The following is a 363,852-nucleotide window of genomic DNA, read 5'->3' as shown; positions in this document are numbered from 1 at the left end:
CGACACCGTTTTGTCTGGCGGTGTTGATGTTGGAGGTTTGGAATGTGAGTTCGGAATATGAAGCGTTGAGACAAACTGCTAGAGAAAAAAATGATTTGAGAGCAATTGGTGGTATTGGAGGTGCGTACCTAGACTTGGCAATTGCTTTGGAGGCTCTGGCCGTCAAGCTGGCAGGCCAACGATCATCACTATCTATTGCCAGAAAGACGCTATTCAATATCTCCTCGAAAAAGGCGGCTACTTTTTTTGGTGAAACTCTAGCCAAAAAGTTAACTGAAAAAGTGACTGGTCGAATCATAGGTATTTTTTTCTCCGGAGGAATTCTTTCCGTAGTCAATGCTATTGACGCATGGCACGCATGGCAGTGGAACGATCAAGCCCTGTACGGATATTTGCTGATATCTATAGGTGGGCTAGCAGGTTCGCTGGGAACCTTGTTCGGGGCGGCTGCAACGCTCCTCAATCTCACGGTATTGGGCTGGGCCGCATTATTGCTGATAGGCGTGGGCGTAGGAGTGGTTATCTTGCTCAGTTCGACGCCATTGGAGTCATGGTTGGCAAACGGTCCGTTCGGCGAGAGCCATTCAATTGACCGGTATTTACAGGAACCTTCAGAGGCCTTTTACCGGCTGACAAGCCTGCTTGCCGGCATCAGTATCTCAATAGAAAAAAACCCGGTTTATGAGCCACAAGCCGCATTTTATCCTCGCACAGAGATACCGCATGCCATACGTAGCGCGGACACAATCATTCGCCTGCAGAGTCGTTTGCCGGGACTTATCGGCAGTCTCGAAAACCTGAGCATTCACGCTGTCTGCAAGCTGTGCCGGATTACCGAAAGAGCGAATAATCAGGGTGTACCTTATCGCGCAGGAATTGAAATCGCTGACAGATCTGAAGCGCCCAAAGCCCAGCGTCTTCACCTGGACGCATTGGAGTTATTTTTTGCCACGCCAGCTAGTCAAGCTTCACCTACTGGTAGCAGTAGACACTATTACCAATGGGCAGTGAGGGCACAATTCATCTTGACCCGCGGAGGAGAGCAACGCTATTTCCCTGCTCCGCCGATCAAGGACCCGACTCAATATAGCCAAGATTGGGCAACGGCCAACTTTAACAAAATCAACCAGCCATTCTGGGCTGACGAAGAAGCTCACAAGGCCTCTTCCAATGATTGATCCGAATGAGCGCCACTACGAAAGCCTGGCCTACCGACCTGGCAATATTCCCGAGCAGGCATCATTGCGCACGGAGCCATATCACTCTTGCTCGGCCCGACTCCCTTGGGGAAAAACTCAACAGACGACATCAATGAAACTCCTTGAGGAGTCCACCCCAGAAAAAATGAGGATCTGGGAGCAAGTAGCGAAAGAAAAAGAGAAAAACAAAACAGCTGGAACCGATATGCCGGCACTCCATCAAGAAGTCGAACTTCACAATAAGTGTGACCACGAGCATTTCAGATTTGCGCCTCTTCCACGCTGGTCACGGTTTTGGCTGATCTCATTACAACTCGGGAAAGGAGGATTCATCGTGCTCTCCCCTTTCATAGTGCTAGCACACCTGTCTCTGATATCGGTATCCCATAAACCATGGCAGGCGGTAACCGTAGACTTACTTTTAGGGGCCTACCCGTTGTATTTAGGTAGCCCTTTACTGCTTTGGCTTATAGGCCACGTTGTCATTTACCATTTCCCTCTGGTTTGGCTCCGCCCCCCAAAAGGCCCACTCTGGGAGCTTAATCGCAGAACCGGTCTGGTCACTATATTCGACTATAAACGCCATCGAAAAGAAGGTGTGATCGACGAATTCGTTGCGCCTTTTTATGAGTTCGACGCCTACATGACCACCACCCATAATCTTCACGGTCCTACATACGGGCTACTGCTTCAGCATCGCTATGAAGACCGTAAGATCAATTTTCATATGCTGATGAACGCCGACGACTTCCAGCAACGCCCCTGCGCACTCTGGGACTTCCTGCAAAACTACATGGACACCAGCGGCCCGATTCCGGACATTCCACTGTTTGAACCGTACCGGCACCTGGATCCGGTCACTGCCAGCTACGATCAGCAGCGCGGTCGCGACCCTCGCTACTGGGTCGACATGGATGACGCCACGTTCAAGGCCGAGGTCGATGCCATGTGGCAGCGGGTTTATGCGATCGATACGTTTAGCCGCCCTAACCTTATGGCGCGGTATGTGGATTACGGATCATGAGGTGCCATCTCACGCCTGAGGTGGATCTGCGCTCGATGTCACACGCTAGAGAGGCATAGCGCTTTCGGCAAGTGCCCAAATGCGTCGCGGTAGTCTGCATGTCAGCAGCATCACCTGAACGATCCAGACACCACCAGTTTCAAAATAACTCCGAAGGCGGCGGCGTGCCTTTCAACTGCAATGGCTCCGCCGCTGCTGCTCGCGCACGGTTCAAGCTCTGCGTGCAACGCCAACCCTTCTACTGACGGCCCGCCGGTGCAACAGCGCAACCAGAAACAGCGCCGTAACCGACAGCCAGACACTGACCAGCAGCACCGGTTGAGCGTTGTCGTCAGACACCCACTGCGACGCCAGCAACGGTCCGAATGCGCAGCCCAGCAGTTGCATGCCCGGAATGAGCCCTGCTATGCGTCCCGACGGGTCAATATGAAGCGCAATGCGCACTTGAAACGGCGTCAACATCAGGTAGATCAGGGCAAAAAGACCGCACAGGCCCAGAAATACGTTCACGCCCTGATCAGCCGTTACATACATGCCCAGCGCAATGCTCGCCAGGAGCAGTGCGGCGGCGGCCAGCATCGAATAGTCAGGCACCCGGCGCACCAGCAAAATGCCCAGACAGCCGCCCAGGACCTGCATGAACAGCATCGCCGAGACAAGCAATTGCGCTGAGTGCGCATCCAGTCCTGCGTGAATGCCCAGCGGTTCCAGGTACGCCCAAAGCCCGCCTACCGCCGAGAGCTGCATGAACACCAGCATCAACAGCAGGACCTGCTTCAGGTTCCATTTGAAGCCTGATGTATCCGGTTGTTTGTAAGGCTGTTGCGGCAGGCGTTTGGGTAGCCAGGCAACGAACAGCACGGAGCCTGCGGTCAGAATTCCAAGAAACACAAAGCCTGCGTAGACGCTTTGATCAGGCAATATCAGGTATGCAAGTGTTGCAGCTATCAGCGCCTGAGCCAGTGTCTGGACCACCATGAACACACCTGCGACCCGATCCGGCGCAGGCCCCTGAACGATCAGGCTCACGGCCCCCCATAACAGTAGCCCCTCGGCCAGTCCCGCCAGCGCACGAGCTGCCGTTAACGGCCCGTCGCCAGTAACATTGGCCGAAACCAGGTCCATTCCGGCTGCGCACAGAATGGCGATGACCGTAAGCAGGCGCAGGTTGAGCATTGACCGCAGCAAGTCACCCAGTACCACGCCCAGCCCCAGCGCCACGATTTCGCCCATGGCTACCAGCCCTACGCCCTCAAGCGACACATGGTTTTGCGCGAGCAATTCGCCCAGCAGCAGCAGCGGCTGCAGCCCCACCATCAGTACCGCGACAGAGCCCAGTGCCAATGCGGCACTCAAATGCCTGCGAGTTACAGCGGACGACGTTTGCATGGCATGCGCCTCTTGAGAAGTTTTAGTAACCGCGGGTTTCTGGTGGGATCTTGCCTTCGGCAAAGCACTGCGCCGCCCGCTTCTCGTCTTTCATCAGCCTTCCGTTGGCGACCAGCACCACCCACCAAGGCAGCAGCGTGAGGTGTGTGCCGCACGCCTTGGCCAGGGTGTAGGCTTTCGCGCATTTCTCGAACAATTCTGCGTTGAGCACCATTCGAGGGCCTGTGGTGCCCATCACAACCGGAGTTCCATCGATAACGGCGGCATTGCCGCCACGCGTCAATGCATGTGCCAGGGGCCTATCAGCACTGGCGGGCGAACCCATGTGGCCTATATGACGCGCCTGCTCATCAAATAGAATCGGCAGGACCCCGCCAAAATCGACAAGGCTTTTTGCAAAGGCCCCACCGCCGATCAGGATCGCGCCGACATCGGCACGAACCCTATAGATCGCCGCGTGGGTCTGGCGCTCGTCCTCTGCGGAATCGGACAACGCGACAGCCTGGGGTGCCAGGTCGTCGAGTTTCCCCAGCCACATGCCCTGTTCGCCTGGCAAGCGCAATGAAATACTGCTGTGTGAGTCCACCTGACCCATCATCCGTTCGCGCAGCTCAAACCACTGTTTTCGAAGTAAATCGCGCATGGTGCTCACCTCACACCCATTGAAAAACGGCGTCGAACCGATCGAGCGCGTCATCAATGACGTCGTCGGTGTCTGCCAGGCTGGTGTAGATACGGCTGCCCGCGAGGGTGATCAGGCCATGAGCGGTATACGCAGCCCCCATCTCCTCCATCATGTGCTTGCGGGTCTTGGCCTCATTGCGTGCCCTCAGCAGCTTGAGCGGATTACTGGTGTCGAGCAGCAACACACCGGAGGTCTGCAGATGAACGATAGAGCCCATGTTGTAGGCAACATAAGGCAAGCCACGTCGATTGATGATTTCATCAAGTCCTGCGCGCATGCGGTCGCCCGCCCTGCCCGCTAGCGCCGGCGCATTCAGGCGGCGCGCCTCCAGCAGCGCGTAATAACCGGCGACGCACGACAGCGGGTTGGCCGACAGCGTCCCGCCCACGAACGCCCTTCGGGAAGATGTACCAATGCCACCGGCAAGCAGTTGCATCACGTCTCTGCGTCCGCCAATGGCACCCGCCATCGGGTAGCCTCCCGTCAGGCATTTACCCAGTACCGTGATGTCCGGCATGACATTGAAATAAGCTTGCGCGCCGCCCAGACCCGCACGGAACCCGGTGACTACTTCGTCGAAAATAAGCAGTGCGCCAAATTCGTTACACAGTGCACGCAACTGTCGGTTGAAGTCGGCGTGTACCGGGCGTGTGCCACTTTCCGGGCCGAAGGGTTCAACCATAATCGCTGCAGTGCCGCCACGAAGGCGATTGATCTGCAGCCTGCGGCGTAATGCATCCAGATTATTGGGCGGGCTCTCCTGGGTGTTAGCCGTAGCGCCTCGCGGAATGCCCACCGCCTCCATGCGTCCGGTGCCCGGCAAGCGCATGCCGTAGACCAGTTGGTCGCTCCAGCCGTGATAGGCGCCGCCGATTTTGATCACCCACTTCTTGCGGGTGTAGGCGCGTGCCAGGCGTACCGCTGCCATCACCGCTTCAGTGCCCGAGCCCAGCAAGCGCAGCATGTCGACACCGGGCATCACTTCACAGACCAGTTCGGCCAGCTTGACTTCGTATTCATGCAGCAAGCCGGTCACCGGCCCGCATTCATCGAGAATACGGTTGACCTGTTCGCGAATGGCCGGGTGATTCGAACCCAACAAGGTGGGGCCACCTGCCTGTAGAAAATCGGTGTAGCGATTGCCGTCGACATCCGTCAGGTGCGCACCTTTGGCCTGGGCGAAGGCCAGCGGAAATGGATAGTTGAACGCAAGATTGTGTTGCACACCTCCCGGTATGACTTTTTTGGCTGCCTCGGAAAGACGCTTGGAGCCCTGACAGCGCTCGTCGAAATAGCCCATGACCTTGCTCATTGCTTCGCGTTTGATCGGGCGAATGGGCTGCTTCACCAGTTCGTCGAACCGGCGGTAGAGGGAATCGACGTCCGGCCATTGCGATACAGCCGATTCGGGAATTGCAGGCATGCTGGCAGGATCAAGAGGTTTGTTCATGATTGAGTCTCTGAAAAAGTCTGAGGGCTGAGTGCGTGCAAGCTGGAACTGGTCAGGGCATTGATCAGGCGGGCCACTGCAGCGCGTGACTCAGGTTTTCCACGGGTATTGACTTTGATCTGGTTGACAAGATGATCACGACAGAATGTTTCCAGGTCCTCCAGGCGCGTCAGGGTGGTCTCGATATCCGGACCGCAACACAGAACGCCGTGATTGCGCATCAGGTAAACGTTGTGATCCGGCCGGATGGCCCTGCCGAGCTTGCCGGCCAGCCAGCCGGAGCCGGACGGCGCGTAACCCACCAATTGAATGCGTTTGCCCAGCGATTTCCATAGCGGCGGGTAAGGCACGTCCAGCGCTTTGCCGAACAATGTGCAAGCGCTGGCCAGGGGTTGGTGGGTATGGATACTGCAATTGACATCCGGGCGACTGCGCAGGACTTTGGCGTGCAACTCGCTTTCCACCGAAGGCGAACGTTCACCTGACAGTTGCTGCAGATCCTTGAGTCGCAGAACGCAGATATCCTCCGGTCGCATGCTGAAATAATCGGTGGCCGACGGTGTGACCGCGATGTGCAGCGCGTCAATACGCAGCGCAAGGTTGCCGCCGGTGGCGGCGAAGAAGCCGCGGCGTGAGAGGTGCCGCGACAGGTCGACGATCTGTTGTTGGACATTGTTCATGGTGTCGTCTCCTGCGATGGGTTCAACCTGCGATACAGCGGTGCCAGGCGTTTGCGGACTTCCTTGAACGTGGCGAAGCGGTCGTCATACAGGTTTCGGGTTGACCGGGATGGCTCGTACAGTCGATGCGGCCTTTGCAGTGTCGGAAGATCGTTGAACTGCAACTTCCCGAGCGCTACTGCAGCGATGAATGCCGCTCCGCGGGCGTTGGTCTGAATGGGGTTGTGCGGTTGCTGAATGACCCGCCCGCAGACATCGGCCATGATCTGGCACCACACATCCGATTGCGCTCCGCCGCCGGTGGCGACGATGATTCCGCTCGACTGGCCGATAAACCGCGAGAACGGCTCCAGCATCCAGCGCGTGTTATGGGCAACGCCTTCCATGAAGGCCCGGATAATGTCTTCCCTGGAATGTTCGAGTTTCAGGTTGATCAAGCCGGCACGCAGGCTCGGATCACCAACCGGGGAGCGTTCGCCACACAGCCATGGCGTGTAGATCAACCCCCGCGAACCCGGCGGCACGCGCGCTGCGATACGGTCAAGCAAGGCATATACATCCGGCTGTTGTTCGTCGCTCAACAGCTCATCCGGGTGGTAAAGCACCTTGTCACGCAGAAACGACAGGTTCGCGCCTGCAGCCGATTGCATGGCCATTGCCAGATAACGGCCCTTGACCGCACTGGGAACCGCAGCAATATGGTGGCGAACACTGGATTTCTTGAACGGTACATGAGCACCTACCCAGGACGAGGTGCCCAGGTAAAGGTGCGGAGCAAAGTCCCGCACCGTGGCACCAACAGCCACTGCCGAAGTGTCTACGGCACCTGCAACCACGGGCGTGGAACGAGGTAGCCCCAGTACATCTGCCAGTTCGGGTTTCAATGTGCCGATGACTTCGGTCGAGCCCACCAGCTCAGGCAGTTTGCCGGCGTCGATGCCCAGCGCCCTTATCAGCCCGTCATCGTAGCGAATGCGGTGAGGGTCCCGGTTGTCGGTAATCCAGGCGGTCAGCATCGAGTCGCCTGTCGCACAGTAACGACCCGACAACCGCATGTTCATGTAGTCGAGCACATTCAGGAACTTGTGGGTCTTTTCATACCGTGCCGGGTCATGATCAAGGATGTAGGCCATGTGCCCGGCCGAGTCCATCCCTGACAGAGACGCCACCCCGCCTGTCAGTCGCAACGAACGCCAGAGCTTGAGTGGCCCGTAGCCGCCCAGATTGCACCAGCCTCCGCCCATTCGCTGTTTTATGGAGTCGCCGCGCTTGTCCAGCCACAGCAGTGCCCGGCCAATCGCGGGACCATTGCGGTCGACACAGACCGTGCCTTCGCTTTGCGTGGAGCAACAGATGGCCACCACCTGACGACGCCTTAGCGGGTCGGCTCCTAGCAACTCGCTGGCGCCAAGCATGAAAGCATTCCACCAGTCCTCCGGCTCCTGCTCTGCACTCAGGCCACTGACATGCAACGGCACACCGTGAAACGCCCAGGCACGGATGTCTCCCTCCATGGAGACCAGTGCGCACTTGCAGCCGGACGTTCCCAGGTCAATCGCGAGGACGAGTTGCTCCAGGCCGGTAACCGCCTCAGGCGTCCGGGAAATGAAAAGCGAAGTCATAAAGGTCTACTCAGAATGTGCGGGAAATCGACGCCACCCAGCGATTGCCATCCGTGGTTCGCACATGTCCGTCGTCTTCGGCCATATACAGCTCACGCGCCCGGGTCTTGGTTGTCACCCAGTCGAGTCCCCAGTCAAAGCCCCACCAGTGATGGACCAGACCTACGCCGTAGTCAGCGAAGTTCGCTTCCGAAAAGTTGGCGATCTGCTGATAACCGGCGTGCAGTTTGAGGTTGGTATTGATGCCCAGCGCGTATTTATAATCCAGGTCATACAACATGCTGCCTCGGGAGTTCTGGTCACCCTTGGCATAGCATTCCAGGCCTTTGGTCGGGTCTTCACGGAACTGCAATTGCGCCCCGCACACGCCACCGCTGTTGGCACCCCGGTAGTTCTTCGACAGCACCCGGGCAATTCGGCCTTCAAGTGCGCCATAACCGATTTCCAGCACGGCAAACTGACTGTTGTAATTGGTCGTATGCTCATCGCCCGGCGTGAAGGTCTCGAAGTCGAAGCGATTGGGCGCTTTGAACTGAGCCCCAGGAAACATCTCCGTCGCCAGCCCCACACCATAGTGCCAGGCATCGGGATCGCCAAAGCGATAACCCCCTGCGAGCAGCACTCCCAGACCATCACCTTCGAGGAACTGCTTCTTGCTGACCGTAGAAAATTCGGCAAGCGCCACCAGGCCTGTTTCATGAGCGACCTGAATGGTTACTCTGGCCCCCGGACGATTCAGGGAATCGGAAATGCCGCGGGTGCGAATGTCCGAGCTGGCCTTGGCGGTGATATCCACCGCGTAGCTCGACATTTCATCTGCGATAGCCAGGGTGCTGCCTGCTGCGGAGCACAATGCTGCAGCCATTACATAGCGAGTTGAATAAGTGCGCATGATTCTCTCCCACGCTGAGGGGCCGGATTTACAATTTGCAAACCGGGGCAGGAGGCAGTGTTGCGATACGCTCGAATTGCTCTGTCTTGCCGAGAACTTCGGTGCCGACAAAAGCCCTTACATTGAGGCGTCCGTCCTTGACCCGGACAGCGCCCTTATATTTTTTCTGATCACGGGGGTCGTAAACCCAGCCATCGCGCCAGGCATCCTGGTCATAGCGGGTCAGCTGTAGAATCTGTACACCGCAGTCACTCGACGTCGAGGCAACATCCTTGACCCAGACAACCTGCCCGCAGATGGCGCCTACCTTGTCTGCGCAGTCGTCAAGCTTGACCACGGCGTCTTTTTCCGCCGTCAACCAAAGGCCCTTTGCCTCCAGCGGTCCCGCAGCAGCATGAATACCGGTGGAGCACATCAGAACAGAAGAGAGGAAAAGCCATTGCCGTGCGTTCATAGCGTCACCTTTTTTTATTTTTTGTTTTAACAGACCGTCACACTAACGACGCTTCAGTTATGATAGTCATCGCTACACGATAGTTATAGCTATCATTTTATCGTGGAGCAACTGTTTTTTTCGACCGTCCTGCTGACGCCCCACTCTTTTTTGACAGGTACTTATGGCCAGGCTGAAAACTGAACCCTTTCCTGCGCAGGTCGCAGGCAAAACCGCCGAGCGCAAGAAGCTGCCTGCGCAGCAACGCGCTACTGAAACCTACGAACGTATTCTGGTCGCCACCGCAAACACCTTGTGCGAGGTCGGTATAGAGCGCTTGTCGACCAATCTGGTGTGCGAACGGGCAGGCCTTACACCGCCAGCGCTGTACCGCTATTTCCCCAATAAGTACGCGCTGTTGACGGTTCTTGGCGAACGTTTGCTGGAGAAACAGAACGAGCGGATTGATCACTGGATCACCCCCGAGCTGATCGCAGGTACGCCGCAGGCTCTGGAGCAGGCGCTTGCCGAACTGATTCTGGATACTTACCGGGTTACCGAAGCCACGCTGGGCGGCATGTGGACGCTGAAGGCTTTAAGGGCGGTTCCTGCGCTGGAGCATGTGCGGCTCGACTCTCACCGCAGGGTGTCCAAAGCCCAGGCCGCGATTATTGCCAGCGCCATTCCCGAGGCTGACCCCAAGCAGATAGCAATGGTTGCCCGTGTGGCGGTCGAGATGATTCACGCCACCATCGAATTGCTGTTCGATGAGCCCCTGGACCCGGCGAAGACCTGCGCCATGGTGGCGGCAATGATCGTCAGCCATCTGGATCGCCTTGATCCCGAACCTGCACCTGACAAATGAATACGCGAGAACAGGTTGACCGTTTCGGCCACTTGAACCGGCCGGATCGCCCCTTCATCGGTTGGCGATGGTTCTGTACGGTTACGTGAGCCAGAACGTAATCGCAACACTGCATCTATCTTATAAAAACACGCAGCCACAGGAGCAGCTTCATGAATCAGCCCGCAAGGATCACGCCCACTACGCCGTCTCCCGCTCCGGGGCTAACCGAGCTGTTTGAGGCGCAGAAAGCTGCAGCTCGCTCTCAAGGGGTGCCCTCTTACGCTCAACGAATCGCCGACCTCAACGCCATTCTGCGAGTGGTCAGCGACAATCAGGACAGGTTGCTCGAAACGGTCAGCGCAGATTTCGGCAACCGCTCGTTCGCTGAAACCAGGCTCGGCGAGCTGATGCCTGTCATCAATGGCATCAAGCATATCCGCTCGCATCTCAAGGCGTGGATGCGGCCCTCCCGACGCAAGGTGGGTATTGTTTTCAAGCCCGCGACTGCCAGGGTCATTTATCAGCCGCTGGGCGTAGTCGGTATTCTCGCGCCCTGGAACTATCCGCTGACGCTGACGCTGGTGCCCTTGATAGAGGCACTGGCAGCGGGCAACCGGGTGATGATCAAACCTTCGGAATTGACCCCCAGAACCTCTGAGCTGCTCCGGCAATTGCTGGGTGAAACATTCTCTGCCGAGCAGGTCACAGTGGTCACGGGAGATGCCCTGCTGGCAAGCCAGTTCAGTGAACTGCCCTTTGACCACCTGGTGTTCACCGGGTCGACCTATGTAGGTCGCCATGTCATGGCGGCGGCTGCGCGTAACCTGACGCCGGTGACACTGGAGCTGGGCGGCAAATCACCGGTAGTGATCTGCGAGGACTATTCGATTAAAAAAGCGGCACGGATGCTTGCTATCGGCAAACTGTTCAACGCTGGGCAGACCTGCGTCGCACCCGACTACATATTGGTCCCGCGCGAACATGTAAACAGTTTTGCCGGCGAGTGGCTGGCCGCTGCGAAAAAACTTTATCCGACACTCGAAGGTAACCCGGACTACACCTCGATCATCTCCCAGCGCCACCACGACCGCCTCGTGAGCATGGCCAACCAGGCCATCTCAAAGGGGGCGAAAGCATGGCAACACGGTGCGCCGGTGTCGACCCTCGAACGTAAAATTGCGCCCATGGCGCTCACGGATGTACCGCTCGATGCGGACCTGATGCAGGAAGAGATTTTTGGTCCGCTGCTGCCGATACTTGCCTATGACTCCCTGGATGAAGCCATAGCCTTCATCAATGATCGCCCCGCGCCTCTGGCCCTTTACTGCTTTTCCAACGACCAGACGTCCGTGAATCAGGTGCTGAACCGGACACAATCCGGTGGTGTGACCATTAATGGCACCATGCTGCACGCGACTCAGGATGATCTGCCGTTCGGCGGCGTCGGGCAAAGTGGCACTGGGGCCTATCACGGCTATGAAGGCTTCGTTCGTCTGTCCCATGCACGCGGTGTTCTCAAGTTGAGTCGCTTCAACATGTCTGACAAGGTCTCGGCACCTTATGGACGGCTGACACGCCTTGTAACCCGCTTCATGCTCGGCAAATAGACGCTTGCCGAGCAACCGCGTCAGGCGACAGGACGTCGCCCCGGCTCGATATGCCCGCCTGCCCTGCCTTTCGCACCGCCAACGATAATCACTGTTTGTGATGACTCATTATTTATGTAACATCAGATCGTTATTCTTGGATCACTTAAACTAGCCGTGTTCTAAGAGGCATCTAACGCGGGCATCTAGCGGCCACATCACCCACGGCCAAGTTGATGTGACCGCTGTTTGCGTTTAACGTCTAAGCTAGTGTCAGCATTTCTGAAATCATGGATGACTCAATGCCACACACACTACTACCCCACATAGGCAGGGCCATAGCCAGCATCGGCAGCGGCCATTTTTCCAGCATGTTCCACAAGCTTATCGATACTCAGCTTGCCGTGGATGCCACCCACCTCTCCTCACTGCCACAGCCATGGCAAACGTTGCCCGCGTCGGCACCCACGGTTTTCAACGAAACGGTGACGTCCTCACCCGGCACCCTGCTGCTCAGCGACTCGATCCATCTTTATCCCGCGCAGGCCTCGGAGAACTTCAGCTGCAAGATAACCGTCTTCAGGGCGCTGCCTGCGCATGAGTTTTCGGACAATGAACGTCGTCAGCTAAGCACTATCTCCCCGCTTTTATTCTCGATACTCGAAAGACATGTCAATGCCTTGCAAATGACAATGATCACTGTCGAACCGAAAAAAACCGAAAGCGTTGAAGAGCGTTTTCATGACCGGTTGCGCGAAACAGGTCAGACATTGTCCGAGCGGGAAATGCAGGTGTGCATCGGTTTGCTCGCCGGTCATACCGCAATCGAACAGGCCGAACGGCTTGCGCTCAAGGTCAATACGGTAGGCAGTTACCAGCGCCGCGCCGCCATCAAACTGGGCATCAGCGGTCGGCACTCGCTGATGCGCTGGATGTATGGCTCATCGGAAAGCGCTTGTTCAGCCTGTTGAAAGACGTTCAAGAGCGCAATAGGTAGCCAATGCCACAGGACGGGGCGATATCGATCACCCCGCCCATGCCGCCTTAACGCCGGTAGCGCTGGCCTGGCTTGTGGCCTGCCTGTCCTGTCAAACGGTTCATTGCGTTTCTCCCACGCCAATTGCCAATCCGCCGTACCACCAGGCCGCCAGACTGTAAACGTCTGGTGCCTTGAGGACGCTGAAGTGATTGCCCGGTCCCTGCCATAGCGTCAGCTGCGGCATCAGGTGTTGCCACCCTGTTGCAGATGACGCCTGCTCGAGCTGATTGTCCAGAGCATCCAGTTGCGGATCATCCACCAGCACCAGGCTGGCCCTGCCGCTGTAGCCTCCCGGCTCTGGGCGATAGACAGTCCGTATCGCGCTGGCAAACGTACGAACAATCCCTTGCAGTGCCTGTGCTGCCAGACGCGGTGGCAACAGCCCGACGCGCACCATGGCCTGTTGCAGGAGGTGCAGTTGAGTGTCTCCATCGCTGTCGGCAAACACTTGAGGGTCGATTTCCAGGCTTCTGCCAGCGGACAACTGCAACGCTTCGATCAGCCGCTCCACCACTGCCGTCGCGGTATAGGGCTTGCTGCGCAGTCCGTCGCCACCAGGCGCTTCGCTGTCTATCAGGGTCAGCGAGACAACCTCGCGACCACGAGCCTGAAGCTTGACGGCCATGGCATGCGCCGCCCAGCCACCAAAGGAATGCCCAATCAGATGCAATGGGCCGTGTGGATACATTGCTTCGATGGCTTGCACATGGCTTTGCGCTGCAGCTTCCACCCTGCTGTGCGGAGCACTGCGGCCGTCCAGACCGCGCGGCTGCAGACCATAGATAGGCCAGTCAGGCCCCAGCGCTTCGGCCAGGCCGATGAAACTGGTGACGCTGTCACCGGCACCCGGCACGCAGAACAATGGCGCATGTCCATCCCGCCCGCTCTGGATGGCCAACAGCGATTGATAAGCCGGTGTCGACGGCGGTGTATCGGGTACTGCATGCAACGCCGTACTGATACTCCGACCGAGCGTATCCACGTGAGGTGCCTGCATCATTGTCATGTGGTCCCCAGGCACGCTGACACAACGCAACTGGCCTTTTGGCAGGACTTCGCCCCAGCCCAATGTGGGACTGGTGCCTGTCGGTGCCATTGGACGCTGCTCTGCGCAGAACAGGTGGATCGGCAAACCGAGCGGTTCCAGTTGGTAATGCGCCAGGGCGTGACCGTGCGCCACTTCCCGGTCCAGGTAGTGGTGCAATTGCTGATCGCTGGCCTGCGCCAGCTCCTCGTACAGCAGCTCCTCGCCACGGCATAGCTGCAACAGGGTTTCGAAGTCTGGCAGGGTCGCCTGTCCGCTCAATGAGGTCAGGCGCGCCAATGCAGCAGCACCCGCCCCGCCCTGGGTTTTCCAGTGCGCGATGCAGTGCGACAGTAATTGCCGCTCAAGCAGGTCAGGTCCTTGCCAGCGGGCCTTGCCCTGATCAGTCAGGCGCGGCACGTAGCTGTCGATCAGGCCGAGAAATGCTACGGGCTCGTCCATACCGAGCAGTTGAGTCGCCACTTCATAGGCCAGAACCCCGCCAAACGACCAGCCTGCCAGCCGGTAAGGACCGCGTGGCTGGACCTGCCGAATACGTTCCACCAGCCGCGCCGCCAGGCATTCCATGGTGCGCAATTGCTGCTGGCCCAGGCCAACCCCCGGCAAGCCATAGATCGGGAAGTCGCCCTGCAGGTGTTGTCCAAGGACCGGAAAGTAAGCATCCAGACCGGTAAAGTCATGAATCAGGAACAGAGGCGGTTCGCTGCCACCTGCCCTTACCGTGACGACCTCCTGAGCTTCAACCGAGGGTGTCGGACGCTGGTCGAGCAATCCGGCCAGCGCTGCGATGCTCGGATGCTGGAACAACTCAGCCAAAGACAGTGACAAGCCTGCTTTTTGCAGCAGGCTGACCAGACGGATCGCCGACAGCGAATGGCCACCCAGCTCAAAGAAACTGTCGTGTCTGCCGATTCGGCCCACTTCCAGAACCTCGGCCCACAGCTGCGCCAGACGCTCCTCCAATGCCGTGGTCGGCGCTTGATAAGCAAGGTTCGCCAGCGCGGCCATGTCCGGGGCTGGCAAGGCCTTGCGGTCGACCTTGCCATTCTGGGTCAACGGCAGTGCATCCAGACCGACAAAGACTGCAGGCACCATGTATTCCGGCAATTGCCCTAGCAGGTGCGCTCTCAATGCAGCACTGTCGAGCGCAGCGTCGCGACGGGTGAAGTAGCCCACCAGGCGCAACGAGCCATCTTCCAGACGTTGCGTAGTCACAACGGCTTCGCCAACGCCCGGGCATTGCGCCAGGTGCTGTTCGATCTCGCCCAGCTCGATGCGCACCCCACGGATTTTGACCTGATCGTCGTTGCGGCCCAGGTATTCAAGGGTCCCGTCAGCCAGCCAGCGCACCAGGTCGCCGGAGCGGTACATTCTGGCCTCGCTGCTGTCGCTGAAAGGATCATCAACGAAGCGCTCGGCGGTCAGGTCCGGGCGGTTCAGATAGCCACGTGCTACGCCTGTGCCGCCGATATACAACTCGCCGGGCACCCCGAGCGGCACTGGCTGGCCCTGCGAATCCAATACATAAAGCCGCGCATGGGAAACAGGCTTGCCGATGTGCAAGACCTTGCCCGGCTCCATCAGACCGGAGCTGGCAACCACCGTGGTTTCCGTCGGACCGTAGTTGTTGACCACCGCGAAACCAGGGTCCCGATTGAAGTGACGCAAACGGTCGCCACCAATCAACAAGGTTTTAAGGGTCGGGTGACGCAACTCGCGACTGAATGCATATTCGGCCACCGGTGTCGGCAGAAACGCGACTTGCAAAGGTTGCGCCAGCCACCAGTCGAGCAACACATCAAGCTGTTCGTTGCCAATCTCCGCAGGCGGCAGATGCAATACCGCACCGGCACATAACGCAGGCCATACTTCCCAGGCCATCGCGTCGAAACCAAACCCGGCAACGCTGGCGGTATGACTGCCCGCACGCAGATCGAATGCCTGACAATGCCAGTCCACCAGATTGTTCAGCGTCCGATGCTCGACCATCACACCTTTTGGCAACCCGGTGGACCCCGAGGTATAAATCACGTAAGCCAGTTGACGCGTGGTCATTTGCGGAACATGCGGGTTGTCGGTGCGTCGCGACCAGTCCGGGCGATCTAGAACAACCACCGGTACAGCCAGGCTGGGCAGACGCGCCAGCAGGCCGGACTGAGCCAGCACCACGACAGGTGCGCTGTCTTCAAGCAGATAGCCGATGCGCTCGTCTGGATGTGCCGGATCGACCGGCACATAGCTTGCCCCGGCTTTCAACACCGCCAGCAAGCCGGTGAGTGTTTCAAGCCCGCGCCGCGCCACCACCGCCACACGGTCGTCCGCACGTACGCCCAAGTCGATAAGGTGATGGGCCAGTGCGTTGGCGCGACTATTCAGCTCCGCGTAGCTCAAGCGCTGGTCGCCTGCCTGGGCAGCCACAGCGTGCGGCTGATCAAGCGCCTGTTGCTCAATACGCTGGTGAATGGTCAGCGGGCTCTCTGGGCTGAGCGCTTGGGCATTGAAGCCATCGAGCAGTTCGTTTCGTTCAGCGACCGGCAGAATATTCAGCGACTGAATCGGCGCGGTAAGTTTTTGCTCAAGGGCGATCACCAGGTTCTCTACGGCGCAGGAAAGGTACGCGCAGACACGCCGGGCATCGATGCCCGTCGTGGTCAGCGCCGACAGGTCAAACGCCTCGCCCAGGTCATCGACGCTGAGCGTCAACGGGTAGCTGCTGCGCTCACCGGCCTGCAATAGTTCGATCCCCAGCCAGGCTTTTTCGGCAGCCTCGTCGTGCTCTTCGGGCGCAGTGCTGTGGCGGTAGTTCAACAACGCGCTGAACAACGGCGCGCCCGCAGGCAAGGCGCTGCAACGCTGGGCGATTGCCAGCGAGGCATGCTCGTGGGCAAGCAATCCGGTCAGACGCAGATGGGTCTGCAACACCGCATCGCGTGTGCTCTGACCGAAGAGGTCAATGCGCAGCGGCAAGGTGTTGATGAACACCCCGAGCGTGCGCTCTGCCCCCTCGGTGCCGTTCAGGCGACCGAGCAGTACGGTGCCGAACACCACTTTGTCGCGCCCGGACAAGCGGCCCAGTACCTGAGCCCAGGCCAGGTGCATCAGGCTGGCAGGGCTGACACCCAGTTGCCGTACTTGATCGCGTAACCGCTGGCTCAGTGCCGAATCCAGGCGCAGCCTGGCTTCACTCGGAACATCCGGCCCCGGCAGCGAAGTCTGGCCATACGCCAGGGTGGGTTCGTCCAGGTCACCCAATTGCTCGCGGAAGAACGTTTCATGCGCGTGCTCACCCGCCCCCAGCAAGGTCTGCGCAATGTAATTGCGGTAAGGCACTGGCGCGGGCAGTTGCGCCTGCTGATCCAGCAGTACTGCCTGCAATTCCCGGCTCAGCAGGTCGAGGGCAACGTGGTCCATGATCAGGTGATGGAACAGCAGTACCGCGACGATACGCTGGTTGTCCGGGTCATCGGCGTACACCAGACGCAGTAGCGGTGCACGGACAAGGTCCAGCGGTTCGGGATCGGCCAGCGCCGCCAGCGGCAATTCGATCACCGGCAGGTCGGCATGACGCCACACCACCTGTACAGGTGTTTCCAGGCCTTCCCAGCACAGCGACGTACGTAGCACATCGTTACGGGCGATGACCTGCTGCAACGCCTGGCAAAAGGCATCCAGCCGCGAGCGGTCGGCAAATGCAAAGCGTGCCTGCAAGCGATAAGGGTCATCGTCACCGGCTGACAGGTAATGATAGAAAATACCTGCCTGCAAAGGCCCCAACGGGTAGATGTCCTGAACATTGGGCGCACCGCCGGTAACGCTGGCGACGATGCGATCAATGCCTGCCTGATCCAGCTTCACCAAGGGCAGCAGGTCCGGGGTGATCGAGGTGCAATCCGTACCGATCAGGTTGGCCGGAACCTTCACCTGACTGCCGTTGCCGATGGCGCGGGCCAGGGCCGCGAGGGTTGGCTGGGCAAACAACACGCGAATATCTGCGTCCATGCCGCGACGACGCATGCGAGCGATCAGGGTGACGGCGAGTAGCGAATGGCCACCGAGTTCGAAAAAGTGGTCGTTGCGCCCTACCTGCTCGACCTGCAGCAAATCGCTCCAGATCTCGGCAACGGCTATTTCCAGTTCACCTTGCGGCGGCTCGTATTCACGCCCCGGCAGAGCGTCGCGGTCCGGGACAGGCAAGGCGCGGCGATCCACCTTGCCATTGGCGGTCAGCGGCCAGGCGTCAAGGCGCACAAAAGCGCTTGGCACCATATAGCCTGGCAGACGAGCCAGCATCTCGGCACGCAGTCCGGCGACCTCAATGGCGGAGGCAGCGGCGTGTTCGATGAAGTACGCCACCAGACGTGGTTGCCCAGGCTCGTCTTCGCGGGCCAGAACCAGCGATTCCTCGATACCCGGCAATGCCGCCAACTGCGCCTCGATTTCGCCCAGCTCGATACGTACACCACGAATCTTCATCTGATCATCGTTACGGCCCAGATAATCCAGCGTGCCATCGGCATTCCAGCGCGCCAGATCGCCAGTGCGGTACATGCGCGCTTGCGGCTGCCCACTGAACGGGTCGCTCAGGAAGCGCTCGGCAGTCAGTTGCGGCTGGTTCAGATAACCACGCGCCACGCCTTCGCCGCCTATATACAACTCGCCGGCAACGCCCAAGGGCACCAGTTGCTGCTGGTCGTCGAGCAGGTACACGCGGGTATTGGCAATCGGTGTGCCTATATCCAGGCTGCCATCCGGCAGCAGACGGCCCGAGGTGGCCACCACCGTAGCCTCGGTCGGGCCGTAGTTGTTGATGACGGCAAAGCCCGGGTCACGGTGGAACTGACGCAGGCGGTCGCCGCCGATCAATAGCGTGCGCAGGGTCGGATGATGCAATTCGCGACTGAACGCGTATTCAGCCACCGGGGTCGGCAGAAAGGCTACTTGCAGCGGTTGGGCCAGCCACCAGTCAAGCAGCGCGTCGAGCTGCTCGTTACCGATGTCTGCAGGTGGAACGTGCAGCGTTGCACCGGCACACAGTGCCGGCCAGATTTCCCAGGCCATTGCGTCAAAGCCGAAACCGGCAACACTGGCAGTGTGGCTGCCTGCGTGCAGATCGAATGCCTGGCAATGCCAATGCACCAGGTTGGCCAGGGTGCCATGCTCGACCATCACGCCTTTCGGTTGCCCGGTCGAGCCCGAGGTGTAGATGACATAAGCCAGTTCGCCGGACGTCAGCCCCGCCACCAGCGGATTATCCGCCTGCGCCGGCCACTCGGGTCGATCAAGCGCAATCACCGGCACCGCCAACGCTGGCAGGCGTGCGATGAAGGTCTGTTGAGCAAGTACCACCACCGGTGCGCTATCGGTCAGCAAGTAGCCAAGGCGTTCATCGGGATACGCCGGATCCACCGGTACATAGCAGGCACCGGCCTTGAGGATCGCCAGCAGGCTCACCAGCGTGTCCAGCCCGCGGCGCGCAACCACCGCCACCCGATCGTCCGGGCGCACGCCAAGGCTGATCAGATAATGGGCAAGGCTGTTCGCCTGGCGGTTCAACTCTGCGTAGCTCAGCGACCGCTCGCCAACCCGGGCAGCGACTGCTTCAGGCTGACGTGCGGCCTGAGCTTCGATCAGGCCATGAACGGTTTGACCTTGCGGGAAACTCACCGCGCTGGCGTTAAGGCTCTCGAGCAGGTACTCACGTTCCTGCGGACCCACCAGCGGAATATCACCCAGCACCGCGTTTTCATTATTCACCAGCGCATGCAGCAACTGTTCGAAATAGCCGTAATAGCGCTGCACCGTGGGCTCATCGAACAGCGCGGTTGCGTATTCCAACGTGCCAAACAGCGCGTCACCCTGCTCGCCGAGGTTCAACGACAGATCAAACTTGCAGACCTGACTCTCCTGCTCGACCACGCTCAGCGACAAACCGTCCATGTCCGGTAACGAGGTTTCCCCGGCCAGCCAGTTGAGCGTGGTCTGGAACAACGGCGAGTGAGCCAGGCTGCGGGTCGGCCGGACAATTTCCACCACCTGCTCGAATGGCAGGTCCTGATGATCCTGAGCCTCCAGTACCCGCTCCCTGACCTGTGCCAGCAATGCATTACCGGTCAGCGCCGAGGCTGTATCGATGCGCACGGCCAGGGTGTTGACGAACAGCCCGATCAGCCCTTCCAGCTCCGCACGACCGCGTCCTGCAATCGGGCTGCCGACCACCACTTCGGTCTGACCGGAAAGACGCGCCAGCAATGCGCCCCATGCGGTCAGCAAGGTCATGTACAGCGTGACGCCTTGCCGTTGCGCCAGCGCTCGCAAGCCTGCCGTCAGTGGCCCGTCCAGCCGCACGTTCAGGCTGGCACCGGCGAAGTCCTGCTGCGCCGGGCGGGGCCGGTCGGCAGGCAGCGTCAGTAGCGTCGGTGCGCCTTCCAGGGCTTGTCGCCAATAGGCTGCCTGATGTTGCAAGCGCTCGCCGCTCATCCAGCCCTGCTGCCATACCGCATAGTCGGCGTATTGAATAGCCAAAGCTGGCAGGGGATCGTCCTTGCCCTGATGCAAAGCCGGGTACAACGCGAGCAACTCGCGAGTCAGCACGCCCAGCGACCAACCGTCGGCGACGATGTGGTGCACCGTCAGCAACAACACATGCTGCTCGTCTTCCACCTGTAGCAGGCAGCCACGAATCAGCGGCCCACGCGTCAGATCGAACGCTGCGGTGGCCTCTACCGCAACACGTTCGGCCAGTGTTTCCGGCATTTGACGCAGATCTTCAACATGCAGGATCGGCATGGCCGCAGGCGCAGTAAACACCACCTCTGCGCCCTCTTCGCAGGCGATGAACCGGCTGCGCAGTGTTCCGTGGCGCTCGACGATCCGTGATACCGCAGCGGTCAGCGCAGCTACATCCAGCAAGCCGCGTATGCGCAGGGCCAGCGGGATGTTGTACGCCTCATTGCCACCCTCCATCTGCGCCAGGAACCACAAGCGCTGCTGGGCGAACGACAGCGGTAACGACTGATCACGCGGTGCAGGCAGGATCAGCGACAGTTCACTGCGCCCGGCACCGGCCAGCGCACTGGCGACGGCAGCCAGCTCGCCCAGCGCAAAGAGTTCGCCCAACGGCAACTCCATGCCCATCTGTTGACGCACCTGCGACACCATGCGCATGGCCAGCAAGGAATGCCCACCCAGATCGAAGAAGTGGTCGTGGCGGCCTACCTGTTCAATCTGTAGAACTTCCGCCCAGATCTGCGCCAGAGCCACTTCAATCTCTCCCTGCGGTGGCTCGTAGGCCAGCCCCAGCAGCGACGAGTGATCCGGTTTGGGCAGCGCACGGCTGTCAAGTTTGCCGTTGGCAGTCAGCGGCAGCACGGTCAGCTCTATATAGGCTCCCGGAACCATGTATTCAGGCAGGTTGGCCTGCAGATGAGCACGCATTTGCTCAGGCCCAGGGGCATCGGCCTCCTGTTGGCTGGTGAAATAGGCAACCAGACGTACATTGCCCGGCTCGTCCTCACGAGCCAGAACAACGGCCTCTCTGACCCCCGGCAACTGGTGCAGACAATTGACAATTTCGCCCAGTTCAATACGGAAGCCACGGATTTTCACTTGATCGTCGTTGCGTCCCAGGCATTCCAGTTGGCCGTCATCCAGCCAGCGACCCAGATCGCCGGTGCGGTACAGCATGGCGCCAGGCTGATCGCTGAACGGGTCGGTAATAAATTTCTCGTCGGTCAGATCCTGGCGGTTCAGATAACCCAGCGCCACACCGTCGCCACCGATGTAAAGCTCGCCGATAGCTCCCAACGGTGTCAGGCGCTGATGAGCGTCGAGCACGTAAACACTGGTGTTGCCGATGGGTCGACCGATAGGCACGTACTCGGCCTCATCGGCCAGCGTTCGTACTTGGCAGGCAGTGGCGAAGGTGGTCGTCTCGGTGGGGCCGTAAGCGTTCAGCAGGTGCAGACCCGGTGCCTGGGCAAGCAGTTTGCGGAAGCTGGCCGGGTCTGCGCGCTCTCCGCCTGAAAGCAGCAGACGTAGGCCCCCAAGTGCCTCTGGAATCAGTTGCACGTATTGGTTGAACAGCGCGGTGGTCAAAAACAGCACGCTGACATTGCCCTGACGCAGGGCCGCGCTGAAACGCATCGGGTCAATCAGCGTGGTGTGCTCGATCACCAACAACTGCCCGCCGTTGAGCAACGCACCCCAGACTTCCATGGTGCTTGCATCGAACGCCGGATTGGAGGCAAAAGCGATGCTGTCCTGCTCGTTGAAGTCGGCATAACCGTTGTTCAACACCAGTCGGGTGATACCGCGATGGGCGACACGTACGCCTTTTGGCGCCCCCGTCGAACCAGAGGTATACATGACGTAAGCCGCTGTATCAGAGGCCTGTGGCAGGCCCGGATCATGCGCAGGCTGGTCGTCGAGAGTCAGGCGGTCCAGATCAATACGCCGCACGGATGAGGCTGTCGACATGGCGCTCTGCGTCAACACGTATTTCGCCTGGCAGTCATCGAGCATGTAATGCTGCCGCTCGGCAGGCGCGTTGACGTCCAGTGGTACGTAGGTCGCTGCACATTTACCGATCGCCAACTGGCTGATCACCAGCTCCAGCGAGCGAGGCAGCAGAATCGCCACATGCTCATTGGGCTTCACACCTTGCCCCAGCAGGTAATGCGCCAGGTGGTTGGCACGTTCGTTCAGCTCCCCATAAGTCAGCGAACGGCGGCCATGCACGGCAGCCACTGCATGCGGATGCAGCGCAGCACGGCGCTCAAACAGGCGATGCACGAGCTGCTCGCGGGGGTATTCACGACGGGTGTTGTTGAACGTGGCCGACAACAGCGCGTGTTCAGCCTCCGGCAGCACCGATGATTCGATCAAAGCCGTTTCCGATTGCTGCTCCAGTGCCTGCACCAAATGGACAAGGGCTTGTTGCACATAGGCGCAAATCCGTTGCGGATCAATACCCGGCGCAGTCTGGGCAGTCAGGCTGAAAGCATCGCCGAAGTCATCGATACACAGGGTCAGCGGGTAGTTGCTGCGTTCTTCTGCATGCACGACCTCAATCCCTTGCCATGCAGCGTTGCTTGCCTGGTCATCGACCTCAGGCACAGCGCTGTGGCGGTAGTTGAGCAACGTATTGAACAGCGGCGCGCCAGCCGGCAAGGCGCTGCATCGTTGGGCCAGTGCCAACTGAGCATGCTCGTGGGTGAGCATGCCGACCAGACGAGCGTGCAGGTCGAGGACCGCACTGCGCGCGCAATGCCCGCCCAGGTCCATGCGCAGCGGCAAGGTGTTGATAAACACACCCAAGGCCCGCTCGCCGCCTTCGCCACCGCGCAACCGTCCAAGCAGTACGGTGCCGAATACCACGCTTTCACGCCCGGACAACTGCCCCAGGACCTGAGCCCAGGCCAGGTGCATCAAAGTAGCGGCGCTGACGCTCAGTTGCCTTGCCTGATCACGAACCTGATGGCACAGGTCGATGTCCAGTGTGAGTCGGGCCTCGCCGGGAATCTGATCTGCCGATGCCATTGCCAGGCCGTAAGGCAGGGTCGGCTCATCGACATCGCCCAACTGCTCGCGGAAGAACGCTTCATGGGCCTCGTCGCCAGGCCCTTGAAGGACGTGGGCGATGTAATTTCGGTACGGCACGGGCGCTGCGAGCGAAGCTTCGTTGCCGAGCAGTACGGCCTGCAATTCATGGCTCAGTACATCAAGGGCAATATGGTCCATGATCACATGGTGGTAACGCAGAACCGCCGCAATCCTGTGGTTGGCGGGGTCATGGGCATAGACCAGATGCAGTAGCGGAGCCTGAGTAAGGTCCATGCGTGGGGCATTGAAAAGGTCGTGCAACACTGTCTCTTGAACGTGCATGGGAGCCTGACGCCAGACCACCTGCACCGGCGTTTGCAAACCTTCCCAGAACAACGCGGTGCGCAGCATATCGTTGCGTTCGATCACCCGCTGCAATGCATCGCAGAAAGCGTTCAGCCGCGACACGTCGGCGAATGCGAACTGCGGCTGCAACAGGTAGGGATCGCTGTCCCCGGCGGTCAGGTGGTGGTAAAGAATGCCTGTCTGCAAGGGGCCCAGCGGATAAATATCCTGCACATTGGCGGCACCGCCCGGCACCTTCGCGACGATACGGTCGATGGCTGGCTGATCCAGCGCTACCAATGGCAGCAGTTCGGGTGTAATGCGCTGGCAGTGCGCCTCGATCAGGTTGGCCGGTACTTTGACTTCAGTGTCGCGACCGACGGCGTCAGCCAGCGCTGCCAGTGTTGGCTGAACAAACAGAACACGAATGTCGGCACGCATGTCCAGACGACGCATACGCGCAATCAGGGTCACGGCGAGCAATGAGTGGCCGCCCAGTTCAAAGAAGTTATCCTGACGCCCAACCTGCTCCACATGCAGCAATTCGGCCCAGAGGCTGGCCAGGGCGATTTCGATCGTACCCTGCGGCGCTTCATAGGCACGGCTGGCGATACTGTCGCGATCCGGTGCCGGCAAACTTTTGCGGTCCAGTTTGCCGTTCGCCGTGACAGGCAGGCTGGCCAGCCTTACAAACGCCGCAGGCACCATGTATTCGGGCAGCAGCCCCGACAGCCAGGCACGCAACTGCTCGATATCCAGCCCGGTTTTATCTTCACCGCAGGTGTAATAGCCAACCAGTCGTTTGTCGCCCGGCACATCCTCGCGTGCCACTACCACAGCGTCGATGACATCCGGATGATCGTTCAGGCGAGACGCGATCTCACCCAGCTCAATACGGAACCCGCGAATCTTGACCTGCTCGTCGTTACGGCCCATGTATTCCAGGCTACCGTCGGCCATCCACCGTCCAAGGTCGCCGGTACGGTACATGCGCGCATCCGGTGCATGGCTGAACGGGTTGTCGAGGAAACGTTCGGCCGTGAGCGCTTCACGGTTCAGATAGCCGCGTGCCACACCGGCACCGCCAACATACAGTTCGCCGACCACACCTACCGGCACCGGCTCGCCGCGGGCGTCGAGGACATACATCTGCAAATCGGGAATACGCTTGCCGATAGGACTGGCACCGACACGCATGGCGTCTTCGGGCTGCAACGGGTAATAGGTCACATGCACCGTGGTTTCGGTGATGCCGTACATGTTCACCAGCTGTGTTGCGGCGTTCACGTTGCGGGCATACCACGGCTTGAGCATCGCTGTTTCCAGTGCTTCACCGCCGAAAATAACCTGACGTAGCGAGTGCGCCTGCGCCTGCTCGCCCTGGGCAGCAATCAATTGCCGGAACGCGCTCGGCGTCTGGTTGAGCACCGTTACCCCGGCACTGCACAGCAGGCTGTAGAAGTCTTCCGGCGAGCGGCTGACCAGTTGCGGCACGATCAACAAACGTCCGCCATACAGCAATGCGCCCCAGATTTCCCAGACCGAGAAGTCGAAGGCGAACGAGTGGAACAGCGCCCAGACATCCTGTTCGTTGAAACCGAACCAGTCTTCGGTGGCCGAAAACAGCCGTGCAACGTTGCGGTGCTCGATCATCACACCCTTGGGCTGACCGGTTGAGCCCGAGGTGTAGATGATATAAGCCAGGCTCGTGGGCTTTACCGGCACCTGCGGATTAGAGACAGACTCGTCCTGCAAATCGGCATCGTCGAGACTGATTACCGGCACGTCTGACACCGGCAGGGCATGTTGCACTGACCGCTGAGTCAAAAACGCCACTGGCGCGCTGTCGCCGAGGGTGTAGGCCAGACGCTCGAGTGGGTAAGCGGGGTCCAGCGGCACATAGGCGCCACCGGCCTTGAGAATGCCCAGCAGGCCCGCGATCATTTGCAGGCTGCGCTGCGTGCAGATGGCAACACGGTCATCGACACTGATGCCCATGCCGATCAGGCGATGTGCAATTTTATTGGCCTGGGCGTTGAGTGTCGCGTAGCTCCAGGATGTATCTTCGAACGTCACGGCAATCGCATCCGGCGTGCGCTGCACTTGTGCTTCAAACTGGCTGTGCAGGGTCAGCCCCTGCGGGTAAACAGCATCGGGTGCATTGAAACCGTCGGTCAACTGCCGACGCTCGCTACCCGACAAGAGCGGAATGTGGTTCACGACCGTCTGGCTGTCGGTGACCATGCCGCGCAATATCGCCTCCAGATAACCCAGATAGCGTTCGATGGTGCTGCGGTCAAACAGCGCTGTCGCATATTCCACGATGCAGCGGAAACCATCGGCGCTGTCGCCGACGCTCAGCGCCAGGTCGAATTTTGCGAAAGCGGCCTGCTCTTCCAGCGGTTCCAGGTGCATGTCGCCCAGTTGCAAATCCAGACCCTGGCTGCCGTCCCAGGTCAGTGATGCCTGGAACAAAGGGCTATGCGAAAGACTGCGAGGCGGTCGCAAGCGCTCCACCACCTGCTCGAAAGGCAGGTCCTGATGGTCCTGCGCTGCCACAACGCGGGCCTTGGTGCGGGCCAGCAGCGTCACAGCATCCGGCTCGCCCGAGGTATCGACACGCACGGCCAGGGTATTGACGAACAGACCGATCAGGCCTTCGATTTCGGCATGGCGGCGGTTGGCAACCGGCATGCCGACGACGACTTCCTCCTGGCCGGACAAGCGCGTCAGCAATGCGGCCCAGGCCCCCATGAACAGCATGAACGGTGTCACCGACTGCTCATGGCACAAGGTCCTGAGGTCGCTGCTCAGGCGCGGATCGAGCTCCAGCGTGACACTGGCCCCGGTATAGTCCTGATGCGCAGGCCGTGGACGGTCAGTGGGCAAGGTCAGCAATACCGGCGCACCCGCCAGTGCCTGCTGCCAGTAATCGCCCTGATGGCTCAACCGTTCGGCGTCCAGCCAGTTACGTTGCCACACTGCGTAATCGCCATATTGCAGCGTCAGCGCAGGCAGCGGATCATCCTGGCCTTGACTGAACGCCTGATAGAGCGCGGTGAGTTCACGGGTCAGAACACCCAGCGACCAGCCATCGGCAACGATGTGGTGTACGGTCAGCAGCAAAACGTGACGGTCTTCAGCCAGGCACAGCAAGCGACCACGAATCGGCAGGTCGCGGTGCAGATCGAAGGGCTGCGCTGCCTCTTCCTTTGTTACCGCCTGTAAGGCTCCTGCGTCCTGGCCACGCAAATCCTGCCAGCCAATATCGGGCACTACCGTGGCGGACGCTGCCTGCACCCAGGCCTTGTCGTCTTCCTGGCTGAATTGGCTGCGCAGGCTATCGTGGCGGGCAACAATGCGTTCCAGCGCACGCGTCAAGGCACGGCTGTCCAGCGGGCCGCTCAGTTTCAGACCCAATGAGATGTTGTAGGCGCTGTTGGCATCTTCCATTTGCGCCATGAACCAGATGCGCTGCTGAGCAGAAGACAGCGGAACAGGGCCGGTGCGTGGCTGCACGTCGATGGCAGGCAACTGGCTGCGCGCGGCAGCCGTCAGGCAGTGCGCCACCGCGATCAGCGAACTGTCGGCAAACAGGTCGCCAAGGGCAAGCTCAAGTGACAGACGCTGGCGCACCTGAGAAACCATACGCATGGCCAACAGCGAATGGCCACCCAGATCAAAGAACCGGTCATGACGCCCTACCCGCTCGACCTGTAACAATTCGCTCCAGATCTGAGCCAGTGCGTTCTCCAGATCACCTTGCGGTGCCTGGTATTCCCCGGTTGACAGCGCATCGCGGTCGGGGACTGGCAATGCACGGCGGTCGACCTTGCCGTTGGCCGTCAGTGGCCAGCTTTCCAGTCGTACCAATGCGCCGGGCACCATATAACCCGGCAGGCGGGCCAGCAGCGCGGTACGCAATTGCTCTACTGTGGTGGTGGGAGCGTCTGCACGTTCAGTGAAGTAACCCACCAGGCGCGGTTGCCCTGGCTCATCTTCGCGAGCCAGGACCAGCGCTTCCTCGATACCTGGCAATTGGCCGAGCTGGCTTTCTATTTCACCCAGTTCAATGCGCGCGCCACGAATCTTCACTTGGTCGTCGTTACGGCCCAGGTACTCCAGCGTGCCATCTGCGTTCCAGCGTGCCAGGTCGCCGGTGCGGTACATGCGCGCCTGTGGTTGTCCGGAGAAAGGGTCGCGCAGAAAGCGTTCAGCAGTCAGTTGCGGCTGATTCAGGTAACCGCGAGCGACACTGTCGCCGCCAATGTACAGCTCGCCTGCCACACCCAGCGGGACCAGTTGCTGGCGGTTATCCAGCAAATAAACCGAGGTATTGGCGATGGGCTTGCCGATGTCCAGGCTGCCATTGGGGAACAGGCGGCCTGAGGTGGCGACCACGGTGGTCTCGGTCGGGCCGTAGTTGTTGATCACTGCGAAGCCTGGATCACGATGGAACTGGCGCAGACGGTCGCCGCCGATCAGCAGCGTGCGCAGGGTCGGGTGACGCAGGTTGCGACTGAAGGCGTACTCGGCAACAGGCGTAGGTAGAAATGCGACCTGCAACGGTTGGGTCAACCACCAGTCAAGCAGCGCATCGAGCTGTTCATTGCCGATCTCTGCAGGCGGCAGGTGCAATGTCGCCCCGGCGCACAAGGCTGGCCAGACTTCCCAGGCCATGGCGTCGAAACCAAAACCCGCCACACTGGCGGTGTGACTGCCCGCGCGCAGATCGAAGGCGGCGCGGTGCCAGTCGACCAGATTATTCAGCGTCCGGTGCTCGACCATCACGCCCTTGGGCTGACCGGTCGAGCCCGAGGTGTAGATCACGTAGGCGAGATGAGTCGAATTGAGCCCGTCGATGTGCGGGTTGCCTGGCTGTTGCGGCCAGTTCGCCAGGTCGAGGTCGATCAGCGGTGCTTCCAGCCCTTGCAACCCTGAAACCCCGTTGAGGCGTTCCACAAATGCCTGTTGCGTCAACACCGCAACCGGTGCGCTGTCAGTCAGCAAATAAGCGATACGCTCATCCGGATGCGCCGGGTCAACCGGTACGTAGCCCGCCCCGGCCTTGAGCACGGCCAGCAAGCCGACCAGCGTCTCGAGGCTGCGTCGTGCAACCACGGCAACACGATCGTCGGGCTGTACGCCGATGCCGATCAAGTGCTGGGCGAGCGCATTGGCGTGCGCGTTCAGCTCGCTGTAACTGAGGCATTGCTCGCCCACTTGCGCGGCGATCGCGTCAGGCTGTTGCTCTGCCAGGTGTTCGATGCGCTGGTGAATCGTCAGTCGGCGTTCATAGTCGGCCTGCCGATCATTGAAGCCGAGCAGAAGCTGCGCTCGCTCGCTGGCGGGCACGATATCAAGCTGATCGACGGGCATCTGCGGAGTCTGCTCCAGCGCATCGAGCACACTTTCCATGGTCCATTGCATGTAAGCGCAAATGCTTTGCGCACTGATACCTGCGGTAGTTTGTGCAGTAAAGCCAAACGCTTCGCCCAGGTCATCGACGCTCAGTACCAGCGGGTAGTTGCTGCGCTCCTGAGCATGCAGCACCTCAATGCCCTGCCATGTTTCACCGGAAGCCTGCGCTGGTGAACTGTGGCGATAGTTGAGCAAGGCGTTGAACAACGGCGTCGGCGCTTGCACCCCGCTGCAACGCTGGGCCAGTGCCAGTGGTGCGTGTTCGTGGCGCATCAGTGCGGTCAGGCGCTGGTGAGTTGCCCGTACTGCGGCTTGCACGCCTTGATCGTCCAGATCGAGACGCAGCGGCAAGGTGTTGATGAAGATGCCCAGCGCTCGCTCCGTGGCCTCGGCACCCAGCAGGCGCCCCATCAGCACAGTGCCGAAGACAACCCGTGATTGTCCGGCAAGGCCTGCCAGCACCCGTGCCCAGCCCAGGTGAAACAGGCTGGCGACGCTTACTCCCAGGCTCCGCGCCTGAGCGCGCAAGCGCTGGCACAGAAGCAGATCAAGCGTGACACTGTGCTCTTCGAGCTCATCGGCGTCACCGCTCAAATCCTGCAGGCTGTACGCCAGGGTCGGTTCGTCGAGGTCGCCGAGCATGTCACGGAAGAACGCTTCATGCTGTTCTTCGCTGACGCCCAGCAACGCCTGGCCGACATAGTTGCGGAACGGTACCGGTACACCCAGCAGCCCGGCCTGCCCCGACAGGCACGCCTGTATTTCATGACGCACCACTTCCAGCGCACTGTGGTCCATGGCGATATGGTGGAACAGCAGCGTAGCCTGCACCCCCTGACTTTGCGCCGGCTCATGGCAGACCAGACGCATCAGCGGTGCCTGGCCCAGCAACATGGTCATGCCTTCGGCGCTCGGCGAGGTATCGACCTTGAGTTCAGCGTGACGCCAGACCACTTGCACCGGGGTTTCCAGACCGTTCCAGTGCACTGAGGTGCGCAGAATGTCATGCCGGTTGATGACGGTTTGCAGCGCCTGGGCGAATGCCTTCAGACGCGCCTGATCAGAAAAGGCGAATTGCACCTGCATCACATACGGGTCGCCCTGAGTGGCGGTAACGTGATGGTACAAAATGCCTTGCTGCAGCGGAGCCAGCGGGTAGATGTCCTGCACATTGGCGGCACCTCCCGGTATTGCGTCCAGCAACTGGTCGATGGTTGCCTGATCAAGCTCCACCAGCGTCAGCATCTGCGCAGTGATTTGCTCGCAGCCCTGAGGGATTCCATTGGCGGGCAACGTCAGTGCGCCGCGTTTGCTGTTCTGGTAGTCGCCTTGTTCGATGAGTTCTATCAGCGCCGGCTTGTGCTCGCGCAGGTGCTCCAGCAGACCGTTTTCGGTCAATGCACGGCGGTTGCCCTGCACAACCAGTTGTCCGTCCTTGACCGTCAGGTGAATAGCGTGAGCTTTGAGTGCCGCCAATAGTTCGTTGATGCTCACAGTATTATCTCCATGCTCTCTGTGATGGCTGCATAGCCTGCCAGCGTAGGTTGTTCGAACAGCGCCCGGACATCGGCCTCGATGCCTTCCTGGCGCAGGCGCGCAGTCAGGTTCACCGCCAGCAGCGAGTGCCCGCCCAGTTCGAAAAAGTTGTCGTGTCGTCCGACTTGCCCGACTCCGAGCAGCTCGCTCCAGAGTCTGGCGAGCAAGGCTTCGGTTTCGCCTTGCGGTGCCTCATAAGGGCGGGTCAGTAGCGCATCGCCGCCGGACGCAGGCAGAGCCTTGCGGTCCAGCTTGCCGTTGGGGCTCAGCGGCATGGCGTCCAGGTGCACAAACAGTGCAGGCACCATGTAATCCGGCAGCTGCGCACGCAGCACCTCACGCAGTGTCTCGACCGGCAGCGGCGTGCCGGTGTAATAGGCCACCAGCCGCTGGCCGCCCGGCTGCTCGTCGCGAACCAGCACGACGGCCTGTTCAATCCCCGGATGACGGGTCAGGCAGGCTTGAATATCGCCAGGCTCGATACGCAGCCCGTGGATTTTCACCTGATCGTCATTGCGGCCGAGGAACTCGAGGTTGCCATCCGCCCGCTGACGCACCAGATCGCCACTGCGGTACAGCCGGTCGCCCGCCACGAAGGGGCTGTCGATAAAGCGTTCGGCGTCAGCTTGCGGCAGGTTCAGGTAACCACGGGTTACTCCGACACCACCGATATGCAACTGACCGATAACACCCAAGGGCACAGGCTGGTCATAGGCATCGAGTACATACAATCGCGTGTTGCTGATCGGGCAACCGATAGGCAAAGCACTTTCCGGCACGGCTTGGTCGGGTTCCAGTGTCCAGACACTGCAATCCACCGTGGTTTCGGTCGGACCATAAACGTTGTGCAGGCGTGCCTGCGGCAGTTGCTTGCGTAACTGCTCGGCCAGGGCGATGGTCAGCTCGCCACCGCCGCAGACGATGTCGGTCAGGCTGAGGCACTGGCTGCTTTGCGGCAGGTCGAGAAACTGCTGCAACAGCACCGGAACAAACTGCACCACGCTGACCTGACGTTCCTGAATCAACTGCGCCAGATACGCAGGATCGCGCTGGCCGTCAGGGCGGGCCAGCACCAGCGGGATACCGCTGCTCAACGGCCAGAAAATCTCCCAGACCGAGGCATCAAAGCTGATCGGCGTCTTTTGCAGCAATATACTGGCCGCTGTGGGTGGGCACAGTCGCGAACTCCACTGCACCAGATTGCTGACGTTACGATGCTCGACCATCACCCCTTTGGGCGTGCCGGTGGAGCCCGAGGTGTAAATCACATACGCCAGATGATTCGGCATCAGGCCGGGGACACGCGGGTTATCACCGCGCTGCATGTCCCAGGTCGAGCTGTCCAGGTCGACCCGCAGGGTGTGTTCATCGTCGAGCAGATTGCGCGTGCCTGCATGCACCAGCAAAGCCACCGGCGCACTGTCCTTGACCATGTATTGCAGGCGCTCGCGCGGGTAGCCCGGGTCAAGCGGCACGTACGCGCCACCGGCCTTGAGAATGGCCAACAGGCCAACGACCATCGACAGGCCGCGCTCGACACAGATCGCTACGCGATCATCGGGCCGCACACCCAGATCGATCAGGTGATGGGCCAGACAGTTGGCCTGTTCGTTGAGCTGTCGATAGCTCAGCTGCGAACGCCCGGCGCGCAGGGCAACAGCCTGCGGCGTGCGCACTGCCTGCGCCTCGAACAACCCTTGCAGGGTTTGTTGAAGATCGTGATGAACCGTCGTAGCGTTGAAGTCCACCAGCGAACGCTGGCGCTCGTCGGCGTTCATCACAGAAAGATGCTGCACAGGCAGATCCGGCTGGCATTCAAGCGCGTCAACGATGCCTGTCAACGCCTGTTGCACATAACCACAGATACGTTGCGCACCCACCTGAGGTGGCACGGTGACACTCAGGCGCAGGCTATCGCCCAGGTCATCGACGTTGAGGCTCAACGGATAGTTGGTGTGCTTCTCGCTTGCCAGAATTTCCAGACCGCGCCACGCATCGAGCTGCGCATCCTGACGGGCCTGGCCTGCGGCGTGTCTGTAGTTGAGAATCGCACTGAACAATGGCAAGGGCGCGGCCACCCCGCTCCAGCGCTGGGCCTGAGCCAGAGACGCATGTTCGTGACCGAGCAGCGCCGCAAGCCGGGCGTGAGTAGCGCGTGCACTTTCACGTATACCAACGTTACCCAGATCAATTCGCAGTGGCAGTGTGTTGATGAACATGCCCATGCCGCGGTCGGCACCCGCACCGCCCTGCAAACGACCCAGCAGGACAGTGCCGAATACCACCCGGTCAGTGCCGGTGGCCGCAGCCAGAACGCGCGCCCATGCCAGGTGAAGCAGGCTGGCGACACTGACCCCAAGTTGCCGAGCCTGGACGCGCAGGCTTTGCAGCAGCGCATCGGGCAGCACCTGCTGCGCGTGCTCGATGGAGCTGCCGTCACCCTGCACGTCGCGCAGGTCGAATGGCAGCGTCGGCGCGTCGATATCGCCCAGTTGCTCGCGGAAGTAAGCTTCGTGCTCCGCTTCGCTGACACCCAGACGCGCCTGCGCCACATAGTTGCGATAAGGCACGGCGGGCTGCATTGGACCAGACTCGCCGCGCAGGTGGGCGAGCATTTCCTCACGCATGACCTCAAGCGCAGTGGCGTCCACCACGATGTGATGGAACATCAGCGTTGCAGACAGGCCAGAACCCGTTGCGTCCGGGCAATAGGCCAGACGCATCAGCGGCGCACAGCTCAAGTTCAAGCGTGCCGAGCCTGCGGGCGCATCGATTTGCGCTAGCGATACACGCTCGACAAGCAGATCAGCTTGGCGCCAGACGACCTGTTGTGGCGTGTCGAGTCCTTCCCAGACGATTGCAGTGCGCAGGCTGTCATGCCGGGCAATGACCTTGCGCAGCGCGTCGGCCACCGCCGCCAGGCGCTCCGGGCTGTCGACGTTGATGCGCAATTGCAGCAAGTACGGGTCGCCCTGCTCGGCGGTCAGGTGATGATAAAGAATCCCTTCCTGCAACGGTGCCAGCGGGTAGATCTCCTGCACGTTGGCCGCGCCGCCAGGCACCGTGGCGACGATACGCTCGATGGTCGTCTGATCGAGCTGTGTCAGGCTGAGCAGATCCGGCGTGATGTGCGTGCAACCGGCTGGAACGCGGTTGGCAGGCGCAGAAATTTCACGGCCTTTGCCTACCGATGTGGCCAGAGCGGCAACGGTCGGTTGGCCGAGCAACACCCGTACATCGACGCTGAGGCCCGCATTGCGCAGGCGCTCGACCAGGCTGACCGCCAACAGCGAATGACCGCCCAGTTCAAAGAAGTTGTCGTGCCGTCCGACTTTCTCCAGACCCAGCACCTGCGCCCAGAGACCGGCCATGATGGTCTCTGTTTCGCCTCGGGGTGCCTCGTAGGCCTGCCCGCTCAGTTCTTCCAGTTCAGGGTCCGGCAAGGCACGGCGATCCAGCTTGCCATGACTGGTCAAGGGCAGCGTGTCCAGGCGTGTAAAGGCCAGCGGCACCATGTGCGCGGGGAGGCGCGCGCGCAGCGCTTCACGCAGGACATCGGGGGTGACGGGTGAGTTTTCGGTAAACCAGGCCAGCAAACGTTCGCCGCGCACCAGCACCACGGCATCCTGGACCTGCGCCTGACTGGCCAGGGTCGCCTCGATTTCGCCAAGTTCGATACGCATGCCGCGAATTTTCACCTGATCATCGTTGCGCCCCAGGTAATCCAGACTGCCATCGGCGTTCCAGCGCACCAGGTCGCCGCTGCGATACATACGTGCCTGCGCCTGGTCGCTGAACGGGTCGGCAATAAAACGCTCTTCGGTCATCTGCGGCCGGTTCAGATAGCCCCGTGCAACACCTGCGCCGCCGATGTACAGCTCACCGATGACACCCACCGGTACGGGCTGTAACTGCCCGTCCAGTACGTAAACACGGGTATTGGCAATCGGACCTCCGATATGCAGCGAGCCACCCGGTTTTACTACGCCAGAGGTGGCCACCACGGTGGTTTCGGTCGGGCCATAGTTGTTGATCACGGCGAAACCCGGGTCGCGGTCAAACTGACGCAAACGGTCGCCGCCGATCAGCAGCGTGCGCAAAGTCGGATGCTGACGAGGGCGTCTGAATGCTTGTTCAGCCACCGGAGTCGGCAGGAAACTGACCTGAAGTGGCTGCTCCAGCCACCAGTCAAGCAGCTCATCCACGTGTTCGTTGCCGACCTGTGCCGGTGGCAGATGCAGCACGGCACCGGCACACAATGCGGGCCACACTTCCCAGGCCATGGCGTCAAACCCGAAACCCGCCACGCTCGCCGTATGACTGCCAGCCTGCAGATCAAACGCCTGGCAATGCCAGTGCACGAGATTGACCAGCGTGCAGTGTTCAACCATGACGCCTTTGGGCTGGCCGGTTGAACCGGAGGTGTAGATGACGTAAGCCAGATTATGCTCATCAAAGCCCGCTACCGACGGGTTGCTGGCGCACGCCTCAAGCCAGTTAATCTGCTCTATGTTCAACTGCGTTGCATCGCCCGCCAGATCGCGCGTCGAATCTTCGGTCAGGACCACGCGAGGTGCGCTGTCCTCCAGCAGGTAAGCAATGCGCTCTGCCGGGTAGACCGGATCTACCGGCACGTAGGCAGCTCCGGCCTTGAGCACCGCCAGCATGGCGACCAGCCGCTGCGGGCCACGGTGCAGACACAATGCGACTCGCTCATCTGCTGTGACACCCAGACCAATCAGATGGTGAGCCAGGTGATTGGCACGCTCGTTCAGCTGCGCGTAGGTCAGAACGTTAACGCCCTGAATCACCGCAGGACTGTCGGGTCGACTGGCTGCCTGCGCTTCGATCAGCGCATTCACCGTGCAGTGCTGCACAAAGCCCTGTTCATTGTTGTTGAAATCGAGCAGCAAATGGCTGCGCTCTTCGGCGTCGAGAATCGAAACGTTTTCCAGCTTCAGTGGCCGCGCCTCTTCCAGCGTCTCCAGCAGATGCGTCAGCGTGTTGAGCACCCAGCCAGCGATGCGCTCGGCGCCCATGCCTTGCAGCGCCAAGACATGCAGGTCGAAGCCTTCACCCAGATCGTCCACGCTGAGCGTCAACGGGTAGTTGCTGCGCACATCGCCGCCGAGCACCCGCACGCCTTGCCAGAGACCTTCACCGTCCTGCGGCTTTACGTCAGCGCTGTGGCGGTAATTGAGCAGTGCACTGAACAGCGGCGAACCTGATGCAACGGCACTGCAGCCTTGAGCGAGCACCAGCGAAGCCTGTTCGTGAGCGATCAGTGCAGACAGCTTCGAATGGACGGCTTTGACGGCCGCCCGAGTGGTCAGCGCCGTATCGACCCGCAGTGGCAGGGTATTGATGAATACGCCGAGCGCCTGATCAGCCCCCTCACCGCTCATGCGCCCCAACAATACGGTGCCGAACACCACGTCCCGACGGTTGGCCAGCACCCCGAGGACCCGCGCCCAGGCAAGATGCATCAGGCTTGCCGCGCTCACACCGAGTTGCCGCGCCTGTTCGCGCAGTCGCAGGGCCAGGGCGTGGTCAAGTGACCGTCGATCCTCCTCTATGCCACTGCCGTCGGCACGCACGTCCTGTATGCCAAACGGCAAGGTCGGTTCTTCGACATCACCAAGCATTTCGCTGAAAAATGCGCTGTGACCGGCCTCATCGCTGGCCAGCCGCACTTGCGCTACATAGTTACGATAAGGCACCGGCGTCCTTAGGTCAGAACGCTGACCGAACAGCAACGCCTGCATCTCGCGGCTGACAATTTCCATCGCGGTGTTATCAAGAACCAGATGATGGAACAGCAAAATGGCGACTGTTTCTCCGCTTGCCGGTTCATGGGCATGCATCAGACGCATCAACGGTGCCTGTGACAGGTCCAGTCGATGGTGACGGGCGTCAAAGCGCCGTTGCAGGCGGTCGATGATCGCCGTTTCTGCCTCGTCGGCATCGAACTCGATAGCCTGTACGGTCAGTTCAGCGTTGCGCCAGACCACCTGTTGCGGGCTTTCCAGCCCCTCCCAGGCCACTGAGGTGCGCAGAATGTCGTGCCGGTCGATAACGTGCTGCAACGCATCGGCCCACGCGCACAGGCGCTGCGGCGTGTCGAACGCCAGACGCCATTGCAACAGGTACGGATCGCCCTGCCCGGCGGTCAGATGATGGTAAAGAATGCCTTCCTGCAACGGTGCCAGCGGGTAGATTTCCTGCACGTTGGCAGCACCGCCCGGCACGCTGGCGACAATACGATCAATGGCCGATTGTTCAAGCGAGACCAGGCTCAACATCTGCGGTGTGATCCGGGCACACCCTGGCGGGATAAGGTTTGCAGGTGCCTTGAATGCCTGAGCATCTTGCTGATAAGCGGCCAGAGCAGCCAGTGTCGGCTGGCTGAGCAGCGCATGCACATCTGCCATCAGCCCCGCCTTGCGCAGTTGCTCGACCAGGTTCACGGCCAGCAAGGAATGACCGCCCAATTCGAAGAAGTTATCGTGTCGCCCTACCCGCTCCACACCCAGGACTTGCGCCCAGATGGCCGCCATGGCGATCTCCACCTCGCTCTTAGGTGCCTCATAGGCTTGCCCCAGCAGGTACGCCGGGTCCGGGTCAGGCAACGCGCGACGGTCAAGCTTGCCGTTGGCCGTCAGCGGCAGTGAAGCCAGACGCGTGAACGCGCGCGGCACCATGTAACCCGGCAGTCGCGCCCGCATCGCAGGGCTCAGTGCGTCGGTGTCGACCGCAGACGTTTCAGTGAACCAGGCCAGCAGCTGCAAGTCGCGAACCAGTACCACCGCATCCTTGACACCCTCCAGGCTGGCCAGCATCGCCTCGATTTCTCCTAGCTCGATGCGTATGCCGCGAATCTTCACCTGATCATCGTTGCGCCCCAGATAATCCAGGGTTCCGTCGGCGTTCCAGCGCACCAGGTCACCGCTGCGGTACATACGCGCTTGTTCGACATCGCTGAACGGGTCGACGACAAACCGCTCTTCGGTCAACTGCGGCTGGTTCAGGTAACCGCGCGCAACGCCTGCGCCACCGATGTAAAGCTCACCGGGAACGCCCACGGGCATTGGCTGCAACTGCTCATCGAGCACGTAAACCCGTGTGTTGGCGATGGGGCCGCCGATGTGCAGCGAGCCATTGGCCAATATCTGGCCAGAGGTGGCGACTACCGTCGTTTCGGTCGGTCCATAATTGTTGACCACCGCATAACGGCGGTTATGAACAAATTGACGAAGGCGGTCGCCGCCGATCAGCAGCGTGCGCAGGGTCGGATGTTCTTCGTCCTGGCTGAAGGCGTACTCAGCCACTGGAGTCGGAAGGAAGCTGACGTCCAGCGGCTGGGCACGCCACCAGTTCAGCATCGCTTCAATGTCCTCCCCGCTGTCCTGAACCGGGGCCAGGTGCAGGGTTGCGCCAGCGCACAGGGTCGGCCAGACCTCCCAGGCCATTGCATCGAAGCCGAATCCGGCCAAGCTGGACGTATGACTGCCCGCCTTCACATCGAACGCACTGCAATGCCAGTCAACCAGATTGGCCAGCGTACGATGCTCCACCATCACGCCCTTCGGCTGACCGGTGGAGCCCGACGTGTAGATCACGTAAACCAGATTGTCACTGCTCAGCCCCGCCACCTGCGGATTGTTGTCAGCCCCCTGGCTGTCTGCGCAGTGGTCCAGCTCGATCAGGGGCATTGCCAAAGCAGGCAGACGGTCGTTCAACGTTGATAGCGTCAGCACCACCACCGGCGCACTGTCGCTGAGCAGGTAATGCAAACGTTCGCGTGGGTGTGACGGGTCGATGGGCACATAGGCAGCCCCAGCCTTGAGGACCGCCAACAGCCCGACCAGGGTCTCCAGGCTACGGCGGGAAACGATGGCAACCCGGTCGTCAGGCCGTACGCCCTGGTAGATGAGGCGCTGGGCCAGCGCATTGGCCTGCCGGTTGAGTTGCGCGTAGGTCAGGTGCTGCCCCTGATAAACCGCTGCCACCGCATATGGGCGGATTCGTGCCTGTTGCTCGATGCGTCGATGAATCAATTGCTCGTCGGCAGCAGTTTTTTCAGTCTGGTTCCAGGCCTGTATCTGCAATTGCTCGGTTGGCGCTGAAATGTGGAAGTCCTGAAGCTTGAGCGTCGGGCTTTCAAGGCCCTGCTCCAGTATGTGCAGCAGACGCCCGGCGATGGCCTGGGCTTCGGTATCTTCGATCCAGGCGCGATGGTGGACCAGATGCAGCGCCGCATCGTCGTTGTAGCTGTTGGTGCGCAAGTGGATGGCCAGCGGCGTCGCCTCATAGCCATTGGAGACTTTTACCGTGTGTGCCTCAGCTTCGCCGTAGCAGTAATCGTGGTCTTCCAGCTCGTAGGACACCGAGACTTCGAACAACTGCGCGCGCTCCTCGCGGGATAACTCCAGGCTGCGATTGAGCTCGCTCAGGGGGAAACGTTGATGACGGAAGTCACGTTTCAGCGCGTCACGAACCTCGACCACCAGAGCACCGAAGTCCAGCCCGTTGGCGAAGGCCATGCGCACCGCACTGACCTGGGCGAAGTGGCCCAGGGTGGCCTTGAAGCGCGCGCCGTTGCGGTTGAGTAACGGCAAGCCCACAATCCATTCGTCGCGTTGCGCCGTGCGCGTGAAATAGACATGCAGAACCGCCAGCAAGACATGAAACGCCGACGCATTGTGGCGCTCGGCAAATTGCTTCATGCGCACATGCAATGCCTGGGGAAGTGCCTGCACCCAGGCATGGGACGGCGCCGGATCTGTCGCACGACGGTTGTGATAGCGCGATACCAGCAACGGTCCCGGCAGTTCACGGTATTTTTCCAGCCAATAGGCCTTGTCCAGCGAATAGCGCTTCGACGCTTGGTACTGCGCGTCGTCGGCAATGAAGGCTCGGTAACCTGGCGCACTGAGTTCAAGGCATTCACCTGCCATCAATGCGCTGTAAAGCTCGCCAAGGGACTTGAACAACTGGCCGAAGCCCCAACCATCAAGAATAAGATGGTGGGCCTGGCCCACCAGCCAGTGTTGATCCTGGGCAAGACGGATCAGGCGGAAATCGAGCAGTGGGCTGCCATCCAGTGCGTATGGACGCCGCATGTGGTCATTGACCAGCGCTTGCGCTGCACGGGTCGGCTCGGGGTGATCACTGAAGTCGTGTAACGGTAGGGTCAGCGGCATGACAGCAGCGTATGACTGAAGCGGCAAGCCATCCGCCCCTGCTCCCGGCATCAGCACTGTACGCAAGCTTTCGTGAGCGGCAACCAGTTGTTCCAGCGCTCGATGCAGATTCGCCGGGTCAACCGGCCCGGTCAGTTGCAGGTAGCCGCCGATGTTGTAAAGCGGAGAATCGCCACGGCTGATCTGGTCAAGCCAGATATCACGCTGAGCAGCGGTCAGAGGGAAAGTTTCAGCGGCTGGGGCAAACATGGCTCAAGGTCCTTCTTGACAGGTAGGCCGCGGATTAAGCACTGCCGACTTGCCTATGTATGGCCCCTTAAACCCGGACAGACCCCGGCGACTGGCTTATTGCCACTCTTTATCGCTCATGCATGTTTGGCAGGTTGAAAATCTGTCCCCGTTTTCCGTTACAGACGCACGACAAAAGCTTTGGCTGAATACCAAAGACCCAGTCCAGTCATCAGGCTTGTCAGTTATTGCAATCAGTAGTTACCGCGCAGCAGTCGACCAAGGTCCTTTTTGCGCGGTCGGAATCAGGAAAGCTCAAGATGAACACGGCGCAACATTTCGAATACAGCGACGATCCACGCTTCTATCTGCAATTGGCTCAACTGGTTTCCAGTACCGGTGCCGGCACATTTTCCGAGCAGATGTTGCAATTGGTGGGTTCGCTGGTGCCTATTCACGGGCTTGAGCTCAGTGAATGGACGCTGGACGTGCGTCAAAGCAGTATCAGTCGCATCAATCTACTCGGCAGCGCCGGCCTGCAGCACGATCCTCCGAGCACCGAAACAACTGACCATCCTCTGCTATCAAGCATTCTGCACATGCAGGCACCGTTGCTGGTCCAGCTCAAAACCCCGCTTGACGCGCAACGCCCACAGCAAAACACTCACCAGTGCAATCTCGTTTCCAGCAGCGGTGACCGTCGACGGATCATCTGCGTTTATAGGTTGACTTCCCTGCGCGCGTTTTCCCTGACCGAGCTTTCATTGCTCAAGAGTCTCTCCGACACACTGTTGCCGCTGGTCGAGCATCATGCGCAAATCCTTGCCCAGGCAGGCCATCGCAAGCCCCGTATCGAGCCGGAGCCCGGTTCTCTGGATCAGGCATTCAGTGGCAGGCTGGCACAGGATTCGGTCACGCTGTCCGCACGCGAGCAGGAGGTGTGCCTGGGTTTGCTGACCGGTGGCACTGTGGCCGAAATGGCGCAGCGCCTGAAGGTGAAGAACAGCTCGGTGGAAACCTACCTCAAGCGCGCCACCGCCAAACTCGGCGTCAGCGGCCGGCACGGCCTGGCACGCTGGATGGCAGGCGGCTGATACTGCCTGACGCAATGCGCAGGCATCATACGGATGCTGAAAAGGGCCTTTTCCGGCCCTTTCCCCTGCCCTGACCCGATCTCAATCAAGCCGAAACGCAATCACACTGTCACCCAGTGTCGTACCAAGCGATCCGTGGCCGCCAGCCGCGATGATCACGTACTGTTTGCCATCACTGCCGGTATAGGTCGAAGGCGTCGCTTGCCCTCCAGCCGGCAATTCATGCTCCCAGAGCACGTCTCCGTTATTCACATCGTAAGCGCGAAAGAAGTTATCCGCTGTCGCCCCATGGAATACCAGACCACCTGCGGTAATCAGCGGACCACCATGGGCGACCATGCCCATCGGAAAACCGACTGGAAAACGCTCCTGCATGAAGCTGGTCTTGAGGTTTTTGGTGGTGCCGACCCGGCGTGTCCATTCGGTTTTGCCGGTGGCCAGGTCAACCCCTGCCAGGGTTCCCCATGGTGGCGCGGTGCAGGGAATGCCAAGGCTGGAGGCGAACCTTGAGATGCGGATGGCGTAGTCACCGTTGAAGTTTTCGTTCCAGTACGGCTTGCCTTCCTGAGTGAACAAACGCTTTTGCGCGTCCTGATCGGGTCGCTTGATCAGGTTGTAGATATAAGCAAGGCGTACCGGTGCTGCAATCAGCAATTGGCGGTCAGGATCAACCGCCACCGAGCCCCAGTTGAACACACCGATATTGCCGGGATAGATCAGCGAGCCCGCCTCCGTGGCAGGTGTCCAGGGATTGCCGTCATAACGAAGTGAGTTGTAGGTAATCCGACAGGCCATCTGATCGAAAGGCGTAATGCCCCACATGGACTTCTCGGTCAACGCCGGGGGGATGAAGTTAAGCCTTGAGACCGGCTGGGTCGCCGCGAAACGCTCGCCCGCAACCCCGCCTTCGGTGCGAACGCTGACCTGGTCAACAGGCACTATCGGCTCGCCGGTCAGGCGGTTGAGCACGAAGATATTCCCGACTTTGGTCGGCAACAGCAATGCAGGCTGCCTGTTGCCGTCTTTTCCCACAGCAAGCAGCGACGGCTGTGAAGGGTTGTCGCGATCCCACAGGTCATTGTTCGACGACTGAAACTTCCAGCGCAGCGCACCTGTTTTCAAGTCCAGCGCCACCAGCGCATCGCGAAACTGCTCGGTATTGCTGGCGGGGTCACGCCGCGTGCCGGTTTCGTCGGGCGAGGCATTGCCGAAGGGAACGTACACGAGACCGTTTTCAACATCGGCGCTCAGGGTTGCCCAGGCAACAGGTGTGTCCTGCGGATAGTTCTGGTCGGCCGCTATCGGCTGGGTAGTGTCAGGGTTTTGCGGGTCGAAGTTCCACACCAGCTGGCCAGTCATGACGTTATAGGCGCGGATGACGCCGGACGGGTTGCCGTCGTCGTAGCCGTTATCCATCACCGAACTGCCAATCACGATCAACTCGCCTGCAATCAGTGGCGCAGAGGTCTGCATCAGCGCGTGTGGACGAATCTCGCCCATGTTGACGCTCAAGTCGATCACGCCACCGTTGCCGAAATCGCCGCACAATTTACCGGTGTCTGCATCAAGCGAGACCAGCCTGGCATCTGCGGTGGCGGTGATGATGCGTTTTGCGCATTGAGCGGGCTGTGGCACCTGGCCATCAGGGCTGGATGCAGCGGAATAATAGCTGACGCCCCGACAGGTCTGATGCTGCTGCAAGTAGGAGCGTTTTTTCTCGGGCGTGTATTTCCAGGCCAGTTCCCCGGTCTGCGGGTTCAACGCGTGCACTTCGTTATGCGGGGTACATACATACACCCGGTCGTTGATCTTCAGCGGCGTCGCTTCAAAGGTGTACTCGCCCGCATCCTTGCCTGCGTCACGCAGGTCGCCGGTGTGGTACTCCCAGGCGACCGACAGCTTGCCGACATTCTTCGGGGTGATCTGATCAAGGCTGGAAAAACGCTGACCGGCAGTGGTCCCGCCATAAGCCGCCCAGTCCTTGCCTGCCGACTCGGCGCTACGGGTGGGCGTTGCATTACTGATCTGCCCTTGAAGCGGGTACGGGTCATGAAACATGAGCGCAACCACGATCACCAGCATCACCCCCAGCGTACTGCCGAGAAAGGGATGAAAACGACGGTTATCGAAGCTCGAACCTGCCTGATAAAGCGGCCGCACCACCCAGGGCAGCGCCAGCCAGAGGCCGATCAGCGCAAACAGATCACCGCGGGGGATCCATTGCCATTTGTCAAAGCCGACTTCGTAGATGATCCAGATCAGAATCCCCCACATAAGCAATGCGTACAGGGTCAGCGCCGACTTCTTTTTCAGAAAGATCAGGGTTGCCGTGGCCAGCAAGACCAGAGCAATGATCGAGTAGGCGGGAGAGCCCCCGGCAGCGACCAGTTGCGCACCCATGAACAGCAGAATAAAACTCAGTATCGCGATCACGATACCTGTCACTTTCAGAATCATCGTCCTTGTCCTTTCTTGTTATGACCTTGCTGCAAAGGTTTTCGACGCCACGCCATCCTGCGTGTCGGTTCAGTTTTTGCGCGTCGCGTCATCCAGCGCAAGGATGGTATGGGCGTTAGTGACTGTGGTCGCCAGGGTATTGATCACACCTGAGCGCAATGCACCCAGCGTGGCCGCTGCTTTGGTGTTTTCGCTGGCGATGGCCACTACATCCGGGATACGAAACAGCTCTTGCACGGTCAGGCCGATAACCCTGCCCTGAATGGCGTTGACTGCCGGCTGGCCGTGAATATCGATGAAATCATAGCCCATCATGTCGCCCACGGTACCGGACAATCTGGCCTGGGCAATCTCCTGCGGAGAAAACCAGCCCATACGCACCATGTTGCTGTTTTCGCTCATGTCACCGATGCCAATCAGCGCCATGTCTGCGCGGCGGGCACGGTCCAGTGTGGAGCGCACAGTGTCATTGCTGATCAGAATGCTGCGCAGCTCGGGGTTGGCCACCAGGGCAGGCGCGTACAGGCTTTCACTTTCGCCACCGAAGCGCAGCGCCAGACGGCGGCAGATATGATCGGGGTTCATGTATTCGCCAGCCTTGAGCGAACCGCCAATGGCGCAGACAAATGTGCAGTTGCGCGTGACCGGCAAAAACACGTTATCCGCCACTGCGCCGACATTGCGGCCCATGCCCACGGCAACGATCATTCCATCGCTCAGGGTTTTGTTCAGGTAGTTGGCAACCAGGCTGGCGACCGCCGAACGTTGGGTGTCGGGGTCGCTGTGGTCGACTGCTATCAGCGCCCTGTCCAGCTGAAAGCGCTCTACCAGCGCCAGCTCCAGCTCGTTGTTCATTGCCGGATGCTGCAGCACGCGCACTTCGACAATACCTTCATCGCGTGCGCGCTTGAGCAGTCGGCTGACTTTTGCGCGCGACAGGTCAAAGCGCTTGGCGATGGCTTCCTGAGTGACGTTCTCAAGGTAATAGAGCATCGCGACTTCAGTCATCAGATCGATGTCACTGGCCATGCGCTGGGTACTGTCACTCATGTGGACGAGCTTCCGTTTCGACGTCAAAGGCGCATTCTCCCTACTCCCGCCCTGTGCCGTCCACTCTCTATTGATGCCCGTCGCGCTCTATCGCGTTAATACGCTCGACCTTGGCGCCGGAGCGAGCCGCCTCGAACTCTGACTCCAGAAACGATTTGACGATGCTTTTCGCCAGTTCCGCACCGATCACTCGTGCACCGACGGAAAGAATTTGCGCATCGTTGCTCTTGCGTGCCCGCTCTGCCGAGTAGGTGTCGTGAGCCTGAGCTGCACGAATGCCAAGGACCTTGTTGGCGGAGATGGCCATACCTATTCCAGTACCACAGACCAGCACGCCAAGCCGCTGCTGGCCGGCATTGATCGCCGTGGCGACCGCCAGAGCGATGTCCGGATAGAGCACCGGCGCAGTGGAATGAGTGCCGAAGTCAGTCACCGGATAACCCAGTGACTCGATATGGCGCTTCAACAGTTCCTTGAGTTCATAACCCGCTTCATCACATCCGATAGCCACCGGGAAAGGTGTGTTCATGGCATCAGGCTCCGCCGTCGAGTTCTTATTGTCTGACCAAATGTTCAATCGGTGAAATTCCGATCAGTCATTTCTCGGGCATTAACGACGCACTGTCAAGCGGCTTTTTTGCATGAACACTGAGCAGAAGCTCTCATTTGCGATGAACGAAGCCAGGAATCGATGCTTTAAAACTTTTATATGAAAGAGATTGACTGATCAGAATTTCATTTGATACACATATGCTCACTGAGCAACGCATCAGTGCACCTAATAAGAATTCACAGCACGAGGACACGCCAATGGCTACGCCATTACTGCTCCAGGCTGAAAATGTCACCAAGGCTTACGCCGGTATCCCCGCCCTGCGCGATGGGCGTCTGTCATTGCGAGCCGGAAGCGTGCATGCACTGTGTGGCGGCAATGGCGCGGGCAAGTCCACCTTCCTGAGTATTCTGATGGGCATCACCCAGCGCGACGCCGGGACCATCCTGCTCAATGGCGAACCGGTGCAGTTCAGCCGTCCTGGCGACGCCCTCGCAGCCGGAATCGCAATGATTACCCAGGAACTGGAGCCGATCCCCTTCATGACCGTCGCCGAGAACATCTGGCTGGGCCGCGAACCGCGCAAGGCCGGGTGCATCGTTGACAGCAAAGAATTGAATCGGCGCACCCGCGAGCTGCTGGAAGAGCTGGAGTTCGATGTCGACGCCACCAGCCCCATGCACTTGCTGAGTGTGGCGCAGATACAACTGGTGGAGATAGCCAAGGCATTCAGTCACGACTGTGAAGTGATGATCATGGACGAGCCCACCTCGGCGATTGGCGAGCGCGAGGCGCAAACCCTGTTCAAGGCCATCCGCCGACTGGCTGCTCGAGGAGCAGGCATCATCTATGTCTCTCACCGCCTCAGCGAGCTGGCGCAGATTGCCGACGACTACAGCATCTTTCGCGATGGCGCTTTCGTCGAAAGCGGACGCATGGCTGATATCGACCGGGCACACCTGGTGCGCGGTATCGTGGGCCAGGAGTTGCAGCGCATCGACCACAAGGTGGGTCGTGAATGCGCCGCCGAGTGCTGCCTGAATGTCGAAAGCCTGAGCCGCAACGGCGAATTCGAAGACATCAGCCTGCACGTGCGTCACGGTGAAATTCTCGGCATCTACGGGCTGATGGGGTCGGGTCGCAGCGAGTTTCTCAACTGCCTGTACGGCCTGACCACGCCCGACTCGGGCAGTGTCACCCTGCAAGGCAAACCCATGCCGATCGGTCTGCCCAAGGCAACCATCCGCGCAGGCGTTTCACTGGTCACCGAAGACCGCAAGGACAGCGGCTTGGTGCTCAGTGGCAGCATCCTTTCCAACATCGCCTTGTCGGCTTATAGACAGCTGTCGAACTGGTCGCTGATCGATGCGCGCAAAGAGCACAAGCTGGCCGAAGACATGGTCAGGCGCCTGCAGATCAAGACCGCATCACTGGATCTGCCCGTTGCGTCGATGAGCGGCGGCAACCAGCAGAAAGTGGTTCTCGCCAAATGCCTTTCGACCGAGCCGGTCTGCCTGCTCTGCGACGAGCCGACCCGAGGCATTGACGAGGGCGCCAAACAGGAAATCTATCACCTGCTGGATCAGTTCGTACGCGCTGGCGGGGCCGCCATCGTGGTTTCGTCGGAAGCACCGGAACTGTTGCGCCTGAGTGATCGAATCGCTGTGTTCAAGGGTGGCAGGCTGGTGACTATCAGCAGCGATGCCGATCTTTCCCAGGAAGTCCTGCTGAGTCTTGCCTCATGAATGCCAAAACCATTGTCGCTCCTGCCACCACTGCGCCACGCAGCCGCCTGCGCTTGTCCGTTGATCGCTTTGGCCTGCCGCTAGTGTTCATTCTGCTGTGCCTGGTGATGGCCTTTGCCAGCGAATATTTCATGACCTGGCGCAACTGGATGGACATTCTGCGCCAGACGTCGATCAACGGCATTCTCGCGGTCGGCATGACCTACGTCATCCTGACCAAGGGCATCGACCTTTCCGTCGGCTCTATTCTGGCGTTTGCCGGGTTGTGCAGCGCACTGGTGGCAACGCAGGGTTACGGCCTTCTGGCTGCGGTCAGCGCCGGGATGTTCGCCGGGGCCATGCTCGGCGTGGTCAACGGCTTCATGGTCGCCAACCTTTCAATCCCGCCGTTTGTGGCCACTCTGGGCATGCTCAGTATCGCCCGAGGCATGACCTTCATCCTCAATGATGGCAGCCCGGTGACAGACCTGCCCGAAGAGTATCTGGCGCTGGGCATCGGCAGGGTCGGCCCGATTGGTGTGCCCATCATCATCTTTGCCGTGGTCGCGCTGATTTTCTGGATGGTCCTGCGCTACACCACTTATGGCCGCTATGTGTACGCCGTCGGCGGCAACGAAAAGAGCGCACGCACCTCCGGTATCGGCGTACGCAAGGTGATGTTTTCGGTGTACGTGGTTTCCGGGCTGCTGGCGGGACTGGCTGGCGTGGTGTTGTCCGCCAGAACCACCTCCGCCCTGCCCCAGGCCGGCATGTCTTATGAGCTGGACGCTATCGCCGCGGTGGTCATCGGCGGCACCAGCCTGTCGGGAGGCACCGGCAGCATCGTCGGCACACTGTTCGGCGCATTGCTGATCGGGGTGATCAACAACGGCCTGAACCTGCTCGGCGTGTCCTCCTATTACCAGCAGGTCGCCAAGGGCCTGATCATCGTGTTTGCGGTGTTGATTGACGTGTGGCGCAAGAAAAAACGCTAAACCGGCATGAACGACTGACTACAACAATAACGAGGTTCTCATCATGAAGTTCGGTACATCCCTGGCCGCGGTCGCGGCGTTCTCCCTGCTTGCCAGCAGTATCTCCATGGCCGCCGATGGCAAGACCTACAAGATCGGCGCGGCGGTGTATGGCCTCAAGGGCCAGTTCATGCAGAACTGGGTGCGTGAGCTCAAGGAGCATCCGGCGGTCAAGGACGGCACCGTGAAGATCACCGTGTTCGACGGCAATTACGACGCACTGACCCAGAACAACCAGATCGAAACCATGATCACTCAGCACTACGATGCGATCATTTTCGTGCCCATCGACACCAAGGCGGGCGTCGGCACCGTGGCAAGGGCGATGGAGAACGACATTCCGGTGATCGCTTCCAACACCCGGGTTGCCGGCAACAAAGTGCCCTACGTCGGCAACGACGATGTCGAGGGCGGTCGCCTCCAGGCGCAGGCCATGGTCGACAAGCTCAAAGGCAAAGGCAACGTGGTGATCATTCAGGGTCCGATTGGCCAGTCAGCCCAGATTGATCGTGAAAAAGGCGAGCTGGAAGTCCTGAGCAAACACCCGGACATCAAGATCATTGAGAAGAAAACCGCCAACTGGTCACGTGCCGAAGCCCAGACGCTGACCGAAGACTGGCTCAACGCGCATCAGAACGGCGGTATCTCCGGGATCATCTCGCAGAACGACGACATGGCTCTCGGGGCCCTGCAAGCGGTGAAATCCCGCAACCTTAAGCCTGCAGACGTGCCGATCACCTCCATCGACGGCATGCCTGACGCCATCCAGGCGGCGAAGAAAAACGAAATCACCACCTTCCTGCAAGACGCCCAGGCGCAATCCCAGGGCGCACTGGATGTCGCCCTGCGCGCCCTGGCCGGGAAAGACTACAAGCCACAGTCGGTGATCTGGCAGCGCTACGCCAAGGACGTCAAATGGGGTGACGGCACGGACAAGAACTACATCCTGCCCTGGGTACCGGTCACCGACGCCAACGCCGATGCGCTGTATCAACAGGTCAGCGGCGGCAAGTAAGCCTAGCGTCGTAGCGCAGATTTGTGACGCGGAGCGTCACGAAAGGCATTCCCACGCGGAGCGTGAGGAACGAGAGGTGTCCCTGCCGGCACCGTTCGCTCCAGCGTGGGAGCACAGCTCTGGGCGCTCTGCGTCCCATCTTGCGTGTGCGGCAACACGCAGAACGTGACGAATCATCAATCAACCAGCGCTAAAGGAGTCATTTTCATGTCTGAATTCTGGAACAAGGCCTTCGATCTCAATGGCCGTTGCGCGGTCATCACCGGCGGGGCCGCAGGGATTGGTCTTGCCTGTGCCCGCCTGCTGGTCGAGCGAGGCGCTCGGGTCGCACTTCTGGACCGCGACCTTACAGTGGTCGACGTGGCTGCCAGCCTTGGCAGCGGGAACATCGGCATCACGGTCGATCTGCGCAGGATCGATCAGGTCAATAGCACCATCGACACCGTCTTTGAGCACTTCAAGCGCATCGACTATCTGGTCAACAGCGCTGGTGTTGCCGTGCTGGACAAGGCTGTCGATGTCAGCGAAGAGGCTTGGGACACCACTCTGGATATCAATCTGAAGGCCAGTTTCTTCGTGGCGCAGGCCTGCGCCCGGCACATGCTCACCCAAGGCAGCGGGCGCATCGTCAACCTCGCTTCGCAGGCTGCCGTAATCGGCCTGGACCGGCATGTCGCCTACTGCGCAAGCAAGGCTGCCGTGGTCGGCATGAGCAAAGTACTGGCCATGGAGTGGGCACCGCACATCAACGTCAACGCCATCTCACCCACCATCGTCGAGACCGCGCTGGGCAAAAAAGCCTGGGCGGGCGAACTCGGAGAGCGGGCCAAATCGCAGATCCCGGCAGGCCGCTTCGCTCAGCCGGAGGAGATAGCCGGGCTGGCCCTGTACCTGCTCAGCGATGCCGCCAGCATGATCACCGGCGAAAACGTGGTGATCGACGGCGGCTACAGCATCCAGTAATTCACTTTTCTGTTGCGAGGTTTATCGTCATGTCCACCGTCATTGAACGCACTGCCGAACAACTCTCTCCCGTGATTCCGTCCACCATGCAGGCGGTGGTTTGCTATGGCCCGGAAGACTACCGGCTGGAGACCGTCGATGTGCCGACGCCAGGCCCCGACGAAATCCTCACCAAGGTAGAGCTGTGCGGGATTTGCATGGGCGACATCAAGACCTACCGCGGCGCTCCGTCATTCTGGGGCGATGCCGAGCAGCCCCGTTACGTCAAACCACCGATGATTCCGGGCCATGAATTTGTCTGCCGGGTGGTCGCGCTCGGCCCAGGCGCAGAAAAGCGTGGCGTGCAGATCGGCGACCGGGTGATTTCCGAGCAGATCGTCCCGTGCTGGGGCTGCCGCTTCTGCAACCACGGGCAATACTGGATGTGTCAGAAACACGACCTGTACGGTTTTCAGAACAACGTGCAGGGCGCGATGGCCCAGTACATGATCTTCACCAAAGAAGGCATCATCCATAAAGTGCCGGATTCGATTGCCCCGGACGAAGCGATCCTGATCGAACCGCTGGCCTGCTCGTTGCACGCGGCAGAACGAGCCAATGTCGATTTCGACGACATCGTGGTGGTAGCCGGTGCGGGCACGCTGGGCCTCGGGATCATTGGCGCAGTGCGTATGCGCAACCCGAAAAAACTCATTGTGCTGGACATGAAACCCGAGCGCGCCGCCCTCGCCTTGCGCATGGGCGCTGACGAGGTGTGGAACCCGGCCGAGGTCGATGTACTGGCGAAGATCCGTGAGATAACCGGCGGCTACGGCTGCGACATCTATATAGAAGCCACAGGGCATCACAAGGCGGTCAATCAGGGCCTGGCAATGCTGCGCAAACTCGGGCGTTTTGTGGAGTTCAGCGTGTTCAACGACGAGGCCACGGTGGACTGGTCGATCATTGGCGACCGCAAGGAACTGGACGTACTCGGCTCCCATCTGGGGCCTTACATGTACCCGCGCGCCATCGACTTCATCGGCAACCGCAAGATCGACATGCGCGATGTCGTCACGCACAAATTCCCCCTGGCGGAGTTCAAGGAGGCGTTCGCGGTCATGGAGCGCGGCGACAAATCATTGAAGGTCGTTCTGCAACCTTGACCCACCCGATCCTTATAAAAAGAACACAGGAAATTGCGTTATGAACCGAGTGATAAACGATCCGGACCAGGTGGTCGAGGACATGCTGCGCGGCATTCTGGTAGCGCACCCCGAACTGTCGCAAAGTGACGGCAATCCACGGGTCATCAGCAAAACCCGGCCTTCGGAGCAAGGGCGCGTCGGTATCGTTACCGGCGGCGGCTCGGGTCATGAACCGGCCTTTCTCGGCTATGTCGGTCCAGGGCTGGTAGATGCGGTAGCGGTCGGCGAGATTTTTTCCTCGCCTACTGCCAAGAGCTTTTTCGACGCCTTTCGCGCGGCCGATCATGGTGCAGGCATCGCCTGCCTGTACGGCAACTACGCGGGCGACAATATGAACGTGAAGCTGGCGATGAAAATGGCCGCCAGCAAAGACCTGCAAGTGCGCACCGTGGTGGCCAACGACGATGTGGCCTCGGCGCCGAAAGCCGATATCGCCAAGCGTCGTGGCGTGGCCGGGGAAATTTTCATGTGGAAGGTCGGTGGCGCTGCCGCCGCACACGGTTACGATCTGGACGGCGTGATCCGTGTCGCGCAAAAGGCCGTGGATCAATGCCGATCCATCGGTATCGGCCTGACGCCCTGCACCATCGCGGCAGTCGGCAAACCCAACTTTCAGATCCCCGACGGCAAAATGGAGCTGGGCATCGGTCACCATGGCGAACCGGGTATCGAAGTCATCGACATCGAGTCTGCGGCGGCCATGGCAGAACGCATGCTCGCGCCGATTCTGGCCGACCGGGATTTCAGCGTGGACGACAGCGTAGTCGTGCTGGTTTCAGGCCTCGGAGCAACACCGGTAATGGAACTCTACGTGTTCTACGCCGAAGTCGAGCGTCTGCTCAAGGCTCGGGGCTTGAAAATCCATCGTTGCTACGTGGGCAATTACTTCACGTCGCTGGAGATGATGGGGGTAACCCTGACGCTGCTTGGCCTGGACGCCGAACTGAAAACCCTGATCGACCACCCTTGCCGTTCCATCGGCATGACCCAGGCGGAGTGAACCATGAGCGAGCAATTCTCTACCCAACATGGCACTGCCATCGTTGCCGACCTGGTGAGCGTGATCGTCGCCAACCGCGAATACCTCAGCGAAGTAGATGGCGCGATCGGTGACGGCGACCATGGCATCAATATGGCCAAGGGCTTCGCCCACTGCGGTCGTACCATCGAAGACCGCCAGTTGAGCCTCGCCGAGGCGCTGGATGAGCTGACCCTGAGCCTGATGGAAGGCATCGGCGGATCCATGGGCCCGCTGTATGGCAGCCTGTTTATCGGCATGGCCGATCAGGTACGCGGCTGCGAGGAGATCGATGCCGCGGCCTTCGCCAAACTGCTGCGTGGCGGCCTCACTTCACTGCAGGACATCACCGAAGCCGGCGTCGGCGATAAATGCCTGATGGATACGCTGATTCCGGCCGTCGAAGCCTTCGAGCAGGCCCACGCCCGGGGTGAGTCATTCAGTGCAGCGCTCTATGCAATGAAAAGCGCTGCATCACAAGGGCGCGATTCAACCCGTGATCTGGTAGCGAAGATAGGCCGAGCGAGTCGCCTGGGCGAACGATCGCTTGGCGTGCTGGATGCCGGCGCGGTGTCGTGCTGCCTGATCCTGACGCAATTGGCGGATTCAGTGCAGCCGAGGCTGGTATGAGCGGCTACATGACAGTCCAGTGTGAATAGGCACCTTCATTCATGAAGCAGTTTCATGAGCCTATCCCGATAACACCCCATTGTTGACCAAATGACAGCGCTATAAGGTGATCCGGACATCACGCAGCGAATCTGCACACGCGGATTCGCTCGCGTTTCACCGAGGAACTGTTCATGAAAGACCCGAGAAAAGTCACCGTAGTCATCGGTGCAGGCTCCATAGGGCAAGCCATAGCACGGCGTGTCAGTGCGGGCAGGCACGTCGTGCTCGCCGATTTGCGTCAGGACAACGCCGAGGCGATGAAATCGAACTGGCAGGCCTGAGCGACCTGCGCGATACGCCTGCCGGCAAGATCCGCATCAATGCGATGGCCCACTCGCTGGGAGTTCGCCAAGGATGGCGAGAGCATGAACGTGCGTGTCACCGGTCAGGTCACGTTCAACGGGGTCTATCCACTGCTGGATGCTGCACTCGATGGCTTCGGCCTGAGTTACATCCCGCATGACCTTGTCGCCGAGCATATCGAAGCCGGACGCCTGATTCAGGTGCTGGAGGCATTGCGCTACCGGTGATTCATCAAACGACCGAAACACGCAGCCCCGCAGCCATCGCTCATTGTGTTTGCACGCGCAGCCTGGCGGGCTCGCGGCTTTTCTCGGCGTAATGCCGCGCGCGACGTAAAACATGCTGGGTGGCTCTGCGCGCTTCCTCCTTGTTGAGTTCGACATGCGCTTCCAGCAACTGCTGAGCCTGTTGAGGTTGATGTTGCAAGAGGGCCTGAAGAATGCTGCCATGCTCTTCGTACGTTGCATCGACTCTGGAGGCGCTGAACTCAAGACGGCGGATAGTCCGGGTCTTCTCGGTGATCTCGTAATGCAGCCTCGCCATTTCCCGGTTACCCACCGCCTCTACCAACGCACAATGAAACCGCTCGCCCAATCTGGCCAGGATATCGGTGTCCCTCAATCGCTCGTGTTTCGGCACCAGCCAGGTGCGTGTTAGTTCATCGATCAGCGGCTCGACGCTCAGGTCCATCAAGCCCAGCCTGGCAAGCGCCTCCAGTTCAAGCACCACACGCACGTCATACAACTCTTCGAAATGTCGGGGATCAAAGGGACGTACTTGCCAGCCGCTGCGGTAATAAACCTCCACGTACCCTTCCTGCTCCAGCCGGAACAATGCCTGTCTGACCGGTGTACGACTGGCCTGAACGCGTTCTGCCACCTCACCTTCAGTAAATCGTTCGCCGGGTAATAGACGAAATTCGGAAATGTCTTCTTTGATGCGAGCGTAAATCCGCTCCGATATATTTTCCGGGCGTTCTTTCGACTTTTTGGCACATGCTGTCTGCATTGATGATTCGTCCTTGTAATCCGGTTACTTAACGTTGGTCATGACGATCTGCGGTATTGCCGGACGCCCACCAGCGCGGAAAATCTGCAATGCCGTCAATCACCGCATCCACGTTGTGCCTATGGGCATCAAAAAGTGCGAGATCATATTTCCCGGTACGCACCAGCAGGCTGCTGGCACCAACGGCTTTTGCCCCGGCGCAGTCGGTCAAAACATCATCACCCACCACCAGGGTGCGGCTGGCGCAGGTATCGAGTTTGCGCAGGGCAGCCTCGAAAAACATCGGTGACGGCTTGCCCATGACCAACGCCTGCACCTGCGCTGCGGCCTCAAGACCAACGATGAAGGCGCCGCAATCGAGACGCTCCCCATCACGATCGAACCAGAACAGGTTTTTTTGCAACGCAATAAGACGAGCGCCGCCCCGCAGCATGCGGAAGCAGCGATTCAGCGTTGCGTAATCGAATGCCTCGCCAATATCGCTGATGACCACCACGTCAGGGTTTGTATCGTCTGTAAGAATGTCGTTGAAGGCCGCTCTGATCGAGTCGGGCACCAGCAGATGGCACTTGAGTTGCGCATGCTGCTGCAAATAGCCCACACAGGCCGTTGTGGCAGTCTGAATTTCGTCGGGGACCACCTCGATTCCGGCCTGACACAGCTCTTGCGCCAGGGCCTCCGGCATCTTTGCCGTGGTGTTGGTCAGCAGTTGCAGGCGCAGCCCCTGAGCCCTGGCGAAACTCAGTGCCTCGGCTGCACCGGGTAAAGGCTGTCCCTTGAGGATGAGTGTACCGTCGATGTCCAACAGCAGGCTGTCAAAATTCATGGATAAGCTCCCTGTGGCTGAAATGATCGGGGCAGGTTTCACAATTTGGCAGTCAGCCATTGGCGAATCTCGGGCAATGTCAGTTCAGGGTTGGCAGGACGTGGCAATGGCGTGCTGCTGGCATCCAGCACCACGCCACGCAACCACGGGTCAGAGGCGCACACCGTGTGGTCGCCACCTTTACGGCTAAGGCGGACACAGTGCTCTGAACGTGCCGCAATCAGCCGGGCCCCTCTTGGAGCCTGCCAATAGCAGGAGCCCGTCCAGCCTTCGGGGAAACGCTGCTCGCCCGGGTACTCGAACATCGTCCATTCATGTTGAAAAGGCTGCGCAAGGCTTTGCCGCCAGGCTTCGGTGACTGAACGGGGGTCATGCCCCGACATCGCGAGCCGCGCCTCATTGAACAGCAGCAGACCGTTGTCTGCCGGATGAAAGACTGCCGCGCTTTTATGCATATCCGGCACGCCCGCCGAGTCATAGACCAGCCAGCCCTGACGCTCGAAAAATGCATTGGGGTATAGGTCGTGATGGACCGGGGCCATGCCGTGATCCGAATGAGCGACGCAGCGTACCTCGCCACCCGCCGCATCCATGCAGCGCTGAATCAGCTCGTCGACCCAACCCGATACTTCATCGAACAACTGTTGCCCGACCTCGCGCATGCGCTCACTGGCCCAGTCTGGCGTAAGGTATTTGAGCAAATGATGCGAAAGCAGATCGACCACCGGGTAATAACCGATGACTCGCTGTGCATCACCCGCACGGACTGCGCCGACAATGTCACTGCAAAAGCTTTCATGCATCTCCCGCATCAGTTCCAGCAACAGCCACTCCGCTGTGCCCTGCCCGCCTTCATCCAGCCGCTTGCCCAGTTGCCCGCTGCGATACAGCACGGTCAGGTCCCTGGCCACATAAGCCTTGCTTTTGTCGCTCTGCAAATCCAGCGCCTGAACCTCTTGGTAGCCGAAACTGACCACACTTATCCGGTTTTCGACACATACGGCACGCAGCGCAATTGCCTTGCAAACGTTGCCAGGCCCTTTCTCCGGCAGCGGCAAGTGCACCGTACTGCCCAGCGGTAACCAGCAGGGTGCACGGCCATCCTCAGCTGGCCAGTCGAGCATTGCACCGTCACCGCGCGAGCTGACCCTGGCAGCCATGCCCAGCCTCTCGATGCGCAGGTGCCCGCCGTTTTCGATCAACTCGGGAGGTACGGAAAAGCCCTCATACACACAGCTTTGCCCGAGCAATGCGCTGCCCAGCCTGTCCGGCTGGACAAAGGGCACCGCGCACAGGCGAAAGGTGATGCCTTGGCGAGCCCATTCGTCCCAGACCATGTCGATATCGCGCGGCCAGGCCTGAAAGGCATCCGCCACGGCCAGACAGTTACGAGCTGTCGGCGCGGGGACGAGATAGCCGGTCAAACCGTGCTCGCTGACCTGTGTGCCGCTGAAAATCGACAGCAACGATGGCGGGGTCTGACAATTGGGCGACAACGGCAACAGCGGGTAACACGGCCAGCGCGCAGAGGGCTGTTCAGGTTTTCTTGTCCGATAACGGTTGACCAGCTCCCACGACAGCCCGTCGATCAACAGCCAGATCAACGGATCAGCGCCTTTCATGAAGCTATCCGGCGCTGAACACCGAGCATTGCCCATCGGCCCACCACTGCAACACGCTGCTTCAGTTGCGCCAGCGAACCGCTGTTGGGCAGTACGTAATCCGCGTCGATCCGGCGCATCTGTAGATCAAGCGCGCTGTTTTCCACCACACTGATGTCGCCGCGCAGGCCTAGACGCAATTGCCTCAAGGATGAATCTGCCAGCACCTTGATCACCTGAAAGCCTTGCTCATACAGATACGGCCAGTCGACGGTGTCATCGCGCAGGTCGTCGTTGATGACAACCTGCGCGCGGGACTGCATCAACCGCCGTGCGAAGTTCTTGACCAGCGACTGACCGTCCAGAACCCTTAGTTCGCGCGCGATGCACTCCAGCAGGCGCTGGTTCTGACTGCCGCTTGCCAGCTCCACCCCGGCCTGTTCGTAAAACATGCCTTGCAACTCATACAGTGGCTGGGCCAGCTTGATGACCTCTACCGACAGCCCGGCCTCTTCGAAATGCTCACGCAGCAACTGAGCGGTCGTGCTCTTCCCGGAGCCGCTGGGGGCCACCAGGGCCAGACGCAATTGGGTAGCGTGGTTCATGGGATCTCCTTATCTCAGGCGCTGATGAGTTCACGCGCCACGCCGACACGACTTTGCCATTGCACGCCGAGCAGCCCCCGGACGATCTGCGCTGGCACGGTATCGGTCAGCGAAGTGGCGTCAAGCAGGCCGTGCCAGGTTGAGGTCACGAAACGGTGCGGCCACTCGAAGAGCGTGGGCGAGTGGATTTGCTCCAGAATCGCATCGTACCCCATCGCATGGATCTGCAACTTGCCCCGCGCAGCTACATTGGGCAGTACGACTGTTTGCAGCCAGCCACACCCTTCAGGGCTGGCCTTGAGTGCGGCGCGCATGGTTTCTGGCATGCACAGGCGTTTTTCGGTGTGTGCAATCGACAGGTCATCGGCCACCGCAGCCAGATCGAGTCGTTTGGCCAGTTCGGGGTGTGTACGTAGCGTGCCGACACCGACATGCGGGTAGTCCGGCCAGCCACGGGCACGAACCCGGCCGTCGATACAGTCCAGCAACAGCTTGTCACCGGAAAAGTACAGATACCCCTCGGACAGCACCAGATCCAGCATGGTAGTGGTCTTGCCAGCTCCCTTCGCACCGCCGATTGCAACGATTCCACCGTCCGGCCCGACCACCGCCGACGCATGCATGATCACACTGCCTTTGGCCTGCTCGACCAGCAGGCCGTAGTAGCGCACCAGCTCGATCAAGTGGATGAATGCATTTTCGTCGCCGTGAAAATCCACAGTGTGACGCGCCCGGTCAATCCGGTAGCCGACCTGCGTATCGGCATCCCAGGCGTAGTCCAGACCGGTCTGAGGGTCGTGGCCACGCAGAACACGCAGGGTAAAACCAGGGGCATAGGTTTCGCGAATGATGTCGGGGGTGGCGCAGAGGCCAATCCATTCCGGCTTGAAGGCGGTGCTGTCGTGCAGCCGGACCCTCAAGTCGACGGTGGTCTGGCCGTCGTCCGCGACTTCGGCAAAGTAAGGTGCGAGGAAGACTCGCAGCCGCTGCGCCAGTGCGGAGCCCGAGGTCTGATCATCCAGTTCGAATCGATAGCGTCCATTGCAAAGATAGCGGCTCATGAGTACAGGCTCTCCCGGGTGGCGATAAAGGGCGATGGCGAGTGCAGAAATGCAAAACGGTCGGCCAGCGGCCAGCATTCCTGGCGACGCTCGTCCAGAAACGCGTGCAGACGTTTCATCAGCTCGCGCAGATCGGCGTTGATTGCTTGAGGGTCTATTACGCCTCGGGACTTGAGAAAGCGCACGTCACCGCGTGTCGTGCTGGCCGAATGCGCAGCGAGTGGCGTGCAGGTCTCGAACGTGATCACGAACAGGTTGCCGCTTTGCACCGACTCGCACGGCGCACTGAATGCATAACGTCGATACTCGCCAAGTGCCTGCAATGTGCTGTCAACGCTCATGGCCATAGCCTCCAGCGTCGGTGAGCCCAGCGACAGGTTCTTCACAGTGCCCGAAAAGCTCCCCGGCGCACTGCGAAACAACTGCACGATGGGTTCATTGACCGCCAGCTTGCGTTTGCGGCTGCAATGCTCGACCCACACATAGCCCCCGTCTTCATCACGGGCGGCGGTCACCTGATGATCCCAGACCTGAAATTCGTCACCGCACTGGCTGGTGAACGGCGCCATTGCCGGGCTGAAACTGGCATCGAACCAGGCCTCGCCGAGCATCCGCGCATGGCAGTCGGGGGGCAGTTCGAAGGACTCGACATACGTCTGCTCGGTGGTGGCGTAGCGACATTCCCAATTGTTGATCGCCAAGTGGTTACGTTCGAACGCGTCGCGCAGAGCCATCAACAGGTTCTGCGGGACTGCGGGCTGGTCGATCTCAAGCGGAGGTTGTACGAAAAGCGAACGATGCACATCAATGCGATTCAGCAGGTGACTGATATATACGTGGTCCGCCTGTAACGTGATGATCGCAAGCGGGATGGCGGCTCCGGACAGGTTGTGGCAAGTTTCGTCGCCCAGATCACCGTTTTCATCATCAAGAAGCATTGCCCCATCGGCGTCCCAGCGGGCCAGAACCCGGTGGCTGCCTCGCAGGTCAGCGACCGCGGTCAGCTCGCCCAGCAACGCCGTGTCCGCAGCGATGGCATATAACGTGTGGTCATCGCTACCGAAAGGCTCCTGATGGCGAATCTTCCAGCTACCAAACACAATAGCCGTTTGCGTGGTCGTGGATTGCGACATGATTATCTCCCCGGCAAAGTGAATTCAGAGCCGACTCGCCTCACGGGCAAAGTCGAGTTTCGAATAAAGATCCTGCTGAAACGGCAGGTTTCGCTCCGCCAGAAAATCACGCATCACGTTGGATACGGTTTCAAAGTCCTCTTCAACTTCACGTAGCGTGTGCAATGTTCTGCTGCGGCAATACTCGACCTCGACCTGAGCGAACTCTGCGCTGCCGTCAACCATGCGGCAGACATCGAAATACGCGCCAAAACCATTGCCGGTCCTCAGCGATTCGAAATTGATGTCGATCCGGGTGCGCCTGAACGGCTTGAGCCGACACAGATTTGCCGAGGTCATCGAGCGGGCGTGACTTTCGATGTCGGCAAACGCTACCGGCTGATCGGTGTTGAAGTCCTCGCGGCGCAATTCGGCGTTTTCGAGAAACCATTTGCGTTTGACCGCCATCAGCCCATCGGCCTGAGGAATGAACGAGATGTAACCGGTTTCGAGCGGGTCGCCCGTCACTTCGAAAATGTGCGATTCATAATCGTAGGTTTGAAAGTCACGGTCGATTTCCAGCACCAGGTCCTTGAAAGCGCCCTCTCCGAACGCTTTGTGCATCGCGGTGGACAACTGCCACATGTCAGGTATCTGAAACGAGGTGAATTTACGTTCCAGCTCCATTTCCGGGCGCCAGCGCACGTACCAGCAGTCGTCGCTGAGCATCGGTTGCGAAGCGGCCACACGCGCCGCGGCGGATCTGGCCAAACGTTGCCAGGCCCTCCAGGAAGCGCGTTCTACCGGTTCGACATCCATCAGGTGCAGGAACAAGGCACCGGCTTCGCCTTCATGGATATAGTGATAAACGCTGCATTTACCGAGGTGATGAGTCACCGCCAGAGTGGCCATCAGCGCCTGATTGGACGGCCGACGGTGAAGCGTCGGGTCCAGCACATGCATGCGTGAACGACTGTCTTGCGTACGCTTGCGCTGCCCGGCATTGAAGACTTGAAAGTCGAAGTCCTTCATCGGCATCGGCACATGGGTGTGATGAGCGTTGGAAAGCCACTGCGCATGCAACGTACCACTGGGAATGAACAGACCGTTGTCCGAGTGACGGGCCCGCGCAGCCTCTGTGTCGACAATGGCAACCAGCGCAGAATCAAGGCTGCCGTTGAGGGTGTGCGGATCGAAGAACAGCAGTGAAATATCCGTAGTCATTGTAGCTCCCGTACTTCGTTGACAGAGTGAGGCAGCGCCTTCGGGCTCTGACTGAAAGTGATCCGTTGTCCGGCAAGCCCCTGTTGATACAGCGCCTCGGACTCCACGGCGGGGATGCCGTGTTCACGCAAGAGGATCGAAAGATGACAAAGCATGGACGCCTGCTCGAAGACAAAACCGCGTGCGAACGGCAGCAACGCCGCCAGTGCCGCGTAGGGGCGTGGCGAGACCACAATGGCTTGTCCGTCATGAGCACGCAGTTGTCGCTCAAGCTCCTCCAGTTCAGCCCCCAGAGAGCTGGACGTGGGGATCGAGTTGATCGACACGGTGGCCGAGATACTCAGTTCTTCCAGTTGCCGACCGGCAGTTACTACAACCACCGGCCCGTCGGCATAACCTGGAGAAATCAGGCGGATCTCCGTTGAGTCCTCTACCTGCACGAACGTCGACAACGGCGAGAAATCAATCAGGTGCAACTGCTGCCCCGCTCTCACCCACTCCAGTTGCACCGAGCCCAACAGTTCGCCGGCGGCGTGAGTAATGCTGTGCAATTGCAGGGCATCTGCCGGGCCAGTCGGATCGTGCGCTACCAGCCGGGCGCGTTGCGTTCCGGCGATGCCGCGATTGATCGCCAGCAAGCCTTCCGATGACCATTCGCAGGTCGTGGAGCCGTCATCGCACGCCTGAGTGATAAGCCCTGTTTCACCTTTCAGAAACTCGCGGACCACAAAACACACAACACGCTCATCACTGAGCTCAAGCAGCCGTTCAAGCAATGCGCCGCGCTCAAGGATCTGCTGGCGTACCTGATCGGAGAAGTCCAGCACGACCTGATCGGTATTGAGTCGGTCCAAAAGCACCTGGCTCATTGCTGGCTCGACCAGTCCCTGACGGTTTGCCTTGACCAACAGCGCCTGGCCCGCAGAAACGCCGTGGGTTTGCGCGAACAACGCCAGCGGGCGGCGCTTGCTTCGAAAATACTGCGCAAAGGCAGGCAATGGCCGGAAATCCATTAGCGCATCATCACTGGCGATATACAGTTCGGCCCATTCAAGGACCGGCTCCAGGCTGCGTGCTTCGCGCAGGCTGGTGACGGGCCTTGCCTGAAGCAGCCAGAGTTTCTGGTCATCAGCCGCCCACTCGATATCGGCGGGCAGCCCCAGCGCCGCAGATGCATTGGCAGCCAGTGTCGCCACTTCCAGCAGCAACGCCTTGTGAGGCTCCAGCGCGGGGTCACAACCCAGTAATTGCTGGTCGCTGACCCGCGCCGACATGCCCTTCTCTACCCCGGAGACCATCGCTTCGCCCAGCGATGCGACGGTTTCAATCAGCGTTACTGCCTCCCCGCTCAACGGATCATGGCTGAAGGCTACGCCTGCGAAGCGGGCCTTGACCATGCGCTGCACGATCACCGTCATCTCTACCGGCGTTTCCAGCATCGACGCTCGCAAGCGTTCCAGAATGGCCTGGCGGGAAACTCCGGAGCGCCATACATCAAGCACCGCCGTCTTGAGCGCTTGCAGCCCCTGCACCGAAAGGTGTGTGCTGAAAATCCCGGCAAAACTGTGCTGATTACCATCTTCGATATTCGCCGAAGAACGTACGGCAAGTTCGCTGCCGGCATCAAAGCCCGCTTGCTCAAGCAGCGCCTGGAGATGGCTGTCGGCAGCCTCACTCCATTCAAACTCGGCCAGCCGGGCGATTCTGTCCATGTGTTCGTCAAGGAAGGCACCTGCGGTGATGCGCACGGTTTTCAACGTGTCTTCAATAGCCTGCTTGCGGTCTGCGAAGTCGTGCCAGAGCACGCGGTAGTCTGCATCGTCCAGTGCGCTCAGGGGCGGCACCGGCAATGTATCGGCAAGCTGTTGCAGGGTTGAGTATTTACTGGACACGACGGCCTCCTGCTATCAGTGGAAGGTCAGTGGCTCTCCGAGCGGGCCCACTGGTCAGTGCATCCGGGACTGCATCAACGTCCTCCTGGGCTGCCAGAACCGGAAACGGCGCAAGATTGGGCACCACCAGTGGCTGTGGGCGTGGCGTCTTTTCGAAATCCATGAATATGCGTGACGCGAAGGCTTCGGTCGCGCCCTGGTACTTCCCGGAATACAGCTCGATATCGCCTTTGACGTTCCAGAACATCATCTGACCGATGTTCATGCCGGGGTAAACACGGATGCGGTTCAGCGCATATAACTGCAAGGTCCAACGTCCGACGAAACCAATGTCGCCCAGTGGGGCCGACAGGTTGATGAACATCCCCAGTCTTGCAATCGAGGAACGCGCCGCATAAGTGGGTACGAAATGGGTGCTGCCCATGGTTTCTATGGTTGAAGCCAGGTACAGCTTCATCGGCTGCAATTCATAGCCTTCCGGGCCGATTTCGATGGTTCGGGTGGACGCCTCGGTGCGCACATCGATCACATCGTCTTCGTAGACCTTCATCTGGTCATGCAGGCGGAAGTTGTAGCTGTTGGGATTGACGTTCTCATGGGAAAAAGGACTGATGACGATTTCACCCGAACGCACACGATTTTCGATTTCACTACCGGTCAGTATCATGGTCAATCCAGAATGATTTTCGAGGGCACGGTGCTCTTGGAGCCCAAGTAGCGTCCCGCATAACAGGTGGTCAGGCCGAAGTTTGCCCAGAAGCAGACCTTGGCCACTTTGGTGCCGGCATAGACCCGCACCGGCTGGGTAACGACGATCTCCAGGGTCCAGCTGATGGCCGCGCCGGTGTGGCCGAGCGGCGCACTGGTCTGAATGAAAACGCCACAGGAGGCGGTGGAAACGTTGGCGTAAAGCTCACTGGCAAAATCGATACCGCCGATCTGCTCGGCCGTGGCGCCCAGGTAAAAGCGGTTGGGGTACAACACAAAGCCTTCGGGCGGAATATGATGCTCGACCACCTCCAGCTCCCCGTGAGGATCGATGCGGTCGCTGCGGTACTCCAGAAGCAGATCCGCCAGGTGACAGCCGTAGGAATTGACCTCGACATGAATGGGGTCGAAAGGCTCGATGACGACACTGCCGACTTCGCGCATTTTCACTATTTCAGAACCGGTCAGCATCATGGGTTCAAGCCTCCTGATCCAGAGACGCCACGGCGCGTGCCTGCCCGTTCGCACCGTACAATTCGGCCCGCATGCTGCGCGCGCCCCAAAGATAGCCTTCGGTGTTGCAGGCGGCGGCCGAGCCTGGCAGGCGCTGAGCAAGGCGTCGCGACAAGGTGCCCAGGTGATAGCTGGGCACCTGTTGAAAAAGGTGGTGCTCCCAGTGCCTGTTGATATTGCACGGTGCAAACAACCCTCGTTCCAGCCAGCCCGGGCTGACGCTGCGTGCATCGCGCTTCACGCTCCGGGTCGAGAGCCCGGCATGCTCCGACAGACTGCGAATGCGCAGAATCGGCGGAAGAAAGAACACCAGCGGTGCCAGCCAGTACAACAGCACGCCCGGCCAGGCACTGAAAGCGCTGATGAGCAGCACTGCGCAGGCATAAAAAGCCAAAGCCTGATAGCGCTCGGTGCGGGTCGCGGGCGAAGGGCTGGTGAAAAGCCCGATCACGCTGAAACTGTCCATCGTGCGTAACGATTGCAGGGTCGACAACCCGCTGATGTCGCGCAGCAAGGCCTGCCAGAACAACCCCGAACTTGGCGGTGCGAACGCATCGGCGTAGTCCGGGTCGGCAGGCGTATTAAGGTGCTTGTGATGGGCAATATGGTGAGCCCGATAACGTGACGTGCTCAATGTCAGAGGAAACGTCAGAAAGACGTTGGAGATCAGGTCGTTACGCCGCTTGTCACGGCTGATCAGCAAATGCGCCGCGTCGTGCATGAGTACCAGCAACGCGTGCTGTCGCGTCGCAATGACGACTACGGCGACAATACAAACCAGCGTCGAATCGCTGACTTCAGCCAGCGTGACTGCGGCGACGATCACCGCCCACTGCACGCCTATCTGCAATGCCTGCCGCCAGTTGCTGAGTTGCTTGAGATCCGAGGTCAGTGACAGGTTATCGCGTGCCAACCTGGCGCGCTCCGAGCGTCGGTCGTAAGCGCCACTGTCCATCGTGTCGAGTTCGATTGTGTCTTCCATCTTTCATCTCCCGTTCAATCGTTGAAAGGGCCTGCTAACCGTGCATTGCCGCTGATTTCGCGACAAGCCTGTCGAGGCTGAGCCGCGCATCGGGCGCATGAGCCAGCCAGTAATCCACCGCTCTGGGTAAAAATATTTCTGCGCTGGGTGCCGGGTGCCGGACATTCAACGGGGGTCTGACCAGATCGCTTTCGGCGTACACGCCGTAGATCTGTAACAAGCGCTCGAAATAGCGGAAATCTCTGGTTGAAATACCCTCCGGCCGCCATGCAACCAGCGAGCGCTTGAGGAACGCCCATTGCCGACTGCGCAGGATCGGTGCCGGGGTAAGCGGCGCAACGCCTGCTGCCTGGCGCGCCCGGTCGACACGCGACTCGATGATGCGGATCACCTGCTCATAAGGCAGCCGCGCATCCCCTGCCGATGCCACGACCTCGCGCGCGTCGCCACCTGCAACGCAATGACTGACCAGGTGGATCAATTCGTCGACCACCCAGTCGATAGGCACCAGGTCAAACAGCCCCTGGCGGTTGCCGACCAGAAACGGTGGTGAAAAGGTATTGATGAAGCGGATCAACGGATACAGCCCATGAAAACGGCTGATTGCGCCGTCGCTCGTAGCGCCGATGACCAGACTGCAACTGAACACGGAAATCGGCATTTGCCTGCCGAAGGTTTCACGTAAACCCCGCTCCGCAGCGGCCTTGCTTTCCTCATAACCGTTGCGATAGGTCCAGCCTTCACACTGCGTGAAAGCCGTGGACACATAGATGAAGTGAGGCTTGCGCACCAGTTTCTGGACAAAACCGCAGAACAGCTGCGCACCTTCGACATTCAGCTCATGCATCTCTTCGAACGTCTTGTCCCAGGCCACATCGGCAGCGAGGTGGACTGCCGTGGCGCTCTCGATGACTGGCATGGTGTCCGCCAGCGCATTCAGGGAAGCGGCGTCGGTAAGGTCGGCGATACGGCACTCAAGCCGCGAGCGGCTGTCCACCGGCAGGTCTTGCAGGCAGCGACTGGCAGCTTGCCCGGAACGACACAAGGCTATGACATGCGACTCCGGATGCTGACTGAGCCAGTCGCGCATGAACCAGGAGCCCAGTGCGCCGCTGGCACCGGTAATGATCAGTGTCGAACGCATATCAACAGCCCCCTGCCGCAACCCGCTGATGACGGCGAGCGAGCAATTGATTGCGTATACCGTCGAGCATCTGGATGTTATTGGCGCGAATCGCTCGTTCGCCTATGGGGTGCAAAACCTCGGCCAGCGACGGGATGCCAAGGTCGAAGGTGACATTCAGGTCCACATGCAAGCCATCGGCGCGTTGTATCAGCAGCCACTCGCCGTACCAGACCTCAAGGTCACCATCGGTCTGCTTGAACTCGATACGCTCGTTCGTCACCAGCCAGTCCTGCTCGGTCCAGGTCAGCTCGCTGCCATTGATCAGCACGCGCCACGTACTGGAGACATATTCACTCTGCCGGGGGTGAACGATCACCTCCAGCACATCACTCATGAAGTCGGGATAGCGGGCGAAGTCCGAGAGGATCGGCCACACTTCGCCAGGCTCGAAGTCACCAAGAAGCACACTGGTTGATACATCAGGCATAGGAAATCTCCGTCATTGGATGGAACGATAGGCCGCATCGACGGCATCACAGAAACTGTTGATGCCCTGTTCGAGGTCGTCCCGGGTGATGGTCGCGTCGGGATAAACCCGCAGTACCCGGGTTGCGCTCAGGCAGAAAGCCAGCAGCACGTTGCGGTGTGCGGCCTCGATCAGGGTCTGCGCCACATAGTTGCTGGAGGTGAACTCCACACCGATCATCAGGCCACTACCGCGTACTTCAGCCACTGCCGGGCAGTCCTGCAGACGTTTGCGCAGGATGTCCATGGCCACTTGCCCAAGCTCATTGACGCGTTCGCAGAATGCGGGATCGCTAACCACGTCGAGCACCGCGTTGACCACTGCCCCGGCCAGGGCGCTGCCCGCATAGGACGAGGCATGCACGACAGGATCACGCGCGGGCGCGCCGAACCGACTGCTGTCGTAAATGGCGGCGGCAACCGGGAACACGCCACCGCCCAGGGTTTTGCCGAACACGATGATGTCGGCTGGCGCGCCGCAAACCAACGAACCACTGCGCCCCAGACCTGACTGAATCTCGTCATGAATCATGAACGCGTCATGCTCGCGGCATAGCCCGGCAAGTTCTCCCAGAAAGCTCAGGTCCACCGGCCTGATTCCGCCCTCTCCCTGAACAGGCTCGGCGATGACCGCTGCAATATCGCCTTCTGCCAGTGTCTTGCGTGCAGCGTCCAGATCACCGGCATCGATGAACACCACATCTTCGGCATGCATCAGCGAGGCGTGCCCCCTGTAGCCATAGCTGACCGCCAGCGCGCCACTCGTGCGCCCGTGATAAGCATGAGTCAACGCGATGATTCGCCGCTTGCCGGTCTGCATGCGCACCAGTTTGAGCGCCGCTTCGATGACCTCCGAACCGCTGTTGCCGTACAGCACGCCATTGCCCGGCCGACCGATACAGGCCACCAGGCGCTCGGCTGCGCTGAGGCTGGGTTCGTTGGCCAATATCCGACTTGAAAGGCCCAGCGACGTCACTTGCCGCGTCAGAGCAGCGACCACCGCGGGGTGCCGATGGCCCAGCAGATGCAGCCCGAATGAACCAAAGTCCAGCCAGCGCCGGCCGGTGTCATCGGTTATCCACGAACCCTGGGCCGAGTGCTCGGCTGCGGTAAGCCCTGCCATTCGCAGCATCAGGCCTTGCTCGCGGCCGAAAACCGCCCCGTAACGCTCGACAAACGATGATTTGCGCACCGGCACACTTGCAGGCGCGGTCATGACATGACTGTTCATAGAGACCTCATCAAAGGAGCCAGAAAGGCAGCATCGCGTCCTGCCAGGCGGCAGGAGCGGTCCCAGTCACGCAGGGTCCGCAGGACCTGGCCCTGAGTACCCGGCAGCAACGGGTTGAACAGCTTTCCGGGAAAGGCCTGCAGAACTTCCTTGAACAGCTCGATTAACCGGCTCGCCTCATCACTGCGGTCGGCATCGGTATCCGTGGGCACGCCCAGCCATTCGACGGCGACTGGCCCGGAGTGAGCAACGACGTCTGTGAGCCCGTATTCACTGAACAAGGCGAACTGGTGCAACTCGTTCGGGGTGTCGGCACCGGCGAGTCGGCAGTCAATGTCGACCATCAATTCAGCCAGCTTGATTCTCAGCGCATCCACCACTTGAGGCTCGTTCGCCGCGCCTTCGAGGTCCTCCAGATAGGCTTCAAGCTCGGTCATCAGCAACCAGGCCACTGATATCAGCTTTTGCGCGTAAGGCCCTGCCGGGTATACATAGCCGCCACTCAGCCGGGGAAACCACTGGCGACCGGCTGCCTGTGCTGAAATTGCAGTCATGCGTGTGCTCCCTGCATCGGGTTGTGATCCTTGAGTGAGAAGCTGACGAGTCCGGCACGCGCAGCGCGCAGAAGACAGGCGGCAGCCTCAGGTGATTGCTCGGCAAGATCGATCGGGCGGGTGCTGGACAGCTCTGGCACATCCAGACGTGCCAATAGCGTCGCCTGTTGATCGTCGGTGAGCACAAAGTCGACCCCCGGCAAAAACGCACTGGCGGCGGAACGCTCGATACCTGGTTTTAATGCGGCATAGTCCGCTTCGCAGGCAAAGGTTTGCTCGGCGAGCTGGGTCAATTCACACAATTGCATGAGGCCTGCTCCCTGCAATCCATTGCGGCAGGCAGGATAGGCGCGTTGCCACAACTGCCCGATGGCACGGGCAAGGCCGTCGTCATTCAGCATGCCGTGCCGGTTGAGCGCGCGGTCCCATCGCAGGAGTGTCCACTTGCGATTGGAGTTGACCCAGCCGTGGCTGGCCAGCGTCGCGTTCATCAGAAACAGTGCGGCGTTGCAGGCATAGGCGGCGGCCGCGCGGTATTCGCCACTGCGCCAGGCCAGCACTGAAAAGCAGGCGCTCTGGCGGAAGTCGTCGAACGCTGCCACCGACCAGATCGAACTCAAGTCCTTCTGACTGTCCAGATAAGGAAGCGACTGATCGGTCGACACCGCGCAGACCAGGCGCTCCAGGTACTTTCGCGATACCGCCTGCTGCTTGTCCCACTGCTTGAATGCAACGAGTTTCTGTGCGGTAGTTTTGTGTGCGTCCGTCGCCAGTTGGGAGAACGCGTTGTGAACTTCTTCTCGGGCAAATGCCACCACTTCCATATGGTGTTCATTGTGGTAAATCTGCGAGGCCATCGATTGATCGGACTGCCGATCATCGGTCACACATATCAGGTCTATATCACTGGCCGCATTAGCGATGCCATGTACGGGAGAGCTGCTGATCAGCGCCAGTTGTGCATCGGCATACTGGCGTTTTACAACCTCTTCCAGTTCAGAAAAAGCAAGTTGGCGCGAGGCCAGAAACTGCAGGGCGTTGCCTGAATAAAAAGCACGAAAATCCATGTACACCTTCCACTCGATAACGGTGACTTCATTGGGGCTGCTATTCGGCTTGCCGAGCAACCCCCTGCCTGATCCATGACCATGAATTACTTTGTCGTCGTTAACGCGAGCGCTGACGCAATGGAACAAGCCCCATTACTTCACGATGTTGTACCCAGCAAGTGGCGTGCCACCGTTATTGATCATCGTGTATTGGCAAGGTGCCAGATAATCGCCAACGCCGGCCTAAAGCGTGACTGAAAGATCGGCAAGCCTTTAATTTAAATGACTTTTTTCCGTGAACTTTCGAAATATGAAAACTTTAATATATGTATCGAATTATGTATAAGCCACTTTTAAAAGTAGCAAAGTGCTATCCATTTTTATTATTTCAGGGCGCGTAAGCAACTGCACCACGCCGACTCGATAACGTCGAAATCGCACTGTTTTGGATTATCGTCTTGTATACATGTTTATTAGATCACTGCCGTTAAGTTTGTTCAGCCGTCTGATAAAGCAGTGGCACGAAGCTTGCTCAAGCTCTGCTCACACTTCGAAGCCAGGGAAGTTCAACGTGGACACACTTCTTGCACAATTAGCCGACGACACCAACGACACCTTCTATACCGTTGACCCGCGCTGGATCACCCGGAATGCGCAGCAATTCAGTGGCTGTTTTCCAGGTACCGTGCTGTATGCAATGAAGGCCAATCCACTTGAGCAAGTACTTGAAGCCTTGAGCCAGGGCGGTATCAATCATTTTGACGTGGCGTCGCTTGCAGAGGTGCAGACGGTACACAACACGCTGCCCAACGCAGTTCAATACCTGATGAACCCAGTGAAGTCCCGCCATTGCCTGCACGAGGCTTACTATCGGTATGGCGTGCGTTCATTTGTGCTCGACAGTGAGGAGGAACTCTCGAAGTTGCGGGACGTGTTGCCCGAACGCGACAGCACGATCAGCCTGTTCGTGCGCTACGCACCCTCCGAGTCGACGGCGGTTTATGATCTCAGAGGAAAATTCGGGGCAAGTCCGGTGTTAGCGACGCAACTGGTGCATCAAGTGGCGTCCAGCACCGAGTGGTCACTCGGGCTGTCATTCCATGTCGGTTCGCAAGCCCTTGAAGACGGCCCGTGGCTCGCGGCCCTCAATGACGCCGATGCCATTGTGCGCGACACCGCCGAGCACGTCAGGCACCTGGATATCGGTGGCGGGTTTCCGGGTAATTACCTGAACTCCATGGGTAACACGCCAGACCTGGTTGGCAGAGTCTGCGAGCATATCCAGACCAGCCCGACACTGAAGGACCTGAACCTGATCTGCGAAGCGGGTCGTGGTCTGGTCTACGGCGGCATGTCGCTATTTGCACGGGTGCTTTCAAGACGCGAACAGAGCGTTTTTTGTGGTGCCGGTATTTTTGGCGGTTTGCTCTCAGCCCAGCAGTGGCTGCAATTTCCCGCACGCGTGTGGCGAGAAGGCACCCCTTACACCGGTGCTGCGGAAAACACGTTCAATATCTTCGGCCCCACCTGCGACAGCATGGATCGCCTGGCCTTCCCCTACTCGCTCGCCAGCGATATCAGGGAAAGCGACTGGCTGGAATTCCAATCGACCGGCGCTTACTCGGTGTCCCTGCGCACCCCGTTCAACGGGTTTTACGCCGACCGCATCATTTCTCTCCCTTCCTGAATGCCTGAAAAGCGATCTGCCGCCATGCTCATAAAAGCCTATTTGTTCCTGCTTGCAGGAATTGTCGCTGAAACAGTGGCGACCATCGCACTGAAAGAAAGTAACGGGTTTACCCGTTGGGTCCCGGTTATTGCCTCTATCGCGGGCTACGGGCTCGGAATCGTCTGCCTGGGGTATGCACAACGGGACTTGCCCATGTCCCTGATCACCTCCATGTGGTCAGGGTTGGGCATTACGCTGATCACTGTCATTGCCGCGTTTCGCTATCAACAGGTGCCCACGTTAATGGCCGTGAGCGGTATCGGCCTGATCATCGCGGGCATCATTCTGGTCAATCTGGCCAAGGAACAAGTGGCCTGACAGCGCATGGTTGCCAGGCTCATATGTCGGTTCAAGCGAAGTCAAAAGGCCCCTCGAAACGGCCTATTGGCACCCAGTGGGTAATAAGACCGGTGTCGGCCTTCCAGTGGTGCAGCAACAGCGCGGGAGGCTCGACATAGGAAGCGTCGGCAGCATCCGGGCGCAGTTGCAAGGCAATGGCCGTCGTCGTGCTCGGGGCCGTGCACATCAGCGTGCCGCCAAAGCGCAGCTGCATGAAACGATGAATATGACCGCAGACGATTCGCTCGACAGCCGGGTATCTGGAGACCACCTCGGCCAGCCGCTCGCCCCTTTCACAGCGATAGGCGTCGATGCAGTGAATGCCACTTGAAAACGGCGGCTGATGCATCATGATCAGCGTCGGTTTGTCAGGCTCCAGCGCCAGTATGCGATCCAGCCATTGGGTGGCAGTATCGGTCATATCGCCGTGATGCTGTTCGGGCACGCTGATATCCAGCCCGATAATGCGCATCGGCGCGGAACCTGAGTCGACGAAGCTGCAGTTTTCCTCATTGATGAAGTAATCGTGCTCCGGGAAGGCATTACGCAGGTTCTGCCGATGATCATGGTTGCCCGGTATCATCAAAAGCCTCTGGCGCAGCGGCTGCAGCAGCTCTCGGGCCATTGCGTACTCCTCGGGTCGCCCCTCGTCCACCAGATCACCGCTGAACAGAATCAGATCAGGCGGCGGATCCAGGGCGTTTATCGTGTCGACGGCAGCCGCCAGCATTGCATTCGAATCGACAACGCCTTGATAGAGTAGCCCTCTGGGTCGTACATGCGTGTCAGAAATGTGCGCTATCAGCATTCCGTTACCTCAATCGTGACCAGGTCGCTTATCCACTAGTACAGCGAACCTGCAACGACCGGGCCAGACTTCGCCCCGGCCATTACTGAAGCGCGGCAGCGATTGAGAACACCGCAGTCTTTAAACCTCGGGAAACACTGGTTCTCCCAGATTGAGCATGAGCCGATTGGCCCACGCGAATATCGAGATAGCGTGAATCAGGTCCAGCACCTGCGCATCGTCCAGCCCTTGCTCGCGCAGTGCATTGATATGCCCGGCGTTGAGCGAGGCCGGCTCGAGCGTCAGGTCGATGGCGAACTGCACGATGGCTTTTTCACGCGCGGTCGTACCTGCCGTATGGGGGTCGGCAAATACCTGGGCGATAACATCATTGCGCTTGGCCAGTTGTTCGAAGCGTTGCGCGTGCACTGACGCGCAATAGACGCAGCGGTTGATCCGCGACACGATAGTGCTCGCCAGCTCCCGCTCGGCGCGCGACAGGCCACCCGGTGCGTACATGATCGCGTTGAACGCCTGTGAGCGCTGACGAAGGATGTCAGGGTGATGTGCCAGGGTCAGGTAGTAATCCGAGGTCTTGGCCTGCGGATGGCTTTCTTCAAGCACCGCAACCTGCCCGGCGGTCGCGCTGTTCAGGTCCACGGTTGGCAGCCAGGCTTTCCAGCCCAGTACCTGATTGGTGAAGCCTTCAATTTCAATCAGTTCGCTCATCAGGCTGCTCCGGCAGACTTTAACGCACCCAGCCCTGCGGCCAGACGCACCTGGTAGGACAGGAATGCGATCAGTTGCGCCAGCACCACTATTTCAGCGGTGCTCAGGCCCTGTTTTTGCAGCGCCTGCAACGCGCTCTGATCACCGTGTACCGGAGACTCGATCAGGGTGCGGGTAAAGCGCAGGATCGCAGCCAGGCGCGGGTCCTCCAGCAGGTCGATTCGGCTGGCGCTCACATCGGCCAGTACGCTTGCCTGCGCGCCAGTCGCCTGCAATTGCGAAAGATAATGCTCGCTGAGGGTCGGTTGCAGACTCAGCAGGGTCGCGTAATAGGCAACCCAGAGACGCTCGTTCAACGACAGGTTGTGCTCCAGCGTCGGGGCAAAAAACAAATCCTGACTACCCTGGGTCGCCAGTGCGACCTTGTCCCGCGCATGCCGAATTGCGTGCAACGGGCTGGCTGGCGCGATGCCCAACAGGCTATCCAGAGTGTCCGGAGGCGTCGAATGTTCAGTGGTCGATGTCATGACAGGTCCTGCAATGCTGTGGTTGCATGCGCGCAGCCGCTTCAAGAAGCGGCGCGTGAATGAAAGGAGATCAAGGCTGCTCGGTAACCATGGTTGCCGCCGTGCGGTCACTGACCAGCGGCTCGACCTTCAGGCCTTTGCGCGCCGCCCAGATGTTCTGGTAGTGGAACAGCGGGATGATGCCGACGTCGTCGCTGACCACCTGAACCGAGTTCTGAAGAATCTTGCGCCGTTTGGCCTCGTCGAATTCGGCGGTCGAATCAGCCAGTGCCTTGTCTACCAGCGGATTGCTGTAATGCCCCCAGTTGGACGCGCCCTGGCCCTTGCTGCTGTCGACCGTGGTCAGAATGTTGGTCAGGGCATATGCCGCTTCGCCAGTCCCGTTGCCCCAGGCAATCACACTGATCGCCAGTTCATTCTTGTTGGCCTTGCCCGCGTACACAGCCCACGGCAATACCTCCAGCTGGACCTTGATGCCGATCCGCGTCCAGAATTGCGCCACCGCCTGCATGACCTCCGGTGCCTGCGGATAACGGTCGCCTGGCACATGCACAGTCAGTTGGAAGCCTTCGGGAAAGCCTGCCTGCGCCAGCAGATCCTTGGCCTGTTTGACGTCATAGGGAATGTTCTTGATCTGCGGGTTGTAACCGAACGTATTGGCCGGCATCCATTGATTGGCCTCGGTGACGGTGCCTTGCATGATGCGTTCATTGATGGCCGGGCGGTTGATCGCCAGGGACAGCGCCTTGCGCACCCGCACATCCAGCAGCGGGTTTTCGGCCAGCGGCTTGCCTGCGTTGTCACGAATGAACTCATTCGGTCCGGCACGGAAGCTCGGTTGAATGATCAGCGCACGCAGGCCCTGATAGGCGAAGACATTGACACTCGGCGTTTTGCGCAGGCGCTCTACATCGGTGGGCGACACCTTGTCGATCACGTCCACATCACCCGCCAGCAAGGCCGCAGTACGGTTGGCGGCGTTGGCGATGAAGCGAAAATCAACCTTGTCCCAGGTTGGTTTCGCGCCCCAGTAGCTGTCGTTACGGGCAAAGATCGTGCGATCACCCGGCACGAATGAGACAAACCGGTAAGGGCCGGTGCCGATCATGGCCTTGCCCGAGTTGTAATCGGCGCTGCTGGCGGTCGCACCTGCATGGCGGCTGACAATGTAGATCGAATCGACGTCCGGCAGCAGGTTGGCGTTAGGCAGACGAGTCTTGATGATCAGCGTGTGCTCATCCTTGGCCTTGACCGATTCAACGGTGCGCATGGCACCTGCATAAGACGCGACACTGCCGGGTACGCTGCGGGCGCGCTCGAAGGAGAAGACCAGATCGTCGGCGGTCAGCGGCGTGCCGTCCTGCCATTTCACGTCATCGCGCAGGGCAAATTCCCAAGTGGTGTCGTCCACGACCTTCCAGCTTTTGGCGAGGCCCGGCAGGGTCTTGTCATCGCGGCGGCTGACCAGCGATTCAAAGGCATGCAGCGCCACCGAACGGTCGCCGGCATAGTTGTTGAGCTGCGGATCGAGCGACGATACCGGGTCGGCATAACCGATACGCAAGTCCTGCGCCGAGACACTGCCAGCGGCCAGAACGAGGGCCGACGCTAACAACGAACGAACGAGTGGTTTCATGGGTGATTCCTTGTACGCAATGGCAGAGGGTGACGAGCTTCAGGCGCTCGTTCAGCGTTGATCATTCAGATGGCACGCGCTCTGGTGGTTCGGCGAAACCTCCCTCAGCGCTGGAACTTCCTCGCGGCAGCGCGCCATGGCGTGCGGACAGCGAGGGTGGAAATGACACCCGGTTGGCGGGTTCAGCGGGCTGGGGATTTCCCCTTTGATCGCGTCATAACGGGTACTGCGGATATCAAAGCGCGGGATTTGCGCCAGCAGGGCCTGGGTATACGGGTGATTGGCACGCGCAAACAGGTCATCGACCGATGCGGTCTCGACCACACGGCCCAGGTACATCACGACCACGCGGTCGCACAGATGCTCGACCACGCCTAGGTCATGACTGATAAACAGATAGGTCAGGCCCAGCTCGTCGCGCAGGTCCATGAACAGGTTGAGAATCTGGGCCTGAATCGACACGTCCAGCGCTGCTACCGACTCGTCGCATACCAACAGTTCCGGCTGCACCGCCAGTGCACGGGCAATGCCGATGCGCTGACGCTGACCGCCACTGAATTGATGGGGATAACGCTGGCGCAACTGCGGGCTGAGCCCGGCACGTTTCAACTGGGCACTGACGTAATCATCAGCCCCTTTGCGGTCGGTCAGGCCATGCAGCAGCGCGCCCTCCCCGACGATACGGTCGACCCGCAGGCGCGGGTTGAGGCTTGACGACGGATCCTGAAAAATCATCTGTACTTTCAGGCGCAGCGCCTTGCGCTCCTGCGTGGTCAGGCTGTCGAGCGGCTTGCCGTCCACCGATGCGACACCTGACGAGACCGGCAGCAGCCCGGCAACCATGCGTCCCAAGGTCGATTTGCCGCAGCCCGACTCGCCCACCAGCCCGACCACTTCACCGCGCATGATGCGCAGATCGACACGATCCACCGCATGGGTCAGCGGTTTTGCACGGGTAAGGTGCAGCCGTTGCAGGAGCCCCTGAAGGGAGCGCTTATCCACGGCTTTGCCGAAGGTCTTGCTGACCTGATGCAGCTCGATGAGGGGAATCTGATCACTGGGCATCGGCCGCTCCTGGGTGAAAACAGCGAACCATCTGGCCCGGTCGTGCCTCGTGGGGTTGAGGCTCCTGCGCACAAACCTGCGAGGCTCTGGGGCAACGCGCCGCGAAAGCACAACCGACCGGCATCGACAGCAGGTCGGGTGCCATGCCCGGGATCTGCCGCAGGCGCTGGCCACGCTTGTTGCGACTTGGCAGGCTGTCGATCAGCCCCTGTGTATAAGGATGTTGCGGGCGATCCAGCACCTCGGCGACCGGGCCTTGTTCGACAATGCGTCCGGCGTACATCACTGCCACGTCATCAGCCAGCCCGGCAATCACGGAAAGATCATGGGTGATCCAGATCAGTGAGGTGCCCTGCTCACGTACCAGCTTCTGCACCTCACTGAGAATTTGCGCCTGAATGGTGACGTCCAGCGCAGTGGTTGGCTCATCGGCAATGATCAGGTCCGGGGCGTGCAGCAGCGCAATGGCAATCGCCACTCGCTGGCGCATGCCGCCAGACAGTTGATGCGGATAGGCGCGCAGGCGTTCTTCAGGGCTGGCGATGCCCATCAGCGCCAGAGTACGACTGGCATGCTCACGGGCCTCTCGCCTGCCGAGCGGGCTATGCGCGCGCACCGCTTCGATCATTTGCGTGTCGACCCGTAGCACCGGGTTGAGGGTCATCATCGGGTCCTGAAAAATCATCGCCACCCGGTTGCCCTGAATGCCGCGCAGTTGCGAGGCAGACAGTTTGGTCAGATCACGCCCTTTGAACAGCACCTGCCCGCCACTGATGCGCCCTGGCTCATCGACAAGGCCGAGAATCGAAAACCCGGTGACCGATTTGCCCGAACCCGACTCACCGACCAGGCCGAGAATACGCCCCGGCTGCACGCTCAAGGACACATCACGCACCGCCGGCAGCACGCCTGCGCGGGTATGGAACGAGGTGCACAGCCCTCGCACATCAAGGGTTGGCTGTGTAACCGGGGTTGACGCGAATGACACTTCAGGCAGGCTCATCGCTGCAACCTCGGGTTAAGAACATCACGTAGACGGTCACCGACCAGATTGATCGCCACGATGGTGATCAACAGTGCCAGCCCCGGAAACAGGCTGATCCAGTATTCATTACTGAGCATGTACTGAAAGCCGTTGGCAATCAGCAGCCCCAGTGAAGGCTCGGTCACCGGCACACCCAGACCGAGAAACGACAGGGTCGCTTCCAGGGTAATGGCGCGGGCGATTTGCAAAGCGCCGATCACGATCAGCGGCGGCAGGCAGTTGGGCAGAATGTGGCCGATCACAATGCGCAGCGGACCAACGCCCTGCCCGCGCGCTGCATCGACGTATTCGCGACGGCTTTCGGTTAGCGCCTGACCACGCGCTGTACGGGCGTAATAGGCCCATTCAAGCACTATCAGGGTAAGCATCACGTTGCCGACGCCCTTGCCCAGCCAGGCGAGAATCATCAGCGCCATTAGAATGACCGGGAATGACAGCAGCAAGTCGACCAGACGCATCAGCAAGGCATCGACCCAGCCGCCGACATACGCAGATACAAGCCCCAACAACGTGCCGATCACTGCCGCAATCAGCGCCGAGCCAATGCCGACCCACAGGCTGATGCGCAGGCCATAGATAATCGCCGAGACCAGATCGCGACCCTGTCCGTCGGTGCCCAGCCAATAGGTATAGCCGCTGTCCATGTTGAGGCTGCCTGGCGGCATTCGCGCATCCATCACGTTGAGCTGCATCAGGTCGTAGGGGTTCTGCACCACGATCCAGGGTGCCAGGACAGCCACCAGCACAATGACCAAAAGGACCATCAGGCCTGTCACCGCAGTCGGTGAGCTGAAGAACTCGGTCAGCACCCGCCGCCATGGCGATTGAGCCTGCAACAGCGTGCTGCCGATCGGGGCTTTTTCAATGACATTCATCGGGAGGCCTCGATGCGTACGCGTGGGTCCAGCAGGTAATACAGGCCATCCACGATCAGGTTGAGCACCACGAAAATCACCACGACCACCATTAGGTAAGCGACCACCACCGGGCGATCAAGCATGTTGATGCTGTCGAGGATCAGCTTGCCGGCACCGGGCCAGGCAAAAATGCTCTCGGTTACCACGGCGTAGGCGATAGTCGAACCCAGTTCCATGGCCAGCACCGTCACCACCGGGATCATGGTGTTGCGCATGACATGCATGCACATCACACGCATCGGCGACAGGCCCTTGGCCCGGGCGAATTTGACGAATTCCTGAGGCAGCACCTCACGCACTCCGGCACGGGTCAGGCGCAGCACCAGCGAAATCTTGAACAGCGCCAGGTTCAGCGCAGGCAGTAGCAGATGTTGCAAACCGTCCAGCGTCAGCCATGACCATTGCACACCCAGCCACTCACGGGTTTCGCCCCGACCGCTGGCCGGCAGCCAGCCCAGCGTGATCGAGAACAGCATGATCATCATCAATGCCACCCAGAACGCCGGCAGCGAAAAACCGACGATGCTGGCAGCCATCATCAGCCGGGAAAGCGGGTGCTCGGGGTACATACCAGCGAACATGCCCAACGGCACACCGATGACTACGGCCAGAAACAAGGCGCTGAACGCCAGCTCAAAGGTCGCGGGCAAGCGCTGCAGAATCAGGCGCATGGCATCTTCGTGGTACACAAAACTTTGCCCAAGATTGCCGTGAACCGCGCCTTTGAGAAAAATCAGGTACTGCTGCCACAGCGGCTGATCCAGCCCCAGGTGAGCGATGGCCTGCAGACGTTCGGCCTGATTGAGGTCTTCACCAACCAGAATATCCATCGGATTACCGATGGCGTTGAGGCCGACGAACACCACCACGGTCATCAACAGAATGACCAGCAACGACTGAGTGAGCCTGCGCAGCGCCCAGCCGATCATTGGCGCAGCTCTTCAGCGGTCGGCTGGCTGGCCACCCACTCATCGCCCAGCAGCTCTGGTTCGGCGTAATCGAGCATGGTGTCGAAATGCAGAACGATGTCCTCATTGAACAACTGCCCGACCAAGGCATGAGCCAGACGCTTGGAGCCTTCGCTGATGGCAGGAATATCCCCGGATACCGCGCCATAGCTCAGCGCTGCCGGGTAACTGAAGCAATGGATATGGTTAAGCCCCGGGCAGGCGCCCGGGGTCTTTTCCTGAAACTCGAAGCAATTGCCCAAATCCGGCAGCACCGCCAGTTCGCTGTCGGTTTCGCCTTGCGGCGCTTCGAAACGATCCTGCCAGACGCGAATCTGCGACGAAAACGGGGCAAATTCGGGGCGCTGGCGGAAGTCGGTGCGAAACCCGGTGGCAAACACCACAAAATCGGCCTCGATACGCGCTTTGGGCGTGTTCAGCCACACGCCGCCAGCTGGGTTCTGCTCAACTGAAAGCACCGGGCTGTCGAGCATGAAGCGGGCTTTGCCCGAACCAGAAACTCTGAGCGTACTGCCGCGTGGCGGTGGCACTTGCTGAGTGTTCAGGTAGTGGCGAATACGCCATTTCCAGATATCCGGCAGGCGCCAATAACCGTGAACCATTCCCGGGTTACCGACCCCCTTGCCTTTGTTGATGCGAGGCAGCTCGGCGCGCCGGATGAGCAGGTCAACCCGCGTTGCGCCCGCTTCAAGCGCAGTGGCGGCGCTGTCCATGGCCGATGCGCCACCACCGATGACTGCCACACGTTTACCGGTGAACCAGCCATCCTGCAGGCCCGCCGCCGAATGCGTCCAAAAATGCTCCGGCAACTGCCGGGCAAAATCCGGCACCCAGGGGCCACCCAGACCGTCACGGCCCGTGGCGAGCACCACATGCCGGGCCAGCAGGAATTGCGTTTGCACAGGCGTCACGATATCCAGTTCGATCAGGCCGTCCGCTCTGGGTGCGACTCGGCTCACCCGGTGTTCGTTGCGCACGTCCAGCGCCAGCACCTTGCGATACCAACGCAAGTATTCGGCCCATTGCAGGCGTGGAATCTTGTCCAGTAATGCCCAGCCGTCGATACCGAATTGCGCTTCGTACCAGGCGCGGAACGTCAGCGCCGGTAGCCCCAGCGCCGGTCCGGTCAGTTGCTTTGGCGAGCGCAGGGTTTCCATTCGCGCGGTGGTTGCCCAAGGGCCTTCGAAACCGGCCGGGGACTGATCGAAAATCACCGCCGCCACGCCGAGGTTGCGCAGTTCTGCGGCCAGAGCAAGACCGGCCATGCCACCGCCGATGATCGCCACATCAAGCACTGCCTGCCCGGCGCTCATCCTGGCTTTGACCCAGGGCCTGGCAGGCAGGTCCAGCCAGGCCAGATCCTGCTGCAAACGAGCTTCCAGGGCGGCCAGACCAGCGGGTGCATTTACATCTGACATTGATCGGTACTCGAAAAAATGTTCGGGCCACAAGCCCAAGCGGTGACTCAAACACTTCAAGAATCATTCCAATGTCGCATTAAATGAATTCTTTAAGCCCTTGAATGCTTAATTCGAATAGTAAGAGGCGCTTTTTATTCTCGCAATGCGCAAAAAAGCATATTGATATTACTGAATGGAATTTTAACGGGCTCTGCGTGCGGTGCCGTGGAGCGTCATGACACGCATTGCACCTCACGCTCACTCGGCATAAATGCTCTGCAACAGGGCATCGTGCGCGCAGGCTTCGTGCATGATCATTGCCGGCAACAGGTTTTTTGCGCTGTCGGCAATCTCATCGATCAGCGCGCTTGCCACATCGGACAACGGGCTGGCGAAGGCTGAAATCAGACCGAAGAAGAACGGGATGTTGCAGGCGATCGGCCGGACCACTACACCTTGCAACGGCACGCCGATAGCGGTGAACGGATCGACCAGCGCAATGCCCAGCCCGACTCTGGCCATTTGCATGGCGATCAGGGACGTATTGGTGTCAAGCATGCGCGGCGGCTGACCGCCCGCGTCCTGAAACGCCTTGTCGATGCGTCGACGAAAGCGATACGGGTTGGCCATGGTGATCAGCGTTTGCTGACGCAGCAGCTCCATCGACAGCACTTCATGCGCGGCCAGCGCAGAATCGGCAGGCAATACCGCCACGCAAGGCGCTTCGCCGATCCAGTGGATTTCCAGGCCGCGATGCTCCAGCGGCAGGCTGACCGCGCCCAGGTCCATGGTTTTCGACAATACAGCCTGAACCACATTCTCCGGGGACATGCTCTGCAACTGGATCTGTTGCGGACGCAGATGTTCAGGCAAGCGCGACAAGGCCGTGGGCAGCAAACCAGCCGCCAGGGCCGAGATCGCTACCAGCTTGATCTGGTGATTTTCTTCCTGGGCAATATGCTGCGCACGTTGGCGGATATTCCGCACGCCCAGCAGCGCGCTCTCCACTTCGCCATACATCATGAACGCCTTGTGGGTAGGCGTGACCTTCGGCCCGCTGCGCTCAAACAATGCAAAACCCAACTCCTGCTCTAGCTCCTGAATGGCTCGGGTCACTGATGGCTGGGAACGGCCGAGCATTTTCCCGGCAGCAGTGACACTGCCTGCCGACATGACCGCCGCGAAGGCTTCGAGCTGACGCAAATCCATAAGCATGCCTTGATCGATACATAGCCAATGAGGAAGCGCGACGCAATGCGCCCTCTGTTCAAAGCGCGAAAGTCTACACGCTGATGGAGCACTGGGTGAATGAACACCTCACCCGGCGATCATTACCCGGTTTCGGCCTTGTTGTTTGCCCAGATAAAGCGACGTGTCGGCACGATTGAGGGTTATCTGAAAGGTCTCGCCCGCGGCAAGGGTTGCCATGGCAAGGGTTGCGGTGACCGCAATGCTGCGTTCATCGATCTGACCGGCCTCTTCAGCAATACGCCGCCAGATGCGCTCCGCCACCCGCAGTGCATCATCGGGCGCGGTGTCCGGCATCAGCACCAAAAACTCCTCACCGCCCCAACGGGCAGCCATATCGCTGTTGCGCACGCTTGAACTGATGACTTCGGCCACCCGCTGCAACACCGCGTCACCGGTCTCATGCCCATGAAGATCATTGATCTGTTTGAAATGATCGATGTCGAGCAGGATCAGTGAAGCCGAGAACCCCTGACGCCTTGCCTCCAGCTCGCGTATGCGATGCAGGACTCTCCTGCGCGTATAAAGATTGGTCAGGCTGTCGCGGTTGGCAATATGAAACAGGCTCAGTTGCATCGACGACGTGAAACGTACCGAGAGTGCGGTGGCATAAATCGAAAGGACAGTGGCCACCAGCGCATTGACGATACCGAACGCATCGAGCACGTTCTGGCTAAGGCCTGATTCCTGGCCCATGTGCCGGCGAAAGGCGAAGCATCCGACCAGCGACAGGAGTATCGCCAGGCTATAGGCAATGCGTCTGATAGCGACCAGTTGAAAGGTAAAGGCAATGATCGGGATCACGCAGAACAGGTAGAAGCTGAAGTTGCTTTCCCAGCCCAACTCCCATGTCGCGAGCAGTGCATGGCCGATGATTTCCAGACACATCAGCTGTCCGGCCTGGCGATAGCGCTGTCTGCGGATCAGGTAAAGGCAGTTGATGTAGAGCAGCGTGCTGACGATGTTCGCTACCCACAGGACCTTCATGCCCAGCCCTAGGAACACCACCAGCAAGACACAGTGAATGCCCAGCGCGACATACACGATCGGAGTGATGTGGTTCCAGAACTGGATAGCCGTGTCCTTGAACAGCTGGGTGCGGTCTTCCGTCGGGAGGGTCATCATCACGTTATCTCGAAATGCAGGTGGAATATGACCATGAGCGTGGGGTGAAGATCATGATGTGTTGTCGGCCTGAACCGACGCTGCTTGATACGGCGGCTCGATAATATGTTGGTTTGCACAGCGCAAACGCCATGGCATGTGCCGAAGGAGTCAAATGGACATCACTGATGGCAAGTAGTGCAATTAGATGCCTGATTTTCCTGAACCACTGGCAGCAGGCACGGGCCTGCACATCAGGCTCGTTGGCGAGATCGGTAAGGGATGACGGCTTTTCTTCAATTTGCAGTAGCGATCCCGGTGTTCTGGAAATACTATCGGGACCGGACATTGTGTTGATCGCGCTGCGCCCATCAGCCCGCCAACACGCAGGCAGCCCTGAATGATTCAGAAGGAAGCGTACTGATGGAACGTCTCACTGCAAAAGACTTTGCCCCTGAATTGCTTGAGCTTTACGACTACTACGCGCACGGCCGGATCAATCGACGCGAGTTTCTCGATCGGGCTGCGCTGTTCACCTTCGGCGGCCTGACCGCCAGCGCGTTGCTCGCTTCCCTCAGCCCCAACTACGCGCTGGCCGAACAGGTGGAATTCACCGATCCGGATATCGTTGCCGAGTATGTGTCCTACCCCTCACCCAAGGGGCATGGTCAGGTTCGTGGCTATCTGGTACGCCCGGCAAAAGCCACCGGCAAAGTACCGGCAGTGGTCGTGGTGCATGAAAACCGCGGTTTGAACCCCTATATCGAAGACGTTGCCCGTCGTGTGGCCAAAGCCGGTTTCATCGCGCTGGCACCTGACGGCCTGTCCTCGGTTGGCGGCTATCCGGGCAATGACGACAAGGGTCGGGAGCTCCAGCAGACCGTTAACCCGGAAAAGCTCATGAACGATTTCTTCGCTGCCATCGAGTGGCTGATGAAGCATGACGCGAGCACCGGCAAGGTCGGCATCACCGGTTTCTGTTATGGCGGCGGCGTGGCCAATGCTGCAGCCGTGGCGTACCCGGAACTGGGCGCTGCCGTATCGTTCTATGGCCGCCAGCCCAACGCCGAAGACGTGGTGAAGATCAAGGCGCCAGTCATGATTCACTACGGCGAACTGGACACCCGCATCAACGAAGGATGGCCCGCGTACGAGAAAGCCCTGAAAGCGGCTGGCACGACGTACGAAACGTACATCTATCCGGGCGCCAACCACGGCTTCCACAATGACTCCACCCCGCGTTACGACGAAGCCGCGGCCAAACTGGCCTGGGACCGCACATTGGGGTGGTTCAACAAGTACCTGGTCTAAGTTCTGGCCGAACGGCGCGGCACAGATCTGTGACGCGCAGCATCACGCAAGGCATTCCCACGCAGGAGCGTGAGGAACGATAGTTTTGTAACTATCGTGCCCATGCTCCGCGTGGGCATGCCGTTCTGGACGCTCTGCGTCCTCTCTATAGCGCCCTCACCCGTTCCAGCAGTACCTGTAGTGGATGCTGCACCACTTTGCCATCCTGGCGCTTGACCTGGCTGCGGCATGAGTAGCCATCGGCGACCAGTCGACCTTCAACGCCATGCCGGGCCACCAGCGGCTGCCAGGACTGACGATAGATGGTGTCGCTGGTTTTCGCGTTTCGGGTTTCATGCCCATAAGTGCCGGACATGCCACAGCAACCGCTGGCCAGCACATCAAGCCTGAGCCCGGCGCGAGCGAAGGCTTTCTGCCAAAGGCCGACACTGGCGGGCTCGTTGGTCTTTTCAGTGCAATGCGGCAGGAAGTAATACGTCTCACCTGACGGAGCGTCACACTGCTCCTCAAGCGCAGAAGCCAGCCATTCCTGCGGCAGCATGACCTCGGGTACATTCTCGCTGCCCAGCGTCTTGCTGTACTCCTGGCGATAGACCAGGGTCATGGCCGGGTCCAGACCGATCAGCGGAATGCCGTACCCTGCCAGCTTGCCAAGCGACTGGCTGTTGAAACTGGCAGCCTTCTCGAACGCGGCCAGAAAACCCTGCACGTGCAGCGGCTTGCCGTTGGGTGCGAACGGTGCGAGATAAACCTGATAACCCATGCGCGAGATCAGCTCCAGCCAGTCTGCTGCCAGCGGGGTTTCAAAGTATCGGGTGAACGCATCCTGAACCAGCACCACCGTACGTTTGCGCTCCTGCTCGCTCAACGCGGCCAGACGCTGCGGCGTGGCAATGCCGACATTCCAGCGGGCGCAGGCCGCGCGAAAGTCCATCAGGCTGAGCAATGGGCTGTCGACCATACCGGCGACGTGCTCAAGCAGGTAACGCACCGGTTTTGCGCCCATGATCGCGTTGTACAACCGGGGAAAGCGCGCCAGGTGCGGAATGCTGAACTCCAGCGAGCCAATCAGGTAATCCTTGATCGGGCGCAGGTAACGGCTGTGGTACAGCTCCAGAAAACGCGAACGGAACTCAGGCACGTTGACCTTGACCGGGCACTGCCCCGCGCAGGACTTGCAGGCCAGACAACCGGCCATGGCATCGTAGACTTCATGAGAGAAATCCTTCTGCCCTGCTACTCTGGCCACGCTGTTGACAGTTCGCTCGGCAAGACTTTTCAGCACATTGGCATTCCGCGCCCTGGCGCTGGCGGTCAGGACGTCGACATCCTGCTCGCCTTGCAGACGCAGCCATTCCCGGACCAGCGAAGCGCGGCCCTTGGGTGAGTGAATGCGGTCACGCGTGGCTTTCCATGACGGACACATGGCATCGTCGGTGTCGTAGTTGTAACAGGCACCGTTGCCATTACAGTGCAGCGCGCTGTCGTAGCTCTGCCAGACCCGTTCATCGATAGTGCGATCCAGATCACCGCGCAACGTCACTTCATCCACCAGCGTCAAGCGTGATTCCGGCACCGTCGCAGGCGTGGCGATCTTGCCGGGGTTCAGCTGGTTGAACGGGTCGCAGGCAGCCTTAAGGGCCTGCAATGCGGGATACAACTCGCCGAAATACTCAGGCACGTATTGCGAACGCAGGCCCTTGCCATGTTCGCCCCACAGCAGCCCGCCGTAGCGCTTGGTCAGCGCGGCGACGGCGTCGGATATTGGCCGAATCAACGCAGCCTGCGCAGGGTCCTTCATGTCCAGAATCGGTCGTACGTGCAACACGCCTGCATCAACATGGCCAAACATGCCGTATTGCAGGCCGTAGCTGTCCAGCAGCGCACGAAACTCCTGAATGTAATCGGCAAGGTTTTCCGGTGGCACAGCCGTGTCTTCAACAAACGGCTGCGGCCGCGCTTCACCCTTGACGTTGCCGAGCAGCCCTACCGAACGCTTGCGCATGGCGTAGACGCGGTTTACCGCAGCGCTGCCGGTTGCCAGGGTATGACCTAGGCGCACCACCGAGGTGTCTTTTTGCAGGTGAGCGACGAATGCATGGACGCGCTGTTCCACTTCGTCCAGCTCATCACCACTGAACTCGATCAGGTTGATGCCCAGAGTCGGCGTGGCCGGGTCCTGCGGGAAATACTCGGCCACGCCGTGCCAGACGATATCCTGCATGGCCAGCATCAGCACTTTGGAGTCCACGGTCTCGATGGACAGCGGCTTGTGCGCCATCAACGCCTTGGCATCCCGCAGAGCGTCCATGAAACCGGCATAACGAACGTTGACCAGAATCGAATGTTTGGGGATTGGCAGGACGTTGAGTCGAGCCTCGACGATAAACCCCAGCGACCCCTCGGAACCGCAAAGCACGCTGTTGAGGTTGAAACGGCCGTCTTCCTCACGCAGGTGCGCCAGATCGTAACCGGTCAGGCAACGGTTGAGCGGCGGAAAAACGTCCTTGATCAATTGCGCCTGCGTATCGGCGATCTGCTGCGCACAGCGATACACATCGCCAGCACGGTCAACACGCGCTTGCTCGCTGGCCAGCTGCTCAGCGCTGAATGCCTGACTGTTGACGTAGGAACCACCGAGCAGCACGGTCGTCAGTTCCAGCACATGGTCACGGGTCTTGCCGTAGGTGCAACTGCCCTGCCCGCTGGCGTCGGTGTTGATCATGCCGCCAATCGTGGCGCGGTTGGAGGTCGACAGTTCCGGCGCGAAAAACAGCCCGTGCGGCTTCAGCGCTGCGTTGAGCTGGTCCTTGACCACGCCGGTCTGCACCCGCACCCAGCGTTCCTCGACGTTGATTTCAAGGATATTGTTCATGTGCCGCGACAGGTCGACCACCACGCCGTCGGTCAACGACTGCCCATTGGTCCCTGTGCCTCCGCCACGCGGGGTCAGCACCACCTGCTTGTACTCGGGCCGCGCTGCCAGGCGGGCGACAATTGCCACATCGTGGCTGTCCATCGGGAACACCGCAGCCTGCGGCAGGCGCTGATAGATGGAGTTGTCAGTGGCCAGCACAGTACGCGAGCCGAGGTCCCTGGCTATTTCGCCGCGAAAGCCGCCCTCCACCAGGGCATTGAGGAAACGGTCATAGTGACCGACCTGCTCAGAGGTCGGTTTCAACAGCGCAATCATGGTGGTCTTCCTGGCTGGCTAGGCGTTTTATATGCAAAGCACGTATGCTTCGAAACGCTCGTATGCATGGCGTCATCGACGGTTATCGTGATTCTCCGGCGTGTCATGCTTCAGTGCAAACGTAAAAGATGCCGTTTTTCCATGAGTTTTATGAATGAACACCAGAAGACTGACGCCCTCCATGTCTTTGTTGCTCGCTTTCGAGGCGGCCGCGCGGCATGGCAGCTTCACCAAAGCCGCAGACGAACTGGCCTTGACCCAGAGCGCCGTCAGCCGCCAGGTGCAGGCGCTGGAGGCCCAGCTGGAAGTCGAGCTGTTCAAGCGTGATGGCAGGCGTATCGAACTGACCACTGCCGGTGCGTTGTACCAGCATGAGCTGGCCGCCGCGCTGGGCCGCATTCGCAGTGCAACCCTGCAAACCATCGCGCACAAGGCCGAGGGCGGTACGCTGCATCTGGCCGTGCTGCCCACCTTCGGCTCCAAATGGCTGCTGCCGCGGATGAATGATTTTTACACCCGGCATCCGGGCTATGTGGTGCACATCCACTCACGCATCGTGCATGCCGACCTGACGCCGGCAGCCAGCGAAATGAACGCGATCATCTGTGCGGGTAGCGGCAACTGGCCCGGTTACATCGCCCACCCGCTGGTCAGCGAAAAACTGGTGGTCATTGCTAGCCCTGCTGCGCTTGTCGGCTACCAAGCGATGCCCCCGGCGCAGGTTGCCCAGCATTCGTTGCTGAGCGTGGTGTCACGGCCCAATGCCTGGTCGGACTGGTTCGACAGTAATCGGCTGGACCACCACATCATGCGCCCCGGCCCGAGTTTCGAACTGACCTCGCACCTGATCCAGGCTGTGGCGGCGGGCATCGGTATCGCACTGGTACCGCGCATTCTGGTGCAGGACGAAATCAACAGCGGCGAACTGGTCACCCTGTTCGAACCGCTGGACAGTGGGCGCAATTACTACCTGGCGTACGCGACGCGCTTTCAGAACCTGCCATCGCTGTGCGTGTTCAGGGACTGGCTGCTATCGACACCGTTTCCTGACCCTTTGTAAAACCTGCCCGCAACAGGAGCCGCTGTGCGTATCGAGCCCCTTCCACCCTTGCAGAACCTGATCGCCTTCGAAGCCGCCGTTCGGCACGCTAGTTTTACCCGTGCCGCCAGCGAACTGAACCTCACCCAGAGCGCGATCAGCCGTCAGGTCGCGCAACTGGAGGAATTTCTCGGCCGCGCGCTGTTTCGTCGCGAGCACAAGCGCATTCATCTGACGGTCGCCGGGCAGATTTACGCCGAGCAGATCCAGCGCGTACTGACCCTATGTGCAGAGGCCACGGCACAAGTTATTACCCACAGCGGCGAACAACAACTGACGCTGGCGTGTTCCAGCGGCGTAGCCGCACTGTGGCTGGGCCCTTTGCTGGGACGCTATCGCGATGCCTTCCCCGCCGTGGATATCCGCCTGCGAGTGGTCGACGGGCTGGACTCGCTGATTCGTGCGGAATTCGATCTGGCGCTGTATTTCCTGCGCGAAACATCACCAACGGGCCTCGACAGTCGTTTGCTGTTCGCCGAATCGGTAAATGCCTACTGCTCGCCAGACTACCTGAACGGCCAACTGCTGGAACCTGCACAGTTGCTGGACCACTGCCTGCTGATGCTGGAAGACGGGCAACGTCAGTGGCTGTCCTGGGGAGACTGGTTCGGCCGTCAGGGCGTTGATGCGTCGCTGATCCGCAAGCGCATGACCGTCAACCTGTATCCGGTGCTGGTCGACCTGGCTGTCGCCGGGCACGGTATCGTGCTTGGCTGGCAACCGATGATTGACCGTCACGTGCAGTCCGGTGCGCTGGTGCCGGCCTGCCAGAAAAGTGTGGGTGCAATAGGCGGCTATTACCTGCTGACCCCCAGCGGCAAGACGCCCCGGCGCGCTGCGCGAGCGTTCGAGAAATGGCTGACAGATGAAATAGCCACGCTGACACCCTGCCCCTGACGCTTGCATGCGTCTGGCGCATGCAAACCTGCGCAATAAGCGTTTTCTTAAAATCGGCCCAACACCTACTCTCGACTGAAACGGGCAAAAAGACCTGACTCAGCCGCACTTACATCAACCCTGCCCCTTAATCAATGCAGCCACTGCAGGGGGCCTCCCTGCGTGTATCGCATGCAGGAGCCTATTCAGTGAGCACATTACGATCCTCTGCTTCACGCACCCATGAACAAAAGACACGCCGCGCGGTGACCGCTACGGTGATCGGCAATGGCCTGGAATGGTTTGACTTCACGGTCTACAGCTTCTTCTCGGTGATCATTGCCAAAGTGTTCTTCCCCACCGGCAGCGAGCTGACCTCTTACCTGTTGGCGCTGGCGACCTTCGGGGTCGGCTTCTTCATGCGTCCGGTGGGCGGCATTGTTCTGGGCATCTACAGTGACAGGCGCGGGCGCAAGGCGGCTTTATCCCTGACCATCCTGCTGATGGCGCTGGGGACGCTGATCATCGGATTGACGCCCAGCTTCGCGCAAATTGGCTATCTAGCACCGCTGCTGATTGTTCTGGCGCGACTGCTGCAAGGGTTCTCTGCCGGTGGCGAGATGGGCAGTGCCACCGCATTCCTGACCGAGCATGCGCCTGAGGGCAAAAAAGCCTTTTACTCCAGCTGGATTCAGGCCAGCATCGGCGTCGCGGTGCTGCTGGGTTCCGCGCTGGGCGCGGTGCTGTCCAGTTACCTGACCCAGGCGCAGCTGGAAAGCTGGGGCTGGCGGGTGCCGTTTCTGATCGGCACACTGATCGGGCCGGTCGGCTTTTATATTCGCAGCCGGGTGGATGAGACGCCTGCCTACAAGGCCGCAAAACCAGTCGAGTCGCCTCTGCGCGAAGTCATCAAGACCTACCCGCGCCAGACCCTGATCAGCTTTTCGCTGGTCGTGCTGTGGACCGTCTGCACCTATGCCATCCTGTTTTACATCCCCTCCTACGCCCAGCGCGTGCTCGGCCTGCCGTCATGGATGGGCTTCAGCGCCGGCATGATGGGCGGCGCGGTACTGATCGTCGCCACACCGATTGTCGGCGCCCTGGCAGACCGTAGCGGGCATCGCCCATGGTTGTTGGGCTCGGCAATTGCCATCTTCTTCAGCGCCTACCCGATGTTCCTGTTCATCAACCAGATGCCGGGACTGTTTTCGCTGCTGGTCTTTGAGCTGGTACTCGGCCTGCTGATTTCCGGTTACATCGGTTCGATCCTTGCGGCCTTTGGCGAATTACTGCCCACCCACGTGCTATCCACCGGGCTTTCGGTGGCCTACAACTTTGCCGTCACCATTTTCGGCGGCTTTGCCACCTTTACCATCACCTGGCTGATTGCCTCGACCGGCAGCAACCTGGCACCCGCTTTCTACATCATGTTCGCGGCCGTCGTCAGCGGTATTGGTGCGCTGCTGTATCGCGACCGTGCGCCTGCTGCCCATCGTCCCCTGTCTGGAGCTTTCCAATGAGTATTGCTGATCCTACACGCCTGATCCTGCGCAACGGTCGCCTGCTGGACCTGCAAAAAGGGCAATTGATTTCCGGCCAGGAAGTCGTGATCGAGGGTGAGCGCATTATCGACGTGCGTGCCGAAGGCGAGCCTGCCGCGGTTGGCGCGCGGATTATCGATCTGGGCGGCAGAACCCTGATGCCCGGCCTGATCGACTGCCATGTGCATGTGCTGGCTTCCAACGCCAACCTGGGCATGAATGCCCTGCAACCCAACGCAATCATCATGTACCGCGCATTACCGATTCTGGCTGCGATGCTCAACCGCGGTTTTACCACTGTTCGTGATGCCGGGGGTGCCGACTGGGCGCTGGCGCGTTCGATCCAGATGGGGCTGATTCCAGGTCCGCGCATCTTCGCATCGGGCAAAGCACTGTCGCAGACCGGCGGCCATGGCGACATGCGCGCACGCGGCGAATTGCTGCTCAACGAGCCTTGCTCGTGCTGCTTTCGGGCCGGGGCCATCGCCCGCGTAGTGGACGGCGTCGATAACGTGCGTCTGGCCGTGCGCGAAGAGCTGCAACAGGGCGCCAACCAGATCAAGATCATGGCTTCGGGCGGCGTCTCGTCACCAACCGATCCGATTGCCAACACTCAATACAGCGAGGCAGAGATTCGCGCCATCGTTGACGAAGCCGCCGCTGCGAACACCTACGTGATGGCCCATGCCTATACCGCACGAGCGATTCGGCGCGCTATCGAATGCGGCGTAAGAACCATCGAGCACGGCAACCTGGTGGATGCCGACACCGCCCGACTGATGGCCGAAAAAGGCGCATTTGCGGTGCCGACTCAGGTCACCTATGAAATGCTTGCCGAGTACGGCGAGCGCTTCGGCCTGCCAGCGGACTCGGTGGCCAAAATCGAGGATGTGCGCCAGGCCGGCCGCAACGCCCTGCTGCTGTTCGCCGAAGCGGGCGTACCGATGGGCTATGGCTCGGATTTACTGGGGGAAATGCACGAGTACCAGACCCACGAACTGAAGATTCGCGCCGAACTGCTCGGTAATCTGGCGGCGTTACGCAGTGCAACAAGTGTTGCGGCGCAGATACTCCAGCGCGAGGGTGAACTGGGTTGCATCAGCGCCGGTGCGATAGCCGATCTGCTGGTGGTGGATGGCGACCCGCTGAGCGATATCGGTTGTCTGGTCGGTCAGGGCGAGCATCTGGCGATGATTGTTCAGGGCGGCCACGTGCGTAAGAACACCCTGGTCTGACCGGGCGTCAGTGAGCGTTGTGGTCCCAGATCCAGTTCCATGCGCCGGGTAGCCGTACAGGCTGCCCCGCGTCCTTGACCGTGCGCGCCAGGGCAGCGCGCTGCAACTGCGCGCTGTCGTCGTAGAACGGCTTGTCGGCAAGTCGCACGCCGGTCTGATGGGCACTGTCGACCAGTATCTGCAGGTACTCTTGCGCATGCCGTGCGGTGTAGCGGTTCAGGTCGTGAAAGGTCATCACCACCGGAATCACCCCGTCCACTGCAGGCAGCTCTCCGGCGGCGATGCGTTCACGTACTTGCGAGAGCTGACTGACCATGTTCGAACGGCGGCGCAGGCTGAAGTTATAGCCCCAGATCTTGCCGTCATTGGCGCTCAGGTCAGTCAGTAATACATGCAGGTCATGACGCTGGTAGGCGCTGAACGTGCGTTTGTCGTAGTTCCAGAACGGCGGGCGCAACAACGTGGTCGGCACGCCGGTAATCGAGGCGATGATGGCGCAGCCTTGGGTCAGGGACTGCTCCAACTCCTCATCGGTCAACGAACGATGATTGGTGTGGTGCGGCGTGGCGGTATGAAAGCCGAGCAAATGCCCCTCTTCATGCTGACGATGCATGATCGCCCGCCCCTGATCACTATTCCCTGCGCCTGTGGCGCCGGTCTGCACGAAGAACACGGCCTTGATGTTCGGCTGCAACGGATTGTCGGCCAGGCTGTCGAGTACGGTGATACTGGGGTTGTAAAAAGTCGACGCACTGGGGCCGTCATCAAAGCTCAGCAGGAACCGCACTGGTGGCTGCTGCCGCAACTGTTCGGCAGTTTTTGGCGTCAAAGGGACTGGCGCGCTGATGCAGGCCGACAGGCTCGCGGCGATGGCCAATGCGCAAAGGGCCTTGAGGGCTGACTTGATCAATGTACGGGATCCTGTGGCCGGGCTGCTGAAGCCGCTTGGGAAGCGCACGCATGATCATCCACAGGCGCGGCAAACACAATCACTGCGGCGCGCAGTTTATCGCTGCCGAAACAACTCATGCGGTTGAAGTCGGCATGGCTTACCGGCATATGCTGGCAGTCGATGGCCTGGCGATGCAGGCTGTGATCAATATCAGGATCGTGCAGGTAGACGAAATCGCTGTCGCAATCGGTGACCATCACCCAGTGCGGTGCCTTGGAGCGTGTCAGGCGATAGCTGCTGATCAGCACCAGCGGCTTGCCACCCTCGGCCAGTAAGCGCGGCAGGTTCAATGAGCGGTTGGGCAGCGTCTCTACACCGCAGGTTCGCAGCTCATGACAGAACTGCTCATGAACCAGGCGAATCACCTGTTTCTTGTTGTCGCTGCGCACGCCGCCCAGAAACAGCGGGCCTGCCATCGACACCAGCAACTTCACGGCGAAGCCCCGTCGCCGGGCAGCCAGCGCCAGCCCTTGAGGACTGCATCCACCGTGGCCGGAGGTCATGAACACCGTGGTCGCCTCGCGCCAGATCTGCAGTTCTTCGGCGCGGTCCATCAAACGCGCAGGTTGCAGAGCCTTCATCGCCATCAACAGGCAGGCCGGGCCACAGGTGAATTCCAGAGTCTGCTGGTAGTAAGGCACTGAACGACTGTCCAGCCGGGCATGCTCGACGATGCGCTTCTCGTAACGCAGCGCCGGGGCATGGTCCTGGTAATAGTCGTCGACCTGAGCGAAGCGCCGGTAGCCGTTGCGTTCGTACAGCCCGATAGCCGCGTGGTTATCAGGGCGCACCTCAAGGCGCAGGTAAGCGCAGTCGCGGCCCACGGCCTGCTGCTCGGCACGTTGCAACAACTGCCTGCCCAGCCCCTTGCCCCGCGCCGCATCGGCAATCGCCAGCGAATACAAACGCCCCAGCGAGGTGCCCCGATGAAACAGCACCAGCGCATAGCCGGTGAGCTGTCCGGCCTGCTCGGCGACGATCAGGCTGGCATTGGCGCGGCGAATCATCCAGTGAAAGCTGCGCGCGGTCAGACGGTCGCCGTCAAAGCACTGGTTCTCCAAGAGCAGCAATTCGTCGACATCGGTTTCAACTGCATCGCGAAATATAAAGTCCATCTGCACCGCCGTAAAAGTTGTGTAACGAAACGGGACATTTCAAAAAGCACATGCTTAATAGAAAGGACTTGTTTCCCATCGGATCGATTACACATGTCAGCGGCACAGGTGAAGATGAACGAAGTATCTGCGCAACTTGCGCTTTCAGCAACAACCCGACGAGCAGACCCCACAACACTCTTTGCAGCGCAGAGGCAACTGGTGATTATTGTCGAACGGCTCGAAGACTGGGCATCGTACTTCCCCAGCGAAAACCTGATCAGCGCCCAGGATTATCTGGAAAAGCCGCTGAAAGCCACGGCAGGCAAGCGTGTGCAAGTCATCAACCTGTGCCGCAGCTACAAGTACCTGGGCCACGGTTATTACTGTTCCCTGCTGGCCGAAGCGCGCCAGCACAATGTCATTCCCTCGGTAAAGACCATCAGCGAATTGACCCGCAAGTCACTCTACGGCCTGGCCCTCGATGACCTGGACAAGTTGCTGGAAACCGCACTTCAGGATCACCCTTATGACGACACCGAAGGGTTTACCCTGACACTTTACTTCGGTCAGACCACACTTGAGCCGTTGAAGGATCTCGCCCGTCAATTGTTTGAAGTCTTCCCCTGCCCGATCCTGATGGTGGAGTTTCGCAAGCGTGACAATTGGCACATTGCTGGTATCAAGGCCGGCGCTCTGCCGCGCCTGCGCGATGATCAGCAGGATGAGTTCGCCATGGCGCTGGAAGGCTTCAGCCGCAACGTCTGGCGCCAGCCCAGCTCCCGGCGCATGGCCCGCTATGACCTGGCGATCCTGCATGACCCGCAGGAACAGCTGCCACCGTCCAACACCGAGGCGCTGGCCAATTTCATCCGCGTCGGTCAGCGCCTGGGCATCGATGTCGAGCTGATTGAGAAGAAAGACTACGCCCGATTGGCCGAGTACGACGCGCTGCTGATTCGTGAAACCACCAGCGTTGACAACCACACCTATCGCTCTGCCAAGAAAGCCGAAAGCGAGGGGCTGGTGGTCATGGATGACTCCACCTCGATCCTGCGCTGCACCAACAAGGTGTACCTGACCGATCTGCTCAAAAGCCATGATCTGGGCATGCCGCGAACGGAAATCCTCTACAAGGATCGCCCGGAAGAACTGCAGCACGTGGCCACACGCCTGGGTTTCCCGCTGGTATTGAAGATTCCCGATGGCTGTTTTTCCAGAGGCGTGATCAAGGTCAGCACACCCGAGGAAATGCACACGGCAACGACCCAGCTGTTCGAGCATTCGGTGTTGTTGCTGGCTCAGGAGTTTTTCTACACCGAGTACGACTGGCGCATTGGCATTCTCAACCGCAAACCGATATTCGCCTGCCAGTACTTCATGTCCAAAGGGCATTGGCAGATCTACAACCACAAGGCAATCGGTGCCGAGGTCATTGGCGAATGCCGTACCCTGGCGGTGCACGAAGCGCCGCGCGCCGTGGTCGAACTGGCGCTCAAGACCGCCAACCTGATTGGTGACGGCTTGTATGGCGTGGACTTGAAACAGTCAGGCGATCAAGTGGTGGTGATCGAGGTCAACGACAACCCGAATCTGGACGCCGGCATCGAAGACGCTTATCTGCAGGATGATCTGTACAGCCTGGTGCTGGAAGAATTCGTCCGCCGTCTTGAGCTCAAACGCCTCGGCCAGGCATGGTGAAACGATGATTCAGGGCCTGAAACTCGACAACAACCAGTTGCTGGCATGTGACCCGCAAAAGGCTCAGGTGCTGTGGTTCAGCAAACCCGATGCCGGGGAACGCAGATTATTGCTGGAGCGATTTCACCTTGATGAGCATGCCGTTGCCTCGGCACTCGACCCCGACGAAATTTCGCGCATCGAGTTTCACCCTGATGCGTTGTTCGTTATCTGGAAACGTCCCGAGAACTATTCGGGCAAGGACAGCTTCTCGTTCGACGTTTCGTCCTTTGGCGTGCTGTTGAGCCGGGACCAGCTGGTGCTGATCTGCGATGACGAGCTACCCTTGAGCGCGCTGGGGGCTCACCGCCCGTTAGACCAGCCGCTGGATATCCTTCTGGAGCTGCTGTTCAACAATATTCATCACTATCTGGGCCATTTGAAAGTCATCAAGATGGTCGCCCGGGAATTGCAGCAGAAATTCAACTCTTCCCTGGAAAACCGCCATTTGCTGCAGATGTTCAACCTCAGCGAAAGTCTGGTGTATTACATCAATGCCATCCACAGCAACGGGGCGGTCCTGACGCGTTTGCGCAACCATGCGCAAGGCCGGCAATACGCAGCCGACAGCCTGGCGCTGATCGACGACATGATCATCGAGAACGACCAGTGCTACAAACAGGCGGAGATCTATTCCACGGTGTTCGCCGGGTTGATGGATGCACGCGGAAATCTGGTCAATAACAGCACCAACACCCTGCTGCGCAAACTGACGCTAATCAATGTGGTGTTTCTGCCCCTGAACCTGATTGCCGGGATCGGCGGCATGTCGGAATTCAGCATGATGACCGCCCCGCTGCACTGGTGGGTGGCCTACCCGGCACTGCTTCTGGCCATGCTCGGGCTGGGGGCGGTGATGGTCTGGGGGCTGCGCAAGATGGCTCGCGCAGCCTGAGCGGTTATTTTTCCCATTCAGCCTTGGCAATCTGCAAGCCATGCTGACCGTTATAAGCTGCACGTTCGGGAGACTGCCAACCCTCCAGCAACGCAGCGTCGAGATCGTAGATTTCGACGCCCAGCGGACGGCAAACGCTTAACGGGTCCTGCGCGTCAGGCCCCCACATCGGCAGTGACAGGTCGCCACCCGGACAGGTCGACAAGGCGCACAGCAGGTCGATTTCAGCAAAGAACTCCAGGTAATCGCCCTTTTGCGCCGGACAGGCTTTCATGAAGTACATGTCGTCATGGTTCAGGCCGGTGCACTGGAAGATATTCAACACGTCATGCACATCGAATTCGGTCAGCCCGTGCGGCAACACTGCGCGGGTCAGGTTGGAATGGCAGTGATGGTGAAAGTCTTCACCGGTCAGCATCTTGTTGACGTAGGGATCACAGCGCGTGCCGAGCAAATCGTGCAGGCGGCCACCATGCTCGTCGATCCCGTAGCTGGCCAGGCTGTCATCGGTGATGGTGACCAGCGGCCGTAAAAACGGCAGATTCGACCACAGCCGATCGTGGGTGCTGATATGCGCACCCTGCAACTGCCGCGTGCGCGCAGCCCACAGGCGCTCGCGGGGGTCGTTGGCGTTCCAGACATTGAAATCACCCACCTGCGGGCCCACCGGTGTGGTGACCCGAAACACCTGACCGGCCTTGACCTTCCAGGCCCGTCCGGTGCGGATCGGCACTTCAAATTGCTCGACGAGGTTACGCTGCTGCGCATTCGTGCGGATACGCTCGTAAAAGGCCGTATCCACTTGCAGCGCCGCGCCTTTGCTGACCTGGTAAGCGGCTGGGTAGTCTTTGTACATACAGGGCTACTCGTTGGCAGGATGTACCGATTGCTACTGCAAATTACAGGCCCGATTACTGAAAATCCCGGCTGCGCACATCCAGTCCAGTCAACAGCGGCGTCAGGTCATAAAGCCGCTGGGCGATCAGGTGCCGTACGCCGCTTTTCGATTCCAGTCGCCCGAACACCTGCAGCAATTGCGAGCCCACCAAGACCTTGCGCTGTCGCTCGGCCAGGTCGCGCCAGACCACGACGTTGACCATGCCGAATTCGTCTTCCAGCGTCACGAAGGTCACGCCACTGGCGGTGCCCGGTCGTTGGCGGCCGATGACCAGCCCCGCCACGCTGAGGGTTCGGTCGTTTTCCAAGCTCAGCAAGTCTTGTGAGCTGCGAAAGCGTTTGGCAGCCAGTTGCCGACGCAGCAAGGCCAGTGGGTGCGGACCAAGGGTGGTACCCAGAGTGGCGTAGTCGGCCATCAGGTCTTCGGCCACCGTCGGCAGCGGCAGCGTTACCTGTGTGTCTTCGCTGGGCAAGTCGTTGAACAACGGTCGCTGGGCTTCCACCCCTGCCACTTCCCAGCGCGCCCGGTGCCGATGACCAATCAGGCCACGCAAGGCCCCGGAATCCGCCAGTGCTTCAGCGGCGCGAGCGTCCAAACCGGCACGCAGGCTAAGGTCTGTGGCATCGCTGAACAGCCGTTTCGAGCGGGCCGTTTCGATGCGCCGGGCATCATCCTCGCGAAAACCACGCACCATGCGCAGCCCCAGGCGAATCGCCAGATTGCGCGTGCTGTCGGGATGATCGAGCGGCTCCAGCGAACAATCCCAGTCGCTGTAGCGCACATCCACCGGGCGGATTTCAATGTGGTGGCGACGGGCGTCCTGTAACAATTGATCCGGGCTGTAAAACCCCATCGGCCAGCTGTTGATCAGTGCGCAGGTGAACGCTGCCGGTTCATGGCACTTAAGCCAGCAACTGGCGTAGGTCAGCAAGGCGAAACTGGCGGCATGGGATTCGGGAAAACCATAACTGCCAAAGCCCTTGATCTGTTCGAAGATCCGGTCGGCAAAGTCCGCTTCATAGCCGTTTTTCAGCATGCCCGTGCGCAGCCGTTCGCGATGCGGCTCCAGCCCGCCGTGGCGTTTCCACGCGGCCATCGCTCGGCGCAGTTCGTCCGCCTCGCCCGGTGTGTAACCAGCGGCGATGATCGCCACTTCCATGACCTGCTCCTGGAACAGCGGCACGCCCAGGGTGCGCTCAAAGACGCTTTTTAGTTTAGGCGGATAGGTAATGGCTTCCTCTTTATTACGCCGACGCAGATATGGGTGAACCATGTCGCCCTGGATCGGCCCCGGCCGGACAATGGCGACTTCGATGACCAGGTCGTAGAATTTTTCCGGTCTGAGGCGCGGCAGCATGGCCATCTGCGCACGCGACTCGATCTGGAACACGCCGATGGTGTCGGCCCGGCTGATCATTTCGTAGGTTTTCCGGTCGTCGCCCGGCAGGTCTGCGAGGGTCCAGCGCTTGCCCCGGTGCAGATGCACCAGATCGAACGTGCGGCGCAAAGCGCTGAGCATGCCCAGTGCAAGTATGTCGACTTTCAACAGGCCGACCAGGTCCAGATCATCCTTGTCCCACTGAATGATCGTGCGGTCGGCCATCGCGGCGTTCTCGACAGGCACCAGCGTCTCCAGCGGATGCTCGGAAATCACGAAGCCGCCCGGATGTTGCGACAAATGCCGAGGAAAGCCGATCAGCTCGCCGGTGAGTGCCAGCACACGCTTGAGGATTGGCATGTCGGCATCGAAGCCGTATTCGCGCAGGCGTTCGGGCGACGGCAGCGAATCGCTCCAGCGGCTAAAGGCATCGGCCAGGGCGTTGATCTGGTCAGGCGGCAAACCCAGCACCTTGGCCACATCACGCACTGCGCCCGAGCCGTGATACGTGCTGGCCACTGCGGTCAGCGCCGCCCTGCCCCGACCATAACGCCTGAATATGTACTGAATGACTTCTTCGCGGCGGTCGTGCTCGAAATCCACGTCGATGTCCGGTGGCTCGTTGCGCTCTTTGGAGATAAAGCGCTCGAACAGCAGGTTGCTCTTTTCCGGGTTCAGCTCGGTGATCCCCAGCGCATAACACACTGCCGAGTTGGCCGCCGAGCCGCGTCCCTGACAAAGGATGTGCTGGCTGCGGGCAAACTCGACGATGTCATGCACGGTCAGAAAGTAGCTGTCGAACTTCTTTTCCGTGATCAGGGCCAGTTCCTTCTCGACCTGCGCGCGGGTGGCTGGCGTCAGCCCGTTCGGCCAGCGTTTGCGGGCACCGCGCTCGGTCAGTTCACGCAGCCACGACGTGGGTGTCTGGCCTTTGGGGACCAGCTCGTGCGGGTATTCATATTTCAATTGTTTGAGATCAAACGTGCAGCGCCGGGCAATACGCACCGATTCGGCCAGCAGCCAGTCCGGGTAATGCTCGGCAAGCGCATCCAGTGGCCGTAAATGGCGCTCGCCGTTGGCAAACAACAGGTGCCCTGCTTCGGCCACGGTCGTGTGATGGCGAATGGCAGTCATGGTGTCCTGCAGGGCACGCCGACCGCGCGCGTGCATGTGCACATCACCGCTGGCAACTGCCGGGATACCCAACGATTGCGCCAGCGCCAGCAAGTCGGCCAGACGCTGCTCGTCATCCGCGCCGCGATGTAACTCCACGCCGAGCCAGAGGCGCTCGGCAAAGCGCTCACGCAACCAGCGTCCATGCGCCAGGCAGGCTTGCGCGTCGCCTTCGATTTCCGGCAGCCAGATGGCCAGCAACCCGTCCGGAGACGGCTCGAAATCTTCACGCAACAACCGGTACTCACCTTTTCTGGCTCTGCGGCGTGCCACCGTGATCAATTTGCACAACGCCTCATAACCTGTCTGGCTTTCCACCAGCAGCACGGCTTTCGGCCCGTTCTCGATGTGCATTTCGCTGCCGATGATCAACGGCAGGCCGGTGCTGATGGACGCCTGCCAGGCACGTACGATACCGGCCAGCGTGCACTCGTCAGTGATGGCCAGCGCCTGATAGCCGTGGCGCAAGGCTCGTTCGAACAGCTCACGGGCGCTTGAGGCGCCGCGCTGAAAACTGAAGTTGGACAAGCAATGCAGCTCGGCGTATTCGCTGGTCATGCGAACCAGCCATGCAGCAGCAGTTCACCCTGCTCGCCCACGCTGCGATAGGCCCAGGCGCGCTGGCCGCTGGAGGTTTCGACCAGATAGTAGTCGCGGCGTACATCGCCGCCGTCCCACCAGCCTGACTCGATTCGCTCGGGCCCCGCCACGATGCGCGTGGCATGAAGTGGCAGCGGCTGGGGTTCTCGCAGCAACCAGCCCGGGCGCATACAAGCTTTGGCCGGCAAGACCGGTTTGCTTGTGCTGTGTGGTTGCCAGGCACATTCAGGACGGTGATCGGCCTGAGCGCGCAAGCCATTCACAGACTCGTCACCCAGTCGCGCACGCAGGCGCTCGCGCAGTTGCTCCCAGGGCAAGGTCTGCTGCACGCGCTCATCGAACAACTGACGGTGCGCCGGGACAAAATCCGGCAAGTCTCGCGCCAGCAGGCGCACGGCACGTACCGGCGACGCGACCAGCACCTGCTCAAGCCTGCCGCGGGCCAGTTCGAACAGCATCGACGCATCGCGCTCGGCGCTCAGCAGTCCGACTGGCACCACAGTCTCCGGACCTTCAACGTGCTCCAGATGCAGGGAAAATCGCTGCACACCGCTGTCGCGTCCGGCCAGGAACAAAGCCAGATCGGCGATCAGCCGCTTGAGCGGAAACAACAGGGCCTGATGCGACTCGACGTCGAAATTCAGCTCGATGCGTACATCGAAGAAGTCCGGCGGTGTGTAGCACTCCAGTGCCACCGGTCGTTCGCCAAGCAATGTATCGAGATGCTGCAGCACGCTGGCCGGGAACCGCCGCGCCAGTGTATCGCGCGGCAGGGCCAGCACCTGCCGCACAGAGCGCAGCCCCATGCGTGTCAGGGCCGTGGCGGTTTCACGGCTCAGACCGATGCGTTCCAGCGGCATATGCTCCAGGCTGCGGCGCAACGCCTGCGGGCAATCAATGCTCAGCCCGTCATGCATGTTGGCCAGCATCCGTGCGGCTATCGGGTTGGGCGCGACCACGATGCGATGCCGGAAACCCTGCGTGGTCAGCTCTTCACGCAAGCGTGCCTCGAACACCGGCCAAGGGCCGAACAGCTTGAGACTGGACTCAATCTCCATCAGCAACACTCGAGGGTACTTGAGGCTGACATTGGAGCTGAAACCGTACGCCCAGGCCGCGAGCAGTTGCTGCAAGCGCTCAATGTCGGCCGGGTCATGCTCGACCGTGGAGAAGTTCGACACCAGCGCCTGAGCGGCCGTCAGCGACTGCCCGGCTTTCAAACCCAGCGCACGCGCCGCCGGATTGACGGCTTGCAACACGCGACGTTGAGCACTGCCGCTGATCAGCGCCAGAGGTTCATCGGGATCGTTACGACGACGCATGACGCCGTCGAGCGCCAGTTGCGGCAGCAAGACACAGGCCCAGAGCATAAGAACCTCAGGCGTCGGTCGAAAATGGAATGGGGAAAGGCGGCGCAAGCCCGCCACGGCACTTGAGCACCCGCAATTGTGCAGGACGGGTATCGACAGCGATGCGCAGGGCCGCCGGTGACGGATTGGCGGCGGCCTGCTGCGGGCGACAGGCAAACGCCAGGGTCTGCCCGGTTTCGGCAGCGACCTGCAAACGTCGCAGCGCACGGTCATCGACCATGCCGGGCCAGCACACGACCGCGCCACAGCTGCCGGAGCGCAGGCACTGTTCGGCAGCCCACAGGGCATCGCGCGGACCGGCCTCGATGACGACCAATTGGCGCAGATCGACCCCGGCGGCCAGCCAGGCTTGCGGGTACGGAATGTAGGGCGGTGCAACCAGCACAATGCGCTCACCGATCGCGGACAACCTTGCCAGACTTGGCCACAGCAGACGCAATTCCCCACTGCCATTGGCCGGGATGAGAATTTCAGTCAGGGCGGCAGCAGGCCAGCCGCCAGTGGGCAAGGCGCTATCGAGCAGCGCATGGCCACTGGGGTGCGGGCTGACCTGCGGCGCGCTCTGCTGACGGCCTTTCCAGACCCTGCGCTCATCCAGCAAGGCGTCAAGGCTGACCACCGCGCCCATCATTCGCGCCGGACCAGCCCGCAGAATACGCCTTCGATGGCGAAGTCCTGATCAGGCGTGACAATGATCGGTTCGTAGGCCGGGTTGCGCGGCAACAGGCGCACCTGATCGGCACTGCGATGCAGGCGCTTGATAGTGACTTCGCCGTCCAGGCGGGCAACGACGATCTGGCCGTCACTGGCCTGCGGGTTACGGTGCACGCCGACCAGATCGCCATCAAGGATACCGTCTTCGATCATCGAGTCGCCCTGCACGCGCAACAGGTAGTCCGGCACACGGGTAAACGTGCTGCGGTCCAGATGCAGTGTGGTGTGAATATCGAGGTCCGGCCCGATAGGTGCGCCCGCAGCTACGCGCCCCAATACCGGAAGTTCGAGCAATTCGGGCCGTGGCTCACTGTTGAGCAGGCGAATACCCCGGGCCTGGTGCGCTACGACCTCGATCAGACCGGCTTCTGTGAGGGCCACAATGTGCTTGCGCGCCACGCTGCGTGAAGCAAAACCGAAAGCCTCGGAGATTTCCGCCAGGCTCGGCGATTGCCCTTGCTGCGCGATGCGATCGCGGATGAAGGTAAGGATTGCGCTGCGACGGGGAGATAATGTGCTCATGGAGTACATTTGTACTCCACTCGTGATTTTATGACTAGTACGGTTTGTCGGATTGACGCCGCACGCTCTCGCGCTTTGTGAACGTTAATTATTCGGATTTTCACAACAGTGAAATAAGAAACACCCGGTTTATTGCGCCAGCCAAAGCGTAGAGACTTGATGGCTCTTTCAACGATCAGGAGAGTTCATTGTGATCACGCGCCAACTGGGTCACCACGGTCCGCAGGTTTCTGCCATCGGGCTGGGCTGCATGGGAATGTCGGACTTCTACACCACCGGCATCGACGAAAAGGAATCCATCGCCACCTTGCACCGCGCACTGGAGCTGGGTGTCACCTTTTTCGATACAGCGGACATGTACGGCCCGCACACCAACGAGACGTTGCTCGGCCGGGCTCTTGAAGGCAAACGCGAAGGTATTTACCTGGCCAGCAAGTTCGGCATCGTGCGTGGCGATGACCCGCATGCGCGTGGCGTGAATGGCAGCCCGGCGTACATTCACCAGTCCATCGATGCCAGCCTGAAACGGCTGAATACCGATTATCTTGATCTCTACTATCAGCACCGTGTCGACCCCAATGTGCCCATCGAGGACACCATCGGTGCCATGGCCGAGCTGGTCAAGGCTGGCAAGGTTCGCCATATAGGTATCTGCGAAGCCAGCGCAGCGACCATCGAAAGAGCCCACAACGTGCATCCGCTGGCCGCCGTGCAAAGTGAATATTCGTTATGGTCACGCGATCCGGAGCACGACAATGTGCTCGCCACTTGCCGTCGCCTGGGTATTGCTTTCGTGGCTTACAGCCCGCTGGGCCGTGGCTTTCTGACTGGCGCATTGCGCACCCCGGACGATTTCGCTGCCGATGACTATCGTCGTTTCAGCCCGCGCTTTCAGGACGAAAACTTCAAACGCAATCTGGCACTGGTAGAAAAGGTCAAGGCACTGGCTGCGGCCAAAGGCGTCAGCGCGTCGCAACTGGCGCTGGCCTGGGTACTTGCTCAAGGCGACGACATCATTCCGATCCCGGGCACCAAACAGCGCAAGTACCTGGAAAGCAATGTGGCAGCAGCTTCATTGACGCTGAGTACCGATGAGCTGGCTCAACTGGATGCGATCTTCCCGGCGCAAGGGGCCGTGTCGGGCGAGCGTTACAGCCCGGAGTCGATGAAGTCGCTCAACGGCTGAAAACGTTTGTGGTTCGAGATCAGGTCGCCTCAGGGCAGGTCTCGGTGCCGTTGTTGAGGCCCTGTTTTTGATTCTTGTAATCGAGCGTGGCCTTGCCATCGACCCATTTCAGGGTGACGACAATCACTGAGTCGAAATCATCGTTCGTCCAGTCATCAAGCAGGTTAGTGCTCTTGCCGGACGCTTCTTCAGCAACCTTGTTGATCAGCTCCGGCAGGTAGCCATGCGACCAGGCGGTGTAGACAACTGCGTTGTGGTACTTGTCCCGCATCAGCTCATCGGCCAGGTCTGCGGTGTCGTTGGCACCAAAGTCGAGGTTGACGGGCAGACCCAGTTTGATTGCGCTGGGCCCTACCGTCATCAGCGGACGCACGTAGCTGTAGGACAGGTCGCCCTCACCCTCTTCCACGTGTCGGCTGGGGTTGGCGGCGAAGATAAAGTCAGCTTTGCCGAATTCCCTGGGCAAGACCTCCGACAGTTCGATGGCCCGGTTGAGCCCTTGGCAGTTCAGTTGCCCCAGCCCCATGGCCGGTTTTTCGGCATGACGAAGAAATACCAGTGTCTGCGTGCCGTTCTTGGGCTCGGCATGAACCCCCTTGCCCATGGTGAACAGGGCCAGGGCAGAAGCCACCAGTAATGATGGGAAGAAGCACCATGCGATGCGGCGCTGGAGTCGGGTGATCGAAGGCATTTTCGGCATATTCATTATTTTCTGAGTCCGGTGCGCATTTGAAAGGGATCAGCCATCTGGCTGGTGCGAATACGCAGGCTTATGCAGCTCGCCCCAAGAATTTCTGCGGATCAGTCAACCAAGGGCGCAGTGGGCGCACACTCATGGATCACGCGCGAATCTTAGTGCTCACATGTTTCGAAATTAAGAATGTGGACGATTAGGAGTGTCAAAAAACGATTCTGTTGCAAACCTGGCGAAAAAAATCACCCGAAAAGCAGAAAAACTGTCAGAAAATCGTCGAAAAACAGGCCGTGAGCCTTACTGTTTACCAGGCAACAACAGTTCAACACCTTGCTGCCAGATCAACATCACTCACACTGGAAAATTGCCCTGATACCTTGCTGTTCAAGCACCCGGACCCTTGGCACAGAGCATGCAATATTCCATTTGTGAATTTCATGCTCTCTGGACTGCTGTTTTTGAAATATGCAAACCAGTCTTGCAGCCCTTGTCTCCCCGATCTGGACGCTCACTATGCCACAACCCCCTATTTCTTTTTGGTTGCAAACGCCGCGAGCCCTGATTCGCTGGATGGTAACGACCTGCACATTGGCGATTAGCCTGCAGGGAGTAGCACAGGCCGCTGAAACCGCGCCTGCCGAAGTCCGCCTGGATTACGCCTATTATTCGCCGGTCAGCCTGGCGCTCAAGCATTTTGGCTGGCTGGAGAAAGCCCTGCCGGAGGCGAAAGTCACCTGGGTGTTGAGCCAGGGCAGCAACCGCTCGCTGGAATACCTGAACAGTGGCAGCGTCGACTTTGCTTCGTCGGCCAGCCTGTCTGCGGTGCTGGCCAGGGCCAACGGCAGCCCGATCAAATCGGTGTATGTCTACAGCCGGGCAGAATGGACGGCTCTGGTGGTGCGCAAGGATTCTCCCCTGCAATCGGTTGCCGAACTCAAAGGCAAGAAAATCGCCGCCACCAAAGGCACCGACCCTTATCTGTTCACCTTGCGCGCGCTGCAGAAGGCCGGGCTGAAAAAGGATGATGTCGAGTTGCTGCACCTGCAGCATCCCGATGGACGCACCGCCCTCGAAAAAGGCGACGTAGATGCCTGGGCAGGGCTTGACCCGCACATGGCGGCCAGTGAAATACAGTCCGGCTCGCGCCTGCTTTACCGCAACAAGGACTTCAACAGCTATGGCGTACTGAGCGTCACGGAAACCTACGCCAAGGAGCATCCACAGGCGATCAGGACGGTATTGAGCGCTTATGAAAAAGCCCGCGAATGGGCGCTGAAGAACCCCGACGAATTGGCCAGATTGCTGGCTGACGAGTCAGGCCTGCCGCTGGAAGTCGCCAGGTTGCAATTGACCCGCACAGACCTGAGCAACCCGCAGCTGAGCGAAAAAGATGTAGAAGCATCCAAGTCCGCAGCACCGATTCTGGTGTCCGAGGACCTGGTGCGCAAAGGCGTGAAAGTCGAACAAGTGATCGATCAGTTGATCACGCCAGAGTTTTCCAAAGCCGTGATCGCAACGCCATGACCAGCCCAGACAAGTCCCTGCCTGCCTGTGCGCAGGCGGCCTTGCCTGACAAGGCGCAGCGCACGTTTTGGCAGCGCTACAAAACGCCGCTCAAAGGCCTGGTAGTCCCCGCTGTAATCATTGTTTTGCTGGAAATTATCGTGCGCATCGGCTGGCTGCCCTCCTACCAGATGCCAGCACCCAGCGAGATCGTGCTGACACTGCGCGATCTGGCCGATGGTGCGTTGTGGAAACACATAAGTGCCAGCCTGTTGCGTGTGCTCAGCGGCTTTGTGATCGGCGCAAGCCTGGCCTTGGTATTTGCCGCGTGGGTGGGGCTCAGCCGTGAGGCGGAGGCGTATCTGGAGCCGACGTTCGCCGGGCTTCGTTCCATCCCCAGCCTGGCCTGGGTGCCGCTTCTACTGCTGTGGCTGGGCATTGGCGAGACATCCAAGATTGTGCTGATCGCCATCGGTGCGTTTTTTCCGGTCTACCTCAACGGCGTGGCCGCGATTCGGGGCATTGACCGAAAGCTGGTGGAAGTCGGCCAGATGTATGGCTTCAGCCGCTATCGCCTGACCCGGCGTATTCTTCTGCCCGCCGCCCTGCCCGGCCTGTTCACCGGTTTGCGCAACGGCATGAGCCTGTCATGGATGTTTCTGGTAGCCGCCGAGCTGATCGCGGCCACAAAAGGCCTGGGCTACCTGCTCAGTGATGGACGCGAAACCTCGCGCCCGGACATCGTGCTGGCGGCCATCATCGTTCTGGCGACACTGGGCAAGTTGAGCGACGGCCTGTTGGCAGGCCTGGAAAAACGCTTTCTGGCCTGGCGGGACACATTCACCGGTCAAAGCCGCGAGGGTCGATAGATGCCGGAATCGTTGATGAACATACGCGTAGACCGCAAGGCATTCGCTGGCAATACCATACTGCAGGATATCGATCTGTCATTACAGTCAGGTGAGATCGTCAGCCTGCTGGGGCCAAGCGGTTGCGGTAAAAGCACGCTGCTCAGAATTGTCGCCGGGCTGGAGCAGGACTTTCGTGGCTCGGTGGACAACATTGAGGGAGAAGTCGCGTTTGTGTTTCAGGAACCGCGCCTGATGCCCTGGCTGACCGTCGAACAGAATATCGGCTTCAGTGACGATGCTGGCTACGACCGCAGATGGGTCGGTCAATTGATCGAGGAAGTGGGCCTGTCCGGTTTCGCCGATGCCTTGCCAAAAGCATTGTCCGGAGGCATGGCGCAACGCGTGGCCATTGCTCGCGGTCTGTACTCGCACCCTACGGTATTGCTACTGGATGAGCCTTTCAGCGCAGTGGACGCGTTTACCCGAATGAAGCTTCAGGACCTGCTGCTGCAATTGGCCGAGCGTCACGCTATCACCCTGTTGCTGGTGACTCACGATGTCGACGAGGCGTTGTACCTGAGCGACCGGGTATTAGTGATGGGCAGCCGCCCCGGCACGATCACCCAGCAACTGCCGGTCGGGCTGCAAGCACCAAGGGATCGCCGCGATCCGTTACTGGCTCGACTGAAAGCTCAGGCACTGACCGAGCTGCATCAGGCGCATATCATTTGACGTCGGTCGCCTCGCAGCCTTACTTGTCGGCCTTGAACTCTTTCCAGAGTCCCTGGCGCAACGCCTCGATATTAACCGGGACCTGAGACATCACGAACAAGCGGCTCAGCATGTCGGCGTCTGGATAGACAGTGGTATCCGTCCACAGGCCGGGATTGATCAGGGCGTCGGCCTTTTCGTTACCGTTGGCGTAATGCACCGTATTGGTAATGTTGGCGATCACTTCCGGGCGCAGCAGGTAGTTCATGAACGCGTAGGCACCTTTGACATCAGGGGCATCAGCCGGGATGGCGATCATGTCAAACCACATTGGCGCGCCCTCCTTTGGAACCACATAGCTGATTGTGATGTTGTTACCCGCTTTTTGGGCCTGCTCCTGCGCCAGGGAAATATCCCCTGAGTAGCCCACTGCCACACAGATCTTGCCCGTAGCGAGGTCGCCAATATAGTCGGCTGAACTGAAATTGCGCACATACGGCCGTACCTCATCCAGCAGCGCCTTGGCCTTTTTGTAGTCGTCCGGCACCTCGCTGTGCGGTGGCAGGCCGAGGTAGTTCAGAGCGATAGGGATCAGCGCCGGTGCGCTGTCCAGAAAAGCGACACCACACTGGGCGAGCTTTTTCATGTTTTCCGGCTTGAGCACCAGATCCCATGAGTCAAGCGGTGTGTCCTTGCCAAGAATGGCCTTGACCTTCGCCATGTCATAGCCGATTCCGGTGCTGCCCCACAGGTAGGGAAACCCATGCTGGTTGCCCGGATCACTGCCCTCCAGTGCCTTGAGCAGAACCGGGTTGAGGTTTTTCCAGTTGGGGAGCTGCCGTTTGTCGAGGGTCTTGAGCAAGCCGTTTTCAATCTGTCGACCCATGAAATGAATGGACGGAAAGACCAGGTCGTACCCGGAATGGCCAGCAATCAGCTTTGTGTTCAGCGTCTCATTGGTTTCGAAAGTCTCGTAAGAGGTCTTGAAACCGGTGGCCGCTTCAAAATTTTTCAGAGTGTCCGGGGCGATATAATCCGTCCAGTTGTAGATATTGACCGTCTCCGCCGCATGGCTGGTCGAGGCCAGCAACATCAGTGCAGCAAGGGATTTTCTCAGCATTTTCAGCTCCTCGGGTCAATATCGATAGCTTGCCCCAGACCGGGCATGAAAACCACCTTCGTCAAGCAAATTCAGTTCACTACGGGGCCTTCTCCGGGGTGAATGACAAATGCATGGAACGTGCCCATTGATACCTTGCGATGATGACAGCCATATAATTGATTTTTTTGTGCTGCGTCATAAAAAATTTTTCCAGAACGGTGCTGGCAAATGCTATTTTCAGTACTCGTCAGACCGCTCAGCGATCCTGCTGGAAAGCAACCCGACCGACCGATAGTCCGCTGCGCTGATTATCTTCTCGGCATCATGCTTTACCGGACGAATTCTGGCTGTCTGCCTACCCATTGGAGCAAGGGAAATGCTCGATTGATTAAGGTGGGCCATTGTCATGAACAAAGTCACATTCCCCAATGCGTGCCAACTGATGCGCTGGCACTTCCATCCGGTAGGCTTTGAAGCCTCGATGGATGCTCCCGGCAGCATGATTGCACGACTTTTCGACCGCGCCAGCGGTGAGACAGTCGTCGCCATCGCAGGCCTGCCGTGTTCCACGGTGATGAATGCCGCAGATGTAGAGCGCATCATCGAAGCCATCGAGGATGAGCTGGAATTGTTCGGCACTCATACGCAGCAACAGGTCGCCGGTTTTTCCTGAGATGACAGCCTCAGCCTGTTCGGACTTTACCGCGCAAGTCTTCAAAGAAAGGCTTGTCATGGGCAATTCTGTCTGAAGCTTTAGGCATCTGGGCACTTTCCCCGCCGCCGGTGCCTTGATCGATATACCAATAGCAATGCAGCGCCGCACGAGTAATGGCGACATAAGCCAGGCGCAAGACTTCATCCTTCTGCGCTGTATCAAAGGGCTGAAGATCGCTCGCATCACCCAGCCCTGCCAAACGGTAAACCTGATTCTTGTAAGGCGAGACAGTCAGATGCTGGCAGTCGCCCAACAAAAACACAGCATCCGCCTGCAAGCCTTTGGAACTGTGGTACGTCAACGTCCTGATGCGACGACCTTGCGCGCCCATCGCCGCGTCAGCATCGATCAATGTCTGCAAACGCTCCGAGAACCGGCTTTTCTCGCTGCCTTTGCGGTACAGCAGCAGAATCGAGTCACCGTCGTTGTAGTGCTCGGCTACACGCTCGGCCAGTTCGTCTTCGTCACGATCCAGCACCGTGACCGGCAGCAACTCTTGCGGCATGCCGCTGGCACGAGCCTTCTTGCCCGCAATCGCCGGAGCTGCCCGGACAATATGCTCTGCGGCATCGATAATGTGCTGATGGCTGCGGAAGTTGTCACTGAGCATGACTCTGGTGGTCGCCGGTGACGAAAACTCCCTGGCGAACTCCATGAAATACTTGGGTGAGCTGCCGCGCCAGCCGTAGATCGATTGCCAGTCATCGCCGACACACAGCAGTGATGAATGCTGAGCGATCCGGCCTGTATGCAGAGCGGGACCACGACGCCGGATTTCGCGCAGGCTGGCGCGTATCCATGAGACGATCTGCGGCGACACATCCTGGAACTCGTCGATCATCAAATGCGACAGCGGTCTGAGCATCTGGTCGCTGACGTGTTTGAGGTTTTCCGGCGATGTTTCACCGAACAACGCAAACATCCGGTTATAGGTCATGATCGGAGGCGACTGAGCCAGCAGGTGCGTTTCGAAAGCTTTCCAGAAAAGACTCAGCGCTTCGAAGAAGAAACGATCCGGGTCGTCGCTGGCAAAGCTCATCTCGGACACGGCATTGGGTACATCCAGTCCCAGGTTCTCGATGAAGCTGGCGGCGGTGACAAAACAGTCCAGTAGCGGCGCAGCACCGAGCTCACCCTTGACCCGATAGTCGAATCCGGGCCCGGCAACTGCGTCGCCCGCCAATGACTGCAATAGCTTGCTGGCAGACTGATAGTTATCCAGCCAGATCAAAGGCTTACTGCAGAAAGCTTGAAACAGGGTGCGCTTTATGACCCCCTCGGCCCACACTGGCAATTTGGCACCCGGCCGCTTGAGTTGCTGGTCTTCACTGGCGTCCAGGCCCAGCACAACCCAGGCGTCCAGCTCGGCAATATAGCCGTGAAAATAAAAGGTAAATCCATTTATTTCAACAGCTTGGCGCATAGGCTCAATGCCCTTTATAGGCCATGCTCCTGCGCGAATCCACAAGTCCTCGACGGTGTCACACCACTCCTCATCCCGTTTCGAGGATAGCTCGGTCACCGCGACACGCTTCTGCACGTCAGGATGGTCGCGATCCAGTTCCTTGAGCTGCAAGGCATGGCGATACAGCGGCGCCATGACTTCGCGGAAACGCTCATTGCCGGCGTACAGGTCGCGGTAGCAGAGATTGAGTTGCTGACGCTGCGCGTCGTTGATCCGCAGGTCGAAAGGATTGCTGTCCGCCTCTTCCAGGCCGGATGACTGGCTGCTCAGGTTCTCGAACGCCCTGAGCTGCTCAAAACCCGGCAGGCTGCGCACCAGCGGCAGAATACGCGAATGAAAGGTGCGAACCAGGTCACGAGCCTGTTTCTGCCCCGTCACATGCCCCCACAAGGCCATCACCTCGATCAGCTTGCCGATGAAGTCCTTGCGCGACTCACGGGTGAAGGTCACGACTGTCATCGCATTCAGTTCAAAGCCCAGGTAGTGATGCAACAGCAGAATGCGCAGCACCAGCGATGTAGATTTGCCTGCGCCCGCCCCGGCAATGACGTAGGTAGATGGCGTATCGCTGAAAATCATCTTCCACTGCGCCGTGCTGGGCTGAGCATGCGCAGGGAGCTTTTCGGCGACATCGGCCTTGATACGCTTTTTCAGTTCAGGCGTGAGCGCCAGCCGCCAGTCGTCGAACAGATGGTCGTCAACTCTGGGGCCGCGATGTCGGACAGGCCGGGTGTCGTTGATGACCAGCACCTGACGCCCTGCTTCCTCACCATCCAGGTAGCCGTCGGCATAACCCTCGCGCACGCCCTCTATGTGCCCGTTCAGATAGCCGTCGGCATGGCCCTGGAACCACGACGGCGTGTGCTGCGAGCCCAGCGCTGTAAGCCCGCGGCCCATCAGGCGCGATAACAGACGTCTGAAAAACGGCAGTTGCCGAGGCGGCATGAGATCGACATCCAGGTCATGAGGAAGCGCAGAAGGAAGGTCGTCAGGCACGCAGACTCCGGTGGATGGCTTGCAGGCAAAAAGGTCGCCTATGGTGGCCGGATTTACGCGCAGGTTCCAGCGAAATGCTTGTCTGTCAGTGCGTTAGCCGATCAACTGCATGTTCCGTCGCAGGTGCCATCAGACTGGCATGACCGATTTTGGTACCAGCGCACCCGGGTGTTGAATCACCACACTGGCCAGACGATGACCTGCTTCGGCAGCCTGTCGCAGGTGTTCCCCCATGAGCCGGGCGGCCAGATAGGCAGCGCTGAACGAGTCCCCTGCTGCCGTGGTATCGACGACACGCTCGACCTTTTGCGACGCAACGTCGAAACGCTCGCCGCCGGCTTCCACAAGACAACTTTGCGCGCCGCGCTTGACGACGATCTCACCGATGCCGCGACCTCGATAGGCCGCCAGTAATTGCTCACTGTCGGCATAACCATAGAGCGCCTGCTCATCGTCTTCGGTGAGCAACGCCAGATCCACATGCTGCAGGCATGCCTGATAGGCCTCGCGAGCCTGCTCCACGCTGGCCCACAGCCGAGGCCGATAGTTATTGTCGAAGGCAACCCTGACCCCACGTTGACGAGCACGGTCCAGTGCTTCCAGCAATCGGGCGCGGCCTTGCTCGCCAAGTACCGCCAGGGTGATACCACTGAAATACAGCACGTCGTAGCTGGCCAGCGCCGCGAGGATCGGCTCGGCCGCAGGCGTCATGAAACAGTCCCGCACGGCGGCTTCGTTGCGCCAGTAGAGGAAACGACGCTCGCCATTGGCATCGGTCTGAATGCAGTAGAGCCCGGGTAAACGCCCCGGCAGGCGTTGCACCTTGCCCAGACCAATGCCCTCATCGGCCCAGATCCGGCACATTGCATCGCTGAAGCTGTCGTCACCCAGCGCCGTGACGTAATCCACCTTGGCGCGCTCACCCAACAATCGGGCAAGGTAAACCGCCGTATTGAGCGTGTCACCGCCGAAGCTCTGACGCAGGCTGCCGTCGGCATGCTGCTGTAACTCGATCATGCATTCGCCGATCAGGGCGACCCGTGGAAGGCTCATGAGACGATTACTCCTGCCAATACCGGAATTAGAAATAGGTGCTGAAAGGCTCGATCACTCGCATATCATTATCCACCAGACAACCTGAACGCCACTTGTCGAAGGTCAGACACGGGTGTGAGGTACCGAAGGAAATGATGTCGCCAACCTTCAACTCGCATCCGGGCGCGACTGTCATGAAAGCGTGCTGATCCATCACAGCAGTCACCTTGCAGGCACTGACGTCGTCGCCTGATGCAGGCTGCACACCCGCCTTGTAACGCAGCAGCGGGTTGGGCAAGCCGGCATCGTAGGCAACGTCGCGCTTGCCCATGGCGATCACCGCAAAACCCGGCTCCGGCATGGACTGCACATGCGCCCAGACCTCCAGCGCAGGGCGCAGCGCTTCGCTCAGCTCGGTACGTCGGTCCAGCACGCAGCACTGCGCGTCCTTGTAGATGCCGTGGTCATGCACCACATAACTGCCGGGGCGCAGCACGCTGAGGAACCGTTCGCGAACGGCCCGGGCATCGAATGCTTCAGCGATCAGGTCGTACCACGCCGAGCCGGATGCAGTGACAATCGGGCGATCCAAAGCGAATGCGCCCTTGTCCTGCAGGTCGACAGCCAGGCGCACCAGCGACGCCGCAAAAGCCTTGATGCCATCGATGGCATGGTCGCCGTGGATGACGCCTTCGTAACCCTCGATACCCGTCAACGCCAGCGCCGGTTGCGCCTGAACAGCATCCGCCAGGGCCAAGACCTGCTCTTCGGTACGGCAGCCGCAGCGTCCACCGGGTACGCCATATTCGATCATCACGTTCAGGCGCAGGCCGCGTGCCGCGAAAAACTGGCCCAGTGCAGCGACATTGTCCGGGTGATCGACCATGCAGTGAAACTCGAACATCGGGTCAGCCAACAGATCGGCAATCACCGCCATGTTCGGCGCGCCGACCAGCTGATTGGCCATTAACACCCGCCGTACGCCATGCGCATAAGCGGCCTGGGTCTGGACCGCCGTGGCGAGGGTCATGCCCCATGCGCCCGCGTCCAACTGTCGCCGAAACAGCGCTGGCACCATGCTGGTCTTGCCATGCGGTGCAAGCTCTGCACCGCTGTCAGTGACAAAACGTTGCATCCAGCGAATATTGTGATCCAGCGCCTGACGATGGATGACCAGTGCAGGCAGGCTGACATCAGTGACCAGGCTGTCACCCGGTTGCGCAATACCCTTGTCCATTACGGCGGTGCTCATCAGTAATCTCCTGCAGTTATTCGTTGATTCGACGAGCCAGGCTGTTGGCGCTGTCGATCAGCACCCGCCGATAATCGTCGTAATGGGTCTTGGCATCGGCACGCGGCGCGACAATGCACAGGGTTGCGATGCACTGACCGTGCTCGTTTTTCACCGGCGCGGCGAAGCAGTGCGTGAAGGTGTCGGCCACGCTATCGAAGGAGAAGAAACCCTCTTCGCCTGCCTTACGGATCTCCCGCAAAAAGGTTTCCAGCGGCAGACGCTCGCCACCCGGGAGGATGAAATCTTCGGGATCAATCAGGTCGATGATCTGCTGATCGCTGAGGTGGCTGAGCAGCAGACGCCCGGAAGCGGTCCACGGGATGGGCGCGTTTTCACCGATGTCCGAGGAAATCCTGAAATGCCGCTCACCCTCTTTCATCAGCGCAACGGTGTATTTCCGGCCGTTGAGCAGGCACATCTGCGCGGTTTCCCGCGTCTGGCTGACGATCTCGCCCAGGCAGACTTCCGCCTCGCGAGTGAAATCGAAGTGCCGCAAGTGTGCCTGCCCCAGAAAATACAATTGACGGCCCAGATAGACATGCCCGTCCTTGCCCACCGTCTCCAGAATCCGCCGCTCCAGCAACGATGCCACCAGCTCGTAAACCGTCGATTTGGGGCTGCCGATCCCGCTGGCAATCTCATTGGGGCGCATGGGCCTGGCCTTTTCCTTGAGAAAATCCAGGATATCGAACGCCCGGTCCAGTCCACGTGCCCGGCGCTTGATAGTGTCTTCGGTCATGAGATTCGTTCCTTGGGAAAGCGGCAAGCCAAAAGCCTCAGGTGATCGGGCTTCCGGCTTGCAACGTGTAGCTGTACGTGTGCTATTTGCGTTTGTAGGCAATACAGTCGATTTCGACCTTGCAGTCGACCATCATGCTGGCCTGCACGCAAGCGCGCGCCGGTGCATGCTCGGGGCTGAAGTATTCACCGAACACCTTGTTGAAACTCCAGAAGTCCCGTGGGTCTTCCAGCCACACGCCGACACGTACTACGTCTTCGAGCGCATAACCGGCTTCGTCGAGGATCGCGATCAGATTACGCATGGTCTGGTGGGTCTGCTCGACGATACCGCCGACGATAATCTCGCCATCCTGCGCAGGCACCTGGCCAGAAACGTGCAACCAGCCGTCGGCCTCGACTGCTCGGGCGAATGGACGTGGCTGGCCGCCCCCTGCGGTGCTGCCTGCGCCATAACGGGTAATAGTCATGAGTTTTTCCTTGTCTTGAAGCATTGGACGTCGTGAAACGTTAAAAACGGATGTTCTTGAGAAACTCGCTCAAGCGCGTCGATTTCGGTTGCTCGAACAGTGTCTTGGGTGGCCCCTGCTCCTCGATACGCCCCTGATTCATGAATACAATCTGGTCTGAAACCTCATAGGCGAAACGCATTTCGTGAGTCACCAGCAGCATGGTCATGCCGTCTTCGGCCAGGTCCTTGATAACGCTCAGCACTTCGCCGACCAACTCCGGGTCGAGCGCAGAAGTGACTTCATCGAACAACATCAGGCTGGGATTCATGGCAATGGCACGGGCAATTGCGACCCGCTGCTGCTGACCACCGGACAACTGGCCGGGGAAGTGATTGCGGCGCTCCAGCAGCCCGACCCGGTCCAGCCACTTTTCCGCCAGGGCAATGGCTTGATCCTTGGGCATCTTCTTGACCTTGAGCAAGCCCAGGGTGACGTTCTGCAAGGCGCTGAGGTGCGGAAACAGGTTGAATTGCTGGAAGGCCATGCCGGTCATTGCCCGGTGTTGCGCGATCAGACGCTCCGGATGGCGGGTGCGCTTGCCGTCTACGTTGCTGTAGCCGATGTCCTGCCCCTCAAGACGGATATGCCCGCCCTGAAACTCTTCCAGCAGGTTGACGCAGCGCAGCAAGGTGGTCTTGCCCGAGCCGCTGGAACCGATCAGGGTCACGACATTGCCTTTCTGCATGCGCAGATCGACACCCTTTAGCACCTCCACTGCGCCGTAGGATTTATGCAGGCCCTCGATGCTGAGCAGCGCCGGGCCGGGGTTATGAGTCTGTGTCATGGCAATGCCACCCGTTTTTCGATTTGCCGCCCAAGAAGCTCGATGGCGTAGTTGATTAGAAAGAACAGGAAACCTGCAAACAGGTAGAACTCCAGGGTCATGAACGTGCGCGCAATTACCTGCTGGGTGCTGAGCAGCAGTTCAGCCACACCGATCACCGAAAGCAGCGTCGACGCCTTGACGATCTCGGTCGAGGAGTTGACCCAGGTCGGCAGGATCTGGCGCATGGCCTGAGGCAGCAACACATAGCGCAGCGACTGGCCGAAGCGCAGACCGATGGCCTTGCCGGCTTCCAGTTGGCCACGGGGAATGGCCTGCAGGGCGCCGCGCACGATTTCCGAAACGTGAGAGCCGCAGAACAGCGTCAGGCCTATTGCGCCGGCCTGAAACGCGCTGATCTGCCAACCCAGCGCCGGCACCATGTAAAAGACCGCCAGTACCAGCACGAACACCGGGGTACCGCGAATCAGATCCACATAGAGCCGAATCGGCAAGCGGGCGAAAAAACCGCCGTAGGTCAGCACCAGACCGGCCAGCATGCCGATCAGCGTACCTGCGGCAATCGCCAGCGCCGAGCACTGGATACTGGTCAAAAAGCCGGACCAGAGCACTTCTCGCGCGGTCCACAACTCCTGCAACCAGCCAGGGGGTTGATACATGACAGCCTCCTAGCGGCGAATCGCCAGACGTTGTTCGAGGGTGCGCAAGAGCATGGCGATCACATAGCAGGCCACTACATAGAGTGCAGTGGTCACCAGCCAGGTTTCGATCACCCGGTAGCTTTCGACGTTGATCTTGCGCGCGTAGTAGGTCAGCTCCGGCACCGCAATGGCGGCTGCCAGTGAGGTGTCCTTGAACAGCGAAATGAAGTTGTTGGATAGCGCTGGCAACACGTTGCGCAACATGACCGGCACGATGATGTATGCCCTCACCTGCCACTCGCCCAGACCGATGGCCAACCCTGCTTCGCGCTGACCTTTGTGGATGCTCAGCAAACCGGCACGGAAAACTTCGGTCAGATAGGCGCCAGCGTACAGCGACAGCGTGACAATGAACGACGCCAGCTTGTCCAGGCGAATGCCCAGCCCGGGCAAGGCGAAGTAGATCAGCAGGATCAACACCAGAATGGGCGTGTTGCGCACCACGGTGACGTAGATCGACGCGACAACTCGCAGTGCCTTGTAACGTGACAGCAGCGCAAATGCATTTGCCAACCCGATCACACAGCCGATGGCGATCGAGATCAGGGCCAGTTCCAGCCCCAGGCCCAACCCCGCCAGCAAGCTGGGAAAGTCGCGCCATACGGCATCAAAATTCAATTGATAATTCATGCTTGCCCGTACCTGGCAGGGAAAGCCCGATGGCCTGCCCTGCCCTTGAAGGTCAGAGTGGACTTATTTGTATTCCATCGGGAAACCGATTGCAGGCACAGGCAGATCGACACCGAACCATTGCTTGAACGAAGCGGCGTAAGCCGGGAACTCGACACCGGTCATGGCTTCATGCAAGGCGGTGTTGACGAAGTTCAACCAGTCCTGATCGCCACGTTTGACGGCACAAGCGTAGGTTTGCGGGCTCCAGGCAAAAGCCGGCGAGCGGTAGCGCCCAGGGTTCTGCACCATCAGGTATTTCACCGAAGACTGGTCGGTGGCTGCCGTGTCGGCGCGCCCCGAGTTGATCGCCTGGTACATCAGGTCAACGCTGTCGTACTGATCGACCTTGGCCTTGGGCAGTGCCTGATGCACCAGTTCTTCGGCATATACGTTCTGCAGCACGGCAACGGTCACGCCGTCGCCTGCGGCTTTAAGGTCATCTATTTCCTTGTATTTGCTGTTGGCAGGCAGCAACAACGCTACGCCTTCGCGGTAGTACGGCAAGGTGAACGCCACCTGCTGTGCACGACTGGCGGTAACGGTGATGAACTGGCAACTGATGTCAACCTTGTCGGTCAGCAGGTTGGGAATTCGCGCATCCGAGGACTGCACCACGAACTCGACCTTGCTCGGGTCATTGAACAGGCCCTTGGCGATGATCCTGCCGATGTCGATATCGAAACCCTGCAACTTGCCGTCCGCTCCCTGAAAATGCCATGGGGCATTGGTACTGCCTGTACCCACCACCAGATTGCCACGTTTCAATACTGCATCCAGCTTGCTGCCTTCGGCGGCCTGAGCCGCGTTGACCAGCGTGAATGAGGCTGCAAGGACAAACGCACAAGCTTTCACAAAAGAAGGTCCGCGATGCATGACATAGACTCCGCCGAAGTATTTTTATTCCGCTATAGCGGACAATGGTATGTAACAACGGAATAGATAGCAGAAAGTGTGCCATACGAGGCCTGCGAAAAACACCGCATAAAAATGTCGAGGCAAATCAAAAGGCTGGAGATGAAGGAGTTGATGGCTGGGTGATATTACGGCTTGAGGACATCGCTACCATTTGTCACGTTTGAGTGGTAAGGCCCCACTCTTGTGCGCGCGCGCTATCGAGTACGCAGTACTGGTGCAGGCGCAATGGTCGCGCCGCAGTGAAGATAGGAGGCAAAGCGCCACGAACTGCTTGCCAATGCGGGAGCATTGGCAAGAGATTCAGTCAGAGGCAGGTAGCAATCGCAGCAGATCGCAAGGCGGCCTGGGTATCGCCCTGCGGGGCGTAGAACTCGACAGCAGTGGCAGGACCTTTGGCGTGTACGTCTGCGAAATACCTGGATTCGGTAGTGAACACGGTGAAGCCGCCACCGGAAAGATCATGCAGGAACACATCTGAAGATGTGCCAAACATCGCTTCGTTCTGCCAGGTCACCTGAATGCACTGGGCAACGGCGGCATCCTGCTTGGCACTCGACAGGACCTTGAATGGCCCTGCCGCACGTGCTGAGTTTGAAGGCGCTGCGCACCCGGCCAGAACCGTTGCCGCAATCACCGTTGCGCTCGTCAAAAACAGAAGCTTCATGTCGTGCCTTAGCTGATAAAAAAGCCGATTCTAGCACTGCACGGGCCTGTTACCCCTCAGCCAATTGCTCTTCGTATTCCTTCACGTACTCACCAGCCAGGCTCTCTTTCTGCTTTTCATCAAGTAACTTGCCTGCCATCTGAAAGAACTTCTGCTCTTCTTCCTTCAAGTGGTGATGCACTTTTTCCGACAACTTTTTCGCAGTCGCCAGCCAGGCCGGGCTCGACATCTCGGTTTCATCGAGCTCTTCCATCATCTCGTCCATTTCATGATGCTCGGAAATGGCATGGCGACTGAGGTCCACGCCGTTGTCGTGGGCCATCAGGGGAATGTAGAAAAACCGCTCTTCGGCTGTCTCATGAGCTTGAAGCTCATCCTTGAGCTGTTTGTAGGCTTTTTCCCGTTCGACACTGTCGCCGCTGGTCTGGATCAGTGCGTCGGCGTAACCGCGCTGACGATCATGGCTTTCACGCAATGCTTCAAAGATATTCAAGGTCTTGTCTCCAGGTCGGCTTCCGGGAGCTGGAAGCATTGTGGACTAGACCCCTGGCGAAGATCAGCAGTTCCGAGAAATGCTGGCAAATGACTACTGCGCAATAACCGCAGGCTCAGGCCAGCTCGAAAACCACATCCTGAGCGCCTTCCCAAAGCGTCTTGACGCCCAGTTTGCGAAGGTTTTCCTTGCCTTGAGTGATGGTCAGAAAGTGATTGCCGGCCAGTTGCCCCATCTTGCTGGCGAAACAGCACGAACCGTACGCCAGGATAATCTCGGTTTCGCTGTAACCACCCGGATAAAACAGAATGTCGCCCACAGAAGGATGACTCGTTGCGTTCTCGAAACCGATCAACGTGTCATTCAGCTTCAGTTGATAATCATCCAGCGGCACCCAGCAGCCTTCGCCACTCCAGCGCACATGAATGAATTTCTGCCGATAAGGCAGCAGCTTGAGAAACGCTTCCACCGTTTGCGGCGCATCCGGATTGGCTTCGGCCAGAAACTCGTATCCGCCTGCGGTAATTTTGATGGTGGTCACTGCAACGACTCCTTGAAGGCAACAATGCTCAGAATGATGCGCAAGGATAAACGCGAGTCTTGTGAGGCGTCACGGAGTTCCGCTGCGCTCACAGGGACACACATCTGCAATCGTTGATCAAACAGAATTCCGCGTCAGATTTGACCCGCCGAGCAGTTTGGCGAATAGCCTATTCTCATGCGTTTCGCCCTGAAACTCATAACGTGGCGAACCTTTTACTTCATAACCCTGCCGCGGATAAAACCCCAACGCGCGCGGGTTGCCAACCCAGACAGTCGCCCACATCAACGCCGCCTTTCTGGCCGTAGCGCGCTGCTCGGCGGCTTCGAGTAACAGTCGCCCTGCTCCACATCCAGTGAAGCGTTCCTGCACATAGAGGCGTTGCAACTCGGCAGCCGTCGATACGCCGAGCATCGGGTGATCGACGCACAGCGTTACCTGAGCGAAGCCGATCAGATGCCCAAGAGATTCAGCCACGATAATGAGCGTTTCCGATGCGCCAAGCAGATGCGCAAACGCCTGCGGGGAAAATGCGTCGAGGGCTTCGCGTGCGATGGACTCACGGATGCCCTGCGTTGCGTAGGTGTCGAGAAAGACCTGCATGCCCAGCGCGCTCAGGCATATAGCGTCAGCGGGCACTGCTTCACGCAGGGCAATCGTCGATAAGAGAGGTTTGATTATCAAACAGGCAGGCCCCGGGTCAGGCAAACAGACACGCGAATCATACCCGACATACGGCCTGGCCCGGCAACAAGGCCGGGGCAAGCTGCCAGATCAGTCTCAGCGACCGGTCATGAGCGATTGCAGGCGAGCCTGAGCCTGCTGAGCGTTTTTGCCCTGCTCGTTCAGCTCTTGCAGCAATTTGTTGAGTTCAGCCTGTACGACCGGATCCTTGACGGTTATCGCCGAACCGGAGATATCGATTTGCGATTTGTGCGCGTCCACATAATCGGCAACCTTCAGACCGCTCGAAAACGTGCCCTTTATTTGCGGCAAGACTTCACGGAACGTGTTGGCGGGCACGCTCACAGTCCGGTCATAAGCCTTGTCGTAAACGACTTTCAAGTCATCGGGCTGCTTGAGTTTGGCATGTGCCGCATCGGCCTTGCCCTGCTCGATGGTCAACTTCTCGCCGACCTCATCCAGACCTGTCTGCACGGCAGCCAGGTCTGCGCGACGTTGAATGACATCGCTTACCGAGCGAAAGGATCCTTTCTGCATCAAGCCAGCGAGAGGCTGCACTGCAGTGTCCATGCCCGCGCCGAAGTCGGAAATAACGGCATAGTGCGAGCTGTAGTCACCAAAGGCTTTCTTTTCATCGTCCGTCAGTTTGGGAACGTGCACACCTGGCTTGTCGATAATTCGGGTTTGCAGAAACTGAGTGAACGCAGTGCGTTGTTCGGGCTCCTTATCCCCGCAGCCAGTCAGCAACAGGGGTAAAGCAACAGCCAGCAGCAAGACTGGACGGAAAAGGGACTTCATGTCAGGAACCTCCGGGTGATGAGAATGCGCGCTCATAGGCACGGCCCGATGAACGCGAGCGTGCTTATAGTCTCGTCGTCACCTCATCTAGTTCCGCGACAGGTGAATTTTGAGAAGTCCCGTCCCCAGACCGGCTCACGGAAAATCCGCTCCTTCTCAGCTATTTGAGTCAACAAACGCGAGTACTTCATAGCTTCGGCGCGACAGCACTAGCCAGGCAAAAGCTCGCCTCGCGGCGCCCGCCTGGAAAGTTCATTAACTTTTCTTCATGAGGTGAAACGTTTCAGCGGCTAGTCTTCAGCGGACCGACAAAGTGAACAACAGGAGTCAATCACTATGTTTGCACACGAGGGCCTTGGCCTGATCCTTGTCTCCATCGTCTTTCTGCTCGGAGCGATTGCGATGTTCATTCACCCTTTCCACGCGTTGGGGAGCTGGTTCAGGAGGAAGCGGCAGGAACGGAAATCCGATTAGCCACCAACAAATTCGTCACAACAAGGAGGCCCGGTAATAGCCGGGCCTTGCAGCCTCACCCTCTCGCGCCTTCCTTCCCCCGCACAGCGCCAAGACTGTGTGCATACACAGTATTGTTGCGTTAAGTGCATCTAGCGACAGGAGCATTAACCACTAGTTTGATACTAGCCAATTAACATTAAACAACGCCGCGCGCCATGCCTTACATCCGAGAACATTGTAAAGAAATGGCAAATTCTCAAAAATGAGCCATCAATCTGTGGCGTGATGTTTCCAGTATGATACGCTTTCGAAACTCTTTGATGTTGAACTAATGGCCACCAGCCAGTAGTATTGCGCGCAAAATGTCCCAACTAATTTGCCACTAGTGCTTACAGGGTAGTCATGACTAGTCAATCCATCAATGCGACTGCTTATCTTCGCAAATCGGCTGAAGACCACATTCCGAAGCCGACCCGCGTACTTGATTTCGGCAAATGTAGAGGCACCAGAAAAGGCCCGGTTCTTCTGATTGGCTCAGGTCAATCTGCCCGAAACTTCCCGATTCAAGATTTTTCGGACGTCCCTATGATTACCATGAACGGGGCGTTCTCGATGTTTGCAGAAACGAACATCAAACCATTGTTCTACGTGTGTACTGACCGGGACTTTCCCAATCAGCAGCCCGAGCTGTTCGCCGCGGCAATGCGCGAGAGCGAGAATGTCGGCCTCTGGGAAGACCAGTTCAGCTCCGGCATTCCCAGGCCTTCCGGGCGCGCCTATGCGCTGAAGAAATCACCGAGGTTATCCACGGTTGCGGCGCTCTGCTCACGAGACGACGCACTGGTCAGAAAAGTGTCTTTATGGAGTCATAGAAGCAGGGATATCGGCTTCAGCAAAAACCTGGAATTGGGGTTTTTCGACGCTCGCACGGTCATGTATCTCGCCTTGCAATTGTCTTATCACCTTGGTTTTGATAGCGTCTTTCTTGTGGGCTTTGATATGAACCAGTCTGCAGGCCGATTCTATGAATCGTCGACAGATGTGTGCTCGCCTTGTGGACTGGACCAGCACTACGAATCAAGAATTCTCCCGTCACTGGAACTTATGTCGAAGCATGTAGTCGGGGATGATTTTCAAGTGTTCAATTTATCCGACAGCTCGCGAGTTCCGGATGAAGTCATTCCCAAGTTGAGCATTGATGAAGCCCGGCTTAAAGTAAGCGTTGCCCGTTACAGCGCTAGCCGAACGTAAACGACCTCCCGATCAGGCAATGTGACGACTCAGTATCTTTCTTCTGCGACTTCTTTTGAAATCGCGCCTGCCTCTGCCTTGTGCACACGCTTTGAGCAAGGCTACCCAACAGGCTCCTGAGCAGGCCGGAACGTGGACAACTCGGCAATCCGGCACCGTCCACCATGTCACTGCCGCCCGACCTATGCGACAATGCGCGCCAATGTCTGGCATGAACCCCCACATTCATATCCCGGCAACGCGGCCATGGCAGGCTGCCGTTGCTGTAGACGTATGCCCGTTGGATCAGCTCATGCTCAGGCGGAGCAGGCTGAACAGCTCCGGTCGGGTCTAAAACCCGACACCCGCTGACACCAGCGCTCCCCAGTTATTGCCCAAGTTATTGATAGGTAAAGTAATTGATCTCCACAGCTAACATCACGATGCAGTTCGGCCCCAAACCCTTGTTCGAGAACGTCTCGGTCAAGTTTGGCGCCGGTAACCGTTACGGCCTTATTGGCGCGAACGGCTGCGGCAAGTCCACCTTCATGAAAATCCTCGGTGGCGACCTCGAGCCTTCGGGCGGTCAGGTGATGCTGGAGCCGAACGTACGACTGGGTAAGCTGCGCCAGGATCAGTTCGCCTACGAAGAATTCACGGTGCTCGACACCGTGATCATGGGCCATGAAGAGCTGTGGAAGGTCAAGGCCGAGCGCGACCGCATCTACTCGCTGCCGGAAATGAGCGAAGACGACGGCATGGCCGTGGCCGAGCTGGAAACCGAGTTTGCGGAAATGGACGGCTACACTGCCGAGTCCCGTGCCGGCGAACTGCTGCTGGGCCTGGGTATCGGCATCGAGCAGCACAACGGTCCTATGAGCGAAGTATCGCCCGGCTGGAAACTGCGCGTGCTGCTCGCGCAGGCACTGTTCTCCGATCCGGAAGTGCTGTTGCTCGACGAACCGACCAACCACCTGGACATCAACACCATTCGCTGGCTGGAAAACATCCTCACCCAGCGCAACAGCCTGATGATCATCATCTCCCACGACCGTCACTTCCTGAACAGCGTGTGCACGCACATGGCCGACCTGGATTACGGCGAGTTGCGCCTGTTCCCGGGCAACTATGACGAGTACATGACCGTCGCGACCCAGTCCCGCGAGCAATTGCTGTCCGACAACGCCAAGAAGAAGGCACAGATCTCCGAGCTGCAATCGTTCGTCAGCCGCTTTTCGGCCAACGCATCGAAAGCCAAGCAGGCAACGTCCCGAGCCAAGGCGATCGACAAGATCCAGCTGGCCGAGGTCAAGCCGTCCAGCCGTGTCAGCCCGTTCATTCGTTTCGAACAAACCAAAAAGCTGCACCGTCAGGCGGTCATTGTCGATCGCATGGCCAAAGGCTTCGATGGCAAGACACTGTTCAAGGACTTCAGCTTCCAGGTCGAAGCCGGCGAACGTGTTGCAATCATCGGTCCGAACGGCATCGGCAAGACCACCCTGCTGCGCACCCTGGTCAACGAGTTGCAACCCGATGCAGGCACGGTCAAGTGGACCGAAGCAGCGGAAATCGGTTACTACGCTCAGGACCACGCTCACGATTTTGAAGACGAATCTACCCTCTTCGACTGGATGGGCCAGTGGACGCAAGGCGGCGAGCAAATGGTACGTGGCACTCTGGGCCGCATGCTGTTCTCCAATGACGAGATCCTCAAGTCGGTCAAAGTGATTTCCGGTGGTGAACAGGGCCGCATGCTGTTCGGCAAGCTGATCCTGCAAAAACCGAACGTGCTGGTGATGGACGAACCGACCAACCACCTGGACATGGAATCCATCGAAGCGCTGAACCTTGCGCTGGAAAACTACCCGGGCACCCTGATTTTCGTCAGCCACGACCGCGAGTTCGTGTCCTCGCTGGCAACCCGCATCATCGAACTCAGCCCAAGCGGCGTGATCGACTTCAGCGGTACCTACGACGACTACCTGCGCAGCCAGGGCGTTTCGTTCTAAGCCTGTCAGGCTGCTACAGCAAAAAGCCCTGTCTTGTGACAGGGCTTTTTATTTTCAAAACCGCTACTGGCCCGGCTGGCTGAGCATTTCAATCCACAGCGCACCCTTGCCCGAGGGCGCTTCGCTGACCCGCTGCAAGGCACCGTTCGCCGCAATGGCGTAACTACCGACCTTGTCGCTTTTCTCACCGCTCACCAGCAACCAGCGCCCATTGGGTGACACAGCGATATTGCGTGGCTGTTTTTCCTGCACCGGATAGTTTTCGACAAACGTCACCTTGCCACTGGCAGGCTCGATCTTGAACACCGACACGCTGCTGGTGGTGCGCTCGCTGATAAACAGCCACTTGCCATTCGGCGCGAGGCGAATGTCTGCCGCCCAGATACGCGGGGTAGGATCGTCCTTGAGATCGTTGTTGCGTGCATCGCGGGCTTGCCCCTGCGCCAGGTTCAAGCGTTTCGGGATACCGTCCGCCTCGCCTGTCTGCTTCAACGCACCGGTTTTCTGGTTGATCGCGAAGGCAGTGACGGTGCCACTCATTTCGCCAACCACGTACAGAAATTTGCCATCGGAAGAGAATGCCAAGTGGCGCGGGCCGGTATTCTCGGCAACCGCAACGTAGCCCTCGCCAATGGGAACAAGCTTGCCGTCTTTTGGCTCCAGCCGGTATTGCAGAACACGATCAACGCCAAGATTACCGGCGTATACAAAACGGTTGCTCGGGTCGGTGCGCACCGAATGCGCATGCATGCCGGTCTTGTAGGTCTGGATACTGTCGCTTGGGCGGTGTTGCGCATCGATGGGCTGTACGCTGAGCAAATCGGCACCATAGGATGCGCCGAACAGGAAGCGCCCGCTGCGATCGGTAGACAAATAGGCCAGGCTCTCGGCCAATGGTGCCTGGCTCAGCGGCTTGAGATGCCCTGTTGCAGGCTCGATGCTGAAACTCAGCACTTGATAAGGCTTGGAACGCAGCGCTGCAAATAACGCTTTGCCGTCCGGTGAGATGGCCATCGGATTGACCTGGTCTCCGGCTTTGGTCTGCTCGACCAGGCTGAGCGCGCCGCTCTGCTCATCCAGACGGTATTGGGATATAAGGCCGTCAGTGGGACTGGAAATGTAAGCAAACGTGGCTGCCTGGGCAGGCAGGCCAAACGAACAACCGACTGCAGCGGCCAGCAATAGAATATTTCTCATGGTGAACCTTTTTATTATTGTGGTGTGATCAGTCATCCTATGACCATATCTACAGAACAGCAACTGCCTGATAATCAGCCCCCATAAAACCGTTAGCCTGCTTTCTTTTAGTCACAGTGCACGCCATGATGAGGCACTCCCACCGCCTGCCAGCGAAGAGCCCAATGCCTGCCGCACACTCCGGTTCCATGACGATTACCCTGCAGATCGTTTCCATCGTTTTATACACCTTCATCGCCTTCCTGTGCATCGGCCTGCCTATTGCGGTGCTGCCCGGCTATGTTCACGACCAGCTGGGTTTCAGCCCGTTGATTGCAGGCCTGACCATTGCCTCGCAATACCTGGCAACGCTGCTGAGTCGACCTTTTGCCGGCCGGGCGACCGACACGCTGGGCAGCAAGCGCTCTATCGTGTTCGGACTGTGGGGCATCGTCATCAGTGGCAGCATGACGTTACTGGCAACGCTGCTTCAGGAGTTCGCCACGTTGAGCCTGTTGATTCTGATCGTTGCGCGACTGTTTCTCGGCGTTTCCCAAGGGCTTATCGGAGTTGGCACTATCAGTTGGTGCATCGGCAAACTCGGCGCAGAACATACGGCCCGATCAATCTCGTGGAACGGCATCGCGTCCTATGGTGCGATAGCCATTGGTGCACCGCTGGGCGTGATTGTCATTGATGCCGTGGGTTTCAACAGCCTGGGGATCGCCTTGATCGTGATGGCAGGGCTGGCACTTTGGCTGATCCGCAACAAGCCATCGGTACCGGTCGTAGTCGGTGAGCGCCTGCCCTATTGGTCAGTGTTCGGCCGGATCGCGCCTTATGGTCTGGGACTGACGTTGTCCTCCATCGGCTACGGCACGCTGACCACCTTCATCACCCTGTTTTATCTAAGCCGCGGCTGGGAAGGTGCGGCCTATTGCCTGAGCATGTTTGGCGTGTGCTTTATCCTCGCCCGCCTGCTGTTCATCGGTGCCATCAACCGCCTCGGCGGCTACAACGCGGCCATCGTCTGCATGGCTGTGGAGATCTGCGGACTGCTGATGCTCTGGCTTTCACCGAGCAGCGGCATTGCTCTGGCTGGGGCCGGACTAACCGGTGTGGGGCTTTCACTGGTCTACCCGGCGCTGGGCGTGGAAGCGATCAAAAGCGTACCTACCCCCAGCCGAGGCGCAGGCCTGAGTGCCTACGCTGTGTTCTTCGATCTGGCCTTGGCAATTGCCGGCCCTGTAATGGGGGCTATTGCCTTGGGTCAGGGCTATGACTGGATATTTTTTTACGCGGCGTTGCTGTCGGTGTGCGCGCTGGCGCTGACAATCTGGTTATCACGCCGCACCGCCAACCAAACATATCCAGCATGAACACTACTTTTAGCGCATAAGTTTTTTACTTGTAATTCCAATAGTTGGTAGAAAAAGTTTAAATCTCGCCACCGGTCGGTCAACTTCTTGACGCATCGGCCAACGACCTCTTGACTTCGTACTGCGGGCCTTGAAAACAGGCCCGCAAAGCGACCGTCGCCAGCCTTGGGGCGACGTCACTGAGCGTGGCAGTCTGGCGCCTTGATCCGTTTCGATTGCCTCCCTGCTGCCTGCCTGGCCGGGAGAGCTGTCATGAAAATCCGTTGTATTCATCTGTACCACACCCGTAATGTTCTGCCATTCATTATGCTGGCCATTATCCCGTCCTGTGCGGAGGGAGCCTGCGCACTTGGGTCCTCGACGTCGTCCGGCGTTCAAGTCTGCGACAGTGACATCAGCGGCCCATTTATCGGTCTGAGCGGCAATCACATTCTGATATTTCCCAAAGGCGGAACAGGCACGGTCGCCGGCGATATCAGCTATGGGTCAGGAATCGACAGCGTTGATATGCAGTCAGGCCGTATTCTCGGCAACGTCACCCAGAGTGCCGGAATCGACTCATTCACGTTGTCGGCGGGCGAGATCAGCGGCGGCCTGAACCAGGGCGACGATCCCGACGACTTTTTCATGAGCGGCGGTACGCTGGGCTCGCTGGCCCAGGGCGACGGGCGAGATACCTTTCTGATGACCGGAGGCACCATCACTCGTGCGTTCGAGGACGGCGACGTTGCGGTGATGACCGGCGGCAGCATTGGCCGAGTTGACATGAAGCTCGACAACAACGTGTTCGAGATGTCCGGTGGCACGATCATCAACAACCTGGTAACCGGCTTTGGCAGGGATACGATCACCCTCTTGGGCGGCTCTGTGGGCGGCAATGTCAGCGTCAGCGGCGGCGACGACCTGATCACCCTCAGCGGTGGCGATATTCGTGGTGAAGTTCGTGCCAGCGCCGGTAATGACAGCTTCAATTGGCTGAACGGTGGCTACGCCCGCAACAGTGTGTTGATGGCCGACGGCGATGATGCGGCGCGGCTGTACAACCTGAGCGAATATTACCTGAGCGCCAACCCGCTGCTTGACGGCGGCCCTGGCAATGACGTGCTGACGTTTGATAACACTGTGTCTTTGCAGCCGGGTCGCTATGGCAACTGGGAGACCGTCAACCTGAGCAACGGCTCGCAGCTGGATCTGGCCGGGGCGCTGGTGCTGGGCGACAGCACAAGCGATACAGGTGCGCTGAATATCGACGCGGGCAGTAGGCTGACCTCAACCTCCGGCAGTGTCGTCCCGTTTAACCCGGCATCCCAAGCCACGCTCGATAATGCCGGAACGCTGGCCCTGATCGGCGCAGGTCATTCGCTCACCGACACACTGACTGTGAGAGGCAATTACACCGGTCGCGATGGGAGACTGCTGTTGCAGTCGGCGCTTGGCGATGACGCATCTGCCAGCGACACGCTGGTAGTTGCACAGGGACATATCAGTGGTTCAACCCGGATAACCGTCAGCCGTTCGGGCGGCCTGGGTGCCTTGACTCAAGGCAATGGCATCGAAGTGGTGCAAGCTATCGAGGGTGCCAGCAGCGACAATGCAGCGTTTTCGTTGCAAGACCCACTGTCCGCTGGTGCCTATCAATATTATCTGTTCAAGGGAGGAGCCTCTGCCGGCTCAGAGAATAGCTGGTTCCTGCGCTCTGCCATGATTTCTCCGCCGCAGCCAGCGCCCTCGCCTGTCGAGCCAGCACCTGAACCAGTACCGTCTCCTTCACCGTCACCCATCCCGACACCTGAACCTGAGCCTATAGCCGAGCCACCAACAACCTCCGAGCCTGCGCCTCAGCCCGCACCGCCCAATCCACCGGTCAGCCCGGTGCCTTCCCTGCCCGCAGCTACATTGCCAGTACCCGCCCCGGGAACCCCGCCATTACCGCAACCTGTTCGCGGCGCAGCGCCGATTGCCCTGTATCGCCCCGAGGTCGCCAATTACTCGGTAGTGACGCCCGTAGCAGCATTACTGACCCAGAGTTCACTGGGCACCTTTCATGAGCGCCAGGGTGATCAGGCGCTACTGGCCCAATACGGCATGGCGCCTGCCGGATGGGCACGTGTGTTTGGCAGCGACTTCAGGCAACGCTGGTCTGGAGACGTGAGCCCAAGCCTGGACGCTTCATTCAAGGGCTACCAGATCGGCCATGATCTGTATGCCTGGCACTTGGAAAACGGGTGGAGCCAGCGCGTCGGGCTGTTCGTCGCGCATAACCGTCTGGATGGCAAGGTGAAGGGTTTTGCTGAAGGTTTCAGAAACTACGAAACAGGCCATCTGAAACTGAACGGGGAAAGCCTGGGTGCCTACTGGACGCTGACGACACCCGGTGGCGGGTACGTTGACGCAGTCGCGATGGGCACTCGCCTGGACGGCCGCAGCCGCTCCGTCAGGGGCTCAGGTGTCGACATTGAAGGCCATGTGATGAGCCTGTCTGCAGAGGCCGGGTATCCGCTGCCACTCTCACAGCGCTGGGTTGCAGAGCCTCAGCTACAGATCATCTACCAACGCATAGACCTTCAGGACCAGCATGACGGCATTGCCCATCTTGGATTCGACAGCCAGGCTTACACCACAGGGCGTATTGGTATGCGTTTCAAGGGCAGCTATCAGGTAGCAGGCGCACCGCTAGAGCCCTACCTACGGGCCAGCTTTTGGCGCACTGCGGGTGGCCATGACGCGCTTACGTTCGATCATGCAGAGCAGATCAGGGCTCAGCATCGGTCAACGACGGGCAGCCTGGGCGCAGGAATGATTGCGAAACTGAGCAACAGCGCCAGTGTGCACTGGAATGCTGACTGCCTCCGTGATCTGGACGACCACGGCGCAGTCGGAACAAGTACCAGCCTGGGCATCAGGCTGGTGTGGTAATGCATAAAACTTTGGCTTACACCTTGACTGGTTTCAGGATCAGCACGGCAAGTGGCGGCAGGTTCAGTTTCAGTGAAGCCTCCATCCCATGTGCTGGCTCGTCTTCGGTGTTCACTTCCCCACCATTGCCCATGTTAGAACCTGCGTAGGTTTCCGCGTCGCTGTTCAGCAACTCAGTCCATGCACCTGACACCGGCGCGCCGACACGATAATCCAGGCGCGGCACTGGCGTCATGTTGGCCACCACCAGCAGCGGCTCGCCATCATTGCTCCAGCGCAGGTAGGCAAACACGCTATTGGCCTGGTCGTCGCCGATCAGCCACTGGAAGCCCGCTGGATCAGCATCGCGCTGGTGCAACGCCTTTTCCTGACGATAGATTCGGTTCAGGTCGCTGACCAGCTTCTTCACGCCAATATGTTCAGCGTATTTCATCAAGTACCAGTCCAGTTCACGGTCGTGATTCCACTCACGCCACTGACCGAATTCACAGCCCATGAACAGCAGTTTCTTGCCCGGGTGCGTCCACATGAACGACAGATAAGCGCGCAGGTTGGCGAACTTCTGCCAGTGGTCACCCGGCATCTTGTCGATCAGCGAATGTTTGCCGTGTACCACTTCGTCATGGGAAATAGGCAGTACGAAGCGCTCTGACCACGCGTACACCAGGCCGAAGCTCAGCTTGCCGTGGTGGTGTCCGCGATTGATCGGGTCCTCCTCCATGTACTGCAGCGAATCATGCATCCAGCCCATGTTCCACTTGTAGTTGAAGCCCAGCCCACCCTGCTGGGTCGGCTCGCTGACACCCGGCCACGCGGTCGACTCTTCCGCAATCACCATGGTCCCTGGGGCTTCCAGCGCAACTACGTCGTTCAAATGACGCAGAAAGTCGATTGCCTCGAGGTTTTCGCGTCCGCCAAAGCGATTTGGCACCCATTCGCCTGCATTACGCGAATAGTCGCGGTACAGCATTGACGCCACCGCATCCACGCGCAGACCGTCGATGTGGTAATGCTTGAGCCAGTGCAACGCCGAAGCCAGCATGAAGCCGTGAACTTCGGTGCGCCCCAGGTTGTAGATCAGCGTGTTCCAGTCCTGATGGAAGCCTTCCTTGGGGTCGGCGTACTCGTACAGCGCGGTGCCGTCGAACTGCGCCAGGCCGTGGGTATCGGTCGGGAAATGCGCAGGCACCCAGTCAAGAATCACGCCTATTTCAGCCCGATGACAGGCGTCAACGAACGCGGCGAAATCTTCCGGCGAACCGTAGCGAGCAGTCGGTGCAAACTGGGCCAGCAACTGATAGCCCCATGACCCCCCGAACGGGTGCTCCATGATCGGCATCAGCTCAATGTGGGTGAAGCCGAGTTCCTTCACATAGGGAATCAAGCGGTCAGCCAGCTCGCGCCAGTTGTACTGTCGCCATTGACCGTCTTCGTGCTGCTCCATCTGCCACGAGCCTGCGTGCAGTTCGTAGATCGACAGCGGCGCGGCAACATCGTGGCGGCCTGTCCGTGATTGCAGCCATTCCTGGTCGTTCCACTCGAATTGCAGTGGCGCAGAGACCTTTGACGCGGTGTCGGGCGGCAGCGTAGTGGCCAGAGCCATAGGGTCGCTTTTCAGCGGTAGAATCCCGTGGGCACCGAGGATCTCGTATTTGTAGACTTCACCGGGCTGCAGACGCGGAACGAAAATCTCCCATACGCCGGTCGGGTGACGCAGGCGCATCGGGTGACGACGACCATCCCAGCTGTTGAAACTGCCGACCACCGACACACGGCGGGCATTCGGCGCCCAGACCGCAAAGCGCACACCGTCGACGCCATCGACGTTGGTCACTTGCGCGCCCAGGCAACTGCTCAGGTCGCGGTGGTTGCCTTCGGCAAACAGATAAAGGTCCATCTCGCCCAGCAGCGGACCGAAGCTGTAAGGGTCCTCGGTGATCTGCTCGCCGCCAGCCCATTGGATTTTCAGCAGGTAAGGCTGTGGCTGCTCGAGATGACCGACGAAAAACCCCGGCACCTCGCTCATTTCCATCTCGCCCAGCTCGCGACCATCATCTTTGGCCAGCAGACGCACGCTCAACGCAGCGGGCAGATAGGCACGAACGTATTGCCCGCTGCCGCCGTCACCGTGCGGACCCAGGATCGAGAAAGGATCACGGTGTTCCGCGCGGATCAGCGCGTCGAGGTCCGCAGCAGCGGGAATCGCGCGGCGGCCTGTGCCGGTTTTGTGAGGCGCATTCATATTGGCTCTCCATCAGACGGTTGCAGCAACCCACGCAAGCCTTGCAAGGGAACGGCCAACCAGGCTGGACGATTCTCGGCTTCGTAGATCACTTCATAAGCAGCTTTTTCAAGAGTGAACAATTCCAGTGCGGCGTCCTCCCCTTTTGCATCTTTCCAGGCATGAGCCATTCCGCTCGTTGCCGAGCGATAACCTTCGATAAAGGCTTCCCGCGCCTGCGCCAGGTAGGTCTCGGCGACACGTTTGCGAGCACCGGCAGCCTCAGGCGAGGTATCGACGCTTTGTGCGCTGCGTACTGCCATGGCGGCAGCGTAGTCAAACGAGCGCAAAACACCGCTGACATCCTTGAACGGGCTGTGCTTGGCACGGCGTTCTTCAAGTGCGCGGGCCGGTTCACCCTCGAAATCGATCAGGTAGGCATCGCCTTTGACCACCAGCACTTGCCCGAGGTGCAAGTCACCATGCACGCGAATCCGCAGGCCACCTGCCGAGCGCTTGGCCAGACCTTCGACGCGCTGACGAATCTGCTTGCGCTGTGCAAGCAAATCGCTGACCAGTTGCTGATCGTCCTGTTCCAGATCGCCCTTGCGCTGCTCAAGCAGTTGCAAGGCGCGCTCAAGCTGAGCATTGACGCTGGTTCCGGAGGCCTTGCTGTCCTGACTGCTGGTGACTTCAACAGCGAAGTCTGCATTGTCGGTAGGCGACGCCAGAATCTGGTGCATTTCACCGAGACGCTGACCAAGGCTACGCGAAAAGTCCGCCAGCTCCAGCAACGCATTGTAATGCTGTTCCTGGCCGGAAACGCCATGCGCCAACTCATCGCGTACTGCGCGTTCCAGATTGTTCTGTGTCCACTCCCAAGCGTCACCCTGATTGCTCAGGTAGCCTTGGGCAATCATCAGCAGATTCGGTTTTCCGTCGTTGCCGACACGCACCACAGAGCCCAGCAACGGCGAGATATTCTTGAAGCCAGCGTTGGTCAGGAAAGCACCCATTTCCAGCTCCGGGTGCGTCCCGGCACTGACTTTACGAATCAGTTTGAGCACCAGGCTGCCACCGACGACCACCGAGCTGTTCGACTGCTCGGCAGACAGGTAGCGCACTTCCGACTCTGCGGTGAGGGCGAGCGGTGCCAGCTGCGAACTTTGCTCGAAACGCAACTCGCCGTCAGCGCAGGGGATGACCGTATCCGACTGCATGCCCTGAATCACTGCACGAATGAAGGTTTCCAGGGTAAACGCATCGGTGATCAGCCCTACATCACGATTACGCCGCACTCTGGCAAGTGCCAGTTGCTGTGGCAACGCGCTGCTGATGTCGTCTTCGGCGAGCAAGCCGAATGGCAGCTGATAGCGATCGGTCTGGCCGTCTGCAGTCACTTCTATTTCGCTGAGCAACACAGGGTGCGCCTCATCGCCGAAACGCACCGCATACGCGATATTGACCTGCTCTATGTCCTTGCCCTTGCCTGCGAACCAGCGGCGTTTTGGCAAGTAAACAGCCAGTGACGTTTTTTCCATGGTGCTGCGCAGCGGCTCTTCGAGCAACTCCTCAAGGCGCTTCTTGAGCACCAGAGTCGGGAAGTCCGGCATGCTCTGCGCGGGTTCAACGTGCCAACTGGGCATTTGATTCTCCGAAGCCAGTAAAAACCAGTAAAAACCATACGGCGGGAGCGTCAGCAAATAGCTTAACTGCCCGATAGGCGGAAATGCGCTGCCACCGAGCATTTCCACCGGCACTGTGCCTGCGTAAGCCGACAGCTCAAGCTCTGCAGCCTGAGCGGCGCTGGAAACGTTGGCAACACACAACACCACTTCGCTGTGACCATCGGGTGCCGTGTACTCGCGGGTATACGCAAGAATGCGGCGGTTCGACGGCGAGAGCATTTTCAGCGTGCCACGCCCGAATGCCTTCTGCTGTTTGCGCACCGCCAGCATGCGTCGATTCCAGTTCAGCAGCGAGTGCGGGTCACGCTCCTGAATTTCGACGTTGACCGACTGAAAGCCGTACATCGGGTCCATGATCGGCGGCAATACCAGGCTGGCCGGGTCGGCCCGCGAAAAGCCGCCGTTGCGGTCGATCGACCATTGCATGGGCGTGCGCACACCGTCCCGGTCGCCCAGGTAGATGTTATCGCCCATGCCGATCTCGTCGCCGTAATACAGCGTCGGCGTGCCGGGCATCGACAACAGCATGCTGTTCAACAGTTCGACCCGGCGGCGGTCCCGATCAACCAGTGGTGCCAAGCGTCGACGAATACCCAGGTTGATCCGCGCGCGGCGGTCAGCGGCATAGTAATTCCAGAGGTAATCACGCTCACGATCCGTCACCATTTCCAAGGTCAGCTCGTCGTGGTTGCGGAGGAAAATCGCCCACTGGCAATTCTCCGGAATTTCCGGTGTCTGGCGCAGAATATCGGTGATCGGAAAGCGGTCTTCCTGCGCCAGCGCCATGTACATGCGCGGCATCAGCGGGAAGTGAAACGCCATGTGACATTCGTCTCCATCCGGCCCCTTGCTGTCGCCGAAATACAGCTGGGTGTCTTCCGGCCATTGATTGGCCTCGGCCAGCAGCATGCGGTCCGGGTAGTTCGCATCGATCTCGGCGCGAATACGCTTGAGCACCTGATGGGTTTCCGGAAGGTTCTCGTTATTGGTGCCATCGCGTTCGATCAGGTACGGGATAGCGTCCAGACGCAAACCGTCAATGCCCAGGTCCAGCCAGAAGCGCATGACTTCAAGCACCGCATCAAGTACATGCGGGTTATCGAAGTTCAGGTCTGGTTGGTGGGAGTAAAAACGGTGCCAGAAGTATTGACCGGCGACCGGGTCCCAGGTCCAGTTGGACGTTTCTGTGTCGAGAAAAATGATCCGCGTGCCGTCGTATTTCTGGTCGGTGTCCGACCAGACATAGAAATCCCGTGCCTTGGAGCCGGGCTTGGCATGACGCGCTTTCTGAAACCACGGGTGCTGGTCGGACGTATGGTTGATAACCAGCTCACTGATCACCCGCAGGCCACGCTTGTGCGCCTGGGCAATGAAGCGCTTGGCATCGGCCATGGTGCCGTAATCGCTATGCACATCGCGGTATTCGGAAATATCGTAGCCATCGTCCCGGCGCGGCGACGGGTAGAACGGCAGCAACCAGATGGTGTTGACCCCCAGCGCGGCAATGTAGTCGAGCTTTTCGATCAAGCCCGCGAAATCGCCGATCCCGTCGTTATTGGAATCGAAGAACGATTTCACATGAACCTGGTAAATCACCGCATCCTTGTACCAGAGCGGGTCTTTGATGAATGTCGCGTCACCGGGCTTCTTGGCCATTATTGACTCCTTGGGAGTGTTATTGCGCAGCCTGGATACGCCAGATTCCAAACGGTTGTGATGGATCAAGACGCGTGTGCTGATACTTGCCGTACCAGGTCCAGCGGTGTCCGGTCATCAGGTCTTCACCCGACGTCGCCGCGTCATCCGGCAGGCCCATTTCCCACAGCGGCAGCTCGAAATCTGCGTCCTGTGCGTTGAAGGGGTCAAGGTTGACGGCAATCAGAATGAAGTTGCTGCCATCCGCCGAACGCTTGCCGAAGTACAGAATGTTGTCATTCCACGCGTTATACAGTTTCAAGCCCAAGTGCGTTTGCAGCGCGGGGTTCTGCCTGCGAATGCGGTTAAGCTGGGCGATCTCGGCAATGATGTTGCCCGGTGCGGCATAGTCCCGAACGCGAATCTCGTACTTTTCCGAGTCCAGATACTCTTCCTTGCCGGGAATCGGTGCCGCTTCACACAACTCAAACCCCGAATACATGCCCCACAGCCCGGAGCCCATGGTGGCCAGCGCTGCACGGATCAGAAATCCAGGACGGCCAGACTCGTGCAGGAAGCGCGGGTTGATATCAGGTGTGTTGACGAAAAAGTTCGGGCGATAGCAATCACGCCAAGGCACGTCGTTTAGCTGGGTGAAATACTCGGACAGCTCTGCCTTGGTGTTGCGCCATGTGAAATACGTGTAGCTCTGGCTGTAACCGACCTTGCCCAGCCGCGCCATCATGGCAGGCTTGGTGAACGCTTCGGCAAGGAACATGACCTCAGGATGCTGATTGCGCACCTCGCCAATCATCCACTGCCAGAAAGGCAGCGGCTTGGTGTGCGGATTATCGACGCGGAAAATCTTCACGCCTTCATTCACCCAGCCCAGAACGATGTCACGCAATTCCAGCCACAGACCAGGAATGGCATCAGGCGCGTAGAAATCGACGTTAACGATGTCCTGATACTTCTTCGGCGGGTTTTCCGCATAGCGGATCGTGCCGTCCGGACGCCATGAGAACCAGCCCGGATGCTGCTTGAGCCAAGGGTGGTCCTGCGAACATTGAATGGCGAAGTCCAGTGCGATTTCCAGCCCGTGATCGGCCGCAGCCTTCACCAGGTTACGGAAGTCTTCACGGCTGCCCAACTGCGGGTGAATGGCTTCATGGCCGCCATCCTCGCTGCCAATTGCGTACGGGCTGCCCGGATCATCCGGCCCTGCGGTCAGAGAGTTGTTCGGCCCCTTGCGATGGGCACGGCCGATAGGGTGAATCGGCGGGAAGTACAACACGTCGAAACCCATGTCGCGGATGATCGGCAGACGCGAATGGACATCGTTGAAGGTGCCGTGGCGCGCAGGGTCATCAGTGATCGAGCGAGGAAACAGCTCGTACCAGCTGGCGAACTGCGCCAGCTCACGCTCGACATCCAGCGGAAATTCAACGCTACGACTCAGGAAGGCCTGATTATCAGCCAGCTTCATCAGGTTTGCGGTTTCGCTGTGCAACAGCAACGCGACTTTCTCGTCTTTATCGCCCTGCTCCAGCTGACCTAGCAGGCTTTCAATCTGCTGGCGCTGCTCGTGCTGGCTGCGCTCAGCGGCATGCACCAGATGAATGCGCCCCTCTTCCAGTTCCAGGTCGACATGCACGCCAGCGCCGAACTTTTTGTCCAGTTCATAACGATAGCTGCCGAACTGATCGATCCAGGCTTCAAGGCGAAACACATAGCGACTGACCGAAGTCGGGGTGAACTCACCGACCCAGCTGTCATTGCCCAGTTCGTGCATTGGCGCGCTATGCCAGGTGTCCTCATCGGCAGCACGCCAGCGGATATTGACCGCCATCTTGTCGTGCCCGTCGGCGTAGACCTTGCTGGTCACGGTGACCGGTTGCCCGATGATCGCCTTGGCCGCAAACAGGCCACCGTCGATCACTGGCAACGTGTCTTCGATCACGATGCGGGGCAATTGCAGCGCCTGGGTCAGTGACAAGGGTTGGGTTGGGTGCGGTACATCGGTGGCCAGGGAATCCGGACCGTATGGCTGTTCACTCATCGAGCATCACTCCTCACGCCCCAGGGACGCTCCTGTGCATTCCATGCAATGGAAAAATTGACGGTATGGCAGCGGACAATCGCGAAATGCAGAAGACTCGTCGAATTCAGCTGCCTAGGTTCCGAGCGGTCAACGAAGGTAAAGTTCAAAGGTTTTGAGGTTGTCAGGTGGGCGCATTGAACATGAGCCAAACGCAGGGCAGAACAATCGGGCAAGGGTTATCCGGTTCAAATCAATTGAATCATCAATCAGGCCGGGGGGTCGTAAAAAGGGTCAACAAGGAGGCAGCAACCATGACTCTACCCAATCCTGTAGAAGTACCTGATCCAAACATCGACGACCCTGTTCTGCCCGAGCCAGTACCCGAGCAGGAGCCACCGCCCTCAACGCCGCCACCCAATCAGACGCCGGTAGGCGATCCGCCCGCCAATGCGCCACCTGTAACAGTGTGACGGATCAGTAAGCGGTGTCTGAAGGCGCTTGCCAGATCATGCACGCCTTCAGCGCCCGCCCGCCAGATCGATGAACGTTCCAGTGGCATACGACGCGTTGTCCGACAGCAACCAGAGAATGGCCTCGGCCACTTCCTCCGCCGTACCGCCACGGCCCATTGGCAGTGCGCCCTCGAGTTTGCTGACGCGGAACGGATCGCCGCTCAGGGCGTGAAAGTCGGTGAAGATGAACCCTGGCCGCACTGCGTTGACGCGAATGTTCTCCCCGGCCACTTCCTTGGAAAGCCCGATGGTGAACGTGTCCAGCGCGCCTTTCGAAGCCGCGTAGTCTACATATTCGCCTGCCGAGCCCAGACGGGCCGCGAGCGAGGATACGTTGACGATGCTGCCACCGTGCCCGCCGTGACTCGGCAGCATGCGTAACAAGGCATGTTTGCTGCACAGCATCGGCCCGACGACGTTGCTCATCATCATTTTAAGCATGCGGAATTCGGACATGTCCTCGACTCTAGAAGCCTGAGCGAGCGTGCCTGCATTGTTGACCAGATGGGTAACGCGGCCGAGTTCCGAATCGACCCTGGAGAACAGGCGCATGATCTCGTCTTCGTTGCTGACGTCGGCCTGCAAGGTGATCGCCTGAGCACCCAAGGCCCTGACCTGACCTGCCGTCTTTTCGGCTGCGGCATGGTCAGACAGATAATTGATACAGATCCGATAGCCCTGTACAGCGGCCAGACGCGCAGTGGCTGCGCCGATTCCGCGCGAGCCACCGGTAATAATGAGGACTTTTTCCATGATTTTTCTCTGAAGCCAGCATCAAGGCGCAGCTAACACCCGCAGGTTAGCCAGACGTTTCTGATCGTGCCAGCCTTTGCCGTCCAGCGCCATCCATGCGCTTCAGAAAGCCGGTTGCCCAACATCGGGCACGTCGATTGCCACTTTCGCCTCGGCGGCGCGAATTTCGTCGAGAAATTGCTCAGCCGGCAAAGGATAACCGAGCAGGAAGCCTTGCAGGGAGTGACATCCCAAGTGCGTCAGGAAGCGCTTCTGAACCGCTGTTTCTACGCCTTCGGCGACGATCCGCAGGTTCAACGCCTGCCCTACCGCAACGATGGCCGACACGATGGCGGCATCGTCGGTGTCATGCTCAAGGTCACGCACAAAACCTCGATCAATCTTGATTTCATTGGCGGGTAGGCGCTTCAGGTACATAAGGCTGGAGTAACCGGTGCCAAAATCGTCAATCGATAGATCCACGCCCATTTCCGACAGCCTTTGCAACACCGCCAGGCTGGCATCGGCGTCATGCATGGCCGTAGTCTCGGTGATTTCCAGGGTCAGGCAGTTGGCCGGGAGCTGATGTCTGGCCAGGGTATCCGCCACCGCAGTGACCAGCCCGGCATGACAGAACTGCAACGCTGACAGGTTCACCGCAATGCGCCAGTGCGCGTAGCCCTGGGTGTACCACTCACGCATCTGTCGGCAAGCCTCATCCAGTACCCACTCGCCGATCTGAATGATCAGCCCGGTTTTCTCTGCCATGGCGATGAACTGATCGGGGCCCATAACGCCTTGTTCCGGATGGTTCCAGCGCAATAGCGCTTCTGCGCCGAGTGGCAATCCGGTCAAAGCGTCGAACTTGGGCTGGTAATAGATACAGAACTGCCTGTGCTTGATCGCCTTGCGCAAGTCCTGAGACATCTGCAGCTGATTGCGTGCGTTGCTGTTCATCGACGCATCGAAAAAGCTGTAGCCGTTCTTGCCGGCCGCTTTGGTGTGATACATGGCGGCATCGGCGTTGATCAGAAGTTCGTGCTGGGTATTGCCATTGCCCGGGTACATGCAGATGCCGATGCTCAGCGAGATCTGCAATTGATGCTCGCCGATGGTAAACGGATTGCCTATTTCATTGACCTGACGCGTTGCGACAGCCAACGCATCCTGCGGGTCATGCAGTTCGACCAGCAGCACGAATTCATCACCACCGATCCTTGCCAGCGTGTCGTGCCGGTGCAGGTTGTTACGAAGACGCAAAGCGACCTGCCGCAACAGCAAGTCCCCGGTATGGTGGCCGAATGCGTCATTCACCGGTTTGAAACCATCCAGGTCCATGAACATCAACGCAAAGCAGCCGCCGCTTTCGCTGACTTTCTTCATCGCCTGCTCGATGCGATCCGTCAACAACACACGGTTCGGCAGCCCGGTGAGGTTGTCATGCAGAGCCAGGTGGGTAAGCTCCTGATTGGCTTCAGTCAGGGAATTGGCCAGGACAGCGGTACGTGTCTCGAGGTGGGAGTCGAGAATACAACTGAACAGCGCGATACCCAGTATCGAAAGACTGGCGACCAGAACAATCCTGTCCAGTCCATTGCTGCTCAATCCATCGGGCAACGCACCACAAAAGCTGCCATCGGCAAAGGTGGCCGCCGCCATGCCGGTGTAATGCATACCGATGATGGCCGTTCCCAGCAGAATTGCCGCTACCGCACGCATCAGGTATACCCTGGGCCTTTGCTGGCGAAGACGAAACGCTATCCATAACGCCGCCGCAGAGGCGGCAATGCTGATCGCCAGGGAAAGCGCAAACAACCAGGGCGTGTATTCGATGCCGGGTTGCATGCGCATTGCCGCCATGCCGGTGTAATGCATGGCGCTGATGCCAAGCCCCAGCAACAACCCACCCAGGCCAATCTGCGCGGCGGATAACAGCGGCCGGGCGGCCAGCCACAGCGCGAAACCGGAAGACAGTATTGCGATCAGCAAGGACAACAGCGCCAACGGCACATCATAGCCAACGTCGATAGGCAGGACGAATGCCAGCATACCGATGAAGTGCGTCGACCAACTGCCAACGCCCATTGCGAATGCGCCGCCCGCAATCCATACATAAACGGCGCGGCCCCTGGCCGAAACAATACGGCCAACCAGATCGAGAGCAGTGTACGCAGCAACAATTGCGACGAGAACGGAGACCACGACGAGCGACGGGGTGTAGCTGCCAATCAACATAAACGCACCTGGAGCCCAATGAGCGCGTCCATGCCGATACTGCGGGGGATGATTGTACGCAATAGCTGCCAAATGTCGCGGTATCTGGTCGAAAAGATGGCAACTAGCTATTGATTTTTCATTTATCACGAACAGTTCAAGAAAAAACGCCTTTGCTCCGTGAAGCACTCACTCCCTGAGGGTCAAACCTGTTTCGGCATTCCAGCCGCCACCCAATGCGGCAATCAACTGAACGCTGGCAATCAAGCGACTTTGCAGGACGTTCAGCACACTGCGTTCATTGCTCAAAGCAGTGGCCTGTACGTTGACGACGTCAAGATAACCGATCAGCCCGGCCTTGTACTGGTTGTTGGTCAGGCGCAACGAGTCGCGAGCCGATACCAGCGCTTCCTGGCGCACGGCGGCCTCCTGCTCGTAGACCTTGAGTTGAACGAGGTAATTTTCGACTTCCTGAAAACCATTCAGCACGGTCTGCCGGTACTGGGCGACAGTCTGGTCGTACACGGCCTCGGTACGATCAACTTCCGCCGTCCGCCTGCCACCGTCGAACAACGTCAACGCCAGTTGCGGCCCTACCGACCAGAAGCGGTTGGGCAGGCTGATCCAGTTGGCGAACGTACTGCTGCTGTAACCGCCGCTCATGCTCAGCGTGAAGTCTGGGTAGTAAGCGGCCTTGGCGACGCCGATGTTGGCATTGGCCGCCATGACCGAGCGTTCGGCCGCGGCAATGTCCGGTCGGCGTTCAAGCAACTGTGACGGCAGCCCTGGCGGGATCTGCGGCAATTGCGGAATCGAAGTGCTGGCCGGCAGATTGAAGTCAGCGGGCGCCATACCCATCAGCACGGCTATGGCGTTCTCGAATTGTGCACGCTGCCAGGCCAGATCGATCAGGTCGGCCTGAGTGCTTTTCAACTGTGTCTGCGCCTGGGCGACAGCGTCACTTCCTGAAATACCGGCGCGGTATTGATTCTGGGTGAGGGTCAGAGAGCGCTGATAGGTGTCCACAGTGGATTCCAGCAGACGTTTCTGTTCGTCAATGACCCGCAATTGCAGATAATTCTGCACCAGCTCCGATTGCAGGCTGAGGCGCATCGCTGCCAGGTCCGCAAGACTTGCCTGCGCACTGGCGGTGTCAGCCTCCAGCCCACGGCGCAACTTGCCCCACACATCGGCTTCCCAACTGACGCCCAGTTGAGCGTTGTAACTGTTGCGAATTCCCGAGGCGCCGGTATTCGTACCGGTATTGGATGTGCCTGTGCCCTGCCCCGAGCGGGTCTTGCCGGTGGTCAGATCCAGTGTCGGCAGAAATGCGCCTCTGGAGCTACGCACCAGTGCTTGTGCCTGCCGGTACTGCGCATCGTACTGGGCGACGGTCTGGTTGGAGGTGTTGAGCCGTTCGACCAGCGCATTCAGTTGCGGATCCCTGTACACCTCCCACCACGCACCTTTGGCCATCGCATCACTGGGTGTAGCTGCACGCCAGCCTTCAGCGGCCTTGAACTTCGCAGGCGCGGCCATCGACGGTTTCTGGTAATCCGGACCAACAGCGCAAGCGCTGAGCAGCACAACGCAGAGCCCCAGCGCGAGTGGACGAATCAGCCCTGTCGGGCGGGATATAAAGGCCAGGCGTTCGGTCATAGCGGGGTTTCCAGAGCAGCATCGGTACGCACGCCACGCCATTTATTGTAACGATGGCGCAGACGGTCGAGATAAAGGTAAACCACCGGGGTGGTGTAGAGGGTCAGGATCTGGCTGAAGATCAGCCCACCAATAATGGTCAGGCCCAGCGGCTTGCGCATTTCAGCGCCCTCCGCGGTACTTAGCAGCAGCGGCAATGCACCCAGAATGGCGGCCATCGTGGTCATCAGAATGGGGCGCAGGCGTTGCAGGCATGCACTGCGTATCGACTCTTGCGGCGTCATTCCCTGATCACGTTCAAGGTGCAGGGCCAGGTCGATCATCATGATTGCGTTCTTCTTAACCACGCCAATCAGCAGGAACAGCCCTAACAGGGAGATCAGGCTGAATTCGCTGCCAAGCACATAGATCGTCAGCAATGCACCCACGCCTGCCGATGGCAGTGTCGAGAGTATCGTCAATGGATGGATGTAGCTTTCATAAAGAATCCCCAGCACCAGATACACCGCCAGCAACGCACCGAGAATCATCCAGGGCTGGCTTTTCTGGGTTGAGGCGAAGGCGTTGGCGGTCCCGGCCATCTTGGAAATGATGTCGGACGGCAGTCCGATGGCGGCAATTGCGCGCTCGATAGCCACCGTCGCCTTGTCGAGGCTGGCACCTTCGGCCAGATCAAAGGAAATGTTTTCGGCAGCGAACTGACCGTCATGCGAAACCCGATCATTCGCCAGACTGCGCTCGTAATGAGCAATGCTCGACAGCGGCACGCGCTGCCCGTCGGCAGTAATCACCTGAACCTGCTCGAGCGTCGCCGGGTCCTGAGCGTATTTGGGATTGACCTCCATCACCACCTTGTACTGGTTAAGGCTGTCATAGATGGTCGAGACCTGACGCTGGCTGTAGGCATTGTTGAGCACCGCCGTGACCGTGTTCATATCGATGCCCAGCCGTTTGGCCGTATCACGATTGACCACCAGGGTCACTTGCTGCGCCCCACGCCCTTCCCTGGCGTCAATGGCCGTCAGCTCCGGAATCGATTTGAGCGCCGCAACGATCTTCGGATACCACAGCCGCAGGCTGCTCAGGTCTGCACTTTGCACAATGTACTGATACTGCGAACTGGTCTGCTCGCGACCACCCCCCAGTTGCAGGTCCTGATCAGGCGCCAGAAATAGTCTGCCACCGGGCACATGCGGCATGTTCTTGCGCAGGCGCTCGACCACTTTTTCGGCAGACAGCTTGCGCTCGGCAATCGGCTTGAGGCGTACGATCATGAAGGCGTTATTGGTGCCACCGCTACCGCCGATAAAACCGGCAACGCTCTCCACCGCAGGGTCTGCCAGAATCGAACGGCGAAAGATTTCCATTTTCGGCTGCATGACCGAGAACGAAAGACCGTCGTCACCGCGTACAAAACCCATCAGTTGCCCGGTGTCCTGCTGTGGCAGAAAGGTCTTGGGCACCACCACATACAGCGCGACATTCACCACAACGGTAATCAGCAGGCTGAGCAGTGTCAGCCTGCGATGCCGCATGACCCAGCCGAGCGAGCGGTCATAGCCAGCGACCATGCGGTCGTTGACCCGCTCGCTCCAGCGCTGAAAGGCATTGTCCTTGCCCGAATCGTGGGGTTTGAGCCAGCGCGCGCACAACATCGGCGTCAGGGTCAGGGATACGATCAGCGAGACGACGATCGACACCGACAAGGTAATGGAAAACTCGCGAAACAGACTTTCGACCAGCCCACCCATGAACAGAATGGAAATGAACACCGCCACCAGCGAGACGTTCATCGACAGCAAGGTGAAGCCCACCTCTTTGGCCCCCAGAAAGGCCGCTTTCATGGGGTCGAGACCGTTGTGAATGTGCCGGGAAATGTTTTCCAGCACCACGATTGCATCGTCCACCACAAGTCCGGTGGCGAGGATCAAGGCCATCAACGACAGATTGTTCAGGGAAAAACCGAGCAGGTGCATGATCGCAAAGGTGCCTACCAGCGATACCGGAACCGCCAGAGTGGGGATCAGCGATGCGCGAAAACTGCCGAGAAACAGAAATACCACCATCACCACCAGAACCACGGCAATCAGCAGGGTCATCTCTGCCTCGTGAAGCGTCGCCTTGATCACCGGCGAGCGATCCATCGCGACGTTGAGGCTCACGCTGGCAGGCAGCACGGCCCGCAGGGCTGGCAATTGCGCCTTGATCTGCGCCACGGTTTCAATGATGTTGGCACCCGCCTGGCGGTTGACGACCAGTAACACCGCCCGGTCATTGTTATAAAACCCGCTGTTGTAGCGATCTTCCACGGCATCGCTGACTTTCGCGACGTCCTTGAGGCGCAAGGTCGCCCCATCCTTGTAGCGAATGATCAGCGGCGCATAGTCCTTTGCGGTTTCCAGCTGGTCGTTGGCCTGAACCTGCCAGTTATGCTGATCATCCTCCACAAAACCCTTTGGCCGCCGCACGTTCGCACCGGTAATCGCGGTACGCACGTCGTCAAGCGATACGCCGTACTGGGAGAGCATCTGTGGCTCCAGCTCGATACGCACCGCTGGCAGCGAACTGCCGCCGATCTGCACTTCGCCGACCCCGGAAACCTGCGACAGGCTCTGTGACAGGATGGTGGATGCCAGGTCGTAAAGCTGACCTTTTTCCAGCACCGTCGACGTCATAGACAGGACCATGATCGGCGCCTGGGACGGGTTGACCTTCTTGTAGGTCGGCATGCTGCGCATACCGCTGGGCAGCAGGTTGCGTGAAGCATTGATTGCCGCCTGCACTTCCCGCGCCGCGCCATTGATGTCGCGATTGAGATCGAACTGCAGAATGATCCGTGTCGTGCCCTGGCTTGAATTGCTGGTCATGGTATTGACCCCGGCAATACTGCCCAGCGAACGCTCCAGCGGAGTGGCCACAGTGGAGGCCATTACCTCGGGGCTGGCACCCGCCAGACTGGCGGACACCACAATCACCGGGAAGTCCATATTCGGCAACGGCGCGACCGGCAACAAGCGGAAGCTGACCGCGCCCAGCAGCAGGATCGCCAGGCTCAGCAGTACGGTCGCAACCGGGCGACGGATAAACGGTGCGGACAGGTTCATGCGTCAGCCCGTTCCAGCCGGTCCGGGTCGGCAGGCCTGCGACTCCAGCGACGGCCAAGCCGGTCGAAATACAGATAGATGACCGGCGTGGTAAACAGCGTCAGTACCTGGCTGACCAGCAGACCGCCGACCATCACCAGCCCCAGTGGCTGGCGCAACTCTGCGCCGGAGCCGCTGGCAAGCATCAACGGAATGGCGCCGAACAATGCTGCCAGGGTGGTCATGAGAATCGGCCGGAAACGCAGCAGCGCCGCTTCGTAGATCGCCGTTTCCGGTGCAACACCCCGGTTGCGCTCTGCGTCGAGCGCGAAGTCGATCATCATGATCGCGTTCTTCTTGACGATGCCGATCAGCAAAATGATACCGATGATCGCGATCATCCCCAGATCATTTCCGCTGATCAGCAAGGCCAGCAAGGCACCCACTGCTGCCGACGGCAGTGTCGAGAGGATGGTGATCGGGTGGATATAGCTCTCGTAGAGCACGCCCAGCACGATGTACATGGTCACTACAGCCGCCAGAATCAGCAGCAACGTGCTCGACAACGATGCCTGAAATGCCTCGGCAGCGCCCTGAAACTGGGTCTGCACACCAATCGGCATGCCGATGTCCTGCTCAACCTGTTCGATGACCTGCACGGCCTTGCCCAATGCAACGCCGGGCGCAAGGTTGAACGACATCATCACTGCCGGAAACTGCCCGAGGTGAGCGATGGCCAACTGCGCCTGACGCTGCTCGACGCGTGCCAGGCTCGACAGTTTTACCTGTGCGCCATCGGTGGTCTTGACGTGGATCTGCTCAAGTGCGGCAGGACCGAGCTCACTGCCCGACGCGGCTTGCAGCACCACGCGGTACTGGCTGGCCTGGGTATAGATGGTGGAAATCTGTCGCTGACCGAATGCGTCGTACAGCGCATCGGTAATATTTGCAACGGTGACCCCTACCCGACTGGCCGCATCACGATCGATGTTCAGATATACCTGCAGGCCCTTGTCCTGCAGGTCGCTGGCCACATCCGTCAACTCGGACCGTTTGCCGAGCGCCTCGACCAGCCTTTCGCTCCACAGCGTCAGCAGCTCGGCGTCGGGCGATGACATGCTGAACTGGTACTGAGTACGACTGACCCGGTCTTCAATGGTCAGGTCTTGCACCGGCTGCATGAACAGACGAATGTCCGAAAGCTTGTCTACCTCTGGCTGCAGGCGCTGGATCACCTCGGATGCGGTGAGGTCACGCTCTGCGTGGGGCTTGAGGTTGATCAGCAGACGCCCGCTGTTGAGCGTTGCGTTATCACCGTCAACACCAATGTAGGAAGACAGACTGACCACTGCAGGGTCTTTGAGAATGATGTCAGCCAGCGCCTGCTGACGCTGGCTCATGGCAGCAAAGGAGACCGACTGTGGCGCTTCCGAAATACCCTGGATCACGCCGGTGTCCTGCACCGGAAAGAAGCCCTTGGGCACAACGATGTACAGCAGCACAGTCAGTGCCAGAGTGGCCAATGCCGCCAACAGGGTCAGTGGTTGATGCCTGAGCACCCAGCGCAACCCGCCCGCGTAGATATCGATCAGCCAGTCGATCCAGGCACCGCTGGCACGATAGAAACGGCTCTGCTCTTCTTCCTTTGGCTCGCGCTTGAGCAACCGCGCGCACATCATGGGCGTCAGGGTCAGCGATACCACCAGCGATATCAGGATGGCGACTGCCAGGGTTATCGCGAACTCGCGAAACAGCCGCCCGACCACATCAGCCATGAATAACAGCGGGATCAGTACTGCAATCAGCGACAGGGTCAGGGAAATCAGGGTGAAACCGATCTGTTTCGCGCCCTTCAGGGCGGCCTGCAGAGGTGTTTCGCCCTCCTCGATATGCCGGGAGATGTTTTCCAGCATCACGATGGCGTCATCAACAACGAAACCGGTCGCGATGGTCATGGCCATCAGCGTGAGGTTGTTGACCGAGAAGCCCGCCAGGTACATGACGCCGAAGGTGCCTACCAGTGACAGCGGGACGGCGATAGAGGGAATGATCGTCGCGCTGAAACGACGCAGGAACAGGAAGGTTACCAGCACCACCAGGATAATCGCGATCAACAGTTCGTGCTGAACATCGGTCACCGACGCGCGGATCGTCTGAGTGCGGTCCGTCAGGACCACGACGTCGAGGCCGGCCGGAAGGTTCTCGGTGATTGACGGCAGCAATGCCTTGATCCGGTCGACCACTTCGATCACGTTGGCGCCCGGCTGGCGCTGAATGTTCAGCAGCACCGCCTGACTCCGATTGGCCCAGGCCGCCAGACGTTCGTTTTCGGCACCGTCGACGATTTCGGCCACATCCTTCAGACGCAGGGGAGCGCCATCCTTGTAGGCCAGAATAAGGTTGGCGTACTCCTCTGGAGACTTCAACTGGTCGTTGGCATCCAGCATCGAAACCCGGGTTGGCCCGTCGAAGTTACCCTTGGGCTGGTTGACGTTGGACGCGCCGATCAGGGTCCGCACATCAGACAGGTTCAGGCTGTTGGCGGCCAGCGCTTCCGGATTGACCTTGATCCGCACAGCCTGACGCTGGCCGCCGGCAATGCTGACCATGCCGACACCGCTGATCTGCGAGATTTTCTGCGCCATGCGTGTATCGACCAGATCATTGAGCTTGGGCAGCAGCATGGTTTTCGAGGTAATCGCCAGGGTCAGAACCGGCGTGTCTGCCGGGTTGACCTTGTTATAGACCGGCGGTGCCGGAAGATCGGTAGGCAGAAGGTTGGTGGCCGCGTTGATCGCGGCCTGGACCTGCTGCTCAGCCACATCCATATTGATTTCGAGGCTGAAACGCAAAGTAATGACCGACGCGCCGCCCGAGCTCGTCGAGGCCATCTGGGTCAAACCGGGCATCTGCCCGAATTGACGCTCAAGAGGCGCAGTGACGGAGCTGGTCATGACCTGCGGACTGGCACCGGGATACAGCGTCATCACCCGAATGGTCGGATAGTCGACCTGAGGCAGCGCCGACACCGGCAGCAAGGTGTAGGCGATCAGACCCGCCAGGACGATTGCCAGCATACTCAGCGTGGTGGCAACCGGACGCAGGATGAACAGGCGCGACATGTTCATACGTTTGGTTTTTCCACCTTGCCGAGTGCTGCCGACTTGTCAGTCTTGCTGTCAGGCTTGCCCTGCAGCTTCTGAACCGGACCCGCCGGTACATCCTTGCTGTCGTTGACGACCTCGACTTCAGCGCCGTCGCGCAGACGGTCGGTGCCTTCAAGCACGACCCGTTCGCCGGCTGCCAGACCTTCGGTGATCACCGTCGATGTCTCGTCGCTCGGGCCGGTCTTCAACAATTTGAGTTTGACCTTCTTGTCACCGTCCAGGACATAGACAAAGGTCCCGTCGGTGCCGAACTGCACGGCAGCCGTTGGCACCAGTGTCACCTGTTTCAACGTATCGGCGCGCAGACGCACATTGACGAACTGGTTGGGGAACAGGATCTCGTCACCGTTATCGAAACGGGCCTTGAACTTCAGTGTGCCGGTCGTCACATCGATCTGGTTATCGAGGCTGGCGAGTACACCGGAAGCCTGCATTTTCGTATCGCCACGGTCCCAGGCTTCGACGGGCAACTTGTCGCCGGTGCGGTATCGGGAAATGACTTTCGACAGGTCCTTTTCCGGGAGCGTGAAGGCGACCGAAATGGGCTGGGTCTGGGTAATCACCACCAGCGCCGTGGTGTCGTTGGCGGCAACCAGGTTGCCGACATCCAGCTGTTTGAGGCCGACACGACCTGCAATAGGCGCACGAATGCGTGTGAAGTCCAGGCTCAGCTTCGCGTCAGCCACGGCAGCCTGATTGGTCTTGATCGTGCCTTTGTACTGATTGACCAGCGACTCGGCAGTGTCGAGGGTCTGCTTGGCAATGCTGTCCTCGGCAAAAAGCCCACGGTAACGCTGTACGTCGAGCTGAGCATTCTTGAGCAGCGCCTGATTGGTGGCCAGCGTACCTTCGGCCTGCTGTAATGCCACCTGATAGCTGCGCGGATCGATTTCCGCCAGCAGGTCACCCGCCTTGACCATCTGCCCTTCCTGGAAATAGAGCTTGACCAGCTCTCCCGCCACACGGCTGCGCACATTGATGGTATTCATCGCCGTTACCGTGCCAAGCGCCTTGTAGTAGATAGGGAAATCGCCTTCGGTTGCCGGGGCGACCCGCACCGGGACAGCGACAGCCGATGCACCGAAGCCAGGCCGCGCCATGCCACCTGCACCATGCTTCTTGCTCTCGGCCCCTTTGCCGGGAGTGGAGGCAGGCCAGAGCCACCAGCACAGGGCAACAATGACCAACAGGATCAACAAACTGATCAACCAGCGACGGGATTTACGAGAGCCAGACGATTGCATGAATAAATCAACCATTACAGGTGGGGGCTTCTTCAGAAGGCTGAACAATAAGCACAGATGCGTTACAAGCAAAGCGCCTTTACCAAGCACTTACTTTCGATAAACGTATGAAGCACAAACAAAAAAACGGCCTGAGCGGATTCAGGCCGTCGAAGTGTTGCGGAAAGTTACTTAAGCACAGCCAATGCAGCGTCGTAGTCGGGTTCGTTAGCGATCTCTGTTACCAGTTCGCTGTGCAGCACTTTGTCGTTTTCGTCCAGAACAACCACCGCACGAGCGGTCAGACCTTTCAGTGGACCGTCTGCAATTGCAACGCCGTAATGCTCGCTGAAATCGGCAGCGCGGAAAGAAGACAGGTTCTTGACGTTTTCCAGACCCTCGGAGCCGCAGAAGCGGGACTGGGCAAACGGCAGGTCAGCAGAGATACACAGAACAACAGCATTGCTCAGCTCGTTTGCCTGGGCGTTGAATTTGCGTACCGACGTTGCACAGGTCGGTGTATCGACGCTCGGAAAAATGTTCAGCACCTTGCGCTTGCCAGCGAAGTCAGCCAGGGTCTTGTCGGCAAGACCTTCACCCACCAGCGTGAAGGCAGGTGCCTTGCTGCCGACTTCAGGCAGCTTGCCATTGACTTGAACAGGGCCGCCTTTGAGGGTTACTTGAGCCATGAAACACATTCCTTTTTTGAGATGAATAAAAGAACCGGAAGTTAAACACGAAAGTGTGCCGTGTCCTATATAGGATAATTCCGAATTTTCTCAGGAAACCAGTCTGTCCCTGATATCTGGGTGGGCACATAATTCCACCAGCCAATCGACGAATACCCTGATCCGTCGTGACAGCTGGCGATGAGGTGGGTAAAGCACCGTCAACGCCAGCGGCGGCGGACGATGCAACCGCAGCACCTCGACCAGTATGCCGCTGCGCAATTGTGCGGCGACATGGTAACGCGGCACCTGTATCAGGCCGAAACCCGCCTCGCAAGCCGCTACATAACCGTCGGCACTGTTGACCGAAATAGAACAGGCCAACGCTTGATCGACCTCCACGCCACCGGCCATGAACTCCAGACCATAGCGTTTGCCGGTGCTGGTCGAGAAATATTCGATTACCTGATGTTGCGCGAGGTCCGGCAGATTTAGCGGCATACCGTATCGCTGCAGGTAATCGCGACTGGCGCAAGTGATCTGGGTCAGGCTGCCCAGCGGCCTGGCGACCAGCGTTTCGTCCAATGCTGCTCCGGCGCGCAAGACACAGTCCACGCCCTCGCGGATCAGGTCGACCGGTCTGTCGCTCATGCCGATTTCCAGCCGGATCTGCGGGTAGCGCCGGGCAAATTCAGGCAACGCGGGTATCACGATCATGCGCCCCAGGCTCACTGGCAGGTCAACACGCAGCAACCCCTTGGGCTCGGCACCTGCCGCAGAGAAGGAAGCTTCGGCGTCATCCAGATCGGCCAGCAGGCTTACGCAGCGCTGGTAGTAGGCCTTGCCGTCAGGCGTGGTGCTGACCTGACGCGTAGTGCGTTGCAAGAGCTGCACGCCCAGGTGAGCTTCCAGTTGTTTGATCAGAATCGTCACGGATGCACGGGGCATATGCAGGCTCTCGGCCGCCCTGGCGAAACCGCCCAGCTCGACGATACGGGTGAATACGCGCATGGCGTTGAATCGATCCATGATTACCGGCAGCCTGAATAGAGAGAGCGTGAGAAGGGTCACACTGTTTTAACAGGGTAAACCGGTTGAACGCAGGCCAGCGCCATTACAGCCGCAGGCCAGTATTCAGAAGTCTCTTTTATAGAAAATATCCAGCGAACTGGCAACACCGCTTGCAGCCTCAAGGTACACGCGCTTGCTGAGCAGATAGCGCAACGCAATGGTATTGGCCGGTTCAAACACACCGACGCCATAACGCAGGCTGAGCTTCTCGGTGATTTTGCCGCTGGCAACCACATTGGTCTTGTCGCCGGTTCCCGAGGTGTCCAGTTCGAAGTCTTTGATACCCAGATTGTCCGCGAGCTTGCCGGTGGTCGACGAGCTACCGGCAACGCCAAGCGCCAGTGCAGCCTGAGCGACCATGTTGTTGTCTTCGCCCGAGGTACTCAGCGGTCTGCCCATGACCAGATAGGAGAGCGCCTGCTCCTGGCTCATCGCGGGTTCGGAAAACACTTCGGTGGTGGGTTGCTCGGCACTGCCGGTCAGACGAATGCCTGCGATCACGTCATCTGTCTGGCGAATGGCCTCGATATCCAGATAGGGCTGGTCCACAGGGCCTGCAAACAGCAGGCGCGCCTTGCGGATGGTCAGCCGCTGCCCGTAGGCACGGTAACGGCCATCATTCAGGTTCAGCTCACCACGGGTGTCCAGGTTGTCGCCAATGTGCACCCTTCCGACCAGATTGGCAGTAAGCCCAAAACCGCTGAAGGCGAGCTTTTCCTGACCAACCTCCACATCGATATCCATGGCCACTGCCAGCGGTGGCGCGCCCTCCTCGGTCTGCTGCCCGACGATCACCGTATCGCCCGAGAGCTTGACCGTAGAAGGCGGCAGCTCACGCACGGTGATAGCTCCCTTAGGCACCAGCACCTTGCCAGAAATGGCCAGCCGCTCACCCTGCATGGAAATTTTCAGGTCAGGCGCCACCTCCACTTCCGCGTAGGGCTCGACATTGATAGGCAGACGCGCGCCCTTGAGGCTGACATCAACGTTCAGATTCTGCCCCCAGGCCACCTGACCGCCGATGCTCCCCTGCCCGGTGCTGCCACTTTTCCAGCCACCGGTGAGCTGTACGCTCTCTCCGGCGATCAACGCCTGCACCTTGAGGTCATGCAGTTCCATCGGCAACTCGGCACCCGCCACTTCACCACCTTCAAGTGTCACGCCGCCGTTGACCAGAGGTGCCAGCAAGCTGCCTGACAATCGGCCATTGCCGTTCAGGCGGCCATTGAGTTTCTGCACCATTGGCGCAAAGGGTCGTGCCACCGAGATGTCCAGCCCGGAGAGACTAAAATCGCCTGATAGAGGCTTGTCTCTGGCCAGTGGATCGATCTGCGCATTGAGCAGTAACCGGCCCAGCTTGCCGCCTTCGAAATCCAGACGCGTATCGATACGTCTGGGTGCCAGTGTGGTGTTGAATTTGAGTGCCTGATACGGAAAGTCCAGCCACTGGTCTTTGTTGCGCACCCGCAGCGTGCCGCCTCCGGCATCAATCGTAACCTTGCCGGAGGGGCCCGCTGCGGGAAGATCAAGCTGAACGTCGGCATTCAGCGCGCCCTGCCAGGCAAAATCCTTTGGCATCCATTGCGCCAGGCTGTCGAGCGGAAAGTTCTTCAGCTGATAGCGCAAACGTGGCTCCGGCATCAGTCGTTGATCGCCACCGCACAGGCTGGAGGCACCGGACAGCCAGCAATGCGCACCGAAGTTCAGCCGACCATCAGCCAGGCGTTCAATCTTCGCCGGTTGCTGCAAACGCCAGTTCTGTCCGCCGCTCTGTACGGTGCCGCTGGCCAGCCGACCACGCCAGTCGCCCTTGTCCAGGCCGCCGTCCAATGCGATCGCAAGCTTGAGCAACGGCCCTTGCAGGTCCAGCTTCAATTGTTGCGCCTTGAGCGTACCCTGACCGTCCACCAGCAACGTACCCAACCCGGTGTCGCCGGCCTGAATGCCAACGCCCTTTAGGTTGATGGTCGCGCGCTGCGATTGATCCAGGCGGGCATTGAGAGTCAGGCTTTGCAGACGATTGTCCTGCAAGGCGAGCTGACTGCCCTGCAATGCCAGTTGCCCTTGCGGTGCCTGAAGCGTTCCTGTCAGGTCGAGCCTGCCTTTGGCCTGCCCCTGCAAGCGCGGCCACAACTGAGCCAGACGCGGCAGGTCAAGATCCAGCTGCCCTTTGAGACGCTCCTGCAAACTGCCATTACCCTGAACCCGGTTGTCACCCAATCGAATGTTCACATTGCTGACATTCCACTGCTGATCACGACCGTCAGCCTTGGCTTGCAGCAGCGCAGGCTGGCCACGCAGACGTCCCTTGAGGTCCAGGTCGGCAGTCAGTTCAAGCTTCTCGTTGACCCGTTGACCTTTGCTGCGCAAGGGCCCTGCCAGTGTGCCGGGCAATTCGGCAACCCAGAATGAAGGGTCCAGCGCGCTCAGATCAAGTGCAGTGTCCCAGCCGAAGCCATTGGCAAATTGCAGGTTCAGAAAACCGCTGGCCTTACCCTGCCCTGCGACCAGCTCCAGTTGCGGCAGATGGACTTCCTGCAAATTGCCGCTGAAGGGACTGATCAGCGTGAACGCACCAGCAGGTCCTTTGAGGCTGGCGTTGAAATTGCCAAGATAATTGCCGTCCGTGTAGGAAATCTCACCTTTGAAGGCGTGCAACGACACTTGCGGTTCGGACGCCAGCGGATACAGACGCTGCCAGGGGAAATCCAGCCAGTCGATGCTCGCATCAGCCGAGAAACCACTCTGCCAGTTCAACGTGCCGTTGATGGCCAGACGCTGTTGATCGTTGGCGGCCAGATCAAGCGCTGCAATGGTTGCCCCGTTGGCATCCGCACGCCCCTGCAACGACAACGCTACAGGGCCTTTTTCTGCGGGCAGGCTGGCAGTGCCGTTGATCTGGTAACCCGAGTCGAGATCGCCTTCGGCCGTCAACAGCAACTGGTCGAGTTGCAGGGTATCGGGCAATGCTGCGCTGGGTTTGAAATGTTCTGCCGTCAGTTTCAATCGTGCTGGCAAATGCTCGGTCAAAGGTTGCAGCTCACCGGTCAGTTGCCCTGGTAGATAGCCGCTGCTGTCCGCCTTGAGTTGCAGGGTCTTGAGCACGTCACCGTGAATATCCAGCGCCAGCGTCCAGGGCTGACCGTCCTGTGGCGGCAGTTGCAGCTGACCTTTTACGCTCAATGGCCAGTCGCCCTCGGGCTTCAGCAGACCATTGAGGTCCAGCACCAGCGCATCACGTTGCAGGTGCGCGCTGTCGATTTGCAAGCCTTCGGCGGTCCAGTGCGCCTCCAGCTTGAGGTCGCGCAGCTGTTCGACGCCATCCAGCTGGAGGCTGCCCAGCTGTATATCACCCAGTTGCAGGGCGAGCGGCAACTTGACGGCTGGCAAATTCATGGGGCTTTCGTCGCTCGGCGCACTGCTTGGAGGAAAGCGCAGCAGTACTTGACCCGCGTGCAGGCGATCAATGCATAAGGTCATCTTCAGCAGGCAGGCTGGCGTCCAGGCGAAATCGACAGAATGCACCTCGACACGGTCTGCGCCTTGCTGCCACACCAGGCGCTCGGCACTCCACTGCCCGCCCAGGCGGCCCTGAAAGTTTTCCAGTTGCACGCCGGGCACGCGAGCCAGCGCCCACCGGCTGCCTGCCTGGGTCCCAAGCAGCACCCCGACGCTGACGATCACCAGCAGCAGTAATGCGATCACGCTCAGTCCGGCAATCGTTGCACCACGCCTGATGTTCATCCTGTTCAAAGTTCCGGCCCCATCGAGAAGTGCAGGCGAATGCCACCGTCGTCATCCAGCGCGTGCGCCAGATCGAGACGCAGCGGACCCACCGGAGATACCCAGCGCACCCCAAAACCGACGCCGGTTTTCAGGTCTGGCTTGTCCAGACTGTTGAATGAGTTGCCCTGATCGATGAAAGTCGCGAGCCGCCATTTATCCGCAATGGAATACTGGTACTCGACGCTCCCGGCAAACATGTAACGCCCACCAATGCGGTCGCCGTCCGAGTTGGTCGGTGACAGTTTCTGGTAGTCATACCCTCGTACGCTTTGATCGCCACCGGCAAAAAAACGCAGCGACGGCGGTATCGAGGTGTAACCGTCAGTCAGGTTGCCACCCAGTTGCACGCGCCCGAGAAAGCGATGGTTCTGAGCGACTGTCGTCAGCCCTTTGAGCAGCACATTGGCATGCACCAGATTGGCATCCGACAACATGCCCTCCTTGGCCACCTGGGTGTCGAACTGTAAACGGTAGCCCTGGTGGGGATCGATACTGTTATCGCTGCGCAGGTACGAATAACTGATGCCGGGCATTAGCAGCGTGCTCAGACCCGAATCGTCGCCCAGCCGGTATTCTTCACGCTGCCATTTCAGTGAGATAACCCGTTCCCAGCCGCTGGGCAGTTTGCTGTGCCATTCGGGCCCGGCAGTCAGCAGCTTGCTGAGGCTGTCGGTTCCAGCAATCTCTTCGTATTGATAGCCACCGGCATAACGCAGTTTATCGGTCAACGGCGGATCGAGCGGCACGTCGTACCACAGGCCGACATTCTGCCGAGGCGCGGATATTTCCGATTCGAACCCGTAGCTGTGCCCTTGTGGATTGGCCCAGTGTCGGGTCCAGTTGGCTTTGCCACGCGGACCGACATCGGTTGAGTACCCCAGGCCAAGGCCCATGGTTCGGGGTTTACGGGTTTCAAGCTGAACGGTTACCGGAATGACCTGATGGTCAGCTGCGGTAGGCGCGGCATCGACCCGCACGCCTTCAAAATAGCCACTGCCCTGCATGGCCTGGGTCAATTCGGCGATCAGTTGTGAATCGTAAGGAGTATTTTCCTTGAACGGCACCATGCGCTTGAGCAAATCTTCATCGAAGGGCGCATTGCCACTGAACATGACCTTGCCCAGCGAGTAGCGCGGACCACTGTCATAGACCAGCTCGATGTCGGCAAGCCCGGCTCGCGGGTCAACAGCCAGGCGCTGGCTGGTAAAGTGGCCGCTGAAAAAGCCGTAGCGCGACGCCTGATTCTGGATCAGGCGTTTGGCATCCTCATAGTTGCCATGATTGAGCACCGCGCCGGTTTTCAGCGCGTCGCTTTTGGGTACCCGAAAGGCTTTCAGCGATGCTGCCGGACCCTCGACGCGGATTACCACATTGCGCAGGTGAATCGGCTCGCCCGGCTGGATATTGATCACCAGGCGCGGCTGGTCAGCGTCCTTGATCTCGCTGTCGATCTGCGCCTGATAATAGCCAAGCGCCTGAGCCGCTTTCTCTGCCTGCTGTTCGGCACCCAGGCTGAAGTTACGCAACGCCTGAACGTCACGCTCGCCCAGGTCCCCCACATACCCTTCGACGTTGGCCTTGAGTTCCGGGTTGGCGGGCTTGATCCTGACGTCGAGGCGGGCCTGTGCAAGCGCCGCTGCACTCATGGTCATCAGAAACAGGCTGCTGAATAGTCTGAAAAGCTTCATGGGCGTAGATGCTAACACGATCGACGGGCCGCACTGGAAGCCCACGAATTGTCGGAGATTCAGACCGTTACGTCAGGGACCGGCAGTGAAACCTGAGGATTAGGGTGAAAAAACACATGCTCTCGGACAGGTCCTACTGCAATCTCGCCGATTTCCTCATAGCCTTGTCGCTTATAGAACTCGAGATAACGAGGATTTCCCGTGTCTACGACGATGCCCTGAGAGTGCTCATCCACCGCGCACCAATCGTGCAGCGCCCGAAGCAGTTGTTCACTCAAATCCTGCCCCAGCTTCTGACCCTGAAATTCCGGGTCCAGGCCTATCAACGGCAGCACATGCACGGTTTCGGACGGAACACAGGCCAGCACCGCGTTGTAATAAGCCAGATAACGCTGGGTGCAACCAAGGCCGGTGTCCATCACCATGCGCAGACGCCAGGCCCAGCTTTCAGTGACGCCCAGACGACGTTGCGGTGGCGCGATCAGCGCTACGCCGACCAGCCGATCCTGCAGAAACAGACCGAGTGCAGGCTGGTCCTGCAGGAAGTGTTGTTTGACCAGTTGGCGAATGGTCGCCAATACGCGTTGCTCATATCCCTCGCGCTCGGCATTGAACAGATAGGCGAACGTCGGATCGTGCCGATAGGCCCTGAACAGCAAGGAGCGGGTTTCACGGGAATAACCACTGTCGAGTTGACGAACTTCACCCGTGATGGCAGCAGGTAGGGACATAAAGGGCCTCGTGTTAACGGAACTGCGTCTGGCGCAGCAGTTTTGGCAAGCAGGCTTTCGAGTGATGGCACTTGATAACAGTTCCAACGATTTGTCCGGGCCTGTGTTTGCGCGGTGCCTTACACGGTGCTGGTCCTGAAACCACAGGTCAGCTAGCATCGCTGTTTGTTTTTGCTCAGGACCGCCGTTTTATGAAAATCGTCTCGTTCAACATCAATGGTCTGCGCGCTCGACCTCATCAGTTGGCGGCGCTGATCGACAAACATCAGCCTGACGTAATCGGCCTTCAGGAAACCAAGGTTTCTGACGAGCAGTTCCCCCACGCGGAAGTCGAAGCGCTGGGCTATCACGTGCATTTCCACGGCCAGAAAGGCCATTACGGTGTTGCCCTGCTATCACGCAATCCTCCGCTGGCCCTGCATAAGGGTTTTGAAGGCGACGACGAGGAATCGCAGAAGCGCTTCATCTGGGGCACTTATGCCGACAGCAATGGGCAGCCGGTCACCATCATGAATGGCTACTTTCCGCAGGGCGAGAGCCGTGATCACCCGACCAAATTTCCAGCCAAACAGCGTTTTTACGAGAATCTGCAGACCTTGCTGGAGAGCCATTTCAGCAACGAGCAGCCGCTTATCGTGATGGGTGACGTAAACATTTCTCCGCAGGACTGCGACATCGGCATCGGTGCCGACAACGCCAAGCGCTGGCTGAAGACCGGCAAGTGCAGCTTTCTCCCCGAAGAGCGCGAGTGGATGGAACGCTTGAAAAACTGGGGCTTGGTGGACAGCTTCCGTCATCTGTACCCTGAAGTCGTCGACCGATTCAGCTGGTTTGACTATCGCAGCCGCGGCTTTGAAGACGAACCCAAGCGCGGCCTGCGCATCGACCTGATCATGACCTCTACCGGCCTGCAGCCACGCATCAAGGCGGCCGGGGTGGACTACGATTTGCGCGGCATGGAAAAGCCGTCGGACCATGCGCCGATCTGGCTGGAACTGAACTGAAAAAGCGCCCTATCGTGCGATCCGGCTTTATGCATAAACGGGTCGCGCGCGCAGTGGTCGAGCAATCGTCATATTCCGGAAATCTTTCTGTCTTATTCTCCCGGCACCCTCCCGTGACTCATGGTGACGCCGATGTTGCGCGCTTTGCTAACGGCGCTGACTCTGTCGAGCGCCACCCTGCCCGCCCTTGCGCTGGCGGCACTGCCGCTGCCCGCGGGTGAAATACCGGCCTTGCGCATTCAAGGCTCAAATACCATCAATGCCCAATTGGGCCCCGCACTGGCTGAAGGGTTGATGCGCCAGCAAGGCCTGCAATCAGTGCAGACTGTTGCCGGCAGTGTCATGAATGAACAGCGCGTCGTCGGTACTACCGCCGCAGGGCAGACGGTCAGTATCGAAGTCGCCGCACATGGTTCAGGCACCGGGTTTACTGCGCTCAAAGCAGGTAACGCCGATATTGCCGCCTCTTCACGACCTATCAAGGATCAGGAAGCCAAGGACCTGGCTGGCCTGGGCGACCTGAAAAGCGCAGCAAGCGAGCAAACCATTGCCATCGATGGCGTTGCTGTGATTCTGCATCCAGGCAATCCGGTCAGACAGCTGGATACGCTGCAGCTGGCGCGCATTTTCAGCGGGGAAGTCAGGGACTGGGCCGAAGTGGGTGGAAATCCGGGAGCGATTCATCTTTATGTTCGCGATGAGAAGTCCGGCACCTATGAAACATTCAAGGACCTGATACTTGTAAAGTACGGCAAGAACCTGTCCGGCACAGCCGCGCGCTTTGAGTCCAGCGAACAGCTCTCCGACGACGTCAGCAAGGACATCAATGGCATCGGTTTTATCGGGCTACCATCCATCAGGCGTGCCAAAGCGGTGGCCATTGCCGATGGTGACTCCAGACCGATGCTCCCGACTGTCAGTCTGATTGCCACCGAGGATTATCCTCTGTCGCGACGGCTCTACTTTTATGTGCCCACCTCAACTCATCAACGCTGGGCGCAGGCGTTGGTCCGTTTCGCGCAGAGCGCCGAGGGTCAGGCCATCGTCGCACAGAGCGGCTTTGTCGCGCAGACCGTGCAGGCACTCAAGGTGCAGCCTACCGCGCAGATGCCTGCGGACTATCAGGCACTGGCGCGCAAGGCCGAACGGCTGTCGGTCAACTTTCGCTTTGCCCAGGGCAGCGCGAGGCTGGACAACAAGGCGCAGCAGGACCTCAAGCGGGTAGCGGAGTACCTGAAAACCAGCGATAAGCTCAATCAACATGTCACGCTGGTCGGCTTTGGTGATGCCAAAAGCGACCCGGCTCGCGCAGCCCTGCTCTCAAGGCTGCGCGCCATGGCAGTGCGCCGCGAGCTGCTGAAAAGCGGCGTGACATTTCGCGACATCGTTGGCCTGGGAGATGAGATGCCGGTAGCCACCAATGAGATCGATGACGGCCGGATCAAGAACCGTCGGGTCGAAGTCTGGGTGCAGTAGCCTGGGCGCAATTATCGACTACCAGTTCAGGACTGGCTGCGCTCCCTGTCTGCCGGCAGGTATTTGCCCAGTTCATACTTGCCGACAGCGGCGCGGTGTACTTCATCCGGGCCGTCTGCCAGACGCAGCGTGCGCTGCATGGCATACATGTAGGCCAAGGGGAAATCATTGGAAACACCCGCACCGCCGTGCATCTGGATCGCCCGATCGATGACCTTCAGCGCCACGTTCGGCGCTACCACCTTGATCTGCGCGATTTCGCTTCTGGCGACCTTGTTGCCTGCTGTGTCCATCATGTAGGCAGCCTTCAGGGTCAGCAGGCGGGCCATATCGATCTCCATGCGCGAATCGGCAATCCTGTCGATATTGCCCCCCAGCCTGGCCAGTGGTTTGCCGAAGGCAACCCGGTCTACGGAGCGCCTGCACATCAGCTCAAGTGCCCGTTCAGCCATACCGATGGAGCGCATGCAGTGGTGAATGCGGCCTGGTCCCAACCGGCCTTGAGCGATTTCAAAGCCGCGCCCCTCACCCAGCAAGACGTTTTCAAACGGCACCCTGACGTTATCGAACACCACTTCGGCATGCCCGTGGGGCGCGTCGTCGTAGCCGAACACAGGCAGCGGCCTGACAATCTTCACGCCCGGCGTGTCGACCGGGACCAGAATCATCGAGTGTTGCTGATGGCGCGGCCCGTCAGGATTGCTCAGGCCCATGAAAATCAGAATTTTGCAGCGTGGGTCGCAGGCACCTGAAGTCCACCACTTGCGGCCATTGATCACCCATTCGTCGCCATCGTGCTCGGCGCGCGCGGCCATATTGGTGGCGTCCGATGACGCCACCTCGGGCTCGGTCATGGCAAAAGCAGAACGAATTTCGCCGCGCAGCAACGGTTCCAGCCAGCGAGCTTTCTGTTCCTCGCTGGCATAGCGAACCAGCACCTCCATGTTGCCGGTGTCAGGCGCAGAGCAATTGAACGGCTCGGGGCCCAGCATCGAACGCCCCATGATTTCCGCCAGCGGCGCGTATTCCAGATTGCTCAGGCCAGCACCGAGCGCAGACTCCGGCAAAAACAGGTTCCACAACCCCTCAGCCCTTGCACGGGCTTTCAGTTCTTCCATGATCGCGGTGGGCTGCCAGCGGTCGCCTTCGGCCACTTGCTGTTCGAAAACCGGCTCGGCCGGATAAACGTATGCATCCATGAACGCGGTGACGCGCTCACGCAATGCCTGCACCTTTGGGGAATACGCGAAATCCATGGGCCACTACCTTCTCGATCAGGGTGTCGAATGCATGATCCTGATGCTAGAGAAACGCCATACATTTATCTAATCTATTCTCGGCGTGTATAAACATTCATAACCGATATATGATCCATCACCGCTGCGGCGTCCCCAGCCTGCCGAACAGCGAATCAAAATAACAGCACGAGGCGCTCATCAATGAACCTGAGCAAGGTCGATCTCAATCTTTTCATTGTCTTCGACGCCATCTACACCGAAGCCAATCTGACCCGGGCCGGGCAGATCGTCGGCATTACCCAGCCTGCGGTGTCCAACGCCCTGGCGCGGCTGCGAGAGACCTTCAACGACCCACTGTTTGTGCGCACGGCTCAAGGCATGGTGCCGACACCGATGGCACAAAACATCATCGGCCCGGTGCGCAGTGCACTCTCATTGCTCAGGGTCTCAGTGCAGGAAAGCCGTATATTCAACCCGTTGCAGGCCAACAAGAATTACCGCATCAGCATGACCGACCTGACCGAGGCCGTGATCCTGCCGACGCTGTTCCAGCGGCTGCGACGCCTTGCGCCTGCAGTGACCATCGAAAGCTTTCTGTCCAAGCGTCGGGAAACCACCAAGGAGCTGGCTGCCGGGCGCCTCGACTTCGCCGTGGATGCACCGCTCAATACCGACCCGCAGGTTCGCCACGTCAAACTGATGGAAGACCGCTATGTGTGCGGCATGCGCAAGACGCATCCGCTGGCAAACAAGGCCACGTTGACGCTGGATGATTACATGAGCCAGGCACACATCCATATTTCCAGTCGGCGTAGCGGACTGGGGCACGTGGACCTGGCGTTGGGCAAGATGGGCATTCAGCGCAGGATTGCGTTGCGCTCGCAGCATTACCTGATGGCGACACAGGTCCTGCAGCAGACTGATATGGTCATGACCATACCGGAACGCTTCGCCCGCCGTAACGATTTGCACTATGTCCACTTACCGGTCAACGATGTGCCTTCGGTCGAAACCCATCTGTACTGGCATGAAAGCACTGATCAGGACCCAGCCAACCGCTGGATGCGCGAACAGATCATCGAGCTTTCACAGCGGGTCGTGGCGCAGGAACAAAGCCTCGAGAAAGCATGAGATAAAAACACCAAGCCATTGTTTTTAAATTAAATATTTAAATTTGTTAAAGTCGTTTCTAATTTGGCAGGCGCGGCTTGGCGCGCCTTGACAACACGACTTCTGCTTGACGCTTACGTAAAGCACGCCGTAGGTTGAGTGCTGAATATCTCTTTGAGCGACACCATGAGCAGTCAGACTTACAGCATTTCCGAGCTCGCCCGTGAGCTGGATATCACCACCCGCGCGATCCGCTTTTACGAAGAGCAAGGCATGCTCAGCCCTGAACGCAAGGGACTGGAGCGCATCTACACCGCCCGTGACAAAGTCACCCTGAAACTGATCCTGCGCGGCAAACGCATCGGTTTTTCGCTGGCTGAATGCAAGGAACTGATCTCGCTGTACGACCCTGCCGGTGATAACCAGAAGCAGTTGCAGACCATGCTCGGCAAGATCGCCGAGCGCCGTGAACAGCTCGAACAACAATTGCTGGACATCCGGCAAATGCAACTGGAGCTGGACACCGCCGAAGAGCGTTGCCGGGCTGCGCTCGATAAAACTGCTGCCACTTCACACTGACCACCAAAAGGCACTGCCATGTCTCTTCCACAAAAGGTAAATATCGTTGAAGTCGGCCCGCGTGACGGCCTGCAGAATGAAGCACAACCGATCAGTATCGACGACAAGGTGCGCTTGGTGGATGACCTGACGGCAGCCGGACTGAGCCACATTGAAGTCGGCAGTTTTGTCTCGGCCAAATGGGTGCCGCAGATGGCTGGCTCCGCCCAGGTGTTCGAAAATATCCAGCGGCGTGAAGGCGTTATCTACTCTGCCCTGGCACCCAACCTGCGCGGGTTCGAAGATGCGTTGGCGGCCGGCGTCAGAGAGGTCGCGGTGTTTGCAGCGGCAACCGAAGGGTTCTCCCGGCGTAACCTCAATTGCTCGATCAGCGAAAGCCTGGAGCGCTTTGCGCCCATCATGGCGGCGGCGCAGATGCATGGTGTGCAGGTTCGGGGTTATGTGTCGTGCGTGTTGGGCTGCCCTTATGAGGGCAGTGTCTCGCCGCAGCAGGTCGCAGCCGTCGCCAACGAACTCTACGCGATGGGTTGCTATGAAGTTTCGCTGGGCGACACCATCGGCACCGGCACGCCGGGGGCCACGCGAGCGCTGTTCAACGCCGTCTCTGCGCAGATCCCGCGAGGCAAGCTTGCCGGGCACTTCCACGACACTTACGGTCAGGCGCTGGTGAATATCTACGCCAGCCTGGAGGAAGGTATCCAGGTCTTCGACAGTTCCGTGGCAGGCCTGGGCGGCTGCCCGTACGCCAAGGGTGCCAGCGGCAATGTTGCCACTGAGGACGTGCAGTACATGTTGCAGGGCATGGGCATTGAAACCGGGGTAGATCTGGACCAGGTCATCGCCGCAGGCCAGCGCATCTGCGACGTACTGCAACGCAGCAATGGCTCGCGCGTGGCCAGGGCCCGGCTGTCTGCGTAACGACTGTCACCTGTCGGTAACAGGGTGCGACAACTTGTCACACAGTGTTACCCTGCCCCGCGTTCAGTCGAGACAAACGGGTAACACAGAAACACTCGGCCACTGAATCAGATGGCCCGATGCCCGAAAAAGACGTTCAGCTCCCGGTATTACGGGGCTTTTAAAAAACTGGCACGGGTCCTGCTATATCCTTTGTACAACAAAAATAAAAACACGCAGCAACCCAATAAAAACAACACGTACCGGCTCTGACACAACAAGAACAACACGGACAGAGACGTAGCTAACAGATTTTTTTGAAGTGGACAGCTTTTCTGAACTGCTTGCCTTGCAAGTCGTTCTGCAGCCAGACAGAGAATAACAAAACTGCCCCGAGGCAGCTCCCGAACTGGTTGGATCACATGATGAAAGCTTGATCAGCGCTCAAAAAAATACGTTTGCTCTTGGTCCCGCATGCGGACCGCTCAAAAAAGCAGTAAAGGGCCAGGTCGCCAAAAACAACAACAGGCCACCCGAAAAACAAAAAAGAGCATAGAGACATACCTTGAAGGGGAGCCCAGGCTCCCCTTCGTGCTTTCCAGCGTTTGCTTTTGCCTCCCGACTCTCCCCCACCCTCTGCGCACAAGCCTGATTGACAGCACACATCCGCAGGTTTACGTTAACGTAAAGGTCATAGCCAATCCGCAAAGAATCATCTCCAAGAATAAAACAGGAACGCTACCCATGAGTTACCCCAGCCTGAACTTCGCCTTGGGCGAAACCATCGACATGCTGCGCGACCAGTTGCAATCCTTCGTCGCCGCAGAGCTCGCCCCGCGCGCCGCGCAGATCGACAAGGACAACCTGTTCCCAGTCGACATGTGGCGCAAATTCGGTGAGATGGGCGTGCTCGGCATCACGGTCAGCGAGGAATACGGTGGCGCAGGCCTGGGTTATCTGGCGCATGTCGTGGCGATGGAAGAAATCAGCCGTGGCTCGGCATCGGTGGCACTTTCCTACGGCGCACATTCCAACCTGTGCGTGAATCAGATCAACCGCAATGGCAGCCCGGCGCAGAAAGCCCGATACCTGCCCAAGCTGATCAGCGGCGAGCACATTGGCGCGCTGGCCATGAGCGAACCCAATGCTGGCTCGGACGTGGTATCGATGAAGCTGCGCGCCGACAAGCGCGGCGATCACTACGTACTCAACGGCAGCAAGACCTGGATTACCAACGGTCCTGACGCCAATACCTACGTGATCTACGCCAAGACCGATCTGCAAAAGGCTGCGCATGGCATTAGCGCATTCATCGTCGAGCGTGACTGGAAAGGCTTCTCGCGCGGCAGCAAGTTCGACAAGCTGGGCATGCGCGGCTCCAATACCTGCGAGCTGTTTTTCGACAACGTAGAGGTGCCTGAGGAAAACCTGCTGGGCGTACTGGACGGTGGTGTCAGAGTCCTGATGAGCGGCCTCGATTATGAACGCGTCGTGCTCTCTGGCGGGCCGACCGGAATCATGCAGGCCTGCATGGACGTGGTGGTGCCCTACATTCACGACCGCAAGCAGTTCGGCCAGAGCATCGGCGAGTTCCAGCTGATTCAGGGCAAGGTCGCAGACATGTACACCCAGCTTAACGCCAGCCGGGCCTATCTGTACGCCGTCGCCCAAGCCTGTGATCGTGGCGAGACCACGCGCAAGGACGCAGCGGGCGTGATCCTCTACAGCGCCGAACGCGCCACGCAGATGGCGCTGGATGCCATTCAGATTCTGGGCGGCAATGGCTACATCAACGAATTCCCGGCCGGTCGACTGCTGCGCGACGCCAAACTCTACGAGATCGGTGCAGGCACCAGCGAGATCCGGCGCATGCTCATCGGTCGCGAACTGTTCAACGAAACCCGTTGATTGCGGAGCTACCATGACCATTCTGCAGACTCGCATCAACGCCCGCTCGCCGGAATTTGCCCTTAATCGCACCACGCTGCTCAAGCAGGTCGAAGAGCTCCGTATGTTGCTGAGCATCGTTCGCCAAGGCGGCGGGCCCAAGGCCCAGGAGCGTCATACGTCACGCGGCAAGCTGCTGCCGCGCGAACGTATCAACCGTCTACTGGACAGCGGCTCGCCGTTTCTGGAAATCGGCCAACTGGCCGCCCATCAGGTGTACGGCGAAGAGGTTCCAGCCGCTGGGGTAATTGCCGGTATTGGCCGGGTCGAGGGCGTCGAGTGCATGATCATCGCCAACGACGCGACGGTCAAAGGTGGCTCCTATTACCCGCTGACCGTCAAAAAGCACCTGCGCGCGCAGACCATCGCCCAGCAAAACCGCCTGCCGTGCATTTACCTGGTGGACTCCGGTGGTGCCAACCTGCCGCGCCAGGACGAAGTGTTTCCGGACCGCGAACACTTCGGGCGAATCTTCTTCAATCAAGCCAACATGAGCGCACAAGGCATTCCCCAGATTGCCGTGGTCATGGGTTCCTGTACCGCAGGCGGGGCCTATGTTCCGGCCATGGCCGACGAAGCGATCATGGTGCGTCAGCAAGCCACCATCTTCCTCGCAGGCCCGCCACTGGTAAAAGCTGCCACCGGAGAAATAGTCAGCGCTGAAGACCTGGGCGGTGCCGATGTGCATTGCCGCACCTCCGGGGTGGCCGACCACTATGCCGACAGCGACGAGCACGCGCTGGCATTGGCGCGACGCAGCATCGCCAATCTGAACTGGCGCAAGCAAGGTCAACTGAACACTGTCACACCTGTTGCGCCGCTGTACGCAAGCGATGACCTGTACGGCATTATCCCGGCCGACACAAAACAGCCGTTTGACGTACGCGAAGTCATCGCGCGGTTGGTGGATGGCTCGGTACTGGATGAATTCAAGGCGTTGTTTGGCACCACGCTGGTCTGCGGTTTCGCTCGCCTGCATGGCTACCCGATCGCGATTCTGGCCAACAATGGCATCCTGTTCGCAGAAGCCGCTCAGAAAGGCGCGCACTTTATCGAACTGGCCTGCCAGAGAGGAATTCCCCTGCTGTTTCTGCAAAACATCACCGGCTTCATGGTCGGTCAGAAGTATGAAGCCGGGGGTATCGCCAAGCATGGGGCCAAGCTGGTGACCGCCGTGGCTTGCGCGAAGGTGCCGAAGTTCACGGTCATTATCGGCGGCAGTTTCGGCGCAGGAAATTACGGCATGTGTGGCCGCGCCTACGACCCGCGCTTTCTATGGATGTGGCCCAACGCGAGAATCGGCGTGATGGGCGGCGAGCAGGCAGCGGGCGTGCTGGTGCAGGTCAAGTGCGAGCAGGCGGAACGTGCCGGCCAGGCCTTCAGCGCCGAGCAGCAGGCCGAACTGAAGCAGCCGATTCTCGATCAGTACGAGCATCAAGGGCATCCTTATTACTCCAGCGCCCGACTGTGGGACGACGGAGTCATCGACCCGGCACAAACCCGCGACATTCTTGCGCTGGCCCTGTCCGCCTCGCTCAATGCGCCCATCGAACCTACCACCTTCGGCCTGTTCCGGATGTGAGGCGGGAAATGACCATGACTTCGACCTCGTTCGCGACCATAGAGTTGATCACCGACCCACGTGGTTTCGCCACGCTGTGGCTAAATAGACCGGACAAGAACAATGCCTTCAATGCGCAGATGATTCGCGAGTTGATCCTCGCGCTGGACCAGGTGCAAAGTGATGCCGGCCTGCGCTTTCTGCTGGTGCGCGGGCGTGGCAGGCATTTCAGCGCCGGTGCCGATCTGGCCTGGATGCAGCAGGCCGCAGAGCTGGACTACAACACCAATCTGGATGATGCCCGTGAACTGGCAGAGCTGATGTACAGCCTCGCCAAATTGAAAATCCCGACGCTTGCGGTGGTGCAAGGTGCAGCGTTCGGTGGCGCGCTGGGCCTGATCAGTTGCTGCGACATGGCCATTGCGACGGCAGATGCGCAGTTCTGCCTGTCAGAAGTACGCATAGGTCTGGCTCCAGCGGTTATCAGTCCGTTTGTGGTACAGGCCATCGGCGAACGCGCCGCGCGGCGCTACGCCCTGACCGCCGAGCGTTTCGATGGCCAGCGAGCGCAGCAGATGGGGCTGATAGCCGAGTGCTACCCGGCTGCCGACCTGCAAGCCCGCACGCAGGAGTGGATCGACAACCTGCTGCTCAACAGCCCGCAGGCCATGCGAGTCAGCAAGGAGTTGCTGCGCGAAGTCGGTAGCGGCGAACTCACACCCGCATTGCGTCGCTACTGTGAAAGCGCCATCGCGCGCATCCGCACCAGCGCCGAAGGCCAGGAAGGCCTGCGCGCCTTCCTGCAAAAACGTACACCCGGCTGGCAGCCACACGGCGATCAAACGCCAGCAGCGCTTGCAGCCCGGCAAGAATCACAGAAGGACTCGCAATCATGAGCACCCCCGAGCTGACCACGCTGTTGATCGCCAACCGTGGTGAAATTGCCTGTCGTATCATGCGTACCGCGAAAACCATGGGGCTCACCACAGTCGCCGTGCACAGTGCCATTGACCGTGACGCACGGCATAGCCGTGAGGCTGATATCCGTGTGGACCTTGGAGGCAGCAAGGCAGCAGAAAGCTACCTGGCGATCGACAAGCTTATCGATGCGGCCAGGGCAAGCGGCGCGCAAGCGATTCACCCCGGTTATGGTTTTTTGTCCGAAAATGCCGACTTTGCCCGTGCCATTGAAGAGGCCGGGCTGATTCTCCTCGGCCCACCCGCCTCGGCCATCGACGCCATGGGCAGCAAATCTGCCGCCAAGTCGCTGATGGAGCAGGCTGGCGTGCCGTTGGTGCCTGGCTATCACGGCGACGCACAGGACATCGAGACGTTCCGCAGCGCCGCTGAACGCATCGGTTATCCCGTGCTGTTGAAAGCCACGGCAGGCGGTGGCGGCAAAGGCATGAAGGTGGTGGAGCACAGCGGCGAACTGGCCGAAGCGCTGGCCTCTGCGCAACGCGAGGCGCTTTCTTCGTTCGGCGACGCGCGAATGCTGGTGGAGAAATATGTCCTCACCCCACGCCACGTCGAGATTCAGGTGTTTGCCGACCGCCATGGTCACTGTCTCTACCTCAATGAGCGCGACTGCTCCATTCAGCGCCGACACCAGAAGGTCGTCGAAGAAGCACCTGCGCCCGGCCTGACACCCGAACTGCGCAAGGCCATGGGTGAAGCGGCGGTCAAGGCCGCACAGGCCATCGGCTACGTGGGCGCAGGCACAGTGGAATTCCTGCTGGACGCGCGCGGCGAGTTTTTCTTCATGGAGATGAATACCCGCCTGCAAGTCGAGCACCCGGTGACCGAGTACATCACGGGCCTGGATCTGGTGGAATGGCAGATTCGGGTGGCCAGAGGCGAACCGCTGCCTATTACTCAGGAACAAGTGCCACTGATCGGTCACGCCATTGAGGTCCGGTTATACGCCGAAGACCCGGCCAACGATTTTCTGCCTGCGACCGGCACGCTGGAACTCTACAGAGAATCCGCGTCCGGCCCCGGCAAGCGTGTGGACAGTGGCGTTAGCGAGGGTGACAGCATTTCACCCTTCTATGACCCCATGCTCGGCAAACTGATTGCCTGGGGCGAAAACCGTGAGCAGGCCCGTTTGCGCCTGCTCGCTATGCTGGATGAGTTTGCAGTGGGCGGTGTCAGAACCAACCTCGCATTTTTGCGCAGAATCATCGCCCATCCAGCGTTTGCCGTCGCGGAACTGGACACTGGCTTCATCCCCCTCTATCAGTATAAATTGCTGCCGCAAACGGGTGAACTGTGTGAGGAACTCTGGCAGGCCGCCGCCGAGGCCTTCAGCCAGAGCGAACCGGCACGTGTCGATCAAGACGACCTGCACTCGCCCTGGGCGGTCACGACAGGCTTTCGTGCAGGCCTGCCTGCGGAGACGGATCTGCGGCTGAGCTGCAATGGTCAAACCCGAACCGTCTACCTGCGCAACAGCAGCGACTCACCATTTAAACTCAGCAACGAGCATCTGACTGTCGAACACAACGGCGTGCGCCGCTCGCATCTGGCGATACGCCGTGGCGATACGCTTTACCTCAAATGGCAAGGCGACCTGCACACCATCACGCGACTGGACCCCATCGCCCAGGCCGACCTCAGCGATAGCCAGCATGGCGGCCTGACCGCCCCCATGAATGGCAACATAGTGCGCGTGCTGGTTGAAGTGGGTCAGGCGGTCGAGTGCGGGGCGCAACTGGTGGTGCTGGAGGCCATGAAGATGGAACACAGCATCCGCGCAGCCAGTACCGGAGTCGTTACAGCGCTTTACTGCCATGAGGGAGAGATGGTCAACGAAGGCGCAGTACTGGTGGAACTGAACTAATCACCAGCGACGGCCGCACATGAAAACGCCCTGAACAGTCAGGGCGTTTTGCACAGCAGAGAACGGCTTAGTAGTAAGCGTTTTCTTTCTGCGTATGGTCGGTCACATCGCGAACGCCCGACAGCTCGGGAATGCGCTCAAGCAACGTACGCTCGATACCTTCCTTCAACGTGACATCAGCCTGACCGCAACCCTGGCAACCGCCACCGAATTGCAGAACAGCAATATTTTTCGCCTCTTCTTCAACCACATCGATCAGCGTGACCTGACCGCCGTGACTGGCAAGGCCCGGATTGATCTCGGTTTGCAGATAATAATTGATGCGCTCGTTGATCGGGCTGTCGGCATTGACCATTGGCACCTTGGCGTTTGGTGCCTTGATGGTCAACTGGCCGCCCATGCGATCAGTGGCGTAATCAACTACGGCATCATCCAGAAAGGCTTCGCTGAAACCATCGATCCAGGCGGTGAAGCTCTTCAGGCCGATAGCCTTGTCTTCCGGCTTTTCTTCACCCGGCTTGCAGTAGGCAATGCAGGTTTCGGCGTACTGAGTGCCGGGCTGAGTAATAAATACGCGGATGCCAATGCCCGGGGTGTTCTGCTTTTCCAGCAGATCGGCCAGATAATCGTGGGCGGCATCGGTAATAGTGATAGCGGTCATGAAAATTCCTCGCAGACGTGCCAGCAGTTTACGCCAATCGGCACCGTCACACAAAGTCCTAGTATTTTTGTCAGGTTAATGCCTGCGCCCGGCTCACCGCTCGGCGTCCGTCCAGCCAGCTCTTCATCCTTCGGTAAAGGCCCTTCTCGATCCATTCATAACTGACCCAGGCACCGATGGCGATAATCGGCACGCAGAACGCGAACACCACATAAGGACTGAGGCCAAAGCGCTGCGCCATCAGCAACCCGCCGTACAGCACCAAGACATGCAGCAGGTAGACCGAGTACGAGCAATCGCCCAGTACCTTGAGCAACCTGTTGCCCTGGAAATACGGTTCCAGCGAGATGCACGACAGCACGATCAAGGCACTCGGCAGGCCCCAGTTGAGCAGACGCTGCTCATTGGTCAGGTGATTGATCGCATACAGCCCTACCGCAATACCCGCCAGCGGCAGCCATAGCGCCTGTTTGATCCAGCCACGGCGATAGAGGATGCCGATGCCGATACCCAGCAGGAATTCGTAAATAATGTCGTTGCCATAGAAGCGGCTGATCAGCCCGGTGCGGGCCAGAACCTCACTGACCGCAAACAGCGCTGCGGCAATGATCAGCGGCCGGTGACGCTGTTGAAAGAGGAATACCACCGAGAACAGCAGGTAGAAAAACATCTCATAGTTGAGCGTCCAGCCGACGTTAAGCGTCGGGTAAAGGCCATAACCACCGGGGTTTTCGGAAGGAATGAATACCAGTGACAAGAGGAAGTTCTGCCAGCCGATGACCTGGTGCGGGAGCATTGGTGCTGCAATCAGCAACAACAACGCCATGGCGGCGGTATACAGCCAATAGGCCGGAACAATTCGAATCAGACGATGCAGGATGAAGCGCCGTGCAGGCATATCGCTGTTCTGCGTCGACAAAAAGATAACCAGACCACTGATGACAAAGAAGATATCAACGCCGACCGCGCCCTTCGACACAAAGAATTGTCCCACCGGGCCGCTGGCCTTGAAATCGAAAAAAATCTGCATGAAGTGATGACACACCACGACCCACGCTGCGAACGCCCGTAGCGCCTGAACTGAAATCAACATCACAAAAAACCTCTACTGCCTGACTTTCAATCATGGGTCGTTTGATAAAACGGCCTATGACGCGCACCATTTCGGACCACCTTTTTGGAAAAAAGATCGCGCGAGATACATTTCGTTCAGGAAGTAAAGATGGCCGCAGGCCATGTTGCACAAGGGCCTGCGGCGTGAAGCCCTGGTTTTTCAGAGGTTCTCGTAGCGATTCATGTCCAGCACACCCGCTTCGCGTGGTTCAGTTTCCTGAACGTAGCGATTCAGATCGTGGAAGTAACTCCAGAACAGTGGATGAGTACGACGGATGCCCCAACGCTGGACGATTTGTTCGAAACTCGCCTGATCCTTGCTCTGCTGCATGGCATCGACAAAGGCCGGCACCTGTGCGACCGGAATATTGAAGATGAAATTCGGATAACTGCTGAGCACGCCCGGGTAGACGGTCAGTGTGTCCAGCCCCGGTATATAGCGATAAGACTCGCCCAGCAGAAACGCGACGTTACTGTGTGCACGGTTGCGCAGCATGCTGTAGATCATGCGTTTGCCGTCGCTGCCCTCGATGCGCAGCATGCTTGCTTCCGGCAATTGATCGATGACTTTCAGGCCTGCCGCCGGGCGTGAGGTCAAACGGCTCAGTGCCTGCTCCGCCTGGGCAAAACTGCTGTCGAGGTTCGGCCGAGAACAATACGCCCCGCTACAGCGGTTGATTGGATCAGGCGCGGCATTCAGGCTGCCGGAACGCTCGATCAGCTTGAACGCAAAGTCACGCTGCGGGGCCTTTTCATCGAGTTTGATACCGGTTGGCGTATCGTCATCGATCTTCTGGTAATCCAGCCACATCTTGATCTTGCCGCCATCCTGATAAAGATCGCTGAGTATGTCTTCCCGGCGATCGGCTGGCATCAGGCGCAGGAAGTTGATCTCGGCACCGTTGCGGATCAAATCGAAATACAGCCGGGTCTGTGCCTGATGTGAAACGTTGCCATAGACATCGAAGTTCACCGCCAACTGGTAATAGGTGCGCTCCAGCAGCGGGAAGTCGAACAACCACATGGAGTGCGGCACGTCGCCAATCAGGCCTTTATTGACCGAAGCGCTGTCGAAATGACGGAAAACGGTCAGCAAGGCATTGTCGTTGCCTGCCCACAGCGTGCTCCAGCCCGGCGCTGGCATTTTCGCGTAACTGTCGCGGCGCAGGTCTTCATATTGATTACGCCGGTCCCGGTACGACAGCCACAGGCTGAGCACGCTGCCGACGTCATCGTTCTGCCCCGGCATGGCCAGTAAAGGCGTGGCCTGCCCGCGATAAGCCGCATCGGTGATGTAGTGGTCGTGCGCCGGGTCCTGAAACAGCACCCAGAACTGATCGCGAATCACATCGGTCGCGATTTGCCCACGACAGACCGGTCCGCGAATGAAGGTGCGGACGAAATACTCGGCATTGTCGAGCATGAACTGATAGCGCGACGCTGCCGGGATGGCTTCAAAGGTCAGAAACGGATTGGCCCGATGGCCAGGGCCATAGCCAGGCAGTGCGTTGACCTTCCAGTCGTTACCATAGAACAACTGCCTGACCCGCGTCAGTTTCTGCGGGCTCATGGCATAGGTAATGTGGGTCTTGTGAACGATCACGCCCTGCACAGGGATCAATCGATAATAAAAGTCACTGCCCGGATCATCGTCGGGGCGACGAGTAGCGATCAGGTCCACAGGCTTGCCGCTTGGGGTTCGCGAGCGCACCCACTGAAAGAAGTGCCCCGCTTCGCCGCCCTCGAAATAGATGTGTGCCAGAAACAGGTGCTCAAACAGCCAGCGACCGACCAGCGCCTGATTTGCGCCAGGCTGGTTGAGCTGCGCCTCCCAGGCATTGATTTGCGCCGTTTCCGCGACGCTCGGAGTAATGCCCTGCTGCTCGACCGGGGCACCGGCAGCCAGCCAGCGCTGCAGCGTCTGGTATTCGGCATCGGTAAGGCCAGCCACCGCCAGTGGCATGCCTTGTTGCGCATGAGCTGCGGCATAGGCGTTGAATTCGCCGGGCAGCGGGCAGACATTTTCCCGATTGATGCCCAGTGCGATCTCGTCCGGAATTTTGCTGTTGGCTGGCAAAGGCACGCTGCGCCCCAGATCGAGCATGCGCGCCATCAGGGCTGCCTGACTGCCCTGGGCCTCCAGCACAGAGTAAAAACCCTTGCCGCGCCACGCCTCGGTATCATGCGCATCATAAAACAGTCGGGTCGGCGCTACCGCCTCACTGCGCTCGCCCTGGTAAACCGGGATCTTGCTGGCACCACGGCTCACGCCTTCCCCGCTGCCCAGGTTCAACTGGCAGGGAGCGTCGTTGCAGGCATGGCAGGCAACGCATTTCTCGGTAAGGATCGGCTGAATATCCTTTACGTAGGAAATAGCCGGGCTTGCGGATGTGGCTGAGGGTGTCTGGGCCTGTGCAGCACAGCAGATAAAAAGCAAGGCGATGCTTGCCAACAAACGGTGCGGCATATCCCGTAGGCTCTGTCATTAAAAATGGCACAATTCTACTAGGCCGTCATTGCCTCCAACATGAATGATTTTCATGCAAAAGCCGCAGCACCACCAAAACCGTTCCGGTTTGCTATCATCCCGTCCTTTAAAGTATCGACCTTCTCAAGGTAGCCCCCATGTCTGACCGCAGCGCCCGCCATCAAGCCTTTCTCACTGCTCTGAAACAGAGGATTCTGATCCTCGATGGCGGCATGGGCACCATGATTCAGAGCTACAGGCTTGAAGAGCAGGACTATCGGGGCAAGCGTTTCGCCGATTGGCCAAGCGATGTCAAGGGCAACAACGACCTGTTGATCCTGACCCGGCCTGACGTTATCGGCGCCATTGAGAAGGCTTATCTGGATGCCGGTGCCGACATTCTCGAAACCAATACCTTCAACGCCACTCAGGTCTCCCAGGCCGACTATGGCATGGAGTCGATCGTCTACGAACTGAACGTGGAAGGCGCGCGCCTGGCACGCAAGGTCGCGGACGCCAAAACCCTTGAAACGCCGGACAAGCCGCGCTTCGTGGCGGGCGTGCTGGGCCCTACCAGCCGCACCTGCTCGCTGTCGCCGGACGTCAACAACCCTGGCTATCGCAACGTCACGTTCGACGAGTTGGTCGAGAACTACAGCGAAGCCACCAAGGGGCTGATCGAGGGCGGTGCCGACCTGATCCTGATCGAAACCATTTTCGACACACTTAACGCCAAAGCGGCGATCTTTGCCGTGCAGGGCGTGTTCGAAGAAGTGGGTTTTGAACTGCCGATCATGATTTCCGGGACCATCACCGACGCTTCGGGACGTACCCTGTCGGGACAGACCACAGAAGCCTTCTGGAACTCGATCAGCCACGCCAAACCGATCTCGGTCGGTCTGAACTGCGCGCTGGGTGCCAGCGAGCTGCGCCCTTACCTGCAAGAGCTGGCCAACAAGGCCAACACCCATGTATCTGCGCACCCCAACGCCGGTCTGCCCAACGCCTTTGGCGAATACGACGAACTGCCGAGCCAGACGGCGAAGATCATCGAAGAGTTCGCCCAGAGCGGTTTCCTGAACATTGTCGGCGGCTGCTGCGGCACCACCCCGGCGCACATCATGGCGATTGCCGAGGCAGTCTCGGGCTATGCGCCACGCGAAATTCCGGACATTCCAAAGGCCTGCCGTCTGTCGGGCCTTGAGCCTTTCACCATCGATCGCCAGTCGCTGTTCGTCAACGTCGGCGAGCGTACCAACATCACCGGCTCTGCCCGCTTCGCCCGCCTGATCCGTGAAGACAATTACACCGAAGCGCTGGAGGTCGCCCTGCAGCAGGTCGAGGCCGGTGCCCAGGTGATCGATATCAACATGGACGAAGGGATGCTCGACTCGAAGAAGGCCATGGTGACCTTCCTCAACCTGATCGCAGGCGAGCCGGACATTTCCCGCGTACCGATCATGATCGACTCGTCCAAGTGGGAAGTGATCGAGGCCGGCCTCAAATGCATCCAGGGCAAGGGCATCGTCAACTCCATCAGCATGAAGGAAGGCGTCGAGCAGTTCATTCATCACGCCCGCCTGTGCAAGCGCTATGGTGCAGCCGTGGTGGTCATGGCCTTCGATGAACAGGGGCAGGCCGACACCGAGGCGCGCAAGAAGGAAATCTGCAAGCGCTCCTACGACATTCTGGTCAACGAAGTGGGCTTCCCGCCGGAAGACATTATCTTCGACCCGAACATCTTCGCCATCGCTACCGGTATTGAAGAGCACAACAACTATGCCGTGGACTTCATCAACGCCTGCGCCTACATCCGTGACGAGCTGCCGTATGCGTTGACCTCGGGTGGCGTGTCCAACGTGTCGTTCTCGTTCCGCGGCAACAACCCGGTGCGCGAGGCGATTCACTCGGTGTTCCTGCTGCATGCGATCCGCAACGGCCTGAGCATGGGCATCGTCAACGCCGGCCAGCTGGAAATCTACGACCAGATCCCTGCTGAACTGCGTGACTGCGTCGAAGACGTGGTGCTCAACCGTAACGCCGAAGGCACCGACGCACTGCTGGCAATTGCCGACAAGTTCAAGGGTGATGGCAGCGTCAAGGAAGCGGAAACCGAGGAGTGGCGCAGCTGGCCGGTCAATCAACGGCTGGAGCATGCGCTGGTCAAGGGCATCACCACTCATATCGTGCAGGACACCGAAGAGTCGCGTCTGGCATTCACCCGCCCCATCGAAGTGATTGAAGGCCCATTGATGGCGGGCATGAACGTGGTCGGTGACCTGTTTGGCGCAGGCAAGATGTTCCTGCCTCAGGTGGTGAAGTCCGCACGGGTCATGAAACAGGCAGTTGCGCACCTGATCCCGTTCATCGAGCTGGAAAAAGGCGACAAGCCCGAAGCCAAGGGCAAGATCCTCATGGCCACGGTCAAGGGCGACGTCCATGACATTGGCAAGAACATCGTCGGCGTGGTGCTGGGCTGTAACGGTTACGACATCGTCGATCTCGGGGTGATGGTGCCTGCCGAGAAAATCCTTCAGGTGGCGCGCGACGAAAAGTGCGACATCATTGGTCTGTCAGGCCTGATCACCCCATCGCTGGACGAAATGGTCCATGTTGCCCGGGAAATGCAGCGCCAGGACTTCCATCTGCCCTTGATGATCGGTGGCGCGACCACCTCCAAAGCCCACACTGCGGTCAAGATCGAGCCTAAATACAGCAATGATGCAGTCATCTACGTCACCGACGCTTCACGTGCAGTGGGCGTGGCGACCCAGTTACTGTCGAAAGAACTGAAACCGGCCTTCATCGAAAAGACCCGCCTGGAATACGTCGAAGTACGTGAGCGTACCTCGGCACGCAGTGCGCGCACCGAGCGTTTGAGCTATGGCGCGGCGGTGGCGAAGAAGCCGCAGTTCGACTGGGAAAACTACACCCCTGCCCAACCGACCTTCACCGGCACCCGGGTTCTGCAGGATATCGACCTTAACGTGCTGGCCGAATACATCGACTGGACACCGTTCTTCATCTCCTGGGATCTGGCCGGTAAATACCCGCGCATCCTGACCGACGAAGTGGTCGGTGAAGCGGCCACCGCGCTGTATGCGGACGCCACCCAGATGCTGCGCAAGCTGATCGACGAGAAACTGATCAGCGCTCGTGCAGTATTCGGCTTCTGGCCAGCCAATCAGGTCAACGATGATGATCTGGAAGTCTATGGCGACGACGGCAAGCCGCTGGCGAAGCTGCATCACCTGCGCCAACAGACCATAAAGCCTGACGGCAAGCCGAATTTCTCGCTGGCCGACTTCGTCGCGCCGAAAGACAGTGGCCTGACCGACTACATCGGTGGCTTCATCACCACAGCCGGCATTGGTGCCGAAGAAGTTGCCAAGGCGTATCAGGACAAGGGCGACGACTACAACTCGATCATGGTCAAGGCGCTCGCCGACCGTCTGGCCGAGGCCTGTGCCGAATGGCTGCACCAGCAGGTGCGCAAGGAATACTGGGGTTACGCGAAAGACGAGGCGCTGGACAACGAGGCGTTGATCAAGGAGCAATACATGGGCATTCGTCCGGCTCCCGGCTACCCGGCCTGCCCGGATCACACCGAAAAAGGCACCCTGTTCGCCCTGCTCGATCCACTGCCGGAAGGCACACCCGAACATACGCCCGGCAAAAGCGGCGTGTTCCTGACCGAGCACTACGCAATGTTCCCGGCTGCGGCCGTCAGCGGCTGGTATTTTGCCCATCCTCAGGCGCAGTACTTTGCGGTAGGCAAGGTGGATAAGGATCAGGTCGAAAGCTACACCGCCCGCAAAGGCCAGGACCTGAGCGTCACCGAGCGCTGGCTGGCACCGAACCTGGGTTATGACGAGTAAGCACTGACCCGGCTACTTGCCGCCTGGGCGATCAGGCGGCAACATGTTTTTCAGGGAAAACGGTGAGTCCGCGCCAAAAGCCCCCACGTTGAATGCCTGAATATCAAGCCGGTAGCGCTCCTCGCGGGTTGCGTTTAGAAAGCGCTGCGTGTCCTTCGGCTCGACCAGGTGCAGTACATCGATAGTGCGCGCGCCGACCTGTTGCCGGGCTTGCCGCTGGGCAGTGTCATAGCGGTGCAACAGGATGATTGCCCATCCGCCCAGGGTGAAATGCCCGGTAGCAACCACGCTCAGGTTGCCATTGAGCTGGGCCTGCAATGAAAGCGAGGTGCCATTAATGGCACTGAACAACACATCTTCACCCGGTTTACCGCCTTTTTCCCGCAATGCATCCATCGCACCGAACGCCATTTGCTCATTGGCAGCCCATACCAGGCGTGTCTGCGGGTAGCGTTTGAACAACACGCGCGCCTGCTCGAGTGCGCGATCCCGACGCCATCCTCCCAGCGCAATTTGCCGCAAATGCACCTCCGGGTGCTCTGACAAGGCGCGCAGCATGCCTTTTTCACGCAACAGGGACACAGGCGTGGTGTTGGTGCCCGAGAACGCGAGCATTTCAACCTCCTGCCCGTCCATGACCGGGTGAGCAAGGCTGATAAGCCTTTTCGCCGTCAGATAACCACCCTGCTCGTCGTTGCCGACCAGGCTGCCAATGAAATCCGGATAGCGCGACGGCAGATCACCCAGAATACGAATCTGATCCGCCGTCAGTGTATTGTTGACGGCGAACAGCTTGACCCCGCTGCCTGTAGACATACGCAGGATTTCAGGGGCGACATTCAACTCATTGGAAAACATCAGGTAGTCCGGACGCACATACCCTTGCAGCGTATCGCGCGCCATGGCCAGCAACTTGCGGGTGTCGCGATCGGTATAGAGAATTTTGAGTGACATACCGGTGGTATCGGCGGCCGTCTGCATCACCCGGGCATGGCTCTGCCAATAGCCATCGGTTTCTGTACCGGGACTCAGAAATACCACCGAGGCGGCACATGCGGATCCGGCCCACCAAAAGCCGAATAGCATTAGCCAGCCAACAAATAGCGCCTTCATATCAACGAACCTTGAGGTAGCAGGAATTTATCGCTACACGCGAGTTATCGGCTGCTACAGCAAGGTTCTGGAGACTCCGGCAAATTCTTTGTTCAGCCTGTCACTGGCTGCTGGCCCAGAACATCGCGGCGCCCACGGCCAGTACGACAATGAATAGAATGGCCCAGGTGTCCACGGATCTGCCCGGCTTGGTTACTTTCGGGTGCTTGCTCATCGCATCGCCTCTTGTCGGTCTTATGGGTGATTGCATATGAAAGGAAGGGTTACGACACTCATTCGGCATCGGTCAATTCACAGTTAAGTCGAGTCTTGCCCACACGGCAAGCAGGGATATGACCGAACGCCTTTTTGCTTATCGCTTTTAGTGATTTGCATATATATAAACATCACTTTTATCGATATCTGCAAACTGCTATCGTCGCCTTCGCTCCCGACGGAGTGCGCGGCCGTGCGCGCAGAATTGACCAGATGAAGCAGGCTACCGCAAGTGACGGGCGTGTGCCCGGACTGACGCAACTGCCCTGCTTCATGACGAAGCCTGAGAACAGGACCTATATGTACGTATACGACGATTACGATCAGAAGATCATCGAGGACCGCGTAAAGCAGTTCCGGGATCAGACCCGACGCTACCTTGCCGGGGAACTGAGCGAAGAAGAGTTTCGACCGTTGCGCCTGCAAAACGGTCTTTATGTGCAGCGCTTTGCGCCGATGTTGCGTGTGGCGGTTCCATACGGCCAGCTGACCTCGCGTCAGGCGCGCATGATGGCCAAAATTGCCCGTGACTACGACAAGGGCTACGCGCACATCAGTACTCGCCAGAACGTACAGTTCAACTGGCCTGCGCTTGAAGATGTACCGGATATTCTCGCTGAACTGGCGACCGTGCAGATGCACGCGATCCAGACCAGCGGCAACTGCCTGCGCAACGTGACCACCGACCAGTTTGCCGGTGTTGCTGCAGACGAGCTGGTGGACCCACGCCCATGGTGCGAAATCGTCCGTCAGTGGACCACGTTCCACCCGGAGTTCGCCTACCTGCCGCGCAAGTTCAAGATCGCAATCAACGGTTCGACCAGTGATCGCGCCGCCATCGAAGTACATGACATCGGTCTTGAACCGTTGCGCAACGAAGCCGGCGAGCTGGGCTTTCGTGTCCTGGTGGGTGGCGGCCTTGGCCGTACGCCGGTTGTAGGTGCCTTCATCAACGAGTTCCTGCCGTGGCAGGACCTGCTGAGTTACCTCGACGCCATCCTGCGGGTCTACAACCGTTATGGCCGTCGCGATAACAAGTACAAGGCGCGGATCAAGATTCTGGTCAAGGCACTGACGCCTGAGGTGTTCGCCGCCAAGGTCGACGCCGAAATGGCGCACTTGCGTGGTGGCCAGACCACCCTGACCGAAGCCGAAGTGCAGCGCGTTTCCCGGCACTTCGTCGACCCGCAATACAAGGCTCTCAGCGACCAGCACGCCGAACTGGCAGCACTGGACGCTCAACACCCAGGTTTCGCTCGCTGGCGTCAACGCAATGTGCTGGCCCACAAAAAGCCTGGCTACATTGCTGTGACCCTGTCGCTCAAGCCCACCGGCGTTGCGCCGGGCGACGTGACCGACAAGCAGCTGGACGCCATCGCCGATCTGGCTGATCGCTACAGCTTTGGTCAACTGCGCACTTCCCACGAGCAGAACATCATCCTGGCCGACGTCGAGCAGGCCGAGCTGTTCACCCTGTGGAACGAGCTGCGCGACAATGGTTTTGCCACACCGAACATTGGTCTTCTGACCGACATCATCTGCTGCCCTGGCGGTGATTTCTGCTCGCTGGCCAACGCCAAGTCGATTCCGATTGCAGAATCCATCCAGCGCCGCTTCGACGATCTGGACTACCTGTTCGATATCGGCGAGCTGGACCTGAATATTTCCGGCTGCATGAATGCTTGCGGCCACCACCACGTCGGCCATATCGGCGTGCTGGGCGTGGACAAGAAAGGTGAAGAGTTTTATCAGGTCTCACTCGGCGGCAGTGCCAGCCGTGATGCGAGCCTCGGCAAGATCCTCGGCCCTTCCTTTGCCCAGGAGGCGATGCCGGACGTGATCGAGAAGCTGATCGACGTCTACGTTGAAAAACGTACCGAAGACGAGCGCTTTATCGACACCTACCAACGTATTGGCATTGACCCTTTCAAGGAGCGCGTCTATGCAGCGAATCATTAAGAACAACGAAGTCATTGATGAAACCTGGCACTTGCTGCCGAAGGAAACCACCTTTGACAGCCTGTCGAACTGCGACGACCTGCTCGTGCCATTGGCACTGTGGCGCGAACACGCGCATGCATTGAAGGCACGCGATGGCGGTTTGGGCGTATGGCTGGACAGTGATGAAGAAGCCGAAGAGATTGGCGCAGATGTGGACCAGTTTCAGGTCATCGCCCTGAACTTTCCGGCTTTCACTGACGGTCGTAGCTTCTCGAACGCCCGCCTGTTGCGTGATCGCTTTGGCTACAAGGGCGAATTGCGTGCCATCGGCGACGTGTTGCGCGATCAGTTGTTCTACATGCGCCGCTGTGGCTTCGACGCCTTTGCAGTGCGTGCCGACAAGGACCCGTACGAGGCGCTGGAAGGCCTCAAGGACTTTTCGGTGACCTATCAGGCTGCAACCGACGAGCCGCTACCGCTGTTCCGGCGCCGCTGATTCAGGCGACCTGCTCCATCGTCCCTTCGCTCACTTGAGATGACTATCGTGCCTGCGCTCCGCGTAGGCATGCAGTTCGTGGTTCTGTGGTGTCAGGTGATTGGCGTTCGGCTCAGATTATCGTTCCCACGCCCCGAGTGGTAATGTCTTTCGTGACGCTCTGCGTCACATGGTCGTCCTGCGAGATCAGGCACCCTGTCACTAACGTCGCACTCTGCGTCGCCAGTGCCATCGTGATAAAAAGCGCTTTGGTTTATGTGCCGTGATTACGGGCAAGGCATGACGTTGCGCGGCAGCCCAATTGTGACGCAGAGCGTCACGAGACAGCGTGACGACGCGGAGCGTCGCACGATAGTTGGAGATTATCGTTCCGCACGCTCCAGCGTGGAAACGCGGCTCTGGACGCTCTGCGTCCGATCTTGATGTGCGACGCAGAGCGCCGCACGATAGTTGAGGTTATCGCTCGCACCGGAGCATTGGCGCAAGTCGTTACCCCCTTAAACAATGCCTACCAGAACCGCTGCTGAGTCAAACGTCCCCACCACTTTGTGGCCAGTTGATCCGCCGAGGTGGCTGCAGCCATGCCCATGCGCTCTTGCAGGCTCTTGCGTTGCACGTAGTGCAGGTGGAACACGTCTGCATCCTTGGCGCGCTCGGCCAGGTATTCGTCGCTGGTCTTGAGTTCGTCGACCAGCAGTTTGTCGACCGCTGCCATGCCCAGCCATACCTCACCCGTCGCCACTTCGTCGATGGACAACTGCGGGCGGTAGCTGGAAACGAAGTTCTTGAACAGGTCGTGGGTGATGTCCAGGTCCTGCTGGAATTTCTCGCGACCCTTCTCGGTGTTTTCGCCAAACACCGTCAGGGTGCGTTTGTATTCGCCTGCGGTCAGCACTTCAAAATCGATGTCGTGCTTCTTCAGCAAGCGATTGACGTTCGGCAACTGCGCCACGACGCCGATGGACCCGAGGATGGCGAAGGGTGCGCTGATGATCTTGTTGCCGATGCAGGCCATCATGTACCCGCCACTGGCCGCAACGTTGTCGATGCATACGGTCAGTGGAATACCGGCCTGCCGAATGCGTGCCAGTTGCGAGGACGCCAGACCATAGCTGTGCACCATGCCGCCACCGCTTTCCAGACGCAGGACCACTTCGTCCTTGTCGGTGGCCAGCGTCAGCAGAGCGGTAATTTCATGACGCATGCTTTCAGTAGCCGAGGCCTTGATGTCACCGTCGAAATCCAGCACATAGACACGGGATTTTGGCTCGGCCTGCTTTTTTTCTTTTTTCAGGGCCTTGCCCTGCTCCTTGCGCAGCGTCTTGAGGCGCTCTTTGTCGAGCAAGGATTGCTCGAGCCGCTCACGCAGGCCTTTATAGAAATCATTGAGCCGGGTGACCTGCAGTTGCCCGGCCGTTTTGCGACGCCCCTTGCCACGCATGGACGCAATGGCAACCAGCACCACCACGATGGCGATCACCAGCGTCACGGTTTTGGCCAGAAAACTTGCGTAATCGACAACGAAATCCACGAATATCCCTCATTTGCGTCAGGCCCTTACCAATCAAGGGCCCCAATGAATGCAGCATACCGACGCCCCGTGCGACGCACCAGCTATCGAGCCGTTACAAACCATTAAAACGATGATTTCAAACGAGCGTATGTTTTTTCATTGACAGTCGCCCGGCATCCCTCATAACCTCGACCCACCTTCAACGTACCGAGACAACACGGACGTGGGCAGCATCTATCTGATACGACATGGCCAGGCCTCATTTGGTGCAGACAATTACGACGTCCTGTCGCCCATGGGCATTCGTCAGTCACAAGTGCTGGGGGCTCACCTCGCGCAGTCGGGCATGACCTTTGACCGGTGTGTATCGGGTGAGCTCCTGCGCCAGAAAGACACGGCACAGCATGTGCTGGGCCAGTACACAGAAGCAGGTATTGAAACGCCTCCCGTACAGCTCGACAGCGCCTTCGATGAATTCGACGCTGAAGGCGTGATCAGGGCGCTGATACCGGCGATGCTTGTCGATGAACCGCAAGCACTGGATATTCTGCGCGACGTCGCCGGCAACCCCGCAGGGTTTCATCGGTTGTTCAACCTGATTACCAAACGCTGGCTGAGTGGCGAGCACGACACACCGGGGCTGCAAAGCTGGCAAGGTTTCGTGGACCGCGTCAAGGCCGGCCTGGACAGAGTTCTTCAGGACGCAGGTCCGCATGAGCGTATTGCCGTGTTCACCTCCGGCGGCACCATTACTGCCCTGCTCCACCTCGTTACCGGAATGCCTGCAGCAAAGGCACTGGAGCTGCACTGGCATATCGTCAACACTTCGCTGCATCAGCTCAAATTCAAAGGCAACGACGTTACCCTGGCTTCCTTCAACGGTTACACACACTTGCAACTGCTGAAGACGCCGGCGCTCATTACCTATCGCTGAGCCCGGCCAATCGCGTCCTTGCGGACGCAAGTACTCACCACAAAAGGATCAAGACATGACCTCAGTAGCAGACGCCGTACAAACCATGAAGAACAAGTTCAACCCGGCTGCTGCTGCCGGTCTGGACCTGGTCTTCGGTTTCCATATTACCGACGAAGACAAGCACTACGCCCTGATCGTCAAGGACAGCACCTGCGAATTGCAGGAAGGCGAAAACCCGGACGCCAACGTGACCCTGGTCATGGACAGCGAAACCCTCAAGGGCATTGTCAGCGGCGAGACCGATGGCATGCAGGCATTCATGGGCGGCAAGCTGCGCGCCGAAGGCGACATGATGCTGGCCATGAAGCTCAGCGAACTGTTCCCGGTTTAAACACCTGACGCTTTGCAAGCTGCACCAAAAAAACCGAAGCCCCGCCGGCTTCGGTTTTTTTGTCTGTGCCGCTCTGTACAAAGCAGCAATCAGAGCCGCTGATTGCCCGGCAACACGCTAGTCTATAACGCTGCCGCGAGCTTGCTCGTGGTTCAGACGATCATTAGATTAGTCAATAGTTTGAGCTGACCATAATAAACACAAGGTATACGTATGGCACTGACTGACCAGTCCACCGGGATTCGCAGCGGCGAAGAACTGGACTCCTCCCTGATAGATCCGTACCTGAAGGCGCATCTGACGGATCTGCATGGCACCCCGGCGATCAGTCAGTTCCCCGGAGGCGCATCGAACCTGACCTACCTGATTCAGTACCCAGAGCGCGAGTTGGTGCTGCGGCGCCCGCCGTTCGGACACAAGGCGCGATCGGCACATGACATGGGTCGTGAGTACCGCATTCTCAATCAGCTCAGGAATGCCTTCCCCTATTGCCCGCAAGCGTACCTGCACTGCACGGATGAGTCGGTGATCGGCTCGGAGTTTTACGTGATGCAGCGCGTCAAGGGGATCATCCTGCGCTCTGACCTGCCGCCCGAATTGGCGCTGGATGCACGACAGACTGAAGACCTGTGCAAGAGCTTCATCAACAAACTGGTGGACTTGCACCGCGTTGATTACCAAGCGTGCGGCCTGGGTGATCTGGGCAAACCCCAGGGTTACGTGCAACGGCAGATTTCGGGCTGGTCGGAGCGTTATGAAAAAGCGCGAACCCCGGACGCCCCGGCATGGGAGCAGGTCCAGGCGTGGCTGGCAGACAAAATGCCCGCCGACTCGCCCACCTCCAGCATCGTGCATAACGACTACCGCTTCGACAATGTGATCCTCGATCCGGATAACCCGATGAACATCATCGGCGTGCTGGACTGGGAACTGACCACGCTCGGTGATCCGCTGATGGACCTGGGCAATACCCTCGCCTACTGGGTCCAGACTGACGACCCGCTGCCGGTTCAGTTGACACGTCGCCAGCCGAGCAATGCCCCCGGCATGCTGACGCGCCAGGCGTTCGTCGACTATTACGCCGAACGTTCGGGCATCCGTATCGACAATTTCGACTTCTACTACACCTACGGCCTGTTTCGTCTGGCCGGTATCGTGCAACAGATTTACTACCGTTTTTTCCATGGACAGACTCAGGACAAACGCTTTGCCCGGTTCATTGACATGAACAGGCTACTGGAGCAGATGAGCCTGAATGTAATCACCAAATCCAGCCTTTGACCGCCAACGCCAAGACAAGGAAACGACATGTCCAGAACCCAGCTTTTCGACCTTGATGGCAAGGTTGCTTTTGTTTCAGGTGCGAGCCGGGGAATCGGTGAAGCCATTGCCAGGCTGCTCGCTCAACAGGGCGCGCACGTTGTTGTGTCGAGCCGCAAGCTCGACGGGTGTCAGGCGGTTGCCGACGCCATCATCAGCGAGGGCGGCAAGGCCACAGCCATTGCCTGCCATATTGGCGAGATGGAGCAGATAACCAGCGTTTTCGCCCAGATTCGCGAGCAATTCGGGCGCCTGGATATACTGGTCAACAACGCAGCCACCAACCCGCAATTCTGCAATGTGCTGGACACCGACCTCAGCGCGTTTCAAAAGACCATCGACGTTAACATTCGCGGCTATTTCTTCATGTCGGTGGAAGCCGGCAAGCTGATGCGCGAAGGCGGCGGTGGCAGCATTATCAATGTTGCATCCATCAATGCGGTGTCGCCGGGTGCCTATCAAGGTGTCTATTCAATGACCAAAGCGGCGGTGGTCAACATGACCAAGGTGTTCGCCAAGGAATGCGCCGAGTTCGGAATTCGCTGCAACGCTTTGCTGCCCGGCCTCACAGATACCCGATTTGCATCGGCGCTGGTCAAGAACGATGCGATTCTCAACATGGCCCTGGCGCAGATTCCGCTGAAACGCGTCGCAGCGCCCAGCGAAATGGCTGGCGCGGTCTTGTATCTGGCGAGCGCAGCATCCAGCTACACCACCGGCGTTGCACTTAATGTCGACGGCGGATTTTTATCCTGATGTCTGGAACTGACTGCCACGCTGAAAAATGAATTAATTTTCCATATTTTATATTTATGGAATATATTTTCCGCATAACAACAATCCTCTCTGGAGAATGTCATGCGGGAAAACCCTTCTACGTCGCTGGCGCAACTGGGCATCGGGCTGATCGGCACCGGTTTCATGGGCCGTGCCCACGCCCTGGCCTTCGGCAATGCCAATGCCGCCCTTGATCTGCCGGCACGCATTCGGCTGACCGCCCTGGCGGATGCGGACAGCGTCAGGGCCGAGCAGTGCGCTAGCGCCTGGGGCTTCGATCACAGCCACGCTGACTGGCAGAACCTGATCAGTGATCCGCAGGTGCAGATCGTGGCGATCACAACGCCCAATCACCTGCATTTCCCCATGGCCATGGCCGCCATCGCCGCAGGCAAGGCAGTGTATTGCGAAAAACCGCTGGCGGTGAGCCTCGCCCAAGCCGACGACATGCGCCGTAGCGCCAAGGCCGCCGGGGTTGTTACTCAGGTTGGCTACAACTACCAGCACAACCCTATGATCGGCCTTGCCAGGGAAATGATCGACGCGGGCGAACTGGGCGATATCGTCAGTTTTCAGGGTGAGTTCTGCGAGGACTTCATGGGCAACCCGTCGTCCCCTTGGTCGTGGCGTTGCGAAGCGGCGCATGCGGGCGGCGCGCTGGCTGATCTGGGCAGCCACTTGCTGGCGATGGCTCGCCATTTGCTGGGCGATGTCGAAGCGGTCTGCGCTGACTCCAGCACCGTACACCGCCAACGCCCTGCGAGTAACGGAAGCCAGGAAATGCGCAGCATCGCAGTGGATGACCAGACCCACGCACTGCTGCGTTTTGCCAATGGTGCGCGCGGAACCTTCAGTAGCAGTTGGCTGAAACACGGCTACAAAAACCACCTGAGTTTCGAAATCAGCGGCACCAAGGGCACACTGGCATTCGATCAGGAACGCCTTAACGAACTGCGCATTTACCGCACTGGCGCAGCTGGGCGCGATGGTTTTCAACGTCTTCTGGCAGGCCCTGCGCAACCCGGTTACGCGGCATTCTGCCCGGCACCGGGCCATCAGCTGGGTTACAACGAACTCAAGGCACTTGAGGTACAGGCACTCATTCTTGCGGTATGCGGCAAGGGCAGCCGTGGTCCGGACTTCGAAGAAGCCTGGCAGATCGAGCGTCTGGCGACTGCCATTCGCCTCGCCGCCGCCGAGCAGCGCTGGGTCGCGCTCAGCGATATCTGACTTCCTGCAACGCTTGGCAAGGGGGTAGAATGGGCCACATTCAGGCAGCCATTCTGCCCCCTCCCGCCTCCCCTATAAGCACGCTTGCCACCATGCCTTTTGAACTCAGCGTCGACCTGACCACCCTCGCCATTCTTGCTGTCGTTGCGTTCATCGCGGGCTTTATAGACGCCATCGCCGGTGGTGGCGGACTGCTTACTACACCCGCCCTGATGACAGCCGGTCTGCCACCGCATCTGGTGCTGGGCACCAACAAGCTCAGTTCGACGTTCGGTTCGGCAACCGCCAGTTTCACGTTCTATCGCCGCAAACTGTTTCACCCCAGACAGTGGATACACGCAGTGGTCGGCACTGCGGTGGGTGCTGCAGCCGGCGCGATCATTGCTCATTACCTGCCAGCCGAATGGCTGAACCAGATGTTGCCGGTCATTGTGTTCGGTTGCGGGCTGTACTTGCTGTTTGGCGGCACGCCCAAGGCACCACTGGATAGCAATGCTCCGATCAAAAAGAAATGGCAACTGCCACAAGGGCTGGGGCTGGGCTTCTATGACGGTGTTGCCGGGCCCGGTACCGGCGCCTTCTGGACGGTCAGCACACTGCTGCTCTACCCGGTGGATCTGGTCAAGGCCAGCGGCGTGGCACGCAGCATGAATTTCGTCAGCAATGCCGTGGCGCTTTCGGTATTCATATTTTCCGGCCAGGTGGACTACATCATCGGCCTGAGCATGGGCCTTGCGGTAATGCTGGGTGCCTACTTCGGCGCAGGCACTGCAATCAAGGGCGGTGCCAAATTCATCCGCCCTGTGTTCATCACCGTGGTATTGGGCCTGACCGTGCGCCTAGCCTGGCAGCACTGGTTCGGGGGCGCCTGAGCGCTCGGCCAGATACGCCTCGATAAGATAGCGGGCGATAGAACGGTTGGCCGGTAACGGCGGCAAGTCATCAACATGAAACCAGCGTGCGTCCTCGATTTCTTCCGCCTGGGGCACTATGTCGCCGCTATCATATTCGGCATGGAAGCCAAGCATCATCGAGTGCGGAAACGGCCAGCACTGGCTGCCCATGTATTTCAGGTTCTTGATGCGCACCTGCACTTCTTCCATCACTTCGCGGTGCACGCAGTCTTCGGCAGACTCGCCCGGCTCTACAAACCCTGCCAGCGCGCTGTACATGCCGGTGACAAACCGTGGTGAGCGGGCCAGCAGTATTTCATCGCCCCGCGTGACCAGCACGATCATGCTCGGGGAAATACGCGGGTACAGACGCAGGTTGTCGTGCTCGCAGAACATCGCCCGCTCTCCACGGATCTGCACCGTCGCACGACCGCAGGCTCCGCAAAAGCGATGTTCTCTGGCCCACGTACTGACTTGCGCGGCGTAGCCGAGCATCTGGAAGACCGCAAAATCGCCTTCCAGCATGAACTGACGCAAGCCTTGCCACGAACAGCCCTCGACCGCAACCGAGCGCTCAAGCACCAGCAGGTAGACAGACTCACCCTCAAAATAGCCGATGCCGTGCTCGCTCTGCACTGGCAAATCCAGCCCCGCCAGCCAGCCTCTGGGGAACATTGCCCCATTGGTATCCAGCAAAAAACCCTGATCACTCTGGACCACAGCCAAACCACCATCGGCCTCGACATCCAGAACTGCAGTTGTCCAACGCTCCGGGTGCGCCATGGAAAAACTCCTTTGCTCAGATTCGAGCTCTATCATGAATCAATTATCGAAGACCGGCTTGTGCTTGTTCATCTGCGCAACCATCGCCAGCTTCAGGTCAGGTGATTGCAGCATGGCTGCGTTCCAGATGGCAACGTGTTCCAGGCCGTCCTCCACTCGGTGATCGCGCATGTAGCTGATCATTTGCTTGGTGCCTTCGATGGCAATGGGTGATTTGCCGGCTATCTCCCGGGCCACCGCGAAGACGCCCTGCAACAGACCTTCCAGGTCATCGAAGGTGCGATTGACCAGCCCGATCCTCTGCGCCTCTTCAGCTCCCACGGTACGCCCGGTATAAGCCAGCTCACGCAGCACGCCATCGCCGATGATTCGCGGCAGACGTTGCAGGGTTCCTACATCCGCCGCCATGCCCATGTCGATCTCGCGAATGGCAAACTGGGCGTCGGCGGCGGCGTAACGCATGTCACAGGCCGAAATCAGGTCTATGGCACCACCCAGGCAATAGCCCTGAATAGCAGCCAGAACCGGCTTTCGGCAATTTGCCACTGCAGTGAACGAAGCCTGCATGTCACGGATCTTGCGCCTCAACAGCCGGGCATTACGGCCTGGATCCTTGCCCATCTGGTTGGCAACAGAAGCCAGCAATGCCAGATCGATACCCGACGAAAAATGTTTACCCGCTCCGCTGAGTATTACTGCCCGCACTTCGTCATTGCGCTCAATCCAGTCGAATATGCCGATTATTTCAGTCCAGAACGCCTCGTTCATTGCGTTGAGCTTTTCAGGCCGGTTGATCTGTACGTGAGCAATGCTGTCAGCCAGCTCGACCCGGAAACTTTGATAATCGGTCACGACGTGATCCTCAGGGCATGTTGAGTATTCAGGCGCTGGACTATAACAACAGCGACGCAATCATCGTAACCGGGCTTAAGTGACATTTACCGGACCGACCGCCAGCCGCGTTTATATATTCGCTGTACCCGCTACCGTTAAATAGTGTGAACGGTCAGAATGCCGGGAGGTCCAGTAATCAGTGATAGCAAAACCTATATGGGTTATTAGAGGGCGATACTTGAATACGTCAAAAGCGGCAACCGGGATTGAAGGTCTGGATGACATCCTTGCGGGTGGTCTTTCACGCAGTCATGTTTTTCTCCTTGAAGGAGAACCCGGAACCGGCAAGACAACTGTGGCACTGCAGTTCCTGAAGGCAGGCGCAGCAGCGGGTGAAATATCGCTGTACATCACCCTTTCCGAGACTGAAAGCGAGCTACGCTCGGGTGCTGCCTCACACGGCTGGGAGCTTGACGAGCAGATCAATATTTTCGAGCTGACGCCGCCTGAAAGCTTGCTTGATGCGGATCATCATCAAAGCCTGCTGTACTCCTCGGATCTGGAGCTGGGCGAAGCGACGCGGCAGATATTCGAGGTGGTGGAGCGGGTCAAACCCTCTCGCGTGGTGATCGACAGCCTCTCGGAAATTCGTCTTCTGGCGCAAAGTTCATTGCGCTACAGACGCCAGATTCTAGCCATCAAACATTACTTCACGCGTTATAACGCGACGGTATTGCTGCTCGATGACCTGACCACCGAAGCGCTGGATAAAACCGTACACAGTGTGGCCCACGGGGTTATCCGTCTTGAAGCGCTGACACCCACCTATGGTGCCGAGCGCAGACGGTTGAAGATCGTCAAATACCGCGGCCAGAAATACCGCGGCGGTTTCCACGACTTCACCATCGCCGAGAACGGCATCCATGTATTCCCACGTCTTGTAGCGGCCGAGCACCGCTCCAATTACGCCCGCACTCAGGTCAGCAGCGGCATCACAGAACTGGACGACCTGCTGGGCGGCGGCATAGAAAGCGGCTCCAGCACGCTGATTCTGGGCCCTGCCGGGACCGGTAAATCGCTTATTTCACTGGTTTTCGCGGCACAGGCAGTGGCACGTGGCGAGCGCGTGGGGCTGTTCATATTCGATGAAGAAATGGGCCTGCTGTTCGAGCGCATGCTCAAGCTCGGGATTGACCTGCGGGCGCTTCAGGAGACCGGCAATCTGGTGGTCGAGCAGATCGACGCGGCTGAGCTTTCTCCTGGCGAGTTTGCGCACCGCGTAAGGCGCGCAGTGGACCGTAAGCAGATAAAGACCGTGATCATCGACAGCATCAACGGTTATCAGGCGGCAATGCCGGAAGAGAGCGCACTGGTTTTGCACATGCATGAGCTTCTGCTCTACCTCAATCGCCAGGGCGCATCGACCTTCATGACCGTTGCACAACACGGGCTGGTCGGTGACATGCGCTCACCGGTCGACATTACCTACCTTGCCGACAGCGTTATTCTGTTGCGTTATTTCGAAGCTTTGGGTCAGGTGCGTCGCGCGATATCCATCATCAAGAAGCGCACGGGCACTCACGAGTCCACTATTCGTGAATACCGCATCAGTGCCAACGGTCTGAAGATCGGCAAGCCGCTTGAAGCCTTCCAAGGCGTACTGCGCGGGGTGCCGTCATACTTTGGCGACAAGAAACCGCTGCTTGAGGATGACGACCTGTGAGTATTCCAGGACTGTTGTCGGAGCGCGCAATCATTCTGGCGCCCAGAGGTCGAGACAGTCAGATCGCTATGCGGATCCTCGATGAAGCCGGCTACCTGGCAACGGTGGCCCATGACTTGTTCGAACTGGTCAAAGAGTTGAGCTCGGGCGCTGGCCTGGCAATCATCGCCGATGAGGCGTTGCGCAACAGTGACATTAAACCGCTGCTGGACCTCATCAGTCGTCAGCCAGCGTGGTCGGATCTGCCGATCGTCCTGATGACTCATCATGGCGGTCCGGATCACAATCCGTCTGCACGGATGGGTAATCTACTGGGCAATGTGACCTTTCTCGAACGCCCCTTCCATCCTGCGACTCTGGTCAGCCTGGTCGTCACGGCCGTGCGCGGGCGCAGACGTCAGTATGAAGCACGAGCGCGCATGGAGGACCTGCACGAAAGTGAAGGCCGTCTGCAGAATGCGCTCAAGGCCGGCAGGCTGGGCTCCTGGTTGCTGGAAGCGGAATACCTCAAACTGACTTGTTCGGATATTACTAAAAGTCACTATGGCCGCAACGAACAGGACACGTTCAATTACGACGACTGGCTCGCTGCTGTGTATTTCGAAGATCAGCCCAGAATGCAGTCGGCGCTTCAGCGCAGCCTGGACACCGGTGTTGATCTGATCATCGAATACCGCAACGTCTGGCCGGATGGCTCACTCAGTTGGGTGGATGTGCGCGCCCGCGCCATTTGCGGCAAGAACGGTCTGGTCAGTTCTCTGGCAGGCGTGACCTCTGACATCACCGAACGCAAGCAAGCCGAGTCGCAATTGCGGCGTCTCAATGAAACATTGGAGCAACAGGTCGAAGAGCGCACCTCGCAGTTGCGCCACAAGGAAGACATTCTTCGTCAGTCACAGAAAATGGAAGCAGTCGGCCAATTGACCGGCGGTATTGCGCATGACTTCAACAACATGCTGACCGGGATCATCGGCAGCCTGGAATTGATAAGAAGACGCCTGGCGCGCGGCAATATAGAGGACCTCAACAGCCTGATCGACCTGGGTGTGACCTCGGCGAATCGCGCCGCAGCACTTACCCATCGCTTGCTGGCATTCTCGCGGCGCCAGTCACTGGACTCAAAGCCGGTGGAGATGAACCATCTGGTCAATGCCATGGACGAACTGTTGCAGCGCAGTGTCAACGAGAGCATTCATTTGCAATTGCGCATGGCCAGCGATCTGTGGACTGCAGAAGCGGACCCTAACCAGCTGGAGAGCGCCCTGCTCAACCTGGTGCTCAACGCACGCGATGCAATGCCCGACGGCGGCACGCTGGTAGTCGAAACCTTCAATCAGCAGCTGGACAGATCGTTTACCAATGCCCATGAGAACCTGCTGCCCGGTGATTACGTGGTGCTGAGCGTCAGTGACAATGGCTGCGGCATGCCGGAAACAGTGATCAGCCGTGCGTTTGACCCGTTCTTTACCACAAAGCCTATCGGCCAGGGCACCGGCTTGGGTCTTTCAATGATCTACGGTTTCAGCAAACAGTCGCATGGTCATGTTTCAATCAAGAGTGAAGTAGGCCGAGGCACTACCGTACAGCTGTTCCTGCCGCGCTTTAAGGGGCTTGCAGATGAAGCCGAGCAGAGTTTCCAGAGCAATGCCGTTTACGCCGAAAATGGCGAAACCGTGCTGATTGTCGAAGACGACCCTGCTGTCCGGACGCTGGTCAGTGAGGTGCTCAGCGAATTGGGTTACACCTTCATCGAGGCCGGCGAAGCACTGGATGCCGTGCCGATACTGGAATCAGGCCAGCGTATTGATTTGCTGATCAGCGATGTAGGGCTGCCGGGCATGAATGGCCGGCAGCTTGCAGAAATCGCAAGGCAGCTGCGACCGGGACTCAAAGTGTTGTTCATCACAGGTTATGCAGAACATGCCGCGGTTCGCGGAGGTTTTCTGGACACCGGTATGCAACTGATCACCAAACCCTTTGCGTTCGATCACCTGACCTCGAAAGTGCGGGAAATGATAGAAGCCTGAGAAACGCTCAGGCTGTGCACGACTCCTGCCTGAAAGGCGGCCTGCTCACTCGACGGTTAAAGCGCGTTGTCAGGCCAGCAGTTCCTGAATACGCGAATGCAGCGTTTCCATGGTGAACGGTTTGGCGAGAATGGGTGCCTTCAGCGCAATGGGGCTGCCCGAATCGAGTATTTCCGCCGGATAGCCGCTGATGAAGATCACTTTCAACTCCGGTCGAAGCATCACCGCAGGCTCGGCAATCTGTACACCCGAGACACCACCCGGCAATCGATAATCGGTGATCATCAGGTCAAGGTGGGGTTTGGTCGCCAGAATCTCGAAAGCCTGCTCACCATTCTCGGCTTTCAGGACTCGATACCCCTCACCAGACAGATAATCGGCCAGGAGCATCAGGATCAGGGGTTCGTCTTCGACGATTAATACGACGTTTTCTGCATCAGCGCTCATTGAACTGCCTTTGATCTTATAAATAGCTGCCATTACGACCACGGCATGCATGGGAGGTTGCGCCGATGTGTGATTAAACTTGATTGCCAGTGGCTATCACCTACATCGCCAACGGCTGTCACCTGTATCGACAGCAGCTGTCATCTATAAAGGCAGGCAGATACGAAAGACCGAACCCTTGCCTTCTTCGCTCTCCACCTCGATACGACCGCCGTGAGCCATGACGATCTGATCGGAAATGAACAACCCCAAGCCAAGCCCGGCAACAGCGTGATTGCTCGATACTCGCTCGAATTGCTGAAAGATGCGCTTCTGGTTTTCAGCAGTAATACCGATGCCTTGATCCCGAACCTCAATGAAGGCTTCGCCCTCCCTGCTGTACACATGCACTTCAATCGGTTTGCGCGCACCGTAGCGCAGCGCATTGGTCAACAGGTTGGCAACCACTTGCTCGATACGGAACTCGTCCCAGACGCCGATCACCGGCTCTTCGGCAAACCGGGTGACCGTCGAATCGGCGGCGGCAATCTGTGCGGCAAAGCTTTCCAGCAACTGACAGACCAGTTCGCTCAAGTCAAACGGGCTCGGCCTGATCGACAGCTTGCCGGTACGAATTCTGGAGACATCAAGCATGTCTTCTATCAGGCGGATAAGGCTCTGAATCTGCCGCTCGTCGCGGTCGACCATTGCCCGCAGCTTTTCCATGGTGAACGCTGAAGCGTTGTCTTTGGCCAGGTGAAGTTTGCGCAGCTGGGTCTCCAGAATCAGACCGTTGAGCGGCGTACGCACCTCGTGGGAAACGATGGACATGAAGTCATCACGCATACGGATCGCGTGTTCCAGTTCGCCCTGGGTCGACTGCAGACGCTTGAGCAAGGCTTCCTGCTCCTGGCGACTGCGCTCCAGCTCTTCGACCTGTAGTTTCATGGCCTTGCGCTGCCGATACAGATCAACGAAAACATTGACCTTGCTCTTTACCGCATGGATATCCAGCGGCTTGTGCAGGAAGTCCACGGCACCACTTTCATAGCCCTTGAAGGCATAATTGAGCTCGCGACCGGCAGCGCTGACGAAAACGATCGGTATGCTCTTGGTCTTCTCGGTGCTGCGCATCATCTCGGCCAGTTCGAACCCGTTCATTCCAGGCATCTGGACGTCGAGGATGGCCAGCGCGAACTCGTGCTGCAACAGCAGTGACAACGCTTCGTCCGCCGAGAGTGCCTTGTAGACGAGTCGATCACCGCGCTTGATCAGCGCCTCGAGGGCCAGCAGGTTTTCCGGCAAATCATCAACAATGAGCAGTTTTGCCTGAATTTCACTTAACATGCGGTTCGTTCCAACTCGACCAGCAAGCGGCCAATATCGTTCAGGGAAAGAAGGTAATCCGGCGAGTGCAACGCCAGGCCCGCCTGGGGCATGGTCGACGCCTGGGCCTGCGAGGGGTCTTGAATCACCGTTAAACCACCATACTTCTTGATCTGCAGCAAACCTTGTGCGCCGTCATTATTGGCACCAGTCAGCAATACGCCAGCCAGTCGCGGGCCGTAGGCATCCGCGGCCGAACCGAACAAAATGTCGATACTGGGCCTTGAGTAAAACACCCTGTCTTCCTGACTCAATGACAGTGAAAAGTCAGACTCCACCGAGACGTGGTAACCCGCTGGCGCAACGTACAAAGTGCCCGGCACGATATCTTCCTTGTCATCGGCTTCCTTGACCGGGATCGCCAAGCGACTCTGAAATACATGGGCCAACTGGCTGCGCCGGTCATCGGGCAAATGCAACACCATCAATATAGGCAGACTGAAACCCGGCCGCAGATTTTTGAATATTTTCAGCAGGGCCTCTACACCACCCGCTGACGCGCCTACGACAATAGCATCGACCACGGGCAACGGGCCGCAGGACAGGTCATCGTCAAAGGTGGTTCTCATAATTTCCGGTAGATCCGCTCGGGTTTCACCAGCGTCTCGAACGCCCCGCCGTAGGCAGAGAAATCCAGGGTTTCCTTACTGCCCAGCGCCAGAAAGCCGCGATGACACAGCGAGTCATGAAATAACCCGAAAGCTCGATCCTGAAGTTTTTTGTTGAAGTAAATCAGTACGTTACGGCAGGAAACAAATTGCGTTTCGGAGAATACACTATCTGTAGCCAGACTGTGATCGGCAAAAGTGACGTTCTCGCACAGTGTCTTGTCGAAGATCGCGTAATCGTAGGCAGACGTGTAGTAATCGGCGAAATTGCGCTGCCCTCCCGAGTTACGGTAGTTCTCCGTATAGGTGCGCAGGTTATCCATGGAAAAGATGCCCTGCTTGGCCTTCTCCAAAGAGCTGGGATTGATATCGGTCGCATAAATGATGGTCCGCTCCAGCAGCCCCTCTTCGCGCAATAGAATAGCCGTTGAATAAACCTCCTCACCCGTACTGCAACCGGCAATCCACACCTTGATCGACGGATAAGTGCGTAGCACCGGCACGACCTCGTTGCGGATCGCCAGAAAGTGCGAGGGGTCACGGAACATCTCACTCACCGGGATGGTGAGAATCTGCAACAGCTGCATGAATGCTGCCGGGTCATGAAGGACACGCTCCTGCAGGGCCGAGATGGTCGCGCAATCGAACTGACGCAACGCATGGATCACGCGGCGCTTGATCGACGCACCGGAATAGTCGCGGAAATCGTAGCTGTACTGGAGGTAGATAGCCTCTATCAGCAGGCGCAGCTCGATCTCTATGCTTCGATCAAGGTGCATGATGCCATCCGTTTTTGCGCCCCGGAAAGCACGGCCACTGAGCCCTCATTCAAATGCGCTCCATCTTCGGCAGCCAGACGCGAATCAGTGAAAACAGTCGATCCAGGTCAATGGGCTTGGCCAGGTAATCGTTGGAACCTGCCTGCAGACAACGCTCCTGATCATCTTTCATGGCCTTGGCAGTAACGGCGATGATCGGCAGCTTGCGCCAGCGCGGGTCTTTGCGGATCTCGATGGTCGCTTCGTAACCGTCCATTTCAGGCATCATCACGTCCATCAGGACCAGATCGATGTCTTCGACCTCATTGAGCTTTGCAATCGCTTCAAGACCATTGCGGGCAATTTCCACCACTGCCCCCTTGTGCTCCAGGGCGCTGGTCAGGGCGAAGATGTTACGCACGTCGTCATCGACCACAAGGATCTTGCGCGCTTCAAAGACCTTGTCACGGCTGCGCGCGGTCTTGAGCATCTTTTGTCGCTCGTTGGACAGTTGCGACTCGACCTTGTGCAGGAACAGCGTGACCTCGTCCAGCAGGCGTTCAGGCGAGCGTGCGCCCTTGATGATGATAGAGCGCGAATATTTCATCAGCTCGGCTTCTTCATCACGGGTCATGTTGCGCCCGGTATAGACAATCACCGGCGGAAAGGCGCAGATGTCTTCCGTGGACATGCGCTTGAGCAGCTCATTGCCGAGCATGTCCGGCAGTTTCAAGTCGATGATCATGCAGTCGTAGACATTCTCGCGCAGCAGGTCCAATGCCTCCTGGGCAAAACCCACCGCAGTGATTTCAATATCATCGTCGCCGATAAGGCGAGCAATGCTGTCACGTTGCAGCGCATCGTCTTCGACCAGCAGGATGCGTTTGACCTTCTGGGTCAGTTTGGCCTCCAGCTTGGCGAATACATCCTTGAGCTCTTCGCGGGTGGTCGGCTTGACGGCGTAGCCAATGGCGCCCATGTGCAGCGCAGCTTCCTGGCGATCCTCGACCGAAATTACATGCACCGGAATGTGTCGGGTAGGTGCCAGCTCCTTGAGACGCTGAAGCACGGTCAGGCCCGAGTGATCCGGCAGGCGCATGTCCAGCAGGATCGCGTCCGGCGTGTAGCGTGACGCCAGGTTGAACCCTTCATCCGCAGCATGCGCGACCAGACAGTCATAGCCCAGCTCATGGGCCAGATCGAAGAGGATCTGAGCGAAGCGCACTTCATCTTCGATGACCAGAATGCAGCGCCGCTGAAACGGTGCCTTGTCACGATCATCGGCAAACACGGCTACAGGTGTTTCCACCGGCACCGGGGCCGACTGCTGGATGACCGGCGCGGCAGGAACCGGCAACGATGGCGCGGGAGGCGCAAGCATGACCGCAGACTCATTGCCTGGCTCTTGAGGGCCTTGCTCGACATAGCTTTCCGGCAACACCAGGCTGAAAATACTGCCCTGCCCTGGCGCGCTGGTCACACTGATGGAGCCGCCCAGCAATGCCGCCAGATCGCGGGAGATCGACAACCCCAGCCCGGTACCGCCATAACGCCGGTTGGTGGTGCCATCTGCCTGACGGAATGCCTCGAATATACCCTGCTGATGCTCCTCGGCGATGCCGATGCCCGAGTCGCGCACGATAAACACGATGCCTGCACCCGGCTGGCGCGAAACGACCATGCTGACGGCGCCCGCTTCGGTGAATTTGATCGCGTTGGACAGCAGGTTCTTGAGAATCTGTTCAAGACGCTGGCGGTCCGTGAACAGCATGGTCGGCGCGCCTGCCTGTATGTCGACCGTGAACGCCAGCTTTTTCTCGGCGGCAAGCGGCTGGAACATGCTGCGCAGGCCTTCGACAAGACGAGATACGCTGCTGTTTTCCGGGCGCATTTCGAGCTTGCCGGCTTCAACCTTGGAAATATCCAGAATGTCGTTGATCAGGTTCAACAGGTCATTACCCGCCGAATAGATCGACTCGGCAAACTTGACCTGTTCGGCGGTCAGATTTTCGCCAGGATTTTCGGCCAGCAGCTTGGCCAGGATCAGCGAACTGTTGAGCGGCGTGCGCAGCTCATGGGACATGTTGGCAAGGAACTCGGACTTGTACTTGCTGGCGCGCTGCAGCTCGTCCGCACGCGCCTGCAACTCGGCCTGAGCGATGCTCAGTTCCTCGTTGTTGCGGTCCAGCGCATCACGCTGATCGGCCAGCGCCTGACTCTGATCGGCCAGCTGCTCGTTGGTCTGTTCCAGCTCGGCCTGCTGAGTTTCCAGGTGTGCCTGAGACTCCTTGAGAATACGCGACTGCTCTTCCAGCTCTTCGTTGGCCGTGCGTAATTCTTCCTGCTGCACCTGCAATTCTTCGTTGAGTTGCTGGGTCTCGGCCAGCACCTCTTGCAGACGCTGGCGATAACGGGCCGCTTCAATCGAAGTGCCGATGTTGTCCGCGATCAGCTCAAGAAACTCTAGATCCTGCTCGGTAAGCGGGCGCAGAAAGCCCAACTCGATCACCCCGTTGACCTGATCGTCATTGCTGGTAGGCACTGCCACAATGCTGCGCGGCGAGCCTTCACCCAAACCGGAAGCCACTTTGAAGTAATTTTCGGGCAGTTCATCCAGCGTGATGATCCGGTCCTGTTGTGCGGCCTGCCCCACAATGCCTTCATCGCTATGAATGGTCTGCTCCTGCTGCTCCTGTTCGCGAGAAAAACCGTAGGAAGCAGCACGCGTCAAGCCGCCGTGATCCTGGCGAATGTAGACCGCCGCCACCGACGCGCCCAGATACTGAGTCAGAAACTGAAGGATGTTTCGACCCAGCATATTGAGTGTCAACTGACCCAGTACCTGTTCGGCCAGTTCGCTCTGACCGTTGCGCAACCAGGCGACTTTTTGCAGACGCTCGGCATTGATTTCCTGCAGCCTGAGGTTTTCGCTGTAGGTGGCCGAAAGCGACAGCAAATCACGTCGTCCGATATACGCCAGGATAGCGCTGACAATCACCACGAATATCAGATACAGGCAGACGGAAAGAATGGTACTGCGCGTGACCTCTGCGTTGCGGGTCAACCGAAGTTGCTGTTCCATTTCGACAGCCTGATCGTACTCGGTGCGGATCTGATCAGTAATTCGCTTGCCACGTCCGGCCAGCACAGCAGTTTGATAGTCGCCGTTGTTGCGCCGCAGATTGATCATCTCCTGAGCAAACGCATTCCACTCCTGCTGCATCGTGGACAGACGCCTGAACCGGTCCTGTTGCGTCGGGTTGTCTTCGACCAGACTCTTGAGTCCGTCCAGCTCGGCAACCAGCAACGGTTTGGCGATTTCATAGGGGTCGAGAAAGTGTTGATCGCCGGTCAGCAGAAAACCGCGCATGCCGGTTTCCATGTCTATCGACAGTTTCATCGAACGGTTGGTGTTATTGATCACCCGGTCAGTGTGCTCGACCCACTGTATGGCCGTGAGCAGATAACTGATCAGCAAAATGAAGAAAACGGCGCTCAGTACCCCCACACCCAATGGCAAGCCGACGTTACGCCCCAGCAGTTTTCGAAAGCGTTGTTCATCGACAACAGACGTCCGATTCATGAAATATCCCTGACGAGTGGATCAAAACCGTAGAGTTTGCCGCAAACCCACGAAAAACACTCTTATTTCTGACATAGAGGATTGAAATTTCACACATAAATCGGTGATAAGCTCACGCACATATCGCGTTCATGACGTAAAGCCATCAATCACCCTCACAATTCACCGTATTTGTGCGCCGATTGAACTTCCACCCGGTTTTTATTTACTGATACAGGGACAGTATCAACAGTGGACAGGACGGCGCTCGGTTACTCTGAGCTGCCGGAAAAGGAAGCATCGCATTCCATGCTGTCTGCGCTATCACCATTTTTCAGGTTTAAGGAGTCAACAATGCCGGACACAGCCCGCACCATTCTCGTGGTCGAAGACGACGCCATTGTGCGCATGCTGATTGTCGACGTGCTCGAAGAGCTGGAATACAAGGTACTGGAAGCCGAGGACGCCACTTCAGCCCTGACTTTCGTTGTTGACGATACCAGGCACATCGACCTGTTGATGACTGATCAGGGGTTGCCCGACATGAAGGGCACCGCGTTGGCTAAAAAGGTCATCGAACTGCGGCCTCAATTGCCGGTACTGTTCGCCAGCGGTTACTCCGAGAACATCGATGTGCCGCCAGGCATGCATTCGATCGGCAAGCCTTTTTCGATCGACCAGTTGCGTGACAAGGTAAAAAGCATCCTTGACTGACATCAAAGCTGCTTTCAGTCACACCGACACGCACGCCAGTACACGTGTATTGATCATCGGCTACGTATGGCCCGAGCCACGCTCTTCGGCTGCCAGCGGGCACATGATGCAACTGATCCAATGCTTCCTCGAGCAGAACTGGCAGATTACCTTTGCCAGCCCTGCCACTGAAGGTGAACATAGGGCCGATCTGGTCAGCCTGGGCATCGAGGAAGTACGAATCGCGCTCAATGACAGCAGTTTTGACCTTTTTGTCAGCAGATTGCAGCCCGATATCGTTGTTTTTGATCAGTTCATGATCGAAGAGCAGTTCGGCTGGCGCGTCGAGCAACAATGCCCCGACGCCCTGCGCATTCTGGAAACGTCGGATTTTCAAAGCCTGCGCCATGCACGCCATCAGATGTTGAAGGACTCGCTGAACAGCGATTTCGCGGGTGATCCGAGCGATATCTGCGACACTTCAACGCCGGGGCTTTTCAAGCAGATCGCCTCCAGCGAGCTGGCGCAGCGCGAGGTCGCATCGTTGTATCGCTGCGACCTGAACCTGATGACATCCGACGTTGAAATGGCATTGCTGACCGGTTCCTTTGGGCTGCCCGCCTCGCTGCTGCACTGGTGTCCGCTAATGATTGACGGCGTTCCCGACAGCGTTCGGCCTTTTGCAGAGCGCGCGCACTTCCTCAGCATCGGTAATTTCCGTCACGCCCCCAACTGGGATGCGGTGCTATGGATGAAAACCGCAATCTGGCCGCTGATCCGTCAGCAATTGCCTGAAGCGCAGCTGCATATTTACGGTGCCTACACGCCACCCAAGGCAACAGCGCTGCACAATGGCGCTCAAGGGTTTCATGTGAAGCACTGGGCTGAAGATGCGTTGCAGGTCATGTCATCAGCACGCATTTGTCTTGCGCCGTTGCGTTTCGGTGCCGGCATCAAGGGCAAATTGATGGATGCCATGCTCTGCGGCACTCCGTCAATCACCACTGTGATCGGCGCAGAAGCCATGAGCGGCGGGCTGCCGTGGCCTGGCGTCATCGCCGATAACCCGAAAGACATCGCTGATGCTGCGGTCAGACTCTATCAAGACCAGACCCGCTGGCTAGAGGCGCAGAACGCCGGGCTGGCGTTGCTGCAGGCGCGTTACCAGCATCGGCAACACTGTGCGAGCCTGATCGAGCGCATTCAGACCCTTCGTAACCAGTTGCCCGAGCATCGTCTGGCGAACTTCACCGGTGCCATGCTTCGCCATCATCACCACAAGAGCACCAAGTACATGGCGCAGTGGATCGAAGCCAAGAACCGTAACAAGGCTGAAGATACGGTCTAAGCTGGTTTGCGCAGCAGATAGGTATCCATGATCCACCCCCTGCGGTCGCGCGCTTCGGCGCGCAACAGCTTGATCTGCTCACACACGTCATCGAGCCTGCCAGACACCAGTATCTCGTCCGCGGTGCCCAGATAAGCGCCCCAATAGATATCCAGCCCCTGCCCGACGTAACGCTCGAATGTGCACTGTGCATCCAGCATCACCACGACATTGCTGTGTTGCTCAAGCGCTGCCGCCGCCAGGCGTCGCCCTGTGGTGATGTGAATCGACTCACCAATACGATTGAGCGGTATCCGGTGTTGCGCCACCAGGCTCTGGACACTGGTGATGCCGGGAATCACCTGATATTCGAATGTTTCCCTGCCGCGCGCCAATACGCGGTCAAGGATGCGCATGGTGCTGTCATACAGTGACGGATCGCCCCAGACCAGAAATGCACCAACCTGATCTGCGCCAAGCTCATCGGTCAACAGCCGTTCGAACAATGCAGCGCGCTGCTCGTGCCAACTTTCGATACCCCGCTCGTAGGCATCAGGGTCGCCTTCGCGCCGAGGGTCCTGAACCTGTACCAGACGATAGTCCTGATGAGTGATATGCCGCTGGCAAAGCGCTTTGCGCAGGCGCAGCAGCTCATCGTCGACATAGCCCTTGTCGAGGATGAAGATCACGTCGGCACGGTTCAGCGCAGCAATGGCCTGCAAGGTAATCTGCTCGGGATCACCGGCCCCCATGCCAATCAGCAGGATCTGTTTCATCGGATAACCACTCCACTGTGGCAAATCATGTGAGACGTGTGATCGTAGGTGATTTTTGTCAGCGACCGGGCATTGAAGCTGAAAATCAGGCACATTATCGTTCTGGCAACTGCTGAACACGACATAGCCATGAGTAAAACAACAAGAATCGCCGACCCTTCCTACGAATTGATGGACGACCACAACGGGCTGTCGATCATTTATCGCGAGCACGGATTCCCCTGTCCGCTGGTGCGCTGGCACTTTCACAAGGAATACGAGCTGCATTTGATTGTGGCCAGCTCAGGCAAGGTATTTGTCGGCGATTACATCGGCAATTTCAACCCTGCCAGCCTGTTTCTGACCGGCCCCAACCTGCCGCATAACTGGATCAGTCAGATCGATGAGGGTGAAGTTGTGGCCAAACGCGACATGCTGGTCAACTTCACCGATGAACTGCTGGAAAGTGGCAATCAGGTGTTTGCCGAACTAAAAACCCTGACACCATTACTGGAACGCGCCCGCTACGGCATCGAATTTCGCTGCAAACGTACGATTCGTCAGGCCATGAAGCTGATGCAGAAGATTGCCGACTCACGTGGCATCACCCGCCTGGGTCATTTCTTCATTCTTCTCGAGTTGCTGGCGGCCAGCGACGACTATCAGTTGCTCTCTGGCACTGCGGTCGCCCATACGGCTGACGAGCACAGCGTCGATCGCACCAATCGGGCGGTGGATTACATCTTTGCCCACTATGGCCGGGAGCTGCCGCTGGAGGAAGTGGCCGAGTATCTGGGCATGAAGCCAACCTATTTTTCCAGAGTGTTCAAGCAGGCCACAGGGCGATGCTTTGTAGAGTTCGTCAATCGACTGCGCATCAGCAAGTCGTGCGAATTGCTGGCTGATGGCGACAAACCGGTCACTGATGTGTGCTTTGAATCCGGGTTCAACAATATCTCCAACTTCAATCGACGCTTCCAGCAACTCAAGGGCATGACGCCTTCGCATTATCGCCGCCTGGCCGTGCAGCGCCTGACCGAACAAAACCTGTACTGATTCACCCTGCCCTTGCGCCTATCGTCTACGCTGCAGTTGCGGCGAAGCCAGCCTATGGGCGATTCGGCTATATAGGCCTTTCGTGCATCAGTGCAAAAAAGTATCAGTCAGAGTGCGGCGCAGGATTTGTCTTTCCGACCGAACGCCGGTGTAATCAATCCACATCTTCCTCACCTCCGGAAGAGAAAAAAACAATAACCATCCTTCTACTGCTCACTGGGCGTGGAAGAGGAGTGATCAATGAAGAACTCAGCAAAACTTCTGCTCGCCAGTTCCGTCCTCAGTACCTGTTTCGCGTTCAGTGGCAGTGCCACAGCGGGGACCGTGACCATCGCCACGGTCAACAACAGTGACATGATTCGCATGCAGCGCCTCTCCAAGACCTTCGAAGAAAAGCACCCCGACATCAAGCTCAACTGGGTCGTGCTGGAAGAGAACGTCCTGCGCCAACGACTGACCACCGACATCGCCACCAAGGGCGGCCAGTTCGACGTGCTGACCATCGGCATGTACGAAGCCTCACTCTGGGGTCAGAAAGGCTGGTTGCAGGAAATGAAAGACCTGCCTGCCAGTTACGAGCTGGACGATGTGTTCCCTTCCGTGCGTGACGGCCTGTCGGTGGACGGAAAACTGTTCGCCCTGCCGTTTTATGCTGAAGCTTCGATCACTTACTACCGCACCGACCTGTTCAAGGCCGCCGGCCTGACCATGCCAGAGCGCCCTACCTGGACGCAGATCGCCGAGTTCGCCGGCAAACTGACCGACAAATCCAAGGAACAGTACGGTCTCTGTCTGCGCGGCAAGGCTGGCTGGGGCGAGAACATGGCGCTGATCACCACGCTGGCCAACGCCTTTGGCGGACGCTGGTTCGATGAGCAGTGGACGCCACAGTTCGATCAGCCAGAGTGGAAGAATGCGCTGAACTTCTACGTCAACACCATGAAGCAGTCCGGGCCGCCGGGCGCCTCCAGCAACGGTTTCAACGAGAACCTTGCGCTGTTCAACAGCGGCAAGTGCGCCATCTGGGTCGACGCCAGCGTTGCCGGTTCGTTCGTGACCGACAAGAAGCAGAGCAAAGTGGCCGACAGCGTCGGCTTCACCTACGCCCCGCATGAGGTGACCGACAAGGGCTCGTCGTGGCTGTACTCGTGGTCGCTGGCGATCCCGACCAGCGCCAAGAACACCAAGGACGCTGCCGAGTTCACCCAGTGGGCCACCTCGAAAGAGTACGCCAAACTGGTTGCCGATACCGACGGCGTGTCCAACGTACCGCCGGGCACCCGCGCCTCGACCTACACCGACGAGTACAAAAAGGCAGCACCGTTTGCCAACATCACGCTTGAGTCGTTGAAGAAGGTCGATCCCAAGTCGCCAACCCTCAAGCCCGTGCCTTACGTCGGCATTCAACTGGTCACCATTCCCGAGTTCCAGGCCATCGGCACCAGCGTCGGTCAGCAGTTCTCCGCAGCACTCATAGGTCAGTCTACTGTGGATCAAGCCTTGCAGAATGCGCAAACCGCTACCGCGCGCGACATGAAACGAGCGGGTTACCCGAAAAAGTAACCGTCACGCACCAGGGCGAAAGCCGATGCTTTCGCCCTGCCGCTCAACTGCGCAACAACTCTGGTGCAATCCGGTTCGGAGCTCTCCATGAATACCTCAGCCTCCCCTGAACGCACGGACCTGTCCGGCGAACAGCAACCGCTCAAAAGCCGTCGATTCAAGCCGGGCTGGTTTCTGGTCAGTCCTTCAGTGGCGCTTCTGCTGGTGTGGATGATCGTGCCGCTGGGCATGACCATTTATTTCTCGCTGATCCGCTACAACCTGCTCTCCCCTGGCGAAAACGAATTCGTCGGCCTGGAAAACTTCCAGTACTTCGTGACCGACAGCGGCTTTTTGCCGGGTGCCGGCAATACCTTACTGCTGGTCGGCAGTGTGCTGGCGATCAGCGTGATCTTCGGCGTGCTGATCTCGGCGCTGCTGGAAGCCAGTGAGTTTTTCGGTCGTGGCATCGTCCGTGTGCTGTTGATCTCGCCGTTCTTCATCATGCCCACGGTCAGCGCGCTGATCTGGAAAAACCTGATTTTCCATCCGGTGTCCGGCGTACTCGCGGCGGTGTGGAAGTTCTTTGGTGCGCAGCCCATCGACTGGTTTGCCCATTACCCGATGCTGTCGATCATCATCATCGTGTCCTGGCAATGGCTGCCGTTCGCGATTCTGATCCTGATGACCGCCATGCAGTCGCTGGACCAGGAACAGAAAGAGGCGGCGCGTCTGGATGGAGCCGGCCCCATCGCGATCTTCTGGCACCTGACCCTGCCGCACCTGGCACGTCCGATTGCCGTGGTGGTCATGATCGAGACAATCTTCCTGCTCTCGGTGTTCGCTGAAATATTCACTACCACCAATGGCGGGCCGGGCTTTGCCTCGACCAACCTGGCATACCTGATCTACATCCAGGCGCTGCTGCAGTTCGACGTCGGTATGGCCTCGGCGGGCGGACTGATCGCCGTAGTAATCGCCAACATCGCGGCGATCATCCTGATCCGGATGATCGGCAAAAACCTCACCGACAAGTCATGAGGACCTTGCCATGATGACCCTCAAACAATCACGCCGCCTGCAAAGCCTGCTACTCGGGAGCTTGTGCTGGCTGATCGCTGCGCTGGTGTTCTTCCCGATCTTCTGGATGGTGCTGACCAGCTTCAAGACCGAGATCGACGCCTTTGCGACGCCGCCGCAATTGTTCTTTACCCCAACGCTGGAAAACTACCTGCACATTCAGGAGCGCAGCGATTACTTCCATTTTGCCTGGAACTCGGTGCTGATTTCCTTCAGCGCCACCTCCCTGGCCATGCTGATCGCCATTCCTGCGGCGTATTCCATGGCGTTCTTCGAAACCAAACGCACCAAAAGCACCCTGCTGTGGATGCTCTCGACCAAGATGCTGCCGCCAGTGGGCGTGCTGATGCCGATCTACCTGCTGGCCAAGACCTTTGGCCTGCTGGATTCGCGGCTGGCGCTGATCATCATCTACACGCTGATCAACCTGCCGATCGTGGTCTGGATGATCTACACCTATTTCAAGGATATTCCCGGTGAGATCCTTGAGGCCTCACGGCTGGACGGAGCCAGCACCCGCCAGGAGATCTTTCGCGTGCTGATGCCGATCTGCAAGGGCGGGCTGGCCTCTACAGCACTGCTATCGCTGATCCTGTGCTGGAACGAAGCGTTCTGGTCACTGAACCTGACCTCGTCCGCAGCGGCACCGTTGACGGCACTGATCGCCTCCTACTCCAGCCCCGAAGGGCTGTTCTGGGCCAAGCTGTCGGCGGTCTCGACCCTGGCGTGTGCGCCCATCCTGATTTTCGGCTGGATCAGTCAGAAACAGCTGGTTCGCGGCCTGTCGTTCGGCGCTGTCAAATAGCCCGCCTCAAAGAACAAGAAGGAATCCAACATGGCTAACCTGAGCATCCGCAACCTGCAAAAAGGCTTTGATGGTCATCAAATCATCAAGGGTATCGATCTGGACGTGAATGACCGCGAGTTCGTGGTCTTTGTCGGGCCTTCGGGCTGTGGCAAATCCACCCTGCTGCGGCTCATCGCCGGGCTTGAGGAAGTCACCTCGGGGACCATCGAACTCGATGGCCGCGACATTACCCAGGTCACGCCGGCCAAACGCGATCTGGCGATGGTGTTCCAGACCTACGCGCTTTACCCGCACATGACGGTAGGCAAGAACCTGTCATTCGCGCTGGATCTGGCGGGTGGCGACAAGGCCGAGATCAAGAAGAAGGTCGATGAAGCCGCGCGCATTCTGGAACTCGGCCCGTTGCTGGAACGCAAACCCAAGCAGTTGTCCGGTGGGCAACGACAGCGTGTTGCGATTGGTCGAGCCATCGTGCGCAACCCGAAGATTTTTCTCTTCGATGAACCATTGTCCAACCTCGACGCCGCGCTGCGCGTGCAAACCCGCCTGGAGCTGTCGCGCCTGCACAAAGAGCTGCAGGCCACGATGATTTATGTGACCCACGACCAGGTTGAGGCCATGACCCTGGCCGACAAGGTGGTCGTGCTCAACGGCGGCAAGGTCGAGCAGGTCGGCTCGCCGCTGGAGCTTTATCACCACCCGGCCAATCTGTTTGTCGCAGGCTTTCTCGGCACGCCGAAAATGGGCTTCCTCAAGGGCAAGATCAGTCGAGTGGACAACGCCGGCTGTGAAGTCGAGCTGGATGCCGGAACGCGCATCAGTCTGCCGGTCAATGGCGCAGGACAGAGCGTTGGCGCGGCTGTAACGCTGGGCATCCGCCCGGAACACCTGAACCTTGCCCAGAGCGAAGATTGCCAGTTGCAGGTGATTGCCGATGTCAGCGAACGTCTTGGCAGCGACACCTATTGCCATGTGCGCACCCGTTCGGGCGAGGCGCTGACCATGCGTATTCGTGGCGACCTGGCCAGCCAGTACGGCGAGACGCTGAACCTGCACCTGGACAGTGCCCAATGCCACCTGTTCGACGCTCAAGGTCTGGTGATTGCCAAAGCCTTGCAGACTGTCGCCGCCTGAGTTCCGGAGAGCCCTTCATGAAACTGACCAAAAACAATCTGTCCCGACTGGACGCCGACATTGCCCTGCCAGCCTACACCGTCGAAAGCACTCGCCAGGGCATTGCCCATATCGGCGTTGGCGGCTTCCATCGGGCGCATCAGGCGTTTTACACCGATGCACTGATGAACAGCGGCGAAGGCTTTGAATGGAGCATCTGCGGCGTCGGTCTGCGCCCTGAAGACAAAGCCGTACGTGACGCACTGGCGCAGCAGGACTATCTGTACACGCTCTACGAACTGGGCGACACGCCAGATACCGAAACCCGCGTCATTGCCTCGATCAGCGGCATGCTGCTGGCCGACGACAGCACTCAGGCGTTGATCGACAAGCTGTCCAGCCCGGACATCCGCATCGTCTCGCTGACCATCACCGAAGGCGGCTATTGCATCGACGACAGCAATGGCCAGTTCATGGCGCATCTGCCACAGATCCAGCATGACCTGGCACACCCGGACCAGCCAAAGACGGTATTCGGCTTCCTCTGCGCGGCACTGGCGCGCCGCCGTGCCGAAGGTACGCCAGCCTTTACCCTGATGTCCTGCGATAACCTGCCGCATAATGGCGCAGTCACTCGCAAGGCGCTGCTGGCATTTGCCACCTTGCGCGATGCCGACCTGCACGACTGGATCAAAGACAACGTCAGCTTCCCCAACGCGATGGTCGACCGCATCACCCCCATGACCAGCGCGGCTCACCGGCTGAAGCTGGCGGACGAGAAGCACATCGACGACGCCTGGCCGGTGGTCTGCGAACCGTTCGTGCAATGGGTGCTGGAAGACAAGTTCGTCAACGGTCGCCCGGCCTGGGAAAAGGTCGGCGTGCAGTTCACCGATGATGTAACGCCCTATGAGGAAATGAAGATCAAGCTGCTCAACGGCAGCCACCTTGCCCTGACCTATCTGGGCTTCCTCAAGGGTTATCGTTTTGTCCACGAAACCATGAATGACCCGCTGTTCGTGCGCTACATCCGTGCTTACATGGACCTGGACGTCACGCCGCAGCTGGCGTCGGTGCCGGGCATCGACCTGGAAGGCTATAAAGACACGCTGATCGAGCGCTTTTCCAACCAGGCGATCGCCGATCAGCTGGAGCGGGTTTGTTCGGACGGTTCGTCCAAATTCCCCAAATTCACCATTCCGACGATCAATCGTCTGATCGTCGATCAGGGCAATGTCGAGCGCGCCTCGCTGGTCGTTGCCGCGTGGGCGCTGTATCTGAAAGGTGTCGACGAGAACGGCACGACCTACAAAATTCCCGACCCGCGCGCCGAGTTCTGTCAGGCACTGGTGGTCGACGACGAGCTGATTACCCGGCGGCTGTTGCAGGTTGAGGAAATATTTGGCGTTGCAATTCCGAAATCAGCCGAGTTTGTCGCAGCGTTCGAGCAGAACCTCAATGACCTGCGCACGCTGGGCGTCAGTGGCACGCTGGAAAAACTTCTGGCCAACCGCCTTTGAGGTGCGCCCATGTTTCTTGGAATTGACTGCGGCACCCAGGGCACCAAGGTGCTGGTGCTCGATACCGAAAGCGGTACTGTGCTGGGCGAGGGTTCGGCCTCGCATAGCCTGATCAGCGACCATAACGGCCGCCGCGAGCAGGACGTAGGGCAATGGCTGAACGCGCTGCAACAGGCCACCCGCGATGCATTGGCACAGTCTGGCGTGTCGGGGCAACAGATTCTCGGCATCGGCGTATCGGGCCAGCAACATGGTCTGGTGCTACTCGATGCTCAAGGTGAGGTGCTGCGCCCGGCCAAACTGTGGTGCGACACTGAATCGGCCCCGGAAAACCAGCGCTTGCTGGATTACCTGGGCGGCGCGCAGGGTTCCCTGCAACGCCTTGGTCTGGTCATTGCGCCGGGCTATACCGTGTCCAAACTGCTGTGGACCAAGGAACAGTACCCGCAGCTGTTTGAGCGTATAGACAAGGTGCTGCTGCCCCACGACTACCTCAACTATTGGCTGACCGGCCGCTGCTGCACTGAATTCGGAGACGCATCGGGCACCGGTTATTTCAATGTGCGCACCCGTGAGTGGGACCTGCCGCTGCTCGCGCACATCGACCCGAGCGGCCGTCTGGGCAAGGCGCTGCCGCAATTGGTGCAAGCACACGAAGCGGTTGGCGTGCTGCGTCCTGAAATCGCCCGACTGCTGGACCTGAACCCCGCAGCACTGGTGTCCAGTGGTGGCGGCGACAACATGATGGGCGCCATTGGCACGGGCAATATCCAGCCCGGTCTGATCACCATGAGCCTGGGCTCGTCAGGCACTGTCTACGCCTACGCCGATGAGGCGCGGGTCAGCGAGCATGAGTCGGTCGCTACCTTCTGCTCATCCTCCGGTGGCTGGCTGCCATTGATCTGCACCATGAACCTGACCAATGCGACCACGGCAATTCGTGAGCTGTTCGCTCTGGATATCGCCGGGTTCAACCAGGCCGTCGCCCAGGCTCCGATAGGGGCCGAAGGCGTGCTGATATTGCCTTTTCTGAACGGTGAACGCGTGCCCGCCCTTCCTGATGCCACTGGCAGCATCGTCGGGCTGGACAGTACCAATCTGACCCAGGCCAACCTGTCCCGCGCCGTGGTCGAAGGCACCACCTTCGGCCTTCGCTATGGATTGGACCTGCTGCGCGACAGTGGTATCAAAAGTGAGAAAATCCGCCTGATTGGCGGCGGTTCCAAAAGTGCGGTATGGCGGCAGATCGTAGCTGACATCATGAATACTCCGGTGATCTGCACCGACCACGCAGAAGCCGCCGCGCTGGGCGCGGCCATTCAGGCCGCATGGTGCTGGTCGCATGCCGACGGCAAGGCTGAGGGCCTGCAGCAACTGTGCGAACGCTGTGTAAGTCTCGATCAAAGCAGTGAGACGCACCCCGTGGTGCATAATGTGGCCGCCTATCAGCAGGTCTATCAGCGTTATCAGGCGCAACTGCGCAAGGTTTGAACCGTTTTTTCATGGAGCACTTATGTTTCTGGTTTGTGGCGAAGCACTGTTCGATATTTTTACCCGCGCTGATGACAGCGGTTCCCTGAACAGATTGGGGTTTGATGCGATTGCCGGCGGCTCTCCATTCAACGTTGCGATCGGACTGCGCCGCCTGGGTGTGGAGGCAGGCTTCTTTGCCGGGCTGTCCACCGATTACCTGGGCCGCCGTCTGCGTGCCGTGCTGGAAAAGGAAACGGTCAATACCGATCACCTGGTTGAGTTCGACGCGCCCACGACACTGGCCATGGTCGCCGTGGGCAGCGACGGCTCGCCGACTTACAGCTTTCGCGGCGACGGCTGCGCGGACCGGCAGTTACGCCTTGAACATCTGCCGGAACTCGATGCGCAGGTACGCGGCATTCACGTCGGCTCGTTTTCGCTGGTGGTGCAGCCGATTGCCGACACACTGCTGGCGCTGGTCGCCCGCGAAAGTGCGACGCGCCTGATTTCACTGGACCCCAACGTGCGCCTCAACCCGGCACCGGACATTCAGCGCTGGCGCAGCCAGGTCGCAGCGTTCGCCGAACATGCGCACCTGATCAAGGTCAGTGATGAAGATCTGCACCTGTTGTACCCGGACAGTGACCCACAAAAAATCGCCGAAGGCTGGCTCGGCAAGCGTACGCAACTGGTCATCGTCACCCGCGGCACGCAAGGTGCCAGCGTCTTTACCCGGCAGCATGGTACTTGGTCAGTGCCGGCAAAAACGGTGGTCACCGCCGATACCGTCGGGGCCGGGGATACTTTTCAGGCGGCGCTGCTGACCTTCCTCAGCGAGCGTCAGCTCGATACGCCACAAGGCTTGTCGACGCTGTCACGGGAAACCCTGGACGAGATGCTGAATTTTGCCGTCGGCGCAGCCGCGCTGACCTGCACAAAGGTCGGGCCGGATCTGCCGTATCGGCATCAGTTGGGGTGATTCAGTTTTCGACGAGAAACAAAAACAGCGGTACATCCGCAACATGTAACGCATGAACTAAAGTCTTCGTGAGCAAGCTCACTCCCACATTCCGAACCTGTTCCAAGCGGGAGAAGTTTCAGGATTCACTCCCATTTGGAAAGCATTCCATTTGTGGGAGTGAGCTTGCTCACGAAAGAGCCATTACAGTCGCCGAACAAGCAACTGAACCCACTGCCCGGTCAAGCCAGCATGCCGGCCTTGATACCTCTGATGCGGGTGTTGATGTCATCTGCAACGTTGTTCTGCTTGTCCTTGAGCGCGTCCTGGACTTTCTGGTCAATGGCCAGTTGGTCCTGAGGTGCCATGGCGTCGTAGTCTTTCTGGGTGACGCCCGTCAGCTTCTCGCGCACTTTCTCTTCGGCTGTCTGCTTCAGAGAGTCCATGAACTTCTGTTCTACCGAACCCGTCGACGCAGTGTCAGTGGTGCTGGTGGAGCTGGCCACTGAACCGATGACACCGTTGTCGCGATCAGCCGTCTTTTCCGACAGTGACGAATCACCGGCAGACTTGAGATTGATCATCATCCGCGCGAAGGATTCGTTGTAACCGCTGTTGTCCTGCTTGCTGTCTTGCGATGTTGAATTGCTGACCGGCGTGGTAACCGGTGCTGAACCTGATGTCAGGCCAGCTGCGGCAACCGAGCTGAATGCGTCCTGAGACACCTCATCTACGGTTTTGCGCCCAACCACAGCCCGGGAAACAAGCTGCTCAAGCGCACTCGTGCCAATAATCATCTTTCACCTCCTGATGAACCTGTTGCTCAGGTTCAACAGCAAGTCCAGTGCCAAGTGCACAGTAAATCCATAAGTTACTGATTTTTATAACTTAAATTCAAAAGCTAAAGATCGGCACTGTCAAAAAAACCCATACATTCTGCCGTTTGCGGCAAACATTCGCCGACACAGGCTGCTTTCAGCCTGCCGCACGACCGGTATTGACGTTCAACAGCTCGATCGGCAACGGTTCAGAGAAGTAGTAACCCTGCGCCTGGGTCGCGCCGATCTCGCGCAGCAACTCGAGTGTTTCCAGATCTTCGACACCTTCGGCGACGACGTTCAGATCAAGGGATTCGGCCATGCGTACGATGGCCCGCACGATGGCCCGGCTGCGTATGCTGGAGGCCAGTCCGAAGATAAACGATTTGTCGATTTTCAAGCCGCTGAAATGGTACTGATGCACATAGCTGAGCGAAGAAAACCCCGCGCCAAAATCGTCCAGCATGACCGACATGCCCTGCTCGGCCAGTTGCTTCATTGACAGGCGTGCCTGCTCAGGGTCGGCCACCAATGCCCCCTCCGTAAGCTCCAGGCACAGACGCCAGGGCGCAACATTCTGTTCAGCAAGCATCGCCAGCACTTCTGCAGCGAATGCCGGGCGGGTGATGCTGTAGCTGGAGCAGTTCACATGCACTGGCGGCCAGTGGCCGTTCTCGGGTTGCGCCAGGATGTTCACCACGCATTTGAGCATGTAGATATCCAGACGACCAATCAGGCGCAAACCCTCCAGCGCGGGCAAAAAGCTTTCCGGCCCGACGATCCGTCCATCCGGCATGCGCCAGCGGATCAACGCTTCGAACGCCAGTAACTCTCCGGTCCTGACACAGATGACCGGCTGAAAATAGGGGATCAGTTGATCAGTACGCTTCAGGGCCGTGCGCAACGCTCCCTCTTGCTCGACCTGATCCGACACCTCCCGACGCAGAGCCTGATTGAACACGGCGAAGCTGTCACGCCCACCATTCTTGACCCGATACATGGCGGTGTCGGCATCACGCAAGAGGTCCGCCGGCTCCTGATGGAAGCGGCTGTCAGCACCCACCACGCCGATGCTGCAAGAAGAAAAGACGCTGTTATCGTCAATCACGAACGGTTGCTCGAACGCGGTCAGGATCCGCTGGGCTATATCCGTACCGGCCTGTAACGGTGCATCGATGCTTAGCACCGCAAATTCGTCACCTCCAAGCCTGGCCAGCAGATCCCCTTCACGCATGCAACTGCGCAGCCGCTCGGCGGCCTGCACCAGGAGGATATCGCCGCAGTGGTGGCCAAGGCTGTCATTGATCATCTTGAAACGATCCAGATCGATGAACATGACAATCAGCTGCTGGCCGTTCAGGCAAAAGTCCTGCCACGCCTGTTTCAGGCGATGTTGCAAGTGACTGCGGTTAGGCAGTCCGGTCAACGAGTCGTGGGAGTTTTCATGCTGCAACCTGGCGTTGGCCTGATCCAGCTCCCGGGTCCGGTCGCGAACCCGGGCTTCGAGGAGCACATTGGCGGTGTGGATCGCCTCTGCCGCGCTGCGCCGGGACAGTGCCGTGTCGATGTGGCGAGAGACAAAGGTCAGCAGTTCCTGATCACGCAAGGTATAGCTGACATCCTTCGAATAGCTTTGCACCACCAGCACGCCGCGCACCTCCTCGCCATCGAACAGCGGGATACCCAGCCAGGAAGAAGAACGACCGGTATTTTTTTGCACCTCGATTTCGCCCAGGCTTTCCAGCCTGCGGGCATCGTCGTAATCGATCAGGCACGGTCGCCGCTGGCCTATCACATACTCGGTAAAGCCGCGCTGCCCACGCCGTGAACGTGGCGGCGTGGGCTGGAATTCGTCGATGTAATAAGGAAAGGTCACTTCGCCTGTAGCGCTGTCGTAAAGGGCGATGTAGAAATTGAGTGCTACCAGCAGCTCGCCGACAATCATGTGCAGGCTGCGAAACAGCTCATTCATATCGCCCGGCTGGCTGGAAAGCTCGGCAATCTGGAACAGAGCACTCTGCAAGTGCTCGGCGCGTTCACGGTCGCGCACTTCCTGGCGCAGGGCGTCATTGGCTGCCGAAAGCTGTTGTGTGCGCAGTGCCACAATCTGCTCCAGGTCGGTACGGCGCAGCAGTCGGTCCAGGGCCATCGCCACATGCCGTGACACCACGGAAAACAACGCGCGATCCTGAGCACTGTAGACGCGGGACACGTCATAGACCTGCATCGCAACCATGCCGAATACTTCGTCCGAGGCGTTTTTCAGGGGCGCGCCCATCCAGAACTCCGGCAGACGCCCCACCCAGAAAAAACGACCTTCGGCTTTTGCCCGCTCGATACAGGCTGCTTCCAGAAACAAGGGTTGCCCGGTGCTCAAGACATACCCGGTGAGCGACATTCGATCGGCGTCGATGAATTCGAACGTCTCGTGGCCCATCGCTTCGTCATCGAAACGGTCGATGTAATACGGATAAGTGATCTTGCGGCTTTGCTGGTCATACAGCGCGACGTAGAAGTTCTCGGCATCGATCAGCGCACTCAACTGCTCATGAATACCCTGCAGAAAAGCCCCACGATCCAGCGTGGAGCTGGCCAGCAGGCTGATTTCATAGAGAACCCGCTGGGTGTTCTGCGCCCGGATCAACGCAGCGGTCTGCAACAGTGAACCCAGTCTGGCAGCGAGATCCACCAGCGCGGGATGGTCTTTTTCGGCCATTGGCGCCAGCACCCAGCCCAACACGCCCTCGCCCTGCCCGGCGACTCGGCAATGAAGCTGCGATTGAGCACAGTATGTGTCGAAGTCTTCAGCAGCGATGTGCGCAGGCCAGACGACTGCAGGGTCGCCCTGCCCGAGCAGACATTTCAGCTCGCCTGCAGCGTAGGCTGCCCAGGCGATATCCGGTATCTGTTCCCGTGCAGCGCTCAAAAGTGCGTCAATGGGCGCGTGACCGGCGAATCGGTCATGGTTGGCAGCCAACGTGGTGTCTGGACTGAACGCTACGCTCGGGCATATACCCGTGGCCAGATGTGAGACTGTCATGGAAACACCAGATGCATGAGCCGACGACGGTCATCCGTAAAAACCATGACCAAAGGTAACAAGTGTGCTGCTGCATTGTTGCAAAGTTCATACCTTTTTGGCAGACCCTTTGCCTGTCAGATGACATCCATGTGACATGGGGCACTACACGGCTGCCATACGGGTCAGATTCAGGTGTGTCGCGAGACCGCCAAGGTGAATGAGCAGGGCTCGGCTATGCTTGCTCGCGGCGTTACATATTCTTCCCCCACTGAACAGGTGACAGTCATGGTCAAGACTTACAGTTACGCAGCGCAGTCTGCTCAGGAAGTGCTCAAACCGTATCAGTTCGAACGCCGCTCACCCGGTGCCGAAGACGTTCAGATCGACATTCTCTACTGCGGCGTTTGTCACTCGGACCTGCATACCGCACGCAATGAGTGGCACAACACACTCTATCCTTCGGTTCCGGGCCACGAAATCGTTGGCCGGGTAACGGCAGTCGGTGCAGACGTCAAACATTTCAAGGTCGGCGACCTCGCGGGTGTCGGCTGCATGGTAGACAGTTGCCAGCAATGTACACCCTGCGCAGAGGGTGACGAGCAATATTGCGAGAGCGGCTTCACAGGCACCTACAACGGCCCGGTATTTGGCGGCGAGAACACCTTCGGGGGCTACTCCGACAAGATCGTGGTCAAGGAGAAGTTCGTCCTGCGCATCTCTCACGACGCCAATCTGGCCGCCGTCGCGCCGCTGTTGTGCGCAGGTATCACCACGTACTCGCCATTGCGCCACTGGAAGGTCGGCCCGGGCAAAAAAGTGGGCATTGTCGGGCTCGGAGGGCTCGGCCACATGGGCGTCAAGATCGCGCACGCCATGGGCGCTCATGTGGTGCTGTTCACGACATCGCCCGACAAGCGTGAAGATGGCTTGCGGCTGGGTGCCGACGAAGTTGTTGTATCCAAAGATGCTGCGCAGATGGCAGCCCAGGCCAATAGCCTGGATTTCATCCTCAATACAGTCGCAGCACCGCATGATCTGGATGCATTTCTGTCCCTTCTCAAGCGTGACGGCACCATGACGCTGGTCGGCGCACCGGCAGAGCCGCACCCGTCTCCGGCAGTCTTCAATTTGATCTTCAAACGCCGCAGTCTGGCAGGCTCGTTGATCGGCGGCATTCAGGAAACCCAGGAAATGCTGGACTTCTGCGCCGAACACGGCATCGTTTCAGACATTGAAATGATCGCCATGCAGGACATCAACGAGGCTTACGAGCGGATGCTCAAAGGCGACGTGAAATATCGTTTCGTCATCGACATGGCCAGCCTCAAGCAGGAAATTCCTGCTGACTCAAACGCCGCATGATGCGGGCTGAATGCACCTGAAGAGCCTGGCGCTGCCATGGATGGCTGCGCGCACGAGACATGCCGTACGTCGCAAGGCATGAACTGACTACAGACAATAACCCACTGATACTCATACTCACTGTAAGTGTCGGTAACGGCTTGAAGCCCGCACTTGCGCCTGGCCCACCCTGCTTCATGCTGGCATGAGCTTGTCCTGGCCAGAAAAATGAACTATTTATTACATTTTAGTGACTATCATTGACTGCCTTTGGGTCTCAAGTTCACGAAGTCCTTGCAGATACTCATGTCAACGGACGTTTTAACAGGTGAACAAATCATGAAACAACGAGCGACAGTCATCTGCAAACGCGACGGCCAGGTCCTCTACGTGCGCAAACCAAAATCGCGCTGGGCATTGCCTGGTGGCAAGATCGAGGCTGGTGAAACGCCTGCTCAGGCCGCCATGCGTGAATTGTGCGAGGAAACAGGCCTGAAAAATCTTGATCTGCTCTATCTCGAGGTTTATGAGAAAGATCGGGTTACTCACTACGTGTTCACTACGCAGGTCCCGGCCTCAAGCGAGCCTTCGCCACAGAATGAGATTGCCGCTTGCAAATGGCTGGCTCCGAAGAAACTCGCAGACTTGAAGGCCAGCAGTGCGACCAAGACCATCGTCAAGTCATATGCCCAGCGGGCCTGAGAGCATTTCGAGCATCTGGCGCAACGCCAAAGGGTGATCAGCCAGATCGGGTTGAACGGTCAGGCCTGAAGCTGTTCTGAGAGAGCAGACGGTTCATTACCTTCATCCCCGTCTCAGGAGATCCCCTATGACTCAGACCGCCCTGGTTGTTGGCGCAAGTGGCATTGTCGGCAGTGCAATCACACAGTTGTTACTGGAAAACGATTGGCAGGTTGCCGCCCTCTCCCGTAGTCCGTCAGCGCGGCCCGGCGTAATTCCAGTGGCTGCAGACCTGCAGAACCCGGAGTCCGTCAGTGCGGCCCTGGCTGATTTGAAGCCCACCCACGTTTTCATCACCACATGGTCGCGTCAGGCCACTGAAGCAGAGAACATCCGCGTCAATGCTGCGATGGTGCGCAATGTGCTGGATGCTGTACGGCCCGCTGGCAGTGTGAAACACGTTGCGCTGGTCACCGGGCTCAAACACTACCTTGGCCCGTTCGAAGCCTACGGTAAGGGCACGCTGCCACAAACGCCGTTCAGGGAGACGCAAGCGCGCCTGGATATCGAGAACTTCTATTACGCGCAGGAAGATGAAGTCTTCGCTGCCGCCGAGAAAGACGGTTTTACCTGGAGCGTCCATCGCCCGCACACCGTGACAGGTGTCGCGGTCGGCAATGCGATGAACATGGCGACCACCCTCGCCGTCTATGCCTCGATCTGCAAGGCAACCGGCCGACCTTTCGTGTTTCCGGGCTCACGCGTGCAGTGGGACAGTCTGACCGACATGACCGATGCGCGTCAGCTCGCCCATCAGCAACTGTGGGCCGCCACGACGCCTGCTGCGGCAAATCAGGCGTTCAACATCACCAATGGCGACGTATTCCGCTGGAGCTGGATGTGGGGGCAGATCGCCGAGTACTTCGACCTGCAGCCAGCCGATTTTCCGAGCGAGCCAGCCCCGCTGGAAACGCAGATGGCCGATGATCAGGCTGCCTGGACCGATATTGTCCGCGAGCATCAACTCAAGGAAGGTGATATCAATCGCCTGATTTCGCCATGGCACACCGACGCCGACCTGGGCCGTCCGATCGAAGTGGTTACGGATATGTCGAAAAGTCGCAAACTGGGCTTCACGGCGTTCCAGGCGAGTGACGATGCGTTTTTCGAGGTATTTGAAAAGCTGCGCCGTGACCGACTGATTCCCTGAAGCTGCTTGCCCTCTTGTGCCAAGGCTCTGCGTTGGCATAAGAGCAGGCACTGGCTTCGAGTGAAACAGACGCAACAAAAAAGGGTCAACCTCTCGGTTGACCCTTTTTTTACCGCCCAGCAGAGCGGATTTTATCTGGTAGGCGCGATTGGACTCGAACCAACGACCCCCACCATGTCAAGGTGGTGCTCTAACCAACTGAGCTACGTGCCTGCTGTGGGTCGGCATTCTACGGATATTCGAATGCCTGTCAAATTCTTTTTTGCAGTAACTCTCTGAATACGCGAAATTTTTACCTTGGGGTTCAGCACCCAGAGACAAAAAAGGGCCAGCCTTTCGGCTGACCCTTTTCTTACCGCCCAGCAGAGCGGATTTTATCTGGTAGGCGCGATTGGACTCGAACCAACGACCCCCACCATGTCAAGGTGGTGCTCTAACCAACTGAGCTACGTGCCTGCTGTGGGTCCGCATTCTACGGATATTCAGATACCTGTCAATCTGTTTTTTCTCTAAGCCTATGAATTACAGCGTTTTTTGCCCGTTGGCAGGGAATGACACTTTTCGCCTGTTGCTGGCAGAGCTTTTGGTTCTCGGGTACGATCGCCACATCGTCAAGAATATTAAACGGAGTCTCAGGATGGCAAATACGCCCTATCCGCAGTCCTACTACGCCGCTTCAGCCAATGCCGCCCCGGAACGTCCAGCGTTGCAGGGTGAAGTCGAAACCGACGTGTGCGTCATCGGAGCTGGCTATACAGGCCTGTCGAGTGCGCTGTTCCTGCTGGAGAATGGATTCCGGGTCACGGTGCTGGAAGCGGCAAAAGTCGGCTTTGGCGCGTCGGGGCGTAATGGCGGGCAGATCGTCAATAGTTACAGCCGTGACATTGATGTGATCGAGCGAACCGTCGGGCCACGCCAGGCGCAGTTGCTGGGGCAGATGGCCTTTGAGGGCGCATCCATCATTCGTGATCGGGTTTCCCGCTACGATATCCAGTGCGACCTGAAGGATGGCGGTGTATTTGCAGCGCTGACCGGGAAGCAACTGGCGCATCTGGAAGCCCAGCAGCGACTGTGGGAGCGTTACGGCCACACCGGCCTTGAGCTGATGGACAAGCGCCGGATCAACGAAGTCGTTGCCTGTGATCAATATATCGGCGGGCTGCTGGACATGACCGGCGGCCATATTCACCCGCTCAATCTGGCGCTGGGTGAAGCGGCCGCGGTCGAGACCCTGGGCGGCACGATTTACGAGCAGTCGGCGGCCATTCGCATCGAGCGCGGTGCCAGCCCTGTGGTCCATACGGCGCAAGGCAAGGTCCGCGCGAAATTCATCATCGTGGCCGGCAACGCCTATCTGGGCAATCTGGTTCCGGAGCTGGCTGCCAAGTCGATGCCTTGTGGCACTCAAGTGATCACCACAGAGCCGCTGAGCGATGAACTGGCCAAAACACTTCTGCCGCAGGATTACTGCGTCGAGGATTGCAATTACCTGCTGGATTACTACCGCCTCAGCGCCGACAAGCGCCTGATCTTCGGCGGCGGCGTGGTCTACGGTGCCAGAGATCCCGCCAACATCGAATCCATTATCCGGCCGAAGATGCTCAAGGCGTTTCCACAGCTCAAGGATGTGAAGGTCGACTACGCATGGACCGGCAACTTTCTGCTGACCCTGTCTCGCCTGCCTCAGGTTGGCAGGCTTGGCGACAACATCTATTACTCGCAGGGTTGCAGCGGACACGGCGTGACTTATACGCATCTGGCGGGCAAGGTACTGGCCGAGGCCTTGCGCGGTCAGGCAGAGCGCTTTGATGCGTTCGCCGACCTGCCCCACTATCCTTTCCCTGGCGGGCAGATGCTGCGCACCCCGCTTACTGCGTTAGGCGCCTGGTATTACAGCCTGCGTGACAGGTTGGGTTTTTAAGTTCGCTGACAGTAAAACGGCACCTTATCGGTGCCGTTTTTGTTTGTGCCGCGTTTATTTCATTTAACGCCGCGTGCCAGCGTTCGTTTCGCCTCGCCCGCCGCCTGCTCCTGTCCGGACTTCGATAAAGCTTCAGCGGCCTGCAACCAGCGCTGCTGATCGACGTTGGCGGGCAGCTGCCGGGGCGACTGAACCAGCACCGCCCAACTGCCGGCCTCTTTCCACGCCGATGTGAAGCGGCTGAAACTCATTGAATAGCGACGATCCATGCCTGCATTCAACAACACCGTCTCCTTTACCCGGTTGTAACCAATCAACACGGCATAACGTGGGCTCTTCCACAGTGCAGAGCCCTGGGAAAAGCGCAGCATGACCGGATAGCCCGCCGACACTTGAGTCAGCAGGTCGTGTAATTGACCATCAAGCGGATAGACCATGAACCCGTATTCCCGCGCAACCTTCTGCATATTCTGTTCGAGCCGGTCTTCGGCACCTGGCAGTTGCAGCGGCTTGTCGAGCAAGCCGGGCGTGGTCTGCACCTGTTGGTTGGCCAGCATGCTTGCCAGCACCATTGGTCCGCTCTGGTAGGCGTTCCCACGGAAGAACGGCACCGATGTCAGTTCGACCCGGTCCGGAAGGCGTTTCATCTCGGGCGTGACCATTGAAGAACAGCCGACAAGACCCATGAGCAAGGCTAAAACCAGCCATGAACGTAATGCACCGGCAGTACCGGAATAGAAAGAGACCGACAAGATGTTCACTCGCTTCAACTGATGCCGGGCAACCCACGACCCGGCCTGGACACCGATCATAGAGCTCTGGGGGTTCAGGGTATAGTCAGGCACTGCGGCTCATCGGGCCGAATGGAGAAAATAGTTCATAGCCCTGCGCCACTGGTCAATTAACCGAAACATGCCCCGTACTAGACTGTCAGTTATCAGGACCGCAACAAAAGCAGGAATGTGGAGGCACTTATGAGCCTGGAACTGACAATCGTGATGCTGCTCGCTTCGTGGCTTGCTGTAGCCAGTGCAATGCTGTGGGGCGTAATGCGCATATCCCGTCGCCATCACCAGCCGCACAGTGCAGCGTCACCTGCGGCAAAACGGCCGAGCCTGGTAAAGGCTGTCAAAGTACCCGCTGCTGTGGCCAGCTGATAGTTCGTTGTGCCGCTCGAATAAAGTTGTCGGCAGTGGAAATGCAAAAAGGTCGACCCGGTTACCCGGGTCGACCTTTTTTCAGCCTGGCCTGCTATCAGTGCGCGGACACCTGAGCAGCAGCCTTTTTGCGTCTTGCTCTGCGTACCAGCATGTTCAGGCCTTCAATGGCTGCCGAGAAGGTCATGGCAGCGTAGATGTAGCCCTTGGGTACATGAGCGCCAAAGCCTTCGGCGATCAGCGTCATACCGATCATGATCAGGAAGCCCAGGGCCAGCATGACCACCGTCGGGTTATCGTTGATGAACTTCGCCAGCGGGTTAGCAGCAACAAGCATCACGACGACGGCAGTAATTACAGCAATGACCATAATCGGCAAGTGTTCGGTCATGCCCACGGCAGTGATGATACTGTCGATAGAGAACACCAGATCCAGCATCAGGATCTGCACGATGGCCGCGCTCATGCTCAATGCCACGACCGAACCCAGGGCTTTCTCTTCTTCGGTCTTGACGTCCATGCTGTGGTGAATTTCCGTCGTCGCTTTCCAGACCAGGAACAGGCCACCAGCGATCAGAATCATGTCCTTCCACGAGAACGCCTGGCCGAACACCTCGAATACCGGCTCTGTCAGTTGCACGATGTACGCCACGGTGCTGAGCAAGCCAAGGCGCATCACCAGCGCCATACCGATACCCAGTTTGCGGGCCTTTTCTCGTTGGTGCTCAGGGAGCTTGTTGGTGATGATCGAGATGAAGATCAGGTTATCGATACCCAATACGACTTCCATGACCACCAGTGTTGCCAGCGCGATCCAGGCTGCCGGACTTGTTGCGAGTTCCAATAGGTATTCCATAGATCACTGCCCTGCCTGAGCCAATATTAGTTGTAAGTCAGATTTATTTATCGGTCGTATTTTCGGTTTCAGCCGAGCTTTGTGGTGGCTGCTGCACCGAAAGTTCCTGTTTTGCCTCATCAATGGCCTTGGTTGCGACTTGATGGGTTTCGTCAATCGCCTTTTTTGCAGTGTCGGCCGCTGCATTCACCACATGCTTGGTGGATGACTCTATCTGATCGCATCCTGCCATTACCAGCAGCGAGCAGCCCAGCAGTGCAGCGTAAAGGGTTTTATTCATGGCTTCCTCGTTAAGCAAGGCTGGGCGGCGTGTTCAGCCCGGCGTTGGAAGCAGATTCTAGACATTTTGAAACATACGGAAAATTCGATTTTATAAGGCTTATACTTCGGTTTTACCGAATCGGCATAGATCATGCTCAATTACCGTCAGCTTCACTATTTCTGGGTAGTAGCCAAAACCGGCAGCATCGTGCGCGCCTGCGAGCAGTTGAATCTCACCGCGCAGACCGTCAGCGGGCAGATCAGCCTGCTGGAGGCATCACTGGGTGTCGATCTGTTCCAGCGCGTAGGCCGGCAACTGGAAATGACTGAAGCGGGTCGCCTGGCCCTGCCCTACGCCGAACAGATGTTTCAGTTGGGCAATGATCTGGAAAACCTGCTGCGCTCGCAGCCCGATGAACAGCAACTGCTGTTGCGCATCGGGGTAGCTGATGTGGTGCCCAAGTCCATCGTGTACCGGCTGATTGCCCCGACCATGAACCTCAGTGAGTCCATTCGCATCACCTGCCGGGAAGACAAACTGGAAAGGCTGCTTGCAGACCTGGCAATCCAGCGTCTGGACCTGGTGATCTCCGACAGCCCCATGCCGCAGTACCTGGATATCAAGGGCTACAGCCAGAAACTGGGAGAATGCGGGGTCAGCTTCTTTGCGACCCGTGAAGTGGCAGAACGTATCGGGAGTGGCTTTCCGCAGTGCATGCACGGTGCGCCGCTATTGATTCCAGGCCAGGAAACCGTCGTTCGCGGCAGGCTGATGCGCTGGTTTGCCGAACAGAGCATCCAGCCGCGTATCATCGGCGAGTTTGATGACAGCGCGTTGATGAAGGCGTTTGGCAAATCCGGCAGCGGTGTCTTTGTTGCGCCCAGCGTCATCGCCGATGAGGTGCAGAGCCAGTATGGCGTACAAGTGATAGGCCACACCGATGCGGTGACCGAATCATTCTACGCCATCACCGTGGAGCGCAAGGTCAAACACCCCGGCGTTGTCGCCATCGCCGAAAGCGCACGAAACCAGTTGTTTACCGACGCAGGTTAGGCGGCAAGCGGGCCGGGATCACGTCTGATCAGCAGCACTGCCAGCACAATCGCAAGAACGATAATGCCCGCGGCGGCGAAACCGACGTTACCCAGACCGAGATGATCAATGACCCTGCCGCCGATCATCGCACCGATGCCGATGCCAAGGTTTGCTCCGGCGATGTTCAGCGACGCAGCGAACGCAGGTGCTTGCGGTGCGGCCTTGATCAACCGGACATGACTGACCAGAAACAAGGCGGCCTGGGTGATACCCCATATTGCCAGCGCGACGGGCAAGGCGAACACCGAATGAATGCTCGGCACCACAGCGATCATGCCGACCACCATGAAGGCGCAGAATACCAGGCTGGCAATCAGCGGATGCCGGTCAACCATGCGCCCGCCCAGCGAGTTGCCGAGCAAGCCGACCGCGCCAAACCCCATCAGGCACCAGCCCACCAGGCTGCCGTCGAACCCGGCGAGACGCTCCAGCATGTCCGCCAAATAGGTGTAGGCGGTGAACATCCCGCTGAATACCAGTACCGACAGCAGCACATGCCCCTGCATCATCCGGCTGCGCAAAATGCCGAACTGGTTGAGGATCGACACCGGGTTTTTCTTCGCCGCCGTCCGTGGCAGATAGACCGCCAGCAACAGTGCCTTGGCAAATGCCAGGCCGGCGAGCACCAAAAACGCACTGCGCCAGCCGAAAGCATCGGAAATCAGGGTGCCTATGGGAATGCCGAACACAGTGGCGCAAACGATGCCGAAACCGATTCTGGCAATCGCCCGACCAGCGAACTGCGGCCCGACGATGTCCACGGCGGTCTCACTGGCCAGTGCCCAGAATACCGGCAGCCCCAACGCAGGAATCAGCCGCGCCAGCCCCATCACGGCAATATTGGGTGCCAGCGCTGCCAGTAGATTTGAAAAGCCGAACAGCACAAGGATGCTGATAAACAGACGCTTGCGCTCGAAACGCGAGAAGTAGGCAGTCAGAAAGGGACCGAAAGCTGCAACCGTGAATGCGAACAGGGTGACCAGCAGCCCCGCTTGCGAAACCGGGACATCCAGATCGCGGGCAACCGCAGGCAAAAGACCGACAATGACGAATTCTGTGGTCAGCACGGTAAAACCGGCGGCCGACAACAGAAGTATGGGCAACAACATGAATACTCCAGAACAACACTACAGCCCGAAAAACAGGGCTGACACCCCAACAACTCTCGTTGCCACGCTCCGCGTGGTAATGCATTTCGTGACGCTCTGCGTCAGCCAATGCATGCCAATGCGGAGCATTGGCACGATAGTCAGTTGGATTTGCGCATAACGGCGAGGGACGAGAACATCAGCGAGGCTTCAGCCCCGCACGTTTCAGAATCAGAACTTGCCCATGAAGTCGCGCTTGCCGATTTCAACGCCGTTATGGCGCAGCAGGTCGTAAGCGGTGGTGACGTGGAAGAAGAACTGCGGCAAGGCGTAGCTGAGCAGATAAGCCTGACCGTTCAGACGCTTTTCCTTTTCAGTGCCGGGGCGCAGGACGATTTCGATACCCTCCTTGCCGTCGACCTGTTCGGGCGTGATGCTGCCGATGAACGCAAGCGTCTTGGCAAGCAGTGCCTGCAGTTCGGCAAAGGTGGTTTCGGTGTCATCGTATTGCGGGATCTCGACACCTGCCAGGCGGGCCGAAGCACCCTTGGCAAAATCGACGGCAATCTGCACCTGACGGGTAAAAGGCAACATGTCCGGGAACAGACGCGCCTGCAGCAGCGCTGGCGGCTGGATTTTCTTCTCGGTCGCGTAGGCTTCGGCCTTGGTCAGAACATCGCTCAGCGCATTGAGCATTTGCTGAAAGACAGGAATGGAAGCGGCGTACAGGGAAATAGACATGACATATCCTGATTGAGAAAGGCGCAATTATAGACCCTCCTGATGGCAAACACCGTGACACTTTTCAGCGACCCCGCAGATCAGTGCAACAGACACTGGCAATAATGTGCGCCACGCCCTACGCTGATCCACCGCCATCACTCAGGGAAGCGTCATGTCCATTGAATCGTCCTCCTCCGAATCCTCCCCGAATGCCGACGCCCTGCACCTCAACAGCTCTGAAGTGCGTGTTCTGGGCTGCCTGATCGAGAAACAGGCGACCAACCCGGAAACCTACCCGCTGACCCTTAATGCACTGGTACTTGCCTGCAACCAGAAGACCAGTCGCGATCCGGTCATGAATCTGACTCCGGGCCAGGTCGGGCAGAGCCTGCGCGCTCTTGAGGGTCGAGGCCTGACGCGTCTGGTGATGGGCAGTCGCGCTGATCGCTGGGAGCACCGGGTCGACAAGGCCGTTGAGCTGGTCCCCGCGCAGGTGATACTGACCGGCCTGTTGCTGCTGCGCGGCCCGCAAACCGTCAGCGAACTGCTCACGCGCAGTCACCGTATGCAGGATTTCGAGGACAGCGAGCAACTCATCCATCAACTGGAACGGCTCATCGCCAGAGGCCTGGCGATGCTCGTACCCCGCCAGCCCGGTCAACGGGAAGATCGTTACATGCACCTGCTGGGCGACCCGGATGATCTGCAAGAGCTGCTTGCAGCCCGACAACACGCGCCTGAGCGTAATGCGGCAAACCCGGCTGCCAGCCAGCGTCTTGATGAGCTGGAAGCGCGCGTCGCTGCCCTTGAAGAGCGCCTTGCCAGACTGGAGTGATGCCCGGCGTTCCCCGTCCGGCCCGGCGCGCAGGCTAAGGCTATACAGCCCTGGCGAACGCCGCAGCCTGTTGATACTGCTCATCGGTCGGGCGAATGCCGGTATACAGCACAAACTGCTCCAATGCCTGGATCGCCGCGACTTCATCGCCGCTCACGACGCGCTTGCCCAGGCGACGTGCAGCCTGGATCAGCGGCGTTTCGGCAGGGGTAGCCACCACATCGAAAATCGTCTCGGCCGCATCGATGGCCTGCAAGTCAAACGACAACTCGTCAGCCTGGGCACCTTGCATGCCTAGCGGCGTGACGTTGACCAGCAAAGGTGGTCGCGCGCTTCCCAGCTCCGCCTGCCAGCGAAAGCCACACGCCTCGGCCAGGCGTCGACCGGCCTGCTCGTTGCGGGCCACGATCAGGCCATCGGTGAAACCCGCATCGCGCAACGCGAACGCAACCGCCTTGGCCATGCCCCCGCTGCCGCGCAGGGCAAAAGCGCTACGAGGGACGGCGTGGCTCTCCATGAGTTGCGCAACCGCGATGTAATCCGTGTTGAACGCCTTCAAATGCCCATCGGTGTTGACGATGGTATTGATCGACTGAATGGCGGCGGCGGAAGCATCAAGTTCGTCGACCAGTTCAATGCAGGCTTCCTTGAACGGCATCGAAACCCCACTGCCACGTATCCCCAGCGACCGAATGCCCGCCACGGCAGCGGCAAGATCATTGGGTGAGAAGGTCTTGTAATAGAAGTTAAGGCCCAACTGCTGATAAAGATGATTGTGGAAACGCACGCCAAAGTTGCCGGGACGGGCGGCCATGGACATGCACAACAATGTGTCTCTGTTTGCAGTAATGGGCATACGGGTTTCCTCCAGACGGTAATGGCTTGAATATTCGATAAAAGCGTATGCTACGCACCAGCGAACGCGAGGACACGCGCCGCACACCTTACATAAAATTTACTCAGCACTTTCGCAGATTCTTACAATTTCGATGTCATAGTGTTATCCCGTGGCAGTGCTTGAGAGTGATGCAGGCGCGCGACAACGGGTTGAGAGCGAGGAACAATCATGATTCGTCAAATCCCCAAGATCGCCTTGTTTGTAGGTGCCCTGGCCCTTGCTGGCCAGGCGAATGCTGACCGTGGCTGGGGTGGCCCTGCCGTGGTAGGTGCTATCGTAGGCGCTGCCGTTGTCGGGGCGGCGGTATCTTCAAGTCGCGATAGAACCGTGTACGTAGAGCGCGAGCCGGTTTATGTGCAACAACAGCCGGTCTACTACGCACCACCACCGGTCTATTATCAGCCGGCCCCGGTCTACCAGGTTGTCGAGCGCTACCCACCGCCTCCACCGCCAGGCTACTACCATCGCTACGGGCCACCACCAGGCCCGGGCTATTACTACGGCCCGCCACGCGGCCGCTGGTAACCGAACAAAAAACCCGCCTCTTCAGGCGGGTTTTTCATTGGTGTGCTCACACTATCGCCTGCCGATGCAATGTGCCCGACCCTCGTTGCTATCAATGACCACTATTGAGACTGTCGATTTCTACCTTTCCCGATCGGCCACTACAGTAGCGGCATGGATTGAGGAGGCAGTTATGACCAAGGTACACATCATGTCCGTCGTCGGCAGTGCAGTTCCAGCGCCGCTCAGAGAGCGAGGTCTGCTGGCCTGCTGGTACCTGATTCAGGATGGCGAGCCGGTCAGCGGCCCTCTGGCGTCTTTGCCTGTCGCCGAAGAGTTGTCGCGGCAAATGCAGTGCCACCCCCTCAACAGCTGATTTTTTCTGCGAACCTCGTGCGTTGCTCCGCACATCCCCTTGCCCGCCTCTTTGAAGGCGGGCTTTTTTTGAGCCAGGGAAAGCAGACGATCCGTCTCAGCCGCGCTCGGCCATAGCAGCATTGACCTGACAACGATGCGCCAGCTTCTGCAAGCGCTTTTCCAGTGCCATGAACACCACACGGTCGGTCCGACCACTGTCGAGTTCATCGATCAGGTCATTGGCAACCTGACGCAACTCGTGAGCCAGCACCACGCGATCATCGTTCAGGTCCTGTTTGTGAGACTCGAACAGGCGATGCAGGTAGTCCTGCAATGTGTATTTCAAGCTGTGCCGGTCAGTGGCGCGTAGGTGCGTCAGGTTGAGACTGATACGGCCCTGCAATTCGCTTAGCTCGCCACACAGATACTGCATGCGCCGTGCGTAGCCAACTTCGCGGTCACGTACCTGCTTGCGCGCCTGCTCCGCTTCCTGCTTGCGCTGAATGGCGGGTACAGCCACGGCAACCATCAAACCGACGATCAGGCCAATGGCCTGCATCCAGCCTGCCCAGTCACTGGGGCGTGATGTAAAGCCGACACCCAGCAGCAGGATGACAACCAGCGAAGCGATGATCACCAATACTGCGTAATCCTTGCTGACAAACCCCTTGAGCATTGCATGACTCCTTGAATCGGTGACCTGAATGGCATGGAATGCTAATCGGTGCAGGCCTTTCACACCACGACTATTCAATTGTGGTTCGGTTTTAAACAGGTTTGAGAGCAAAAAGCCACTTAACCGCAACTTAACGAAATCCCGTTTCCTGCATTTATTAATGAAACGCCCTACGACACCCATCGACACACCGCAAAGTCTGCTCATAAAATGCAGCGTTTTGACGCGATCCTTTCCATTACCACCTTTATCGAGTGAGCCTTGCTCTTGAAAATTCGTCTGTCTCTTCTGGGCCTATTATTTGTACTTACCGGCCCGGCGCTTTCCACTACCACGCTGGCAAACGAATCCGCTGTTCTGAATCGTGATCCTTCCAATCTGCACCTCGCCTCAGGCAGCGCAATGGTCATCGACCTGCAAACCGACAAGGTTCTGTACTCCAGTAACCCGGACGTGATTGTACCGATTGCCTCGGTCACCAAACTGATGACCGCGATGGTAGTCCTTGATGCCAAACAATCGATGGACGAAGTCATACCGGTCAATATCTCCCAGACCCCGGAAATGAAAGGTGTTTTCTCCCGGGTCAAACTCGGCAGTGAAATGAACCGCCGCGACATGTTGCTGATCACCCTGATGTCGTCGGAAAACCGCGCTGCGGCGAGCCTGGCGCACAGCTATCCCGGTGGTTATCCCGCGTTCATTCTGGCGATGAACGCCAAGGCCAAGGCACTGGGCATGAAACATACCGCCTATGTCGAACCTACCGGCCTGTCGGTTTACAACGTATCCACCGCACGCGACCTCACCAAGCTGGTAATGGCGGCACGCAAATACCCGATGCTCAGTGAACTGAGCACCACCGAGCAAAAGACGGTGACGTTCCGCAAACCGACCTACACCCTGGGTTTCAGCAATACCGACCACCTGGTGCGCAAGGACAACTGGGATATCAAACTGACCAAAACCGGCTTTACCAATCAGGCCGGCCACTGCCTTGTGCTGCTGACCAGCATGGCCAATCGTCCGGTTTCCGTGGTTATTCTGGATGCTTTCGGCAAGTACACCCACTTCGCTGACGCCAGCCGTATACGCAAGTGGATGGAAACCGGCCAGAGCGGCCCGGCACCTGAAGTTGCCCTGCAGTACAAGAAAGAAAAGAATCTGGTCATGAGACAGACCGGTATTCAAGCCAAAGACTGACGGGTACGTGCAACAAAAAAACGGTCGCGATGCTTGCACATCGCGACCGTTTTTATTTACCCGTTGCGCACTCAGTTGTACTGAGTGACCAGCTTGGTGTTCAGGTAAGCCTCAATGGCCTCGGTGCCGCCTTCGGAACCGTAACCGGAATCCTTGATCCCGCCGAACGGGACTTCGGGCAAGCCGATACCCTGATGGTTGATCGACAGCATGCCCGCCTCAATGTAAGTACTCAGCGCCTGAGCGGTCTTCATCGAGGTCGTGAACGCGTAGGACGCCAACCCGAACGGCACCCGGTTGGATTCGGTAATAGCCTCTTCAACCGTGTCGAACGGCACCAGCAGCGCAACCGGCCCGAAAGGTTCTTCGTTCATGATGCGCATTTGCGGTGTCAGGCCACTCAATACGGTTGGCTCGAAGAAATAGCCAGGCCCCTCGACAGCCTTGCCTCCGGCAGACAGGGTTGCACCGCCACGCACAGCGTCTTCGATCAGATCGACCAGCGCAGGAATACGTCGCTCGTTGGCTACCGGCCCCATCGTGGTGCCCGCCTCCAGACCGTTGCCGACCTTGATCTCGCGGGTCAGGCCCACAAATCTCTCGGTGAACGCATCCAGCACCTTGCGTTGCACCAGAATCCGCGTCGGCGATACGCAGACCTGTCCGGCATTGCGGAACTTCGCGGTGGCCAGCACGCGCGCAGCGAGGTCGATATCAGCGTCATCGAACACCAGCGCCGGCGCATGACCACCCAGCTCCATGGTTGCCCGCTTCATATGTTTTCCGGCGAGTGCAGCCAGTTGCTTGCCGACCGGTGTCGAACCGGTAAACGTGACCTTGCGAATCACCGGATGCGGGATCAGGTAGCCAGAGATTTCAGCCGGATCGCCGTAGACCAGACCAATCACGCCTGCCGGAACACCGGCATCGGCAAACGCCCGAATCAGCTCGGCAGGCGACGCCGGAGTTTCTTCCGGAGCCTTGACGATGATCGAGCACCCGGCTGCCAGTGCAGACGACAACTTGCGCACCACCTGATTGATCGGAAAATTCCATGGTGTGAACGCCGCAACAGGGCCGACCGGCTCCTTGACGACCTTCTGCTCAATGGCCACGCCACGCGAAGGCACGATACGGCCATAGCTGCGACGCCCTTCCTCGGCCAGCCAGTCGATGACATCAGCGGCAGAAAGGGTTTCCATCCGCGCCTCGGCCAAGGGCTTGCCCTGCTCCTGGGTCATGATCCGGGCAATGTTGTCGGCACGCTCGCGAATCAGGTTCGCGGCTTTCTGCATCAGCTTGTAGCGATCATAGGCCGAGGTGGCGCGCCAGGTGGCAAAGCCACGCTCGGCCGCCGCCAGGGCTTCGTCAAGGTCGGTGATACCGGCATGTGCCACACTGCCCAGCGACTGGCCGGTTGCAGGGTCTATGACCGGAATGGAACGGCCATCGCGGCTCGCGCGCCATTGGCCATCGATATAAAGCTGTACGTCTGGATACATGAAAATCTCCATAGGTAATTGAAAAAACGGCGTTACTGAGCGATCAGACTCGCTGCTCGGCACCAGCCATTGGCAAAGGGGCCTCGATGTCGTGCTCGCCGCCCATGGCTTCGTATTTCTTGCGCAGGGCCCTGAGGTCCTTCTGCGTGAGGCCGTCGAGGTTCAGCAACGAGTTCTGCGCATCCTTGGTCACGCGCAACAGCTCGTCGACTTTCAGGTGCAGGACGTCGTTGTCACGGTTCTGCGTGTTCTGGATCAAGAACACCATAAGGAAGGTAATGATGGTAGTCGACGTATTGATGATCAACTGCCAGGTATTGTTGTAGTGAAACCACGGACCGGTGAATGCCCAGAGACAAATAAGCACGACGGCTGAAGCAAAAGTGGCCGGGCTGCCGGCCCATTTCGAAAGGGATTGAGAAAATCTGGAGAACTTCATTAACAACTGCCTGAACACGGGATGTCTTACATGGACACCGCTAACGCATTGAAATTTCTTGCAACAGTTGGATCCGTTCAGCTTACCGACAGGCTTCAATGCCTATTCAAACCCGGAAAGGTGTGTATCCGCAGTGGCACCGGACCATACATCGCGCCTGAAATATCACGCCTGATGCGGGAGAAACGGCACCCGCCAGGCACCGCTTCAACCGCACTAACGTTCTATGAATTCACAGAATCGGCTTGCCGCCCGTCACTGCATAGCGCGAGCCGGAAATGTAACTGGCTTCGTCCGAGGCCAGCAGTACATAGATCGGCGAAACCTCCACCGGCTGACCTGGGCGGCCCAGCGGGGTCTCGCTGCCGAAGCTTTTGACGTCTTCGTCGGTCATGGTCGCCGGGATGAGTGGCGTCCAGATAGGGCCGGGGGCCACGCTGTTCACGCGGATACCCTTGTCGCCCAGCAACTGCGCCAGGCCACCGGTGAAATTGGCAATCGCGCCTTTGGTGGTCGCATACGCCAGCAGCGTCGGTTTAGGCATGTCCGAATTGACCGAACTGGTGTTGATGATCGAGCCACCTCTCGGCATATGCGGGACCGCGGCCTTGCAGATACGAAACATCGCAGTGATGTTGATATCGAAGGTCTTGACCCACTCTTCGTCGGAGATTTCTTCCAGCGTCTCGTGATTCATCTGGAACGCGGCGTTGTTGACCAGCACATCGATACGGCCAAATTCAGCCACCGTCTTGCTCACGATGTCTTCGCACTGTTGCTTCTGGGCCAGATCACCCGGCAACAGCAGGCACTTCCTGCCGGCCTCTTCGACCCAGCGCTTGGTTTCTTCCGCGTCTTCATGCTCGTTCAGGTACGAGATTGCAACCTGCGCGCCTTCTCGTGCAAAGGCTATGGCGACAGCGCGACCGATGCCGCTATCGGCACCGGTGATCAATGCAATCTTGCCCTGCAGGCGCCCGGAGCCCTTGTAGCTTTTTTCGCCGCAATCCGGATAAGGGTCCATCTTGCCCTGCAACCCTGGAACCTCTTGCGGCTGACTGGCAAACGGTGGCTTTGGGTATTCTTCGTTCATCTGAATAAATCTCCCTGGCTCAATAAAAACTGACTGAATAAAATAGCGCTGCCCCTTGTCGCCGGGCACGGCCAAAGGCGACAAGGGGGTTGATCAGTTGCAGCAATCAGGCACTCGGCTTGAGAACCACTTTGGTCCAACCTTCATCGCGCGCGTCGAAATGCTGATAGGCCGCAGGACCTTCCTCAAGTTTCAGACGATGGGAAATGATCTGCGAAGGCTTGGCCCGATCATGGTGGATCAGCTCGGCCAGGCGACGGTTGTAGGCTTTGACGTTGGCCTGTCCGGTGCGAATCTGCTGGCCTTTGAACCAGAACGAGCCGAAATCGAAGGCCATTTTGCCTTCCTTCGCCAGATCGTTATGCGCGCCCGGGTCCTGTGGCACGAAAACACCCACGACACCGATACCGCCAGTGGCCTTGGTCGAGGCCACGAGGTTGTTCATGGTAACGTGATTGGCCTCATGCCCATGACGGTCGCAACACTGATAACCCACGCACTCGCAACCGCGATCGGTGCCTTTGCCATTGGTCAGATTGAGAATCTGATCCACCGCACCCTGCTCCAGCGAATTGATCGGCGTCGCGCCCATTTTCGCTGCAAGTGCCAGGCGATCCGGGTGGTTGTCGACCACGAATACTTGCGAAGCACCCTTGATCATTGCCGAGTGCGCAGCCATCAGACCGACCGGACCGGCGCCATAAATAGCAACGCTTTCGCCAGGCAGCAGCCCGGCTAGCTCGGTGGCGTGCCAACCGGTAGGAAAGATGTCCGAGAGCATGACGTAGTCTTCTTCACGCTCGGCAGCATCTTCAGGCAACAGCAGGCAGTTGAAGTCGGCATACGGCACGCGCAACAGCTCGGCCTGGCCACCTTCATGATCGCCCATGTCGGCAAAGCCGTAAGCCGCACCCGCGCTGCCCGGGTTGGCGGTCAGGCAATAACCGGTCAGGCCCTTCTCACAGTTTTCGCAAAAGCCGCAGCCAATATTGAACGGCAGGCACACCCAGTCGCCCACTTTAATGCGGTCGACGCCGGCGCCGACTTCGATCACCTGGCCGAGGTTCTCATGACCGAAAATGCGCCCCGTCTCGAAAGACGTGCGCCCTTCGTACATGTGCAGGTCCGAGCCACAGATGTTGGTGGAGGTCACTCGGACAAGAGCATCTGTTGGCTTCTGGATCTTCGCATCCGGTACGTTTTTGACACTGACGTCACGCGGACCGCCATAGACGATGGCTTTCATGTTCTGAGTCTCCTTAGGTGAAAAATTCGGTAGGGCTTTTTAAGGCTCACCGAATATCTGTCACGACCAGAAGACGCCTGTTCAAAGTGATTGCCTTCATACCTGACGAGTGGTCGTTGATGAGCGCGAGCCAGAGCGGTTCGTGCGTATTGATCCGGGAATATGAGATGAGTCCCGGCCCCTGTATTCACTGCAAAGAAAGCATTTGCACGCCCAATCTTATGGTATACCATCATACGAAATACAAAAGCACTCACTCCGGGAGTCGTTCATGAGTTTTGAAATTCGCAAGATCGTCACGTACACCGAAGAAACCTTTATCGAGGGCGGCAAGGCCGCCGACAAGCCGGTCACCATGATCGGGCTGGCGGCCGTGATCAAGAACCCTTGGCTGGGCCGTGGTTTCGTCGAAGACCTGAAACCGGAGATTCGCGACAACTGCTCCGCATTGGGCGAGTTGATGGTCAAGCGCCTCACCGATGCGATTGGCGGCGCGCAGAACATCGAGGCCTATGGCAAGGCTGCAGTGGTCGGGGCGGAAGGCGAAATCGAACACGCTTCGGCGGTGATCCATACCTTGCGCTTTGGCAACCACTACCGTGAAGCGGTCAAGGCCAAGAGCTACCTGAGCTTCACCAACAAACGCGGTGGCCCAGGCACGTCCATCCAGATTCCGATGATGCACAAGGATGATGAAGGCCTGCGCTCGCACTACATCACGCTGGAGATGCACATCGAAGATTCGCCCCGTGCCGACGAAATCATCGTAGTCCTCGGTGCCGCCAACGGCGGACGCCTGCACCCGCGGATCGGCAATCGTTATATCGACCTGGAAGAACTGGCCGCCGAAAAGGCTCAGTAATCCATAAAAGCTGCGATCAATCTTCCAACCTCTGCGCAGGAGCGATCCATGATTCAGCTCACCGCTGAACACACCCCGGCGGGTACCAGCTATCTGGCTACCGGCCAAGGTCACCCCGTGGTGTTGATTCACGGGGTGGGCCTGAACAAGGAAATGTGGGGAGGCCAGATCGTTGGCCTGGCCACGAATTATCAGGTAATCGCTTATGACATGCTCGGCCATGGTGGCAGCCCGCGTCCGGACCCGGACACTGGCCTTCCGGGCTATGCCGAGCAACTTCGTGAGTTGCTCGAGCATTTGCAACTGCCCCAGGCGACGGTCGTCGGTTTCTCGATGGGCGGGCTGGTGGCAAGAGCGTTCGCACTGGAGTTTTCACAACATCTCGCCGGGCTGGTGATTCTCAACAGCGTGTTCAACCGCAGCCCTGAACAGCGTGCAGGCGTCATTGCGCGCACCAGCCAGGCCGCCGAGCACGGGCCGGACGCCAACGCAGGCGAAGCTTTGTCACGCTGGTTCAGCCGTGAGTATCAGGCGGCCAACCCGGCGCAGATTGCGGCCATTCGGCAGAATCTGGCCAGTAACGATCCGCAAGGCTACCTGACTACCTACAAGCTGTTTGCTACCCAGGATATGTACCGCGCCGAAGATCTGGGCGATATTCGCGCACCGACCCTGATTGCCACTGGCGAACTTGACCCTGGATCAACGCCGGAAATGGCCCGTGAGCTGGCCATGCGCATCAGCGGTGCCGAAGTCGCGATACTGCCCGATCAACGCCATATGATGCCGGTTGAGTCGCCGCGCCTGGTCAACCAGGTGTTACTCGACTTCTTTGAAAAAACCGGTCTCGACAAATTGGCGACTGCCCACAACTCGATCAAGGGGATAGTTGCATGAGCCTTACCCGCTTTCAGATGTGCATCGACGGCCAATGGGTCGATGCGTTGTCCGGCAAGACTTTCGACAGCCTCAACCCGGCGCTGGCTGAACCGTGGGCGCAACTGCCCGACGCCGACGAAGCCGATGTCGAACGGGCTGTGCAGGCTGCTCAGAAAGCCTTCGAGGGCCCAGCGTGGCGAGGCCTTACTGCCACGGCACGCGGCAAGCTGCTGCGCAAACTGGGCGACCTGATCGCCGAAAACAAAGAGAATCTGGCGCAGCTGGAAAGCCGCGACAATGGCAAGCTGATTCGCGAAACCCGTGGTCAGGTCAGTTACCTGCCGGAGTTCTTTCATTACACCGCCGGGCTGGCTGACAAGCTCGAGGGCGGCACCCTGCCCCTCGACAAGCCGGACCTGTTCGCCTACACCGTGCATGAGCCGATGGGCGTGGTCGCCGGAATCATTCCGTGGAACAGCCCGTTGTACCTGACCGCCATCAAGCTGGCCCCGGCGCTGGCGGCTGGCAATACCATCGTCCTAAAGCCATCGGAACACGCCTCGGCCACCGTGCTTGAGCTGGCGCGGCTGGCGCTTGAAGCGGGTATCCCGCCCGGCGTGGTCAACGTCATCACCGGTTACGGCCCGACAACAGGCGCTGCACTGACCCGCCACCCGCTGGTGCGCAAGATTGCCTTTACCGGTGGCGCGGCCACGGCTCGCCACGTGGTGCGCAGCAGCGCCGAGAATTTCGCCAAACTGTCATTGGAACTCGGCGGAAAATCACCGAATATCGTTTTCGCCGACGCCGATCTGGACAGTGCCATCAATGGTGCGGTCGCAGGCATCTATGCAGCGTCCGGGCAAAGCTGTGTGTCTGGCTCGCGACTGCTGGTGCAGGACGAAATCTACGATGAGTTCATTGAACGCCTGGCCGAGCGCGCCAGTCGTATCCGGATCGGCAATCCGCAGGATGAAACTACCGAAATGGGGCCGATGGCCACAGCCCAGCAACTGGCCGTGGTAGAAGGCCTGGTGGCGGACGCGCTGGCCGAAGGTGCACGCCTGCGTCTGGGCGGCAAGCGCCCGAAGCTGGACAGCCAAGGCTGGTTCTATGAACCTACGCTGTTCGAATGCGACCGCAACTCGATGAAAATCATGCAGGAAGAAGTGTTCGGCCCGGTGGCATCGGTGATTCGTTTCAAGGACGAAGCCGAAGCGCTGGCCATTGCCAACGACTCACAGTTCGGCCTCGCCGCCGGAATCTGGACTCGTGACCTGGGCCGCGCGCATCGACTGGCGCGGGATATCCGCTCAGGTATCATCTGGGTCAATACCTATCGTGCCGTGTCAGCCATGGCGCCTATCGGCGGTTTCAAAAACAGCGGCTACGGCCGCGAGAGCGGGATAGACTCCGTACTGGCCTACACCGAACTGAAAACGGTGTGGATCAACCTTTCGCAGGCGCCCATGCCTGATCCATTTGTCATGCGTTAACGAGGCCGCTGCGATGATCGAACCGAGTATCTACAAAGAAGTCATGGCGTCATTCCCTTCAGGCGTCACGATTGTTACCACGCTGGACCCCGAGGGCAATCTGGTCGGTATCACCGCCAGTGCGTTCAGTGCGCTGTCCATTGAACCGGCGCTGGTGCTGTTCTGCCCCAACTACGCATCGGACACTTACCCGGTGCTGCGCGACAGCAAAAAATTCGCCATTCACTTGCTGTCTGCCGACCAGCAGGTCGAAGCCTATGCGTTCGCCAGCAAGGGCAAGGACAAGACCAAAGGCATCGAGTGGCACTTGAGCGAGCTGGGCAACCCGCTGCTGGGCAAGGCAACCGCTATCATTGAATGCGAGCTGTGGCGCGAATACGACGGTGGCGATCATGCAATCATTGTCGGCGCAGTGAAAAACCTGATCCTGCCCGCTGTACCAGTCACACCAATGGTTTATCACCGCGGCAAGATGGGCGCACTGCCAGCCATCGTCTGAGGCTGCGCCGGGCGGTTTTGGTGGTTGCAGGCATCGGCGTGATAAACTCGGCCGCGACCCGGGTTCATCCGTCCGGGCCATGCAGCAGCCCGCGTGGGTCGTGGGCTGCCGACATGAGCGAGACTTTGTTTCCAGCCACGGTTTCCAGTCACGTTTTTACTTTGACAGCCCCATTCCGAGCACACCCGATGAAACGCCTGCCACTCGATGACACCTTCAAGGTCAACCGCAACCCCGTCACCCTGCGGGAGATTGTGCTGGACAAGCTGCGCAGCGCGATCATGAATTTTCAGCTGCTGCCGGGCGATCGTCTGGTCGAGCGTGATCTGTGTGACCGTCTGGGCGTCAGCCGCACCTCGGTGCGCGAGGCGCTGCGCCATCTGGAATCCGAAGGCCTGGTCGAGTTCGCCGATGCCAAAGGCCCGCGCGTTGCCATTATCACCCTGGCAGACGCGTGCGATATCTACGAGCTGCGGTGCGTACTGGAGGGCCTGATTGTTCAGCTGTTCACCCTGCGCGCCAAGCCCAAGGACATTCGCGCCCTGGAAAAAGCCCTGGAGGAAAATCGCCAGGCGCTCAAGGAAGGCGAGCTGCAGCAAGTGATCGATTCGGTTCAGGGTTTCTATGACGTGCTGCTGGAAGGCTCCGGTAATCACGTCGCCGCAACACAGCTGCGTCAGTTGCAGGCGCGCATCAGCTATCTACGCGCCACATCGGTCTCCCAGGAAAACCGCCGCGGTGCGAGCAACAAGGAAATGGAACTCATGGTCGAGGCCATCAAGAGCGGCGACCCGATGGCCGCGCATCAGGCCTCGGTCGATCACGTGCGCAACGCCGCACGCGTGGCACTGGAATATTTGAAATCCAAGCAGGACGAAGACACCAAAGTCCGCGAAATCATCGCGCCCGTGGCACTCAAAGAACCCCGCATAGGGCGCTGACATGGTCACACCGCGCTTCTGCCCTCAATGCGGATGCGCTGACCTGGCTCAGCGCGTCCCCGAGGGCGATACCCACGCGCGATTGATATGCGGCGGCTGCCAGTACATTCATTACGTCAACCCGAAGATCATTGCCGGCTGCATCATCGAGCAGGAAGGCAAATATCTGCTGTGCCAACGCGCCATACCGCCGCGCCCCGGCACCTGGACACTGCCTGCCGGGTTCATGGAAAGCGGCGAAACCACCGAGCAGGCGGCGCTGCGTGAGGTCTGGGAAGAAACCGGAGTGCGTGCCGAAATCGTCTCGCCCTACTCCATCTTCAGCGTGCCGCGGATCAGCGAAGTCTACATCGTGTTCCGTGCCATCGCCCTGGAAGTCACCGGTCAGTTCGGCCCGGAAACCCTGGACTACCAATTCTTCGCCCCTGAAGACATCCCGTGGGACAGCATCTATTACCCCGCCATCCGCCAGATACTGGAACGCTATATCGAAGAGCGTCAGGCGGGGGTGTATGGCATCTACATCGGCAACGACGACGCCGGCAAGGTCCATTTTATTCGTTAAGTGCAGCTCCAGGCGAAGCAGTCCGGACCGCACCTGGATTTTGCCTGCTGCTCAAGGCTGCCCCTCGACTATCACGATTTCGGCCTTGGCTGCGCCCTGTCGATGGCTCATGGCGTTGTGGTATTGCGGCGAGTGATAGCAGGCAACTGCCTGCTCGTAGGACTCAAATTCGATAATCACCGTGCGTTGTGGCGTCGCACGCCCTTCCAGCGCTTCGGAACGCCCGCCCCTCGCCAGAAATTTGCCACCAAACAGCACGAACGCTGCGGGGGCACGCTGGGTGTATTCAGTGTACTGCTGAGGGTCGGTTACATCGACGTGTGCAATCCAATAAGCCTTCATCGTGATCTCACTGTTTCAATGATGGGGAATCTGTGAAATATTCTGTCTTATGGTATACCACGATTCGTTTACCCATAAAACCGGGATACTGAACATGGCATTCGACCGCATCGAAGACATCATTGAAGACTATCGCCTGGGCAAGATGGTTTTGCTGGTTGATGACGAAGACCGGGAAAACGAAGGCGATCTGCTGCTTGCCGCTGATTGCTGTTCAGCACAGGCAATCAGCTTCATGGCTCGCGAAGCACGCGGGCTGATCTGCCTGACGCTGACCGATGAGCACTGCCAGCGTCTGGGCCTGGAGCAAATGGTACCGAGCAACGGCAGTGTCTTCGCCACCGCGTTCACGGTGTCCATCGAAGCGACAACGGGCGTGACCACCGGCATCAGCGCGGCAGATCGTGCGCGTACCATTCAGGCCGCCGTCAACCCGCACGCAGTACGGGAAGACCTGGTGCAGCCGGGTCATATCTTCCCGTTACGCGCGCGTGACGGCGGTGTTCTGACCCGCGCCGGGCACACTGAAGCGGGCTGCGATCTGGCACGTATGGCTGGTTTTTCCCCCGCCTCGGTGATTGTCGAGGTCATGAATGACGACGGCACAATGGCGCGTCGCCCTGATCTGGAACTGTTCGCCGAGAAACACGGAATCCGTATCGGTACCATCGCCGACCTGATCCATTACCGGCTTAGCACCGAGCACACCATCGTCAGGATTGGGGAGCGCGACCTGCCCACGGTACACGGCACCTTCCGCCTGTTCAGCTACGAAGACCGCATCGAAGGTGGCGTACACATGGCCATGGTGATGGGTGATATCCGCCGCGACGACCCTACTCTGGTGCGCGTGCATGTGGTCGACCCGTTGCGCGACCTGGTCGGCGCCGAATACACCGGCCCGTCGAACTGGACGCTCTGGGCCGCGCTGCAACGGGTGGCGCAAGAAGGTCGCGGCGTGGTCGTGGTGCTGGCCAACCACGAATCCTCACAAGCGTTGCTGGAGCGAATTCCGCAACTTACCCAGCCGCCGCGCCAATACACTCGCTCGCAATCGCGTATCTATTCCGAGGTCGGTACTGGCGCTCAGATCTTGCAGGATCTGGGTGTCGGCAAACTGCGCCACCTCGGCCCGCCACTGAAATACGCAGGTTTGACCGGCTACGATCTGGAAGTGATTGAAAATATTCCGTTTCCCGGCTGACCGGCAAAAGTACCACGGGCACACCCCACGGCCTCCGCTCGGCAACCGCATGGGTTTACCGCAAAAACACTCGATGAAGGCATTTTGACAGGGCAAAACGCTTGCAGAAAGTTTGGAATACCATAATATGACATTCCATAAAATCACGATTTAGTCAGGCGCGCCCGCCAAGGGACAGCACTAATAACAGCTCCTGACCTGTACCAGGTTTCAAGGCCCATTGGACCTACTGCTCCCGATTACGCGGGCAAGAAAAGCCCGCTCAAAACACAACAAATGAGGGCGTGAAAATGGTGTTGAACAAACGTGCAGCAGCAGTTCTGGCGGCCGGCGTGCTGGCTCTCTCGAGTGTCGCCGCGAGCGCCGCCGAGAGCGTCAACTTCGTCAGCTGGGGCGGTTCCACCCAGGACTTCCAGAAAGAAGCCTGGGCAGCTCCGTTCAGCAAGGCCAGCGGGATCACGGTCGTACAGGACGGTCCCACTGACTACGGCAAACTCAAGGCCATGGTCGAAAGCGGTAACGTGCAGTGGGACGTTGTCGATGTCGAAGCCGACTTTGCCCTGCGTGCCGCCAGCGAAGGCCTGCTGGAGCCTCTGGACTTCAACACCATCAAACGCGACGAGATCGACAAGCGCTTTGTCACCGACCACGGTGCCGGTTCGTTCTTCTTCTCCTTCGTGCTTGGCTACAACGAAAGCAAAGTGGGTGCCAAACCACCCGTCGACTGGGCCGCCATGTTCGACACCAAAACCTACCCCGGCAAACGCTCGCTGTATAAATGGCCAAGCCCCGGCGTGCTTGAACTGGCCCTGCTGGCCGACGGCGTAGCCCCCGACAAGCTCTACCCGCTGGACCTCGACCGCGCCTTCAAGAAACTCGACACCATTAAGAAGGACATCGTCTGGTGGGGCGGCGGCGCACAGTCTCAACAACTGCTGGCCTCTGGCGAAGTGGCGATGGGCCAGATGTGGAACGGCCGGGTCTATGCGCTGCAACAGGACGGCGCACCGGTGGGTGTGAGCTGGAAACAAAACCTGGTCATGGCTGATTTTCTGGTCGTGCCAAAAGGCGCAAAAAACAAGGATGCCGCGATGAAATTCATCGCCAATGCAACCAGCGCCAAAGGCCAGGCAGACTTCTCCAACCTCAGTGCCTATGCCCCGGTAAACACTCAGAGCGTTGCGCGCCTGGACTCAACACTGGCACCTAACCTGCCGACCGCCCATGTTGCCGATCAAATCACTCTCGACTTCGCATACTGGGCCAAGAATGGCGCAGACATTGCGACACGGTGGAACGAATGGCTGGTCAAGTAAAAATGACAGCGGTCGCTCCTCGTCAACCCATCCCGGCCGGTGGTGCTCCGCGCACCGCCGGTGCGGCACACGACAAGGCGACGAGCATGCAGCGATCCCCTTCCCTCGCTCAGCGCTGGCGTGGCAGCCGCAATCTGCTTCCGGCGCTGATCTTTCTCGGACTGTTTTTCTTCGCCCCGTTGATCGGCCTGCTGCTGCGCGGTGTGCTTGAGCCGGTGCCGGGCCTTGGCAACTACGAACAACTGTTCGCCAACTCGGCTTACTCGCGGGTGCTGCTCAATACCTTTTCCGTCGCTGGTCTGGTGACCTTGTTCAGCCTGCTGCTGGGCTTCCCGCTGGCCTGGGTCATCACCCTGGTACCGCGTGGCTGGGGACGCTGGATTCTGAACATTGTGCTGTTGTCGATGTGGACCAGCCTGCTGGCGCGCACCTACTCGTGGCTGGTGCTGTTGCAGGCGTCCGGGGTGGTCAACAAGGCGCTGATGGCGATGGGCATCATCGATCAGCCACTGGAGATGGTGCACAACCTGACCGGTGTGGTGATCGGCATGAGCTACATCATGATTCCGTTCATTGTCCTGCCGTTGCAGGCGACCATGCAAGCCATCGATCCGATGGTGTTGCAGGCCGGCTCGATCTGCGGTGCCAGCCCATGGACCAACTTCTTTAGGGTATTCCTGCCGCTGTGCCGTCCGGGACTGTTTTCCGGGGGGCTGATGGTGTTTGTCATGTCGCTCGGTTACTACGTTACCCCGGCGCTGCTGGGTGGCGCGCAGAACATGATGCTGCCCGAATTCATCGTCCAGCAGGTGCAGTCGTTCCTCAACTGGGGGCTGGCCAGTGCCGCCGCTGCGTTGCTGGTGCTGATTACGCTGGTGCTGTTCTACTTCTACCTGAAGCTCCAGCCGGAATCGCCGGTCGGTGCCAGTAACGCGAGGTAAACCGCCATGCTCCTGACACCCAATGCCATGAGCCCAGGCCTGCGTACGGGTCTGTACCTGACCACTGGCCTGATCGCGCTGTTTCTGTTGCTGCCGATCCTGTTCATCGTACTGCTGTCATTCGGTTCATCACAGTGGCTGGTATTTCCGCCACCCGGATGGACACTGAAGTGGTATCAGCAGTTTTTCTCCAACCCGGACTGGATAGCCGCCGCCATGTCCAGCCTCAAGGTCGCGATTCTGACCACCATTGCCTCGGTGGCGCTGGGCCTGCCCACCGCTTTCGCGCTGGTGCGCGGCCGTTTCCCCGGGCGCGATTTCCTGTACGGCGTCTTCACCTTGCCGATGATTGTGCCGCTGGTGATTATCGCTGTTGCCGTGTACGCCCTGTTTCTCAAACTCGGTTACACCGGCACATTGTTTTCCTTCGTCGTCAGCCATGTGATCGTCGCCTTGCCGTTCACCATCATCTCGATCATCAACTCGCTGAAACTGTTCGATCAGTCCATTGAAGATGCCGCGGTAATCTGTGGCGCGTCACGCCTGCAGGCGATCTACAAAGTTACCTTTCCCGGCATCCGTCCGGGCATGATGGCTGGCGCACTGTTCGCGTTTCTGGTCTCGTGGGACGAAGTGGTGCTGAGCGTGATGATGGCCAGCCCGACCCTGCAAACCCTTCCCGTAAAAATGTGGACCACCCTGCGTCAGGACCTGACGCCGGTCATCGCTGTTGCCTCAACGCTGCTGATCGCCCTGTCGGTGCTGATCATGTTCATCGCCGCGACCCTGCGTCGCCGCAACGAAGCCAGGAGTACTTCATGAGTGCCGTGATCAAAGACCCCGCCCATCAGGATCAGAAAACGCTGGTCAGCCTGTGCAACCTGAACAAGCACTACGGTGATTTCGCCGCCGTCGACAACATTTCCCTGGATATTCAGGACGGCGAATTCCTGACCTTTCTCGGTTCCAGTGGCTCGGGTAAAAGCACCACGCTGTCAATGCTCGCCGGTTTCGAGACGCCCAGTTCGGGCGAGATTCTGGTCAGTGGCAAATCGCTGGTCAATGTGCCGCCGCACAAGCGCGACATCGGCATGGTGTTTCAGCGCTACTCGCTATTCCCGCACCTGTCGGTACGCGACAACATTGCTTTCCCGCTGGCGATCCGCAAGTTGCCTGCGGCCGAACGCGAAAAGAAAGTCGATGCGATGCTCAAGCTCGTCCAGCTGGAAGAGTTTGCTCACCGCCGCCCTTCGCAACTGTCCGGTGGCCAGCAGCAACGAGTCGCCATTGCCAGGGCGCTGGTCTACGAGCCACGCATCCTGCTGATGGACGAGCCGCTGGGCGCACTGGACAAGAAGCTGCGTGAAGACCTGCAGGACGAACTGCGTCAGTTGCATCGTCGGCTGGGCATCACCATCGTCTATGTGACCCACGATCAGGAAGAAGCCATGCGCCTGTCCCAGCGCATCGCGATTTTCAGCCACGGCAAAATCGTCGGTCTGGGCTCGGGTTATGACCTGTATCAGGACCCGCCAAATGCCTTCGTTGCGTCGTTTCTCGGCAACTCGAACTTCCTCAGGCTCAAGGCACAGGGCAACGCCGTGGCAACGTTTGAAGGCCTTGCGCTGGCGATTCGCCTGACTCCTGGCCTGAAGACTGATCAGGACGTTCTGCTGATGGTTCGCCCGGAGAAAGCCCAGGCGCTGAGCGTTGAACAAGCTGCTGACATACCACTTGAAGCAGGCTGGAACGAGGTGAGTGCCAAGGTCACTGAAGTGCTTTTTCTCGGCGAAAGCCAGACCTGTTCGGTGGTCACCACAGGCGGCACTGCCATGACTGTCAAAGCGCTTTCAGCGACCGGCATGCGGCTCCGGGCTGGCGATCCGGTGCGGGTGCGCTGGGCCGCTGCCGACGCGTGTATCTACACTGAATGGACGGACAGCGACCTGAACAAGGCAGCGGGGGCGCACTGACGCCGGTCTGCACGGGTCAGCGGTTTGCCGGTGAGGGATGCAAGGCGAGGTAGTCACGCAGAAACTCCACCGTGACGCGGACCTTGGCCGAACTCATCAGCGGCGAGGTATGCACCGCCCAGATGTCTGCATCCTGACGGTATTCCGGCAGCATCTGAACCAGCCGACCCTCGGCCAGGTCAGTGCGCACATCCCAGAGCGAACGCAGCAACACACCGCGCCCGTCCAGGCACCACTGGCGGGCGATTTCGCCGTGGTTGGTGGACAGGCTGCCGGTTACCTTGACGGTTTCAGCGCCTTGCGGCCCATTGAGATGCCATATGCCGAACGGACGGTCGCGCTCCTTGATCACCAGGCAATCGTGGTTGGCCAGCTCACCGATACTCAATGGCACCCCATGATCTTTCAGATAAGCGGGGCTCGCGCACAACACGCGCCAGTTGCTGGCCAGGTGTCTTGCACGCAGGTGCGGGGCAATTTCGTTGCCGACGCGGATGTCCAGGTCGACGCCCTCCTCGATCAGGTCGACCAGCCGGTCCTGAATATCCAGACGTATATCCAGCTTCGGATAAAGCGCCGCCAGCTCCGACAAGGCAGGCGCTACGAAACGGCGACCGAAGCCCTGGCTGCTGACCACTCGCAGCAAGCCACTGGGCTCGCCGTGCAGCGCGGCAACTTCGTCGCCCATCTGCTGCACCGATTCCAGAATGTCTTTAGCCCACTCATAGACTCGCTCGCCGTCTTCGGTAATCGACACTTGCCGCGTTGAGCGGTGCAACAACACCACGCCCATATTCTGCTCCAGCAGTTTGACCCGCTTGCTGACATAAGCAGCGGACATGCCCAGCTCATTGGCAGCACCCACGAAGCTCGAGCGTCGAGCAACGTGGATGAACACGTTCAGGTCATCAAGGCTTGGATAATTCACGATTCGTTTTTTCTCAATCCATTAATCGACTGATTATCTTTATATCGTGTGCTTATAGCATGGATGGCCTGTGTGACTCATCCCTGACAAGCCGTCCGACAAGAGTGCCCGACATGAACAACAAGAAACTGCGTATTGCTGCCATCGCCGGTGACGGCATCGGCCTTGAAGTACTACCCGAAGGCGTACGCGTGGTTCAGGCTGCCGCCGCGAAGCACGGTCTGGAGCTGGAGTTCGAATACTTCGAATGGGCCAGCTGCGATTACTACCTGAAGCACGGCAAGATGATGCCGGACGACTGGTTTGAACAGCTCAAAGGCTTCGACTCGATCTTTTTCGGTGCCGTGGGCTGGCCGGAAAAAGTGCCAGACCACATCTCTCTCTGGGGCTCATTGCTCAAGTTTCGCCGCGAGTTCGATCAGTACGCCAACATCCGTCCGGTGCGCCTGTTTCCCGGCGTGCCCTGCCCGCTGGCCAATCGTGAACCGGGCGACATTGATTTCATCGTGGTGCGGGAAAACACCGAAGGTGAATACTCGTCGCTGGGCGGGATCATGTTTGAAAACACCGAAAACGAGTTCGTGTTGCAGGAATCTGTGTTCACCCGTCGCGGTGTCGACCGTATTCTCAAGTTCGCTTTCGAGATGGCCAGCAAACGCGAGCGCAAGCACGTGACGTCCGCGACCAAATCCAACGGCATGGCGATCAGCATGCCCTATTGGGACAAGCGTACCGAGGCGATGGCCAGTCAGTACCCGGACATCAGCTGGGACAAGCAACACATCGATATTCTGTGCGCGCGCTTCGTGCTGCAACCCGAGCGCTTCGACGTGGTGGTGGCATCCAACCTGTTCGGTGACATCCTCAGCGACCTCGGCCCGGCGTGCGCTGGCACCATCGGCATTGCGCCGTCGGCCAACCTCAACCCGGAGCGTAATTTCCCCTCGCTGTTCGAACCGGTGCACGGCTCGGCGCCCGACATCTTCGGCAAGAACATCGCCAACCCGATTGCGATGATCTGGTCCGGCGCGCTGATGCTGGAATTCCTCGGCCAGGGCGATGAACGCTTCACAGCGGCTCATGACGAGATCATCACCGCTATCGAGCAAGTGATTGCCAGTGGCGACGTCACACCGGACCTGGGCGGCAAGCGTTCGACCCAGGAAGTGGGTGCAGCGATTGCCGGACGGGTATCTGCCGCGCAGTAAGTGCTGACGTTACCTCATCCGGCTTGCGGCGGTCTGGCCTGTTCTTCCAGCAACTCCACGAAGCGGGTCAGGCTGCGCGATACGGTGCCTCGACGCCAGATCAGCCAGGTGTGCAGGTAACGAAACTTTTCGGACAACGGCCAGACACTGACCGTGGCACAACCGGGCATGCTTTCCAGCATGCTGCGTGGCATCAGCGCCAACCCGGCACCGGCGCTGACGCAGGCCAGCATGCCGTGATAAGACTCCATTTCGTGGATCTTGCCCGGTACTGCGGCGTCCTCGGTAAACCAGCGTTCGAAGTGGTGCCGGTACGAGCAGTTGGCACGAAACGCGTAGATGCTTTCACCGCTCACATCCCGCCCGCGCTTGACCGGCGCGTGGTTGAGTGGCGCGATGATGACCATTTCCTCTTCGAATACCGGCACACCCTCAAGTGATGGATGCAGCACCGGCCCGTCGACAAACGCAGCAACCAGGCGCCCGGCAAGCACACCGTCGATCATGGTGCCGGACGGCCCGGTGGACAGGTCCAGTTCAACCTTGGCGTTTTGCTGGTTGTAGACCGCCAGCAACGCAGGAATCCTCACGGCCGCCGTGCTTTCCAGCGAGCCCAGTGAAAAAGGCCCTTGTGGTTCTTCGCCAGAAACCGCCAGCCGCGCTTCCTGTACCAGGTCCAGTATGCGCCGCGTGTAATCGAGAAAATTCCAGCCGGCAGGCGACAGTCGCAAACGGTGTTTTTCGCGAATGAACAGGTCGACGCCCAGATCCTGCTCCAGCTGTTTGATACGCGTCGTCAGGTTCGAGGGCACGCGATGAATATGCTGCGCAGCAGCGCTGATGCTGCCGTGTTCAGCCACCGCCTTGAACATCTCCAGCTGAACCAGATCCATTTCATTCTCCAATCATGAACGATGCGATCATTATTATTCAGTTTTAGAAAGCATTGCACGCCTATATTCTGGTCCCACTTCCCACCTCAACAGGATGGCGCAATGACTACTGTCACCAGCAACACCCACGCAATCTCGATCAACCCCGCCTCAGGCGAACAGATCGGCCACTACGCCTTCGAATCCGCCGCCATGCTGGATCGCAGCCTGTCGCGTGCGACGGCCGGCTTTGCAGGCTGGAAGCGCACGCCTGTCCAGCAACGTGCGCAACTGATCATCGCCATGGGCCAGGCCCTGCGCGACGACGCCGAAAACATTGCCCAGATGATCAGCCGGGAAATGGGCAAGCCTGTGACGCAGGCCAGAGGCGAAGTCGAGAAATGCGCGCAGTTATGCGATTGGTATGCAGCGCAAGGCCCGGCAATGCTGATGGCCGAGGCGACTCAGGTCGAGCATGACAAGGCACGCATCGAGTACCGTCCGCTGGGCCCTGTTCTTGCGGTGATGCCGTGGAATTTCCCGATCTGGCAAGTATTGCGCGGCGCAATTCCGACATTGCTGGCAGGCAATACCTACGTGCTCAAGCATGCACCCAACGTCATGGGTTGCGCATACCTGATGCTGGAAGCTTTCAAGCGCGCCGGTTTCCCGCAGGGCGTGTTTGAAGTCATCAACGTGGCTGCCGAGGGCGTCTCGAAGGCCATTGCCGACCCACGCATTGCGGCCGTCACGCTGACCGGCAGTGTTCGCGCTGGCCAGGCCATTGGTGCTCAGGCCGGTGCGGCACTGAAGAAGTGCGTGCTGGAGCTGGGCGGTTCCGACCCGTTCATCGTGCTCAATGACGCGGACCTCGATCAGGCTGTGAAAGCGGCTGTCATCGGTCGTTTCCAGAACACCGGGCAGGTCTGTGCAGCGGCCAAGCGTTTGATCATCGAGCAAGGTGTGGTCGAGGAGTTCACGCGCAGGTTCGTTGAGCAGACTCGCCAGTTGGTGATCGGCGATCCGTTGTCCGGCGAGACCTACATTGGTCCGATGGCACGCTTCGATCTGCGCGATGAACTGGATGCTCAGGTTCAGGACACCCTTGCCGAAGGCGCGAAACTGTTGCTGGGCGGCAAGAAGGCTGATGGCCAAGGCAACTACTACGAGCCGACCGTACTGGGCGACGTGACCGACCAGATGACTTCCTTCAGGCAGGAGCTGTTCGGCCCGGTAGCATCGATCATTACCGCCCGCGACGCGCAGCACGCTCTGGAGCTGGCCAATGACAGCGAGTTCGGCCTGACCGCGACGGTCTACACACGTGATCTGCAACTGGCAGAGCGCATGACCGAAGAACTGGAAACCGGTGGTGTGTTCATCAACGGCTACAGCGCTTCAGACCCGCGCGTGACGTTTGGCGGCGTGAAGAAAAGCGGCTTTGGCCGTGAACTCTCGCACTTCGGTGTACGCGAGTTCTGCAATGCACAGACCGTATGGCGCGATCGGCACTGAGGGTTGGAAAACACCAGTACACATGTCCCAGTGGGAGCGAGCTTGCTCGCGAAGGCGGACTCACATCAGCATAAATCTTTGGCGGTCATGCTGATCTCTTTGCGAGCAAGCTCGCTCCCACAAGACCCTCTGGGTGCGTGAACTTCAACTATCGTGCGACGCTCTGCGTCGGCATGCCGTTCTGGACGCTCTGCGTCCAGTCTTCCAAGCGTCCAGGGCGATTACTCCTCGCCCGTTTCCACCACCGCAGGCTCACCAATCGTATAGAAATGCCCGCCCGCCACGTAATGAAGGCTGCGCCATTTCGGGTCGGCCTTTTCGAATTCCCAGTGCCCGTCGTTGAACACACGGGTGTCAGCCCAGGCGCCGATGACTTCGCCAATGAACAGGTCGTAGGTCTGTTGATTGTGCGGCTCCGGAATGACCTTGCAGATCAGCCAGGCAGAGCAACCGACAACCAGCGGCGTGACATGATCTTCAATCAGAAACAGGTCGACATTGGCTTTATCAAGCTTGTCCGGGGTGAAGACCTTGCTCTGGGTGCCGACGTCGAAGGTCATCTGCAATTGATCCAGATTGGGCACCTGCAACGCAAAATAACCGCTCTTCTCCACCAGCCCGCGGGTTTTGGTCATCTTGTCGATCACCAGCGTCACCTTGGGCGGCGAAAAATCCAGCGCGCAGGCCCATGCTGCAGACATGACGTTGTGAGTGCCTTCATGACTGGAGGACACCAGCACCGTCGGGCCGTGATTGAGCAGACGGTAGGCTTTTTCCAACTCGACAGGACGAATGTGATTGTCCACTTGAAACCCTCGAAAACATGATTCGTACCGCTACCGGCAGAGCAGCGAAATAAGGCATTCTGCGTACGCCAGCCGTACCGCATGGTGTGGCTGCACGCGAACCCTCTCACGACTCATAAGGCATCGGATTGAGCAGCATAGACAGCCAGAACCCCAAAGTGTTCGCCCTGGTACTGGCGGCAGGCCGAAGCAGGCGTTTTGGTGGCGATAAACGACAGGCAGCATTGCCCTGTGGACGTACCTTGCTGACCGCAAGCCTTGAAAACACTGGAAACGAATTCGGCTACGTGGGGCTGGTACTGCGTACCGACGATGACGCTGAAGCACTGGGTATTCCCGCACACGTAACAATCATCCGCAGCGAACATGCCGACCTGGGTATGGGCCACAGTCTCGCCAGCGGCATTGCCGCCTTAATGGAATCCGCTGCCGAGGCCGTCGCCATTCTGCTTGCAGATATGCCCTGGATAAAGCCGCAGACCCTGCGTGACTTGGCCGCAATGGCCAATCCTCAGCGCATTGCCGTGCCAATGCATGGCGGCCAGCGCGGCCATCCGGTGATCATTGGTCGGCAGTTCTGGCCGACACTGCTGACGCTGGAAGGCGATCAGGGCGCTAAAGCCCTGATCATGAACAACCCGGAGGTGTGTGACGTACTGAATTGCGATGACCCAGGCATTCTGCGCGACGCCGACACTCCGTCAGCGCTGGCGCAAGCCTGTTCGCAATACCTTAAACCTCGGCACGACTGACACCGTTGGCCACGCGCAGGATGTCAGCCATCACCGCAATGGCGATTTCGGAAGGCGTCTTGCTGCCCAGGTTCAGGCCGATGGGGGCATGGATTCTCTCCAGCACCCTGGCATCCAGCCCGCCGATCCGGCCCAGACGCTCCAGACGTTTGCTGCTGGTGCGCATCGAACCCATCGCGCCTATGTAGAACGCCTCAGTGCGTACGGCTTCAAGCATGCTCAGATCGTCCAGTTTCGGATCATGGGTCAACGCCAGTACCGCCGTCGAACTGTGACAGCCACCTTCGGCAATGAACACCGCAGGCAATACACCGCGCACCTCGACACCCGGCATCGAAAACCCTGAGGTGACCTCGACACGCGGGTCACAGACGATGACTTCATAGCCCATCGCGACGGCAAAACTGGCGCAGAACTCCGCCACCGGCGATAGCCCGGCAAGCAGCACGCGATACACCGCCCCCATACGAATGCTGATGCGTTCGCCGTCCACCTGCACCCGCGCCTCGCCCATCGTTGCAGGTCCGATTTCTCTCTGCCCACCGCCCAACTGCACGTGCCTGCTGACCAGCTCGCGTCCGGCAAGCGCCTGCTCGATAGCCCCCAGATGTGCATCCGCTTGCGGACTCGGTGCAATGAACTCGATCAATACATCCAGCACACCACCGCACGGCAGGGCCCGCGTTGGTGCGAAGCCGCCGTCGCCGTAGCGAACGACCTGATTGACCGGCTGAAACTGCCCTGCAGCGACCCGTTCGAGAAAGTCCTCCTCCACACAGCCGCCAGACAGGGAACCGCGATGCTCACCGCTGCTCAACGCCACCAGCATCGCCCCGGGCCCGCGTGGGGCCGAGCCGAACGTAGAGAGAACCGTGCATAGCCAGACGGCTTTGCCGCCAGCCAGCCAGTCACGAGCCTGTTGCACCACCTGCAAATCGAGCTGTTTCATTGCTACAACCCCGCCATCAGTTTTTCCTTGCTGATCGGCAGACTGCGCACCCGTTTGCCGGTCGCGTGATACACCGCATTGGCCACGGCAGCTGCAAGCCCGGTCACACCGATTTCGCCGATACCCCGCGCACCGAACTCACCCAGGTTGTAGTCCGGATAATCGAGCAGCAAGACGTCGATATCCGGCTGATCCGCATGCACCGGCACGACGTACTCGGCATAGTTGTTATTGACCGGCATGCCACTGCGCGGGTCATATTCACCGGCTTCGAACAACGCCATGCCGATGCCCATCACGATTGCGCCTTCCACCTGATTGCGTGCTGCCAGCGGGTTGACCACTTTGCCCACGTCAATGGCACTGACCACCCGCGAGACGCGCAGGCTGGAAATGCCCGGATCCCAGCGCACTTCGACGAAATGCACACCGAACGAGCGGAAGGAATACTTGCCCGCCTCCGGCATGCCGCTTTGAAAATTACCCTCAGCGCGCGACAGGCGCTGCCCCTTCAGCACGTCGACAAAGCTGGCGCGCTGTTCGCCGATCACCAGTTGCCCGTTTTCGACCTTGATCGACTCGGCGTCCTGCCCGGCGAACACCGCATCCTTGCTGACAGCGTACTGGCGCAGCTTCTGCAACGCTTCACGCGTGGCCCCGGCAATCGCCGGCATTACGCTGGCGGTCACCCATGAACCACCGGAAACGGGGCCGGCCGGAAATGACGAACTGCCCAGCTCCACTTCAACACGCTCAACGGGAATGCCGGTCAACTGGCTGACAGTCTGCGCCACGATGGTGTATGTGCCGGTGCCAATGTCCTGCAAGCCACATTGGGCCAGTGCCGTACCGTCGGAACGCAGGATGACCCGCGCATCGGTGGGCACCTGATAGGCTTCCCAGTTACAGGCACCCATGCCGTAACCAATGATTTCATCACCTTCACGCATCGAGCCGATATCGGCCTTGCGCGCGTGCCAGCCGAATCGCTCGGCGGCTTTGTCGATAGCTTCCGGCAGGTGATTGCTGGACCACGGCAAGCCGACGCTCTGATCCTTGTCGGCCAGGTTCAGCTTGCGAAATGCCAGCGGGTCCATGCCACTGGCCAACGCCATCTCATCAATGGCCGACTCCAACGCAAACAGTCCTGGTGCCGCACCCGGCGCGCGCATGGAAGTCGGCGTACCCCGGTTGATGGAGCTGATCTTATGGCTGACCAGCACGTTGTCGCAGGCATACAGGCTTTTGGTCACGCCACCGCAGTTTTCGGTGTAATCATCCAGCATCGACGTGTTGTTGAACGATTCGTGACGGATCGACACCAGCTTGCCGCTGGCATCGGTGGCCAGACGCAAGCGCTGGCGGGTCTCCGGACGATGGCCCACGGTGGTAAACATCTGCGCGCGTGGCAACACCAGTTGCACCGGGCGACCGGTAACCCTGGCCGCGGCGCAGGCTGCCACGGAGTGCGGCCATGGCCACAGCTTGCCGCCAAAGCCCGAGCCTATGAACGGTGCGCGCACTTCAACGCGGTCGGGCGAAAGGTCGAAAACGTTGGCCAGCAGGTTGCGGTGGTTGACCACGCCCTGAGTGCTTTCGTAAACAAACAGCTTACCGTCCTGCCACCACGCCGTGCTGGCGTGCATCTCCATCGGGTTATGCACTTCAACCGGCGTGGTGTAAGTCTGATCGACTTTGACTTTTGCACTGTCAAACGCGCTGTCCGGCTTACCCCGGTTGTGCCCGGCACCGCCATCACGGGCACCATTGACCCGCATGCCTTCGTCAAGGTCTTTGACCGACGGGCGTTCGTCATACTCGACCGTCACGCGGTGGGCAGCCGCCCTCGCCTGCTCGAAGCTTTCGGCTACCACCAGAGCGACAAACTGGCCAGGGTAATAGATACGGTCATCTTCAAACGGCAGGCGATGCTCGTCCGCCTTGCTGGCCGAAAGCATCTTGGCGAAGCTCAGCTTGGTGTTCGGAGTACGGTGCAAAGCAGGAAAATTGCCATGATGGAAGATATCGACAACGCCAGGCATCGCCTTGGCCTGCTGATCCTTTACGGCAACCACGCGCCCGTTGGCGATGGTGCTGTAGACGCCATAGGCATACAGCATCTTGCCCATCGGATGGTCTGCGGCATAGCGCGCCTGACCACTGACTTTCTTGCCGCCGTCGATACGACGCTGCGGCACACCAATGATGTTTTCGCTCATGAGAGATTCCTAGGCCGTGAGGTCACGAAGATTGCGGACAATGACCTGCTGACCCAGCGGGATCTTGAAGGCGTTATGTTCATAGGCCCGGGAGCCCTTCATCGCCAGCGCTGCGACCCGCGCAAAGGTGTCCATGTCAGCACGCTGACCGATCAGTGCACGTTCAGCCTCCACGGCCCGCCACGGCTTGGTACCCACGCCACCCAGCGCGATACGCGCATCGGTGATTCGCTTGCCGTCCATCACCAGAATCACTGCACTGGACGCCAGGGCAAACTGGTAAGAGGTACGGTCGCGCAGCTTGAGATAAGAAGAACGACCACCTGCCAGCGGTGCATCCAGCGTCACGTGGGTGATCAGCTCGTGGGCCGCCAGCGCAGTTTCACGCTGCGGCGTATCACCGGGCAGCAGATGAAAGTCGGCAAAAGGAATATCTCGCGAGCCATTGGCCCCCTGAACGGTTACCTGCCCGCCGATGGCCGCCATGCCGACGCACATGTCCGAAGGATGCGTTGCAATGCAGTGATCGCTGGTGCCCAGCACCGCATGCACACTGCGGTTCATGCCGCCGATAGCTGCACAACCGGAGCCCGGCTGGCGCTTGTTGCAGGCTGAAATACCATCGCGGAAATACGGGCAGCGCACCCGCTGCATGACATTGCCAGCGGTGGTGGCCTTATTGCGCAACTGGGTCGAAGCACCTGCCAGAATCGCTTCAGACAACACCGGATAGCGCTGCTGCACCAGTGGATGCCTGGCCAGATCAGTGTTGCTCACCAGCGCGCCGATGCGCAGACGCCCATCGGGCAGCGACTCGACCTGTTTCAACGCCAGATGATTGATGTCCACCAGTTGCTGCGGTTGCATCACATCCAGCTTGACCAGATCAAGCAACGTGGTGCCACCTGCCAGATAGAAGCGCTGCCCCTCACCCGACGCAGTGCTGAATGCCTGCGCGGGCGATGCAGCCCGAGCGTAATCGAACGTTCGCATCAGGCAGCTCCTCCCATCTTCGAACGCGCAGACTGCACGGCCGAGAGAATGTTCTTGTAGGCACCGCAGCGGCAGATATTGCCGCTCATGGCTTCTCTGACGCTGGCGTCATCGGAAGGGATGTTCGGGTCCTGGAGAATCGCGACCGCGCTCATTATCTGTCCAGACGTGCAATAACCGCATTGATAGGCATCGTGTTCCCAGAAGGCTTCCTGTACCGGGTGCAGCTTGCCGTTCTCGGCCAGGCCTTCGATGGTGGTGATGCTGTCGCCCTGATGCTGGACGGCAATGGAAAGGCAGGAATTGATCGCCACGCCATTGACCAGCAGCGTGCAAGCACCGCACTGGCCATGGTCGCAGCCTTTTTTGGTGCCCGTCAGTTGCAGGCGGTCACGCAGCACATCGAGCAGAACGGCGTTGGCCGGCACGTTCAGGGTATGAACCTGGCCATTGACCTTCAACTGGATGCGCTGCTCGCCCGCTGCAGGCGCGTCACTGTCTTCGATTACAGGAGCCACCGGGGCTGCCTGCAGCATGCCGTCGGAGGGTATCCAGGTAGACAGCGTGGCCGCAGCAATGCCGGAAGCACCGAACTTCAAAAAGTTTCGGCGCGAAGGCTGCACGGCACTGCTGTCCACAGCAGAATCCTTGTGCTTTTTGGGTTCACTCATCAGGGTCACTCGGTAATAGCCGACGCTGCTGTAAAGCGTCGGGCGTTATTGTGTGGTCAGCCGCCTGGGCGTACTCCTGCTCAACGGCGTGCTGCCTTGATCTTTCATCGGGCTTTCATGGGTGATCAGAGCCAAAACGCTATCACCGGTTAAGTGTTTAACTGGCCAGCGCTGGTAAAGTTCCAACTGTTTGACGGGCGTCTGTATCCGGAGATTGCAGCCACCACACACCACAGTCGTGTATTGACACTAGCAGGTGGTCGGGATGCTGATTAGCCAGGCAAATCCACACACTCTTGTGAAACTGGCTCATGAATGCCGTGCGGCAGTTAAAAATGTGCGCGTGCGACGGGGTCCGGCGGATTGCCACATTCTGGCAAGCGGCTAAAGACCCGCGCATAAACGACGATATAGATGGGGGGCAGGCTGTGAAGCGTCTAAATCAAGGCATTCGCGCCCGATTTGATGATGGCATCTCGCAACCGAGGTGCACATTATGCGAAAATGCCGCGTCTTTGCCGGTATGCCACCGTGGGAATGTCGCAGCACGCGTGCATTAAATTGCACATCAGGCGTGCCTCCATGCCCCGATGCGGCGTCTCAGACTCCGTGAACAGGCTGACCAGGTGTGTTTTCTGGAGGATGCCGAGGGGTGATATTCCCGGGCGTCGCCGCACACCAACAGAGCAAATGTCACTCATGACGCTGAATCCAATGATGATAAGAAGTCAGCGCAGCAGGACATAAATTGAGGTCTCGAGCGGTATTATATTGGCCTTGTATGTCCACCTCTAGTCCCTGTGGGTGCGAGCGTTTGTCGCAGGCTTCGATGCATGTGACAGGCCGTTTCTTCAGGAGTAGTCGGCGGATGGCGTTTATCAGATGGATGACAGAATGTTTAAAAAAGTGAACACGGCCCTGCTGGGTCTGGCCATTTCCATGGGCCTGATGCCCGTGCAGGCGGCTGAAACCAAGAAAGTCGACGTATTGCTCGTCGGCGGCGGCATCATGAGTGCAACACTTGCGGTCTGGCTCAACGAGCTGGAGCCGAGCTGGTCGATGGAAATGGTCGAGCGCCTCGATGGCGTGGCCGAAGAAAGCTCCAACGGCTGGAACAACGCCGGTACCGGCCACTCGGCCCTGGCCGAGCTGAACTACACCCCGGAAGACAAGAACGGCAACGTTGATATCTCCAAGGCCATCGAGATCAACGAAGCGTTCCAGATTTCCCGTCAGTTCTGGTCGTGGCAGGTCAAGACCGGCGTTCTGAAGAACCCGCGTTCGTTCATCAACTCCACGCCGCACATGAGCTTCGTGTGGGGCGACAACAACATCCAGTTCCTGCGCAAGCGTTACGCAGCATTGCAGGCCAGCCCGCTGTTCAGCGGCATGCAGTACTCCGAAGACCACGAGCAGATCAAGAAGTGGGTTCCATTGATGATGGAAGGTCGTGACCCGGCGCAGAAGCTGGCCGTGACCTGGAGCCCGATTGGCACCGACGTCAACTTCGGCGAGATCACCCGCCAGTTCGTCGCCAATCTGAAAGCCAAGCAGAATTTCAATCTGCAGTTGTCGAGCGAAGTCGAAGACATCAATCACAACGACGACGGCACCTGGCGCGTCAAGTACAAGAACCTGAAAGACGGTACTGTCACCGAGACCGACACCAAGTTCCTGTTCATCGGCGCTGGCGGTGCTGCCCTGCACCTTCTGCAGGAATCCGGTATTCCTGAAGCCAAGGAATACGGCGGCTTCCCGGTCGGCGGTTCGTGGCTTGTCACCGACAACCAGACTCTGGCCATGCAGCATATGGGCAAAGCCTACGGTATCGCGTCGACTGGCGCGCCACCCATGTCGGTTCCGCACCTTGACACCCGTGTTCTGGATGGCAAGCGCGTGATCCTGTTTGGTCCGTTCGCGACCTTCTCGACCAAGTTCCTGAAAAACGGCTCCTACTTCGACCTGCTGACCAGCACCACCACGCATAACGTGTGGCCGATGACTCGCGTTGGTATCGAACAGTACCCGCTGATCGAATACCTGGCAGGTCAGGTAATGATGTCTGACGACGATCGCTTCGCTGCTCTGCAGCAGTACTTCCCGAACGCCAAGAAAGAAGACTGGCGCCTGATGCAAGCCGGTCAGCGCGTACAGATCATCAAGCGTGACGAAGAAAAAGGCGGCGTTCTGAAGCTGGGTACCGAAATCGTTGCTTCCAAGGACGGCTCCATCGCCGGTCTGCTGGGCGCATCGCCAGGTGCTTCGACTGCAGCGCCGATCATGCTGGGCGTGCTTGAGAAAGTCTTCAAGGACAAGGTAGCGACTCCGGAATGGCAGGCAAAGCTGCGCCAGATCGTGCCTAGCTACGGCACCAAGCTGAACAACAACCCGGATCGCGTTGCCGAGGAATGGGCTTACACAGCCGAAGTCCTGCAACTGACTCCACCGCCGCCGGTGAACAAGACAGGTAATGCTCCAACACCTGCACCTGCTGTACAGCCAGCGAAAAGCAATCCAGCCAGTGACATGGCGCTCTAAGGCTTTCATAGCTTGAAGCAAAGCCCCGCCAGACAATGTCTGGCGGGGCTTTTTTGTAATTGGCGCCTTCTGGCCGAAAAAACAGTTAAAGCCACGCGTCCTCTTGGCACCTGTTATGGTGGCACACCTCCTTCACTCTCTGGCTTGTATCAGCAGAGCTGTATTATCCAGGTCTCCACGCCGCACCTTCGCGGCAACCTCGCATTTTCTTGCGCTGTCCATCCGGGCTGTTGGTCGCTCAAAGTTTTGTCGCGGCTGACAAAAACTATCCGAATCGCTCTTTGTGCTTAACGACTGCATGTCGTACCAAGGCAGCGGCAGGCTGTTTCCGGTTGAAATACCCTATGGAGTTCACGCAAATGATCGAGCCCATGCTGGCTACAGGCCCAGATGCAGCGCTTGAAGCCGCGCTTGCCGAGTGTGCCCGTGAACCGATTCGGGTGCCCGGCGCAATCCAGCCTCATGGCGTGCTGCTGAGCGTTGCAGGCAACCCGCTGTGTATCGAACAAGTCAGCGCCAATTGCGCAAATGAGCTTGGGCTGGACAGCGACGCGTTGCTGGGCAGGCCCCTGTCATTGCTGTTATCGCCCGAGCAGGCGACGATTATCGAAAATGCGTACCACCACCCTGCTGCTCCACACATTGATCCGATACGACTGACGCTGGGAAGCGCTCACTACAGTGCTTCGCTGCACCGTACCGATGACGTGCTGATTATCGAACTGGAACCCTTCGTCGAAGCCGGCCACGAACAGTCCAGAATCATTACCCGTGTGTTGCGCAACCTGCAGGCAGCGACCACGCTGGAAACGCTGTTCGATATCAGTGTTCACGAGATTCAGGCACTTACCGGCTACGACCGGGTGATGATTTACCGGTTCGAGCCCGAGGGGCATGGCAAAGTCGTTGCCCAGGCGTTGACCGGGCTATTACCCAGTTACAGTGGTTTGAACTTCCCAGGCTCGGATATTCCTGCCCAGGCGCGAGAGCTGTATCGTTTGAACTGGATTCGGGTGATTCCGGACGCAACCTACGTTCCCGTCCCCCTGATACCGACACTGCGACCTGCAACAGGCCAGCCACTCGATCTGGGCTTCTCGACGCTGCGTAGCGTGTCCCCTGTTCACTGCGAATACCTCAAGAACATGGGCGTGCGCTCATCAATGAGCATCTCGCTGCTGGACGGCGGCGAACTTTGGGGTCTTATCGCCTGTGGGCATCCTGAACCGCTGCTGGTGTCCAGAGAGCTGCGCGATGCCTGTGCAATGATCGGGCAACTGTTGTCGGTAAAAATTTCCGCAATTGTTGCAACTGATATTCAGCGCGAACGGGAAGAGAAAGTTGTCCTGCTCGGGCAACTGGCAGACGCAATGAGTCGCGCCGACCATGAAATCCTCGACGGCCTGGTGAGCCGACCCGAACTGCTTCAGTCCTTGACACTGGCGGACGGCGTCGCGGTTCTGATTGACGACCGGGTTCACCTGTTCGGCGTATGCCCTACGACCGAGCAGGTGCAAGCGCTGTACCTCTGGATTCGGGACACAGGGCTGGCACGCCAGCGGTCGACGCAGCGAACGACAGGCTTGCAGGGTCTGGGTGTTTTTCATACCCACTCCATGCACAAGGAGTATCCCGAAAGCGCGGCCTACAGAGATGTCGCGAGCGGCGTCATTGCCTTTACATTGCCCAAGCCGATTGATAACGCGGTCATGTGGTTTCGTGCTCAGCTCACCTCGACAATGAACTGGAGCGGAAACCCGGCCCACCATGTGAGTACCAGCCCGGAAGGCTCCGCACGCCACCGCTTGCGCCCGAGACAGTCTTTCGACGCGTGGGAACAGCAGGTCACAGGCATCGCCAGCCCCTGGTCGCGGGGCGATCTTTATGGTGCTGAAGACATACGCCGCTCAGCGCTGGAGAACGACCTGGAGCGCCAGGTTCAGCGCGAGCAGGAGGCGGTGCGTTTGCGCGATGAGCTGGTCGCGGTGGTGTCCCATGACCTGCGCAACCCGATGTCGATCATCATCATGCAGTGCGGCATGATGCAGCGATGGGCAATCGGCGATACACACTCTGAAAACCGCAACATCCGGCGCGCACTGGGCACCATCGAGAAAGCGACAACCCGCATGAACAGTCTTCTTGAAGACTTGCTCGATACCGCACAGATTGAAGCAGGCCGTTATCAGCTCTCACGCTTGCCGCTGGGTGTCACCAGTCTGCTTGAAGAGGCATGCAGCCTTCTGGTCATGCTGACCACTGAAAAGAATATCGAACTCAATTGCACAGCCGCGCAGGGTCTGGTCATCAATGCGGATCCGGAGCGAATCTTTCAGGTGCTTTCCAACCTAGTGGGTAACGCCATTAAGTTCACCCCCAAAGGTGGCCGAATCAACATCAATGCGGTCGCCAGTGAAAATGAAGTCCTGTTCAAGGTCAGTGATGACGGGATAGGTATCCCGGCGGAACACTTGCCCTATATTTTCCAGCGTTACTGGTCTGTCAAGGAAGGCAACCCGCGAGGCAACGGCCTGGGTCTTTATATATGCCAGGGTATTATCACCGCCCACGGTGGACGCTTGTGGACCGAAAGCTCACTCGATTCGGGAAGTGTATTTTCCTTCACGCTGCCTATGCATCAGGGGCAGGATGTCATTGGCGAGGCGACGTTTTTAAAACAGAGCGGCACGACTCATCGACTGGCGCAATCGATCTCCAGCAAACTGGAGCGCCAGCAACTGGAAGATCGCCTGACCCGCGCGGGGCTGCAGAACGAACTGAACCATCGGGTCAAAAACACCCTGGCAACCGTTCAGGCCATCGCCTCTCTCACGGTCAACAGCTCTGCCTCACTGGAGTCCTTTCGCAAAAGCTTCGATGCACGTCTGTTTGCACTGAGCCAGGCGCATGATGCCCTGGCCCGGGCAGAGTGGATATCCACTGAACTGGTCGACCTGATCGAGCAACTTCAAGCGGTAAACGCGGGGGCGCACAAGATCAGCTTCACAGGCAATCCGGTAACTCTGGAGCCGCGCGTGTCATTGACGCTCTCAATGGTTCTGCACGAACTGATGGCTAACGCGGTGCAGCATGGTGCACTTTCATCAGCAGCAGGCCAGGTGACGGTGATCTCCACCCTGGATGCCGGGCACAATCTTCCCACGCTGAAGATCGAATGGAGTGAAACAGGCGGCCCGCCGATTGCCGAAAGCACGGTAAAAGGCTTTGGCTTTCGCTTGATACGCCGCAGTATCGAACGAGAACTCAAAGGCAAGGTCGACATTCAGTTCGCCAGCACAGGCATTATCTGGTCGATGCTGATCCCTTGGCCAGACAAACCGGAAGGCAGCTTATGAGTTCAGAATCAGACGACCATACCTCGCTCCCCAAAGTGCTGCTGGTCGAGGACGAGACAATGCTCGCAATGCTGATGGAAATGATGCTTGAGGACCTGGGGTTCGCTACCGCCTACCACGCCAGTTCGCTTGGCGAAGGCATTGAATATGCTCGCAACGGCGACTATGACCTGGCCATTCTGGATATCAATATCATCGGCGGTAACTCGTTCCCGATAGCAGCGGCCATTGCCCATCGCGGCATACCCTTCATGTTTTGCTCCGGGTATGGGCGACTGGGCATCCCCGAGGTATGGGTTGACCGGCGCTGCGTCGCCAAACCGTTCAGTGCAGAGCAGTTGAATGAGGCCTTGAGCGAACTGCTTCAGGCCTGACCGGGTCAGCTCTCAATCAGCCTGTTATCGGCTGGCGAAGGTTTACGCTCACGGTAAGTCGCCACCACCACCAGCACCAGCAACACCGCGAGCAACACTGCGGACGACCCTATCGTGCCGAAATCCAGCCCGCCCTTCTCGTAGGGCTTGGTCAGCACATCACCCAGCGTTGCCCCGAATGGCCTCGTCAACACAAAGGCTATCCAGAAAAGCATGATCGAGGACAGTCTGGTAGTGAAATGCAGGACGACGACCAACGCTATCGCAGAACCGATCAGCACTGCCCCCCCGGCAAAACCGAGCCCCGAGTCGTCGGCCAGATAATCGCCGAGCGCTGTGCCCAGCGTGTTGGAGATGAGAATCGCGAACCAGTAAAAAAGCTCACCTTTCAGCGTCGAGACTCTGTCTACCGACAACGATTTCTCGCTGACATACCACGCGCAAAAAATGGCCATCAGCAGGGTAATCAGAATTGCAGAACCCGTTGCGTAGCCAAGCCCGAGTGTCCGGTCCATGAAGTCCGACATCGTGGTGCCTGCAGTACTGGTGGAAAGAATGACCAACCAGTAAAGCATCGGGTGATAACGTTTTGCGGCGAGCTGTGTCACAAGCGTGGCTACAAACAGGCTTATCAGTATCAGAGAGCTGATCGCATACCCGACATCAAGCGTCATCGACAATAAGTCGCCCGCTGTTTCACCAAGTGTGGTCGCGCAGATCTTCATGATCCAGAAGGCCAGGGTTATCTGGGGCAGCTTGTTCATTGTGTCTACCTGGATGATCAATAAAGGCGTGTTTCGCAGAGCGCGAATGTCGCCATGATCAGGCTCCAGATGTTTGAAATGTGTGAGGCCGAAATGAAAAACTGATTGAAGCAGGCAGGGATTCGCATAAAAAAACAGGCCGGGTTACCCCAGCCTGCTCACATCACGAAGCGATCGTGGTTTCCTCTGGGCCCGGCCACTCGCTGTCCGGCACATCATAGATATCGCCGTTCTCGACGCCGTCGATCTCGTACTGGGTCAGGTAGTCCCTGAGGTGATCGGAGAAGCGGTCAACGCGCGTTTCCTGCTTGCCTTCCTCGATCAGACCGGGAATCAGCAGCGCCAGAGCACCCACGCCGGCAGCGGCAATGCCAAGGCTGCCAGCGAGCAGCGGCAAGGCACGGACCACGCTGCCCGTCAGTTGCAGAACGCCCGCAGCGCCTTCAGCTGCGGATGCCAGACCTGCCATAGCGCCAAGAGATCCGGCAGTGATGCTCATGCCACCGGCAACCAGCTCGCCTCTTCTGATCGACTTCACTCCATCAAAGATGCCGTAAGCACCCGCAGCCACACCGGCAAGTCCACCGAGCCCCTTCGCGGCGTTTTCCAATTTCGACAGGTTAGTCGTGATGTCCTTGTAAACGTCCGGCTCCAGTACGTCCTTGATGTCCTTGAACATGGTCGTGACGTTTTTGATGCCGCCCTCGACCAGCAACGTTGCGCTTTGTACCGAACCGGTAGTGATGTCGACGATTTGCCGATCAGTCAGGGCCCCCGCGCCATTTGCGCCTTTAGCAATGGTGATACCGGCCATGAACAGGCCGCTGACGCCATGCAGGACTCCGGCACCGGAAGCAGCCTTTATCGACGAGTTATCGCTGAACAGGCCCAGCTCGGAAATGGACTTGGTGCCCTGACGCAGCAAATCCCAATTGCCTCTGAAAACGCCAAGAATCTGGTCAGACGTAGCGGGTTTGCCATCGGCATTCATCAGCAGTTCGGGATTGCTCTTGCTGATCTCATCGATCAGTGCCTTGACCTTCTCCTCATCCAGCGCTTCACTGCCTTCCTTGCCGAACGCTTTTTTCAGGTCGTCGAAGCTGGCATCGTTGAAGACGTTCTCCTGAGCAATCGCGGTGTAGTTCTCTGTCAGCTTGTCGTCGTATTTACCCGTGAACTCTGGGTTCAGCGCGGCGTTGTACATCGCCACTTCCATGCTGAACTGGCTGGTCGCCACTTCAAAGCTTTCAGTTTTCAACAGCTCTTTGAGGCGCTCACCGGACACCAGCGATTTTTCATAGAAGGCCTCGAAATCCTTGTTATGCGAGGATTTCTGCACTGCTTCCTGAATTTCGCCCGGTTTGCTGAAACCCAGCGCGCCCTGAACGCTTTGCGCCGAGCTATAGAACTGAGCAAGCGCTGTCTGCTGGTCGGTCTTGCCATCCTTGGTATTGGCGTCCCACAGCTTGTCCAGCGCAGCACCGGTCTTGATATCGTTGTCGTAAGTACTTTGCAGCGCGCGCTTGAGCCCGTCGCTGCCCTCCAGCACCTTGCTTGCCTCGCTGGTGGCATTCTCGTTATAGAACTTGACTACTGCGGCATCCTTTTCAAGCATCGCTACATGTTTGTTGACATCATCGAGCAGCTTCTGAGCATCGGGATGACTGCGTACATTGTTGGCGATCTGGACCTTGGATTTGTCGTCCTTCCACATCCCGGCACCGCTGCCCTGCACGATCAGACTCTGTGCAGCCTTGAGTTCCTGAAGTACGGCAGCCTTCTGCTCTGCGCTGTAATTTTGCGGGTTATCGAACACATCCTTGTTGAGCGGGTCGGTGTTGACCTTGTCCAGCAGATTGCCTTCGGCAACGGCTTCCAGCAATGTACCTACCGCCCCGACGTCCTTCGGCGAAGCCGTCTTGATGAAGGCCTGAATGTCACCGCGGCTGGCCTTGCCATCTGTGCCCTGCTCCAAGGGACTCTTCGCATTGTCGAGCAACGCAAAGGCACCGGGTTGCGACCAGAAGTCCAACGCTTCCTTGACCTCATCACTCAACTGAGGGTTTTTCTCTTTGTAGGCTGTCAGTGCTTCAGCGTTGAAATCCGAAGAGCCGGTCTTGCCTTTGATCGCGTCGTAATTTTCGTCGATGATCGCCGCATATTTGGCGATCTGCCTTGAAGCCTCATCGGCGTCAGGGTTGGCCTTGAGAAAATCCTTGTAACTACCGATGTCTTCGGTCTTTTTCAGCTCGGGCAGCGCGGCGAAGCCCAGTTTGCCAAAATCCTGCAACCGTCCGGCCTCGGTGCCATGCTTTGCCTCGGCGCCCTTGGTGAAGCCATCAATGCTGCTGTTGAACACCTGGCCACCCGACTGAACCTCGCCCTTCTCGTTGTACAGGGTCACTCGGTCAAGCACCTGAGCCGCACGAAACGCGGCATTGGAATCTTTTTCGAAATCGCCGACCCGCTCCTTGAGCATGTCCTTGACGCCGCTCTGATTTCCCAGATTCTTCAACAACGGATTAGCGTCGATGATCTCTTCGGCCGAACGCTTGTCATCCTTGGGCAACTCCCACAAAAAACCGAGTTTCTCGGCCTGTTCACGTGCTTCCTTGTTGTCACCCACTGACGACACGTTGGTCATCTCGCCCTTGAGGCTTGCAAACCCGTCCTTGCCAAAGTCCTGCAGGCGACCGGCTTCAGTACCGTTCTTCGCCTCGCCACTCTTGGTGAAACCGTTAATGCTACCGTTCGCTACATCGCTACCGACAATCCGCACGCCGTTGCCATCGAACTGTTCGATGTGAGCCAGCACCTGGGTCGCGCGATAGGCTGCGTCGGCATCGCGCTCGAAATCGCCGACCTGCTCCTTGAGCATGTCCTTGACGTCACTCTGGTTACCCAGATTTTTCAACAACGGGTCACTGTCGATTATGGCCTTCGCGTCGCGCTCGTCACCTTTCGGTCGCTCCCACTGAATGCCCAGTTTCTCGGCCTGCTCACGGATGGCAGGGTCGTCAGCCGGGGATCGCACCTCATGCAGTTTGCCTTTCAGACTGGAAAAACCGAACTTGCCGAAATCCTTCAAACGACCCGCTTCGCTGCCATGCTTCGCGTCGCTGCTGCTGGTATACCCGTCGATGCGATTATTGCCGATGTCGTTACTGGCCAGACGGTTACCATTGGCGTCAAAGGTCTCAATGTGTTCAAGCAATTGCACAGCCCGGAATGCGGCGCTCGAATCCTTGGTGTAATCGCCCACCTGAGCGATCAGGTTCTGTTTGGCTTCGCCACGGTCGCCTCGTCCGCCCAGACTTTTGAGCAACGGGTTGTCGTCAATGATTTCCCGTGCAGAGCGCTTGTCATCTGAAGGTAACTCCCACTGGATACCGGCATCCCTGGACTGCTGCACGGCCTGCTCCCAGGCCTTGGCGTCTAACGGGTCTTTTGGCTTTTCAGTGGTGATTTTGCTGACGGAGGTCATTGTCTTTATCCTTCCATTGGTCACCAGAAAAATCACAGCGACAACTGCTGCCCGCGCAAAAGAACGAGCTGCGCCATGAGTCAGACTGGTGCGAGCTGGGCCTGACTAAAAGGCAGAGGCACGGGACCTGATCAAAGACCAGGCATCCGCGATCACACTCGATTAAATCGGACTTGCGTTAAGAAGGGATGACACAGACCGGAAAGTTACCTCGAACAGCTGTCTCAGCGCCCTCATTACGCAGCGCGTTACGGGTAACAAGACGGTTTACTTCTGATGACACGCTGACAAGTCATACAGCCTTGAAGGCACGGCAAATACAGCACATTGCCGGTTTTTCGCATGAATATCTCAACGGCCCAGGGCCCGAAGTCGTCGAACTCACCGAGACGCTTTATGAGGGTTGTAGAAAATTATCGCTCAGTCGACAGACGGTACTCGGGTTGACCGGCAAATGGTGTCCATTACTACGGGCGTGGTTTATGCATAGCTAACTAAACGGTCACATCAGCTAATTAAGATTCAGCGTCCCAGCCGAACAGCCGCGTCAAGCTCATCGAGCTGACGTTACGGGATGTAAGCAGATCAAAAAAACCGTTTAAAGATCAATACTTCATGCTCCTGCAAGGTGCGGTAGCACAGTTGTTACTTCTGATACAGGTCTAAGCATGGATTTTGAAACAGGCGGCCCGGGTACAATGGTCGATATCAGAACGCGTGACGCTCTCCAAGGGCAGGAAGCTATCCGCTTCGGCTCTTTTGTGCTGCACCCGCAACAGCAGCTGTTGTTCAGGCACTCGCAGCCGGTACCGCTGGGCAGTCGCGCCATGTCTCTGCTGGTGGCATTCGCAACACGCCCCGGCGAACTGCTGGAAAAGGCCGAATTGCTGACACTGGCCTGGCCCAAGGCGGTGGTGGAAGAATGCAACCTGCGCGCTCAGATCGTGACGTTGCGCAGAGCGCTGGAAGAGCAGGACGATTTCACTTATATCGTCACCGTGCCAGGCAGGGGTTATCGATTCAGCGCCCCGGTGAGCGTTCAACCAGCAACCGCTCCTGCGCTACCTGCACCTGCACCTGCACCTGCAAAAGACACATTTGCTGCGGCACCGGCGATAAAGCGCCAGGTGCTTGGCCGTGACGCGCTGGTCCGGCAGTTGCATGAACTGACGCTGAAGCGTCGCTTGCTGACCTTGACCGGTCCTGGCGGCGTGGGCAAGACCACTGTGGCGCTGGCGCTGGCAGATAGCCTGGCTGCACATGCCTCGTTGAGCACGGCGTTCGTTGACCTGACGCCGGTTACCTGCGCTCAGCCTGTCGTGGGCAGCATTGCCTTCGCCCTGGGTTTAAGCACTGAAAACGAACAGCCACTGCGTGACATCCCGTCCTCACTGGCAAAGCGGCCGCAATTGCTGGTACTGGATAACTGCGAGCATGTACTTGATGAAACCGCCTCTGCCGTAGAAGCATTATTGGCCAATGCCCCACTGTGCTGCGTAGTGGTCACCAGCCGTGAGCCATTACGCGTACAAGGCGAATGGGTGCATGAACTCAGCCCCCTGCAAGTACCGGACGAAAACCAGACTGTCAGCGCCGAGACTGCCATTGCCTACTCGGGTGTGGAACTGTTTGTCACACGTGCCCGAGAGCAGGACCCCGCATTTGTGTTGACTGACAACGATACCGAAGCGGTCTCAGCCATCTGCCGCAAACTGGACGGCAATCCGTTGGCAATCGAGCTGGCCGCTGCACGCGTCAGGACATTCGGCATTGCCGATCTGGTCGGGCTGCTGGACGGCAGTTTTCGCTTGCAGATGACCGGGCTGCGCACCGCGTTACCGCGTCAGCGTTCGCTAAGCGCCACGCTGGACTGGACATACGGCATGCTCACCGGGCACGAGCAGGCACTCCTGCGTCAACTGTCCATTTTCAACGGCTCATTCACGCTTGATGGCGTCATGGCAATCGTCAATATCGGCTTGCCGGATGTACGCATGACGCTACCGATGCTGGAAAGCCTGCTCGACAAATCCCTTCTCGGAACCTTTGACCACAGCCAGGGCAAGCGCTTTCGGCTGTTGGAAACCACGCGTCTATATGCTCATGACAAGCTCGTTCAGCTCGATGATGTGCCGCGTTTGTGCCGCGCCCACGCCCAGTGGGCACTGCGCCTGCTCAACCAGGCCAGACTCGATCTCGATCAGTTGACACAAGACGTCTGGACCCAGCGCTACGCCGCAGAGATCGACACTATTCGCGCAGCACTGACCTGGGCCTTTTCAGCCGAGGGTGATCGACAACTTGGTGTAGAACTGACCCTGAGCAGCTCGCCCCTGTGGCTCAGGCTGTCGCTGGTGCGCGAGTACCAGGACTGGGTCAGCCTCGGTACACCGCGCCACGTCGAAGAAAAGGCACAGATGGATCGTCGTCAGCGTATGCGCTTGTTGACCATGTCCGGCAGTATTTTGATGCTTACCTACGGTGCCGGGCAGAAAATGCGCGAGGTCTGGCAACAGGTCAGTGAGGATGCCGAAGAGCTCAACGACTCCGAGTACCGCCTGCGCGCTTTGTGGGGCCAGTGGAACGACCACACCTGCAGCAACAGGCACAGCAAGGGTAAGGAAGTAGCCTTGCGATTCCTCGCGCTGGGCAAGGATTACAGAATCGCCGACTGCCAGTTGCTGGGCAGGCGAATGCGCGCCACCAGCGCGTTTTACATGGGCGATATGAAAACCGCCGGGCAGGCGATCGAAGAAGCTCTGGGCGCTTCAAGGTCTGCTTCGTCACATATCATCGACATGCATTTCGACCAGCGAATTGCCGCACAATCATTGCGTGCCCAGGTACAGTTGCTGGTTGGCAATACCGGCCAGGCGATGGTTGCCCTGGACACCAACGTGAAGCAGGCCATTGCCCTGAGTCACCCCGCGACGCTCTGGTATACCCTGGCCATCAGTGCGATCCCCGCAACGCTGATTGCAGGCACGTTGCACAAGACACGTCACTTTCTGGATGTGCTTAAAAAAAGCAGCGAACGGCAACCGCTGCATATCTGGCGTCAGTTGACCAGTTGCTATGAGAGTATCCTGCTGATTCGTGAAGGCGACCCGGCAGCAGGCGTGCCATTGCTGGGAGAAGCGCTTCAACAGCTGCGCAACCATGTGGAAACGCCGCTGTGTTCAATGCTGCATACCGAGTACGTATCAGGTCTGGCCGCGCTACGGCTTGAACCCCTTGCGCTGGAAACGCTGGATGAAATTCACACCAACGCTGTTGAACACCATGATCGTTGGTATTTGCCGGAGATCATGAGAGTCAAGGCACAGCTGATGCTCAGTCAACCACACATTCATGCGCTGGAAGACGTACGCAAGATGCTGACCCAGGCACTGGACATCGCTCGGCAGGACGGTACACATTTCTGGGCGTGGCGCATCAACGCTGACCTCAACCGGCTGAAAATCGCCCCCGGCACACCAGCCCATCGCCATTGCCCGGCGGTGCATTGAAACACCGCGTCAGGCGTCAGATCAGCCGCTGCGCCACCAGCGCATCGGCCACTGCCTGAAACGTATTTTCCGGCACCGGATCACCAGCTACGCTGCGCCGGGCGATCATTTCGGCGAGACTTGCGTCGGGCCAGCGGGCAATGCCCAGCGACAAGGCCTCTGCCAGCAAGGTGCTCGAATCCTGTGAGGAGGCACGACAGACCACTATCGGCACCGGTGTCTCACCGCGCACATAGCGTACGCCCACCACCCAGCCTCCGCTGTCGCCAATCACCAAGGAGGCGCGCCCCAACCCAAGCTTTGTGGCCAGTGCCTGCATTTCGCGACGCTGGCGCTGGCGTTCGCGCTTGATCATGGGGTCGCCATCAATGTCCTTGCGTTCGCGTTTCTGTTCGCTATGGCTCATTTTCATTTCACGGCCGAACAGCCAGCGTTGCATCAGCACATCTACCGCGCCGACCAGCAGAAACGCTGCAAGCACGGTGAATACCAGTGGTTTGAGGACCAGATAGAACGTCGACTCGATGCAGCCTTCGCCGCATCGTGATGACTCCATCAGGGCCTGCAGCGCCTGGCGGCCGACGACATAGAATGCCAGCGCCAGTAACACAACCTTGACCAGCCCCTTCAGAAATTCGATCAGGTTGCGCATCGCGAAAATGCGCTTGAATCCCTCGGTAGGGTTGATACGTTTGATATCCGGCTGAATCGGCTCGATCGAAAACACTACACCGCGCATGGTTACGATGTTGGTCAGGATCACCGCGCCGACAGTCACAGCCACCACAGGCACTGTAATGCCGATGACAATCTGCTCGGCGTGATCGAGCAGCCGTGGCCAGACTTCTGCAAACGGCTCGATATAGATCAGTGCGGTCAGATCTATCAGTGCCTCGACCTGCGCACGTGCCTTGGGCAGCAGCACCGAGATGCACAAGGTACACATCAGGATGACCATGCCCGACACCAGGTCCTGGCTCTTGGCAACCTGCCCCTTCTTGCGTGCATCGCGTAGCTTCTTGTCCGAGGCCGGCTGGCTTTTTTCCTCGCTCGACTCACTCATCCCGGGCCCTCGCTGGCCAGCGTTTTCAGAACCTCGACCGTTCCTCGAAATTGCGCCAGTTGGTCAATCATGACCGGAATCAGAAACCCGATATAAACCACCATCAACACCGCAAAAAACAGATTTTTGACCGGCAGTGAAAGGTCAAAAATATGCAGGCTGGGTGCCATGCGCGACAGGTAAGCGAGCATCAGATCAGTGATCAGCATCGCAATCAGCAAGGGCGCAACCATCAGCACGCCAATGCGCATCACCTGGTCGAGAATGGCCAGAATGGAGGTCAGGGCAGCGCTGCTGAACAACGGCGTGAACTCGGTAACTGGCCAGAGCTGATAGCTGTGGTAATAACCGTCGACCATCAGAATAAAGCCGCCCGACATGAAAAACAGTGTAATGAGCATGACGGTCAGCAGCGTGGCCATCACGCTCGCTTCCCCCTGCCCCAAAGGGTCGACCAGCTGTTCCATGGTCGAACCCCGTTGCAGGTCGATCAGTTCACCGGCCACCTCGGCAGCCCAGAACGGTATGCCGAACAACAGGCCGATCAGCAGCCCGATCAGCAACTCCTTGATCATCAGCCCCGCGAGGAAAAAACCGCTGTGCTCGGGCATAGAAGTGAACGCCGAGAACACCGGCAAGATCATCGGCACCGAGATCGCCACTGCCACGCAGCCACGGATCATGCCGGTCAGGCCCAGACGATTGAATGCCGGGGTAATGATCACCACACCCATCGCCCGCGAAGCTGCCAGCGATGCGGAACTGATCACCGGATAAGCGATTTCGATGAACGCATTGGTCAGATCAGCGCCCATGACGACTCATCGGGTCCACAAGGGAAAGTTGTCCAGCACCTGATTACCCAGCTCTGCCACCTGCCCGGCCAGCAACGGCCCGACAAACACGATCACCAGCAATACCGCTACCAGCTTGACCACTTGCGGCAGTGTCTGGTCCTGAATCTGGGTCAGCGCCTGTAACAGCCCCACACTAAGGCCGACGACAATGGCCACGACCAATGCCGGAGCGGAGAGCAGCAAGACAGTCATCAGCGCCTTGTTCATCAGCGAGAGAAAAACATCCTGGCCCACAGCGTCAGCCTCCGTAGCTCAGGATCAGACCGTGCATCAGTCGTGACCAGCCACTGAGCGCCACAAACAGAAAAATCTTCAACGGAATTGAAATCAAGGTGGGCGAGACCATCGACATGCCCATCGCCATGAGCACATTGGAGACCAACAGATCGACGACCAGAAACGGGATATAGAGCAGAAAACCGATCTCGAAGGCACGGGTCAGTTCAGAGCTGACGAACGCCGGAATCAGTACGACAAGATCGTCATCGCGCAGATCGGCTCGCGCTTCGGGCGACCATATGGTTTCAGTGGCCTGGACGAAAAAACCGCGTTCGCTTTCATTGGCGAACTTCGAAAGGTGCGCCTGTAATGGCGGGCGCAAGGCGCTGCCGAGTTCCTCCAGTTGCTGGACATTCTGCAGGCTCAGATCGCGGCCTTGCACCTCCCGGTACATGTCACCGATCAGCGGCGTGGTCACGTATACCGACAGAATCAGCGCAATGCCGTAAAGCACCAGATTGGGCGGCGTCTGCTGCACGCCCAGCGCATTGCGGATCAGAAACAGCACCACGGATATCTTCATGAATCCTGTCAGCGTCACGACGGCCAGTGGAATCAAACCGATAGTAGCGACGACCAGAATGATTTCGATCAGGTTCGGCTGGTAACCGTTCATGAGGCAGTGAAACCCAGCAGTCGCACACCCAGACCGTCGCCGATACTCACCAACTCGCCACGGCCTATACGGCGGCCATTGACCATCAGGTCCACCTCATCGTGCCTCGAACCGGCCAGCGGCAACAGGCTGCCCGGCGCCATCTCGCGAAGTTGCGCCAGCGTCAGTTCAACGCTGCCCAGTTGGCAGACCAGCGTAAGCGGCAGCTCATCCAGCGAAGTATCCAGATCGGAACCGTCGGTCATTTCACTCATCGAATCGTTCCTGTTGAAAGTGTGGGAGACATAATGGGGACTGACGGTGCGCAGAGGACCCAGCCATTCGAGGGTTTCACCCTGGTGCCTGGCAACCGTCTGGTAGCGCTTGCCCAGTCGCAGCAGCACCTGCGTGTCGGCAAGGGTGTCGAGCATGACCACATCGCCCGGCACCAGACTGTGCAGCTCTGCGGTGGTTAATGGTGCCTGCCCGGCCTCGACACTCAGCGTGAGTACCAATGCATCAAGCGGCAGCGGTCTTGTAACAGCGTTACGGTCGAGCAGCGCGATGACGTGCCGGGCGCTGTCAGCATTCAAATGTATTTCCAGCGTCTGTGCCTGCCCCTCATCAGGCCGCACTTCCAACGCGAGCCTGAGTGGATTTTCGAGCGGATGTGCAGGCCACGAGAGCACCTGAACAGGCTCGCCCGATAATGTTTCCAGAGGCTCGATCCAGCTAAGCCAGGCCTGCTCCAGTAACAAGGTGTCGGTCTGGGTATCGACTGACGCACCTGGCAGCCAGCCCAGCCCTGACAGCTCGAAAAGACGCGACGGAACGACAAGTTCGAGGTAGGCCTGTCCGAACCTGATGGCCACCCTCACCGGTCGGCGACACTCGCCACCTGCGCTGGCCAAGCTCACGTGCATGGAGCGCTGCCCAAGAACGATCCGCCACGGTGCTGTCTGGCGATGCAACAGGTTATGCAAACTCAGCAGATCAGCATCGAACCGGGCAAGCCGGCTTCGGACCGAACCAATGCCTGGAGGCGAAGGCATTGGCTGTACGCACACCGTCATCGCTCGTCTCCAGGCTGGGACCCTTTGACGGGCAGGTCTGCCTGATCGGCCTCATCGCGCTGCTCACTGGTCCGCGCATCGTTGCGCATGCGCTGTTCGACGAGGTTCTGCCAGGCTCGGGACTTTTTCAACTGTTCAAGGTGCGCCTGCCTGAGCCGCTTGCGTGCCTGCTCTTCAGTCTCAAGGTTCAACACCGCATTATCGGCATCGGCCTGCAATGCCTTGCGTTCGTCATGCAGTTGCTTCAAGCGCTCCTGAACGACCTTCCACTCGCTGACCGACAGGCCCTCGCTGAGCTGGCCGACCGCCTGCTCGGCCTCCTGAGCCAGTTGTTCCCGGTGCAGGCGTAACTTTTCCCGTGCCTGATCCAGCTCGGTGTGGCTATCACGGCAGCGCTCCCGTTGAGTGCCAAGATGAGCGGCAGCGCGCTGCTCACGCAACAGACGCAAGGCTTGCAGGCTGTACAGGTCGGCCTTCTTCATCGTTTTTTTCCATAGCAAAGACCCATCGGCGTCGAGTCGTAGAGTGAATCAGGAGCCGAATCGAAAAACGGGCTCATGCCAGCACCTTGCGCAGGCGGGCCAGAGTTTGCGCAAGGCTGTCATGTTCGGAGGGCGGCTGACGCAGAAATGCCTCAATCGGCGAATGGCGGGCAATTGCCTCGTCGGCTATCGGGTCACTGCCAGCCGCGTACTCACCCACCTGAATCAACAGTTCGATTTCCTGACGGCGGGCAATCAACTCACGCAGCCGTGATGCCAGGTGCCTGTGTTCGGCAGTCGCAATGTGGTCCATCAAGCGGCTGCGACTGCGTAAAACATCGATTGCCGGAAAGTGATCGCGCTGCGCCAGTTCGGCGCTCAGCACGATATGGCCATCAAGGATTGAGCGAGTCTCCTCGGCCACCGGGTCCATGGCCGCATCACCTTCGGTCAATACGGTGTAGAGCGCCGTGATGCTGCCCTGCGGGCCAGGGCCGGCGCGCTCCAGCAGGCGCGGCAATGCCGAGAAAAAAGAAGGCGGATAACCACGCCGGGTCGGCGGCTCCCCCACTGCCAGACCAATTTCGCGCTGGGCACGGGCAAAACGGGTCAGGCTGTCCATCAACAAGAGCACATTGCGCCCCTGATCACGGTGATACTCAGCCAGAGTGGTCGCTACGTAAGCCGCCCTGACCCGCTCGGCGGCGGGCCGGTCAGAGGTGGCAACCACCGCCACGGTACGTGCCCGGGCCGTGGCGTCGAGTTGCCCTTCAAGCAGTTCGCGTACTTCACGGCCACGCTCGCCGATAAGCCCGATGACGATCACGTCGGCATCGCTATTGCGAACGATACTCGCCAACAAGGAAGACTTACCCACCCCCGGCTCGCCGAAAATACCCATGCGTTGCCCCTGGCCGAGGGTCAACAGGCTGTCGATAGCTCGTATGCCCAATGACAGTGGCTTGACGATTCGCTGGCGGCTGAAGGGCGCCGGAGGTTCTGCATGCAATGGATAATGCTGCATCCCGAGCGTGGCAGTCGGCGCAGGTCCGTCGAGAAACTCGCCCATAGGGCTGATCACACGACCCAGCAAGGCATCGCCAACCTGCACGCCGAGCGCCTGGCCTGTGGCGATGATCTGGGTACGCGTCGAAAGGCCCTCCATCGAGCCGATAGGCGACAGGATCGCGTCATCTTCATCGAAGCCGATAACTTCCGCCGACAGCTCTCGGCCGTTACCCGGATCGCGCAGTACACATAATTCTCCGATGCCTACGCCGGCGACGCTGGCGCGCAGCAACACGCCACGAATACTGCGCAGCGTCCCACGCATGGGCCTGGGCTGGGCGAATTGCAAGCGCAACCCGAGGTTGGGCAGCAGCGTCGTCAGGGCCTCAGTCATCGCGAATCACCTTCTGCCAGCGGCAACAACGCACGGCGCAGATTATCCAGCTGGGCCTCCAGCCCGAGTTCCACGGACCCCGCCGGGCCACCCAACCGCGCCTGCCCTGCTTCGAGCTGGTCATCGCCTTCGATACTCAGCGAATGCAGGGGCAGCGGCGCATGGGCCAGGTGCTGGCGCAGACCTTCGACTTCAGCGCCGGGTACATGCAGAGTCAACGCCTGATCCTGACGAAACGCTGCCAACGCCTGCGCAGTACAACGCAACAGCCGCTCGCGCTCGTCAATCTCTCCCAGTACCTGTCGGGCGATACCCAGTGCTAGTTCAGCCAACGAAGTTTCCAGGCCGGCAAGGTAGCGGTCGACCTCGGCGCTGGTCTGTGCCAGCAATGCAGCGGCCCGTTCGGCGCCCTCCTGTCTGGCATGCTCGAAGCCTTCGGCGCGAGCCTGTTCGAGCCATCGCGCGCTGTTTTCCCGCACGCAACGTGCCTCTTCATGCGCGGCTTCGATGAAGGCAAATCCGTCGATCCAGCGAGCGGCGTCGGCAGCACGCAACACCCGGGAGCCTGGTCGTGTTGGCAGATCACTCATGGCTGCTGATCTCCGTCAGGTGTCGAGCAACGGTTTGCACCACCGTCACCTGTTTCGCATCATCCGGTGCAGCGTGCACAGGTTCAGCCAGACGCAGTCGCAGCCAGGCCTGCAGCGGTGCAGGACAGGACTGCAGCCAGGCGGCCACACAGGCAGCACCATCGCGATCAATGGCCTGGAGCAACTCGGCAGGTGTACGCAATAGATCGGCCGCACCGGCCAGATGCCGATGAGAGAGGGCCAGCGAGAATGTGTCGTTACCCAGCAGGCGACGGTACTCACTGACCACTTCGCCACGAATTTCCCGACTCAGCGTTGCCGCGTGCCAGACCGCACCACACAGGCGTGTCAAATGCAAAAAATCGCTTTCGCTCAGCAGCAGTACAGCCAGATCCTGTTCCGCAGGCAGGTCCAGCTGCGCCAGCGGCTGTAGCTTGAAATGTCCGGTCAGCAATTGTTCAAGGCGTGCGGTAAAGCGCGGTGAATCGCGTAACGCTGCAAGTCGGGCCGCATCAACGTCACGTTCAAGGCATTCGGCCAGACAGCGCTCGCGGACAAAGGCCAAGGGACGTTCGGCCAGTGCATGCCACTGGCCGGTCAGCGCCGTATTCATGACGCTTCACTCAACACGTATGAGCCCTCGCCCCGGCGTCGCTGCCAGAACTGTCGGCCCAGCAGTCCGGCAAGCACCAGCGCAACCAGCAGCAGAGTGCCAAACAACCAGCGTACCGCTGGCAGGTCATCTTCAAGCATCCACAGGCCCAGGAAACTGCCCAACTGCGGCTGGGCACTGGCCTTGTCGGGAATGACTGCCTTGATCGCCGTGACTGAAACACCGTCGTAGCCCAGCCCGGAGATGCCGTTGGCGACCAGCGTCTTGATCTGCGGGATCAGCACATTGATGTCGGTTCGCGGGTCAAAACGGACCAGCACCGATGCCGAGGACGGCGAAATCACCCGTTTGAGTAAATCATTGTCAGGCAGCACCACATGCACCCGCGCGGACAGAATGCCATCGATCTGCGAAACGGTATGGGACAGCTCCTCACTCAGCGCATACACCATCTGCGCGCGCTCCTGCACCGGCGAGGACACCAGGCCATTGCCTTTGAAAATCTCTCCCATATTGGAAAAGCTCTGCCCCGGCAGGCCTGCGTCATCCAGCGCCGCCATCGCCTGGGCAAAGCGCTTTTCGTCGACCATCACCTTGAGCTGACCGTTGTCCTGAACCTTGCGTGACGCCGGGATACCATCACGCAACAGCACCGCCAGCATGGCGTTGGCCTCACGCTCGCCGAGGTTGGTGTAAAGATCGATATCGCAGGCCTGCAACAGGCTGGCAAGCGTCGCCACTATCAACAGGCGCAAGACACGGCGGCGTTTGGGCATGGTTCATTGACCTTTTAGAAGGGTGTTGGCAGAGCCGGATATCTGGGTTGCCCCGCGTACCACCATCTGGGTTTCGATGGAGTAATCGAACATCCGTCCAAGCGACTGGACGATGCGATCGACCTGCGGCTCACCTACCTTGCCCGGCGCCTGGACAGCGCTGGTGGCTGGGCTCGGAGCATGATTGGCGGACTGCAATGCATTACCCTGAGTCAGCGCATCGGCCCGCTCTGAGAACTGCCGCGAGCGGTCAATAAAACCATCCAGTCGCTCCATCAGGTTGCTACCGATCTGATGCGGGCTGGCACCCTGCGGCATGCCTTTGGAAGTCTCGGCCATGTGTTCGAAGAGGTTCTGGGAAGCCTGCGGAACCCCGCCTCCTCCCGGCGAAGGCAAGGCAGCCGCCGCCGGTGATGCAGCTGGATTGACGGTCATGGTCGGAACCTATTCAGAGTCGTCGTCAGATTGGGCTTCGTTGAGCATTTCCTGAGCGCGCGGCATGATAATGAACTGCCCGCCAATGGTGACCGCCTGGGTAATCAGGGCATCGTTGAACTCACTGTCGCTGGCAGCCTGCTCGGCATTTTCGACGGCGGCGTTGAAGCGCGATTCCTGACTGGAAACATTGATGTCTACATTGCTGTCTACGGCGTTGATGGACATGGGTAGTGCTCCTTCTTCGGTTTACTGACGGTCGGTAGCGACTTGAGTGACGACACCGCCACGAAACACCCGCACGCCGCGCTCACGCACTACAGGCGCGACCTCGGCGGCAGGTTGACGATCCACATGGTGCTGAATCTGCGCCAGCCAGGCTGGCGGCCCTGAAACAAAAAGGCTGTCGCTGTCGGGGCTGACGCGGCTGGACATCGGCTGGCCGGACACTTCCAGCCGCGCCATATAACGCTGCAACTCTTCAAGCCGCGGCCCTTGCAGGTCGAACACACGGGTGGCGACCTCATCGGCACCGGCGATGTGCAGTACGTTGCCGTCGAAGTACCAGCTCAATTGATTTGCAGCGCACAAGCGGGTGAGAAACTCACCGGCATCCTCGCCACGTACCGTGCCTCGTGCGTTGCCCCGGACCTTCTCGGAAAACACCACGATCAGGCCAAGGTGTTGACCGAACTCAGTCAGCGCACCGCGAATATCCTGATCAACCAACACGTAGGCGTAAGGCTCTGAGAACCAGTCGGGCTGGCGCTCCGAGGCGGCCTTAAGCACGCCGGATAACAGGCACAGCAGGATCAGCATCAGCAATTTTGAAACTGGCGGGTCAGCCCTGAAGTGCTTCATGGCGCCCTCCGTGACAATGCGACGGCCGCTGGCAGACAGGCTTCAGAAAACGGTCGCTATTCAGCGCAGGGGCTATAAAATGGCGCTCGCCCTCAAAGGCTGTCGACGGCTGATACGCCTCGCCCCGCCCCCTTTCACAAGAGCCTTGCCCATGCCACCTCGTTCCGTCCCCACGTTGTTGTTGCTCGGCTGCCTGAGTCTGGCGGCGTGTTCGACTCAGCCCAAATCCGACGCCAGCTACGAGCGCTTCATGCAACTGGCCGCCGACCTGGAGAAACGCGGCGACTCGACGACGGCAGCGTCGTTCTACCAGCGCGCCACGCAGCAGCCCGAAGCGGGTGTCGAGGCGTGGCGCAAACTCGGTGCAGCCCTGCTCGTCAGCAACGACACGCGTGGCGCAGAGCGCGCTTATCAGCGGGCGCTTGAGCTGAAAGCCGACGACTCGGATGCGCTGCTGGGCCTGGGTACTGCGCAGTTGCGTCAGGGTAAGCTGGAACGCGCCATCACTGCGCTGACCCAGGCCGCCGACGCGTTGCAGCAGCCACAGGCCTGGAACCGTCTGGGCATCGCGCACATTCTGAGTGGCCAGGCCGACGCTGCTCAAAGCGCCTTCGGCACCAGCCTGCGACTGGCCCCGAACGACCTCGACACCCGATGCAATCTGGCCTTGGCATACGCCCTGGGCGATGACGACCAGAAGGCCCTGGAGACCATCCGCAGCGTCAGCCAGTCGCCCCTTGCGCAACCGCGGCATCAACGCAACCAGCTGCTGGTCATGGTCCTGGCCGGAAAAGAGAAAGATCTCAAAAACATGACCTTCGACGATATCACCAAGGCCGAACGCGGCAAGCTGATCGCCGAAGCCCGGCGTGTCAAGGCCATACCGGACCGCGCCGAGCAGGCTCGTGAACTGGGGCTGATTGACGCTAACTGAGGTCATCGGGCCTCCTGCGTGTCAGTACTGGCCTGTTGCTCTGCCTGACGCCGACGCAGCTCTTCGCGGTCATACCCGTCGATGTAAACCTGCGCGGCGCGCCCGACCGGTGCAGCCATGACAGGCCCGGTGTCACGGCCGTGCATGACATCTGCGCGCTGCTCGACCATTTGCAGCAGAATCAGGTTGCTGGCACAGCCCGGCGGCAACAATGGCTGAAAATCCTCACCTACACCGATCTCGTCCTGTGCAGCCGGTTGCACACAGGCCTGGGGCACCAGCTCCACACGGCCATCGGCACGGGTGATCGCTGCATAATCCGGTGAATAGCTCACTGGGTCGAGGTGGGTCTTGCAGCCTGCCAGCAGACACAAAAGCATCAGAACCGGCGGGCGTGACATAGCGCAGATGAGGTTCATGGCCATTCCCTTTCAGTTCATGTAAAAGCCGAATGCGCCACCACTGCGCGGACCTGCCGACGCGGTGCTGGCGGCGCGCTGTTTGTCCAGCGGCGTCGCCACCACGCGATCCTTGACCGGCTCGACCAGATACGGAGTGATCAGAATCACCAGTTCGGTTTCGTTGCGCTGAAAGCGCTTGGAGCGGAACAGATTGCCCAGAATCGGCATGTCGCCCAGCATCGGCACTTTGTCCATGTCCTGGCTGCTTTCACGCTGGAACAGCCCGGCAATGGCAAACGTCTGACCACTGCCGACTTCCACACGAGTGTCGGCACGCCGTACCCGAAACGACGGCACCTGATAGCCGTTAACGTCCAGTGTGGTGGTACTCATCAGGCTGCTGACCTCGGGACGCACCTGCAACGCAATGCGCCCGTTGGGCAGCAGCGTCGGGCTGAACAGCAACGACACGCCGTAAGGCTTGTATTCGATACCGACGACTTCGCGGTTGACCGGCACCGGCACCGCCACTTCACCGCCAGCCAGAAAGCTCGCAGTCTGCCCGGTCATGGCGGTAATGTTCGGCTCGGCCAGAACTTCGAGCACACCGTTGCTTTGCAGCGCCTCCAGCATCGCGTCGATGTTGACATTGCCCGACGCAAGCCCGGCGCTGATTACGTTCGATGCGCCGCCCGCTGCATCGGCGGCCAAAGCGCCCCCCGTCAGCAAGCCGAATGAAAAAGTGCCGTTATTGAACAAGGCATTCCAGTTCACGCCATAGCGCAACAGCTCGGAGCGCGAGACTTCGGCGAAACGCACGCGGATATTCACCTGGGCCGACCCTGCGTAAGTGGCACTGTTTACCGTCGACTGAAAGTTCTGCCCCTCGGTGCTCAGCAAGGCATTAAGATTGGTTGCTTCACCGACATCCTGCACGGAGCCACTGGCAATCACCCGGCTGCCGGAGGCATTGATCCGCGCCTGACTCTGCGGGTGCAACGCCTTGAGCGGGCGTGTCACAGCAGCAGTGCCGCTGCTTACCGCCAGACTCAACGCAGCGGTCTCCCGGCCCTCGCTGTCCAGGGCAATCAGACTGGTCTGCCCTGCGGCCTTGCCGAACACGTAGATCACGCCGGGTGACACCACCTGCAAGTCGGCAATACCCGGCTCGGCCACCATCACCGAGTCCACGGGGGCTGAAAAATGCAGAACGCGGCCTTCACCGATGGCCAGATCGACTGTGCCTTTGGCTCCTTTGGCAATGTTTTCGGCAAACGAACCTGTGCCCATGAGCAACGCGCCCACACCCACGAGAAACATCCGGATTACGCTTACTGAGGTCATGAGGCAGTCGCCAGAGGAGTGACAGCACCGGCCCTGGATGCCGGGCGTGCAAGGACATCGGTCAGGCTGACAGTGCCGACCGCTTGAAGGTTGTATTCACTGGCCAGTTCACGAAAGGACAGAACCGCCAGTTGCAGCTCGCCGCGCACGATGAGACGGCGCATACACCGACGCAGCTCCGAATGCACAAGCAACACCGTCAAATCATGTTCCGGCAGCATGTCGCACAGGCGACGCAGCTGTACCAGTACGGTCCGGCCGATGTCGTCGGGCAGCGAATCACGGCTCTTTTCCTGGCGAGCCAGCGTGGCGCGCAGTTGTTCTTCGAGCGCAGGTGCCAGTACAAAGGCGCTGATCACCCGGTTGCGATCGGCATACTGATGACTGATCTGCCGCGCAAGTCCTGCGCGCAGATGCTCGGTCAGTCTGCCCGCGTCAGATTCAATACTGCCCCACTCCACCATCGACTCCAGCAGGCCGCGACGATTGCGTATCGATACCCCTTCAGAGACCAGCAAACGCAAGGCCTCTGCGATACGCTGCAGCGGCAGAATGCGCAGCACTTCCTTGATCAGCTCACCGTACTTACCCTCAAGCTGTTCCAGCATCAGGCGGGTTTCCTGAATACCCAGAAAGTCGGCGGCATAACGGCGCAACGTACGGTCCAGTACTTCGCGCAACACTTCATCGGCGAACAGAAAACCAATACCGACATCCTGCAAACGTTCCGCATGCTCGCGCCCTGCCCAGCGGCCGGGACGGGAACCGATCGGCGAAGGCGCTTCAAAGGTTTCGACAGAAACCAGTTGTGCATGCACCGGATCGTCCTGCAGCAAAAGCGCCATGCCGCTGAATTCGCCCTCACTGACGGGTACACCTTCAAGCTCGACCTGGAAACGATCGGCTGGCAGGCTGCGGTCCAGATAAACCTCGGGTAGCGGCACCTCGACACCCAGATTGATACGAATGTCGTGACACAACGCTTCGATACGCTGACGCAGGGGCTGCAACGGGGCGGCCTCGGCCAATCCGGTTCCGATACTCAGCAGCACCTGGCTGTCGCGTGGCCGCTCGGCGCTTTCCAAGGCATCTTCCGCGGCATCGTTCGAAACCCCGGAAGCGCCAGAGGATGCCCCGGGCTCGGCCATCGTTTCATGCTCTTGCAGCTCGTCCTTGACCAGTGACCGGGCGGCACGACGATCCCGGCGCCAGAGCATAAACGCGCTGCCGCCCAGCACGGCGGCCAGACCGACAAACACCAGCAACGGAAACCCCGGCAGCATGCCTACGCCCAGCAGAATCAGCGCAGTCAGACCCAGCGCACGATGGCTGGCGCTCAGCTGCCTGACAATCTCGGTGCCCAGGTCACGCTCTTCGCCGTCGCTGTTGACGCGGGTCACCACGGTCCCTGCGGCTACGGAAATCAACAGTGCCGGGATCTGCGCAATGAGGCCGTCACCGACGGTCAGTAACGAATAGACATGCGCGGCTTCGGCGAACGGCATACCGCGCTGGACCATACCGATCATCATGCCGCCCAGCAGGTTGACGAACAGAATCACCAACCCGGCAATGGCATCACCCTTGACGAACTTCATGGCGCCGTCCATGGCTCCGAACATCTGGCTTTCACGCTCCAGGCGTGAACGACGACGTCTGGCCTCGAACTGGTCGATGTCACCGTTGCGCAAGTCGTTATCAATGCTCATCTGCTTGCCGGGCATCGCATCCAGTGTGAAACGCGCAGCGACTTCGGCGACCCGTTCAGCGCCCTTGGTAATGACCACGAACTGGGCAACCGTAATGATCAGAAATACGACCAGCCCCACAACGACCTGACCGGCAATCACGAAATCACCGAACGCCTTGACGATATGACCAGCATTGCCGTCCAGCAGAATCAGGCGAGTGGTGGTGATCGAGAGCGACAAACGAAACAGCGTGCTGAGCAGGATCAGCGGCGGCAGCGCGGAAAACTCCACCGAGTGGTTGATGTAGAACGCGACGATGAGAATCAGCAGGCTCAGGGCGATGTTGACTCCGATCAGCGCGTCCACCAAATAGGTCGGCATCGGAATGATCATCATCGCGATAGCCATCAGCATGAACGCAACGATGATCACATCTGTGCGTTTAGACGCAGTTACCGCCAGGCGATTCAGAGCATTCATGAGGGTCATTGCGCAGCCCTCCGGGCTTCCAGGTAGCGTCTGAAGCATTGCCGCGCGTCGTCCTTGCGGCCTGCCTTCCACAACGCGCGGCTACGCAACAGAAGCAGCGCGGCGCTCTCGCCTTGCTGCTCGACCAGCCTGTCGAGTGCCGCAATGGCCCGGTCGGTGTCTCCGCTGTCGGTGAACGCCTGCACCAGGCTGTGCAGCAGCGCGCTGTTCGTCGGTGCCAGCTGTATCGCAATCAGCAACATCACCAGTGCACGTTGTGGCTGGCCACTGCGCCGGTACAGATCACCCATACCGTGGAGCAACTCTATGCATTCGCGATCCTGACTGATGCTCATGACTGCACCTCGGCGCGTTGCTGTTCCAATAGCAGCCGCATGTCGATCTCTTCACGAATCACGTCTTCGGCGAGTTCGCGGATCTCCGGTTCGGCGTCCAGTGCCGGTAACACTTCGTCCAGCACATAGCGCAGTACTTGTAGCGAACGCGCTGTGCCAAAAAGCTGCGCATTGACACCAAAAGCCTGCCCGGTCTGCTCCAGCTCGCCGCGCAACGAACGACGAACCTTGCGCTCGCGCTGATCAAGCAGCGCTTCGAAACGGGTTCCCTGACGCGGCTGCGCCGGAGCAACACGCTCGACAGCGGGCAAAGAATCGGCTGAAGGCGGCGCTACGGGCCGCAGATCGACTTTCATAAGGTGAAGGCAAACCGTTCATCACCGCGTACAAGACGGACCTGATTGCCCTCAATACTTTCCAGCCTCCAGTTGTCTGGTAACAGTGCGCCGGGATAGACACGCTTGCCATGCTCGTCGATCACGTAGGGATTGCGACCGAACCACACCGCCTGAAAACGCACGCGAGGTGCCGCAAGCGCCGTGCTTGCCTGCACGTTGGGCGTCAAGACAATATGCTGGCCAAACCGAGTATCAAAGGCCTGTTGAATCTGCAGCCAGCTGCTTTTTTGGGCAGCGGGAAAAGCGCCCTCAACACTGAGCTGCCCGCCCTGTTCCCCAACCCGCAATTGCGTGAGCCTGGCGTCCTGCAGCGCACCCTCAAGCCAGCTTCGGGCCTGGGTCAGTGTGGGGGCGCTCTTGACGGGCGTTGACGAACCAGGGACGGAATCTGCAATGGAGTGCCGGACCGACTCGGCAGGTGCACGAAAGGCAAAGGCAGTGGCACATGTCACCAGCAACAAAAGTGCAGCCAGTGCTGGCCATTTAAGCAGCACCAGGCGGCGGGACACAGCGGGGATGGCTCGGGTACTTCGTGTGCTGCGCAAGCACAGCCTGCTCTGTCCGACCAGCAACTCGACAGGCAAGGAGATTCGTTGACCGTGGCCGACGTTGACAACCCGACGTTTGCCAAGTGTATCGATAAGTGTCACGTCGCCGCCCAAGGCTTCTATTGCGACGTGCTCGACGGAGAATCGCAGACGAACATGTTGCTCGGCCACATCAGCATCGCCCAGCACAAGGTCAGCCGGGGCGGCACTGCCAATCACATAGACAGGATTGTCCAGGAGCAGCGAAACGCCCTGATGCAAACCATGAAGAATTTCGAGCCGGGCTACGCCGCTTTCCTGCACAGAAGCGTCGGGCGTTCCGCTCAATGAGATCAAGGCTGTCATGATCGAGTCACCACCGTGTGATCTACCGGAAACGGCATGTCAAAGCCGGGCAAAACTGTCGATCGGAAGAATTTCGATGCGCAGTGAATGCAGGCAGCTGTAGCACTGCCTGCATGACAACGTCAGTTCTGTGGACGTTGCTTGGTAGCATCCAGCTCTGCTTTCTTGGCAGTGGAGATTTCAGTGATCTTGGCCGATTTCTCGATAGCCATATCAAAGGTCGCCGACATTTTATCGATTGCTGCGTCTGAATTGCCGGAGCTTACGGGTGGAGTCGAACTCATGTTGTTTCTCCTTGCTTCGAGTAGGGATCTATCTGCGGATTAACAACCGGCTCAAGAACAGGTCAATGTGCCATTACACAACAGCGATGCAGAGACACTACGCTATTTGCCGCGTTGCCAATTAATAGTAATCAGCGAAACTTGTTCGATGCTGTGAAACGTTGTGAAATCAGATTTCACAACAAATTAATACCGCAAACCAACAGTGATATCAAAGTGATATTTATTTCTGGTTTATTTCTGGTGATATTAATTTTTTATGTACCACGAGACGGGGCTCCAACGTTTACGGGGGTGTTCGCCAGAGCCGTTATTATTTATCGACGCGTGTGAATTGTTGTGAAAAGAGATTAGCGATCCGCCACTTCACTTGTCGGAATGATAGTGTCGGCCCATAAGCCCTGTTCTTTTGATTTGAAAACGAGACGCCGTTCAAACTATTCACACGAATAAAGAGTTCGTCATTGAACACAGGGTTTCGTTCGCCTCGCGGCACTCAATTATTGAGTCGCCTGCTCCACGTCCAGCGGTTAACAACAGGAGTTATATGCTATGTCGACGTCCACGATCAGCCCGGCGCCTGGCCCTCTTCCGCCCCCCGCACCGGGCGCGAATGCCCGAACGCGATTCAATCAGGTGCTGCAGACCAGCAACCGCAATGGCGGCCAATACCGGCCAGCGGGCGCAGACGAAAAGGCACCTGCGCTGGGCAGTTACGCATCGATAGAAAAGCCCGGCACTGTGGCGGCTGACACAGTGCGCTACGTCACCCAGGAAGGCGATCAGGTACTGGTAAGCAAATCCACCAGCCCGGAGCTCTATCGTCAGGTCGTCGAAGACCAACCCCGAGTGGCAGGTTTCAGGGCCAGTGTGGCTACTGGCTACTCCCCAGCCAATGCTGATGCTGCCGCGCCAGCGACTCTGAGCGGCTATGCCCGTATCGGAGCACCGGACGAAATGGGGCCGGGGCTGATTCGCTATGAAGCCGCCGATGGCAGCAAGGTCATCGTTTCGCAGCAACAGAACCCGGAACTCTTCAAACAGGTGGCATCGGATTTCAAATCGCTATCCGGCGTAGGCAGCAGTCAGCGCGATGGCTACAGGGTGGCAGGCGCGGACGAAAAGCCGCCGGAAAACATTGCAGGCTTTGCAGTGGTCGGCCCGGTGGATGAAGTCGGGCCGGGCGTGATGCGTTATGTCGACCGTGACGGCAATAAAATCGTCGTGGCCAAGAGCGACAATCCTGAGCTGTACAGCGCGGCCAAAGACGCTTTCAATACCCTGACCGGGCTGAACACGAGCGAAGCGCAAGGTTATCGCAGGGCGGGTGACAACGAAGTATGGCCACCCGTATTCGGCACCACCGTCGGCCCGTTGAATGAGGTCGGCCCGGACACTATCCGTTATGAGCACAACGGAGAGAAGGTCGTGGTCACCCGTGACGACAATCCGAAGTTGTTCGATTATCTGGCAGCGCTGCAAACCATAGTGTCGGACCCGCAAAAAAGAACTGCGATGGAAACAGCAGTCAACGAAGGGCAGATTCTTGCTGACCGCAACACCCCCATTCCCAGCTTGAACGACATTACACAGTTCACTTGGGTGTCTGGCCAGGAAGGAAGCCAGATCAGCTATCAGAATCAGAGCGGTGAGCGGATTGTCGTCACTGAAGCATTGACCCCTGAACTATTCGACAAAGTAACCACCCTCCATGACGCCTGGAACAAGATCAACAGCAGCCGGGAAGAAGGTTACACGTTGGCAGAGCCTCATGACTTTTTGAAGAATCAGGACATAACCATCGGTTCACCGGACGAATTAGGCGCGGGTCTGATTCGTTTCGAGAACGGCGATGGCAAGTTCATCGTCTCCAAGGATTCCAGCCCGCAGTTGTACGATGACGTGGTGGAAAAATGGAATGAGCTGGGCACCGGCAATATCGGTGAAACCCGCAGTCGGCATAACTTGCCGCCCGTGGCGGAGCTGGATCTGATGGGGCAGAAAACCGGCGTGAAAGCCGACAAGGATGACGAGAATTCCGAAGAGCTGAACGTCGGCGAACTGGCGACCAAGGAACTGCTCGACCAATACCGCGACGGTGTGAACAAAGGGGATATTGCCAAGGATGACCCTCGCGCAAAACTGGTCAGGGCAATCGAGGCGCAGGCTGCTTATGACAACGGTCGCGGCCTGACCGGTTATGAAGAGGCCAAAGGCGCTTTCGGCGGCACCTGGCGCGAATTCGACAGCAAACAGACCCAACTCAGTTCGGCCGACATGCACGACATCATTGATGGCGGCAAGCTGCAAGAACAACTGACCACACTGTTCTCTGATCCTACCGTGCAGCAGGACTACCAGAGCAAGATGACCGATGCACTGGGCAAAGTGCCCAACAAGGACGAAATCAAGCAGAAGCTGCTCGACCTCACCGCCAATCCCGATTACGTACTTTACCTCAAGGACCTGAAAAAGCAGGGCCTTGGCCAAGAGGCGCAGAAAGACCTGAGCGACACCTTGTCCTCACTTGCACTGGTCGATCCAGAAGGCGCCAGCAAGGCGGCACAGTCTATTCAGGCCGACGGTTTGACCAGCGATCTCAACGATCTGGTCGCCGACCCGTCGAAGATCAGCGACGAGAATAACGCCCTCGCCACCAAGGATCTGTTCGGCCTGCTCAAGGCAGAGCTCAAGGGCTTTCTGGTCGATATGCCGCGCTTCCTGCAGCCCACCTTCGAAAAATTCCTTCAGGAAGGTGTCGTGGGCAACGCCAAGCCCGCAGACATCGCCAAAGCGCTCAAGGAGGTCGGTGATGCCTATCAGAAAAACGGCAAGGTCAGCGAAGCAGACATCAAGACAGCCCTTTCCAAACCCTACATACCGGTCGCTGATCGCGGCAAACTGGGCGAAATCTTCAATACGCTCAATAGCAAAGGCGTCATGGGCTCCGTTGCAGCAGGCGTGTCGCTGTTCTCGGCGATTTATCAACTGGTCGGCAACGGCGGCAAGCTAGGCGAGACACCGATTCAGCGCCTGGGCATTGCCAAGGACTTTCTGAGCTTTGCCGGCGGTGCCAGCCATTTTGTACGTCTGGCTGATCAGGTTGGCGACCTGATGGGCAAAGGCGGCCTGGTGGACATGCTGGGGCTGGACAAGACGTTACCGGAGATCTGGGGCAAGGAAAGCTTTGGCAAGGCCAAGGAAGTCAGGGTCAGCGGCATTTCCGCAAGCAACCTGAGCGAGATCCGTACCGCACTGGATGCGACTGATGAATATCGGCTCAATTCGACGCTGGGCGACATGGCTGGCGGTGCAGAAGCGGAACGCCAGGCCATGGGCGGCATCACCCAGCGGCTGGATGACGCCGTGCAGGCTTCAGGGGCCAAACTGCCCTCTGGAACTGCCAATAAAATCGCGGGCTCAGTCGTCAAAGTGCTGGGGCCTGCAACGGATCTGGCTGGTGGTTTTGCCGATATCGTACTGGGTGCATTCACCATCAAGGACGGCGTGAAGTCAGGTGACAAGCTCGCTCAGGCTGCAGGCGGCCTGCAAATTGCCGGCGGTGCCTTCGGCGCATCAGCCGGCGTACTGGGAACCGCGGCGCTGGTGGGTGCAGGCGGCGCGGCGGCCACCGCGCTGGCCGGGCCATTCTTCCTCGTCGGCGTTGTGATTGCTGTCGTTGGCGGCATCATTGGCTATTTCGTCGACCATAACAAAAAGCAGAAAGCATCCGAAAAGGAAAACGACTGGTATCGCGATCTGGCGGCAGACGGTTTGCTGCAGTCCGACTGGGGCGACAAGGTCGAATATGCACACTACTCGATCCACCACTATCGCGAACGCGAAGCGCCTGAAGACGACAGCCTGTTCCGCTTCCAGAGTGCCGAGTGGAAGCATTTCGACGAAACGCCGCAGGAAGGCGGCTCTTCCACCAACCGCCTTGATGACACGTTACACGTGGAATACGGCGAGCCGCACAAATCGCCGGATCAACAGAAGCGTGACGAATTGAGAGAAGCACCGCGCTGGAGCGGCTCGAAGGTCTGAGCCATTCATGCATGTTCGACAAGCCGCCGTTCAGGCGGCTTTTCGGTTGATCAGGGAGCGCCAAACAGCATGGTCCAGTACACACCGTAATCGGCGTTGGTAGCCGTCGCATAGGCCGCGCCGACCTCGGTAAACATCGGGTTCATCAGGTTGGCGCAATGTCCCGGGCTGGCCAGCCAGCTGGCCATTGCCTTGCTGACGGTGCTCTGCCCTGCTGCGATGTTTTCACCGATCTGCCGTCCGCCGTAACCTGCCGCACGGGCGCGATCTGCCGGTGAGTCGTTATCAAAGCCGCGATGCGTGAAGTAATTCTCGCTGGCCATCGACTGGCTGTGCCCCTGTGCAGCCGTTTCCAGGGTCGTGTTCCAGCTCAGCGGTCTGGCCGAAGGAAACGGCTGCTTGCCACACATGCGCGGCTTGGCTCGCGCGGCATTGACCTGCGCCAGAAGTATGCGGCCAGCCGAGCGTGCATCTTCCAGGCTTTCGTCGATCAACGGTTTCGCCAATACCACACGCCAGTCGCCACGCTCGCGAGTGATACCGATGTCGGCGTATTGCGGGTCAAGCAAAGCGCCGCAATAGCGTTTTTCGAGCATGCCGAACGCCTCACCAGCGCTCTGCGCACCCGCAAGTCGTATGGTCCGGACGGTGACCGCCTGGTAACCGGATGCCTTGAGCGCATCACGTGAACTGCCAGCGAAATTGATCGGCAACGCTACGCTGGTGTTGAGCGTCAGCGCCCTGGAGATTTTTGTCATCCGTGCTTCGCAGCGCTGAGGTTGCCCCCGAAAATCGTTAATGGCCTGGACCAGTTGTCGCTCGTCACTGGCACTGGCATGGCTGGCGTACATGGGCAGCAGAGGCACGAGGTACAAGCACATGCGCCAGAAATAACGGTGCGATTCAGGCATGAACACAGACTCGAAAAGGAAAAGGCACGCCATGAATTTCAAGGCCCGAATAGGACCCTGAAAAAGCCTCTTGGTTCATGCTGCATGTTCAAGTGCCGTGGTTATTCAAATGCCTGTTCCGGCAAAAAGCACCGCTGATCCGGGCCTCTCGCGATCACGTTGAATTTACCCGGACCCTCACGATCTTCCTTACAGACCTCCTGTAACTGCCGAGAAAGGATTCTTTCACCATGGCCACTCCTCCCGAAACTCCGTCGCTGCGCCGGGCAATCACGGCACCGATGCTGACACTGTTCATCCTCGGTGACGTGCTGGGTGCTGGCGTCTATGCATTGGCAGGCACCATCGCCGGACGTGTCGGCGGAGCCATCTGGGCGCCCCTGCTGATTGCCCTGTGCTTCGCCTTGCTGACCGCTGCATCCTACGCGGAACTGGTGACTAAATACCCTCGTGCGGGCGGTGCGGCGGTGTACGCCGAAAAAGCCTTTGGCAAGCCACTGCTGTCGTTTCTGGTCGGCTTTTCCATGGTGGCGGCAGGTGTCACCAGTGCGGCCGGGCTGGCGGTCGCGTTTGCCGGCGACTATTTCCAGGCATTGGTGAGCTGGCCGGCGCAGTGGGTATGTGTGGGCTTTCTGGTGATTGTTGCGCTGTTGAATGCGCGTGGCATCAAGGAGTCGTTGTCGGCCAATCTGGTAATGACCCTGATTGAGCTGAGCGGGCTGGCGATGGTGATTGCGGCCGCAGTCTGGTTCGTCAGTCAGGGCAATGGTGTGCCGCAACGTGTATTCGAACTGGACACTAACTCACCCGCCACCGCGATTCTTGCCGCATCGCTACTGGCATTTTATTCATTTGTGGGCTTTGAAACGTCTGCCAACCTGGCCGAAGAGATCAAGGATGTGCGCAGGGTTTATCCACGGGCGCTATTCGGTGCACTGCTCATTGCAGGCATGGTTTACATGCTGGTCGGCGTGGGCGCGGCCATGGTGCTGCCCGTCGAACAGTTGAAAGCTTCGCAGGCCCCGCTGATGGATGTCGTCAGTGCTTCAGGGTTGGGGATACCTGCCCCATGGTTCGCGGTGATCGCGCTGATTGCGGTTGCCAATGGCGCACTGCTGACCATGATCATGGCCAGCAGACTGACCTTCGGGATGGCTCGTGAAGGGCTGTTGCCCGCGGTGATGGGCTCGGTTCTGCCTCAACGGCGCACACCCGGCGTGGCCATTTTCGCAACCACAGTGGTTGCCATCGCGCTGTCCTTTACCAGCACCCTCACCACGCTCGCTGAAACCGTGGTGTTATTGCTGCTGTTCGTGTTTCTCAGCGTCAATATCGCGGTTCTGGTGCTCAAGCGCGACAAGGTCGAAGCCGGCCATTTTCAGGTTCACTGGGTCATTCCGGTATTGGCGATTCTTTCCTGCCTGCTTTTGCTGACCCAGCAAGGCCCTGAAACCTGGTTGCGTGCCGGCATGATGCTCGCTGTCGGAGCCGCGCTTTATGGACTGACCCGATTAGGCAGTTCAGTGCTGGTTTCACACCCGCGCTGAACGGCATTTGTGATGCATGCCACGCGCGTGAGTCAGGCTTTACTTCAGTGTGTAACGACGATGTCTGAAATCGGATTGCGCCACCGCTCTTCGATTCTCGCATCGTCTGCTCGATAGCCAAGAGCGATAACCAGCGGTATGACGGCACCACGTGGCAGCTGGAGAAGTTTGGCAACTTTCGCGCCTGAAAATCCTTCCATCGGGCACGTATCGATGCCCTTCGCGGCTGCGCCAAGCATGATGGTTTGAGCTGCGAAGATGGCATTGCGTGCCGCCCATTGCCGACCGCCGATATGGCCGATGGGGAGTAGCGAGAGGGTCGGTCGGATCAGAGCTGCAAGCGCAACAATCGGCGACCACAAGACAGAAGATCCCACTCCGAGAACCTTCTGAAACATACCTATCTGTTTGCGGTAGTAGGCCTTCGAATCTGTTCCCAACACAGACGAACCTTCAACGTGGTCAAGTTGTGCGTTGGCTGTACGCAACCCCAGCGCAGGACTCGCCACGATCACGATGAGCTCGGCCGCTGATGCTGCAGCTTTCTGGCCGTTGCAAGCGACCGCCAAATTCGCTTTGAGCCCAGGATCGCGGACCCAGTGCAGTTGATAAGGCTGCATGTTCCCGCTGGAGGGGGCATAGGCTGCTTCTGCAAGCAGCAACTGAATGTCGCCAGGGACAATGGGGTTCGAGTTGAATTTGCGTATGGCCCGGCGAAAGCGATTGGCTGCCTGAAAGCCATCCCAGGGAAGTAAATATTCCTGTGTGTTCATGGTCATGAGTTCTCGATTCGTGATCAACGTTGTGTTGTCACAATTCAAATCGTAAGTTAAAGCTTATATTTTAAAAACTCATGTTCTGGAGCTGCCCGTGAGTAAAAGCCGAACACCCGTCAACCCCAGGAAAATCCCGGCTCAGGCGCGTTCTCGCGCGACAGTTGACGCAATTATTCAAGCGGCGACTTACATTTTGACCAAGGTCGGCTGGGAGGGACTGACGACCAACGCGATTGCTGAACGCGCAGGCGTGAACATCGGCTCGCTGTACCAGTTTTTCCCGAACAAAGAAGCAGTCATCGCTGAATTACAGAGACGGCACGCCGCCGACACGCGCACAGATCTGCTCAACGCGTTACAGGTTCTGCCTGATCAGCCGTCGCTTCGAGAGGCACTGACCATGATCATCGAGATGATTGTCGCTGAGCATCGTGTTGCGCCGGCCCTGCACAAGGCTATTCATGAGGAATTGCCACGTACGATCCGGCAGCTGGAGGACGATAAGGATGCTCTACAACACCAGTTTGCTCAGGTGCTAAGGCCATTTATGAAGAATGTTCCTGATCCGGATCTCTCGATCTATCTGATGGGTATCGCTGTACACGCAATTATCCACACTGTCACAGCTGATCGGCCGAAGCTCCTCGCACAACCAGGATTCGTTCAAGAGGTAGTGACTTTGCTTGAAAACTATCTTTTCAGGCCTGATTGCAAGGAAGTGGGCCGCGCCAACTGATAGATGATGGCAGGAATGAATACCAGCTTTCGACGCATAGCCAGCATTTTTCAGCGCCTGCCCGGCTAAAGCAAAGGTGCGGCAATAGAGAGCTGTCTGAGCAGGATGAGCGTTACACGTGGCCAGATCACTGACAGCGACATGCAGACGACACACGCCATCGCACACTGATGCACGTCAGAAAGATCACTCAGAGAGCCGCCGCCATGAAACCGCTTTTCCTTCCCGCGCTGACCGTTGTTGCCTTGCCTGCCCTGTCGTTGCAGTTCGCCCATGCCGAGCCGGGTGATTTCAGCCTGGGCCTGGGCGCTGCAATCAGCAAAAGCCCTTATGCCGGTGTCGGTACACAGGTCAATCCGATCCCGTTGATCAACTATGAAGGCGAGCGCTTTTACGTGAAAGGTGTAACCGCGGGTTACCACCTGATCAACACCGGATCGTTCTCCCTAGATGCCATTCTCGCCTTGCAGATGGACGGCATTGACCGTGACGACTTTGGTCGCCGCGAACTGGCCAGAAACGGCATCAACAGCGATCTGCTGGAAGACCGCGACAATGGTATCGACGCAGGGCTGGTAGCCAAACTGCGTGGCACTGCAGGGCAGCTTGAAGCGGTCGCCAGAAATGACATCAGCGGTGCGAGCGACGGCTACTCGATGAACCTCGAATATGCGTACCCCTTCAACTGGGGCCAAACGCGCTTCAAACCCAACATCGGTGTTACCCATATGTCCGGCAACCTGGTGGATTACTATTACGGCACGCTGAAAGAAGAAGAGCAACGCGGGATTGCCCGATACCGTCCTGGCAGCGCTACGGTTTCCTATGTCGGTCTGGGTTTTTCCCAACCCTTGGGCAAACAGTGGGAAGTCTCGGGTAACCTGCGCTACAGCGCCCTGCCGGATGAACTGAGCGACAGCCCGCTGGTAGAGCATGATACCGACAGCTCTACCTCGATGTTCATCGGTATTTCGAGAAAGTTCTGATGCCGAAAACTGTCTGTGCAGCGCCTGGAGTTGACTCACTGTGAGCCCATTATGATCGAACGGTCACTGAGTGTATTAATCGTCGAAGACAACCTGGCGCTGGCCGCCAACATGTTCGACTACCTGGAAGCATGCGGACACACTCTGGATGCCGCACCCGACGGCAAGTCCGCGATGCGCCTGATTACCGAAAACCATTACGACGTCATTGTGCTGGACTGGATGATGCCGCGTATGGACGGCATCAGTCTCCTGCGTCATCTGCGCACTGAACTGCGCAATCCGGTGCCGGTGATGTTGCTGACCGCCAAGGATCAACTGGACGACAAGCTGCAAGGCTTTGAATCGGGCGCGGACGATTACATCGTCAAACCACTGGCTCTGCCTGAACTGGAAATTCGTTTGCGGGTGCTGGCCGCACGCAGCCACAAGCGCTCGGATGTACGGCAGGTGCTGGAAGTCGCCGATCTGTGCTTCGACCTGAGCACCCAAACCATCATGCGTGGCGGCGTCCCGTTACCCTTCTCGCCGATAAGACGAACCCTGCTGGAAGTTCTGATGCGCAACTCTCCAAACGTCGTGACGCGCGCACAGTTGGAGTCGCTCATCTGGGGCGACAGCGTGCCCGACGGCGACCTGCTGCGCTCGCACATGCATTTACTCAGAAAGACCATCGATGGCGACCGGGTCAACCGGCAAAAGCTACTCCACACGGTGCCGGGCGTCGGTTTTCGCCTGTGCGTGTGCCCATGATCAATCTTCCCGGTCGTCGAGGCAGCCTGCATCGCCTGATCAGTGCAATTCTGCTCGGCTTCGGGCTGTTGATGACCATCGGCCTGACCACTCAGGCGTTCATGAGCCAGGAACTCGTCGATCACCCGATCTGGAAAGAGCTGCTTGAAACTGCGACAAACAATGCTCTCGAAAACTCGCTGCAGCCAGCGCCACAGAAAGCCGGAAGGATTCAGGTCTGGAGACTGTCGGGCGAAACGCCCGCGCCCGGCATGCCGCCCTTACTGGCTTCACTCGCCCCAGGCTTCTACAACGAGGGCGATATGGATCGAAGGGCTTCGAGTTTCACCGATCCCGACTATGCCGTGCTGGTGACGTCGCTGGGCAATGAACGCTTGGTAGCAGCAATCGACATCAGTGATCTGGAGCAGGAGCAGAACCTCATCGCGCTGATCGGTGGCATTTTTCTGATCATGAACCTGATACTGATCATTGCCGTAATCGCCTGGCTATACGTGCGCCTGCACCGCCCGGTTCAGGCGCTTGCGCTAGGCATGAAGCAACTCGATCCGGAAAGCCTTTCGCAACGCCTGCCAGTGCAATACGACCAGGAAGAACTCAAAGACATTGCCTGCGGTATAAACGCACATCTGGAACGGGTCGAGCAATTCATGGCCCGGGAACGCGCCCTTCTCGATCAGGCCAGTCATGAGTTTCGTACGCCGATCGCGGTGATCAGCGGCGCGCTGGATGTGCTGGCCAGGCAAGCGCTACCCGCGTGTGCAGCGCCACCGATTCAACGCATGCGGGCAACCGTGGATAACCTGACCGAGATCATGGTCGCGCTGCTGTATTTGTCGCGCGAGCCCATGTCCTCAGCGCCGGACGACCCCGTCGAGCTGGACCGCCTGTTGCCAGGCCTGGTCAAGGACCACCAACACCTTCTGGACGGCAAACCCGTGCAGTTTTCGGTGCACATCCACCAGACGCTTTGCCTGCAAGTGCCCGAGGCGATGTTACGCATTGCCATCGGCAACCTGTTGCGTAACGCTGCCGAAAACACCTATGACGGAACAATCACCGTGCGCCTCAAGGACGGTGTATTGAGCGTGACCGACTCGGGCGAAGGCTTCGACACTGCGCAGGCGTCCCTCCATTACCTGTCTCTGCTGAGAAACTCGACCAGAGCGGGCACCGGGAAAGGCCTGGGGCTTTTTCTGGTGCGGCGCATCTGCGAACGATTTCGGTGGACGCTGACCCTGGAGTCGATGCCGACGCTAGGCACCCGAGCGGAGCTGGATTTCCGGACTCAGACAGCGCAACAAGCGTGAACCCTCGACGTCCAGGCCACCGCGCGGTTATCCAGTGCACGCGTGTTCAGTGAATTCCGCGGCAGGCATCATCAAAGCGCAGCCTCCAGTTTACGCCCCAGCACCCGGTGATATTCACTACGAGCAGTCTGCTCGGCAAACTCGCCAGACCATTTGGACACCACCACCGTCGCCACACTGTTACCAATGGTGTTACAGGTCGCGATGGCCATGGACATGAACCGGTAGACGCCGAACAGCAACGCCAGGCCCTCGACCGGCAGCACGCCAATGGCTGTCACGGTGGCGGCAAATACCACGAAACTGCCACCCGATACCGCCGCCGCGCCCTTGGAAGTCACCAGCATGATCGCGAGGATGCCCAGCTGTTGCTCCCAGCTCAGCGGTACGCCATAGGCGTTGGCGATAAACAGCACGCACAACGACATGTAGATCGACGTACCGTCCAGGTTGAATGCATAACCGGTAGGCAACACCAGGCCGACGCTCTGTTTCGAGCAGCCGAATTTCTCCAGTTTCTGCAACAGGCGCGGCAAGGCGCTTTCCGAGGAAGCAGTGCCCAGCACAATGAAGACTTCGTCCTTGATGTACTTGAGGAATCGCCACAGGCTGAAGCCGGAAATACGGCAGACGATGCCCAGTACGACGAAGATGAAAAACGCGATGCACAGGTAAAACATCAACACCAGATTGGCCAGCGACATGAGCACCGCGGTGCCGTTGCTGCCCACTGCATAGGCCACCGAACCGAATGCGCCCAGCGGCGCGAACTTCATGATCAGGTTGATGAACTCGAAGAAACATTCGGAAATCCGGCTCAGACCTTCTTCGATCACGGCCCGGCGCTCCTCCTTGAGTGCCAGCAGGGCAAAGCCGAAGAGTACGGAAATCACCAGCACTTGTAACAGTTGACCACCGGCAAATGCGCCGACGAAATTGTCGGGGAAGATGCCGTAGATGAAGTCCATGGTCGACGTCGGTGCATGCCCCTTGGCAACCGCCGCGGCCGATGCGGCAGCCGTTGCGCTGCTCGGATGGGCGTCATGCATACCCGAGCCGATCTGCAGCAGATTGCCCCACAGCAGGCCGATGGCCAGAGCGATGGTCGACACCACTTCGAAGTAGATCAATGCGCGCAGCCCGACCTTGCCGACACGCTTGATATCGCCCGCCGAAGCAATGCCGTGCACCACGGTGAAAAATACCAGCGGCGCGACGGCGGTCTTGATCAGTTTGAGAAAGATGTCGCCAAGGATCTTGAATTTGGCAGCCAGCTCGGGGGCGATAAAGCCAAAGGCGATGCCCAACAGCATGGCAGCGACGACCTGAAACGTCAGGTCCCTGTAGAACGGTTTTTTGCTGAATGAAGACATGTCTGCGATCTCGTTGTTGTTATTAAGAGCGGCTGCAGGACTGATCGCGCCGGGCAGCGCCCGGAGCAAGATGACTCAACGCTTCACGGCCCCCGGACGCGCCAGGGCGATGTCCACCATTTGCGGCGCAAGGCCCAAGTAGTTGGCCGGGTCGGTCAGACGCTTGAGCTCTTCGATATCCAGTTGCGCCGTGGCCTCGCCTTGCGCCAACAACGCATCCAGCAGACTGATGCGCTGATCGTTGGCCATGCGGCAGGCGGCATAAACAACGTCGTGGGCAACCTGACGGCCGAGCGCTGGCGCGAGGCCCATCATCACGGCTTCGGCAACGATCAGCCCCTGAGTCATGTCCAGGTTCTGACGCATCCGTTCGGTGCGCACCTCAAGCCCGGCCAGCATGAATTTCGCCTGCCCCAGAGACGCTGCGCTGAGGGCGAAAGCTTCTGGAATGGCGATCCACTCGGCTTGCCAAGGGCCTGTGGAGCGCTCGAAATCCTGAATCATGGCATCGAGCATAAGCCCGGCGTGCTGGCGTACGCCCTTGGCGGCGGCGTACATCAGTTCACAGGAAATGGGGTTGCGCTTCTGCGGCATGGTGCTGCTGGCGCCCCGCCCCTTGACGAAGGGTTCGTACACCTCACCCAGCTCGCTGGTCATCATCATCATGACGTCCAGTGCAATCTTGCCGAGCGAGCCGGTGACCAGGCCCAGGAAGTTGAGTGTTTCCGCAAGGCCGTCACGCGCCACATGCCAGGTAGCCTGCGGCACGCCCAGTTGCAGCTCGTCCATCAGCGCTTGCTGCACGTCCAGTCCCTTTTCGCCCAAGGACGCCAGCGTACCGGCCGCTCCGGCAAACTGGCCGATTTCAACACGCGGGCGCAATTCCACCAGACGCTCTGCGTGGCGGTCGAACATGCTCAGCCACACCGCACATTTGTATCCGAAAGTAATCGGCAGCGCGTGTTGCAAGTGGGTACGCCCCGCCATCGGCGTAGTGCGATAACGCAATGCCAGGTCAGCAAGCAGGCCACGCACGGCCTGAATATCACGCTCGACGATAACCAGTGCAGCACGCACCTGCAGCACCACGGCGGTGTCCATGATGTCTTGGGTGGTCGCGCCCCAATGCACGTAACGGCCAGCGTCGCCGCAGGTTTTGGACAGCTGCTCCACCAGCGGCAGGATGGGATAACCGACAATCTCGGTTTCATGCTGCATCAGTACCAGATCAAGCGACTCGTAGGTGGCCAGCGCAGCGATCTGTTCGGCGGCGGCGGCAGGAATCACTCCGCAACGGGCTTCGGCGCGGGCCAGTGCCACTTCTACTTCGATGTAACGTTCGATGAGCGATTTGTCGGAGAACACGGCGCGCATTTCGGCGGTACCGAACATATCGCGAAACAGAGCGGAGTCAAAAACAGTGCTGGACATGAGCGAGGTCCTGATTATGTTGTTATTGATCGTACATATTTAATATGTACGTACATAATTGTTACGCTCGCACTGATACACTGTCAACTCGCTAAAGCCACAGAGCTGACAGAAGGCATGAACGAAACACGTTACGCAGTGGTTGCCAGAGACCTGATAGAGGCGATTGCCAGCGGTCGCTACCCGGTCGGCTCACTGCTGCCGACCGAGTTCGAGCTGTGCGAGCTTTACGCAGTCAGTCGCCATACCGTGCGCGCGGCAATCACACAACTGCAGACTCAGGGCCTGGTGTCACGGCGTAAGCGTGTCGGTACGCGGGTCGAATCGGCATCGCCCAGAGGTGGATACTCGCAGTCACTGGCGACCGTCGCAGACCTGGCGCACCTGGCTGAAACCCAGGTGCGCAGCATCCAGAACGTCCGCCATTTCGTCGCAGACATTGCCCAAGCGCGTCGACTGGGGCTGACACCGGGGGAGCATTACTTTTGCGTGTCGAGCATCAGGGTCGACTGCCAGAACGTGCTTGCGCCGTTATGCTGGACCGACGTTTACGCTCAGGATATCTACAGCGAAGTCATAGAGCTGGCACGCGAGCAGCCCGGCGAGCTGATCGCCGCGCTGATCGAGCAGCATTTTGGCCGCCATATCGAAGTGATCGACCAGCAAGTACGTGCCGTACTGTTGACGGCTGAAATCGCCAGAAGCCTGAATGCGGAGGCAGGTTCGCCGGGGCTGAAAATTCTGCGTCAGTACCGTGATGACGCGGGCGTCGTGATGGTCGTGTCAGAGACAGTCCACCCCGAAGACCGTTTTACATTGGTCACGCAGATGAAGCGCGAGAAGGGATTGAATCCGCTGTGAAGTAACGGCGCTGGTTCATTGAAGCCAGCGCCGCGCCGGTTCAGCGACGTTTCAGTCGGTCGATGATCACCGCCAGCAACAGAATCGTGCCGCGAATCACGTATTGGTAGAACGTATCGATATTCTTCAGGTTCATCGCATTCTCGATGATCGCCAGAATAAGCACACCAGCGATTACATGGCGGATCATGCCGATGCCGCCGCTCAGCGAAACACCGCCCAGTACGCAAGCCGAGATAATGGTCAGCTCGAAGCCCTGACCGATCATTGGCTGCCCGGAGGTCATACGCGAAGCCAGCACCACGCCAGCCAGTGCCCCGACAAGCCCGTGAACCGCGAAGATGATGATCTTGGTGCGATCGACATGCACACCCGCCAGCAATGCAGCTTCCTGGTTGCCACCGATGGCCATGGTGTTGCGCCCGTAGGTGGTGTAGTTGAGCAACCAGCCGAAGAATATGAAACAGGCGATGGTGATCAGGATCGGCACTGGTACGCCATATATCTGGCCGTTGCCGAAGATGAAGAAGTCCTCGTTGGAGACGCCGACGGCCTTGCCGTTGGAGAAGATATACGCAAGGCCGCGCACGATCTGCATGGTCGCCAGGGTCGTGATCAGGGCATTGATGCGCAGCTTGGCAATCACGATGCCATTGATCAGACCAACCACCAGCCCCAGCGCCAGCGCGGCGGAAACACCGAGAAACACGCTGTCGGTGTCGCGGATAACAATCCCGGCGATGACCCCGGAACAGGCCAACACCGAACCGACCGAAAGGTCGAAGTGCCCGGACGCCAGACAAAAGAGCATGGTGCAGGCAGCAATGCCCACGGTGGAAATCGCAAGGCCTAGCCCCCGCATGTTCAGCGGTGACATGAAGTTGTCGATGAACACGGCGCACAGCAGGAAGATTCCCACGGCAGCCAGGAGCATCACCCAGTCATCGGCAAAACGACGCAGGTTCATGCCCTGACGGGGAGCCTGCAGGCTGGATTCGGTAGACATATGCACCTCTTTATTATTGTTCATGGTCAGGGGACCGGTTATCAGCTGCGCGTGCGAGGCAGAGCCAATTGCAGGAGTCGCGATTCATCAGCCTCATCGCGGTTGAGTTCACCAGTGATCGCGCCTTCGCTCATCACCAGAATGCGGTCGGAAATACCCATGACTTCCATCAGGTCACTGGACACCACAATGACCGCAATCCCGTCGGCGGCCAGGTTGTGAATGATCTCGTAGATCTCGGACTTGGCACCGACGTCAATCCCGCGGGTGGGCTCGTCCAGCAACAGGACCTTCATCGGCATCGACAGCCAGCGACCGAGAATCGCCTTCTGCTGATTGCCGCCGGAGAGGAACATGATCTGTTGCTCAGGCGATGGTGTCTTGACGTTCATCGACTTGATCTGGCTGCGTGCGTTGTCGCGCTCCCAGCGGCCCTGAATCAGGCAGCCGAGATTCACATGCCGGGGCCGTGCACCGATGTTGATGTTCTCCGCGACGCTGGACAGCGGCACGATACCTTCCTTCTTGCGGTCCTCCGGGCAGAGCAGAATGCCTGCTTCGATCGAATCGCGTGGGGACTTGAGCGTCAATGGCTTGCCGTCCAGCTGCAACGTGCCTGCCGTGCTGCGCGTCAACCCCGACAGCAGACGGAACAGCTCGGTACGCCCGGCGCCCACCAGCCCGAAGAAACCCAGCACTTCACCTTTCTCTACGGCAAAACTCACGGGTTCGTGCAGCCCCGGCCCCAGTAACCCGGTCACTCGCAGGCTAGGCCCTTGATGCTGGCGCGGACGATAATTGTAGATGTTCTGAATATCCCGGCCGACCATGCAGGTCACCAGCCGGTCATGATCCAGATCAGCCATCTGCTCAAAGGTTTTTACAAAACGACCGTCCTTGAACACTGTTACGGCATCACAGACACGGAAGATTTCTTCCATGCGATGAGACACGTAGAGAATCACCCGCCCCTCGTCGCGCAGCCGCACGATAATCGCCATCAACCGGTCAATTTCACGTGCCGACAGGCTGCTGGTGGGTTCGTCAAAGGCGATGACGTGCGCATTGCGTGACATGGCCTTGGCGATCTCCACCAATTGCCGCTGGCCCAGTGAAAGATCACCCAGGCGAGTGCGCGGGTCGATTTCGTCAGCCAGGCCTTTGAGCAGCTCACCTGCCCGACGGTACATCGCGCCACGATTGATCAAACCGAAACGATTGGGCATGTGCCCAAGCAGCAGGTTCTCGGCGACGGTCATTTCCGGCACCAGATGCAATTCCTGGTGAATCACCGCCACACCCGCCGCAATACTCTCGGCGGTGGATTTGAACTGGTAGCTCTGCTCACCGATCTGCAAGGTGCCGCTATTGGGCTGATAAGAGCCGCCGAGGATTTTCAGCAGCGTGGATTTACCGGCACCGTTCTCGCCCATCAAGGCGTGAACACTGCCGGGGCGCGCTTCGAAGCTGATGTCCGAAAGCGCCTTTACGCCGGGGAAGACCTTGCCGATGCCATTGAAGCGCAAGGCACCGTTTATGGATGTTTGCTCGATAGCCTGTTGCATGAAACCAACCTCCTCGCACGTGTGAGGGGCCTGAAAATCAGGCCCCCCAGTCAACTCACTTCCACAGACCGATCTTGGTCAATACTTCCTGGAAGTTGGCGCGGGTGATCAGTGTCACATCGTCCATAGCGGTATATTTAGGCGGTTCAACGCCCTCGGTGACCCACTTATACATATACAGCGCGGTGTTGTAGCCTTCCTTGTCCGGGCTTGGCAGCATGGAGCCAAAGAAGCCACTCTCTTTTTTCTTCAGCTCATCAATGGCATCGGTGCCGTTGATGCCGATCCCGATAACGTTTTTCGCGCTGAAACCATTGCTCGCCGTCGCGCGTACGCCCCCCAGAACAGTGTTGTCGTTCATGCCGCCGATGATCAGGTTTTTCGCATCGCCAGGCAGTTTTGGCAGCGCCGAGTTGGTGGCGTCCATGCTGCCTGGTACATCAAGAGTTTTCTGCGCGGTGAACAGGATGTGATCTTTCGGCAAACCGGCCTCCTCTAGCGCCTTCACCGAACCGTCAGTGCGTTTCTTACCGGTGTCGAGCTCGTTGTAAGTGTTGATGATCGCGTAGGTGCCTTTCCACCCGCCCTCATCCCACTTGCGGTTCTTCGCTTCGGTGGCCATCGCGGCACCTTGCTTCTGGCCCACTTCAAAGGCTGCCATGCCCAGATACGGCACGTCCTCCATAAATTTGCCGTTGGCGTCGACAAAACGATCGTCCACGGCCATGACTTTCAAACCGAGCGCCTTGGCCTTGGCCACGATTGCAGGGCCCAGAGAGACATCAGGCGGGCAGATCACAAAGCCCTTGGCACCGTTGGCGGCCAGGCTGTCGATAGCGGAAAGGGTCTTTTCACCATCTGGCACGGCAATCTTGAGCACGGTAAAACCATGCTCCTTGCCTGCCTTTTCAGCAAACGCCCATTCGGTCTGGAACCATGGCTCTTCAGCCTGTTTGACCAGAAAGCCGATTTTGACTTCATCAGCAGCGGAGGTGATGCCACTCATGCCCAGAATGGCGGTGGTGACGGCGGCACAGCACAGGGAACGAATCCCGTGACGACTCAACATAGCTAACTCCTTATTTTTATTGAATAGCTACAGCGTTCAGCGAGGTGGCGGTTGCAAACGCGGAGGCGTCCGAGAACCGATTAAATAGTCATACCATATAATGAATGACCGCTATGTAACCGAATGTCACTCCTGCATTTCCCACCGCGACGCCACCGCAGAAAAGGCGACGGCGCGGCATTTTTTTCAACCGCTGAAGCGCTGACACAGCGTTCCTTTGACGCCGACATGCGCCATCAGCACCGCGCCATCGAGCCGTCCATGAGCATCGGCAGGCGCTGCACTGGTGACATACAGTGTCTCCAGGTCAGGACCACCGAACACACAACTGGTGGGATGGCTGACGGGCAGCTCGATGACCCGGTCGACACTGCCGTCGGGGGCAAAGCGGATCAGGCAACTGCCTCCCCAGCGCGCGTTCCATACATAACCTTCGGCATCCATTGCCGAGCCGTCGGGCGAACCCTGGCCCTGCTCGGCCGCCCATACCTGACGTGGTCCCAGCGAGCCATCTTCCTGCACAGGGTATTGGTAGATCACTTCGTCGAGGGTATCGGCGCTGTACAGCACGCTGCCGTCGGTATTCCACAGCAGGGTATTGACGATCCCCTGCCCGTCCAGCAAACGCGTCACGCGGGCGTCGGGTTCAACCCGGAACAGCCCGCCCGAACGACGGACCAAAGGCACGTCTTCGCCTTCGGCATCGATATTGTTTTGCATGCTGCCCAGCCACAGGCGGCCACGCGCGTCACAACGGGCCTCATTGGCGCGATTGCCAGGGGTCGGGTCTGCGACGCAAAACAACGCCGGTGAAGTTTTTTCAGATGTGAGGTCCAGGCGATACACGCCGCTGGCCAGAGTCACCAGTGCGTCGCCCTGCTCGGTCGGTATAAACGCAGACACCGGCTCGGGCATGCGCCATTGGCGATACTCCCCGGCAACCAGCCGACAAGCCAGAAAACCGGCAATGTCGACCCAGTACAAGGCCTGCTCTGCGGCATCCCAGAAGGGGCCCTCGGCAAGCTTGAAACGGTGCTCGGAAACGGGCAGCCAGTTCATGAAAAATGTCCTTTGTTATTGTTGTAAAGGCACTTTTTGGATGTTTGCGTCGCAGTCTTGTCCAACCTGCGTGCCCAGTCGACCGGTTTCGCAGGCATCCAGCGGATCGACCGGCTTCAGTGAAGCTGGCACTACTAAATAGTATTACAATTTATTTTTCAAGTGGCATTTTATAGGCTATAAATCCATGCATCGGCTTTAATCCGATCAAATAGTCTTACCAATAAAAATAAAAGCAGGCAGATCAGATGAAAACACATGCTCTCCTCAGCACCCTTGGACTGTCCTTGATGATCAGCACCTTGACTGCACAGGCCGCGGCACTCTCCAGCGAGCACAGCACTTTCGGCCAACTGCCCGACGGCACTGCCGTCGAGAAATTCACCCTGCGCAACAGTCACGGCGTGCAGGCCAGCATCATCACCTACGGCGCGACGCTGCAATCGCTGCTGGTGCCTGACAAGGCCGGAAAGGTCGAGGACATCGTCCTGGGCTTCGACGATGTTCAGGGCTATCAGAACAACGGCACGGTTTATTTCGGCGCGACCATCGGCCGATTCGGCAACCGCCTGGCAGGCGGCAAGTTCAGCCTGGATGGCAAGACCTACCAGGTCCCGCTCAACGACAAGACCAATGCCCTGCACGGCGGCACTCAGGGTTTTGACAAACGACTCTGGAAGGCAGAAGAAACCAAGACCGGTGATTCGGTCGGCGTGAAGCTGACCTACGTGTCGCCGGATGGCGAGATGGGCTTTCCGGGCACATTGAAAACTGAAGTCACTTACAGCCTGAATGAGAAAAACGAGCTGAAGATTGACTACCGCGCCACCACTGACAAGCCGACAGTGCTGAACCTGACCAACCATAGCTATTTCAACCTGGCGGGTGCAGGCAGCGGTGATGTACTCAAACAGGTCGCCACCCTGCACGCTTCGCACTACACACCGGTCAACGACAAGCTGATCCCGACCGGCGAACTGCCTGCCGTCGCGGGCACGCCAATGGACTTCCTCAAGCCCACCGCGTTCGGCAAGCACATAAAGGATGATCACCAGCAGTTGAAATATGCCGAACCCAAACAAGGCGGTTTTGATTTCAACTGGGTACTCGACACTAAGGGTGATGTGAAGAAACTGGCCGCCGAGGTCAGCGACCCGCAATCAGGACGCAGGCTGCAGCTGTTCACCACAGAGCCAGGCGTACAGCTGTATACCGGCAACTTCCTGGATGGCAGCATTCATGGCAAGGCGGGCAAGGTCTACCCGCACTGGGGTGCCTTTACCCTGGAGACCCAGCACTATCCTGATGCGCCCAATCAGCCAAAATTCCCCAGCACACGACTGGACCCAGGCAAAGCCTACACCCAGACCACCGTGTTCAAGTTTCTCAATAACTAGGGACGTTGAAGTCGCCCAGCCCCTGAAACCCAGGGGCTGGCGACTCTCGAGGTTACTGATTGCGCTTCATTGCCGCAGTCAGGGTATCGACGTTGTAACGGAACATCTTCGCGTAGGTTGACGCAGGGCCGTCGGCTGGCGACAAGGCTTCGACGTACAGCTCACCGCCTGGCTGGGCACCACTGGCTTCGGCAATCTGCTTGACCAGACGCGGGTCGCTGGAGTTTTCGAAGAAGTAGGCACTGACATGCTCGGCCTTGATCTGACGAATCAGTTTCGAGACATCAGCTGCCGACGCTTCCGATTCGGTAGACAAGCCCAACGGTGACAGGAAAGTCACGCCATAGGCATCGCCAAAGTAGCCGAACGCATCATGAGAAGTGAGGATCTTGCGCTTGGCGGCCGGAATCGAATGAATCTGATCGCGGGCGTAAATGTCCAGTTGTTGCAGCTCGACGATGTAGCGATCGCCATTGGCTTGATACTCGCTTGCTCCTTCCGGGTCGGCTTTCTTCAGCGCGGCGATAATGTTACGCACATAAATCACCCCGTTGGCGGCGCTGTTCCAGGCGTGCGGGTCGACAATACGCTTGCCATCTTCGTCCATGCTGCGGGTCTTGATCCCTTCAGAGAGCACTACCGGCTTGCCCTTGTAGCCCGACGCTTTGATGAGACGATCCATCCAGCCTTCCAGATGCAGGCCACTGACAAACGCCAGGTCGGCATTTTTCAATGCCTGAGCATCACTTGGCGTTGGCTCGTAGACATGCGGGTCGCCGTTCGGGCCGATCAGGGACTTTACGTGAACACGGTCGCCGCCGACCGTACTGACCATGTCCGCGATGACCGTGAACGACGCGACGGCTTCCAGCGGTTTGGCCTGGGCCAGGCTGGCGAACGCAGACAGCGCCAGTGCAGCTATGGAACTCAACACCATCAATCGTTTCATGACGTACCTTTTCAGTTAGCCAGGTGAGGTTTGGGAAACAGTCGGCGCACGATTCCCGTGCGTCCGAACAACAGGGAGAGACCGTAGAACGCACTGGCGGTAAGCACGATGGCCGGGCCCGAGGCGACGCCAAGGTGGTAGGAAACGATCAGGCCGATCAGGCCTGACAAGGTCGCCAGCAGTGTCGAAATCACCATCAGGCCACTCAGCGAGTTGGTCCAGAAACGTGCCGCGGTTGCCGGCAGCATCATCATGCCCACGGCCATCAGGGTGCCCAGCGCCTGAAAACCTGCGACCAGGTTCAGCACCACCAGCAGCAGGAACAACACGTGGTACAGCGAGCCGCGTCCGCCGACCGCACGCAGAAAGCCAGGATCGAAGCATTCCAGCACCAAGGGGCGGTAGATCACTGCCAACAGAATCAGCGTGAAGGAAGCAATGCTGCCGACCATATAGATAGCCGTGTCATCAATGGCCAGAATGGTGCCGAACAGCACATGCAGCAGGTCGACACTGGAGCCATGCAGCGAAACGATCAGCACTCCGGCCGCCAGAGAGGTCAGGTAAAAACTGGCAAAACTGGCGTCTTCACGCAGCGAGGTCAGTCGGCTCACCAGCCCTGACAGCAAAGCCACTGCCAGCCCGGCGATCAGCCCGCCGAAGCCCATCGCGGGCAACGACAGACCGGCGACCATGAAGCCCACCGCCGCGCCGGGAAGCACCGCATGGCTCATGGCATCGCCCACCAGACTCATACGGCGCAGCATCAACAGCACGCCCACCGGCCCGGAACCAATCCCCAGTGCCAGACATGCCACCAGCGCGCGGCGCATGAAGCCGAATTCGATAAAGGGCTCGACGACCAGGCTATAGAGCATCATGAGCGCTCGTCCTCGCTATCGCACAGCAAGGCGTCCGGGCTCCAGTACTCGGCCATGTTGCGCGCCTTGCGCAGGTTGGCGGCGCTGAGCACTTGCGAGGTTTCGCCCCAGGCAATGGCTTCACGGGCCATCAGCAGGGTTTGCGGAAAGTGCTGACGAACCTGTTCGATATCGTGCAGGACCGCGATCACTGTGCGCCCCTGCCCATGCCAGGCGCGCACCAGCTCCAGCAGATCACGGGTGGTGCGTGCGTCGATGGCGGTAAATGGCTCGTCGAGCAGAATCACAGAAGCATCCTGCAACAGCAATCGGGCAAACAGCACCCGCTGGAACTGGCCGGACGACAACGAACCGACGCTGCGCCCTTCAAAACCCTCCAGGCCGACCGTGCTCAGCGCTTCCCCGGTCAGTCGCGCATGATTGCGTGTCAGGCTGCGAAACGGCCCGATGCTGTGCCAGGCGCCCATCGAAACGGTATCGGCAACGCTCAGCGGAAAACTGCGATCGATTTCTGCGGCCTGGGGCAGGTAGCCGATCGTGCGGGTCGCCAGGCGGCCACGGTCGACGCGCCCCTGCGCAGGCTTCATGGTGCCAGCGATGGCCTTGATCAAGGTCGATTTACCCGCCCCGTTCGGCCCGACGATGGCCGTCAGGCTGCCCGCCTCGAACCGCCCGCTGATGTGGTGCACCGCCGGGCGGCGCTCATAGGCCACAGTAAGGTTTTCCAGAGCAATGGCTGCACTCATGGAATGGCCACCGACCAGCCGATGGCCAGCCAGAGCAATATCAGCACCGCAAGAGAAAACAGGACCCGCTTCCAGGCCGATTGGGCCAGCACGGAGCCTGCTATCGAGGCAAAAGGAGTTTTCACGCGAAAGTAACCTGCAACTATTTGTTACAGTATTACATACCAGTCACGAAAATGTTATTAAATAACATTCATGCGAGATTGTACCTCCAGACAAGCGTCAAATCCTCGCTGCAAATCCTCTATCAGCGCCGACACATCTTCCAGCCCTATGTGCAGACGTAACACGGTATTGAGTTGGCTGCCCTGCTCGCCTTGCCGATTACCCAGTTCGGCAACCGTAACCAGACTTTCATAACCGCCCCACGAAGCCCCCAGACCGAACAGCTGCAAAGCGCTGATAAATCGCTCTGCCAGCGCGGGATTGTCGTCACGCAATTCGAACGATAGCAAGCCGTTGCTGCCGTTGAAATCGCGTTTCCACAGCGAATGCTGCGGATGCTCGGGCAGACCCGGATGAAAAACCCGGCCGACCTGAGGGTGCGCAGCGAGCCACACCGCTACGTCCAGCGCCTGACGCTCATGAACATCCATGCGTGAAGCCAGAGTGCGTGCGCCACGCAGTATCAGCCAGGCATCATCGGGACTGACCGCGTTGCCCAGGGTGTCGCCCATCCGCCCCAGCGGTGACCAGACCTCTTCACGCGTACAGACACTGCCCATCACCACATCGCTATGGCCGCACAGGTATTTGGTCAGGGCCATGATCGAAATGTCCGCGCCCAGTTGCAGTGGTTGGTACAGGTAGCCGCTGCCCCAAGTGTTGTCCACCGCCAGAAGAATGCCGCGGGGTCGGCAAAGGCCAGCCAGCGCCGGCAGGTCGCACAGCTCGTAGAGCAGCGAACCCGGCACCTCGGCGTAGACCATTCGCGTGTTGTCCTGCAGTTGCGCTTCCAGCCCCTGGCCATCGGCAGCGTAATAACTGACTTCGATGCCGAAGGGTTGCAGGAACTCCTGCGCCACGCGCCGCACCGGCGAGTAGACCGCATCGGTCAACAGCACATGATCACCGGGACGCAGATAGGCCAGAAACGTCTGCGCCACCGCAGCCAGGCCACTGCTGAACAGCCGGGTGCGATAACCACCTTCAAGTTCTGTGACCAGATCTTCCAGAGCGAAGCCTGTGGGGTTGCCCCGCGCGCCATAACTCAACAAGCGCTCGCTGTCGCGACGTTTACGTACATCGCGCATCTCGCTCAGGCTGTCGAACAGCACCGTGCTCAAGCGCGTGACCGGCACATTCACGCCACGCACGCCGCTGCCCTTGACCGTGCGTGCGGCATGCACCAGGCGGGTGCGCACCAGCGGGTCACGCTCCTTGCCGATTGCATGGTCGGGCTGCAATGGCTTAAAGCCAGCGATCTCCTCGTCGGTCATTTGCCCCAGCAAGCCGATTTCCCAAGCCAGGTACTGACGTGCAGCATCCTTGTTGCCTGAATGTCGATCGTGGGTAAAGAACAAAAAGTCGATGCATTGCTCATCGGCCAGACTCGCCTTGCCCTCACTCATCGGCAACCCGGCTGCCTGCCAGGCATCAACTCCGCCTTCGAGCAGGCGAACTTGCTGGCGCTGCGCAAACGGCAGTTCCTGCACGGCCAGTTGCGCAATCATCGGGTCGTCGGCCACCAACACAACCGGCCTCGTTTCAAAGTCCAGAGCACTGGCCAGCAACGGACGAATCGACCAGCGCGCGCCATCGATACGGGCCTTCCGATAGCGCGTGCTTGAACGCAGGTCGATCAGTGCCACCGCAGCGTCTTTCAGCGCATCCGCCAGTGCCTGTACGCCGATGGCAGGCACCTCAACGGTAAACACGTCGCTGACCGTCACATCCGGCAACGTCGTGGGCAATGACAACCCGCTGTCGACACCGTCAGCCAGCACACAAGCGTCATGCCCCAGTTGTCTGAGCCAGCTCGCCACAATCGGTGCGCGAATGCCGTCGGAGTCCAGCAACACAAGCCGCGCGTTACGCACCCCGATGTACAGATCAGTGGCCTGGATGAGCTGCCCACCCGGTGTGTGCCGCGCACCGGACAGGCTGCCTGCGGCAAACTCTTCAGCGCTGCGCACATCACACAGGAACAGACTGCGCGCTGAATCCTGCGCCCAGCGCCTGACCTGTTCGGCGGTCACGGTGTGTACCTGAGCCCGTTTTGCCAGCGACTCGGCAGCGCTGCGCTGACGGGGTAATGCCGCAGGCGCGACCTGATCCGGGTAACGCCGCACGCTGCCGTGCTCCAGTTGCAGATCGGCCAGATACCAGCCTTGAGTGCCGTTTTCCAGAGCATAGACGGGGTTCTTCACGCCCATCTCGATCAGGGTCTGGGCACCGATAATGCTGCGCGTGCGCCCGGCGCAGTTGACGACGATCGGCGTGCTTTCATCACTGACCAGTTCCGGGATGCGATAACCCAGCTCGCCGTTGGGGCAGCACACGGAACCGGGGATGGTCATCTTGCGGTATTCGTCAAACGGCCGACCGTCCAGCACCACCAACGGCTCGCCACTCGCCTGCCACTGCGCCAGCTCGGTGGCAGTGACGTGCGGGGTATGGCTGACCTGCTCGACCAACTCGCCAAATGCCTTGGACGGCACATGCACACCGGCGAACAATTGTCGCCCCGACGCTTGCCAGCCCTGCACACCGCCCTCAAGCAGGTGTACGTTGCAGTATCCCGACGCAACAAGGCGCAAGGCTGCGCGCGGCGCTACGTCGCTACCTGTCTGATCGTAAATCACCAACCGGACATTGGGGTTGGGTGCCAGACGACGGATGTCCAGTTCAAGACGGCTGTAGGGCAGCGTTACCCCGTGAAACAAATGCGCATCGCCATACTGGCCGTGCTCTCGTACGTCGAACAGGGCAATTTCCTGACCGTCGAACAGCCATTGTTGAAGTTGCGCCGGGGTGATGATCTGGCTCATTGGGTGGCTCGTTTGAATTGAAGGGAAACAACGCTGAACGCAGGCGGCGTCGGCTCAATACGCCTGAATTGAAGGTGCCATCTGTGAAGCGTTGTAATTGAGCACGCGCCCCTCCTGGTTGACTCCATAACGGCCGTTGAGCGATTCCAGCGGACGCCCGTAGAGGTGGAAATGCAAGGTCGGCTGATCGCCTTCGACCTTGATGCCGTGCAGGTCTTCACCCAGGAACGAAATCGGCGTGCCCGGCTGAACCACCACTTCTTTTTCCAGTTTCAGCCGGGCAAAGGCCGGATCGCTTCCATCATCGGTACGGGCCCACACGTAATTGATTTCCTGGCCCTGTACCGCAACGATCACTGCCCAGGTTTCATGGTTGTGCGGCAACGTGCTTTTACCGGGCAGCAGCGAATTCATGTACAGCGTCGGGGTTTCCCCATCGTCGTTAAGACGATAGCGGAACGCAGTATCGCCCTCCCCCGGAACCGGTGCGGGAAACTCGCTGAAATTGAACAGGTCGTGACGCTCGGCCAGGGTCTCCAGCAGCGCAACGATTTCAGTCAGGGCCTTACGGTCTACGCCGCGCTGATGGATGATACGTACCTGTTGCAGAAATGTTTCTATTACGTGGGTTCGGTCGTGATGACTCATGCAGTTGCTCCGGTTTTTCAAGTTCTGGCGCTGGAAGTTCTGGCTTAAACGGACAAGCTGTAGCGGCTGATATTGCTCAATAAAAACGGATCGCCTACAGGCGCTTGTCGACGTCCCGATTCGCCCAATGCATGACGCAGAAATTCTGCCGTGCGTTCGCTGGTCGGGCGCTGGAATATCTGCTCGGCGCTGCCGTGTTCGACAATCCGCCCGTTCTCGGTGAAATACACCCGGTCGCTGATCTCTTCGGCAAAGCGCATCTCGTGGGTGACCAGCAAACAGGTCATGCCCTCTTCGGTCAGTTCGCGGATCACAGTCAGCACCTCGCCGACTGTCTCCGGGTCCAGCGCTGATGTCACCTCATCGAAAAGGATCAGTTCCGGGCGCATCGTCAGCGCACGAGCAATGGCCACGCGCTGCTGTTGCCCACCGGATAACTGCCCTGGATAGGCATCAGCCTTGTGTTCCATGCGTACTTTGGCCAGCAATGCACGCGCCTGTTTTTCAGCCTCGCCGCGCTCGATGCCCAGCACCTTGCGTGGCGCTATGACCAGGTTCTCCAACACCGATAAATGCGGAAACAGGTTGTATTGCTGAAACACAAAACCCACGCGCTTGCGCAGCTCGATACGCTCGGCTTCACGCGTCAGCTCATCAACTTGCGTCTGGCCCACACGAATGCTGCCGCCCTGCGCCTGCAACAAACCGGTGATGCAACGCAGGATGGTCGACTTGCCGGAGCCGGACGGCCCGATGATCGACACCGCCTGGCCGCGCTCGACATCCAGGTCAATGCCTTTGAGCACACGGTTACTGCCAAACGACAAGTGCAGGTCGCGCAGGCTGACCAGTGAGCGTGCGGCGGGATCAATGGAAAGCATAACGTCGCTCCAGATAGTGAGTCAGACGGGAAATGGGGTAGCAATAGGCAAAGAACAGCGCCAGCAGGCTGCAATAAATGATGACGGTGAAGCTTGTCTGGTTGACCGTATTGCTGGCGATCTGCGCTGTGTCGATCACATCATGCACACCCACCAGCGAAGCCAGTGCAGTGCCCATGGTGATCACTGCATACAGGTTCATCCACGGCGGCAGCATGCGTTTCAGGCACTGGGGCAGGATGATCGAGCGAAAAATCTGCCCGCGGGTAAACGCCAGCGAGCGCGCCGCTTCCCACTGGGTAGCGGGAATCGACGCCACAGCGCCACGAAAGATTTCGGCCACGTTGGCGCTGGCGGGCAGTGCCAGGCCAAGGGTGACTTTCACCCAGTCAGGAAAGGCAATGTAAGTCCCGGCGACTTTTATCTCGAACGGAAAAACATAGGTAGTGAAGTAGATCAGCACCAGCCAGGGCGCGTTACGAAACACCTGCACCCAGAGCCGTGCCGGCAGACGCAGCAACCTGAATGGCGAAAGCCCCAGCGCCCCGACCAACAGGCCGAATATCGAACCCAGAGCGATGGCGACCAGGCTGATCAGAATGTTCTGTGCAAATCCGGCCGCCAGCGCAGGCGACCATTGCAGCAGCGCGCTGAACACCGGACTTTCCGCAGTCCACCACGCCAGCGCGATCACCAGTAGCACCAACAGGCTTAGTGAAACCAGGTGACGACGCGACCACGCAGGGAGCGTCGTCAGTGAAGAATCAATCGCCATAACCAGGCATCCTCAAACGGGCTTCCAGGGCACGCCCCGCACAATTGACCGCAAAGCTGAGTAACGCGAAAAAGCTCAGCAGAAGAATCATCAGTTCCAGCACGTTGTCACTCTGTGTCCAGATCATGATTGATGCGTAAGTGATGTCATTCACCGCAATGGCCGACGCCACGGCGGTCATCTTCACCAGATCAATCAGGTTGTTGACCAACGACGGCAAGGCGAAGCGCACGGCCAGCGGCAACTGGACGTTCCACAACAACTGGCGACTGTTAAAGGCCAGTGAACTGGCAGCTTCCAGGGTCACGGCGGGCACTGCCTCGATACCGGCCCGCAGCGCTTCGGCGTGGAATGCACCCTTATGCAGGGAAATCACGATCACCACCCAGGCGAAAGGCGTCAACGGGTTCGCTGCACCGACCGCCTGGGTCAGCAGCATGTTCAACACCAGAAAAGCGCAGTACAGCTGCACCAGCGTCGGTGTGTTGCGAGTCACTTCGATAAATACCCGCGCAGGCACTGCCAGCCAGGTCTTGCCCGAGGTCAGCATTGCCGCCAGACCGACACCCGTCAGCAAGCTGCCAATGATGGTGAACAGGCACAACCACAGGGTTGTGACGGCCCCCTCCAGCATCGTGCCGCGCTGATAGGCATCGAGCAAAAAGGTGTAGTTCAAACCGATGCTGGCCGCCCACTGCACCCACGACTCAAGCCAGTGGTTCATGTGGTTTCACCGGAATGCAATTGCGCACAGGCGCGGGCAATACGTCGACCGGCTTCGCGGACCGTATCAGTCGCCGTCGCGATGGACAGCCGAAACCAGGGCGACAAGCCATAGGCGCTGCCTGCCACACCGGCCACTCCGGACTCCAGCAGCCAGGCAACCACGTCGGCATCGCTGTTCACGCGCTGGCCGTCCGGACGATAACGCCCCAGCAACCCGGCACAGCGCACAAAAACAAAAAAGCCACCTTGCGGTACCAGCACCTCAAGCCCGGCCACCTGCCCCAGCGCCGCCACCAGCACATCGCGGCGCTGCCGGTAGGCCGCCACCTGCTCTGCAAGAAACCCCAACCCGCCTTCGAAGGCGGCCAGCGCCGCCGCCTGGCCCACCGATGAAGCACCCGAAGTCGATTGCGACTGAACGACCGTCATCGCACTGGTCAGGTCCTGCGGACCGGCACCGAAACCTATACGCCAGCCCGTCATGGCATAGGTTTTCGACACGCCGCCGACCAGCAGACAGCGCGACTGCAAGTCCGCAGCTACATTGAGCAGGCTCAGGGCCGCTTGACCGTCAAAGCGGATATGTTCGTACAACTCGTCCAGAAGAATCAGCACGTTCGGGTGACGACGCAGCACGTGCGCCAAAGCCAGTAACTCCTCTCGGTCATACACCGCACCGCTGGGATTGCCCGGCCCGTTGAGGATCAACCAGCGGGTGCGTTCATTGATGTGCTGTTCCAGTTGCTCCGGGGTCAGCTTGCAGCCCTGCTCCAGCCCGCACTCGATGAATACCGGTTCGCCACCATTGAAACGCACGCTATCCGGGAACGACGGCCAGTAAGGGACAGGTATCAGCACCTCGTCGCCGTCATTCAGCGTCGCGGCAAAGGCATTGAAGATGATCTGTTTGGCACCGTTGGCGATCACGACGGAAGCCAATGAGTAATCCAGATGATTTTCCCGTCGCAGTTTGCGCTGCACTGCCTCACGCAATGCACGCACCCCCGGTGTTGGCGTGTATTTGGTGTCGCCACGGTCAATGGCCTCGAACGCAGCGTTCTTGATGTGCTGCGGGGTATCGAAATCAGGCTCGCCGGTGGTCAGGTCGAGGATATCGGCACCACCCTCACGCAAGGCCGTCGCCTGTGATTTGGCTGCAGCATTGGCTGACAGCGAAACGCGCTGCACTCGCTTTGACAGAACGATACTCATGTCCGAGCCTCCAGTACCTTGCCCGGATTGAGCAAATTGAGCGGGTCCAGCGCGTGCTTGATACGATGCATCAAGTCCAGCTCCACCGGACTCTTGTAATCGGTCAACATGTCCCGCTTGCGTTGCCCGATGCCATGTTCGGCGCTGATCGAGCCGCCATGTGCATACGCGCTGTCATGCACCAACCGGCTCAACGCGGCGTAGTTGACCATGTGTGCCTCGACGCTGGAGCCCAGCGGATGTGCGACGTTGTAATGCAGATTACCGTCGCCCAGATGCCCGAAGGTGAAATGACGGACACCTGGAAAGTGCGCTTGCAACAAGGCATCGGTGTGGGTCACGAAGTCGACGACGCGAGAAATCGGCACAGAAATATCGTGCTTCATATTGCGACCGGCACGTTTCTGCGCCTCACTCATGTTTTCCCGCAGCAACCACAGCGCCTGACCCTGCGCAAGGCTCTCGGCGATCAGCGCATCAGCCAGCAAACCCTGCTCGATCGCATCACCGAGCACCGTTTCAAACGTTTCACGGGCGTGTTCCTCGCTGCGGTTATCCGACAATTCCAGCAACGCGAACCAGGGTTGCGGTGCGTTACGAAACGGCTGCGCCCCCTGCGTGAACTGCTCACGCAGCAGCGCAAGACAATCGGCGCTGAGCAGCTCGAAAGCCGTCAGCCCAGCGCCAAGGCCGGCGCGGGCGTGAGACAGAAAGGCAACCGCATCGGCCAGGGAGTCAAACGCCAGAAAGGCAATTGCCTGAGCCTTGGGCAACGGAAAAAGCTTCAGCGTCGCAGCGGTGATGATACCCAGCGTGCCTTCGCTGCCAATGAACAGATCCCGCAGGTCATAACCGGTATTGTCCTTGCGCAGACCACGCAGGCCATTCCATATTTCGCCCTGGGCGGTAACCACCTCAAGCCCCAGCGTCAACTCGCGCATGTTGCCGTAGCGCAACACCGCATTGCCTCCTGCGTTGGTGCCCAGATTGCCCCCGATAGTGCAACTGCCTTGCGCGCCCAGGCTCAACGGAAACAGACGATCCGCCTGCCGGGCTGCATCCTGCAAATCTTGCAGGATGCAGCCCGCTTCGACCGTCAGGGTGTCATTGTCAGTGTCGATTTCGCGCACCAGATTCATGCGATCCAGCAACAACAGCACCGCCCGACCACTGGCATCGGGTGTCGCAGCGCCCATCAAACCGGTATTACCGCCCTGCACCACCACCGGCGCTGAATGTGCCACGCAGAGTCGTACCACCTCGGCAACCTGCTCGGTATCACCCGGATGCACCACAGCAATCACCTGCCCGGTATAGCGCCCTTGCCGGTCGATCAAGCGATCGCTGGCCTGGGCACCCCGCTGCACATGGCTGTCGCCCAACAATTGCTGCAACGCAGCGAACAACGGCTCGCTCATGGTGTGACAGCCAGTGGCGCACTGTCGCGAAACTTTTCATGCAGATCGCGCAGCGCCTGCGATGGCTCCATACCGGTGCGCTTGCCCAGTTCTATCAGCCAGCCACTGCGATGCCAGTCACGGACAATGGCATCCAGGCGAGCCTGAATATCGTGCTCACCCTTGCGAACCCAGATCACCGAGCTGGACGGGATGAGATCGGTCGGCACGGGTATTTCATAGCCGGACCATTCCTTTTCGGACAGCAAGGTGCGCATGGTCGGGCTGACATGCACGGCCGCGACACAACCATTGCCGCGCAGCGACAGCAGCGATTCGGACTGGCTTCGGAACGCCTTGATCTGCGCGCCGTAGAGTTCCTGCAAGGGTTTGATGAAATTACTGCCCTGCGACACGCATACCGGCTTGCCTTTAAGGTCCTCCCACATGCTGATGCCCGAGCCCTTGCGCACCAACGCCGCGCCACCCACTTCTTCATAAGGCGTGGGCACGTAATCCAGAATCTGCGCCCGCTCTTCGGTGAACTGCATGTTGGCAATCAACAGGTCGACCTTGCCTTGCTGCAAAAACTGCACACGGTTGGGTGCCAGCACCGAAACTGTTTCCAGGTCGACACTCAGTCGTTTGGCAAGCTCTTTGGACAGCTCGACGTTATAGCCCTGATGGTTGCCGGTTGCCGGGTCGATAGTGCCGAACGGCGGACCGCTGAGAAGGACTCCCACACTGACCTTGTGGCGCTCGTTGATACGCTCCAGTGTCGCATCAGCCTGGGCCAGACCTGCACACAGTATCAACCCGAGTGCCGTCCACGTCCTGCCCGAAAAAATGCTGCTCATGAATGCCTTCCTTATTGGCCGAGGTCGTACGAATCGGCGTGGGAATGGTGAAACGGGAAAGGTGAGATCAGGCGCCCTTGCTCGTGAACTGCTCATGCAGCTCGACCAGAGCTGGAGAAGGAGGAGTGATGTTGTAGCGTTTTTCCAGCTCGATCAGCCAACCGCTGCGGTGCCATTCCTGAACGATGCTGTCCAGTCGCTTCTGAGTGTCGGCCTCCCCGGAACGAGTCCAGATCACCGACGGGGCCGGGTTGAGTTCCGGAGTGATGGCGCGATAGTCCTTCCATTCGTCATTTCCGGCCAGCAGCGGGTTGACCAGCGTGGCGTCGTGCACGGCAGCCACGCAATTGTTGCCTCGCAGCGCCAACAGCGATTCGGACGAGCTTTTGAACGCCTTGATGTCGGCACCGAACTCGGTCAGCGCCTTGATATAGCTGCTGCCTTGCGAGGTGCAGACTGGCTGGCCCTTGAGGTCTTCCCAGCGGGTTATCTTGCTGTCCTTGAGCACAGCGGCCGTGCCACCGACGCGGTAAAACGGCGTTGGCACCGAGCCCAGCAGCTGGCCGCGCTCGGGCGTCCATTCCATGTTGGCAATCAACAGGTCCACCTTACCCTGCTGCAGAAATTGCACACGGTTGGCGGTCAGTACCGACACCAGTTCAACGTCGACACCCAGACGCTTGCCGATATCTTCGGCCAGTTCCACATTGACGCCCTTGGGCTTGCGGGTTTGCGGGTCGATAGAGCCAAACGGTCCACCCGACAGCAACACGCCGACCACCAGACGATGGCGCTCCTGAATCCTGTCAAGCGTGGCATCGGCCAGCGCCGCGCTGCTCACAGTCAGGCTGGCCAGAACACCCAGCATGGCGGGAAAAAAACCTGAAACGGATGAGCGCTTGTTCGACATGAAATTCCCCGGCTGATGATCGGCGTCCCCCGACCTGATGCCGCGACACTACGGATCGCCATCCGTTAACGGAAATTCAAATATCAAATATGGTTATAACTTTAAGTACGGCAAGCGATTCTGCAGGCTTAAAACTCAATAAACGTTGATAGCTATGGAAGTCAGTCACACAGACTGCACAATAAACATAAAACTACGTAATGTATTAACCCACCGCCCTGATATGAGTTCGACCTTGAAAACGCCCGACTCGACAATGCCGACATCGACCCTCGACCTGGAACTGCTGCGCACCTTCGTTGCGGTGGTCGACTACCACAGCTTCGCCCTGGCAGGTGCACAACTGGCGCGCACCCAATCCTCGGTAACTCAACACATGCAGCGCCTGGAACAGCAGGTCGGCGTCAGCCTGTTTCAGAAACAGGGGCGGCAGAAACACCTGACCGAATCGGGTCGGCAGTTGCTCAGGCATGCCCGGCAAATGCTGTCGCTCAACGACGACGCCCTGAATTCCTTGCGCGACAGCAGCCTTAGCGGCATCTTGCGCATCGGCTCACCACACGACATCGCCGACACCATTTTGCCGCCGCTGCTCAGCCACATCGCTCGCTCAGCTCCGCGCCTGAGGCTGGAAATCGACGTGGGGCGTAGCCCGTTTCTGATGGACGACCTGCATCGTGGCAAGGTCGACATGGTTATTTCCACTCGTGAAGATCCGACCCTGGAGGGCTTCGCACTGCGCACCTCTCCGGTCTGGTGGATCTGCTCGGCGCACTACATCCATGTACCCAGCGAGCCGCTGCCGTTGATTCTGGTCGACGAACCGAGCATTTACCGGCGCTATGCCTTGCAGGCGCTGGAAGCTGCCAACATTCCATGGCGTCAAGCGTATCTGGCGTCCAACCTGATCGGTATCAAGGCTGCAACCCGAGCAGGCCTGGGAGTAACGCCGCGCAGCATGGAAATGCTCGGCCCGGATATGCGCGTGCTGGGTGAGAACGACGGCCTGCCACGGCTACCGGACGTAACCTACCACCTGTGGATCCGGCCCAATACCCTGAACCCGCTGGTGCGCAAGGCCTATGAGTTGATAAGGACAAGCCAGGGCTTATAACTCCGCCGTGCGGTACTTGTGGCGAGGCGCACAGCCCTATACTGTACATGCAAACAGTAAAGGGGTACTTCATGCAGCTTATCGACAAGCTCAGCATTCTGGCGGACGCCGCCAAGTACGATGCGTCGTGCGCCAGCAGTGGAGCACCCAAGCGCAGCTCGCAGGACAAATCAGGGCTGGGTTCCACCAACGGCATGGGCATCTGCCATAGCTATACGCCGGATGGCCGTTGCGTGTCGTTGCTGAAAATCCTGTTGACCAATTTCTGCTTTTACGACTGCCAGTACTGCGTCAACCGCCGCTCCAGCGACGTGCCCCGTGCGCGCTTCACGCCCGAAGAAGTGGTCACCCTGACGCTGGACTTCTATCGTCGCAATTGCGTCAGCGGGCTGTTTTTGAGTTCCGGGATCATTCGCTCTGCGGACTACACCATGGAGCAACTGGTCGAGGTCGCCCGGTTGTTGCGCGAGGTGCACGAGTTTCGCGGTTATATCCACCTCAAGACCATCCCCGACGCCGATCCGGCGCTGATCGAAAAAGCCGGTCGCTATGCCGACCGCCTCAGCGTCAATATCGAGCTGCCGACCGACCTGAGCCTGCAAACCCTTGCACCGGAAAAAGACGTCGCGTCGATCAAACAGGCCATGCAAACCATTTACACCGGCGAGCAAACCGTGCGCAACGAGCCGCGATCGCCGCGCTTTGCCCCGGCCGGGCAAAGTACGCAAATGATCGTCGGTGCCGACGCTACTGACGACAGCACCATCCTGCGCAGCGCGCAATCGCTGTACAGCAACTTCAAACTGCGCCGGGTCTACTATTCAGCGTTCAGCCCGATCCCCAACAGCCCCAACAGTGTGCCACTGGCTGCACCGCCGCTGATGCGCGAGCACCGGCTGTATCAGGCCGACTTCCTTTTGCGCGGCTACGGTTTTACTGCAGGTGAATTGCTCAGCGGCCCCGGTGACCTGGCGCTGGACATTGACCCCAAGCTGGCCTGGGCGCTGGGCAACCGGCAGGTGTTTCCGCTGGACCTGAACAAGGCCGACGCGGCGCTGATTGCCCGGGTGCCAGGCATCGGCATTCGTACCACCCAGCGGCTGGTCGAGCTGCGCAGGCAGCGGCGTATCCGCTACGAAGACCTCACCCGCATGCGCTGCATACTGGCCAAGGCCAAGCCGTTTATCATTACCAGCGATTACCACCCGCCGCATGCGGAAACCACCAGCGAATTTCTGCATCACCAGTTGCGTGACCGGCCGCAGCCTCAGCAAATGGGGCTGTGGGGATGATCTGTCTGGACTGCGACGACCTGTTCGGCACCTGGCGGCAACAGGCACGCTGGCTGCTGAGCCATGAGATCGACCCCAGCCAGGTCAGCTGGAAGTCACCGGACGCCGCCGACCTGTTTGGCAGCGAAGAAGAATACCCGCAGGAACAGGGCCCCTTTCAGGCCCGGGTTCCGCTGGAATTGGTGCAACTGCTGGAAAGCGCCTCGCGCTACCGGGGCGATCAGCGCTGGAGCCTGTTGTACGAAGTGCTGTGGCGCGTCACCCACGGTGATCGCACGGCCATGATGGCCGGCGACAAACTCGGCAGCGAGCTGCACCGTCGTCTCAAGTCGGTCAGACGTGAGGCGCATCATCTGCACGCGTTTCTACGTTTTGTCGCCTTGCCGCCTGTCGCTGATGACGCGGCCATCATGCGCCCGCAGTACGTGGCCTGGCATGAACCGGCGCACGATATTCTGCTCAGTGCCAGTGAGCATTTCATCGGCCGCATGGGCCAGCACCGCTGGATGATCGCTACCCCTCAGGACGGCGTGTATTACGACGGCAAACAGCTGATCCACGAGCGCCGCTGCCCTGAAGCCTGGCAGACCATGGCCCGGCAGGTCGAAGACCCGCATGGCGAGTTGTGGCTCACCTATTACAGCCACATCTTCAACCCTGCACGCCTGAACCCCAAAGTCATGGAGGGCCACTTCCCTTCGCGCTTCTGGAAGAATCTGCCCGAAGGCCCTTTGATTCCAGCGCTCATCACCCAGGCCCGGACTGGCAAACAACGCGACGGCCAGGCCAGCGATATCGCCGCCAGACGTGGCAAGAAGATTGCGCACAGGGATTGAGTCTTTCGCTCTCGGGCTCTTGTTACCCGGCACTCTGTGCTCTTCAGGTGTTGTCTATGACGACAAGCGCCTAAAGCGAAACGCGCCCTTCAATGCAGGTAACCGTCGAGCCGCCCACCCAGATATCCTCACCTACACGCTGAATGGAGAGTCGCCCCTTGCGGCCGAGCACGGTGCCTTGGCTGACGATGTAATTGTCCGGTGCCAGCCCCTCTTCCAGAAACCAGCGAGCGATTCCGGCATTGAGGCTGCCGGTCACCGGGTCTTCCGCCATACCGTCGCCCGGGATAAAGGCACGCACTTCAAATTGCGCCTCATCCCCATCGATTGCCGGGTCCCATGGCGCAACGACGCCGAGTATCAGGCCGCTCAATAGTGTGTAATCCGGCTGCAAGCTCAGAACACTGGCGCGATCTGCCAGCCTGAAGGCGACCCAACCCGGGCCGTTATCCACCCAGCGTGCATCCAGAATCTCACCCGCACCCAGCTTCATACCGAGGCGGATCTGCTCGATCAATTCAGGGTCTACGGTGCCCGAACGCAACAAAGGCGGCGCAGTGAATGCCAGCCCGCTGCCCTCGCGACGAATGCGCACCAGACCGATCCCGCACTCCTGGATAATTTCCTCACCCTGCGCCGCGCCACCGCTTTCGAGCCAGGCGTGACAGCTGCCCAAGGTGGGATGCCCAGCGAAAGGCAGCTCTTCAAGTGTGGTGAAGATACGCACACGATAGTCGGCACGCGGGTCTGTCGGTTTGAGCAGAAACGTGGTTTCACTCAGGTTGGTCCAGCGTGCAAAGGCGGCCATCTGTTCATCACTCAGCCCGTCCGCGCCCAGCACCACCGCCAGCGGATTACCGAGCAAAGGCTGATCGCTGAACACATCCAGTTGTTTGAAATGAAACGAGCGCATCTGAGCTTCCTTGGCAAGGTGTTAAAGAACCAAGGTTGCCACGCACGCCACCGGGTAGACAACGGTCTATTGAACCAACGCTCGCCTTGGCCGCTCACAGCTCGCACTCGCCTGCTAATCTGGCAGACACAGGTCCGGACAACATGAGTCATTCGAGGTTTGAAGATGCTGGACACTACAACCTACAGTCAGCTCGAAACACTTTGCGAGACAATGAACGGCAAGTCCTTTCTGGTCGTCACCGGCGCAGGTATCAGCACCGCGTCCGGCATTCCGGACTACCGCGACAAGGACGGCGTGCGGCGTGGCAAACAGCCGATGATGTATCAAGAGTTTGTCGGCAACCCCGCTGCGCGCCAACGTTACTGGGCACGGGCGATGCTGGGCTGGCCGCGTATTCGCGCGGCGCAGGCCAATGCCGCGCATCGGGCACTGGCTGCATTGCAGGTTGAAAATGCCATCAGCGGACTGATTACCCAGAACGTTGATGCACTGCACAGTCAGGCCGGAAGCCAGGACGTCATCGAGCTGCACGGCAGCCTGCACCGTGTACTGTGCCTGGATTGTCAGCAACGCAGCGAGCGGGCGGATATTCAAGAGCAGATGCTGGAGCAAAACCCCTATCTGCTAGGCGTTGATGCCAAACAGGCACCCGATGGCGACACCCTGCTGGACCCGGCTTTCGAGGCTGGTTTCAAGGTGCCCCGTTGCCCGCATTGCGAGGGCGACAGACTCAAGCCGGACGTTGTGTTCTTTGGTGAGAACGTCGCGCCGCAGACCGCTGCCAAGGCAACGTCGAGTGTCGAACAGGCGGGAGGCTTGCTGGTGGTTGGCACGTCATTGATGGCCTGGTCGGCGTTCCGCCTGTGCAAGGCAATGGTCGAACAGGGCAAACCGGTCATCGCCATCAACCACGGCAAGACCCGCGCGGACGAATTGCTTGAAATGAAGATCGAAGCATCATGCGAGCAGGTACTGCCGTGGATCGCCGAGCAGCTCAGCGCGCGTTAGAACAACCCTAATTGCCCGCCGATCAGCGTGCTGAAATCATCGTCGACAAACGGCAGGATCGCATCCGCCAGTGGTTGTAACTGGCGAGTCACGTAATGGTCGTAGTCAATCGGCGCGTGACGAATCTCCAGAGGCTCCGGCCCGGCAGTGGTCATCACATAGCTGATCCAGCCGCCGCTCTGATATTGACGCGGACGCCCCTGCTGATCGTTGTATTCATCGGCGAGCCGCGCGGCGCGCACGTGTGGCGGCACGTTGCGCTGATAATCATCGAGCTTGCGGCGCAGGCGCTTGCGGTAGATCAACAGGTCATCCAGTTCGCCTGACAAGGTGCGCTGCACGTAGTCACGCACATAATCCTGATACGGCTGGCGCTTGAAGATGCGCAGGTATAGCTCCTGCTGAAACTGCTGAGCCAGCGGCGACCAGTCGGTGCGCACGGTTTCCAGGCCCTTGTAGACCATCTCCTCGGAACCGTCGGCGCGAGTGACCAGTCCGGCGTAGCGTTTCTTGCTGCCCTCCTCCGCGCCGCGCACGGTTGGCATCAGGAAGCGGCGAAAATGCGTTTCGTATTGCAGCTCCAGCGCGCTGTGCAAGCCATATTCATTGTGCAGGTGCTCGCGCCACCACTGGTTGACCTGTTGCACCAGCGTCTTGCCAATGCTTGCCGCTTCTTCCTGCCCGTGAGGACGGCCCAGCCAGACAAACGTCGAGTCGGTATCGCCGTAGATTACGGTATAGCCCTGTGCCTGGATGAGGTCGCGGGTCTTGAGCATGATTTCATGCCCGCGCAAGGTGATCGATGAGGCCAGCCGCGGATCGAAGAACCGGCAGCCACTCGACCCCAGCACGCCGTAGAAGGCATTCATGATGATTTTCAGGGCCTGGGACAACGGCGCATTGTGCTCGCGCTTGGCGGTCTCCCGACCTTGCCACACTCGTTCCACGATCGCTGGCAGGCTATGGCGGGTGCGGGAAAAGCGCGCGCCGCGAAAGCCTGGCACCGACGCGCTGTCCTCGGGATGACGCATGCCTTCGATCAACCCCACCGGGTCGATGAGAAAGGTTCGAATGATCGACGGATAAAGGCTCTTGTAGTCCAGCACCAGCACCGACTCATAGAGCCCCGGCTGGGAATCCATCACAAAACCACCGGGGCTTGCCTCCGGCATTCGTTCGCCCAGATTGGGCGCGACGAAGCCCTGGCGGTGCATCAGCGGAATGTACAGATGGCAGAACGCGGCCACCGAACCGCCGCTGCGGTCAGCGGGCAGGCCCGTTACGGTGGCGCGTTCGAGCAGAAAGGTCAGCAACTGAGTCTTGGCGAAGATGCGCGTCACCAGCTCGCAATCCTTGATGTTGTAACGCGCCAGCGCAGGCTTGTCCTCGGCGAACATGCGGTTGATTTCGTCCATGCGCTGGTAAGGCGTATCAATGGCCTTGCCCTCGCCCAGCAGGGTCTGCGCGACATTCTCGAGACTGAACGACGGAAAGCTCCAGGTCGCGGAACGCAAGGCCTCGATCCCGTCGATGATCAGTCGCCCGCTGACCTCGGCAAAAAAATGATTGTTACGGCTGCCATGCTCCCGCCAGCCCATTGCTTCACCGCCACGCCCGAGCCGCAATGGCACTTGCAGGCGCTGGGCATGTTCATGCAGAACCCGCAGGTCGAACTGCACGACGTTCCAGCCGATGATTGCGTCAGGATCGTGCAACGCCAGCCAGCCATTCAGGCACTCCAGCAACTGCGCGCGGGTATCGCAATAATCGAGCTGAAAATCCAGCCCTTCGTCGCCGCCATTGGGTGGCCCCAGCATGTACACCTGGCGCTGACCACAGCCCTCCAACGCGATCGAATACAGCTCGCCACGTGCCGTGGTTTCGATATCGAGCGACGCCAGCTTCAGGCTGGGACGGTAATCGGGTGCCGGCCTGATTTGCGCGTCGCAAAGCACGCCCTCGGCATTCGGCGTACCGCTGAATTGCACTGGCGCGGTGATGAAGCGCTCCATCAGATAGCGCTCGGGCGGGCGAATGTCTGCCTCGTAAACATCGACATTGCCTCTACGCAGCAGTTTTTCGATGTTCATCAACTGGCGGTGCTGCTGGCAATACACACCGAGCACAGGTCGATGACGAAAATCGCAAAGCTCCAGCGGACGCAATTCCACCCCGCGCTCGGTACGCAACAGCGACCGCGCACGCTCGCCCTGCTCGGCGGGAATGAAGGCGACAGAGGGCTGGCAAGGCAGGCGAATATGGCGAGGCCCCTGATCGGTAGCCAACCAGAAGTCGACCTCGGTCCCGGCGGGCGTATCTTGCCAGTGCCGACTCAGGATGAAGCCTTGCTGTAAATCCAACGCTGCTACCTCGACCGCATGGCGAAACCGTTGATTCTACTTGGCTGTGAGATCAAGCGCGCGGTCGGCAGTCGAATTCAGGCCATTTTCAGGTGCCGTCAATTAATTGCGTCTATGCCCCTCATCCCTATTTATTTGTTGCTCGATTCTGCGCGCTGCACGATTCTGTAGTGCGCCTGAAAATGCACTACAGTCTTACAGGTCCCGATCACGGAGAGCAGCATGAAAACCGTCGCCCAACTACTGAAATTGAAAGACCTGCAAAACCAGCAAGTACATACCATCGGCCCGGACCAGATGGTGCTCGATGCGCTCAGGCTGATGGCGGAAAAGAATATCGGTGCGCTGCCGGTGGTCGAGGGCAACGTGGTGGTCGGCGTCGTCAGTGAGCGCGACTATGCACGCAAGGTGATCCTCAAGGGGCGCTCCTCGGTGGGCACGCCGGTCAGAGAAATCATGAGCAACAAAGTCATTACCGTCGACTCGCAACAGAGCGTCGAAGCGTGCATGGGGATCATGACCGACAGCCATCTGCGCCATCTGCCGGTCGTGGAACACGGCCAGCTGCTGGGCCTGCTGTCGATCGGCGACCTGGTGAAGGAAGCCATTGCCGAACAGGCCAGTCTCATTCAGCAGCTTGAGCAGTACATTCGCGGCGAGTGAGCCGAACGGCACGCCAGGCGCAACGCGCGATTACCGCACGCTGCGCCGGTCACTCAGTCATCCAGCGTCTTGCCAGGTGCCCCGCCCTTGACTGGCTTGGCCGGTTTTTCGGCCGGTGCAGGCTTGGCCTCTGGTTCTGGTGGCGGCGCGGATGCCTCTTTCTCGCGCATTGGCATCTGGTCGATGGTGGCGAAGATCTCCTTAAGGTCTACCGATTCTGACTTGCCGATAGTCTTGTCGATCTTTTTCTCGCCGTCCTTGCCCACCAGAATGACCTTGGTACCGACACCCGCGCCCAGCTTCAATTCACGAATCAAGGCCATGGTCGACTGGGGGTCCATGCTCTTGCCGTCACGCTCGCCGATAGTGTTCACCACCGTGAACAGCACCATATTGCGCTCTGTGAAGTCTTTATGATTGGCAGACTCCTTCAGCGCGTCCTTGAGGTGGCTCAGCGCCGGATCAGCCGGGCTGGGTGCGATGATGATCAGCGGGCGCGACTTGCCGCGCTCCTGCGCCAAAGGGCCATCGCTGTCAGCGGCAAGCGCTGTACCGGCAGCGACAAGCAGGGTGGCGAGGGTCAGGGACCGGATTAACATGGTGGGCTCCTTTCAAATCCATTGGGTAGCCATCGCGCGCAGACATACGCGATGCTGGACTGTTCTACCGCATATGGGTCATCCCGGTACAGCCCGATGTAGTCCTTTTCCTTAATCCCTTGCTTCAGGCAGAGCGCTCAAGCGATTTGTAAAGGGCGCTGTCGAGGCTCGCCAGCAGGCCTTGAACGATCTGTTCCACCTCGGCAGCGTTCAGCACCAATGGCGGCAGAAGACGGATGACCTTACCGCGCGTGACGTTGATCAACAGGCCGTAGTCCTCGGCCGCGATCCGGGTCAACTCGGGTATGGCCTGCCGCAATTCGATACCGATCATCAGCCCGAGGCCACGAATCTCCAGCACCTGCGGGTGAGCGCCAAGCACGTTGCGCAGCCGCTCCAGCAAGCGGCTGCCTTGCAGGGCAGCGTTCTCCACCAAGGCCTGCTGTTCGATGATGTCGATCACCGTGCAGCCGACCCGACAGGCCAGCGGATTACCACCGAAGGTGCTGCCGTGGCTGCCGGGGGTGAACAATTGCGCCGCCCTGCCCCTTGCCAGACAGGCACCTATCGGCACACCGTTGCCCAAGCCCTTGGCCAGGGTCATGACGTCCGGCACGATGCCCTCGTGCTGAAAGGCAAACCACTTGCCGGTCCGCCCCATGCCGGTCTGGATTTCGTCGAGCATCAACAGCCAGTCACGCCGGGTGCAGCGCTCCCTCAGCGTCTTGAGATACCCGGTTGGCGCGACCTGCGCGCCGCCTTCGCCTTGAATCGGCTCCACCAGTACTGCGGCAATGCGGTGCCCGTGAGTCACGCAGACCTTGTCGAACGCCGCCAGATCGCCAAAGGGTACTTTGACGTAATCCCCTGGCAAGGTGCTGAAGCCCAGGCGCACAGCCGGTCCGTCACTGGCCGACAGTGTGCCCAGCGTGCGGCCGTGAAAGGCGTTTTCCATGACCACCACCAAAGGCCGTTCGATGTACTTGTGCCAGCCGTGCAGGCGCGCCAGCTTCAGCGCAGTCTCGTTGGCCTCGGCACCAGAGTTATTGAAAAACACCCGATCCAGCCCCGACAAACCGGTCAGTTTCTGCGCCAGACGCTGCTGCCAGTCAATGCTGTAAAGATTGGAAGTGTGCAACAGCAACCCCGCCTGATCCCGAATGGCCTCAACCAGCAGCGGATGCGAGTGGCCGACATTGGTCACCGCCACGCCCGCCACAGCATCCAGGTATTGGCGCCCGCTCTGGTCCCACAGACGCGTGCCCAGGCCTCGGGTGAAGCTCAGGGCCAGAGGTTGGTAAGTGCTCATCAGGCAGGCAGTGGTCATGACGTGAAGCTCCTTGGGTATGTTTCGGTTTTTGCAGTATCGTTAACCACTCTTTATGGATAAACAGCCAAATACTTCAATCATTTTAAAGCAGGGCTTGATAATGGATTTGTTTCAGGCGATGCGTGTGTACGTAAAGGTGGTCGAAGCAGGCAGCCTGACGGCGGCAGCGCAGGCGTGTTCGATTTCTACCACGATGGTTGGCAACCACCTGCGCGCACTGGAACAGCGCCTGGGCGTCAGCCTGTTGCAGCGCACCACTCGCCGTCAGCGCTTGACGGAATTCGGCACTGCGTATTACGAGCGTTGCCTTGAAGTGCTGGGGCTGGTGGCCGAGTCCGAGCAATTGGCCGAGCAGGCCCAGGGCGATCCCAGCGGCACGTTGCGCATCACCGCGCCGCTGACGTTCGGTTCGGAAGTGCTGGCCCCGGCCCTTGCCGGGTTCTCGCTACGTTTTCCCGAGGTCAAACTTGATCTGGTGCTGACCAACCAGCGTCTGGACATGATCGACAATGGTTTCGATATCGCCATACGCTTGGGGAACATCCCGCAATCCTCGCCACTGATTGCGCGCCCCATGCAGGACTACACCCTGACCATCTGCGCTGCGCCGAGTTATCTGGCTCGTCATGGAACGCCTGCGCACCCCGAGGACCTTGGTGCGCACAATTGCCTGGCGTTCTCCTACCCGGCAGGAGACGAGTGGCGCACGGCTGGCACCCAATGGCGTATGACCGGCCCCGAAGGTGAAGTGCTGGTGGATGTCGACGGCTCGATGGTTGCCAACACCTCTGCCGGTCTTTATCAGGCGGCATGTGCTGGAATGGGCGTAGTGATGCTACCGGATGCGCTGGTTCAGCGAGACTTGCAGGAAGGCCGGCTGGTTGCGCTGCTGCCGGGCTATCACTTACCCAGACGACCGATGAACCTGCTGTATGTGCAGGATCGTTATCGGCTGCCTAAAGTGAGAAGTTTTGTGGAGTACGCGATGGGGCTCTGGGGGCGGTAAGCACTTACCGCCCAAATGTCATCGAACCGACGCCGGTGCGCGCGTTGCTGCCCGCACCGGAGTTTGCCGGTCAGACCTTGAATCGGCTGACCATGCTCTGCAGATGCACACCCAGGCGCGCCAGCTCGACGCTGGACGCCGCGGTCTCTTCACTGGCGGACGCCGTTTGCTCGGAAATGTCGCGCACGTTCAGAACGCTGCGGTTGATCTCTTCGGCAACCGCACTCTGCTCTTCGGCAGCAGCGGCAATCTGGTGGTTCATCGTCTCGATGGTCGAGATCGCCTGGGTCATGTTATTGATGGAAACCCCAGCATTGCGTGTCAGCTCGACACTGTTTTCAGTCAGAGCCTGGCTATTGTCGAGGATAGTAGCCACTTGCGATGTACGGCTGTGCAGGCCACTGATCAACGCAGCAATTTCTTCCGTCGATGTCTGCGTGCGCTGGGCCAGGCTTCTTACTTCGTCAGCCACCACCGCGAAGCCTCGTCCGGCTTCACCTGCACGCGCCGCTTCAATGGCAGCATTGAGCGCCAACAGATTGGTCTGCTCGGCAACGGCCTTGATCACGTCCAGCACGCCGCCAATCTTGTTGCTTTCGCTCTTGAGCTCGTCCATTGCAGATTTGGAGTGTTTGACTTCAGTCGCGAGCTTCTCGATCTGGGCAACCGCCTTGGAAACCACACCTTCGCCATCGCGGGCTTCCTTCGAAGCATTAACCGCCGCATGGGAAGCCTGCTCTGCGTTGCGTGCGACCTCCTGAACAGTCGCAGACATTTCGTGCATTGCAGTGGCAACCTGATCCGTTTCGCTCTTCTGGCTGTTCACCCCGGCACTGGTCTGCTCAGTGACAGCCGACAGCTGCTCGGCTGCGCTGGCGATTTGTGTCACACCATCGCGCAGGCCACCAATCAGCTCGCGCAGGTTGCTGGTCATGCGCAGCATGCTGCCTTGCAACAAGCCCAGTTCATCCTTGCGCGTGACCGGCTGGTTGTACGTCAAATCGCCATCCGCTACACGCTCGGCCAGCTTCAGTGTGTCAAGCAACGGGCCGACGATCAGACGAGTGATCACCCAGGCCGCCAAAGCGCTCATGATCAACGCTGCAATCAGCCAGACAGACAGAAGGGTCTTGGCCTCGCCCACGTCTTCTATTCTCAGACTGACCTGATTGGCTGACAGCTTGTCGGCAGAATCAAACAGGATGGCGATAGTTTTAGTGATCCCTGCCTGTGCCTGATCGATCTTTTCCTGCGCCGCAGTGAACTGATTCAACGTGTTCTGATAACCGAGCAGAGCGTCCACAAGGTGCTTGATCGTCGCTGACTGGCCATCGAAGCCTTTCAGATTTTTAACAAAATTAATAACCGTGTTCATCGACGTTTCAGCCGGTGCCCGGTTCTCGGTTTTCAGGGAATAGGTGTAACCACGCAAGTCGAAGCGCATTTTCTGAAACAACGTCATCGCCTGAATAATGTCGTCACGCTGCGAGGCGCTGCCGTCATCTGATCGGGCAATGGCGTTCAGTTTTTGCAAATCGTCAGCGGCTGCGTCAGCGTACTGGCCAAACACTGACCGGGTCGCCTCGCGGGCGGCAGTGGCCTGCATCAGATTGTCGTAGTGGACACGATAATCCTTCATCGCTTCAGCAGAAGCATTTACCAGCGGGGTATTCAGCGGAGAGTCGAAAACTTTCTGCGCATACTTCACATGATTTTCGAGACTATCGATAGCTTTCAGCCAGTTGCTGGCGCGCTCGGCATCGTAGTTGAGCGCATAAGCCAGGCGGGCTATACGGACATCACGGGTCAGCGTGCTCAGCTTGCCGATATCGGCAATCCTCTCGCTTCGTTCGCTCAGCGAACTGATCCCCGTCCAGCCGGTAAGTGCAATCAGCACGGTCAGCACAATGACCAAGGCAAACCCGAGCACAAGCTTGGACCTTACAGAAATATTGTTCAGCATAGTGTTCACCGTAAATTGCTCTTGTCTAGTCATTGTGGGGGTTATAAGCGGCTTGTCCTTGCCATTGATACAACCCACAGTTGTCGGCGGGGCAGCTTCAAACTTTAAAGTTGACGTCAAAATTCATGCTCGAAAATAAACATCGACTCGTCGAATAACCCGTATGGCCTTTCACGCCAGTCGGTTAGCATGGGCCGCTGTACCTACACATCGAGTATTTCGGAGAATTGCATGAGTCTGGAGTTGACAGCTTCTCGAGACGGCCTGACCACAGAGGAACGTTCTGCGATTGCCGAAATAGAGGCAACGACCAACATTTTAAGGCTGGTCACCCGACTGACAGGCATGCGCTTTGCAGGTATCGCAAAGTTCACCGACGCGGACTGGATCGCCTGTTCTGTATACGACCCGACTGACCTGGGCATCGACGATGGGGACGTGTTCAAACTGGAGACCACGCTGTGCAGTGAGTTTTGCGTCAACCCCGAAGCGTTGTTCGTACCGCAGATCAGCAAAAACGGCCGCTACGCGAACCGGCCGGTGGTAAAGCGCTACGCCATCGAGAGTTATGCAGGCGTGCCGATCCATCTTCCGAACGGACAGTTGTACGGCGCGCTATGTGCGCTCGACTCCGACGTGACGTTGTTTGACGACCCCGATCTGGCGGAAACACTGACTCTGTTTGCCAGATTGATCGGCTGTATTTTCTTCGCCAACATCAGCGAAACAGACTGATGTAGCTGCCGCTTGATGAGGGTGAAAAAAACGTTTCATGCGGACGAAGCGTTGATTTTGCAGGAAAGGATGAAGTCGCTCGACTGAAAAATCTCTTCGCCCTGTGTGAAGTTTCCGAGAAGACTTCAGTTGCTTGCGCGGGCTGTATCGAGGATTTAAGGTGCGCCGTCGCTGCAAAATCAGCGGCCGGATTTAGCGATCCGAATCTCTATTCTCGACATCGCGTTTCATGCTCAACATGAACATCGCGTTATGGCGGCTGTGCGTCGGAGACCTTCGGGTCTGCCGGTATGCGAAAGATTAGAGACCGGTTCGCTAACCTTCGCACAGCTGCCACCTTCTCGTTTAGCGACGTGATTGGGGCTCTATGTTCGCTATGGAGCGTTTAATCAATGGATCTCCCATTCCCCCTTCTCCCCTGCACCGAAAACCACGAACCCACCCTCTTCCTGCGCCACCGTCGCATGTTGCGTGCTGTTGTCATGCACGCAGAAGCCTGGTTCCCGCTGGAAGACATCGCCCGCCTGATGGGCAAGCGTCTGGACGAGCGCAACACCCGCAAGCTCGACGCCGATCAGCGCCGCACCGCATGGTTGTTGACCCACGGCGAATGGCAAAAATGCCTGCTGATCAGCGAGTCTGCGGTATTCGCCCTGTTGATTCACCATTACATCCCGGAAAACCGCGCCCTGCGACGCTGGCTGACACAAGACGTGCTGCCCGCACTGAGCGCCCGCGCCGTTGATATCAACAACGACGGCCCCACTCACTGCCAAATGCAGTGGCAGGGTACACCCCTGAGTACGCTGCAATGGCGCGGGGATATCTGGGTGAAGTTGCGTGACATGCCGGAAATCGTTCAGGTCCAGACGACCGGCAAGAAAGATGGCTGGCTGAAACGCCTGAAGTTGCTGGGCAAACGGGCTGCCTGAGCGCTTCAAACAGGCTCTGTACAAAAAGTGGCCGCGCTGGCCGACTTTTCGTACACAGCCTACGGTTTACTCTACGGTCGCGTACATGGGCACGAGTTCAAGCATGGCGCTACTGAACTGGCTTTCATCAAATTGCGTTCGGTGTCGAGGCGACACAGGTTTGACCGGGCGCTCGCCGTCCAATAACGCCTCGGCAGGCAGATCAATCCCGAAATGAGGAAATGGCTCCTGAGCCACCCAGCCTCCGGCCGCCAGAACCAACAGTAGAAATACGCCCGCGATGGGCTCTTTAGGTCTGCACATTCTCGTTTCTCCAATCCGGCAAAACGATTCAGCTCACAATGAGCAACTCGATATAACAGCCACGGCGTCACCCGCTTGTCGCGCCCGGCAGATCACTCGAAAGGCTCTTCGCCCTGCAACTTGGTGCGGTGCATCATTCGCCCGCACGCGGGGTCGTAAGCTTCCGCACGGTGCATGGTGCCGGTGTTGTCCCATATCACCAGATCACCCGTCTGCCACGCATGGCTGTAACTGAACGCCTCGGCCGTGGCCCACTCGCGAAGGCCGACCAGAATCTGCGCGCTCTGCGCCAGGCTGACGCCAACGACCTGCTGCGCAGTGCATCCCAGAATCAGCGACTTGCGACCGGACCGGTGCCTCCAGACCAGCGGCAACTCCTTCTCGCCGATAGCCTGCATGGCCTTGAGCATCGCAAGGCCAGGCTCGGGATTGTAATAGAGTAACGATGCCCATGGCGCGTGAATTACTCGTAAGCTTTCGTAACGTTGTTTATCAGCGCTCGATAACGCCTCGTAAGCTGCATAGGTATTACAGAAACCGGTGTTGCCTCCCCAACTGGCGGGCACCTTGCAAGACAGTAACGACGCCAGAATGGGCACATCGCTGCTCGTACCGTCGATATGCCAGTAGAGCGAGCCCTTGAGAAACTCAGCGCCTGCCGGGTTCTCTTTGACATCAAGGCTGATCTTGGTGATGTTCTGGCCATCACTGGCTTCCGGACAGAAAGTGCCCAGCGTGCGGGTGAAAGCGATCTGCTCTGCATCGGAAAAATCAATCTGCGGAAACACCAGCACACCTCGCTGCTCCAGCAGTTCCCGGATTTCCCCGGCGAATTGACCCGACAGCAGCTCCTGCTTGCTGTTGAAAATACGCGTACCAATACCTGGCTTGATGGGCTCCTGGGACAGCTGAACGAGCGAAGTGGCTAACATGATGCGATCCTCTTCATAAGTGAACACAACGGTACACTTATGGAAAAATCTGCGCAACCTCTTATTGAGCCGACTGGCCCCACACCTCGCCTGCGTCTTACACTGGCCATCCACTGACCGTTCAAGGAATGAATCAACGTGCACGCCCCTGCCCCGCAAATCCTCATTCAGCGCATGGACGAAACCCATATTGAAGGCGTTACTGCGCTCTACAACGAGCCTGCGGTCTGTCGTCAGGTGCTGCAAATGCCGTTTCAGTCCATCGACGTGTGGCGCAAACGCCTGGCAGCCAGCACAGAGCGACATGTGAAACTGGTCGCGCTGAGTGGCGGCGAAGTCATCGGCAGCCTCGGCCTGGAACAATACTCGCGCAGCCGACAAAGCCATGTCGGCGCTATAGGCATGGGCGTAGCGTCCGCCTGGCAGGGCAAGGGCATCGGCTCGAAACTGCTGGCGGCGGCGCTGGACATCGCAGACAACTGGATGAACCTGCACCGGGTAGAACTGACCGTGTTTGCCGACAATGAGGCTGCACAAGGCCTTTATCGCAAGTACGGTTTTGAACAGGAAGGACGCCTGCGCAACTACGCCGTGCGCGATGGCGTATTCGTCGATGCCTTGAGCATGGCCCGGCTGAGGTGAGCGGTGCCCCTGAAGCTACCGCTTGAGCGATAGCCGAAAGCATGCAAGGATCAGCCATGAATCAATTTCCTCACAGTAACCGACATCACCCTCACGGCCCCACCTCAGGCGCCGCGGTTGCTTATGCTCATCGATTGGCCAGACATAGATCCACGTTCTGACCCATCAGTGAAACAAACCTAGGCGCCCACGGCGCCTTTTTTATTGCCTATTACTTTTAAAACAACCACCTGAAAACAACGGAGATCACCACCATGACCATGCTACGCGGAACCCGCATCGTGACCGGAACAGAAGCCACAACCCTGCGTGAGACAGAAAGCCGCTTCCGGAGCTATCTTCATCGAAGCGGGTGCTGAAGAAGCGATAGTCCCCGCGTTATGGGGTCAGGACACTTTTATCGAAAAAGCCGGCGGCAGCGAGATCATCAGCCAGATGTGGGCATTCAACGACAAGGCCGGACGCGCCTGTTGCCTGATCCCGGAAGCAACGGCCCTGTTCCAGGAGCGCAGTGAGGCCCTGCTCAACGGGCGACGCGAAGCAGTGTTTTTCTATGTCGCACGTTGTTATCGCTACGAGCGACCGCAGGCCGGACGCTACCGTGAGTTCACCCAGCTGGGGCTGGAAATTCTTGGCCCGTCACCGCAGCAAGCCTTGCAACGCAGCCAAGCCATCTGCACAGGCTTTCTGGACTCGCTGGGGCTGGACTATGAACTCAATACTGCCGTCAAACGCGGCCTGAGTTACTACCTGAACGGCAACGGCTTCGAGGTACGCTGCTCTCGCCTGGGCGCCCAGCAACAGGTGGTCGGCGGCGGAGCCTACAGGGAAGGTGCCGGGTTTGGCATCGGGCTGGAGCGGCTGGTGTTGGCGCTTGAGCGTAATTAATCCCGCTTGGCCAGGAGCGCCTTTGCAAGGAGGCGCTTCTCTACTCTGCTACACGTATTTAGCGAACTTCAAACCAACGAGGATGAAGTTTCGGAAAATGTTCTTTCAGCCAGGCGACGAATGCCTGCACCTGCGGCGCAAGGTGTGTACGGCTCGGGTACAGCACAGAAACCGGGCGCGGCAACGGGCGAAACGCTTCAAGCACTTCGACCAACTCTCCGCTGGCCAGAAACGACTCAACGGTAATTCCCGGAGCCTGAAGAATACCGAACCCTGCAAGGCCGCACTGCACATAGGCGTTGGACTCGTTGACAGTAATGCCACCACGCGGCAGAACAGGAAAGTCGTCGCCATTCAACGAGAAATGCCAGGGTAACGGTCGATTACTCTGACCAGACAGAAAGCTGACCCCGCAATGATCTGCCAGCTCTTCCAGCGTTTCCGGCGTGCCGAAGGCTTGCAGGTAGGACGGCGCGGCGCAGGTGACCATCGTGGCCCTGCCTATTTCCCTGACCACCAGACTTGAATCGGGTAACTCCCCGATGCGCAGCGCGCAATCGATGCCCTCTGCGACCAGGTCCACGGTGCGGTCCGTTACTCCCAGGGCCAGCTCGATGTCGGGAAATGCCTGGGTAAACCCTTTCAGGCTCTCCATGAAACTACGCTGGCTGAACGCTGCCGGGATATCAATCCGAAGACGCCCCCGCAGGGTCGAGCCGTTTCGGTCGAACATGGAAGTAGTTTCGGCAAGATCGGCCAGATTGTTCTTCACGCGCTCGTAAAAACGCTGACCTTCCGCAGTGAGTTTTACACTGCGGGTCGTACGTTGAAACAGCCGGACATCCAGCGACGCTTCAAGATCCTGAATGATCCGGGTCACATGGGGACGCCCTATCTGCGTGGCCTCCGCCACTTTAGTAAAACTGCCCAGCTCGGCAAGTTTCGCGAACACCTGCATTGACTGTAAAAGGTCCACCGCCGAATTCCCCCGAACAAATACCGAGCTATTGTTGCCTGGCAGGATAACAATCCTGTCGATTTGCGCCCATTTATCTGCACTAGCGTTTTACCAACAATGACTTCAGCGCCCACAAGGCAACCGCCTCTGTGAGCCCAAACATGATTGCTGGAGACATTGAATGAAAGCGTGGCTATTAAAAGATTTCGGGCTCGACAATCTGGTGCTCGGAGAAGCTGAAACGCCGGTTCCCAAAGCAGGTGAACTGCTGGTGAAAGTCGGTGCGGTATCCCTCAACTTTCGTGACAAGGCCATCGTCGACGGCATCTACGAGCCGCATCGCGTGCCCAAGCCATTGATTCCGGTCAGCGATGCAGCCGGTACTGTCGTGGCGGTAGGCGAAGGCGTCAGTCGCTTTGCAGTAGGCGATCGCGTGAATTCGCACCTCTACTCGCGCTGGATCGACGGCCCGCCAGGCCCGGACGAACCGGATTATTGCTTCGGTTCGCCGTTGCCGGGTGGACTTGCTGAATACATGATCATCCATGAAGACAGTGCCGTACGTGCACCGAATGCCATGTCGGATGAAGAAGCCGCCACATTGCCGATTGCCGCACTCACGGCCTGGTACGCACTGGTCGATTTCGGTCAGATCGAAGCTGGGCAAACCGTCCTTGTACAGGGCTCAGGCGGCGTATCGATCTTCGCTGTACAGATCGCGACAGCCTTAGGTGCCAAGGTCATCGCGACTTCCAGCAAGGACGAAAATCTGCAAGCGGTGAAGAAGCTGGGCGCTGTCGCCGGAGTGAACTATCGAACCCATCCCGAGTGGGCAGAAGAAATAGTGAAGCTCACCGACGGCAAGGGTGTGGACCTGTTACTGGACGTAGCCGGTGGCGACGGCATCAATCAGTCGGTTGCGGCCACCAAAGCGGGCGGGCGCATCGCGCAGATCGGTTTTCTGACCGGCCAGACTTCGGCGCTGAACCTGATGCCGATGATCTTCCGCCAGACCACCTTTCGCGGTATCGCCGTGGCACCTCGCTCGTCGTTTGACCGGATGAACGCCTTTCTCAACGAGCACAAGATTCGTCCGGTAATCGATCACGCTTACCCGTTTGAGCAAGCTCGCGAGGCATACGAGCATTTGGCCAGAGGCGCGTTTGGTAAGGTGGTAATCAAGGTTGGTCAGGCCTGACACGGTCTTGAGGTTGCGACGCGCGGATACTTCCTGAGCGTCGCACGCCACAGTCCCCCATCAACCATTCGAACTCAAAGGGTTACACTGCCTCCCTACCCTGCTCCTGACCCGAGGCCCCTGATGAAAGTTGGCTTGATTTCCGACACCCACGGACTGCTTCGTCCTGAAGCCATTACGGCGCTTGAGGGCTGCGAAGCCATCATCCATGCCGGTGACATCGGCAGCCAGGACATCGTCGACCAACTTAGCGCCATCGCCCCGCTGCACATCGTGCGCGGCAACAACGACCAGGACGCCGAGTGGGCAAAAAACATCGCCGATCACCTGCGCTTCGACATCGAAGGCTGGCAAACCCTACTGGTTCACGACATCGCCGATGTTCCGGCACTACTGGATGACAGCGTGAAACTGGTCGTTACCGGCCATTCACATAAACCCCTTATCGATTGGCGCGGCGACACGCTGTATATGAACCCGGGCAGCGCCGGGCGGCGGCGTTTCAAGTTGCCGGTGACGCTGGCGCTGCTTGAGGTGGGCGCGGATTCGATGGAGCCGACGCTGGTGCAGTTGGTTGACTGACAATTTAGATAGGCATCGAGTGTGAGAACCCATCTGAATATCATCACAGCTGAGCAGGCATACGAAAATCGCGTAATGCACTCATGTCAAAAGGATTCGGCGCACGCTGGCTCGACAACAGGTAGTTGGCCCGCATGCCTCCGATATCGGCCTTGAGCACAAGTACATCACGGCCCTTCAGGGGCTCGGTCTGCATCAGGTCAAAGAGGCGGAACAGCGACCATGGGCCGCTATTCTTTTCGATGCCCAGCGGCCGGCCGACCATGCCTTCCATCACCAGACTTGTACGTCCATCCTCAGTATCAGCGGGCCACCTGAATAACATCGGTACGATGGGGCCGTGACGATACTCAAGTGACTGATCACCCAAGCGGAACTGAGCGCGGCGTACAGCAGGATCGAGGGTGTGAGGTTCTAGAGTGAATTGCACCTGCGGTTCCTGCGTGCGGTGAGCAAAGAAGCTACTGCGGATTTTATAAACACCCGCCATCTGATCCAGATAGGCACGACTCATCGGCAGACTGTAGCCGTCAATCGTGCGCAGTCGATAACCACCAGGATCGCCACTGACGAAGGGCTTCAGGTAGCTATCGAAGAAGCGCTCGGCTATGCCCTGCGCGCCGAAGAACTCGCGAAAATCATTAAGCGCCACATCACTGCTGCTGTGCGCATGGAATGGATAGCGTTTGGCGAGAGACTGTTCATAGAAACTGTAAAGCTCTGCCTTGTAGCGTTGGTTGAGGTAATGGTGAGACTGATACAGCACAAAGCTCCAGGTATCTTCAGCCAACGCGCTCAACCAGCCGCCCAGAGGCTGGGGTAACACAGCCGCGGCATTGCGCAGATTGCTCAAGGCGTCTCGCTGCCCGGACATTCGTCCCTTCGCCATCTCGTAGGCCGCCAGTTCAGGCTGACCGGAGCGACCCAATGCGGCCATTTGCATCTGCAATTCATTGATGGCGTTCAATGCTGTAATCAGATCGGCGGCAGGACCATTTTCTTCATCCAGCAAGCGGTGCAAAGGATCGAAGCGACGCTGCAATGATTGCTTCGCCGTTGTGGGCAGGCTATCGGTAACTGTCTGCTGCAAAGTATCGCCAATCGCAGCAACCTGGGTGAGCGCCACAGGGCCCGGTGCAATCTTTTCAGCCTCGGCCTTCATAGCACCGAGACTGTCTGCAAGGACCGGGAAAAGTGTGTTGTCACGCACCTCGACCAGCAACTGCAGCAAAGGCGAATGCGCTGCCGTCAGCCCGGCCAGTTGCACGGCAGCCTGGCTGGCTCCTTCAAAGGGCTGCAGTGAAACCCGACCGATCGCTTCGGCCCAATGATCGGCGTAATCACGAAAGTACAATTTTTCCAGTTCGACCATCAATGCTCGCAACTGATGTGCGTTGTACTGTTCACTTTCACCCAGGACCCAGTTGTCACGCATGATTTCAGTTACCACGGCTGTACCACGGGTAACGAAATACTGCTCGTAGCCCTGGCGTGTATAGAACCCGGGAATCCGATAGTCAGTACCAGCCAAATGCTTTGCCTGAGGGCCGGTGTTGTGGCCAAGGCTGTAGTCCGGAAGTACACGCGCTTTTTCACGCAATACCCGATAAACCACGTTGGCGAAGGATTCGTTACGCAGCACCTGCCGAGCCTGCGCCACTAATGCGTCGTTTAGCGGATAGGCAAAAGACTGTTCGAGCACACGCCCAAAATGCTGATTCAACTCGTGCTGAGCCTGTGCATGCCCGACATAACGAATTGACCAGTCGGTCGCCACTCGCTCCTTCAGCGCAGAAGGTATCCGGTGTTCACGCTGAACCAGCATCAGATAGGCGCGCAAGTTGCCCAGTAACTGCTCGCGATCCTGCAGGCTGGCCATTATGCGGGCTTCAAACATCCGCACCACTCGTGGCAGCAACTGGCCCTGCAACTGGGCATGATAAGCGCGCAGAAGCACATCATTTGCAGGCTCGCCCTGATAAAGACCGTTGCGCTCATACAGAGTGACATCACTGTTGTCCGGAAATACCTGAGCGGCCTGGTAAAGGGTGTTCAGGCTATCAAGGACTGTCAGTAGATCATCCTCGGCGGTGAGCGATGAACGCTGTTGCGTCCACTGTTCACCCAGAATACGAAGCCGCTCCAGCCGGTCGTGGTTAGCACTGAAACCAGTCGTCCATAGCACTCCGAACACAGATAAAAGCAATAGCGCGGAGCAATACACTGCCCTCTGACGCCAAAGAATCTTTCCGCGTGCTTCCTTGTTGAGAACAGCGAGATCGGACTCAGGGAAAATCACATGCCGCAACAGATCGTGAATGAACCGTGCTTTTCCAGGTTGTGGAACCTGTAATCCGGTACTGCCCTCCCCATCAGCTTTTTGAGAGCTCTGAACAAGTTGCGGCGCACGGGTCAGGTAGAACCCACGAAACTGGCTGGCGCGCTGATAGCGATTTCCGGAGAACGCGAGTTCGACAAAAACCCCCAGTCTGTGTGCGATACCTCCAAGCAGGTTGGGGAATTCAAGCATTTTGCCACGGCGCTGGCTGTCTCGTTCCTGATGAATGCGAGCGATGACCTGGCTGCCAAGCCGTTGCAGCAACGTCTCAAACTCCTGAATGAGAACACCGCTGTCGGTGCCACTCTGGCCGTTTTGGAACGTGACTCCAAGGACCTGCTCACTTTCCTCACGGGACAGTTGATCAAAAAAATCATCGAAACCTGCTATCGAGTCGGCCTTGGTCAGTACCAGATAAACCGGCACATCAACGTGCAGTTGCTGAAAAACTTCGTCCAGGCGCGCGCGCACATCTTCAGCCATTTTCTCCAGACGCTTGTCACGCTCGTCAAACAAAATGTCCACTGGCAACGTCACCAGCACACCGCTGAGCGGCTGTACGCGGTAGCGGCCCCGTAACAACCCCAGAAGGGTCATCCAGGCGCTGCCGTCGACCTCGGGTACAGGCTGGTCAAGATAGCGGCCCGATGTATCCAGCAAAATAGCCTGCTCGGTAAAATACCAGCCACAACTGCTGGTGCTGCTCGTGTCGTGCGTCAGTTTGCGCCCGACCCTGTCGAGGGGAAAGTCGAGTCCGGAAAAATCCAGCAGGCTGGTCTTGCCGCTGCTCTGCGGGCCGATCAGTGCATACCAGGGCAGCTCGACTCGACCCCGGGCACCCAATTCGCCATACAGCGCAGAATCCTTGAGCACGCGCAGGGCATCCTTGAAACGACTGACAAGCTCCAGGTGCTCTTTTTCCACGGCGACAGACTTACGCAGAAGTTCGTGACCTGCATGGCTGTCTTGCGCCTGTTTTTTCTGCAAACCAATGCGCCAGTTGTTGAAGACAATCCCGAGGCCCCAGACCAGAAACAACACACTGATCGATACGAGACGCGCAATGGGGCTCTCCCAAAACCTGTTATCCGCCACCGCCAGCAGTGGCCCGAACATCCAGATACATGCAGCCAGCACAAGCACCAACAGCAGCGACCAGGCCCAGGTACTGCACAGCAGCGCGATAAGTTTTTTGAACAGGGTTTTCATTGCATCTCTCATTTCAAGACCGGAGCTCAAGCGCTGCCAGATACGCTGTCTGATAGGGTTTGAGCACGACCTCACGCTGCTCGCCGAGTACCCAGGTAAATCCGCAATACAGCACAGCCAGGCTGATAACGGTGAACAGCACGACCAGCCATACCGGTACGACACGCAGCCGTTCAGAAGCCTTGGATTGTGCGCCCTGCCAGCGAGGTGAAAGAGTTCGGGACACGTCGCCTCTCACATGCCTTATCTGCCGATAAAGGCTGTCGCGGATGTCTTCCAGTTCATGGCCATTAAGGCGGTGCGAGCGGTATTTCCCCTCGAACCCGAGCGCCAGACACAGGTACATCAGCTCGAGCATCGGCAGATGCTTGAACGGATTGGCAGAAAGCTTTTCGAGGAGGTGAAAGAATTTTTCGCCGCCAAATGTCTCCTTGTGAAACCGGCTCAGCAGACTGATCTTCGACCAGTCACTCTTGCAGCCCCAGGGCGTGTTCAACACAGCTTCATCCACGACCGTACAGAGCACGTAGCGCGCAGCCAGTAGCTGATCATTTTCTATAGCGTTTCGCCGGCCCTCGGCCTCGAACAGCTTGATCTGGTCCGATAGCTGTACGTTCAGCAGCGCAATATCGCCAAACTCTTCGGCTGCAGACAGCCTGGACACCTGAGCCAGCAATTCGCTCGCGGCAGCAACCAGCGAATTGACATGGATACTGACCCGCTTTTCGGATACCTGCAGGGTGTTGTTGATCAACCGTTCCTGCAGACCTTCGAAAAGATTCGCATCGTGGGGACTCGTGAACATGTCATCACCCGGCCAGACATTGTCCCGGCCATAGGTAACGGCATGGTCTTCGCGACTGCTTTGCATATCCATCAGTCTACTCAATTTCTGATCGCCCAGAACTGCAACTCAAGCCCCGGAAATTCACCTGATACATGGAAAGCAAATCCCCCTGACTTATCGATTCCGCTTTGGTCCCGGTCATCGATATCGAGAATGAAATAGGCTTTTGCAGCGTGAAACGGTATTTGCCGCGGAGCCACAGGCAGCGGCCTGAGCCGCATACCCGGCAGGTGCAGACTCACCAGTTCGCGAATACTTTCCACAGAGCCCACTTTGAGGTGCGAAGGCAGTCGCCCACGCAGCTCTTCGGTATCGCAATCAGCACGAGCGGCAATGACAAATGAGGCATCCCCCAGCAACTCACGGTCCACCCGAGGCGAGACCAGAACGCCGTACTGCCTGGGCTGCAACTCAAGCTCCTGCGCGTGCTGCTCGAGAACCATCGACAGCATTTGTCGAATGGCAAACATTAAACGTTTGAACGTTGCGCCCTGATCACTGTGCTGATAGCTGCCCTCCAGTCGAGGACGTCTGCTTTCATCGCCGAACGTCGACAACTCGCCAAAAAGAGATAACAGCGCCCGATACAGTTCTTCGGGGTGCACCTGCCGGGTAGTGAGATAGTGTTGAAGTACCAACGCGTTGCGATTAATCAGTTGCAACATCATGAAATCGCCCGTCTCTGCACCACGCGCCTGGCCGTATGTACCGATGCGCTCGGCGATGATGTCGCCTCGATGCTGCAGCAGACCTACAACTTCCTTGAGGCACGACATCAGGTAGCGTGAACCACTGGCGTTGATGAAGGCCGGTGAAAAACCGGTGTCCAGCGTTATTGCCTTGTCAGGGCTGCAGATAAGAATATGCCCCAACTTGAGCAAGGTGTAGGCGTGCTCTCCGCGAGGTTCTCCCACTAACAGACGAAATTCCGGGCGCGCGCATAACACCGAAGTGGAACAGTCTGCTCCGGCGTTCGAATCCAAAACATCCGTTGCGTAGGCTGTAAAGCGTGCGATCACCTCCGGCTGTTCGTGGCTGCGTGTCTCAATGCAATTACCCGCCATTGTCGGCAGCGCTATGTACACTGGCATGTTTGAAGTGTTTGCAGGAATATCCAGCGCCAATGGACTGTTACGGTCGCATATGTCGAACACGCTACCGTCCGGCAGGATACCCGAGGCCTGAGCCAGTACGATCTGTCCCGAGCCCAAAAAATGCGGATCTATTTCCAGGGCCGTGAACCCCCAGTTGTAGGCGCCCGCCAACCGAGTGCGAACCCGCAATTGATGGTCGTAGTAACGATCGTTATGTTGAAAGTGCTGCGGCCGCAGCAACATGCCTTCCTGCCAGATAACCTTGTGCGCGTTCATGTCGGATTTCCTGTGCCTGTCTGGCTATCTGCCCGTTGAAGGCCTGATTCACCCAGTACGAAAACGGCTCGATTCTGCTGTTTGGGGTGAACCTTGATCACGTGACGCCATTGGGTTTCCGGCAAATTTCGATAGGCAGCCAGTACACCGATGTAACGACTGCCTTGATCCAGTTTCAGCTTCAGTTCAATACTCTCGCCTGGACGAAGTTCAAACTCTTCGCTTGCAATCAGGTCTTGCCCGAGTGCCTGAGCAGTCCGTTGGTAAAGCGAAAAGAAATCCATATTCTCGAAGGTCACCGGACGCCTGAGCTCCAGGACCTTGAGAACAATCGGCGAGGGCCTGCCATTGACATCAGGATTAAGCTGATTGTCTGCATTCAGTTGTAAATCCACACGGGTTTGCGTTGAGTACGGTGAGAGTGCTGAACAACCATTGAGCGTGAGTAACAGCAGTAACACTAGTGACCGCTTGACTCGGCTAACGTGAAGACACATTGAAATCAGCCCTGTAAATCCTGATGGAGGCAGTGATACAACCGAACGGCGGCTCATGACAGCTCACGCCCATAGAATGCGTTGACACGGGGGTGGGCAATGCCCGAAAGCCCCACACTCGACTCTTCTATTACTTCGTTTCGGCTGGTGGGTTCAGGGCTGCCCAAAGCCCGGTATTGATCATCGCTGAACTTGAAATGGCCAGTGCACCCTCCAAGGCAAATCACCGCAGCAAGCATAAAAGGCGCAGAGCACCGACAATGAACGTTCATTGAAAAAAGTCCCAGATAATGAGTTAGGCAATCGTGGTGATTCGGCAGTTAATCAGGTCGTCCGTGAGCAGCACCGATCTTCAAATGCGCCAGGCGATAAAGCAGCGTGCGTCGTGACACTCCGAGAGTGCGTGCTGCACGACTCCGGTTGCCGTTACAATCGCGCAAACACTCAAGCAGTACGTCGCGTTCGAACTGTTCGATGCGCTCACGTAGCGAAAGGCAAGCCGGATTGCTTATCGGGTTGGCGGGGATGGGAAAGTGTTCCAGCTTCAACTCACCGTCATCGCATAACAACACTGCGCGCTCGACGAACCCCTTCAACTGCCGAACGTTGCCCGGAAAGGCGTATCCCGATAAAGCTCTCAATGCAGCCTGCGACCATTGCACCAGATCTCGTTGTGAGTGCAGGCATGCCTTGTCGGAAAAATGCCGGGCCAATATTTCTATATCACCCACGCGCTGACGAAGCGGAGGAAGCTCAATGGGAAACTGCGCCAGACGGTAGTAAAGGTCTTCACGAAAACGCCCTTCTGCAATGAGCTTTGGCAAATCGCGATGAGTAGCAGCAATGATTCGCACATCGACCTTGCGAACCTTGTTGGCGCCCAGCGGCCGAATCTCTCCCTCCTGTAACACCCGCAGTAGCTTTGCTTGCAGCAGCATTGGCATATCGCCAATTTCGTCGAGTAAAAGCGTACCGCCATGAGCAATGTCGAACAGGCCAGGTCGATCACGATCAGCGCCGGTAAACGCGCCCCTGCAATAGCCAAACAGCTCGCTTTCCAGAAGAGCTTCGGGAAACGCAGCACAATTCTGCACAACAAATGCGTTGGAGCGGCGAGGTCCATGCTCGTGGATAGCGCGAGACACGACCTCCTTGCCCGTTCCGGTCTCGCCAGTGAGCAATACAGTGCAGGTGCTGTCGAGAATCTTGCCCAGAAGATGGGTTGTTCGGCCCAGGGCAGCGCTACGTCCTGTAAACCCATAGTTATTCGAATTCACAGACAATTCCGCCTGAGCTGTCCAGCGCCGCATGAACCCTGCATAAGGCTTTACCACTGCTCATGGCACTGAGCAAATGGTCCGCTATCAACGGGGTCAGGGAGGACTCGAGTAACTGATCGATCAGTCGGGCGCCGCTGTCGCTTTGTGTGCAATGCTCAAGCAGATGACAAACCAGACTCTGCGAGTAGCTGAAGGTGAGAGCACGGGATTCAAGTCTCTCTCCAAGGCGACTCAGCTTTAGTTCGACCAGTTCACGAAGCGCTACACCCGTGATGGGGTAGTAAGGCACAACGCGCATTCTGGCCAGCAATGCCGGTTTGAAATGTGCGCTGAGTACTGGCTCTAGGCGCATCGCCAGCTGTTTGGCATCCGGGAGCGTGCTCTCGTGGCAGTTGGCATGGATCACCTCGGCGCCGAGGTTGGAGGTCATCAGAATGAGCGTGTTGCGAAAATTGATTTCCCGGCCCTCTCCGTCGTTGGCTACGCCTTTATCGAAGATCTGATAGAACAGATTCAGTACATCCGGGTCCGCCTTCTCCACCTCATCAAGTAGAATCACCGAGTAAGGCTTCTGTCGAACAGCGTCAGTCAACATGCCTCCCTCGCCATAACCGACGTAGCCCGGCGGTGCGCCGATCAAACGGGAAACGGTGTGTTTCTCCTGAAATTCGGACATGTTGATCGTCGTGAGAAAACGCTCGCCGCCATACAGCAGGTCAGCCAGAACAATAGCTGTTTCGGTCTTGCCGACACCGCTTGGGCCGACCAAAAGGAATACTCCGGTTGGAGCACCGGGTGTATTCAAACCGGCAGCCGATGCCCTCACCGATTTTTCAATCGCCTGCATCGCCTGCTCCTGTCCCCTGATGCGCAAACGTAGCTCCGAAGAGAAGCGGTCAATCCGTTCACTGTGCTCCTGAGCCAATCGCGATACCGGAATTCCAGTCCAGGCACTCACCACTTCTGCGATCAGTCTGGGGCACACTTCAAAGCTCACCAGACGCTCGTCCACTTGCGTATCGATCAGAGCCTGCCGGACTTCAGTCAACTCGGACTCCAGCGCGTGCGTGTATTGAGAGTCGCTCCCCTCGCCTGCCTGCTGTACTTTTCGGTCAGCCAGTTGACTGCGTAGACCAATGAGCCGCTTGACGGCTGCGAGTTGATTGGCCCACCTGTACTCAAGCTCATCTGCCTCGCTCTGCATCCGTGACAGGTCAGAAACCAGCGTAACCAGCAAGCTTTCATCAACCGACAACCCGGCAGTGGCATCACGCTGTAATGCCTCAAAATGCCTTCGTTGCCGAGCAAGTTCACCTCGCAGATGCTCAAGACGTTCAGGCACGGCAACCAGACCGATTCGCACACGAGCACACGCTGTATCGAGCAGGTCAACTGCCTTGTCCGGCAACTGACGCCCGGAAAGGTAGCGGGCCGAAAGCCGGGCAGCGGCAACCACAGCGTCATCGCGCAGATAGACGCCATGACTGCGTTCATATAACGGCGCGAGCCCACGCAGAATGGTGATGGCCTGCTCCACCGTGGGTTCCATTACGCGGACCGATTGAAAGCGACGTGCAAGCGCCGGATCCTTTTCGAAATATTGTCTGTATTCGGCCCACGTTGTCGCTGCAATGGTACGCAGCTCCCCGCGTGCCAGCGCAGGCTTCAACAGGTTGGCCGCATCCGACCCTCCGGCCTGAACACCGGCCCCGATGAGCGTGTGGGCTTCGTCAATGAACAGAATGACAGGCCTGAGTGAAGACTGGACTTCCTCAATGACCCCCTTCAAACGACGCTCGAACTCACCCTTGATACTGGCGCCCGCCTGGAGCAACCCCATATCCAGCGACAGTAGCTCGACATTCTTCAACAGATCAGGCACTTCACCATGAACGATCCGCAGCGCCAGTCCCTCGACAACTGCGGTTTTGCCGACACCCGCCTCGCCCACCACAATCGGATTGTTCTTGCGTCGACGAGCCAGTATGTCGACCATCTGGCGCAAGCAGTCATCACGACATAGTACGGGATCCAGCAAACCCTCTCGGGCCTGCTGCGTCAGGTTATGAGTGAAACGTGCAAGTAGCGATTCACTTTGATTCAGGGCTGGCTTTGCTACGCCCGGTGATTGCTGGGCAAGGGCGTAATCGCGAAAGCGTTCAATGTTGATCCTGCCCAATAACGGCTGGTATGGACGGTCCGCATAGCGCGAAGGATTGCGCAGCAAGGCAAGAATCAACGCAGCCTGGTCAATGAGGCTTTCGCCCAAATCCAGATTGGAAATCAACAGCGCGTCTTGAAGCCACTGAACAAGCTCGGCAGAGAATACCGGGTTACGGATTGCACTTTGCTCGATCGGCTGGCGAAGGAAGCCTGCAAATTCGTCAGCTGCAACATCGGCCTCCAGCAGCGCACGCGCAAGCATTCCATCAGGCCGTTCCAGCAGGGCAACCAGTAGATCCTCAACCGAAATTTTACTACTGCCTCTGGAAACACAACGTTCGGCGGCCCCCTCAAGCTCGCTGCGTGTAGGGGCATCAAGGGCTCTGACGAGCTGCTGCAGGTCTACATCGATCATGAATAGTCCTTATTGGTCGGTCTGTTGAACGTCACAAGCCCCTGGGCATGCTCACGCCCGAGCCAACTGGTCCAACCCAGGTGACAGGTGTTCGATTGGCCAATGCGCAGATCCCTGATATCCGAATTCAGAAGCTCGAGACAAACGTCGTAATCCAGTGGATCGCGCAACGTGAACCGCACAAGTGCGCCCAACGGTTGGTAACTCCGGCCGGTGGGTAGAAATTCGTGGAAGCGCTCCCAATCAAGCTGTTTTATATGAATACGAAACTTGCCACTCCGATCTGGAACACGAACACCCAGCACCATATTCCGCCCTGGCTGGTTGTTGGCTTTGCCAAGGCAATTGAGCTGAGCACGACTGATCTCAACCGTTCGCTCGACACATTGTTCGATGAACATCCGGGCATGCTTGAAGTAGTAACGAAGCACCGACTCGATCAACGCGGCAGAATGAGCACGCAGGCTCAAGAGCCCCAGATAGGGCAACAGCCGCTTCCAGTTCAACTCGGTTGTTTCTCGAATGCGCGCGCCATGTAAACCGATCAATGCAAAGAGATGTTCGGAAAAAGGATCGGTTGCGCCACTGGCGAACACCGCGTGATAGCGGTACTTGCGCCAGACAGGCAACATCAGTTTTTGCAGGCGATGATTAAAAATATCCAGGAAATCCCGAGTGGCATTAGGCTTGTCCCGTTCCCCCAACGCCTGCTCGGCATAGAAAGCCGGCAGCGGTGAACCGGACCCAACCAGGCTCATCACGTTGAGGTACAACCGGACATACAGGTCAGTGTGCTCATGAAAAAAATCCAGACGTTCTATGTCGCTACACGGAAATCCAAGACTGGGATTTGCCCTTAATTCAAGAAAAGCATGCAGTTGCTCATCATCGGCATCCGGGTGAACTTCACGTAAAACCCCGAGGATCAAAGGTATCGCCTGATACACGGAATATTCCCGTATATGCTGACTGAGCGTAGTCAGAGCAGCGGCTGCTGCCCCATGCGTGGCGTCCATTCGTAAGCACCTCCCTGAGCGGTTTTTACATGCAGTTCATGGAAAGAATTCAAACTGGCATAAAGCGCAAAGAATTCGTTTAGGACTGAAGCAAACAGAAACAGACTGGCTTCGTCTGCAAGCGCGCCAGGGGCAATGAGCAGCTCGGTTTTAATGCCTCGCACCGGCCGGCCATCATGCAAGCGATCAACGTGCTGGTGACGTATCGATTTCAGCCCACTTAACAAATGCTGACTGACCTTCTCCGCTTGCTTGTCGTAATAACGCGGCAAGTCATAGGTTTCGATAATGACTTTTAACGCTTCGATACTTGCCAGAGACAGATAATTCAGCGACATGTTACTAATGACGCGCCATAGAAAGTCACGTCCAATCGGCGGCGCATAGCTTTTAGTTGCTGGTGTAATATTTCTGAACCGCAGGAAGTCTGGAGTGCCTTCGCACGGCTTGCATATCCCGCCGGCCCTGATCTGCTGTGGAAGATTATGGTTGGTGCAGGTCAATCCAATCGAGATCGTTTCGTTGTCTCGGTCGCCACGCGCATCGAAACTCAGGTAAGTATCCAGCCCTCCATGCGCTACGGAGTCACGATGACGCACGCTGTAATAAGGGGCGTTGCTCTGCACATCGACGGCCGGATCATGTTCGAAGGACTCAAAGGGCACATAGTTCTGATATCCCCTGCCTCCTGGCTGCCATCCGGTGACGGTATCAACCGAGTAAACCCCGCACTTGCCATGACCGTAGTGCGCAGGAATCAGCAGATACTCATCCTGTCGTGCGTCGGCCAAAATGGGGAGTGCATCCTGTTTGAACAAGTTGACCACGGGTGTGCAATATAATTTTATATGTTCAACCTTCGGCCGAAGGTGCAGCATATCCTCGCCATGCATTTCAAAGATCAGCTGAAAGCCACGAGCAACTTTCAATACATCTTCACTCACTGATGTGATGATCTGGAGACCGCCAATATCAGAAAAAAGGAATTTCTCCGGAAAGCAAAAATACTCTTGCAGGTAGCGATAACCGCGAAAAGTGTTCAGCGGATAAGGGATCAATGACTCATCTTCTGCAAAGCCCACTGGCTGTACTTGATCTGCAGAAATGCTCAGTTCATATGATTTGCCATCCCCATTCAGAAGCGGCTTGCCCTGTTCATCCAACAGTAATAACTTAACGCTTTTAAGTTTGCGCATGAGGCCAAGATACAGCGCTTGGCTAATAGCACGATCGCCTGCAAAGTGCAGGCGTAGCCTATTCAGCTCCAGCGCCCCCAGGTGCCCGTCACCTGTCATCTCCAGACACAACGTCAAAGTCGTCGCCTCCGCGCTGGCCGAGTAGGAAACATTTACCAACTTCAGTGGAAGAATATCGGTTGGAAAACAGGTACGAAATTGACAGACCTGCCCCTTCACGGGCTCACTTTCTACCGGGGTATCGCGCTCGACCCTTATACCAGGCCCTACAGCCATCAACGGATCGAATTGCAACATGCTCACTGCCGGCATCGGTCGCATATAATTGGGCCATAACAATTGCATAAGCGAATGAGTCAACTCAGGCAGATCATCATCGAGTTTTTGACGCAAACGACCCGTCAGGAAAGCAAACCCTTCAAGCAACCGCTCAACGTCGGGATCCTGACCTGCCTGCCCCAAAAAAGAAGCCAATGCCGGATTGCGATCAGAAAACTGCCGGCCCGACTGACGCAGGGCCATCAGTTCCTCTTGATAGTAATGGTTAAATGACAATGCTCACCCGCCGGATCTTGTTTTATGAATGAATCGGAGTTTATGTAAAGAAACAGGAAACAACCGATTCGCGAGAATCACTTGGCATAGTCAACTCACCCTTACCCTTCCGGCTTCGCTGACAGTTGCGGAAAACCGAACAGCCTTTTTAATGCCGTCAGCTTTTAAAATTGCATCAATAAAAAATTGCAGTGTCAGCCTATCTTCCGAGTGCCCTTCAGACATGACGTAAACCTCTGACAAGCGGGGCTCATAGAGCCTGACAGCTTTCTCGATCGCCACTCGGGATTGCCTCAATATATCGTGAGCGCTCATGCTCATGTCATTCAAGTCAGGCAAGCCATAATCAGGTAGCATTTTCACGCTTCCTGCACGAGCGCCAAGCATGTTCGACAAATGTGTCGCTACCGATGCCGTTAACTGTTCTTCCTCAGAAAAGCCTGGCGGCTGTAACCTCACTTCGGCAAGGCGTTCAAAAAGACTACCGAGGCCTCTCATGGCGTTACCTATTCCTTTTCCATTTTCCCGACCAGCGACAGAGTAAAATCAGCCCCCATATATTTGAAATGAGGACGGATATTCAAACTGACACGGTACCAGCCTGGATCACCTTCAACGTCGCTAACAATAATTTGCGCTGAGCGTAACGGGCGTCTTCCTCGCACTTCCGCGCTCGGGTTTTCCTGATCTGCAATGTACTGGCGAATCCATTTATTAAGTTGACTCTCCAGATCCGCTCGCTCTTTCCAGGACCCGATCTGCTCTCGCTGCAACACCTTGAGGTAGTGCGCGAGGCGGTTGACAATCATCATGTAGGGCAGTTGGGTCCCCAGCCTGTAATTAAGCTCGGCTATTTTGCCTTCCGAATGGTTGCCAAAGAACTTGGGCTTTTGCACCGAACTCGCGGAAAAGAACGCGGCGTTATCGCTTCCTTTGCGCATGGTCAGCGCGATAAACCCCTCTTCTGCGAGTTCATACTCTCGGCGATCAGAGACCAGGACCTCCGTCGGAATCTTTGTCTCGATTTCACCCATGCTGTGGAACCGGTGCAAGGGAAGGTCTTCCACCGCACCACCACTCAGTGGCCCGATGATGTTGGGACACCAACGAAATTTGGCAAAACTGTCTGTCAGCTTCGTCGCAAATGTATAGGCCGTATTTCCCCATAGATAGTGCTCGTGGCTATTCGCGACGTTTTCCTTGTAGGCAAACGTTTTCACCGGGTTTTCCGCTGGCTCGTAAGGACTGCGCAGCAGGAAACGCGGCACCGTCAAGGCAAGATACCGAGCATCCTCTTGCTGCCTGAAGCTCTGCCATTTGGCGAACTGCGGGCCTTCGAAATGATCGCTCAGATCCTTGAGGTCAGGCAGACCGGTGAACTGCTCAAGCCCGAAAAAATTGGCACCCGCGGCAGCGATGAAAGGTGCATGCGCCATGCAGGCAACGCTTGAAACGTATTGCATGGTCTTGACATCAGGGGCGCTTGGCGAGAAGAAATAATTGGCGATGATTGCGCCAACGGGATTACCGCCAAACTGGCCGTACTCAGCGGTGTAGACGTGTTTATAGAGGCCCGACTGAACCACTTCAGGTGAATCTTCGAAATCCTCTAGAAGATCCTGTTTGGAAACGCTTAATAACTCGATTTTTATATTTTCACGAAAATCGGTTCGATCAATCAGTAACTGCAACCCACGCCATGAAGCTTCCAATGCCTGAAATTCTACATGATGGATGATCTCGTCCATCTGGCGACTCAGCTTGACGTCAATCTCGGTAATCATCCGGTCAACCAGCGCTTTTTTGACCGGTTCGTTGTTATTACGCGGCTTCAGCAACTCTTCAATAAATGCAGCCACCCCTCGTTTGGCAATGCCATAGGCGTCGTCAAAAGGCTCTAATCGGGTATGCGCAATAATCTGATCGAGAATTCCATGATGAAGCTCATTTGCGTCGCGCTGCGGTATGGCTTTTGTGTTCATATATTAATTCCTGACAATAAATCCGACATTACCGTTGCGACGCGACATCCAGGCCAAGCTCATCCAGCACGTTCTTACGCGATGTTTCATCCGTAATGACATGCTCGATGGCCTTGCGAAAAGAAGGCATGTTCCCCAGCGGCCCCTTGAGCGCCATTAGGGCGTTGCGGAGCTCCATCAGCTTTTTAAGCTCCGGAATCTGTTCGACGAGACTGGCAGGGTTGAAGTCTTTCATCGAAGAGACCTTGATGCTGACAGTCAGCTCGTCAGCCCCGCTATCAGCCTGCAAGCGGTCAGGTATATTCAGTACCAGTTCAAGCTCCTGTTTCGCCAATACATCATCGAAATTATTCTTGTCGATACTGATTGATTTACGGTCCTCAAGCTTTCGCTCGTCCGCGCGTTGTATGAAATCGCCAAGAACCAGCAACTTCAGCGGCAGCTCTATTTCTTCCTGTGCGCCACCAACAGCAGGTTTGAACGTCACGTTAATCCGTTCTTTGGGCGCTACAGAGCCTTCTCTGGCCATCTCATTTCCCCTCAATTCATTCAACTGTGCATTAGCTATCAATAAACCGCTCAAGGTCGTGATGACACAACCTCTGGTAAATTACTTCTTTGCGCGCTACTGCCTTTTCGTTCAGAGCAATGCGCTCGTAACAGCTGTATAACAAGCGCGACACATCCAGGAAGACCGTGGGTTCCCATACCGGCAAGCTTGCTGTTTGAAGTTCTTGATCAAGGTGCTCAAGTTGAACCTTCGCCAACTCGTATTTTTTTGCATCTATACAGAGACGTGCGATGCATAGCTTGCAGAAAAATCGCTCTCGCCCGCCCTCCACGCCTTTCAAATGATCATTCACCAATCGCACAGCGGCCTTCAGTCCTTTTTTCTGCAAAACCGGCAGTGCATCGTGATACAACGAGCTTTGTTCTAAGGCGTCATGCTGACTTTCGCTGCCACGCGCATTACTGACATGAACTTCAGGAACCAGGATATGAGCGGCGATCCACTGTAACGTCTCCACGTCTGCAAACGGCACACCATCGTGAAAGCGAAGTTCAACAAGGTCTGGAATGCGCTTTAAAAGTAAAGCAAATTGAACCTCCACCTCGCGCATTGCCGCTTCGCCACCCAAGGCTTTCAGACAGTTCCAGACCATTCGCTGACCATCAAACCAAAAAGGCGAGCCTGCAAGACTTGCTTCAAGGTCTACAATGAGGTCTGCGTAAAGGCCCTGTTCGAATCGCTCTTGGTAATTACTTAGTTTGTCAGCGGGCAATCTCCTTAACTGCGTTATTTTCTCACTATTTCTTTCAGGAAGACTATCCACCGCATACCAGACCTGCGAGCGACCAAGGCGAAAAGCCCGCAGATCTGTAGTTTTTTGCTTGAGCCACCATCTGCAAAGGCTGCGTACGGAGTTCTCTTGCATACTTAAAGCCCGCTGCGCATCTCTCTCGTTGTCAATGTCGGAGTCACTTGAAAATAACTGAACCGCAGCCTGCTTGACGCGCTCCACCACCTTGACAGGCTCTTTCTCGACCTGCTCAGCACGCTGAATCATACGGGCGAGCCGTCTTCGCAACGGCAGCAGCAACGGGGCATCACTTCCCAGATACAGATTAAATATTTCATCCAGGCCATCAAGCTGCCTGAGCAGTTGCTGGAACTCAGGAAGCTGGTGAGTAATGGAAATATCTTCTCCCAGTGCCTTTTCAAGTTTCAGCAAGAGCCATTGCATGCTCGCCGAACGTGTTCGTAACTTTCTGGGATGAAAGAGCAGCCAACGCTCTTTGCACAAATAATGAATCAACCCCAGGCCCGCAGCTAATCCGCTGACAGACTCGCATTCATATAGAGCCCAGGCCAGCCAGCTAGCGACGCGCAGGTCTTTGGACTGGTTTGAAAGAATATGTTCACAGCCCTCTCTGATCCGCAGCCAGTCTACATTCACTTCCCCGAAAACGGCCTGCGTACAGCCCAGCTCACGCTCCAGGACTTCAAACATCGTAGAAAAACGAATGTCTTCGCCTGCGTAATCGTCCGCCGCTACAGGGTGCCGAGCCAGATCCAGATATAGAATGGAGAGCTTGTCTTTACCTGCCACTGATCATACACCCCACATAGCGTACACTTCATTGTGAAAAGCTTTTCCAGCCACTCATAAAACCAGGCAAACCTTATCGTCATAAAAACCAGCAAGCAAGGTGACACCTGAAAGATATTAAACTTTCGGAAAATTCTTACACCCGAGCAGAGCAAATATGTAGGAAGCAATTAATTTATGTACCAAAATATTTATAGCTTTAATTATCCATTGACCGATACGCAGCTATATGCATATCAGAACTCACAGATGTATTCGGTCTAAAATTCACCGAAAGGGACTACTGAACGGCCAAAAAACTTGTCAGGAGAACGTGCGAAAAATGTGACTTTCCACACAGAAAGACCAGATATGAAAATATTAATATTTTCAGATAGCAGCTTGGAAAGCTGCGCAAAAAAATGATAACGGTGCGCAAAAGCTTGCACAATTTACTCGAAGAAAACTCACTACAAGCGTCTTCTGCATATCCTGCAAATGGCCAAACCAGCTGACATTACTGACTTAAGAGATACCTGGCACGTAACTTGTTATAGCCATGCTTCGATCTCCAAGCCGATTCGCTTGTGAGGTACCATCGACTGTAAGGAAGAACGTTAATGCCTACACCCGCCTATATGACTGTCATAGACGCCAATCAAAAAACGCTGACAGCAAGAGCTTTCACAGCAGACTCTGTTGGCAACGTCTATCAGGAAGGCCATGAAGATGAAGCAATAATCCAGGCTTTCAGCCATAACATTATTACACCCTGTGATACGCAGTCAGGCCAGCCTGCTGGCCAACGCATTCATGGGTCTGCTTGTGTCACAAAAATTTTTGACAAAACCTCGCCATTGCTTCTGGAAGCCCTTTGTTCGGGCTCAACACTGAGCAAAGTCGAAATCAAGTGGTACCGGACGTCTATCGATGGCAAGCAGGAACACTATTACACCACCACCCTTGAGGATGCGGTCATCGTCAACATCAAGTCTTACATGCACAACTGCCAGGATCCGAAGAACTCGCACTTTGGACACCTCGAGGACGTTCAATTCAGCTATCGCAAAATAATCTGGGATCACGTAAAGGCCAACACTACCGGATCTGATGACTGGAGAAGCCCAAAGTCGGCATAACTCCACTGCTCCGTCGGTCCGACAGGATCGGCGGGGTTTTCATAAACCGGCTAGGCACGGTGGTCCATATGACGCTGAACCCCGCTGATCGACCTTACTTCAGCCTGAGCGTCGACGGCCTTGAGCATGACTTTCAAATCCTTTCATTTACCGGCCATGAGGCCATCAACCAGCCCTTCTGCTTTACGCTTGAGCTGGTCAGCGAGCGCACGGCGCTGGACCTTGAAGACCTGCTGAATCGTCCTGCATTTCTGCAGTTCGTGCCTGACGGTGGGGGCATTCACGGCTTGATTGATCAGGTATCCCAAGGCGACTCCGGCACACGCCTCACGCACTACTCGATCACCCTGCGCCCGCATCTGGCCCGGCTCGGGCATCGCACCAATCAGCGTATTTTCCAGAATCGCACCGTGCAGCAGATCATTGCGCAGGTACTGAAAGAACATCACCTGCTGACCAATGACTACCGCTTCAAACTCGGCACCACATACGCCAAACGGGAATACTGCGTGCAGTACAACGAGTCGGATCTGCATTTCGTCCAGAGACTGTGCGAAGAGGAAGGTCTGCACTATCACTTCGAACACAGCCCCACAGCGCATCAACTGGTGTTTGGCGATAACCAGATGGTGTTTCCTAAACTCGATTCGGTGATCTATCGCCATGACAATGGCCTGGTGGCCGATGAGCCGGTCATCAAGCGTTTCAAGCTGCGCCTGGAAACCCGCGCCAATCGCACCACTCGCCGCGATTACCACTTTGAAAAACCCCTTCTGAAGATGGAAAGTTCAGCGGATATCAAGACGCAGCCTGATCTTGAGGACTATGACTACCCCGGCGGTTTCACCCACCGTGATCAGGGTCTGCAACGGGCGAATCGAGCCCTTGAACGCCACCGCCATGATTACCGGCTGGGCGAAGGTCAAAGCGATCAGCCTCGGCTGGTCAGCGGTCATTTTCTGCCATTGGATGGACACCCCAACAAGGAGTGGAATGCTCTGTGGTTGCTCACGGAGGTGCGTCACGAAGGTCGCCAGCCTCAGGTTCTTGAAGAGTCCGCACATAAAATCCAGAGCCCTGATAACTTTCAACAGGGCTATCGCAATACCTTTTTCGCTACTCCCTGGCAGGCCTTGTATCGCCCGCCTCTGCATCATCCCAAACCGAGAATATTCGGCAGTCAGACTGCAGTGGTTACTGGCCCGAAAGATCAGGAAATTCACTGCGACCGGCATGGCCGGGTCAAGGTGCAGTTTCATTGGGATCGTGAAGGCAGCGGCGATGACAAGAGCAGTT

Annotated in this window: 288 protein-coding genes, 2 tRNA genes and 6 pseudogenes; 116 read left to right on the top strand and 180 right to left on the bottom strand. The window is 58.6% G+C overall.

Going from position 1 to position 363,852, the window contains the following annotated elements; translation table 11 throughout:
* Both RYC18_RS26275 and RYC18_RS26270 read left to right on the top strand, forming a co-directional pair.
* A pseudogene (locus RYC18_RS26275) lies at positions 1 to 1,178 on the top strand (hypothetical protein); the annotation flags it as partial.
* A 133-nt stretch (positions 1,179 to 1,311) separates the two neighbouring features.
* Entirely contained in the window at positions 1,312 to 2,223 is a 912-nt protein-coding gene (locus tag RYC18_RS26270; protein ID WP_039847656.1) for a hypothetical protein, read from the top strand.
* 210 nt (positions 2,224 to 2,433) lie between these two features.
* Here the strand turns inward: RYC18_RS26270 and RYC18_RS26265 are convergent, their stop codons facing one another.
* The 7 genes from RYC18_RS26265 to RYC18_RS26235 are packed head-to-tail and all read right to left on the bottom strand — an operon-like array spanning position 2,434 to position 9,395.
* Positions 2,434 to 3,612, bottom strand: a complete 1,179-nt coding sequence (locus tag RYC18_RS26265) for an MFS transporter (protein WP_316887042.1) — start codon at positions 3,610 to 3,612, stop codon at positions 2,434 to 2,436.
* 22 nt (positions 3,613 to 3,634) lie between these two features.
* Entirely contained in the window at positions 3,635 to 4,255 is a 621-nt protein-coding gene (locus RYC18_RS26260) for a hypothetical protein (RefSeq protein WP_005777384.1), read from the bottom strand.
* 10 nt (positions 4,256 to 4,265) lie between these two features.
* Positions 4,266 to 5,747, bottom strand: a complete 1,482-nt coding sequence (locus RYC18_RS26255) for an aspartate aminotransferase family protein (protein WP_005777386.1) — start codon at positions 5,745 to 5,747, stop codon at positions 4,266 to 4,268.
* Positions 5,744 to 6,427: a class II aldolase/adducin family protein gene (locus RYC18_RS26250; RefSeq protein WP_005777388.1), complete on the bottom strand. Its 684-nt coding sequence runs from the start codon at positions 6,425 to 6,427 to the stop codon at positions 5,744 to 5,746. Before RYC18_RS26250 ends, RYC18_RS26255 begins: the two co-directional genes overlap by 4 nt.
* Positions 6,424 to 8,049 (bottom strand): FGGY-family carbohydrate kinase, encoded by a 1,626-nt coding sequence (locus RYC18_RS26245; RefSeq protein ID WP_316887041.1) that lies wholly within the window; start codon positions 8,047 to 8,049, stop codon positions 6,424 to 6,426. The genes RYC18_RS26250 and RYC18_RS26245 overlap by 4 nt, the downstream gene beginning before the upstream one ends.
* 10 nt (positions 8,050 to 8,059) lie before the next feature.
* Positions 8,060 to 8,941: a TorF family putative porin gene (locus tag RYC18_RS26240; protein ID WP_316887040.1), complete on the bottom strand. Its 882-nt coding sequence runs from the start codon at positions 8,939 to 8,941 to the stop codon at positions 8,060 to 8,062.
* A gap of 28 nt (positions 8,942 to 8,969) precedes the next feature.
* A complete protein-coding gene (locus RYC18_RS26235) occupies positions 8,970 to 9,395 on the bottom strand; it encodes a DUF2147 domain-containing protein (RefSeq protein WP_005732110.1) in 426 nt (141 codons plus the stop codon).
* A gap of 163 nt (positions 9,396 to 9,558) precedes the next feature.
* Between RYC18_RS26235 and RYC18_RS26230 the strand changes: the two genes are divergently transcribed.
* The 3 genes from RYC18_RS26230 to RYC18_RS26220 all read left to right on the top strand — a co-directional run bounded on the left by RYC18_RS26230 (position 9,559) and on the right by RYC18_RS26220 (position 12,778).
* A complete protein-coding gene (locus tag RYC18_RS26230; RefSeq protein WP_005777396.1) occupies positions 9,559 to 10,239 on the top strand; it encodes a TetR/AcrR family transcriptional regulator in 681 nt (226 codons plus the stop codon).
* A 152-nt stretch (positions 10,240 to 10,391) separates the two neighbouring features.
* Entirely contained in the window at positions 10,392 to 11,828 is a 1,437-nt protein-coding gene (locus tag RYC18_RS26225; protein WP_316887038.1) for a coniferyl aldehyde dehydrogenase, read from the top strand.
* A 281-nt stretch (positions 11,829 to 12,109) separates the two neighbouring features.
* Complete coding sequence (locus RYC18_RS26220) at positions 12,110 to 12,778, top strand: helix-turn-helix transcriptional regulator (protein WP_042915731.1); 669 nt, start codon at positions 12,110 to 12,112, stop codon at positions 12,776 to 12,778.
* A gap of 126 nt (positions 12,779 to 12,904) precedes the next feature.
* Here RYC18_RS26220 and RYC18_RS26215 read toward each other — a convergent pair whose 3' ends face one another.
* On the bottom strand, positions 12,905 to 30,691 hold the full coding sequence (locus tag RYC18_RS26215) for a non-ribosomal peptide synthetase (RefSeq protein ID WP_316887037.1): 17,787 nt from the start codon (positions 30,689 to 30,691) through the stop codon (positions 12,905 to 12,907).
* Complete coding sequence (locus RYC18_RS26210; protein ID WP_316887036.1) at positions 30,688 to 40,185, bottom strand: non-ribosomal peptide synthetase; 9,498 nt, start codon at positions 40,183 to 40,185, stop codon at positions 30,688 to 30,690. Before RYC18_RS26210 ends, RYC18_RS26215 begins: the two co-directional genes overlap by 4 nt.
* 299 nt (positions 40,186 to 40,484) lie before the next feature.
* On the opposite strand from RYC18_RS26210, the gene RYC18_RS26205 reads away from it, so the two are divergent.
* Positions 40,485 to 41,258, top strand: a complete 774-nt coding sequence (locus tag RYC18_RS26205) for a helix-turn-helix transcriptional regulator (protein ID WP_005743697.1) — start codon at positions 40,485 to 40,487, stop codon at positions 41,256 to 41,258.
* 81 nt (positions 41,259 to 41,339) lie between these two features.
* Here the strand turns inward: RYC18_RS26205 and RYC18_RS26200 are convergent, their stop codons facing one another.
* The 3 genes from RYC18_RS26200 to rpiB all read right to left on the bottom strand — a co-directional run bounded on the left by RYC18_RS26200 (position 41,340) and on the right by rpiB (position 45,294).
* Positions 41,340 to 43,715 (bottom strand): glucose/quinate/shikimate family membrane-bound PQQ-dependent dehydrogenase, encoded by a 2,376-nt coding sequence (locus RYC18_RS26200; RefSeq protein WP_316887035.1) that lies wholly within the window; start codon positions 43,713 to 43,715, stop codon positions 41,340 to 41,342.
* Positions 43,716 to 43,784: 69 nt separating this feature from the next.
* A complete protein-coding gene (locus RYC18_RS26195) occupies positions 43,785 to 44,765 on the bottom strand; it encodes a sugar-binding transcriptional regulator (protein ID WP_004662175.1) in 981 nt (326 codons plus the stop codon).
* Between the two features lie 67 nt (positions 44,766 to 44,832).
* Positions 44,833 to 45,294: a ribose 5-phosphate isomerase B gene (gene rpiB, locus RYC18_RS26190; RefSeq protein ID WP_004667607.1), complete on the bottom strand. Its 462-nt coding sequence runs from the start codon at positions 45,292 to 45,294 to the stop codon at positions 44,833 to 44,835.
* Positions 45,295 to 45,575: 281 nt separating this feature from the next.
* Between rpiB and RYC18_RS26185 the strand changes: the two genes are divergently transcribed.
* From RYC18_RS26185 to RYC18_RS26145, 9 genes and pseudogenes are all read left to right on the top strand, one after another.
* On the top strand, positions 45,576 to 47,063 hold the full coding sequence (locus RYC18_RS26185) for a sugar ABC transporter ATP-binding protein (protein WP_117139535.1): 1,488 nt from the start codon (positions 45,576 to 45,578) through the stop codon (positions 47,061 to 47,063).
* Positions 47,060 to 48,037 carry an ABC transporter permease gene (locus RYC18_RS26180; RefSeq protein ID WP_005743693.1) on the top strand — a complete coding sequence of 326 codons (978 nt, stop codon included), beginning with the start codon at positions 47,060 to 47,062 and terminating at the stop codon, positions 48,035 to 48,037. The genes RYC18_RS26185 and RYC18_RS26180 overlap by 4 nt, the downstream gene beginning before the upstream one ends.
* A gap of 43 nt (positions 48,038 to 48,080) precedes the next feature.
* Positions 48,081 to 49,091, top strand: a complete 1,011-nt coding sequence (locus tag RYC18_RS26175) for a substrate-binding domain-containing protein (protein WP_005743692.1) — start codon at positions 48,081 to 48,083, stop codon at positions 49,089 to 49,091.
* A gap of 207 nt (positions 49,092 to 49,298) precedes the next feature.
* The gene (locus tag RYC18_RS26170) at positions 49,299 to 50,054 is read left to right on the top strand and encodes an SDR family oxidoreductase (protein WP_057404724.1); all 756 of its coding nucleotides are present in this window, start codon (positions 49,299 to 49,301) and stop codon (positions 50,052 to 50,054) included.
* 29 nt (positions 50,055 to 50,083) lie between these two features.
* Positions 50,084 to 51,199: an erythritol/L-threitol dehydrogenase gene (locus tag RYC18_RS26165; RefSeq protein WP_005777414.1), complete on the top strand. Its 1,116-nt coding sequence runs from the start codon at positions 50,084 to 50,086 to the stop codon at positions 51,197 to 51,199.
* A gap of 40 nt (positions 51,200 to 51,239) precedes the next feature.
* Complete coding sequence (locus tag RYC18_RS26160) at positions 51,240 to 52,241, top strand: dihydroxyacetone kinase subunit DhaK (RefSeq protein WP_010202455.1); 1,002 nt, start codon at positions 51,240 to 51,242, stop codon at positions 52,239 to 52,241.
* A gap of 3 nt (positions 52,242 to 52,244) precedes the next feature.
* A complete protein-coding gene (gene dhaL / locus RYC18_RS26155) occupies positions 52,245 to 52,889 on the top strand; it encodes a dihydroxyacetone kinase subunit DhaL (protein ID WP_316887033.1) in 645 nt (214 codons plus the stop codon).
* Positions 52,890 to 53,062: 173 nt separating this feature from the next.
* Complete coding sequence (locus RYC18_RS26150; RefSeq protein WP_162882916.1) at positions 53,063 to 53,212, top strand: NAD(P)-binding domain-containing protein; 150 nt, start codon at positions 53,063 to 53,065, stop codon at positions 53,210 to 53,212.
* 57 nt (positions 53,213 to 53,269) lie between these two features.
* Positions 53,270 to 53,443, top strand: a pseudogene (locus tag RYC18_RS26145) (LysR family transcriptional regulator); the annotation flags it as partial.
* A gap of 58 nt (positions 53,444 to 53,501) precedes the next feature.
* On the opposite strand, the gene RYC18_RS26140 reads toward RYC18_RS26145, so the two are convergent.
* Genes RYC18_RS26140 through RYC18_RS26065 form a run of 16 tightly spaced genes read right to left on the bottom strand, consistent with a single transcriptional unit; the run spans position 53,502 to position 69,269 of the window.
* Positions 53,502 to 54,242, bottom strand: coding sequence for a GntR family transcriptional regulator (locus tag RYC18_RS26140; RefSeq protein WP_005732092.1), 741 nt, complete (start codon positions 54,240 to 54,242; stop codon positions 53,502 to 53,504).
* A 28-nt stretch (positions 54,243 to 54,270) separates the two neighbouring features.
* Positions 54,271 to 55,068, bottom strand: coding sequence for an HAD-IIA family hydrolase (locus RYC18_RS26135; protein WP_010202474.1), 798 nt, complete (start codon positions 55,066 to 55,068; stop codon positions 54,271 to 54,273).
* Between the two features lie 38 nt (positions 55,069 to 55,106).
* On the bottom strand, positions 55,107 to 56,690 hold the full coding sequence (locus RYC18_RS26130) for an alkaline phosphatase family protein (RefSeq protein ID WP_046832862.1): 1,584 nt from the start codon (positions 56,688 to 56,690) through the stop codon (positions 55,107 to 55,109).
* Positions 56,687 to 57,274: a hypothetical protein gene (locus tag RYC18_RS26125; RefSeq protein ID WP_005743679.1), complete on the bottom strand. Its 588-nt coding sequence runs from the start codon at positions 57,272 to 57,274 to the stop codon at positions 56,687 to 56,689. Before RYC18_RS26125 ends, RYC18_RS26130 begins: the two co-directional genes overlap by 4 nt.
* 14 nt (positions 57,275 to 57,288) lie before the next feature.
* Positions 57,289 to 58,335: a hypothetical protein gene (locus tag RYC18_RS26120; RefSeq protein ID WP_316887032.1), complete on the bottom strand. Its 1,047-nt coding sequence runs from the start codon at positions 58,333 to 58,335 to the stop codon at positions 57,289 to 57,291.
* Positions 58,332 to 59,468 carry a hypothetical protein gene (locus RYC18_RS26115; protein WP_005743677.1) on the bottom strand — a complete coding sequence of 379 codons (1,137 nt, stop codon included), beginning with the start codon at positions 59,466 to 59,468 and terminating at the stop codon, positions 58,332 to 58,334. Before RYC18_RS26115 ends, RYC18_RS26120 begins: the two co-directional genes overlap by 4 nt.
* Positions 59,469 to 59,492: 24 nt before the next feature.
* On the bottom strand, positions 59,493 to 60,671 hold the full coding sequence (locus RYC18_RS26110) for a hypothetical protein (RefSeq protein WP_316887030.1): 1,179 nt from the start codon (positions 60,669 to 60,671) through the stop codon (positions 59,493 to 59,495).
* Positions 60,668 to 62,563 (bottom strand): PEP/pyruvate-binding domain-containing protein, encoded by a 1,896-nt coding sequence (locus tag RYC18_RS26105; protein ID WP_005777447.1) that lies wholly within the window; start codon positions 62,561 to 62,563, stop codon positions 60,668 to 60,670. Before RYC18_RS26105 ends, RYC18_RS26110 begins: the two co-directional genes overlap by 4 nt.
* Positions 62,553 to 63,230, bottom strand: a complete 678-nt coding sequence (gene dcd, locus RYC18_RS26100; RefSeq protein WP_005777449.1) for a dCTP deaminase — start codon at positions 63,228 to 63,230, stop codon at positions 62,553 to 62,555. Before dcd ends, RYC18_RS26105 begins: the two co-directional genes overlap by 11 nt.
* Positions 63,231 to 63,232: 2 nt before the next feature.
* Positions 63,233 to 63,745: a dCTP deaminase domain-containing protein gene (locus RYC18_RS26095; protein WP_004667600.1), complete on the bottom strand. Its 513-nt coding sequence runs from the start codon at positions 63,743 to 63,745 to the stop codon at positions 63,233 to 63,235.
* A 4-nt stretch (positions 63,746 to 63,749) separates the two neighbouring features.
* Positions 63,750 to 64,766 (bottom strand): fatty acid desaturase family protein, encoded by a 1,017-nt coding sequence (locus RYC18_RS26090; RefSeq protein ID WP_005743673.1) that lies wholly within the window; start codon positions 64,764 to 64,766, stop codon positions 63,750 to 63,752.
* A 34-nt stretch (positions 64,767 to 64,800) separates the two neighbouring features.
* On the bottom strand, positions 64,801 to 65,910 hold the full coding sequence (locus RYC18_RS26085; protein ID WP_316887029.1) for an SDR family oxidoreductase: 1,110 nt from the start codon (positions 65,908 to 65,910) through the stop codon (positions 64,801 to 64,803).
* A gap of 1 nt (position 65,911) precedes the next feature.
* Complete coding sequence (locus RYC18_RS26080; protein ID WP_005732080.1) at positions 65,912 to 66,379, bottom strand: type II toxin-antitoxin system RatA family toxin; 468 nt, start codon at positions 66,377 to 66,379, stop codon at positions 65,912 to 65,914.
* A gap of 12 nt (positions 66,380 to 66,391) precedes the next feature.
* Positions 66,392 to 67,648 (bottom strand): aspartate aminotransferase family protein, encoded by a 1,257-nt coding sequence (locus RYC18_RS26075; RefSeq protein ID WP_046832861.1) that lies wholly within the window; start codon positions 67,646 to 67,648, stop codon positions 66,392 to 66,394.
* Positions 67,645 to 68,202: a DUF6031 family protein gene (locus RYC18_RS26070; protein WP_005743669.1), complete on the bottom strand. Its 558-nt coding sequence runs from the start codon at positions 68,200 to 68,202 to the stop codon at positions 67,645 to 67,647. Before RYC18_RS26070 ends, RYC18_RS26075 begins: the two co-directional genes overlap by 4 nt.
* Positions 68,199 to 69,269: a DUF6001 family protein gene (locus RYC18_RS26065; protein ID WP_004667599.1), complete on the bottom strand. Its 1,071-nt coding sequence runs from the start codon at positions 69,267 to 69,269 to the stop codon at positions 68,199 to 68,201. The genes RYC18_RS26070 and RYC18_RS26065 overlap by 4 nt, the downstream gene beginning before the upstream one ends.
* 553 nt (positions 69,270 to 69,822) lie before the next feature.
* On the opposite strand from RYC18_RS26065, the gene RYC18_RS26060 reads away from it, so the two are divergent.
* Together RYC18_RS26060 and RYC18_RS26055 are read left to right on the top strand one after the other, a co-directional pair.
* On the top strand, positions 69,823 to 70,938 hold the full coding sequence (locus RYC18_RS26060; RefSeq protein ID WP_005743668.1) for a decarboxylase: 1,116 nt from the start codon (positions 69,823 to 69,825) through the stop codon (positions 70,936 to 70,938).
* A 24-nt stretch (positions 70,939 to 70,962) separates the two neighbouring features.
* Positions 70,963 to 71,298 carry a DMT family transporter gene (locus RYC18_RS26055; protein WP_004662130.1) on the top strand — a complete coding sequence of 112 codons (336 nt, stop codon included), beginning with the start codon at positions 70,963 to 70,965 and terminating at the stop codon, positions 71,296 to 71,298.
* A 31-nt stretch (positions 71,299 to 71,329) separates the two neighbouring features.
* Here the strand turns inward: RYC18_RS26055 and RYC18_RS26050 are convergent, their stop codons facing one another.
* The 11 genes from RYC18_RS26050 to RYC18_RS26000 all read right to left on the bottom strand — a co-directional run bounded on the left by RYC18_RS26050 (position 71,330) and on the right by RYC18_RS26000 (position 82,766).
* Entirely contained in the window at positions 71,330 to 72,127 is a 798-nt protein-coding gene (locus tag RYC18_RS26050; protein ID WP_042915739.1) for a phosphodiesterase, read from the bottom strand.
* Between the two features lie 120 nt (positions 72,128 to 72,247).
* Positions 72,248 to 72,835: a peroxidase-related enzyme gene (locus RYC18_RS26045; protein ID WP_316887028.1), complete on the bottom strand. Its 588-nt coding sequence runs from the start codon at positions 72,833 to 72,835 to the stop codon at positions 72,248 to 72,250.
* Positions 72,835 to 73,362 (bottom strand): CMD domain-containing protein, encoded by a 528-nt coding sequence (locus RYC18_RS26040; protein WP_005743664.1) that lies wholly within the window; start codon positions 73,360 to 73,362, stop codon positions 72,835 to 72,837. Before RYC18_RS26040 ends, RYC18_RS26045 begins: the two co-directional genes overlap by 1 nt.
* Positions 73,363 to 73,432: 70 nt before the next feature.
* A complete protein-coding gene (locus RYC18_RS26035) occupies positions 73,433 to 74,998 on the bottom strand; it encodes an ABC transporter substrate-binding protein (protein ID WP_005777462.1) in 1,566 nt (521 codons plus the stop codon).
* Between the two features lie 51 nt (positions 74,999 to 75,049).
* Entirely contained in the window at positions 75,050 to 76,063 is a 1,014-nt protein-coding gene (locus RYC18_RS26030; RefSeq protein ID WP_316887027.1) for an oligopeptide/dipeptide ABC transporter ATP-binding protein, read from the bottom strand.
* Entirely contained in the window at positions 76,053 to 77,066 is a 1,014-nt protein-coding gene (locus RYC18_RS26025; protein ID WP_005743661.1) for an ABC transporter ATP-binding protein, read from the bottom strand. The genes RYC18_RS26030 and RYC18_RS26025 overlap by 11 nt, the downstream gene beginning before the upstream one ends.
* Positions 77,063 to 77,983 (bottom strand): ABC transporter permease, encoded by a 921-nt coding sequence (locus RYC18_RS26020; RefSeq protein WP_005743660.1) that lies wholly within the window; start codon positions 77,981 to 77,983, stop codon positions 77,063 to 77,065. Before RYC18_RS26020 ends, RYC18_RS26025 begins: the two co-directional genes overlap by 4 nt.
* Positions 77,980 to 78,954: an ABC transporter permease gene (locus RYC18_RS26015; protein WP_002553733.1), complete on the bottom strand. Its 975-nt coding sequence runs from the start codon at positions 78,952 to 78,954 to the stop codon at positions 77,980 to 77,982. Before RYC18_RS26015 ends, RYC18_RS26020 begins: the two co-directional genes overlap by 4 nt.
* Positions 78,951 to 80,411 (bottom strand): NAD(P)-binding domain-containing protein, encoded by a 1,461-nt coding sequence (locus RYC18_RS26010; protein ID WP_117139526.1) that lies wholly within the window; start codon positions 80,409 to 80,411, stop codon positions 78,951 to 78,953. Before RYC18_RS26010 ends, RYC18_RS26015 begins: the two co-directional genes overlap by 4 nt.
* Positions 80,412 to 80,651: 240 nt before the next feature.
* Positions 80,652 to 81,602 (bottom strand): LysR family transcriptional regulator, encoded by a 951-nt coding sequence (locus RYC18_RS26005; protein ID WP_005777466.1) that lies wholly within the window; start codon positions 81,600 to 81,602, stop codon positions 80,652 to 80,654.
* Between the two features lie 108 nt (positions 81,603 to 81,710).
* The gene (locus tag RYC18_RS26000) at positions 81,711 to 82,766 is read right to left on the bottom strand and encodes a GGDEF domain-containing protein (RefSeq protein WP_005777468.1); all 1,056 of its coding nucleotides are present in this window, start codon (positions 82,764 to 82,766) and stop codon (positions 81,711 to 81,713) included.
* Between the two features lie 402 nt (positions 82,767 to 83,168).
* On the opposite strand from RYC18_RS26000, the gene yghX reads away from it, so the two are divergent.
* A complete protein-coding gene (gene yghX, locus RYC18_RS25995) occupies positions 83,169 to 84,056 on the top strand; it encodes a YghX family hydrolase (protein ID WP_004665497.1) in 888 nt (295 codons plus the stop codon).
* A gap of 145 nt (positions 84,057 to 84,201) precedes the next feature.
* On the opposite strand, the gene RYC18_RS25990 is transcribed toward yghX, so the two are convergent.
* The gene (locus RYC18_RS25990) at positions 84,202 to 87,249 is read right to left on the bottom strand and encodes an FAD-binding and (Fe-S)-binding domain-containing protein (protein WP_016981286.1); all 3,048 of its coding nucleotides are present in this window, start codon (positions 87,247 to 87,249) and stop codon (positions 84,202 to 84,204) included.
* 154 nt (positions 87,250 to 87,403) lie between these two features.
* Between RYC18_RS25990 and RYC18_RS25985 the strand changes: the two genes are divergently transcribed.
* The 4 genes from RYC18_RS25985 (at position 87,404) to RYC18_RS25970 (ending at position 92,000) form a co-directional block, all read left to right on the top strand.
* On the top strand, positions 87,404 to 88,309 hold the full coding sequence (locus RYC18_RS25985) for a LysR substrate-binding domain-containing protein (protein WP_316887025.1): 906 nt from the start codon (positions 87,404 to 87,406) through the stop codon (positions 88,307 to 88,309).
* Positions 88,310 to 88,333: 24 nt separating this feature from the next.
* Positions 88,334 to 89,245, top strand: coding sequence for a LysR substrate-binding domain-containing protein (locus RYC18_RS25980; RefSeq protein WP_005743654.1), 912 nt, complete (start codon positions 88,334 to 88,336; stop codon positions 89,243 to 89,245).
* Positions 89,246 to 89,433: 188 nt separating this feature from the next.
* Positions 89,434 to 90,744, top strand: a complete 1,311-nt coding sequence (locus RYC18_RS25975; protein WP_016981284.1) for an MFS transporter — start codon at positions 89,434 to 89,436, stop codon at positions 90,742 to 90,744.
* Positions 90,741 to 92,000, top strand: a complete 1,260-nt coding sequence (locus RYC18_RS25970) for a metal-dependent hydrolase family protein (protein ID WP_010202549.1) — start codon at positions 90,741 to 90,743, stop codon at positions 91,998 to 92,000. Before RYC18_RS25975 ends, RYC18_RS25970 begins: the two co-directional genes overlap by 4 nt.
* A 7-nt stretch (positions 92,001 to 92,007) precedes the next feature.
* On the opposite strand, the gene RYC18_RS25965 is transcribed toward RYC18_RS25970, so the two are convergent.
* Positions 92,008 to 92,910 (bottom strand): polysaccharide deacetylase family protein, encoded by a 903-nt coding sequence (locus RYC18_RS25965; protein WP_005777485.1) that lies wholly within the window; start codon positions 92,908 to 92,910, stop codon positions 92,008 to 92,010.
* Positions 92,907 to 94,067 carry a GNAT family N-acetyltransferase/peptidase C39 family protein gene (locus RYC18_RS25960; RefSeq protein ID WP_005777487.1) on the bottom strand — a complete coding sequence of 387 codons (1,161 nt, stop codon included), beginning with the start codon at positions 94,065 to 94,067 and terminating at the stop codon, positions 92,907 to 92,909. The genes RYC18_RS25965 and RYC18_RS25960 overlap by 4 nt, the downstream gene beginning before the upstream one ends.
* A gap of 93 nt (positions 94,068 to 94,160) precedes the next feature.
* Between RYC18_RS25960 and RYC18_RS25955 the strand changes: the two genes are divergently transcribed.
* Together RYC18_RS25955 and RYC18_RS25950 are read left to right on the top strand one after the other, a co-directional pair.
* Positions 94,161 to 95,747, top strand: coding sequence for a RimK family protein (locus RYC18_RS25955; protein WP_316887024.1), 1,587 nt, complete (start codon positions 94,161 to 94,163; stop codon positions 95,745 to 95,747).
* Positions 95,748 to 95,751: 4 nt separating this feature from the next.
* A complete protein-coding gene (locus RYC18_RS25950; protein ID WP_005743647.1) occupies positions 95,752 to 96,681 on the top strand; it encodes a magnesium transporter CorA family protein in 930 nt (309 codons plus the stop codon).
* 4 nt (positions 96,682 to 96,685) lie between these two features.
* Here the strand turns inward: RYC18_RS25950 and RYC18_RS25945 are convergent, their stop codons facing one another.
* Genes RYC18_RS25945 through lexA form a run of 5 tightly spaced genes read right to left on the bottom strand, consistent with a single transcriptional unit; the run spans position 96,686 to position 103,345 of the window.
* Positions 96,686 to 97,537 (bottom strand): urea carboxylase-associated family protein, encoded by an 852-nt coding sequence (locus tag RYC18_RS25945; protein ID WP_316887023.1) that lies wholly within the window; start codon positions 97,535 to 97,537, stop codon positions 96,686 to 96,688.
* 55 nt (positions 97,538 to 97,592) lie between these two features.
* Positions 97,593 to 100,688 (bottom strand): error-prone DNA polymerase, encoded by a 3,096-nt coding sequence (locus RYC18_RS25940; protein ID WP_046832860.1) that lies wholly within the window; start codon positions 100,686 to 100,688, stop codon positions 97,593 to 97,595.
* Positions 100,685 to 102,100, bottom strand: a complete 1,416-nt coding sequence (locus RYC18_RS25935) for a Y-family DNA polymerase (RefSeq protein WP_005777494.1) — start codon at positions 102,098 to 102,100, stop codon at positions 100,685 to 100,687. The genes RYC18_RS25940 and RYC18_RS25935 overlap by 4 nt, the downstream gene beginning before the upstream one ends.
* Positions 102,101 to 102,107: 7 nt before the next feature.
* Positions 102,108 to 102,728 (bottom strand): translesion DNA synthesis-associated protein ImuA, encoded by a 621-nt coding sequence (imuA, locus tag RYC18_RS25930; RefSeq protein WP_005777496.1) that lies wholly within the window; start codon positions 102,726 to 102,728, stop codon positions 102,108 to 102,110.
* Positions 102,728 to 103,345 (bottom strand): transcriptional repressor LexA, encoded by a 618-nt coding sequence (lexA, locus tag RYC18_RS25925; RefSeq protein ID WP_010202582.1) that lies wholly within the window; start codon positions 103,343 to 103,345, stop codon positions 102,728 to 102,730. Before lexA ends, imuA begins: the two co-directional genes overlap by 1 nt.
* 181 nt (positions 103,346 to 103,526) lie before the next feature.
* Between lexA and RYC18_RS25920 the strand changes: the two genes are divergently transcribed.
* Positions 103,527 to 104,522, top strand: coding sequence for an aldo/keto reductase (locus RYC18_RS25920; RefSeq protein WP_005777499.1), 996 nt, complete (start codon positions 103,527 to 103,529; stop codon positions 104,520 to 104,522).
* 19 nt (positions 104,523 to 104,541) lie between these two features.
* Here the strand turns inward: RYC18_RS25920 and RYC18_RS25915 are convergent, their stop codons facing one another.
* Positions 104,542 to 105,228 (bottom strand): hypothetical protein, encoded by a 687-nt coding sequence (locus RYC18_RS25915; protein WP_016981277.1) that lies wholly within the window; start codon positions 105,226 to 105,228, stop codon positions 104,542 to 104,544.
* A 209-nt stretch (positions 105,229 to 105,437) separates the two neighbouring features.
* Here RYC18_RS25915 and RYC18_RS25910 point away from each other — a divergent pair, with 209 nt between their 5' ends.
* From RYC18_RS25910 to RYC18_RS25895, 4 genes are read left to right on the top strand one after another with little or no spacing between them, the layout of a single operon-like run.
* The gene (locus RYC18_RS25910; protein ID WP_155276258.1) at positions 105,438 to 105,815 is read left to right on the top strand and encodes a hypothetical protein; all 378 of its coding nucleotides are present in this window, start codon (positions 105,438 to 105,440) and stop codon (positions 105,813 to 105,815) included.
* A complete protein-coding gene (locus RYC18_RS25905; RefSeq protein WP_005777502.1) occupies positions 105,730 to 106,740 on the top strand; it encodes an aliphatic sulfonate ABC transporter substrate-binding protein in 1,011 nt (336 codons plus the stop codon). Before RYC18_RS25910 ends, RYC18_RS25905 begins: the two co-directional genes overlap by 86 nt.
* The gene (locus tag RYC18_RS25900; protein WP_005743638.1) at positions 106,737 to 107,588 is read left to right on the top strand and encodes an ABC transporter permease; all 852 of its coding nucleotides are present in this window, start codon (positions 106,737 to 106,739) and stop codon (positions 107,586 to 107,588) included. Before RYC18_RS25905 ends, RYC18_RS25900 begins: the two co-directional genes overlap by 4 nt.
* Positions 107,589 to 108,302, top strand: coding sequence for an ABC transporter ATP-binding protein (locus RYC18_RS25895; protein ID WP_005777504.1), 714 nt, complete (start codon positions 107,589 to 107,591; stop codon positions 108,300 to 108,302).
* 19 nt (positions 108,303 to 108,321) lie between these two features.
* Here RYC18_RS25895 and RYC18_RS25890 read toward each other — a convergent pair whose 3' ends face one another.
* Positions 108,322 to 109,401 carry a polyamine ABC transporter substrate-binding protein gene (locus RYC18_RS25890; protein WP_005777506.1) on the bottom strand — a complete coding sequence of 360 codons (1,080 nt, stop codon included), beginning with the start codon at positions 109,399 to 109,401 and terminating at the stop codon, positions 108,322 to 108,324.
* 388 nt (positions 109,402 to 109,789) lie between these two features.
* On the opposite strand from RYC18_RS25890, the gene RYC18_RS25885 reads away from it, so the two are divergent.
* The gene (locus RYC18_RS25885; RefSeq protein WP_002553708.1) at positions 109,790 to 110,056 is read left to right on the top strand and encodes a DUF1652 domain-containing protein; all 267 of its coding nucleotides are present in this window, start codon (positions 109,790 to 109,792) and stop codon (positions 110,054 to 110,056) included.
* 10 nt (positions 110,057 to 110,066) lie between these two features.
* Here the strand turns inward: RYC18_RS25885 and RYC18_RS25880 are convergent, their stop codons facing one another.
* The 14 genes from RYC18_RS25880 to RYC18_RS25815 form a co-directional block, all read right to left on the bottom strand.
* The gene (locus RYC18_RS25880; RefSeq protein ID WP_046832859.1) at positions 110,067 to 112,559 is read right to left on the bottom strand and encodes a UvrD-helicase domain-containing protein; all 2,493 of its coding nucleotides are present in this window, start codon (positions 112,557 to 112,559) and stop codon (positions 110,067 to 110,069) included.
* Positions 112,560 to 112,688: 129 nt separating this feature from the next.
* Positions 112,689 to 113,612, bottom strand: coding sequence for a sugar kinase (locus RYC18_RS25875; RefSeq protein WP_005777509.1), 924 nt, complete (start codon positions 113,610 to 113,612; stop codon positions 112,689 to 112,691).
* A 28-nt stretch (positions 113,613 to 113,640) separates the two neighbouring features.
* Complete coding sequence (locus RYC18_RS25870; protein WP_005777510.1) at positions 113,641 to 114,846, bottom strand: amino acid deaminase; 1,206 nt, start codon at positions 114,844 to 114,846, stop codon at positions 113,641 to 113,643.
* A gap of 16 nt (positions 114,847 to 114,862) precedes the next feature.
* Positions 114,863 to 115,627, bottom strand: a complete 765-nt coding sequence (locus RYC18_RS25865) for an IclR family transcriptional regulator (RefSeq protein ID WP_005743633.1) — start codon at positions 115,625 to 115,627, stop codon at positions 114,863 to 114,865.
* Between the two features lie 82 nt (positions 115,628 to 115,709).
* The gene (locus RYC18_RS25860) at positions 115,710 to 116,096 is read right to left on the bottom strand and encodes a RidA family protein (protein ID WP_005743631.1); all 387 of its coding nucleotides are present in this window, start codon (positions 116,094 to 116,096) and stop codon (positions 115,710 to 115,712) included.
* Positions 116,097 to 116,136: 40 nt separating this feature from the next.
* The gene (locus tag RYC18_RS25855; RefSeq protein WP_005777512.1) at positions 116,137 to 116,922 is read right to left on the bottom strand and encodes an amino acid ABC transporter ATP-binding protein; all 786 of its coding nucleotides are present in this window, start codon (positions 116,920 to 116,922) and stop codon (positions 116,137 to 116,139) included.
* The gene (locus RYC18_RS25850; protein ID WP_005777514.1) at positions 116,919 to 117,581 is read right to left on the bottom strand and encodes an amino acid ABC transporter permease; all 663 of its coding nucleotides are present in this window, start codon (positions 117,579 to 117,581) and stop codon (positions 116,919 to 116,921) included. Before RYC18_RS25850 ends, RYC18_RS25855 begins: the two co-directional genes overlap by 4 nt.
* 9 nt (positions 117,582 to 117,590) lie before the next feature.
* The gene (locus RYC18_RS25845; protein ID WP_005777516.1) at positions 117,591 to 118,253 is read right to left on the bottom strand and encodes an amino acid ABC transporter permease; all 663 of its coding nucleotides are present in this window, start codon (positions 118,251 to 118,253) and stop codon (positions 117,591 to 117,593) included.
* 63 nt (positions 118,254 to 118,316) lie between these two features.
* Positions 118,317 to 119,168, bottom strand: coding sequence for a transporter substrate-binding domain-containing protein (locus tag RYC18_RS25840; RefSeq protein WP_005777518.1), 852 nt, complete (start codon positions 119,166 to 119,168; stop codon positions 118,317 to 118,319).
* A gap of 346 nt (positions 119,169 to 119,514) precedes the next feature.
* Positions 119,515 to 119,874 (bottom strand): hypothetical protein, encoded by a 360-nt coding sequence (locus RYC18_RS25835; RefSeq protein WP_004665522.1) that lies wholly within the window; start codon positions 119,872 to 119,874, stop codon positions 119,515 to 119,517.
* Positions 119,875 to 119,923: 49 nt separating this feature from the next.
* On the bottom strand, positions 119,924 to 120,367 hold the full coding sequence (locus RYC18_RS25830; RefSeq protein WP_005743629.1) for a hemerythrin domain-containing protein: 444 nt from the start codon (positions 120,365 to 120,367) through the stop codon (positions 119,924 to 119,926).
* Between the two features lie 115 nt (positions 120,368 to 120,482).
* Positions 120,483 to 120,908, bottom strand: a complete 426-nt coding sequence (locus RYC18_RS25825; RefSeq protein ID WP_002553696.1) for a DUF3830 family protein — start codon at positions 120,906 to 120,908, stop codon at positions 120,483 to 120,485.
* Positions 120,909 to 121,025: 117 nt separating this feature from the next.
* Positions 121,026 to 121,592: a GNAT family N-acetyltransferase gene (locus RYC18_RS25820; RefSeq protein ID WP_162181495.1), complete on the bottom strand. Its 567-nt coding sequence runs from the start codon at positions 121,590 to 121,592 to the stop codon at positions 121,026 to 121,028.
* A 96-nt stretch (positions 121,593 to 121,688) separates the two neighbouring features.
* Complete coding sequence (locus tag RYC18_RS25815; protein ID WP_005732846.1) at positions 121,689 to 122,390, bottom strand: DUF3053 domain-containing protein; 702 nt, start codon at positions 122,388 to 122,390, stop codon at positions 121,689 to 121,691.
* Positions 122,391 to 123,248: 858 nt separating this feature from the next.
* Between RYC18_RS25815 and RYC18_RS25810 the strand changes: the two genes are divergently transcribed.
* A complete protein-coding gene (locus RYC18_RS25810) occupies positions 123,249 to 124,097 on the top strand; it encodes a hypothetical protein (protein WP_005777524.1) in 849 nt (282 codons plus the stop codon).
* 398 nt (positions 124,098 to 124,495) lie between these two features.
* A complete protein-coding gene (locus RYC18_RS25805; RefSeq protein ID WP_002553692.1) occupies positions 124,496 to 126,085 on the top strand; it encodes an ABC-F family ATPase in 1,590 nt (529 codons plus the stop codon).
* A 63-nt stretch (positions 126,086 to 126,148) separates the two neighbouring features.
* On the opposite strand, the gene RYC18_RS25800 is transcribed toward RYC18_RS25805, so the two are convergent.
* Positions 126,149 to 127,282, bottom strand: a complete 1,134-nt coding sequence (locus RYC18_RS25800) for a lactonase family protein (protein WP_042915760.1) — start codon at positions 127,280 to 127,282, stop codon at positions 126,149 to 126,151.
* Positions 127,283 to 127,446: 164 nt separating this feature from the next.
* Between RYC18_RS25800 and RYC18_RS25795 the strand changes: the two genes are divergently transcribed.
* Positions 127,447 to 128,640 (top strand): MFS transporter, encoded by a 1,194-nt coding sequence (locus RYC18_RS25795; protein WP_005743621.1) that lies wholly within the window; start codon positions 127,447 to 127,449, stop codon positions 128,638 to 128,640.
* A 252-nt stretch (positions 128,641 to 128,892) separates the two neighbouring features.
* Entirely contained in the window at positions 128,893 to 131,556 is a 2,664-nt protein-coding gene (locus RYC18_RS25790) for an autotransporter outer membrane beta-barrel domain-containing protein (protein WP_005743620.1), read from the top strand.
* A gap of 16 nt (positions 131,557 to 131,572) precedes the next feature.
* Here the strand turns inward: RYC18_RS25790 and glgB are convergent, their stop codons facing one another.
* From glgB to RYC18_RS25775, 3 genes are read right to left on the bottom strand one after another with little or no spacing between them, the layout of a single operon-like run.
* Positions 131,573 to 133,798, bottom strand: coding sequence for a 1,4-alpha-glucan branching protein GlgB (gene glgB / locus RYC18_RS25785; RefSeq protein WP_005743619.1), 2,226 nt, complete (start codon positions 133,796 to 133,798; stop codon positions 131,573 to 131,575).
* Positions 133,795 to 137,121, bottom strand: coding sequence for a maltose alpha-D-glucosyltransferase (gene treS, locus RYC18_RS25780; RefSeq protein WP_005743618.1), 3,327 nt, complete (start codon positions 137,119 to 137,121; stop codon positions 133,795 to 133,797). Before treS ends, glgB begins: the two co-directional genes overlap by 4 nt.
* Before the next feature lie 19 nt (positions 137,122 to 137,140).
* A complete protein-coding gene (locus tag RYC18_RS25775; protein WP_316887021.1) occupies positions 137,141 to 139,159 on the bottom strand; it encodes an alpha-1,4-glucan--maltose-1-phosphate maltosyltransferase in 2,019 nt (672 codons plus the stop codon).
* A gap of 293 nt (positions 139,160 to 139,452) precedes the next feature.
* Between RYC18_RS25775 and RYC18_RS25770 the strand changes: the two genes are divergently transcribed.
* Positions 139,453 to 139,611 (top strand): hypothetical protein, encoded by a 159-nt coding sequence (locus tag RYC18_RS25770; protein ID WP_080164653.1) that lies wholly within the window; start codon positions 139,453 to 139,455, stop codon positions 139,609 to 139,611.
* A gap of 48 nt (positions 139,612 to 139,659) precedes the next feature.
* Here the strand turns inward: RYC18_RS25770 and RYC18_RS25765 are convergent, their stop codons facing one another.
* The 11 genes from RYC18_RS25765 to RYC18_RS25715 all read right to left on the bottom strand — a co-directional run bounded on the left by RYC18_RS25765 (position 139,660) and on the right by RYC18_RS25715 (position 159,675).
* Positions 139,660 to 140,406, bottom strand: a complete 747-nt coding sequence (locus tag RYC18_RS25765) for an SDR family oxidoreductase (protein WP_005743615.1) — start codon at positions 140,404 to 140,406, stop codon at positions 139,660 to 139,662.
* A gap of 102 nt (positions 140,407 to 140,508) precedes the next feature.
* Positions 140,509 to 142,620 (bottom strand): putative bifunctional diguanylate cyclase/phosphodiesterase, encoded by a 2,112-nt coding sequence (locus tag RYC18_RS25760; protein ID WP_117139912.1) that lies wholly within the window; start codon positions 142,618 to 142,620, stop codon positions 140,509 to 140,511.
* A 168-nt stretch (positions 142,621 to 142,788) separates the two neighbouring features.
* Positions 142,789 to 144,258 (bottom strand): efflux transporter outer membrane subunit, encoded by a 1,470-nt coding sequence (locus tag RYC18_RS25755; RefSeq protein ID WP_316887020.1) that lies wholly within the window; start codon positions 144,256 to 144,258, stop codon positions 142,789 to 142,791.
* Positions 144,255 to 147,362 (bottom strand): efflux RND transporter permease subunit, encoded by a 3,108-nt coding sequence (locus tag RYC18_RS25750; RefSeq protein WP_316887019.1) that lies wholly within the window; start codon positions 147,360 to 147,362, stop codon positions 144,255 to 144,257. The genes RYC18_RS25755 and RYC18_RS25750 overlap by 4 nt, the downstream gene beginning before the upstream one ends.
* The gene (locus tag RYC18_RS25745; RefSeq protein ID WP_005743610.1) at positions 147,359 to 150,469 is read right to left on the bottom strand and encodes an MdtB/MuxB family multidrug efflux RND transporter permease subunit; all 3,111 of its coding nucleotides are present in this window, start codon (positions 150,467 to 150,469) and stop codon (positions 147,359 to 147,361) included. The genes RYC18_RS25750 and RYC18_RS25745 overlap by 4 nt, the downstream gene beginning before the upstream one ends.
* A complete protein-coding gene (locus tag RYC18_RS25740) occupies positions 150,466 to 151,767 on the bottom strand; it encodes an MdtA/MuxA family multidrug efflux RND transporter periplasmic adaptor subunit (protein WP_010202672.1) in 1,302 nt (433 codons plus the stop codon). The genes RYC18_RS25745 and RYC18_RS25740 overlap by 4 nt, the downstream gene beginning before the upstream one ends.
* A 152-nt stretch (positions 151,768 to 151,919) precedes the next feature.
* The gene (gene tpx / locus RYC18_RS25735; protein WP_005743607.1) at positions 151,920 to 152,420 is read right to left on the bottom strand and encodes a thiol peroxidase; all 501 of its coding nucleotides are present in this window, start codon (positions 152,418 to 152,420) and stop codon (positions 151,920 to 151,922) included.
* A 90-nt stretch (positions 152,421 to 152,510) separates the two neighbouring features.
* Positions 152,511 to 153,428, bottom strand: coding sequence for a LysR family transcriptional regulator (locus RYC18_RS25730; protein ID WP_016982324.1), 918 nt, complete (start codon positions 153,426 to 153,428; stop codon positions 152,511 to 152,513).
* A 105-nt stretch (positions 153,429 to 153,533) separates the two neighbouring features.
* Complete coding sequence (locus RYC18_RS25725; RefSeq protein ID WP_117139914.1) at positions 153,534 to 157,214, bottom strand: translocation/assembly module TamB domain-containing protein; 3,681 nt, start codon at positions 157,212 to 157,214, stop codon at positions 153,534 to 153,536.
* Positions 157,215 to 157,219: 5 nt separating this feature from the next.
* Positions 157,220 to 158,944 (bottom strand): autotransporter assembly complex protein TamA, encoded by a 1,725-nt coding sequence (locus tag RYC18_RS25720; protein ID WP_005743604.1) that lies wholly within the window; start codon positions 158,942 to 158,944, stop codon positions 157,220 to 157,222.
* 59 nt (positions 158,945 to 159,003) lie between these two features.
* Entirely contained in the window at positions 159,004 to 159,675 is a 672-nt protein-coding gene (locus tag RYC18_RS25715) for a GNAT family N-acetyltransferase (RefSeq protein ID WP_005743603.1), read from the bottom strand.
* Positions 159,676 to 159,866: 191 nt separating this feature from the next.
* Here RYC18_RS25715 and xthA point away from each other — a divergent pair, with 191 nt between their 5' ends.
* Together xthA and RYC18_RS25705 are read left to right on the top strand one after the other, a co-directional pair.
* Complete coding sequence (xthA, locus tag RYC18_RS25710; RefSeq protein WP_004658827.1) at positions 159,867 to 160,679, top strand: exodeoxyribonuclease III; 813 nt, start codon at positions 159,867 to 159,869, stop codon at positions 160,677 to 160,679.
* A 132-nt stretch (positions 160,680 to 160,811) separates the two neighbouring features.
* Positions 160,812 to 162,155, top strand: coding sequence for a substrate-binding domain-containing protein (locus tag RYC18_RS25705; RefSeq protein WP_057404947.1), 1,344 nt, complete (start codon positions 160,812 to 160,814; stop codon positions 162,153 to 162,155).
* Positions 162,156 to 162,181: 26 nt separating this feature from the next.
* Here the strand turns inward: RYC18_RS25705 and RYC18_RS25700 are convergent, their stop codons facing one another.
* Entirely contained in the window at positions 162,182 to 163,411 is a 1,230-nt protein-coding gene (locus RYC18_RS25700; protein WP_057404948.1) for an acyl-CoA dehydrogenase, read from the bottom strand.
* Positions 163,412 to 163,594: 183 nt separating this feature from the next.
* On the opposite strand from RYC18_RS25700, the gene RYC18_RS25695 reads away from it, so the two are divergent.
* From RYC18_RS25695 to RYC18_RS25685, 3 genes are all read left to right on the top strand, one after another.
* Positions 163,595 to 164,524: a LysR family transcriptional regulator gene (locus RYC18_RS25695; protein ID WP_057404949.1), complete on the top strand. Its 930-nt coding sequence runs from the start codon at positions 163,595 to 163,597 to the stop codon at positions 164,522 to 164,524.
* A gap of 165 nt (positions 164,525 to 164,689) precedes the next feature.
* Positions 164,690 to 165,082 carry a MerR family transcriptional regulator gene (locus RYC18_RS25690; RefSeq protein ID WP_005743596.1) on the top strand — a complete coding sequence of 131 codons (393 nt, stop codon included), beginning with the start codon at positions 164,690 to 164,692 and terminating at the stop codon, positions 165,080 to 165,082.
* Between the two features lie 18 nt (positions 165,083 to 165,100).
* On the top strand, positions 165,101 to 166,000 hold the full coding sequence (locus RYC18_RS25685; RefSeq protein WP_005777544.1) for a hydroxymethylglutaryl-CoA lyase: 900 nt from the start codon (positions 165,101 to 165,103) through the stop codon (positions 165,998 to 166,000).
* Between the two features lie 283 nt (positions 166,001 to 166,283).
* Here the strand turns inward: RYC18_RS25685 and RYC18_RS25680 are convergent.
* Positions 166,284 to 166,541 (bottom strand): annotated as a pseudogene (locus RYC18_RS25680) (hypothetical protein).
* 182 nt (positions 166,542 to 166,723) lie between these two features.
* Here RYC18_RS25680 and RYC18_RS25675 point away from each other — a divergent pair.
* The 4 genes from RYC18_RS25675 to RYC18_RS25660 are packed head-to-tail and all read left to right on the top strand — an operon-like array spanning position 166,724 to position 172,329.
* Entirely contained in the window at positions 166,724 to 167,887 is a 1,164-nt protein-coding gene (locus RYC18_RS25675) for an isovaleryl-CoA dehydrogenase (RefSeq protein WP_005743594.1), read from the top strand.
* Positions 167,888 to 167,900: 13 nt separating this feature from the next.
* Positions 167,901 to 169,508, top strand: a complete 1,608-nt coding sequence (locus RYC18_RS25670; RefSeq protein WP_316887018.1) for a carboxyl transferase domain-containing protein — start codon at positions 167,901 to 167,903, stop codon at positions 169,506 to 169,508.
* A gap of 14 nt (positions 169,509 to 169,522) precedes the next feature.
* Positions 169,523 to 170,383 (top strand): gamma-carboxygeranoyl-CoA hydratase, encoded by an 861-nt coding sequence (locus tag RYC18_RS25665; RefSeq protein ID WP_010202696.1) that lies wholly within the window; start codon positions 169,523 to 169,525, stop codon positions 170,381 to 170,383.
* A complete protein-coding gene (locus RYC18_RS25660) occupies positions 170,380 to 172,329 on the top strand; it encodes an acetyl/propionyl/methylcrotonyl-CoA carboxylase subunit alpha (protein WP_316887017.1) in 1,950 nt (649 codons plus the stop codon). Before RYC18_RS25665 ends, RYC18_RS25660 begins: the two co-directional genes overlap by 4 nt.
* A gap of 67 nt (positions 172,330 to 172,396) precedes the next feature.
* On the opposite strand, the gene nfuA is transcribed toward RYC18_RS25660, so the two are convergent.
* The 3 genes from nfuA to RYC18_RS25645 form a co-directional block, all read right to left on the bottom strand.
* Positions 172,397 to 172,990: a Fe-S biogenesis protein NfuA gene (nfuA, locus tag RYC18_RS25655; RefSeq protein ID WP_002553665.1), complete on the bottom strand. Its 594-nt coding sequence runs from the start codon at positions 172,988 to 172,990 to the stop codon at positions 172,397 to 172,399.
* A gap of 70 nt (positions 172,991 to 173,060) precedes the next feature.
* Positions 173,061 to 174,083, bottom strand: a complete 1,023-nt coding sequence (locus tag RYC18_RS25650) for an acyltransferase family protein (protein ID WP_005743590.1) — start codon at positions 174,081 to 174,083, stop codon at positions 173,061 to 173,063.
* A gap of 180 nt (positions 174,084 to 174,263) precedes the next feature.
* Entirely contained in the window at positions 174,264 to 176,396 is a 2,133-nt protein-coding gene (locus RYC18_RS25645; RefSeq protein ID WP_316887043.1) for a fatty acid cis/trans isomerase, read from the bottom strand.
* 332 nt (positions 176,397 to 176,728) lie between these two features.
* Between RYC18_RS25645 and metH the strand changes: the two genes are divergently transcribed.
* Positions 176,729 to 180,448, top strand: a complete 3,720-nt coding sequence (metH, locus tag RYC18_RS25640; RefSeq protein ID WP_316887016.1) for a methionine synthase — start codon at positions 176,729 to 176,731, stop codon at positions 180,446 to 180,448.
* Between the two features lie 12 nt (positions 180,449 to 180,460).
* Here metH and RYC18_RS25635 read toward each other — a convergent pair whose 3' ends face one another.
* Entirely contained in the window at positions 180,461 to 181,561 is a 1,101-nt protein-coding gene (locus tag RYC18_RS25635) for an ABC transporter substrate-binding protein (RefSeq protein WP_057403973.1), read from the bottom strand.
* 555 nt (positions 181,562 to 182,116) lie between these two features.
* On the opposite strand from RYC18_RS25635, the gene RYC18_RS25630 reads away from it, so the two are divergent.
* Together RYC18_RS25630 and RYC18_RS25625 are read left to right on the top strand one after the other, a co-directional pair.
* Positions 182,117 to 183,775: a nitrite/sulfite reductase gene (locus RYC18_RS25630; RefSeq protein WP_002553658.1), complete on the top strand. Its 1,659-nt coding sequence runs from the start codon at positions 182,117 to 182,119 to the stop codon at positions 183,773 to 183,775.
* Positions 183,759 to 184,253, top strand: coding sequence for a DUF934 domain-containing protein (locus tag RYC18_RS25625; RefSeq protein ID WP_316887015.1), 495 nt, complete (start codon positions 183,759 to 183,761; stop codon positions 184,251 to 184,253). Before RYC18_RS25630 ends, RYC18_RS25625 begins: the two co-directional genes overlap by 17 nt.
* Positions 184,254 to 184,761: 508 nt before the next feature.
* Here the strand turns inward: RYC18_RS25625 and sohB are convergent.
* Complete coding sequence (gene sohB / locus RYC18_RS25620) at positions 184,762 to 185,784, bottom strand: protease SohB (protein ID WP_057403974.1); 1,023 nt, start codon at positions 185,782 to 185,784, stop codon at positions 184,762 to 184,764.
* A gap of 205 nt (positions 185,785 to 185,989) precedes the next feature.
* Here sohB and RYC18_RS25615 point away from each other — a divergent pair, with 205 nt between their 5' ends.
* The 6 genes from RYC18_RS25615 to RYC18_RS25590 all read left to right on the top strand — a co-directional run bounded on the left by RYC18_RS25615 (position 185,990) and on the right by RYC18_RS25590 (position 191,272).
* Positions 185,990 to 186,700 (top strand): histidine phosphatase family protein, encoded by a 711-nt coding sequence (locus tag RYC18_RS25615; protein ID WP_057403975.1) that lies wholly within the window; start codon positions 185,990 to 185,992, stop codon positions 186,698 to 186,700.
* A 55-nt stretch (positions 186,701 to 186,755) separates the two neighbouring features.
* The gene (locus RYC18_RS25610; protein ID WP_002553652.1) at positions 186,756 to 187,073 is read left to right on the top strand and encodes an SCP2 sterol-binding domain-containing protein; all 318 of its coding nucleotides are present in this window, start codon (positions 186,756 to 186,758) and stop codon (positions 187,071 to 187,073) included.
* Between the two features lie 213 nt (positions 187,074 to 187,286).
* On the top strand, positions 187,287 to 188,354 hold the full coding sequence (locus RYC18_RS25605; protein WP_316887014.1) for a phosphotransferase family protein: 1,068 nt from the start codon (positions 187,287 to 187,289) through the stop codon (positions 188,352 to 188,354).
* Positions 188,355 to 188,381: 27 nt separating this feature from the next.
* A complete protein-coding gene (locus RYC18_RS25600) occupies positions 188,382 to 189,149 on the top strand; it encodes an SDR family oxidoreductase (RefSeq protein ID WP_005743582.1) in 768 nt (255 codons plus the stop codon).
* A gap of 102 nt (positions 189,150 to 189,251) precedes the next feature.
* Positions 189,252 to 190,400, top strand: coding sequence for a Gfo/Idh/MocA family protein (locus RYC18_RS25595; RefSeq protein ID WP_057403977.1), 1,149 nt, complete (start codon positions 189,252 to 189,254; stop codon positions 190,398 to 190,400).
* Positions 190,401 to 190,492: 92 nt separating this feature from the next.
* Positions 190,493 to 191,272 (top strand): TSUP family transporter, encoded by a 780-nt coding sequence (locus tag RYC18_RS25590; protein ID WP_057404017.1) that lies wholly within the window; start codon positions 190,493 to 190,495, stop codon positions 191,270 to 191,272.
* On the opposite strand, the gene nudC is transcribed toward RYC18_RS25590, so the two are convergent.
* Both nudC and RYC18_RS25580 read right to left on the bottom strand, forming a co-directional pair.
* Positions 191,240 to 192,076, bottom strand: coding sequence for an NAD(+) diphosphatase (gene nudC, locus RYC18_RS25585; protein ID WP_057403978.1), 837 nt, complete (start codon positions 192,074 to 192,076; stop codon positions 191,240 to 191,242). The genes RYC18_RS25590 and nudC overlap by 33 nt on opposite strands.
* A 39-nt stretch (positions 192,077 to 192,115) precedes the next feature.
* A complete protein-coding gene (locus RYC18_RS25580) occupies positions 192,116 to 192,928 on the bottom strand; it encodes a crotonase/enoyl-CoA hydratase family protein (protein WP_002553647.1) in 813 nt (270 codons plus the stop codon).
* Positions 192,929 to 193,148: 220 nt separating this feature from the next.
* Here RYC18_RS25580 and RYC18_RS25575 point away from each other — a divergent pair, with 220 nt between their 5' ends.
* Together RYC18_RS25575 and RYC18_RS25570 are read left to right on the top strand one after the other, a co-directional pair.
* Positions 193,149 to 194,633, top strand: coding sequence for an ATPase domain-containing protein (locus tag RYC18_RS25575; protein WP_002553646.1), 1,485 nt, complete (start codon positions 193,149 to 193,151; stop codon positions 194,631 to 194,633).
* Positions 194,630 to 196,660, top strand: a complete 2,031-nt coding sequence (locus RYC18_RS25570; protein WP_004665050.1) for a response regulator — start codon at positions 194,630 to 194,632, stop codon at positions 196,658 to 196,660. The genes RYC18_RS25575 and RYC18_RS25570 overlap by 4 nt, the downstream gene beginning before the upstream one ends.
* A gap of 69 nt (positions 196,661 to 196,729) precedes the next feature.
* On the opposite strand, the gene RYC18_RS25565 is transcribed toward RYC18_RS25570, so the two are convergent.
* The 5 genes from RYC18_RS25565 to RYC18_RS25545 all read right to left on the bottom strand — a co-directional run bounded on the left by RYC18_RS25565 (position 196,730) and on the right by RYC18_RS25545 (position 203,421).
* A complete protein-coding gene (locus RYC18_RS25565) occupies positions 196,730 to 197,107 on the bottom strand; it encodes a response regulator (RefSeq protein ID WP_002553644.1) in 378 nt (125 codons plus the stop codon).
* Positions 197,108 to 197,251: 144 nt separating this feature from the next.
* Positions 197,252 to 198,433: a hybrid sensor histidine kinase/response regulator gene (locus RYC18_RS25560; protein WP_002553643.1), complete on the bottom strand. Its 1,182-nt coding sequence runs from the start codon at positions 198,431 to 198,433 to the stop codon at positions 197,252 to 197,254.
* Positions 198,427 to 199,041: a chemotaxis protein CheB gene (locus RYC18_RS25555; RefSeq protein WP_316887013.1), complete on the bottom strand. Its 615-nt coding sequence runs from the start codon at positions 199,039 to 199,041 to the stop codon at positions 198,427 to 198,429. The genes RYC18_RS25560 and RYC18_RS25555 overlap by 7 nt, the downstream gene beginning before the upstream one ends.
* Positions 199,038 to 199,859 carry a CheR family methyltransferase gene (locus tag RYC18_RS25550; protein ID WP_004658107.1) on the bottom strand — a complete coding sequence of 274 codons (822 nt, stop codon included), beginning with the start codon at positions 199,857 to 199,859 and terminating at the stop codon, positions 199,038 to 199,040. The genes RYC18_RS25555 and RYC18_RS25550 overlap by 4 nt, the downstream gene beginning before the upstream one ends.
* Positions 199,860 to 199,908: 49 nt before the next feature.
* On the bottom strand, positions 199,909 to 203,421 hold the full coding sequence (locus RYC18_RS25545) for a response regulator (RefSeq protein WP_122322271.1): 3,513 nt from the start codon (positions 203,419 to 203,421) through the stop codon (positions 199,909 to 199,911).
* A gap of 333 nt (positions 203,422 to 203,754) precedes the next feature.
* On the opposite strand from RYC18_RS25545, the gene RYC18_RS25540 reads away from it, so the two are divergent.
* Positions 203,755 to 204,114, top strand: coding sequence for a response regulator (locus RYC18_RS25540; RefSeq protein WP_002553639.1), 360 nt, complete (start codon positions 203,755 to 203,757; stop codon positions 204,112 to 204,114).
* Complete coding sequence (locus RYC18_RS25535) at positions 204,107 to 205,441, top strand: glycosyltransferase family 4 protein (protein WP_316887012.1); 1,335 nt, start codon at positions 204,107 to 204,109, stop codon at positions 205,439 to 205,441. Before RYC18_RS25540 ends, RYC18_RS25535 begins: the two co-directional genes overlap by 8 nt.
* Here RYC18_RS25535 and cobF read toward each other — a convergent pair.
* On the bottom strand, positions 205,438 to 206,196 hold the full coding sequence (gene cobF, locus RYC18_RS25530) for a precorrin-6A synthase (deacetylating) (protein ID WP_057401397.1): 759 nt from the start codon (positions 206,194 to 206,196) through the stop codon (positions 205,438 to 205,440). The genes RYC18_RS25535 and cobF overlap by 4 nt on opposite strands.
* A 129-nt stretch (positions 206,197 to 206,325) precedes the next feature.
* On the opposite strand from cobF, the gene RYC18_RS25525 reads away from it, so the two are divergent.
* From RYC18_RS25525 to RYC18_RS25490, 8 genes are all read left to right on the top strand, one after another.
* On the top strand, positions 206,326 to 207,231 hold the full coding sequence (locus RYC18_RS25525) for an AraC family transcriptional regulator (protein ID WP_002553636.1): 906 nt from the start codon (positions 206,326 to 206,328) through the stop codon (positions 207,229 to 207,231).
* A 240-nt stretch (positions 207,232 to 207,471) separates the two neighbouring features.
* Complete coding sequence (locus RYC18_RS25520) at positions 207,472 to 208,794, top strand: sugar ABC transporter substrate-binding protein (protein ID WP_316887011.1); 1,323 nt, start codon at positions 207,472 to 207,474, stop codon at positions 208,792 to 208,794.
* A gap of 87 nt (positions 208,795 to 208,881) precedes the next feature.
* Entirely contained in the window at positions 208,882 to 209,814 is a 933-nt protein-coding gene (locus RYC18_RS25515) for a sugar ABC transporter permease (protein WP_316887010.1), read from the top strand.
* 10 nt (positions 209,815 to 209,824) lie between these two features.
* Entirely contained in the window at positions 209,825 to 210,658 is an 834-nt protein-coding gene (locus tag RYC18_RS25510) for a carbohydrate ABC transporter permease (RefSeq protein ID WP_316887009.1), read from the top strand.
* A gap of 30 nt (positions 210,659 to 210,688) precedes the next feature.
* Positions 210,689 to 211,795, top strand: coding sequence for an ABC transporter ATP-binding protein (locus tag RYC18_RS25505; RefSeq protein WP_010202752.1), 1,107 nt, complete (start codon positions 210,689 to 210,691; stop codon positions 211,793 to 211,795).
* 17 nt (positions 211,796 to 211,812) lie between these two features.
* Positions 211,813 to 213,294 carry a mannitol dehydrogenase family protein gene (locus RYC18_RS25500; protein WP_005777586.1) on the top strand — a complete coding sequence of 494 codons (1,482 nt, stop codon included), beginning with the start codon at positions 211,813 to 211,815 and terminating at the stop codon, positions 213,292 to 213,294.
* 9 nt (positions 213,295 to 213,303) lie between these two features.
* The gene (xylB, locus tag RYC18_RS25495; RefSeq protein ID WP_057403985.1) at positions 213,304 to 214,785 is read left to right on the top strand and encodes a xylulokinase; all 1,482 of its coding nucleotides are present in this window, start codon (positions 213,304 to 213,306) and stop codon (positions 214,783 to 214,785) included.
* A 22-nt stretch (positions 214,786 to 214,807) separates the two neighbouring features.
* Positions 214,808 to 215,746, top strand: coding sequence for a carbohydrate kinase family protein (locus tag RYC18_RS25490; RefSeq protein ID WP_005777590.1), 939 nt, complete (start codon positions 214,808 to 214,810; stop codon positions 215,744 to 215,746).
* Between the two features lie 221 nt (positions 215,747 to 215,967).
* On the opposite strand, the gene RYC18_RS25485 is transcribed toward RYC18_RS25490, so the two are convergent.
* Both RYC18_RS25485 and RYC18_RS25480 read right to left on the bottom strand, forming a co-directional pair.
* A complete protein-coding gene (locus RYC18_RS25485) occupies positions 215,968 to 216,522 on the bottom strand; it encodes a hypothetical protein (RefSeq protein WP_316887008.1) in 555 nt (184 codons plus the stop codon).
* A gap of 178 nt (positions 216,523 to 216,700) precedes the next feature.
* Positions 216,701 to 219,583 (bottom strand): EAL domain-containing protein, encoded by a 2,883-nt coding sequence (locus RYC18_RS25480; protein ID WP_316887007.1) that lies wholly within the window; start codon positions 219,581 to 219,583, stop codon positions 216,701 to 216,703.
* A 267-nt stretch (positions 219,584 to 219,850) separates the two neighbouring features.
* On the opposite strand from RYC18_RS25480, the gene RYC18_RS25475 reads away from it, so the two are divergent.
* From RYC18_RS25475 to RYC18_RS25465, 3 genes are all read left to right on the top strand, one after another.
* On the top strand, positions 219,851 to 220,927 hold the full coding sequence (locus RYC18_RS25475; protein WP_005743562.1) for an NAD(P)-dependent alcohol dehydrogenase: 1,077 nt from the start codon (positions 219,851 to 219,853) through the stop codon (positions 220,925 to 220,927).
* Positions 220,928 to 221,245: 318 nt separating this feature from the next.
* Positions 221,246 to 221,608 carry an NUDIX hydrolase gene (locus RYC18_RS25470; protein WP_316887006.1) on the top strand — a complete coding sequence of 121 codons (363 nt, stop codon included), beginning with the start codon at positions 221,246 to 221,248 and terminating at the stop codon, positions 221,606 to 221,608.
* 127 nt (positions 221,609 to 221,735) lie between these two features.
* A complete protein-coding gene (locus RYC18_RS25465; protein WP_005757221.1) occupies positions 221,736 to 222,797 on the top strand; it encodes an SDR family oxidoreductase in 1,062 nt (353 codons plus the stop codon).
* Positions 222,798 to 222,933: 136 nt separating this feature from the next.
* Here RYC18_RS25465 and RYC18_RS25460 read toward each other — a convergent pair.
* Positions 222,934 to 223,010 (bottom strand) — tRNA-Val (locus tag RYC18_RS25460).
* Between the two features lie 166 nt (positions 223,011 to 223,176).
* A tRNA-Val gene (locus tag RYC18_RS25455) sits at positions 223,177 to 223,253 on the bottom strand.
* Between the two features lie 181 nt (positions 223,254 to 223,434).
* Between RYC18_RS25455 and RYC18_RS25450 the strand changes: the two genes are divergently transcribed.
* Complete coding sequence (locus RYC18_RS25450; protein ID WP_316887005.1) at positions 223,435 to 224,718, top strand: FAD-binding oxidoreductase; 1,284 nt, start codon at positions 223,435 to 223,437, stop codon at positions 224,716 to 224,718.
* Between the two features lie 59 nt (positions 224,719 to 224,777).
* Here RYC18_RS25450 and RYC18_RS25445 read toward each other — a convergent pair whose 3' ends face one another.
* Positions 224,778 to 225,473 (bottom strand): peptidase C39 family protein, encoded by a 696-nt coding sequence (locus tag RYC18_RS25445; protein ID WP_029241015.1) that lies wholly within the window; start codon positions 225,471 to 225,473, stop codon positions 224,778 to 224,780.
* A 219-nt stretch (positions 225,474 to 225,692) separates the two neighbouring features.
* Here RYC18_RS25445 and RYC18_RS25440 point away from each other — a divergent pair, with 219 nt between their 5' ends.
* Positions 225,693 to 225,875: a hypothetical protein gene (locus tag RYC18_RS25440; RefSeq protein ID WP_004658124.1), complete on the top strand. Its 183-nt coding sequence runs from the start codon at positions 225,693 to 225,695 to the stop codon at positions 225,873 to 225,875.
* Positions 225,876 to 225,972: 97 nt separating this feature from the next.
* Here the strand turns inward: RYC18_RS25440 and RYC18_RS25435 are convergent, their stop codons facing one another.
* Together RYC18_RS25435 and RYC18_RS25430 are read right to left on the bottom strand one after the other, a co-directional pair.
* The gene (locus tag RYC18_RS25435; RefSeq protein ID WP_002553623.1) at positions 225,973 to 226,731 is read right to left on the bottom strand and encodes a TerC family protein; all 759 of its coding nucleotides are present in this window, start codon (positions 226,729 to 226,731) and stop codon (positions 225,973 to 225,975) included.
* A gap of 43 nt (positions 226,732 to 226,774) precedes the next feature.
* Positions 226,775 to 227,011 (bottom strand): hypothetical protein, encoded by a 237-nt coding sequence (locus tag RYC18_RS25430; RefSeq protein ID WP_005777606.1) that lies wholly within the window; start codon positions 227,009 to 227,011, stop codon positions 226,775 to 226,777.
* Between the two features lie 132 nt (positions 227,012 to 227,143).
* Here RYC18_RS25430 and nhaR point away from each other — a divergent pair, with 132 nt between their 5' ends.
* A complete protein-coding gene (gene nhaR, locus RYC18_RS25425; protein WP_005777608.1) occupies positions 227,144 to 228,046 on the top strand; it encodes a transcriptional activator NhaR in 903 nt (300 codons plus the stop codon).
* On the opposite strand, the gene RYC18_RS25420 is transcribed toward nhaR, so the two are convergent.
* Together RYC18_RS25420 and RYC18_RS25415 are read right to left on the bottom strand one after the other, a co-directional pair.
* Entirely contained in the window at positions 228,043 to 229,197 is a 1,155-nt protein-coding gene (locus RYC18_RS25420) for an MFS transporter (RefSeq protein WP_005777610.1), read from the bottom strand. The two genes, nhaR and RYC18_RS25420, sit on opposite strands and share 4 nt — an antisense overlap.
* Before the next feature lie 210 nt (positions 229,198 to 229,407).
* Positions 229,408 to 229,917, bottom strand: coding sequence for a DUF1993 family protein (locus RYC18_RS25415; RefSeq protein ID WP_002553619.1), 510 nt, complete (start codon positions 229,915 to 229,917; stop codon positions 229,408 to 229,410).
* 154 nt (positions 229,918 to 230,071) lie between these two features.
* Here RYC18_RS25415 and RYC18_RS25410 point away from each other — a divergent pair, with 154 nt between their 5' ends.
* Entirely contained in the window at positions 230,072 to 230,734 is a 663-nt protein-coding gene (locus RYC18_RS25410) for a YceH family protein (protein ID WP_316887004.1), read from the top strand.
* A 40-nt stretch (positions 230,735 to 230,774) separates the two neighbouring features.
* Here RYC18_RS25410 and RYC18_RS25405 read toward each other — a convergent pair whose 3' ends face one another.
* Positions 230,775 to 231,590 (bottom strand): shikimate 5-dehydrogenase, encoded by an 816-nt coding sequence (locus tag RYC18_RS25405; protein ID WP_316887003.1) that lies wholly within the window; start codon positions 231,588 to 231,590, stop codon positions 230,775 to 230,777.
* Between the two features lie 210 nt (positions 231,591 to 231,800).
* On the opposite strand from RYC18_RS25405, the gene RYC18_RS25400 reads away from it, so the two are divergent.
* Together RYC18_RS25400 and RYC18_RS25395 are read left to right on the top strand one after the other, a co-directional pair.
* The gene (locus tag RYC18_RS25400) at positions 231,801 to 232,157 is read left to right on the top strand and encodes a hypothetical protein (RefSeq protein ID WP_002553616.1); all 357 of its coding nucleotides are present in this window, start codon (positions 231,801 to 231,803) and stop codon (positions 232,155 to 232,157) included.
* A gap of 172 nt (positions 232,158 to 232,329) precedes the next feature.
* Positions 232,330 to 232,512 (top strand): hypothetical protein, encoded by a 183-nt coding sequence (locus RYC18_RS25395; protein ID WP_054077342.1) that lies wholly within the window; start codon positions 232,330 to 232,332, stop codon positions 232,510 to 232,512.
* Between the two features lie 96 nt (positions 232,513 to 232,608).
* On the opposite strand, the gene RYC18_RS25390 is transcribed toward RYC18_RS25395, so the two are convergent.
* A complete protein-coding gene (locus tag RYC18_RS25390; RefSeq protein WP_005757910.1) occupies positions 232,609 to 233,169 on the bottom strand; it encodes a hypothetical protein in 561 nt (186 codons plus the stop codon).
* A 267-nt stretch (positions 233,170 to 233,436) separates the two neighbouring features.
* Here RYC18_RS25390 and pbpG point away from each other — a divergent pair, with 267 nt between their 5' ends.
* A complete protein-coding gene (gene pbpG, locus RYC18_RS25385) occupies positions 233,437 to 234,372 on the top strand; it encodes a D-alanyl-D-alanine endopeptidase (protein WP_002553614.1) in 936 nt (311 codons plus the stop codon).
* Positions 234,373 to 234,443: 71 nt separating this feature from the next.
* On the opposite strand, the gene RYC18_RS25380 is transcribed toward pbpG, so the two are convergent.
* The 4 genes from RYC18_RS25380 to RYC18_RS25365 all read right to left on the bottom strand — a co-directional run bounded on the left by RYC18_RS25380 (position 234,444) and on the right by RYC18_RS25365 (position 238,652).
* A complete protein-coding gene (locus RYC18_RS25380) occupies positions 234,444 to 235,874 on the bottom strand; it encodes an NAD-dependent succinate-semialdehyde dehydrogenase (protein ID WP_054077341.1) in 1,431 nt (476 codons plus the stop codon).
* A gap of 43 nt (positions 235,875 to 235,917) precedes the next feature.
* A complete protein-coding gene (locus tag RYC18_RS25375) occupies positions 235,918 to 236,313 on the bottom strand; it encodes a low affinity iron permease family protein (protein WP_316887000.1) in 396 nt (131 codons plus the stop codon).
* 232 nt (positions 236,314 to 236,545) lie between these two features.
* A complete protein-coding gene (locus RYC18_RS25370) occupies positions 236,546 to 237,406 on the bottom strand; it encodes an SDR family oxidoreductase (protein ID WP_002553611.1) in 861 nt (286 codons plus the stop codon).
* Positions 237,407 to 237,512: 106 nt separating this feature from the next.
* Positions 237,513 to 238,652: a glutathione-independent formaldehyde dehydrogenase gene (locus tag RYC18_RS25365; RefSeq protein WP_002553610.1), complete on the bottom strand. Its 1,140-nt coding sequence runs from the start codon at positions 238,650 to 238,652 to the stop codon at positions 237,513 to 237,515.
* Positions 238,653 to 238,923: 271 nt separating this feature from the next.
* On the opposite strand from RYC18_RS25365, the gene RYC18_RS25360 reads away from it, so the two are divergent.
* The 6 genes from RYC18_RS25360 to RYC18_RS25335 all read left to right on the top strand — a co-directional run bounded on the left by RYC18_RS25360 (position 238,924) and on the right by RYC18_RS25335 (position 243,894).
* Positions 238,924 to 239,514, top strand: a complete 591-nt coding sequence (locus RYC18_RS25360) for an amino acid synthesis family protein (protein ID WP_054077339.1) — start codon at positions 238,924 to 238,926, stop codon at positions 239,512 to 239,514.
* A gap of 48 nt (positions 239,515 to 239,562) precedes the next feature.
* Positions 239,563 to 240,411: an alpha/beta fold hydrolase gene (locus RYC18_RS25355; RefSeq protein ID WP_316886999.1), complete on the top strand. Its 849-nt coding sequence runs from the start codon at positions 239,563 to 239,565 to the stop codon at positions 240,409 to 240,411.
* The gene (locus tag RYC18_RS25350; RefSeq protein ID WP_316886998.1) at positions 240,408 to 241,889 is read left to right on the top strand and encodes an aldehyde dehydrogenase; all 1,482 of its coding nucleotides are present in this window, start codon (positions 240,408 to 240,410) and stop codon (positions 241,887 to 241,889) included. Before RYC18_RS25355 ends, RYC18_RS25350 begins: the two co-directional genes overlap by 4 nt.
* Before the next feature lie 13 nt (positions 241,890 to 241,902).
* Complete coding sequence (locus RYC18_RS25345; RefSeq protein ID WP_316886997.1) at positions 241,903 to 242,388, top strand: flavin reductase family protein; 486 nt, start codon at positions 241,903 to 241,905, stop codon at positions 242,386 to 242,388.
* Positions 242,389 to 242,576: 188 nt separating this feature from the next.
* Positions 242,577 to 243,329: a GntR family transcriptional regulator gene (locus tag RYC18_RS25340; protein WP_002553605.1), complete on the top strand. Its 753-nt coding sequence runs from the start codon at positions 242,577 to 242,579 to the stop codon at positions 243,327 to 243,329.
* A gap of 1 nt (position 243,330) precedes the next feature.
* The gene (locus tag RYC18_RS25335) at positions 243,331 to 243,894 is read left to right on the top strand and encodes an NUDIX hydrolase (RefSeq protein ID WP_046832858.1); all 564 of its coding nucleotides are present in this window, start codon (positions 243,331 to 243,333) and stop codon (positions 243,892 to 243,894) included.
* A gap of 51 nt (positions 243,895 to 243,945) precedes the next feature.
* Here RYC18_RS25335 and RYC18_RS25330 read toward each other — a convergent pair whose 3' ends face one another.
* Positions 243,946 to 244,236, bottom strand: a complete 291-nt coding sequence (locus RYC18_RS25330) for a DUF1330 domain-containing protein (RefSeq protein ID WP_316886996.1) — start codon at positions 244,234 to 244,236, stop codon at positions 243,946 to 243,948.
* A gap of 94 nt (positions 244,237 to 244,330) precedes the next feature.
* Between RYC18_RS25330 and ribBA the strand changes: the two genes are divergently transcribed.
* From ribBA to RYC18_RS25305, 5 genes are all read left to right on the top strand, one after another.
* Positions 244,331 to 245,440, top strand: a complete 1,110-nt coding sequence (gene ribBA, locus RYC18_RS25325; protein WP_316886995.1) for a bifunctional 3,4-dihydroxy-2-butanone-4-phosphate synthase/GTP cyclohydrolase II — start codon at positions 244,331 to 244,333, stop codon at positions 245,438 to 245,440.
* Between the two features lie 290 nt (positions 245,441 to 245,730).
* Entirely contained in the window at positions 245,731 to 246,756 is a 1,026-nt protein-coding gene (locus RYC18_RS25320) for an ABC transporter substrate-binding protein (protein WP_005777631.1), read from the top strand.
* The gene (locus tag RYC18_RS25315; RefSeq protein ID WP_005743539.1) at positions 246,741 to 247,697 is read left to right on the top strand and encodes an ABC transporter permease; all 957 of its coding nucleotides are present in this window, start codon (positions 246,741 to 246,743) and stop codon (positions 247,695 to 247,697) included. The genes RYC18_RS25320 and RYC18_RS25315 overlap by 16 nt, the downstream gene beginning before the upstream one ends.
* A 6-nt stretch (positions 247,698 to 247,703) precedes the next feature.
* Positions 247,704 to 248,519: an ABC transporter permease gene (locus RYC18_RS25310; RefSeq protein ID WP_016982079.1), complete on the top strand. Its 816-nt coding sequence runs from the start codon at positions 247,704 to 247,706 to the stop codon at positions 248,517 to 248,519.
* Positions 248,516 to 249,670 (top strand): ABC transporter ATP-binding protein, encoded by a 1,155-nt coding sequence (locus RYC18_RS25305; RefSeq protein WP_057403996.1) that lies wholly within the window; start codon positions 248,516 to 248,518, stop codon positions 249,668 to 249,670. The genes RYC18_RS25310 and RYC18_RS25305 overlap by 4 nt, the downstream gene beginning before the upstream one ends.
* Positions 249,671 to 249,686: 16 nt before the next feature.
* Here the strand turns inward: RYC18_RS25305 and RYC18_RS25300 are convergent, their stop codons facing one another.
* Positions 249,687 to 250,598: a LysR substrate-binding domain-containing protein gene (locus tag RYC18_RS25300; RefSeq protein WP_316886994.1), complete on the bottom strand. Its 912-nt coding sequence runs from the start codon at positions 250,596 to 250,598 to the stop codon at positions 249,687 to 249,689.
* A 113-nt stretch (positions 250,599 to 250,711) separates the two neighbouring features.
* Between RYC18_RS25300 and RYC18_RS25295 the strand changes: the two genes are divergently transcribed.
* Positions 250,712 to 251,806, top strand: coding sequence for a tartrate dehydrogenase (locus RYC18_RS25295; protein WP_057403997.1), 1,095 nt, complete (start codon positions 250,712 to 250,714; stop codon positions 251,804 to 251,806).
* A gap of 14 nt (positions 251,807 to 251,820) precedes the next feature.
* Here the strand turns inward: RYC18_RS25295 and ptrR are convergent, their stop codons facing one another.
* A complete protein-coding gene (gene ptrR, locus RYC18_RS25290) occupies positions 251,821 to 252,699 on the bottom strand; it encodes a putrescine utilization regulator PtrR (RefSeq protein ID WP_004658151.1) in 879 nt (292 codons plus the stop codon).
* A gap of 102 nt (positions 252,700 to 252,801) precedes the next feature.
* Here ptrR and RYC18_RS25285 point away from each other — a divergent pair, with 102 nt between their 5' ends.
* Entirely contained in the window at positions 252,802 to 254,193 is a 1,392-nt protein-coding gene (locus RYC18_RS25285; RefSeq protein WP_316886993.1) for an aldehyde dehydrogenase family protein, read from the top strand.
* A 221-nt stretch (positions 254,194 to 254,414) separates the two neighbouring features.
* Here the strand turns inward: RYC18_RS25285 and RYC18_RS25280 are convergent, their stop codons facing one another.
* The gene (locus RYC18_RS25280; protein WP_005777639.1) at positions 254,415 to 254,999 is read right to left on the bottom strand and encodes a flavin reductase family protein; all 585 of its coding nucleotides are present in this window, start codon (positions 254,997 to 254,999) and stop codon (positions 254,415 to 254,417) included.
* A gap of 128 nt (positions 255,000 to 255,127) precedes the next feature.
* On the opposite strand from RYC18_RS25280, the gene RYC18_RS25275 reads away from it, so the two are divergent.
* The gene (locus RYC18_RS25275) at positions 255,128 to 255,751 is read left to right on the top strand and encodes an NTP transferase domain-containing protein (protein ID WP_005777640.1); all 624 of its coding nucleotides are present in this window, start codon (positions 255,128 to 255,130) and stop codon (positions 255,749 to 255,751) included.
* Here the strand turns inward: RYC18_RS25275 and RYC18_RS25270 are convergent.
* Genes RYC18_RS25270 through RYC18_RS25255 form a run of 4 tightly spaced genes read right to left on the bottom strand, consistent with a single transcriptional unit; the run spans position 255,732 to position 260,583 of the window.
* On the bottom strand, positions 255,732 to 256,700 hold the full coding sequence (locus RYC18_RS25270; protein WP_004658156.1) for an XdhC family protein: 969 nt from the start codon (positions 256,698 to 256,700) through the stop codon (positions 255,732 to 255,734). The two genes, RYC18_RS25275 and RYC18_RS25270, sit on opposite strands and share 20 nt — an antisense overlap.
* A gap of 2 nt (positions 256,701 to 256,702) precedes the next feature.
* Positions 256,703 to 258,919: a xanthine dehydrogenase family protein molybdopterin-binding subunit gene (locus tag RYC18_RS25265; RefSeq protein WP_316886992.1), complete on the bottom strand. Its 2,217-nt coding sequence runs from the start codon at positions 258,917 to 258,919 to the stop codon at positions 256,703 to 256,705.
* A 9-nt stretch (positions 258,920 to 258,928) separates the two neighbouring features.
* Positions 258,929 to 259,912 carry an FAD binding domain-containing protein gene (locus RYC18_RS25260; protein WP_005777643.1) on the bottom strand — a complete coding sequence of 328 codons (984 nt, stop codon included), beginning with the start codon at positions 259,910 to 259,912 and terminating at the stop codon, positions 258,929 to 258,931.
* Positions 259,912 to 260,583 (bottom strand): (2Fe-2S)-binding protein, encoded by a 672-nt coding sequence (locus RYC18_RS25255; RefSeq protein ID WP_005777646.1) that lies wholly within the window; start codon positions 260,581 to 260,583, stop codon positions 259,912 to 259,914. The genes RYC18_RS25260 and RYC18_RS25255 overlap by 1 nt, the downstream gene beginning before the upstream one ends.
* A gap of 894 nt (positions 260,584 to 261,477) precedes the next feature.
* Here RYC18_RS25255 and mqo point away from each other — a divergent pair.
* The 3 genes from mqo (at position 261,478) to RYC18_RS25240 (ending at position 266,851) form a co-directional block, all read left to right on the top strand.
* On the top strand, positions 261,478 to 263,121 hold the full coding sequence (gene mqo / locus RYC18_RS25250) for a malate dehydrogenase (quinone) (protein ID WP_316886991.1): 1,644 nt from the start codon (positions 261,478 to 261,480) through the stop codon (positions 263,119 to 263,121).
* 359 nt (positions 263,122 to 263,480) lie between these two features.
* The gene (locus RYC18_RS25245) at positions 263,481 to 266,477 is read left to right on the top strand and encodes an ATP-binding protein (RefSeq protein ID WP_029241017.1); all 2,997 of its coding nucleotides are present in this window, start codon (positions 263,481 to 263,483) and stop codon (positions 266,475 to 266,477) included.
* Complete coding sequence (locus RYC18_RS25240; RefSeq protein ID WP_002553587.1) at positions 266,474 to 266,851, top strand: response regulator; 378 nt, start codon at positions 266,474 to 266,476, stop codon at positions 266,849 to 266,851. Before RYC18_RS25245 ends, RYC18_RS25240 begins: the two co-directional genes overlap by 4 nt.
* A 5-nt stretch (positions 266,852 to 266,856) precedes the next feature.
* Here the strand turns inward: RYC18_RS25240 and RYC18_RS25235 are convergent, their stop codons facing one another.
* Both RYC18_RS25235 and RYC18_RS25230 read right to left on the bottom strand, forming a co-directional pair.
* Entirely contained in the window at positions 266,857 to 267,615 is a 759-nt protein-coding gene (locus RYC18_RS25235; protein WP_031595582.1) for a membrane protein, read from the bottom strand.
* A 163-nt stretch (positions 267,616 to 267,778) separates the two neighbouring features.
* On the bottom strand, positions 267,779 to 271,099 hold the full coding sequence (locus RYC18_RS25230) for a type III effector HrpK domain-containing protein (protein WP_316886990.1): 3,321 nt from the start codon (positions 271,097 to 271,099) through the stop codon (positions 267,779 to 267,781).
* Between the two features lie 668 nt (positions 271,100 to 271,767).
* On the opposite strand from RYC18_RS25230, the gene RYC18_RS25225 reads away from it, so the two are divergent.
* Positions 271,768 to 274,608: an ATP-binding protein gene (locus tag RYC18_RS25225; RefSeq protein WP_046832857.1), complete on the top strand. Its 2,841-nt coding sequence runs from the start codon at positions 271,768 to 271,770 to the stop codon at positions 274,606 to 274,608.
* Between the two features lie 16 nt (positions 274,609 to 274,624).
* Here the strand turns inward: RYC18_RS25225 and RYC18_RS25220 are convergent, their stop codons facing one another.
* From RYC18_RS25220 to RYC18_RS25160, 13 genes are all read right to left on the bottom strand, one after another.
* Positions 274,625 to 275,671 (bottom strand): EscU/YscU/HrcU family type III secretion system export apparatus switch protein, encoded by a 1,047-nt coding sequence (locus RYC18_RS25220; RefSeq protein WP_004665008.1) that lies wholly within the window; start codon positions 275,669 to 275,671, stop codon positions 274,625 to 274,627.
* Positions 275,668 to 276,486 (bottom strand): type III secretion system export apparatus subunit SctT, encoded by an 819-nt coding sequence (gene sctT / locus RYC18_RS25215; protein ID WP_004643252.1) that lies wholly within the window; start codon positions 276,484 to 276,486, stop codon positions 275,668 to 275,670. The genes RYC18_RS25220 and sctT overlap by 4 nt, the downstream gene beginning before the upstream one ends.
* A 6-nt stretch (positions 276,487 to 276,492) precedes the next feature.
* Positions 276,493 to 276,762 (bottom strand): EscS/YscS/HrcS family type III secretion system export apparatus protein, encoded by a 270-nt coding sequence (locus tag RYC18_RS25210; RefSeq protein ID WP_004665006.1) that lies wholly within the window; start codon positions 276,760 to 276,762, stop codon positions 276,493 to 276,495.
* A 4-nt stretch (positions 276,763 to 276,766) separates the two neighbouring features.
* A complete protein-coding gene (gene sctR, locus RYC18_RS25205) occupies positions 276,767 to 277,423 on the bottom strand; it encodes a type III secretion system export apparatus subunit SctR (RefSeq protein ID WP_004658168.1) in 657 nt (218 codons plus the stop codon).
* On the bottom strand, positions 277,420 to 278,475 hold the full coding sequence (gene sctQ / locus RYC18_RS25200; RefSeq protein ID WP_316886989.1) for a type III secretion system cytoplasmic ring protein SctQ: 1,056 nt from the start codon (positions 278,473 to 278,475) through the stop codon (positions 277,420 to 277,422). The genes sctR and sctQ overlap by 4 nt, the downstream gene beginning before the upstream one ends.
* Positions 278,472 to 278,957, bottom strand: a complete 486-nt coding sequence (locus RYC18_RS25195) for a hypothetical protein (protein ID WP_316886988.1) — start codon at positions 278,955 to 278,957, stop codon at positions 278,472 to 278,474. The genes sctQ and RYC18_RS25195 overlap by 4 nt, the downstream gene beginning before the upstream one ends.
* 73 nt (positions 278,958 to 279,030) lie before the next feature.
* Entirely contained in the window at positions 279,031 to 280,359 is a 1,329-nt protein-coding gene (locus RYC18_RS25190; protein WP_019741913.1) for a FliI/YscN family ATPase, read from the bottom strand.
* Entirely contained in the window at positions 280,356 to 280,949 is a 594-nt protein-coding gene (locus tag RYC18_RS25185; RefSeq protein WP_316886987.1) for a FliH/SctL family protein, read from the bottom strand. Before RYC18_RS25185 ends, RYC18_RS25190 begins: the two co-directional genes overlap by 4 nt.
* On the bottom strand, positions 280,942 to 281,562 hold the full coding sequence (locus RYC18_RS25180; RefSeq protein ID WP_316886986.1) for a type III secretion protein: 621 nt from the start codon (positions 281,560 to 281,562) through the stop codon (positions 280,942 to 280,944). Before RYC18_RS25180 ends, RYC18_RS25185 begins: the two co-directional genes overlap by 8 nt.
* Positions 281,559 to 282,338 (bottom strand): type III secretion system inner membrane ring lipoprotein SctJ, encoded by a 780-nt coding sequence (sctJ, locus tag RYC18_RS25175; RefSeq protein ID WP_316886985.1) that lies wholly within the window; start codon positions 282,336 to 282,338, stop codon positions 281,559 to 281,561. Before sctJ ends, RYC18_RS25180 begins: the two co-directional genes overlap by 4 nt.
* A gap of 3 nt (positions 282,339 to 282,341) precedes the next feature.
* Positions 282,342 to 282,773, bottom strand: a complete 432-nt coding sequence (locus tag RYC18_RS25170) for a hypothetical protein (protein ID WP_002553573.1) — start codon at positions 282,771 to 282,773, stop codon at positions 282,342 to 282,344.
* Between the two features lie 9 nt (positions 282,774 to 282,782).
* On the bottom strand, positions 282,783 to 283,001 hold the full coding sequence (locus RYC18_RS25165; RefSeq protein ID WP_002553572.1) for a hypothetical protein: 219 nt from the start codon (positions 282,999 to 283,001) through the stop codon (positions 282,783 to 282,785).
* Between the two features lie 21 nt (positions 283,002 to 283,022).
* Positions 283,023 to 283,634, bottom strand: a complete 612-nt coding sequence (locus RYC18_RS25160) for a hypothetical protein (protein ID WP_005743511.1) — start codon at positions 283,632 to 283,634, stop codon at positions 283,023 to 283,025.
* A 151-nt stretch (positions 283,635 to 283,785) separates the two neighbouring features.
* Here RYC18_RS25160 and RYC18_RS25155 point away from each other — a divergent pair, with 151 nt between their 5' ends.
* Positions 283,786 to 284,568 (top strand): tetratricopeptide repeat protein, encoded by a 783-nt coding sequence (locus tag RYC18_RS25155; RefSeq protein ID WP_005743510.1) that lies wholly within the window; start codon positions 283,786 to 283,788, stop codon positions 284,566 to 284,568.
* 2 nt (positions 284,569 to 284,570) lie between these two features.
* Here the strand turns inward: RYC18_RS25155 and RYC18_RS25150 are convergent, their stop codons facing one another.
* From RYC18_RS25150 to RYC18_RS25120, 7 genes are all read right to left on the bottom strand, one after another.
* Positions 284,571 to 284,987, bottom strand: coding sequence for a hypothetical protein (locus tag RYC18_RS25150; protein WP_057404018.1), 417 nt, complete (start codon positions 284,985 to 284,987; stop codon positions 284,571 to 284,573).
* Positions 284,988 to 284,999: 12 nt separating this feature from the next.
* Positions 285,000 to 286,313, bottom strand: a complete 1,314-nt coding sequence (locus RYC18_RS25145) for a type II and III secretion system protein family protein (protein ID WP_316886984.1) — start codon at positions 286,311 to 286,313, stop codon at positions 285,000 to 285,002.
* Positions 286,310 to 288,493, bottom strand: a complete 2,184-nt coding sequence (sctV, locus tag RYC18_RS25140; RefSeq protein ID WP_316886983.1) for a type III secretion system export apparatus subunit SctV — start codon at positions 288,491 to 288,493, stop codon at positions 286,310 to 286,312. Before sctV ends, RYC18_RS25145 begins: the two co-directional genes overlap by 4 nt.
* Positions 288,490 to 288,828: a tetratricopeptide repeat protein gene (locus RYC18_RS25135; protein WP_005743505.1), complete on the bottom strand. Its 339-nt coding sequence runs from the start codon at positions 288,826 to 288,828 to the stop codon at positions 288,490 to 288,492. Before RYC18_RS25135 ends, sctV begins: the two co-directional genes overlap by 4 nt.
* On the bottom strand, positions 288,825 to 289,184 hold the full coding sequence (locus RYC18_RS25130) for a hypothetical protein (RefSeq protein WP_316886982.1): 360 nt from the start codon (positions 289,182 to 289,184) through the stop codon (positions 288,825 to 288,827). Before RYC18_RS25130 ends, RYC18_RS25135 begins: the two co-directional genes overlap by 4 nt.
* Entirely contained in the window at positions 289,181 to 290,119 is a 939-nt protein-coding gene (locus tag RYC18_RS25125) for an FHA domain-containing protein (protein WP_316886981.1), read from the bottom strand. Before RYC18_RS25125 ends, RYC18_RS25130 begins: the two co-directional genes overlap by 4 nt.
* 122 nt (positions 290,120 to 290,241) lie before the next feature.
* Positions 290,242 to 290,403 carry a hypothetical protein gene (locus RYC18_RS25120; protein ID WP_004660836.1) on the bottom strand — a complete coding sequence of 54 codons (162 nt, stop codon included), beginning with the start codon at positions 290,401 to 290,403 and terminating at the stop codon, positions 290,242 to 290,244.
* A gap of 552 nt (positions 290,404 to 290,955) precedes the next feature.
* Between RYC18_RS25120 and RYC18_RS25115 the strand changes: the two genes are divergently transcribed.
* A complete protein-coding gene (locus RYC18_RS25115) occupies positions 290,956 to 294,450 on the top strand; it encodes a hypothetical protein (protein ID WP_316886980.1) in 3,495 nt (1,164 codons plus the stop codon).
* Between the two features lie 50 nt (positions 294,451 to 294,500).
* Here the strand turns inward: RYC18_RS25115 and RYC18_RS25110 are convergent, their stop codons facing one another.
* Positions 294,501 to 295,361 carry a CAP domain-containing protein gene (locus RYC18_RS25110; RefSeq protein WP_410478388.1) on the bottom strand — a complete coding sequence of 287 codons (861 nt, stop codon included), beginning with the start codon at positions 295,359 to 295,361 and terminating at the stop codon, positions 294,501 to 294,503.
* A gap of 230 nt (positions 295,362 to 295,591) precedes the next feature.
* Here RYC18_RS25110 and RYC18_RS25105 point away from each other — a divergent pair, with 230 nt between their 5' ends.
* Positions 295,592 to 296,908, top strand: coding sequence for an APC family permease (locus RYC18_RS25105; RefSeq protein ID WP_005777675.1), 1,317 nt, complete (start codon positions 295,592 to 295,594; stop codon positions 296,906 to 296,908).
* Between the two features lie 44 nt (positions 296,909 to 296,952).
* Here the strand turns inward: RYC18_RS25105 and RYC18_RS25100 are convergent, their stop codons facing one another.
* Positions 296,953 to 297,687 (bottom strand): nitroreductase family protein, encoded by a 735-nt coding sequence (locus RYC18_RS25100; RefSeq protein WP_005744110.1) that lies wholly within the window; start codon positions 297,685 to 297,687, stop codon positions 296,953 to 296,955.
* Positions 297,688 to 297,778: 91 nt separating this feature from the next.
* On the opposite strand from RYC18_RS25100, the gene RYC18_RS25095 reads away from it, so the two are divergent.
* From RYC18_RS25095 to RYC18_RS25080, 4 genes are all read left to right on the top strand, one after another.
* Positions 297,779 to 298,420, top strand: a complete 642-nt coding sequence (locus RYC18_RS25095; protein WP_005744111.1) for a TetR/AcrR family transcriptional regulator — start codon at positions 297,779 to 297,781, stop codon at positions 298,418 to 298,420.
* Between the two features lie 206 nt (positions 298,421 to 298,626).
* A complete protein-coding gene (locus RYC18_RS25090; protein WP_005777678.1) occupies positions 298,627 to 299,406 on the top strand; it encodes a MipA/OmpV family protein in 780 nt (259 codons plus the stop codon).
* A 51-nt stretch (positions 299,407 to 299,457) separates the two neighbouring features.
* Complete coding sequence (locus RYC18_RS25085; protein WP_005744114.1) at positions 299,458 to 300,159, top strand: response regulator transcription factor; 702 nt, start codon at positions 299,458 to 299,460, stop codon at positions 300,157 to 300,159.
* On the top strand, positions 300,156 to 301,469 hold the full coding sequence (locus RYC18_RS25080; RefSeq protein ID WP_005744115.1) for a sensor histidine kinase: 1,314 nt from the start codon (positions 300,156 to 300,158) through the stop codon (positions 301,467 to 301,469). Before RYC18_RS25085 ends, RYC18_RS25080 begins: the two co-directional genes overlap by 4 nt.
* A gap of 71 nt (positions 301,470 to 301,540) precedes the next feature.
* Here RYC18_RS25080 and dctA read toward each other — a convergent pair whose 3' ends face one another.
* Both dctA and RYC18_RS25070 read right to left on the bottom strand, forming a co-directional pair.
* Positions 301,541 to 302,842: a C4-dicarboxylate transporter DctA gene (dctA, locus tag RYC18_RS25075; protein ID WP_316886978.1), complete on the bottom strand. Its 1,302-nt coding sequence runs from the start codon at positions 302,840 to 302,842 to the stop codon at positions 301,541 to 301,543.
* 75 nt (positions 302,843 to 302,917) lie between these two features.
* On the bottom strand, positions 302,918 to 304,273 hold the full coding sequence (locus tag RYC18_RS25070; protein WP_005744117.1) for an adenylosuccinate lyase family protein: 1,356 nt from the start codon (positions 304,271 to 304,273) through the stop codon (positions 302,918 to 302,920).
* Between the two features lie 117 nt (positions 304,274 to 304,390).
* Here RYC18_RS25070 and RYC18_RS25065 point away from each other — a divergent pair, with 117 nt between their 5' ends.
* Positions 304,391 to 305,134 (top strand): GntR family transcriptional regulator, encoded by a 744-nt coding sequence (locus tag RYC18_RS25065; RefSeq protein WP_005744118.1) that lies wholly within the window; start codon positions 304,391 to 304,393, stop codon positions 305,132 to 305,134.
* 40 nt (positions 305,135 to 305,174) lie between these two features.
* Here RYC18_RS25065 and araH read toward each other — a convergent pair whose 3' ends face one another.
* From araH to RYC18_RS25045, 4 genes are all read right to left on the bottom strand, one after another.
* Positions 305,175 to 306,140: an L-arabinose ABC transporter permease AraH gene (gene araH, locus RYC18_RS25060; protein ID WP_004664988.1), complete on the bottom strand. Its 966-nt coding sequence runs from the start codon at positions 306,138 to 306,140 to the stop codon at positions 305,175 to 305,177.
* A 41-nt stretch (positions 306,141 to 306,181) separates the two neighbouring features.
* Positions 306,182 to 307,705, bottom strand: a complete 1,524-nt coding sequence (araG, locus tag RYC18_RS25055; protein ID WP_005757844.1) for an L-arabinose ABC transporter ATP-binding protein AraG — start codon at positions 307,703 to 307,705, stop codon at positions 306,182 to 306,184.
* Positions 307,706 to 307,760: 55 nt separating this feature from the next.
* Positions 307,761 to 308,774, bottom strand: a complete 1,014-nt coding sequence (locus tag RYC18_RS25050; RefSeq protein ID WP_004664986.1) for a substrate-binding domain-containing protein — start codon at positions 308,772 to 308,774, stop codon at positions 307,761 to 307,763.
* 186 nt (positions 308,775 to 308,960) lie between these two features.
* Complete coding sequence (locus RYC18_RS25045) at positions 308,961 to 309,833, bottom strand: SMP-30/gluconolactonase/LRE family protein (protein WP_005777695.1); 873 nt, start codon at positions 309,831 to 309,833, stop codon at positions 308,961 to 308,963.
* 248 nt (positions 309,834 to 310,081) lie between these two features.
* Between RYC18_RS25045 and RYC18_RS25040 the strand changes: the two genes are divergently transcribed.
* On the top strand, positions 310,082 to 311,230 hold the full coding sequence (locus RYC18_RS25040; protein WP_005777696.1) for an aldose epimerase family protein: 1,149 nt from the start codon (positions 310,082 to 310,084) through the stop codon (positions 311,228 to 311,230).
* Between the two features lie 52 nt (positions 311,231 to 311,282).
* Here the strand turns inward: RYC18_RS25040 and RYC18_RS25035 are convergent, their stop codons facing one another.
* The 13 genes from RYC18_RS25035 to RYC18_RS24975 form a co-directional block, all read right to left on the bottom strand.
* Entirely contained in the window at positions 311,283 to 312,179 is an 897-nt protein-coding gene (locus tag RYC18_RS25035; protein ID WP_011168621.1) for a metal ABC transporter substrate-binding protein, read from the bottom strand.
* Between the two features lie 11 nt (positions 312,180 to 312,190).
* Positions 312,191 to 313,060 carry a metal ABC transporter permease gene (locus RYC18_RS25030; protein WP_002553554.1) on the bottom strand — a complete coding sequence of 290 codons (870 nt, stop codon included), beginning with the start codon at positions 313,058 to 313,060 and terminating at the stop codon, positions 312,191 to 312,193.
* Positions 313,057 to 313,806, bottom strand: coding sequence for a zinc ABC transporter ATP-binding protein AztA (gene aztA / locus RYC18_RS25025; RefSeq protein ID WP_005733071.1), 750 nt, complete (start codon positions 313,804 to 313,806; stop codon positions 313,057 to 313,059). The genes RYC18_RS25030 and aztA overlap by 4 nt, the downstream gene beginning before the upstream one ends.
* The gene (locus RYC18_RS25020) at positions 313,803 to 313,931 is read right to left on the bottom strand and encodes a hypothetical protein (protein WP_002553552.1); all 129 of its coding nucleotides are present in this window, start codon (positions 313,929 to 313,931) and stop codon (positions 313,803 to 313,805) included. Before RYC18_RS25020 ends, aztA begins: the two co-directional genes overlap by 4 nt.
* A gap of 57 nt (positions 313,932 to 313,988) precedes the next feature.
* Positions 313,989 to 316,796: a cystathionine beta-lyase gene (gene metC, locus RYC18_RS25015; protein WP_316886977.1), complete on the bottom strand. Its 2,808-nt coding sequence runs from the start codon at positions 316,794 to 316,796 to the stop codon at positions 313,989 to 313,991.
* Between the two features lie 54 nt (positions 316,797 to 316,850).
* Positions 316,851 to 317,444 carry a hypothetical protein gene (locus tag RYC18_RS25010; RefSeq protein ID WP_005744127.1) on the bottom strand — a complete coding sequence of 198 codons (594 nt, stop codon included), beginning with the start codon at positions 317,442 to 317,444 and terminating at the stop codon, positions 316,851 to 316,853.
* A 44-nt stretch (positions 317,445 to 317,488) separates the two neighbouring features.
* Positions 317,489 to 318,325, bottom strand: coding sequence for an amino acid ABC transporter ATP-binding protein (locus RYC18_RS25005; protein ID WP_057404015.1), 837 nt, complete (start codon positions 318,323 to 318,325; stop codon positions 317,489 to 317,491).
* Positions 318,312 to 319,100, bottom strand: a complete 789-nt coding sequence (locus tag RYC18_RS25000; protein WP_005744130.1) for an amino acid ABC transporter permease — start codon at positions 319,098 to 319,100, stop codon at positions 318,312 to 318,314. The genes RYC18_RS25005 and RYC18_RS25000 overlap by 14 nt, the downstream gene beginning before the upstream one ends.
* Positions 319,090 to 319,824: an amino acid ABC transporter permease gene (locus tag RYC18_RS24995; RefSeq protein WP_057422998.1), complete on the bottom strand. Its 735-nt coding sequence runs from the start codon at positions 319,822 to 319,824 to the stop codon at positions 319,090 to 319,092. Before RYC18_RS24995 ends, RYC18_RS25000 begins: the two co-directional genes overlap by 11 nt.
* Positions 319,821 to 321,038 carry an aminotransferase class I/II-fold pyridoxal phosphate-dependent enzyme gene (locus RYC18_RS24990; RefSeq protein WP_316886976.1) on the bottom strand — a complete coding sequence of 406 codons (1,218 nt, stop codon included), beginning with the start codon at positions 321,036 to 321,038 and terminating at the stop codon, positions 319,821 to 319,823. Before RYC18_RS24990 ends, RYC18_RS24995 begins: the two co-directional genes overlap by 4 nt.
* Positions 321,035 to 322,456 carry an FAD-binding oxidoreductase gene (locus RYC18_RS24985; protein WP_316886975.1) on the bottom strand — a complete coding sequence of 474 codons (1,422 nt, stop codon included), beginning with the start codon at positions 322,454 to 322,456 and terminating at the stop codon, positions 321,035 to 321,037. The genes RYC18_RS24990 and RYC18_RS24985 overlap by 4 nt, the downstream gene beginning before the upstream one ends.
* Complete coding sequence (locus tag RYC18_RS24980) at positions 322,453 to 323,292, bottom strand: transporter substrate-binding domain-containing protein (protein WP_316886974.1); 840 nt, start codon at positions 323,290 to 323,292, stop codon at positions 322,453 to 322,455. Before RYC18_RS24980 ends, RYC18_RS24985 begins: the two co-directional genes overlap by 4 nt.
* A 67-nt stretch (positions 323,293 to 323,359) precedes the next feature.
* Positions 323,360 to 324,202, bottom strand: a complete 843-nt coding sequence (locus RYC18_RS24975) for a transporter substrate-binding domain-containing protein (RefSeq protein ID WP_029240997.1) — start codon at positions 324,200 to 324,202, stop codon at positions 323,360 to 323,362.
* A 256-nt stretch (positions 324,203 to 324,458) separates the two neighbouring features.
* On the opposite strand from RYC18_RS24975, the gene RYC18_RS24970 reads away from it, so the two are divergent.
* From RYC18_RS24970 to RYC18_RS24960, 3 genes are all read left to right on the top strand, one after another.
* Positions 324,459 to 325,316, top strand: coding sequence for a LysR substrate-binding domain-containing protein (locus RYC18_RS24970; RefSeq protein WP_005777714.1), 858 nt, complete (start codon positions 324,459 to 324,461; stop codon positions 325,314 to 325,316).
* A gap of 71 nt (positions 325,317 to 325,387) precedes the next feature.
* Positions 325,388 to 326,608, top strand: a complete 1,221-nt coding sequence (locus RYC18_RS24965) for a putative DNA modification/repair radical SAM protein (RefSeq protein WP_316886973.1) — start codon at positions 325,388 to 325,390, stop codon at positions 326,606 to 326,608.
* Positions 326,605 to 327,444 carry a TIGR03915 family putative DNA repair protein gene (locus tag RYC18_RS24960; RefSeq protein ID WP_316886972.1) on the top strand — a complete coding sequence of 280 codons (840 nt, stop codon included), beginning with the start codon at positions 326,605 to 326,607 and terminating at the stop codon, positions 327,442 to 327,444. Before RYC18_RS24965 ends, RYC18_RS24960 begins: the two co-directional genes overlap by 4 nt.
* A 70-nt stretch (positions 327,445 to 327,514) precedes the next feature.
* On the opposite strand, the gene RYC18_RS24955 is transcribed toward RYC18_RS24960, so the two are convergent.
* On the bottom strand, positions 327,515 to 328,357 hold the full coding sequence (locus RYC18_RS24955) for a PhzF family phenazine biosynthesis protein (protein WP_316886971.1): 843 nt from the start codon (positions 328,355 to 328,357) through the stop codon (positions 327,515 to 327,517).
* 165 nt (positions 328,358 to 328,522) lie between these two features.
* Here RYC18_RS24955 and RYC18_RS24950 point away from each other — a divergent pair, with 165 nt between their 5' ends.
* Positions 328,523 to 329,368, top strand: a complete 846-nt coding sequence (locus RYC18_RS24950) for an NAD-dependent protein deacetylase (RefSeq protein WP_005744139.1) — start codon at positions 328,523 to 328,525, stop codon at positions 329,366 to 329,368.
* Here the strand turns inward: RYC18_RS24950 and RYC18_RS24945 are convergent.
* Positions 329,365 to 331,728: a DNA polymerase II gene (locus tag RYC18_RS24945; RefSeq protein ID WP_016981960.1), complete on the bottom strand. Its 2,364-nt coding sequence runs from the start codon at positions 331,726 to 331,728 to the stop codon at positions 329,365 to 329,367. The genes RYC18_RS24950 and RYC18_RS24945 overlap by 4 nt on opposite strands.
* Before the next feature lie 222 nt (positions 331,729 to 331,950).
* On the opposite strand from RYC18_RS24945, the gene RYC18_RS24940 reads away from it, so the two are divergent.
* On the top strand, positions 331,951 to 332,391 hold the full coding sequence (locus tag RYC18_RS24940; protein WP_005744141.1) for a CBS domain-containing protein: 441 nt from the start codon (positions 331,951 to 331,953) through the stop codon (positions 332,389 to 332,391).
* Positions 332,392 to 332,444: 53 nt separating this feature from the next.
* On the opposite strand, the gene RYC18_RS24935 is transcribed toward RYC18_RS24940, so the two are convergent.
* Together RYC18_RS24935 and RYC18_RS24930 are read right to left on the bottom strand one after the other, a co-directional pair.
* Complete coding sequence (locus RYC18_RS24935) at positions 332,445 to 332,990, bottom strand: DUF4174 domain-containing protein (RefSeq protein WP_005733079.1); 546 nt, start codon at positions 332,988 to 332,990, stop codon at positions 332,445 to 332,447.
* 124 nt (positions 332,991 to 333,114) lie between these two features.
* The gene (locus RYC18_RS24930) at positions 333,115 to 334,317 is read right to left on the bottom strand and encodes an aspartate aminotransferase family protein (RefSeq protein ID WP_057404034.1); all 1,203 of its coding nucleotides are present in this window, start codon (positions 334,315 to 334,317) and stop codon (positions 333,115 to 333,117) included.
* Between the two features lie 103 nt (positions 334,318 to 334,420).
* On the opposite strand from RYC18_RS24930, the gene RYC18_RS24925 reads away from it, so the two are divergent.
* Positions 334,421 to 335,326, top strand: a complete 906-nt coding sequence (locus tag RYC18_RS24925) for a LysR substrate-binding domain-containing protein (RefSeq protein ID WP_005744145.1) — start codon at positions 334,421 to 334,423, stop codon at positions 335,324 to 335,326.
* Between the two features lie 70 nt (positions 335,327 to 335,396).
* Here RYC18_RS24925 and RYC18_RS26610 read toward each other — a convergent pair.
* Together RYC18_RS26610 and RYC18_RS26605 are read right to left on the bottom strand one after the other, a co-directional pair.
* Positions 335,397 to 335,996, bottom strand: a pseudogene (locus tag RYC18_RS26610) (methyl-accepting chemotaxis protein); the annotation flags it as partial.
* A gap of 255 nt (positions 335,997 to 336,251) precedes the next feature.
* A pseudogene (locus tag RYC18_RS26605) lies at positions 336,252 to 337,289 on the bottom strand (methyl-accepting chemotaxis protein); the annotation flags it as partial.
* Between the two features lie 231 nt (positions 337,290 to 337,520).
* On the opposite strand from RYC18_RS26605, the gene RYC18_RS24915 reads away from it, so the two are divergent.
* Together RYC18_RS24915 and RYC18_RS24910 are read left to right on the top strand one after the other, a co-directional pair.
* Entirely contained in the window at positions 337,521 to 338,024 is a 504-nt protein-coding gene (locus RYC18_RS24915; RefSeq protein ID WP_005744147.1) for a GAF domain-containing protein, read from the top strand.
* A gap of 392 nt (positions 338,025 to 338,416) precedes the next feature.
* Positions 338,417 to 338,956, top strand: coding sequence for a Bro-N domain-containing protein (locus tag RYC18_RS24910; RefSeq protein WP_117139945.1), 540 nt, complete (start codon positions 338,417 to 338,419; stop codon positions 338,954 to 338,956).
* 66 nt (positions 338,957 to 339,022) lie between these two features.
* On the opposite strand, the gene RYC18_RS24905 is transcribed toward RYC18_RS24910, so the two are convergent.
* Positions 339,023 to 339,259: a hypothetical protein gene (locus tag RYC18_RS24905; RefSeq protein WP_004661480.1), complete on the bottom strand. Its 237-nt coding sequence runs from the start codon at positions 339,257 to 339,259 to the stop codon at positions 339,023 to 339,025.
* A gap of 92 nt (positions 339,260 to 339,351) precedes the next feature.
* Positions 339,352 to 340,191 (bottom strand): TauD/TfdA dioxygenase family protein, encoded by an 840-nt coding sequence (locus tag RYC18_RS24900; protein ID WP_057404038.1) that lies wholly within the window; start codon positions 340,189 to 340,191, stop codon positions 339,352 to 339,354.
* Between the two features lie 138 nt (positions 340,192 to 340,329).
* On the opposite strand from RYC18_RS24900, the gene RYC18_RS24895 reads away from it, so the two are divergent.
* Both RYC18_RS24895 and RYC18_RS24890 read left to right on the top strand, forming a co-directional pair.
* A complete protein-coding gene (locus RYC18_RS24895) occupies positions 340,330 to 340,833 on the top strand; it encodes a GNAT family N-acetyltransferase (protein ID WP_005777735.1) in 504 nt (167 codons plus the stop codon).
* Between the two features lie 309 nt (positions 340,834 to 341,142).
* Positions 341,143 to 341,721, top strand: coding sequence for an ATP phosphoribosyltransferase regulatory subunit (locus tag RYC18_RS24890; RefSeq protein WP_005777737.1), 579 nt, complete (start codon positions 341,143 to 341,145; stop codon positions 341,719 to 341,721).
* 58 nt (positions 341,722 to 341,779) lie between these two features.
* Here the strand turns inward: RYC18_RS24890 and RYC18_RS24885 are convergent, their stop codons facing one another.
* Complete coding sequence (locus RYC18_RS24885) at positions 341,780 to 342,679, bottom strand: LysR family transcriptional regulator (RefSeq protein WP_005744155.1); 900 nt, start codon at positions 342,677 to 342,679, stop codon at positions 341,780 to 341,782.
* A 181-nt stretch (positions 342,680 to 342,860) separates the two neighbouring features.
* On the opposite strand from RYC18_RS24885, the gene RYC18_RS24880 reads away from it, so the two are divergent.
* Both RYC18_RS24880 and RYC18_RS24875 read left to right on the top strand, forming a co-directional pair.
* Complete coding sequence (locus tag RYC18_RS24880) at positions 342,861 to 343,877, top strand: zinc-dependent alcohol dehydrogenase family protein (protein WP_010202983.1); 1,017 nt, start codon at positions 342,861 to 342,863, stop codon at positions 343,875 to 343,877.
* Between the two features lie 123 nt (positions 343,878 to 344,000).
* On the top strand, positions 344,001 to 344,459 hold the full coding sequence (locus RYC18_RS24875; protein WP_316886970.1) for a metallophosphoesterase family protein: 459 nt from the start codon (positions 344,001 to 344,003) through the stop codon (positions 344,457 to 344,459).
* A 43-nt stretch (positions 344,460 to 344,502) separates the two neighbouring features.
* Here the strand turns inward: RYC18_RS24875 and tssM are convergent, their stop codons facing one another.
* The 12 genes and pseudogenes from tssM to tssA form a co-directional block, all read right to left on the bottom strand.
* The gene (gene tssM / locus RYC18_RS24870) at positions 344,503 to 348,006 is read right to left on the bottom strand and encodes a type VI secretion system membrane subunit TssM (RefSeq protein ID WP_016981955.1); all 3,504 of its coding nucleotides are present in this window, start codon (positions 348,004 to 348,006) and stop codon (positions 344,503 to 344,505) included.
* 13 nt (positions 348,007 to 348,019) lie between these two features.
* Complete coding sequence (icmH, locus tag RYC18_RS24865) at positions 348,020 to 348,883, bottom strand: type IVB secretion system protein IcmH/DotU (protein ID WP_005777743.1); 864 nt, start codon at positions 348,881 to 348,883, stop codon at positions 348,020 to 348,022.
* An 8-nt stretch (positions 348,884 to 348,891) separates the two neighbouring features.
* Positions 348,892 to 350,223 carry a type VI secretion system baseplate subunit TssK gene (tssK, locus tag RYC18_RS24860; RefSeq protein ID WP_044293273.1) on the bottom strand — a complete coding sequence of 444 codons (1,332 nt, stop codon included), beginning with the start codon at positions 350,221 to 350,223 and terminating at the stop codon, positions 348,892 to 348,894.
* Positions 350,220 to 350,720: a type VI secretion system lipoprotein TssJ gene (tssJ, locus tag RYC18_RS24855; protein ID WP_029240993.1), complete on the bottom strand. Its 501-nt coding sequence runs from the start codon at positions 350,718 to 350,720 to the stop codon at positions 350,220 to 350,222. Before tssJ ends, tssK begins: the two co-directional genes overlap by 4 nt.
* A 320-nt stretch (positions 350,721 to 351,040) precedes the next feature.
* Positions 351,041 to 351,982: pseudogene (locus RYC18_RS24850) on the bottom strand (sigma-54 interaction domain-containing protein); the annotation flags it as partial.
* 1 nt (position 351,983) lies between these two features.
* Positions 351,984 to 354,578 carry a type VI secretion system ATPase TssH gene (gene tssH, locus RYC18_RS24845; protein WP_016981952.1) on the bottom strand — a complete coding sequence of 865 codons (2,595 nt, stop codon included), beginning with the start codon at positions 354,576 to 354,578 and terminating at the stop codon, positions 351,984 to 351,986.
* On the bottom strand, positions 354,575 to 355,594 hold the full coding sequence (tssG, locus tag RYC18_RS24840) for a type VI secretion system baseplate subunit TssG (RefSeq protein WP_044293272.1): 1,020 nt from the start codon (positions 355,592 to 355,594) through the stop codon (positions 354,575 to 354,577). Before tssG ends, tssH begins: the two co-directional genes overlap by 4 nt.
* Positions 355,558 to 357,345, bottom strand: a complete 1,788-nt coding sequence (gene tssF / locus RYC18_RS24835) for a type VI secretion system baseplate subunit TssF (RefSeq protein ID WP_044293270.1) — start codon at positions 357,343 to 357,345, stop codon at positions 355,558 to 355,560. Before tssF ends, tssG begins: the two co-directional genes overlap by 37 nt.
* A gap of 90 nt (positions 357,346 to 357,435) precedes the next feature.
* Positions 357,436 to 357,843: a type VI secretion system baseplate subunit TssE gene (tssE, locus tag RYC18_RS24830; RefSeq protein ID WP_016981949.1), complete on the bottom strand. Its 408-nt coding sequence runs from the start codon at positions 357,841 to 357,843 to the stop codon at positions 357,436 to 357,438.
* An 8-nt stretch (positions 357,844 to 357,851) separates the two neighbouring features.
* On the bottom strand, positions 357,852 to 359,327 hold the full coding sequence (gene tssC, locus RYC18_RS24825; RefSeq protein WP_016981948.1) for a type VI secretion system contractile sheath large subunit: 1,476 nt from the start codon (positions 359,325 to 359,327) through the stop codon (positions 357,852 to 357,854).
* A gap of 28 nt (positions 359,328 to 359,355) precedes the next feature.
* Complete coding sequence (tssB, locus tag RYC18_RS24820; protein WP_002553522.1) at positions 359,356 to 359,856, bottom strand: type VI secretion system contractile sheath small subunit; 501 nt, start codon at positions 359,854 to 359,856, stop codon at positions 359,356 to 359,358.
* Between the two features lie 31 nt (positions 359,857 to 359,887).
* On the bottom strand, positions 359,888 to 361,438 hold the full coding sequence (gene tssA, locus RYC18_RS24815; RefSeq protein WP_016981947.1) for a type VI secretion system protein TssA: 1,551 nt from the start codon (positions 361,436 to 361,438) through the stop codon (positions 359,888 to 359,890).
* 599 nt (positions 361,439 to 362,037) lie between these two features.
* Between tssA and RYC18_RS24810 the strand changes: the two genes are divergently transcribed.
* Complete coding sequence (locus RYC18_RS24810; protein ID WP_005777755.1) at positions 362,038 to 362,556, top strand: Hcp family type VI secretion system effector; 519 nt, start codon at positions 362,038 to 362,040, stop codon at positions 362,554 to 362,556.
* 68 nt (positions 362,557 to 362,624) lie between these two features.
* Positions 362,625 to 363,852 (top strand): type VI secretion system tip protein TssI/VgrG (gene tssI, locus RYC18_RS24805; protein ID WP_316886969.1); only part of this gene is annotated, 1,228 nt, incomplete at its 3' end.

It is taken from the genome of Pseudomonas syringae group sp. 247E2 (assembly GCF_032587795.1).
GTDB classification, from domain to species: domain Bacteria; phylum Pseudomonadota; class Gammaproteobacteria; order Pseudomonadales; family Pseudomonadaceae; genus Aquipseudomonas; species Aquipseudomonas amygdali.
This window is presented reverse-complemented; position numbering and strand designations above follow the sequence as displayed.

What these genes read in the sequence shown, in the direction of transcription:
- RYC18_RS25235 (WP_031595582.1), bottom strand. Translation starts at nt 267,615, where the DNA reads ATGAACAAGCTGCCCCAGATAACCCTGGCCTTCTGGATCATGAAGATC.
- RYC18_RS25945 (WP_316887023.1), bottom strand. Translation starts at nt 97,537, where the DNA reads ATGTACAAAGACTACCCAGCCGCTTACCAGGTCAGCAAAGGCGCGGCG.
- araG (WP_005757844.1), bottom strand. Translation starts at nt 307,705, where the DNA reads ATGCAACAGGCTATCGAGCAAACATCCATAAACGGTGCCTTGCGCTTC.
- RYC18_RS26160 (WP_010202455.1), top strand. Translation starts at nt 51,240, where the DNA reads ATGAACCGAGTGATAAACGATCCGGACCAGGTGGTCGAGGACATGCTG.
- RYC18_RS25305 (WP_057403996.1), top strand. Translation starts at nt 248,516, where the DNA reads ATGAGTGCCGTGATCAAAGACCCCGCCCATCAGGATCAGAAAACGCTG.
- RYC18_RS26075 (WP_046832861.1), bottom strand. Translation starts at nt 67,648, where the DNA reads ATGAACAGTCATGTCATGACCGCGCCTGCAAGTGTGCCGGTGCGCAAA.
- RYC18_RS25405 (WP_316887003.1), bottom strand. Translation starts at nt 231,590, where the DNA reads ATGCCCATTACTGCAAACAGAGACACATTGTTGTGCATGTCCATGGCC.
- sctQ (WP_316886989.1), bottom strand. Translation starts at nt 278,475, where the DNA reads ATGACGGTGTGCGTACAGCCAATGCCTTCGCCTCCAGGCATTGGTTCG.
- RYC18_RS25730 (WP_016982324.1), bottom strand. Translation starts at nt 153,428, where the DNA reads ATGGATCGATTCAACGCCATGCGCGTATTCACCCGTATCGTCGAGCTG.
- RYC18_RS25470 (WP_316887006.1), top strand. Translation starts at nt 221,246, where the DNA reads ATGAAACAACGAGCGACAGTCATCTGCAAACGCGACGGCCAGGTCCTC.
- RYC18_RS26240 (WP_316887040.1), bottom strand. Translation starts at nt 8,941, where the DNA reads ATGCGCACTTATTCAACTCGCTATGTAATGGCTGCAGCATTGTGCTCC.
- RYC18_RS25695 (WP_057404949.1), top strand. Translation starts at nt 163,595, where the DNA reads ATGAACCTGAGCAAGGTCGATCTCAATCTTTTCATTGTCTTCGACGCC.
- RYC18_RS24885 (WP_005744155.1), bottom strand. Translation starts at nt 342,679, where the DNA reads ATGCAGGTGTTCGCGAAACTTGCCGAGCTGGGCAGTTTTACTAAAGTG.
- sctT (WP_004643252.1), bottom strand. Translation starts at nt 276,486, where the DNA reads ATGGGCGCTGATCTGACCAATGCGTTCATCGAAATCGCTTATCCGGTG.
- RYC18_RS25295 (WP_057403997.1), top strand. Translation starts at nt 250,712, where the DNA reads ATGAACAACAAGAAACTGCGTATTGCTGCCATCGCCGGTGACGGCATC.
- tpx (WP_005743607.1), bottom strand. Translation starts at nt 152,420, where the DNA reads ATGGCTCAAGTAACCCTCAAAGGCGGCCCTGTTCAAGTCAATGGCAAG.
- sctJ (WP_316886985.1), bottom strand. Translation starts at nt 282,338, where the DNA reads ATGCCCAAACGCCGCCGTGTCTTGCGCCTGTTGATAGTGGCGACGCTT.
- RYC18_RS25600 (WP_005743582.1), top strand. Translation starts at nt 188,382, where the DNA reads ATGTCCAGAACCCAGCTTTTCGACCTTGATGGCAAGGTTGCTTTTGTT.
- RYC18_RS25450 (WP_316887005.1), top strand. Translation starts at nt 223,435, where the DNA reads ATGGCAAATACGCCCTATCCGCAGTCCTACTACGCCGCTTCAGCCAAT.
- metH (WP_316887016.1), top strand. Translation starts at nt 176,729, where the DNA reads ATGTCTGACCGCAGCGCCCGCCATCAAGCCTTTCTCACTGCTCTGAAA.
- RYC18_RS26200 (WP_316887035.1), bottom strand. Translation starts at nt 43,715, where the DNA reads ATGATTCTGAAAGTGACAGGTATCGTGATCGCGATACTGAGTTTTATT.
- RYC18_RS25000 (WP_005744130.1), bottom strand. Translation starts at nt 319,100, where the DNA reads ATGGCGATTGATTCTTCACTGACGACGCTCCCTGCGTGGTCGCGTCGT.
- dhaL (WP_316887033.1), top strand. Translation starts at nt 52,245, where the DNA reads ATGAGCGAGCAATTCTCTACCCAACATGGCACTGCCATCGTTGCCGAC.
- RYC18_RS25650 (WP_005743590.1), bottom strand. Translation starts at nt 174,083, where the DNA reads ATGTTGATTTCAGTTCAGGCGCTACGGGCGTTCGCAGCGTGGGTCGTG.
- RYC18_RS25860 (WP_005743631.1), bottom strand. Translation starts at nt 116,096, where the DNA reads ATGACTATTACCCGTTATGGCGCAGGCAGCACCGCAGGGGGCGGCCAG.
- RYC18_RS25230 (WP_316886990.1), bottom strand. Translation starts at nt 271,099, where the DNA reads ATGACCTCCGTCAGCAAAATCACCACTGAAAAGCCAAAAGACCCGTTA.
- RYC18_RS24995 (WP_057422998.1), bottom strand. Translation starts at nt 319,824, where the DNA reads ATGAACCACTGGCTTGAGTCGTGGGTGCAGTGGGCGGCCAGCATCGGT.
- RYC18_RS24875 (WP_316886970.1), top strand. Translation starts at nt 344,001, where the DNA reads ATGAAAGTTGGCTTGATTTCCGACACCCACGGACTGCTTCGTCCTGAA.
- RYC18_RS25685 (WP_005777544.1), top strand. Translation starts at nt 165,101, where the DNA reads ATGTCTCTTCCACAAAAGGTAAATATCGTTGAAGTCGGCCCGCGTGAC.
- RYC18_RS25465 (WP_005757221.1), top strand. Translation starts at nt 221,736, where the DNA reads ATGACTCAGACCGCCCTGGTTGTTGGCGCAAGTGGCATTGTCGGCAGT.
- RYC18_RS26045 (WP_316887028.1), bottom strand. Translation starts at nt 72,835, where the DNA reads ATGAGCGAACTGATTGAAATTGAAGGCTTCACCAATCAGGTACTGGGC.
- RYC18_RS25360 (WP_054077339.1), top strand. Translation starts at nt 238,924, where the DNA reads ATGAGTTTTGAAATTCGCAAGATCGTCACGTACACCGAAGAAACCTTT.
- RYC18_RS25145 (WP_316886984.1), bottom strand. Translation starts at nt 286,313, where the DNA reads ATGACCTCAGTAAGCGTAATCCGGATGTTTCTCGTGGGTGTGGGCGCG.
- RYC18_RS25595 (WP_057403977.1), top strand. Translation starts at nt 189,252, where the DNA reads ATGCGGGAAAACCCTTCTACGTCGCTGGCGCAACTGGGCATCGGGCTG.
- dctA (WP_316886978.1), bottom strand. Translation starts at nt 302,842, where the DNA reads ATGTCTTCATTCAGCAAAAAACCGTTCTACAGGGACCTGACGTTTCAG.
- RYC18_RS26035 (WP_005777462.1), bottom strand. Translation starts at nt 74,998, where the DNA reads ATGAAACCACTCGTTCGTTCGTTGTTAGCGTCGGCCCTCGTTCTGGCC.
- RYC18_RS25005 (WP_057404015.1), bottom strand. Translation starts at nt 318,325, where the DNA reads ATGCTTTCCATTGATCCCGCCGCACGCTCACTGGTCAGCCTGCGCGAC.
- sctR (WP_004658168.1), bottom strand. Translation starts at nt 277,423, where the DNA reads ATGAACGGTTACCAGCCGAACCTGATCGAAATCATTCTGGTCGTCGCT.
- RYC18_RS24970 (WP_005777714.1), top strand. Translation starts at nt 324,459, where the DNA reads ATGCCGACATCGACCCTCGACCTGGAACTGCTGCGCACCTTCGTTGCG.
- RYC18_RS24925 (WP_005744145.1), top strand. Translation starts at nt 334,421, where the DNA reads ATGGATTTGTTTCAGGCGATGCGTGTGTACGTAAAGGTGGTCGAAGCA.
- RYC18_RS25745 (WP_005743610.1), bottom strand. Translation starts at nt 150,469, where the DNA reads ATGAACATGTCGCGCCTGTTCATCCTGCGTCCGGTTGCCACCACGCTG.
- RYC18_RS25125 (WP_316886981.1), bottom strand. Translation starts at nt 290,119, where the DNA reads ATGACAGCCTTGATCTCATTGAGCGGAACGCCCGACGCTTCTGTGCAG.
- RYC18_RS26250 (WP_005777388.1), bottom strand. Translation starts at nt 6,427, where the DNA reads ATGAACAATGTCCAACAACAGATCGTCGACCTGTCGCGGCACCTCTCA.
- RYC18_RS25350 (WP_316886998.1), top strand. Translation starts at nt 240,408, where the DNA reads ATGAGCCTTACCCGCTTTCAGATGTGCATCGACGGCCAATGGGTCGAT.
- RYC18_RS25355 (WP_316886999.1), top strand. Translation starts at nt 239,563, where the DNA reads ATGATTCAGCTCACCGCTGAACACACCCCGGCGGGTACCAGCTATCTG.
- RYC18_RS25885 (WP_002553708.1), top strand. Translation starts at nt 109,790, where the DNA reads ATGAACAAAGTCACATTCCCCAATGCGTGCCAACTGATGCGCTGGCAC.
- RYC18_RS25870 (WP_005777510.1), bottom strand. Translation starts at nt 114,846, where the DNA reads ATGAGCACCGCCGTAATGGACAAGGGTATTGCGCAACCGGGTGACAGC.
- RYC18_RS25040 (WP_005777696.1), top strand. Translation starts at nt 310,082, where the DNA reads ATGAAAACACATGCTCTCCTCAGCACCCTTGGACTGTCCTTGATGATC.
- RYC18_RS25130 (WP_316886982.1), bottom strand. Translation starts at nt 289,184, where the DNA reads ATGAAAGTCGATCTGCGGCCCGTAGCGCCGCCTTCAGCCGATTCTTTG.
- RYC18_RS25430 (WP_005777606.1), bottom strand. Translation starts at nt 227,011, where the DNA reads ATGAATAAAACCCTTTACGCTGCACTGCTGGGCTGCTCGCTGCTGGTA.
- RYC18_RS25625 (WP_316887015.1), top strand. Translation starts at nt 183,759, where the DNA reads ATGCAGCGAATCATTAAGAACAACGAAGTCATTGATGAAACCTGGCAC.
- RYC18_RS25270 (WP_004658156.1), bottom strand. Translation starts at nt 256,700, where the DNA reads ATGAAACAGCTCGATTTGCAGGTGGTGCAACAGGCTCGTGACTGGCTG.
- RYC18_RS25395 (WP_054077342.1), top strand. Translation starts at nt 232,330, where the DNA reads ATGACCAAGGTACACATCATGTCCGTCGTCGGCAGTGCAGTTCCAGCG.
- RYC18_RS25375 (WP_316887000.1), bottom strand. Translation starts at nt 236,313, where the DNA reads ATGAAGTTCTCCAGATTTTCTCAATCCCTTTCGAAATGGGCCGGCAGC.
- RYC18_RS24905 (WP_004661480.1), bottom strand. Translation starts at nt 339,259, where the DNA reads ATGTGCAGACCTAAAGAGCCCATCGCGGGCGTATTTCTACTGTTGGTT.
- RYC18_RS24935 (WP_005733079.1), bottom strand. Translation starts at nt 332,990, where the DNA reads ATGTTAATCCGGTCCCTGACCCTCGCCACCCTGCTTGTCGCTGCCGGT.
- RYC18_RS25890 (WP_005777506.1), bottom strand. Translation starts at nt 109,401, where the DNA reads ATGCTGAGAAAATCCCTTGCTGCACTGATGTTGCTGGCCTCGACCAGC.
- RYC18_RS25545 (WP_122322271.1), bottom strand. Translation starts at nt 203,421, where the DNA reads ATGAATCGGACGTCTGTTGTCGATGAACAACGCTTTCGAAAACTGCTG.
- rpiB (WP_004667607.1), bottom strand. Translation starts at nt 45,294, where the DNA reads ATGAACACACCTTTCCCGGTGGCTATCGGATGTGATGAAGCGGGTTAT.
- RYC18_RS25985 (WP_316887025.1), top strand. Translation starts at nt 87,404, where the DNA reads ATGAACACCAGAAGACTGACGCCCTCCATGTCTTTGTTGCTCGCTTTC.
- RYC18_RS25045 (WP_005777695.1), bottom strand. Translation starts at nt 309,833, where the DNA reads ATGAACTGGCTGCCCGTTTCCGAGCACCGTTTCAAGCTTGCCGAGGGC.
- RYC18_RS26090 (WP_005743673.1), bottom strand. Translation starts at nt 64,766, where the DNA reads ATGGAAGACACAATCGAACTCGACACGATGGACAGTGGCGCTTACGAC.
- RYC18_RS25170 (WP_002553573.1), bottom strand. Translation starts at nt 282,773, where the DNA reads ATGACCGTCAATCCAGCTGCATCACCGGCGGCGGCTGCCTTGCCTTCG.
- RYC18_RS25960 (WP_005777487.1), bottom strand. Translation starts at nt 94,067, where the DNA reads ATGGACTTTATATTTCGCGATGCAGTTGAAACCGATGTCGACGAATTG.
- tssH (WP_016981952.1), bottom strand. Translation starts at nt 354,578, where the DNA reads ATGATCGATGTAGACCTGCAGCAGCTCGTCAGAGCCCTTGATGCCCCT.
- RYC18_RS26205 (WP_005743697.1), top strand. Translation starts at nt 40,485, where the DNA reads ATGAACACGGCGCAACATTTCGAATACAGCGACGATCCACGCTTCTAT.
- RYC18_RS25700 (WP_057404948.1), bottom strand. Translation starts at nt 163,411, where the DNA reads ATGGATTTCGCGTATTCCCCAAAGGTGCAGGCATTGCGTGAGCGCGTC.
- RYC18_RS25670 (WP_316887018.1), top strand. Translation starts at nt 167,901, where the DNA reads ATGACCATTCTGCAGACTCGCATCAACGCCCGCTCGCCGGAATTTGCC.
- metC (WP_316886977.1), bottom strand. Translation starts at nt 316,796, where the DNA reads ATGAGCCAGATCATCACCCCGGCGCAACTTCAACAATGGCTGTTCGAC.
- RYC18_RS26180 (WP_005743693.1), top strand. Translation starts at nt 47,060, where the DNA reads ATGAATGCCAAAACCATTGTCGCTCCTGCCACCACTGCGCCACGCAGC.
- RYC18_RS25520 (WP_316887011.1), top strand. Translation starts at nt 207,472, where the DNA reads ATGAAGAACTCAGCAAAACTTCTGCTCGCCAGTTCCGTCCTCAGTACC.
- RYC18_RS26140 (WP_005732092.1), bottom strand. Translation starts at nt 54,242, where the DNA reads ATGCAGACAGCATGTGCCAAAAAGTCGAAAGAACGCCCGGAAAATATA.
- tssE (WP_016981949.1), bottom strand. Translation starts at nt 357,843, where the DNA reads ATGAGAGGCCTCGGTAGTCTTTTTGAACGCCTTGCCGAAGTGAGGTTA.
- RYC18_RS25765 (WP_005743615.1), bottom strand. Translation starts at nt 140,406, where the DNA reads ATGGAAAAAGTCCTCATTATTACCGGTGGCTCGCGCGGAATCGGCGCA.
- RYC18_RS24950 (WP_005744139.1), top strand. Translation starts at nt 328,523, where the DNA reads ATGCTGGACACTACAACCTACAGTCAGCTCGAAACACTTTGCGAGACA.
- RYC18_RS24900 (WP_057404038.1), bottom strand. Translation starts at nt 340,191, where the DNA reads ATGTTAGCCACTTCGCTCGTTCAGCTGTCCCAGGAGCCCATCAAGCCA.
- RYC18_RS25755 (WP_316887020.1), bottom strand. Translation starts at nt 144,258, where the DNA reads ATGACCGAACGCCTGGCCTTTATATCCCGCCCGACAGGGCTGATTCGT.
- RYC18_RS25185 (WP_316886987.1), bottom strand. Translation starts at nt 280,949, where the DNA reads ATGAGTGATCTGCCAACACGACCAGGCTCCCGGGTGTTGCGTGCTGCC.
- RYC18_RS25225 (WP_046832857.1), top strand. Translation starts at nt 271,768, where the DNA reads ATGGATTTTGAAACAGGCGGCCCGGGTACAATGGTCGATATCAGAACG.
- RYC18_RS25605 (WP_316887014.1), top strand. Translation starts at nt 187,287, where the DNA reads ATGGCACTGACTGACCAGTCCACCGGGATTCGCAGCGGCGAAGAACTG.
- nhaR (WP_005777608.1), top strand. Translation starts at nt 227,144, where the DNA reads ATGCTCAATTACCGTCAGCTTCACTATTTCTGGGTAGTAGCCAAAACC.
- RYC18_RS25540 (WP_002553639.1), top strand. Translation starts at nt 203,755, where the DNA reads ATGCCGGACACAGCCCGCACCATTCTCGTGGTCGAAGACGACGCCATT.
- RYC18_RS25345 (WP_316886997.1), top strand. Translation starts at nt 241,903, where the DNA reads ATGATCGAACCGAGTATCTACAAAGAAGTCATGGCGTCATTCCCTTCA.
- RYC18_RS25050 (WP_004664986.1), bottom strand. Translation starts at nt 308,774, where the DNA reads ATGTTGAGTCGTCACGGGATTCGTTCCCTGTGCTGTGCCGCCGTCACC.
- RYC18_RS25380 (WP_054077341.1), bottom strand. Translation starts at nt 235,874, where the DNA reads ATGTATCCAGACGTACAGCTTTATATCGATGGCCAATGGCGCGCGAGC.
- RYC18_RS26270 (WP_039847656.1), top strand. Translation starts at nt 1,312, where the DNA reads ATGAAACTCCTTGAGGAGTCCACCCCAGAAAAAATGAGGATCTGGGAG.
- RYC18_RS25635 (WP_057403973.1), bottom strand. Translation starts at nt 181,561, where the DNA reads ATGAAGGCGCTATTTGTTGGCTGGCTAATGCTATTCGGCTTTTGGTGG.
- RYC18_RS25715 (WP_005743603.1), bottom strand. Translation starts at nt 159,675, where the DNA reads ATGTCCCTACCTGCTGCCATCACGGGTGAAGTTCGTCAACTCGACAGT.
- RYC18_RS24985 (WP_316886975.1), bottom strand. Translation starts at nt 322,456, where the DNA reads ATGAGCGAGCCGTTGTTCGCTGCGTTGCAGCAATTGTTGGGCGACAGC.
- yghX (WP_004665497.1), top strand. Translation starts at nt 83,169, where the DNA reads ATGGAACGTCTCACTGCAAAAGACTTTGCCCCTGAATTGCTTGAGCTT.
- RYC18_RS25180 (WP_316886986.1), bottom strand. Translation starts at nt 281,562, where the DNA reads ATGAATACGGCGCTGACCGGCCAGTGGCATGCACTGGCCGAACGTCCC.
- RYC18_RS26210 (WP_316887036.1), bottom strand. Translation starts at nt 40,185, where the DNA reads ATGTTTGCCCCAGCCGCTGAAACTTTCCCTCTGACCGCTGCTCAGCGT.
- RYC18_RS25490 (WP_005777590.1), top strand. Translation starts at nt 214,808, where the DNA reads ATGTTTCTGGTTTGTGGCGAAGCACTGTTCGATATTTTTACCCGCGCT.
- RYC18_RS24990 (WP_316886976.1), bottom strand. Translation starts at nt 321,038, where the DNA reads ATGAGTATCGTTCTGTCAAAGCGAGTGCAGCGCGTTTCGCTGTCAGCC.
- RYC18_RS26085 (WP_316887029.1), bottom strand. Translation starts at nt 65,910, where the DNA reads ATGCGTTCGACACTGATCATTACCGGTGCCAGCGGCGCACTGGGCTCC.
- RYC18_RS26135 (WP_010202474.1), bottom strand. Translation starts at nt 55,068, where the DNA reads ATGAATTTTGACAGCCTGCTGTTGGACATCGACGGTACACTCATCCTC.
- RYC18_RS25865 (WP_005743633.1), bottom strand. Translation starts at nt 115,627, where the DNA reads ATGACCGAAGACACTATCAAGCGCCGGGCACGTGGACTGGACCGGGCG.
- RYC18_RS26065 (WP_004667599.1), bottom strand. Translation starts at nt 69,269, where the DNA reads ATGGATTTTCGTGCTTTTTATTCAGGCAACGCCCTGCAGTTTCTGGCC.
- RYC18_RS26115 (WP_005743677.1), bottom strand. Translation starts at nt 59,468, where the DNA reads ATGTCGCAATCCACGACCACGCAAACGGCTATTGTGTTTGGTAGCTGG.
- RYC18_RS25760 (WP_117139912.1), bottom strand. Translation starts at nt 142,620, where the DNA reads ATGTTGATTGGCAGCTACACCCCGTCGCTCGTCGTGGTCTCCGTTCTC.
- RYC18_RS25265 (WP_316886992.1), bottom strand. Translation starts at nt 258,919, where the DNA reads ATGAGCGAAAACATCATTGGTGTGCCGCAGCGTCGTATCGACGGCGGC.
- RYC18_RS25725 (WP_117139914.1), bottom strand. Translation starts at nt 157,214, where the DNA reads ATGAACATCAGGCGTGGTGCAACGATTGCCGGACTGAGCGTGATCGCA.
- RYC18_RS25110 (WP_410478388.1), bottom strand. Translation starts at nt 295,361, where the DNA reads ATGCCTGAATCGCACCGTTATTTCTGGCGCATGTGCTTGTACCTCGTG.
- RYC18_RS25475 (WP_005743562.1), top strand. Translation starts at nt 219,851, where the DNA reads ATGGTCAAGACTTACAGTTACGCAGCGCAGTCTGCTCAGGAAGTGCTC.
- RYC18_RS25705 (WP_057404947.1), top strand. Translation starts at nt 160,812, where the DNA reads ATGTTGCGCGCTTTGCTAACGGCGCTGACTCTGTCGAGCGCCACCCTG.
- RYC18_RS25240 (WP_002553587.1), top strand. Translation starts at nt 266,474, where the DNA reads ATGAGTTCAGAATCAGACGACCATACCTCGCTCCCCAAAGTGCTGCTG.
- RYC18_RS25085 (WP_005744114.1), top strand. Translation starts at nt 299,458, where the DNA reads ATGATCGAACGGTCACTGAGTGTATTAATCGTCGAAGACAACCTGGCG.
- RYC18_RS25105 (WP_005777675.1), top strand. Translation starts at nt 295,592, where the DNA reads ATGGCCACTCCTCCCGAAACTCCGTCGCTGCGCCGGGCAATCACGGCA.
- RYC18_RS25365 (WP_002553610.1), bottom strand. Translation starts at nt 238,652, where the DNA reads ATGAAAGCCATCGTCTATGGCGGTCCGCGTGACGTCAGTGTCAAAAAC.
- RYC18_RS26260 (WP_005777384.1), bottom strand. Translation starts at nt 4,255, where the DNA reads ATGCGCGATTTACTTCGAAAACAGTGGTTTGAGCTGCGCGAACGGATG.
- RYC18_RS26015 (WP_002553733.1), bottom strand. Translation starts at nt 78,954, where the DNA reads ATGATCGGCTGGGCGCTGCGCAGGCTCACTCAGTCGTTGCTGGTCATT.
- RYC18_RS24955 (WP_316886971.1), bottom strand. Translation starts at nt 328,357, where the DNA reads ATGCGCTCGTTTCATTTCAAACAACTGGATGTGTTCAGCGATCAGCCT.
- RYC18_RS26175 (WP_005743692.1), top strand. Translation starts at nt 48,081, where the DNA reads ATGAAGTTCGGTACATCCCTGGCCGCGGTCGCGGCGTTCTCCCTGCTT.
- RYC18_RS25915 (WP_016981277.1), bottom strand. Translation starts at nt 105,228, where the DNA reads ATGAATATGCCGAAAATGCCTTCGATCACCCGACTCCAGCGCCGCATC.
- RYC18_RS25165 (WP_002553572.1), bottom strand. Translation starts at nt 283,001, where the DNA reads ATGTCCATCAACGCCGTAGACAGCAATGTAGACATCAATGTTTCCAGT.
- RYC18_RS25065 (WP_005744118.1), top strand. Translation starts at nt 304,391, where the DNA reads ATGAACGAAACACGTTACGCAGTGGTTGCCAGAGACCTGATAGAGGCG.
- RYC18_RS26095 (WP_004667600.1), bottom strand. Translation starts at nt 63,745, where the DNA reads ATGATGCTGACCGGTTCTGAAATAGTGAAAATGCGCGAAGTCGGCAGT.
- RYC18_RS26005 (WP_005777466.1), bottom strand. Translation starts at nt 81,602, where the DNA reads ATGGATTTGCGTCAGCTCGAAGCCTTCGCGGCGGTCATGTCGGCAGGC.
- RYC18_RS26170 (WP_057404724.1), top strand. Translation starts at nt 49,299, where the DNA reads ATGTCTGAATTCTGGAACAAGGCCTTCGATCTCAATGGCCGTTGCGCG.
- RYC18_RS25955 (WP_316887024.1), top strand. Translation starts at nt 94,161, where the DNA reads ATGTCAGCGGCACAGGTGAAGATGAACGAAGTATCTGCGCAACTTGCG.
- RYC18_RS25950 (WP_005743647.1), top strand. Translation starts at nt 95,752, where the DNA reads ATGATTCAGGGCCTGAAACTCGACAACAACCAGTTGCTGGCATGTGAC.
- RYC18_RS25895 (WP_005777504.1), top strand. Translation starts at nt 107,589, where the DNA reads ATGCCGGAATCGTTGATGAACATACGCGTAGACCGCAAGGCATTCGCT.
- RYC18_RS24910 (WP_117139945.1), top strand. Translation starts at nt 338,417, where the DNA reads ATGGATCTCCCATTCCCCCTTCTCCCCTGCACCGAAAACCACGAACCC.
- RYC18_RS25720 (WP_005743604.1), bottom strand. Translation starts at nt 158,944, where the DNA reads ATGAAGCTTTTCAGACTATTCAGCAGCCTGTTTCTGATGACCATGAGT.
- araH (WP_004664988.1), bottom strand. Translation starts at nt 306,140, where the DNA reads ATGTCTACCGAATCCAGCCTGCAGGCTCCCCGTCAGGGCATGAACCTG.
- tssJ (WP_029240993.1), bottom strand. Translation starts at nt 350,720, where the DNA reads ATGTGTCTTCACGTTAGCCGAGTCAAGCGGTCACTAGTGTTACTGCTG.
- icmH (WP_005777743.1), bottom strand. Translation starts at nt 348,883, where the DNA reads ATGGATATGCAAAGCAGTCGCGAAGACCATGCCGTTACCTATGGCCGG.
- RYC18_RS25100 (WP_005744110.1), bottom strand. Translation starts at nt 297,687, where the DNA reads ATGACCATGAACACACAGGAATATTTACTTCCCTGGGATGGCTTTCAG.
- RYC18_RS25970 (WP_010202549.1), top strand. Translation starts at nt 90,741, where the DNA reads ATGAGTATTGCTGATCCTACACGCCTGATCCTGCGCAACGGTCGCCTG.
- RYC18_RS25070 (WP_005744117.1), bottom strand. Translation starts at nt 304,273, where the DNA reads ATGTCCAGCACTGTTTTTGACTCCGCTCTGTTTCGCGATATGTTCGGT.
- RYC18_RS25150 (WP_057404018.1), bottom strand. Translation starts at nt 284,987, where the DNA reads ATGAACCTCATCTGCGCTATGTCACGCCCGCCGGTTCTGATGCTTTTG.
- RYC18_RS26010 (WP_117139526.1), bottom strand. Translation starts at nt 80,411, where the DNA reads ATGTCAGATGTAAATGCACCCGCTGGTCTGGCCGCCCTGGAAGCTCGT.
- RYC18_RS25690 (WP_005743596.1), top strand. Translation starts at nt 164,690, where the DNA reads ATGAGCAGTCAGACTTACAGCATTTCCGAGCTCGCCCGTGAGCTGGAT.
- nudC (WP_057403978.1), bottom strand. Translation starts at nt 192,076, where the DNA reads ATGGCGCACCCGGAGCGTTGGACAACTGCAGTTCTGGATGTCGAGGCC.
- RYC18_RS24930 (WP_057404034.1), bottom strand. Translation starts at nt 334,317, where the DNA reads ATGACCACTGCCTGCCTGATGAGCACTTACCAACCTCTGGCCCTGAGC.
- tssM (WP_016981955.1), bottom strand. Translation starts at nt 348,006, where the DNA reads ATGAAAACCCTGTTCAAAAAACTTATCGCGCTGCTGTGCAGTACCTGG.
- RYC18_RS25420 (WP_005777610.1), bottom strand. Translation starts at nt 229,197, where the DNA reads ATGTTGTTGCCCATACTTCTGTTGTCGGCCGCCGGTTTTACCGTGCTG.
- mqo (WP_316886991.1), top strand. Translation starts at nt 261,478, where the DNA reads ATGTTTAAAAAAGTGAACACGGCCCTGCTGGGTCTGGCCATTTCCATG.
- RYC18_RS25485 (WP_316887008.1), bottom strand. Translation starts at nt 216,522, where the DNA reads ATGATTATTGGCACGAGTGCGCTTGAGCAGCTTGTTTCCCGGGCTGTG.
- RYC18_RS25940 (WP_046832860.1), bottom strand. Translation starts at nt 100,688, where the DNA reads ATGACCAGCGAATACGCCGAGCTGCATTGCTTGTCCAACTTCAGTTTT.
- RYC18_RS25525 (WP_002553636.1), top strand. Translation starts at nt 206,326, where the DNA reads ATGAGTAAAACAACAAGAATCGCCGACCCTTCCTACGAATTGATGGAC.
- RYC18_RS26185 (WP_117139535.1), top strand. Translation starts at nt 45,576, where the DNA reads ATGGCTACGCCATTACTGCTCCAGGCTGAAAATGTCACCAAGGCTTAC.
- RYC18_RS26080 (WP_005732080.1), bottom strand. Translation starts at nt 66,379, where the DNA reads ATGCCTGATGTATCAACCAGTGTGCTTCTTGGTGACTTCGAGCCTGGC.
- tssC (WP_016981948.1), bottom strand. Translation starts at nt 359,327, where the DNA reads ATGAACACAAAAGCCATACCGCAGCGCGACGCAAATGAGCTTCATCAT.
- RYC18_RS26110 (WP_316887030.1), bottom strand. Translation starts at nt 60,671, where the DNA reads ATGACTACGGATATTTCACTGCTGTTCTTCGATCCGCACACCCTCAAC.
- RYC18_RS25900 (WP_005743638.1), top strand. Translation starts at nt 106,737, where the DNA reads ATGACCAGCCCAGACAAGTCCCTGCCTGCCTGTGCGCAGGCGGCCTTG.
- RYC18_RS25480 (WP_316887007.1), bottom strand. Translation starts at nt 219,583, where the DNA reads ATGACAGTCTCACATCTGGCCACGGGTATATGCCCGAGCGTAGCGTTC.
- RYC18_RS25905 (WP_005777502.1), top strand. Translation starts at nt 105,730, where the DNA reads ATGCCACAACCCCCTATTTCTTTTTGGTTGCAAACGCCGCGAGCCCTG.
- RYC18_RS25260 (WP_005777643.1), bottom strand. Translation starts at nt 259,912, where the DNA reads ATGCGAACGTTCGATTACGCTCGGGCTGCATCGCCCGCGCAGGCATTC.
- RYC18_RS26235 (WP_005732110.1), bottom strand. Translation starts at nt 9,395, where the DNA reads ATGAACGCACGGCAATGGCTTTTCCTCTCTTCTGTTCTGATGTGCTCC.
- RYC18_RS26020 (WP_005743660.1), bottom strand. Translation starts at nt 77,983, where the DNA reads ATGAATGTCATTGAAAAAGCCCCGATCGGCAGCACGCTGTTGCAGGCT.
- RYC18_RS26195 (WP_004662175.1), bottom strand. Translation starts at nt 44,765, where the DNA reads ATGAGTGACAGTACCCAGCGCATGGCCAGTGACATCGATCTGATGACT.
- RYC18_RS26245 (WP_316887041.1), bottom strand. Translation starts at nt 8,049, where the DNA reads ATGACTTCGCTTTTCATTTCCCGGACGCCTGAGGCGGTTACCGGCCTG.
- RYC18_RS25665 (WP_010202696.1), top strand. Translation starts at nt 169,523, where the DNA reads ATGACTTCGACCTCGTTCGCGACCATAGAGTTGATCACCGACCCACGT.
- RYC18_RS25990 (WP_016981286.1), bottom strand. Translation starts at nt 87,249, where the DNA reads ATGATTGCGCTGTTGAAACCGACCTCTGAGCAGGTCGGTCACTATGAC.
- RYC18_RS26070 (WP_005743669.1), bottom strand. Translation starts at nt 68,202, where the DNA reads ATGACTGCAATTTCAGCACAGGCAGCCGGTCGCCAGTGGTTTCCCCGG.
- RYC18_RS25220 (WP_004665008.1), bottom strand. Translation starts at nt 275,671, where the DNA reads ATGAGTGAGTCGAGCGAGGAAAAAAGCCAGCCGGCCTCGGACAAGAAG.
- RYC18_RS25410 (WP_316887004.1), top strand. Translation starts at nt 230,072, where the DNA reads ATGTCCATTGAATCGTCCTCCTCCGAATCCTCCCCGAATGCCGACGCC.
- RYC18_RS26030 (WP_316887027.1), bottom strand. Translation starts at nt 76,063, where the DNA reads ATGCCCAGTGATCAGATTCCCCTCATCGAGCTGCATCAGGTCAGCAAG.
- RYC18_RS24975 (WP_029240997.1), bottom strand. Translation starts at nt 324,202, where the DNA reads ATGTCGAACAAGCGCTCATCCGTTTCAGGTTTTTTTCCCGCCATGCTG.
- RYC18_RS25370 (WP_002553611.1), bottom strand. Translation starts at nt 237,406, where the DNA reads ATGAACGAAGAATACCCAAAGCCACCGTTTGCCAGTCAGCCGCAAGAG.
- imuA (WP_005777496.1), bottom strand. Translation starts at nt 102,728, where the DNA reads ATGGGCGCGGTGGTCAGCCTTGACGCCTTGCTGGATGAGCGCAGGGTC.
- RYC18_RS25285 (WP_316886993.1), top strand. Translation starts at nt 252,802, where the DNA reads ATGACTACTGTCACCAGCAACACCCACGCAATCTCGATCAACCCCGCC.
- RYC18_RS26230 (WP_005777396.1), top strand. Translation starts at nt 9,559, where the DNA reads ATGGCCAGGCTGAAAACTGAACCCTTTCCTGCGCAGGTCGCAGGCAAA.
- RYC18_RS25035 (WP_011168621.1), bottom strand. Translation starts at nt 312,179, where the DNA reads ATGAAACGATTGATGGTGTTGAGTTCCATAGCTGCACTGGCGCTGTCT.
- RYC18_RS25255 (WP_005777646.1), bottom strand. Translation starts at nt 260,583, where the DNA reads ATGAGTGAACCCAAAAAGCACAAGGATTCTGCTGTGGACAGCAGTGCC.
- RYC18_RS24940 (WP_005744141.1), top strand. Translation starts at nt 331,951, where the DNA reads ATGAAAACCGTCGCCCAACTACTGAAATTGAAAGACCTGCAAAACCAG.
- RYC18_RS25935 (WP_005777494.1), bottom strand. Translation starts at nt 102,100, where the DNA reads ATGCTCTGGGCCTGTGTCTTGCTGCCGCAACTGGCGCTCGACGGCGTC.
- RYC18_RS25555 (WP_316887013.1), bottom strand. Translation starts at nt 199,041, where the DNA reads ATGAGAACCACCTTTGACGATGACCTGTCCTGCGGCCCGTTGCCCGTG.
- tssK (WP_044293273.1), bottom strand. Translation starts at nt 350,223, where the DNA reads ATGAACGCGCACAAGGTTATCTGGCAGGAAGGCATGTTGCTGCGGCCG.
- RYC18_RS25775 (WP_316887021.1), bottom strand. Translation starts at nt 139,159, where the DNA reads ATGAGTGAACAGCCATACGGTCCGGATTCCCTGGCCACCGATGTACCG.
- RYC18_RS26055 (WP_004662130.1), top strand. Translation starts at nt 70,963, where the DNA reads ATGCTCATAAAAGCCTATTTGTTCCTGCTTGCAGGAATTGTCGCTGAA.
- RYC18_RS24960 (WP_316886972.1), top strand. Translation starts at nt 326,605, where the DNA reads ATGATCTGTCTGGACTGCGACGACCTGTTCGGCACCTGGCGGCAACAG.
- RYC18_RS26120 (WP_316887032.1), bottom strand. Translation starts at nt 58,335, where the DNA reads ATGAGCCGCTATCTTTGCAATGGACGCTATCGATTCGAACTGGATGAT.
- RYC18_RS25770 (WP_080164653.1), top strand. Translation starts at nt 139,453, where the DNA reads ATGACTCTACCCAATCCTGTAGAAGTACCTGATCCAAACATCGACGAC.
- RYC18_RS24880 (WP_010202983.1), top strand. Translation starts at nt 342,861, where the DNA reads ATGAAAGCGTGGCTATTAAAAGATTTCGGGCTCGACAATCTGGTGCTC.
- RYC18_RS26165 (WP_005777414.1), top strand. Translation starts at nt 50,084, where the DNA reads ATGTCCACCGTCATTGAACGCACTGCCGAACAACTCTCTCCCGTGATT.
- RYC18_RS26130 (WP_046832862.1), bottom strand. Translation starts at nt 56,690, where the DNA reads ATGAAAGGCGCTGATCCGTTGATCTGGCTGTTGATCGACGGGCTGTCG.
- RYC18_RS25795 (WP_005743621.1), top strand. Translation starts at nt 127,447, where the DNA reads ATGCCTGCCGCACACTCCGGTTCCATGACGATTACCCTGCAGATCGTT.
- nfuA (WP_002553665.1), bottom strand. Translation starts at nt 172,990, where the DNA reads ATGACCGCTATCACTATTACCGATGCCGCCCACGATTATCTGGCCGAT.
- RYC18_RS26265 (WP_316887042.1), bottom strand. Translation starts at nt 3,612, where the DNA reads ATGCAAACGTCGTCCGCTGTAACTCGCAGGCATTTGAGTGCCGCATTG.
- lexA (WP_010202582.1), bottom strand. Translation starts at nt 103,345, where the DNA reads ATGTACTCCATGAGCACATTATCTCCCCGTCGCAGCGCAATCCTTACC.
- cobF (WP_057401397.1), bottom strand. Translation starts at nt 206,196, where the DNA reads ATGAAACAGATCCTGCTGATTGGCATGGGGGCCGGTGATCCCGAGCAG.
- tssG (WP_044293272.1), bottom strand. Translation starts at nt 355,594, where the DNA reads ATGGACGCCACGCATGGGGCAGCAGCCGCTGCTCTGACTACGCTCAGT.
- RYC18_RS25190 (WP_019741913.1), bottom strand. Translation starts at nt 280,359, where the DNA reads ATGACTGAGGCCCTGACGACGCTGCTGCCCAACCTCGGGTTGCGCTTG.
- RYC18_RS26050 (WP_042915739.1), bottom strand. Translation starts at nt 72,127, where the DNA reads ATGCTGATAGCGCACATTTCTGACACGCATGTACGACCCAGAGGGCTA.
- RYC18_RS25750 (WP_316887019.1), bottom strand. Translation starts at nt 147,362, where the DNA reads ATGAACCTGTCCGCACCGTTTATCCGTCGCCCGGTTGCGACCGTACTG.
- RYC18_RS24810 (WP_005777755.1), top strand. Translation starts at nt 362,038, where the DNA reads ATGCCTACACCCGCCTATATGACTGTCATAGACGCCAATCAAAAAACG.
- RYC18_RS24915 (WP_005744147.1), top strand. Translation starts at nt 337,521, where the DNA reads ATGAGTCTGGAGTTGACAGCTTCTCGAGACGGCCTGACCACAGAGGAA.
- RYC18_RS25320 (WP_005777631.1), top strand. Translation starts at nt 245,731, where the DNA reads ATGGTGTTGAACAAACGTGCAGCAGCAGTTCTGGCGGCCGGCGTGCTG.
- RYC18_RS25135 (WP_005743505.1), bottom strand. Translation starts at nt 288,828, where the DNA reads ATGAGCATCAGTCAGGATCGCGAATGCATAGAGTTGCTCCACGGTATG.
- RYC18_RS25855 (WP_005777512.1), bottom strand. Translation starts at nt 116,922, where the DNA reads ATGACACAGACTCATAACCCCGGCCCGGCGCTGCTCAGCATCGAGGGC.
- RYC18_RS25195 (WP_316886988.1), bottom strand. Translation starts at nt 278,957, where the DNA reads ATGAAGAAGGCCGACCTGTACAGCCTGCAAGCCTTGCGTCTGTTGCGT.
- RYC18_RS25330 (WP_316886996.1), bottom strand. Translation starts at nt 244,236, where the DNA reads ATGAAGGCTTATTGGATTGCACACGTCGATGTAACCGACCCTCAGCAG.
- RYC18_RS25875 (WP_005777509.1), bottom strand. Translation starts at nt 113,612, where the DNA reads ATGAGCCTTCCACGGGTCGCCCTGATCGGCGAATGCATGATCGAGTTA.
- RYC18_RS26000 (WP_005777468.1), bottom strand. Translation starts at nt 82,766, where the DNA reads ATGATGACCCTCCCGACGGAAGACCGCACCCAGCTGTTCAAGGACACG.
- glgB (WP_005743619.1), bottom strand. Translation starts at nt 133,798, where the DNA reads ATGAATGCGCCTCACAAAACCGGCACAGGCCGCCGCGCGATTCCCGCT.
- RYC18_RS26150 (WP_162882916.1), top strand. Translation starts at nt 53,063, where the DNA reads ATGAAAGACCCGAGAAAAGTCACCGTAGTCATCGGTGCAGGCTCCATA.
- RYC18_RS26025 (WP_005743661.1), bottom strand. Translation starts at nt 77,066, where the DNA reads ATGAGCCTGCCTGAAGTGTCATTCGCGTCAACCCCGGTTACACAGCCA.
- RYC18_RS25440 (WP_004658124.1), top strand. Translation starts at nt 225,693, where the DNA reads ATGAGCCTGGAACTGACAATCGTGATGCTGCTCGCTTCGTGGCTTGCT.
- RYC18_RS25315 (WP_005743539.1), top strand. Translation starts at nt 246,741, where the DNA reads ATGGCTGGTCAAGTAAAAATGACAGCGGTCGCTCCTCGTCAACCCATC.
- RYC18_RS25515 (WP_316887010.1), top strand. Translation starts at nt 208,882, where the DNA reads ATGAATACCTCAGCCTCCCCTGAACGCACGGACCTGTCCGGCGAACAG.
- tssB (WP_002553522.1), bottom strand. Translation starts at nt 359,856, where the DNA reads ATGGCCAGAGAAGGCTCTGTAGCGCCCAAAGAACGGATTAACGTGACG.
- RYC18_RS25630 (WP_002553658.1), top strand. Translation starts at nt 182,117, where the DNA reads ATGTACGTATACGACGATTACGATCAGAAGATCATCGAGGACCGCGTA.
- RYC18_RS25850 (WP_005777514.1), bottom strand. Translation starts at nt 117,581, where the DNA reads ATGTATCAACCCCCTGGCTGGTTGCAGGAGTTGTGGACCGCGCGAGAA.
- RYC18_RS25675 (WP_005743594.1), top strand. Translation starts at nt 166,724, where the DNA reads ATGAGTTACCCCAGCCTGAACTTCGCCTTGGGCGAAACCATCGACATG.
- RYC18_RS25840 (WP_005777518.1), bottom strand. Translation starts at nt 119,168, where the DNA reads ATGCATCGCGGACCTTCTTTTGTGAAAGCTTGTGCGTTTGTCCTTGCA.
- RYC18_RS26125 (WP_005743679.1), bottom strand. Translation starts at nt 57,274, where the DNA reads ATGAACCACGCTACCCAATTGCGTCTGGCCCTGGTGGCCCCCAGCGGC.
- RYC18_RS26040 (WP_005743664.1), bottom strand. Translation starts at nt 73,362, where the DNA reads ATGACATCGACCACTGAACATTCGACGCCTCCGGACACTCTGGATAGC.
- RYC18_RS24980 (WP_316886974.1), bottom strand. Translation starts at nt 323,292, where the DNA reads ATGAGCAGCATTTTTTCGGGCAGGACGTGGACGGCACTCGGGTTGATA.
- RYC18_RS25155 (WP_005743510.1), top strand. Translation starts at nt 283,786, where the DNA reads ATGCCACCTCGTTCCGTCCCCACGTTGTTGTTGCTCGGCTGCCTGAGT.
- aztA (WP_005733071.1), bottom strand. Translation starts at nt 313,806, where the DNA reads ATGAGTGCAGCCATTGCTCTGGAAAACCTTACTGTGGCCTATGAGCGC.
- ribBA (WP_316886995.1), top strand. Translation starts at nt 244,331, where the DNA reads ATGGCATTCGACCGCATCGAAGACATCATTGAAGACTATCGCCTGGGC.
- RYC18_RS25845 (WP_005777516.1), bottom strand. Translation starts at nt 118,253, where the DNA reads ATGAATTATCAATTGAATTTTGATGCCGTATGGCGCGACTTTCCCAGC.
- treS (WP_005743618.1), bottom strand. Translation starts at nt 137,121, where the DNA reads ATGGCCAAGAAGCCCGGTGACGCGACATTCATCAAAGACCCGCTCTGG.
- RYC18_RS25500 (WP_005777586.1), top strand. Translation starts at nt 211,813, where the DNA reads ATGAAACTGACCAAAAACAATCTGTCCCGACTGGACGCCGACATTGCC.
- RYC18_RS25090 (WP_005777678.1), top strand. Translation starts at nt 298,627, where the DNA reads ATGAAACCGCTTTTCCTTCCCGCGCTGACCGTTGTTGCCTTGCCTGCC.
- RYC18_RS25660 (WP_316887017.1), top strand. Translation starts at nt 170,380, where the DNA reads ATGAGCACCCCCGAGCTGACCACGCTGTTGATCGCCAACCGTGGTGAA.
- RYC18_RS25835 (WP_004665522.1), bottom strand. Translation starts at nt 119,874, where the DNA reads ATGAAGCTTCTGTTTTTGACGAGCGCAACGGTGATTGCGGCAACGGTT.
- sctV (WP_316886983.1), bottom strand. Translation starts at nt 288,493, where the DNA reads ATGACCCTCATGAATGCTCTGAATCGCCTGGCGGTAACTGCGTCTAAA.
- RYC18_RS25245 (WP_029241017.1), top strand. Translation starts at nt 263,481, where the DNA reads ATGATCGAGCCCATGCTGGCTACAGGCCCAGATGCAGCGCTTGAAGCC.
- RYC18_RS25790 (WP_005743620.1), top strand. Translation starts at nt 128,893, where the DNA reads ATGAAAATCCGTTGTATTCATCTGTACCACACCCGTAATGTTCTGCCA.
- RYC18_RS25400 (WP_002553616.1), top strand. Translation starts at nt 231,801, where the DNA reads ATGATTCGTCAAATCCCCAAGATCGCCTTGTTTGTAGGTGCCCTGGCC.
- RYC18_RS25590 (WP_057404017.1), top strand. Translation starts at nt 190,493, where the DNA reads ATGCCTTTTGAACTCAGCGTCGACCTGACCACCCTCGCCATTCTTGCT.
- RYC18_RS25310 (WP_016982079.1), top strand. Translation starts at nt 247,704, where the DNA reads ATGCTCCTGACACCCAATGCCATGAGCCCAGGCCTGCGTACGGGTCTG.
- RYC18_RS26255 (WP_005777386.1), bottom strand. Translation starts at nt 5,747, where the DNA reads ATGAACAAACCTCTTGATCCTGCCAGCATGCCTGCAATTCCCGAATCG.
- RYC18_RS25010 (WP_005744127.1), bottom strand. Translation starts at nt 317,444, where the DNA reads ATGAGTCATCACGACCGAACCCACGTAATAGAAACATTTCTGCAACAG.
- RYC18_RS25510 (WP_316887009.1), top strand. Translation starts at nt 209,825, where the DNA reads ATGATGACCCTCAAACAATCACGCCGCCTGCAAAGCCTGCTACTCGGG.
- RYC18_RS24965 (WP_316886973.1), top strand. Translation starts at nt 325,388, where the DNA reads ATGCAGCTTATCGACAAGCTCAGCATTCTGGCGGACGCCGCCAAGTAC.
- RYC18_RS25335 (WP_046832858.1), top strand. Translation starts at nt 243,331, where the DNA reads ATGGTCACACCGCGCTTCTGCCCTCAATGCGGATGCGCTGACCTGGCT.
- RYC18_RS26225 (WP_316887038.1), top strand. Translation starts at nt 10,392, where the DNA reads ATGAATCAGCCCGCAAGGATCACGCCCACTACGCCGTCTCCCGCTCCG.
- xthA (WP_004658827.1), top strand. Translation starts at nt 159,867, where the DNA reads ATGAAAATCGTCTCGTTCAACATCAATGGTCTGCGCGCTCGACCTCAT.
- RYC18_RS25740 (WP_010202672.1), bottom strand. Translation starts at nt 151,767, where the DNA reads ATGGTTGATTTATTCATGCAATCGTCTGGCTCTCGTAAATCCCGTCGC.
- RYC18_RS25120 (WP_004660836.1), bottom strand. Translation starts at nt 290,403, where the DNA reads ATGAGTTCGACTCCACCCGTAAGCTCCGGCAATTCAGACGCAGCAATC.
- xylB (WP_057403985.1), top strand. Translation starts at nt 213,304, where the DNA reads ATGTTTCTTGGAATTGACTGCGGCACCCAGGGCACCAAGGTGCTGGTG.
- RYC18_RS25505 (WP_010202752.1), top strand. Translation starts at nt 210,689, where the DNA reads ATGGCTAACCTGAGCATCCGCAACCTGCAAAAAGGCTTTGATGGTCAT.
- RYC18_RS25550 (WP_004658107.1), bottom strand. Translation starts at nt 199,859, where the DNA reads ATGCACCTTGATCGAAGCATAGAGATCGAGCTGCGCCTGCTGATAGAG.
- RYC18_RS25810 (WP_005777524.1), top strand. Translation starts at nt 123,249, where the DNA reads ATGACTAGTCAATCCATCAATGCGACTGCTTATCTTCGCAAATCGGCT.
- RYC18_RS25340 (WP_002553605.1), top strand. Translation starts at nt 242,577, where the DNA reads ATGAAACGCCTGCCACTCGATGACACCTTCAAGGTCAACCGCAACCCC.
- RYC18_RS25080 (WP_005744115.1), top strand. Translation starts at nt 300,156, where the DNA reads ATGATCAATCTTCCCGGTCGTCGAGGCAGCCTGCATCGCCTGATCAGT.
- RYC18_RS25160 (WP_005743511.1), bottom strand. Translation starts at nt 283,634, where the DNA reads ATGAAGCACTTCAGGGCTGACCCGCCAGTTTCAAAATTGCTGATGCTG.
- RYC18_RS25435 (WP_002553623.1), bottom strand. Translation starts at nt 226,731, where the DNA reads ATGGAATACCTATTGGAACTCGCAACAAGTCCGGCAGCCTGGATCGCG.
- ptrR (WP_004658151.1), bottom strand. Translation starts at nt 252,699, where the DNA reads ATGGATCTGGTTCAGCTGGAGATGTTCAAGGCGGTGGCTGAACACGGC.
- dcd (WP_005777449.1), bottom strand. Translation starts at nt 63,230, where the DNA reads ATGATACTGACCGGTAGTGAAATCGAAAATCGTGTGCGTTCGGGTGAA.
- RYC18_RS26220 (WP_042915731.1), top strand. Translation starts at nt 12,110, where the DNA reads ATGCCACACACACTACTACCCCACATAGGCAGGGCCATAGCCAGCATC.
- RYC18_RS25390 (WP_005757910.1), bottom strand. Translation starts at nt 233,169, where the DNA reads ATGCTCAAGGGGTTTGTCAGCAAGGATTACGCAGTATTGGTGATCATC.
- RYC18_RS25800 (WP_042915760.1), bottom strand. Translation starts at nt 127,282, where the DNA reads ATGAGAAATATTCTATTGCTGGCCGCTGCAGTCGGTTGTTCGTTTGGC.
- RYC18_RS25030 (WP_002553554.1), bottom strand. Translation starts at nt 313,060, where the DNA reads ATGATGCTCTATAGCCTGGTCGTCGAGCCCTTTATCGAATTCGGCTTC.
- RYC18_RS25415 (WP_002553619.1), bottom strand. Translation starts at nt 229,917, where the DNA reads ATGTCTATTTCCCTGTACGCCGCTTCCATTCCTGTCTTTCAGCAAATG.
- RYC18_RS25610 (WP_002553652.1), top strand. Translation starts at nt 186,756, where the DNA reads ATGACCTCAGTAGCAGACGCCGTACAAACCATGAAGAACAAGTTCAAC.
- RYC18_RS25115 (WP_316886980.1), top strand. Translation starts at nt 290,956, where the DNA reads ATGTCGACGTCCACGATCAGCCCGGCGCCTGGCCCTCTTCCGCCCCCC.
- RYC18_RS25560 (WP_002553643.1), bottom strand. Translation starts at nt 198,433, where the DNA reads ATGTTAAGTGAAATTCAGGCAAAACTGCTCATTGTTGATGATTTGCCG.
- RYC18_RS25815 (WP_005732846.1), bottom strand. Translation starts at nt 122,390, where the DNA reads ATGAAGTCCCTTTTCCGTCCAGTCTTGCTGCTGGCTGTTGCTTTACCC.
- RYC18_RS25565 (WP_002553644.1), bottom strand. Translation starts at nt 197,107, where the DNA reads ATGAGCGCTGATGCAGAAAACGTCGTATTAATCGTCGAAGACGAACCC.